The sequence below is a fragment of the Thomasclavelia spiroformis DSM 1552 genome, from assembly GCF_025149465.1.
In the GTDB taxonomy this organism is placed as follows: Bacteria; Bacillota_I; Bacilli_A; order Erysipelotrichales; family Coprobacillaceae; genus Thomasclavelia; species Thomasclavelia spiroformis.
The window spans coordinates 2,133,846-2,528,470 of sequence record NZ_CP102275.1 but is presented as its reverse complement, the minus strand read 5'-3'; the positions used below and the strand labels follow the sequence as shown (position 1 = coordinate 2,528,470).

Genomic DNA, 394,625 nt, shown 5'->3' with positions numbered 1-394,625 from the left:
TTTTTCACCTCCGCACCTTAATTATAAGCAAATAAGGCACAAATTTAAAGTAAAAAAACTAAGGTAGGTAATTGTTCACAAAGATATTCACAATATTTGTTATATTTTATAAGCTTTTCGACATATTTTCACAATATTCACAAGTTTATTTATGCATATAGGAAAATGTGAATGTGAAGTTTGTGATAAAAAAATAGATTTTTTATTTAGATTCACGATAAAGTCACAATAAATATCTAATAGCGACAAGTATTTTTATAATTTTTCACATTTATTCACAATTAAAAACACATATATATAATATTGTGGATAAACTATGCGTTTTATAGTGAAATTTAATGAAAAAGGATGTCTTTTAAAAGTCACAAAAATTGTGACTTTTATTAATGAGATTAAATAATATCGATTATTTAATGGACTTTTTCCTTTAATTTCATTGACTTAAAGAGCATTTTCATATAAAATGGGGGAGCATATGTTATTTGTATAAAAAATATAGTATTTTTGGAGGTGTAATAAATGAAAAGAACATATCAACCAAATAAAAGAAAAAGATCAAAAACTCATGGTTTTAGAGCTAGAATGGCTACTGTAGGAGGAAGAAAAGTGCTTGCACGTCGCCGTAAAAGAGGAAGAAAAGTCTTATCTGCTTAAGAAAATCCACTTTACGGTGGGTTTTTTTTCTAAAAATTATGAAAAAAGAATACCGAGTAAAAAAAAATGAAGATTTTAGTCGTATAATTAAAAGAAAACAAAGTATGGCTAATCGAACTTTTATTATTTATTATTTAAAAAATGATATTGGACATGCTCGTATTGGAATATCTGTGAGTAAAAAATTAGGTAAAGCTGTAATCAGGAATAAAATTAAACGACAAGTTCGGATGATTGTCAAAGAAACAATAAATTTAGATGATAATTATGATTATATAGTAATTGTTAGAAATAAATTTTTAGATTTAAATTTTACTTCTAACTTAAAAGAATTTAATTATTTATATGAAAAAATATTAAAAAGGATGGAAAATTAAATGGTATTAGATAACAAGACTAAAAAAATATTAAAAGTGTTTTGTTTAGTTTTCTTTATTGCTATCTTAACTGGATGTACTGCAAATCTTGATAAAAACGGTAATTTAATCGATTCAAGAGCAATAACAATGTCAACACCGTGGTCATTGAGTGCAGGATGGTTTGACTTTTTGTTTGTTATACCGATAGCTAAGGGAATTTTGTTTATTAATCAGTATGTAGGAAATGTTGCTATCGGGGTAATTGGGGTTACAATTGTTGTGAATTTAATTACCTTACCGATAATGGTTAAATCAACTGTATCAACACAAAAAATACAGTTATTACAACCAGAAATGGAAAAAATACAAAATAAGTATAGAGGACGTAAAGATCAAGCTTCACAAATGCGACAAAATGCTGAAATTCAAAATTTATACAAAAAACATAATGTAAGCATGTTTGGCTCATTTGCAACTTTCTTAACATTACCAATTATGATTGCAATGTGGCAGGCAGTTCAAAGAATTGATATTTTGTATAAAACATCATTATTTGGAATTAATTTAGGTGAAAAACCAATTAGTCATATAATGGAATTTAGTATTGAATATATTGTATTATTATTACTAGTAGCAGTGACTCAATATTTTGCAGTGCAGATATCACAAATAATGGCTAAACGTTCGCCAAGATATCGTCCGAGTCAACAAATGCAAACAATGAATACAATGAATAATGTAATGACATTGTTTATTGTTTATTTAGCAGCTACAATGCCAGCAGCAATGTCCTTATATTGGATAACTACTAATATTATCGGTATTGTAAGAACTGTATATATTCAATTCTTCCATATTGAAAAAGTAAAAAAAGAAGTTAATAAATAATGTATTAGCTTTTATAAGGGAAGCAAGGTGAAATAAATGTTTAGAAGATTTACAGCAAAAACTGTACAGGATGCTGTTAATTTGGCTTGTCAAGAATTAAATGTAACTGTTGATGAATTAAATTATGAAGTAATAAGTGAAACAAAAACTTTTTTCACTAAAAGAGCGGAAATAGAATGCTACACTATAGCTATGGTTCAAGAATATATTGAAGGATATGTTAGAAGATTTATCAGTGAAATGGGATTTGAAGTTGAAACTGTTTCTTATTTACAAGATGGACGTATATATTGCAATATAAATACAAGCAACAACTCTATATTGATTGGAAAAGCTGGTGTAATCTTAAGAGCAATTAATTTTATTGTAAAAAATGCAGTAAGTACTACATATAAAAAAAGAATTGAATTAAGTGTTGATATTAATGGTTATAAAGAAGAACGTTATAAAAAAGTAGCTAGCATGGCAAGAAAATTAGGAAAACAAGTTTTAAGAACTAAAGCTGATATCAAACTTGATCCAATGCCTGCTGATGAACGTAAAGTTATGCATCAAGAGTTAGCTAAATTAGATCATGTAAAAACACAGAGCTATGGTGAAGGAAAAAATAGACATATGGTTATTTCATATATAGAATAAACACATGTTTTCATGTGTTTTTCTTTATAAAAAGAGTGATGAGGGATAATATGAATAAATTAATAGTTTTTTTTATAATTAATGGTATGTTTAATTTAGCAGCTAATTTTGCTCATCCCATTACACCAACAGTAATAAAAAACTTAGCTTTAGGAGATTATATGTTTGGAGTTGCTTATGGGGCGATGATGGGATTAAATTTTTTATTTTCACCTTTTTGGGGAAAATTAAATGAGCAAATTAACAGCAAAACAACAATGTTGATTTGTGGTATTGGTTATGCTGTGGGACAAATACTATTTTGGCAATCAACATCACAAACTACATTGATTTTTGCTCGAATGTTTTCTGGTTTTTTTACCGGTGGAGCATATGTTAGTTTTTTAACGTATGTAGTTAATGTTACACCAGTTGAAAAAAGAGGTCAAAATTTAACAATTTTAGCAACAGTAGCAAGTGTCTGTGCAGCTTTTGGATATTTTATTGGTGGAATGTTAGGTGAGATATCAATTGATTTAACATTTGTAGTACAAGCAATTGTTTTGGCTAGTAGTGGAGTATTATTTTATATATTTTGTAATAATGATTGTAATACTATAAAAAAACAAAAATTAAGTGTATTAGTTAAACAAGCAAATCCGTTTATTTCTTTTAAACAAGCAAAGTCATTTATGAATAAAAAATATTTTATTTTATTTATTATTTGTTGTTTATCTTTTATTGGATTTACAGCATTTGAACAAAGTTTTAATTATTATATAAAAGATATTTTTAATCTAAGTTCTGGATATAATGGAATCATAAAAGCTGCTATTGGTTTTATTTCATTAATTGCAAATGGAACAATCTGTTTGTGGATTATTAAATATACTAATGTTTCTAAAGCATCGATATTTTTATTATTAATTAGTAGTATTACGATGTTTAATGTATTACTAACTAATAATATTATAATTTTTATATTATTAAATGTTGTTTATTTTGCATTAAATGCAATTATTGTACCGGTTATCCAGGATTTAATTGCAAGTAGATCAAATAATAAAAATACAAATATTGTTATGGGATTTTATAATGCAATTAAATCATTAGGAGGAATTTTAGGTGCATTAATAGCAGGTTTTCTTTATGTTTTTAATCCAAGATTACCATTTATTTCAGGTCTTATTACATTTATTTTAGCGACAATATTATCAGTGTATTACTATATTTTAATTAAAAAAGAAAGAGTATAAATTATTATGGCGCTCTAAATAATCAGACGCTTTAGTGAAAATCGCTCTAAAATATTAAGGGGAATATTGATTATAAATCAGTATTTCCTTTAAAATATCTGTTGCTTTTTGGAGGATAATTAGGATGATGTCTAGTCCTAGTTTTCCTCCTTTATTTATATGTTTTTACTATTTTTGTTTTCTTATAGGCTCCTCTGGGGGTACCTGTACGTTTAATTTTGTTTTTGTGTTCATTCATAGAATATGTTTCATATTTGTTTTGAGAGTATAAAATTCTGTTTCTTGCACTTTGAAAATTAGTCATACCATTTGCATTAGATAATATCTTTTTTATGTAATTGTTTTTACCTTCAACTGGTCCATTAGATATACGTCTATTGTTTATCCAGATAAACGAATTTAGTATTTCTTCCTTCCAGCTGCTTAGTATCTGTGCAACACTGATACTTTCTTCAACTTGTGTATGTTTAAATCTTTTTATCACGTTATTAAATTCTTTTCTTTTATCGCTATTATTAGCTTCTTCCTTTGTAACCTGATCAAATATGAGATATTCTTCTTTAGCGCTATATGCCTGTTTGAGCTCATCATCAAAGCTTAATAAACTTTCAAGTATCATATTCTCTGTTACATAATGTTTTAACAGCTTATCGTATTTAAATACTTCATGGTCTATATAGTTTCCAGATTTGAGTAATATTTTATATCGATGCTTTAATAATCTGTACTCCAGTGATTTTTTGTTTTGTGCATATTTACGCATGATTCTTTTTCGAGTATGATTTAGTCGATCATTTATTAAACGGATTACATGAAAATGATCAATCAGCAAGGTCGATTTAGGAAAATATGTCTTTAACAGAGGTTTAAATACAAAATGCATGTCAGTACATATATACTCGACCTTTTTTTCTCTAGACTGATTTTAAAGAAATAATCTGACATGATATCATGAGTTCTCGACTCAACAACGATATCAACTATTAAATTGTTTTAAAAGTTCATAAGAATTGAAGGATATTTATATTTAGTACTTCTAAAAAAATGGAATTTATCAATCAGTAAAACTCTAGGTAAAGTATGTTTTTTGATTCTTACGAATGTATCAAATATATCCATGATTCTAGTAGAAGATACACCATACATTCTAGCTATTGAAGCATAAGTAGTATTGTAAGGTTTTAGCTTATTCAGAATGGAAATAATAGCTGTTCGTGTAAATGACCAGGCATCATATGCTATTGGATTTATATCTGAGAATGAAAAATCGCAGTCTAAACATTTATATCTTTTGACATAAGTAATCATTTTAACAGGTTTATCATTTATGGGTGCAGACACCAGTGATCTTTTTTTATTACCTTTATTAATGAAATGTATGCTGCCACAGTTAGGACAATATTTTCTAGATGGTTTAAATATAATGTTGATTTCGTAATTCAATTCTTTATTGTCAACAGTAAAGAATTCAACATCATCATCTTTAATATCAAATAATTGTAATAATTCTTTATTCATTATACTTTAATCAGGCTAGAACTAGATTATAAAATTGTATCAAAAAAGGGTGTGATATCACACCCCACGATATTTTTAGAGGGTATACCTACTGATATTTTATAGCGTCCCTTTAAGCTTCGGATATTTTAGTATACCATTATTATTTAAATATAATAATCTATACTCTTTTTCATCATTAAATTATTTTTCACATCCAAAAACAATGTTGGCGCTTTTTCTAGCTTTTGTTAAAACATCCATAACAATTCTTGAATGTTTAAGCATTTTATCACACACTTCATAATTTTTGTTATCAATATATTCACTAAAACATTTAAATTCAGAGTACATACGATGTTTATCTAATGAATCAATAACATATTTTTCTTTATTTTTAATAAGACTAACATCTGCTAAAGTACTAGTTGGACCTTCAATTTTAATACATCCAAGATCTCCTTGAATAGTTGAAGTGATAGGAGCATCACAATCCTTAGCTCCAATACAAATTGCTTTTAAAGAGTCATACTCTAAAACAACAATACCAGAAGTATCAATTCCTCGTTCAATGTTAGCAAAATAATGCACATTTTTAGGTTTACCAAATAAACCTACTACAAAATGAATGTTGTAAATATTCAAATCCATTAAAGCTCCACCAGATTGATTAACATCAAAAACTGGTAATATTTCACCACGTTTAAATGCATCATAACGAGATGAATATTGTGAATAATTAGATGAGATAATACCTATTTTTCCAATTTCATTTAATTTATTTTTTATATCTTGATAAGTAGGAAGATATTGATTAGTAATTGCTTCAAAAAGAAGACAATTTTGTTGTTTTGCTATTTTAATTAATTCATCTAATTCAGTTATATTAGAAGTAAAAGGTTTTTCACAAATTACATGTTTATTATGTAATAATGCTTTTTTTGTATATTCATAATGAAGATGATTAGGTAAAGCAATATAAATTGTATCAATTTGTGAATCATTTAATAATTTGTCATAATCATAATAAGCTTTTTTTATATGATATTGATCGATAATTTTTTCAATTTTCGTCCTTGATTTTTCTCTACCTAAAATAGCAACTAACTCAATATTTTTAATACTTTCAACAAAAGATAATAAATCATTGACAATCATGCCACTACCAATAATTCCTAATTTCATTTTGACCTCCGTTCTTTACATAAATGAAAAATATTTTAATATGTAGAGAGAAACAGAAAATTAATTTGTAAATGTTATTTATTATAAAACTTTTCCTCTACTTATAAATATTATAACATTGATTGGGTATATTAATTAATAATAATTTGTGATAAAATACAAAAGATAAAGGATGGTGATATTTTGAACGAGTATATAATTGTTGCAGTTGCAACAAGTCGTTTAGAAGCTGCTATTTCAATTATAAGAATAAGTGGTCCAGAAAGTATAGCATTTGTTCAAAAATTTTTTACAGGAAAGATAATTGACAAAGAAAGTCATACAATAAATTATGGGTATATTATTGATGATGGAAAAAGAATTGATGAAGTATTAGTAAATATATATCGTGGAAAGAAAACTTTTACAGGTGAAGAAATGGTAGAAATAAATTGTCATGGTGGCGTGTATATTACTAAACGAGTTTTAGAAGTATGTATAAAAAATGGTGCAAGAATAGCTGAACGTGGTGAATTTAGTAAACGAGCATTTTTAAATGGAAGAATTGATTTATCTCAAGCAGAAGCTATTAGTGATATTATTAGTGCTAAAAATAGTTATGCAAGTGAATTAGCATTAAATGGAATTAGAGGAAATATTAGTAATTTTATTGAAGATTTAAAAGAAGATTTAATTAAAATAATAACACAAATAGAAGTTAATATTGATTATCCTGAATATGATGATGTTGAAGAATTAACAGCAACTTCTTTATTACCAGAAAGTAAGGTTCTTTTAGAAAAAATGAATAAAATATTAAACGATTCGAAGAATATTAAATTAGTAAAAGAAGGAATCAAAACGGTCATAATTGGAAAACCAAATGTTGGTAAAAGTAGTTTGTTAAATGCTTTATTACAAGAAGAAAAAGCAATTGTTACAAATATTGCTGGAACTACTAGAGATATTGTTGAAGGTAGTATTAGTATAGATGGTATTGTTTTAAATATGATTGATACTGCAGGAATTCGTGAAACTGATGATATCATTGAAAGTATGGGTGTTGAAAAATCTAAAGAATTGATCAATCAAGCTGATTTGGTTTTATTAGTTATTGATGGTTCTTTAAAATTGGATCAAGGAGATCAAGAATTATTAGAACTTACAAATGATTCTAATCGAATTATTGTTTTAAATAAAGCAGATCAAGGAATTAAAGTTAATTTAGATGGAGTAGTAATCAGTGCTAAAGATAGTGATATTGGAGCATTGACTAATAAAGTAAAAGAAATGTTTGAATTAGGAAAAATTATTGATAATAATGATCACATATTAACTAATGCTCGTCAGACAATGTTACTTCAAAAAGCTAGTCAAGCTTTAAATCAAGCAGTAGAAGCAATGAAGATGTTAGTACCAACTGATTTAATTGTTACAGATTTATATGAATGTTGGAATAATTTAAAAGAAATATTAGGAGAAAAAGCAAAAGAAGATTTATTGGACGAACTATTTAAACGCTTTTGTATAGGTAAATAAGATGAATAAAAATGAATTATTAGCTTCAAAATTTATGCTCTTTTCTAAATATTCAGGAATTATAACGATAATTTCCATTATTGTTTTTTTAATAATAAATACTTTCAATACGGGTAATAATACTTTATTTTGGATTAGCTATTTATCAATAATAGTAGCTATGATTGGTGCAATTCAATGTTTATGTTTACGTTTGTTATCAATGTATTATAAAACAAAAATTAAGTAGGTGATTTAATGGAAAATATCTATAAACAAATAGATGGTATATTTAAAAATGGCTTAATAAATAGTGGAATTAGTATTATTTTGTCAATTATTGCAATATTAATTATAAATAAGATTATAAATAAAGTTTTAAAAAAACAAATTAAAGATCCTTTAAAATTAACTTTACCAATGCGAATAAAAAGAATTGTTTTAATAGTTTTGATTTTAGCTGTTATTATGAGCGAAATCAAAGCAATGGAATCAATTATCAAAGCATTACTTGCAAGTGGGGGAATTATTGCAGTTGTTGTTGGGTTAGCTTCACAAGAGGCTGCAAGTAATTTGATTAATGGATTTATGATTATGACTTATAAACCTTATAAAATAGGTGATTTTGTTAATGTTCAAGAATATAATGTTCGTGGTACAGTTATTGATATTTCAATGAGACATAGTATTATTGAGACAATTGAACGTACACAAATAATTATTCCTAATGCAATTATGAATAAAGCAATAATTGAAAATATTTCAAATGTAAAAGCCCAAAAAGCTAATTATTTATATGTTGAAATATCTTATGAAAGTGATATACAGAAAGCAATTAAAATTATTCAAGAAGAGGGAACCAAACATCCCCTATGTTTAGATGGTCGAACTGATGAACAAATACAACAAAACGAACCAATGATAAATGTTCATTGTGTTGAATTTAATCCAAGTGGTATTCAATTAAGGGCAACATTATTAACAAAAGATAATTCATCAGGTTTTCAATTATTATCTGATTTACGCTTTAAAATTAAAGCTCGCTTTGATGAAGAAGGTATTGAGATTCCATATCCACACCATGTTGTAATAAACGAAACAAATAAATAAAAGAACCAATTTTAGTCTTCGCTAAAATCTGGTTCTTTTTCTTTTTCATTAATCGTTAATTTTATTTTTGTAACACGATTACCCTTGACACCGATAATCAAAAAAGTAAGATTTTCATATTTTACAGTTCGTTGTTGATTTTCTTCAGGAATTTCTCCTAATAGATGAAGTACAAATCCACCTATAGTATCATGATTATTATTAGATAATTTTAAATCTAATTCATCATCAAGATCATCAAGTAAATAGTTTCCATCAACAATATAATTATTATTATCGATTTTTTTTAATTTAGGTTCATCATCATGATCATATTCATCTTCGATATCACCCATGATTTCCTCAATCAAATCTTCAACAGTAATAATTCCAGAAAATCCACCATACTCATCAACTAGAATAGCAATATGTTGATGTTCTTTTTGTAATTCTCTAAACAAATCATCAATATTTTTAGTTTCTAAAACAAAATAGGGTTTTCTTAGAAGTTTTTTAATATCTACGTTATCAAAACCAACTTTACGGGCTTCAATAGCAAAATCCTTCATGTTTAAAATACCGATAATATTATCAATAGAGTCATCATAAACTGGAATACGAGTATATTGCATAGTCATCATTTGATCAATATTATCACTTAATGCATCATTAATATCAATACAATATACATCAGTTCGTGGAGTCATAACGTTTAAAGCTAAACTATCGTCAAACTCAAAAATATTAGTAATCATATCTGTTTCAATTTCATTAAAAACACCATTTTCTTGGCCACTTTCAACCATTGAACGAATTTCTTCACGTGATAAAGATTCCTCAACATTTTCATCAGCCATCCCAAATATTCTTAAAATAAATTTAGTTGACCACGATAATATTTTAATAAATGGGCTAGCTATTTTACTAATAACTAAAATAGGTTTGGCACAGAACATTGAATATGATTCAGCTTTTTGTAAAGCAATTCTTTTAGGAACTAATTCTCCAAAAATTAAAGTAATAAATGAAATTAAAATAGTGATCAATACAACAGCAATAGTATCTGCATATGGAACACTCCAATTCTTTAATACATTAGCAAAGCTTTTAGAAATACCAGTAGCTGCACTTGCTGAGTTAAAGAAACCAGCTAAAGTAATTGCTACTTGAATAGTTGATAAAAAATTAGTTGGTTGATCAAGTAATTTTTCAACTAATTTAGCTTTCTTATTTCCTTCCTCGCTTAATCGATGAATCTTACTTTTATTAACTGAAACAATAGCCATTTCACTAGCTGCAAAATAAGCATTAATTAAAGTAAGAACAATGATCAAAACAATTTGAATAGCGATTGAAGGCTCGGGGTCTACGTCCATAAATTTAAACACTCCTTTTCCATTAAATTAAATTTTATGTGAATAATTTTATCAAAATTATGAAAAAAAGTAAATATAAGTAATACTTCATATTTAAATATTCTTATAAAATAACTAATAAAAATTAAAAATCAGTCTAACTTTGCACATTTAAATCTAAAAATAAGGCCACCAATTAAAAACATACAAGCAATTACGATAACTCCATATCTAGAATTATTAGTAATTTGAGTTGTAATTCCCATTAATAATGTTCCCATAAATGAAGCCCCTTTACCAAAAATATCAAAGATACTAAAATATTCACTAGCTTGGTTATCAGGAATAATTTTAGCATAATATGATCTTGAAAGGGCCTGAATTGCACCTTGGAAAATAGCAACAAAAACAGCTAATAGCCAAAATTTCCATGCACTATCTAGCCAGAGAGCAAATACAGCAATAAAGAAATACCCCATGATACAAGAAGTAATCAAGGACTTTAAAGAATATTTTTTAGTTAATTTACCAAAAATTATTGAAAATGGAAATGCCACGATTTGTGTGAGTAATAATGCTAATAATAAATTACTATCACTAATTCCTACATCTTTTCCATACGAAGTTGCCATTTCAATGATTGTATATACTCCATCAATATAGAAAAAGAATGCTAATAAGAAAAATAAAACTTTCTTATTATTTTTTATATTACTAAAAAGACGTTTAAAATTTTTAATAATTGGTTCTTTAACATTGTTACAATTAATCTGTTTATAATTTTTTAGTAATGGGATAGTAATTAATAACCACCATAATGCATTCATAATAAAGGCAATAGCAGTGGCTAAAGTAGCCGATATACCAATAGTATCACATCCTAAAATAAGCAATAAACTAATAGTAAAAGGAATACAGCTACCAATATATCCCCATGCATAACCATGGGAAGAAACTTCATCAATTCGATCACTAGTTGTTATATCAACTAACATCGAATCATAAAAAATTAAACTAGTTGCAAATCCAACTTTAGCAATAATAAATATCGTTAAAAAGACAATCCAGCCAACGGGAATAGAAAGAGCAGCAAGACCCAAAACACCAATCATCATAAAAAAAGTAAAAATAGGTTTTCGAGAATTTTTACGATCACCAATACTTCCTAAAAATGGACTGGTTAGTGCAACAAATAAAGTAGAAATAGAAACAGCATAACTATAATAAGCTGTAGAATCACTTAATGATATTCCAGCACTAGAAGCAATATTTTTAAAATAAATTGGAATAATTGTTGAAACAAGCATAACAAATGCTGAATTACCAACATCGTATAAAATCCAATATTTCTCTAATTTAGTAAGTTTATTCATAATTACAATTAAATCGTTTAGATATTCCAGTATTATTTTTTAAACTGTAACAATATCCAACTATCTCCTTTACTGCAATATTTGTTGCTTGAATGAATTGATTTACTAATACATCAATATTTTTTTCAATTCTTTTTTCAGGTATTTCGCGAATTATCATCCCTTGGTATTTTTTAGCATTAACTATTTTCATTGCTGTTAAAACAAAATTTCTCTTAATTTTATTTTTACATGCAAATAATTGATTAAAACGTCTAAATGATTTTAAAGCTATGAAAATATCTTTTGCTTCTAATTTAAAAAAAGGAGCAATAACTTTAGCCACCTCTAAATTAATTGTGTAATGCTTAGGTACACAAAAATTAAATTCATCATGGTTAATGATCATAAACCGTTGTTCTAAATCTCGTTCAATTTCAAAATGACTAATATTTTTATCTTTCATTGTTTTGTTAATATAACCATGACAGGTACTATCTAGAATAAAATGATTAATAAATCCTAAAATATAAGCTAAAGCACGTTTATCATAATTACTTTTTAATATCGTTAAAGCATTTTCAAAAAACTCCCTTGCAATATCTTCATGTAATTTGCTTCCTAAAGCACTAATAGAATTTTTTTTTAAAGGACGATAAAAAAATAAAATATCTGGTCCTTGAAGACCAATATTATAATAATTTATATTTTTATCAATAGTATTTTTAATCTCTTTATCATTTAAATTTTCTAAAACTAGATTGCCAAAGCATTGATGTGTATAACTTGCTGGCATATATAACCTCCTTGTATATTATATCAATATATAATTGTCTATACATTCAAATTAATCTAAAAATTATGTAAAGAATATAATTATTTTAAAGAATCGTATTCATTAGCTTTAAAACCAACTAGTACTCGATCATCAGTTTCAATAATTGGTCTTTTTACTAACATTCCATCACTTGCAAGTATAGTTAATTGTTCATCTTCACTCATAGTTGATAATTTATCTTTTAAATTTAATTCACGATATTTTAAACCAGAAGTATTAAAAAAGCGTTTAAGTGGAAGACCACTTTTCTTATATAACGTCAATAATTCATCTTTATTTAATTTTTCATCAACAATATGTCGTTTTGTATATTCTAAGCCTAACTGATCAAGATATTTTCTAGCTTTTATACAAGTACTACATTTTGGATATTCAATAAATTTTAACATAAAATCACCTCACATATAGTTTAACTTATTTATCTATATTATAACAATATCTAAGTTTAAAATGATAAAAAAAAGTGTTAAAATGGTTAATAAAAAAGGAGGATATCAAAATGTGGGGTATTATTGCAACATGGTGTATGGCTTATGATGGAATAAATAAAGCTAGTGAAATGTTAAAAAATGACGATGATGCTGGAAATGCGATAGAAGAAGCAATTAAAATTGTTGAAGATTGTCCATACTATAAAGCAGTTGGCTATGGTGGCCTTCCAAATAAAGAAATGGAAGTAGAATTAGATGCAGCATTTATGGATGGAGATACTTTAGATATTGGAGCAGTAGGAGCTATTAAGGATTTTGCAAATCCAATAAGTATTGCTCGTAGTTTATCAAAAGAAAAAGTCAATAATTTATTAGTAGGTTTAGGAGCTGAAAAATATGCTAGTAAAAAAGGCTTTAAAAGAAAAAATATGCTTAGTGATCGTGCTAAAATTCATTATCATAATCGAATAAAAGAAATAAAAGAACAAGATATAAAACCTTATTCAGGTCATGATACGGTAGGAATGGTTTGTTTAGATTCTAATGGTAAAATGACTAGTGCAACTTCTACAAGTGGATTGTTTATGAAGCATGCTGGTCGTGTTGGTGATTCGCCAATTTCTGGTTCAGGTTTTTATGTTGATAGTAAAGTTGGCGGAGCTAGTGCTACAGGATTAGGTGAAGATGTGATGAAAGGTTGTATTGCCTATGAAATAGTTAGATTAATGAAAGAAGGATTTCATCCTCAAGAAGCATGTCAAAAAGCAGTTAATTCATTTGATCAAGAATTAAGAGAACGTAGAGGAAAAGCTGGAGATATGTCATTAATTGCAATGAATAATCAAGGACAATGGGGTGTAGCTACTAATATTGAAAACTTTTCTTTTGTTGTAGCGACAAAAAATGAAGCACCAACTGTTTATATTACAAAAAATATTAATGGAAATTGTATTTATGAAAAAGCTAGTCAAGAATGGTTAGATGAATATACAAAAAGTCGAATGAAACCATTAGTAAAAAAATAATTCAATTAAGGAGCAAATATGGAAGAAAAATTAGATGAAATAATTAAGTTATTAAAAGGAATTGATGAAAAACTTGAAGTATTAGTTAATCAAAAAGTACCAAAGCCAAATAATTCAAATAAAGCAATATTATTAAAACAATATGAAGAAACAGAAAAACTATTTAATAAATTAATGAATAAAAAATAATTGAGGTTATGATATGAAAATATTATCAAAATCAATCCAGATTTAATTTTATTAGACATTAAATTACCGTATTTAAATGGTCAACAATTATTAAAACAAATTAGAAAAAACTCTAATGTACCAATAATTATGGTTACAAGTAAAGATAGTGAAATTGATGAAATATTAGCGATGAGTTATGGTGCTGATGATTATATTACCAAACCATATAATCCAACTATTTTACTATTGCATATTGAAGCAATTTTTAAAAGATTAAATAAAATTGATAATAATTTAGTTTATCATGGAGTTAATATTAATTTATCTAAGAGTATTTTAAAAAAAGATAATATTGAATTGTTACTAAGTAAAAATGAAATGAGTATATTTTATTTTTTGTTCATGAATCAAGGAAAAATAGTTAGCAGAGATGAAATTATGAATTATTTATGGGGAACTGATAAATTTATTGATGACAATACCCTAACAGTAAATATGACTAGATTAAAAAAGAAATTAGTACAGATTGGATTAATTAACGTGATTGAAACAAGACGTGATCAAGGATATATATTGATATGAGTTTGAAAGAATATTTAAAAGATAATTTACGTTATTTTGTATTATGGTTATTGATGTTAGGAATAATAGATTTCTTTTTAATCATGTTTAAAATAACAAGTAGTTTAATTTGGATAATTACAATCGTAATTTTATCATCAATGATAATAATTTATGGTTATGATTACTATCGTAAAAGTGTTTTTTATCAAGATTTTATTAATAAACTAAACAAACTTGATAAAAAATGTTTAATTACCGAGTTAATAAAAAAACCTAATTTTTTAGATGGAAAAATATTATATGATTCATTGTATGAAATTGATAAATCAATGTATGAAGAAATTGAACAATATCTTCAAAATATCAATGATTTTAAAGAATATATAGAGTTATGGGTACATGAAGTTAAATTACCTATTGCTAGCAGTAAATTAATGATTTACAATCATGAAACCGATAAAAGAAAACTTCAAGAACAAATTAATCGAATCGAAAATTATGTTGAACAAGTATTATATTATATTCGTTTAGAAAACAGTGAGCATGATTATTTACTTAAAAAGTGTAATTTGGGAAAAATCATTCATAAAGTAATTAAACGTAATCAAGATAGTTTATTATTTCATAAAATAAGCATTGAAATAAAGAATATTAATGAAATTGTTATAAGTGATAGTAAGTGGTTAGAATTCATTATTAACCAAATTATTAGTAATAGTATAAAGTATCGAAGTAAAAAAGATTGTAAAATATTATTTAATGTAATAAATGATAATAATACTATTGCCTTGGAAATAATTGATAATGGAATTGGTATAGATAAAAAAGAACAAAAATATGTATTTAATAAATCATTTACTGGTCAAAATGGTCGTTTAGTATCCAGCTCTACAGGAATGGGATTATATATTACAAAATCGCTTTGTGATAAATTGGGACATAAAATTAAACTAGAATCAACACTTCATAAGTATACTAAAGTATCCATCTATTTTAATGATGACCAATATTACAATGTTGTAAGATAAATGTAAGGTATTTCGATGTTTATGAAAATACCTCTTTTTTATAATAAAGTTATAAAAGGAGGAGAAAAGATGAAAAATATTTTATTAATAGAAAACATTACTAAATATTATGGAAATAAAACAAATATTACCAAGGCATTAAATAATATTTCTCTAAAAATTGAGCGTGGTGAATTTGTTGCAATCATGGGAGCAAGTGGTTCTGGAAAAACTACTTTACTTAATGTTATTTCAACAATTGATAAAGTAACTGCAGGTCATATTTATATTGATGGTAAAGATATTACAAAATTAAAAGGAAGTATTTTAAATAAATTTAGAAGAGAAAAATTAGGATTTATTTTCCAGGATTTTAATTTATTAGATACTTTAACAGGATATGAAAATATTGCATTAGCTTTACAAATATTAAAAACAAATGTCAAAGATTTTGATAGTAAAATAAATAAAATAGCTGAAGAATTAGATATTAAAGATATTTTAACTAAATACCCTTGTGAAATGTCTGGAGGTCAAAAACAACGAATTGCTAGTGCTCGAGCGATAGTTACAAATCCTAAACTAATATTAGCCGATGAACCGACTGGAGCATTAGATTCTAAAAGTTCTAAAATGTTATTAGAAGGATTAAAAAGGTTAAATAATAACTATAATTCAACGATTTTAATGGTTACTCATGATGCTTTTAGTGCTAGTTATGCTTCTAGAGTTATTTTTATTAAAGATGGTAAATTATTTAATGAATTTGAACGAGGAAATAGTAGTAGAAAAGAATTTTTTGAAAAAATTATTGATGTTGTCTCAATTTTAGGAGGCGATATAAGTGATGTTATTTAAATTATCATTAAAAAATGTAAAAAAAAGCTTTAGTAACTATACAATATATTTTTTTACATTAATTCTAGGAATTTCTATTTTTTATATTTTTAATGCTTTAGAAACTCAAACAATAATGTTATCACTTAGTAAATCATTACATGAAATTATTAGTATGATGAATAACATAATTGTAGGTTTAAGTATTTTTGTTGCAATCATTTTAGGATTTTTAATTATTTATGCAAATCAGTTTTTAATTAAAAGACGTAAAAAAGAGTTTGCATTATATATGATATTAGGAATGTCAAAAAAACAAATATCAAAAATATTATTAGGTGAAACAATTACGATTGGATTTATATCACTCATGATTGGATTAATTATGGGGATTGGTTTATCACAAGTTATGTCAATCATTGTTGCAAATTTATTTGAAGCTAATATGAATGAGTATGTTTTTATTTTTTCTAAGAGTGCTTGTATTAAAACAATTATTTATTTTGGAATTATGTATATTTCAGTAATATTATTAAATACATTTAAAATAAATAAATGTAAGTTAATAGATTTGTTGTATGCAGATAAAAAAGCGTCAAAACAAAAATAAAAAATCCAATTCTTTGTGCATTGGTATTTATTTTTTCAATCTGCTTGTTAGCATATGCATATTATAATGTAACGATTGGAGCAGCTAATTTAAAAAATCAATTTTCTGTTTTATTACAGATGTTCTATGGAGCAACTGCTACGTATATGATATTTTGGTCATTATCTAATTTATTATTAAAAATAATGATGTTATTAAAGAATATTTATTTTAAATACTTAAATAGTTTTACATTAAAAGAAATAAGTAGTAAGTTAAATACTACAGTATTATCAACAACGATTATATGTTTAATGTTATTTGTAACAATTTGTATTTTATCAACATCTTTTGCAATTAATAATAGCATCAACACACAAATAGATTACTTTATACCAGTTGATCTTCAAATTGATATAAATGGTAATAAATCAGTTAGTAAATATTTATCTAAACAAAATATTGATATAAAAAATGATTTAAAAAATGTCTTAGAATTTAAAACATATACTACAGATCAATTAAAAATAAAAGATACTTTTGGAAGTGTATATAATGAAGCAAAAGAAAATTTTTTAAATTCAACTGAAATAATTATTAAACTTAGCGATTATAATAAATTAGCTAAATTATATAATTTACAAGAATATGATTTAAAAAATGAATATATAGTAGTATGTGATTTTGAAAGAATAAAAGAAAATAGAAACAAAAGTTTGAAAAATAAACCAGAAATAGTGATAGGCGATAAAAAATATAGTAGTAAATATGATCAATGTATGGATGGATTTTTGAGCATGGCAGGTGGTGAGGTGAATTTTGGTTTTTATATCTTACCTGATCAAGCAGTAAATGATTTTAATATAAGTAGTAGTTATTTAGTAGCTAATTATAATGTAATGAATGAAAATGATTATAATCAAATGATTTTAGAAAAACTTAATAATTTAAAAAATGAAGATGGTAATGTAAATACTCGTTTAGATATTTATAATGGAACAATAGGAATTACTACAATGATAATTTTTATTAGTTTATATTTAGGAATAGTATTTTTAATTGCTAGTGCAGCGATTATTGCATTAAAAGAATTATCACAAAATATTGATAATAAAGAAAAATATAGATTACTTAGAAAACTAGGAACTAGCGATAAAGATATTAATCATTCTTTATTTATTCAAATTTTAATTTATTTTGTTTCGCCATTAATCTTAGCTATTATTCATTCATTTTTTGGATTACAAGTTTGTAAAAATATGTTAGCTTCAACAACAAATCCTTTAACTGGAAATATAACTAATTCAATTTTATTGACAGCAGTGATACTTATTTTAATTTATGGAGGATATTTTTTATTTACTTATTATTGTAGTAAAAATTTTATTAAAGAAGAATAATTCAATAAAAATTTTATCTGATGTATTAATTTGGATTTAGAACATATATATTATTATCGAGTAAAAATTAAGAAAATTGGCAGATAAAAACAAGATATAAAGAATTATAATCAGTATTGTAATATATTATTTATTGTGATATATTATAGATAAATTAAATTAGAAATAAATAGAAGATAGAGGCGCGAATAGTTATGAAATTTTTATTGTAAGATGCAAACTAGATAAAAGTAGAGGAGCTTTCGCCGAAGAGATAAATGATTGCATGCATTTATACTCTGGTCTTATAGAGAATATCTATAAGACTGTCATTATCATTTGATAATGATGAGCTATCATTGTTCATATGTTGTTTATGTTGCAATGATATACTCATTGCAACTTTTTTTATAAAGGAGATAAAAAAATGGAAAAGATTGTTGAAGTAGTAAGTTATGAAGAAAATATTATTCAATTAAAACTAACTAATGTACCAAAACATCCAATGTTGATTGCAAAAATATTTACAATTTTAAGTGAGTGTAATGTAAATATTGATATGATTTCTCAAGTTATGATTGAAGATGCGATGCAAATTGAAATTACATTAGATGAAAAATATCAAAAGAATTTAAATGAAGCAATACTATGTTTAAAAAAAGAATTTGAACAATTAGAAATTGCAACTAATCGAAAATATTTTAAAATTGCTGTAGGTGGTAAACTAATTGAAACAACACCAGGAGCAGCAGCAAGGGTATTTACAGTTTTAGGTGAAAACAACATACATTTTTATCAAGTTACAACTTCAAAAAGAACAATTTCATTTATTATCGATAAAAATATTAAAGATTTGGCAATAACTAAAATTAATGAAGAGTTTGGTTTAAATAAATAGGAGGAGATTATGACTATTTTTAATGGAAGTGCAGTTGCACTAGTATTACCAATGCATGAAGATGGAAGTATTGATTTTGAAGGATTTAAAAAACAAGTACAAAGAATGATTGATGGTGGTGTACAGGCTTTATTAGTTAATGGAACAACTGGGGAAACAGCAACCATTACTATGGAAGATGAATTTGAATTATTAGATATTACTTTAAAAATGGCTAAAGAAAATGGTGTAAAAGTTATTGCAGGAGCAGGGTCTAATGATACTGCAACAGCATTAACAAAAGCTAAAAAAGCAAAAGAAAAAGGTGCTGATGCTATTTTAGTAGTTACTCCATACTACAATAAAACGAGTCAAAGAGGATTGATTACTCATTATACTACGATAGCTAATGAAGTTGATATTCCAATGATTCTTTACAATGTCCCAGGAAGAACAGGAGTAAAGATTGATGTAGATACAGTAGTTGAACTAGCAAAACACAAAAATATTGTAGCAATGAAAGATGCAACAGATAACATTGCATATGCAATAGAGGTAATGGCTAGAACACAAGGAATGGATTTTGATATGTATTCAGGATGTGATGATAATATCTTGCCATTTATTTGTGCAGGAGGTAAAGGAGTAATATCAGTATTATCTAATATTTATCCAAGTCAAACAGAATTATTAGCACAGTTAGCTTTAAAAGGAGATTTACCAAGAGCTCAAGAACTTGCTTATGCTCTAGAACCAGTAATTCGTTATCTATTTATAGATGTTAATCCAATTATGCCTAAAGCAGCTTTAGCAAGAATGGGTATTTGTAAACCAACACTAAGATTACCATTAATAGAACCAACTGAAGAAAACAAGAAATTATTATTTGATGCAATGGATAAATTTGAAAAATTAGGATTTTAGTTTAAAATAATATTAGTTTAAAAATCACAGTAAAAACAAATTCGTATCCGATTAGAATACGAATTTGTTTTATTAATATTTGATAAAAAAATAATCTTTTTGTTATAATTGTTTTTATAATTAAATTTTATAGATAGAAAGGAACATAGATAGAATGAAAGTAATAGTATATGGATATGGTTTAATGGGGAAAAAAGTTGCTAATCGAATTAGAAGTCAAAATGATATGGATCTAATAGCAGTTGTAAGTTATCAATTCGATGAAAAAATACCGGAAAAGTGTTTTAATTCTTTAAAAGAATGTGATGAAAAAGCAGATGTTATTATTGATTTTTCACATCCAAATAATTTAGATGATATCTTGACTTATGCAAAAGAAAATAAATGTAAACTAGTAATTGCTACAACAGGATATAGTGAAGAACAATTAGAAAAAATAAAAGAAGCATCTAAAGACATTTCTATCTTTCAATCATATAACACATCATATGGAATACAGATGGTAACAAAAATATTAAGACAAGTAGCAAAAGAATTTTACAATGCAGGATATGATATTGAAATTTTAGAAAAACATCATAATCAAAAAATAGATGCACCATCTGGTACAGCTAAATTATTATATGAAGTAATGGAAGAAGAAATTAAAGAAATAACACCAATTTATGATCGTAGTTCCATCCATGAAAAAAGAAAACATGAAGAAATTGGAATTCAAGCACTACGTGGAGGTACTATTTTTGGTGAACATACTGTAATGTTTGCAGGAATAGATGAAATTATTGAAATAAAACATACAGCATTATCAAAAGAAGTATTTGTACAAGGAGCAATCAGTGCAGCATATGCATTAATTGATAAAGAAAATGGTCTTTATACATTGAAATCATTATACTAATTAAGTCAAGGGGGATAATATGGTATTACAAACAGAGTTTGCACAAATAAAAAATAATAATTTATATATTGATGAAATCAAAGCAACTGATTTAGTAGAAAAATATGGAACACCATTATATGTTATGAGTGAAGGACATATTAGACAACAATTTAATACACTTAAAACAAAAATGCTTGAAAAATATGAAAATACATTACCATTATTTGCATCTAAATCATTTTCTTGTCTTGCGATATATAAAATAGCAAAAGAATATGGAATAGGAATTGATTGCGTTTCTGCAGGGGAAATTTCAATCGCTTTAAAAGCAGGTTTTGACCCTAAAAAAATATATTTTCATGGAAATAATAAATTACCATCAGAAATAGAATATGCATTAAGTCATGGAGTTGAAAATTTAGTTATAGACAATTTTTATGAAATTGAATTAGTTCAAGAAATTGCTAAAAAATTAAATATAGTTGTTAATGGCGTAATAAGAATAACACCAGGAGTATATGCAGGAGGACATGATTATATTCGTGTAGGTGCTAAAGATACTAAGTTTGGATTTAGTAGTCATGACAATACATATTTAAAAGCAATAAAAAAGGTTATAGATGCATCTAATATTAATTTTGATGGAATTCATTGTCATGTTGGTAGTCAAATTGAAGAAATTCAGGCCTATGTTTTAGCAATGAATAAATTTGTTGATATAGCTTATGAGATTTATGATATTTTTGGAATTACTATTAACAAATTAAATGCCGGTGGAGGTTTTGGAATTTGTTATACAAAAGCTGATAAACCATTAGAATTTGAATTAGTTGTTGATACAATTATGGATATTATAACAAAAGGATTTGAAGCACGTAATTTAAAACGCCCAATGGTATTAGTAGAACCAGGACGTTACTGTGTTGGAAATGCAGGTATAACCTTATATACAGTCGGATCTTATAAAAATATTAAAGATATTCGGGATTATATTAGTGTTGATGGCGGAATGACTGATAATATTCGTTCTAGTTTATATGCAGCAAAATATGATGCAATTATTGCTAATAAAGCAGAAATGCCTGCTGATCGATTAGTTACAGTAGCTGGAAAAAATTGTGAATCTGGAGATATTTTAATTAAAGATATTATGTTACAAGATCCTAAACCAGGAGATATTTTAGCAATGTTTTCAACTGGAGCATACCACTATACAATGTCATCTAATTATAATCAATTACCTAAACCAGCTGTAGTGTTTACTTATAAAGGTAAATCTAGAGAAGTAATTAGACGTCAAACATTTGATGATTTGATATATTATGATATTGATTCAAAATATTAAAAGCGGTTATAACCGCTTTTAATTTTGACAGAAAAAATAATAATGAATCTTATAATATTCTATGTTATTATTTGAATAAAGGAGGTTAAAAATGAAAATATTGATTATAGAGGATGATTTTATTTTTGGAGAAAAATTAAAGAAACTATTAGATGAAAAATTTGCCGGCAAGAAAAATGAAATTGTAATTCAAAAGAATATAACTAACTTGGATTTAAGTCAAAATTACGATTATTATTTTATTGATATCATGTTAGATGGAGAAAATGGTATTAATTGTGGTAAAGCAATTCTTGATAAGAATTATTTTGCTAAAATCATATATATGTCTTCAGAGGATAGTTTAGTATATGATACATTTGTAAGCAAAGTATATTTCTTTTTAAGGAAAGAAAATCTAATTCAGGATTTAGAAAGATTATGGTATAAAATAGAACAAGATAGTATAAAAAATAATGATTATATTGAGATAATATCCAAACGAAAAAGAGAATTGATTCTAAAGAAAGATATTATATATATCGAATCAAATAGAAATAAATGTCAAATATATTTACTTGATGGACAATATGATGTGTATAAAACATTAAAATCATTTTTAAGTGAATTAAATGCTGATAAGTTTTTTAGAGTTAATAATTATACGATTATCAATTTAGAATATATTAAAAATGTAAATAACAAAAAGATAACATTAATAAATGGTAAACAATTTACTTTAAAGAAAAATTATAATAGTTTTGTTGATGCATATCATAATAATTATATGAAGAGGTTCAAACAATGATAATAAATTTTTTAGAATCATTAATAGCATCATATTTCTTTACAAATTATTTTGATTTAAAAATAAATAAGTATCTATATTTTATGATTAATTTTATAATTATTAGTAGTGTAATAAACTTGTTTGGTTATATAAAAGATTATAGTATTATGTTACCATTAATTGTTGCAATGACAGCATCATTAATTGCATATATAGGAACTAAAAATAATTATTTAGAAATATTATTTATTACTTTTTTTGATGAATTGATAGTTGGATTATCAATAACTATTTCTTTATTAGTAGATGGATTAGTATATCCATTTATAAGAAGTCTTATTGCAAAGATGTTATATTTTATAATTGTTTTTATTGTTATAAAAATATGTAAAGAAAAAGAAATAAAATTAGAGTCAATATATTGGAAATTATTAGCAGTTGTAGTTATAGTATTTTATTTTGCTTACACTATTTTGTTACAATCTTATTTAGGAATGGAATTGAATAGGGTTTTGGTGTTTATAACATTATTGTCTCTTGGCTTATCAGTGATTGGTATTGCGATAATTGTTTATTATATATCAAAATTAGAAAAACAAAATCAAGAAACACAGTTTTCATTACAAAAATTGGAAATGGAACAAAGTAATTATGTACAACTTAATGAAGTAGCTAAAGAAATTAAAATAATTAGACACGATTTGAAACATGATTATTTATTAATAGGAAGTTATTTAGAAAATAAAAATTATTCTAAAATAAATGAAATCGTTAAATCGCGTATAAAAGATTTGCATGAGGGAGTGAATACTGTTAATAGTGCAAATGAATTGATAAATACAATTATTAATTATAAACTTATGATAGCAGATAGTAAAAGTATTGAAGTAAATTGCGATTTAAATGTAAGTAATAAAATATATATGAAAGACTATCATTTAAATGAATTATTATCTAATTTAATTGATAATGCAATTGAAAATTGTTCTAAAAATAATCCTAAAATAAATATAATTATTAATGAAGATGTATTTTTGTATATAGAAGTTATCAATAGTATTGATGTATCTGTTTTGAACACTAACCCTAATTTAATAACTAATAAAAAAGGAGATATTCATGGACATGGTATTAGAAGTATAAAAAGGATTGTTAATGAGTATAATGGAAATATAAATTTTTTTGAAAACGGTTTAAAATTTCATGTGTCAATAATTATTCCGTTAAATTATCCTCATTAAAATGCTATTTGTCCTAAGTATATTTAATTATTTTTAAAAATATTATAAGATAATACACGGAGGCGGTGAAAGGATTGATACAAGGTATATCGAATTGGCTACTAGATATATGTAATAATAATAATGTTATAGATTATGACGAAGAAATTTTTCTATATGGGGTCGAAGTAATCATAACATCTTTGATTAATATAGCTTTACTTTTAACAGTTGGATTGGTAAGTGGAACAACTGATCAGGCGTTGGTTTATTTTGTCTCTTATGCATTTTTAAGAAAGTTCATTGGTGGATATCATTGCAACACTAATTTGAAATGTATTACGTTTAATGTTTCTAAGTATATTCTCTATGTACTTATTTGCCCACACATAGAAATATCAATAATAATTATGCTGTTAATAATTCTATTTACCCTAGTTTTAATAGTATATAAAGCACCATTTGAGCATAGAAATAGACCAATTAGCCTTGAAGATAAAATTGTATATAAAAAATATGCATTTATAATAGCATTTATTTATGGAGGAGCAATTTTATTATTTAGTACATATAGCTATATCTTATCATATGTTTTAGTTATTATAAACTTATCTGCAATACCTTGTATTCTAGAGAGTTATGAAAAAAGTTCTTAAATTATTTAGTAAACTTGTTTTAACTGCTTCTGCTGGTGCAGTTAGTGGTGCATCTCGTTGGGCTGATTACCAACCAAAAGAATCAGAAGTATTAAAAAAATTAAAGAAATTTTAATGAGGGGAAACTTTCTTTAATCATTTACCTTTTCTTCTTCCACTATATAACTAAGTTATAGAAATTGTATATACAAAAATATGTGGTAACACAAAATATTATTAGCTTAAGTATGTTGACGAAAAAGAGAGTAAAGAAATCAGTTATATTTTAACTGATTTCTTTTACTTTATTAGTATTAAAAAGGATTAGGATTATTGAGTCTTAATCCTAATCTGATTAAATTATTTCTTTTTTTGCGGTTTGCTTAATTCTTCATGAATTCCTTGCATTTTATAATCCAAATTAGAGATAGTTTTAGCACAATCAATTAATTCATCAAGTACTCGTTTAGAGACGTCATTAATTGATTTATAACGTAAATGATGTTCTAAGCTCGCCCAGAAATCCATAGCTATAGTTCTGATTTGAATTTCAACTGGAATAGGTTGAACTTTTTCTGCTAAAAATATCGGTATTTCAACTACTAAATGTAGACTACGATAGCCATTTTCTTTGGGATGTTTTATATAATCTTTTTTCTTTAATAATTTAACATCACTTTGTTTTATCAGTAAGTCTGCTATTTTGTAAACATCACTAACATAGTTACAAACAACACGTACCCCAGCAATATCTGTCAAATTAATTGTGATTGATTCTAAAGAAACTTCTAAACCTCTTTTTTCTAATTTACCAAGGATACTTTTTACGGATTTTAAACGATATTCCATATGATGAATAGGATTATGATCATGTTTAACTTTAAATTCATCATCAAGAATTTCTAATTTTGTTCTTATTTCCTTAATACCGGCTTCGTAAACTTGTTGTAAAGATACAAATTCTTGAAGTGTATCGGATACCTCTTCATTGGTAACTATAGAAGAAAACGGATCGCTAATTATTTCTTTTTGCATTATTTTATCTGCCATAAGATAACCTCTTTTTTAATATTTTGTATATTTTCATCATAGTTGTTAATAATGAACTTGAGGTGAACTTATATGAAAAAAATAATAGTAATTGTATTAATTTTAATGAACGTAGTGAGTGTAAATGCATCTAGCAATATTCCAAAATATAAAATAGTAGCTAATAGTAATAGTGAAAAAGATATTAAAAAGATGTATGAAATTAAAAATGATTTAATTAATGATTATCGTACTTGGGCAAAAGGTGTTGACGATATTGATCAGGTTTTAGCAGATCATCAAAAAGATTATGATGCTAATTATTATAATGGTGAATATAAAATTATTTTGGGAGAAGGAAAGGGTAAAACTCTTAAAGGTGAATTAAAAGTTAGTTATTGTACAAGTAGTAAAGAAATAAAAAAGAAGTCTTTTTTTGCAGAATTATTCTCATAAGATTATCGTTTTGATAGTCTTTTTTTATACTTTGTTTTAGGTTTAAAATACAGTAATTCGTTAATAATTTAATATGTTAAACATATAATTAAATTAGAGGTGAAACATGTTAACTAAATTTGATGAACAAGCCCAAAAAGCAATTGTTGTTGGAGAGAGTATTGCTTTTGATTTAGGTCATAATAATGTAGGTAGTGAGCATTTATTATTGTCATTATTAAAAATAAGCAATTCTAAATTAAAAGAACTTGTTAAAAAATATAATGTAGATGATAAGAATATATATGAGGATATAAAAAGGTTGTTTGGAAAAAATGATGATCAACCTTTTTATATGGAGTATAGTGATGCAGTAAAAAGTATATTAGAAAGAGCAATAGAAATTACAAATGAACAAAATAAAAGTAAAGTTACTTTAAATATTTTAACAATTGCATTATTACAAAGTAAAGAAAGTGTTGCTTATGAATTATTAAAAAAATATCAAGTTGATTTTGATGATATAATTTATCAATTAAATGAGAGCAGTGAATTAGAAACAAAATTAGATCAAATTCAATCATTAGTCAATCTTAATAAAAAAGTAAAAAATGGTGAGAATTTAATAGTTGGAAGACAAAAAGAACTAGAAAAATTATGTATGATATTAAGCAAAAAAGAAAAAAATAATGCTTTGATTATTGGTGAGGCTGGTGTTGGAAAATCGGCGTTAGTCGAAAAATTAGCATATTTAATAAATCAAAAGAAAGTAAATGAAGGATTAAAAGGAAAAATAATTTATGAGTTAAGTTTATCTAGTATTGTTGCGGGAACTAAATATCGTGGTGAATTTGAAGAAAAATTAAGAAAAATTATTGATAAAGTTAAAGAGATGGATAATGTTATTATATTTATTGATGAAATTCATAATTTAATTGGAGCAGGAGGTGCTGAGGGAGCCATAGATGCAGCTAATATATTAAAACCATATCTAGCAAGAAAAGATTTAACGATTATTGGTGCTACTACAATTGAAGAGTATTATCAGCATTTTGAAAAAGATCAAGCTATGAATCGTCGTTTTAGTATAATAACATTAAAAGAAAATACTAAAGGAGAAACTTTTGATATTCTTAAAGAGACTAAATCTTTCTATGAAAAATTCCATAAAATAGAGATTGATGACGATGTATTAAGATATTTAGTTGAAAATGTAGATCGTTATATTAAAAATAGAACTTTTCCAGATAAAGCTATTGATATTTTTGATTTATCATGTGTTAAAACAAGATTTAAACAGCAACACATTATTACAAAACAAATTGTAAAAGATGTTATAGAAGAATATACGTCAATTAAAATAAATGACAATTATAATTTTGATGAAATAAAATCAAAATTAAATGTGGAAATAATTGGTCAAAGTGAAGCCATTGAAAAAATTATCAACCAATTAAAAATAACAAAAACTACTAATCAACCCTCGGCAATCATGTTATTTAGCGGTAGCAGCGGTGTTGGAAAAAGTGAGATGGCTAAACAACTTGCAAAATGTTTATCTAGAAAACTAATTAGATTAGATATGAGTGAATACAAAGATAGTAGTAGTGTACAAAAAATTATTGGGGCTGCTCCTGGATATGTAGGATATGATAAACCTAGTTTATTATTAAGTCAGTTACAGATTTATCCTAAGAGTATTATTTTATTAGATGAAATTGATAAAGCTTGTCAAGATGTTATTAATATATTTTTACATGTATTTGATGAAGGTTTTTTAGAAGACAGTCATAAAAGAAAAGTTGATTTTAGAAATACTATTATAATCATGACAACTAACCAAAGTTGTGTTAAAGGAAAACTAGGTTTTAAAAAGAATACAATTAGTAAATTGAATAATTATAAATTTAGTGAAGATTTATTAACGCGGATTGATGAAATTATTAATTTTAAAAATCTTACTAAAACAGATTTAAAGAAAATTATTCGTAAAAATATTAATCATGAAATAAAAGAAGAAGATATTCAAAATATATTAAAGGATTATGATATAAAGCAACAAGCACGAGGAATTATTAAGAAAGCAAATAAATATTTTCAATGTAAAGTTAAAACTTAGATCAATGATCTAAGTTTTCTTTGTTAGGAATGATTTTATAAACAATATTTATTAGTAGGTTATCAAATGGCAAGAATATAATTGTCGAAACAATGTTAAATATTACATGCATATAAGCTATTTGCATCATGTAATTAGAAGTAAGTGTAGAAACAAAATTAATAAAAGGAATAAAATACGATGTAACTAAAAAAATAATTGCACCAATTAAATTTATTAGAATATGAATAAGAGTAAGACGTTTAGAATTTAAATCACCATTTATTGAAGCAATTAATGCAGTAATACAAGTACCAATATTTTGTCCATAAATAACATTAGTAGCCATTGAAAAACTAATTAATCCTTTTTGATATATTGTTTGTAAAACAGCAACTGAAGCAGTTGAGCTTTGGATAATGGCAGTAAAGATTGTTCCTGCTAACATTGCTGTAATTGGATTATTTAATTTTGAAAATAAATTAATAAAATAAGGAGAGTATTGTAAAGGAGAAATTGATTTTGACATACCAGCCATTGCTAAAAAAATCAAACCTAAAGCTAATGTTGTTTTACCAAGATAAAATAATTTACTTTTAAAAAACATCAAAATAATTCCTATAATACATAAATATATTGTAAATTTACCAATATCAAATGCTATTAATAACCCGGTAAATGTAGTACCAATATTTGCTCCAAGAATGATCCATGTAGCTTGATTAAGAGTAATAAGATGACTATTTAATAAACTGATTAAAATTACTGATGTTGCAGATGAGCTATGAATTATTGCTGTAATTACTGTTCCTATTAAGACACCTAAATATTTATTAGAAGTTAAGTTATAAAGAATTTTTTTTAGTTTATCATTAGCTAAGGTATCAAGACTAGAAGACATTGAATGTATGGCATATAAGAAAATGGCTAAACTTAATATAAAACAAATTATATTTTTTATGATAAAATCACATCCTTTTTATTATATATATTAAGTAATTGATAAATAATGTTGGTTTTCAAGTTAAAGATTAAATGATAAAATAGAGAAAGATGGGATGTGAAAATATGAATTATAGTGCAATTGTATTATGTGCTGGTAAAGGAAGTAGAAGTGGATTAACTTATAATAAAATGTTATATCGTTTTAAAAATAAAACTGTTTATGAGATGACTATGGATATATTTTTAAATGATGAACGTTGTAAACAAATTGTTGTGGTGACTAAAGAAGAAGAACTTGATGATTTAAAAAAATTAATTTCGTCAAAAAAAATAGATTATGTTTTTGGCGGTAAAGAACGTCAAGATAGTGTTTATAATGGTTTGCAAGTAGTTAAAGAAGATTATGTTTTAATTCACGATGGAGCTAGACCATACTTAAAAAAAGAAAATATTGATGACATATTGGAATGTTTAAATAAAAATAATGCTTGTTTATTAGTAGTACCTGTCAAAGATACAATTAAAGTATGTATGGATGGTAATATTGTGAAAACTTTACCAAGAGAACAATTAGTTCAAGCTCAAACTCCACAAGCATTTAAAACAGAGTTGATAAAAAGATGCTATCAAAAAGGAAAAGATCAAAACTATATTGCTACTGATGATGCATCTTTAGTTGAATATTTCGAAAATATTGAAGTAAAAGCAGTTTTAGGTAGTTATAGTAATATTAAAATAACTACACCAGATGATCTATAAAAAATTATTAATAAAATAATGATAAAATCAAAGAAAATATTGCTTTGCAATAAATGATGTGTTATTATAAAAAAGCATGTAAAAATATTTTATTTACTGCCTGCTTATTAAAAAATAAGCCGATAGACCATAGGAGGTATAAAAAATGAACAAGTATGAGATTATGTTTATTGTAAAACCTGACGTTGAAGAAGAAGCAAGAAATACTTTAATTGAAAACTTCAAAAATATTTTAACAGCTAACGGTGGAACTGTTGACAACGTTGACGAATGGGGATTACGCGATTTAGCTTATGAAATTCAAGATTTCAAAAAAGGTTACTATGTAGTTGTAGATACAACTTGTACAGCTGCAGATGTTGCTGAATTTGAACGTTTATCAAACATCAATTCATCTATGTTACGTCATTTAACTCTTCGTAAATAGTAGGAGGCGTTTTAGATGATAAATAGAGTAGTCTTAGTTGGACGTATGACTAGAGATCCTGAGCTTAGAAGAACACCTCAAGGTGATGCAGTTACATCATTTACTTTAGCAGTAAATCGTAACTACACTAGTAGAGATGGTCAACAACAAGCTGATTTTATCAATTGTGTTGTTTGGCGTAAACCAGCTGAGAATGTTGAAAGATATTGTTCTAAAGGAAGTTTAGTTGGAGTTGAAGGTAGAATTCAAACTCGTAGCTATGATAATTCACAAGGACAAAAAGTTTATGTAGTTGAGGTAATTTGTGATAGTGTTCAGTTTTTAGAAACTAGAGCTGCTCGTGAAAGAGCTCAATCTCAACCACAAATGCAACAAAATAATGATAATTTCTATGATATGAAAACAGTGGAATTAGAAAAAGAATTTGATAATTCTTTTAATACATATGATATCATGGAAGATGATATTCAGTTTTAAAGAAAGGAGTTTTAAAAATGGCATTTAGAAAACAAAGAATGGGAAGAAAAAAAGTATGTTATTTTACAAAAAATAATATCACATATATTGATTATAAAGATGTTGAATTATTAAAAAGATTCGTTTCAGCAAATGGTAAAATTATTCCAAGACGTGTAACTGGAACTAGCGCAAAATATCAAAGAATGTTAGCTACAGCCATTAAACGTGCTCGTCAAATGGCTTTATTACCATACGTTGGAGATTAATTAAAAGAAGCCTTGATTTTATCAAGGTTTTTTTGCTTGGATTTATTTATCTAATACTGGTTTGCTAATATTATACGTTTAATTGTTCTTATAATGGACCATTTTATATATATTTGAGTACAAACGAAAAACTGTTTTTAATGTTTTATTTGTCATAATATTATTATCATTATCAGTATTCTATAATTATAGATATATGGGTTATGACTAAAACTGTGAATTGTAAATACTTGATATGTTCGTTTTTTTATGTATATTTGAACTTATTTAATAATGAGTAATAATTCATGAATATATTATGTTTTAATCAGCTTATGATTATGAAATAAATATAAATTGTTTATATATTTGAATGTTATTAAAATTACATAAAATTTTAGTTGGTCAAGAGAAATATAATTTAATTAATTCTTCAAACATAAAAGAAGAATTTTTTATTATAGAAAAAGGAATTGAAGACAAATTTAAAACTCATAAAAAATAAATATTTTTTGTATACAAAAATAACTATAAATTTAAATAAAACTTGTTTATAGTGTTAGTTATATATTCTTGATGAATTATTTATCAAATTTTAAGAGAAAATGATATTAACTAGTAAAAACAGGTATAAAAATGTTTTATAATTCATAGGAGTATTTTTAATTATAAAAATCAGTATAAATTTAAACATATTTTAATATTTATACCCTTTGTTTTAATACATTTTTTATTTTTATTAATATATACTAAATATCATAAAATAACAGGAGGATATAAATTGAAATGAAAAAAATATTAGTATTAATAGTAATTGCTTTGGTTTTAACAGGATGTAATTCTAATAGCGATTCGGCAACTAATAAGAAAGAACAATTTGTGGTAGGGATGGAATGTGGATATGCCCCGTTTAATTGGCAAACATCTTCTAAAAGTAAATATACAGTATCTTTAGGAAGTACTGGTTATGCAGATGGATATGATGTTCAAATTGCAAAAAAATTGCAAAAGCTCTTAATCGAGAACTTGTTATAAAAAAAATTTCTTGGGATGGGCTTATTTTAGCATTAGATTCAGGTGAAATCGATGCAGTAATTGCAGGAATGACTGCTAACGAAACAAGAGAAAGTGGAGCAGATTTTACAACACCTTATTATGATAGTAAAGGTATGATTATGATTGTGCGTAAAGACAGTGAAGAATCTAATTTTAATAGCATACAACAATTTGAAGGAAAGAGTATTGTTGGACAAAAGGGTACAAATTATGATGATGTAATTGACCAAATTAAAGGAGTTAATCATGTAATACCAAAATCAACTTATCCAGAAATGGTAATTGCATTACAACAAGGTGATGTCGATGGTATTACAGCAGAAATGGCAGTTGCTGAAGGTATTTTAGCAGCGCATGATGATTTAACAATTGTACAATTTAATGAGGGAAAAGGGTTTGAAACCGATACAACCGTATCTATTGCTTTAAAAGAAGGAACAAGAGATACTGAATTTTTTAAAGCTGTTCAAGAATCAATAGATGAAATTTCAGAAAAAGAAAGAAATCAAATGATGAGTGATGCAGTAGAAAGACAACCCGCAGGAGAATAAAGATGAGTATTGATTTTAATAAAGCATGGGAAATATTTGTTAGTAATTTTCCGCAATTTCTATATGGTATAGAGATTACTGTTTTATATGCTATTGTAGGAACTGCAATTGGTTTATTAATAGGCTTGTTAGTTGGTACTATACGGGCTATTGAAATTAATGAACAAGATCCAGTTATTATTAAGAGTTTGAAAAAAATATTAAAATTGATTACAGGCTTTTATCTTTGGGTATTTCGAGGGACACCAATGCTTGTACAAGCAATGTTCTTGTATTATTTATTAAAACCAATATTAGGATGGACAGGGATAACAGCTGGTTTAGTTATTATTTCAATTAATACTGGTGCATATATGGCTGAGATTATAAGATCTGGTATTCAATCTGTAGATATTGGGCAGACTGAAGCAGCTAAAAGTATTGGTATGTCAACAGTACAAACTTTTAGAAAAATTGTTTTACCACAAGCTATAAAGAATTCATTTCCTTCTATAGGAAATCAGTTAATTATTAATATTAAAGATAGTTCAATGTTAAATGTAATTAGTGTAACAGAAGTTTATTTTCAGTCTACATCTATTGCTGGATCAACTTATCAATATACAGAAACATTTTTTATCACAATGATTATTTATTTAATTTTAACAACAATAGCTTCATTGATTATGAATTATTTTGAAAGAAGAATGTGTAGGGTACATGTTAAGGGGGAATATTAATGGCTGAAAAAATAATTGAAATTCAACATTTAAAGAAAAATTTTGGTCAACAGGAAGTATTGAAAGATATTAAATTTGATATTTATAAAGGAGAAGTTATAAGTATTCTAGGATCAAGTGGATCAGGAAAAAGTACTTTATTAAGATGTATCAATTTATTAGAAAAACCTGATGATGGAAAAATATTTTATAAAAATGAAAATATTGAAACTCAAGTATATAATGTAAATAAATATCGTGCTAATGTTGGTATGGTTTTTCAAAGTTTTAATCTTTTTAACAATTTAACAGTTTTAGAAAACTGTATGATAGGACAAAGAATTGTACTTAAAAAGAGCAAAAATGAAGCTTATATAACAGCTTTAAAATATTTAAAAAAGGTAGGAATGGAAGAATTTAAAAATAAAATGAGTACTCAATTATCAGGAGGTCAAAAACAAAGAGTTGCTATAGCAAGATCATTGTGCATGCATCCAGATGTTATTTTATTTGATGAGCCAACAAGTGCATTGGATCCAGAAATGGTTGATGATGTATTGAATATTATTAGAGAACTTGCTAATGAAGGTTTGACTATGGTTGTTGTAACTCATGAGATATCATTTGCTAAAGATGTTTCTTCAAGGATTATATTTATGGACAAAGGAATTATTTTAGAAGATGGAACGGCAGAACAAATTTTTGAACATCCTAAGCATGAGCGTGTTAAGAATTTTTTGCATCGAAAATCTCTAAGTTCATGTATTGCTTAATTACAAATTTTATTAAGTATACTACCTAACAAAATATATATTTCAATATAAATATTTAAACTTTAACTAAAAATTATTTAAATAATTTTATAGAAAAGTTCTGTTTTATGCAATAAAATTTAATATGTAAATAACGGATTATAATTATAAGAGCAAATTAATTTAAATGAATATTTTGCTCTTATTTGTATTTAAAAGGGAATTTAGATGTTTTATATAAAATGAATACTGATAACAAAAATAAGCTAAAAATATTTAACTTTAATATAATAATAATTATCTTTCTATTAGCCTAATTGTTATTTACTGATTATATAGTATTATTATTTATAATTTGATATAATTAAATATACTTATTTTATATTCTAAATATTAAATTTATTAGGTAAAATATTATATGATTGAAAAGGAGATATAGATATGGCTTTATTTGATGATTTAACTAAAAAAGCAGCAAAATTTACAGAAAAAACAATTGAAAAATCTTCAGAATTGGCTGATACAGCAAAGATAAAAATAAGTATCAAAAGTACTCAAGCTGATTTGGATAAACAATTTATTGAATTAGGAAAAGTATATTATGAAATGTGTTGTAAGGATAATATTTTTGATAAAGAGACTGAAGAAATAATTAAAAAAATTATTAATTTAAAAGAAAAAATAGAAAAATTAGAAGAACAATTAAATAAATGTTAAATATTAAAAAGGAATATACTTATGCCTTTATTCTATGTACGCAAAAAATACAGTTTTGAAATTGCTTTTTCATAGGTATATAATAGTCATATGTTAATTAAACCTATAGTTGAAGCATACGACTTTCTTGGCGGAAACATGGCGTGTGTTTGTTCTTCTTAGTTGGATAGGAAGTATCTTTTTGACTATCAGGTTCTCAATGAGTGTTTTTTTCACTCATTTTTTTGTTTTAAAATCTTCTTATGATGTATGATATTTGACCTGATATGTATATTTTGTCCTCTTGTTCTTTATTTTTATATCCTGTACAATTCTTTGACAAAAATTATAAAGTAATAATCTTGCATATATTTCTTGTTTGATAAGTTTCCTTTTTTTAATGTAATGCATGTAAACTTATTACATATTTAATTTGTCCGATGATGTTTCTATTTCCCATCTTTTATTATAAAGCTCATTTATATTTTCTATAGAAAATTCATCTCTATCAAGATTTGTTATGACACATTTTTATATGTATCTTCAGTTATCTTTATTCTTACTATTCTATATCAAAAATTATAGAATAGTTTTTCTTTACTTAGATAATTAAAGTTGCACTTAGAAGCCAAAAATCTATATATTTGCGGATTTTCCTTGATTTCATTTGTTTAATTGTCAGTATTCTTGAAATATTCATATAAAATTTATCAGTATCAGAATATGGCTCAAAACTACTCATTATACTACTGTTGTAAGTTATATTCCTAATTTGTATAAGGTAGTTATTTATTGAATTGACAACATGCTCAAAATTATTATAGGATTTATGACCACTGTTAGCTATGAATATGGCTTTAGGACCTTTATATCTATCAACAAGGTCATTAAAAGTACGATTTTTATTTATTTTTCTAGTACTATCGACATAAGTATACTCCAAAAGATAGTAAGTAATATGCATTGATGTGAAAGGCTTAATATGACATATTTTTCCCTGGTATATTGTAATTGACTCATTTAATAGTCATCTACAGTATACCTTCTCCTTTCTATCAACCTTGTTTATCCGTGGTTGATGACGTTTAAGTTATTCTGTAAAATATTGAATATGTGAATGTAGATTTGTATTTTTTTCCTTGTGGCTTGACTACTTTAGAAAGGATCTTACCACACCTTATTCCTAAACAATGATGAGTTAGATGAGTCTTGAATTCCTATTTTGCACCAGGTTTTGTGGTCTAAGTGTTGTGGATACCATTTCACATAATCTATTAGGAAAGGATGTTTTATCATGAAGTTAGTTGGAATCGATATTGGAAAAAACAGACACTTCTTTTGCATCATGGATAAAGATACAGGTGAACTTATTATTTCGCCTACTTCTTTTGCCAACAATAAAGAAGGATTTGATTTTCTTGTTCAAAAACTTAAACCTTATTCTAAATCTTCTGTCTTGATTGGTATGGAAGATACCGGACATTATCATTTTGCTTTGTTAAAGTATCTCTTAGATCAAAGTTTTACTGTTGCCTTGATCAATCCCAAAACGACCGATTTCACGCGCAAGCTCCAAGGTGGTATCACGAAAAATGACAAACTTGATACGCTGACTATTTGCGACGTCTTAGATACCCCCAAACGTAAGAAACAGTATCGTATTACAAAGGTTGACAGTTTCGACCTTTATGAACAAAAACAGCTGACTAGACATCATCATAATTTAAAAAAGGAAATAAACGTCTATACAAATCGTTTACAAAAATGCATTGATGTTGTGTTTCCCGAGTTTAATAGTCTATTCAAGTGCAAGTATGGTACTGTCTACATGAATGTACTTAAAACATTTGGCAGTGCTGAAAATATCGCCAGTGCTGATATCAGAACCATTCGTAAATGTTTTGACATCAAAGGCAGAGGTGGTCGTATCTCTCTGACCGCTGAAAAACTTAAAGAGTGTGCCAAATCTTCTATAGGCATTTCTTCATCTGCAGAAGTGATTCAAATCAAGCATCTCATTAGTCAAATTGAACTTATTCATGATCAAATCGCTGAAATAGATAAAAAAATAGAAGAGTTCTCTGTTCAAAACAACTCTCCTATCCTAAGTATCCCAGGAATTTCTCATTTCTCTGGTACCTCTATTTTAGCCGAATTAGGAGAGATAAGCAACTACTCCAGCGCAAGAAAAATCATTAAATTTGCAGGAGTCGCTCCTTTGCATTATGAATCCAGTCAGTTTACTGCACAGCATACCGCTATTACAAAGAAAGGATCTAAATACTTGAGAAAGACCTTATATCAAATCATACTGCCTGTGATCAACAATAATCCAGTATTCAAACAGTATTATCAATTGAAGCTTTCTCAAGGCAAGGGACATCGTTGTGCTCAGGGACATTGTGTAAGAAAGTTGCTTAGAATCATTTATCATCTATTAACTACAGGTCAGCAGTTTGACCCTGAACTCCTGAGATAGTAAATAGCCATATGCAAATTTTAAAAATACCTTTTTCAAGGTAGTTTTCATCATGCCCAAAAACTACAAATACATATTCACTTTTTAAAGAACTTTACTAGTTGATTCATAAAATCAGGAAGCTTATTATTTTCAGACTTTTTCATCAAAAACTCTTGATTTTTATATAGTTAGCTTTTTAAAAGAGTTGTTTCCTTGTCATAAAAAGTATTATCGATAGGTTCTTCACTTCCATCAATAGCTAAAAGACAATAACCTTTATAAGTTTGTCTTTTTAATAAAATTATCAAAAAGAAATTTAAAAACATTAATCTTAATTTTATTTCTGGCCTGTATACAAGCTAAAGCAGTAAGAGTATCAATAGAATAATCATTCAGTTTTAATAATTTATCTTTCAAAGAATCAGTTTCCATACAAATGATATGATTGATAATAGTAGAGAAATTAAGTTTACAATTTAGGATAAACTCAGTATTGAGATTTTCAACGAAAAGAGAATGAGAATTATTTAATGTTATAATACAATGATTTAAACTTTTTTAAATGTTAGCAATTTTAAATAAAAAAGAGGACACTGATATTTTGTATCAGTGTCCATAATGTTATTTCCTTAACTTAATGATTACATTGACTTATGGATTTCTTCTTACTTTAGGATAGATGTTAAATAGAGACTTATTAAATGATTGACAAGTATAAATCTTTTATTTTTAGTTATCTATTATTGAGTAAAAACAATCTACTCTTTTTATTTTTAAATAATTATTTAATTTTTTTGTTTTTTTAAATTAATTTCATTCCAATATGTAGTTCCTTTTATATTTAATTTTTCTGGGTTAAAAACAGGATCTATATTAGATTTCTTTTGACAGCAATAATCATTTAAACATTTAATAGCAATCTTGCCAAGAAATAAAATTACGATAATATTTAAAATAGCCATAAAGCCCATTAATATATCGGCTAAATTCCAAATAGTATTAAAATTAGCTTGCGCTCCAAGGAAAATAACAATGATAGTAATAATTCTAAAAATAAATAAAATCTTTTTATTATTAATAATAAATTTTAGATTACTTTCAGCATAACAATAATTTCCAATTAAAGATGAAAAAGCAAATAAAAATATTGAAATTGTTATAAAGTGTATACCATACTCACCAATCTCTACAAAAATTGCTTGTTGAACATATGGCATACCTGTTAATCCTGAATCTGTTCCATAATTTAATAACATAAATGCTGTAGTAGAACAAATTAAAATAGTGTCAATGAAAACAGAAATGGTTTGAACTAGTCCTTGTTTAACAGGATGAGAAACATCAGCAGTAGCTCCAGCATTTGGAGCTGAACCCATTCCTGCTTCATTTGAAAATAAACCTCTTTTTATTCCATACATTACACAAGAACCACTAAACCCACCAATTATAGCATTAAAATCAAATGCTTGACTAAATATATCAGCAAAAATTGTAGGAAGTTTATCAATATTAGTAAGTGTAATATATAGCCCTATCAATATATATAAAACAGCCATAATTGGAACAACAGTGGAACTAATAATTCCAATTCGATGTACACCACCAAAGATAACTAATGCAGTTATAAGAGCTAAAATAATACCGATAATAACACTTACTACTTGATTATTTTCAAAATAATATTCAACCGCACTACTAACATTATAAGCTTGCAGTGGATTAAAACCAAAAATAAAACAAGCAATCAATAGACAAGAAAAAACAATTCCTAACCAACGTTTCTTTAAAGCTTTTTCAATATAATAAGCTGGCCCTCCTCTAAAAGCCTCGCCATCTTTTTCTTTATATACTTGAGCTAAAGTTGACTCAATAAAAGCACTAGCACCTCCAATAAAAGCAGTTAGCCACATCCAAAAAATAGAACCAGGGCCACCTGCAGCTAAAGCAGTAGCAACACCAGCAATATTACCTGTACCAACTCTTGAAGCAGTAGAAATCATCAAAGCTTGAAATGATGAAACACTGTTTTCATGTTTTGATTTTTCCTTTAATAAACGAATACCTTCAGGAAATAATCTAAATTGCACAAATTTGGTTTTTATTGAAAAATATAAACCTGTTACTACAAGTAACAAAATTAAAATATTGCTATATAAGAATTCATTTAATATGCTAAGAAAATTTTGCATATTTCAACATCCTTTCTTAAATTAATTTAATGTGCTTTTCAAGCACACTTTTTCTATATTATCATGATTAATTAAATGTGTAAATGTTATTATAAAAATGAATTATAAAATATAATATGTACTTTTGTAAAAAAAATATACAAATGCAAATATTTAATAATGTAAGTTTTTATCTTGTTAATTATAAAATATTGAAATTAAAAAAAATATTGATTATAATTAGTAGGGTTAGCATAAAACCCAGAACGGAGCGATCAAATGAACAAAAATTATGATGTTGTGGTTGTTGGAGCTGGTCCAGCAGGAATTATGGCTTGTTATGAATTATATCTAAAACAACCAGAATTGAAAGTATTGCTTATAGATAAAGGACAAGATGTAATGAATCGTCATTGTCCAATTAAAGAAAAGAAAATAAAATCATGTCCGATTATAAAAAACAATGAGCCTGGATGTTTACCAGCATGTTCAATTACTGCAGGATTTGGAGGAGCTGGTGCATATTCTGATGGCAAATTCAATATTACTAGTGAATTCGGTGGTTGGTTAACTGACTATTTATCTACAGATGAAGTAGAAGATATTATTCAATATGTCGATAATCTTTATTTAAAACATGGTGCAACTAAGGAAATTACAGATCCTACAACAGATAAGGTCAAAGAAATTGAACATCGTGGATATGCTGTTGGATTAAAATTGCTTAGAGCTAAAGTTCGTCATTTAGGAACTGAAGAAAATTTAAGAATAATGACAGAAATGTCTACTAAATTAAAAGAACATATTGATATGTTGTTTAAAACAGCTGTTAAAGAGGTTTTAGTAGAAGATAATCATGCTAAAGGTGTAATTTTAGAAAACGGTGAAGTAATTAATGCTAAAAAAGTTGTTTTAGCACCAGGACGTGATGGTTCAGCTTGGTTGACAAAAGTATTGAAAAAACATGGCTTAGAACTTTATAATAATCAAGTTGATATTGGGGTTCGAGTGGAAACAAGTAATATTGTTATGGAAGAAATTAATAATAGTTTATATGAGGGTAAATTTATATATAATACAAGTGTTGGAACTAAAGTAAGAACATTTTGTTCAAATCCATCAGGACATGTTGTAATTGAAAATCATAGTGGAACAATGTTAGCTAATGGACACGCTTATCATGATCCTAAATTAGGAAGTAAAAATACTAATTTTGCTTTATTAGTATCTCATACATTTAGTGAACCTTTTAATGAACCAAATGAATTTGCTCATGAGGTAAGTCGTTTAGCAAATAAATTATCAAATGGTTCTGTAATGGTTCAAAGATATGGTGATATCAAAAGAGGTAGAAGAACAACAGAAAAACGTTTAAAAGAAGGTTATACTGTTCCAACTCTTAAAGAAGCTGTTCCTGGTGATTTAGGTTTAGTTTTGCCCTATAACACGATGAAATCAATCATAGAAATGATTGAAGCATTAGATAAAGTAACACCTGGTATTGCCAATGAACATACTTTATTATACGGAGTTGAAGCAAAATTTTATTCAGCTCGTCCAAAAGTTCGAGAAGGTTTTGAATGTGAAATTGATGATTTATATGTTGCCGGTGATGGTGCTGGTTTAACAAGAGGATTAGCTCAAGCTGGTGCAAATGGTATTATTGTAGCACGACATATTATTGATCATATTAAATAGAAGTCTTACATAGATAAGGCTTTTTATTTATGGATTAAAATAATTAGTTTAGAAAGATTGATATTGACAATATATATAATATAAGTTAAGATTACAATGATGAATAAAGGCGATGAATAGAGGAGTAATTGTATTTTGATCATTCTAGAGAGTCTCGGCTGGTGGAAAGAGATAATGATAGGTATAATGAAAAAAGACTAGGAGCTGTATCTAGGATATTTAAATTGATTAGATAACGTGAGCCACGTTACAGGCAAGACTATTATTTGATAGTTAATGAGGTTAATAAGGTGACTTATTAATGAAATAGGGTGGTACCACGATACTTTCGTCCCTTTGGGATGGAAGTTTTTTATATTTAGGAGGAAAAAATGGAAGAAAGAAAGTTTAGTGAACAGGAATTAGTTCGTCGTGAAAAGTTACAAGAATTAATTGATAAAGGAATTGATCCATTTGGACAAAAATTTGATGTAACAGCATATTCTAAAGAAATTAAAGAAAAATATGGTGATAAAACACATGAAGAATTAGAAGAAATGGTAGTTGAAGTTAAACTTGCAGGAAGAATTATGACTAAACGTCGTAAAGGTAAAGTTTGCTTTATGCATATTCAAGATCGTGAGGGTCAAATTCAATTATATGTTCGTAAAGATGCAATTGGTGAAGATGTATATGAACTTGTAAAAAAAGGTGATATTGGAGATATTATTGGTGTAAAAGGAACAGTGTTTATGACAAATACTGGTGAATGTTCTGTTAAAGTTGAAGAATATACACATTTAACAAAAGCATTACGTCCTTTACCTGAAAAATATCATGGTTTAACTGATGTTGAAGAACGTTATCGTCGTCGTTATGTTGATTTAATCATGAATGAAGATGCTCGTAAAATTGCTTTTACAAGACCAAAAATTATTCGTTCAATTCAACATTATTTGGATAATAAAGGTTATGTAGAAGTAGAAACTCCAGTACTAAATCCAATTTTAGGAGGAGCTAGTGCAAGACCATTTGTTACTCATCATAATACGTTAGATGTAAATTTCTATTTACGTATTGCAACTGAATTATCATTAAAAAGATTAATTGTTGGTGGAATGGATGCTGTTTATGAAATTGGACGTTTATTTAGAAATGAAGGAATGGATCGAACTCATAACCCAGAATTTACAACAATTGAAGTTTATAAAGCATTTAGTGATCTTGAAGGAATGATGGATTTAACGGAAGGAATTATTTCAAATGCTGCAAATGAAGTATGTGGAACTTATGAAATTGAATATAAAGGTCATAAAATTTCATTAGCTCCTGGGTTTAAACGTATTTCAATGACAGATGCTATTAAAGAAAAAACAGGAATTGATTTTGCCGGAGATATGACATTTGAAGATGCTAAAAAATTAGCTGAAGAACATCATATCGAAATTGAACCACATTATGAATATGGTCATATCATTAATGAATTCTTTGAAAAATATGTAGAAGAAACAATTGTAGATCCAACATTTGTTTATGGGCATCCAGTAGAAATTTCACCATTAGCAAGAAAAAATCCGGAAGATCCACGTTTTACACAACGTTTTGAATTATTTATCTGTGGTAATGAATATGCAAATGCTTTTAATGAATTAAATGATCCTGATGATCAATATGAAAGATTTGCTAATCAATTAAAAGAAAAAGAACTTGGAAATGATGAAGCAAACGAAATGGATTTAGATTATGTAGAAGCATTGGAATACGGATTACCACCAACAGGTGGAATGGGTATGGGTATTGATAGACTTGTGATGTTATTAACTGGTCAAGAATCTATCCAAGAAGTTATCTTGTTCCCACAAATGAAACCAAGAGGAAAATAATTTGAATTAGAAAGTATAAAATAGCCAAAAATAAGCATACTTGAAATTAAGTAGATTATATGCTATAGTCTATTCATAAATTAGATGACATTATGTCAATGAAAAAAGGTTAGAGTGGTAGCTCTAACCTTTTTTAACTTTTAGAGTGGTTTATCACTAGGCTGGTTATTGTTATAAGTGTCTATCTAGCTATTTGCATATGTAATAAACGATTACATTAGCCATAACAGCTATTACTAATTCAGATAACTTTACATTCAGGTGTAGTATGTCAAATACAAAATATTTATACAATTATAAAATAAAAAGTATATTTGATTTTTATTTAAGGATTTGAGATATAATCATCAAGAATGGAATGATGATTAAATAAAATTGAACTATTTTTAGCTACATATTGTCTTAAATAGATAAAACTTAAAATAATATTTTTACATTTTTTTGCGTAATAATGTAAGCAATAACTTTTAAAAATAGGTAATTTTTTAATAAAAAAATAATAAAATAATAAAAAAGTAGTATTATTTATTGTTGATTTGTTTTTTTTTTGATATAGTAGACTTATAATATTTCTATTTTACCTGCCCATGGCTCAGAAGCTTTTGGAAGAGAAAAATGCAGATTTGTCCGGGAAATTTGTCATAGTTTGTTTTTTAAATGCTTTAATATAAAAATGTCGGGGAAGCAGATAAAACGAAATATTAAAGTGGTACAATGGGTTAAGAAATCTGTGCAATATATTTTATATATAGAAAACTAGATTTTAGGTGTGCCATTTTATTTTAGAAAGCTAACTATATAGGAATTAATATATTTTATTAAAGTTGGCTGATACTTATTAGAATTTGAAAAGTGAATGATATATATTGAAAACAATAGTTCCTGTAGCTTATATAAATGTTCATCTATATTATTTATTTTGTGTATATCATAGACGTGTTAACATTTATTAAAATTATGATTGAGTGTGGCTGAATCTGTATACATGTATTCAATGATATATAAATTCATGAAGAGAGTGAGAGTCTTGTTTTGACGATGCTGTTTGGGGAAATGTTGTATTGTCACAATTGATATGAACTTGAATTTATACGTGATGCTAGAATAAAAGTATTGTATATTATTAGTTTTATTTAATGTGGATGTAATCCTAGAGATAAAGAGAATAAAAAATTAAGATTTTTAATAAGTTTAATGGGCATATATTTTAAGGGTTATCACATTATTTATATTTAGTAATAGCAGTATTTCTAGAATCATCAAGATTTATAGTTAATCTTTTATTATTAAAAGAAGTAATATTTTTAAGATAAGCAACATTATCAAATTTTTCAATATAGTCATGTGAGATGTAGTGTATTTAGATTTTAACAAAAATTATATTTAAGGCAAAGAATGTCTCTATGATGATTGAATGTTTCAAAACGAACTAGCATTGGTATTTTTAAAAGAATTGATTTAAAAAAATGTTAAAGAAGTATTTTACATAAGAATTAGTGATCAATACTTGAATTTACTAACATTAATAGAAATAAGTTTTGTATAAAGCATATACTTTTGTATTTATGTAGATACAACGTTATAAGTAGCGTATCAAAAAAGTTTGAAAAATGTAAATTATTATCACTAAAATATACAAAGTCAACAAGAGTCTTTCTAAGTTAATCTTGCTATTAGAAGAAAAAATCAAAATATATATTCATTTTTATAATTCTAAGCAAAATTTAAACAGAAAGGAAAAGGTATGACATTTATAGATTATTTAACAGACATGAATGTTATGCCAGGGGAAGATGAATTTATGAAAAAAAATTCAGTTAAAAAGTTTTTGGTAAGTATTCTCGCTGTAACAACAATGTTTGGTACGTCGGTTTCGACAAGCGTAGCATTAAATGGTGAAAATACGGCGACTAGCGGTGGTGCTAATCTTTTGGATGAGCTTACTGCAGGAGAAACAATTTCTACTAAACAGTATGCACCGGATGAGATTGTAACAGTAGTTGTTGAATTAGATGGTAAAACTACTTTAGACGTAGATGAATATGTTACTAAGTTTAAAAATGATAGTATTGCTTATTCTACTGATGAATCTGTAACTGCTTATCGAGCAGATATGGTAAGTCAACAAGATAAAATAAAAAAAGAAATTTCAGAATTTGCTCCTGATACAGTATATAAATATCACTATACTAATTTACTTAATGGTTTTGCAGCACAAGTTGAGTATCAATACATAGAAAAAATCAAAAAGTTAGATGGAGTAAAATCTGTTTACATGACACAAACTTATAATTATGATGCCAATTGGCAAGAAGAAGAAAATGCAGAATACATATCTTTGGAAGATTATTATGAACTTACTGGATGTGATGCTATTGATGTAAGCAAGTCTGTTAAATCTGATGCTGGTTCTGCTAGCCAAATGGGGCTTGAAGCAGCTTGGGAAGCTGGTTATACTGGTGCGGGCAAAGTTGTTGGAGTTTTTGATAGCAGTATCCGTTACACACATAAATTATTTTCTTATATGGATCCTGAAGTAGAAAAAGCTGGTGAAGCTGGTTTACTTTCTAACTATAAAACAAAAGAAAATTTACTTGATGTTGTTAAAGCAAATCAAAGTACATTAAACTTATTTGTAGAAGGTTGGGGAAGTTGGTTCCATGGTTTTGATGAAACTGGTTTTTCAGAAGATGTACAACAAGATATTTTAAATGGAGATTTCTATTATAACTCTAAAGTTCCATTCTCTGTTGATTATGCTTGCGGTGATTTAGATGCATGGGATGGGGATTCTAGTAGTCATGGTACACATGTTAGTGGAATTGTTGCCGGTAATGGCGGTGAAGGTTATGATGAAATTTCCGGCGTTAAAGGTGCTGCTTATGATGCTCAAATCATGTTCTTTAAAGTATTTGATGAAAATGATGATTTTGGTCAAGAATCTGATGAAGCCGTATTTGCTGCTTTGGATGATGCAGTTACTTTGGGTGTAAATGCATTTAACTTATCTCTTGGTATTCCTAATGGGTTTACAACTATGAATACTTACGCTCAAGCTGGATATCAACAAGCTTATAATCGTGCACATGCTAGCGGTATTACTATCAATATTTCTGCAGGTAATGATGCTCGTGATAGTCATCCAGGAGCGCTAGTTAATGGATATACTACATTATTACCTAATAGTTCAGCAGGTGGATTCTCTGGTTCATTATACGCACCTATGACTGTTGCTTCAGCTCAAGGTATAGGATATTCTTATATTAACAAATACACAGAAACTACTGCTACTGCTGTAAATTCAAATAGTGAAACTGTTAATACTATTATGATTAGTGATCTTTATAGTCCGGCACTAGGTGAAGTATTAAATGGTACTTATGAATTAGTTGATTGTGGTGATGGTTCTTCCATTACACAAGACTTAACTGGTAAAGTAGCTTTAGTAAAACGTGTTTATGGTTATGTTCCTTATGATGAAGCAGGTATCATAGCTGCTCAAGAAAATGCTTATAAAGCTGGTGCTGTGGCCGTATATATGACTTTTGATTATTATAGTGATTATTTTGGTACTAATGGTTTATGGACTGGTGCAAGTGGTGAAAGCATTCCTGTTTTTGCTGGTACAGCTACTAGCAGTGATGTTTATAATGCTTTAGTATCTGCTATTGCTAATGGTACTGTAAATGTAACTTTCTCTTCAGAAGATAAATCTGAAACTATAACTCGTAATTATAATGATAACGGACCAGCTGGTTCTACTTCTTGGGGTGTAAGTGAATCTATGAATTTAAAACCAGATGTAATGGCTCCAGGAGGAAATATTTGGTCTGCAGGAGCATCATCAGATACTGCACTATCTTCAAAGAGTGGTACTTCTATGGCTTCACCAAATGCAGAAGGATTATTTATTCTTGCTCAACAGTATGTAGATGATAATCTTGATACTTTTGGAGTAAAAACTGGAACTCATGAATATGTTGAATTGATAAATCAGTTAGTAGCTTCTACTGCAATAGCTTATCAACCATTTGTAAGTTCAGAAGATTTGACACGTCAGAACTTGTATTTCTCTCCAAGACGTCAAGGTGCTGGTATGGCTAATATTGAAAATGTAATTAATAGCTTGGTTTTATTACGTAATGATACTGTATTTGATCCAATTACTGGAGATTCTCCTCGTACTAAAGTACAATTAGGTGATAAATTAGGTACAACTTTTGATATTACATTTAATATGGATAACTACGATTCTGTAGCAAAGACATTTGATGTACTTGCATGTCTTCAAACTGATAATACTACAGAATCAGATGGACGCACTATTATTGCTCCTGTTAATACTTATGGTTCAGATATTGATGCAATTGAAGATGGTGTAATGAAAGTTACTGCTGTTTCTAATGGTACTATTGTCAGTGAATCTAATAATATTAACCGTTATGGTAATGATGCATCTGCAACAAAAATTTCTGTTCCTGCTAATAGTTCAACTAAAATTACAGTTAGTGTAACTTTGAATGAAGAAACAATGAAAGCTTATGATGAAAAATATCCTAATGGTATGTTCTTAGAAGGATTTGTTTTCTTTGATAATGTAGATTCTGATTATGAAACTCTTAGCATTCCTTATTTAGGATTTAGAGGTGATTGGAATGCAGCTCCAATCTTTGATTTAGCAACTGCTTATGATGACATCAGTGAATTAGATACTACTGATGAAAAATATCCATTGTTCCATACAACAACTTTAAATTCTTTAGTTGATGGATATGATGTGGTTTTAGGTGCAAATCAATTTACAGGAACATCTTTACCAGATTACTTTGGAGGATCTTCTACAAGTTATTACAATACAATTCGTAGCTATTTAGATGATCTTCGTACAAATGGTGAATTAAATGGTTCTTATGTTACTATATCTCCAAATGAAGATGGTAAGGATGATATTGCTTATGCAGCGCTTTATTTATTACGTAATGCCAAAGCACTATGTGTAGTAATTAAAGATGAAAATGGGAATGTTGTTAATGTAATTGGTCCTGAATATGAATATTTTGAAGCAAAAGTTAATGACGGTAATAGAACTCAACAAGCTGCTTTAACTTATGGTACTAAATATAATCGTGAAATGTATTGGGATGGTACAGATTCTGATGGTAATCTTGTAAAAGAAGGTACTTATACTTTTGAAGTTCGTGCTATACAAGAATATGAATATCTAAACTCTGTAGACTATGGTGATAAAGATTCATGTTTAGATGTTTTAATGAATTCTGATAATGTTCAAACACAATCATTTGATGTAAATGTGGATGTAACTGCACCAGAAGTTGATTTAGCTTTAACTAATGACAAAATTCTTACTATTAATGCAAGTGATAGATCTGGTATCCAAGCTTTAGCTGTTTATTATAAAGATGCTCGTGTTAGTGATATTATTCGTGTAAATAACACTGAAGCAGATTTAACTATTAATTTAAATGATTTGATTGAAAATATATCTGATGATTTTGATGTAAATGATTTAGAAGTTCAAGTTGTAGATTATGGTATGAATATTGCTGAAGCTTCTGCTACAACTGCTGATAAGACTGCTTTACAAATTGCAATAGATTTAGCTAATGCAATCACTGATGAAGATTTAGAAAATGTTGTACCAGCAGTAGTTGATGAATTTAAAGCTGCTAGAGATGAAGCTAATGCAGTTTATAATGATTTAACAGCTTCACAAGAAGAAGTAAATAATGCATTTGATCGACTTGCAAATTCTATGCATATGTTAGACTTTGAAAAAGGTGATAAAACAGCATTAAAAGCATTTATCGATAAAGTTAGTGGATTAGAAGCTGATAAATATACAGAAGCTACATGGACAGCATTTGAAACAGAGTTAACTGAAGCAGTAGCTGTATATAATGATGAAAATGCAATGCAAGAAGAAGTAAATAATGCATACAGTGAATTAGTAACATCATTCTTGAATTTAAGATTAATTCCAGATAAGAGTTTATTAGAAGAATTAATCAACAAAGCAGAAGGATTAAATTTAGCTAGCTATAGTAAAGCAACAGTTCAAATTGTAAATGATGCTTTAGAAAATGCTAAAAACGTATTAACAAATAAAAATGCAACTCAAAAAGAAGTAGACAATGCTAAAGCTACATTAGAAAAAGCGATCAATAGCTTAGAAGCTAATGTAAATACACCAGCAGATAACACAGTAAGTACACCAGTAAATAATGGTGATACAACTACAAGTGTAAAAACTGGAGATGAAAGCTTAGTAGGAATGTTTACAAGTTTAGGATTATTGGCTTCATTAGGTGCAATTGCTTGTCTTAAAAAAAGAAAAAATAATTAATATACAATAAATATTTAAAACTACCGAGTTAATCACTTGGTAGTTTTTATATTGCTTTTTTATAATATTGTTTAGACTTAAAAATATGGTATTCAATTAAAGCATGGGCTCCGTTTGCTGAAGGAAGAAATAATATGTTTTCTAATCCAGAATTAAAAGCGATTGGTGAAAAATATGAAAAAACAGTTGCTCAAGTTATTTTAAGATGGTTAGTTCAAAGAAATATTATCCTATTATCAAAATCTGTTAAAAAATCAAGAATGAAAGAAAATATTAATATTTTTGATTTTGAATTGAGTAAAGAAGATATGGATAAAATCAGTGAAATGGATAAAAAAGAAAGTTCATTCTTCTCACATTATGATCCTTCAATTGTAGAAATGATTGCAGGGTTACATCAATAGGAGAATTATTTTGTAAATGTAATTTTAATTAATGGAAGCCCCAATGCAAAAGGATGTACGTATACAGCACTTGAAGAAGTTGCTAAAACATTAGAAGCAGAAGGGATAGAAACTGAAATTATCCATGTAGGTAATAAGGATATTAGAGGATGCATTGGCTGTCGTAAGTGTAAAACAGATGGAAAATGTGTGTTTAATGATATTGTAAATGAAGTTAGTGATAAATTTGCTAAATGTGATGGAATTGTAATTGGCTCACCTGTTTATTATGCAAGTGCAAATGGAACATTAATTTCATTTCTAGATCGTTTATTTTATAGTTTAGATTCTGCAAATATCCTTTTAACAAAAGAAGAAATTGCAAAAATAGATGCAATATTAGATAAAATACCAATGTCTAGTTTATATGGTAGAAAATAACAAAATATAATTATCAAAGACTTATAAATAAGGAGTGGTATGATGAATAGACCATACATTATATGTCATATGTTACAATCAATCGACGGAAGAATTTCAGGACAATTTTTTCACGATGAAAATACACAAAACTTATCAAGCATTTATAAAGAAATGAGCAATCAATTTAATGCTGATGGAATTATTTATGGAAGTGTAACAGCTAAAGAAATCTTTACCTATGGTAATCCTAAACAAATATATACTGATTCAAAACAAAATATAGAAAAAGAAGATTTTATTGTTGAAAATGAAAATAAAGAATGGATAGTAGTATTTGATCCTCAAGGCACATTAAATTGGAAAGAACAATCATTAAATAATTTTAGATTAATAGGTAAAAGTGTTGTTGTAATACTTTTAAATAATGTTTCAATGGGTTATCTAGATCATCTAAAAGAACTTGGGATATCATATATTTTAGGTGGTGAAACAAAAATTGATTTGCATCATGTAATGGATATCCTTTATATAAAATGTAAGATTAAAAAACTTTTATTACAAGGAGGCGGAATTTTAAACGGTTCTTTTGTAAATAAAAATCTAGTTGATGAAATCAGTTTAATTATTGCTCCAGATATTAGTGTTTCAAATAAAGCAACATTATGTTTTGAAACTAGTTCATATTCAAAACAAGAAGTTTTGTCACAATATATAATTACAGATACTAAAATACTCTCTTGTTCTGGAGTATGGCTACACTACAAAAAAGAATTTAAGCTATTTAGGTATTGTTTATTTAAACAATATCTTTTTATCTCTAATTAAATAAAAAAATTATTTAAAATACACATATATAATATTTACATAAATTGTTTATTTAATATAATATTAGTAGATAACAATACAAAGCAAAGGAGATTAAGTATGGAAATATTAAAATTGGATCCAGCGATAAAAGATTATCTTTGGGGAGGTAGAAAATTAGTAGAAAAATTTAATAAGGTTAGCGATCTAGACAAAGTTGCTGAAACATGGGAAATGTCAAATCATAAAGATGGTAGCAGTATCGTTATAAATGGTGAATATAAAGGCTTATCTTTTAGTGATTATTTAGAAAAAAAAGGAAAAGCTGTTTGGGGTAGAAACTGTGAAAAATATGATAATTTTCCTATCATGATTAAATTTATTGATGCAAAACAAGCATTAAGTATTCAAGTGCATCCTGATGATGAATATGCATTAAAAAATGAAGGTGAATTTGGAAAAAATGAATTTTGGTATGTTTTAGAAGCTGAACCAGATGCATTTTTATATTATGGTGTAAATCAAGAAATGACAAAAGAAGAATTTAGACAACACATCGAAGATGATACTGTTTGTGATTATTTAAAAAAAGTTCCAATAAAAAAAGGAGATTGTTTTTATATAAAAGCAGGAACAATCCATGCAATTGGAGCAGGATCAGTTATTGCTGAAATACAACAATGTTCTAATTCAACATATCGTGTATATGATTTTGGACGTTTAGGTGCAGATGGAAAACCAAGAGAATTACATATTGATAAAGCAGTTGATGTTTCTTGTCTTGTGCCTAGTGAAAAAAATGGGGATCCAGAAGGAACTATTGAAAAACTAGATGGTTATACTAAATTGTTACTTACTGATAATGATTATTTTACTTGTGAAAGATATGATGTAACTAAATCATATAATGGACAAGCTAGCTTTGATAGTTTTCAAGCTCTTACTATTTTGAATGGTGAAGGAACAATTGTCTATGATGATAAAACTTTAGATATAAAAAAAGGTGACAGTGTATTTATTCCAGCACAAGAAGGAGCTTATCAGGTAAACGGAGAAGTAAGTTTTATTAAAACATTTGTACGATAAAAAGATTAATTATACCTAATGAAAATCAAGCTGTATCATAATTTTTAGTTATGTATTACAGCTTTTATTATTTATAGATAATCGATTATATTGAACATATATATAAAGTGTACTAGAATATTATTAGTAAATAAGATTTAGTCTATATGAGGTGCTATTTATGGAAATAAAACATAATAAATTAGATACTATTGCTGAAGTATTTTGTATGATTTTATTAATTGTGACAACTTTATACACGATTTATATGTATATTCAGTTACCTGAAAAAATACCAATTCATTATGATGTAGCAGGAGTTATTGATCGATATGGAAATAAAACTGAAATATTTATTTTATTGATAATTACATGGTTTATGTATATTGGCTTATCAGTAGTAACTAGAATACCACAATTTTGGAATACAGGGGTGAGTGTAACTGCTGAAAATAAAGATAGAGTTTATTGTATATTAAAAAATATGTTAAAGATTATAAAGATGGAAATAATTGTAATATTTTGTTATCTAATTTATAATACGACGACATTGTATAACTTACCAAAATGGTTTGTTTCAGTATTTTTAGTATTGTTATTTTCAACAATGTTAATATCATTTATTGTTTTAATAAAAAAAGCAAAATAATATTAATGGATTTGATTATTGATATTTTTAAGCATATTCATATTAAGAGATTACAGATGTAATCTCTTTTAATAATGATAAACTTGACATAGAATAAATATCTTATAAAATAATATTGAAAAATTAATATTATAGGAGCAACTTTGGTGAGATTCCAGGACTGTCCCGCAACTGTAATCTATTTTATATAGTAGTCAGGTGTCCTTTTTGATAAAACTTTTCGATGTAAAGAGTTTTATTTTAAAGGAGCAGTATGCTCTTTTTTATTTATTATTTATTAGGGGGGGAACAATGTTTAAAAATAAGAAATTAGTTGGTTTATTAATATGTATTTGTTTATTATTTTGTTCAATTTTTGCAATTACATTAACATCTTCAAGTAATCTTGATAGCTCTAAAAATATAAAAGAGACAAAAGTTCAACAAGAATCAAAAAAAACTTTTGTTTTAAAACAAAATGAAGAAGAAAACTTAGAGCTACAATCTAATCAAGAAACAAAATCAAAGCAATCAAATACAAATAAATCAACAAAAGTAGAAACTAACCAAGATAATAATACGCCTACATCAGATGATAATGTAGCTAATGGCAAGCGTTATATAACTTTATCTATAGACTGTAAAACTATTTTAAATAATTTAAATGAATTACCAGAACAATATCATTCTTTTGTACCTAGTAATGGTGTGATTTTAGCGGAGAAAAAAGTAAGTATTAATGAAGGTGATACTGTGTTTGATGTTATTGTTAAAGTTACTAAAATGCAAAAAATACAATTATCTTCGATAGGTGGATATATTCAATCAATAAATAACTTACCTGAAAAATTATTTAATGGAAGTGGTGGATGGATGTATGAAGTTAATGGGATTTATGGTGATAAAGGAAGTAAGGAACATGTATTAAATAATAACGATAAGGTGAAATGGCGCTATAGCTGTTATAGTGGGGATTTATATTAGTGAAAAGTTTTAAAGAATATCATCCGTTAATTATTTTTATATATTTTTTATCAATAGTTTTAACAACAATGATTCAGTTACATCCGGTTTTTTTAATCCTGTCTTGTGCTTTATCATTTACATATCTTTTTGATATACGATTAGTAAATAAACAATATATCGTAGGTATAAGTATATTTTATTTTATTATTGCTTTAAGTAATCCTATTTTTGTCCATACTGGTGCAACTATTTTGTTTTATTTTGGATATATACCAATTACTTTAGAATCAATTATATATGGTTTTGTTTTTTCTACTGTAATTATTTCAATGATTAATTGGTTTAAAATATTAAATGAGTGTTTAGATAGTGAAAAAATAATTTATTTATTTAAAAATAAATTTCCAACGATTGGATTAATGATTAGCATGATTCTAACAATGATTCCACGTTTTATTAAACAGTTAAAAAGTATTATTGAGACTCAAAAAACATTAGGAAAAGACATTACTAAAGGAAATATAATAACAAGAATAAAAGTAGGATTTGATATTTTATTAATTTTATTTACATGGAGTTTTGAATCATCATTAACTACTTTAAAAAGTATGCAAGCACGAGGATATGGAAAAAAGGTAAGAACTAACTTTCATACATATATATTTGAATCGAGAGATCAAATAGTATTGATAGTTATTATTTTATTAGATTTTATTTTTATTTTTGGATATATAACAAGATATGCATCATTTTATTATTATCCAATCATTAAAACGATAGAATTTGGGTTATTGGATATTTTGTATTATATCGGCTATTTGTTGCTTTTGGCTTTACCACTTTTATTAGGAAGGATGATAGATAATTATGAATATATATAAGATTGAAAATCTTTCTTTTCGATATCAAAAAAATCAGAATTATATATTAAAAAATATTTCATTTAAAATTGAAGAAGGCGGATTTTATTTGATTTGTGGAAAAAGTGGTAGTGGGAAAACAACTTTATTGCAATTATTAAAAAAAGAAATAATGCCACAAGGTGATATAACCGGAAATATTTTTATTAATAATTCAACTAATCAACCAGAAGACATTGGATATATATTTCAAAATCCAGATTTTCAAATAGTAAGTCATAAAGTAATTCATGAATTAAGTTTTGGCTTAGAAAATATGAACATGTCTTTAAAAGAAATGAAACGTCGAGTAGGTGAAGTGGTTCATTTTTTTAATTTGCAAGATATTTTATATAAAGATGTTTCAAAGCTATCTGGAGGACAAAAACAGTTAGTTAATTTAGCAAGCATAGTAGCGATGAAACCAAAAGTTATGCTACTTGATGAACCAACAGCGCAATTGGATCCAATAGCTTCTCAAGAATTTTTAACAATGTTAAAAAGGGTTAATGAAGAATTAAATATAACGGTTGTACTTGTTGAGCATGATTTAGAACAAACAATGAAAGTATGTGATTATCTTATTTATTTAGAAAATGGAGAAATTAAGTATTATGGAACACCAAGACGAATACCAAAATTAAAAAACTATGAAAAAGCATTACCGGTTGCTACGCAGTTATTTCATAAAAGTAATATTGAAGATATAGTATATGATTTTAAATCAGTTAGAAAATGGATAAAAGATCATCAAGATAATTTTACGGTTCTAGATAAAAATGAGTTTAAATTACATAATATATTATTGCAATTAAAAAATATTCATTTTAACTATGAAGATATCCCAGTTTTAAAAGGATTGAATTTAGATGTGTATGAAAATGAAGTTTTAGCTATAGTTGGAAGTAATGGTTGTGGAAAATCAACTTTATTGAAAGTTATATGTGGATTATTAAATTATAAACGCGGTAAAATTCATGTTGAACAAGTAGAAATAAAAAAAGATAAAAATTTATTTAATAATTTTATTGCTTATTTACCACAAGATCCTACGACTTTGTTTTTAAAAGAAACAGTTAGAGAAGAACTTGGTAATCAAGAAAGTATTGATTTGTTATATGATTTAAAATTAGATTTTTTACTAGAACAACATCCATATGATTTAAGTGGTGGACAAATGCAAATTGTTGCTTTTATTAAAATATTAGCACGAAATCCTAAATTAATCTTACTTGATGAACCAACTAAAGGCTTAGATGCCTACTATAAAGAAAAAATTGGCGATTTATTAGAAAAACTTGCTAATAAGGTAACTGTTATTATTGTTTCACATGATTTAGAATTTTGTGCTCGCTATGCGAAGCGAATAGGAATGATGTTTGATGGAAGAATAGAATCAATAGATAAAACTGCTGTATTTTTTTCCTCTAACTTATTTTATACAACGATTATGAATAAATTAACTAGAGGGATTTTAGATAATGTAAATATAATTGAGGATATCAAATATGAATAAAAAGTTTCAATATCTAATTATTTTTACAAGTATTTTATCAATAATTATTCTTACACTAAATTCTATTATTAATCGAAGATATAACTTTATATCAATTATATTAGTATTTCTATCTTGTTTACCATTTTATTTCCGCTATGAAAATAGAAAACCGCATACAAGAGAAGTTGTTGTAATAAGTATTATGGTTACATTGACAATTATTTCTAGAATTTTATTTGCCCTAATTCCTGGATTTAAACCAATGATGGCAATGATAATTATTTGTGGGATGGTTTTTGGTCAAGAAATAGGTTTTTTATGTGGTTCATTGAGTGCTTTTGCATCAAATATATTCTTTGGTCAGGGTCCATGGACTCCATTTCAAATGATGGCTTTAGGTTTAATCGGGCTTGTAGCAGGAATATTGAATAAAAATAATTGGTTGGAAAATAAAGTTTTATTAGTATGTTATGGGATTATTTGTGGGATAGGATATTCATTATTTATGGATATATGGACTGTTTTATCATTAGATCAGGTCTTTAATATATATCGATATATTGCTGTAATTGTTACAGCAATACCAACAATGTTTGTTTATATTATTTCAAATGTTGTATTTTTGTTGATCTTAGTTCCTGTTTTGTTAAAGAGATTTCAAAGAATTAAATTAAAATATGGATTTATAGATTAAAATTATTTGTATGAAGGAGAAGGAAAATGAAGAAAATATTATTAAGCTTTTTAGTTATTGTCGTATTGATTATACCAAATAACTATGTTATTGCTTTAAAAAATGGAATTGAAACTAAAGTTACAGAAGAAAAAACACCAGTAAGTGTTGAACAAGTAACTAATGTACAGTCATTAAAATCAGGTTATGGAGCAGATCCAGTTTTATATGATGATTATTTATATACAATAAAAACTGCTGATTGGGGTAGTGGAAGTAATGGTGAATTACTTAAAATAAATAAGTCAACAATGGAAATCGAAAATCGAGTAGAGTTGATTGGAAAAACAGGATATACACCATTTATTACTGCAGGTGATGAACAAATATTTGTTCCTTTATCAGATGGAAGAGTTCAAGCATTTGATGCTAAAACATTAGTATCTACTTGGGTATCAAAAACTCCCGAAAAAGTTGGTGAAGTAGCTTCACATTTAACGTATCATGATGGATATTTATATTATGGAATTGGTGGTTATTCATCTAATCAAGGGGATTTATTTATTTGTGTAAGTACTAAAGATGAAGATATATTACAACAGTTTGAAACAAAGGAATTAAATTGGGTATATGATCAAGGCCAAGGTTATTATTGGAGTGAAGCTGTTGTTATTAATGACTGCATTGCTTTTTCAGGATATGATGGAAAAGTTGTTTTGCATGATTTAAAAGATGATAAAGTTTATGATACTTTGGATTTAGGAATAGGAAAAATAACTAATTCTCTATTTTATGATCAAGAAACAAATAAATTAGTTGCTGCTAATACAAATGGATATATTGTAACTGTTGAAGTTGAGAATCATGATTTAAGGGAAAATACCTTAGAGAAATCTATACAATTTAATGGGCAATTTTCTTCTTCACCAGTTTGTTATAATGGAAGAATTTATATTGGCGGTGGAGCTGGAATATCATTTACAGTTTTAGATTTAAATACATTAGAAGAAATATATTCAATTGATAATATTGCAGGATCATGTAAGCCAATTTTATCAACTGCATATGCTAGCGATGATAATCAGCAAGAAGTACAATTATACATGATCAATTATGCATACGATTCAAATCATCAAACACATTTATATCATATTACTGATAATCAATTAAATAAAACAGCTAATTATCAATCATTATATACATTAGATACATCAATTAGTTCTAATTATTGGAATGGGAATCTTATCATGGATGAAAATGCATTTTATGCATATAATGGAAATGGCACAATTGTTAAATTTGGATTTGATACAAATATCCAAACTGAAAAAGATGAACAACTTATCGTTAATAAATTAAATAAGCAAATTGCTTCATTACCAACAAAAGATAATGTATCAATTAAATTAGATAATCAGCTACAAGAAATTTTATCTGCATACTCTAAATTAAGTGATGAATATAAACAACAAGTAGTAGAAATAGATAAAGTTAAAGAGTTAGAAAAAATTGTAGACGAACAAGAAAAACTTATAAAAAAATTAAATGAAGATATCATTAATGAATTAAATATTTATTATATCTCAAAAAATGATGAATCTATTGTTAATGAATTAATAAGTAATTATGAAAAAATTCATCAAATTAATAAGGATTATGTAGAAAATTATCAAGATGTACTTGATGCAAAAAATATTATTGATCAATTGAAAAATAATATTATTCCGGCGATTGTTTTTGAAAATATTTTTGGTGAAGATATTGATTATGTAGTTGATGGTATGTTGGATGGTGATTTATCGTATCATATTAGTTTTAATGGTACAAATTTAAAAAATATTCAAGATTTTAATTATAGAATTAATCATGATTCAAAATATAGTCAAATAATAAAAAATGCAAGCTCAAATGCTTTTATATTGGATTTTGAATTTAAAGGAAATTTCCCGGGAAAAATTAATTTTGAAACAGAAACAACTTTAACAGATGGTCAATATGGATTATATTACTATGATAATGAAAATCAAAAGATTGAATATGTTAAGGAAGTTGAAGTGATTGAAGGAAAGACAACAATGACATTAATGGAAGGACATACATATTTCATATCTGAAAAGTTAGATTTAAATACTGTAAATACTTTGATAAAAACAGGCGATCAAGTTACTGTATTATTACCTATTGTTGGTTTATTGATGGGGATTATGGGTATTTATTTTATAAAGAAAAAAACTAATAAAACGATGTAGCATTTACGTTACATCGTTTTTAGTGTGCCACGCATGACATAAGACTAGGTGGTGAAAGTCCACTGTGGGGGTTTCGTACTACCAACCACTAGCCGAAGACAAGGTATCCATCGTAAGGTGTGAACGGGAGGAAGTTGGAGGCAAAGTCCTGACCCAAGGAATACGAACTATTTTAGGCAGAAGCTTATCGGATGAGATTGCTAAACAAATCGAAGTCCAATAGTACGACGGAATAAGCAGTGTAAAGATAGTGGGTACATAGGATGAAAGTGTTATGTCTTACCGTGGGAGGTCCTAGGAACATGATGAAAATGTAATCATGGTGGAAACGTTTGTCCTAGGAAGTCAGCCGAGGTCATAGTAGTGATGATGATAACTGTAATGGTTATCTAGCGAAGGACCGAACATAAGGAGGTGAACTGGAAATGAAAGATACTCAAGATAAAATAGGATACTGTCAACTATCATTAGGCTTACTCTATGAAGATAGTACGGAATACGACAATAGTGGAGAAGTGTATCCTACATCAAAACAAGAGATATCACATACGAAGAACACCAATAGATTTGTAGTACATGAGAAGTTACTTGAAACAATTATGGAGGATGCCAATATAGAAAAGGCAATCCAAAGGGTTATGAGTAATAAGGGAAGTGGTGGTGTAGATAAAATGCAAGTCGCAGAAGTTCGTACGCATTTCGCACAACACTGGTCTTATCTAAAGAAACTTATCATGGAGGGACATTATAGTCCACAAGCCGTTAAAAGAGTAGAAATACCAAAAGATAACGGAAAGAAAAGAGAGTTAGGAATTCCAACAGTGACGGATAGGGTCATACAACAGGCGATAGTACAGGTACTGACACCAATATTTGAACCCCAATTCAGTGACAATAGTTATGGGTTCCGACCAAGAAGAAATGCCCATCAAGCAGTAAGAAAAGTAGTCGAATACGCCAATGAAGGATATCGATATACAGTAGACCTAGATTTAGAGAAGTACTTTGATACAGTCAACCATTCAAGACTTATACAGATATTGTCACAAACTATTAAAGACGGAAGAGTTATATCACTCATACATAAATATCTCAATGCAGGAGTCATAGTAAAACATAAGTTTGAAGAAACTACAAAAGGAGTACCCCAAGGTGGGCCACTCAGCCCATTATTATCAAATATATATCTTAATGAATTTGATAAAGAAATGGAAAGAAGAGGAAATCGATTTGTAAGGTACGCAGATGACTGTGTCATACTATTCAAAAGTAAAAGAAGTGCAATGAGAGTCAAAGAAACAGTGACAAGATATTTAGAAGAGAAATTATTTGTAAAAGTGAACCAAGAGAAGACAAAGGTAGCCTATATTACTGATATAAAATTCTTGGGCTTTGGATTTTATATAGAGAAGAGTGGTAATGTACGAATCACTGTTCACAAGAAATCTAAAGAAAAGATGAAAAAGAGAATAAAGGAAATCACCAAAAGGAACCGACCAATATCAAGTAAGGAATTAGCTAAAGAGTTAAAAGAATACATTACAGGTTGGGTGAATTACTATAGGATAGCGAATATGAGTAAACATCTAAGGGAAATAGACTCATGGATGAGAAGAAGAATACGAATGATATATTGGAAAAGATGGAAGTTAGTAAGAACAAGGTATAGAAATTTACAAAAACTAGGTATTAATAAAAGTAAGGCATGGGAATGGGCAAACACAAGAAAAAGCTACTGGCACATCGCCAATAGCTTCATACTAAAAAGGACACTTACAAATGAAGTATTAAAAATATACGGATTTATAAGTGCACTAGATTATTACAACTCTATAAACTTATGAAACGCCGTGTAGGGAACCCTACGCACGGTGTTGTGAAAGGGGCGAAAGATTTTAATTCTTAGCCCCTATTCAATTTAGTTTAATATTATTTAAAATTAAATTTCTTAGCAAGATTATCAACTTGTTGTCTAGATATTCCAAAACTATTACATAAATTATCGATATATTGATTTATTTCATCAGGAGATTTATCTTTTAAACTATTTTCATCTAAACCTAAATTTTTCATGACATTTTTCATCTGATTAATAGTATTTGGATCTCCATTAAGATATTTATTCATCAAATCATCATAGTATTTTTTGCTTTCATTAACTTGTTGAGAATTTCGATATTTTTTATTATCAAAATCTTTTTTGAGTTCTATTAAAATATCAATTTCTTCACTATCTAATTCAAGTTCATCAAAGAAATTTAATGCATGTAAACATAATTGTTCTAATTCATCATTATATTGAGAATCATCTAGTTTTTCTATTAATTCTAAATCATGTAAAAAACTGTTTATTTTATTTTTTAACTGAGTTGTTAATTCGATATCTTCGTATTCATCGTTTAAAAGATCATTTAAAACGATTGATACATAATAAGCAACTTTTTCATGATCATTTAAAATAACATCAATATTAAGATCAGTTATTTTTGAAAATAATTTTAAAAGTGTTTCGGAATTAAAATGTTTATTATCAAAACAATATTTATTATCTTTAGTAGTAATATAGGCAGATATTTTAGGATCATTGTGATGCTTTTCTAATTCTAATTTAGTAATTTGATCATAACTAAAACTACCTAAATTACTATATAACTTATTATCTGTAAAAATGTAGCCAATACTACCATCTAAGTTATCACTATTATCAATAAAAACAATAATATTTGATATATCATTACTTCCAAAACTATATATAGCATTACTAATTTGAATAGGAATGTTATTACTAAAATAAATCTTTCCAGTATTAATAAAATCATTATTTATTAATTCAAGTATTGTTTCCTTAATCATCATAAACTCCTTAAAAATTAATCTCCAAATGAAATTCCTAATAACCTAGCACTACTTACGTCTTCACCACAAGGATCAACATATTTCAATTTACCGGCAGATTCTTCTAGTGGAATAAAAGTAACAGAATTGTTTTTTAAAACAACAAGTTTTCCATAGTTTTTTTCCATAATTAACTTGGCACCTTCAACTCCAAAACGTGTTGCTATTGTTCGATCATATGGACATGGATTCCCACCCCGTTGAACATGACCTGGGCAAGCAATTCTTATTTCACTATCAATATAATTTTGTAATTTATTAGCAATTTCATGAACTACTGATAGTCCTTCACGAGCAGCAACTTTTAACTTATAATGCTTTTTATTAAGTAAAGCATCATTTTTAGAAATTGCTCCTTCAGCACAAGCAATAATAGTATATTGTTTACCATTAGCTTGGCGTTGTTTAATCGTATCTGCAATTTTTTCAATATCATATGGAATTTCTGGGATTAAAATCATATCAGCTCCTGAAGCAATACCTGCAGATAAACAAATATGCCCAACCTTATGTCCCATAATTTCAATAATAAAGACACGACTGTGACTAGCAGCAGTTGTATGAATTTGATCAATATAATTAGTAGCAATATCGATTGCTGATTGATAACCAAATGTATAATCGGTACCCCATGTATCATTATCAATTGTTTTTGGTAATCCAATCACATTTAATCCTTCTTGTGCTAACATATTAGCAGATTTTAATGAACCATTTCCTCCTAAAACAACTAAACAATCTAAGTTTAATTTTTTGTATGTTTTCTTCATAGCTTCAACTTTATTAAAGCCATTTTCAATTATTCTCATTTTTTTAAATGGACATCTAGATGTTTTAAGAATTGTTCCACCAATATTAATAATATCAGAAAAATCCTCAGGTTTCATTATTTTATAATCCTCATACATTAAACCTTTATATCCATAAAGAAAACCAATTATTTCTACGTCTTTAATATTATTATATAAGGTCATAGCCAATCCGCGCATAGTAGCATTTAGTGATTGGCAATCACCACCGCTTGTTAATATTCCAACCTTCATTTAATCACTCCTTAAACTTAACGATTTATTTAAAAAAATATTCTTGACTGTTCAATTCTGGTAATTTGTTTTTAATTCGTTTATAACTACCATCTGATAATAGCTCACAAGCTTTAACATTGTCTTTTAACATTGTATTAAACATTGAGACAAGTCTTTTTTTAATTTTTTCATCTAAAATAGGTGCAGCAACCTCTACGCGTCGTGCTAAATTTCTTGTCATTAAATCAGCAGATGAAATATATACTTTTTGATTATCACCTTTTCCAAAAATATAAATTCTAGAATGTTCTAAATATCGTCCTACTATAGAAATCACTCTAATATTTTCAGTATAACCTTGTACCCCTGGAATGATACAACAAATTCCACGAACAATCATATCAATTTTAACTCCTGCTTGACTTGCTTCAATTAATTTATCAATCATTCTTTTACTAGTTACAGAATTACATTTAAAACCGACATATGCTTCTTTACCACTTTTAGCAAGTTCTATTTGTTCATCGATATATTCAAATATTTTAGTAATCATGCAATTAGGAGCTACCATTAAATATTGTGTATTACTTTCAGTTTCTCCTAAGCTTAAATGATTAAAGATTGTATTAATTTCTTCACCGATTTCATACTTAGATGTCATCAAAGATATATCTGTATATAATTTAGAAGTTACTTCATTATAATTACCAGTTCCAATTTGACATACATAGTGAATTCCTTGATTATTTTTACAAGTAATTAAGCATATTTTTGAATGAACTTTTAAACCATCTAATCCATATATAACACGACACCCAGATTCTTCTAAACGTTTAGACCAATCAATGTTATTTTCTTCGTCAAAACGTGCTCGTAATTCTACTAAAACAACAACCTCTTTTCCATTTTCAGCTGCTCTAATCAACGATTTAACAATTTTTGAATTTTTTGCAACACGATATAATGTCATTTTGATACTTGCTACACTTGGATCTCGGCTTGCTTCTTCAAGTAATCTTAAAAAAGGAGACATGGATTCAAATGGATAAGTAAGTAAAATATCTCGTTTTAAAATTTGTTTAATCATTGGAACTCTGTTTTCAACTAATGGACTGTTTTTTGCTTCAAGTTTTTTATAAAACATTTCTGGATGCATAAATTTTAAATTATCACGTAATTGACTAATAAATTTTAAATCTAGTGGTGCTGTGCTAATAAATATTTGATTTTTCTTTAAGTTTAAGAAATTCATAAGCATCAATATTTCTAATTCTTCTAATCCTTCAGACATTTCTAAACGAATCGGACTTAATTTACGTCGTTGTTTAATTAAATTTTCCATCATTTCACGATAATCATCATGTCCCTCTAGTGAATGATCATCTTCTTCAATATCAGCACTTCTAGTAACTCTAATAAACGCTTTATTTTTAATAGTATATTTCGCAAAGATTTTTGAAACAAAATGTAATATAACATCTTCAACTAAAATAAACTTACCTTGCATACTAGGAATTGCTAGCATTCGATCATCCATCGCATTTCCACAAGAAACAATTCCCATTTTACGTTTTCCTTTTTTTGATTCTAATTGAACAACAATATATAATTCACGATTATTTAAAAAAGGAAAAGGTTGTCTTTTTGAAATTACTTGTGGAGAAATAAGAGGTAATATCTCTCTTTCAAAATAGTTTTCAAAATATTTACGATCATTTTTATCTTTTAATTGAGAATATTTTAAAATTCCCCAACCATAAGTTTTTAATTCATCTAAAATGTTATGATAAATGCGATCTTTTTTCTTATTAAGATAAGTAATCTTTTTTAAGCAACTTTTTAATTGCTCTTCTCCTGTCATTTCAGTTTTGTTATCTCTGGATGCGGGATAGAAAAGCATTTGATCGTATAAAGAACCAATTCTAACCATAAAAAATTCATCAAGATTTGACGAAAATATAGAGACAAAATTAAGCTTTTCTCCTAGTGGTACTTTAGAATCTTTTGCCTGCATTAATACACGATCATTAAATTTTAACCAAGAAAGTTCTCTATTTTCTTTACAACCATACATATTAATTCCCTCCTACTCTAATATATAATTGGATATCATATTTATAAAATAATTACCTCGAGAAAACTATCTACTTTATAAAAATTTTACATAAAATTATTATTAAATTTATGTATATGATTTATTTTTATTAATATAAAAATTTTACAACGTTGTAATTATAATATCAATAATGAAAAATATAAAAATCAAATAAATATTATTAAAAAGATTGTTTGATTAACGCTTACATGATAGGATTTATACATAGAACAATTTTATATTGTCTATGGGAAAGAAAAGGAGAATAGAACAATGAAAACAAAATGGGACAAAAAAATGTCAGTAGTATTAACTGCTACAATGATGTTATCAGTTGCTCCAGTAAATGTTTTAGCAAAACCAGATGCTAAAATTGTTCAATCTGAACCTGAAGAGGTTTATGTTGACATTATTGGAGAAGGACAGCGTTCTACCTTATTCAATGAAAATTGGAAATTTCATCGAGGAGATGTAGAAAACGCGCAAGATGTAAATTACAATGATACAACGTGGGAAAATATTAATTTGCCACATGATTATAGTATCGATCAAGAATTTACAACTAGTGGAGAAGCTGAAAGTGGCTTTTTACCTGGAGGTGTAGGATGGTATCGAAAATCATTTGTTGTACCAGAAAAGTATCAAGATAAGCAACTTATGGTTGAATTTGACGGTGCTTATATGAATGCTGAGGTATATTTAAATGGTAAAAAATTAGGAGACCATCCATATGGTTATACTGCATTTGCATTTGATCTTACTGATGGATTAATTTGTGATGGTAAAACAGAAAATGTTTTAGTTGTAAAAACTAATAATCAGATTCCAAGTAGTAGATGGTATTCTGGTAGCGGGATTTATCGTGATGTAACTTTAACTGTAACTGATGATGTTCATGTAGGTTATAATGGAACTCAAATTATTGTTCAAGATTTAGAAGCTAATAAAAATGGAACAGTAGAAGTTGATATTACAACAACTGTAGAAAATGATAGTGATACAACTAAGACAGTAACAGTAAAAAATACTTTGCTTGATGAAAATGGTGAAGTTGCAAGTAATACAACAACTAGCCAAATAGAAATGGCTGCTGATAGCACTCAAGATATTGAACAAAGTGTGAATGTTGAAAAACCAGAATTATGGTCAGTAGATGACGCTAATATGTACAAAATGAAAACGGAAATTTTAGAAAATAATGAAGTTTTAGATACATATGAAACTGATTATGGATTCCGTTATTATAACTTTGATAAAGATACTGGTTTTTCATTGAATGGCGAAAAAATGAAATTAAAAGGTGTAAGTATGCACCATGACCAAGGATCACTTGGAGCGGTTGCAAATCGTGACGCAATTGAACGACAAGTTAAAATATTAAAAGAAATGGGATGTAATGCTATTCGTGTTACTCATAATCCAGCAGCTTCAGCTTTACTAGATATTTGTAATGAATATGGTATGCTTGTAATTAATGAAGCATTTGATGGATGGACAGAGTATAAAAATGGAAATGTAAATGATTATACGTCACATTTTGAAGAAACTATTACTGCGGATAATCAAATTATTAATGGTGAACCAGGAATGCAGTGGGGAGAATTTGATACTAAAGCAATGGTTGATGGAGCTAAAAATGATCCTAGTGTAATTATGTGGTCTGTTGGTAATGAAATAACAGAAGGAGTATATACGGATACATCTCATTATATTGATGTAGCAAGTAATATTATTGATTGGATTCAAGAAATTGATACTACTAGACCTTTAACTATTGGAGATAATCAAAAAAATACCAATCCTAATGCGATGATTAGTAAAATAGATCAGAAAATTTATGAATCTGGTGGTGTTGTAGGATTGAATTATGCTAGTAACGATCAAACTGTTGCAATGCATAATACTTATTCTAATTGGCCAATATATGGTTCTGAAACTGCAAGTGCTGTTCATAGTCGAGGAATTTATAATGTAACTGGTAGAGATAATGCAAATTTACAAATGTCTGAATATGATAATGATGAGGCCAAAGTAGGATGGGGACATTCAGCTAGCGATGCATGGAGTTTTGTCATTAAAAATGATTTTAATGCTGGTGAATTTGTTTGGACAGGATTTGACTATCTTGGAGAACCTACGCCTTGGAATGGAACTGGTGCTGGATCAGTAAGTGGTCAAGGAGCAAAACCTAAATCTTCATTCTTTGGAATTGTAGATACAGCAGGTTTCCCTAAAGATACATATTATTTATACAAAAGTCTTTGGGATGAAGATAGTACAACTTTACATTTGATGTCTACATGGAATAATAATGAAATTGTTAAAGATGCAAATGGAAAAATCAAAGTAGATGTATTTACTAATGCTGCTAAGGTTGAATTGTATTTAAATGGTAAAAAAATTGGTGAAGATAGTGCTACTAAACATACAACACCTTTAGGCTATACTTATCAAACATTCTCTAATGGAGAATTTTATCCGAGCTTTAAAGTTGATTGGGCAGCAGGAAAATTAAGCGCTAAAGCATATGATGAAGCTGGAAATTTAATTAGTGATACTGAAGGAAGAGATAGTGTATCAACAAATAGTGATGCAACACAATTAGATGCATACGCTGATAAAACAGAAATAATGGCAGATGGAAATAGCTTGTCTTATATTACTGTTGATGTTAAAGATGTTAATAATAATATAGTTGCTGGAGCTAATAACAAAATAAATTTTTCAATTGAAGGAGAAGGAAAAATTGTTGGGGTTGATAATGGAAATCCTAGTGACACAGATAGTTATAAAGGAAATTCAAGAAAAGCTTTTAGTGGAAAAGCTTTAGTAATTGTTCAATCTACAAAAAATGAAGGATCATTTACAGTAACTGCAAGTTCAGATGGTCTACAATCATCAAGTATAACTGTAAATACAAAACGACCTGAAGTTGAAGGAGATACCTATTTACAAAGTTATAAGATTTCTAAAAATATGTATGTTGGACTTGGACAAGAACCAGAATTACCACAAACAGTTGTAGGAACTTATAACAATGGAGAAGTAAAAGAATTAAATGTAGAATGGGATAGCTATGATAAATCAAAATTAAATACTGTTGGAGAATTTACAGTAACTGGAAAATTACAAGATAGTGATGCGATTGTATCAATTACAATTCATGTAATTGGTAATGTAGTTGCAATGGAAAATTATTCAACAGTGACTAATGTTGGGGTTGTACCAGAATTACCACAAACATTGCGCGGTTTCTATGAAGATGGAAAATATAGTGAAGCTTTCCCAGTAACTTGGGATATTTCTGAAAATGCTTTTGCAAATGAAGGTATTGTAACTATTAACGGAATTGCAAGTGTATTAGATGGAACTAAAAATGTTACAGCAATAATAAGGGTAGCACCTAAATTAGAAGAATCTACTAATATAGCTTCTAAAAATTATCATGATGCGCCTGTCTTTACAAACGGTAGAATGCAAAATGGTATGGCTAGTGATCCATCAAGTGTTGCAATCAGTGACTCACTATTAAAATTAAATGATGGAATTAGTAATGATAGTGTAGATACTAGTGCTAGATGGACAAACTGGGCTTTAAGAAATGAAAATCCGCCAGTAGATACTTATGTACAATTAGAATGGCAAAATGAATATACAATGCAAAATGTAAAACTTTGGCATTTTACAGATAATGCATATAGTGTTTTACCAGGTGATGATAATGTTCGTTTTGAATACTTTGATGGTGAAACTAATGAATGGAAAGAAATAGAATCTTCACATATAACACAAGTACCATATACTTCTGGTGATACACCATATGGATTTATAACACCAATTACTACAAGTAAATTAAGAATTTGGTTAAAAGCACCACAAGCTGGTAAATGTATCGGTTTAACAGAAGTTGAAGTATATAATTATGTTAAACAAACAGAAGCTAATACAACTACTAATCTTGATGAATTAAAATTAAATGGTACTAACATTGAAGACTTTGAAGGTTTTGATGGTTATAATGAAGAAACTAAAACATATACTGTAAACTTAAAAACAATTGATTATCCGACTGTTGAAGCTAGTGCTAAAAACAATGAATCAATCACAGTTTTACCAGTATATAACGATGAAGTTAAAATCATTGTAAAATCAGAAGATGGTAAATCTGTTGTAACTTATACAATTAAGTATAATAAAGAAACAACAGAAGTAGATAAAACTAAACTTCAAGAATATGTAGATAGTCAAGAAATTACTAGTGCTATTAATTCAATTGATAAATATACTGTTGAGTCATATCAAGTATTTAAAGAAGCATATGATAAAGCAAATGAAGTATTGGTAAATGCTGATGCAACACAAGAAGAAGTAAATCAAGCTTATCAATCATTAAAAATAGCATACGAAAACTTAGAAGAAAGAGTAATTGAAGGAGATGCAAATAAATTTGAGTTATCAATTGCAATAGATTTAGCTAAAACAATAACTGATGAAGATTTAAAAAATGTTATACCAGTAGTAGTAACTGAATTTAAAGATGCACTTGCTCAAGCTCAAATAGTTTTAGCTAACCCAGATGCAATACAAGAAGAAGTTGATACAGCCTTTAATCGTCTTGCAAATGCAATGTGGAAATTAGAATTCTACAAAGGTAACAAGGTACAATTACAAGCATTTGTTGAACAGTTAACTGGTTTAAATGAAGATGACTATAGTGAAAAAACTTGGCTTGTATTTGAAGAAGCATTAAATAATGCTAATGTTGTATTAGCTAATGAAAATGCAATGCAAGAAGAAGTAGATGAAACATATACTAAATTAGTTAAAGCATTCTTGGAATTAAGATTAATTCCAAATAAAGATTTATTAGCTGATTTAATTAATCAAGCAGAAAGCTTAAATGCTAATGATTATACAGTAGCATCTTATGCTAAATTAAATACAGCACTTGTAAATGCTAAAAACGTATTTGCAAATGTTGATGCAACAATAGAAGATGTAACTGCAGCTGAAAAAGCAATTGAAACTGCATTAACAGAATTAGTAAAAAATCCATCTCTATCAAATAATGATAGTAATGTAGTAAATAATGGTGATACTACAAGTGTAAAAACAGGAGATGCAACTAGTTTTATAAGTATAACAGGTTTAGGAGCTTCATTAAGTGTTCTTACATATCTATTTGTTTCTAGAAAGAAAAAAAGTAATAAATAAAATTATTTGATTTTTAAATCTATTATAAATATAGGTAAAATCACTTTAATAAAAAAGTGGTTTTACCTTTTTGATTATGTAAACAAAAAAGCTATCGAATATTATTATATCCAATAGCTTTATATGTATTAAAATGCCGATTAATAATATATTAAAAAAATAAAATTTACGTATTAGTCAAATTCAATTTTTCCATCACATAAAAAATTAATGATAAAATCATGGCTACAATACAAGCTAATACCATTCCTGTTAATTGAATTCCGCCAAAGTTTAAAGTAATACTACTTAAACCTGTTACAAAAACAACAGATGTTAAAATTAAATTTTTATTAATTGAATAATCAACATGTTGATCAACTAATATTCTTAATCCACTAGTTCCAATCATACCATATAGTAAAAAGCTTATCCCACCAATAACTGAACCAGGAATTGTTTGGATTAATGCAGATAGTGGTCCAACAAAAGAACAAATAATTGATAAAACTGCAGCTCCTGCAATAACTTGTACACTATAAACTCCAGTGATAGCCATTACACCAATGTTTTCACCATATGTTGTAGTCGGTACTGATCCAATCAAACCAGAAATCATCGTAGAGAAATTATCTCCTAATAAAGAACGATGTAATCCAGGATCTTTGATTAAATCACGTCCAATGATTTTACCAGTTACTACTTGGTGACCAATGTGTTCTGAAGTAATAACTAAAAGAACAGGCAAGATCATTAAAATAGCATTGATATCAAATTTTGGAGCAGTAAAATTAGGTAATGCAAATAATGATGCATTAATAACTGTTGAAAAATCAACTAAACCAAAACAGATTGCCCCAATGTAACCACATATAATAGCAATTAAGATAGGGATAACACTTAAAAATCTTTTAAAACAAATATTTCCTACAATTGCTACACCTAAAGTAATTAAAAATACCCAAACATTAGCAGCTTCAATATTATTTCCTAATAATCCAGCATTATTAGCAGCAGTAGCACTTAATTCTAAACCAATTAAAGCTACAACTGGTCCCATGGCAGCAGGTGGTAAAACAATATCAATCCATTTAGTACCACATTTTTTGATTATAAAAGCAAGCAAACAGCCACAAAATCCAACGGCAACGAAGCCCCCTAAAGCATAAGGATATCCATATTTAGAAATTACAATATTTGCAGGTGCAATAAATGCAAAACTTGAGCCTAAATAAGCAGGAGATTTTCCTTTTGTAATTAGTATAAATAATAATGTTCCAATTCCATTCATGAAAAGAACAATTGCAGGATTAATTCCAAACAAAAATGGAACTAACACACTAGCTCCAAACATTGCAAACATATGTTGCAATGATAAAGGTAAAAGTAGTTTTTTTGGAACTTTTTCTTCTACTTGAATAATTTTTTTCTTAGACATTTTATCCTCCTTTTAATCTAATGTATTATGTCATTTTTTCTTATTGATGTCTAGCTAAATTTGTCTAGTAACTATTTATAAATATTATTTTATGATATACTAAAAAAAATTTTATTTGGAGGAAATTATAATGATACGTAAAGCAACAATTCAAGATCTTGATCAAATTACAAAACTTGAACTAAAATGTTTTCCTGAAAGTGAAGCAGCTTCTAAGGAAAATTTAGAGGCTAGAATCATGACGTTTTCAAACAGTTTTTGGGTTTTAGAAGTAGATAATCAAATAGTTTCTTTTATTAATGGAATGATTACTAATGAAAAAACAATCAATGATGAAATGTTTGAAAATGTAACTCTTCATAATCCTAATGGAGATTGGCAAGCTATTTTTGGTGTTGATACATTACCTGAATATCAAGGGAAAGGTTATGCAAGTATACTAATGGATGCAGTAATTAAAGAAACTTTTGAAAAGGGATGCAAAGGATGTATTCTTACTTGTAAAGAAAAATTAATTGGTTTTTATGAAAAGTTTGGTTATGTTAATTTAGGGATTTCTGATTCTAAGCATGGTGGAGTAGTTTGGTATGATATGATTTTAGAGTTTAAAAAATAAAAATCGTTTTGTTTGTAAAGAATAATTTTTTATAATACAATAATAAAAAATTAGAGAGAGTGATAATATGGAGATATTTATAGGTTTGATGCTTCCTTTTATAGGAACAGTATTGGGAGCTGGCTGTGTTTTCTTTATGAAAAATAAGATGAACTCTTTAGTTCAAAAAATATTATTAGGATTTGCTTCAGGGGTGATGGTGGCAGCATCGGTTTGGTCACTTTTAATACCAGCGATGGATATGTCTGAAAACCTTGGAAGGTTATCTTTCGTTCCTGCAGCAGTGGGATTGATGCTAGGAATTTTATTTTTATTAGTTTTAGACCATACTATCCCACATATGCATTTAGATAATAAAAAAGAAGGATTGAAAAGTAATTTAAAAAATTCAACAATGCTAGTATTAGCGGTAACGTTGCATAATATTCCTGAAGGAATGGCAGTAGGAACAGTTTTTGCAGGAATGTTAAGTGGCAGTGCAAAATTAACTTTTGCTGGTGCAATTGCTTTATCGCTTGGAATTGCAATTCAAAATTTTCCAGAGGGTGCGATTATTTCTATGCCATTAAAAAGTAATGGAATGAAAAAACATAAAGCTTTTTTATATGGGGTTGCTTCAGGAATTGTAGAACCCATAGCTGCTTTTATTACTATTTTATTGGCATCATATGTAACACCATTTTTACCATATTTTTTATCTTTTGCAGCTGGAGCAATGTTATATGTAGTAGTTGAGGAATTAATTCCTGAGGCAAGTCAAGGAGATCATAGTAATATTGCAACAATCGGCTTTGCAATTGGTTTTGTAATAATGATGATCCTTGATGTAGCAATGGGGTAGTAACAAAATCTTAACTTAATCTTTAATTGTTTATAGTGGTTATGTTTTATAGATTTAGTAAAATATAATCAAGGAGTGATGATAGTGAAAGGTAAACTGATAGCATTAATAGTATTGATGGTAATAGGAAGTAATATATCTAGTATTTTTGCTTATGGTGGAGCTAAAAATACTAATTTATCGGGAGGTATGTTATTGTTTTTTGTGCCTTTGATGTTAGGAATTGTGTATCTTGCAAATAAAGATGAGACTAACTAATGAATTATTTACATTATTTTAACTAAATGAAGATATAAGTTAAAGGATTATTGTGTGATAATAGTTATAAGGTATAAGTAGTTAAAAAAATTATAACCTTTATGCACACTATATTAACTAATCTTGTACCAATTGTATATTGATTATAAAAAGGCAGTTTGCCTTTTTATAATTTAATATAACTTTAACAAAGAAAACCGGAAATTATGTGATGTAATATTATTAGGATAATTAGATACATTGTTATAGGAGGCGGTTTTTATGAATAGATTTGGTTTAATTGCAGTCATAGTATTTACATTAATTGAACTTATGATTGGTGAAATTATAATATGTGGAATACCTTTATGGATCGTTGGATTAATTGCGTTTAGTTTTGTTTGGATGGGAATTATTTGTGTAAAAGATAAAGTTGAAATTAAAGATTCGTATTAATAGTAAAAAATAGGGTAATGAAGTACACCCTATTTTTTATTATCATAATTATACATTTCAAAAGAAGCAGCAATGAATAGAAATAACAAACCAGTATGAACCCAAAAAATTGTATAATCTAATATACCATGAACTAAGATAACAGCTATACATGAAATAACTAAAGCAACGTAACGATAATTTATTTTTCTTTTATATATAAAATATAGTCTTTTACAATTATCAACAATATATGGTATTAAAACAGAAATACCTACTATACCAAAAGAAAGAATTGGATCAAGATAGACACTATGAGCATGTTGTGTATTGTGACCGGCATATTGTTTAAAAATTATCATATAAGTCATTGGTCCTTGACCAAATAATGGATGAGCTTGGATTCCTTTTATGGCTGCTTGCCATATTTTTGTTCTTACTGAAAAGTTATCTACAAGTTTTTCAATACGAGGAAATTGTTCAGGATTAATTATAAAATAAATCCCTAATATTACGCATCCTAAAGCAATTAAAGCACATATTCGATAATTACGGTTAATTATTAAAAATACTATCATTGCAAAGGCTGTAGCAATGAGTGCAGTTCGACAGCCTGTCATATACAATAAAAAGAAGTTAATGCCAGCAACAACAAAATAATAAATTTGTTTTTTAATGTTTTTAGTTCCAAATATTTTATAACCGATCATCATGATGATAAATTCAATCATCATGGCATAGTAGTTAGCATTAAAAAACACAGAATTCAATCGATTTTCGCGACGACTAAATACTTTTAAAGTAAAATGATCATAACCTAAACGTTCTAAAATTTGAGTTTGTTCGTATAATCCATAAATTGCCCATAAAACAGATAACGCAATTAATAAATCAACAATAAATTCAAAAATATCTTGATTAATATATTGCCGATAATACAGCATTAATGATATAAACATAAATATCAAAGCAACACAACCTACACCAATCCAATTTTGATAGATTAGGGAAATAATTAAACTAATCAGTACGAAAATTATCAAGTATTTGGATTTAGGAGTATTTTTAAAAGCATTTGTGATTTTTTTAGTGTAGAATAGGTATATAGTTTCTACTAATAAAATTGGTACACAAATATAAAATGGAGTTGATAGACAAAGAACTGTTGCAATGATAAATAATTGTTCTTTAGAAAATTTTTCTTTTAGATATTGCATATTGTACCTCCAAGTAATGATACTATAACATAATTATAAATTAGATACAAATAAGGAGAAATTGATGGAAAAGTTTTTATATGTTTTTAATTACCCTCCTGAAGATAAAGATTTATGCGCTTTAGAATTTAGGGCAATGTTTAAACAGGAGTATACTAGTAAATATTATTTAAGCAATAAAGATTATGATGTTAATAAGAGTGTTTTTATGAAGGCTAAAATTGATATTTGGGGAATGAATCAGAGTTTTTGTGAATTAATTAGACAAGTTGCTAGTTTAAATAAAAGTTATCAAGATTTTAAAGTCATTTATTTAAAAAATGAAATTACGCATGTTGAATATGGTGAAACATTACAAAAGTGCAAAGAAATATCATGGGCAATTGAAGGTAGTGTTAATATGTCAAAACCAATGCATACAATTGCAATTACTAAATTAGATAATATTTGGATTTGTGGATATTATCATCATGGGATACCTTCATGGAAAAAACATGATAATAAACCTCACACGTTTTCTAATTCATTGGATATTCGTTTGGCTAGAACATTAGTAAATATAGCTGCAAGTGATGATAAAAAGGTAAAACTTGTTGATCCTTGTTGTGGAATGGCAACAGTAGTTCTTGAAGGGTTGGCACTAGGATTGGATATTGAGGGCTATGATATTTCCCGAGAAATATCATGGTCAGCTAGAAAAAATCTAAAATATTTTGGTTACGATGAATACTTAATTAATCGAACTAGTATTCATGATTTAAATAAATATTATGATGTTGCAATATTGGACATTCCTTATAATTTGTATACACCAATTACATACGATGAGCAATGTAAAATAATAGCATCAGCTCGGAAGATATGTGATAAAATGGTAATAGTAACTTTTGAAGATATGACAAAAGAAATTAGACAAGCTGGTTTTTCTATTATTGACAGTTGTTTAAGAAAGAAAACAGAGTATGTGAAGTTCGGACGTTATATTTATGTATGTGTTTAGAAATATTATAGTGAAAGTGATTTTTGACGCTTTTATTTTTTAATGGGTATAATGAGTTTATAAATGGAGGGGATTAGATGAAATTAAGTAAGTATCTAAAAGTATATTGGTTACCAGCAACAGTTGGTTTTATTTTTAAAATTGCCGAAGCATTTTTAGAATTAATGGTACCCTTAGTAATGGCAGATATAATTGATATAGGAATAAAAAATAATGATAAAAATTATATCTTAATAAAAGGTTTAGTATTAGTTGCTTTAGCAATTATTGGATATTTATTTGCTTTGGTTTGTCAATATTATGCTTCATTAACTTCGCAAAGTGTTGGAACTGAACTTAGAAAAGATATGTATCACCAGATAAATAAATATGATCATCATAATTTAGATAAATTAGGAACACCAACTTTGGTAACTAGATTAATAAATGATGTTGTACAGATTCAATTAGCAATTGCAATGACGATTAGATTAACATCTAGAGCTCCTTTTATCATGATAGGCTCATTGGTATTGGCATTTTTTATTAGTGGCTCATTAGCTTCAATTTTTATTATTGGAGCAATAATATTAGCAATAATAATGTTTGTAATTACTTTAACATCAATTCCTTATTTTAATAATATACAACATAAATTAGATCAAATTAGTTTAATCGTCCGTGAAAATTTAACCGGAATTAGAGTTATTAGAGCATTTGCTTCACAAAAAAAAGAAGTAAGTAAATTTACTAGAGAAACTGATAATCAAAAAGAAATTCAAATAAAAGTTGGTAAAATTCAAGCCCTACTTAATCCGTTTACATATTTGATTGTAAATTTAGCAATTGTATTAATCATATATTTTGGTGGTATTAAAGTAAATGTTGGAGATTTATCTCAAGGAGAAATAATAGCTTTAGTTAATTATATGAATTCAATTTTACTAGCATTGATTGTTTTTGCAAATGTAATATCGATTTATAATAAAGCAGGAGCTAGCTATTCTAGAATTGTTGAAGTATTAGAAACCCAGCCAGAGATTAAAAATGAAGCGACTTTTGATAAATGGTTAGATACTAAAGAAATTATATGTTTTAAAAATGTAAGTTTTGCATATGATAAAAGAAACGTTTTAGATGATATAAGTTTTACGATTGAACAAGGGCAAAGTATTGGTGTTATTGGGGGAACTGGGGCTGGCAAAAGTACTTTGGTAAATTTAATCGGGCGTTTTTATGATGTGAGTAGTGGAGAAATTTTAATAAATGGAAAATCAATTAAGGATTATGATTTGCATACATTAAGAAGTTTTGTTGGATATGTTCCACAATCGATAAGTTTAATTTCTGGAACAATTCGCGAGAATTTACAGTTTTCAAATAAAGATGCTGATGATAATCTTTTAATTCAGGCTTTAAAGATGGCTCAGGCAGAAGAATTAATTGAAGGTAAAAAGGGGCTAGATACTTTCATTGAACAAGGTGGAAAGAATTTATCAGGGGGACAGAGACAAAGGTTGACGATTGCCCGAGCTTTAGTTAAACAACCTAAAATATTAATTTTAGATGATAGTTCAAGTGCATTAGATTATGCTACTGATTATAGATTACGTCAAGAATTAAAGAAATTGGATATGACAAAAATCATAGTTTCTCAGCGAATTGCCTCACTTGAAAATATGGATAAGATTATAGTTTTATATCATGGTAAGTTAGTTGGATTTGATAGACATGAAATATTGATGAAGAATTGTAAAATTTATCAAGAAATCTATGCTTCTCAACGTGGAGGTGATAAGTGTGAACAGTAAAGTAATTAAAAGATTAATTAAATATTGTAAACCGTATCGATATATATTATTGTTTATATTTATTTTATCTACAATTAGTGTTTTGTTTACTTTATTGACACCTGTTTTATTTGGACAGGCAATTGATTTATTAATTGGGATGAATAAAGTAAATATGAATGCATTATTTATAAAATTATTTGTTATTACAATAGTAATTGTTTTAACAGCACTTGTACAATGGCTTTTAGGTCAGTTAACTAATAAGATTACATATAATATTACTAATATTTTACGTAATAATGTTTTTGAAAAAATTCATTTGTTGCCATTGAAGTATTTAGATGGACACCCCCGTGGGGATATTATTAATCGAGCAATTAATGATATTGATTTAATTGGAACAGGGTTATTACAAAGTTTTACGAGTTTGTTTACAGGAATTGCAACAATTATTGGGACTATTTTAATTATGTGTTTGATTAATTTATCGATTGCCATAGTAGTAATTGTTTTAACACCACTATCATTAGTAGTAGCATCAATAATTGTAAAAAGAACACATATTTATTTTAAGGAACAATTAGATATTCGAAGTGAAATGAATGCATATATCGAAGAGATGATTGGTAATCAAAAGCTTATTAAAGCTTATAATTATGAAAATATTAATGAAGATAATTTTTTAAAAATAAATCAAAAAATGCATGTTAGTGGAGTTAAATCACAATTTTATGGAGCATTGATTAATCCGACAACAAGAGTAGTAAACAATTTAGTTTATGGAGCCGTTGGAGTTTTTGGCGCAATAAGTGTTATAAATGGACATTTTTCAGTAGGAATGTTGTCGAGTTTTTTAACATATGCAAATCAATATACAAAACCATTTAATGAAATTTCTTCGGTAATGTCAGAAATGCAAACAGCTTTAGCAGCTAGTCAAAGAGTTTTTGATCTTTTAGATGAAAAAGAAGAAACTTCTCAAAATGAAACAATAGAAATTAATAATGTTTTAGGAGAAGTTGTTTTAGATAATGTATATTTTAGCTATGATAAAAATGAGCCATTAATTGAAGATTTTAATTTAAAGGTTAAACCTGGTCAAACAGTTGCAATTGTAGGAAAAACAGGCTGTGGAAAAACGACATTAATTAATTTATTAATGCGATTTTATGATCAAAATAAAGGAAGTATTGAAATAGATGATATAAATACTTTATCAATTGATCGTAATTCACTTAGAAAAATGTATGGAATGGTATTACAAGAAACATGGATTTTTAAAGGAAGTATTAAAGAAAATATTGCTTATGGAAAAAGTGATGCTACTGATGATGAAGTTATTGAAGCAGCTAAAAAAGCCAGAGCACATAAATTTATTATAAATCTTCCTGATGGTTATGATACAATGGTTGAAGAAAATGGTGGAAATATATCTGAGGGTCAAAAGCAATTAATTTGTATTGCAAGAATCATATTGACTAAACCACCGATGTTGATTTTAGATGAAGCTACAAGTTTTATTGATACGCGAACTGAATTGCAGATACAAAAAGCATTAGATGCCATGATGGAAGGACGAACAACATTTATTGTAGCTCATCGTTTATCAACTATTGAAAATGCAGATACGATTTTAGTAATGGATAAAGGGAAAATTTTAGAACAAGGGAATCATCAAGATTTATTAGCTAAAAAAGGTTATTATTATATGTTGTATAACAGTCAATTTAATATTAATAATTAGCATAAATAAAACAGTAGCGCTTTGCTACTGTTTTATTTACGATAAAGTTAGAACATTGATTTCATATCATTAACGATATAATCAATCATTGGTAATGGTGTAAGTTGTAAATGAATTTTACAACATTCACATAAATTTTTGATAGCACACCAAATGCTAGGATTACGAATAAAGATCGTTTGCGGGATACCATCTTCTAAAATATAACTACATAAGAAAAATAAGACAACTTCAATTTCATCTTCTTCTGGAGATAACATGTGATTATAAATAATCATTTGCGAAGTTTCATCAAGAACGATAAATAATAAAGGGTTAACAGGGCGGTCGTAATTTTTATCATCTATTGGGGTGTTTAAATAAACAAAATCAATAATTAAGTTATTGTTATTATAATGTTGATTAATAATTTTTTGTTTTTCATTTTCATCTGATAATTCAACGCTTATAAATTTATCTAATTGAGGGATAATTATAGGTTCATAATACCACTGATTACCTTTTTGATAGGCATTTATCATTTCATCTTTATCGAATTTAACATCAATTTCTTTTTTATCATATAAATCAGTAATTTCTAGTAATTGTTGCATTACTTGAACTAAAATTCGGGCTTGACTATCATTGATATGATTAGGAATAAAGCGTTTTTTATAAGATAGAAAATATGGCCAATTACCATTACCGCGATATCTTAAACCTAATTCTTTAATTATTTCTTTTTGCTGTTTTGGTACTTCAATACGATTACCTAAATAAAAAACTAAGCAAGTTTGATCATGCATTATATAATTTGTAACACTAGAATCTACCTGTTCGATTAAAAGAGATTCTAAATCCCTTAATCCATCATCACCTTGGTAAATGGATAATCCAATACAATCACCCATTTTACCCATAATAGAACAATAGTAATTATCATCAGATAAATCTATTTTAATCCAATCATTACTCCAAATCTTTTGCCATGGTTTACTTATTTTCCATTGATTAACTACATCATATAATTTTTTCCAAATATTTAAATCATGTTTCATTTTATTCTCCTTTTTTTATATTTTGATTAAAGCAATTATTAGTGCAATTACTATAGCACTAATAACATCACTTAAATAATGTACACCGCATAGAACTCTTGTACTAGCAATTATAATTGCTAAAATGACCATGAAACCGCCTAATGTTACATTTACATTTAAACAGGCAAAGGCAATTGCAAAAGCACTAACAGTATGTCTACTAGGAAATGATTCTCCTTGTTTATGTTTACTAAGGGGGATAATATCTATTGTTTCGTAAGGACGTTTACGATTAATTATTTTTCTAATTAGAGTAACTAAAATAAAGGCACTTAGTGGACGGAGTATAGTTTCTAAAAGCAAGGGACTTTTTGCAAAAAATAAATAAATAATTAGACTAGGGTAGACAATAAAAGTAATTATCGGAGTATACTGAGATAGTATAATTATTATTTTTTTTAGTTTTGAGTGATTATGAATATATGTTAATATTGTTTGATAAAAAGTTTCCATAAGTTCTCCTAGGTTTTATAAGATATAAGAAATATATTTTTATTATATAGGAATAAATTTTATTTTAAAATATTATTTATAATATTTATTAGTGAGTAATTATGTAAAAAAGAGGAAACTAAGTAAACAAACTTGCATTTTTATAGTAGATTAATGTAGAATATAAGAGCATATGAATGGAGTGATATAAATGGCATTAACAGCAGGAATTGTAGGATTACCGAATGTTGGTAAGTCGACGTTATTTAATGCAATAACAAATGCACAAGTAGAAGCAGCAAACTATCCGTTTGCAACAATCGATCCTAATGTCGGGGTAGTAGAAGTACCTGATTATCGATTAGAAAAATTAACAGAATTAATTAAACCGAAAAAAACAGTTCCTACAACTTTTGGTTTTACTGATATTGCTGGTCTTGTAAAAGGAGCAAGTAGAGGGGAAGGTTTAGGAAATAAATTTTTAGGTAATATTCGAGAAACAGATGCAATTTGTGAAGTAGTAAGATGTTTTAGAGATAAAGATGTTACCCATGTAGATGGTGATGTTGATCCAATTAGAGATATTGAAACTATTAATTTAGAATTGATTTTTGCAGATTTAGAAACAGTGGAAAGAAGAATTGGGCGTTTAGGTAAAAAAGCACAATCTGGTGATAAAGATGCTAAAGTTGAACTTGCAATTTTAGAAAAGTTAAAAGCAACACTTGAAGCAAATAAACCAGCAAGAATAATTGATTTTTCAAAAGAAGAAATGGCTATTGTAAAGCAATATACTTTACTTACAATGAAACCAATTATATATGTTGCTAATCTTGGAGAAGAAGATTTAGAAGATCCAAATAGTAATCCTCATTATGTTAAAGTTGTTGAATTTGCAACTAATGAGGGCGCTGATGTGGTACCAATTTGTGCAAAAATTGAAAGTGAATTAGTAGGAATGGATAAAGCTGAAAAAGATATGTTTTTACAAGAACTTGGAATTGAAGAAAGTGGACTTGATAAATTAATTAAGGAAGCATATAAATTACTAGGATTAAGAACTTATTTTACAGCAGGAATCCAAGAAGTGAGAGCTTGGACATTTAAAGAAGGAATGACAGCTCCAGAGATGGCAGGAATTATTCATAGTGATTTTCAAAGAGGATTTATTAAAGCAGAAACATATAGTTTTGATGATTTAGTTGAATACGGCAGCGAACATGCATTAAAAGAAGCTGGTAAAATTCGACAGGAAGGAAAGCAATATGTTGGTCAAGATGGAGACATCATGTTGTTTAAGTTTAATGTATAATGGCTAAGTATAGAAAAAGTTTTGTTGAAAGAATTAAACCAACTGGTTTTAAAGATTTGTTAAGAAGAATTGTATTATTAATATGTGTTTGTGTTTTTTGTTATAGTGCATATAATTTAGGATCTATTTTTTTAGAATATAAACAGATGGATGATAGTAATAAAAAAATTGAAGAAACTTATGTAACTGAAGCAACTGAGGAAGAAGGGGCTTATAAAAAAATTGATTTTGACGCTCTTTTAAAAAGAAATCCAGATGTTAAAGGATGGATAGATATCCCAGATACAAGAGTTAGTTATCCAATTTTACAAGGTGAAACTAATGATACTTATATTCATAGTGATATTGATAAAAAAGAATTTAGAGCGGGATCTATTTTTATTGCAAGTGAAAATGAAAATCCATTTGTTGATTTAAATACGGTTATTTATGGTCATAATATGAATAATGGCTCAATGTTTAACAATATCAAATCATATACTAAACAAGAGTTTGCTAACGAACATCCTTATGTATACATTTATTTACCTGATGGAACAGTTAGCCGTTATAAAGTAGTTGCAGCCCATATTATTCCAGAAAAAAGTGTATTATATAATACAGCAATTACTGATATTCAAGCTTTTTATGAAGAAATGCTAAAAACTAGTAGTATCGAAGTTGATTTTGATAAAACATTGAATAACCCAGTTATTACTTTATCTACTTGTACTTCTCGTGGAAGTGATAGTGGTGAACGTAATGTTGTTCATGCAGTTTTAGATAAAGCTGGTATAGATCCAAAAGTTGATAAAATGGAGGAATAGTTTATGAAGCATAGACGTTTGTCTATGCTTTTAATTATGATTATAATTTGACGAATAGTGATATTTTAGGTATTATAGGGTAGACTATAATTGAATTGAGGTGGAAGTGTGAAAGATAATAAATTTTTTAAAATTATTACTTCTAAATATGTAATTTTAGGAATTCAATTAATAATTTCTATAGTTGCAGTATATTTTTGTTTTAAATTAAAATTAATTCCAATGAAATATATAATTGGTATAATTATTGCTTTATTAATATTATTAGTTAGTTTTTTTGGCATTATTTATAGTGGTGAAAAAAGGTCAGAAAATGGAGCAACAAGTAAACGAAGTATAATTACAAAAATTATTAGTTTATTGCTTAGTATTGCATTGGTACTTGGGTGTACAATGTTAATTCGTAGTGATAATTTTATTGATAAAGTAAGTGATGCAGTTGGTCAAAAATATGTAATTTCTGTCATTGCTTTAAAAGATAGTGATATAAATAAAAAAAGTTTAGACGGAAAAAAATTTGGGGTTTGTTATGAAAAAGATTCTAAAACTTTAACAACTGCTCTTGCAGATATGGAAGATGAAATTGGCCAACAAGAATATACTAAATATGATGCATATATTCAATTAGCTGATGCTTTATATAATAAAGAAGTTGATTGTATTGTTGTTGGGGAACAATTTAGAAGTCAACTTCAAGTAAATCATGAAAACTTTGATAATGAAACTAAAATTATTACATCTTATTCTTATGACGCTAAATTGGAAGTTACAACTAAAAAAACAGATGTTACTGAAAAACCTTTTTCAGTGTATGTTACAGGAATAGATGTTTATGGAAGTCTAAATACGGTTTCTCGTAGTGATGTAAATTTAATTGTTACTGTAAATCCTAAGACAAAACAAATTTTAATGACAAGTATCCCTCGTGATTGTGAGATCAATTTGCATAGTAATGGTGAATTAGATAAACTGACACATACAGGTAATTATGGTACGGCTGAAACAATTAATACGATTCAAGATTTATTAGATATGGAAATCAATTATTTCGTAAGAACTAATTTTAGTGGGATGACTAATATTGTTGATGCTTTAGGAGGGATAACAGTTGAATCTGATGAGGAATTTGATACTTTGCATGGGAATTATCATATAGTAAAAGGATTAAATGAGATGGATGGCGACATGGCTTTATGTTTTGTAAGAGAACGTAAGCGTTTAAAAGCAGGTGATTTTGCCCGTGGAAGAAATCAACAAAAAGTATTAAGTGCCTTGATTGATAAAGCATTATCACCTAAAATTATTACTAATTTTGATAGAATATTAACTGCTCTTGAAGGAACTTTTGAAACAGATATGACAAGTGATGAGATTCGTTCTTTATTGAATATGCAATTGGATGATATGGCTGACTGGAATATTATCAATGTTCAAATTGAAGGTGAATATTATGATTGTTATGAAACTTATTCAATGTATGGAACAAAATCTGATGTTATGAAGCCATTTAATAGCCATATTAAAAGAGTTCGTAAATTGATTAATAAAGTTGAAGAAGGTAAAAAGATTACAGATAGTGAATTGGAAGGATTGGCACATTAGGAGTTTAATTACAAACTCCTTTTTTTATTTTATTTTGTAATAATCATGGTATAATAAGACTATTAATTGGAGATAGAGAAAAATGCTTTTTAATCGAAAATATTATAAGTTATGTTTTATTGTATATATGTTTATTAATACACTGGCATTAGGTTATTTTGGTGTTGGTGTAAATTATATGTTTGTGCCGTTATTAATTTGGGCGATATTAATTATTGGATATGATTTATATAAAGGTGAATTTAAATTAAGAAGTAATTATAATATTTTGATGGTCATGCAAGGTATTATTTTACTAATAGCAACTTTTTTAAATAATTATAGTGATTTTAATTCTTATGTTATCGCTTTAATGCAAATGGTTATATATGTGCTGATTTTTGGGAATCGAGCCTCAATGAATAAGAATGACATTATTGATGAAGTTAAGTTAATTATTCCTTTGGTTAATGTTCTAGTTGGAGTGGCATCGTTTGTTTCTATTTGTATGTATGTAATTGATTTTTCAGATGTCGCTAATGGATGGAATTTAGGAATGGTTGGTAGTCGATTGTGTGGTGTGTATTTTAATAGTAATCCAGCAGCATTTTTAGCTTGTATTACGATTGTCTTAGCGTTAATTGCAATTAGGCAAAAGTTTAAGTATAAGTTTTGGTATTTAATAAACATTGGAATACAGATAGTATATATTCTTTTAACGAAATGCCGAACAGCATTAATTATTTTAATTGTAATGATTTTAATGATTATTTATTATTTTTTAATTAGACGGAAAGTATATGCAACTTATAAGAAGGTTTTATTTATAGTATCACTATCTTGTATAATTGTTTTTTTAAGTATTTTTGGTCAACAAATTACTGAAATTGTGCCAATGTTTCAAGGATTTACAACTGAAGAAACTAGCCGTTTTCAAATTGGTAAGCTTGAAGAAGCGATGCATTTATTAGTATCAGGGAATCAAGAAGACTTTAACAAAGGATTAACAATAATTGATGATGTATCAAATGGAAGAATATCACTAACAAAAACTGCTTTTGAAGTTTGGAAAACAAACCCATTAATAGGAGTTGGAGCTAATAATTTTAAAAAGATTGGTAGTCAGGAAACAAATATTTTAGAATATTGGGCAGTACAAGTTGTTCATAGTCATAATGTTTTTTTGGAAACATTAGTAGCTACAGGAATCATTGGGTTTGTGTTATTTGTGATTTTCTTTATCAAATGTGTTTTGATGTGTTTTAATGTTTTAAAAAGAAGTCATGGAAAAGCAATATATTTTATTATACAAATGTTTGTTGTAATTGTTTTAAGTGAATTTATTGGAAGTTTATCTGATTATGGGGTATTTTATATTTACTCTTTGTCAGCTACACTTGCATGGTGTTTTTTAGGGTATCTATTTGTTTATCAAAATTTAATAAATACTGGTAAAGAAGATGAAACTTTATAAGTTCATCTTTTTTTATTAAATGTTTCTGAGCTAAAAAGTTGACATCTTTCGACGATGGTATATAATGTTAGCGACCTAACAATTTTGGGAGTGAAATTATGAAAAAAAAGAAAATAGGGGCGGAAATTAGGGTACTTGCTAATTTAATAGGGCGAAATTTTAATGAAATTAATTCTGGTGATGAATGTTATGATTTAACAGGGCCACAAAGTTTAATTTTAGCTTATTTGTATAAACATCAAAATGATGATGTTTTTCAAAAAGATATTGAATTAGAGTTTAATATTCGGCGCTCTAGCGCAACCGGTGTCTTAAAATGTTTAGAAGCACATGATTTTATAAGACGTGAAAGTATTAATCGAGATGCTCGATTAAAAAAAATTATTTTAACTAAAAAAGCTCATGAACATCGTGAAGTTTTAGAAAGACACATTGATGAACTAGAAAAAATATTAGTTAGAGGTTTAAGTCAGCAAGAAATCGATGACTTAATCAAAATACTTGGTAAAGTTAAAAGGAATTTGGAGTAGGAGATAGTATGAAGAATTATTTTATGGGAATTGACGTCGGGTCAACTACGATAAAGATTTATATTACAGATCAAGATGATAATTGTATTTATTCGAAATATGAAAGACATTATTCAGATATCCAGGCAACAATTAAAACATTATTTAATGAAGTAAAAGAAAAATTCGGTAATATTAAAGTTGTTGCTGTGATGACAGGATCAGGAGGTTTATCACTATCTGAATATTTAGGAATTAAGTTTGTTCAAGAGGTAATTGCTTGTACAAAGACAATTGAAACATATATTCCTGAATGTGATGTAGCCATTGAATTAGGTGGCGAAGATGCTAAAATTACTTATTTTCAAGGTACATTAGAACAAAGAATGAATGGTACTTGTGCTGGTGGTACAGGAGCGTTTATTGATCAAATGGCTTCGTTATTACAAACAGATGCAGCAGGATTGAATGAATTGGCAAAAAATTATCAGATGATTTATCCTATTGCTTCACGTTGTGGAGTATTTGCAAAAACTGATGTTCAGCCTTTAATTAATGAAGGTGCTAATAAAGAAGATATAGCTATTTCTATTTTCCAAGCAGTTATTAATCAAACAATTAGTGGATTAGCTTGTGGTAAGCCAATTCGTGGAAAAGTTGCATTTTTAGGTGGTCCGTTATATTTCTTGGATCAGTTAAGAAAACGTTTTATTGAAACTTTGAATCTTAAAGATGATGAAGTTATTTTTCCGGATAATTCTCAATTGTTTGTTGCGATGGGGGCAACATTGTTAGCTAAAGAAGAAGATAAGGTTAGTGATATTGATGGTCTATTAGAGAGATTGGATAATCTTGATGATAGTATGATAAGCCATGAAAATACGTTGGAACCTTTATTTGAAGATGATGTAGATAGAAATAAATTTATAAATCGTCATTATATAGATAAAGTTAGAAAAAATGATATTAATGGTTATATTGGTAATGTATATTTAGGACTTGATGTTGGATCAACAACAACTAAAGCAGTATTAATTGATGAAAATGATTCTTTATTATATTCATTTTATAATTCTAATGAAGGAAGTCCATTAGATGTTGTTGTTAAGATTATCAAAGAGGTATATGATCTTTTACCACCTCATGTTAACTTGGCATATAGTGGAGTTACTGGTTATGGTGAGGCCTTGATTAAAGCAGCTTTTAAAGTTGATATGAGTGAAGTTGAAACAATGGCTCATTATAAAGCAGCAACTTATTTTAAAGAAGATGTAAGTTTTATCTTGGATATTGGCGGTCAAGATATGAAAGCAATCAAGATAAAAGATGGTGTAATCCAAGACATCTTATTAAATGAAGCTTGTTCTAGTGGGTGTGGGTCTTTTATTGAAACATTTGCAAAGTCTTTAGGTTATGAGGTAAGTGAGTTTGCTAATATGGCTTTAAATTCTAAAGCGCCAATTGATTTGGGTAGCCGTTGTACAGTTTTTATGAACTCAAAAGTTAAACAAGCTCAAAAAGAAGGAGCTAAAATTGAAGATATTAGTGCAGGTTTATCTTATTCAGTTATTAAAAATGCATTGTATAAAGTTATTAAATTAAGAAGTAAAGATGAACTTGGTGAAAATATTTTAGTTCAGGGTGGTACTTTTTATAATGAAGCAGTTTTAAGAGCTTTTGAAAAAGAAGCAGGTGTTAATGCGATTAGACCAGATATCGCAGGATTAATGGGAGCATTTGGAATTGCACGATTAGCAAGAGAAAGTTATCAAGGACAACCAACGACATTATTAAGCAAAGAAGAATTAGATAAATTTAGTTGTCATAGTGAAATTAGATATTGTCAAAAATGTACTAATCATTGTATGTTGACGGTTTCAATTTTTAATGATGGTAGTGAATTTATCAGCGGTAATCGTTGTGAACGTGGGGCTAATATTCCTGTACCAAGTAAGAAATTACCAAATTTATTTGATTATAAATATCGCCGTGTATTTAATTATCGTTCTTTATCTCAAGAACAGGCAAGTAGAGGAACTGTAGGAATTCCTAGAGTATTGAATATGTATGAAAATTATCCATTCTGGCATACTTTCTTTACTAAATTAGGATTTAGAGTTGTTTTGTCGCCACGTTCTAGTAAAAGTATTTATGAAAAAGGGATAGAATCAATTCCATCTGAAAGTGTATGTTATCCAGCTAAATTGTCACATGGACATATTGAAGCATTAATTGAAAAAGGGATTAAATATATCTTTTATCCTAGCTTAGCTTATGAACGTAAGGAATTTGATAATGCTAATAACCATTATAATTGTCCAGTTGTTACATCATATCCTGAAGTTATTCGTAATAACGTCGATAATTTAGATGATAATTCAATTATATATCGTAATCCGTTTATAGATTTAAGTAATCCTAAGACACTATTTAGTAATTTAAAAGATGAATTAGAAGCATTTAATATTAGTGATAATGATTTAAAGCAAGCAATTGATGCTGGGTATGATGAATTATCAAAATGCCGTAAAGATATTCAAGAACAAGGAGAACTTGTTTTAAAATATATTAAAGAAAATAATATGACGGGCATTGTTCTAGCTGGTCGTCCATATCATGTTGATCCAGAAATTAATCATGGTCTAGCAGATTTAATTACAGCTGAAGGTATGGCGGTATTAACTGAAGATAGTATTTGTCATTTAGATAAAGATTTGGATCAATTAAGGGTAGTTGATCAATGGACATATCATTCTAGGTTATATCGTGCAGCATCATATGTAGCTTCAAAATCAAATCTTGAGTTGATTCAATTAACTTCTTTTGGTTGTGGGTTAGACGCTGTAACAAGTGATCAAGTAGCTGAAATTTTAAATGCACGTGGTAAAATTTATACTTTGATTAAAATTGATGAAGGTAGTAATTTAGGTGCAATTCGTATACGAATTCGTTCACTAAAAGCAACAATTGAAAAACAAGCCAAAAATAAAAAACTAATTTATCCAAAATATCAACCATTAAAAGTACCATTTACTAAAAAAATGAAAGAAGAAGGGTATACAATTCTTTGTCCACAAATGTCTCCAATTCATTTCCAATTTGTAGAAACAGCAATGCAAGAATCAGGTTATAATTTAGTTGTATTACCATCTGTTGATAAAGGAGCAGTAGATGCGGGATTAAAATATGTAAATAATGATGCATGTTATCCAAGTATTTTAGTTACGGGTCAGATAATGGAAGCTTTATTAAGTGGTAAATATGATTTAGAAAAAACGGCAGTTATTATTTCACAAACTGGTGGAGGGTGTCGTGCAACTAACTATATTGCATTTATTAGAAAAGCATTACAAGATGCTGGCTTGTCACAAATTCCGGTAATATCAGCAAATTTACAAGGGCTTGAAAATAATCCAGGATTTAAATTAACTTTACCATTAGTGAAAAAAGTAATTATTGGAGCAATGTATGGTGATTTGTTTATGAGAGTTTTATATCGAGTTAGACCATATGAGGCGGTAAAAGGAAGTGCTAATGAATTATATGAATCATGGGTTAAACGTTGTCACGAAAATGTTAAAACTGGAAGTATTTCTACTTTTAGAAAGAATGTTTACCAAATCGTAAAAGAATTTGATGAATTATCATTATTGGATATAAAGAAACCACGTGTTGGATTAGTTGGGGAGATATTGGTTAAATTCCATCCAACAGCAAATAATGAAATTGTTGATATAATTGAACGAGAAGGTGGAGAGGCAGTAATGCCTGATTTGATTGATTTCTTTCAATATTGTTTCTATAGCACTGATTTTGAAAATAAACATTTTCATGCTTCAAAAAATGCAGTTAGACTTTGTAATTTAGCAGTTAAATTTGTTGATTTATTACGTTATGATATGTCTAAAGCATTAAAGAAATCTAAACGTTTTGACCCACCTGCTAAAATTGAACATTTAGCTAATAAAGCTAGTACAATTGTATCAATTGGAAATCAAACTGGTGAAGGTTGGTTTTTAACTGGTGAAATGATTGAATTGATTGAATCTGGAGCACCAAATATTGTTTGTATGCAGCCGTTTGGTTGCTTGCCAAATCATGTTACTGGAAAAGGGGCAATTAAAGCTCTACGTAAGGCTTATCCTGAAAGTAATATTGTTGCAATTGATTATGATCCTGGAGCTAGTGAAGTTAATCAGTTAAATCGTATTAAGTTGATGTTGTCTACAGCATTTAAAAATATGAATAAAAAATAAAAATCTCATTTTGAGATTTTTATTTTTAAATAGTAATGTTTATTTACATAAATGATTGATTTAAAGTATACTTTAAGGTGTATTCTAAATTAAATAGATAATTATTTATATTTCATATAGACAAGGAGGAAATGCCATGTACTTATATATGGGGTTAATTGCTATTATTCCAGGAATTATTTATTTTACATTTTTTATTACGCGTTTTTTACGTAATATATTAGGAATTCATACTAATCTTTTATATAGTATTGTCATTGGAATTATTGTTGCGATAATTTCTTTTCCTGCAATGAATACATTAGAGTTATATGGGGTTGTTTATTACCATCTTTTAGTCATTACAATTTTGTTTGAATTGTTAAATATTAGATTGAAAAGATTTTCTTGGTATAAATTTATTTTTACAAGTGGAATATTACCAATAGTAGTAACAGTTCTATTTTTAGGATATGGTTATTATAATATTAATCATGTTGTAGCAACAAATTATGAATTATCAAGTGATAAAATTGATGATTTGAAAATTATTGAAATTGCGGATTTACATATGTCAACTTCAATAAATATTGATGAATTAAAAAAGTACTGTGATGAAATGAGTGAATTAAATGCTGATATAGTTGTTTTAGCGGGGGATATTTTTGATGAAAATACGCCATTGGAAGATATGATTGAAGCAAGTAAAGTTTTATCGACAATTGATAATGATTTAGGTATTTATTATGTTTATGGTAATCACGATAATGGACGTTATGAAGGAATGACATTTGGACCAGAAGAAATTAAAGAAAATCTGGAAAATAATGGTGTAACAGTTTTGGATGATGAAGTTGTTTGTTTGGATGATGTTAATATTATTGGACGTAAAGATGCTAGTTTCTGGGGAAATAATCCACGTTTATCTTCTGAAGAATTATATCAAAAAATACCAGAAGATAAGAAATATAATTATACAATTTTGTTAGATCATCAACCATTAGATTTGAATGAGAATGCAGATGTTGGTGTTGATTTACAATTATCAGGACATACTCATGGTGGGCAATTATTTCCAATGGGAATTATTCAATCACTTGCAAGTGACACATTAGTTAGTGGCAGTAGAGAGATTGGAGATTTTACAGCAATTACATCATCAGGAATAGCTGGGTGGCGTTATCCTATTAAAACTGGAGCTCGTAGTGAGTATGTAGTTATTAATGTTAAATAAAAATAGTATCCTTTATGGATACTATTTTGATATAATTTCAACGCCAGTTTCAGTAATTAATATAGTATGTTCCCATTGTGCTGAAAGACTTCCATCTTCAGTATATACCGTCCATTCATCATCGGCATCAACAAAAACATGTCTACTACCAAGATTTAACATTGGTTCAATTGTAAATACCATTCCAGGAACAATAACTTCAGTTGGTTTATGAGGATTAAAGTGAAGAACATAGGGATCTTCATGTAATGCTAAGCCTACTCCATGGCCACAAAATTCTTTTACAACACTGTAACCGTGAGCTTTAGCGAAGTTTTCAATAGCGCTACCAATATCACCAATACAGCTTTGATAAGGAATGATCGAAGATATTCCAATTTCTAAAGCTTTTTTTGTATCTTCGACTAATTGTTTAGCTTCTTTAGAAACTTTGCCAATCATAAACATTCTTGAAGCATCAGCAAAGTAACCATCAACCATGGTAGTTGCATCAACATTAACAATATCTCCCTCTTGTAATATTTGATCGTCGCTGGGGATTCCATGGCATACAACGTCATTAACTGATACACATATATGCTTTGGGTAACCACAGTATTGATAGTCTGCACAAATGGCATTATGTTTTTTTGTATAATCTTTTGCCATAATATCAATTTGTTCAGTAGACATTCCTGCTTTGATGTTTTTTTCAATATAATCTAGTAAACCAGAGTTTACAATTGCTGCTTTTTTAATTCCTTCTATTTGTTGAGTGGTTTTAATCATTTTTTTAGTGGGTACTTTTTTACCTTGTTGTTTTAATAGTTCTAATTTTTTATCTAATTCAAGAAATTCATTTTTGTTTGTATTCATATTTATCCTTCTTTCTATAATTTAGTATATCATTTTAAATAGCGTTTTAAAACCAAGTAATTTTGTGAAATATTTTTATGGTTTAGATATTTTGGGGATGATTTATTTTTTGTTTTGGTTTATGATAGTTGCCAAGAGGTGTTTATTGTGGTTAATTTTAATAATCTGATAGATTTGCAAATTGAAATATTTGTTTTAATGTTCATTGGTTATATATTAGCAAAATTAAATATTATTATTAAGGAAAGTAGAAAAAGTTTAACTGATTTAGTTATTTTTGTGATATTACCAGCAAATATTATTTATTCGTTTATGATAGAAATGAATGATAAAATTATTAAAAGTGGATTTGAAATTTTAATTGTTTCGATTGTAATTCAACTATTATGTTCGTTTTTGGGAAAGTATTTTTTTATTAAAGAATCTCCTAGAAAACAAAGTGTTTTGAAATATGGAACAATTTGTTCCAATGCTGGATTTATGGGTTCACCATTGATTCAAGGGTTATATGGATTAAATGGTTTATTGTTTGCATCAATTTATTTAATTCCCCAAAGAATTGTAATGTGGTCAGGTGGAGTTGCTTGTTTTACAGAAGCTAAAGGAAAAGATGTAATAAAGAAGGTTATTACACATCCATGCATTATTGCTGTTTTTATTGGGTTAGTGATTATGATTAGTCAGGTTTCATTACCTAATTGTGTGGTTGTTTCAATTGAGACTTTAAGTAATTGTACAATGGCTTTATCAATGATTGTAATTGGTGGAATTTTAAGTGAAATAAGATTAAAAGATGTAATTAGTGGATTAAATATTTATTATACAATTATACGTTTGTTAGTTATACCAATATTAGTTTTATTTGGATGTACTTTATTTAATGTAGCTCCATTAGTGATGGCAGTATCAACTGTACTAGCTGGAATGCCAGCAGGTAGTACAACGGCTATATTAGCTGAAAAATATGATGGTGATTCAAGATTGGCAGTTGAAATTATTTTTATGTCGACAGCATTTTCGTTAATTACAATTCCATTTTTATGTATACTTATAAATATGGTTGTTGTAAGATAAATTTTAATAGACTTTTTATTAAGTCTATTTTTTGTTATATCATTGTGTTAAAATAGAGACATTAAAAGTAGGTGATAAATATGGAAAATAATAAGATATGTAAAAATTGTGGAGCAAAGTTATTAGAAGAAGAAACTGTGTGTCCAGTTTGTGGGGCGCCAGTTATTAAAGAAAGTGATCACAAAGATAATGGTTATTGGAAAAATAAAAAAATATGGATTATCTTTTTTATATTAGTTGTGTTAACTGGATTAATGGGAAATTATTTATCTAATCATCCTATTGAGGTTGCCAATAAAGAAGCTACTAAAAATGTTGAAGATGTAAATATTAAAATTAACGAGCAAACAAATAAATTTGCTCAAGCAACTAATATTAATAATTTAGCATATAGTTATGTTAATAAAAATGGTGTTTATTTAGCTGCAAATGGTAAATTATATGTTTTTGATGAGAATTTGAGTTCTAAGGAAGAAGTTTTAGATATTAATTTGACTGATTTTAGTGAAGATAATGATAATTATTATTTTGTAGATGAAAATAATAATTATGTTAGAATTAATAAAGATACTAAGGAACAAAATGTTCTATTGAAGAATGTATTTTATGTTCATAAGATAGAAAATATGATTTATTATCAAGATGATAGTGATGGTGAAACTATCCATTGTTTTAACTTAGATGATAATAGTAATATCAAAATTAATAATGAAATTTCATATAATTTAATTGTTGATAGCGAAAAAGAAAGAATATATTATACTAACCAAGATGATGTATTAGTTTCTCTAGCGTTAGATGGTAGTGATCGAAAAGAAATGGCGACTAATACAAATATGTATACATATGATGGTGAGTGTTTATATTGTATTACTAATGATGGATTAGTAAAGGTTGATGATAGTGGAAAAGCTGAATTGATTTATGAAAGTAATGGATTACAATTAATTAATATTGTAGATAAGACACTTGTTGTTCAAGATAGTAATACAATTTATACAATGTCTTTAAATGGCAAAAAGGTTAAGAAGTTATATACAATGGATATGACAGGAGAAATAATTTTTGAAGTTGTTGGGGATAAGGTTTTGATATTAGCTCGTGGAATGGGTGATAGTAGTATTACTTATGAGATGATTAGTTTAGATGGTAAAAGGCAGTTATTAGATACTAATGATATATCTGATGGAATAGGTTTTGAAATTTAGGGGGTTAGTATGAGGGTAAGTGAAATAGTTGAAGCTACAGGTGGTAAATTGATTTGTGGTAATAGTAATCAGGAAATTACAGGTTTTAGTCAAGATAGTCGAAAAGTTAGTCCAGGAATGATGTATATTCCAATAATTGGAGAGCGTTTTGATGGACATGATTTTATTAAAAATGCTTTTGAAAATGGTGCTAGTGCGGTGATTAGTGGCCGTGATATTGATGATAGTGAACATATTATTATCAAGGTTAAAGATACATTAAAAGCACTTCAGGATATGGCACATTATTTACGAAAACATCGTAAGGTAAAAGTTGTAGGAATTACTGGTAGTGTTGGTAAGACAAGTACACGAGATATGGTTTATAGTGTAATTAAACAACAGTATAAAACTTTAAAAACAGAAGGTAATTATAATAATGCAATTGGTCTACCTTTGACTATTTTAAGACTAAAAGATGAACAAGTAATGGTTTTAGAAATGGGAATGAATCATTTAAAAGAAATGGAAGAATTGTCAATGATTGCTTGTCCTGATATTAGTGCTATTACTAATGTTGGTACTGCTCATATTGGTGAACTTGGAAGTCGTGAAAATATCTTAAAAGCTAAAATGGAAATTATTAATGGTATGAGTGATAATAGTATGCTTGTTATTAATAATGACAATGATATGTTATCAACTGTAGAAGTTGGTCGATTGAATTTGATTAGAGTAGGGATTGACAATGGAGTTGATTTTAAGGCAAATAATGTGGTTTTAAGTGATGAGGGAAGCACCTTTAATTTTGAATATAAAGGAAAGGTTTATTTTGTTGATGTTCCTGTTCCGGGTAAGCATTTTGTAATGAATGCGTTGATTGCAATTGCAATTGGTTTACAACTAGATATTTCACCTGAGCAATGTATTAAAGGGGTTAAAGAATTTGAACTTACTAGAAATAGAATGGATATTGTGGAGTTAAAAAATAACATTACTTTAATCGATGGAACATATAATGCAAGTGAGGATTCGATGAAATCAAGTATTGATGTTCTAGCTACATATACGCGAAGAAAAATTGCAGTTTTAGCAGATATGCTGGAATTAGGAAAGTATAGTGAACAATTACATCGTAATATTGGAATGTATGTAGCTAAAAATAAAATTGATATTTTAGTTGCAGTTGGCAAGGAATCTAAATATATTATTGATGCTGCTAGTAAAGCAGGTGTTAAACAGATTTGTTATTGTAATAGTAATGAAGAAGTGATAAATTATTTAGGGAAAATTATACAAAGTAATGATGTTATTTTGTTTAAAGGATCAAATGGAATGAAATTAGGTAATGTTGTTGCTTTGATGAAGGAGAAATTAATGTGAAACAAAAGTTATTAGTTTTATGTGGGGGACAATCAAGTGAACATATTGTTTCTAGAATGTCTTGTACGTCAGTATTAAATAATTTAAATCATGATAAGTATGATATTACTTTAGTTGGGATTGATTTAGATGGTAAGTGGTATCGTTTGAATCATGATCAAGATGATTTATCGTTAGATAGTTGGCTTGATAATAGTGTTGAAGTTGAAAATGTTTTTGAATTATTAAAAGAGCATGATGTTGCTTTTCCAGTTTTACATGGTTTATATGGTGAAGATGGAACGATTCAAGGATTATTTGAATTAACTAAAATACCATATGTAGGAGCACGTGTATTATGTTCGAGTGTTTCAATGGATAAGATATATACAAAAAAAATTCTAGATACAGTTAAAATTCCACAAGTTAAATCAGCGTATGTAAAAAAACGTTATGATAATAGATTGGTAATTATAACAAAAGATTTTGAAGAAATTTATGATGTTGAAGAATATATTGTAAATGAAATAGGAATGCCTTGTTTTATTAAAGCTAGTCGTTCAGGTTCAAGTTTAGGATGTTATCGTTGTGATAATCGAGAAGATTTAATTGGTAAACTAGAAGCAGCTGCTAAATATGATCGTCATATTGTTGTAGAAGAGAATATTGATTGTATTGAGTTAGAAACAGCTGTTTTAGGTAATGATGATGTAATTGTTTCTCGAGTTGGTCAAATTATGCCTCATGGTGAGTTTTATACGTTTGAATCTAAATATGAGGATGCTGAAAGTAAGACATGTATACCGGCATTAGTTGACGAAAAAATTCAAGAGAAAATTAGAGAATATGCAATTAAAGCCTTTAAGGCAGTTGATGGTCATGGATTAAGTAGAGTTGATTTTTTCTTGGATAAGAAAACGAATAATATTTATTTAAATGAAATAAATACGATGCCAGGTTTTACAAAAATTTCAATGTATCCACAATTGATGAATGATTTTGGAATTAGTTATTCTGATTTATTGGATAAATTAATTGAATTGGCAATGGAAAAATAATTTAAAAAAAAGACGTTATTTTTCGTGATTAATTTGATATATTGAGAGTTTTTAGAAATTGAAAGATGCTTTTTTGGATTTAGAAAAATGATTAATATTAATAAAATTGTTTAAAAAGGTTGACTTAAATTGAATTAAGGACTATTATATGTTCAATAACATAACTTAAATACTTTGATAGGAACTAGTAAATAAATGTATTGATTATAGAGAAATCCTGGGTGGTGGAAAGGATTATTGATAGTTTATTGAACTCATCCTTGAGTGGAGCGCTGAATTTAGTAGGTGGCTACGGAATGCAACCGTTATCTAGCAAGAGTATGAACTATGAATAATAGCGTACTTACTGAGGTTAATATCGTGAGGTATTAGCGAATTGAGGTGGAACCACGGGGTTAGTATACTCTCGTCCTCAAAATGATTTTGTATGTCATTTTGAGTGCGAGAGTTTTTTTATAAGTATTTATTATGAAAGAATAGGAGGAAAGAAAGTAATGAAATATCAAAAGTATAAGAGATTTGAACCAATCAGTTTTAAAGAACGTACTTGGCCTGATAAACAGATTGAAAAAGCTCCAATATGGGTTTCTGTTGATTTACGTGATGGTAATCAAGCATTGATTACCCCTATGAAAATTGAAGAAAAAGTAGAGATGTTTCAACTCTTAGTTGATATGGGATTTAAAGAAATAGAAGTTGGTTTTCCTTCTTCTAGTCAAATAGAATATGATTTTCTAAGAATTTTAATTGAAGAAAACTTAATTCCTGATGATGTTACCGTTCAAGTGTTAACACAAGCTAGGGAGCATTTGATTAGAAAGACATTTGAATCATTAAAGGGGTTAAAGCGAGCAATCGTACATGTATATAACTCTACTTCTACTTTACAAAGAGATGTAGTTTTTCATAAAAATAAAGAAGAGATTAAACAAATTGCAGTTGATGGGGTAAAATTAGTTAAAGAATTAAGTAAAGAATTTGATGGAGAAGTAATTCTTGAATATTCACCAGAAAGTTTTACCGGAACAGAATTAGATTATGCTTTAGAAGTATGTGAAGCAGTAATGGATGAATGGGGAGCAGATGAAAATAAAAAAGTAATTATTAACTTACCATCAACAGTTGAAATGTCAACTCCAAATGTTTATGCTGATCAAATAGAATGGATGTCAACGCATTTTAAAAATCGTGATCGTGTTATTTTATCACTTCATACACATAATGATCGTGGATGTGGTGTTGCAGCTACTGAATTAGGTATTTTAGCAGGTGCTGATCGTGTTGAAGGAACTTTATTTGGTAATGGGGAAAGAACTGGAAATCTTGATATTGTAAATGTAGCATTAAATATGTTTACTCAAGGAGTTGATCCTAAACTTAATATAAGTAATATTAATCATTTAAAACATGTTTATGAAAAATGTACTAAAATGGAAATTCCACCACGACAACCATATGTAGGAAGTTTGGTTTTTACAGCTTTTTCTGGTAGTCATCAAGATGCAATCAATAAAGGAATGCATGCAATGCATGAAAGAAAAAGCGAAATTTGGGAAGTGCCTTATTTACCAATTGATCCAAGTGATTTAGGACGTCAATATGAACCAATTGTTCGAATTAACTCACAATCAGGTAAAGGTGGTGTTGCTTATGTTATGGAAAATATGTATGGTTTCCATTTACCAAAAGGATTACAAGTTGATTTTGCAAAAATAATTCAAGATATTAGTGAAGAAGAAGGAGAAGTTTCTCCTGAAAGAGTATATGATACATTTATTGAGGAGTATGTTGATAATGAAGAACCATATCGTTTCATTAAACAAAAATTAATTGATATAAGTGAAGATGACAGTGAATATGAAAGGAGAGCAGAAATTACAATTGAAGATCATGGTGAAGTTGTGACTTTAGTTGGGTATGGAAATGGACCGATTGATGCTGTGAAAAATGCTTTGAATTCTCTTTCTGATATGCATACTCATTTATTGGATTATAGTGAACATGCTTTAACTTCAGGCTCTAGTTCAAAGGCAGCGGCGTATGTTTATTTAAGAGCTAAAGGAAGCGCTTGCCAGGAATATGGGGTAGGAATACATCCAAATATTACTACTGCAACAATTATGGCAATTATATCTGGAATGAATCGTTTATCTCGAGCAATGAAATAAACAGAAAGGAAACTAGTATGAATCGTTTAGTATTGTCGTTATTAGTAGAAAATAATCCGGGTGTTTTAAGCAGAGTAGCAGGGTTGTTTAGTCGCCGAGGTTATGGAATTGATAGTTTAAGTGTAGGAAAGACAAATATTCCTAATGTTTCTAGAATGACAGTGGTTGCTGTCGGTGATGAATTGATTTTAAATCAAATTGAAAAGCAATTAGGTAAATTAGTTGAAGTAATTGAGATATTTCCATTAAAACCAGAGGAATCGGTATATCGAGAATTGGTTTTAATTAAAGTTGAAGCTGATGAGCTGCATCGTTCATCAATTGTTTCGATTGCTGATATATTTAGAGCACGAATTATTGATGTTGCACCATCATCATTAGTTATCGAAGCAACTGGAGATCAATCAAAAATTGATGGGTTGCTTGCGATGTTAGAAGGGTTCAATATCGTTGAGATCGTTAGAACTGGATTATCTGGAATTAAACGTGGTCTTGGCGAAATTGATATAAAAAGTCATATTAATAAGTAAATAGGGGGTTAAGAAAAATGGCTAAAATTTTTTATGAATCAGATTGTGACTTATCTTTATTAGACGGTAAAACTGTCGCTATTATTGGATATGGTTCTCAAGGACATGCTCACGCATTGAACTTAAAAGAATCAGGTGTTCATGTAATTGTTGGATTATATGAAGGTTCAAAATCTTGGAAAAGAGCTGAAGAACAAGGATTTGAAGTTTATACTTCAGCCGAAGCTGCTAAAAAAGCTGATATTATCATGATTTTAATTAATGATGAATTACAAGCTAAATTATATAAAGAATCAATTGAACCAAATCTTGAAGAAGGAAATATGTTAATGTTCGCGCATGGATTTAATATCCATTTTGGACAAATCGTACCACCTAAAAATGTTGATGTAACTATGATTGCACCAAAAGCACCAGGACATACAGTACGTAGTGAATACTTAGCAGGTAAAGGTACACCATGTTTAGTTGCAGTTGAACAAGATGCAACTGGTAGAGCTAAAGATATTGCTTTAGCATATGGTCTAGCAATTGGTGGAGCTAGAGCTGGAGTTTTGGAAACTACATTTAGAACAGAAACAGAAACTGATTTATTTGGAGAACAAGCAGTATTATGTGGTGGGGTATGTGCTTTAATGCAAGCTGGTTTTGAAACTTTAGTAGAAGCTGGATATGATCCAAGAAATGCATATTTTGAATGTATCCATGAAATGAAATTGATCGTTGATTTAATTTATCAATCAGGATTCTCTGGAATGAGATATTCAATTTCAAATACAGCTGAATACGGTGATTATATTACAGGACCAAAAATTATCACTGAAGATACTAAAAAAGCAATGAAACAAGTTTTAAAAGATATTCAAGATGGAACATTTGCAAAAGATTTCTTATTAGATATGTCTGAAGCTGGTGGACAAGCTCATTTTAAAGCAATGAGAAAATTAGCTAAAGAACATCAAGCTGAACAAGTTGGGGAAGAAATTAGAAAATTATATTCTTGGTCAGATGAAGATAAATTAATCAATAACTAAAAGATTAATACAACACACTTTTGTGTGTTGTAAATAAAGAGTAAATTTTACTCTTTATTTACAACCTACAAAGGTTAAGATAAGGGGGATATAAATAATGGCAATGACAATGACACAAAAGATATTAGCTGATCATGCTGGAATGGAATCAGTTACAGCAGGGCAGTTAATTGAAGCAAAATTGGATGTGGTTATGGCCAATGATATTACAGGGCCAATGGCACTGCCAATTTTTAGACAAATGGCAGATAAGGTTTTTGATAAAGATAAAGTAGTATTAGTACCTGATCATTTTACGCCAAATAAAGATATTAAATCTGCAGAGAATTCTAAAGCAATTTTAGATTTTTCTAATGAACAAGGTTTAACTTATCATATGGAACAGGGGAAGTGTGGTGTAGAACATGCGATTTTACCTGAAATGGGAATTGTAGTAGCTGGTGAATGTATTATTGGAGCAGATTCTCATACTTGTTCATATGGGGCTTTGGGGGCTTTTTCAACTGGAGTTGGAACAACTGATATTGCTACAGGAATGGCAACGGGAGAATTATGGTTTAAAGTACCTGAAGCAATTAAATTTATTTTAACTGGTAAACCATCAAAATATGTTAGTGGTAAAGATATTATTTTGCATATAATTAATAAAATTGGTGTTGATGGGGCTTTATATAAATCAATGGAATTTGTAGGCGATGGAATTCAATATTTAACTATGGATGATCGTTTTACTATTTGTAATATGGCAATTGAAGCTGGAGCTAAAAATGGTATTTTCCCAGTTGATGATCAAACAATTGCTTATATGGAAGAACATTCTAAAAAGGATTATAAAGTATATACAGCAGACGAAGATGCTGAATATGAAAGAGTAATTGAAATTGATTTAAGTAAGGTTCGACCAACTGTAGCATTTCCACATTTACCTGGAAATGGGCATACAATTGATGAAATTGAAGCAATGGAACCAATTTATATTGATCAAGTTGTAATTGGTTCTTGTACTAATGGAAGAATTAGTGATTTACGAAAAGCGGCAGCTATTTTAAAGGGTAAAAAAGTTGCTCGTAATGTAAGAGTTATGGTTGTTCCAGCAACACAAAAAATCTTTTTACAATGTATTGTTGAAGGGTTGGCGGAAATTTTTGTTGAAGCTGGATGTGCGTTTAATACACCAAGTTGTGGCCCTTGTATGGGTGGCCATATGGGAGTCATGGCTAAAGGTGAAAAATGTGTTTCAACTACAAATCGTAATTTTGTAGGAAGAATGGGTGATACTGAGGCATTAATTTACTTAGCCTCTCCAGAAGTTGCTGCAGCAAGTGCAATTGCTGGATATATTGCAAATCCTGAAAAAGTAGGTGAAGAATAATGAAGATATATAAATATGGAGATAATGTTGATACAGATGTAATCATTCCTGCTCGTTATTTGAATTCTTTTGATGCAAAGGAATTAGCAAGTCATGCAATGGTGGATATTGATCCTGATTTTGCAAAAACTGTTGAAAACGGAGATATTATTGTAGCTGGGAAGAATTTTGGATGTGGTTCTTCAAGAGAACATGCACCATTATGTTTAAAAACTGCTGGAACAAAATGTGTAATTGCGCGTAGTTTTGCACGTATTTTCTATCGCAATGCGATTAATATTGGTTTTCCAATTATGGAATGTCCAGAAGCGGTTGATGGAATTGATCAAGGTGATGAAGTAACTGTTGATTTTTCAACTGGAATAATCACTAATGTTACTAAAGGAACATCTTTTCAAAGTCAACCATTTCCAGAATTTTTACAAAAAATGATTGAAGTAGATGGTTTAGTTAACTATGTAAATTCAAAGAAAGGGTAGGAATTATGGAAAAAAATATTACAGTAATTAAAGGTGATGGAATTGGACCGGAAATTGTTAATGAAGCGATAAAAGTATTAGATGCAATCGCTGATAAATATAATCATAAATTTAATTATACGCAAATATTGATGGGCGGGGCTTCAATTGATGAATATGGTGTTCCTTTAACAGATGAAGCATTAGAGATTGCTAAAAAAGGGGATAGTGTTTTACTGGGGTCAATTGGTGGCGATACGACAACATCACCATGGTATAAACTAGAACCGAATCTTCGTCCTGAAGCAGGATTGTTAAAAATTAGAAAAGAGCTTGGGTTATTTGCAAATCTAAGACCTGCTGTTTTGTATGATGAACTAAAAGGGGCTTGTCCATTAAAAGAAGAGTTAATAACTGGTGGTTTTGATATGATGATCATGCGTGAGCTTACTGGTGGGTTATATTTTGGAAAACGTACGACTAAGAAAGAAAATGATCAATTAGTTGCTTATGATTCAATGAGTTATAGTGAAACTGAAATTAGAAGAATTGCTAAAAGAGCTTTTGATATAGCGATGAAACGAAATAAAAAAGTTACTAGTGTTGATAAAGCAAATGTTATTGATACATCTAGATTATGGCGTAAAGTTGTAAGTGAAGTAGCTAAGGATTATCCAGAAGTTACATTAGAACATATGTTAGTTGATAACTGTGCAATGCAGTTAGTTAAAGATCCAAAGCAATTTGATGTAATTTTGACTGAAAATATGTTTGGAGATATTTTAAGTGATGAAGCAAGTATGGTAACTGGTTCAATTGGGATGTTATCGAGTGCTTCACTTCGTGAAGATAAATTTGGAATGTATGAACCAAGTCATGGTAGTGCACCGGATATTGCTGGTAAAAATATTGCTAATCCAATTGCAACTATTTTATCGGCTGCAATGATGTTACGTTATTCTTTTGATTTGGATAGAGAAGCAAATGTTATTGAAGAGGCGATTGAAAAGGTATTGAAACAAGGATATCGTACTAGTGATATTATGTCAGATGGTAAAACTTTAGTTGGTACTAAAGAAATGGGCGACTTGATTGTTGCTAATATGTAAGGGGGTAAATTATGCGTAGTGATAATGTAAAAAGTGGAACTGAAAGAGCGCCACATCGTTCGTTGTTTAATGCTTTAGGTTATACTGATGAAGAGTTACAACGTCCTTTGATTGGGGTTGTAAATTCATATAATGAAATTGTACCAGGGCATATGAATCTTGATAAGATTGCAGATGCGGTAAAGAAAGGAATTTATTTGGCAGGTGGGGTGCCAGTTGAAGTTCCTGCTATTGCTGTATGTGATGGAATCGCAATGAATCATACAGGAATGAAATATTCTTTAGTAACTCGTGAATTGATTGCTGATAGTACTGAAGCTTTAGCAACAGCTCATCAGTTTGATGGTTTAGTAATGATTCCTAACTGTGATAAAAACGTACCGGGGTTATTGATGGCAGCTGCTCGTTTAAATATTCCTACTGTATTTGTTTCTGGTGGGCCAATGTTAGCTGGTCGTAAAGTAGATGGAAACAAAACATGTTTATCATCATTATTTGAAGCTGTAGGACAGTTTAATGCCGGAATAATTAGTGAAGATAAACTTCATGAAATTGAACAAAAAGCTTGTCCAACATGTGGTTCTTGTTCAGGAATGTATACTGCTAATTCAATGAATTGTTTAACTGAAGTTTTAGGAATGGGGCTTAAGGGTAATGGAACTATTCCTGCAGTTTTCTCTGAAAGAATTCGTTTAGCAAAACATGCGGGAATGCAAATTATGGAATGTATTAAAAAAGATATTAAACCTAGAGATGTTATGACTAAAGAAGCATTCTATAATGCGCTTACTATTGATATGGCACTTGGATGTTCAACAAATTCAATGCTTCATTTACCTGCTATTGCTCATGAAGCTGGGGTTGAGTTGAATTTGGAAATTGCTAATGAAATTAGTAAAAAAACCCCTAATTTATGTCATTTAGCACCGGCTGGAGATACATTTATGGAAGATTTAAATGATGCAGGTGGTGTATATGCGGTAATGAATGAAATTAATAAATTAGGGTTATTATATACAGATATTATGACTATTACTGGTAAAACAGTTGGTGAAAATATTGAAGGATGTGTTAATTTGAATCCTGAAATTATTCGTCCGATTGAAAATCCTTATGCACCATATGGAGGAATTGCAGTTTTAAAAGGAAATATTGCACCAAATGGTGCGGTTGTAAAACAATCGGCTGTAGCTAAAGAAATGATGGTTCATAAAGGACCTGCTCGTGTATTTGACAGTGAGGATGAAGCAATTGCAGCTATTAGAGCCGGAAAGATTGTTAAAGGTGATGTTGTTGTGATTCGTTATGAAGGACCTAAAGGTGGACCAGGAATGCGAGAAATGTTATCACCAACTAGTGAAATTGCCGGAATGGGCTTGGATAAAGATGTTGCTTTGATTACAGATGGTCGTTTTTCTGGGGCAACACGTGGAGCTTCGATTGGTCATGTATCACCTGAAGCAGCTGCGGGGGGACCTATTGCTTTAATTGAAGAAGGTGATATTATTGATATTAATATTTTAGAACATTCTATGAACGTTGAAGTAAGTGATGAAGAATTGGCTAGACGTAAAGCTAATTGGCAGCCAAGAAAACCAAGAATTACTACTGGTTATCTAGTAAGATATGCATCAATGGTAACTTCTGCTGATCGTGGGGCAATTCTTGAAGCTAAAGAAGAAAAATAAAATTAAGGGGGTTTGTTATGAAGTTAACAGGTTCAGAAATTGTTGCTGAGTGTTTGATTGAACAAGGTGTAGATACCGTATTTGGATACCCAGGGGGAACAATTTTAAATATTTATGATGCATTGTATAAGTATCAAGATAAGATTCACCATATTTTAACTTCTCATGAACAAGGAGCAGCACATGCAGCTGATGGCTATGCAAGATCGACTGGTAAAGTTGGTGTGTGTATGGCAACATCAGGACCTGGAGCTACAAATTTAGTTACTGGAATAGCAACTGCATATATGGATTCAACACCATTAGTTGCGATTACAGCTAACGTTGCAGTATCTTTGCTTGGAAGAGACAGTTTTCAAGAAATTGACATTACAGGGGTAACAATGCCAATTACAAAACATAATTTTATTGTTAAAGATATTAAGGAGTTAGCGTCGACAATTCGTAAAGCTTTTCAAATTGCTAAAGAAGGTCGTCCTGGTCCGGTTTTAGTTGATATCACTAAGGATGTAACAGCTGATACGTTTGATTTTGAACCAATGGTACCAGAAGTTATTATGCCAAGAAAATATACTTATGGTACGCAGGATATTAATGAAGCAATTGAATTAATTGAAGCTAGTGAAAAACCATTTATTTTTGTTGGTGGTGGTGCAATAGCAAGTAATGCATCAAATGAATTAAAGGAATTTGCTGAAAAAATCGATGCACCTATTGCTGATTCTTTAATGGGAAAAGGAGCTTATGATAATACTCGTCCTCGTTATACTGGGATGTTAGGAATGCATGGAACTAAGGCATCAAATTTAGGGGTAAGTAAGTGTGATTTGTTAATTGTTATTGGAGCGCGTTTTTCTGATCGTGTTACAGGTGATACTAAACGTTTTGCAAAAAATGCTAAAATTATTCATATTGATGTTGATGCTGCTGAAATTAATAAAAATGTGATTGTTGATTTGGGAATTGTTGGAGATGCTAAATGTATTTTAGCGGATTTAAATGCTAAACTTTCAAGACAAAATCATCCACAATGGTTAAAAGAAATTCGTGATTTAAAAGAAAGATATCCATTAGAATATGAAGATGAAGGATTAACTGGTCCTTATATTATGGAACAAATTGATTATTTAACAAATGGTGAAGCTATTATTTGTACAGATGTAGGACAACATCAAATGTGGGCTGCTCAATATTTCCGTTATAAACGACCACGTCAATTTATTTCATCAGGTGGTGCTGGGACAATGGGATTTGGTCTTGGTGCGGCTATGGGTACGAAATTAGGTAATCCTACAAAGACAGTTTTTAATATTGCGGGTGATGGTTGCTTTAGAATGAATATGAATGAGTTAGCAACTTTAAGTCGATATAATATCCCAGTGATTCAAGTTATTATTAATAATCAGGTTTTAGGGATGGTTCGTCAATGGCAAACATTATTTTATGGTAAACGTTATTCTAATACTATTTTATCTGATAATGTTGACTTTTGTAAGGTGGCAGAAGGACTAGGATGTAAAGCAATAAAGGTTACTACTAAAGAAGAAGTTTCTGCTGCTATTAAGGAAGCAATGGAATATGAAGGACCAGTTGTAATTGAATGTGTAATTGATAAGGATGATAAGGTATTTCCTATGGTTGCACCTGGCACAGCAATAGCTGAGGTATTTGATGCTGAGGATTTGAAAAATAAATAATTAACAGGAGCTATTGATATGATAGCTCTTTTTTATTATATTATTATTTGTGTTTATAGCAAATTAGCGATAAAATAAAAAAAAGGGGTGATTTTGATGAATAGTGTACTTACAAGTGCTGTACTTACAGGTGATAGTACAAATATGACACCATATATAGTTTTAATGGTGGTAGCAATAGTAGTTATTGTAGGTTTTGTTGTTTATAAAAAGAAGAAAAATAAATAATTGAAAAAAAGATTTTATTTATTAAATAAAGTCTTTTTTAAGCTATGAATTTTTACAATAAAGTAGTTATGGATTTTGTTATTTAGGAAGTTAACTGATTGAAAGATTTATAGGGGATTAAAGTATATTTTAAAAATGAAAAGAAAGTTCAATATTATATGGACATGATTAAATATTTATAGTATTAGATATAAGGTATAGATCTATTTTAAAGGATAATAATGAATTTATATTTTACTATACTATATATGGGAAAAAGAGGACTCATTAAATGGATTTGTTTAAAAAAAGAAACATAATTAGTTTTTTGGCGGTTTTATTATCATCTTTGATAATGGCTTTTGCAACTAAAAATCTAGTTAGACCAGCAGGTATTTTATCTGGTGGGTTTATGGGAATTGCTATTATGGCAGAAATGATTGCGGAATTATTTGCCGCTAGTTTACCGACATCAATTGGATTGTTATGTTTAAATATTCCAGTGGCTCTATTTTGTGCTAAGAAGATTTCGTCACGATTTGTGTTTTTTTCATTGATGCAAGTTGTTTTAACGTCTTTCTTTTTAACGTTGATGCCACGAATTCCTTTATTTGATGATACAATTTTGAATGTGATTTTTGGTGGATTTTTATATGGTGGAAGTATTGCGATTGCTTTAAAAGGAAATGCTTCTAGTGGTGGAACGGATTTTATTGCTTTATATATTTCTAATAAAAGTGGTCGTGAGATTTGGAATCAAGTTTTTGTATTTAATTCAATTATGTTGATGATATTTGGCTGTATTTTTGGCTTTGAAGCAGCTGGATATTCGATTTTATTCCAATTCATTTCTACTAAGACAGTTTCTAATTTTCATACTCGTTATAAACGCGTAATGTTACAAATATTTACGAAACGTAAAGATGAAATTATGGCAGTTTATTGTAAGAATTTTCATCATGGTATGACGGTTTTAGATGGTATTGGTGGATATTCTAAAGAGCCTGTATCAATGTTAACTGCAATTGTTTCTAGTTATGAAGTAGATGATGTAATAATGGCACTAAAAAAAGCTGATCCAAAAGTTATTATTAATGTAACAAAATCTGAAAAGTATGTTGGAAGGTTTTATAATGCACCATTATAAAATTATATAAAAAATATCCATGATGAAGTGGATATTTTTTGTGTAGTGAATTTGTTAATAAAATTGATTATTTATAGGGTGTTCAATTGCATAGAAACCGCCGGAAAAACTGTATGCTTGATAGCCTAGTGAGGAAAGTTTTTTAGCAAGTGATAATGATTTTGTTCCTGTATAGCAAATTAGATAAATTGGTTTGCTTTTTGAAAGTTTTGGTGGATTGTTGATGAATTGATCGTATGGGATATTGATGAATTTAGTAATATGAAGTTTGTTGAATTGGGATGTGTCTCTTAAGTCGATAAATGTATAATCGTGATGGATTAACTTAGATAAGTTACTAATAGGGATTAAATGATTATTTTCCATGTATTTCACCTCATTATATTGTATGAAACTAATTGAAAACAATGTATAACAGTGATATAATTCAGCCATGGAGGAATAATTAATATGGATAAAAAAACAATTAAAGATATCGAAGTCACTGGAAAAGTAGTTTTATGCCGTGTTGACTTCAATGTACCAAGAAACAAAGAAACTGGAGAAATTACTAATGATAATCGTGTTGTAGCAGCTTTACCTACAATCAATTATTTATTAGAACAATCACCAAAATGTGTAGTTTTATTCTCACATTTAGGAAAAGTTAAAACTGAAGAAGATAAAGCTAAAAATGATTTAGCAGTTGTTGCTCCTTGTTTAGAAAAACATTTAGGAAAACCTGTTACTTTTGTAAATGCTACAAGAGGACCAGTTTTAGAAGATGCAATTAAAAATGCAGCTGAAGGGGCAGTAATTTTAGTTCAAAATACTCGTTATGAAGCTGGAGAATCAAAAAATGATCCTGAACTTGGAAAATATTGGGCTTCATTAGGAGATGTATTTGTTGAAGATGCATTTGGTTCAGTACATAGAGCACATGCTTCAACTGCTGGAATTCCTGCACATTTACCAAGTGCTGCTGGATTTTTAGTTGAAAAAGAAATCGCATATATTGGAAAAGCTGTAAACGATCCTGAAAGACCAATGGTTGCAATTTTAGGTGGAGCAAAAGTTTCTGATAAAATTTTAGTTATCGAAAACTTATTAAAAATTGCTGATAAAGTTATCGTTGGTGGTGGAATGAGTTATACATTTGCAGCTGCTCAAGGACATAAAATTGGAAATTCTTTAGTAGAAGAAGATCGTATTCAAGTAGCTAAAGATATTCTTGCAAAAGCAGGAGATAAATTATTATTACCAGTAGATGCTGTAGCTAATACTGCATTTGCACCAGAAGGTGATATTAAAGTATTTGAAGGAGATATTCCTGATGGATACATGGGATTAGACATTGGGCCTAAATCAGTTGAAAATATTAAAGCTGCATTACAAGGTGCTAAAACAGTTATTTGGAATGGACCAATGGGTGTATTCGAAATGGAACCATTTGCTAAAGGAACAATTGAAGTTTGTGAAGCTTTAGCTAATTTAGATGGTGCTAATACAATTATCGGTGGTGGAGATAGTGCTGCTGCTGTAATGCAACTTGGATATGCTGATAAAGTTTCTCATATTTCAACAGGTGGAGGAGCTTCATTAGAATATATGGAAGGTAAAGTACTTCCTGGTATTGCTGCAATTGATGATAAATAATAAGGGGAAATAATAATGAGAAAACCAATTATCGTAGGAAACTGGAAAATGAATAAGACAATAGCTGATACTAAAGCATTTGTTGAAGCGGTTGATGGAAAAGTTACTGATAGTGCTGATTGGGGAATTGCTACTCCATATTTAGCTTTACAAACAGCAAAAGCAGAAGCTAAAAATTTATTAGTTGCTGCTGAAAATTGCCATTTTAAAGATAGTGGTGCTTACACTGGTGAAGTTAGTGTAGAAATGTTAAAAGAAATCGGAGTTGAATGGGTTATCTTAGGTCACTCTGAAAGAAGACAATATTTTGGTGAAACTGATGAAACAGTTAATGCTAAAATGCTTCAAGTATTAAAAAATGATATGACTCCAATCGTATGTGTTGGTGAAACTTTAGAAGAATATGAAGCAGGAACTACAAAAGATGTAGTTAAAAAACAAACTGTAGCTGCTTTTAAAGATGTTTGTCCAAAATGCGCAGCTCGTAGTGTTATTGCTTATGAACCAGTTTGGGCTATTGGAACTGGTAAAACTGCTACTAATGAAATTGCTCAAGATGTTTGTGCATATATTCGTAGTGTAGTTGCTGATTTATATGATCAAGAAGTTGCTGATTCAATTAGAATTCAATATGGTGGATCTGTAAAACCTGAGGGATTAAAAACATTACTAGAACAACCAGATATTGATGGTGCTTTAGTTGGTGGTGCATCACTTCAACCTGATTCATATATTGCAATGATTGAAAATTTAGGATAATCATGAAGAGAAGGTTTTAACCTTCTTTTTTGTTTAATTTATTTAAAGATGTTTATAATATAGTATAAAAATATAAAGCATATTAGTAACTATTATTATTTAGTTATGGTATGATAAAGATGCAAGGGATAAGTAAAAAATAAGGAGGTTTTCAAGATGAAATTATTAAAATGTCCAATTTGTGGGAATGTTGTTGAAGTCGTTGAAGATCATGGAGTGCCAGTAATGTGTTGTGGAAAACCAATGGTAGAAATTAAAGCTGGAGAAGTTGATGCGGCAGTGGAAAAACACGTACCAGTTGTTAAACTTGAAAGTGATTATCTTGTTGTAACAGTGGGAGAAGTTTTACACCCAATGACTGCAGAACATCTAATTAGCAATATTTGGGTTGAATTTAGTGATGGAAGTGCAATGAAAGTAACATTGACTGCAGAAGATGAACCAATTGCAAAATTTGATGTTGCTAATAAAAAAGGTAAAGCTACAGTTTATGAATATTGTAATCTTCATGGATTGTGGAAAACAGAAATTGATTTATAGACCTCCATATAAGCTGGAGGTTTTAATTTTGTTGAGATTTAAAAATAATAGAATGTTATGGGATTTTTTATCTTTGAAGACAGATAATGAAATAAAAAAATAAAAAAAGTATTGCATTTATCAAATAATTATGTATAATTCATAGTTGACGCGATATGTGTTACTATGCGTGGAAGGACAATGTCCATTTGACCACAGCACGGACAAATTTTATATAGGAGGTTATGTCACGTGAGTAAAAAAGTTGTAAGAGTTATGAAGATTCAATTCCCAGCTGGAGGAGCTAAACCAGGTCCTGCATTAGCTGGAGCGGGTATTCAAATGCCTAAATTCTGTACAGCATTTAATGATCAAACAAAAGATCGTATGGGTGAAACTGTACCTGTTGTCTTGACTGTATATGATGACAAAGATTTTAGCTTTGTATTAAAAACTGCACCAGCAGCTGAAATGATTAAAAAAGCTTGCGGAATCAAAAAAGGTTCTAGCAATGCTGGTACTACTACTGTTGCTAAATTATCAGCAGATAAATTAAAAGAAATCGCTGAATACAAAATGCCAGACTTAAACGCTAACGATTTAGAATCGGCAATGAAAATCATTGCTGGTACTGCTCGCAATATGGGCGTTGAAGTTGAAGCATAGTTAAAAATTAAAATATTATCGTCATTTGTGGAAGGATAATCCGTTTGACCACTAAGGAGGAAAAGTAATGGCAAAGAAAAGTAAAAGATATCAAGAAGCTGCTAAATTAATTGAAAAAGGAAAAGCTTATTCTATTGAAGAAGCAGTTGCGTTAGTAAAAGAAACTAGTAAAGTAAAATTTGATGCAGCAGTTGATGTTGCATTTAGATTAGGGGTAGATCCTCGTCAAGCAGATCAACAATTACGTGGGGCTTTAGTATTACCAAATGGAACAGGTAAAACAAAAAAAGTTTTAGTTGTTACTGAAGGACCAAAAGCACAAGAAGCTAAAGATGCTGGTGCTGATGTAGTTGGTGGTAAAGAAATTTTAGAAGACATCAAAAAAGGATGGTTAGATTTCGAAGTAATGATTGCTACTCCAGATATGATGGCTGAATTAGGTAAATTAGGACGTATTCTTGGACCAAAAGGATTAATGCCTAACCCTAAAACAGGAACTGTAACAATGGATGTTGCAAAAGCTGTTAAAGAAACAAAAGCTGGTAAAGTAACTTACCGTACAGATAAAGAAGGAAACGTTCAATTAACTATTGGTCGTGTATCTTTTGAAAATGATAAGTTAGTAGAAAACTTTAATGCTATTTATGATTTATTAGTAAAAATTAAACCTTCTACTTCTAAAGGGGTTTATATGAGAAATATTGCTATCTCATCAACAATGGGACCTAGTATTAAAGTATCAGCTGCTAAATAGTAGTTATATTAATTAGTCGCAATCAATATACCCAAGACAGTAACTGGGAAACCTTAATTTGTTACCGAGGTGTTAAAGAAATATATTGTATATATTGACTTTGACTCTCGTTTTACGAGAGTTTTAGTTTGAGTATATTGTTGCATATATAAAAATTACAGGAGGTGTGACAATGTCAGCAGAAGCAATTAAAGCAAAAAGCGCATTAGTCGAAGAAATCGCAACTAAGTTGAAAGATGCTCAATCTGCAGTGATCGTTGAATATCGCGGATTGTCTGTAGCTGAAGTTACAGAATTACGTAGAAATTTACGCGCTGAAGATGTTGAATTCAAAATTTATAAAAACACTTTAGTTCGTAGAGCAACTGAATCAACTGGTTATGAAGAACTTAATGCACAATTAACTGGACCAAATGCGATTGCGTTTGGACATAGTGATGCTGTAGCACCAGCTAGAGTACTAGCAAAATTTGCTAAAGATCATGAAGCTTTAGTGATTAAAGCAGGAATGGTTGAAGGTAAAGTTTTAGATGTTGAAGAAATTAAAGAAATTTCTAAATTACCTAACCGTGAAGGTATGTACTCTATGTTACTTGGTATGTTACAAGCACCAGTTAGTAAATTTGCACGTGTAGTAAAAGCTGTTGCAGAAGCTAAAGAAAATGGTAGTGAAGCAGTAGCTAAAGAAGATGCAGCACCTGTAGAAGAAGCTGCAAGCGAAGAAACAAAAGTAGAAACAGCTGAATAATCAGCTTAGATAAAATTGGAGGAGAATGAACATGGCAAAATTAACACATGAAGATATCTTAGCTTATTTAGAAGAAGCTACAATCTTAGAATTAAATGATTTAGTAAAAGCAATTGAAGAAAAATTTGATGTAACTGCTGCTGCACCTGTAGCTGTAGCTGCTGCTGGAGCTGAAGAAGCTGCTGGTGAACCAGCTAACGTTACTGTAACTTTAACTGCTCCTGGTGGAACTAAAGTTGCTGTAATCAAAGTTGTAAGAGAAATTACAGGATTAGGATTAGTTGATGCTAAAGGATTAGTTGACAAAGTACCATCTGTGATTAAAGAAAACATTCCTGCTGCTGAAGGAGCTGAAATTAAAGAAAAATTAGAAGCTGCTGGAGCAACTGTTGAAGTTAAATAATTATTTTAACTAATCAAGAGCCCGTTTGGGCTCTTTTATGTTGGAGGAAATATGAAGCATTATTATACAGAAAATGATGATTTAATAAGTGAACCAGAACAATTTATTTTTAATTATCGAGGTAAAACATTGACATTTGTTAGTGATAATGGTGTTTTTTCAAAAAAAATGATTGATTATGGATCAAGGGTTTTGTTGGAAACGATTAGTATAGATTCAAGTAAAAAAACTTTATTAGATGTAGGATGCGGATATGGGACTTTTGGAATTGCATTAAAAAGTGTATATCCTTTTTTAGAAATTGATATGATTGATATAAATGATCGAGCTTTAAATCTTGCTAGAGAAAATTTGAAATTAAATAATGTTAATGCAAATGTTTATCTAAGCAATACGTATGAAAAAGTTGAAAATAAATATGATTTAATTGTAACTAATCCACCTATTAGAGCGGGTAAAGAAATAGTTACTAAGATTTTAGTTGATTCAAAAAAATATTTAAATCTAAATGGTGAGATTTGGATTGTTATTCAAAAAAAACAAGGAGCACCATCTGCTAAGAAAAATTTAGAATCTGTATTTAAGAAAGTTGATATTGTAAAAAGGGATAAAGGTTATTATATATTGAGAGCGGTTAATCTATAATTTGGTTATATAAATTTGAATTATTGTGAAATAATCAGTGTTTTTGATGTCAATAGGTTTTTTAATATTTTTTTTAAAACTTATTGACTTTAAAAATACCTTGTGATAAAGTATTAAAATGCCTATTAATGTTTAAAATCAAGCGCATTGTACGATCTAAAACATGTTGATAGAGAAAAATAAAGGGGTGGAGTTAATACGTGGAGAACAAAATAACCAAAGCAAAGAGTAAAATTAATCGTCGTAATTATTCAAGAATAAGTGGATCTTTAGAACTTCCAAATTTAGTAGAAATTCAGACAAACTCATATAAATGGTTTAAAGAAGTAGGAATTAAAGAAGTTTTTGAAGATATCTACCCAATTACTAACTTTAATGAAACTTTATCGTTAGAATTTGTAGATTGTGTATTTGATGAAGCAAAACACTCAGTTGAAGAAAGTAAAGATCGTGATGCAAACTATGCAGCACCTATTAGAGCATCTTTACGTTTAGTGAATTCAACAACTGGTGAAATAAAGGAACAAGAAGTATTTATGGGAGATTTCCCATTAATGACAGATTCTGGGACTTTTATAATTAACGGTGCTGAGCGTGTTATTGTATCACAATTAGTTCGCTCACCTGGAGCATATTTTGCAGATGCACTAGATAAAAGTGGAAAAACTGTATTCAATGGTAGTATTATACCATCAAGAGGAACTTGGTTGGAATTTGAAAATGATGCCAAGGATGTTTTAAACGTGCGTATCGATCGTAATAGAAAGATGCCAGGTACAGTATTATTAAGAGCTTTAGGTTTATCAAGTAATGATGAGATCATTAAAGTTTTTGGTGAACATGAGTTTATTTTAAACACTTTAGCTAAAGATAATACAACAAACATGGAAGAAGCTTTAATTGAAATTTATAATAAATTAAGACCAGGAGAACCAGCAACTTTAGAGGGAGCAAATAACTTATTATTTGCGAAATTCTTTGATTGCAAACGTTATGATTTAGCAAAAGCTGGTAGATTTAAATTTAAGAAAAAATTAAGTCTTTTAGATCGTATCTCTGGACGTGTTTTAGCTGAAGACTTAATTGATATTGACGGAAATGTAATTTATCCTGAAGGAACATATATTACTCAAGAAGTTATTGATGTAATTAAGCCAGTGCTTGAAGCTGGGGCTCATACGCGTGAAATTAAAACTAACCCTAGATTAGAATCAAATGGTGTTATTCAAATTTTAGATGTGTATGTTGATGATACAAAAAGTAAAAAAATGCGTGTAATTGGTACTGATTTATCATTAGATAGTAAGTTTGTAACTATTTCTGATATGATTGCAGCATATTCTTATATGTTCAATCTTGTAGATATTTATAATTCTTTAGATTTAACAGCAGAAGATCGTGTTAATTTTATGTCACGTATTGGTTTGTTGGATGATATTGATCATTTAGGAAATAGACGTGTACGTTCTGTTGGTGAATTGATTCAAAATCAATTTAGAATTGGTTTATCAAGAATGGAAAGAGTTGTTAAGGAAAGAATGTCTTTATCGGAAGTGGATTCAATTACTCCACAATCATTAACTAACATTCGTCCATTAACAGCTGCAATTAAAGAGTTCTTTTCATCATCTCAATTGTCACAGTTTATGGATCAAATCAATCCTCTTGCGGAGTTAACTAATAAGCGTCGTTTATCTGCATTAGGACCTGGTGGTCTAAGTCGTGACCGTGCAGGTTATGAGGTACGTGATGTCCATGCATCTCACTATGGTAGAATTTGTCCGATTGAAACACCTGAAGGACCAAACATTGGCTTGATTACAACATTAGCTTCATATGCTAAAATTAATGAATATGGATTTATTGAAACACCATATCGTAAAGTGAATAATTGTATAATTGATGAAAATGATGTTCGTTATTTAACAGCTGATGAAGAAAAGAATTATATTATTGCTCAATCAAATGTAAAAACTGATGAAAATGGAACTATATTGGATGAACAAGTTATTGCTCGTCATTTGGGTGAAAATATCATGGCAAAACGTGAAGAAATTGATTTTATCGATATTTCGCCAAAACAAATTGTTTCTGTGGCTACTTCATGTATTCCGTTCCTTGAAAATGATGATGCTACTCGTGCGTTAATGGGAGCAAACATGCAACGTCAAGCAGTACCTTTATTAAATCCACACACTCCATTTGTAGGAACAGGAATGGAACATCAGGCTGCACGTGATTCTGGGGCTGCAGTTGTTGCAAGAGAAGATGGAATTGTAAAATATGTTGATGCTAAAAAGATTATTATTGAAGATAATGAGGGTGTTGAACATCGATATCGTTTAGCAAAATTTAAAATTTCAAATGCAGGTACATGTATTAATCAAAAACCAATTGTAAAAGATGGAGAAGCAGTATTAAAAGGACAAGTTATCGCTGATGGTCCAGCAATGGAACAAGGTGAGTTGGCATTAGGACAAAATGTTTTAGTTGGTTTCATGGAATGGAATGGATATAACTATGAAGATGCTGTAATTATGTCTGAAAGATTGGTTAAAGAAGATGTGTATACTTCAATTCATATTGATGAATATGCAATTGAATGCCGAGATACAAAACTTGGACCTGAAGAAATTACTCGTGATATCCCTAACGTTGGTGATGATGCTCGTAAAAATTTAAATAGTGATGGTATTATCATGATTGGTGCTGAGGTAAAAGAAGGAGATATTTTGGTTGGTAAGGTTACCCCAAAAGGTCAAGCAGAACTTTCAGCGGAAGAAAAATTGTTGTTGGCAATTTTTGGTGAAAAATCACGTGAAGTTAAGGATAATTCATTAAGAGTACCACATGGTGGGGCTGGAATTGTTCATGATATTAAAGTGTTTGAAAGAAAAAATGGTGATGAATTACAACCAGGTGTAAATAAAGTTGTAAAAGTATATATTGTGCAAAAAAGAAAAATCTCTGAAGGGGATAAAATGGCAGGTCGTCATGGTAATAAAGGGGTTATTTCTAAAATTTTACCAATTGAAGATATGCCACATTTGGAAGATGGAACACCTTTGGATATCATGTTGAATCCATTAGGGGTACCTTCTCGTATGAACATTGGACAAGTACTTGAATTGCATTTAGGATATGCAGCTCGTCAATTAGGTTTATACATTGCAACGCCAGCATTTGATGGTTTACATCCAAGTGATTTAGAAGATATTATGGCAGAGGCAGGAATGTCTAAAGATGGAAAACAACCAGTAATTTCTGGACGTACTGGAGAATATTTTGATAATAACATCTCTGTAGGAATTATGTATATGATCAAATTAGCGCACATGGTTGACGATAAGTTACATGCCCGTTCAGTTGGACCATATTCATTAGTAACTCAACAACCATTGGGTGGTAAAGCTCAAAATGGTGGACAAAGATTTGGAGAAATGGAAGTTTGGGCTCTTGAAGCATATGGGGCAGCATATACATTACGTGAAATTTTAACTGTTAAATCAGATGATGTAGTTGGACGTGTTAAGACATATGAAGCGATTGTTAAAGGACAGCCATTACCTGAACCAGGATTACCTGAATCATTTAGAGTATTAAAGAAAGAGTTACAAGCACTTGCATTGGATGTACGTTTGTTAGATGAAAATGATAATGAAGTTGATATGCGTAATATTGAAGAAGAGGAACATCGTTTCCCGCGTAGCATTGATAAAGATGAAGTAATTGAAACTCCAAAAACTGATGATGAAGTTTCCGAAGAAATTACTGAAGATGATTTAAATGTAGAAGAATGTGACGTATGTGAAGAAGATAACTTTGAGGACAATGACTTCGAAGACAATGATATTGAAGAAAGTGAATCATTATAGGAGGAATTACGATGGCAAATACAAATAAATTCTCAGCGATTCAAATTGGTTTAGCTTCGCTTCAGAAGATTCGCGAATGGTCTTATGGTGAAGTAAAAAAGCCAGAAACAATTAATTATCGTTCTCAAAAACCAGAAAAAGATGGATTATTCTGCGAAAGAATTTTTGGACCATCTAAAGATTGGGAATGTAGTTGTGGTAAATATAAGAAAGTACGTTATAAAGGTGTAGTTTGTGATCGATGTGGTGTTGAGGTAACTAAATCTGCTGTTAGACGTGAAAGAATGGGACATATAGAATTAGCAACACCAATTGCTCATATTTGGTATTTAAAAGGAATTCCTTCAAGAATGGGGCTTATTCTTGATATGTCACCAAAACAACTAGAAGAAATAATTTATTTTGTTTCATATGTTGTTATTGATAAAGGAAGTACACCATTAGAGTACAAACAAGTTTTATCTGAAAGAGACTATCGTAAATGTTTTGAACAATTTGGTCATACTTTTGAAGCAAAAATTGGTGCAGAAGCTGTTCAAACATTATTAAAACAAGTAGACTTAGATAGTGAATTTGAAAAAGTAAGTAAAGAATTAAAAGAAGCACAAGGACAAAGAAGATCAAAATTATTGAAACGATTAGAAGCAATCGAAGCATTCAGATCTTCAGAAAATCAACCAGAATGGATGATTTTAGAAGCGTTACCTGTAATTCCACCTGATTTACGTCCAATGTTACAATTGGATGGAGGTCGTTTTGCAACTTCAGATTTAAATGATTTATATCGTCGTGTTATTACACGTAATAATCGTTTGAAAAAATTATTAGAATTAGGAACACCATCTATTATTGTACAAAATGAAAAAAGAATGTTACAAGAAGCTGTAGATGCCTTGATTGATAATGGACGTCGTTCTAAACCAATTACTGGTGCAGGAGGAAGAGCGTTGAAATCATTAAGTCATACGTTAAAAGGTAAGCAAGGGCGTTTTCGTCAAAACTTACTTGGTAAACGTGTTGATTACTCAGGACGTTCAGTTATTGCTGTTGGACCGGATTTAAAAATGTATCAATGTGGAATCCCACGTGAAATGGCATTAAATTTATTTAAACCATTTGTTATTAATGGATTGGTTAGAGATCAATTGGCTACTAATATTAAAGCAGCTGAAAGATTAATTGATAAAATGGATGATCGTATCTGGCCAATTGTTGAAGAAGTAATTAAACAACATCCAGTTTTATTAAACCGTGCTCCTACATTACACAGACTTGGAATTCAAGCATTTGAGCCTAAATTAGTTGAAGGTCGTGCAATTCGTTTGCATCCATTAGTAACGCCTGCATTTAATGCTGACTTCGATGGTGACCAAATGGCTGTTCACGTTCCACTAGGCGAAGAAGCAATTCAAGAAGCACGTCAATTAATGCTTGGATCTAATAATATTTTAGGTCCAAAGGATGGAAAACCAATCGTTACACCATCTCAAGATATGGTTTTAGGTAATTATTATTTAACATTAGAAGATAAAGATGGTAAAGGTGAAGGAACAGTTTTTGCTGATAGAAATGAAGTAGATCATGCATATTTTGCTAAAACAGTTGGTTTGCATACTAGAGTAGCAATTAGAGCATCAGCATTAAAAAATAATACTTTTACTGAAACTCAAAATAATAGCTATTTAATTACTACAGTTGGTAAAATATTCTTTAACGATATTTTTGATGGACAATTCCCGTTCATTAATGATCCAAGTACAGAAAATTTAACAGCAACACCTGATAAATATTTTGTACCAATGGGAACAAATATTAAAGAACATATTAAAAATCAACCTATTATTAAGCCGTTAAATAAAAAGTCATTAGGAAAGATAATTGATGAAGTATTTAAACATCAAGCTATGTCAGATACAAGTTTGATGCTTGATAAACTAAAAGATCAAGGTTTCTATTATTCAACAATTGCGGGAACTACTGTATCAGTTTATGATATTCAAGTACCACAAGCTAAATATGAAATCTTTGATGAGGCCGATGAAAAACTTGAACAAATTAAAAAGTTCTATAATAAAGGTAAATTAACAGAATCTGAAAGATATCAAAATGTAATTAAATTATGGACAGATGTAAAAGATCAGGTACAAGAAGTAGTTAGAGAAGAATTTGAGGCTGATGATCGTAATCCAATTTTCATCATGTCAGATTCAGGAGCTCGTGGATCGTTATCTAACTTTACACAGCTAGTAGGTATGCGTGGATTGATGTCAAATCCAAAAGGTGAAACAATGGAATTACCTATCAAATCTTCATTTAGAGAAGGTTTAACTGCATCAGAATTCTTTATTTCTACTCATGGTGCGCGTAAAGGATCAACTGATACGGCTTTAAAAACTGCCGATTCTGGATATTTAACAAGACGTTTGGTTGATGTTGCTCAAGAGGTTATTATTTCGGAAGATGATTGTGGAACTGATCGTGGTTTTGTTGTAACTGAGTTATATAATAATGATGATAAATCAGTTATTGTACCTTTATATGACCGTTTAGTTGGACGTTTTTCACAAAAAGATATTTTTCATCCAGAAACAAAGAAATTAATTGTCTCTGGTGGTGAATTGATTACAGAAGTTTTGGCAGATGAAATTGTTAATGCAGGAATTAAAGAAGTTGAAATTCGCTCTGTATTAGGATGTATTGCTAAAGGTGGAATTTGTCGTAAATGCTATGGTCGAAACTTAGCTACTGGTAATGTTGTTGAATTAGGAGAAGCGGTAGGGATCATGGCAGCTCAATCAATTGGTGAACCTGGTACCCAACTTACAATGCGTACATTCCATGATGGAGGAGTAGCAGGTGGAGCCGACATCACACAAGGGTTACCACGTATTCAAGAGTTATTTGAAGCGCGTAATCCTAAAGCAAAATCAATAATTAGTGAAATCGAAGGGGATGTAACTAGTTTAATTGATAATGCAGGAAGAGTTGAAGTTGTAATTACTAATGAATTAGAAACTCGTAGTTATTTAGCTCCATATGGTGCTAAAATAAGAGTTGATGTGGGAGATCATATTAATATAGGTGATAAAATAACTAAAGGATCTATTGATCCAAAAGAGTTATTATCTGTTGCGGATGTCGAAACAGTAGAAAATTATATAATTAAAGAAGTTCAAAAAGTATACCGTATACAAGGTATTGAAATTTCTGATAAACATATTGAAATTATTGTTAAACAAATGCTTAGAAAAATGAAAGTTATTGAAGGTGGAGACACTGGCTGCTTACCTGGTACAAATGTTAATATTAGTGCATTTACTGAGTTAAACCGTGAAGTTTTAAAAGAAGGTAAACATCCAGCTGTTGCACGACCTGTATTATTAGGGATTACTAAGGCATCTCTTGAAACAGAGTCATTCTTATCAGCGGCTTCATTCCAAGAAACTACTAAAATTTTGACTGATGCTGCAATAAAAGGTAAAAAAGATTTATTAAAAGGATTAAAAGAAAATGTTCTAATTGGTAAATTGTTGCCGGCAGGAACAGGACTACGAGGGCCTTTAAAATCACCTGAAACATTAGCAAAAGAAGCAGAGGAAGCAATCGCTAAAGCAAGTCTAGAAGAATCAGATGCTGATGTTAAAAATATAAATGATGAGTTTGAAGAAAGTAGTATAGCTGAATAGATATTTGACTTGTTTAAATTATAAATTTATTTACAAAAGGATTAGCTGGTTATTAGTTAATCCTTTTTATTTGATGATTTAATTGAAGTAGATGCGCTATATATTTAGCAATTTATCTAATTAGCTAAAATTAATTAATTTTAAAATATATAAACAATGTTATTTTTAAAGAAAAAATATAAAATTATATTGACATGATTAAATAAATAGATTAATATAATCTACGGTGCCTGTTATGGGGCGCATTACTTATTATGAAATGTGAAACACCCGGAATTGTGTGTTTGGATATTGAAGAAAGGAGAAAAAGAATGCCTACTATTAATCAATTAGTAAGACAAGGTCGTACAGACAAGACAACAAAATCAAAATCACCAGCGTTAAACAGAGGGTATAATTCATTGGCAAAAAAACCAACAATTACTAACTCACCTCAAAAACGTGGTGTTTGTACACGTGTTGCTACTATGACACCAAAGAAACCTAACTCGGCTTTACGTAAATATGCCCGTGTTAGATTATCAAATGGTATGGAAGTAACTGCATATATTCCAGGAATTGGACACAATCTACAAGAGCATAGTGTTGTTTTAATTCGTGGGGGTCGTGTTAAAGATTTACCAGGGGTTCGTTATCATATCGTACGTGGTACAATGGACTGTGCAGGAGTTAACAATCGTAAACAAGGCCGTTCTAGATATGGTGCTAAGAAACCAAAAGCTTAATAAATCAAGTATAGGAGGAAATTTAAATGGCAAGAAAAGGTCAAGTTGCTAAAAGAGACGTTCTACCTGATCCAGTATACAACTCAAAAACTGTATCTAAATTAATCAACAACATTATGCTTGATGGTAAAAAAGGTGTAGCTCAAAACATCTTATATGATGCATTTAAAAAAGTAGAAGAAAAAACTGGAAATTCAGCTATGGAAGTTTTTGATCAAGCTATTAATAACATTATGCCAGTTCTTGAGCTTAAAGTTAGACGTATTGGTGGAGCAAACTACCAAGTACCAGTAGAAGTTTCAGGTGAAAGAAGAATGACATTAGGTTTAAGATGGCTAGTAAATTATTCACGTTTAAGAAATGAAAATACAATGGTTGAGCGTTTAGCAAATGAAATCATTGATGCTTCTAATGGAGCTGGAGCTTCAGTTAAGAAGAAAGAAGATACTCATAAAATGGCAGAAGCTAATAAAGCATTTGCACATTTCCGTTGGTAATATATAAAAACTAAGGAAGGAGAAAGATTATGGCTCGTGAATTCTCATTAGAGAAAACTCGTAATATTGGAATCATGGCTCATATTGATGCCGGAAAAACAACAACTACTGAACGTGTCCTTTATTACACAGGTAAAATCCATAAAATTGGAGAGACTCATGAAGGAGCTTCTCAAATGGACTGGATGGAACAAGAACAAGAACGTGGTATCACAATTACTTCTGCAGCAACAACTGCACAATGGAATGGATATCGTGTAAATATTATTGATACACCAGGCCATGTAGACTTTACTGTTGAAGTTGAACGTTCATTACGTGTATTAGATGGTGCGGTAACTGTATTAGATTCAAAAGCAGGTGTAGAACCTCAAACAGAAACAGTTTGGCGTCAAGCAACAACTTATGGAGTACCACGTATTGTATTCTGTAATAAAATGGATGCTACAGGTGCTGACTTCATTATGTCTTTAGAATCATTGGAAAAAAGATTAGGGGTTCATGGAGTGGCAATTCAATTGCCAATTGGTGCTGAAGACACTTTCGAAGGTGTTATTGATTTAATTAAAATGAAAGCAGTATATTTTGAAGGCGATAAAGGTGAAAACGTTGTTTATAAAGATATACCTGAAGAATATGTTGCACAAGCACAAGAATATCGTGCAAAAATGCTAGATTCTGCAGCATCATACGATGATGATCTTATGATGAAAGTTTTAGAAGAAGAAGAACCAACTGAAGAAGAAATTAAAGCTGCAATCCGTAAAGGGGTTTTAGCTGTTGAATTATTCCCAGTATTATGTGGTTCTGCTTATAAAGATAAGGGTGTACAACCAATGCTAGATGCAGTTATTGATTATTTACCTGCACCTACTGATATCCCATCAATCAAAGGTATTGATGAAAATGAAAACGAAATCGAAAGACATGCGTCTGACGAAGAACCTTTTGCAGCGTTAGCATTCAAAATTATGGCTGATCCATTTGTAGGAAAATTAACATTCTTCCGTGTTTATTCTGGAACAGCTGAAGCTGGAAGCTATGTATTAAACTCTACAAAAGGTAAAAAAGAACGTTTAGGTCGTATCCTACAAATGCATGCTAATAAACGTAATGAAATTAGTACTGTATATGCAGGGGATATTGCTGCTGCTGTAGGATTTAAAAATACAACTACTGGTGATACTATTTGTGATGAAAAGAATTTCGTTATTCTTGAAAAAATGGAATTCCCTGAACCAGTAATTGAATTAGCTATTGAACCAAAAACAAAACAAGATCAAGATAAACTTGGAACAGGTTTAGCAAAATTAGCAGAAGAAGATCCAACATTTAAAACTTATACAAATCCTGAAACTGGTGATACTGTAATCGCTGGTATGGGAGAATTGCATTTAGATGTAATTGTTGATCGTTTAAAAAGAGAATTTAAAGTTGAAGCAAATGTTGGGGCACCACAAGTTGCTTATCGTGAAACTATTACACAAGCAGCTGATTGTGAAGGGAAATATGTAAAACAATCAGGTGGTCGTGGACAATATGGTCATGTTTGGATTAAATTTGAACCTAATGAAGGTAAAGGATTTGAATTCGTTGATGCAATTGTTGGTGGAGCTGTACCTAGAGAATATATCAATTCTGTTAAAGTTGGATTGGAAGATGCACTTGAAACAGGAATGATTGCTGGTTATCCAGTATTAGATGTTAAAGCGACATTGTTTGATGGTTCATACCATGATGTCGATTCATCAGAAATGGCTTATAAAGTGGCTGCAAGTTTAGCACTTAAAGCTGCTGGTAAGAAATGTGCACCAGTCATTTTAGAGCCAATTATGGCTGTTGAAGTAGTTGCACCTGCTGAATATTTAGGTAGTGTAATGGGAGATGTTTCTTCACGTCGTGGAATGATTGAAGGACAAGAAGAAAGAGGAAATGCAGTTTCTGTTCAAGCTTCAGTACCTTTATCAGAAATGTTTGGTTATGCAACTGATTTACGTTCATTTACTCAAGGTCGTGGTAACTATACTATGAGATTTGATAGATATGAACCAGTACCTAAATCTATTAGAGAAGAAATTATTAAGAAAAATGGTGGAAACGAATAGTCTCTAATCAAAATCTTATTGATTTTTTCAATCAAATAAATTAGAATGTATATGTACAAAAATATAAATTAGGAGGAACCTTAAATGGCTAAGGAAAAATTTGATCGCTCTAAAGCGCATGTAAATATTGGAACTATTGGTCACGTTGACCATGGTAAAACAACTTTAACTGCAGCTATTACTACTGTATTAGCTAAAGAAGGGCAAGCACAAGCAATGGATTATGCTTCAATTGATGCTGCACCAGAAGAAAAAGAACGTGGTATTACAATCAATACTGCACACGTTGAATATCAAACAGCTACTCGTCACTATGCACACGTAGACTGTCCAGGTCATGCTGACTACATTAAAAACATGATCACTGGGGCTGCTCAAATGGACGGAGCTATCTTAGTAGTTGCTGCTACTGATGGTCCAATGCCTCAAACAAGAGAACACATCTTATTATCTCGTCAAGTAGGTGTACCATACATCATCGTATTCTTAAATAAATGTGATATGGTTGATGACGAAGAATTATTAGACTTAGTAGAAATGGAAGTTCGTGAATTATTAAATGAATATGACTTCCCAGGTGATGATACACCAGTTATCCGTGGATCTGCATTAAAAGCATTAGAAGGAGATCCAAAATGGGTACCAGCTATTCATGAATTAATGGAAGCTGTTGACACTTATATCCCAACTCCAGAAAGAGATACAGATAAACCATTCTTAATGCCAGTTGAAGACGTATTCACTATCACTGGACGTGGAACTGTTGCTACTGGACGTGTTGAACGTGGACAATTAAATTTAAATGACCCACTTGAAATTGTAGGTATTCATGAAACTCAAAACACAGTTGCTACAGGTATCGAAATGTTCCGTAAATTATTAGATTACGCTGAATCAGGAGATAACGTAGGGGTATTATTAAGAGGGATCAACCGTGATCAAATTCAACGTGGACAAGTATTAGCTAAACCTGGATCAGTTAATCCACATAAAAAATTCAAATCACAAGTTTATATCTTAAGCAAAGATGAAGGTGGACGTCATACTCCTTTCTTTGCTAACTATAGACCACAATTCTATTTTAGAACTACTGATGTAACTGGTGTTATTGAATTACCAGAAGGTGTAGAAATGGTTATGCCTGGAGATAACGTTGAATTAACTGTTGAATTAATTGCTCCAATCGCAATTGAAAAAGGAACTAAATTCTCTATCCGTGAAGGTGGTAGAACTGTAGGTTCTGGAAATATCTCTGATATTATTGAATAAAATTAATATATATAAATATAAAAGCTTGCTGATTTTCAGTAGGCTTTTTATTCATATTATTGATTTGAATTTTGAATTATATAATGTATTGTAATGCGTCTATTACTGTATATGTGTATTTTTTATATTTAATGCATCCAAATAAGTAAAAAAAGAAAAATATAATTATAAATCAGATATATGTAAATATATTTGTATTTTAAAATGTTAAGTGATTATAAAAATATGTTATTTATTTTACATAAGTGTGCTAAAATGTAATGAATTTCTTTTTACTTTTTATAGTCTTGAAAATAAAAAGTGTGTTGGTTATAATATAAAAGCAGATATAAGTCTGAAAATTGTTATAAGGAGAAAATAAAAATGGATGAACAAGAACAAGTAGTAATTAACTTAATTGTTAATAGTGGAAGTGCTCGTAGTTCTGCAATTGAAGCTATTCAATATGCAAAAGCTGGTGATATAAAAAAAGCAGAAGAATCATTGCAAACTGCTAAAGAAACTGTAAACGATGCTCATCATTCACAAACTGAATTAATTCAAGCTGAAATTCGTGGTGAAAAAAGCCCATTAAATTTATTGATGGCACATGCTCAAGATCATTTAATGACTGCACTAGTTGTAATTGATTTAGCACAAGAATTTATTGATGTATATAAAAAAATTGGGTAATTAATAAAAAACTTTCTTTTAATGAATAGTTAATAATTTACTAATAATAACATTTAAAGAAAGTTTTTTTATTTTTGTATTACTATAGTTCTACATATTAAATGGTTTTAATTAAATAATATAAATACGAATATAGGAAGCAAATTTAATTAGATTAGTGCATAAAAATTGTATAGGTCTATTTTGTTTAGCTAAAAAAACAAAAAAAGATAAAAAAAGGCAAAAAAAGCTTTACAAAGGCAAAGGAATATGGTAAATTAAGTGAGCACTCGAGAGAAGAGGAAAGAGGCTTTAGAAAAAGATGGAAAAAGATATTGACTAAAGTCAAAAAAGAGTGTAAGATAAGAAAGTCGGCAAAAGAGAGGCCGATAAGAGAGATCATTGAAAACTAAACAGAATTAAAGAACACACGTCAAAGAGAAAAAAGAAGAGCTAAACAGACAGGAAATTGTCTGAGAGAGATAAAAGGACAATGGAGAGTTTGATCCTGGCTCAGGATGAACGCTGGCGGCGTGCCTAATACATGCAAGTCGAACGCGAGCAGCAATGCTCGAGTGGCGAACGGGTGAGTAATACATAAGTAACCTGCCCTAGACAGGGGGATAACTGCTGGAAACGGCAGCTAAGACCGCATAGGTATGGACACTGCATGGTGACCATATTAAAAGTGCCAAGGCACTGGTAGAGGATGGACTTATGGCGCATTAGCTGGTTGGTGAGGTAACAGCTCACCAAGGCGACGATGCGTAGCCGACCTGAGAGGGTGACCGGCCACACTGGGACTGAGACACGGCCCAGACTCCTACGGGAGGCAGCAGTAGGGAATTTTCGGCAATGGGGGAACCCTGACCGAGCAACGCCGCGTGAAGGAAGAAGGAATTCGTTCTGTAAACTTCTGTTATAAAGGAAGAACGGCGGATATAGGGAATGATATCCGAGTGACGGTACTTTATGAGAAAGCCACGGCTAACTACGTGCCAGCAGCCGCGGTAATACGTAGGTGGCGAGCGTTATCCGGAATTATTGGGCGTAAAGAGGGAGCAGGCGGCGGCAGAGGTCTGTGGTGAAAGACTGAAGCTTAACTTCAGTAAGCCATAGAAACCGGGCTGCTAGAGTGCAGGAGAGGATCGTGGAATTCCATGTGTAGCGGTGAAATGCGTAGATATATGGAGGAACACCAGTGGCGAAGGCGACGGTCTGGCCTGTAACTGACGCTCATTCCCGAAAGCGTGGGGAGCAAATAGGATTAGATACCCTAGTAGTCCACGCCGTAAACGATGAGTACTAAGTGTTGGGAGTCAAATTTCAGTGCTGCAGTTAACGCAATAAGTACTCCGCCTGAGTAGTACGTTCGCAAGAATGAAACTCAAAGGAATTGACGGGGGCCCGCACAAGCGGTGGAGCATGTGGTTTAATTCGAAGCAACGCGAAGAACCTTACCAGGTCTTGACATCCGGATAAAGACCTCAGAGATGAGGGGATAGATATATCCGAGACAGGTGGTGCATGGTTGTCGTCAGCTCGTGTCGTGAGATGTTGGGTTAAGTCCCGCAACGAGCGCAACCCTTGTCGCTAGTTACCATCATTAAGTTGGGGACTCTAGCGAGACTGCCAGTGACAAGCTGGAGGAAGGCGGGGATGACGTCAAATCATCATGCCCCTTATGACCTGGGCTACACACGTGCTACAATGGATGGAGCAGAGGGAAGCGAAGCCGCGAGGTGAAGCAAAACCCATAAAACCATTCTCAGTTCGGATTGTAGTCTGCAACTCGACTACATGAAGTTGGAATCGCTAGTAATCGCGAATCAGCATGTCGCGGTGAATACGTTCTCGGGCCTTGTACACACCGCCCGTCACACCATGAGAGTTGATAACACCCGAAGCCGGTGGCCTAACCGCAAGGAGGGAGCTGTCTAAGGTGGGATTGATGATTGGGGTGAAGTCGTAACAAGGTATCCCTACGGGAACGTGGGGATGGATCACCTCCTTTCTAAGGAGAAGAGGAAGTGTGGAGAAGATTCTGTTTAGTTTTGAGTGAAACTCGAAGAAGAGAAGCTCAGAGATCATTGAAAACTGGATAATAGACAAATTGCGAAAGAAAGAGATCGAGATAAGAAAATTATTGAGGTCTTTCTAGAGAAAGTCGAAAGAAAACTAAGAGAATTCAACACTGAAACAGTCAGTAAGAAGGAAATAGTGATCAAGACACCGAATAGGTAAAGTAGGGAAGAGCGTATGGCGGATGCCTAGGCACAGAGAGGCGAAGAAGGACGCAGCAAACAGCGAAATGCGACGGGGAGCAGTAAGCATGCAACGATCCGTCGATGTCCGAATGGGGAACCCATCCGGGATAGAGACCGGATATCCTGCAGTGAACAGATAGCTGCAGAGAGGCGAGACTCAGGGAACTGAAACATCTAAGTACCTGAAGGAAGAGAAAATAAAAATGATTTCCTAAGTAGCGGCGAGCGAAAGGGGAGGAGCCCAAACCGATTTTAGGATCGGGGTTGTAGGACTGTCAGGAAAGAGCAAGAAGGCATTATAGGCGAACGGACTGGGAAGTCCGGCGAGACAGGGTGAAAGCCCCGTAGCCGAAATAGTGAAGAAGCTTGAGACAGCACCTGAGTACGGCGGGACACGAGGAATCCTGTCGGAATCTACCAGGACCATCTGGTAAGGCTAAATACTCCTCTGTGACCGATAGTGAACCAGTACCGTGAGGGAAAGGTGAAAAGAACCCCGGGAGGGGAGTGAAAAAGAACCTGAAACCATATGCTTACAAGAAGTTAGAGCCCGTTAAAGGGTGATAGCGTGCCTTTTGTAGAATGAACCGGCGAGTTACGATATGCAGCGAGGTTAAGCAGGATATGCGGAGCCGAAGCGAAAGCGAGTCTTAACAGGGCGCTAGTTGCATGTCGTAGACCCGAAACCGAGTGATCTAGCCATGACCAGGTTGAAGTTGGGGTAAAACCCGATGGAGGACCGAACCGACCCCCGTTGAAACGTTGGCGGATGAGTTGTGGCTAGGGGTGAAATTCCAATCGAACTCGGAGATAGCTGGTTCTCCCCGAAATAGCTTTAGGGCTAGCGTCGAGAGAGAGTCATGTGAAGGTAGAGCACTGAATATGTGATGGCCCCATCCCGGGGTACTGAATATAATCAAACTCCGAATGTCACAGAGACATGCTCGGCAGTCAGACAGCGGGTGATAAGGTCCACTGTCAAGAGGGAAACAGCCCAGACCATCAGCTAAGGTCCCAAAATATATACTAAGTGGAAAAGGATGTGGAGATGTCCAGACAACTAGGAGGTTGGCTCAGAAGCAGCCATCCTTTAAAGAGTGCGTAACAGCTCACTAGTCGAATGACTCTGCGCCGATAATTTACCGGGGCTAAGTATATTACCGAAGCTATGGATTTGCGATGAGCAAGTGGTAGGGGAGCGTTCTATGAGCGAAGAAGCAGTACCGGAAGGAGCTGTGGAGCATATAGAAGAGAGAATGCCGGTGTGAGTAGCGGAACGTGGGTGAGAATCCCACGCACCGAAAACCCAAGGTTTCCAGAGGAAGGTTCGTCCGCTCTGGGTAAGTCGGGACCTAAGGCGAGGCCGAGAGGCGTAGTCGATGGACAACAGGTAGAGATTCCTGTACTTACGGTATGAATGAAGGAGTGACGGAGAAGGCTAGGTGATCCTGCGGCTGGAAGAGCAGGTGCAAGCGAGGTAGCAGATATCCAGGCAAATCCGGATGTCGAGAAAGCGAAGGCGTGAAGCGGATGGAAAGCCAAGGCAAGTACAGAAGTCATTGAAGCCAGCTTCCAAGAAAAGCTTCTAGTGAAAATCATACAGTAACCCGTACCGAAAATGGACACACATGGGTGAGGAGAGAATCCTAAGGTGAGCGAGAGAACTATAGCTAAGGAACTCTGCAAAATGACTCCGTAACTTAGGGAGAAGGAGTGCTCATAGAGATATGAGCCGCAGTGAAACGGCCCAAGCGACTGTTTACCAAAAACACAGCTCTATGCTAAGTCGAAAGACGACGTATATGGGGTGACGCCTGCCCGGTGCTGGAAGGTTAAGAGGATGTGTCAGCGCAAGCGAAGCACTGAATTGAAGCCCCAGTAAACGGCGGCCGTAACTATAACGGTCCTAAGGTAGCGAAATTCCTTGTCAGGTAAGTTCTGACCCGCACGAAAGGCGTAACGATTTGGGCGCTGTCTCAGCTGTAGACTCGGTGAAGTCTTAGTACCTGTGAAGATGCAGGTTACCCGCGACTAGACGGAAAGACCCCATGGAGCTTTACTGTAGCTTGATATTGGACTTTGATGCAGGATGTACAGGATAGGTAGGAGACTGAGAGACATGCACGCCAGTGTGTGAGGAGTCGCTGTTGGGATACTACTCTTCCTGTATTGGAGTTCTAACCGGATGCCATAAGCTGGCAACGGGACAGTGTCAGGTGGGCAGTTTGACTGGGGCGGTCGCCTCCCAAAGAGTAACGGAGGCGCCCAAAGATACCCTCAGCTTGGATGGAAATCAAGCGCAGAGTGCAAAGGCAAAAGGGTGTTTGACTGCGAGACCAACAAGTCGAGCAGGGACGAAAGTCGGGCTTAGTGATCCGGCGGTGCTGAATGGAAAGGCCGTCGCTCAACGGATAAAAGCTACCCTGGGGATAACAGGCTGATCTCCCCCAAGAGTTCACATCGACGGGGAGGTTTGGCACCTCGATGTCGGCTCATCGCATCCTGGAGCTGAAGTCGGTTCCAAGGGTTGGGCTGTTCGCCCATTAAAGCGGTACGCGAGCTGGGTTCAGAACGTCGTGAGACAGTTCGGTCCCTATCTGTCGTGGGCGTAGGAAGTTTGAGAAGATCTGTCCTCAGTACGAGAGGACCGGGATGGACATATCAATGGTGCACCAGTTGTCACGCCAGTGGCACAGCTGGGTAGCTAAATATGGAAGGGATAAACGCTGAAGGCATCTAAGTGTGAAACCCACTTCAAGATGAGACTTCCCATTACGCAAGTAGGTAAGACCCCTTAAAGACGATAAGGTTGATAGGTCAGGAGTGTAAGCATGGTGACATGTTCAGCGGACTGATACTAATAGGTCGAGGACTTAACCTAAAGAGAGAAGAAGAAGCAATAGGAGCTATTATCCGGTTTTGAGTGATTCTCGAAAGGAATTGCTTAAAAGAGAAGATCTGGTAGCGATAGCATGATGGACACACCTGTACCCATACCGAACACAGAAGTTAAGCATCATAACGGCGACGATAGTACTGCGGTGCGACAATAGCAAGCTGCCGGTTCTTTTTTTATTTTGGGATCATATATTCTTCATCATATACCGGTACCTTCTCCGGTATCTTTTTTTGTTTAGCTAAAAAAACAAAAAAAGATAAAAAAAGGCAAAAAAAGCTTTACAAAGGCAAAGGAATATGGTAAATTAAGTGAGCACTCGAGAGAAGAGGAAAGAGGCTTTAGAAAAAGATGGAAAAAGATATTGACTAAAGTCAAAAAAGAGTGTAAGATAAGAAAGTCGGCAAAAGAGAGGCCGATAAGAGAGATCATTGAAAACTAAACAGAATTAAAGAACACACGTCAAAGAGAAAAAAGAAGAGCTAAACAGACAGGAAATTGTCTGAGAGAGATAAAAGGACAATGGAGAGTTTGATCCTGGCTCAGGATGAACGCTGGCGGCGTGCCTAATACATGCAAGTCGAACGCGAGCAGCAATGCTCGAGTGGCGAACGGGTGAGTAATACATAAGTAACCTGCCCTAGACAGGGGGATAACTGCTGGAAACGGCAGCTAAGACCGCATAGGTATGGACACTGCATGGTGACCATATTAAAAGTGCCAAGGCACTGGTAGAGGATGGACTTATGGCGCATTAGCTGGTTGGTGAGGTAACAGCTCACCAAGGCGACGATGCGTAGCCGACCTGAGAGGGTGACCGGCCACACTGGGACTGAGACACGGCCCAGACTCCTACGGGAGGCAGCAGTAGGGAATTTTCGGCAATGGGGGGAACCCTGACCGAGCAACGCCGCGTGAAGGAAGAAGGAATTCGTTCTGTAAACTTCTGTTATAAAGGAAGAACGGCGGATATAGGGAATGATATCCGAGTGACGGTACTTTATGAGAAAGCCACGGCTAACTACGTGCCAGCAGCCGCGGTAATACGTAGGTGGCGAGCGTTATCCGGAATTATTGGGCGTAAAGAGGGAGCAGGCGGCGGCAGAGGTCTGTGGTGAAAGACTGAAGCTTAACTTCAGTAAGCCATAGAAACCGGGCTGCTAGAGTGCAGGAGAGGATCGTGGAATTCCATGTGTAGCGGTGAAATGCGTAGATATATGGAGGAACACCAGTGGCGAAGGCGACGGTCTGGCCTGTAACTGACGCTCATTCCCGAAAGCGTGGGGAGCAAATAGGATTAGATACCCTAGTAGTCCACGCCGTAAACGATGAGTACTAAGTGTTGGGAGTCAAATTTCAGTGCTGCAGTTAACGCAATAAGTACTCCGCCTGAGTAGTACGTTCGCAAGAATGAAACTCAAAGGAATTGACGGGGCCCGCACAAGCGGTGGAGCATGTGGTTTAATTCGAAGCAACGCGAAGAACCTTACCAGGTCTTGACATCCGGATAAAGACCTCAGAGATGAGGGGATAGATATATCCGAGACAGGTGGTGCATGGTTGTCGTCAGCTCGTGTCGTGAGATGTTGGGTTAAGTCCCGCAACGAGCGCAACCCTTGTCGCTAGTTACCATCATTAAGTTGGGGACTCTAGCGAGACTGCCAGTGACAAGCTGGAGGAAGGCGGGGATGACGTCAAATCATCATGCCCCTTATGACCTGGGCTACACACGTGCTACAATGGATGGAGCAGAGGGAAGCGAAGCCGCGAGGTGAAGCAAAACCCATAAAACCATTCTCAGTTCGGATTGTAGTCTGCAACTCGACTACATGAAGTTGGAATCGCTAGTAATCGCGAATCAGCATGTCGCGGTGAATACGTTCTCGGGCCTTGTACACACCGCCCGTCACACCATGAGAGTTGATAACACCCGAAGCCGGTGGCCTAACCGCAAGGAGGGAGCTGTCTAAGGTGGGATTGATGATTGGGGTGAAGTCGTAACAAGGTATCCCTACGGGAACGTGGGGATGGATCACCTCCTTTCTAAGGAGAAGAGGAAGTGTGGAGAAGATTCTGTTTAGTTTTGAGTGAAACTCGAAGAAGAGAGAAGCTCAGAGATCATTGAAAACTGGATAATAGACAAATTGCGAAAGAAAGAGATCGAGATAAGAAAATTATTGAGGTCTTTCTAGAGAAAGTCGAAAGAAAACTAAGAGAATTCAACACTGAAACAGTCAGTAAGAAGGAAATAGTGATCAAGACACCGAATAGGTAAAGTAGGGAAGAGCGTATGGCGGATGCCTAGGCACAGAGAGGCGAAGAAGGACGCAGCAAACAGCGAAATGCGACGGGGAGCAGTAAGCATGCAACGATCCGTCGATGTCCGAATGGGGGAACCCATCCGGGATAGAGACCGGATATCCTGCAGTGAACAGATAGCTGCAGAGAGGCGAGACTCAGGGAACTGAAACATCTAAGTACCTGAAGGAAGAGAAAATAAAAATGATTTCCTAAGTAGCGGCGAGCGAAAGGGGAGGAGCCCAAACCGATTTTAGGATCGGGGTTGTAGGACTGTCAGGAAAGAGCAAGAAGGCATTATAGGCGAACGGACTGGGAAGTCCGGCGAGACAGGGTGAAAGCCCCGTAGCCGAAATAGTGAAGAAGCTTGAGACAGCACCTGAGTACGGCGGGACACGAGGAATCCTGTCGGAATCTACCAGGACCATCTGGTAAGGCTAAATACTCCTCTGTGACCGATAGTGAACCAGTACCGTGAGGGAAAGGTGAAAAGAACCCCGGGAGGGGAGTGAAAAAGAACCTGAAACCATATGCTTACAAGAAGTTAGAGCCCGTTAAAGGGTGATAGCGTGCCTTTTGTAGAATGAACCGGCGAGTTACGATATGCAGCGAGGTTAAGCAGGATATGCGGAGCCGAAGCGAAAGCGAGTCTTAACAGGGCGCTAGTTGCATGTCGTAGACCCGAAACCGAGTGATCTAGCCATGACCAGGTTGAAGTTGGGGTAAAACCCGATGGAGGACCGAACCGACCCCCGTTGAAACGTTGGCGGATGAGTTGTGGCTAGGGGTGAAATTCCAATCGAACTCGGAGATAGCTGGTTCTCCCCGAAATAGCTTTAGGGCTAGCGTCGAGAGAGAGTCATGTGAAGGTAGAGCACTGAATATGTGATGGCCCCATCCCGGGGTACTGAATATAATCAAACTCCGAATGTCACAGAGACATGCTCGGCAGTCAGACAGCGGGTGATAAGGTCCACTGTCAAGAGGGAAACAGCCCAGACCATCAGCTAAGGTCCCAAAATATATACTAAGTGGAAAAGGATGTGGAGATGTCCAGACAACTAGGAGGTTGGCTCAGAAGCAGCCATCCTTTAAAGAGTGCGTAACAGCTCACTAGTCGAATGACTCTGCGCCGATAATTTACCGGGGCTAAGTATATTACCGAAGCTATGGATTTGCGATGAGCAAGTGGTAGGGAGCGTTCTATGAGCGAAGAAGCAGTACCGGAAGGAGCTGTGGAGCATATAGAAGAGAGAATGCCGGTGTGAGTAGCGGAACGTGGGTGAGAATCCCACGCACCGAAAACCCAAGGTTTCCAGAGGAAGGTTCGTCCGCTCTGGGTAAGTCGGGACCTAAGGCGAGGCCGAGAGGCGTAGTCGATGGACAACAGGTAGAGATTCCTGTACTTACGGTATGAATGAAGGAGTGACGGAGAAGGCTAGGTGATCCTGCGGCTGGAAGAGCAGGTGCAAGCGAGGTAGCAGATATCCAGGCAAATCCGGATGTCGAGAAAGCGAAGGCGTGAAGCGGATGGAAAGCCAAGGCAAGTACAGAAGTCATTGAAGCCAGCTTCCAAGAAAAGCTTCTAGTGAAAATCATACAGTAACCCGTACCGAAAATGGACACACATGGGTGAGGAGAGAATCCTAAGGTGAGCGAGAGAACTATAGCTAAGGAACTCTGCAAAATGACTCCGTAACTTAGGGAGAAGGAGTGCTCATAGAGATATGAGCCGCAGTGAAACGGCCCAAGCGACTGTTTACCAAAAACACAGCTCTATGCTAAGTCGAAAGACGACGTATATGGGGTGACGCCTGCCCGGTGCTGGAAGGTTAAGAGGATGTGTCAGCGCAAGCGAAGCACTGAATTGAAGCCCCAGTAAACGGCGGCCGTAACTATAACGGTCCTAAGGTAGCGAAATTCCTTGTCAGGTAAGTTCTGACCCGCACGAAAGGCGTAACGATTTGGGCGCTGTCTCAGCTGTAGACTCGGTGAAGTCTTAGTACCTGTGAAGATGCAGGTTACCCGCGACTAGACGGAAAGACCCCATGGAGCTTTACTGTAGCTTGATATTGGACTTTGATGCAGGATGTACAGGATAGGTAGGAGACTGAGAGACATGCACGCCAGTGTGTGAGGAGTCGCTGTTGGGATACTACTCTTCCTGTATTGGAGTTCTAACCGGATGCCATAAGCTGGCAACGGGACAGTGTCAGGTGGGCAGTTTGACTGGGGCGGTCGCCTCCCAAAGAGTAACGGAGGCGCCCAAAGATACCCTCAGCTTGGATGGAAATCAAGCGCAGAGTGCAAAGGCAAAAGGGTGTTTGACTGCGAGACCAACAAGTCGAGCAGGGACGAAAGTCGGGCTTAGTGATCCGGCGGTGCTGAATGGAAAGGCCGTCGCTCAACGGATAAAAGCTACCCTGGGGATAACAGGCTGATCTCCCCCAGAGTTCACATCGACGGGGAGGTTTGGCACCTCGATGTCGGCTCATCGCATCCTGGAGCTGAAGTCGGTTCCAAGGGTTGGGCTGTTCGCCCATTAAAGCGGTACGCGAGCTGGGTTCAGAACGTCGTGAGACAGTTCGGTCCCTATCTGTCGTGGGCGTAGGAAGTTTGAGAAGATCTGTCCTCAGTACGAGAGGACCGGGATGGACATATCAATGGTGCACCAGTTGTCACGCCAGTGGCACAGCTGGGTAGCTAAATATGGAAGGGATAAACGCTGAAGGCATCTAAGTGTGAAACCCACTTCAAGATGAGACTTCCCATTACGCAAGTAGGTAAGACCCCTTAAAGACGATAAGGTTGATAGGTCAGGAGTGTAAGCATGGTGACATGTTCAGCGGACTGATACTAATAGGTCGAGGACTTAACCTAAAGAGAGAAGAAGAAGCAATAGGAGCTATTATCCGGTTTTGAGTGATTCTCGAAAGGAATTGCTTAAAAGAGAAGATCTGGTAGCGATAGCATGATGGACACACCTGTACCCATACCGAACACAGAAGTTAAGCATCATAACGGCGACGATAGTACTGCGGTGCGACAATAGCAAGCTGCCGGTTCTTTTTTTATTTTGGGATCATATATTCTTCATCATATACCGGTACCTTCTCCGGTATCTTTTTTTGTTTAGCTAAAAAAACAAAAAAAGATAAAAAAAGGCAAAAAAAAGCTTTACAAAGGCAAAGGAATATGGTAAATTAAGTGAGCACTCGAGAGAAGAGGAAAGAGGCTTTAGAAAAAGATGGAAAAAGATATTGACTAAAGTCAAAAAAGAGTGTAAGATAAGAAAGTCGGCAAAAGAGAGGCCGATAAGAGAGATCATTGAAAACTAAACAGAATTAAAGAACACACGTCAAAGAGAAAAAAGAAGAGCTAAACAGACAGGAAATTGTCTGAGAGAGATAAAAGGACAATGGAGAGTTTGATCCTGGCTCAGGATGAACGCTGGCGGCGTGCCTAATACATGCAAGTCGAACGCGAGCAGCAATGCTCGAGTGGCGAACGGGTGAGTAATACATAAGTAACCTGCCCTAGACAGGGGGATAACTGCTGGAAACGGCAGCTAAGACCGCATAGGTATGGACACTGCATGGTGACCATATTAAAAGTGCCAAGGCACTGGTAGAGGATGGACTTATGGCGCATTAGCTGGTTGGTGAGGTAACAGCTCACCAAGGCGACGATGCGTAGCCGACCTGAGAGGGTGACCGGCCACACTGGGACTGAGACACGGCCCAGACTCCTACGGGAGGCAGCAGTAGGGAATTTTCGGCAATGGGGGGAACCCTGACCGAGCAACGCCGCGTGAAGGAAGAAGGAATTCGTTCTGTAAACTTCTGTTATAAAGGAAGAACGGCGGATATAGGGAATGATATCCGAGTGACGGTACTTTATGAGAAAGCCACGGCTAACTACGTGCCAGCAGCCGCGGTAATACGTAGGTGGCGAGCGTTATCCGGAATTATTGGGCGTAAAGAGGGAGCAGGCGGCGGCAGAGGTCTGTGGTGAAAGACTGAAGCTTAACTTCAGTAAGCCATAGAAACCGGGCTGCTAGAGTGCAGGAGAGGATCGTGGAATTCCATGTGTAGCGGTGAAATGCGTAGATATATGGAGGAACACCAGTGGCGAAGGCGACGGTCTGGCCTGTAACTGACGCTCATTCCCGAAAGCGTGGGGAGCAAATAGGATTAGATACCCTAGTAGTCCACGCCGTAAACGATGAGTACTAAGTGTTGGGAGTCAAATTTCAGTGCTGCAGTTAACGCAATAAGTACTCCGCCTGAGTAGTACGTTCGCAAGAATGAAACTCAAAGGAATTGACGGGGGCCCGCACAAGCGGTGGAGCATGTGGTTTAATTCGAAGCAACGCGAAGAACCTTACCAGGTCTTGACATCCGGATAAAGACCTCAGAGATGAGGGGATAGATATATCCGAGACAGGTGGTGCATGGTTGTCGTCAGCTCGTGTCGTGAGATGTTGGGTTAAGTCCCGCAACGAGCGCAACCCTTGTCGCTAGTTACCATCATTAAGTTGGGGACTCTAGCGAGACTGCCAGTGACAAGCTGGAGGAAGGCGGGGATGACGTCAAATCATCATGCCCCTTATGACCTGGGCTACACACGTGCTACAATGGATGGAGCAGAGGGAAGCGAAGCCGCGAGGTGAAGCAAAACCCATAAAACCATTCTCAGTTCGGATTGTAGTCTGCAACTCGACTACATGAAGTTGGAATCGCTAGTAATCGCGAATCAGCATGTCGCGGTGAATACGTTCTCGGGCCTTGTACACACCGCCCGTCACACCATGAGAGTTGATAACACCCGAAGCCGGTGGCCTAACCGCAAGGAGGGAGCTGTCTAAGGTGGGATTGATGATTGGGGTGAAGTCGTAACAAGGTATCCCTACGGGAACGTGGGGATGGATCACCTCCTTTCTAAGGAGAAGAGGAAGTGTGGAGAAGATTCTGTTTAGTTTTGAGTGAAACTCGAAGAAGAGAGAAGCTCAGAGATCATTGAAAACTGGATAATAGACAAATTGCGAAAGAAAGAGATCGAGATAAGAAAATTATTGAGGTCTTTCTAGAGAAAGTCGAAAGAAAACTAAGAGAATTCAACACTGAAACAGTCAGTAAGAAGGAAATAGTGATCAAGACACCGAATAGGTAAAGTAGGGAAGAGCGTATGGCGGATGCCTAGGCACAGAGAGGCGAAGAAGGACGCAGCAAACAGCGAAATGCGACGGGGAGCAGTAAGCATGCAACGATCCGTCGATGTCCGAATGGGGGAACCCATCCGGGATAGAGACCGGATATCCTGCAGTGAACAGATAGCTGCAGAGAGGCGAGACTCAGGGAACTGAAACATCTAAGTACCTGAAGGAAGAGAAAATAAAAATGATTTCCTAAGTAGCGGCGAGCGAAAGGGGAGGAGCCCAAACCGATTTTAGGATCGGGGTTGTAGGACTGTCAGGAAAGAGCAAGAAGGCATTATAGGCGAACGGACTGGGAAGTCCGGCGAGACAGGGTGAAAGCCCCGTAGCCGAAATAGTGAAGAAGCTTGAGACAGCACCTGAGTACGGCGGGACACGAGGAATCCTGTCGGAATCTACCAGGACCATCTGGTAAGGCTAAATACTCCTCTGTGACCGATAGTGAACCAGTACCGTGAGGGAAAGGTGAAAAGAACCCCGGGAGGGGAGTGAAAAAGAACCTGAAACCATATGCTTACAAGAAGTTAGAGCCCGTTAAAGGGTGATAGCGTGCCTTTTGTAGAATGAACCGGCGAGTTACGATATGCAGCGAGGTTAAGCAGGATATGCGGAGCCGAAGCGAAAGCGAGTCTTAACAGGGCGCTAGTTGCATGTCGTAGACCCGAAACCGAGTGATCTAGCCATGACCAGGTTGAAGTTGGGGTAAAACCCGATGGAGGACCGAACCGACCCCCGTTGAAACGTTGGCGGATGAGTTGTGGCTAGGGGTGAAATTCCAATCGAACTCGGAGATAGCTGGTTCTCCCCGAAATAGCTTTAGGGCTAGCGTCGAGAGAGAGTCATGTGAAGGTAGAGCACTGAATATGTGATGGCCCCATCCCGGGGTACTGAATATAATCAAACTCCGAATGTCACAGAGACATGCTCGGCAGTCAGACAGCGGGTGATAAGGTCCACTGTCAAGAGGGAAACAGCCCAGACCATCAGCTAAGGTCCCAAAATATATACTAAGTGGAAAAGGATGTGGAGATGTCCAGACAACTAGGAGGTTGGCTCAGAAGCAGCCATCCTTTAAAGAGTGCGTAACAGCTCACTAGTCGAATGACTCTGCGCCGATAATTTACCGGGGCTAAGTATATTACCGAAGCTATGGATTTGCGATGAGCAAGTGGTAGGGGAGCGTTCTATGAGCGAAGAAGCAGTACCGGAAGGAGCTGTGGAGCATATAGAAGAGAGAATGCCGGTGTGAGTAGCGGAACGTGGGTGAGAATCCCACGCACCGAAAACCCAAGGTTTCCAGAGGAAGGTTCGTCCGCTCTGGGTAAGTCGGGACCTAAGGCGAGGCCGAGAGGCGTAGTCGATGGACAACAGGTAGAGATTCCTGTACTTACGGTATGAATGAAGGAGTGACGGAGAAGGCTAGGTGATCCTGCGGCTGGAAGAGCAGGTGCAAGCGAGGTAGCAGATATCCAGGCAAATCCGGATGTCGAGAAAGCGAAGGCGTGAAGCGGATGGAAAGCCAAGGCAAGTACAGAAGTCATTGAAGCCAGCTTCCAAGAAAAGCTTCTAGTGAAAATCATACAGTAACCCGTACCGAAAATGGACACACATGGGTGAGGAGAGAATCCTAAGGTGAGCGAGAGAACTATAGCTAAGGAACTCTGCAAAATGACTCCGTAACTTAGGGAGAAGGAGTGCTCATAGAGATATGAGCCGCAGTGAAACGGCCCAAGCGACTGTTTACCAAAAACACAGCTCTATGCTAAGTCGAAAGACGACGTATATGGGGTGACGCCTGCCCGGTGCTGGAAGGTTAAGAGGATGTGTCAGCGCAAGCGAAGCACTGAATTGAAGCCCCAGTAAACGGCGGCCGTAACTATAACGGTCCTAAGGTAGCGAAATTCCTTGTCAGGTAAGTTCTGACCCGCACGAAAGGCGTAACGATTTGGGCGCTGTCTCAGCTGTAGACTCGGTGAAGTCTTAGTACCTGTGAAGATGCAGGTTACCCGCGACTAGACGGAAAGACCCCATGGAGCTTTACTGTAGCTTGATATTGGACTTTGATGCAGGATGTACAGGATAGGTAGGAGACTGAGAGACATGCACGCCAGTGTGTGAGGAGTCGCTGTTGGGATACTACTCTTCCTGTATTGGAGTTCTAACCGGATGCCATAAGCTGGCAACGGGACAGTGTCAGGTGGGCAGTTTGACTGGGGCGGTCGCCTCCCAAAGAGTAACGGAGGCGCCCAAAGATACCCTCAGCTTGGATGGAAATCAAGCGCAGAGTGCAAAGGCAAAAGGGTGTTTGACTGCGAGACCAACAAGTCGAGCAGGGACGAAAGTCGGGCTTAGTGATCCGGCGGTGCTGAATGGAAAGGCCGTCGCTCAACGGATAAAAGCTACCCTGGGGATAACAGGCTGATCTCCCCCAAGAGTTCACATCGACGGGGAGGTTTGGCACCTCGATGTCGGCTCATCGCATCCTGGAGCTGAAGTCGGTTCCAAGGGTTGGGCTGTTCGCCCATTAAAGCGGTACGCGAGCTGGGTTCAGAACGTCGTGAGACAGTTCGGTCCCTATCTGTCGTGGGCGTAGGAAGTTTGAGAAGATCTGTCCTCAGTACGAGAGGACCGGGATGGACATATCAATGGTGCACCAGTTGTCACGCCAGTGGCACAGCTGGGTAGCTAAATATGGAAGGGATAAACGCTGAAGGCATCTAAGTGTGAAACCCACTTCAAGATGAGACTTCCCATTACGCAAGTAGGTAAGACCCCTTAAAGACGATAAGGTTGATAGGTCAGGAGTGTAAGCATGGTGACATGTTCAGCGGACTGATACTAATAGGTCGAGGACTTAACCTAAAGAGAGAAGAAGAAGCAATAGGAGCTATTATCCGGTTTTGAGTGATTCTCGAAAGGAATTGCTTAAAAGAGAAGATCTGGTAGCGATAGCATGATGGACACACCTGTACCCATACCGAACACAGAAGTTAAGCATCATAACGGCGACGATAGTACTGCGGTGCGACAATAGCAAGCTGCCGGTTCTTTTTTTATTTTGGGATCATATATTCTTCATCATATACCGGTACCTTCTCCGGTATCTTTTTTTGTTTCTTCTTCTTATACATGAATACATAATTTTGCATTTTTGTAGAGATTGTAACGTAATTAAATATTGTATTAAGGATAAAAATTAAAATAAAATGAGTAGATTTATTGTATGTAAGTATACATAGTTAAGATTAATGGATAAGTGTTTTTATATAATTTATGTCCAGTTATAAAAGTTAAAATAAGATTACCCAATTGTTGCAGATAAGTGGTTGCACTTTGCATCAATTAAGGCAATCTTTTTTGATAGAATTTTCTGTATTCAAATATGGGAGATTATTATGGAAAGAAATATTATAAGAGATTTATTAATTTTGAAACAAATGAACATTAAATTAAACTTTAGCGAACTTGCCAGAATCTACGATATGGACAACCATACAGTAGTTAAATACTGGCTTGGAGGAGGAATAAAAAAAGTGGAACGTAAACCTAAAAAAGTATTCTGGATAAATCTAGCGATGAAATCGCTAGATTGTTTAAAAAGCCTAGTGTCCATAAGCGTGCTACATATGAGTATCTTCTAGACAGATATGTTGAAGACAATATTGGAACCTACAATTGGAAATATGATATAAAGCCATAAAAAACTGTCAAGCCTAATGTCAGATATGAAACAAAACCTGGTCAACAATTGCAGGTAGACTGGAAAAAAATCTTAGAATGACGACCATTCATAGTGAAGTCATATGTGGATTTAATGAGTTCTGTAGTTATAATATATATTGGGTTATTAAGTATCAAAATGAAATGTAAATAAACATGAATTGCTATATTTTTGTCTAATTTTTTTAAATAAAAATCAGCATTAATATTTATAGATAAAAATTAAAAAAAAAGCTTGCATAGTAAGCTTTTTTTTGATAGTATTAGCATGTCGGCTACGAAGATGTGCAAGGTTGCTGAAACACCGAGAGGCGTTGTCATGAGACGGCATGTTTTAGGGAATTTGTATTGAGTAGTTCGCATCCTATGAATTTGAAAGGAGAAAAAAATCATGGCAAATAACAAAATTAGAATTAGATTAAAATCTTTTGATCACAAAATTCTAGATAATTCGGCAGAGAAAATTATTGGTGCTGCTAAGAAATCTGGTGCTCAAGTAGTAGGTCCTGTACCTCTACCAACTGAAAAAGAGATTTATACAATCTTAAGAGCAGTTCACAAATATAAAGATTCACGTGAACAATTTGAAATCAGAACACACAAACGTTTAATCGATATCGTAAATCCTACACAAGAAACTGTAGATGTTCTAACAAGATTAGAATTACCAAGTGGTGTAGATATCGAAATCAAATTATAAGAAAGGTAAATGGTGTAACTCATGAAAGGAATCTTAGGTCGTAAGATTGGAATGACTCAAGTCTTCACAACTGATGGTTTATTAATTCCAGTAACTGTAGTTGAAGCTACTGAAAATGTAGTATTACAAAAGAAAACTGTTGCTACTGATGGATATGATGCAATTCAAGTTGGATTTGAAGATAAGAGAGAAAAATTAGCAAATAAAGCTGAATTAGGTATTGTAAAAAAAGCTAATACAGCTCCTAAGCGCTTCATCAAGGAATTTCGTTTTGACGAAATGATGAGTTATGAAGTTGGAGATAAAATTACTGTTGATAGCTTCGTAGCTGGTGAAGTTGTGGATGTAACTGGAACTTCTAAAGGTAAAGGTTATCAAGGTGTTATTAAAAGACATGGACAACATATCGGTCCAAAAGGACATGGTTCAGGAGCTCATAGAATTGTAGGGTCAATGGGACCAATTGCTCCAAATAGAATTGCTCCAGGTAAAAAATTACCAGGACAAATGGGTCATGTTACAAGAACAGTTCAAAACTTAGAAATTGTAGCTGTTGATGTAGAAAATAATTTATTATTAATCAAAGGGTCAGTACCAGGTCCGAAAAAAGGATTAGTAATTGTAAAATCTGGAATTAAAGCAGCTGGGAGAGTAAATCCTGCTCATGAATTAGTAGATTTTACACCAACAGTAGAAGAAACTAAAGATGCAGATGTAGCAACTGATACACCAGTTGAAACAGCTGAATAATTTAGGGAAGGAGGATTCGATATGCTTAAAGTTAAAGTATATAACCAAGAAGGTGCTGAAGTAAAAGATTTAGAATTAAATGAAGCTGTATTTGGAATTGAACCAAACAAACAAGCATTATTTGATATGGTCTTATTACAAAGAGCATCATTAAGACAAGGTACACATAAAGTAAAAAACCGTACTGAAGTTAGTGGTGGTGGCAAAAAACCATGGCGTCAAAAAGGTACTGGTAGAGCTAGACAAGGATCAATCCGTGCACCACAATGGCGTGGAGGAGGAGTAGTATTTGGTCCAACACCTAGAAGTTATAAATTTAAATTAAATCGTAAAGTTAGAAGATTAGCTCTTAAATCAGCTTTATCTACTAAAATTATCGATAATGAATTCATGGCTTTAGAAGCTATTAAATTCGATGCTCCAAAAACAAAAGAAATGGTTAAAGTTTTAGCAAATTTAGACGCTCCAACAAAAACATTAATTGTTGTTGATGAAATTGATGAAAATGTGGCTAGAAGTGCTAACAACATTCCAGGAGTTAAATTATTAGATGCTAGACGTGTTAACGTTTATGATATTTTAAATAGCGATAAGTTAATTATGACTGAAGCTGCAATTAAGTCTGTTGAGGAGGTATTAGGATAATGGCACATATTACTGATGTATTAAAAAAACCTGTATTCACTGAAAAATCAATGACTCTTCAAGCAGAAGAAAATAAATATACATTTGATGTGGATGTTAATGCTAATAAAATTGAAATTAAACAAGCTGTTGAAGCAATGTTTGATGTAAAAGTTGAAAGCGTTAATGTTATGAACATTAAACCTAAAACTAAAAGAGTTGGTAGATACGAAGGTAAAACTAACCGTAGAAGAAAAGCTATTGTTAAATTAGCAGAAGGTAGTACAATCAATTATTTCGGTGAGGAATAATTAACAAAAATATTGGAAAATAATTCCAGATAATTAGGAGGAAACTAAAGATGGCAATTAAAACTTATAAGCCAGTGACAAACGGTCGTCGTAATATGACTTCATTAACTTATGAAGAAATTACAGCAACAAAACCTGAAAAATCTTTAGTTGCAAAAATAAATAAAAACGGTGGACGTAATAATCAAGGTGTTATTACAACACGTCATCACGGTGGAGGACATAAACGTAAATATCGTATTATTGATTTCAAACGTAATAAAGATGATATCATCGGAACTGTAGCAACTATCGAATATGATCCAAATAGATCTGCTAACATTGCATTAATTAATTATGCAGATGGTGAAAAAAGATATATTCTTGCTCCAAAAGGGTTAGAAGTAGGAAATAAAATTGTATCTGGTGAAAATGCAGATATTAAAGTAGGGAATGCTTTACCTATGGGAAATATGCCAGAAGGTACAGTAATTCATAATATTGAGATGCAACCTGGAAAAGGTGGACAAATCGCACGTTCTGCTGGTGTGTCTGCACAAATCTTAGGTAAAGAAGAAAAATATGTAATTGTAAGATTGGCATCTGGTGAAGTACGTAAGTTATTAGCTGTATGCAGAGCAACTGTTGGTGTGGTTGGAAATGAAGATCACGGATTAGTTAATTATGGTAAAGCTGGACGTATGAGATGGAAAGGTGTTAAACCAACTGTTCGTGGTTCTGTAATGAATCCTAACGATCACCCTCATGGTGGTGGTGAAGGTAGAACTTCAATTGGTCGTAAAGCACCAATGACACCTTGGGGTAAAAAAGCTATGGGTGTTAAAACTAGAAAAAATAAGAAAGCGTCTACTAAATTAATTGTACGTCGCAGAAATTCTAAATAATAAAAGGAGGAAGAAATAATGGCACGTAGTTTAAAAAAGGGACCATTTGTTGATGAACATTTAATGAAAAAAGTTGAAGCATTAAATACATCAGGAAAAAAAGAAGTAATTAAGACTTGGTCTAGACGTTCAACAATCTTCCCTCAATTTATTGAGCACACATTTGCAGTGTATAACGGAAGAGAACATATCCCAGTTTATGTGACTGAAGATATGGTCGGACATAAATTAGGAGAATTTGCTCCAACTAGAACTTATCATGGGCATTCAGCTGATGATAAAAAAGCTGGAAAATAAAGAGAGGAGAATTTAAAACATGGAAGCAAGAGCACAAGCTAAAATGATTCGTGTTTCACCTCAAAAAGCAAGATTAGTTGTTGATTTAGTGAGAGGTAAGAAAGTTAAAGAAGCACTTGGAATATTAGAATATGTAAATAAAAGTGCAACTCCTGCAATCATTAAAGTTGTAAAATCTGCTGCACAAAATGCTATTTATAACAGTGGTGCTGAAGCAGAAAAATTATATATTAAAGAAATCTATGTAGATGAAGGACCTACATTAAAGAGATTCGCTGCTAGAGCAAAAGGTAGTGGAACAAGAATTTTAAAAAGAACTAGCCACATTACTTGTGTGGTTGAAGAAAGATAGGAGGTCAGATTATGGGTCAAAAAGTAAGTCCAGTTGGATTACGAGTTGGTATTAACCGTAATTGGGATTCAAGATGGTATGCTAACGATCAGGATTTTGCAGGGTTATTACACGAAGATATTAAAATTCGTGAATACTTATTAAAAAAACTTAAAACTGCATCTGTTGCTCGTGTCGAAATAGAAAGATCAAAAAATCGCGTTACTATCTTTGTTCACACATCTAGACCAGGTGTTGTAATTGGTAAAGATGGTGAAGCTGTTGATGCATTAAGAAAAGAAGTTAGTAAAATGGTTAAAGATAAACAAGTGTTTATTAATATTGTTGAAATTAAAAATCCTGATGTTGTTGCACAATTAGTTGCAAATAACATCGCTGAACAATTAGAAAATCGTGCTTCTTTTAGAACAGTTCAAAAACGCGCTATTCAAAGAGCTATGAGAGCTGGAGCTAAAGGAATTAAAACAAGTGTTTCAGGACGTTTAGGTGGAGCTGATATGGCTCGTGCTGAAGGTTACTCTGAAGGGAATGTCCCTTTACATACTTTAAGAGCTGATATTGATTATGCTACTGCTGAAGCAGATACTACTTATGGTAAATTAGGAGTTAAAGTTTGGATTTGTAAGGGAGAAATCCTTCCTGAAAAGAAGAAAGGGGATAAATAATCATGTTGATGCCTAAAAGAACAAAATACAGAAGACCTCATCGTGTAAAATACGAAGGTAAAGCTAAAGGCGGAACTCAAGTATCGTTTGGGGAATTTGGATTACAAGCAACTGAAGGTGCTTGGATCACTTCTCGTCAAATTGAAGCTGCTCGTATCGCTATTAATCGTCGTATGAACCGTGGTGGTAAAGTATGGATTAGAATTTTCCCTCATTTAGCTAAAACTAAAAAACCATTAGAAGTACGTATGGGATCTGGGAAAGGTTCTCCAGAAGAATGGGTAGCAGTTGTTAAAACTGGTCGAGTTCTTTTTGAAGTAGCAGGTGTTGATGAAGAACTTGCTAGAGAAGCTCTTAGACTTGCATCTCATAAATTACCTATTAAATGTAAAATCATTGGAAAGGGTGAATAGTTGTGACAGTTCAAGAAATTAGAGAATTAGATAATGCTGCTTTACTTGCTAAAGTAGAAGAATACAAAAAAGAGCTATTTGGACTTCGTTTCCAACAAGCTACAGGAAGTTTAGAAAACACAGCACGTATCAGAACGGTTCGTAAATCTATCGCTAGAATTAAAACAATTATTAGAGAAAGAGAATTGAACCAATAGGAGGAGATCCAATGGAAAGAAACAATCGTAAAGTTTACACTGGAACAGTTGTATCTACTAAAATGGATAAGACTATTACAGTGCTAGTAGAAACACATGTAAAACATAAATTATATGGTAAGCGTATGAAATCTTCAACTAAGTTCCATGCTCATGATGAAGAAAATATCGCAAATGTTGGTGATACAGTAAAAATCATGTCAACAAGACCATTGTCTGCAACAAAACGTTTCAGATTAGTTGAAATTGTAAAAAAAGCAGAAACTGTTTAATATATATAAACTCTAAAAGGAGGTAACCAAAATGATCCAAAACGAAAGTAGACTTAAAGTCGCTGATAACACTGGAGCTAAAGAAGTTTTAGTAATCCGCAATTTGGGTGGATCTAATCGTAAATTTAGTAATATTGGTGATGTTGTTGTAGCAACAGTTAAACAAGCAGCTCCAGGTGGTTCTGTAAAAAAAGGTGAAGTAGTAAAAGCAGTTATCGTGAGAAGTAAATATGGTGTAGGTAGAGAAAATGGTTCTTATATCAAATTTGATGATAACGCTTGTGTAATTATAAAAGAAGACAAGTCTCCTAAAGGGACTCGTATCTTCGGACCAGTTGCAAGAGAGTTAAGAGATGCAGATTTCATGAAGATTGTATCATTAGCTCCAGAAGTATTATAGGAGGACTTAAACATGAAAATCCATGTAGGTGATACTGTAGTAGTTATCGCAGGTAAAGATAAAGGAAAACAAGGTGAAGTGTTACAAGTTCTTGCAAAACAAGACAAAGTAATAGTTGAGGGAGTTAATATGGCAACTAAGCATATTAAACCTTCACAAGCAGATCCTGAAGGAGGAATTGTAACAAGAGAAGCGCCTATTCATGTTTCTAATGTTGCATTCTATGATTCAAAATCTAAAGCTCCTGTTAAACTTGGATATAAATTTGTAGAAAAAGATGGTAAAAAAATCAAAGTTCGAGTTAACAGAAAAACTGGAGCAGAAGTTGATAAAAAGAAAAAGAAATAGGAGGATAAAGAATGAACCGTTTAATGGAACGTTATCAAAACGAAGTGGTTAAATCTTTAATGGAAAAATTCAATTATTCTTCAAAAATGCAAGCTCCTAAGATTGAAAAAATTGTTTTAAATATTGGTGTAGGTGATGCAGTGTCTAATTCTAAATTATTAGATGAAGCTGTAAATGAATTAACATTAATTAGTGGGCAAAAACCAGTTATCACTAGAGCTAAAAAATCAATCGCTGGATTCAAATTACGTGAAGGGGCTCCAATTGGATGTAAAGTAACTTTACGTGGTGAAAGAATGTATGAATTTTTAGATAAATTAGTTAATATCTCATTACCACGTGTAAGAGATTTTAGAGGTGTATCAAATAACTCATTTGATGGAAGAGGAAATTATACTTTAGGTATTAAAGAACAATTAATTTTCCCAGAAATCAATTTCGATAAAGTAAATAAATTAAGAGGAATGGATATTGTATTCGTAACTACTGCTAAAACTGATGAAGAAGGTCATGAGTTATTAGCACAATTAGGAATGCCATTCAAGAAATAAGGAGGACTCACGGAATATGGCAAAAACATCAATGAAGGTGAAACAACAACGTCCTCAAAAATACAAAGTGCGTGAATACACACGTTGTGAACGTTGTGGAAGACCACATTCAGTAATTAGAAAATTTAAACTTTGTAGAATTTGCTTCCGCGAATTAGCTTACAAAGGTGAAATTCCAGGTGTTAAAAAGGCAAGCTGGTAGTAATTTTATCCAGATGGAAGGAGGATTTAGCAAATGGTTATGACAGATCCAATTGCAGATATGTTAACAAGAATCCGTAATGCAAATAGACAACACCATGAAACAGTAATGGTGCCTGCATCAAAATTAAAAGTAGATATTGCTGAGATTTTGAAAAATGAAGGATTCATAAAAGGATATAAAGTTGAGGGCGAAGGTCCAATTAAAAACATTGTTATCACTCTAAAATATAGAGGAAATGAACGTGTAATTACAGATTTAAAAAGAATTTCTAAACCAGGATTACGTGTATATGCAAAAGTAAATGAAATCCCAAAAGTATTAAATGGATTAGGAATTGTAATTTTATCAACTTCTCAAGGATTAATGACTGATAAAGAAGCTCGTGCTAAACAAGTCGGTGGAGAAGTTCTAGCATATATTTGGTAATAAAAACAATAATTCAGGAGGTGCAAACTGATGTCACGTGTCGGTAATAAAATTATTAATGTACCTGAAGGAGTTACAGTAGACATCGCTGCTGATAATACAGTAACTGTTACAGGTCCAAAAGGGACTTTAGTAAGACAATTTTCACCGGTGATTACAATTAAACAAGAAGAAAATGTAATTACTGTTGCTAGAAGTACTGAACAAAAAACTCATAAACAATTACATGGTACAACAAGAGCATTACTTGCAAACATGATTGAAGGTGTACACGTTGGATTCAAGAAAGAATTAGAAATTGTTGGTATTGGATATCGTGGACAAATGAAAGGGAATACGTTAGTATTAAATATTGGATATTCTCATCCAGTTGAAATCGAAGGAGAAGAAGGAGTTACTATTGAAACTCCATCAAATACTAAAATTGTTGTTTCTGGAATCTCAAAAGAACGTGTTGGACAAGTTGCTGCTCAAATTAGAGAAGTAAGAAAACCTGAACCTTATAAAGGTAAAGGAATTAAATATGTTGATGAAAGAATCATCAGAAAAGAAGGAAAAACTGCTGGTAAGAAGTAGTTTTGAAAGGAGCAAAATAAGATGTCAAAATTACAATCTCGTAATGATGTTCGTTTAAAAAGACATGCTAGAGTTCGTGCTAAAATTAGTGGAACTCCTGAATGTCCAAGATTAAACGTGTTCCGTTCAAATGCTCATATTCATGCACAAGTCATAGATGATGTAAATGGCGTAACTTTAGCTAGTGCATCAAGTGTTAATATGAAATTAGAAAACGGTTCTAATATCGCAGCTGCAACTGCAGTAGGTAAAGCTGTTGCTGAAGCAGCACTTGCAAAAAATATTAAAAAAGTAGTATTTGATCGTGGTGGATATGTTTATCATGGTCGTGTAAAAGCCCTAGCTGAAGCTGCTAGAGAGGCTGGATTAGAATTCTAGAGGGAGGTCAATATGGAACAACGTAAACCAAGAAACAATGGACCAAGAAACAACGGACCTAAAAAAGGTCAAAGAAACAATGGAACTAGAAGAGAAGAAAAAGAATTTGAAGAACGTGTTGTTACTATTAACCGTGTAACTAAAGTAGTTAAAGGTGGACGTAAATTCCGTTTTGCTGCGTTAGTTGTAATCGGAGATAGAAAAGGTAGAGTTGGTTTTGGTACTGGTAAAGCAAATGAAGTACCTGATGCAATTAGAAAAGCTTCTGAAAATGCTAAAAGAAATATCATTAATGTTCCTTTAATTCATGGAACAATTCCTCATGATATAACTGGTATTTATGGATCAGGTAGAGTATTTATTAGACCTGCTTCTCAAGGTACTGGAATTATTGCTGGGGGACCAGTTCGTGCTGTTGTAGAATTAGCAGGATATACTGATATTTTATCTAAATCATTAGGTTCTAGAACACCAATTAATATGGTTAGAGCTACAATGGAAGGGTTAGCTTCATTAAAAACTGTAAACCAAGTTGCTGAATTAAGAGATAAAAAAGTTGAAGAAATTTTTGGATAGGAGGGCGTAAAGAATGGCAAAAACAGTTATGATTACGCTTGTTAAAAGTCCAATTGGTCGTTTACCAAAACAAAGGGCTACTCTTAAAGCGTTAGGTTTAACAAAATTAAATAAAACTGTAGAAAAAGAAAACAACGAATTTATTCAAGGTATGATTAAAGTTGTTGAACACCTAGTTAAAGTAGAAGAAAAATAGGGAGGTGTAACTGATGAAACTACACGAATTACAATACACTGAAGGTGCACGTAAAGCAAGAAAACGTGTTGGTAGAGGTACAAGTTCTGGTACTGGTAAAACTGCTGGTAGAGGTCAAAAAGGACAAGGTGCAAGATCTGGTGGTGGAAAGAAACCAGGATTTGAAGGTGGACAAACTCCATTATTTATGCGTTTACCAAAACGTGGATTTACAAACTTTAATAGAGTAGAATATGCAATTGTTAATTTAGAACAATTGAATTCATTTGAAGAAGGTACAGTGGTTTGTCCAAAGACATTAAAAGAAGCTGGAATTATTAAAAAAGAATTAAATGGTGTAAAAGTACTTGGTAATGGTAAATTAGAAAAAGCAATTACAGTTAAAGCACATAAATTTTCTAAATCGGCTGTTGCCTCAATTGAAGCTGCTGGTGGAAAAACTGAGGTGATTTAAGATGTTTACGTTTTTGAAAAATGTTTTCAAAAAGGGTGAACTTCGCCAAAAAGTAATTTTTACGCTAGGAATATTATTTGTATACCGTTTAGGTGCTGCAATTACTATTCCTAGTGTCAACACTGGTGCATTGAGCGCTAGTGATGCAACTAATGGAATTTTTGGGATTATGAATTTAATTGGTGGGGGAACTTTAGAAAGATTTTCTTTGTTCTCTCTTGGGGTATCACCTTATATCACTTCTTCGATTATTATTGAACTTTTATCTATGGATGTAATTCCTGTTTTGAGTCAATGGCGTAAAGAAGGAAATACAGGGAAAAAGAAAAAAGATCGTGTTACGCGATATGTAACTTTATTTTTAGCAGCATTACAAGGTGGCGTATTAACATACGCTTTTGATACTGGATATAATATTTTATCTGAACCAAGTATTTGGACATATATCTATGTTGTCATTATTATGATAGCCGGAAGTATGTTAGCTGTATGGTTAGGGGATCAAATAACAAATAAAGGTATAGGTAATGGAGTTTCATTATTAATCTTTACAGGTATTGTATCTAACTTACCTACAAGTTTTATTACAACATTTAATAATTTAGTTGATACTAGTGGTAAAGCTATTGATATGTGGTTAGGAATTGGTTGGTATGCATTATTTGTGATTGTATATCTATCAATTGTAATTTTCGTTGTATTTAATGAAGGTGCAGTAAGAAAGATACCAATAATTTATGCAACAAGTTCTAATACAACAATGAGAACAAAGGATCAAACACATATGCCTATTAAAATTAATAGTTCAGGTGTTATTCCTGTAATTTTTGCTTCTTCTGTATTAGCAGCACCTAGAACAATTGTTAGCTTTATGGAAACTAGTGATGTTACAAATTGGATTAATACAATTTTCAATTATCAAGAACCAGTGGGATTTGTATTATACATTTTAATGATTATTGGATTTACATTTTTCTATTCAAATTTACAAATTGATGCAGAAAAAATTAGTGATGATTTAAAGAAAAATGGTGGTTCTATACCAGGTGTTAGAACTGGTGAAGATACAAAAGCATATATTAAAAAAGTTTTAAATAGAATCACAGTTGTTGGTTCATTATCATTATGTATTATTGCAGCTATTCCAATTATTACACCTATTATCTGGTCACAAACTGCTAATGCATCATTATCACTTGGTGGTACCGGATTAATTATCGTAACAGGAGTAGCGTTAGAAACAGTAAGACAAATTAAAACACATATAACTAGAAAAGAATATCACGGTTATATTAGAAGATAGTATAAGAAAGAGGGCGCGTATACATGAATATTATCCTAATGGGTCCACCTGGAGCTGGTAAAGGTACTCAAGCTGCAAATTTAGTCAAAGAGTATGGACTTACTCATATTTCTACAGGTGATATTTTTAGAAAAGCACTTAAAGAACAAACAAAATATGGTGTTATTGCAAAATATTTTATGCAATTTGGACACCTTGTTCCTGATGATTATACTATTCAAATGGTAAGAGAGTACTTACAAGAAAATGAATTTCCAAATGGATTTGTTCTTGATGGGTTCCCTCGTACAATAATTCAAGCCAGAGAACTAGAAAGTATTGCAAAAGAATTTAAATTTAATATTGATGCAGTTATTAATCTAGATATCGAACTTGATCGTTTAGTTCCAAGACTTTCTGGCAGAAGAACTTGTAAAGAATGTGGAGCAAGCTTCCACATTGAATATAATCCACCAAAAGTTGAAGGAGTTTGTGATGCTTGTGGTGGTGAGTTGTATCAAAGACCTGATGAAAGTGAAGAAGCTGTAAAGGTTAGACTTGATACTTATGAAAAACAAACTAGACCATTAATTGATTATTATACAATGAAAGGTCAAATCACTAATATTAATGGTGATCAATCTATGGAAGACGTCTTTAAGGATATCAAAGCTAGCCTGGGGGTTAAATAATGATTGTTACTAAAGATCATAGAGAAATTGAATTGATGGCTGAAGCAGGAAGAATTGTTGCATTAGTACATGAAAAACTTAAAGAAGTTATTGTACCTGGAATCACAACTAAGCAAATAGATGAAATTTGTGAAAAAGTGATTCGTGACAATAATGCAACTCCTTCATTCCTTCATTTATATGGATTTCCAAATAGTGTTTGTACTTCGGTAAATGAAGTAGTTGTCCATGGAATACCGAGTAATCAAGTTTTAAAAGAAGGAGATATTATTTCAGTAGATGTAGGAGCTTGCTACAAAGGATATCATGGCGATAGCGCATGGACTTATGCAGTTGGAAAAATAAGTGATAAAGCAAAACATCTAATGGAAGTATGTGAAGGTTCTCTATATGCTGGATTAAAACAGGTAAAACCTGGAAATCGTTTATCAGATATTTCTCATGCAATATATGTTTATCTTGAAGAACATGGATGCACTACTCCTCTAGATTATACTGGACATGGAATTGGTAGTGAAGTTCATGAAGATCCACCTGTTCCAAATTATGGAAAGGCAGGACGTGGCCCACGATTAAAAGCAGGGATGACACTTGCAATTGAGCCAATGGCTCATTTAGGTGGATGTGAAACAGAAGTGTTACAAGATAATTGGACTGTTGTAACAAAAGACCGTTCTTTAGCGGCACATTATGAACATACAATCGTTATTACTGATAATGGGTATGAAATTTTGACAAAACTTTAATAAAAGGGAGTTGAGATCTATGGCAAAGAAAGATGACGTTCTTGAAGTAGAAGCAACGGTACTTGAAACATTACCAAATGCAATGTTTAAAGTAGCGTTAGAAAATGGAGTAGAAATCCTTGCTCACGTTTCTGGTAAAATCCGTATGCATTACATTCGCATTTTACCGGGGGACAGGGTTACGGTAGAAATTTCTCCATATGATTTAACACGTGGGCGAATTACATTTAGACATAAATAAAACTTAAATCTTCCAGGAGGAGGTAGACAAGATGAAAGTAAGACCATCTGTAAAACCAATCTGTGATAAATGCAGAGTAATCAAAAGAAAAGGGCGCGTAATGGTTATTTGCGAAAACCCTAAACACAAACAAAGACAAGGTTAATTAGTAGTTAATTAGGAGGAAATAAAATGGCTCGTATTGCTGGAGTTGATATCCCACGTGATAAACGTGTGGTTATCTCATTAACTTATATCTATGGTATTGGTAAACCAACAGCACAAGAAATTTTAGCTAAAGTTGGTATAAATGAAAATACTAGAGTTAAAGATTTAACTGAAGATGAAATTGGTAAAATTAGAAAAGAAGTAGAATCAATTAAAGTTGAAGGTGATCTTCGTCGTGAAGTAGCATTAAATATTAAACGTTTAATGGAAATCGGAAGTTATAGAGGAATTCGTCACCGTAAAGGCCTTCCTGTACGTGGTCAAAAAACTAAAACAAATGCTCGTACTCGTAAAGGAAAAGCAAAGCCAATAGCAGGAAAGAAAAAATAGGATAGGAGGTTGAACTAGAAATGGCAAAAGTAAAACAAGTACGCGGAAAAAAACGTGTAAAGAAAAATATTGCAAAAGGTGTAGCACATGTTCATTCAACTTTCAATAATACTATTGTAACTATTACTGATGAACATGGTAATGTATTAACATGGTCAAGTGCAGGAGCATTAGGATTCAAAGGTTCTAGAAAATCTACTCCATTTGCAGCTCAAATGGCTTCTGAAGCAGCTGCAAAAGCATCTATGGATCATGGAGTAAAATCTGTAGAAGTATGTGTAAAAGGTCCTGGGCCAGGACGTGAAGCAGCAGTGAGAGCTTTACAAGCTGCTGGATTAGAAGTAACTTCAATTAACGATGTTACACCAATTCCACATAATGGATGTCGTCCACCAAAACGTCCTCGTGGATAATTATTGTATGATCAAAAAAATAATAATTCCTAGTGAGGAGGGAAAAAATGCAAAAGTTTGAAAAGGCAAATTTTAATATAGCTAATTATGATGAAACAGATAATTATGGTAAATTTGTTATTGAGCCTCTAGAAAGAGGTTTTGGAACAACATTAGGGAATTCACTTCGTCGAGTTCTTTTATCTTCTTTACCTGGATCTGCTGTTTATGCAATTAAAGTTCAAGGAGCAATTCATGAATTTTCTGCAGTTGATGGTGTTGTCGAAGATGTTACATCAATTATCTTAAATCTTAAAAAGTTAGTTTTTGATGTAGATAGTGATGAATCGGCAACAATGATTATTGATGTTGAGGGACCTGCTACTGTAACAGGTGCTGATATTCAATGCCCTTCTGAAGTAACAATGATCTCAAATGATTTAGTAATAGCTCATGTTGCTCAAGGTGCTCACTTATACATGGAATTATATGCAAAAAAAGATCGCGGATATATAAGCGCTGATCAAAATAAGAAAGATATTAATACAATTGGTATTATTCCAACGGATTCAATTTTTTCACCAGTTGAACGTGTATCTTATGCTGTTGAACCAACAAGAGTTGGTGAAAGTGCAAAATACGATCAACTAACATTAGAAATAGAAACTAATGGTGCATTAAAACCTTATGAAGCTATTTCACTAGCTGCTAAGATTTTGGTGGAACATTTAAATATGTTTGTAGAGTTAACAGATATGGCAGTCAATATGGAGGTTATGTCTGAAGCTCAAAATGATACAAGTAATAAAGTATTAGATATGACAATTGAAGAATTAGATCTATCTGTACGTTCATACAATTGTTTAAAAAGAGCAGGTATTCAAACTGTTCAAGATCTTGCCGCTAAGTCTGAAGATGATATGATCAAAGTAAGAAATTTAGGTAAGAAATCATTAAAAGAAGTAAAAGAAAAATTAGTCGAATTAGGGTTAGGGTTTAAACCTATTGATTAATTCGCAAATACGAAGGAAGGAGCACTAATCTCATGGCTAAAAATAGAAAATTAGGACGTACTTCTGACATTAGAAAATCAATGTTACGTTCTCTAGCAACAGAAGTAATTATGTATGGTAAATTAGAAACAACAGAAACTAGAGCTAAAGAAGTTCGTTCTGTTGTTGAAGAATTAATTACTTTAGGTAAACGTGGCGACTTACATGCAAGACGTCAAGCTGCTGCTGTATTACATAATGTAATTGATGAATCAACAGGAAAAACTGCTGTACAAAAATTATTTGATGATGTAGCACCTAAATATAAAGATGTAAAAGGAGGATACACACGTATCTTAAAAACTTACAATCGTAAAGGTGACAATGCCCCAATGGCAATCATAACATTAATTTAATAACTTAAAGACCCTAGGGTCTTTTTCTTTTACTTGACTAAAATATTCATTGAATATAGAATTATAAAAAACAGGATAGGTGGTGAAGAGATGAAAAAGATCATTGAGATAAAAAATTTATCATTTGAATATAGAGAGGGTATAAGAACGATAAATAATATAAGTTTTGATATATTTGAAGGGGAATATGTTGCTATATTGGGTCATAACGGTAGTGGTAAAAGTACAATAGCAAAACTAATTATTGGATTATTGGAAAAATTAAAAGGAACAATTATTGTTAATGGAGTTGAATTAACTTTAGAAAACTTATATAAAGTTCGCGATAATATTGGAATTGTATTTCAAAACCCTGATAATCAATTTATAGGAGCCACTGTTCGAGACGATATAGCGTTTGGTTTAGAAAATAATTGTGTTCCGCAAAATCAAATGGACGAAATAATAAATAATTATGCCAGTAAAGTTGATATGCAAGATTTCTTAGATCATGAGCCAATAAAATTATCTGGAGGTCAAAAACAACGTGTTGCGATTGCTGGTATATTAGCAATGAATCCTAAAATAATTATTTTAGACGAAGCAACAAGTATGTTAGATCCTATAGGAAAGCGTGAGATAAATAATTTAGTAAGAAAATTAAATAAAGAAAAAACAATGACCATTATATCAATTACTCATGATATTGAAGAAGCTAAAAATGCAGATCGTATTATTGTTATGAATAACGGTAAAGTTATGGCAATTGGAAAACCTCAAGAAATATTAAGTGATGAAAAAATTTTGATCAAATATGAGTTAGATATTCCTTTTGCTTTAAAGGTAGCAAATAGTTTAAGAAAGTTAAATATTGAAACTAGTAGAACTTTAGATATGGAGGAATTAGTAAAAGAGTTATGTCAATTACATTCAAAGAAGTAGAGCATATATATAGTGAAAGTACACCATTTGCTTATCATGCTTTAAAAGGGGTAAATTTAGATATTAAAAACGGTAGCTTTACAGCAGTTATAGGACAAACTGGAAGTGGCAAAAGTACATTGATCCAACATATTAATGCACTACTTCTTCCAAGCAGTGGAAATATTGAAATTGATGATTATGTAATTACATCAGCAAATAAGCCTAGTGGACTTAAAATGTTAAGAAAAAAAGCGGGGTTAGTTTTTCAATTTCCTGAATATCAATTATTTGAAGAAACGATTGAAAAAGATATTATTTTTGGACCAATAAATTTTGGAATTAGCGAGGATGAAGCCAAGCAAATTTCAAAAAAAGTCATAAACATTGTAGGTTTAGATGAAACATATTTAGACAAATCACCATTTGATTTATCAGGTGGGCAAAAACGAAGAGTTGCAATTGCAGGAATTTTAGCAATGGATCCGGATATTTTAATTCTTGATGAGCCAACTGCAGGATTAGATCCACAGGGGGCGAATGAAATGATGAATTTGTTTAAGAAAATAAATAAATCTGGTAAAACAATTATTCTTGTAACTCATGATATGAATCATGTTTTGCAATATTGTGATGAAGTTGTTGTTATGAATCACGGAAAAGTAGAAAGACATGATTCTGTTGCAAATATCTTTAAAGATAGTGAGTATTTAAATGAATTAGGAATTGATTTACCAATTATTACAGATTTTATTTTAAAACTAAATAAAGGCGGTTTTAATATTAATTCATCAATTAAAGATATTGATGAACTTATAAATGTCATTGGAGGTGAGTTAAATGGATAATATTACATTTGGTAAATATATACCAATTAACTCAACAATACATCAATTAGACCCAAGATTAAAAATATTAGCATTATTAATATTTTTAATTGCAATATTTTTTGATGCAGGATCAATAGGCTATGCCATTATGGCTATATTTACAATAGGCACAACAATTATTTCAAATATTAACTTAAAGCACATATTAAAAGCAGTTAAACCTATGTTATTTATGATGTTATTTTTAATGATATTTAATATTTTCTTAATTAAAACAGGGGAACTGTTAGTTAGTCTTGGTTTTATAAAAATATATTCTGATGCATTATTACAATCAGCATATATTTTTATTAGATTAGTTTTAATTATTACTATGACTACAATTTTAACTTCTTCAACAAAGCCATTGGATCTTACACTTGCAATTGAAGCTCTCTTGAATCCATTAAAAAAAATTGGGTTTCCATCTCATGAACTTGCAATGATGATTTCGATTGCATTAAGATTTATTCCTGATTTATTAGATGAGGCTAAAAGAATAATGAAGGCACAAGCAAGTAGAGGTGTAGATTTTAGCGAGGGGAAATTAACGGATAAAATAAAAGCTATTATTTCACTGATTATACCATTGTTTATATCAGCATTTCAGCGTGCAGAAGATTTAGCAAATGCAATGGAAAGTCGTAACTATAACCCAGAAGCTAAAAGAACACGTTATAAAACATTAAAATGGAGGAGAACTGACACTTTAGCATTCATCATTACAGCTATAGTATCAGGATGTGTTATAACACTTAGTTTTATATTGTAATGGTTAGAGTAAAATGTATAGTTAGTTACGACGGTAGTAAATTTTATGGTTTTCAAATTCAAAATAAATTAAGAACTGTTCAGGGAGAAATTCAAAAAGCATTAAAAAAGATTTGTGAAGAAGAAGTAACAATTCATGCTTCAGGAAGAACTGATGCCAAAGTACATGGAAATAAACAAGTTTTTCATTTTGATACATTAAGACAGATGCCTGAAAAACAATGGAAAAGAGCAATAAATCATTTTTTACCAAATGATATATATATATTGGATTCGTTATTTGTAAGCGAGGATTTTCATAGTAGATATAGTGCAACAAAAAAAGAGTATCGTTATTTATTAAGTACAAAAGAGTATAGTCCTTTTGAAACAAATTATATATATCAATATGGTAGACCCTTAGATTTAGAATTGATGAAAGATGCTGCAAATATTTTTATAGGAGAGCATGACTTTGCATCTTTTTGTAGTTATGATCAATATGGTAATACAATTAGAGAATTATATAAAATACTAATCGAAGATAACAATGGAATTATAACATTTACCATAGTTGGAAACGGTTTTAGACGTTATATGGTAAGGCATATTGTCGGTGGTTTGATACAAGTCGGTGCTAAAAGAATAACAAAAAAAAGATTACAAGAATTTTTAGATAGTAAAGGTAAAGAAAAATGCTTATTTAAAGCAAAACCACAAGGATTATATTTATATGAGGTATTTTATGATTAGAATTTTTAAATACAAAAAATTTAATTATAATAAATGAAAAGGCATATTATCTAAAAATAATGTATATAATTTAATTATAACTCTCAATTAGTAACAAAAAACTAATATATAAAGTTGATATTTTTATTAGTTTTAATATTTTATTATAAGTGGTAAAATATTCCTATAAGGGGGGTGAAAATATGATGCATGTCTGTATTCACAAATATTTAGAAGAACATAAAAGTAATTATCAGGGAAAATATAGATGTCATAGTTGTGTTCAAACAAAACAATATGAACATAAATTTCATTACTATATTAGAGATATTCAATTTAGAGAGATTAATGTATTTTTAACATTAGATTATTCTGGTTCAGAAATAAAAAGTGTGTTTTCAGTGGATCTTCATGAACAGGAAGAAGAATATATTACTAAAGATGCTTTAAAACAAATATTATATATTAATGAATATCATACGATTTTAAAATGTGATGATTTCCAAGAATATATTGATAGTAAAAACACAGAAATAATGTTAGAACCTTTAGATTATCGAAATATCCTTGATTATTTAGAATATCATAGAGGTATTAATCAAGAAACAATAGATGAATTTTATGAAATATTTATGCCATATTTAGAAAAGCTAATGAAAATGAAAAATTATAGAAAATTTATTGATTCAGTTAATTTATTACTTGATAAAATTTTATATGAATATGAATGGGATGGAACGACGGCAAAATATTTAGATACTCAATATCAATTTCATTTATATTATTTTAGAAGAATTATTAGGATGGTTTTTGAAAAACTTGATGTTTTTTATGATCAAGTTAAAGAATATTTATTGGAAGCAATTTGGAAGTTATGTACATCTCAAAGATTTGCTTTTGCAATCATGACTGATTTTGGAAATTTAGTATTATCTCATTATAGAGTAACTAAGGCAATTTTTAAATATGTAGATAATTATCTTAAAGATAATAATAAAGATAAAAATATTGTAGTTGCATATTTAAAAGCTATTTTTGAAAGTGATCATGAAGCATTTAAAGAAGCATCAATGGATGTAATAAGATTTGTCATGAATGATATGTTAACATTTGCAAATCATGATTTACAATTAGCAATCGGTAATTCAATAGTAAGAAGCGAAGGATATGATTTATTAATTAATTTATTTTCGAAAGACTATAATACATTTGTTTTTGTTTGTTTTCCAATTTCAACATTTCCTAAAGAATATCATGAAAAAATACGAGAAGAATTGGAAAAAGCCATTAGATTTTATGCAGGTAGAATGGAGCATGATGAATATCGCTTAAGCTCATTTGAGCAAGTAAGCAATATAAATAGATTATTAATGGAAAATTATAAGGAGTATGGAAAAAATGAATAATAAAGGAAAAAAAGTAGTTACTTCTTTAGCAGTTTTAGCGGGATTAGCATCAGGAGCAGGAGCTTTAAATATGTTTGTTAATCGAACTGTTAAATCAATAATATATCGTCATCATAAAGATGATGATAAACCAAGTATTTTAGAAACAAAATATAGAAGTAAAAGTATATATATAAAGAATAAACAAGATATTCGATTAAGAGGAATTTTAGTTGAAGAAACAAGTGCTACAAAAACTTTAATAATTTTACATCCTTTTGCATTAGAAGCGAAAGATATGTCTTTATATGTTCCTTTTTTTAAAGAACGTTATCCTTCATGGAATATATTGCTAATAGACGCTTGTGCACATGGGCAAAGTGACGGTTATATACGGGGGTTAGGTATAAAAGATGTAAATGATTTGGTTTGTTGGAATGAATATCTATTAAAAGAATATGGTAAAGATCATCAAATTATTTTATATGGAAAAGAAGCAGGAGCAAATACAATATTAAAAGCAGCTAGTAAACATTTATTAAAAAATGTAAAAGCAATCATTAGTGATGGAGCATATACTAGTGTATATGATATATTAGCTTATCGAATTGTTAAAGATTATAAAGTAATAAAATTTCCAACTATCCAAATGATTCGACATAAAATTAAACAGGAAATAAAGATTAATATCAAAGAATCATACCCTTTAATGTTAAAACATAATGACATACCAACGTTATTCATTCATATGAAAAATGATGACTTTGTACCATTAGATATGGTATATCCTTTGTATAATGCTAATCGTGGAAACAAAGAACTATTTGTTCTAAAAGATGAACGCTATTTATACGAATTAAAAGAAACGGATGATTTTAAAAATACATTAAAAAATTTTATTTTTGAATATGTAAATGATTAAGTAACAAAATAATATTGTATGGAGGTGAGGTTTTGAACATTAAAAGAAATACTGAGGTAGATATTTTATATAATTTATTAACATATATAAATGCATCATACAGTCAAGGTATATATTATACAATATGTTATCAAGTATTAAATAATATTGAAAAAATACCAAATATAAGCATTAATGAACTAGCTGATTTATGTTATACATCACCAGCAACAATATCTCGTTTTTGTAAAGCCTTAAAATGTGATAATTTTGCGGAATTTAAAAAAGAAGTAGAATCAGGTTTAAGACAAGCAAATCACGAAATAAAATTAAGTTCACAAGATTTAGGTAAAATCCATAACGAACCTTCAAAATGTGTAGATATGGTATATGACTTATCTATTAATTCATTAAAAGAAAGTAAAAAATATGTCAATATTCACGAAATAGATCACTTGTGTGATATTATATATAATGCAAAAAAATTACATTTTTTTGGATTTCAATTCAATAAAATATTAGCTTCCGATATTCAATTTAAATTGGTGAAGTTAGGAAAGTTTTCGTATGCATTTGCTGATCGTGGAGATGATAGTCAAAGAATTGAGTTATTAGATAAAAATAGTGTTGCAATTGTATTATCTGTGCGAGCGCGAATGATGCCAGTAGGGGAATTAGTTAAATCAATTAAAAATAGAGGTGCCCAAGTAATTTTAATAACGATGAATGAGCAAAGTGAAGTAATTAAATTAGCTGATCGAACATTTCTTGTTCATGGACAAGAAAGTAATTTTACGGAATCATCTTTATCTGGAACAACAACAATGAAAACATATTTTGATTTATTATATGTTCGTTATGGAATTTTATATCCAAGAAGATAGGGGGATAATAATGTATAGTTTTACAAATGATTATAGTGAAGGAGCACATTATAGAATAATAGAGGCATTGTCAAAAATAAACAATGAACAAAATACTGGATATGGATTAGATCAATATTGTTATGAAACAACAAATATTTTAAAAAAGCAAATGGAAAATGATAATGTTGATATACATTATCTTGTAGGAGGAACACAAACTAATGCAACATTTATTGCTTCAGCATTAAAACCATATCAAGCTGTAATTGCTGTAGATAGTGGACATATAAATGTTCATGAAACAGGAGCAATTGAAGCTACAGGACATAAAGTGCTTACTAAAGTACATAAAGATGGAAAATTAACTACAGAAATAATAAAAAAAATAATTGAAGAACACCAAGATGAACATATGGTACAACCTAAGATGGTATACATTTCACAGACTACAGAATATGGAACTGTATATACACTAAATGAATTAAAAGAAATTTATTATTTCTGTAAAAAAAATCAGTTATATTTATATGTTGATGGAGCTAGACTTGGAAGTGCATTAGCAATAAAAGGAACACCTACATTAAAAGATTTATCTAATTATAGTGATGCTTTTTATATAGGTGGAACTAAAATGGGGGCATTATTTGGAGAATGTTTAGTAATTGTAAACGATGACTTAAAAAATGATTTTAGATATAATATTAAACAAAGAGGCGCTATGCTAGCAAAAGGCTGGTTATTAGGGGCACAATTCAAAGAATTATTTAGTAATAATCTTTATTTAGAAATTGGGATTCATGAAAATAAAATGGCTGATATTTTAAGAGAAGGACTTAAAGATTATGATATGTATGTTGAATCTCCAAGCAATCAAGTATTTCCGATTTTACCAAAAGATTTAATAACAAAATTACAACGTAATTACTCTTTTAATGTAATGAATAAAATTGATGAAAATCATTACTGTATACGTTTAGTCACATCATGGGCTACCCAAAAAAAAGATGTTGACAATTTTATAAAAACTGTCAAACAATATACAAAAGATTATAACTTGTAATCAATAATGATAAGTAATATAATGAATGTAGGACTATTTCCTATAATAAAAAGATTGGAGAAATTAAGATGAATAAAACTGAATTAGTAGAAGCAATTGCTTCAAACACAAATATGACAAAAACAGATGTAGATAAAGTTATCACTTCATTTATTGAAGTAGTAACAGATGCATTAGTAAAAGGTGAAAAAGTATCATTAAAAGGATTTGGAAATTTTGAAATTAGAGAAAGAGGAGAAAGAACAGGGCGTAATCCTAGAACTGGAGAAACAATGACTATCTCAGCAAGTAAAGCTCCAGCATTTAAAGCTAGTAGTGCTTTAAAAAATGCGGTAAATAAATAAAAAAATGGTCATTGACCATTTTTTGTTTCTAAAAATTTAACTTCAATAGTGTAATTTTCATTAATATTAGGAATAGCATTTAAATATTTTTTTATTGCATCTTGAGTTTTAGTAGCCGCTTCACTTAATAAACCATTTTCAATTGCTTCTTCAGCCACCATTTCTTTTTGCTTTTTAGCAAAAGTAGCATAATCATTTATCGAGATAGGATTAAAAACATTTTTAGATTCATCATAGACTTCAATACTATTTTCATCAATTTCATTACTTAATATTTCAATTTCAGGAATTGAGACAATGATTTTGTTTGAATTAATAGCTATTTCGATTTCATCCATTTTAATACCAGCTTTCAATTTACCATCATAAGTAATTAAAAAGCTCTTTTCAGTAAGTGGAATATCCCAACCATTAAACTTAAGATTGTCGGAAAATTCACCAACTTTAGTATAATTATATGACATAGTAGCAAGTTCTTCAATTTCTTGCAATTGTTGAGTTAAACTGGTTGAAGTAATTTCTGGATTACTATTTCTTTTAGCATATCTTGTACCAGCAAAAAAGATTAATATCGTAATCAATAGGATTAATATAATTCCTCCTATTGCTTTTTTTGTTTTACCGAGAGTATCAAGTAGTTTCATATCTATCACCTGAGAACATTATAACATAATTCGACAATATGTTAATAAAATAAAAAAGCCAAAAGGCTTTTTTATTTAACAATAGTTCCGTATACTTCTCTACCACACCCAGCAGCATTAGATTCATCTGTATCAATATGCATTGCAGTAGCATAATTTTCACTTACACGACAAACAACATCACCAAAGATTAATGAACGATTATCAGTATCAATTTTAACACTAACAATTTCTTTATCAACAACACCGAATTCTTTAGCATCAGCAGGTGTCATATGAATATGTCTTTTTGCAGCAATTACACCACAAGAAAGTTCTACTTCTCCTGCAGGACCTACTAATTTACATCCTTCAGTTCCTTCAATATCACCTGATTCTCTAATACTAGCTTTAAGTCCTAATGAACGAGCATCAGTTAAAGACAACTCAACTTGAGTAGCTTTACGAACGGGTCCCAAAACAGACATTTTTTGTTCTCCTTTAGTACCAACAACTGTAACTTTTTCTTCACATGCAAATTGCCCTGGTTGAGATAAGTTTTTTTTGTTTGTTAATTGATATCCTTCTCCAAATAATGTTTCTAAATCTTCTTTTGATAAGTGAATATGTCTTGCTGAGGTTTCAACGATAAATTTTTTATCCATAATATTCTCCTTTTTTCTATATATATATTACTCCTTTTAACATTATTTTCAAGAAAATTAAAAAAAAAATAAAAAAAAGCTATATAATGTCAAAAAAGAAATAATTTATCATATTAAAGAAAATTAAATATACACTAAATGATTTTTATTTTGAATATGATAATGTTATAATAAATCGTGAAAGTGGGTGGTATGATAATGACAACAATTACATTTAGTTTAAGTTCGATACTTAATGTCCTTAGGACAGTTATTGACTTAATATTAGTATGGTATGTAATCTATGTGTTAATTTCAATGATGAAGCAAAATATGCGAACTATGCAATTGTTTAAAGGGGTTCTATTAATACTGATTTTAAAAATGTTTACTAGTCTATTAGGATTAAGTGTAATGGATTATCTAGTAGATATTGTATTAACATGGGGCGTAGTTGCTATTATTGTTGTATTCCAGCCTGAAATTAGAGGGTTATTAGAAAAAATGGGACGAACTAAATTAGAGCCTAATCATGAAAATTTATCGGATGATGAAAAGGAAAGATTAATGGATGAATTAGTTAGCGCAATAACTAAATTATCTGAAGACCAAACAGGTGCATTAATTACATTTGAATGTGGACAATCTTTGATTGATTATATAAATACTGGAACTAGAATAAATGCTGATATAAAATCAGAGCTCTTTACAACAATATTTTGGGAAGGAACACCGTTACATGATGGCGCAACAATTATCAAAGATGATCGTGTAGTCTGTGCTGCAGCTTTTTATCCACCTACTAATCAAGAGCTTAGTCCATTATATGGAGCAAGGCATCGTGCAGCCCTTGGAATAAGTGAGATAACTGATTCTTTAACTGTTGTAGTATCAGAAGAAACGGGAACTATATCATTTGCTAAAGATGGTAAATTACGTAAAATACCCCGAAAAGAATTACGTGCATCTTTAGTTAATGAATTAAATTGGTTTAAAACAAAAGAAAAAGGTGGTGAAAATGATGTCAAAAAAAGATAATCAAAAACCATCAATAAAAAAAGATACGACTACAGATTTCTTTTTAAATTTTATAAATCGTCAAAAATCTGAAAATAAAAAATCTGAAAAACAGTCATCAATAAAACCTAATGAAGAATTATTAAATGTAAAAAATAAGTCATTTGAATTTATATATAAAGCAGTAAATTCTTTAAATCTTTTTTTAGATCGTATGTTACAATCCAATCTTTCAATGAAGATATTATCTTTTATAATAGCAATAGTACTATTATTCACTATTAATGGAAATATTAATAATATCTTCTCTACACCTAATGGGGGAGATTATATATATGATGTAAAAATTAGTGTAAGAGGATTACAAGATGATTATGATGTAGTAGGATTACCGGAAACAGTAAATGTGGCATTAGTTGGACCATCATTAGATATTTATACAGCAAAGATATCAAAGAATTATAAAATAATTGCTGATTTTTCAAGCCTTGGTGAGGGTGATCATACAATTGAATTAAAGAGTGAAGGATTTCCTACTAATTTACAAGTAATGATTGTGCCACAAACCGTAAATGTTAAAATTACACAGAAATATACTGAAACATTTGAATTAGGATATGATTTTATTAATGAAGATAAAATAGATAGTAAATATTCAGTATCAGTAGAATCAATGGAACATCAGCAAGTAGAAATCCGCGGGTCACAGGATATAATAGGAAAAATAAACACAGTTAAAGCTAATATTGATTTAAGTGGTATCAATAAATCATTTGAACAAGATGCTAAAATATATGCATATGATCGAAGTGGTAAAAAATTAGATGTAGAAATTATTCCTGATTCCGTGCACGTTCAATGTGATGTTTCTTCATACAGTAAAGAAGTTTCCATTGTACCTGAATATGTGGGACGGTTTGAAAATGGGTATGGTTTAAAAGAAATCACGTTGTCTAAAGATAAAGTTCGAATATATGGTAAAGAAGAATTACTTAATAGTATAAATAGCGTATATGTTATGATTGATATATCGGGATTAAGTGGTGATAAAACTTATGAAAAATTACCAATTGCAGGAATAGAAAAAATTAATAAGTTATCTTTTGATACAGTTGATGCTTCATTAAAAGTTTCACCTGCAATTAAAAAAACAATTACTGATATACCTATAAATGTGATTAATAACAATCATGATTATCAAGTTGTTTTTGCAAATGAATCTGATAAAGTTTCTATTGAAGTTGAGGGAGTAGAAGAATTATTGAATAATGTCTTGGCTAATGATTTTAATGCAACTATTGACGTAGAAAACTTGAAAAGTGGAATTAATACTGTTAAAGTAGATTTAAGTACAAGTAAAAGTTACTTAAACTATAGATTACTTTCACCAGAAAAAATAAGAATAACTTTAAAAAAATAGGAGGATAAAATAGTGGGTAAGTATTTTGGAACAGATGGATTTAGAGGAGAAGCAAATGTAGATTTGACAGTTGAACACGCATATAAGGTTGGAAGATATCTTGGATGGTATTATTCTCAAAATGGAAAAGCAAAAGTGGTAATTGGAAAAGATACACGTAGAAGTTCTTATATGTTTGAATATGCATTAGTATCAGGACTTACAGCAAGTGGCGCAGATGTTTATTTATTACATGTAACTACTACTCCTTCAGTATCATATGTAGTTACTAGTGAAGAGTTTGATTGTGGTATCATGATATCAGCTTCACATAATCCATATTATGATAATGGAATAAAAATTCTAGATGGTAATGGTCATAAGTTAGATGCTAGTATTGAAAATTTAATTGAACAATATATTGATGGTTTAATTGATGAATTGCCATATGCAACAAAAGATGAAATAGGATGTGTATTAGATTATTCAATTGGACGTAATCGTTATATTGGTTATTTAATGTCAATTCCAACAAGAGCATTTAGAAATTATCGAGTAGGGCTTGATTGTGCAAACGGAGCAAGTAGCGCTATTGCAAAAAGTGTTTTTGACGCATTAGGTGCTAAAACATTTGTAATTAATAGTGATCCTAATGGATTAAACATCAATACTAATTGTGGTTCTACACATATTGAAGTTTTACAACAATATGTTAAAGAAAATGCATTAGATATTGGTTTTGCTTATGATGGTGATGCTGATCGTTGTATTTGTGTCGATGAATTTGGTCGTGTAATTGATGGTGATTTAATTTTATATGTTTGTGGTAAATATTTAAAAGATCATGGTGAATTAGCAAATGATACTGTTGTTACCACAGTTATGTCAAATTTAGGATTATATAAAGCATTTGATAAAGAAGGTATAAAATATGAAAAAACTGCTGTTGGCGATAAATATGTAAATGAAAATATGGTAAAAAATGGTCATGTACTTGGTGGTGAACAATCTGGTCATATTATCTTTTCAAAACATGCAACAACTGGAGATGGAATTTTAACTTCATTAAAAGTTATGGAAGCTGTAATTGAGAGCAAAAAAACAATTGCACAATTAATTGAACCAGTTACAATTTATCCACAGTTAATGAAAAATGTTCCAGTAAGAGATAAAAAAGAAGCACAACAAGATGCAGACGTAAAAGCGGTAATTGCTGAAGTAGAAGCATCTTTAGGAGATAATGGTCGTGTGTTAGTGCGTGAAAGTGGAACAGAACCAGTAGTCAGAGTTATGGTTGAAGCAGATACAGATGAAAAATGTCTGAAATATGTTAATAAAATTGTCGATAAGATGATTGAAAAAGGATTTGTTATAAAAAGATAAAATAACATAATATCACACAATATTGCCATGTAATATGGCAATATTTTATATATATTAAGGATATAAAGTATAAAATATATCTTAAAGTGAGGCGAAATGTATGCAGTTTAAAATAAATATAATAGATGATGAGAAGAACTTAAATGATTTAGTAAGAACATATTTAGAAAAAGAGGGATATATCGTATATTCTTTTTATACATATGACGAAGCATTAATGCATAAAAATGATGATGTACATTTATGGTTAATTGATATTATGTTAGATCGTTCAAGTGGTTTTGAATTATTTAATGAGATAAAAAGTATTAGACCTAAAATGCCAATAATTTTTATGTCAGCCCGTGATCAAGAATTTGACCGTATTATTGGTTTAGAAAAAGGATCTGATGACTATATTACAAAACCATTTAATATTAAAGAAGTAATTTTAAGAATTAATAATTTAATAAAAAGATCGTATGATGATCCATCAAAAATTAAGTTAGATGGATATGATATAGATTTAGAAAAAAGAAGAGTATTTAATCATGAAAATGAAATTATTTTAACAACTAAAGAATATGATTTATTAGTTTATTTTATTACTAATAAAGGGTTAGCTATATCACGTGAACAAGTACTTAATAAGGTTTGGGATGAAAATTATTATGGTAGTGATCGCGTTGTTGATGATACACTAAGAAGACTGAGAAAGAAAATGCCAGAAATTAATGTTCGTACAATTTACGGATTTGGCTATCGTTTAGACTAATGTTAAAAAAATTCTCACTCCAACGGCAATTAATTTTAATATTTTCTATTATATCTTTAGCTGTTCTTATAATAGTTGTACCGCTTATAAATAAAAATCTTTCAAATGTTATTGATAAACAAATGTTTCAAACACTAGAAATAGCTCAACGTGGCTATATCGATTATGATTATAATCCCATAGAAAAATCTTCAGATAAACAAATATATCATCTTACATATGATGTAAAAAACAATTTAATAATTCCATCTGGTAATATTACATATACTGAGGCAAAAAATTTAAGTTATGTTTTCAGTAGTTATTTGACAGACATGATTGAAGATAATAAAGAAAAAATTCAAGGAAAGGAAGAGTATGCAGAAACAGCTATTTATTTTCAAATAACAAAAAAAGATACAAATACTTATGTAATTTCGTTAGCTTATAGTGACTATTCAGCTAATTTAATTTCAGCAATTAGACAACAAATAATAAATACGTTGTATATTACGTTTGTAATAGTAGGTGTAGTGATTTTTTTATGGGTAAGTAGTTTGATTAAACCATTAAAGCAAATTAGAAAATATATTGAAGATATTAGAAATGATGAAGAAAGTGAACTAAAAATTAACCGTAAAGATGAAATCGGAATAGTATCTGATGAACTTATTGCGATGAAAGAAGAAATAAATCGTCAAAGTAAAATAAAAGAAGAAATGATTCATAATATTTCCCATGATTTAAAGACACCAATAGCTCTAATAAAATCATATTCGCAAAGTGTTAAAGATGATATATATCCATATGGTGATAAAAATTCTTCAATGGATGTTATCATTGAAAATGCAGATCGATTGGATAATAAAGTTAGAAGTTTATTATATTTAAATAGATTGGACTTTTTAAGTAATGAAAGTACTAATAATAATGTAAACATGGAGGAATTAATTGAACACATTACAATTCAACTACGAGGAATGCATCCAGAAATAGAAATAGAAACAGATTTAAAAGACATCTCGTTTAAAGGAGATGAAGAATGTTGGCGCATTTGTGTTGAAAATATAATTGAAAATGCATATCGTTATGTAAATAAAAAAATAAAAATTGTTTTAAAAGAAGATTATTTAGAAATATACAATGATGGAGAACCAATTGATAGTGATAATATAGAAGCTTTGTTCCAACCATATGAAAAAGGTACTAAAGGGCAATTTGGATTAGGGTTATCAATTGTTCATAAAACATGTACAATGTATGGATATAATGTAAAAGCAGTTAACCAAGAAGTTGGTGTAAGTTTTATTATTGAAAAAAACATTGAATAATAATTTAATATAATAGAAAAAGAAAGTAATAGCTACTTTCTTTTATTTTAGTGTGCCACGCATGACATAAGACTAGGTGGTGAAAGTCCACTGTGGGGGTTTCGTACTACCAACCACTAGCCGAAGACAAGGTATCCATCGTAAGGTGTGAACGGGAGGAAGTTGGAGGCAAAGTCCTGACCCAAGGAATACGAACTATTTTAGGCAGAAGCTTATCGGATGAGATTGCTAAACAAATCGAAGTCCAATAGTACGACGGAATAAGCAGTGTAAAGATAGTGGGTACATAGGATGAAAGTGTTATGTCTTACCGTGGGAGGTCCTAGGAACATGATGAAAATGTAATCATGGTGGAAACGTTTGTCCTAGGAAGTCAGCCGAGGTCATAGTAGTGATGATGATAACTGTAATGGTTATCTAGCGAAGGACCGAACATAAGGAGGTGAACTGGAAATGAAAGATACTCAAGATAAAATAGGATACTGTCAACTATCATTAGGCTTACTCTATGAAGATAGTACGGGATACGACAATAGTGGAGAAGTGTATCCTACATCAAAACAAGAGATATCACATACGAAGAACACCAATAGATTTGTAGTACATGAGAAGTTACTTGAAACAATTATGGAGGATGCCAATATAGAAAAGGCAATCCAAAGGGTTATGAGTAATAAGGGAAGTGGTGGTGTAGATAAAATGCAAGTCGCAGAAGTTCGTACGCATTTCGCACAACACTGGTCTTATCTAAAGAAACTTATCATGGAGGGACATTATAGTCCACAAGCCGTTAAAAGAGTAGAAATACCAAAAGATAACGGAAAGAAAAGAGAGTTAGGAATTCCAACAGTGACGGATAGGGTCATACAACAGGCGATAGTACAGGTACTGACACCAATATTTGAACCCCAATTCAGTGACAATAGTTATGGGTTCCGACCAAGAAGAAATGCCCATCAAGCAGTAAGAAAAGTAGTCGAATACGCCAATGAAGGATATCGATATACAGTAGACCTAGATTTAGAGAAGTACTTTGATACAGTCAACCATTCAAGACTTATACAGATATTGTCACAAACTATTAAAGACGGAAGAGTTATATCACTCATACATAAATATCTCAATGCAGGAGTCATAGTAAAACATAAGTTTGAAGAAACTACAAAAGGAGTACCCCAAGGTGGGCCACTCAGCCCATTATTATCAAATATATGGTACTATGTCAAGATTTCGGACCACATAAATGTAAGAAATTTAATTAATTGATACTAATTAAATAATCATGCTCATATTCATTAGGTGATTTATAATCACAATGTGAATGTACTCTTATTGTATTATAAAATCCTTCTATGTATTCAAATACCAGCTTATATGCATGATTATAATTTATAATCTTAAATCTGTTCAGCCATTCCCTTTTTATCAATGCATGATATGATTCTATACACGCATTATCCCACGGTGTTCCTTTTTGTGAATAGCTTCTTTTCATCTGCTTAGTTAATCTTTTGTATTTCTTCGATGTATAGTGCACTCCGCGATCTGCATGGATTACTATTGGTTTTGCGCTTTTTCTTCTTTTTTTAGCTGTTTCCAGACATTTTAATACTTCATCTACTTCTAATGTTTTGCTTAATGTCCATGCTATTATTTTTCTTGAATAGAGATCCATTATACTGGTTAAATATACAAATCCTTCATCTGCTGTCCAGATATATGTTATATCAGTACACCATGCCTGATTTGGTGCTTTTGGATTAAAATCTCGGTTTAGAATATTTTTTAGTTTATTTGAAAAATCACAGTCTTTTGTTGTTATTGTATATGGTTTGATATAATGAGCTTTAATATTGTTTTCCCTCATTATGTTTCCTACATATTTTTCACTTATTTTTTTCTCCCTCTTTTTTTAGTATTTCAGTTATTTTAGGAGCTCCATATATTTCTTTTGAATCCTTATAGATTTTCTTGATTCTTTCTGTGATTCTAGCTTTTCTGATTTTTTGTTTACATGGTTTTCTTTTCAAATATTCATAATATCCTGATTTACTCAGTTGTAATTTTTTTAGCATACCGGTAACTGAAGTCTGTTTATCTTTTTTAGATTTTTCTTTTATCCTTTTATAAAGATCCTGCTTAGTTAATTGCCCAGTATGCCAATAGCCTTTTTTAGGACTTCTAAAGCATCCTGTGTATCTTTCAGTTCTTTTTTTAATCTGGCAATTTCTTTAGCTTCGTCACTTGAATAATTACCGCTTCCTCTTGAATTAATTACGCCGTCATTACTACTGGCATCTTTAAGCCATTTATGAACAGTGCTATCAGCAATACCAAACTGTTTAGCTATAGCTACTTTAGATTCATCAGGATGTTCTAAAACATATTGAACAACTCCCTGTTTAAATTCATCTGTAAATGTTGGTTTAGTCATCATCATATACCCCTTTTCTATTTTTGATTTAAGCTTATGACATTGTATCATATACTAGCTAGTTCTTCCATTTAACTGGTACAGTTTTTATTCTAGCATCAATATATCTTAATGAATTTGATAAAGAAATGGAAAGAAGAGGAAATCGATTTGTAAGGTACGCAGATGACTGTGTCATACTATTCAAAAGTAAAAGAAGTGCAATGAGAGTCAAAGAAACAGTGACAAGATATTTAGAAGAGAAATTATTTGTAAAAGTGAACCAAGAGAAGACAAAGGTAGCCTATATTACTGATATAAAATTCTTGGGCTTTGGATTTTATATAGAGAAGAGTGGTAATGTACGAATCACTGTTCACAAGAAATCTAAAGAAAAGATGAAAAAGAGAATAAAGGAAATCACCAAAAGGAACCGACCAATATCAAGTAAGGAATTAGCTAAAGAGTTAAAAGAATACATTACAGGTTGGGTGAATTACTATAGGATAGCGAATATGAGTAAACATCTAAGGGAAATAGACTCATGGATGAGAAGAAGAATACGAATGATATATTGGAAAAGATGGAAGTTAGTAAGAACAAGGTATAGAAATTTACAAAAACTAGGTATTAATAAAAGTAAGGCATGGGAATGGGCAAACACAAGAAAAAGCTACTGGCACATCGCCAATAGCTTCATACTAAAAAGGACACTTACAAATGAAGTATTAAAAATATACGGATTTATAAGTGCACTAGATTATTACAACTCTATAAACTTATGAAACGCCGTGTAGGGAACCCTACGCACGGTGTTGTGAAAGGGGCGAAAGATTTTAATTCTTAGCCCCTATTCAATTACAATAAGTTACATATTTTTAGTATAGAGCTTTATTATTGATCCTATATTTAACTTAATAAATGTGCTAAGATTATATAAGATATAAATAAAGTACGTGGTGATTAATAATGAAAATAAATAAAAATAACTTTGCGCAAGGAAGTATAGCTAAGCATATAACAAACTTAGCAGGACCGATGATTGTAGCCCAGCTTATCAATGTTTTATATAATGTAATTGATCGAGTATATATAGGAAGAATTCCAGAAATTTCAACGTTAGCAATGGGTGGTTTAGGATTATGTTTACCGTTAATATCAATTATTATTGCTTTTGCTAATTTATTTGGAATGGGAGGTTCTCCATTATGTTCAATTGCTAGAGGACAAGGAAAAAATGATGAAGCAGAAGAGATTATGGGTAATTCTTTTTCTTTATTAGTTATTTTTGGAATATTATTAACGGTAATTGTTTTCGTTTTAAAAGAGGATTTATTATGGTTATTTGGTGCTAGTAAAGATACGATTGTTTATGCAAATGATTATATGACAATTTATTTATTTGGAACAATTTTTGTTTTAATTAGTTTAGGAATGAATAGTTTTATAAATAGTCAAGGATTTGCAAAAATTGGTATGTGTACAGTTTTAATAGGGGCAATATTAAATATTGTTCTTGATCCAATATTTATTTTTACTTTTGAATTGGGGGTAAAAGGAGCTGCAATAGCAACTGTTATTTCACAATTTATCTCAGCGCTTTGGACAATATATTTTTTAACGGGAAATAAAACAATCTTAAAATTAAAAAAGAAAAATATGAGATTAAAAATAATTCATGTTAAAAGAATAGTTTCCTTAGGAATGGCAGGTTTTATGATGGCAATAACAAATTCAACTGTAACTATTGTTTGTAATGCTACATTACAAAAATACGGAGGAGATTTGTATATTGCAATTATGACAATAATAAATTCAATTCGTGAAGTAGCGTCATTACCAGGACAAGGAATTTCTAATGCGTGCCAACCAGTATTAGGTTATAACTATGGTGCTGGTAAAAGTGATCGTGTAATTCAGGGAATTAAATTTGTAACTTTTAGTGCTTTATTAATGATGTTGATTTTGTGGTTTGCAATTACATTTTTTCCAGAATTATTTATTAAAATTTTTAGTCATAATCCAGAAATAGTAAAAGATGGTGTTAATGCATTAAGATTATATTTCTTTGGCTTTTTTATGATGGCATTTCAAATGGTAGGACAAGCTGTCGCTGTTGGTTTAGGTAAGTCTAGACAAGCAATCTTTTTTTCAGTTTTTAGAAAAGTTATTATAGTAGTTCCACTAACATTGATATTACCTATTTATATAGGAATTAATGGTGTTTTTATTGCTGAAGCAATAAGTAATTTTATTGGCGGTGGAGCTTGTTACATTACAATGTGGTTAACAATTGTTAAAAAATTAAGATAACCATTTAAAGAAGTATTTAACCATTTAAGGAGATTTTTTAATAATTCTCCTTTTTTGATATATATAATTTAATATAAAATAAGTATCTTGGCTGTGTAAAAAAGGAAATTTTAAAATTAAAACATTAATCTTAAGTATCACTAAAAATAACTTATGATAATAGATATGTTATTAAATTAAGAAGAATAAGTAGTTTTAATAGGGATATTTTAGATAAAAATGTATGAAGGAAGTGAATGAAGATGAAAAAAATAATGTATATATTAGTAGTTTTACTAAGTATATTGACATTTTCGATTAGTTATACTAATCAAAATAGAGAAGATGTTAGTATTTTAGGGAGTTTTTCAAATAATCAAATTAGTAAAGTTACTAATAAGAAAAATTATCGAATTTTAATAATGGATGAACCTAAGAAAAATAATCAAAAGTTTCTTGATGAATTAATATCTTTGTGCCAAGATAATGACTATATTTTAGCTACTAGTCAAATGATAAATATTGATACTTCAACTCATAAAGAAATCACATATATTTATGATCAAAATAATCTGCTTCTAGATTATTTAAATAAAAATTACGGATATAAAATAAAACTTAAATCATTTGATGATGGATATATTACTACTGATTTAAGTGATACTAAAACAAACGGATATTTAAAAATCACAAGTCAAAGTTATTTGGGTGACAATATATACGAATATACTGGTTTTGATAATTTTATTAATAAATTAGAAAGTGTTAATAATGATATCATTTATAATATATATGGCAATGATTTAGAAAAACTTAGCAAAGAAATTAATAATATTGCGCAAGGATTAATAGAATATGAAGTTCTTGATGATGAAATGTATGAAGAATCAATGCCTGTTAATCTTGATATTTATATAATTATAGTCTTTACAGTAATTGCATTATTGATATGTATTATTAATGAATTTCTTCGAATGAAAAAAGAAATTACAGTAATGAAATTAATGGGATATTCTAAAAGAAATTTATTTTCAAATCTTTTCTCACAGTTTGTTATCAAAATAATTTTTATTTATCTTTTTGTTAATGTTATTTTATGGCTTATTATGGTACGTAATCTAAGTATAAGAGGGTTGAGTTTTTTAGGAATCGTTATTCTTAATTGTTTAATCTTTATAATAATTACAGTAATTATAACTATATGTGCTTATTTATTATTAGTAAGAAATATAAATATTAAAAAAAGTTTAAATTATAATGGATTACTAAAGATAAGTTTTGCTTTTAAAAATGTGATTATTATATTATTGTGTCTAGTTTTGTTTTATTCTCTTGCAGGAGCAAAAGAAATATTTAACGAAACACGATTATATTTAGCTAAAAAGAATATTAGCGATGATTATTATTTGATTGAAAACATGGTAAATAATAAAAATGCATACAAAGCAATAGAAATATTATTAAAACAAAAAGATACCCTAGCATGTTTCTTTTACAGTGAAGCTAATCAAGAAACTGAATTACCCTATATTATTGTAAATAAAAACTATTTGAATTTATATTCAGATAAATACAAAGATATACAGGCTCCTGCTTTACTTGTACCTGAAGCATATAAAGATGAAGCTATTGAACAATACAAATATGGTACTGACTGTAAAGTTTATTATGTAAAAGGACATCATACTTATTTGAATGTTGTAAATAATATGAGAGGTGAAATAAGATACCCTGTTATTCTTTTATCAAATAAAGACTATTATAGTTGGAGTCATTTATTATTGAGAAATGATAAAGAACCTGCATATTATCATAACTTAGTAGCTGATTATGTTAATGAAAATGAAATGCGATTAACGGATGCAAGTGAATCTCTTACAATTATGTTTAGATATTATACCTTACCTTTATTAGTTAAATTAGTTACGTATATTGGAATATATTTAATTGTTTATTTAACAACAATATATATGTATATGATGTTATATTTTTATCAAAATGCTAAAGAAATATCTATCAAAAAAACATTAGGTTATAGTTTTTTTGATAGATATAAAGATGTTTATTTAATAAACTTCGGTGGCTATTTATTACCTTTTTCAATAAATGTATTTTTGTTAAAAATAAATATATTTACAACTTTAGCAGTAATATTATTTTTAATCATTTGTGAAGTTTGTATCGAAAGTATCATGATGAAAAAATTTGATCATAAAACAACAGTAAATTTATTAAAAGGAAGTGAGTAGTTATGGCAATTGTAAAACTTGAAAATATATCTAAAAGTTATTATCATCATAATGTATTTCATGATTTTAATTTAGAAATAGATGAAGGTGAATTTGTTATTATTTCTGGAAAAAGTGGATCAGGAAAATCAACTTTATGTAATATCATTGGTTTATTAGATAAACCAGATCAAGGAAAAGTATTTATCAAAGATCAAGAGATAGATTATAAAGATAGTAAGATAGCTAAATTATTGAGCAAAAATATATCTTATTTATTTCAAAACTTTGCATTGATAGATAATAAAACAGTTGGATATAACTTAGAACTTGTATATCCTTCTAAAAAAGAAAGAAAAAATAATCGAAAACTAATTGAAGAAAAATTATCAGAAGTTGGTATGGAAGAAACATATGATAAATATATTTACGAATGTTCTGGAGGACAACAGCAAAGAGTAGCAATAGCAAGATTATTATTAAAACAAGGAGATATAATAATCTGTGATGAACCGACTGGAAGTTTAGATGAAGAAAATAAAATGATGGTTATGAATTTAATTTGTGATATGCATAAAAGAGGAAAAACTATTATTATGGTAACCCATGATAAAACTTTATATAGTTATGCCAAACGTGTAATAATGATTTAATCATCGTAAAATGACTTATATGACCATATAGGTCATTTTATTTTGTATAATCATTATTTTATTTATGACAAATTGAAAGTTCATGAATAGTTAATAATAAAAAAATATACTATTTTCTATAAAATTAAGGGTGGCGAAGATAAAATGAAAGAAAGACTTTTCCAATTTATGCAAGGAAGATATGGTGTAGATCAATTAAATAATGTATTAATAATTATTAGTATTATTTGCTTTATTATTAATATGTTTGTAGGAAATATAGTAATTGGAATATTGGCATATTTATTATGGTTTATTGTTATTTTTAGAATGTTATCAAAAAATATTTATGTAAGAAATCAAGAAAATGAAAAGTTTTTAAATTATATTAAACCAATAACAATATATATAAAATTAAAAAATATGAACAAGCAAGATTCAATGCATAAACATTTTTCATGTCCATGCTGTAAACAAATAGTAAGAGTACCAAAAGGACGTGGTAAAATCGTTATTACATGTCCTAGTTGTCAAAATAAATTTGAAAAGAGAAGTTAAGTATGTTTGGATATGTAGTAGTAAATAAACCTGAGATGAAGTTTAAAGAGTTTGATGTATATCATGCATATTATTGTGGGTTATGTAAAACGTTAAAAAATAATTATGGATTGAGAGCTCAAGCTGCTTTAAATTTTGATATGAATTTTTTAGCAATTTTATTATCTGGGTTATATGAACCAAAGTTAGAAATGAAAAATGCTCGTTGTGTCATGCATCCTTTAAAAAAACATCAAGAGTGTTATAATGAGTTTGTTGATTATGCAGCAAAAATGACAATTGTTTTAACATATTTTAAATGTGAAGATGATTGGTTAGATGAACAAAAATTTAGTAAGCAAATGTATAAAAAATTGATAAATAAAGCATATACTAAAGTTAAGGAAGAATATTATGATAAAGTAAGTAATATCGAAAAATGTTTGCATAAAATAAATGAATATGAAAAACAAGACTTTAATAATTTAGATGAAGTGTCTAAATGTTTTGGAGAAGTTATGGGACTTATTTGTGCATATAAAGAAGATGAATGGTATAGTGAACTATATCAATTAGGTTTTTATCTAGGAAGATTTATTTATTTTATCGATGCATACGAAGATATTGAAGATGATTTAGAAAAAGAAACTTATAATCCATTTAAGGAATTATATCAAACAAAACAATTTGAAGAAAAATGTAAAGATATTCTAGAATTAATGATATCTGAAGCAACTTTAGCTTTTGAAAGATTACCAATTATAGAAAACGCTACTATTATTCGCAATATTTTATATAGTGGTGTATGGACAAAGTATGAAATGATCAAGAAAAAACGAATGGAAGGTAGGAAATAATGAATCCATATCAAATATTAGGGATAGATCCAAATGCAACTGATGATGAGGTAAAAAAAGCATACCGAACACTTAGTAAAAAATATCATCCGGATGCTAATATAAATAATCCTAATCAAGCAGCATATACTGAAAAATTTAAAGAAGTACAAAATGCATATAAAACAATTATGGACGATCGTAAACGAGGGTTTACTAATCGTAATTATGGAAATAGTCAAAATACTAATCATAGTGGTCAATATAGTTATCAATACAATGGTAATGATCAAGCGGCTTTTAATGAAGTTATTGGTTTTATTAATGCCCATAGATATCAAGAGGCTCTTAATATTTTAGAGCAAATAAGAACTCGCAATGCGATGTGGTTTTATTATAGTGCAATAGCAGAAAATGGTGTGGGTAATAATATAACAGCTGTTGAATATGCTCAAACGGCATTACAAATGGAACCTAATAACTTGCAATATTTGTTATTATTACAACAATTAAAAGGTGGACAAAGACAATATCAAAGTGGGCAGCAATCTTATAGTTCTCCATTTGGTGACATGTCACTATGTTACAATATATTATTGTGTAGTTGTTTATTAAATTGTTGTTGTTAAAAGAGGAGAAAATGATATGAGTAAAATAATCGGAATAGATTTAGGTACAACTAATAGTTGTATGGCATATATGGAAAATGGAAAAGCAGTTATTATTCCAAATGCTGAAGGAAACAAAACAACCCCAAGTATTGTTGCTTTTACTAATGATGGAAAACGATTAGTAGGTGAAAATGCTAAAAGACAAGCAGTAACTAATCCTAATAATACGATTGCTTCTATAAAACGTGAAATGGGAACAAATTATCGTAAAAAAATTAATAATAAAGAATACACGCCACAAGAAATATCAGCAATGATTTTACAAAAATTGAAAATTGATGCTGAAGCATACTTACAAGAAAAAATAACTGAAGCTGTTATAACTGTACCTGCTTATTTTAATGATGCTCAACGTCAAGCAACTAAAGATGCTGGAAGAATTGCAGGACTTAATGTTAAAAGAATTATTAATGAACCAACTGCAGCTGCTTTAGCCTATGGATTAGAAAATAGTTATGGGCAAAAAGTTATGGTATTTGATTTAGGTGGAGGAACTTTCGATGTTTCAATAATAGAAATTGGAAATGGTGTAATTGAAGTTCTTTCTACTTCAGGTGATAATCATCTTGGAGGAGATGATTTTAATGATTGTATTGCTAAATATATTGTTGATGAATTCAAAAGAATTGAAGGAATTGATTTAAGTTATGATCAAGTGGCTATGCAAAGAATTAAAGAAGCTGGTGAAAAAGCCAAAATAGAATTATCTACAATGGTTACAACAGTTGTTAATTTACCATTTATTACTAATACTAATAGTGGCCCAAAAAATTTAGAAATAGAAATAACACGTGCTAAATTTAATGATTTAACTAGATATTTAGTTGATCGTTTAGTTTTACCAATGCAAAATGCATTAAATGATGCTAGATTAACGCCTGCTGAATTAAATAAAATTATTTTAGTAGGAGGTTCTTCGAGAATTCCAGCTGTGCAGGATAAGATCAAAGAAATAACAGGAAAAGAAGCAAGTAAATCTTTAAACCCAGATGAATGTGTAGCATTAGGAGCTAGTATACAAGGTGGAAAGTTGTCAGGAGATGTTAGTACTACAGGTAATTTTGATGTATTGTTGTTAGATGTAACACCATTGACTTTATCAATTGAAACAGTAGGTGGGGTAGCAACACCTTTGATTGAACGTAATACAACAATACCAACTAGTCATTCTCAAATCTTTACAACTTCAGCAAATTTTCAAACACAAGTAGAGATCAATGTATTACAAGGAGAAAGACCCCTTGCTAAAGATAATAAAAGTTTAGGTAAATTTAAATTAAAGAAAATAAAAAGAGCGATGCGAGGTGTTCCTCAAATAGAAGTAACGTTTGATATTGATGCTAATGGAATAGTTAATGTTTCAGCTAAAGATTTAGCCAGTGGAAACATGCAAAGTATTACAATTGAAAATACTTCAAATATGTCAGATGCAGATATTGAAAGAGCAATTCGTGAAGCAAAACAATATGAATCACAAGATGCAATTACTAAAGAAAGATTAGTATTTAAAAATGAAGCAGAAAATTTAGTGATTTCAATTGAAGCAGCTTTAGCTAAAAATGGAAAACAACTTGATAAAGCAACTAAATCTAATATTAAAAACGAGCTTGCAAGCTTCAAAAAATTAACTAAAAAAGTTGATTATGAAACATGTGATCAAGCTAAATTTGATGAAATAAAATCAGCGAAGATTAATTTAGAATCGCTAGCAGCTACATTATTATCAATGCAATAAAGTTCCTGTATGGAACTTTTTTCATTATTAGTTGGATAAAAAGTGATTATAATATTATAATGGGATAAAGGTTTAAAAGGAGGGAATTTGGAGGATGACAAAAGTGGAAATAGAATTTTTAGAAGAATACAAGCGGTTAGACAGACTTTGCCAAGATATGCTTTCTACTTTGCAAGGAGTTAGTGAATATATTAATCGGATGGAATTATTATTTGAACAAGGAGAAGAATTTGTTGATGAATGGACTATAAATTATAAAATGCTTAAACATTTACGGTGGTTAAGAAATAGGATTGTTCATAGTGTTGAAGAAACCGAATGTTCTTTAAAAGAAATAGAGATGATTACTAATTTTTATCATCAAATATTAATTCAACAAGATCCACTAGCACTTCTTTATAAAATAAATCAAAAAATATATAAAAATAAAACAACAAATCAAGAAAAAAATAAAAATATAGATAATAGTTCAAAAATAACAATGTTAATAACCATAGTATTAATAATAATATTTGTATTATTTATAGCAGGTATACTAAATTGTATATAATTTACTAGTTTAATAAAAAAATATACTAATATTTAACATCATGTTAAATATTTCACTTGACAATATTTATAATTTGTGGGATATTTTAACGTATATAAATTAAATAAATGGGGATAAGTAAATGAATGATATTATTGAGGAAATAAAAAAATTAAAAAAAGAAAAAAATGCAGTTATTTTAGCACATTATTATGTAGATAGCACAATTCAAGATATTGCTGATTATTTAGGAGATTCTTATTATTTATCAAAAATTGCTATTGATTGTCCACAAGATGTTATTGTATTTGCTGGCGTGGAATTTATGGGAGAGAGTGCTAAACTTTTAAATCCTGATAAAATAGTATTAATGCCAGATATTGAAGCTGATTGTCCAATGGCACATATGGTTAGTGAAGAATTTATTAAACAAAAACGTGAAGAATATGATGATTTATGTGTTGTATGTTATATAAATTCAACCGCCAAAATTAAAACACTTGCCGATGTTTGTGTAACATCATCAAATGCTAAAAAAATAGTTGAAGCTTTGCCTAATAAAAATATTTTATTTATACCAGATCAAAATTTAGGTAGACATATTGCAAAACTTGTACCAGAGAAAAATTTTATTTTTTGTGATGGACATTGTCCAATTCATTATCAAATTACACCTGAAGATATAAAAGAAGCTAGGGAATTATATCCCAGTGCGGCAATATTAATTCATCCTGAATGTAGAAAAGAATGCGTTGAATTAGCAGATTATGCAGGAAGTACTTCTGAAATTATTGATTTTGCAAGTAATGATAATAAGCATGATGAATTTATTGTTATCACAGAAATAGGTGTAATCCATGAAATGGAAAAGAAAAATCCAAATAAGAAATTTTATCCTGTAAACAATAAATTAGTATGTTTAGATATGAAAAAAAATACACTGGAAAAAATTAGAGATTGTTTAAAAGATAATAAAAATCAAGTTAATTTAGATCATGAATTTATTGAAAAAGCAAAAAAACCACTAATAAAAATGCATGAATTAGCAAAATAAGAAGGTGTGAAAAATGGATAATAATTTTGATGTAATTATAGTTGGAACTGGAGCTGCTGGGTTATTTGCAGGTTTATGTTTACCGGTTAATTTAAATGTATTAATGATTACTAAAGATAAGATGGAAAATAGTGATTCTTATTTAGCTCAAGGAGGTATCTGTACTTTAAAAAGTGCTGATGATTTTGATGCATTTTATCAAGATACTCTAAAAGCGGGTAGAAATGAAAACAATCCCGAATCAGTAAGGATAATGATACAACAATCACCTCAAATAATGAAAGATTTAATGGATTATGGCGTTAAATTTGATCGTGATAGTGAAGGGAATTTAGCTTATACTCGTGAAGGAGCACATTCAGAATTTAGAATTTTACATCATCAAGATGTAACAGGTAAAGAAATCACATCTAAATTGATTCGACAAGTAAAGTTACGTAATAATATTACTGTTATTGAAGATGCTACAATGTTGGATATTATTAGTGAAAATAATAAAGTAAGTGGAATTATTATGGAAAATAACAGTGATATTGTTCAAATTAATGCTAAAGTTGTAATTTTGGCTACTGGAGGAATCGGTGGATTATTTAAACATTCTACAAATTTTAGACATATTACAGGAGATAGCTTTGCTATTGCATTAAGAAATAATATTCAGTTAGAAAATATCAACTATATTCAAATTCATCCAACGACATTATATACTACAAAACCAGGAAGAAGTTTTTTGATAAGTGAATCTGTTCGTGGTGAAGGTGCTTATTTATTGAATTGTAAAATGGAACGTTTTGTCAATGAATTATTACCACGAGACATTGTTAGTAATGCAATAAAAAATGAGATGGATAAGTATAATATGCCGTATGTTTATTTATCAGTAATGCATATGGATCATCAACAAATTCAAACAAGATTTCCACATATTTATGATCGATGTTTAAAAGAAAGTTATGATATGTATAAAGAACCAATTCCGGTTGTTCCTGCTCAACATTATTTAATGGGTGGAATTAAAAGTGATACTTTTGGTAAAACGTCGATGAAAAACTTATATGCTGTTGGTGAAACAGCGTGTAATGGAGTTCATGGAGCTAATCGTTTAGCAAGTAATTCATTATTAGAAAGTCTAGTTTTTGCTAAAAGAGCCGCAAGAGTGATTAAAGATGAAATTGAAAATATTGATTTTGATCCAAAGTATGTAGATGTTAGTAAATATGATAGAGATCGTTTGATGAAAGAAAATCGAAATCTTATTATGAATGAAATTAAAAGAAAAGATGGTGAATTCTATGATAAATGGTGTAAATCTTAAGGTTAATATTGATGATTATATTTTAAATGCTTTAAAAGAAGATATAACTAGTGAAGATGTTACAACTAATGCGATTATGCCAGAAAAAAAATTAGGACGTGTTGACTTAATTTGTAAACAAGATGGGATAATTTGTGGTTTAGAAGTTTTTGAAAGAACATTTAAATTATTGGATAATGATTGCCAATTTTTTACTAAATATCGCGATGGTGATATAATAAAAAAAGGTGATCATATAGGAGAAGTAAGAGGAGATATTAGAGTTTTATTATCTGGTGAAAGAGTAGCTTTAAATTATCTTCAAAGAATGAGTGGAATTGCAACATATACTCATGAATCAGTAGAAATTTTAAAAGGAACAAAAACTAAATTATTAGATACTCGTAAAACAACACCAAATAACCGTATTTTTGAAAAATATGCAGTTAAAGTAGGTGGTGGAACAAATCATCGTTATAATTTATCTGATGGTATTTTAATTAAAGATAATCATATTGGTGCAGCTGGTAGCATTACTAAAGCAGTTGAAATGGCTCGTGATTATGCTCCATTTGTACGAAAAATTGAAGTAGAAGTAGAGTCATTAGATCAAGTAAAAGAAGCATTGCAAGCAAAAGCTGATATTATTATGTTAGATAATATGAATAATGATATGATGAAACAAGCAGTTGCTTTAATTGGAAATCAGGCTCAAAGTGAATGTTCTGGTAATGTTACTAAAGAAAGACTTTTAGAAATTGCTGGAATTGGAGTGGATTTCGTTTCTTCTGGGGCAATTACTTATAGTGCACCAATTCTTGATTTTTCAATGAAAAATTTAAGACCAGATTAGATACCTGTTTTGGTATCTTTTTTTGTTTTTTGGTCATAATTTATGTGGTGATAGGATGAATAATGAATCATATTGGCAAAAAACAACTACCTTACCACACTATCCTAAAATTAAACAAGATTGTACTTATGATATTGTAATTGTTGGTGGAGGGATGAGTGGAATTACATTAGCATATCGATTAAACAATAGTAATTTTAATGTTGCTTTACTTGAAAGTGATACATTAGCAAGTAAAACAACAGGTCATACAACGGGTAAAGTAACGTGTTTGCATGATGTAATTTGTGTTGATATTTGTAAAGCATATGGAAATGATAAGGCAAAAGAATATTTTGATTCTAATAACGAGTCATTAAATGAAATTAAAGAAATAATTGAAATGAATAAAATAGATTGTGATTTTCAAGAAAATATTGCTTATATTAGTGCAAGTGATAAAGTTAATTGTGAGAAAATTTTAAAACAAATTAAATTATTTAAATCATGGAAATTAGATGTTATTGTAAATAATAATGAAAATATATCAATGGGGTTAGATAAGCAAGCAATTTTTCATCCATTAAAATATCTTAAAGGATTACTTGAAAAATGTAATAATATTGATATTTATGAACATTCATTAGTAACTAAAAAAACAATAATAAATAATGAAATTTATCTAGATGTAAATGGTTGTCAAGTAAAAACTAGTATTGTGATATGGATGACTAGGTATCCTTTAAATCTGCAAAAGGGTTATTTTTTAAGATTGCTTCAAGAAAAAGAACATATAATTTATCAAGAAAAATCAACTTCAAATGATAGCCATCTAGATCTAACAACTAATTATTCTAAGCGACCATTAAATAATAATGCAATGTTAGAAATAAATAGAGGTGTTTTTAATACTGATCTATATTGGTATGGTCAAGATAGTATCCCATTACGTAAAATACCATATATTGGAAAAATTAATCAACATGAATATATTGCCTATGGATATAACAAGTGGGGAATGACGTTAAGTCATGTAGCAAGTAAATTAATCTATGATATGTTAATGAATAATGATAATAGATATACATCATTATATGATCCAAGTTATGCAAGTTATTTATATTCTAAAAATGATTTTATTAAGTTAGTAAAGAATAATTTTCATGGAATGATTAAAAATCGAATATTAGTAAGTAAAGAAGTTGATTTAAAAGAAAATCAAGGTAAAGTGATTAATCATAAAGGGCATCTTATTGCAATATATAGAGATAAACAAAATAGATATTTCTATTTTTCACCATATTGTCCACACTTAAAATGTGTAATTGAATTTAATGAAAAAGATAATACATGGAATTGTCCATGTCATGGCTCGATTTTTGATTGTTATGGAAATTTAGTAAGCATTCCAGCAACAAGAAATCTAAAAAAATATTAAAAAACATGAGTTAATCCTCATGTTTTTTACGTTCAAGCATATCTTGATATGAATATACACAACCACAATAATTTTGTCGATATAAGTGATATTTATCTGCAAAACGAACAGACTTTAAATAACCATTATTTTTTTTAAAATCACTAAATAAAAATTTAGTAGATTGTTGATCAAATGATGCGCCTATTTCATTGATCCATTGACTATTTTTATGTGGTGAAACACTTAATACAGTTGTCCAGTAATCAAAATTATTTTTTAATGCATAATTATAAGCTTGTCTCATTCTTTCTTGATAACAAAGATAACATCTTTTTCCTCCCTCTGGTTCATCTTTGTATACTGAAATTTTTTCAAGATAATTTTTAGGTGAATATGGATCTTCAATCACATTAATGCTTTGATTATAATCTTTATTGAAACTACTTAAAAAAGTTTTTAATTCTTCAAAACGACGATTGTATTCTTCACGAGGATAAATATTGGAGTTAGAGTAATAAATAGTTATTTTAAATTTATCTGCTATTTCTCTAATTACGTTACCACTACAAGGACCACAACAGACATGTAGTAATAGACTTGGTTTACTATCACCAATTTTTTCTAATTCTTCTTTTAATTTTATATCATAATTTATTTTCATATAATGATTATATCATAAAAATAAAAAAATGTAGATTTTAAATCTACATTATAAACATACTATCACCAAAACTAAAGAAACGATATTTATTTTCAATAGCTTCATGATAAGCTTTGAAAATAAATTCTTTTGTAGCAAAAGCACTAATTAACATTAATAAAGTTGATTTTGGTAAATGAAAATTTGTAATTAAGCAATCAATTGCTTGATATTGATAACCAGGATAAATAAAGATATCAGTGTTTTCATGAGTTGCTGTAAATTTACCATATTTTTGCATATTAGCTTCTAAAGTTCTAGTAGAAGTAGTACCTACAGCAATGATTCTTTGACCATTTGCTTTAGCTTGGTTTAATTTATCAGCTACTTCTGGTTCAATCATATAATATTCACTATGCATATGATGCTCTAGTACATTATCAACTTTTACCGGTCTAAATGTCCCTAAACCAACATGTAGAGTAATATCTAGTATTTCAATTCCCTTAGCTTTTATTTTTCTAATAATATCATCTGTAAAATGTAATCCAGCAGTTGGTGCAGCAGCACTACCTTCTATTTTGGCATAGACGGTTTGATAACGACTTTGATCATTTAATTTTTCTTTGATATAAGGAGGTAAAGGCATTGTTCCTAATTGATCTAAGATTTCATAAAAAATTCCATCATAAATCATTTTAAAAACTCTAATACCTTCATCTTTTATTTCAAGACATTTAGCTTTTAATAAACCGTCGCCAAAAGTAATGATTGTATCAAGTTTTACGATTCTTGCATTTCCAACCAAACATTCCCAAACATCATTGCCTTGATCTTTTAATAATAAAACTTCAACATGACCATTTGTTTCTTCTTTAACTCCAAATAAACGTGCTGGAATAACTTTAGTATTATTTCTAACTAAAACATCACCAGGTTTTAAATAATTAATAATATCATAAAAATGCTTATGCTCAATTGTTTGATTTTCTCGATTTAATACCATTAATCTCGATGTATCACGCTTATCTAATGGTGTTTGAGCAATTAATTCTTCAGGTAATTCAAAATCAAATTCACTTAACTTCATCTTAAAACGCCCTCTTATATACATCGTGACCATACTTATCTAAAAACTCTTCTTTAAAATCAAGTAAACGATCCTCCTTGATTGCTTGACGAATATCACTTGCTAATTTCAATAAAAAATTAACATTATGAATTGATAATAATGTTTTACCAAATATTTCATCACATTTATGCAAGTGACGAATATATGACTTAGTATAATTTTTACAAGTATAACAATCACAATTAGGATCAAGAGGAGTATAGTCATATTTATATTTTTCATTGTTAATATTAATTCTTCCTATGCTAGTCATAACAGCACCATGTCTAGCTACTCTAGTAGGTAAAACACAATCATACATATCAATTCCACGAATTGCACATTCAATTAAATCAATTGGATTACCTACTCCCATTAAATAACGAGGTTTATCCTCAGGTAACCATTTTACTGCATCATCTACCATTTTATACATTACATCTTTAGGTTCTCCAACACTTGTACCACCAATTGAATAACCAGGGAAATCCATTTTAACCAATTCTTTAGCACAACGTTCTCTTAAATCAGCATATTCACCACCTTGAACAATACCAAATAGAGCCTGTTTGTCTGTATTTTTATGAGCTTCTTTACCTCGTTTGGCCCATCTTAAAGTTCTTTCCATGCTATCTTTCATATATTCATATGTACAAGGATATGGAGCACATTCATCAAATGACATAATTATATCTGCTCCTAATTTGTTTTGAATTTCAATAGCTTTTTCAGGAGAAAGAAAAAGTGCACTACCATCAATAATACTTTTAAATTTAACTCCTTCTTCTTCGATTTTACGTGTTTTACCTAATGAAAAAACTTGAAATCCACCACTATCTGTAAGCATAGGCCCATCATAATTCATAAATTTATGTAACCCACCGGCTTTTTCAATAACATCTTCACCAGGACGAAGCCAAAGATGATATGTATTTGCGAGAATAACTTGAGAATGCATTTCTTTTAACATTTCAGGTGATATTCCTTTTACTGTTGCTAGAGTACCTACTGGCATAAACATAGGAGTTTCTACATCCCCATGAGGAGTATGTAAAATACCATAACGAGCACCAGATTGTTTACAAACATGTTTTAATTCATAACTTATTGCTGCCATATTTACCTCCTTTAAAGCAAGCATTATTATATCGTAATAGTTGCATAATTACAATTTATGTTTAAATTAAATTAAAATGTTTCATTGCATAATAAATACCATTATCATCAATATCTTTAGTAACAAAACTAGCAAGTTTATATAATTCTGGATCACTATTTTTCATTACAATTGCATTTTTTACAAATGAAAGCATTGCCTCGTCATTAAAACTATCACCAAAAGCATAAGTATTATTAATATCTATATCAAAATAATTTAATAAAAATTGAATACCTGTAGCTTTAGAGTAACCTTTTGGGACGATTTCTCCAAAATCCTTTGCTCTACTAATATAATCAAAATCATTTTCTATTGCTTTTTTAAAATAAGTTATGTCACTTAATTCATCAAACCAGATACAAAACTTATCAAAAGATAACATTGGATCATCAAAGTTTGACATTGTAAAATTATTAGTAATATAACGTTGTTTAAGGCTATCTAAAAATGGATTTCGAATATTATTATCAAAATAAATAGTGTTTTTACTTTCTAATGCTCCATCAACATTTGTTTTTCTAATTAAATCTTTTATTTCTAAACATCTTTTTAATGGGATTGAATAAGAAAATAAAACTTCATCATGATATCTAATATATGTTCCACATCCACAAACATATCCATCAGGTTTTAATGCTTTGATACACTCATCAATCAATGAAAAAGGTCTACCAGTATTTATAAAAATAAGATGGCCTTTCTCTTTAGCTTTTTTTATTGCTATGATAGCACTTTCAGGAATAGAATGGGTAGTATGTGATAATAAAGTACCATCAATATCAAAAAATAGAATGTTTTTATCAGACATAATTTACCTCCTAAATTAGATTTCTTTTGATATATTTTTGATAAGCTAGTAAGACATTTTTATATCTATTTTTACTTATTTTAAGAATAGTTTTGTTTTTTAAAACAATATTTTTATCATCTATCTTATAAACATAATTCCAATTAATTAAACAAGAACGATTAATCATATAAAAATCACAAGAATTAATAAACTGTTCCAGCATAGATAATTTATATTTAGTTGTTTGATAAGTATCACTATCTGTATAAATAAAACAAGTATGTCCTTGACTTTTACAAAAAATAATTTCATTACAAGCAATATTAATTATACCACTTTTGTTATTAATAGTAATAAAATGTTGTTGTTCGTTAATTTTACTAACAATATGTTTTATTGAATTAGTCAGTCCTAAGTATAGACTATCTTTTTTTACAAAATCAAAAAAATGGAGATTACCATAATTAAATAATGAATCATAATTATCATCGATAATAACTACTAAAGTATTATTATGAATAGATAGATATTTTTTGATAAATTGAATATTATTTAAATTAGATATATCAACATTAATAAATAAAAAATCAAAAATCATTTTAATATTCATAAAATCATTGAAGCATGTTATATCAGTTTCAATACCGTAGTTTTTAAAAGTATCATTGATAATACAATAAATTTCATCATTATGATTGATAACTGCAACTTTATACAAAGTACCCCTCCTAACTTAAAAAATATTATACAAAAATACGATAAAGTTTGTCTATAAAATACAATATTGTATACAAAATGTTTAATTATCGTTGTAATTTTTTGTTAAGCAAGATAAAATAAATAAGTATTATAAAAGGGGGATAAGTTATGTACAAAATTTTAAGAAAAGAAGTACTAAATGATGCAGTAGAACTAATGGAAATCTATGCACCATATGTTGCAAAAAAATGTGAACCCGGTCAATTCATTATTTTACGTGTTGGTGAAGATGGCGAAAGAATCCCACTAACAATTGCTGATTATGACCGTGAAAAAGAAACAATTACAATTATTTATCAAATTGTAGGATATTCTACTCGTGAGTTATCTAAGTTGAATGAAGGTGATGAATTAACTGATTTTGTAGGACCATTAGGTGTTCCAACAAAATTCCATGATGTAAAACATGTTATAGGTGTAGCAGGTGGTGTAGGAAGTGCTCCATTATATCCACAACTTCGTGAATTAGCAAATCGTGGTGTTGAAGTTGATGTTATTATTGGTGGGCGAGAAGCACAATATGTTTTATTAGCAGATGAATTCAAAAAATTCTGTAAAAATGTATATATTGCTACGGATGATGGTTCTTTAGGGACAAAAGGGTTCGTTACTACAGTATTAAGCGATTTAATTGAAAAAGGTGAAAGTATTGATGAAGTAATTGCAATTGGTCCAGTACCAATGATGAAAGCAGTTGTTAATGTTACTAAACCAAAAAAAATTAAAACATCAGTATCTTTAAACCCAATTATGATTGATGGTACAGGTATGTGTGGGTGCTGTCGTGTTAGTGTAGATGGTAAAATTAAATTTGCTTGTGTAGATGGTCCTGATTTTGATGGATTACAAGTTGATTTTGATGAATTGATGATGCGTCAAAGAATGTTTAAAGAAGAAGAACATACAGTTAGTGAAAATGCTAATCGTATTTGTAATTTAATGGGAGGTACAAGATAATGCCTAATATGTCATTAAAAAAGGTTGTTATGCCTGAACAAGAACCTGATGTAAGAAATAAAAATTTTGAAGAAGTTGCTTTAGGATATACAAAAGAAATGGCAATGGAAGAAGCAACTCGTTGTTTAAATTGTAAACATCAACCATGTAAAAGCGGTTGTCCAGTAGGAGTACCAATTCCTGAATTTATTCAAGAAGTAGCGGCTGGTAATTTTGAAGAAGCTTATAAAATTATTACAAGTGAAAATGCTTTACCGGCAATTTGTGGACGTGTTTGTCCTCAAGAAAATCAATGTGAAGGTAAATGTGTTCGTGGTATTAAAGGTGAGTCAGTAGGAATTGGACGTTTAGAAAGATTTGTTGCTGATTATCATATGGCTCATGGTAAAACTCCTGAATTAAAAATTGAACCAAATGGAAAAAAAGTTGCAATCATTGGTTCAGGACCAGCGGGAATTACTTGTGCTGGTGAATTAGCAAAAAAAGGATATGATGTTACTGTTTTTGAAGCGCTTCATAAAACAGGAGGAGTTTTATCATATGGAATCCCAGAATTCCGTTTACCTAAATCACTAGTTCAAAAAGAAGTTGATAGTGTTGCTTCATTAGGCGTTAAATTCGAAACTAATGTAGTTGTTGGACGTTCAGTCACAATTGATGAATTACAAGAACAAGGATATCAAGGGATTTTTATTGGAAGTGGAGCAGGATTACCAAGATTCCAAAATATTCCAGGTGAAAACTTAAATGGTGTTTATGCAGCAAATGAATTTTTAACAAGAGTAAATTTAATGAAGGGATACGAATTTCCAAATCATCCAACTCCTGTTAAAATTACTGAAACAGTTTGTGTAATTGGTGCTGGGAATGTAGCAATGGATGCTGCTAGAACGGCTAAACGTTTAGGGGCGAAAAATGTTTATATCGTATATCGCCGTGGTGAAGAAGAGGTACCAGCTAGAGCTGAGGAAGTACATCACGCTAAAGAAGAAGGAATTATTTTTAAATTATTAACTAACCCTGTAAAAATCAATGGTGAAGATGGATGGGTTAAATCTATGGAATGTGTTGAAATGGAACTTTGTGAACCCGATGAAAGTGGTAGAAGAAGGCCAATCGCAAAAGAAGGTTCAAACTTTATTATTGAAACAGGTACAGTAATTGTTTCAATTGGACAAAGTCCAAACCCATTAATTAGACAAACTACTCCTGGTTTAGATACTCAAAAATGGGGTGGAATTATTGTAGATGAAGAAACAATGAAAACAAGTAAAGAAGGAGTATATGCTGGTGGTGACGTTGTTACTGGAGCAGCAACAGTAATTCTTGCAATGGGAGCTGGTAAATCAGCAGCTAAAGCAATGGATGAATATCTTTCTACTAAATAATTATAGTAAAAAATAGGCACTCGTTTGAGTGCTTTTTCGATATAATAATATTTTATCTACTTTATAATCTAAATATCAGTATAAAAATAATTAGATATGTTTAAAAAATCTTAAAGAAAAATAGCTATTCTTTAAGACATTTTTAATTTATGTAAAAAGAGCTATAACGCTCTAAATAGTATAAGAACTATTTTTTGTTATAACTCTAATCATGATCTTCTTCATATTTAATAATCTCACCAGAAACAGCATCAATATCAATATTGTATTCAATTCTACCATTTTTAATTTCTATTTCATATACTTGTCTACCATCATCATTGTCTAATTCACATTTTACTAAATAACCATTATTTCCAACACGATCCATAGCAATTTTTTGAGCTTCTTCATTGCTGATAATTGTAGTTTGATTATTTGTTGTTTGGTTATTTGTTGTTTGGTTATTTGTTGTTTGGTTATTTGTATCAGTTGTAGATGGAACATAATCTTCATCTATTTCATTTTTAGTAATTTTACCTGATGATGCGTCAACTTCAAGTTCGTGTTTTTGGTCATTTGTGATGATATCAAATTCATAATAACTACGTCCATCATCTGTTTCTTCAACTGCTCTAGTAACTTTACCATCTACTTCAGCTAAAGCAATTTCTTGTGCTTCATCTAATGTGATTGTTTTAGTTGAAGCATTGCTGCATCCTACTAAAATAAATGTAACAAATAATAATGTGATTAATTTTTTCATAAGTCTTTCTCCTCTTCTTTTTTTAAATTTATTGTAAATTCACTATACTCATTAAGTTTACTAATAACACTAATTTTAAAACCATAATGATCGCATAGTCTTTTAGCAATAGCTAAACCTAAGCCAAAACTGTTACTGTTTTTAACCCGTGATTCATCTGTTTTATAAAAACGATTGAAAATGTAATTTATTTTACTTTCTTCAATACCTATACCATAATCTTTAACTTTTAATTCATAATTTATGAATTTCAATTCAATTTTTTTATTATCAGCTTTAGAATACTTTACAGCATTGTCTAATAGTATAATTAACAGTTGTCGTAAATGTTCTTCAGTAATCCAAATTTTCTTCTTAGAATCAATAGTTATCGTAAAAGTGAAATCTGGATGTAATTCTTCAAATTCTTTTATAATTTGATTAATAATTGGAATGATATTAATGGCTTCTTTACATTTGACCTTCATCTCTCTTGTTAAATGAAGTAATTCATTACACAACATAATTAATCGATCAGCCTCTTTACTAGAAATTTCTAATGAAGAATTAAGTATTTCAGGATCATCTTTTCCCCAGCGAAGTAACATGTCTAAGTTTCCTTTGATAATAGCTAAAGGAGTTTTTAATTCATGTGAAGCATCACTTACAAATTGGTTTTGTTGATTTAAAGATGTTTCTAATTGATCTAAAACATCATTGAATTCTTTACCTAATTGACCTAACTCATCATTACCTTCTATTTGTAAACGATGTTTTAAACCATCTTTTTTTATTTGTTTAACGTTGTTATTAAATTTATTAACGGTTTTTAAATATTTATCGCTAATTGTAATTCCACAAATAATACTGCTTATCAAAGCTGTAATTGCAAGAATAAATAATAATAATATAATAATACTAGCGATAGGTGTCATAACATTTTCATCCATAGTATATATTTTACTAATTATAAGTAGATAATATGTCATATATACAAGTAAGATTAAACTAAATATACCAATAAAACTCATAATAATTAGCGAAGTTGAAAATGTTAGTTGAAAACGAAAAGATTTATTTTTTTTCATACTAGTCGATATCCTATTCCACGAATAGTTTCTATATTAATACCTGCTAATTTATTTCTAAGATAGCGAATATAAACTTCTACAACATTAGTAGAAACATTTTTCTCATAACCCCAAACTTTATTTAAAATATCATTTTTTGTTACAATATTTCCACCATTTTGAACTAATAAACTTAATAAATCAAATTCTGTTGTAGTAAGAGTAATTGTTTCATCTTTAAATTTCACATGATGGTTTATAACATCGATTTCAATTTCACCATATTTATATTTTAATGATTTATTTTGGTTTGAAACTCTTCTTAACAACGCATTTATTCTGGCGAGCAGTTCTTCCATTGCAAATGGTTTAGCTAAATAATCATCAGCTCCCACTTGTAAGCCATTTACTTTATCCATGACTTCGTCTCTAGCTGTCAGCATAATAATAGGTGTTTGTTTTTTTAAACGAAGTTGCCGGCATACTTCAATTCCATTGATTCTAGGTAACATCAAATCAAGAAGAATCAATTCATAATCTTGATTAAGAGCCTTGTTTAGACCACTTTCACCATCAAAAGCTTGATCACATTCATAATTTGCATGTGTTAATTCTAGCTTTAATAAATTAGAGATATTTTTTTCATCTTCAATAATCAATATCATTATATCCCTCCTCGTATTCATAACTAACAATTTTACCATCTTTAGCATTAATAACAACATCTACTACTTCTTGATTAGAGTTTTGAATTTCTAAATCATAATAAATTTGAAAATCATCATAATCTATATTAGAAGAAATAATAGTTCCTGAAAAAGTTCTTAATGCGATTAAATGCGCTTGACTTTTCGAATAATTGATGTTTGTAAGAGTTGTATGAAGGATGTATATCCCAATAATAATAATTATAACCATTATTATTGAAATACTTATAATTAATTGTTTTTTATACTTTGAAAGTATTTGCATTACTATCCCTCCTCTCGACTATATAATAACCTATTTTAATGATTTATACCTTAAAGTTTGATAATAATTAAATAAGAATTTTCTCAGTTTACTTGATATAATATAAAAAAGGAGGAATTATGAAGGTATTAGTTATATATTGTCATCCAAGTAATAATAGTTTTACATATGAAGTTAAAAATGAATTTATTAGAGGATTACATGATGGAAATCATGAATATACTTTATTAGATTTATATGCTTTAGATTTTAAAGAAACATTTAGTGAAAGTGAATATTTAAGAGAAGCATTTCATAATGAAAAGATAGATATTTTAGATGATGTAAAAAAATTTCAGCAATTAATTAATCAAAATGATGCTTTAGTATTTATTTATCCGATATTTTGGGGTGAAGCTCCTAGTAAATTAGTTGGATGGTTTCAGCGAGTTTGGACTTATGGATTTGCTTATGGTAATAATGCAAGTATGAAGCAATTAGATAAGGTATTGATGTTAGTTACTATGGGTGGTGATTTAAATGAGCCAATTAGACAAGCAGAAGTAGAGGCGATGAAAGTAATAATGTTTGAAAATCGAATAGGAAATAGGAGTAAAGAGAAGGAAATGGTTGTGTTTGATCGAATGTCTAGAGATTATGTAAATCGAAGTAATAATTTTAATAATAATTTAAAACGAGCATATTGTTTGGGTAAAAACTTTTGAAATAAAAGAATTTATTATCGTGATAAAAAACGCTACTATTTTTTTTAATATTCGTGTATAATTGCAATGAAGGAGTGATAAGTAAAGATGTATAAATACTTAGAGCCATATGCAGCAATGGTAGAATTCTTAGGAAAAGCTCTAGGGGATAATGTAGAGATTGCTTTACATGATTTAACTTCTAAAGAGCAAGAAATTGTTGCAATTGCAAATAATCATAATTCTGGAAGGGAAATAGGAGCTAAGTTATCTAATTTATCAATGCATTATTTAGATGATAAACAATATCTAGATCATGATTATGTTTTAAATTATAAGACAACTGGACCTGATGGTAAGTTAATGAGAGCAGCTACTTACTTTATTAAAGAAGAAGGTAAAGAGTTGCCAGTAGGGATGTTATGTGTTAATGTAAATATCTCTGATTTTGAATATTTGACTTCTACAATCAAGAAAATTTTAGGGATTAAAGATGAAAAAGATATTGAGTTTAAAATGGACAATCCAGTTGAAATTTTATCTTCTCCTTTAGATGAAATGATTGATATGTATGTTAAAGAATGCCTTGAAAAAATGGGATTTCCTAGTTATTTCTTGGCAGAACGTTTAAATGTGGATGAGAAAATAAAAGTTGTAAAATATTTACAGGAAAAAGGAACTTTTAAGGTTAAAGGAGCGATTGTGTTAGTTGCAGAAAAACTAGCAGTTTCTGAACCGACAGTTTATCGTTATTTAAAAAAGATGGAAAAATAGGAGGTTAAAATGAAAGAATTAGTTTATGTAAGTGGACATAGAAATCCCGATACAGATTCTATTTGTTCAGCAATCGGTTATGCTTATTTATTGAAAGCACTTGATCGTTATAATGCGATTCCTGTTAGATTAGGAGAAATTAATCGTGAAACTGAATATATTTTAAAGAGATTTCATATTGAAATCCCAATGTTATTAAAAACAGTTAAACAAAAAGTTGAAGATTTAAATTATGATAAAGTAACTGTTTTTTCTAAAGAGTTGACATTAAAAACAGCTTGGTCTTTAATGAAGCAACAAAATTTAAAGTCTGCTCCAATTTTAGATGATCATGGACAATTGTTAGGATTATTATCAACTTCTAATATTGTTGAAGGATATATGGAAAAATGGGATAGCAGTTTACTAAAAGAAGCTCATACACCAATTGAAAATGTCATTGATACATTAGAAGCTTCAATTCTTTATTTAAATCAAGATCTAAAATTTATTGAAGGTGATTTACATATTGCGGCAATGCGTGGTGAAGAAGCTAAAAAGCGTATTAAATCTGGTGATATTGTTATTGTTGGAGGAGATCGTGAAGATGCAGTTAATTCAATGATTGAAGCAGATGTATCTTTAATTATTTTGACAGGTTCTTTAGATGTTGATGCTACTATGTTAGATAAATTAAAAGAAAAAGGAATTAGTGTTATTTCTACACCATATAATACATATTTAACATCACAACAAATTATTCAAGCAATTCCAGTTGAATATATTATGCAAAAAGGTGATTTAAAACTATTTACTACTGATGATACATTAGATCATGTAAAAGAAGTAATGAGTGAAACTAGATATCGTAGTTATCCTGTACTTGATTTAAATAATCGTTGTGTAGGTAGTATTTCTCGTTTTGCTTTATTGAAAGGTTTAAGAAAAAAGGTTGTTTTAGTTGATCATAATGAAAGAGGGCAATCAATTCCAGGTATTGATGAAGCTGATATTCTTGAAATTGTTGATCATCATCGAGTTGCTGATATTCAAACTGTGGGACCTTTATTATTTAGAGGTGAACCATTAGGTTCAACTGCAACTATTGTTACAAAGATCTTTGATGAAAATGATATTGAAATACCACAATCTATTGCAGGAGCGTTATTAGGGGCAGTTATTTCTGATACATTATTATTTAAATCACCAACATGTACACCTGTTGATACTAAAACAGCACGTAAGTTAGCTAAAATTGCGGGCGTTGATATTGAAGAATTTGCTATGGAAATGTTTAAAGCAGGAACTTCATTAGTTGGTAAGACAGTTGAGGAAATTTTTAATCAAGATTTTAAAAAGTTTTCATTTGAAACAGGAACTGTAGGAGTTGGACAAGTTAATTCAATGGATATTGAAGGCTTTTTACCATACAAAGAAGAAATGTTAGAATATATGAATAAATTCGCTGAAGATAATAATTTAGAATTTACATTACTATTATTAACAGATATTATCAATGCAAATAGTGAAATTTTTGTAGCTGGACCAAAACCACAATTGGTTGAACAGGCATTTGATATTAGCTTAAATGATTATCAAGCAACATTAAATGGTGTTATTTCTCGTAAAAAACAAGTTGTTCCAGCTATTACTACGGTGATGAGTAAATAAAATGAGATTAGATAAATTTTTAAAAGTTTCAAGAATTATCAAAAGAAGAACTTTGTCTAAAGAAATAAGCGAAAGTTCACGAGTTAAAGTTAATGGAAAAATAGCTAAACCTAGCACTAAACTTAAAGTTGGTGATGAAATTGAGATTGAATTTGGACGTAGCTTATTAACAGTTAAAGTTAAAGAACTAAAAGAGCATGTATTAAAAGAAGACAGTACAATGCTTTATGAGATAATTAATGAACAAAGAATTGAACGTAATATATAAAAGCAAAGGCATAACAACCTTTGCTTTTATAATGACATACTTTTTCTTTTAAAAACGACTGCACCAATAATACTACAAATAATAGCGATGATCGCTAATCCTCCTAGCATCAAATAGGCTTCATTATTTCCACTTATTAATTTATTAGAATCAAATAAAGTAAGAATCGTCATATATTTCAACCACTCCATACTACCTTCCATATTTGATAACATTTGAATTAAGATAAAAATAATTGGAAAACCAGCCCCAAATAATGTAGCTAAACGATATTCATTAAAAATACTTGAACACATAAAACAAATTCCTAAAAGAGCTAAGTGTAAAATATATACCCCAATATTGATTGAAATATATACAAAAATATCTAATTTATCGGGAAACATTATTTGTGAACATATAATTCCTAGTCCAGTGCAAAACAAAATCAATACAAACATATTAGATACAATTACTAACATTTCTGTAGTCCATACAGTTGTACGTTTTACACCGCTACTAAGTAAATAGCTCATTACCCCATTATCAACCTTTTTTACAAGTAATCTCAATGAAAGTATAATTCCAAATATTAAAGGAAAAACAATCATAATAAATCCATATAAATATTCAGTAATAAAATCAACTAAAGTATCAGGTGTACCGCTCATTCCTACCATTGCCATGATTTCGGGCATACTTTTTGAAAAAACTTCTAATGCAGAGCCTAATTCAGGATCATACATACTTATTATAATTGTTGTATACATAATTAGGATTAAACAAAAAATAATTAAAATTTTATAATTTGTTTTCCATTCTAATTTAAATAAAGCTTTATTAAACATTATCAATTTCACCTCCATAAAAGTGCATAAAGATCTCTTCTAAACTTTGATTAACAACATCTAGATTTATAATTTGATAATTATTCAAACAGGCAATAAGTTCATTGATTTCATTTTGAATAACGATTTCAACGACATTATTATTTATGTTTTTAATAGAAAAATTTTCTTTTTTAAAACTATCAATATCTTTAATGTTTTTAAAGGTGATAGCATATATTTTATGTTTAGATTTTCTTAAAGTATCGATATCTTCAATACTAACTATTTTTCCTTGCTTAATAATTCCTACGCGATTACAAGTTTTTTCAACTTCTTCGAATATATGTGAAGACATTAAAATAGTTTTACCACGTTTTTTTTCTTCAAGAATTAGGTTTACAAACTCATTTTGCATTAATGGATCTAATCCGCTTGTCGGTTCATCTAAAATTAAAATATCTGGATCATGCATAAAAGCAACAACTATGCCTACTTTTTGCTTCATTCCTTTAGACATTTTTTTAATCTTGCACTTAGGATCTAGTTCAAAACGCTTAATAAGTTCATTTGCTCTTCCTAAATTCTTCATACCTCGATAATCAGCCATGAATTTAATGAATTGAATACCGCTAATTTCTTCCATTAAATTAATTTCACCAGGTATATATCCAATCTTTTTTTGAATAAGATCAATATCTTTATTACAATCAAGACTATTAATTATGCATTTTTTTTCTTTTGGAATTATAAAACCTAATAAGTGTCTAATAGTTGTTGTTTTACCTGCGCCATTAGGTCCTAAAAAACCAAATATTTCCCCTTTTTTTATTGTGAAAGTAACATCAAAAATACCTTTTCCATTACCATAATCTTTAGTTAAATTATTGATCTTAATTATCTCCATAAAATATCCCCTCCTTTTATGTTATTTTATAATTAATGATATGAATTAACAAGTTATCTATTATATATTTATTTATATTGATTGAGAAATATTGGAAATTGGTATACTATAGTATAAAGAAATGAAAGGAGAATTATATGTACGCAAAAAATGCATGGGAAAAATATGATGATAAACAAATCCAAAAAATAATGGATTTTAATGAAGGATATAAAAAATTTATTACTAACGGAAAAACAGAAAGGTTATGTGTCAAAGAAGTAGTTACTAAAGCAATTGATGCAGGATATAAAAATCTAGATGATGTTGATATTTTAAAACCAGGGGATAAGGTTTATGTAACTAATATGAATAAAAATATTGCTTTATTTGTAATTGGTAAACAACCAATTGAAAAAGGGCTTAGAATATTAGGGGCGCATATCGATTCACCTAGACTAGATTTAAAACAAAATCCGCTATATGAAAGTGAGGGATTTGCTTTATTGGATACACACTATTATGGAGGTGTGAAAAAATATCAATGGGTTACAATTCCTTTATCTATGATTGGGGTAGTAGTAAAAAAAGATGGAACCGTAATTGATGTAAATATTGGTGAAGATGAAAATGATCCAGTAGTTGGAATTAGTGATTTATTAGTTCATTTATCAGCTGATCAATTGAAAAAAGAGGCTGCTAAGGTAATTGAAGGTGAAGATTTAGATGTTACTGTAGCAAGTATGCCATTAAAAGATAGTGAAAAAGATACAGTTAAAGCTAATGTGTTAAGAATTTTAAAAGAAAAATATGATTTTGAAGAAGAAGATTTTTTAAGTGCAGAAATTGAAATTGTACCAAGTGGTAAAGCACGTGATTATGGAATTGATCGTAGTATGGTAGCAGGATATGGACATGACGATCGAGTGTGTGCGTATACATCATTGATGGCTATTTTGGATATTGACTTACCAGAATATACTAGTTGCTGTATATTAGTAGATAAAGAAGAAATCGGAAGTGTTGGAGCAACCGGAGCACATTCTTTATTTTTTGAAAATATAGTTAGTGAATTGTTATCTAAACAAGATGTTGACAGTTTTATTAAAACACGAAAAGCGATGGCTAATTCAAAAATGTTATCGAGTGATGTTAGTGCAGGAGTAGATCCTTTATATTTAAGTGTTAATGATAAGAAAAATGCTGCTTATTTAGGCAAAGGAATTGTTTTTAACAAATATACTGGGTCTCGTGGTAAAAGTGGATCAAATGATGCGAACCCTGAATATGTTGCTCAAATTAGAAAGATCTTAGATGATGAAAATGTTTATTATCAAACTGCAGAGCTTGGTAAAGTTGACCAAGGAGGTGGCGGAACTATCGCTTATATTCTTGGAAATTATAATATGAATGTTATTGATGCTGGAGTTGCGGTTTTAAATATGCATGCACCAATGGAAATTGTAAGTAAAGTTGATGTTTATGAAGCGTATTTAGCATATCGAACATTTTTACAAAAAATTTAATTGATGAAGGTACCTGTATGCAGGTACCTTTTATTGTGAAACAAAAACCACGTGCTATGCGCGTGGTAACAATAAAGCTTTAGCGTCTGGGTAAAAAACCTCCTCGTGATATAATAATTGTAGCCTGGCAGCTGCAAATAAAATAACGAGGAGGTTAGTCTATGAAAGACACAAAAAGTTTATCACATGCATCATATAGATGTAAATATCATATTGTAATAGTACCAAAATTTAGAAGGATGGTAATATACAATAAATTAAGACATGATATAAGATTAATTATAAAGACCTTAATTGAAAGAAAACCGGGAGTAGAGCTGATAGAAGGAGAGTTATGTCCTGATCATATTCATCTTCTATTAGAAATACCACCAAAGTATTCTGTGGCGGAGTTTATGGGATACCTGAAAAGCAAGTCAACGCTTATGATATTTGATCGTCATGCAAGTATGAAATATAAATATGGAAATAGAAAATTTTGGGCAAGAGGCTATTTTGTAGATACAGTAGGAAAGAACGAGAAGACAGTGAGAGAATATATTCAAAATCAGTTAGCGGAAGATAAGTTGAGTGATCAAATGAGTATGGAAGAATTTATTGACCCGTTCACAGGAGAACCAGTGGATGGGTACAAGAAAAAGAAAAAAAGTAAAAGACCCTTTGAGGGTCAGTGAGTAAATGACGTTGCGGCTGTCAAGGCGTTCAGTGGTCGAATGACTAGCGCAACAGCATGCCCTTACAGGGCGGGTGCATACCACGTCTTTTAGGCGTGGTTATGATTATGAGATAAAAAAATTGTATTTTATATTACATTTTTTTTAAATATTTAAAATATTTTTTCAGTGTTATACTTATGTTAGTACATGCTATAGAGAGGGATGTTACTTTAGGTAGGCATGACCTTGAATAACATAGAAAAAGGAGGTGGAAATTTTATTTATAGTACAGTTATGGTAATTACGGGGATATTTAAAAATTAATTTTTAAAGAAAGGAAAAGGCAAATGAGTTTAATAAAAAAATTTAAAATGAAAAAAATGTTGGCACTAACATTAGCTGCATTTATGTCTTTTACTACTGTAACTGCTATGCCTATACAGCCGGTTAATGCTGTAGAGGAACCTGCTAGTCTGGAACGACAATTAATACCTCTTCCAGTAGATTATGAGGTAACTCAAGACAAATTTACAATCAGTGAAGACACAAATATCTATGTCAAAGGTTTGGATGATAAACAAACTGATGAATTATATGAAAATGTTGGGGAATATCTTGCCAGCAAGCTTAGACCTTCTACAGGATATGAACTTCCTGTTATCAAAGGGGACAATGAAGGAACTGGAAATATCGCTATCGTAATTTCAGATTCAGAAAGCGATTTAGGTGAAGAAGGCTATAAGATTAAAACTACAGAAGCTGGTGTGGAAATTACAGCAAATCAGCCAGCTGGAGCATTTATGGCTGTTCAAACTGTAAGACAGCTTTTACCAGCTGATATCGAAAAAACAGAATTAGTAGAAGGGGTATCTTGGGTTATTCCATGTTCATCTATTAATGATAAACCTGAATATGAATATCGTGGATCACATCTTGATGTGACAAGACACTTCTTTTCAGTAGAAGATGTAAAACGCTATATCGATAATATGGCTCAGTATAAAATGAACAAATTACATCTTCATTTAAGTGACGACCAGGGATGGCGTCTAGAGATCAAAGGTGAAATGTACGGTGAATCATTGTCAAAACTAAATACAATTGGAGCTCAAACTTCAACAAGTATCAATGGAATCAAAGCCGGACAATATACACAGGAAGACTATAAAGAAATCGTAGCATATGCTGCAGATCGATATGTAGAAATCATTCCAGAATTTGATATGCCAGGACATTCATGGGCAGCATTAGTATCATTGAATTTCTTGAACAGCAGTGAAGATGGAAAACCACATTCAGGAAACTATGACAATACTAAGCCATATGAAGGAATTGATGTAGGATTTTCAACATTTGAATGCCGTAATGAAAAAACATATGAATTCATCGATGAAGTATTTAGACAAGTAGCAGCTATCTCACCATCAAAATATATCCATATCGGAGGAGATGAAGCACATTCAACATCATCAGAAGATTATGCATATTTCATGAACAGAGTAACAGAAATAGCTAAGAAGTACGGAAAGACACCAATTGGATGGCAAAACTATGACGGTGTAGCAGAAGATAAAGAAGGAACAGTAACACAGTTCTGGTCAACAGGAAATGCGAAATTAAAAGATGGTATCAAATATGTAGTTTCACCAGCAGATTATGCATATATGGATATGAAATATGATGCAAGCTGTGAATTAGGATTACAATGGGCAGGATACAATTCAATCGAAGATACATACAGCTGGGATCCAACAAACTATGGAGATAAAGAAAATATCGTAGGAATCGAAGCATGCTTATGGTCAGAAACATTAGCAAACAATGATCATTTAGACTATATGGCATATCCAAAGATCTTAAGCCATGCAGAAATAGGATGGACACCAAAGGAATTAAGAAGCTGGGATACATATAAGCCAAGATTAATAGCTCATGGAGAAAGATTAGAAAACCAGGGAATCAAATTCAATAAGGATGAAGATATCTGGGAAGTACCATATGAACCAGTAAATGGAATGTGGAACTTAGATGAAGGTAAAGGTAATACAATTACTGATACAGAAGGTAAGTATATTGGAACTTTCCAAGGAGAAGTAGGCTGGACAGATGGTGTTAACGGAAAAGCTTTAGATTTCAATAGAAAAGGTTATGTAGATTTAGAATTAGGTAAGGTAAAAGGTGACTGGACAGTTGCTTGTTGGGTAAAAAATGGAACTAATCCACATACAAATGCCGTATTATTTGGTGGAAGTGAAGGAGATATTAAACTAGAACAATACAAAAATACTAAAAAGTTAGGAGTTAGTATTTATGGTGTTGTTGATTCAAGTTTTGATTATTCTCTTTCAGAGGGTGAATGGAAACATGTAGCGTTTGTAGGTGATTCTACTGGAACATCATTATATGTTGATGGTCAATATATTGATAAAGTATCTACAACTATTAATTGTCCGGTACAAAGAATTGGAGCAGCAGTAAATAATGATATTAATAGTCCTGGAAACATGAGTGGTTCTATGGATGAACTTAATATATATAATCGTGCTTTAGAAGCAGAAGAAATCAAAGCAATTTATGATGGCTCTGTAGTAATAATTGAAAAAGAAACATTAAAAGCTGAAATTGATGCTGCTGAAAGTTTAGAAAAAGACGAATATACAGAAAAATCATGGAAAGAATTGGAAGATGCATTAGCTGTTGCTAAAGAAGTATATGCTAATGATGAAGCAACTCAATCTCAAATTAATAGTGCTTATTATGCATTAGTAAAAGCAAGAGAAGGATTGAAGAAAGAATTAAAATCAAATGAAATTAATATTGCTTCATTTAACATTGCAGCCAATAGACATCCAAATATAGCTGCAATAAGTGATTTGATGGAAGAAAAACAAATTACTGTTGCAGGTGTGCAAGAAGTAGATGTATTTACAAGTCGTAATAATTACGATATGATGCAAGAATTTGTAAATCAAGGCTACTTTGGTTATTCACATTTCCAAAAAGCAATTGATTATGGTGGTGGAGAATATGGTGTTGGTATTGTTTCACAAAATGAATTAAGTGGACAATCTGGAGCATCATTACCTAGCCTACCAGGTATTGAAGGAAGAGCTTATGCTCGTGCAGAATTTGAAAAAGATGGAAAAACAATTGCTATTTATAGTACACATCTTTCTTATGAAGATTCAGATATAAGAAGACAACAAATCGAAACTATTATTAATGCAATGGATGCAGATCCAACACCATACAAGATTTTAACAGGTGATTTCAATACAGGTGATTCTAATTCAGAATTCTATCCATTCTTAAGAAATTACAATATTGCAAATGGTAAAGATGATGTATGGTTAGAAACTATTGGAGATACTGCAGAAGGTGCACGTCGTGAAATAGATAACATTATCACAACTAGAAATATCAAAATTAATACAGTAGAAACAGTAAATGAAGGTTTATCTGATCATTATATGTTATATGCTCAATGCGAACTTCTTGATGAAGAAGTGCCTAATAGACAATTATTAGGATATACATTAGAAAAAGCAGAAAGTTTACCAAGTGATTCTTATACAGAAGCTAGCTATGCAGTATTAGCTAAAGCAATTGAAGAAGCAAAAGGATTAGCTGCAGATGCAACACAAGATCAAATTAATGCAATGATTGATAAATTAGAAGTAGTTATGGATCAACTTGTTGAATCAAATAAAATTATTAATGATTCAGAAGTTGGAACAGGTGTAGATCAATTTAACTTTGTTGGTGAATGGGGCGTAAGTCAAGGATATCTAGATCGTTTCTATAATGGAGATGAACATTGGTTCAATTGGGCTCGTTATCAAGAAGGAGATATTGTACCATATTTCACAATTACATTTGAAGGAACAGGAATTGAACTTTATGGAAATAAAGATACAATGATGGGAATCTATGATATTACTGTAGATGATGGAGAAGTAATTCAAGTTGATGCTTATAATCCAAGTACTTTATATCAACAATTATTATTCTCTGTTACTGGATTAGAATATGGTCAACATACAATTAAAGTATCAGCAACTAGAAACAAAAATGAAAATTCAACTTCAAGCGATATTGAAATTGATTATGCAAAAATATTATATGATCAAGATATTCAAGAAGTTGATAAAACAGCATTAAAGATTGCAGTAGACTTAGCTAATGCAATTACTGATAAAGATTTAGAAAAAGTAATCCCAGTAGTTGCAAATGAATTCATTGCAGCAAGAGATGAAGCTAATGCTATTTACAATGATGCAAGTGCTACTCAAGATGAAGTAAATGCAGCATTTGATATACTTGCTAGTGCAATGCATATGTTAGACTTTGTAAAAGGTGATAAAACAGCATTAAAAGCATTTATCGATGATGTTACAGGATTAGATTCAAGTAAATATTCAACAGATACATGGGCAGCATTTGAAAAAGAATTAAATGAAGCTAATGTTGTATATAACGATGATAATGCAATGCAAGAAGAAGTAAACAATGCATACAAAGAATTAGTAACAGCATTCTTGAACTTAAGATTAATTCCAGATAAGAGTTTATTAGAAGACTTAATTAATCAAGCAGAAGGATTAAATAGTGTAAACTATACAAAAGCAACATTTAATGGATTAACAAAAGCATTAGATGAAGCAAAAGTAGTATTTGATGATCCAAATGTAACTCAAGAACAAGTAAATAATGCAAAAGACTTATTAGAAAAAGCAATTGCTGGATTACAAGCTAATCCAAGTACACCATCAAATGTAGATAACACAGTAAGTACACCACTAGATAATGGTGATACAACTGCAAGTGTTAAAACAGGAGATGGAAGCTTAGTAGGAATGTTTGCAACAATTGCATTATTAAGTGTAGCTGGATATACAGTGTTGAGAAGAAAAGAAAATTAGTGAAAAAGAGGTAGCTTAGGCTACTTCTTTTTTATTAAGTGCTTTTAGTTGCTTTGTACTAGGATATAATTTACAATATTGTTGTAAGCGTATACTTTTTCTGCGCTTTAAGAAAGGAGAAAAGGGAAAATGAAGAAGAGAAAACTATTGGCTTCGTCATTGGCGTTAGCAATGACAATTGGGGCAACAATGAATCTTAGTTTGGTCAACGCTCAAAGTCGTATTGATCAAATTATGGAAGGAATGACACTTGATCAAAAAATTACCCAAATGATTATGCCAGATTTTAGACAATGGCAACAAGAAGGGGAAACTGCTGTAAGTGATTTAACAGTATTGAATGATGAAGTAGCTAAAATCATTGATGATTATGATTTTGGTGGAGTTATTTTATTTGCAAATAATGTTAAAGAAACTGAGCAAACTTTGAAATTGACAAATGATTTACAAGAAGCAGCAATTTCAAATAAAGCAGGTAATGGGAATTTACCATTATTAATTACAATTGACCAAGAAGGGGGAATTGTTTATAGGTTAGGTAGCGGGACTGCTTTACCAGGAAACATGGCTTTAGGAGCTACTCGTAGTGTTGAAGCAGCTAATGATGTTGGAGAAGTTATTGGGCGTGAGTTAAATGAGCTTGGAATAAATGTTAACTTTGCGCCATCATTTGATACTAATAATAATCCAAATAACCCAGTAATTGGGTTGCGTTCAATTTCTAGTGATCCTAATTTAGTGGCTGAATTAGGGGTTCCGATGATGAAAGGGATGCAAAAACATAATGTAGCTACTGCTGCAAAACATTTTCCTGGACATGGGGATACAGCAACAGATTCTCATACAGGATTACCATTAGTTGATAAATCATATGAAGAATTATCAAAATTAGAATTAATACCATTTCAAGCAGCTGTTGATAATGGTGTAGATATGTTAATGACTGCTCATATTCAATATCCACAAATTGAAAAAGATACAGTTAAATCAATTGCAGATGGTAGTGAGGTTTATGTTCCGGCTACATTGTCAGATGATATTATTAAAGGTGTAGTAAGAGAAAAGATGAATTTTGATGGTGTAGTTGTTACAGATGCAATGAATATGGATGCAATTGCTAAAAACTTCGGAGAAGCACAAGCTGTTATTATGGCAATTCAAGCAGATGTTGATATTTGTTTAATGCCAACTATTTTACGTTCTAAAGCTGATGTAGCTAAATTAGATACTATTATTTCTGAAGTGAAGAATGCTATAAATGAAGGAACAATAACTGAAGATGATTTAAATGATTCGGTTAGAAGAATTTTAACTCTTAAAGAAAATCGCGGAATTTTAGATTATGCTGATGATACAAGAACATGGGAAGAAAAATTAGCAAATGCTAATGAACAAGTTGGCTCAAAAGAAAACCGTGATATTGAAAGAGAAGTTTCAGCACAAGCAGTAACTATTACTAAAAATGAAGATAATATTTTACCATTAAGACCAAAAGATGGGGAAAAAGTTTTATTATTAGGAGCATATGATAATGAATTACCAGGTATGGAATTAAGTATGCGTCGTTTGATTGGTGAAAATGTAATTAGTTCTAATGTATCGTATGAAAGTTTTAGATACAATAGTAATACAACAATTGCTGATTTAAAAGATAAGATAGACTCAGCTGATTATGTTATCGTTATTTCTGAAATAGGTAGTGCAGCACAAATGGAACAAACACATTGGTTAACAAGAGTTCCAACTGAAGTTGTTAATTATGCAAATGAAGTAAATAAAGATGCTGTAGTATTGAGTATTTCAAAACCATATGATGTTGCTAATTATCCAAATGCTAAAGCTGTTGCAGCAGTATATGGTAATAAAGGAATGGATCCAACAGAAGGATTAACTCCTGATAGTGCATTTGGACCAAATATTCCAGCAGGAATCGAAGTTATTTTTGGAGGACATGCAGCTACTGGTAAATTACCAGTAGATGTTAATAAATTTGAAAATGGATCATTTAGTGATGAAGTTGTTTATTCAATTGGTTACGGTTTAACTTATGATGCTGTTGATATTGCTGATAAAACAGCATTAAAGATTGCAATCGAGCTAGCAAATGCAATAACTGATAAAGATTTAGAAAAAGTAATTCCAGTAGTAGCTAATGAATTCAAAGCAGCTAGAGATGAAGCAAATGTAATTTATAATAATGCTAGTGCAACTCAAGATGAAGTAAATGCAGCATTTGATAGACTTGCAAGTGTAATGCAAAAATTAGAATTCTATGTAGGAGATAAAACAGCATTAAAAGCATTTATTGATAAAGTTAGTGATTTAGATTCAACTAAATATACTGAAACTACATGGACACAATTTGATGGTGCATTAACAGCAGCAAATGGTGTATATAATGATGTAAATGCAATGCAACCAGAAGTAAATGAAGCATATACTAATTTAGTAACAGCATTCTTGAACTTAAGATTAATTCCTGATAAGAGCTTATTAGAAGATTTAATTAATCAAGCAGAAGGATTAAATAGTGCAAATTATACAAAAGCATCATTTGATGGATTAACAAAAGCATTAAATGAAGCAAAAGCAGTATATGAAAATCCAAATGCAACACAAGAAGAAGTAGATAATGCAAAAGCTACATTAGAAAAAGCAATAGCCGGATTACAAGCAAATCCAAGTACACCATCAAATGTAGATAACACAGTAAACACACCAGTAAATAATGGCGATACAACTGTAAGTGTAAAAACAGGTGATGATGCATTAGTAGGAACATTAGCAGGATTAGCATTATTAAGTATTGCAGGAGCTAAAGTTCTTAGAAAAAAAGAAGATTAATGTATTTAAAGAAGTAGTTTAGGCTACTTCTTTTATTTTGTTATATCATTTGTTTTTATGTTTTAAAATAATTTTATATTATTAATCAAAGTGATGTGAGATTTTTCATTAATTTGAATGATACAAATATTTTAGCTATTAAGCTGAATAATAGTGAATCTGAAATATTAATTAAATATCAAAATAGAAAAAAGAAATTAAAATAAATTGGTACTTTTTTGAATATTTAATGCTGATGATTCATATTATTTATTGGAGGTAATTATATGGATAATAATAACAATATACGATTTGAACATACGCCTTATCATAATGTTTATTTAAAAGATCGAAAAAGTATTGAATTAACTGGGGTTAAGAATATTGAAAGTTTTGATTCTTTAGAATTTTTAATTGAAACTTCATTAGGTTTTTTGAATATAACTGGAACTGATCTTTCTTTGATTCGTTTAGATCAGGAAAAATGCGAAGTTAGTATAAAGGGGAATATTGATTCGATTTCATATGTTTCCAATAAAAAGAATCCTAAAGCAAAAGAAAGTGTTTTTAATAAATTGCTTAAATAATGAATTTGGTTGAACAGATACAAGTGATTGGATATTCACTTGTTTTTGGCTTTGTTTTTACTTTTGCATATAGTCTTATTAACCGAATGTTTTATAAATATCATCAACGTTTGATAAGAATTGTTATTCAAATAACTATAGGAATATTATTTGGATATATATATTATTTAGGTTTGTTTAAAATTAATAATGGTGTAATTAGAATGTATTTTTTTGTATGTATATTAATTGGGTATATCTTATATTTGAATTATTATAGTTATTATATGTATTATTTAATTGAATTGATAATTCGAATGATAAAATATATTTTAAGACCGATGTTATTTCTTTTTAGGAAAGTTGATGGTATAATAAAACACATAAAGAGGGTGATAAGATGAACGCTAGATTATTTTTTAAAACAATTAAAGGGTTCTTGTGCATGATTGGTGGTTGTGCTTTAATCTTTATACTAGTTAATAGTTTTATGAATGTTTATCAGCGAAAAAATGAGCTGGCAGATGTAAAAAAACAAAAAGAAACTATTGAAGAAGAACGAGAAATGTTGAAAAATGAAATTGAATTATTGAATGATGATGATTATGTAGCACGTTATGCCCGTGAAAATTATGTTTTTACTCGTGAAGGAGAACAAGTTTCAATTATACCTGAGGTCAAATGATAAGCACGTTGTGCTTATTTTTATTAAGTGATAGATCATAAAATTATGTTTGATGATTTATAAAATATTTATCAATTTTAAATTCTAAATCTGATTTTAATTGGAGGAAAAATATGTTCGTTGAAAAGAATTTTTATATGCGTTCTTTAAGAAGAACAAGAAAAATAACGATATATATACCAGATAATTATAAAACAAGCAATAAACGATATCCGGTTTTGTATATTAACGATGGCCAAAATGCTTTTTTTGATGAAGATTCATTTATGAAGATTAGTTGGGGATTTTATGATTTTGTAAAAAGTGTTAATTTAGATATAATTATGGTTGCTATCCCATGCAATTTTACTTTACATAAACGAGAAGATGAATATGGGCCATGGCCTATTAGTAAAGATATTTTATTAATGGAATATGGGAATGAGAATTTGAAAATTGGTGGTGAAGGAGACAAATATATTCGTTTTATTGTTAAGCAGTTAAAACCATATATTGATAATCATTTTCCAACCGATAAAGATGATTGTGCTATGGTGGGAAGTTCGATGGGAGGAATTATTACTACATATGCTGCAATCAAGTATGGATATATTTTTAAAAAGACGGCATCTCTTTCAAGTGCTTATTGGTTTTATATAAAAGAGTTTTGTGAATTGATTGAAAAAAGTGATTTAAGTTCAATTGAGTGTTTTTATATGGATTTAGGTGGAAATGAGGGAAATGGAGATGATTATATAAGTAAAATTTATTATGAAAGTAATGAAATTATTTATAATAAATTAATTGAAAAAAGTGATAGAATTAACGTGAGATTTTTTGAAGATGCTTGTCATAATGAAGAGCAATGGCGTCAAAGAGTCCCGATTTTTATGGATTTATTTTATCGCTAGTTAGGAGTGATTATGTATAAATTAATGTTATCAGATTTGGATGAAACTCTATTAGTAGATCATCATGTTCCTTATTTTAATTGTGAAGCGATTAAAAAGGCCCGAGATAAAGGAGTTAAATTTGTTGTAGCAACAGGAAGATCATATAATATGATTTTTGATATTTTAAAAGAAATTGGCACTTATGAAAAAGAAAATGAGTATTCTATTTGTTTTAATGGTGCATTAATAGTTGAAAATAAAAATCATCGTATTTTAAATTTTGAAAGCATTTTGTTTGAAGATGTAAAAGAATTGTTTAACAGGGCTAAAAATTATGATGTTTGTGTTTTAATTTTTACATTAGATATGTGTTATATATATAATGCTAATGAAGAAGAAGTAGCTCGTAAAATTAGACAAAAAGCTAAATTTAAGATAATTGATGAAAAAGAGTTTGAATTATTAAAAGATCAACCGATTGCTAAAATGATTTATCAAAATAAAAATATTAAATATTTAAAGATGATAGAAGATGAATTTAAAGAAGATATATGTAAAAGGGTGGCGATAAGTTATTCTTCTAATCGATATATGGAATTTAATGCTTTAAATGTAAATAAGGGTAATGCATTATCCTGGTTGGCTAAATATTTAGAAATAGAAATTGAAGATACGATTGCAATAGGAGATAATTATAATGATTTAGAAATGATTAAAAGAGCTAATTTAGGTGCATGTGTTAGTAGTGCTAATGATGATATTAAAGTGATAGCTAATTATGTTACGAAACTAGATTATTATCAAGGCGCAGTAAAGGAAGTAATTGAAAAATTTATTTTGGAGGAAAATTAATGGTATATAAGTTAATTGCTTGTGATTTAGATGAGACTTTATTGGATGATAATCACAGAATTGCTAAAAAGAATTGTGATGCAATAAAAAAAGCAAGAGAAAAATATGGGATTAAATTTGTTTTAGCGACAGGAAGAGGTTTTAAACAAGTACGATATGAATTAGAAGAATTAGGTTTAAATGAACTTGAAGATGAATATGTTATTTCTTTTAATGGGGCAGTACTTAGTGAAAATAAAGATAATAAAATTTTTCAATTTAATGGTTTGACATTTGAAAAAGTAAAAGAAATTTTTCAAGCAGGGCTTAGGTATAATGTTTGTCAGTTTATTAACACAATTGATACGGTATATATTTATAATGCTGATGATGATCAAAAACAAAAGTTAAAACGACAAAGAATAGATGCTGTTTATTTTGAAAAACCAGATATTGAATTTTTAAAAGACAAACCAATATGTAAAATGCTTTATCAAAGTAATGATTTAAACTTTTTGATGCGTTTAGAAAAAGAATTAAGTTTAATAGTAGAAGGGTGTGTAACTGTTAGTTATTCTTCTAATCAATATATGGAATTTAATGCCTTAGGTATTGATAAAGGAAAAGGGTTAATTGATTTAGCAAATAAATTAGGGATTGATATTAAAGATACAATTGCAATAGGTGATAATTACAACGATATTTCAATGTTAAAGGCATCAGGATTAGCTGTAGGAGCAAATAATGCAGCTGAAGATGTTAAAAATATTTGTGATTATGTTACTATGGCTGATAATAATGAGGGCGTTGTTGCCGAAGTGATAGAGAGGTATATATTCAATGAGATTTAAAGATATTGTAGCTGTTGAATTTGAACAAGATTATTATAAAAAATTACATAGTTATGTTGAAAACGAGTATTTGCATAAAACAATATTTCCACCACGTCAAAATATTTTTAGAGCTTTGAATCTTTGTGATTATGAAGATGTAAAAGTTGTTATTTTAGGTCAAGATCCATATCATGAACTTCATCAAGCTAATGGTTTAGCATTTAGTGTCTATCCAGGAGTTAAAATACCACCAAGTCTTGTTAATATTTACAAAGAATTAAAAGATGATGTTAATACATTTATTCCTAATCATGGAGATTTAACTAAATGGGCTAAACAAGGAGTCTTGTTGTTGAATAATGTTTTAACAGTGGAAGAAGGAAAAGCTAATAGTCATGCGGGTATTGGTTGGGAAATTTTTACATTAAATATTGTAAAAGCGTTAAATAGACGTGAAAAGCCAATGGTATTTATTTTATGGGGAAATAACGCTCGTAGTAAAAAACAATACATTGATACTAGTAGACACTTAGTTTTAGAGAGTGCCCATCCATCTCCTCTTTCAGCACATCGTGGTTTTTTTGGGTCTAAACCTTTTAGTAAAGCAAATGATTTTTTGATTAAGAATAATATGACACCAATTGATTGGCAGATTGAAAATGTTTAATGATATTAAAGAAGCCCTAGATTATATTGAATCGAAAAGAGTTAAAAGAACTTTTGAACAATTTCAAGAAATAGTTACTAAATATAGTTTTAATGTAAAACAAAAAAATATGATTCATATTGCTGGTACTAATGGAAAAGGCTCAACCGTTAATTTTATAAAAGAAATATTAATGAAACATGGTTATACAGTTGGTACCTTTACATCACCATATATGATTGTTCACAATGATAGAATTTGTGTTAATGGTAATATGATTAGTGATGATAAATTGCTTAAAATAATTAATGAATTAGAAGATATAATAAAAAAAGAAAATTTATCAATGTTTGAAATTGATGTATTGATTATGTTGCGTTATTTTGATGAATTGGATTTAGATTATCGAATTATTGAAACGGGAATTGGTGGTTTATGTGATAAAACAAATGTAATTGATAGTATTTGTAGTGTTATAACTAATATTGGATATGATCATCAATTTATGTTAGGAAATAGTTTGGATGAGATTGCAAGACATAAGGCTGGTATTATTAAATCAAGAAAACCATGTTTTACTACCGAAAGTAACAAAGAAATAGTCGATATTTTTAAAGAGGTATGTAAAACTAATGATAGTCAATTGTATGTTTGTGATGTTAAAGAGGTTAATTATCCATATGTTTTTAATTGCTTATCTAATGAATATGTGTTAAAAACAGGTGGAAGTTATCAAGTAAAAAATGTAGTTTTAGCAATAAATGTATGTAATTATCTAATTGATTTGGATAAAGAGCTTGTCCAACAAGCAATCGATTGTTTTAATTGGCCTGGAAGGTTTGAAAAATTTGGAAGTATTTATTTAGATGGAGCACATAATGTTGATGGTATTTTAGCACTGAAAAAAACAATAAAAGATCAAAAATTAGAGGACATTGTAATTGTTTTTAGTGCTTTAAGTGATAAAGATGTTTGTGAAATGAAGGCATTGTTGATAGAATATCCACTGATCCAAGTTAGTTTTGATGACGAACGCTTAAATTCAGATGATATTAATTATAAAGATATATTAAATAAATTAATTGGTAATTATAAAAATATTGTTGTAACAGGTTCTTTACATTTTATTAGTGAAGTACGTAAATATCTAAAAGAAAATCCAAAAATAAGATAGGAGAAATTAAATGATCATACGAAAGTATAAATCTACAGATTGTAAATATTTAGCTCAATTATTTTATGATACTGTTCATAGTATTAATAGCAAAGATTATTCAAAAAAACAATTGGATGCTTGGGCAACTGGGAATATTGATTTAAAGCAATGGGATGAATCATTTAAAAAAAATTATACTATTGTTGCTTTAGAAAATAATATAATAGTTGGATTTGGAGATATTGATAAAACCGGTTATTTAGATAGACTATATGTTCATAAAGATTATCAAGGAAAGAAAATAGCAACTTTGATTTTAGTTGAATTAGAAAAGAAAGTTAAACCTTGTAAGATTATTACGTATGCTTCTATTACGGCAAAGCCTTTTTTTGAAAGTAGAGGATATGAGGTGGTAAAGGAAAATGTTGTGATACGAAATAATGTTTATTTAAGTAATTATATAATGGAAAAGAATTGTAAATAGACTAATGGAAGTGAAGGAATTTAAAAATGTTTTTTATAATTTTAATTTTTGGAATAATTGCTATTGTTTTAGCTTTAATGTCATTAATTTTAAAAACAAAAAAGTTAAATTGTTACAGTGTTTAAATTTACCGTCAGGATTACTTGCTATGTATTGTACAATTTATGATTATAATTATTTAGTTAGTATTCAAGATTGGAGTGCGCTGTTGGATACATCAGCATTTATTTCTAAAATAGCATTTGTGATAATGTGTATAGTTATAGTGTTTAATTTTATTGTATATATGAAAAGTAAATAGGAATTTCATTATTATGTGAAATTCTTTTTAGTATATAAAAATGTCAAATATCCATATATAAATATTTGACATTTATAAATGAAAAATTAGCGATAAGAAAATTGAAAATCTAATTCTTCATCAAATTCTACCCATAGCAAATAAATAAAACTTAATAAAAAGCGTTTTTCACTATTAGGATCTTTAATTAAAATATAGTCTCTACCAACATCTTCTACAATTCCAATATAACTTTTATCACGCCATTTTTCACTGTCGCTATAAGTGAAATAAAATTTACCTAGTTTACCAACATTTAGCTTAAGTATATTGCCTAAATATGATTGTCCAACAGCACCAGGATTAATTGGTGGTAGTTCAGGTTCTGTTTGATTTTCTTGTTGTCGAACAAGATAAGGGTTTAAATCATCGAAATAATCCATTTTATCGCTCCTTTTAATAATATGCTAATAAATTTTAAAAATCACATCTTAACTCTTCGCCTGGATCATAAAAACAATGGCTTTTAAAACGTCCTGCAAGATAGCCGTAAAATTTTTCTGGGCAAACAACGTTTGTTCCAGGATTTTTAAACCATAATGCATATGTTGCTGGAGAACGTCGATAATATTCAATAGTTTTTTGAGCTAATTCTTTTTCCTTAGTATTAGCAGGACCTTGAAATAATGGACTTTCTACTCCTGCAAAAGCATTTTTTTGATAAATTGCTTCGGTAATTGAAGTGACGTCTCTAAAAACATCGCATTGGGCAGCTACTCTGTTTACTACAACATTTCCTACCAGTAGCATTCCCTCATCTCCCTCACCTACTGCTTCTGCTCTAATAAGGCGTGCTAGTAAATCTACTTCTCTTTGATTGTAGGCTATACGACTCATTTTTTCACCTCGATACATATATATGTATCAACATGATTTTTATACAATAAATATTTTATAATAATATTTTAAAAAAAAGCTTTTTGAATTATAATATGTGACAAGATATATAATTATTTTTTGCAATAATTAGCTCGAAATTATTTTTTAATTATGATAGAATTATATTATATAGAAGCGCTTACATCGAACAAGGAGGTATTTAAAATGGGAAGAGAGATTGTAGCCATGATTTTAGCTGGAGGGAGAGGGACTCGTCTGGAAGCTCTAACAGCTAAAGTAGCTAAACCGGCAGTTCATTTTGGAGGAAAATATCGAATCATTGATTTTCCTTTAAGTAATTGTGCTAATTCTGGAATTGATATTGTTGGGGTATTAACACAATATGAATCTGTATTATTAGGAACATATGTTGGTGCCGGTACTAAATGGGGACTTGATGGAAAACAATCGTTAGCTGCAATTTTACCAGCACGTGAAAGAGGTAAAGTTGGTGCTACTTGGTATGCAGGAACAGCAGATGCCATTTATCAAAATATTAGTTTTCTAGATCAATATGATCCAGAATATGTTTTGATTTTATCTGGTGACCATATTTACAAAATGGATTATGATAAAATGTTAACAGCACATAAACAGCGTAAGGCTGATGCAACTATTGCGGTGTTGAATGTATCAATGAAAGAAGCAAGTCGATTTGGGATTATGAATACTAATGAAGATGGAAGTATTTATGAATTTGAAGAAAAACCTGAACATCCTAAATCTACATTAGCTTCAATGGGAATTTATATTTTTACTTATAAAGAATTACGAAAATATTTGATTGCTGATGCAAAGAAAGAAGATAGTAAACATGATTTTGGTATGAATATTATTCCTGATATGTTGAAAGACAATAAAAAATTGTTTGCATATGAGTTTAATGGGTATTGGAAAGATGTTGGAACTGTTGAAAGTTTATGGCAAGCTAATATGGACTTGTTAGATGACAAAGAACTTGATCTTTACAATATTAAAAAGGATTGGAAAATTTATACTGAAGACACTTTAGGTAAACCTCAAATTATTGGAGATAAAGCAACAGTAAAAAATTCTTTGATTACACAAGGTTGTTTAGTAAATGGAACAGTTGAAGGTTCGGTACTATTTAATAATGTTAATGTTGGGGAAGGTGCCAAAGTAATTGATTCAGTGCTAATGCCAGGAGTATTAGTTGAAGAAGGTGCTGAGGTATATAAAGCCATTGTTGATGAAGGTGTTGTAATTAGAGCTAAGAGTAAGATTAATGAAGAAGCTAAAAATGTTGCATTAGTAAGTGATAATTAATAGGGGAGGAAATAGAGATGGTAAAAGCAATAGGATTAGTAAATTTACATTCAGATGTAGATTTTGTGGGGCTTACAGAAAAAAGACCAGTAGCGTCAGTAAGTTTTTTAGGACGTTATGCATTAATAGATTTTGTTTTATCTAATATGTCTAATTCAACTATTGATGCTGTAGGGGTTTTGATTCAAAAAAAACCGCGTTCATTATTTAAACATTTAGCTGGAGGAAATTCTTGGAATTTTAACTCTAAAGCTGGGGGTGTTTCTTTCTTATATAATGAAAAATATGCCAATAACCCTAATTATAATCACGATATTAACAATTTAATTGAAAATATTGCCTTTTTAGAAGCAAATAGAGCAGATTATGTAGTTATTGCTCCAGCTCATATTATTACAACTATGGATTATAGTGAAGTAATTGATGCTCATGAAAAAGCTGGGGCCGAAATTACAATGGTTTATAAAAAAGTGCATGATGCTAATGAAGCGTATATTGGATGTGACTGTCTAACAGTTAAAAATAAAATTGTTACTAAGATTGAACGTAATAAAGGAAGTCGTAAGGATCGTAGTATTTCACTTGAAACGTATGTTATTAATACTAAAACTTTATTGAAAATTATGAAGCAAGCTAAAAAAATTAGTTCGTTCTTTAATTTAAGAGATTTCTTAGCTTATTTATGCGATGAAAAACAAATTAATACTTATGAATATAAAGGATATGCTCGTTGCATAGATTCATTAGAACATTACTATCAATATTCATTAGAATTTTTAGATTTAGATATTTCGTCAGCTGTATTTAAGAGTAATTGGCCTATTTATACAATTACTAACGATACACCACCAGCAAAATATTTAACACAATCTGATGTAAAAAGATCATTTGTTGCAAATGGTGCAATTATAAATGGAACAGTAGAAAATAGTATCATTGGACGTGATGTTGTTATTGGTAGTGGTGCGATAGTGAGAAATTGTATTTTGTTTTCTGGAGCGGTTGTAGATCCAGGAGCTCATTTGGAAAACGTTATTATGGATAAAAGTTCTAAAGTACATCGTCAACTAGAATTACATGGAGAATATGATAGACCATTGTATATTAAAGAAGGAGATGTAGTTTAATGCGAGTATTATTTGCGACATCTGAAGCTACTCCGTTTATTAAATCGGGAGGGCTAGCTGATGTACTAGGTTCTTTGCCAAAAGAAATGGCAAAAAAAGGTGTTGAAAGTATTGTTGTTTTGCCTAAGTATCAAGATATGAAATTAGCTGATAAAATTGAATATGTGACTAATTTTGATATTTGGGTAGGGTGGCGTAAAGTATATTGTGGTGTCTTTACGTATGAATTGGATGGTGTTAGGTTTTATTTTATCGATAATGAACAATATTTTCGTAGACCGGGATTATATGGTTATGATGATGATTATGAGAGATTTGCATATTTTGATTTTGCAGTACTTGAATTAATTTCACATTTAAATATTCAACCAGATATTTTACATTTGCATGATTGGCAAACAGCAATGATTGCAATGTTATACAAAGAAAGATATTGTTATTATGAGCATTATGAAAATATTAAAATTGTTTTTACGATTCATAATATTGCTTTTCAGGGAAAAGCAGATCCTAGGTTGTTAAGTGAATTATTTGGGTTGGATAATTATTTATATTACAATGGTAATTGTCGTAATGATGGTTGTTTAAATATGATGAAAGCTGCTATTTTCTATAGTGATATTATTACTACTGTATCTCCAACTTATGCAAAAGAAATTTTAACTCCAGAATATGGAGAAGGATTACAAAATATTTTAGAAATGCGAAAATATGATTTATATGGTATTTTAAATGGGGTTGATTATGATGTGATTAATCCAAAAACAGATAAAGATATTGTAAAGAATTATGATGTTGATACAGTATTTGATAATAAGGTGGTAAACAAGCTGGCACTTCAAAAAGAGGTTGGGTTACCTGAAAATAAAGATGTTGCTTTAATTGGCATTGTTACTAGATTAACTAAACAAAAAGGCTTGGATTTGATTATTAACCAATTTAATGAAATGTGTAATAGAAATGTGCAAATTGTTATTTTAGGTGCAGGTGATCAAGTTTATGAAGATACTTTAAAGTCAATAGCGTCTCAGTATCCAGATAAGGTTTCTTTACAACTAAAATATGATTTTGGATTATCTTGTCGTATTTATGCAGGATGTGATATGTTTTTGATGCCTTCATTATTTGAACCTTGTGGTTTATCTCAAATGATGGCTTTAAGATATGGAACAATTCCAATTGTTCGCCAAACAGGTGGTTTAAAAGATAGTGTAGAACCATATAATGAATATGCAAATAAAGGAACAGGATTTGGATTCATGAATTATAATGCTCATGAAATGATGAGAATTATTGATTATGCATTAGATGTATATGATAATCATCATGATTCATGGCGACAAATGGTAATTAGAGCAATGAATGCTAAACTTGATTGGGATGAAAGTGCTAATCATTATTTAAAGGTTTTTAATTCATTGGTTGGATAAGACAGAGTAATCTGTCTTTTCTATTATAAGGAGGAAATGGAGGAATTTATGATAAAGGCGGTTTTTTTTGATGTTGATGGGACACTTATTTCTAGTGAGCAACCGTATGTTAGTAATAAGGTTATAGAAGCTTTAAAAAAGTTAAGGGCTCGAGGAATTAAGTTGTTTATTGCATCGGGAAGGCATTTTTTGGAGCTTGATCAGTTAGGAATTAATGATCAGTTAGTTTTTGATGGATATTTAACGTTAAATGGAGGATATTGTTTTAATAGTAAAGAAACGATATATAGTAATCCTATTGATAAACAGGATATAGCTAGTGTTGTTGAATATATAATACAAAATAATTTAGCATGTTGTTTTGTAGAAAAAGATGGATTATATGTAAATTTAGTAGATAATTTTGTAATAAAGTCACAAATATTTTTGAATACTCCTACGCCTCCTGTTAAAAATATTAGTAGAGCTTTAAAACATGATGTTTATCAGATTGATCCATTTGTTTCATCTGATGAGATGGGAAATATTATGTCTTTAACTAAAAATTGTAAGTATACACAGTGGTATGATTATGGCTATGATGTTATTCCTAAAAATAGTGGCAAACAAGAGGGAATTAAAGCGATATTGAAATATTATGGATTAAAGTCAGAAGAAGTAATGGCTTTTGGTGATGGGCATAATGATATAGAAATGTTATCTTTAGTAGGAATTGGAGTATGTATGGAAAACGGCCATGAAGATGTTAAATTGATTAGCGACTTTGTTACTAAAAGTGTATATGATGATGGGGTTGTTTATGCGCTAGAATATTTTAATATGATTTAATAAAAAATGTCTAATAATTATGGTTGTAATAATTGCTAGGGTTGTGTACAATTAGATAAGTAGAGGAGTTGTTATAATGAAAAAAATAATTGGAATAGTTATTACAACTTTATGTTTAAGTCTTGTTGTTGCTTGTGGAGCACGTAGTGAAAAGGTCAATCTTGAAAAAACCGGGAAGGAATATCGTACAGATCAAGGTGTTAGTTTTCATTATCCTAATGATTTTGTAATTAATGTTAAGGATGCAAGCACTGTGGAATTTTCTAAGGATAATGACACACTGTATTTTAAGGTTATTAAAGATGATAGTGATAATGTTGTAGAGGACAAAAATGAGTTATATACTGGTGAACTAGAGGAAAGTGGAGCAACATCAATAGAAGTATTGAAACCAGTTCTTGATAGTGGGTTAAGTGTTTACGAGTATGTGTTTACTTATAAAGATACAGGAATTAAAACAATGGAAATTGTCTACTTTAGTAATAATAATACTTATATTTATGGTTATCGTGCAGCAAAAGAAGATTTTGATGCTAATAAAAAAGATATGAAAGTATATTTAGAAAGTTTTTCAAAGTCGACAGGTAAATAAGTTGTATTTTAAATTATATTTTGTTAAGATATGTAATATATATAAATTATAGATAAGTTGAGTAAATTATTATAAGTTTATAGAGATAGCTTGATGGTGGAAATGGCTAAATGGAGATAGTTGAAATGCCCTTGTCTGAGTCTTTTGAAAAGAAAGAACGTAAACTAGCGTTAATAGTAATTTTAAAGCATCTATTATCGGGTGGAATAGCACATTGTGTCCTGATGATAATATGCTTTTTTATTTGTTGAGACGTATTTTGATAAAGGAGGAAATTATGAGATTATTTAATACTCTTACAAACAAAAAAGAAGAATTTAAACCGCTTCGTGATGGAGAAGTAAGTATTTATGTTTGTGGTCCAACTGTATATAATTATGTACACATAGGTAATACTCGACCAATGATAGTTTTTGATGTTTTAAGAAGAACATTTGAATATTTAGGATATAAAGTAATATTTGTTTCTAATTTTACAGATGTTGATGATAAGATTATTAAAGCGGCAAAACAAGAAGGAATTAGTGAAAAAGAACTTACTGACAAATATATTAAAGCTTATGAAGATGTTCGACGTGATTTAAATTTACTATTTCCAACTTATGCACCTAGAGTAACTAATACGATGGAGGCTATTATTAGCTTTATTGATGATTTGGTAAAAACTGGATATGCATATGAAGTAGATGGGGATGTTTATTTTAGGGTTTCGAAAATAGAAGAATACGGACAGCTTTCAGGAATTAAGATTGAAGATCTAGTTGCTGGAGCAAGTGAACGTGTTGATGAAAATAATAAAAAAGAGGAATCAACAGATTTTGCATTATGGAAAAAAACAGATGAAGGAATTCGTTTTGATAGCCCTTGGTCAAAAGGAAGACCGGGTTGGCACACAGAGTGTGTTGTAATGATTAATGATATATTTCAAGATGGTAAAATTGATATTCATGGAGGGGGACAAGATTTAAAATTTCCACATCATGAAAATGAAATTGCGCAATCTATGGCTTGTCATCATCATCCAATTGCACATACTTGGATGCATAATCAAATGATCAATATTGATAACCAAAAAATGTCTAAGTCATTAGGTAATGTTATTTGGGCTAAAGATATGATAAATGATTTAGGATGCAATGTTTATAAATGGTTTATGTTGTCTAGTCATTATCGTAATCCTTTGAATTTAACAGATGCGGTTTTAAATAATGTGAAAAAAGAAGTAGCTAAGGTTGATAATGTTGTTAAAACTGTGTCTTTGTATTTACAAGTTAATGGATTGGATGGAAATGAATATTGCAAAGAAACTGTCGATGTTATGGTTGATGCATTAGAAGATGATTTAAATACTTCACTAGCATTAACTCAAATTTTAAATCAGGTTAAAGTTTTGAATCAATTGATGCGTGTTAAAGAAAAGGATGATGAGTCAATTTTAATGAATTATAATACATTGATGAAAATGGTTACGGTAATTGGATTTGTTTATCAACCACATCAACTTAGTTTAGATGAATTAGAGTTATATAAAAAATGGCTTGAAGCAAAAGAGGTTAAAAACTTTGATGTTGCTGATAAATTACGTAGTGAATTAATTAGTAAGGGGATAATTTAATGCGACCAGAACTAATTAATGCTGGGGTACTAGCGTATTTAGGTGATAGTGTTCTTGAAGTGATGGTTAGAGATTATTTGGTTAAAGAAAGTGAATTAGTTAAGCCCAATGATTTTCAAAAAGAAGCAATTAAATACGTTTCAGCAAGTTTTCATGCAAGGTTTATGCACGATATGATATCAGAAGGTTTTTTTACAGAAACAGAAGTAGGGATTTATAAACGCGGTCGTAATACTAAGGGAGGAAAAAATGAAAGTCTTGAGCATATGCATTCTACTGGATTTGAAGCTATTATTGGAACTTTGTATTTGCAAAAGGATTATGAACGTTTAAAAATTATTTTTGATAGATATAAGAAATATGTAAGTGACAAATAAACATGAGATAAATTTGAGACGAAAATAGGTGGAAAATATGAAACAATATATATATGGTAAAAACACAATATTAGAAGCTTTAAAAGGAGAAAAGAGCATATATACTGTATATATCCAAGACAGTATAAAAGACAATAGGATAATAGAACTATGTAAAAAAAAGAAAATTCGTATTAAAATAATCGATAAGTCTGAATTTATCAAGAAGTTAGGGAATGTTAGGCATCAGGGAGTTATGGCAGAGGTTGAGGAGTATCGATATTATAGTGTTGATGAAATACTTGCTAGTATTCCAAGTGGAAAAATGCCATTATTATTAATGCTTGATGGTTTAGAAGATCCTCATAATTTAGGCGCTATACTAAGAACGTGTGATGCAATTGGAGTTGATGGTGTAATTATTGGTAAAAATCGTAGTGTGGGATTAAATGGAACTGTAGCAAAAGTTTCAACCGGAGCCATTGATCATGTTAAAGTTGCTCAAGTTACAAATCTTACAAGAACACTGGAGGATTTAAAGAAGCATTCTTTTTGGGTAGTTGGCTGCGATCTTGATAATGCGCAAGATTATCGTCAAATTGATTATAATATGCCCCTTGTAATTGTGATTGGTTCTGAAGGTTTTGGAATTTCAAGGCTTGTTAAAAAAACATGTGATTTTAATGTTGTTTTACCTATGATGGGTCATGTTACTTCATTAAATGCATCTGTTGCTACAGCCGTTATTTTATATCAAGTGTACAATTCTCGTAATCCTTTATAAAGCAGAAAGGAGGTAACCGTGGACGGTTACAATGTGGAGGAATTGTATTATTTGTATCGACAGAACAATCCAATTGCCAAAGCCTTATTAATTAAGTATTGTTATTGGAAAGCTGAATTGATGTTGCCGATGTATTATTTTTATAGCGGGATTTTTTATAATGAACGTGAAGATTGTATTCAAGAAATAGTGATTTTGGTTTTTAGAAATTTAGATGGATATCGTCCTGATAAGGGTGGCTTAGTGAAAAGCTATATGTCATTAATCATGCATCGAGCAATTAGTACGATTATTGTAAATGAAAAGAAAAAAGGTTTAAGGAAAATAAAAAATACATATTTTTCATTAGATGGTTATTGTGGAGATAATAATAATATTGCTAATATTGAAGTTGTGCGGGACAGTAAATGTCAGTATCAACCTGATGTATGTATTGAAAGTAAGGAACAAAAAGAATTATTAGAAGAATTTATGATAGAAAATTTTTCGGTTCTAGAACAATTTATAGCTAAAGAGCGAACCCTAGGTTATAAAAATATCGAAATTGCAAAAATGTTGAAAATTGATATTAAAAAAATATATAATGCTAATTATCGTATTCGAAAGAAGATGTCAAAACTAAAATTGTTTGACTAGTTGATGTATTTATGATAAATTATAATAGCATAGAAATGAGCTGATTATATGAAACAAAAAGTAATTTTAGTATGTAGTGAATGTTTATCTAGGAATTATACAATTACCAAAAATAAACGAGTGAATGTTGAAAGGCTTGAATTAAAAAAATATTGTAAAAAATGCGGAAAACATACTTTGCACAAAGAAACGAAGTAGGAGGTATTGATGTGAAATTTAGAGATTGGTTTAGTTTAAAAGGAATTAGAAGTGAAATTAAAAGAATTAGTTGGTTGAGTAAAAAACAATTAGCACAAAACTCTGCGATTGTATTATTGTTTTGTTTTGTTTTGGGATTATACTTTTTTGCAGGTGATGCAGTAATTGCTCTTATTTTTAAAGCGTTGGGGATAAATTAATATGACTGGAATGAATGATGAAGGAAGACAATGGTATGTAGTTAATACATATTCAGGTCATGAAAATAAAGTCAAAGAAAACTTGGAAAAGCGTATTGAATCAATGGGATTACAGGATGTTTTATTTCAAATTGTTATTCCTGAACATGTAGAGACTGAAATTAAAGATGGTAAAAAAATCACTAAAACTAAAAATATGTTTCCGGGTTATGTTTTAGTAGAGATGATTATGACTGATGAAGCGTGGTATGTAGTTCGTAATACATCTGGAGTTACTGGATTCATTGGATCTTCTGGTGGTGGAGCAAAACCGTTCCCTCTTCAAAAAAGTGAGTTAGATCCAATCTTAGAAAAGATGGGGTTAAGTAGTACTAAAGTTGAAGTGGACTTTCAAGAAGGCGATGAGGTCGATGTTATTGATGGACCTTTTGTTGGTAAAAGAGGTAAAGTAGAGAGTATTGATACTGAAAAAGAAATTGCAAAAGTATTAGTTGATTTTTTAGGGAATTTAACACAAGTTGATATTGAATTAACACAATTGAAAAAAGTTGATATCTAAAATAACAATGTCTCATATTTATGTGACATTGTTTTAATTTTAAAATATAGTTGATGTTATATAATTAAAGTGATAGAATATTGAATAGGAAGATAATAGGATTGTTACTTTAAATAGGCAAGACCGCAAGAATTATACTATGTTTAAGTATATTTTACTGTGGTCTTTTTTGTTTTAACAATCTAAAATATTTAAAGAAAGGAGAAGTGATGAGTATATTGAAAGTAAATATATGTTTTGATATATAAAGTTTTTCATATACAGTTATAGAAATAGGGAAATAGATAATAAAATACAACTATAAAAGATGTGAGGAATGGAGATAAAAATGAAAGTAAAAAGAAAAACAAGTAAAGTATTGAAAAGTGGTTTGGCTGCAACATTTGTTTTTTCATTAATTGCAACCAATCCAAGTCAAATTTTAGCACTTTCTAATGTAAGTAATGCTACTGAAAATGTGACAGCAGATATTTATCCAAAACCACAAAGCGTTTCTTACTTGTCAGATGTGGGGATGAGTTTAGAAGGTGAAGTTAATGTTGTAGTACATGGGGAACAAGAAACTGCAACCTTACCAGCATTAGAAAAAATCTTGAAAGATAATGGGATTTCTTATGTTATTGGACAAGAAATTGATGAAAACAAAGCTAATATTTTAGTTTCTTCATCTAAAGATCATTGTGATGAGTGTGCTAGTGAAGATAGTGCCTTAAGTCAAAAAGAAGGTTATATTTTAACTGCTAGTGATGATGAAAATAGTAAAGGTGAAATTACTATTGTTGGTGCAGATGTTGATGGGGCATATTATGGAGTTATCACTCTTGGACAAATTTTAGATCAAAGTATTGATAATAAATTTGCAGAAATTGTAGTAAGTGATTATCCTGAAATTGAATTCCGTGGATTTATTGAAGGTTTTTATGGTATTCCATGGACTCATGAAGAAAGAATGAGCTTAATGAGTGATACTGGTAAATATAAGATGAATACATATATTTATGCGCCAAAAGATGATCCTTATCATAGAGCTCAATGGAGAGAATTGTATCCAGAAAAAGAAGCTGCTCAAATTGCTGAATTAGCGGAAGCTGGAAAGAATAGTAACTTTAATTTCTGTTGGACAATTCACCCAGGAGATCATATTAATTTATATAGTGAAGAAGATTTCCAAGCGGCATTAAATAAATTAGAGCAACTATATGAACTGGGTGTTCGTCAATTTGGAGTATTATTTGATGATATTTCTAATAATCAAAATGGAACAGCTCAAGCTAATTTCATTAATCGTATCGATGATGAATTTGTAAAAGTAAAAGGTGATGTAAAACCGTTGATTACAGTAGGAACTAGATATTGTGCTGCTTGGGGTCCAAGTATGACAGGATATCTAAAACCATTTGTTGAAACGTTACATGATGATGTTGAAGTAATGTGGACTGGTTCTGGAACAATGTCAAATATTTCTAGAGATATTTATGAATGGCCAAAACAACAAATAGGTTCTGATAAAGACTTTGCGGTTTGGTGGAACTATCCAGTAAATGATTATTGTGATGGTAAATTATTAATGGGACCTATGAATAGTTTAAGTACTGATCTAAATAATGTTAATTCATTTTTCTCAAATCCAATGAATCAAGCTGAAGCTTCAAAAGTTTCTTTATTTAGTATTGCAGATTATACATGGAATACTGATGCATATGATTATATGGAAAGTTGGCATCGTTCAATAAAAGAATTAGTTCCTGAAATTGCGGAAGAATTTGAACGTTTTGCTTCAAATATTAGTTATTTAAATGATGGTATTCAAATGGATGAATCAGCATATCTTGATGAAAAAGTTAATGCTTTAAAAGTTGCGTTAAGTAGTGGAACTAATATTAAAGAAGCAGCACAAGTATTGCTTGAGGAATTTGAAGTTATTTTGGCTGATTGTGATAAATTAAAAGATGTAGGAAATGAAGCGTTACAGACAGAAATTAATCCATTTGTTGGGGCTTATAGAGAATTAGCAATAGCAGGAATTAATTCAATGCAAGCACTTATTGCAATTGAAGATGGAGATAGTGCTTTAGCTTTAGCTCGCGTTAGTGTTGCTCAAGAATCTTATGATGCAATGAGTAATTATACTGTAAATCGTTTAGAAGATGCAGGTGAACGTAATGTTGTTGTTGAAGTAGGTACACATAGTTTAAAACCGATTGTTAGAACTGTAATTGATACGGCTAATGAAAAAATAGGAGAATTATTATTCCCTCAAACTGTAGCTGAAATGATTACTAATGTTGATGGATTAGAAAGTAAAGAAGTAACAGTTACTGATGGTAATTTCATTCTTGAAGGTGTTAACGCAACATTAAATAATGGGGAATATTTAGGGGTAATTTTACCTCAAGCACGCAATGTATCACAAATTAGTGTTACAGGTGCAAATTTAGCTGATTTAGATTTAGAATATTCAATTAATGGATTAGATTGGCAAAAAGCGGAAGTTAGTAAAGATAATGGTATTTCTATGAGTACAAAAGTTTCTACAACTTATGTAAGATTAGTAAATAATACTAATGCGCCAATTGATGTTACTATTGATGCACTTCAAATTAATCCTATTTATGCTACTGAAGCTTCAGCAAGTACAAATATGGGAACTTATCAAACATATAATATTTCTAATATTATTGATAGTAATAGAGAAACTAAATTTTGGAATAATGCTAATCCAAGTGTAGGACAATACATTCAAATTGATTTTGGTGCAGCAATGCCTTTATATGATATAACTGCCTATTTTGCTAGTGGTGATTATATTAAAAATGGTAAAGTACAAATTTCTGTTGATGGTAATGAATGGAGAGATGTAGGAGCACTAGAATATGAAAATGTTGGTGCTAATAAAGTATCAAGTTTAAATGCTAATGGTAAAGAAGCAAGATATGTAAGATATGTTGTAACTGGATCACAAGATGTATGGGTGCAATTATTTGAAGTAGAATATAATCAAACTGTAGGTGATATGGGGAATCATGTAGTTAAACTTACTGATTCTAATACAGATGGTCTTCATGCTAAAGTTTGTGACCAAGATATAACAACTGCTTTTGCTCCAACAGGTATCGAAGATGGAGATTATTTAACTTATCAAATGTCACGTATTAACAACGTAGCTGATTTAATCGTTGTTCAAGATCCAAATAATATAAGTGAAGCTAAAGTTAGCGTGAAAGATATTAATGGTACATGGAGAGAAGTTGGTATATTAGATAATCAAGTTGTTACATTACCAGTAGATGGAAGAATTACTGAAGTTAAATTGGAGTTTGATAGTACTAAACCATTACCAATAATTTATGAAATTGTTGCAACTCAAAGAACTGCGGTAGAAACTGACAAAACAGCATTAAAGATTGCAGTAGACTTAGCAAATGCAATTACTGATGAAGATTTAGCTAAATTAATTCCAGCAGTAGCTGATGAGTTCAAAGTAGCAAGAGATGAAGCTAATGCAGTATACAATGATGCTAGTGCTTCACAAGTTGAAGTAAATAATGCATTTGACAGACTTGCAAGTGCAATGCATATGTTAGACTTTGTAAAAGGAGATAAAACAGCATTAAAAGCATTTATCGATAAAGTTACAGGATTAGAAGCTGCTAAATATACAGAAGCTACATGGACAGCATTTGAAACAGAATTAAATGAAGCTATAGCAGTATATGATGATGAAAATGCAATGCAAGAAGAAGTAAATACAGCATACAGTGAATTAGTAACAGCATTCTTGAACTTAAGATTAATTCCAGATAAGAGCTTATTAGAAGACTTAATCAATCAAGCAAATGGATTAAACGGAGTAAATTATACAAAAGCAACATTTGATGGATTAACAAAAGCATTAAATGAAGCAAAAGCAGTATATGAAAATCCAAATGCAACACAAGAAGAAGTAGACAATGCAAAAGTTACATTAGAAAAAGCAATTGCCGGATTACAAATAGTAACAACTGATAACACAGTAAGTACACCAGTAAATAATGGTGATACAACTGCAAGTGTAAAAACAGGTGATGATGTTAATATGTTAGGAACATCAGCAGGATTAGCACTATTAAGTATTGCAGGAGCTAAAGTTCTTAGAAAAAAAGAAGATTAATGTATTTAAGGAAGTAGTTTAGGCTACTTCTTTTTCTGAGTATTTTTATATTATAGGGTTATTTAAATATAAATTGGTAAAAATGTGTTTATAGGGTAAAAAACGTAGAAAATAGATTTTTAATGTTTTATATATTAAATTATTTTTTTGATAATTTAAATTTTATTGCTTAAATCAAGCGAATTTGCATTTATCTAAAAAAAGTGTTATAATCTAATAGTACGTTTTAGATAGGAAGTGAGTTAATGAAGATAAAAACGGATAATTTTATTAATGAAAATATTATCAAACGTAAAGCAATGTTTATCCCTATTGTTGGGGTTGCAGTATTTATGTTAGTAGGATATGCCGCAGTAGATAAAGAAGCACCGGAAATTGTTTCTAATCGAGTTGAGGTTTCATATGGAGAAAAATTTGATTTAAATGCTATTAATATTACAGATAATCAGGATGAAAGAGATGATTTGATAGTTGATATTAAAGCAGAGAATGTAAATACTAAACAGTTAGGAACTTATGAGGTACTTGTTAGTGCAAGTGATAGTTCATCAAATATTGCTACTAAGGAAATTTTAGTTGAAGTAGTTGATGATAAAGCACCTGAATTTAAAGTTGTAGGTGTAGATAAAGGATATGTAGTACAAGTTCCTATTAATGGAAGTAATGACGTTTCTAACTATGTTAGTGCCATTGATAATGTAGATGGAGATGTTTCACCTTTTATTGAAACTGATAAAGCACTAGATGCATCAAAACCTGGTATCCAAGATATAACTTTATCGGTAACTGATTCTTCTGGTAATGTTACTGAAAAGACGTTTGAATTTGCTGTATCGGATTTAACACCGCCAAGTGTTACGTTATTAGAAGGAGAAAATATCATTATTGATTATGCTAGTGAATTTAAATTAGAAAATTATTTAGTTGCTAGTGATGATATGGGATCTGTTACTAATACTATAATTGGTAGTGTTGACACAAGAAAAGAAGGAGAAACACAAACTATTAAAGTCAGTACAAAAGACGATGCTAAAAATGAAGTTGTTTCTACATTGAATTTCAATGTAAAGGATATAAGTGGTCCTAAAATAAATCTAAGTAGTAATGAAGTTGAAGTAGCAAAAGGAGATGCTTTCGATCCTCGAATGTATCTGGTTTCTGCAATTGATAATAAGGACGGAGATGTTACGGCTGACGTTTCGGTAGGAAACATTGATACTAATACTACTGGTAATAAATCCGTAGAGTTTAGTGTTTTGGATGCGGCTGGTAATAAATCTGTAGCATCATTGAGTGTAAAAGTATATACGCCAGGAACAAAAATTTTGGAAACTGCATATACTAAACTAGGTTCACCATATAAATGGGGAGCAACTGGTCCAAATTCATTTGATTGCTCTGGATTTACATCTTGGGTATATCGTCAACATGGGATTTCTCTATCAAGAACTGCTCAGGCTCAATCTCAAGGCGGAGTAGCGGTTGATAGAAGTAATTTACAACCTGGAGATTTAGTGTTTTTTGGCTCAGGAACAGGTAGAATTACTCATGTAGGTATTTATGTTGGTGATGGTAAGATGATTCATTCACCTCAAACAGGAGATGTAGTTAAAATATCTGCGCTTCATAAAAACTATGTTTGCGCAAGAAGATATCTATAAGGATTTAAAATATTGATTTATAAAATACTCCATTATTTAATAATGGAGTATTTTTATATGTATAGTTAACTGAGGTCCTTCATATATATTAAGTGGAGGAAGATATGGAAACGTATAAAATAATTGATATGTTATGTAAAGGGAATCCTGATGCTTATGCAGTTATTAAAGGATCAGGAATAAATGGTTTGTTATTGGTTTATGGATATGAAACTGGATGTGTGTTGGTTATAGAAGCTAACGGATTATCGAACACAGATTGTAATCAAGGAATACATGGTTTACACATTCATGAAGGTAAGAAATGTATGGGAACTAAAGATAATCCTTTTAGTGATGCAGGGGGACATTTTAATATGAATGAATGTTTACATCCGTATCATAATGGAGATTTACCACCGTTATTTTCAAAAGATGGAATGGCGTGGATGGCGGTATATATAAACAAATTTACTGTTAATGATATTATAGGAAGAACAATAATTATTCATGAAAAAAAAGATGATTTGACTAGTCAACCTTCTGGAAATGCTGGTAAGATGATAGCGTGTGGTGAAATAATTGATATATATCAGTAAATTATAGCAAGATATGTTACAATTATGGATGTATGCATTAGGAGGTATGTTATGAGTAAACTATTGTTTTTTGATATTGATGGAACATTAATTGATTGTAATCTAGGTATTTATTCGATTAGTGATAATGTAAAGGAAGCACTAGATAAATTAAAAGAAAATGGGCATGATGTTTTTTTGGCAACTGGACGTTGTAAATGTTTTATTGTTGATGAAGTAATGAACTATCCTTTTAGTGGGTATGTAACTTGTAATGGTGGTTACGTTGAATATTTGAATCAACCTATATATAAAGCAATTGTACCAAGTGAGGCGATTATAGCGACAATGAAACTCTGTGATAAGTATGGCTTTAATTATTACTTTGAAGGTAATGATAATATTTATGTTCGTGATAGTAATGATAAAAAACATCTTGAATTTTGTAAAAAATGGGGAATGAAGTTAGAAACAATTATTGACCAATTTAATCCTGATGAAATAGAAACCTATATAGGAATGATAGTTGTTAATGATGCTGTTGATATTCCTGTTATGGTAGATGCATTGGACCCTTATTTTGATATTCAAAGACATCAAAATGATTGTTCTTTCGATTTAACTTTGCGAGGTGTTTCGAAAGCGGTAGGAATTTGTGAGCTTGTAAAAAGATTGAATAAAGATATTAGTAATACTATTGCTTTTGGAGATGGTAGAAATGATATTGAAATGTTAGAAATGGTAGGTTTAGGAGTAGCTATGGGAAATGCTGTTATTGAAGCAAAAGCAGCTGCTGATTATGAAACTGATCGAATTGAAAATGATGGTATTGTAAAAGCGTTAAAAAAATTTGATTTATTATAGCAGCTTTTTGCTGCTTTTATACATTGTAAATTTTTTTGATAATTGGTGGTGTAATAAAAAATTCTTATTTTAATTATATGCTTTGATAAAATTCAAAGAAAGACAACTATATTAAAGTCAAGTAGTAGATTATGAAATAGTATGAAAATAAATTACTTGAAAATATAGTATTTGATCTTTGAAATTGTGAATGAAAAAATGTTAAAAAGAACTATCGTAAAAATAGCTTATTTTAATAGAATTTAGTTCGATAAATATTTTGATTATTTAAGAGAATTTATATCAAAAGTAATATGATTTATTTCAAGATGATAAATGATTCTTAAAAGTTTTCTTACACAATGACCTAAAGCGCAAAGATGTCCTTTACCTTGACTTCGTTTTAAATGATAGTAGTTATTAAATGCAGGGTTGTGGCGTATTACAGGTATGATGACTCGATAAAGTGTTGCCCTTAGATATTTAGAACCTTTCTTGGTTATGGCTGTTTTATCAGCTGAAAATTCGCCAGATTCACTGATATATGGATTCACACCTGCAAATTTAATTAATTTTCCTGCATTTGAGTATTTACTTATATCACCAAGTTCAGCTAAAATAGAAGTACCAGTAATAATTGATATTCCTGGTATTGATGTGATAGAAGAATCTTGTGTGATGGCGAGTTCTTCTATTTTTTTATCTAATTCTTCAATTTGAGAGTTTATTAAATCAATACTGGAAATAACCGATTGAATGATAAAAGAAATAGAAACATCATGAATACCCACAGAATTAGAAGCTAATTCTTTTAAGTCTTCTGCTGAGAAGATATTACAGTATTTAAAACATTTTCTTAAAGAACGAATATCTGTATGTGCAATGGTATAGGCATCACCATATTTTCTTAAAATATTTAAATATGTAATGGTGTATTCATTATTAAATAATGTATTAAATTCAGGAAAAACAATATCAATATGTCTTTGAAGAATATTCTTCTTACGATTCATTTCAATTGTCAATTGTGTACGATAGCGCGTTAATTCTTTGGCCTCCTTTAATTTCTCATCTTGAATAGAGATGATGCGATAGTAATCTTTATCTAGGAGAGCTTTGGTAATTAAAATAGCATCTTCTTTATCGCTTTTAACAGTTTTTAAAGAAGCTTTTCTAAGGTTCTTAGTGGTAATAGGATTGATTAAAGCAACTTTATAACCTTTAGCCAATAAGCAGCTTTCAATGGCAAAGTTATAGTGTCCGGTATCTTCCATACCGATTAAAAGTTCATCTTGTGTGTATTTATTAAGTTCGTCATAAAATTTTTGAAATCCATCTTTATTGTTTTTGAATAAAAAAGGATCACATAAAGATTCGCCAGTAGAAGCATCCATGATAAAAGCGGCATGTTTATATTTGGCAATGTCAATTCCAACAAGTTTCATAATTATCAATTCCTTTCTTAAGATGATTTGTGATTGTGAAATCAGATCCACTTCAAAGGTATCAAAAACCTGGTGTGTTCAGAATTCAAAAGACTCATACAACTAATAATAAATGCGATACAAAGAAGTGGTAAGATCCTTTCTGAAAAGTCAAAGCAATAAGGAAAAAAATACAAATCCACATTCACAATTACACATTTTAACACAACCTGAAGTGATACCAAATAATTCAGGTAGAAAGGAGAATTGGTATATTAGATTTATTACTCTTTGTATGAGTAACTTCAATATACCAGGAAAAAATATAATAAAGATATGTTGATACAAGTTATTTGTTTGATTGTAGGGTTTGTTTTATTAATTAAAGGGGCTGATGTATTTGTTGAGGGGCATCTAAATTATCATCAAAAATGAATATACCACCAATTGTAATTGGGCTTACTGTTGTGGCTTTTGGTACTAGTGCACCTGAAGCAGCAATATCAATTATTTCAGGAATGAATGGAGATGCCGATTTAGCGATTGGAAATATAATTGGTAGTAATGTTATAAATGTATTAGTAATACTTGGGATTTCTGGATGTGTAAAATGTTTAAAAGTGAATTGTAATACATATCGGTATGAAATTCCGTTTGTTATGTTGATTACTTTGCTTTTAATAATTTTAGGTAAATTAGGTGAGAAGCTTGATTTTTTAGATGGTATTATCTTATGGGTTTTATTTTTTGTGTTTTTGTGTTATTTGTATCAGTTGGCTAAAAGAGGAGAAAATGTAGCTGTCAGTGAAATTGAAAAAGTTAGAGTGCAAGATACTTTGTTTCGCTTGATTTTAGTAATTATTTTAGGGATAACAGCCATTATTTTTGGTAGTAATTTAACGATTGATGCTGCTGTATATATTGCTACAGAGATGAATGTTAGTCAAAGGTTAATTGGACTTACTGTTATTGCATTCGGGACATCATTACCTGAATTAGTTACTTCAGTAACAGCTTCTTTGAAAGGTAAATGTGATTTGGCTGTTGGCAACATTGTTGGAAGTAATATATTTAATATTTTATTTGTTTTGGGAACTACGGCATTAGTTTGTCCAGAAGCACTTGTTTTTAAAAATAGTTTTATTATTGATGGTATGGTTGCAATAGGTGCGTTATTTTTGTTGTATATATTTATAGGTAAAGATTTTTATTTAAAAAGAGTTGGTGCAGTTATTATGTTGATTAGTTATGTGATTTATTTTGTGAGTTTATTATATTATAGGAGAAGTTTATGATTAAATTGGCGCATAGAGGGTATAGTGAAAAGTATCCTGAAAACACAATGATAGCATTTGTCGAAGCTATTGAAGGTAATTTTGATGGAATAGAGACAGATGTACATCTAACTAAAGATAATCGTTTGGTATTGATACATGATGAGAAAATAAATAGAACATCTAATGGTAAGGGGTATGTTAAGGATTTAACATATGATGAGTTGTGTAAATACAATTTTAATTATCACTTTAAAGAGTATAAAGAGAAAATACCATTATTAGAAGAGTTGTTAGACTATTGTAAAAATAGAGAAACAATTTTGAATCTTGAAATTAAAACAAATAAAATCCGTTATTCTAATATTGAAAAGATGACATATAATTTAGTTAAATCAAAAGGGATGTTGAATCGTGTAATATTTTCTTCTTTTTGTTTAGAAAGTTTATTAACATTAAGAGAAATTGATAAAAATATATATTTAGGATATTTATTTGAAGATGATTATATAAAAAATAAAGAACTGGTTTTTAAATATAAATTTAATGCTGCTCATCCAAAATATGTTTTTTTAAATGAAAAAGAAATAAACGATTATCTTAAAAGAGGAATAGACGTTAATACTTGGACTGTTAATGATTTTGAAATTAAGGATTTTTTAGCTGATGAAGGGGTTAAGGTGATAATAACAAACCGAGATATCTAAAGCTATTTTGGCTTTGGATTTTTTAATTAACACCAAAAAACACTGATAGCGTTTTCATTAAAAATATAGTGTTTTCATTGTGAAAAAATGCACAATATTACTTGTCTTTTTTGTAAAATTGGGGTACACTATCAATGGAAACAAATTAAATATTTCATAATGAATCGGAGGAAAAAATAATGGCAGAAAAAAAAGCTGTTAACAAAGTGGTTGAACCAACTAACGAAGAAATTGATGCTTATGTTGATCAACTAGTTTCAAAAGCTCAAGTAGCTTTATCAAAATTTGAAGAATTTACTCAAGAACAAGTAGATTACATCGTAGCTAAATGTTCTGTAGCTGGATTAGATGCTCATGGTACTTTAGCAGAAGCGGCTATTAATGAAACAGGTCGTGGTGTATTTGAAGATAAAGCAGTTAAAAACTTATTTGCTTGTGAATATGTAACAAGTAATTTACGTCATTTAAAAACTGTAGGTATTATTAATGAAGATCCTCTTTTAGGGATTACTGAAATTGCTGAACCAGTAGGTGTTGTTTGTGGTATTGTTCCAACAACTAATCCAACTTCAACAGTAATTTTTAAATCATTAATTTGTTTAAAAACAAGAAATCCAATTATTTTCTCATTCCACCCAAGTGCACATGCATGTTCTGTAATGGCTGCTGTAGTTATTAGAGATGCTGCAGTTGCAGCAGGTGCACCAGAAGATTGTATCCAATGGTTAGATATGAAATCTATGTATGCAACTACTGCATTAATGAAACATCCAGGTGTTGCAACAATTTTAGCAACAGGTGGTAACGCAATGGTAAGTGCAGCATATTCTTGTGGAAAACCTGCATTAGGTGTTGGTGCTGGTAACGTTCCTGCGTATGTAGAAAAAACATGTGTATTACCAAGAGCGGTAAATGATATTGTATTATCTAAATCATTCGATAACGGTATGATTTGTGCTTCTGAACAAGCTGCAATTGTTGATCATGAAATTTATGATGATTTCATGAAAGAAATTAAGAGATTTAAAGTTTACTTTGTAAATAAAGATGAAAAAGCTAAATTAGAACAATTTATGTTTGGTGCTGCTGCATATTCTGATAATGTAAATGCTGCTAAATTAAATCCAAATGTAGTTGGTAAACCTGCAACATGGATTGCTGAACAAGCAGGAATTAAAGTACCTGAAGATACACAAATTATTTGTGCTGAATGTGCTGAAGTAGGACCAAATGAACCATTAACAAGAGAAAAATTATCTCCAGTATTAGCGATTTTAAAAGCTAGCAGTACAGAAGATGGTATCTTAAAATCTACTCAAATGGTTGAATTCAACGGTTTAGGGCACTCAGCTGCTATCCATACTGAAGATCATGAATTATCTAAGAGATTCGGACATGCATGTAAAGCTATTCGTATCATCGAAAATGCTCCATCTACATTCGGTGGTATCGGTTCAGTTTACAACGCATTTATTCCATCATTAACATTAGGTTGTGGTTCTTACGGACATAACTCTGTATCTAATAACGTAAGTGCTATAAACTTAATCAATATTAAGAGAATAGGGAGACGTAATAACAATATGCAATGGGTTAAACTTCCTCCAAAAATTTATTTTGAAAGAAATTCAATTAAATATCTAAGAGATATGAAAGAAATGGACAAAGCCATGATTGTTACAGATAGAGGAATGTATAATCTTGGTTATGTTGAAAAAATTGAAGATGTAATTAGAAGAAGAAGAAATAAAGTTGATTTAGAATTATTCTTCGATGTTGAACCAGATCCAAGTATTGACACTGTAGAAAAAGGTGTTGAATTAATGAGAAACTTTGAACCAGATGTAATTATTGCATTAGGTGGAGGTTCTTCAATGGATGCAGCTAAAGTAATGTGGTTAATGTATGAACATCCAGAAGTTAATTTTGATGATATTAAACAAAAATTCATGGATATTAGAAAACGTGCTTTCAAATTCCCGGAATTAGGTAAAAAAGCTAGATTAATCTGTATCCCAACAACTTCAGGAACAGGTTCAGAAGTTACTCCATTTGCGGTTATCACTGATAAAAGAGCAAATAAAAAATATCCATTAACTGACTATGCATTAACACCAACTGTAGCTATCGTAGATCCAGAACTTGCTATGACAATGCCTGCTTCTATTGCGGCAGATACAGGTATCGATGTGTTAACACATGCAGTTGAAGCTTATGTATCTATTTTAGCATCTGATTTTACTGATGGATGGGCTAAACAGGCAGTTAAATTAGTATTTGATTATTTAGAAGAATCAGTTACAAAAGGAACTCCAATTGCAAGAGAAAAAATGCATAATGCAGCAAGTATTGCAGGTATGGCATTTGCTAATGCGTTCTTAGGTATGAACCATTCATTAGCACATAAGATCGGAGGAGAATTCCACGTACCACATGGACGTACAAATGGTATCTTATTACCACACGTTATTAAATATAACGGAACTATTCCTACTAAATTAAACATCTGGCCAAAAATTGAAAACTATAAAGCAGATGTTAAATATATGGAATTAGCACAATTAATCGGATTAAAACCAAAAACTCCAGCAGAAGGTGTTCAAATGTTTGCTGATGCCTGTGAAGAGTTATGCCACAAAGTTGGTTTAGCATCTAACTTCGAATCTCAAGGAATCGATAAAAAAGAATGGGATGCAGCAATTCACAGAATGGCAATGAATGCATATGAAGATCAATGTACACCAGCTAACCCAAGAATGCCAATGGTACATGATATGGAAGCTATCTTAAGAACTACTTGGGATTACAAAAATAAATTTGATAAATAATTATAATTAAATATATAGAGAGACAATTCATAGCGAATTGTCTCTTATATTTTAGAGAAGGAGAGCAGAGGAAAGTGGAGAAAAACAAAAAAAGATAAAAAAAGGCAAAAAAAGCTTTACAAAGGCAAAGGAATATGGTAAATTAAGTGAGCACTCGAGAGAAGAGGAAAGAGGCTTTAGAAAAAGATGGAAAAAGATATTGACTAAAGTCAAAAAAGAGTGTAAGATAAGAAAGTCGGCAAAAGAGAGGCCGATAAGAGAGATCATTGAAAACTAAACAGAATTAAAGAACACACGTCAAAGAGAAAAAAAGAAGAGCTAAACAGACAGGAAATTGTCTGAGAGAGATAAAAGGACAATGGAGAGTTTGATCCTGGCTCAGGATGAACGCTGGCGGCGTGCCTAATACATGCAAGTCGAACGCGAGCAGCAATGCTCGAGTGGCGAACGGGTGAGTAATACATAAGTAACCTGCCCTAGACAGGGGGATAACTGCTGGAAACGGCAGCTAAGACCGCATAGGTATGGACACTGCATGGTGACCATATTAAAAGTGCCAAGGCACTGGTAGAGGATGGACTTATGGCGCATTAGCTGGTTGGTGAGGTAACAGCTCACCAAGGCGACGATGCGTAGCCGACCTGAGAGGGTGACCGGCCACACTGGGACTGAGACACGGCCCAGACTCCTACGGGAGGCAGCAGTAGGGAATTTTCGGCAATGGGGGGAACCCTGACCGAGCAACGCCGCGTGAAGGAAGAAGGAATTCGTTCTGTAAACTTCTGTTATAAAGGAAGAACGGCGGATATAGGGAATGATATCCGAGTGACGGTACTTTATGAGAAAGCCACGGCTAACTACGTGCCAGCAGCCGCGGTAATACGTAGGTGGCGAGCGTTATCCGGAATTATTGGGCGTAAAGAGGGAGCAGGCGGCGGCAGAGGTCTGTGGTGAAAGACTGAAGCTTAACTTCAGTAAGCCATAGAAACCGGGCTGCTAGAGTGCAGGAGAGGATCGTGGAATTCCATGTGTAGCGGTGAAATGCGTAGATATATGGAGGAACACCAGTGGCGAAGGCGACGGTCTGGCCTGTAACTGACGCTCATTCCCGAAAGCGTGGGGAGCAAATAGGATTAGATACCCTAGTAGTCCACGCCGTAAACGATGAGTACTAAGTGTTGGGAGTCAAATTTCAGTGCTGCAGTTAACGCAATAAGTACTCCGCCTGAGTAGTACGTTCGCAAGAATGAAACTCAAAGGAATTGACGGGGGCCCGCACAAGCGGTGGAGCATGTGGTTTAATTCGAAGCAACGCGAAGAACCTTACCAGGTCTTGACATCCGGATAAAGACCTCAGAGATGAGGGGATAGATATATCCGAGACAGGTGGTGCATGGTTGTCGTCAGCTCGTGTCGTGAGATGTTGGGTTAAGTCCCGCAACGAGCGCAACCCTTGTCGCTAGTTACCATCATTAAGTTGGGGACTCTAGCGAGACTGCCAGTGACAAGCTGGAGGAAGGCGGGGATGACGTCAAATCATCATGCCCCTTATGACCTGGGCTACACACGTGCTACAATGGATGGAGCAGAGGGAAGCGAAGCCGCGAGGTGAAGCAAAACCCATAAAACCATTCTCAGTTCGGATTGTAGTCTGCAACTCGACTACATGAAGTTGGAATCGCTAGTAATCGCGAATCAGCATGTCGCGGTGAATACGTTCTCGGGCCTTGTACACACCGCCCGTCACACCATGAGAGTTGATAACACCCGAAGCCGGTGGCCTAACCGCAAGGAGGGAGCTGTCTAAGGTGGGATTGATGATTGGGGTGAAGTCGTAACAAGGTATCCCTACGGGAACGTGGGGATGGATCACCTCCTTTCTAAGGAGAAGAGGAAGTGTGGAGAAGATTCTGTTTAGTTTTGAGTGAAACTCGAAGAAGAGAGAAGCTCAGAGATCATTGAAAACTGGATAATAGACAAATTGCGAAAGAAAGAGATCGAGATAAGAAAATTATTGAGGTCTTTCTAGAGAAAGTCGAAAGAAAACTAAGAGAATTCAACACTGAAACAGTCAGTAAGAAGGAAATAGTGATCAAGACACCGAATAGGTAAAGTAGGGAAGAGCGTATGGCGGATGCCTAGGCACAGAGAGGCGAAGAAGGACGCAGCAAACAGCGAAATGCGACGGGGAGCAGTAAGCATGCAACGATCCGTCGATGTCCGAATGGGGGAACCCATCCGGGATAGAGACCGGATATCCTGCAGTGAACAGATAGCTGCAGAGAGGCGAGACTCAGGGAACTGAAACATCTAAGTACCTGAAGGAAGAGAAAATAAAAATGATTTCCTAAGTAGCGGCGAGCGAAAGGGGAGGAGCCCAAACCGATTTTAGGATCGGGGTTGTAGGACTGTCAGGAAAGAGCAAGAAGGCATTATAGGCGAACGGACTGGGAAGTCCGGCGAGACAGGGTGAAAGCCCCGTAGCCGAAATAGTGAAGAAGCTTGAGACAGCACCTGAGTACGGCGGGACACGAGGAATCCTGTCGGAATCTACCAGGACCATCTGGTAAGGCTAAATACTCCTCTGTGACCGATAGTGAACCAGTACCGTGAGGGAAAGGTGAAAAGAACCCCGGGAGGGGAGTGAAAAAGAACCTGAAACCATATGCTTACAAGAAGTTAGAGCCCGTTAAAGGGTGATAGCGTGCCTTTTGTAGAATGAACCGGCGAGTTACGATATGCAGCGAGGTTAAGCAGGATATGCGGAGCCGAAGCGAAAGCGAGTCTTAACAGGGCGCTAGTTGCATGTCGTAGACCCGAAACCGAGTGATCTAGCCATGACCAGGTTGAAGTTGGGGTAAAACCCGATGGAGGACCGAACCGACCCCCGTTGAAACGTTGGCGGATGAGTTGTGGCTAGGGGTGAAATTCCAATCGAACTCGGAGATAGCTGGTTCTCCCCGAAATAGCTTTAGGGCTAGCGTCGAGAGAGAGTCATGTGAAGGTAGAGCACTGAATATGTGATGGCCCCATCCCGGGGTACTGAATATAATCAAACTCCGAATGTCACAGAGACATGCTCGGCAGTCAGACAGCGGGTGATAAGGTCCACTGTCAAGAGGGAAACAGCCCAGACCATCAGCTAAGGTCCCAAAATATATACTAAGTGGAAAAGGATGTGGAGATGTCCAGACAACTAGGAGGTTGGCTCAGAAGCAGCCATCCTTTAAAGAGTGCGTAACAGCTCACTAGTCGAATGACTCTGCGCCGATAATTTACCGGGGCTAAGTATATTACCGAAGCTATGGATTTGCGATGAGCAAGTGGTAGGGGAGCGTTCTATGAGCGAAGAAGCAGTACCGGAAGGAGCTGTGGAGCATATAGAAGAGAGAATGCCGGTGTGAGTAGCGGAACGTGGGTGAGAATCCCACGCACCGAAAACCCAAGGTTTCCAGAGGAAGGTTCGTCCGCTCTGGGTAAGTCGGGACCTAAGGCGAGGCCGAGAGGCGTAGTCGATGGACAACAGGTAGAGATTCCTGTACTTACGGTATGAATGAAGGAGTGACGGAGAAGGCTAGGTGATCCTGCGGCTGGAAGAGCAGGTGCAAGCGAGGTAGCAGATATCCAGGCAAATCCGGATGTCGAGAAAGCGAAGGCGTGAAGCGGATGGAAAGCCAAGGCAAGTACAGAAGTCATTGAAGCCAGCTTCCAAGAAAAGCTTCTAGTGAAAATCATACAGTAACCCGTACCGAAAATGGACACACATGGGTGAGGAGAGAATCCTAAGGTGAGCGAGAGAACTATAGCTAAGGAACTCTGCAAAATGACTCCGTAACTTAGGGAGAAGGAGTGCTCATAGAGATATGAGCCGCAGTGAAACGGCCCAAGCGACTGTTTACCAAAAACACAGCTCTATGCTAAGTCGAAAGACGACGTATATGGGGTGACGCCTGCCCGGTGCTGGAAGGTTAAGAGGATGTGTCAGCGCAAGCGAAGCACTGAATTGAAGCCCCAGTAAACGGCGGCCGTAACTATAACGGTCCTAAGGTAGCGAAATTCCTTGTCAGGTAAGTTCTGACCCGCACGAAAGGCGTAACGATTTGGGCGCTGTCTCAGCTGTAGACTCGGTGAAGTCTTAGTACCTGTGAAGATGCAGGTTACCCGCGACTAGACGGAAAGACCCCATGGAGCTTTACTGTAGCTTGATATTGGACTTTGATGCAGGATGTACAGGATAGGTAGGAGACTGAGAGACATGCACGCCAGTGTGTGAGGAGTCGCTGTTGGGATACTACTCTTCCTGTATTGGAGTTCTAACCGGATGCCATAAGCTGGCAACGGGACAGTGTCAGGTGGGCAGTTTGACTGGGGCGGTCGCCTCCCAAAGAGTAACGGAGGCGCCCAAAGATACCCTCAGCTTGGATGGAAATCAAGCGCAGAGTGCAAAGGCAAAAGGGTGTTTGACTGCGAGACCAACAAGTCGAGCAGGGACGAAAGTCGGGCTTAGTGATCCGGCGGTGCTGAATGGAAAGGCCGTCGCTCAACGGATAAAAGCTACCCTGGGGATAACAGGCTGATCTCCCCCAAGAGTTCACATCGACGGGGAGGTTTGGCACCTCGATGTCGGCTCATCGCATCCTGGAGCTGAAGTCGGTTCCAAGGGTTGGGCTGTTCGCCCATTAAAGCGGTACGCGAGCTGGGTTCAGAACGTCGTGAGACAGTTCGGTCCCTATCTGTCGTGGGCGTAGGAAGTTTGAGAAGATCTGTCCTCAGTACGAGAGGACCGGGATGGACATATCAATGGTGCACCAGTTGTCACGCCAGTGGCACAGCTGGGTAGCTAAATATGGAAGGGATAAACGCTGAAGGCATCTAAGTGTGAAACCCACTTCAAGATGAGACTTCCCATTACGCAAGTAGGTAAGACCCCTTAAAGACGATAAGGTTGATAGGTCAGGAGTGTAAGCATGGTGACATGTTCAGCGGACTGATACTAATAGGTCGAGGACTTAACCTAAAGAGAGAAGAAGAAGCAATAGGAGCTATTGTCCGGTTTTGAGTGATTCTCGAAAGGAATTGCTTAAAAGAGAAGATCTGGTAGCGATAGCATGATGGACACACCTGTACCCATACCGAACACAGAAGTTAAGCATCATAACGGCGACGATAGTACTGCGGTGCGACAATAGCAAGCTGCCGGTTCTTTTTTTATTTTGGGATCATATATTCTTCATCATATACCGGTACCTTCTCCGGTATCTTTTTTTGTTTCTTCTTCTTATACATGAATACATACTTTTGTATTTTCTTGTATATAGTATTTATTTTTATAGTAAATTTTTTTATTTAATAATATTTTTATCTTAGTTATATAAAGAATCTTGTTTTAATAATAAGTTTAAATAAAAATATTTATGCTATCAAAGTCATTAATTTTTTATGATAAATCTTACGGTATAAATATAGCATAATGTTATATTTATATTGATGAAAAGTTCATTTAAAAAGTTAAGAAATATTTAAATGAATAGTCATAATATTATTATCTTTACAGGTAGTAATTTATTTTAATTTTGATAGATATGTCATTTAACTAATTGATTAATGTTGTAATTAATGACAATGCATATGCTTTTGGTAATTGTATAGAAATACAAAATTAGTATCTTAATACGTTTTAATATAAGCAAAACTTTAATTAAGAGTATAAGTGATAGTAGAAAGTATTTAGTATAATTATTATGAATATAATCTATTATATTTTAGAATTTATTGATCTTTTTTATTATAATTTTTAGTTAATAATAAGATAATAATGCGGTGTAATATTGTTAATAGAACCATGAATATTCAGTAAATTATTATATTTAATCAGAAAATTATATAAAATATTTTGTAATTAATTGACAAATAAATTGAAATCAAGTACAATAATAACCGTATTATAGTTGTATAGTGGAAAAGACATAATACTAATGTGTATAGATGACCCCTCTCCCATATAATCATCTATACACACAAAAAAAGAAACAAGCAATTGTTTCTTTTTTTGTACATTTTTTTCTAAAAGTTCATAAAGTGTTCACATTTCTTGTATATTATAACACATGTCGTCAAGACAAGATAATATAATAGAGTATAGGTCACCCCCTTCTTCCCCAAGAATGACCTATACATTTAAGAAGGTGTTCCCCACGCCTTCTTTTATTTTTTTACAATAGTTGTTTGTTGTCTAAAGAGTAATTATATTATATAATGAAAATTTTTATATTTAATTACTGTGTATATAAATGATATATTTTATTAAAAATAGTATTGATATATCGTAGAATTAGTTTAAATATTTTTTGTGTTGTATTATAAATTAGATAAAAATGAGATATTTGATTGATAAAAAACACAATATTTATAATAATATAATATGTTAAATTTATTAATGAAAAATCAGATAAAGAGTTTAATAATTTATCTTACATATAATTGTGATAGTTACTTCTAAAATTATCTAGAATATAGATTATGATTGTGCTAAAATATGGCGTGAAGGGGTGATAGGATGTATCGAATTGGACAATCGATTGATATTCACCAGTTAGTCTCTGGAAGAAAGTTAATTTTAGGTGGTGTAGAAATAAATCATGAGTTAGGATTACTTGGCCATAGTGATGCTGATGTTTTATGTCATTCAATTATTGAAAGTATTATTGGAGCTTTAGGTTTGGGTGATATAGGCAAGCATTTTAGTGATACGGATGAACGATATCGAGGAATTAGTTCATTAGTATTGTTAGAAAAGACATATGAAATTATGGATGAACGAGGATATGAAATAAGTAATCTTGATGCAATTATTTTGATTGAAAAACCTAAAATGGCACCATATATCCAGAAAATGAAAGAAAATATTAGTGAAGTTTTAAAATGTGATATTGCTAATATTAATATTAAAGCAACACGTGGAGAAAAACTTGGTTTTATCGGTAATGAAGAGGGAGCCGTATCTCAATGTGTAGTTATGTTGAAAAAGAAAGGAATTTAAAATGAAAAAAGTAAGAGTAAGATATGCTCCTAGTCCTACTGGTCATTTACATATAGGTGGAGCTAGAACAGCATTATTTAATTATTTATTTGCAAAACATTATGATGGTGATTTTATTTTTAGATTAGAAGATACTGATATAGAAAGAAATATTGAAGGTGGTGAAGCTAACCAATTAGATAATTTAGCATGGCTTGGAATTGTTCCTGATGAGTCACCATTAAATCCTAAAGATGAATACGCACCATATCGACAAATGGAGCGATTAGATATTTATCGTAAATATACGCAAGAATTACTAGATCGTGGATTAGCATATAAATGTTTTTGTACACCTGAAGAATTAGAAGCTGAACATGATCGCCAAGTAAATGCTGGAATTGCACCGATGTATAACCGCAAATGTCGAGATTTATCACCAGAAGAAGTAGCTAAAAAAGAAGCTGCTGGTATTCCATATACTATTAGGATTAAAGTTCCTACTGGAAAGACTTATGAATTCGATGATATGATTCGTGGACATGTTTCATTTGAATCTGATGATATAGGTGATTGGGTTTTAGTTAAAGCAAATGGTATACCAACTTATAATTATGCAGTTGTTATAGATGATCATACAATGGATATTACACATGTATTTAGAGGTGAAGAACATTTAAGTAATACACCGAAACAATTAATGATTTATGATATGTTTGGATGGACTGCACCAACATATGGACATATGACATTGATCGTTAATGAACAAAGAAAAAAATTATCAAAACGTGATGAAAGTATTATGCAATTTGTTTCTCAATATAAAGAAGAGGGATATTTACCAGATGCAATGTTTAACTTTATGGCATTATTAGGGTGGTCTCCTGAAGGGGAACAAGAAATTTTTACTAAAGAAGAACTAATTAAGGAATTTAGTGAAAAGAGATTATCAAAGTCACCATCTATGTTTGATAAAGATAAATTAACATGGGTAAATAATCGATATATTAAAGAAAGATCATTAGAAGATATTGTAGCTTTATGTTTACCGTATTTAAAAGAAGCTTATGATTTATCTGATAAAAATGATGAATGGATTAATATGTTGGTTGCAACTTATCATGATCAATTATCTTATGGTAAAGAAATTGTTAAATTAGTTGATTTGTTTTTTAATGATGAGTTGAACTTAGATGATGAAGCTAAGGAATTTATGAAAGATGAAAGTATTCCTAATACATTAAAGGTGTTTAAGGAGCAGTTATTAGGGTTAAGTGATTTTAGTAAAGAAAATATACAAGCTTGTATAAAAGCAACACAAAAAGAGGCTAAAGTTAAAGGTAAAATGTTATATATGCCTTTACGAATTGCAACTACAGGTATTATGCATGGGCCTGATTTAGCAAGTTCAATCTGCTTATTAGGTAAAGAAAAAGTATTGTCAAGACTAGAACAGTTTTAAGCTGTTCTTTTTTGTAATAGTAAAATAAATAATAAAAATTAATGTTTTTATTTAAATGTGATTGATTTTTATAGTCAATAGGCATAATATAGTTCGTAAGCATTGATTAGCATAATAGAAGCATTTTGGTTATATAAATGTTATAATTGATCATAGGGAGGTGATGATATGAAAAATCGAATAATTGCAATTGTACTAGTGTTTTTTACTTTAATTAATACAGTTTTGATTGTTTGTTCATTTAATATCACACCTTTGACAATCAAACGGGATACTTTTATATACGAATATGGAAGTGAAATATCTACTGCACCACAAGATTATATAAATGCTAATGAAACAATTTTGTCGCAAGTTGTATTAAATTTTTCACAATTAAAAAATGAAGTAGGTAAATATAAGGTTTCTGCAGTATACTTAGGTGTAGAATATCCATTCTATATAAAAATTGTTGATACTACTAAACCTGTTGCTACATTAAAGGCGGTTACATTTAATGTGAAATTAAATACAAAAATTTATGCGATTGATCTAATTGAAGAAGTTGAAGATAACTCAGAATATAAAGCTTACTTTAAAGGTGAGGATGATGATAAAGAAGCATATAAAATATTTGATACAAAAGGATCATATGTAGAAAATATTATTGTTGAAGATAAATTTGGTAATCAGTCTGCGACACTAAGGGTAAAAATTGTTGCTGGCCAAAATGGAAATAATCCTACTTTGACCGGAATTGATAATATTGAAATTTTAAAAGGTAGTGATTTTGATGCTTTAGAAGGAGTTGAAGCAACTGATGGTAGTGGTAATAACATTACAAAGGATATTAAAATTTTAAAGAATAATGTTAATACTGATGAGGTTGGTGAATATGAAGTCATATATTCTATAACTAATGACAAAGGTCATACGTTACAAAGGACTAGAAGAGTAAAAGTTATTAAATCTAGAGGGTAAGGTGTTATATGGTAACAAATTTGATTATAATCATTTCAATAATTATATTTATAATTATAAATTTTGTAGATAAAAGTGATGATAAAATTTCTTTAGCTATTAAATATGGGGCTTTTTATATGCCAAGAATAGAGGTAAAAAAAGAATATTGGCGTTTTTTAACGGCTAATTTTGTACATGTTGATTTAATTCATATTTTTATGAATATTTATTGTATTTATTATTTAGGTGGAAAATTTTTTGAACCACTTTTAGGAACATGGCAATATATATATTTAGTTCTAATTAGCTGTCTTGCTTCTAGTGGAGCATGCTATTATCAAAGTAAAAAATTTATAAGTGCGTATAATACGATAACTTTAGGGGCAAGTGGTATTTTCTATGGATATTTAGGAGCAATGATAGCTTTAGGTTTTTTTGTTGGCGGTGGCTTTTATACAATATTACAGTCATATATGTATATTATAGTTATTAACCTGGCTTTTACTTTATTAAATAATCGTATTTCTAAATTTGGCCATTTGGGTGGTTTAATTGGTGGATTTTTAGCAATGACAATGCTGATTATATGTAAAAATTTATTCAATTAATTTATAAAAATGGTATATAATTTATTTTTATTTGAATGTTTTTTTAATTAATAGTTGGGTAGAATAAATATGTTAAATATATTTGACAAAATAACTATCTTTTAATAAACTTGTTGTTGATTGAGAGGTAGAAATATGACTTATAAATTAATTGCATTAGATTTAGATGGAACTTTAAAAAGTAGTAAAAAGCAAATTTTGCTTAAAACTAAAACTATACTTCAAGAATTGGCTAAGAAAGGAATTGTAATTGTTTTAGCATCTGGAAGGCCAACTGCAGGTATGTATAATGAGGCAAATGAATTAAAGTTAGATAAACTTGGAGGATATTTATTATCATTTAATGGCGCTAAAGTAATCAATTATCAAAATAAGAAAATTATTTATCAAAATGTATATGATGCAAGTATTGCTCATAATGTTTATGATCGTGCTAAAGAATTTAATTTAGCAGCAATGACTTATACTGATGAATTAATTCTTACAGAAGATGATTATGATGAATATGTACTTATTGAAAGTGATATAAACCATATGCCAATTAAGCACATAGATGATTTTAAAAAGACAGTTAATTTTTCTGTAAATAAAGTATTATTAACAGGAAAACCTGATTATGTTGAAAGTATATTGGATGATTTTAAAGTTCCGTTTGAAGATACTTTAAGTATTTATCGATCAACACCATTCTTTATTGAAGTAATGGGAAAAAATATTGATAAAGCTGCTTCTTTGCAAAGATTAATTGAACATCTTGGAATTAAACAAGATGAAGTAATTTGTTTTGGTGATGGTTATAATGATTTAACAATGATTAAATTTGCTGGTTTAGGAGTAGCAATGGCAAATTCGGTTGATGATGTAAAAAAATATGCTGATTATGTTACTTTATCTAATGATGAAGAAGGTATATATGAATGTTTAAAAATATTAAGTGAAAAGGGTGAGATATAGTGTTACCAAATGATATTAATATGTTAGTTAGTTTTTTAAACACTAAATTGCGCGATGATGATATGTCTTTAGAGCATTTGTTAGAGATAAATGATATAAATTTAAATGAGTTTATGACACGTTTAGATAGAAATGGATATTTTTTTGATGAAAATAATAATCAAATAAAAGCAAAATAGGACAGATCAATTAATTTGTCTTATTTTATTTTTTTATTATAAATGCTATAATGTTTTTTATTAAGGGGGTATTATAAAATGTTAAAATTAGAAGATTTTAAAGCTGCAAAAAAAAGAGTTGATGAGGTAATTGATGAAACAAGATTAATTCACAGTGAGGCATTTTCAAATGAATGTGGGAATGATGTTTATATAAAACCAGAAAACTTACAAAAAACAGGAGCTTTTAAAATTCGTGGGGCATATAATAAAATTATTAAATTAGATGATGATGCTAAAATGAAAGGTTTGATTGCTTCTTCAGCAGGAAATCATGCTCAGGGGGTAGCTTATGCGGCTAAAAAATTAGGAGTTAAAGCAACTATTTGTATGCCTGCACATACACCGCTAATAAAGGTAGAAGCAACAAAAGCTCATGGAGCTAAAGTTGTTTTACATGGAGAAGTTTATGATGAAGCATACGCAAAAGCTGTAGAACTTCAAAAAAAAGAGGGATATACATTTATTCATCCCTTTGATGATGAAGATATTATTGAAGGACAAGGAACTATTGCATTAGAAATTTTAGAAGAGTTACCTGATACTGATGTAATATTAGTACCAATTGGTGGCGGTGGTTTAATTGCAGGAATTGCTTGTGCAGCAAAACAAATTAATCCAAATGTAAAAATCTATGGTGTTGAACCAGAGGGAGCAGCTAGTGCACTTGCAGCAATTCATGAAGATCAGGTGGTTACTTTAGCAGAAGCTAATACGATTGCTGATGGAACGGCTGTTAAAACTATTGGTAGTAAAACTTTTGAATATATTAAAAAATATGTTGATGGAATTATTACAGTTAATGACTATGAATTAATGGATGCTTTTCTTTTATTAGTTGAAAAACATAAATTAGTAGCTGAAGGCTCAGGTATTTTATCTTTAGCTGGATTAAAGAAATTATATGAAAAAAATAAAAAGGTTGTTTCTCTAGTTAGTGGCGGAAATATTGATGTGTTAACGATTTCTTCTATGATTAATAAGGGGTTAATTTCTAGAGGAAGAATATTTACTTTTTCAGTACAATTACCAGATAAGCCTGGACAATTGGAATTAGTATCAAAAGTATTAAATCAGTGTAATGCTAATGTTATTGCTGTTGATCATAATCAATTTAAAAACTTTGCTCGTTTTTCAGAAGTAGAATTAAGAGTTACTGTGGAAACAAATGGAAATTCACATATTCAAACAATTATTGATGAATTTGCTAAATTAGGATATAATATTATAAAAATTAACTAATATAAAACCACTGCATCAAAACGATACAGTGGTTTTATACTAAATATACTACCAATATTTATTAGCAACAATATTTAAATCGACATTGCCAATAATTCCTTTAATACTACCGGTTTGACTATATTGTAAAATAGCATATTCTTCTTCTAATGTTGGTTTATCATTATAACGAGCTTTCCATTTTATGTATTTATCTAATTGTGGATCTGTAAGTTTAGTAGACCACCAATGATGATTTGCATAAATACCTTTTTTATTTTGATTAGGAATATTTTCTAAAAAAGTTGTAGCTACTGTAGTTAATTCATTATTTGTTAAATCACCCTGAAATTTCTCATCTTCTAAATCAAGAAATACACCTAGAGGGGGAATTTTATTATTTAATAGATTAGTTACAAAATTAGCTTCCTTTTTTGCTTGGTTTTCATCCCTAGCAAGTGAATAGTAATAAATTCCATAAGGAATAGATAATTCTTCACATTGTTTTAAATTTTGTTTAAAATATGGATCTTCTTTAGTTTTTTTACCGTCACTTAAAGAAGTATAACCACAGCGAATAATTACATAGTCTATTTCTTGGCTAGCTAATTGTAAATTTACTTCTTTGTTCCATTTGGATATATCAATTCCAATATATTTACCATCTGTAGATAATTTATCATTGTGACTGAAAATTGCAAAAGAAAAGAAAAATAAGCAAATTGATAATACTAACGAAATTATTTTGGTCAATTTTCGTTTATGTTTATTTAAAAAAATAAATAAATAAAAAAACATGATAACTAATAACATTACAATACTGTGATTCAAATAGTTAGGTAAATATTGTTTATAATAAAGCGAACAAGAAAATATTATGATGCTTAATGATAAAAAATAGAAAAATTTGTATTTCATATAAAATCTTCCTTTCTTTTTTATCATTTTAGCATAATTTTACAATTAATTATTTATTTTTTCTAATTCTTCTAATATTATATCTAATTTATTATGAAGGTCTTGAATAATAATTTCTGTTTTTAGATTTACTTTATAGTCATTTTCATTTCTTTGTCGATCAATTTGTTCTTGGCGATTTTGTGACATCATAATAATAGGCGCTTGAAGAGCAGATAAACAAGAAAGGATCAAATTTAATAGTATAAAAGGATAGGGGTCTAAACTATTTTTAGAAAATTGATTATAAATCATCCAACTAATTAATAAAATGACAAAGGTTATAATGAAATACCAACTGCCACCAAATTTAGCAATATTATCAGCAATTTTTTGTCCTCGAGTAATATTTTGGTGGTCATAATGTGAAATTTGTTTTTCAAGAACAAGATGAATGATTTCTTCATTTTGCATATCATCTTTAACGTTTTCAATAATTTCTTTGACTATGTTACTATTTGTTAAATTTTTCATTGGATCACCTTAATTTTAGTTTATCCAATGAGAATTTTTTTAATCTTTACATTTATTTTTTAATTACAAATAAAACTATTGAATTAAATAGTCTAATTATGTATAATACTATAGATAAATGAACGAAAGGAGAGATAATGATGTTAAAAAGTATTATTATTGAAAAAAATATCAATAATTTTTTTAATCGTTTTTATTTCTTTTATAGTTCTATTTTTTGTAACATATCATAATTGATATGTTTTTTTTAAGAAATATAAATGGAGGGATATTATGCCAAAAAGAGAAGATATTAATAAGGTATTAGTAATTGGTTCTGGACCAATTGTTATTGGTCAAGCTTGTGAGTTTGATTATTCAGGAACTCAAGCATGTAAAGCTTTAAAGAATTTAGGGTATGAAATTGTATTGGTTAATTCTAATCCAGCAACTATCATGACTGACCCTGAAACTGCTGATGTTACTTATATTGAACCATTAAATCTAAAAAGATTAACACAAATTATTGAAAAAGAAAGACCAGATGCACTTTTACCAAATTTAGGAGGTCAATCTGCATTAAATTTATGTTCTGAATTAAATCAAGCAGGAATTTTAGATAAATATAATGTAGAAGTATTAGGTGTGCATGTTGATGCGATTGAACGTGGTGAAGATCGTTTAGAGTTCAAGAAAGCAATGAATGAATTAGGGATTGAAATGGCTAGAAGTGAAGTTGCTGAAACTGTTGAAGAAGCTTTAGCAATTGCAGATAAATTAGGATATCCAGTAGTTGTACGCCCTGCTTATACTATGGGAGGTGCCGGAGGAGGACTTGTTTATAATGTTGAAGAATTAAAAACAATTGTTTCTCGTGGATTACAAGCTAGTTTAGTTAATCAATGTTTGATTGAAGAATCAATTTTAGGTTGGGAAGAGTTAGAAGTTGAAGTTGTTCGTGATGCTAATAACAATATGATTACAGTTTGCTTTATTGAAAATATCGATCCATTAGGTGTTCACACAGGTGATTCATTTTGTAGTGCGCCGATGTTGACAATTAGCCAAGAAGTACAAGATCGTTTAAAAGATCAAGCATTTAGAATTGTTGAGTCTATTGGTGTTATTGGTGGAACTAATGTTCAGTTTGCTCATGATCCAGTAAGTGATCGTATCGTTGTTATTGAAATTAATCCTAGAACTTCTCGTTCATCAGCATTAGCCTCAAAAGCAACAGGTTTTCCAATTGCGTTAGTATCGGCAATGTTGGCAGCAGGTTTAACAATGGAAGATATTCCTTGCGGTAAATATGGAACTCTAGATAAATATGTACCAGATGGTGATTATGTAGTAATTAAGTTTGCTCGTTGGGCTTTTGAAAAGTTTAAAGGAGCAGAAGATAAACTTGGTACTCAAATGAAAGCTGTTGGAGAAGTTATGAGTATCGGTAAAACATATAAAGAGGCTTTTCAAAAAGCTATTCGCTCATTAGAAATTGGGCGTTACGGATTAGGATATGCTAAAAACTTTAATGAATTATCAAAAGAAGAATTATTACATATGTTAGCAACTCCTACTAGCGAAAGACAATTTATTATGTACGAAGCATTGAGAAAAGGTGCTACTGTTGACGAAATTTATGAGTTAACACAAATTAAACATTATTTCATCGAACAAATGAAAGAATTAGTTGAAGAAGAAGAAAATATTAAATCATATAAAGGTAAAGAATTACCAGTAGATATATTAAAACAAGCTAAACAAAATGGATTTTCTGATAAATATTTAAGTCAAATTTTAGGTGTTGAAGAAAAGACAATTAGGGAAGAAAGATTGAATAATGGAATTAATCAAGCTTGGGAACCAGTTCATGTAAGTGGTACAGAAAATAATTCATATTATTATTCTACTTATAATGCACAAGATAATAGTGATATCCATCATGATAAAAAGAAAATTATGATTTTAGGCGGTGGACCAAATAGAATTGGTCAAGGGATTGAATTTGATTATTGCTGTGTACATGCAGCATTAGCATTAAAGAAATTAGGATTTGAAACAATTATTGTAAATTGTAATCCAGAAACTGTTTCTACTGATTATGATACTTCTGATAAATTATATTTTGAACCATTAACTTTAGAAGATGTTTTAAGTATTCATGAAAAAGAAAAACCAGTAGGTGTAATTGCTCAATTTGGTGGACAAACACCATTAAATTTAGCGGCTCAATTAAAAGAAAATGGAGTTAATATCTTAGGTACAACACCTGAGACAATTGATATGGCAGAAGATCGTGATTTATTCAATGAAATGATGGAAAAATTAGAAATTCCTATGCCTGAATCAGGAATGGCAGTTGATGTAGAAGAAGCATTAAATATTGCTAAAAGAATAGGGTATCCATTAATGGTAAGACCTTCATATGTATTAGGTGGACGTGGAATGGAAGTTGTTTATGATGATGAAAGTCTTAAACAATATATGAAAGCAGCAGTAGGGGTAACACCTGATCGTCCGATTTTAATTGACCGTTTCTTAAATAATGCTATGGAATGTGAAGCTGATGCTATTAGTGATGGTGAGAATGTATTTGTTCCTGCAGTTATGGAACATATCGAATTAGCGGGCATTCATTCTGGAGATTCAGCATGTATCTTACCATCTAAACATATTTCTATTCGTCATTTGGAAACAATTAAAGAATATACTAAAAAAATTGCAAAAGAAATGAATGTTCGTGGTTTAATGAACATGCAATATGCAATTGCAGATAATAAAGTATATGTATTAGAAGCTAATCCAAGAGCATCTAGAACAGTTCCTTTAGTATCTAAAGTATGTAATATTAATATGGTTAAGATTGCTACTGATATTATTACTAAAGAATTAACTGGACGTCCTTCACCAGTGCCAAATTTAAAAGAAAAGAAAATACCACATATTGGAGTTAAACAAGCTGTATTCCCATTTAATATGTTCCCAGAAGTAGATCCAATTTTAGGACCTGAAATGCGTTCAACAGGAGAAGTTTTAGGACTTGCTAGTTCATATGGTGCAGCTTTATATAAAGCTGAAGAAGGTGCGAAAACTATTTTGCCAACAGAAGGTAAAGTATTAATTAGCGTTAGCGATTTAGATAAACCTGAAGTTGTTGAATTAGCACAAGGATATTATGATGCTGGATTTACAATTGTTGCAACTGGTAAAACATATGAATTAATTAAAGAAAATGGTGTACCAGTTGAAAAAATTAAAAAAATTCATGAAGGAAGACCAAATATAACAGATGCTCTTACAAATGGAGAATTAGCATTAATTATTAATACTCCAAATGGTAAACAAAGTGTTCATGATGATAGTTATATTCGTAAATCAGCAATTAAAATGAAAATACCATATATGACTAATATTGCAGCTGCAAAAGCTTCATTAGAAGGTATTATGGAAATGAAAATTCATGGTAGTCATGAAGTTAAATCTTTACAAGAATATCATGCTGGAATTAAATAATATATAAGTAAGTAAAATAATGGAAGAATTAAAATTTTGAAATTATCAACAATTTTAATTCTTCCTTTTTATTTTTATCTATGATATAGAGTAGAGGTTAAGATATTTTTGAAATAAAAGCAGATAGAATTTCTATCTGCTTTTATTATTTCATAAATAAATTGATAAACCGTTCATTATGTTCTAATATATTAAATATTAAAGAACCAATTATTAATACAAATAACTCACCGGTAGCAACATACAATGCATTAATTAGATAAGGTATTTGGTAAGTATACCATAATTCTCCACCTATTATTATGCCTGTAATTATTGCGCCAATAAATGCTGCTAAATATTTATTATTTACTTTATACATAGCCAAACATACAAGTATTGTACTAATTGTTCCAAATATAATGTCTAACATTCCAAATGGTGAAAACATATTAGCAATAACACATCCGATAGTTAATCCAGGTATGTAATTTTTATTGTAGAAGGCTAAGAAAACAATAATTTCAGATAACCTAAATTGAATTTGTGAATATGCAATAGGTGAGATTGCTAATGTAAGTATGGCATATATTCCCGCGACCATAGCATTAATAACAATCATTCTTGCTGAAATATTTTTTTTCATCAATTATAGTTCCTTTCTTCATATTATTTTCACTTATATGTCACCTCATTGAAAACATGATTATTATATATGATTTCATTTTAGATGACTAGCCTAAAATTAATATAATCAGATTTTATTTAACGGAATATTATATTATCTAATTATAAATTTAATATGAACAGTAAAATATTTGTAAATAATTATTTTGTATAAATTAACAAAATTTGTACTTTTTAGCAAAAAATAGATATATTATTATATTTGGTCGATTAATACTATATAAAGTAATATTAATATTTAGAAAATATGGAATAAAAGAAATATAACATAATATAAATGTTATGTAATTACGATTTAGCCGGTGAACTAATTAGCATATCAGTAAATTAAAATTACTAATATGCTAAAAATAGTAGTTTTTTAAAAAAAATGCAAATTTTATTATACATTATTCAAAAAAAGATTATAATTAAATTGTTGGTGAGGTATGCTCAATAATTATTATTACTATGATTAGCAATATATAAACTAGTTTTTTACAAATAGAATTTATTAAAAATACGATTATTACATGATTTTAAGATTTTAAACAAATTTAATTGCTTAAAATGATAAAAACATGAATAAAAAGTATAAAGACTATAAGGTTATATATTGCTAAAATAAATGGTGTAAGATTAAAGGGCTTACAATTAGGTCAAGTGAAGGGAGGAATTTATATGCCTAATATAGTTCTAACAAGAATCGATGAACGTTTGATTCATGGTCAAGTAGCCACTCAATGGTCTGGGGTTGTTGGTGCAAATTTATTATTAGTTGCCAACGATAAAGTTGCAACTGACACTTTTAGACAAGGGTTAATGGACATGGCAGCACCAAGTTATGCTCAAACACGCTATTGGACAATTGAAAAAACAATCAATACGATTCATAAGGCAGCTGATCGCCAAATGATTTTTATCATTTGTGATAACCCTCATGACGTTTTAAAATTAGTTGAAGGTGGAGTACCAATCAAAAAAGTAAATATTGGTAATATGCACATGGCTGAAGGTAAACGTCAAGTAGCTACATCTGTTGCGGTAAATGATGAAGATGTAGCAGCCTTTAAAAAGTTGATGGATTTAGGAGTGGAATTGGAAATTAAACGTGTTCCAGACACACCTGCAGAAAGCATCGACAAATTATTTAAATAGGAAAGGGATCTGTTTAAACAGATAAGTGAAAGGAGAAAAAACATGGATGTAAACATTATCCAAGCGTTATTGGTTTTTATCGTTGCATTTATTATGGGTATTGACCAATTCAGTTTCTTGGAATCATTGTATCAACCAATTGTGACTTGTCCTATCATTGGAGCAATCCTAGGTGATTTCCAATTAGGTGTTGTAGTTGGTGGGGCATACCAATTAATTCAAATTGGTAGTATGCCAATCGGTGGTGCTCAACCACCAAATGCTATCTTAGGTGGAATTATGGCAACAGTTTTCGCAGTTTCTTTAAATATGGAAGCAACTGCTGACGGTGTAGGTGCAGCAATGGGGTTAGCTATTCCATTTGCAGTATTTGGACAATATGCTGTAACTTTAACATTTACAATTGCATCAGGATTTATGGCTAAAGCTGATGAATGTGCAGCTAATGCTGATGTAAAAGGTATTCGTAACATTAACTTACTTGAAATGGCTATTTTAGGTACATTATTCGGTATTTTAGCAGTTGCTGGTTTATATGGTGGAACTGCTTTAGGAGATGTTTTAAAAGAATTCTCTTATGATTATTCATGGGTAATGGCTGGATTAGATGCAGCTGGTGGAGCTATGAAATTCGTAGGATTCGCTATCTTGATGAAAGTTATGATGTCAGGAGAAATGTGGGGATTCTTACTTGCAGGTTTCGCTATGTCAGTAATTTGTAGTGCAAATCCATCAACTTCTGGTGCAACATTGTTATTATGTGCTTTTGTTGGTGCAGCAATCGCTATTTACGATTTCTTAATTCATACAAAAATTAAATCAAATGTAGGTACAAATACAGGAGGTGAGTCTGATGGCATATAATATCCCTGAAAAATATCAAGATTTAACACCAGCTCCTACGTTGGATAAAAAGACTCTAAACAAAATGGTTTGGATGTCATGTTTCTTACAAGCATCATTCAACTATGAAAGAATGCAAGCATGTGGTTGGTTATGGGGAATGTTACCTGGTCTTCAAAAAATTCATACAAATAAAGAAGATTTAAAGGCGTCAATGGCTCATAACTTAGACTTCTTAAATACTCACCCATTCTTAGTAACATTTGTTATGGGGATTGTACTATCACTTGAACAAAATAAAGCTGATACAAGCACAATTCGTTCAGTACGTATTTCTGCAGCTGGTCCATTAGGTGGTATCGGTGATGCATTATTCTGGTTAACTTTAGTACCAATCACTGCAGGGTTAACTGCTAATATTGCAATGGATGGTTCATTCATTGGAGCAATTTTATTCTTATTAATTTTCAACGTATTCCAATTTGTAATTCGTTGGTGGTTAATGCACTGGTCTTATGGATTAGGAACAAAAGCAGTTACTATGCTTACTTCTAATGCAAAAGAATTTACTCGTGCAGCAAGTATATTAGGTATTTTCGTTGTTGGTGGTTTAATTGCTAACTATGGTAATACAACTTTACGTTTATATGTAGGAGATCCTGCAATCAATATTCAAGGATTATTAGATGGTATTTTACCAAAATTATTACCATTATTAATTACATTAGGTCTTTATGCTTTAATTAAAAAAGGATGGACTCCAGTTAAATGTATCTTATTAATTCTTGTTGTTGGTATTGTTGGATGTGCATTCGGTATCTTTACTGGTGATTCTAAAGCTATGGATGCTGAAGGTAATACTATTCCTGGAGGATATACTCCACTTGTTGAATGGTATGAATATCCTACTGAAACAGCAGAATAAAAATCTGATGTTTTAAATAACAAATTAAGGGGTTATGGTTCTTATTGGATCGTAGCCCTTTGTTTTTATAAGGAGTGATTTAATAAGATGAATTCAATTACTATGGCAATTATTTTTATGTTATTTATTGGCTTTTTTATCTTTCAAATAATAAAGAAATTTTTGCTTAATAATTTAGATAAGTCAATTAATAAAAAAGATTATGCGCTTACTGTAACATTAAGTGATATGTCGCTTGCAAGAAGATTTTTAGGAGATTATACTTGTGATCTATATAAAGCAAAAGCATATTATTTAGATAAAAATGTTGATAAATTTGACGAAATGCTTGAACATATTATCAGTACTGAATATAAAAATCCTGAGGATAAGAAATCATTTTTATTATTATATTATCATACCTTTATTTTGAAAGAGAATAAAAAATACACAGATTTAATTTTAAATGAGTTAAAAAAATATTCTGATGAAAATTTCATAAAATATAATCAACAAGCTTATGAAGTTATGATTAATAAACGTAATGATTTAATAGAAGAAATGGATAACCAAATTGATTCTAAAAAGTTTTATGGTTTTTCTTTAGGTGTTATTTTATACATGATTGCAATTCAATATGAACGCATTGGTGATTTAAAACATGCGTTTACATATTTTAGAGATTGCATTGTATGTTTTAGTCCAAATGAAAAATATGTTGCCTTAGCAAAAAAGAAAATTGCTGAATTAGAAAGAAATATAATAATGGTGGAGGAATAAAATGAAATTTAAAGGAGTAATTTTTGATTTTAATGGAACCTTGTTTTATGATACGCCATTTCATAATACTGCATGGCAAAGAATGGTTAAAGAGTTAACAGGTAGTGATTTAGACGATGATTTGCGAGTTAAGATGCATGGAAAAAATAATCGAGATATTTTACACTGTATTAATAAAAACATTAGTGACGAAGATATTATTAGCTATTCTAAGCGTAAAGAAGCAATATATAGAGATATTTGTTTAGAAAATCCAGATAAACTACATTTAGTAAATGGTGCAATCGAGCTATTTAATTATTTAAAAGAGCATAATATTCCTTTTACAATTGCAAGTGCTTCAATAAAAGAAAATATTGATTTTTTTGTAAAGACCTTTAATTTAAATAGGTGGTTTGATCTTAATAAAATTGTTTATGATGATGGAAGTCATAATAATAAAATAAGTATGTTTAATAAAGCTGCAAAATTAATTGATGTTGATATCAATGAGTGTATTATTTTTGAAGATAGTAAATCTGGAATAGGTTTTGCTAAAGAAGTTAGTGCAGGAATGGTAGTTGGGATAGGAAATAATTTTAATGATTTAATTAGCTATGGAGCTGATTGTTGTATTAATGATTTTACTGAATTTGAATGTGAAAAGTATTTGTAAAGAGAAAGGGTATAACGCCTAAGAAATTTGGACGTTATACCCTCTTTTTAATAGTTTTTTGAGATTATTTAAGAATTCATGATAATATTAAAAATAAAGATAATAATTATAGTGAAATAAAATTTAAACTTAAATAAATTTTAGATATTTAATTTATGAGATTTTACGAGACTTTTTAATTATTTCTTTTCAATGTTTTGTATACTATATCTAGATGCTTTTACTATAACACCTTTACTAATTTCTACATCAATTGTCTCATCGTTATTTATTTTCATAACACGACCATATAAACCACCTGCAAAAAGTATTTTACTTCCAACTTTTAATGCAGTATGAACATCACTTACTTCTTGACGACGTTTTTTCATGTTGCGAGCTGAAATTATCATAATTATAATTCCAGTTGCAGCAAGTAAAACACCTACAGTGATACAAGTCCATAAAATGACTTCCCAATTCATTTTTTAAATTCCATCCTCATCTTCTGCTTCTTCTTTATGAGCAGTAAAAGTGAATTTAACAATGCTGTCTTTACCAGTAGAAAGTCCCATATTTGTTAATGTTTCCAATGAGTCAATAAAATCTTTTGCCATTGATAATTCAATAATCATTGGTAAATTTGCACCACCAATAACTTCCATTGGTTTATCATCTTTTACAGACAATTCTACAGAAGTCTTAAATGGTGAACCGCCAGTTAAGTCACATAAGAATAAAATTCCATCTGCATTTGATAAAGAATCGATAGCTGTAGATAATTTAGCTGTTAAATCTTCAACGCTATCTTTTTCTTCAAAATCAACAAAGCACATATTTTCTTTGTCCCCAGCAATCAATCTTAATGAAGATTGTAAGCCACTTGCAAAGTTTCCATGTCCAGTTACAATTAATCCTAACATATTTTCTATTCTCCTTTACTATATGGGTATAATGTTACACCTTTTACAACACGATTTACTTCTCCAGTTGGACAAGGGTTATCAGGTGTTTTACCCATTGCTAATGATTTTAATACAGCAACAGTTTGAGCTAAGATGATGTAATCAAAACCAAGTAATATATTATCAAATTTTCCGTCAATGTCAAATTCTACAACATAATCAACTAATTCTTTAATTTCATCACATTTTCCATTCATTACAGCAACGATTTTATTACCTTTTCTTTGACCGCTCATTTCTTTGATTAGATCAACTTCATATTGACGAGAATATGCATTATCGCTGATATAAATTACTGTTAATGTATCGTCATCAACAATTGATTTAGGTCCATGTCTAAATCCTAAAGGAGTATCATACATTGTTACAACTTCACCAGCTGTTAATTCTAACATTTTTAATGCTGATTCTTGAGAAATTCCTTTCAACGCATTGCTTCCTAAATATACAATACGTTTGAAATCATAGCTATCAACAATTTCTTTAGCAATACTATATTGATTGTCTAAGAAATTTTGTCCAGCAGCAATAATTTTTTCTACATCACTAATAGCTTCATCAAGGTTATCTAAGTTAAAGCATAAATATGTTGCCAAATACATATTAGAAAAACTTGAAGTCATTGCAAATGATTGGTCATGAGTTTCATCTGTTAAATTGATTGCAAAACAATGATCATTGTTGTTTGCTCTTTTTGATAAAGCACCATCTTTATTGCATGTTACAAATAAATGATATAAATTGTCACAAACTTCTTCAGCAACATCAATAGCACCGATAGATTCTGGAGAATTACCTGATCTACCAAAACTAATTAATAATGTTGGTTTAGTTCTTGATAAATAATTTTCAGGTGTTGCAACTAAATCAGTTGTTCCGTATGATTTTACTTTATAATTTAATTTTTTGTTTAAATAAGAAAATAATGTATTTCCTACAAATTCACTTGTTCCAGCTCCAGTTAAAATGATATCGTAATCATCTTGGGCAGTTACTTGATTAATAAATGCTTTTAATTCATCTTTTAATTCAGCAATTTGTTGACAAGTTTTTTTCCATGTAACAGGTTGTTGATAAATTTCAGTTAGAGTATATGTACTCTTTGTTTCACTCATTTGAGCTTCATTAATATCAAAAATAGTTTTTGTCATCTTTCTTCTCCTTTTTCTTCTTTTTATATTATTACAGTCACATTATAACAAGCAAATTTAAATAAACAATACCTTAACTAAAAGTGATAATTAGTTTGTTGAAAATTATAAATATTAAAATGTCTACCATTTATATTAAAAATTATACATAATGTTTGCAATAACATGATATAATGTGTATGGTAAGAAAAAGAAATTGAAGATATAACTTCAAAAATTAAACAGGAGGCAAATAGAATGATTATTCAAAGTAAAAAAATTTGGTTAGCAGATCAATTTGTTGCAGGACAAATTGAAATTGTTGATGGTAAAATTGTTGGAATTTATGATTATGATGAAAAAGAAGTAGATAAAGATTATGGTGATAATAGAGTATTACCAGGATTTATTGATATTCATTGTCACGGAGCTTATGGTTTTGATACAAATGATGCTAAAGAAGATGGTTTAAGATATTGGCTTAGAAATATTGTTAATGAAGGGGTTACTGCATTACTTCCTACAACAATTACTCAAAGTGAGGAAGTATTAACTAATGCAGTAGCAAATGTTGCTAAAGTTGTAGAAAAAGGATATGAAGGTGCAGAAGTACTAGGTATTCACTTTGAAGGTCCATATCTTGATATGGTATATAAAGGAGCGCAACCAGAACAACATATTGTTAAACCTACAATTGAACAATTCAAAAAATATCAAAAAGCAGCTAATGGTTTAATTAAATATATTACTATGGCTACTGAAACAGATGAAGATTTTGCACTTACTAGATATTGTGCGGAAAATGGAGTAGTTGTAAGTATTGGACATTCAGCTGCTACTTATGAACAAGCAGTTAGGGCATATGCTTATGGAGCACGTTCAATGACACATGTTTATAATGGAATGACTGCATTTAATCATCGTGCTAACGGATTAGTAGGTGGTGCATATAGAATCAGAAATATGTATGGTGAAATTATTTGTGATGGAAATCACTCTACATTAGCAGCGCTAAACAATTATTTCACTTCTAAAGGACCAAACTATAGTATTATGGTATCTGATGCATTAATGGCAAAGGGATCACCAGTTGGCTCTAAATTTATTTTTGGTGGAAATGAAATTGAAATTTATCCTGATGGAAGTGCACATTTAACTAGTACAGGTGGTTTAGCTGGTTCTACATTAAAATTAAATCAAGGTTTGAAAATTTTAATTGAAGAGGCTTTGGTTCCAGTAAATACAGCAATTAATTCATGTACAATTAATCCAGCAAGATGTTTAAAAGTTGATGATCATAAAGGTGCAATCGGTGTTGGATATGATGGAGATTTAGTTGTTTTAGATAGAGATTACGAAGTAATTCAAACATATTGTAAAGGAAAAGAAATGATTGATGGCACAAAATAAACAAAAGAAAGTAGATAAAAAGAGTAATAATATTTCAGGAAGAAATATTTATTTAGATCGCCAAGGACAAACTGTTTATTATGATCCAATTAGTAAGTGTGGATATATTATTGATAAAAAAGTTGAAGGAAAATTCTTTGTATATAAAAATCGTTTTGTATTAATTTTAATGATAATGATCTTATTTTCTGAGTATTTTCCAAGTTGGAAAGAAGTAGTAATTACTGGTATTGCTATTTATTTATTGGCAGAAATATTATTCAGATTTAAATTTTTACGTAGTTTAAGACAGACAACTAAGTTTAATCGTGAAAAACGACAAACGATGTTGAAATCAATTATCGAATCTAAAGATATTAAAAAAGCAATCCTAAGAATAATTTTATACTTAGCATTTGCTATTTTGGTTATTTTAAACGCTATAACTATGAAAGCAGATATTGCTATTTTATTAGTTAGTATACTTTTAAGTATTATGGCAATGTATTGTGTAATTGTAAATGTTATTGCATGTATAAAAATGAAATAATATTTAGTTAAAACAAATATAGAACTGATATATTTACATGTTGATATATCAGTTTTTTTATAATAAAAAGTTATAACAATTAGTTTGTTATAACTTTTTATTTCACTATTATAAATTAATACAATTCACTTTGATTTGTTGCATACAAATATTCATCAATAGTATTAATGATACGATCAATAATTAATGCTTCTGGATTATTATCAAGTTTACCTTCACGTACCTTTGTATATTGAATAGGCATAAATTGACTTAAAAGATTTAAAGGTATACCATATGTATTTAAATTATCAATTAATGTATTAATTGCATCATTTACTTCTGGTAATGGCATGTAATAACGGCATCTATCTGAGAAAGAATATTTACGTTTTAAACGAATTTCTAAATCAGTTCCTTGATAATGTTTTTTCCAATATTTATCATCATTTAACATTGCTTTATCTAATGTTTCAATTAGATTACTAGTTTTAACATCTCTACCATATAATAATTCTTCTTCGATATGAGCTAATGCAAATAAAGCTTCACGCATTGCGAAAGTTAAGCCTGGACCTACTTTTAAAATACCAACACCATCTTCTACTAATTCTTTTAATTTAATTTTTGTTTGATAATCAGTAGAGTGACCTTCAAAGATTAAATTAGGATATTCTTTAATAGAAGCCATTAATTCTTTAGCTTTTTCACGATCATATTCAGTACATCCAGAATCTTTTTCTTCTACACCAGGTTGTACTACAACAGCAATAACATTACCCCAAGCATCTTTTAAATCATTATCTAAAAATGCTTTTTCAAATGTTGCAACAGTTGCCTTAAAATCTTCAACTTTAGTTACTTCAACACCATTATCCTCACTACCAACAGCTCCTCCAGGAATTGGTACTTCACTACCAACAATATAAATTGGAGCAATTGCTTCTGGATCTTTTTTTAATAATTCAGCATAAGTATCTTGCGCAACTTTTGCTAAATAAGCACCACGTTTAGCGATAGTTTCATCGCTTAAACGAGTATCTGGATCATCATCGTTTACTTTCATACTTGTATCAATATGAATTTTTGTAAAACCAGCTCCTACATAATGTTTAATTAATTCTGTTGCATTTTCCATTGCTTCTTTTTCATTAAGATGAGTCCAAGTAAGAGGTCCTAAGTGATCTCCCCCTAAAAATAACTTATTTTTGTCAAAACCAACTTTATCAGCAATTTCTAATACAAAGTTTTTAAAATCTAATGGTGTCATACCTGTATAACCACCATTTTGATCACATTGATTTGCAGTACTTTCAATTAAAACACAAGAATTATCTTGTTTACCACGTTTTAATGTTGCCTCAATTACATATTTATTAGCACTACATGCTGAATAAATACCTACTGCTTTACCTTCTTTTTGAAGAGTTACGAGTTTTTTTAATGGATTATTATTCATGTTTCTAATCTCCTTTCGAGGATATCATAGCAATTATATATAAAATAGTATTTAGAATTGTTAAGAATTAATTTGCACTTTTTACATATATTTTAAATAATATAAATATTGAACAAAATAATATACAAATTAAAAAAATATGTTATAATCGTATCAAGAATTGATAAGAAAAGAGGAATTAATATGCCATTAGTTACAACAAAAGAGATTTTATTAGATGCACAAAAAAACAAATATGCAATTGGAGCATTCAATGTCGAAAACATGGAAATGGTTATGGCTGTAGTAGCTGCAGCTGAAGAATTGAAATCTCCAGTAATTATGCAAACTACACCTTCAACTGTAAAATATGCAAGTTTAGAGTATTTTTATGCAAATGCAAAAGTAGCTGCGCAGAATGCAAGTGTTCCTGTTGCAATTCATTTAGATCATGGAAATAGTTTTGAACTTGCAATGCAAGCATTAAGAGTAGGTTATACATCTATTATGATTGATGGATCACATGAATCATTTGAAGATAACATTAAATTAACAAAAGCGGTAGTTGATGCTTGTAATCCTTCAAAAGTTAGCGTTGAAGCCGAATTAGGAAAAGTTGGCGGAAAAGAAGATGATTTAGATGGTGGAGATGGAGGATATACAGATCCATTAGAAGCAAAAGAATTTGTAGAAAGAACAGGAGTTGGTTCTTTAGCTGTTGCTATTGGAACAGCTCATGGGGTTTACAAAGGAGAACCTAAGTTAGATTTAGATCGTCTTAGTGAAATCAAAGAAGTTGTTTCAGTTCCATTAGTATTACATGGTACTTCTGGTGTTCCGGATGAAACGGTAAGTGAGTGTGTAAAACGTGGTATTTGTAAAGTTAATTATGCAACTGATTTGAGAATTGCTTTTTCAAAAGGAGTAAAAGAATATTTAGATAAAAATCCTGATGCTATTGATCCAAAAAAATATTGCAGTGTTGGACGTGAAGAGGTTAAAAAATATGTAATGTCTAAAATGCATGTTGTTGGAAGTGTAAATAAAGCATAGTATATTTGATCAACTTAAGTTTAATTAAGTTGATCTTTTTTTATGCTTCTATTTAATTATTAATTAAAAAATGATAATATGTTAGATGAATATAACTTTGTTAAGCGATAGGAGGAAATATGGAAATAACAAAAGAAAAATTAGCATATCTATTATTTTTATATAAACAAAAAGAAACTAATTGTACAGTTACAAGATTGGCTGAAGAATTTGGAGTTTCTAAGTCAACATTTAGTCGAGTTTTAAATATTTTTTATCATGAAAATTTAATAATTCAAAAAGGGAAAGGAATATTATCTACCAAAGGGGAAAAACTGGCAAAAAATTATTTTAAAGATATTGCAGAAATTAAATTATGGTTAAAAAATATTTCAAATTTGAGTGATGAAGAAGCATACCAGGAAGCTTTAACGTTAGTTTTAGTACTATCAAATAAAACTCGTTATAATTTAATTAGTGATTTATATAAGAAAAAATTATTTGAAAAAATTGATAAAATAAAAAGTATTAGTGGAGATATGTTAACTGTTAATTTAGAAGATGGAAAATATCAATTTGCTTTTACTATCTATAAGCTAAATAAGCTTGAAATATCAATGGCTAATGATGGTTTTGTGCATCCGGGCATATTAGAAATTAATAATGGAAAAGGAAATTTAATCTTATTTCCAAAAGAAATTGAACATGAATCTTTGTTAGGGAATATAATTTTAAAAGGTCAAGTTGAATCATTAAAATATATGCTTGATCAAGAATTTATTAGTAGCCAAAATATAAAAAATAGCTATATTATTCCTATTGATAGATTAAAATTTCACTATTGTAAAGAAGAAAGAATCTTACAAACAAGTATTAAAATAAAAGTTAGGGCTAATGTTGGGATTATTCATATGCCTGAAAGTTGTGCTGTTTTGAATATTATTCTAAAATAATGTTTCACCAATGAAACATAAAAAAATATTCTTTTATTTATATAATCAACGTAATTTAATAGGTTATTTTCAGTCATGAAACAAAAATATTACTTGTTTTTTAATTTTAAATATGTAAAATAATTCATGTGGTTAGGGTTAGCTAACTATTATTTTTAGCTGTTTAGTTAGGCTAAACTAACATTAAAGGAGGAAGAAAATGAAAAAAATATTAAAAATAGTACTTGTACTAATGATGGCCTTTGGTATACAAATTAATCAATTAAAAAATATTAATGCCAAAGAAGTTTTACCAGATGGATCGTATTCAGTTCCTGTAAAATTAAAAAATGCAAGTAATATAGCTAATGATTCAATGGCTTCGGGCGCGTTAGTAGAAAATGGAATTTTATCTGTAGAAGAAGGTAAATGGTATTTGATTGCTGAATTTAAAACATTAAGTTTAATGGGTTTAAAGGGAAATGCTTCAAATATCAAATATTATGAATCAGATACAAGTTCTTCAAAATATGATGCAATTATTTTAACTTATCGTAATGATAGTAATGGAAACCAACAAGTAGAGAAAGTAAAAATACCTGTTGCTATTGATAGCAGTGGGGTATATATTGAAATGTATGTTGATGCAATGATGATGACAGTAGATGCATATATTGCATTTAGTACTACTGATATTGTTGTACCTACTCCAGATCCAGTACCAGAATATACTTTAGAAGATGGAATTTATCAAGTAGATAGTGATGTTTTAAAAGCTGATAAAGATGAACAATCTATGGCTGCCCAAGCGGTTAAAGGGGCAACTGTAGAGGCAACTAATAATAAATTATTAGTTACTTTACAAATGGGATTTGTAAGTATGATGGGACAAACAGCATATATTGATAACATGGAATATCAGTTGTCAGATGGCACTTATAAAGCTGTAGATATTACAGCTAGAGATAGTGATGGAAATGTAACTGAATTACAATTTACATTAGACAAAAATACTAAATTGACAAATGTTAAGTTTTATTACATGGGTAGTCAAAGAGGATCATCAGCAAGATTATCTTTAGGATTAGATAACCCAACGTTAATTGAACCAGAAACACCAAGTAAATTCACTCAAGATGGAACATATAGTGTAGAAGTAGATTTATGGAATGCTAGTAAAGATCAACCATCAATGGCAGCAGATGCAATAGATAAAACAGCAACAGTGGTAGTAAAAGATGGAATAGCAACAATGTATATAACAACAAAAGAAATGACATTAGGAACAATTAAAGCAAGTTTACAAGAATTATATATTGGTTCAATAAGCGGTGATTATAAATCAAATCCAGCTACAATAGTAAACAAAGAAAGTAATGGTAATCCAAATATGTGGTCATTTACATTACCAAATGAAGATGAACTAATAGATGTAGTAGTAAATCCACATGTAGCAATCATGGGAAATAGTGATATAGCAGCACGACTTAAAGTAGATTATTCAACGTTAAAATTTATATCAGAATCTACGGATAATCCAGAAGTACCACAAACAGATGATAGTTCAAAAACAGATATTAATACATCACCAGTTACATCTAATGATAATGTAACTGCCACAACAGATAAAAATGCTATTTCATCTGTAAAAACTGGTGATAATGTAAATGTGGGGTTAATGGGAGGATTATTAATTTCATCATTTATTGCAATTAGATATATTGTAAGAAAAAAATTATGCAAATAAAAAAAGTGATTTTAACTCTAGTTGCTATTTTATTAGTAGTAACTAGTTATAAACCTACTTTTGCCTTAGATGATGGAGCGTATCTAATAGGTCGCTCCACATCTTATGTTAATCCTCTAACTGGTCAAACTGAAGATGGTGGAACCAATATAACCCTAGGTGAAAGTATGGTTAATAATATTGTTGAAAGTAATCTTTTATTGGAACAAATAAATAGTAAATATTATATAACAATAGGGATTGGATTAGCTTCAAATATTTCAAATGTGAAATTTAAAATAATGAATAACAGTGGTGCTTTTAGTAATGTTAGTGCTACAAAAACGGGAAGTAGTTATGCAAATGGTGATACTGTTGACCATTATCGAATTCAAGTAAATTCATTGGATGTATATATTAGTCCAATGATGTATGTAAACCCAATGGGTAGAGATGTTCAATTTTTCATAAAATTGGATACAGGTTCTATAATCTCGGGGACAGGTGTTTATAATAGTCAAATGATACCAACGGTTACTAATTCGCAAACTAATTCTACAACTAGTTCAACTAATAATTATAATTCAAATACAACTAATATAAATGAAAACAAAACTAATGAAAATACAAACGAACAACAATCAAAAGAAAATACTAGTGAACAAGTTCCAGTAACAACTGTAGGAACAATAACAAAAGAAAGTTTGTTACAAGACATTAAAGGATTATCAAATTACATTATTGATAGTAATGGAAAAGTAAATACTGATAAAAAATTAACAGTTGAAAATTTAAAAAATATAGCTAGTAGTACTAAAAATAGTACTAATAATTTTGGATTAATTATTGGAGGAATCATGATATTAATTATCATAGCAGGAGGGATATTTTATGTTAAAAAGGTTAAAAAATAGTATTTTTATAATCGTAATAGCTGCTATGATGATAGGTTGTGTTGATCAAAGTGGAAAAACTAGTAGTAACCAAGAGTTAAAAATTGTTGCAACTTCAGTGGCAGTAACAGAAATTCTGAAGGAATTAGATGTACCGGCTAGTCAAGTTGTAGGAATTCCTACAACTGAAGCATACTCAGTTCCTAAACGTTATAAAAAAGCAACTGAATTAGGTACAGCAATGGCACCAGATGTTGAAATGTTATCAACATTGAAACCTGATGTGATTTTAAGTCCTAATTCGTTAGAGAGTGATTTATCTAGTAAATACGAAAAAATTGGAATCAGTTCATCATTTTTAAATTTAAAAAGTGTTTCTGGAATGTTTAAGGGTATTGAAGAATTAGGGGTACTTTTAAATAAAGAAAAACAGGCAGAAAAAATGGTGAATGATTTTGTTAATTATATGATTTCTTTTCGTGATAAATATCAAAATAATGCTAGTCCAAGAATATTGATTTTGATGGGGCTTCCAGGCGGTAGTTATGTTGTTGCTAGTGAATCTAGTTATGTTGGTGATTTAGTTAAATTAGCGGGTGGAACAAATATTTATGGTGATGGAAATGGGCAGGATTTTATTAATGTTAATGTAGAGGATATGTTACAGCAAAATCCAGATATTATTTTAAGAACTAGTCATGCAATGCCTGAGCAAGTAATAGAAAGTTTTAAAAAAGAATTTCAAGAAAATGAAATTTGGAGTAAGTTTAGTGCGGTTCAAAATAATAAAGTTTATGATTTGGATAATAATTATTTTGGTATGAGTGCTAATTTTAATTATCAAAAGGGATTAGAAGTATTAGAAGGAATTTTATATGGAACAAATTAAAAAACATCCTAAAATATTTATGATTATGTTAATGGTGATTTTATTTTTTGGTTTTTTTATTGCAATAAATTTAGGAAGTATTAAAGTATCAATGGTTCAATTATTTAAAGGATTATTTGTGGAATATGATGTAGATGTGGCAAGTGTTTATAATATTCGTTTTCCTCGAATTATAATTGCAATGTTAGTTGGTGGAGCTTTGGCTTTATCAGGTTTATTATTTCAAGTTGTTTTAAAAAATCCTTTAGCTGATCCTGGGATAATTGGTATTTCTAATGGTGCAAGTTTAGTAAGTGTAATAGTAGGAATATTTTTGCCACAATTTTATGCTATAACACCAATTTTATCATTTTTAGGTGGTATTATAACATTTACCTTGATTTATAGTTTATCATGGAAAGCTGGTTTTAAAACAACACGAATTATTTTAATAGGTGTAGCAATTAATTATACTATTAGCGCATTAATTACTTTGATTCAAAGTTCTAGTTCTTCTATTGCTAGTAGTGCAACTGGTACGATTTCTTTATATACATGGAATGATGTTAAGATTTTGGTACTTTATTTATTACCAATTATGCTTATTACATTATTGATGGCTAAAGCTTGTAATTTGTTTAGTTTAGAGGAACGAACATTAATTTCACTTGGAATCAATGTTAATTTGTATCGTTTTGGTTTATCTTTACTTGCAGTATTATTGTGCAGTATAAGTGTAGTTGTTGTAGGAGTCATTGGCTTTATTGGACTTTTAGTACCGCATATTTCGAGATTATTAATAGGAAACGACCATAAGTATTTAATTCCTATTTGTATATTACTAGGAGCAATTACATTATTAAGTGCCGATACTCTTGGTAGAGTTATCATGGCACCATATGAAATTTCATCAGCAATAATTATGGCGATAGTAGGAGGTCCATTATTTATTGTTTTATTGAAACGGAGCGTTGATGTAAATGGAAGTTAAAAATATAAAATTTGGATATCAAAATAAACCGCTAATAAATAATTTATCAATTAGTTTTAAGAAACATAAAATCACATCTATTATTGGACCCAATGGTAGTGGCAAATCTACTTTATTAATGTTATTAAGTCGTATTTATAAGGCTAGTGAAGGTAAAATTATATTAGATAACAAGAATATTTGGGATTATAGAAATAAAGATTTTGCTAAAAAAGTAGCTATGGTTCATCAAAAAAATAATATTCAAGGAGATTTGGATGTAAAAACAATTGTTGGATATGGACGTCTACCATATTTAAATTATCATCAAAGCCTTAGCAGTGATGATTATAAAATCATTGAACACGCATTAGAAATTACTAAGTTAAAAGAATATGCACACATTCCGTTAATTAATTTATCTGGTGGACAACAACAACGGGTTTGGTTTGCAATGGCATTAGCTCAAAAAACACCTATTTTATTGTTAGATGAACCAACGACTTATTTAGATGTAAAATACCAAATAGAAATACTTAATTTGATTAAAAAGATAAATATTGATTATCAAATGACAATTATCATGGTTCATCATGATATTAACCAAGCAATTAATTATAGTGATGAAATAATAGCGATGAAAGATGGCAGAATGTTATTTCAAGGAAAACCAAATGAAGTAATAACAAGTAAATCTCTAAAACAACTATATGATTATGATTTTAATATAATTGAGTATCAAAATAATAAAATTGTATTAAATTATCAATAACATAATTTAACGAAATAAATAGATAAAGTCCTAAAATTATCAATAATTATAGCGTTATTTATTTCCTATACTAATAATCGTAGTCAAGATATATTTTATTCCTTTCTCCTAAATGACTACATAAAAGATATTTTCCCAAATATTTATAATATTTAAAGACATCTCCCCATGTCCTTAGTAAAAAGACTGTATTAATACAGTCAAAAGCTGTTGAAATTAGTCAACAGCTTTTTTGTGTGCCACGCAAGGTATAAAACTAGGTGGTAAAAGTCCACTGTGGGGATTCGTACTACCAACCACTAGCTGAAGATATAAAATAAGATTACCCAAATTGTTGCATATAAGAGTTACACTTTAAATCAATCAAGGTAATCTTTTTTGATATAATTCTTTCCTGTAAGGGAGTGAATTATATTGAATACAGCAGTTATTAAAATAAATAATTTAGATCAGGCTTTTATGTTAAGCAGAGCCTATAAGGAAGGAGAAATTAAATTGAATGTTTCTAAACTTGCAAGAGAATTAAGCTGTTGCCGAAAAACACTAAGCAGAAGGTTAAATGGTATCACACCTAAAAAACAAGAAACAGAAAAAGATATTTAGATGATTATAAAGATCTTATATACAGATATTTGTGTGATGAACAGAGAAATTTTGATTGTATTGATCATATTTATTATTTTATGAAACGTGAACATACTATCACCTGTACACGTTCGACATTTTTCAGATACATTAAGAATAATGAAGAACTCAATAGTAAATTTAAAAATAACAGAACCAGTTCTTTTATCGAATGTTTTGAAACTGATTCTGGTTGAGATACAATTACAGACAGTTAATATTAAAGCCTACAACTGATAATTTATTAATATTTTTAGCTCAGGCATTCGAAGAAATCGGCGGTGTTCCTAAAGAACGGTGACGAATAAGGTAATTCAACAGACAATAGTAAATGCTAACATTAATATTTGAACTCTAATTCAGTGATAATGGTTATGGGTTTTAACCAAAAAGAAATGTTCAATATCAAGTAAGGAATTAGCCAAAGAATTAAAAGAATATATTACAGGATGGGTAAATTATTATAGGATAACCAACATGAGAAAATATTTAAAAGAAGTAAACTCGTGAATGAGAAGAAGGATACGAATGATATATTGGAAAAGATGGAAATTGGTTAGAACGTAATATAGAAATTTACAAAAGTTAGGTATCAACAAAAGAAAGGCATGGGAATTGGCAAACACAAGAAAAAGCTATTGGCACATAGCCAATAGCTTCATACTCTCTAGAACACTTACAAATGAAAGATTGAAAAGATATGGATTTATAAGTGCGCTAGATTATTACAATTTTATAAACTTATGAAATGCCGTGTAGGGAACTCTATGCACGGTGTTGTGAAAGGGGAGAAAGATTTTAATTCTTAGTGCTTATTTAATTTTAACTAATATTTTTATTACAAAAAATAATTAATGGAATTTATAAAGTAAGATGAATGTAATTATAAAAGAAAAAAGATAACTCCCTCTTTAAAAAGTGATTTTATTTATATAATTTTTTTGCATATTCACTAGGAGTAAGATTGAAATGTTGTTTAAATGTTCTAGAAAAATAATGAATTGAACTAAATCCTAGCATAAAAGCAATTTCACTAATTGTATATTTGTTTTCGCGAATAAGCTCTTTACTCTTTTTTAATTTTATTTGAACCATATAATTTTTTGGAGAAATTTCTAAGTTATTTCTAAATAATGTTTGTAAAGAAGAACGTGAAATTGAAAATTTATGACATATTTCTTCAATCGTTAAAGGTTCTGTAATCATTGAATTCATATAATCTAGAATTTCTTGCAATAGGCCATCTTGAAAATGTTGCATAGGACCTGTTGATATATGCTTTGTTTCGCCCGATGAATCATATTGTGTGAGTAAAATAATAATTTCTTGTAAATAACAAAGCATTAATGTTTTTGAATAAGGCAATGAATTTGAACTTGCTTTGACAAATTTATTAAAAATGTTATGCAGCTCATTATCACAATGAAATATGCGATTTAAAATAGCATCATCATCAATAATATCCATATTAAATATTACTGTTAAATATGAACAAGATTTATTTTTAGTAATTTGTTGAGTATGAAATTGATTTGGCCCATATAACATTAAATCATAACTATTTAAAGTATACGTTGTTCCTTCTACAGTTGTGTCCAGACTACCGTGATCAACATATGTTAATTCATAATGTTTATGAGCTTCTCCTTTAAAACGATAATTAGGACTTTTAATTACATAATAATAACCTAGAATTTCTTCGATTTGTAGTTTGGAAACAATTGGTTTATAAACATATGGTGGATTTAAAAATTCAGTTCTTAGATTATAATTTGCGGGAGTTATTAAATAACTTTCAATTTCTTGAGATAGTGGAATAATATTAAAATATTTATTTGCATCAATTTTTAAATAGTGATGAATTGCAAAAGTTTCTAATTTATCCGGTTCTAGACTATTACCAATTAAAATTGAAGCAATTCCTTCTGTTAATTCAATATATACCGGGCAAGAAAAACAATACATGTGACTAATAATTCTCCCAGATGTATTTAATTTTCTACATATTAAATTATTATCTTTAACTGACATATGTTCTTCATAGGTTGATCCATATTTTTTAAATTCAATACTTGATGTCTTATTAATCATAGAAAGCCTCCATGTATAATTATATATAACTAAAATACATATATATAGTATACTTTTTGAAATAATTTTTGCAAATATTTTATTAAAAAATACTAATAAATTAGTATCACCACTGGAAGTTTTCATTTCCATAACTGGTTCAATTCAATTTATTGCGGCACTATCACAAATAATAGATTTACCTTTATTTACATGATAAATAATAATAGGGAGAGTATCTCCCTTTATTTTATACCTCATTTTTCTTTTTTCTCTTTAACAGCAATGCATACTGGTGAAGGAATAACTAAAGTAATTGCAGTTCGTATTAATTCTTCTTTTTCCTCATTAAATTTAAATAATTCAATTTCATCATCATCTTGTGCTCCAACAATCAAATATTTAGAACTAATGAAATTAAAATCTCTAGGTGTTTTACCAGTATGAACCATGTATAACAAAGTGATTTTTCCAGTTTCTTGGTTTACACGATATAAAGCAATACTATCATGACCGCGATTAGAAACGAATAAATGTTTACCGGATTTGCTTAGACGAATTGCACTAGCGCTAGAAAAGCCATGAAAATGACGAGGTGTAATATGTAATACTTGAATTAAATTAAGATATTTATCAGTATATTTAAACACCATAATATTATTAGAAATTTCATTTAATAAATAAGCAAAGCGACCATCGTTAGAGAAAATCATTTGTCGTGGACCTGAACCTGGAACGACATTTAAATTATGATTACTATCTTCTTCTAATTTACCATCGTGATATTTGTACATAATTACTTTATCTGCTCCTAAATCAACAGCATAAACAAACTCTTTATCAGGACTAATTCCAACATAATGACAATGAGGCCCGGTCTGTCTTTTAAGTAAATCAGGTCCTAATCCAATATGATGAATTGCACCAATCTTTTCTTTAATATGCCCGTTTTCTAATAAATATGAAGCCGTAGAACCAACCTGATAGTTTGCGGCAAAAAGATAACGCGAGTTATCACTAATGCATAAATGTGTGTATGAGCGCCCGTTAGATGCAAAATTATTATTAATGATTAATTCATCTTTATATATCGCAAAACTTCCCAAACCACCGCCATCACTAGAACGATTAGCATTTTTGTAAGTAATATATAAGTTATTATCTTTGATAACCATATATGATGGATAATCTTTAGTAACTATATGTTGTATAATTGAAAGTTCATCACTAGTTTCGTCAAAGTGTACAATATATATTCCTTTATTGGTATTTTTACCAAAGCTAGATACATAAAAAGTATGCATTCATATTCCCCCTTTTAACTATTTTAACATAAATATAAATATGATGATAAATATTTATATAAAAAGAGTTTTTTATTTATTGAACTAATTATATCAGATGCATTTAAAATGATTGTCTATTTTTTAGATATCTTTATTAATATTTAAGAGTATTGTTTTACTATTTAATATAAAAATTTTGTGAATCTTTAACGTTGTTCAATATATAAATAAAGTTTCCTTTTTGATAATCATATTATATTTAAAAATGATTATATAAAAATGAAGTGCACATAGTATATTTTTAAGTAAAACTAATAATAAAGAGATTTAAACAGTTATTGCAAACTTTACCTTAATCATAAAATGTTATATAATGAATAAAATAAATTGGAGGATATAAGTATGGATGAAAATTTATTATTATCGTTGCTGCATAATAATGCACGAATGGAAGTAACTGATTTGGCGATGGCATTAAATGAAAGTGAAGATAATGTTGTTGAAACAATTAGTCAGTTAGAAAAAGATAAAATAATTTGTGGTTATCATACGATTATTAATTGGGATCGTACTAATAAACATAGCGTTATGGCGTTGATACAAATCAATGTTGCTCCAGAAAGAGAATATGGTTATGATCGTATTGCTAAAAAAATTTATGCTTTTCCAGAGGTAGATACGATGTATTTACTTAGTGGTAGTTTTGAGTTTGTAGCAATTGTTAAAGGACATACAATGCAAGAAACGGCACGTTTTGTAGCATCTAAATTAGCACCTTTAGATGGAGTAACTGGAACTGCGACAATGTTTGTATTGAAACAATATAAAAATAATGGTGTTATTTTTGACGATGACGATAAAGAACCTGCAGAAAGGTTATTGGTGACACCATAATGGATTTAAATAAAGTTATTAATGATACTGTTAAAGAAATTCCCCCTAGTGGAATTCGTAAATTTTTTGATTTAGCTACTGAAATGGAAGGTGTTATTTCCCTTGGAGTAGGTGAACCTGACTTTGATACACCATGGCAAATTAGAGAAGCAGCTATTTATTCAATTGAACAAGGAAAAACTTTTTATACTGCTAATCGAGGTTTATCTGAGTTAAGAAAAGAAATATGTCGTTATCAAAAAAGAAAATTTAATTTAGATTATGAATATGATAAAAATTGTATTGTTACAGTTGGTGGATCTGAAGCTATTGATTTAGCTTTTAGAGCAATTATTAATCCTGGCGATGAGGTTATTTTGTTACAACCTAGTTATGTGGCTTATACACCTGGAGTTGTATTGTCTGGTGGTAAAACAGTTGATATTATTTTAAAAGAAGAAAATGAATTTAAATTAACACCTGAGCTTTTAGAAAGTGCTATTACACCTAAAACAAAAGCAATTTTATTAAACTATCCAAGTAATCCTACTGGTGGATTTATGACAAAAGAGGATTATGAGAAAATTGTCCCAATTATTAAAAAACATGAATTGATTGTAATAACAGATGAAATATATGCTGAATTATCTTATGAGCAAAAATTTTGTTCAATTGCATCTTTTGATGAAATAAAAGATCAAGTTATTTTAGTAAGTGGATTTTCTAAGGCTTATGCAATGACTGGTTGGCGTCTTGGATATGTTTTAGCTAACGAAGTTATTATTAATGCTATGAATAAAATACATCAATATGTAATTATGTCAGCACCAACTGCAGCTCAATATGGAGCAATAGAAGCAATGCGATATTGTGATGATGAGATAGAAAAAATGCGAAAAGCATATATGTTAAGACGTAATTATATTGTTAAAGCATTTAATGATATGGGGTTGAATACATTTACTCCACAAGGAGCTTTTTATGTTTTTCCATGTATTAAATCAACTAAAATGACTTCACAACAATTTTGTGAAGAGCTTTTAAAAGATCAATTGGTAGCTTGTGTACCAGGAACTGCTTTTGGTCAAGCAGGAGAAGGTTTTATTAGAGTTTCTTATGCATATTCTATTGAACAAATTAAAGAAGCAACTACAAGAATAAAAAAATTCTTAGATAAATTAGATATATAATGATTTATTTGAGGTTATGATAAATAACCTCATTTTTGTTAATTTATGATGAAAAAATTAGGTGGTTATAATATATAAATAAAGATACTTTTATAAAAATTTTTAAAGTAAGATAAATATAAAATGTAAATAAAAAACATATATTAAAAAAAGATAATATTAAAACCATTTTTTAGGCTTTAGTGTTAATAAATTCAAATCATCAACTTTTTATATTTACTATAATATAGGTGAATATAAGGAGTGATTAATATGAAAGTACGAAGTTATCAAAGTGTAGTTGAAAAAAATATTGTAGATGTTAAACGTTATTTACTACAAATTAGTGAAGGATATTGGTTACAAGATATTCATGATATTGTTAATAGCAGTTTTGAAATAAAAAGTATTAAAAAAAAGATAAATAAAAAAAAGGATTTACAATTAATTGTTTTCAGTAAAATAAAAAAATTAGTTGATGATAGTACATGCTTTGATGAAATAGAGCATCATTTAGTATTTATGAATATTTTATTAGATAAATATTATCAACCATTATTAGTATATAAATATAAATTACTAAACTATATTATTGAAAATGCTGGTTTTTGTATTACAACATATTGTTTGATTAGACATCTAATTAAGTATGATGAAAAAATCTTGGAATCATTTATCGAAACATTATCAAGTCGATTGAATTTAAGTGTTGAGCGTTATCATTATTTAGCTACTTATATTTTGCTGTTAGAAGTATGTTATAAAAAAGCGTATTTACATTTAGAGTATGTAACAATGGATGAATATTTAAAAAGTTTTATTCCTGAATTACGTAATTATAGCTGGCGATTATATCGAAAATATTACAATAGAATAAATATGCCTTTGGATTTTCTAATGGTATAGGAGGGATATTAATGGGGAATAAAATGTATTTTGTATATAAAATTTTAAGCGAAAGTAAGCAACCGATTAGTGGGGAAGTAATTTTAAGATATTTAGAATGTTGTGGTTATAGTATGAATATTAAAACTGTTTATCGCTTGATTGATCGTTTAAATGAATTTTATTTTTTATATACGGGTAAGAATTTAATTAAAATGATTAGAGGGGTTGGTTACATTATTGAAAATGAATTTTTTAATGATGGTCAATTGCAATTATTAATGGACAGTGTTAACTCTAATACTAATTTAGATAAAAACTCTGCTAAAGAATTAACTGATAAATTATCATTATTAAGTAATGTAAGGCAACTTGAACGTTTAAATGTTGAAGAAAGTAATAATGAATCAAATTATAATTCATTATTAAGTCTTACAACAATTATTAAAGCAATCAATAATCATAAAAATATTGCCTTTAAGTATATAAGCTACGATGTTATTGATAATAAGTTATTGGAAGTTTATCATAAAAATGGAAATCAAAATAATGAAACGTACATAGTTTCACCATATAAATTAATTTTAAATGGAAATAATTATTATTTAATTGGTTATTTTAATAAACGTAAAGATAGTTTAAGTGTTTATCGTGTTGATCGCATGCGCTTTGTAATAAATCATAATAGTGAATATGAAGATATTAGAGATCAATTTGATATGGAAAAAGAATTTGATAAAAATGTAAATATGTATCTTAGTAATGAAAAAATTGATTTAAAAATTATTTTTGATAAAAAAGTTTTAAAAGAAGTCATTAATCAATTTGGAAAAGATATTTTTGTATGTAAAAGATTTGATGGTAGACTTGAAGGATTGATTAAAAATGTTGCCTTATCTGATGGATTAGTAGGTTGGCTGATGATGTTACAAACTAATATCGAGGTAGTATTACCGTTAAGTTTAAAAGAAATTGTTAAGAAAAGGTTAAGACTTATGTTAAGAATGTATGGACAGAAATTTGAGTAAATTTCTGTCTTTTCTTTACATAAATTTAACATAATTAATACAAAATATTGATATATAGATTAAATATTTTTGATTATTATATACATGTCTTAAGATTAACAAAAAGAAAGGGAATTAGAAAAATGAAAAAAGCATTAGGAGTTTTATTAACATTAGTATTATGTTTAGGTCTTACTGGTTGTGGTGGATCAGATGATTCTTCTACAGATACATCAAATGGAGATGTAAGTGGAAATGTAAGTCTTAATGGATCTACATCAATGGAACCGTTTGTAAATGGTTTATCAGAAGCAATTAGAGAAGTATATCCAAATTTAGTTTTAGAACCACAATTCACTGGTTCAGGTGCTGGAATTGAAGCAGTTACAAACGGTACAGCAGATATCGGTAACTCATCAAGAAGTTTAACAGATGAAGAAAAAGCTGGTGGTTTGGAAGAAAACATTGTTGCAATCGATGGTATTGCAGTTATCGTTCATCCAGATAATGATGTTGAAGACTTAACTACTGATCAATTAAAGAAAATTTATACAGGTGAAATTACAAATTGGTCTGAAGTTGGTGGCGCAGATGAAGCTATCGTTGTTGTAGGACGTGAAGCTGGTTCAGGAACTCGCGGGGCATTTGAAGAAATTTTAGGAGTTGAAGATGCATGTAAATATGCTCAAGAATTAAATGAAACAGGTGCCGTTGTTGCTAAAGTTGGAGAAACTGAAGGCGCTATTGGTTATGTATCATTAGATAACGTTAAAGATAGTGTAAAAGCTTTAAAACTTGATGGTGTAGAAGCAAGTGAAGAAACAATTAAAGATGGAAGTTATTCATTACAAAGACCATTTGTAATGGCTACTAAAGGAAAAATTAGTGAACAAAGTGAAGCTGTTCAAGCAATCTTCGAATTTATCGATAGTGAAGCTGGACAAAAAGTTATTGAACAAGTTGGTTTAGTAAGTGCTAAAAAATAGGAGTTAATTATGGAAAAAGATATGTTATCTATTATAAGTAATAGAAAAACAAAATCTTTGGTAGAAAAGACAGCCGCGATAATCTTTCGTGGCTGTGCTATTGTATCTATCATTGCAGTAGTTTCTATTACTGGTTATATGATTATTTCAGGAACACCTGCAATTTTCAAAGAAGGATTATTAGAGATTCTTTTTGGAACAGTTTGGGCACCAACTGCAGCTGATCCACAATATGGGATACTTTTAATTATTTTAACATCTATTGTTGGAGTTTTTCTAGCAATTTGTATCGGGGTACCAATTGGAGTATTTACGGCTATTAATTTAGCTGAGTTAGCTAATCCTAAAGTTAGAAAAATAGTTAAATCTGCAATTGAATTATTGGCAGGAATTCCTTCAGTTGTATATGGATTATTAGGTATTTTATTGGTTTGTCCACTAATGTATGATTTAGAAAGAATGATTTTTGCAGGATCAAAAACTCATCAATTTACTGGTGGAGCAAACTTAATTTCAGCTATCATAGTTTTAGCTATCATGATTTTACCAACTTTAATAAATATAACAGAAACAGCTTTAAATGCTGTACCTGATGATTATCGTAAAAGTTCATTAGCACTTGGGGCAAGTAAAATGCAAACTATTTTTAAAGTCGTTTTACCTAGTGCTAAATCTGGGATTGTTTCAGCAATTGTTCTTGGTGTGGGTAGAGCAATTGGTGAAGCTATGGCAATTTTGTTAGTGGCTGGAAATTCTGTAAATGTACCTTTGCCATTTAATTCTGTACGTTTTTTAACTACAGGAATTGTCTCAGAAATGGGATATGCTTCAGGTACTCATCGCGAAGTGCTCTTTACAATTGGTTTAGTATTATTCATTTTTATCATAATTATTAACTTAGTTTTAACATTTATTATCAAGAAAGGAGATCAGCATGAATAATCTTAGTATTTTCGATAAAAAAAATCGAGTTAGTGATAAAGTACTAAATTTCTTTATTCAAGCTTCTAGTGCTTTATCGGTGCTGATTTTAGTTGTATGTATTGGATATATATTATATCGTGGAATACCGCATTTTGATTTTTCTTATCTAGTCAATACAACAAGTATTTTAAAAGGTACAGTGGGCATTTTACCTAATATTATTAATACTTTATATATTATTGTTGTTACATTATTAGTTGCTTGTCCAATTGGAATTGGTGGAGCAATCTACTTAAACGAGTATGCTAAAAACAAAAAATTTGTTAGTGTTATTTCTTTTACTACTGAAGTTTTGGCTGGAATCCCTTCAATTATATATGGTTTATTTGGAATGTTATTTTTTGGAAATTTATTAAAATTAAAATTCTCAATTTTAACTGGTTCTTTTACTTTAGCGATTATGATTTTACCAATTATTTGTAGAAATACTCAAGTGGCTTTGGAGGGTGTACCAAAGAGTTATCGTGAAGCTGCTTTAGGAATTGGAGCTACTAAGTGGTATATGATTAGAACTGTTTTATTGCCAAGTGCAATGCCAGGAATTTTAACAGGTATAATTTTAGGGATGGGACGTATTGTTGCTGAATCAGCTGCTTTATTATTCACAGCTGGCTCAGTAAGTGTTTTACCAACAAATGTTTTCTCTCATTTATTCAGTTCAGGAGCAACTCTTACAATTCAACTATATTTAGAAATGGCTAAAGCTAATTATGAAACAGCCTTTGTAATTGCTCTTGTATTGATTGTTATAGTATTAGCATTAAATTTCTTAGCAAAATTAATCTCAAATAAATTCGATGTAAATAAGGTGAAGTAGAATGGAAAATAAAATTGAAGCAAAAAATCTAGATTTATATTATGGTGAAAAACATGCATTAAAAAATGTAAGTCTAAATATTAAAACAAATAAAATCACAGCATTTATCGGTCCTTCTGGATGTGGGAAATCGACTTTTTTAAAAACATTAAATCGTATGAATGACTATGTTAAAGGGATAAAAATCACAGGTGATGTAAAACTTGATGGTGAAGATATTTACGATAGTCGTGTTGATACTACAGTGTTAAGAAAAAAAGTAGGAATGGTATTTCAACAACCGAATCCTTTTCCAATGAGTATTTATGATAATGTTGCTTATGGACCTAGAATTCATGGAATTAAAAATAAAAAAGAATTAGATAAAATTGTTAAAGAATCACTAGAAGCAGCAGCTTTATACGAAGAAGTAAAAGATCGTTTGAATACAAGCGCTTTAGGTTTATCTGGAGGACAACAACAACGTTTATGTATTGCAAGAGCATTAGCTGTTCAACCTGAAGTTATTTTATTAGATGAACCGACTAGTGCATTAGATCCAATTTCAACTTTAAAAATTGAAGAATTATTATTACAATTAAAAAAGAAATATACTATTGCAATTGTTACACATAATATGCAACAAGCTAGTCGTATTGCAGATTATACAGCGTTTTTCTTAGTTGGTGAAATGGTTGAATACGGAGAAACTAAAGACGTATTCTCAATGCCTAAAGATAAACGTACAGAAGATTATATTACAGGTAGATTTGGATAGGAGAGTAAAATGTTAAGAAGTAATTTTGAAAAAGATTTAAATAAGTTACATGTTGATCTTGATAAAATGTGTCATTTAGTAATTTTATCAATTGAAAATTGTATAGCAGCTTTTAAAAGCGGAGATCGTGATTTATGTCGTGATATTTTAGCTGGGGATAAAGTTATTAATGATATGGAAAGGACGATTGAAGCTCGTTGTTTATCGTTGATTTTAAAACAACAACCAATTGCTAGTGATTTAAGAAATGTTTCAACTGCTTTAAAAGTAGTTACTGATTTGGAAAGAATTGGGGATCAAGGTGCAGATATTGCAGAGATTTTACTAGAAACAGATGTTAAAAGCCCATATAAAATGGTTGAACATATTCCAAATATGGCAGTTTTAGCTAGGGATATGGTTAAAGGAGCTATTGAAGCATTCCATGAACATGATTTGAAAAAAACTAAAGAAATCAAAAAAATGGAAGATAAAATGGATGGATTATTTGAAGAAGTTAAGGTAGAATTAGTTCAGATAGTAAAAGAGGCAGCTGATAATATTGATATTGTTATCAACTTCCTAATGATTGCTAAATATTTTGAAAGAATTGGGGATCATGCTGTTAATATTTGTGAATGGGTAGAGTTTAACCAAACAGGAACAGTTGATAATTATCGTTTGATTTAGGAGGAACTGGGAATGAATGAGCGTATATTTGTAATTGAAGATGATGAAAATATTCGTGAAATTATAAATTTAGCATTAGTTAGTAATGGTTATGAAGTAGTTCAGTTTGATAATGCTATTGATGCTTTAGAGTTAATGAAAAAAGAGACACCGTCCCTTGCAATCTTTGATCTAATGTTACCAAAGATGAGTGGAATAGATGCAATCAAAAAGATTAGAGAAACAAACAATGAATTACCAATTTTAATATTAAGTGCTAAAGATCGTGAAATAGATAAGGTAAATGGATTAGATAGTGGTTCAGATGATTATATGACAAAGCCGTTTGGAATTCTTGAATTACAAGCTCGTGTTCGTTCTTTACTTAGACGTCATGTTACAAGTGATGTCATTAAAACAAAACATCTTGTAGTTGACAAACAAACAAGAATGATAAAAATGGATGGTAAAAAATTAGAGCTAACAAACAAAGAATATCAATTGTTAGTCTATTTAATGGATAATAAACATCGAGTTGTAGAACGAGAAGAATTATTGAATGAAATATGGGGGTATGATTTCATAGGTGAATCTCGTGCGCTTGATGTCCATATTCGTGCTTTACGTAGCAAATTAAATGATGATGGACATAAGTATATTAAAACAATTCGTAGTGTAGGTTATCGTTTCTATGAGGAGGGTGATGACAGTGAATAAAACAATACTTCGTTATTTTTTAACGGTATTGGTGGTTACACTGGCATTATCTTCAAGTATATCGATGGTAATTTTATCTGATATAATGTTAGAAAACACTAAACATGATATGCTTTATTCTGTTAAATTAGTTGAGTATCAATTAGATCCTCAAAATAATTTAAAACAGCAAGTTGATGCATTAAATCCACTTGCATATAATTCACATACTAGATTAACAATTATTGATGATGATGGAACAGTATTAGCTGATAGTAGTAATGAAGGATTAGAAGAAAATCATAAAGGTCGTAAAGAAGTAAAGCAGGCTTTAGAAGAAGGAACTGGTTATGCAAGACGTTATTCTAATTCGGTAAAAAGAAATATGTTATATGTAGCACTTTATAATGGTGATTTTATTGTACGTTTAGCTTTGCCGTATAATGGCATTTTTGATAATTTAGCAACTTTGATTAAACCGATGGGAATTGGGATTTTGATTTCATTGGCAGTTGCAATCATTCTTTCAAAACGTTTTGCAAATACACTAACAGCGCCAATTAATGATATAACAAATCAAATTACAAAAATGAAAGAATATCGAGAATTAGAATTTGATTATTATAAATATGATGAATTTAATATCATTGCTTCTAAGCTTGAAGAACAGGCGTTAACTATTAAAGATACAATGAATAAATTGAATGATCAGCAAATCAAGATTAAGGGAATTCTTGATCAAATGAAAGAAGGATTTATTCTATTAGATGAAGATCTAAAAGTGTTGATGATTAATCGCAAAGCATCAAAATTATATAATAATACAATTGAATTAAATCGATCAATTAAAGATTTTGTTTTTGATTTTAAAATTATTAAAGCATTAGATAATTTAACTGATGAACAACAAGTTGTTTTATTTGAAAAAGATAAACAATATTATAATTGTTATGTTGCGAAAGTTGATTATGGAGTAACTTTATTGTTTGTAAATATTACTGATCATCATAATGCAATGAAGATGCGCCAAGAATTTTTCTCTAATGTATCACATGAGTTAAAAACACCAATGACTTCAATTAGAGGATATAGTGAGTTATTAGAAACAGGTGTTATTAATGATGAACAAGCAGCTAAAAAGGCCTTAGATAAAATCCATACTGAAGTAGATAATATGTCTAATTTAATTAATGATATTTTAATGATATCAAGATTAGAAAATAAAGATGTTGATGTAATTAAACACCCTGTGCATATTGAACCATTAGTAAATGAAATAATTGATACAATGCAAGTTGAAATTGATAAAAGGAATTTAACAGTTTATAAAGATATAAATGATATCATTTATTTATCAAATCATCAACATATGCATCAATTGTTAAGTAATTTAATTACTAATGCAATTAAATATAACAAAAAAGATGGAAGTATCACAATTAAAGCATATGAAGTAGAACATAATATTGTTATTGAAGTAAGTGATACAGGAAGAGGTATTTCTAAAATTGATCAAGGACGTGTTTTTGAGCGTTTCTTTAGATGTGATGAGGGTCGTGATAAAGAAACGGGAGGAACAGGTCTTGGATTGGCTATAGTAAAACATATTGTTCATTACTATCAAGGTAACATTGTGTTAACAAGTAAACTAGATGAGGGAACAACTTTTAAAATAATTTTACCAAAAGAAGAATAGAGATATAAAAGAGGCTGTAACGCATTAAAATAATGTGTTTGACCAAAAATAAAAAAATAGCACTTAAACTCAGATGAGTATAAGTGCTATTTTTGGTATAATTAGATTATGCAAAATATAAAAATAATAGAATCTAATTACCCGATTGACAATTCTTATTATAATACATTTCAATGTAAACTTCCACTAGATTTTTTTACAGTTGTTCCTGTAGATGATCCGGTGACATCTTTCGTAGAAATTATGAAAGGAATTAACACTTCAAAGTATTTTAACTGCCCCCATAGAGGCAACAGGGGCTACGACCCTAATATGATGTTACAGGTTACATTGTTTGCATTTATAAACGGTCAATATGAATTAAGAAAAATGGAAGAATTATGCAGATATGATATCCGATATATGTGGCTGGCTAATGATGAAACTCCTTCTTTCATGGCTTTTCAAAGATTTATATCAGAAAAATTATCGATGTCTATCGAAGATATTTTTTATGATGTTGTTAAAAGAATCATTGAATTAGATGATGTTGATATTTCTAAACTTTATATTGATGGAACTAAGATAGAAGCCAATGCAAGGAAAAACAGTTTTGTTTGGAAAAAAGCTATTCTAGGCTATCAGGAAAAAGCATTTCTTAAAGTGACAGATCTGATCATAAGATTAAATGATGATCTTAACTTTAAATATGATATAAAATCAAGATATTCTGCTGATGATACAGGACTGATTGCAGAACAGTTAATGGAACTGATGATAAGACAAAATATAGAAATAGTATACGGAAAAGGCAAAAGACGTTCCTTATTACAGAAATATTATGATGAATTTCTTGAAATCTATATAAAATTAATGAGATATGAAGAATCATTGAACATATGTGGCGACAGGAACAGTTATTCAAAGACTGATCATGATGCTACCATGATGAACATGAAGTATGACTATTATAATCATACAGGTATATTTAAACCGGGATATAACCTGCAAATAGGTGTAAGTGATGAATATATTATGCATATGGATATATTTTCAAATCCTGCTGATACAAAAACATATATACCGTTTATGAAAAAATATAAAGAAAGATACGGCTGTTATCCAAAATGGCCAATAGGCGATGCCGGATATGGAAGCTATGATAATTTGCTTTTTAATGTCATAAACGGGATGGAACTGGGATTAAAGTATAATTATTATGCAAAAAAGAATACAAAGGAATTTAAAAAGAAAATATATAATCAGATGAACTGGGAATATGATGAAAAGGGATTTAAAGTCTGCCCACAGGGACATTCATTTAATATTGAAAAAGAAGAAAGATGGAACACAGCAGGTGAATATCTACAAATCAGCAGAGTATTCGAATGTGGTAAATGTCATGACTGTAAAGTAAAAGAAAAATGCACAAAGGCAAAGGAGCAAAGAAAAATACAGATAAATTATGCCTTAAATGAAATGCAGGAAAAAGTAGATGAAAATCTTGGAACCGAAGAAGGAAAAGAGATGAAAAAGCAAAGAAGTATACAGTCAGAAGGGACATTTGGAATAATAAAGCAGAATATGGATTATGTCCGATTAAAAAGAAGAGGAAACATAAATGTAAAAACAGAACTGCTGTTAATAGGGATTGCCTATAATATACGCAAATACCACAATAAAAAGATGAAAAAGAAGGAAATATCAATTTCCTAAAAAGCTAAATAAAAACATGTAAAAAGCACATGATGTTTTTATAGTACCAAAAAAGTTATCTAAATATGGATAACTTTGTTTTTTATCTAAATATACTGTATCAAGCAAAAAAAGGCGTAACGCCTAAAGATTAAAAATCCTTATTCGTTACAGCCCCTTTTATTTATGTTAATTTAGAGTTAATATAATAATGTTATATTTAAAATAATACAGAGATGAGGGAAATAATATGTATAAAATTGTTACTGATGGATCATGTGATTTAAGTGTTAAACGTGTAAAAGAATTAGAAATTAAGGTTGTACCATTTTATGTATCTATTGATGGCGTTAATCATCAAAAAGAAATTGTAGATTTAAATATTAGAGATTTTTATCAATTTATGATTGATAATCCTAAAGTATTTCCTAAAACATCTATGCCTTCAATTCAAGACTATCTAGATGTATTTACGCCACTTTTGAAAGCTGGAAACGATATCATTTGTATTTGTATTACAACTAAATTTTCAGGTTCTTTTAATTCCGCAATTAATGCTAAAAATATATTATTAGATGATTATCCAAATGCTAAAATTGAAATAATTGATGCAACTGTTAATACAGTTTTACAAGGAATGTTAGTTGAAGAAGCTGTGGTAAAGAAAAATACGGGTGCTAGTTTTGAAGAAACAGTTAGTTATGTAAATGAAATAAAAAAAACTGGTAGAATTTTCTTTACTATTGGTAGTATGGATTATTTGGTTCATGGTGGGCGTGTTGGTAAGTTATCTGGAATTGCTGCTGGTGCTTTAGGAATTAAGCCATTGATTTTACTACAAGAGGGTGAAATATTTAATAATGGGATAACTAGAGGTAGAAAGAAATCAAAACAAAAAATAATTGAGCAGATTATTAATTATTTTAAAGATAATCAATTTGATGTAAATGATTATCGTTTCTGTGTAGGATTTGGTTATGATTATGATGAGGCAAAAGAATTCAAAGATAATTTTGTGACAGCTTTAAAAGAATTTAAGCCTGAATTTAATGATGAGGTTTATATTCGTCAAATAGGGGCGACAATTGGTGTCCATACAGGACCACATCCTATAGGTGTAGGATTAATTAAGAAATATAAATAATAAAATACAAGGGTCTTTAAATTTAGTGAAAATTTAGAGACCCTTAAATGTTTTTGGTAAAATAATATTAATATTATAATAGTTTATTAAAAATAACAATAGCCTTGAATAAATCACCATCAACTTTTATTTTAAATGTACCATTTTGTAATTCTGTAAAACTTTTAGCGATTGCTAATCCTAAACCGCTTCCTTTATTATTTCTAGATATATCACCTTGAACAAAACGTTCTACCAATCGCTCCTCATTGATCTTAATCTCGTTAGCTGAAATATTTTTAAAAGTTATTTCAACACGATCACTATAATCAATAATATCAATATATACACGAGTCTTATCTAATGTATATCTACTAATATTAATAAGTAGGTTTTCAAAAATACGGTATGTTTTTAAACTATCTAATGGAATAATTATTTTTTTATTTGGATAATTAGTTTTAAAAATTAAATATTTTTTTTCAAAATAATCATTTAATTCAAATTTAGCTTGTTGCACTAATGCAATAATATCAACATCAACAATATTTAACTTAACATTACCGCTATTAATTTTACTTATTTCAAATAAATCATCAATTAAATTCTTTAATCGTAACGAATTATGATCTAAAGTAGCTATATATTCTTTTCTTTTATTAGCATCAAGATTTTCATCTTTCAATAAATCAATATATGTTATTATCGAAGTTAGTGGAGTCTTCAAATCATGAGATACGTTAGTAATTAATTCTGTTTTCATTTTTTGGGATTTAACTTCTTTATTAACTGCTTTTTCAAAACTATCTTTAATATTTGAAAATTCATGTCCTAAGGAATTAAAGATACCAATATCATCATAAATGGCTACATTGAAATCACCATTAGATAATTTATGTAAGGCATTTAATAAAATTTGATAATCTTTTTTGAACTCATCTAATTTCTTTTTAAAGATAATAAACAATATTATTGAATAAATTAAAGTAAGAACGATTCCGTAAACAAAAAAGCAGCAAATAATAGAAATTATTAAACATTTATTAAAATAATTTTTATAAGTAATTTATTACTATCACTATTAAAATCAAATGAATTAATTTTATTAATATATTTTTTAATTGTTTTAAATAACCAAACACAAACAGTATCATTTTTTAGTACATTAGTTAATCCTTTGTTAAAAACAGTTTTTAAATAATAAACACTGAACATACATAAAAACAAAAAAGTCGCCCAAGAAGCAATATTCATAATTGCTAAAATTATTTCACTATAATCTTTTGAAACAAAACGTACCAATTTTTCTAAATAATAACCATTTAAAGTATCAATCATTAAACCATACAAAATAATAATAATACTGGAAAATCCAATAATGATCATTGATATTAAAATTTCAAATTTGATTTTAGTTAAATTATGAAAAATAGCAATTTCTTTTTCAATAGCATATGGACAAACTAATATATAAAGACAAACAATTCCAACAGCAATACTTGCAATTGGCAGTATATTTTTTAAATTTGTAGTTGTTGAATTTAGTCCACTATAATAAGTAATGGTATCCATAGAGTTTGTTGCTAACTTAGCGGGAATAGCAAAATAAACAGTAAAATTGGTTGGATTATGTAGTATATAATCATCATCATAGGTTTCAAGATATTGAAAATAAGTTTGTTTAAAGTTATTCCATACTAGAGAAAAATTTAAGTTTTGTGATTTTTTACATCCTAATGAATCATAACTAATATTACCATTTTCATCAAATGACAATTTTAAATACCATTGGTATTTATTTTGTAAAGTATGATTACTTTGAAGTGTTTTTAAATCATCGTTAGTATTACCTAAACTATTATTATTTCCTTCAGCATAATATTTTGTATTTTTCTTTTCTGGGGATATTTCACGACTATATAAAATAGCATCTTGATAAAATGCATCTGTTGCATCTTTATTTGCGGTAATATATTTTGATATTCCTTCTTTTTTGGACACATTATCTAATTGAAAGCTCAATGAATAAATGTTTTCTAAAATATCATATAAAATATTATTGTTACTAAAGTTTGGTTTCTTTTTTTCGCTTTGCATGATGTCGTAACTGCAATAGATTCCAATACTACTAATTAATAATAAAGAAACAGTTATAATATAAAAGGTAATTTTCTTTTTATTCATGGTTTGCTTGTTTTTCTATTTTATAACCAACGCCCCAAACTACTTTTAGGTATTGTGGATTACTTGGATTAATTTCAATTTTTTCACGTAAATTCCGAATATGAACCATAACTGTTTCTGTATTGATTGCAGCTTCATGCCAAACGTTTTCGTAAATTTGTTCACTTGAAAAAACACGCCCAGGCTTTTCCATAAGTAATTCGAGAATTTTTAATTCAATAGGAGTGACTTTTACAATTTTACCATCAATAATAACTTCTTTAGTATCGATATCTAATTCAAGACCACCAACTATGTATTTATGAGTATTTTCTTGTTTTTGATCAATTATATTTAAAAACTTATGATATCGACGTAATTGTGAAGAAACTCTAGCTAATAATTCCATTGGAACAAATGGTTTCGTTACATAGTCATCTCCACCGATATTTAAACCGGTGATTTTATCAATGTCTTCTGATTTTGCAGATAAAAAAATGATTGGAAAATCATATTGTTCACGAATTTTCATAGTCATCTCAATTCCATCCATAACCGGCATCATAATGTCGACAATGGCTAAATGAATTGGATGTTGTTCAATGATTTTAAGGCCTTCTAGACCATTATTTGCAATATAAACATTATAATTTTGGCTTTTTAAATATATTTCAATTGCTTTAGCAATTTCTATTTCATCTTCTACAACTAAAATATTATCTTGATTCATTTTTACATTCCTTCCTTTAATATCAACATTATAATGTTTATATATTAAGAATGAAAGAAATGATTCAAAAGATTTTCTAAAGATTTTTTTTATGTACATAAAACTTATATATCAATAAGCCCAAAATTGAGATAATACCAGTAATAATAAAAACCCAAATAGTTAATTGATAATTTTGGTTTGATAAAGCACTACCACTAATTGTACTTGTAATAATAGAAGGGATTCGTGCAATTGATGAAATTGTTAAAAAGGTTGTAAGTTTTAATCTAGTAAATGGTGCTAAATAAGTTATAAGATCTTTTGGGGTTCCGGGAATGAAAAAGATAAAGAAAATAATTATTTCTAAGTGTTTTTCTTTTTTTAGAAATTTTATTTGATTTATTTTGCTAGTATCATAAAATTTATTAATAAATTTTATACCATATTTGTTAAGAAGACTATAAATAATAACCGTTCCTATAATTGTTCCTAATAAACAAATGATTAAACCCTCAAGAGTTCCATAACTAAAACCAGCAGCTATTTCAATTACTTCCCCAGGTAAAAATACAAATACTACTTGAAAGGCCATAATAAATATTAGTATTATTTTCCCCCAATTTCCAAATTTGGCTAATTCTTTTTTTAGCATAACTGGATCTCCAGCAAAAGTTTTATAAGCTTTATAAATAATTAAACAAAATGCAGTAATTAGTATAATATTTATTAATATAATAAAAGTTTTTTTATGTTTATGCATATTGTTCACCTCGTTATTAGTATAGACAATTAATTAAAAACATAACGGGTGAAAAACTAAATAAATTTATAAAAAAGTATTAAAAAAAGCTGTTTTTACAGCTTTATAGTAATCCCATTTCAATCATTTTCAATCCAATATCAATTGAATTATATGCAGCGCCTTTCATTAATTGATCAGCAACAATCCATAAACTCAAAGCATTAGGATTATCCAAGTCTTTACGAACACGTCCTACATGGACTAATTCATCACCAACAAATAAGTTTGCCATTGGATATATTTGGTTTTCAATATCATCATATAATTCAACACCAGTTGAATTTTTCAACAATTCAAATACTTTATCGATATCAATAGGTTTTTTAGTTTCGATATAAACTGATTCTGAATGTCCACGTAAAACAGGAACTCGAACGCAAGTAGCATTAACTTTAATGTCTTTATTAAAGATTTTTTTAGTTTCATTAACCATTTTCATTTCTTCTTTAGTAAAATGATTGTCCAAATTAAATACATCTACTTGTGGTATACAGTTAAAGGCAATTGGGAAATGTTTTTTGTCACTGGCACAAGGTAATGTTTTAGCAACAGGTTCTTTACCATCTAAAACTTCTTGTGATTGACGATATAACTCTTCCATTCCGGCAACCCCAGCTCCAGAAACTGCTTGGTATGTTGAAACAATGATTCTTTCAATATCGAAATATTCATTTAAACGATTTAAAGCACTTACCATTTGAATAGTAGTACAATTAGGGTTAGCAATGATTCCTTTATGAGTTTTTAAAGCCTCAGCATTTACTTCTGGTACAACTAAAGGAACATCAGGATCCATTCTAAAGTGACTAGTATTATCAATATTGATACAACCAGCTTTAATAGCATAAGGCATATATTTTGCAGAAATACTTCCACCAGCTGACCAAAACGCTACATCGATACCTTCAAAACTATCTTCTGTTAATTCTTCTACAGTAAATTTATAATTTTCAAATTCAACAATTTTTCCTGCACTTCTACTAGAAGCTAATAGTTTAATACTTTCAAAAGGAAAGTTAAATTGGAAAATACATCTTAGCATTTCTCTTCCTACAGCTCCAGTTGCTCCAACAATTGCGACTTTATATTTTTTCATTTTTTTAATTTCCCCTTCCTAAAAAAGCTTTGTGTAATAAAATTTGTGCTTGTCGTACATCATCACGATCAATATAACAAGAAATATTTATTTCTGAACAAGATGTCATTTCCACATTGATTCCATTATTACTTAGTGTATTGTATGCTTTTTGAAACATACCACGATTATTTTTAATTCCAACCCCAATGACAGAGACTTTTCCGATATTACCACGAACAATTACGCGATGAGCATTTAATTGAGGTTTTAAATCATTGATGATATTAACTACAGTAGGTACATCAACATCACTAATAATCAGTGAGATATCCATTTTTCCACCGCCAACTAAGGCTTGGTTAAAGACATTTACATTTACACCAGCATCAGCAATTTTTTCAAATAAATTACCAGCACTGTTATTTGTTGCATCCACTTTAACTAAAGTGATTCTAGCCTCGTTTTGAGAACCAGTAATACCAGAAATAATTAATTGATTTAAATTTTCTTTCATAATCCGATCATCTCCTATAACGTATGTTCCTGGAATATCTTCAAAAGAAGAACGTGCATGAATAGCAATATTATGACTAGCTGCTAACTGAACACAGCGATGATTTAAAACTTTAGCCCCATTTTTTGATAATTCCAACATCTCAGCATAACTAATAAAATCAAGTTTAATTGCATTTGGAACTATTCTAGGATCAGCGGTATATATACCGTTAACATCGCTATAAATTTCAACTTCACTAGCATCTATCGCTACTCCAATAGCCACAGCTGATAGATCACTCCCACCTCGTCCTAGAGTAGTAATTTTACCATGGACAGAATGTCCCTGAAATCCAGGACAAAAAACAATATCAGCATATTTTAATTTTTCAAGAATATCTTTTCCTTCTACTTTATTAATCGTAGCATTATTAAAAGTTGAATCAGTAACAATTCCTAGTTCTGCATTTGTAATCGTTTCACAACGATAACCTAATGTTGCTAATTCGCTTTTACATACTAGGGTAGAAATAGTTTCACCAATACTAGTTAAACGATCAATTTCTTCATCAGTTAATTGTTTTGTATTAACAATTGATAATAATGTATCTGTTGCATAAGGGTCATCATAGCGTCCCATAGCTGATACAACAGCGACTACTTTATTGCCATTGTTAACTTCACGGATAATATTGTTATACATGTTTGAACGTGATTCTCTTGAACGAGTAGATGTGCCACCAAATTTTTGGACAATTATGTTCATTTTATCCCCTCACTTTAAAAATTATGTATTCTTCATTACCTATATCGGTAGTTAGATTTGCTAGTTCAATTTCGTGAGTTATATAGATATGATCATGTTTTTCAGTGAAATACATTTCATAATCAACATCTAATGGTTTATTTGCTCTAATATAATATTTAGATTTAGTAATTGGATAGATGTTAGGGCAGTCTTCATAGTTATGTTGCCATTTTTCTGTTTGTGCAGTTTTAATAATATCACTAACAACAGCAGAAGCAGTAACATAACGACCTGCGCCTTTTCCATAATAAATTACGTTTTCAACATAATCATTATCTATCTCTACTACATTATATGCATCCATGACATTAGCAACTAGTTCTTTTTTATTAACTAAAGTAGCAGCAACATCAATTCCAATACCATCATTCACTTCTTTTGCTTGAGCAATCATTTTAAAACGATAACCTAGTTTTTTAGCATAATCCATATCAAGTTTTGTAACATTACGAATACCTGTAGCATAAATTTTATCAAAATCGATAAATTTTTTAAATACATTTTGTGCTAAAATACAAATTTTATGAGCAGCATCAATACCGTCTAAATCTAAAGAAGGATCTGCTTCAACATATCCTAAACCATCTGCAATAGTTAATGCTTCATCAAAATCTAAATTTTCATTTTCCATTAATGTCAAAATAAAATTAGTAGTTCCATTTAAAATACCAATAATTTCTTTAGTGTTATTGGCAACTAAACTTTCCATTTGACTAACTAATACTGGAATCCCCCCTCCAACACTAGCTTCATAAAAAATGTGTACATCATTTTCTTTTGCAGCAGTAAATATTTCTTTACTATAATGGGCAAGTAATGCTTTATTTGCTGTTACAACATGTTTTTTATTTTTAATTGCTTCTAAAATAATTGTTTTAGCGATAGTTATGCCACCGATTAATTCAACAACAACATCAATTTCTTCATCGTTTATAACAGTGTGGAAATCGTCAGTATAAATAATCCCTTCAGGTAAATCGATTTTTTCTAGACCACATCCATATTTAACGCTTACTTTATCGTTGATAACTTTTGATAAACGTTCTTTTTCATTTGTAAGAATTTCTATAACTCCATAACCAACTGTCCCTAAACCAATAACACCGATTTTCATTCTATACCCCCTTATTTATGAAAAAATGGACCTTTATATCTAAAGGTCCCAATATTATTTAAATAGTAGAACCTTGTCGTTAACAAATGGGCATAATAATGGAATTGATAATAACCATTTTTGTTAAGATTACGCCCATTGATAACATATCTTGGTCCTCCATTTCCTTATTTTATGACATATTAACACGATTGTATACAATAGTCAATGATATTCAATAATATTTGGACTAATCAAATTAAATTTAACAAAATATGATATAATAACATTGTATTGACTTCTATAAATAAATTGTATACAATAATTTAAATCAAAGAAGGGGGCTCTGTAATGGAAAAGAGATATATAAGTACTCGTAATTTACAAAAAGAAATTAATTTTTATCAGGCCATCGTACAAGGAATTGGGGAAGATGGAGGATTATTAGTACCAAATTTTGATTTTAAAAAATTAGATTTAAATAAATTATCTAAGTTAGATTATGTTGATTTAGCTACAGAAATATTATGTACGTTTGTACCTGATGATGGAAAAGAACTAATTCATAAAGCATGTTTAAATGCTTATGGAAAAGGTTTATTTCCTAAAAATGTCGTACCAGTAAAAAAAGCCGGAGATGTTTATGTTGCAGAGTTATTTCATGGACAAACTGCTGCATTTAAAGATATGGCTTTATCATTGTTGCCATATTTAATGACATTGTCTTTAAAACAATTAAATGAACAACGTGAAGTAATGATTTTAGCAGCTACTAGCGGTGATACTGGTAAAGCTGCATTAGAAGGGTTTAAAGATGTAGAAGGAACATGTATAAAAGTTTTTTATCCATTAGATGGTGTTTCTGCAATTCAACAACAACAAATGGTTAGTCAAGCTGGGAAGAATGTTAAGGTTATTGGAATTCATGGTAATTTTGATGACGCCCAAACAGCAGTGAAAAAAGCTTTTGCTTCTAAAGAATTAAAGGAAGCAAGTGATAAGCATAATGTCTTTTTATCATCAGCTAATTCAATTAATATTGGACGTTTAATTCCGCAAATAGTTTATTATTTTTATAGTTATTTTGAATTGGTTAAAAATAATGAGATTAGTTTAGGAGATAAAATTAATTTCTGTGTGCCTAGTGGTAACTTTGGTAACTGTTTAGCAGGATATTTTGCTAAAATGATGGGATTACCAATTGATAAATTTATTTGTGCATCAAATAAAAATAATATTTTAACTGATTTCTTTATGACTGGTAAATATGATGCTAATCGTGAGTTTTATAAAACAAATGCACCAGCAATGGATATTTTAGTATCAAGTAATCTTGAAAGACTAGTATGGTTTATGTCTGGAAAAGATGGTAATAAAGTTCGTGAATATATGGATAAATTAAATGCTGAAGGTATTTATGAAGTTGATCAAGAAACTTATGAAAAAATTAAAGACCAATTTAAAGCGGGTTATTTAAATGAAGATGAAGTACTTGAGACAATTAAAGAATGTTTTAATGAAACAGGATATTTATTAGATACACACACTGCAATTGGATATGGTGTTTTAAAAAGATATCAAAAAAATAGTGGTGATAATACTAAAACAATACTTTTATCAACTGCATCTCCTTATAAGTTTCCAGAATCTGTATATAAAGCTATTTATGGAAAAGAACTCGATGTTTATAGTGCCATTGAGCAATTAAATAAAAAGACAGGTGTTGATATTCCTAAAGGTTTAGTAGGAATTAAAGATCGTGAAGTATTACATAAAATACAAATTGATAAATCTGAAATTATTGATTTTATTAAAGCAGAAATTGAAGCAATGTAGGTGAGTGTATGAAAGTAAAAGTAAAAGTACCGGCGACTAGTGCAAATTTAGGATCAGGTTTTGATGTAGCTGGATTGGCATTGACTTTATATAATACCTTTACATTTGAATTAAGTGAAGATGGATTGAATATTAAAGGATGCCCTGAGCAATTTTGTAATGAAAATAATTTAACTTATCAAGCATTTAAAAGAGCAGCTGAAGTTTGTGGTTTAGAGTATCAAGGTGTAAATATTGAATGTAGTGGTGAGGTTCCATATACTCGTGGTCTTGGGAGTAGTTCAACATGTATTGTTGCAGGAATTGTAGGAGCTTTTGCTTTTAAAGATAAAGTAGAAGACCGTCAAGAAATTTTAGAATTAGCTACTTCAATTGAAGGGCATCCAGATAATGTTGCACCTGCTATTTTTGGAGGGGTAACAGTATCGGTGATGGAAGAAGATAATGTTTTAACATTGAATATTCCAGTTAAACACGATTATCGTTTTGTAGCATTAATTCCACCATTTACCTTATCAACTGAACAATCACGTGCTGTATTACCGCAAATTTTACCACGAAAAGATGCGATAAAAAATGTTTCTCATTTAGCGTTAATGGTTGCTTCTTTGATTAATGGTTATGATGAAGGGCTTAAATTAGGTTTTAAAGATCGTTTACATCAACCTTATCGTGGTGATTTAATAGCTGGATTTGATGAAATTATGGCAGTGCTAGAAAAAGATGAGCAAGTTTTAGGAGCTTATTTATCAGGAGCTGGACCTACGATCATGGCAGTAATTCATGCTGATGATCGAATGGGAGTAGTAAGAATCAAAGAGGAACTTGGAGATTTGATTAAGGATTGGCGAGTTAATAAATTAGAATTAGATAATCGAGGTTATATTGCTGATTATGAATAAAAGCGTTTGAAAATTCAAACGCTTTTTATAAGTTTATTTATCTTTCTTTTTAGCATAATTTGTTTTATCATCAGTACGATTTAATAAGTAATCTACTGTTGTATCATGAAATGTGGCAATTTTTGATAAAATTTCTGGTGCAATTGTTCGTTCACCGCGTTCATATCGCGAATATGATTTCTGTGATACGTTTAGATAGTTAGCTAAATCTTTTTGTGTTAAATCTTTATCTTCGCGTAAATCACGTATTCTTTTATAAATAACCATATTATCACCACCTATATGGTTATTATAGACAGGACCTCATTGGTCTATTGAAAAATAGTCTAATTTGGACTAAAAAATTTATCTTTATAAAAAAATTAGATTAGTTTATAATAGCTATGAGGTGGAATATGGAACAGTTTTCGAGAATTGTAAGAATGTTGGATCAAGAATGGCTTGATAAACTCCAAACTAAAAAAGTTGCTGTTTTTGGATTGGGTGGAGTTGGTAGTTATGTAATAGAGTCATTGGTTAGAAATGGGATTGGTGAAATTGTTTTAGTTGATCATGATGTAATTGATATAACTAATCTTAATCGTCAATTATATGCTCTTCATTCAACTATTGGAATGAATAAAGTTGATGTAGCTAAGGCAAGATGTTTAGATATTAATCCTAATTTAAAGATTACCACGTATAAAAATTTTTATTTACCTGATCAAGGAATGGAACGTATTTTTTTAGATTGTGATTTTGTTGTTGATGCTATTGATACAGTAAAAGCGAAAATAGCATTGATTGAAAATTGTTATAAAGAAAATATTAGAATAATTTCTTCAATGGGAACTGGAAATAAGTTAAGCCCAGAAAAATTTGAAATAGCTGATATTTATAAAACAAGTGTTTGTCCTCTTGCAAGAGTAATGCGTCGAGAGTTAAAAACTCGTGGTATAAAAAAATGTACAGTTTTGTATTCAAAAGAAATACCACAAAAAGTAGATGGTGCTACTCCAGGAAGTGTTAGTTTTGTACCAAGTGTAGCGGGATTGATGATTGCAGGATATGTAATAAAAGAGTTAGTAAAGGAGGATAACTAATGGAAGGTATTACTGAAATTAATAAAGAAGATTATATTGATGATTGTGTAAAAATTGTAAAGGAATTAGTTGTTGATGAAGAATTTAGCGATGAAATTTGGTATGCTTTAACAGCTGAGATTATGGATACATGTCTTTTTATTGGTGGTGATTTTGGTGAGGAAAATATTCGAAATATAACAAACCAATATATTAAAAGTAATGGAATTGCGCGTTTTAAAAAAGCGCATGGGGTAAGATAATGCAACATTATTGTGAAATACCAACACCAAAAGGAATAATGAGAGGTTTTTTCCATAAACCAAATGTTGATAAGCATCCAGTTTGTTTAATTTTTCATGGTTTTACAGGCCAAAAAACAGGTACTAAATTTTGTTATGTTCAACTTGCAAGAATGTTGGAGGCAAGAGGCATAGCTACATTTAGATTTGATTTTTTAGGTAGTGGAGAAAGTGATCTTAATTTCAAAGATATGACTTTTAAAGATGAGTTAGCGTGTGCCAGAATTATTTTAGAAGAAACGTTAAAGATGGATAATTGTACAAAGGTATATGTATTAGGGCATTCTATGGGTGGTGCTGTTGCTAGTGAATTAGCAAAACTGTATCCAGAAGTTATTAGTAAATTAGTTTTATGGGCACCAGCTTTTAATTTACCAGCAGCTTTGGATTATTTGACTGGTAAAGTTGAAGCTAATAAAGATGGATTGTATGATCATGGGGGATTTGAAATTTCTCAGGCGTTTGTAGATGATATATTGTCACGTGATTTTTATCAAAATTTAGATATTTATAAAAATGAATTGTTAGTAATTCATGGTACTGAGGATAAGACGGTACCATTCGATATTTCTAATATATATTTACCTAAGTTTAATGATAATGTTCAATTTGTTGCTATTGAAGGAGCAAATCATAATTATGATACTGTTGAGCATATTAAAAAAGTGTTAAAGTTATCGCTTGATTTTTTAGTAAATAGGGCTTTTGATTAAGTATTTTTGATTTTTTAAAATTGTGTGATATAAAGGTGATTTATTTGTAGAAAAAGATTGACATTAGGATATGAAGTACTTATAATGAAAATGTTCTTATGAACTCTAAAGTCCCCGGTAAGGATAAAGGAGAATAAAACAGATGAGACAAACAACTATGGCTAATGCAGCCACAATTGAAAGAAAATGGTATGTAGTTGATGCAACAGATTTAACATTAGGTCGTTTAGCATCAGAAGTAGCATCAGTATTAAGAGGGAAAAATAAACCTACTTATACACCACATGTGGATACTGGTGATTATGTAATTATTATCAATGCTGATAAAGTAGTAATGACTGGTAAGAAATTAGATAATGTTAATTATTATCGTCATTCAGGTTGGTTAGGTGGTTTAAAAGTTAAAACTGCTCGCCAATTTAAAGAACAAAATCCAACTGGTTGGGTTGAAGCAGCTGTAAAAGGTATGTTACCACACAACACTTTAGGTAGAAAACAAGGGATGAAATTATTTGTTTATGCAGGTAATGAACATCCTCATGCAGCACAAAAACCAGTAGAATTGAAAATTAAAGGGTAAGGGGGAAGAACAGAGATATGGCAAATGTACAATATAGAGGAACTGGTCGTAGAAAAGCTTCTGTAGCTCGTGTTATTTTAACACCAGGTACAGGTAATTTCGTAATCAACGATAAACCAGCTAAAGAATATTTACCATCAGATGTATTATTAATGATTGTTAATCAACCATTAGAATTAACTAATACTACATCACAATTTGATGTTTCAGTAAATGTATATGGTGGTGGATATTCAGGACAAGCAGGAGCTATCCGTCATGGTATCTCAAGAGCATTATTGCAAGCTGGTGAAGATTATAGACCAACTTTAAAAGCTGCTGGATTCCTTACTCGTGATGCACGTGTTAAAGAACGTAAAAAATACGGTCTTAAAAAAGCTCGTCGTGCTCCACAGTTCTCAAAACGTTAGTAATAATTGTTGTGAGAAGGTTAAAGAAGTATTTAGGCTTAGTTATAAGTTTAGATACTTCTTTTTTTATTAATACATAATATTTACAACTTGTTTAAGTAGTATGTTATTACAAGTTTTTATATATCTATGATTTGTTTTAATGAAGTAAAAGAGAGTTTATTATGATTATTTTATTGTATATATAGCAGATGTTTTGTTTTCAAGTGTATTAAATTGAGTTTATAATAGAATTATACTTTATTTCATGATTATAAGATGAAAACCTTGAATTTACATTTTAGGGTATTGAAATATTCTTATTATAATTAAAAAATTAATTACTAGGAGGGTTAAGTGTGAAAATAAAATTTGTTATTAATCAAAAAAAATAAAGACATAATAGATATTGCTTACGAAAAAAAGCAAATTGAATAGTAATATCCTAAATTTATTTGGATTAATGATAAATTAAAATTTTTATCGCATGTTTGTGTTGGACGGAAATGGAGGAAAATATGGAGATTTTTAAAAATAAATTAATAGTTCATGGATTAATAATAATTGATGAAAAATATATTGTTATAAAAAGAAGTGCTATAAAAAGAGGTAAACCTAATGTATTTCCTAAATATTGGGATATTCCAGGAGGATCAGTAGAGGATTATGAAACACCTGTTGAAGCCTTGGTGAGAGAAATAAAAGAAGAGGTAGGTTTAGATGTAAATATCAAACAGATTATTCATGAAGATAGTAATTATGATAAAAGTAAGAATATAATGTTTACTAGACTAGTTTATAAATGTTCATTAAAAGAAACAGGTTGTTTACCGATTATTAAGCTTGATCCTGAAGAACATACAGAATATAGGTTAATATCTTCTTTAGAAGATTTGAATACTGAAAAAATAGTGCCTTTTTTGGCTGATATTCTATTAGATAAACAATAATGGATTTGGATATGTTTATAATTACTGTGAAGGTAGTTATAAAAAAATGGGAATTTATAGTAGAGATTTTCCTTTTGGCATTCAATGTGTCAGTTATTGCTTGCCTTTAGCTCAATCAATAGTAATTTTTAGAATTATTGTATTTATAAATGATATGAGTAAAATATTTTTTTATTGTTAATGGAATGGTTGTTTTAATATTTTATTTATTGTGATAAAAAATTATAAACACATAGAGAATAGAATAGCTGAATATATCTAAACATTATTTGATGATAAAAGTCACTATAGAGATTGATATGATCCTATCGCTATAGATATATGAAATAAACAAAACGTGTATTTATGGTGGTAGGTTTTTTTGAGGGAAGGAAACCAAAAAATATCAGTTGAACAAAAAGTATACGCCTACTGATATTTTATAGCGACCTTGTAAGTTGTGGATATTTTATTATAGAAAAGATATAATGTATGTATAGATTGTAAAGTAGAATTTAAAGGGGTGAAAATAATGCGACAACATGTCATTGTAACAAAATATAATCCAGCTTGGCCTCAAATGTTTGAAAATGAGGCAAAGATAATTAAAGAAATTCTTGGTGAAAATTGTATTGCGATTCATCATATAGGCAGTACATCTATTGTAGGTCTTGATGCAAAACCGATTATTGATATTATGCCTGTTGTTGAAAGTTTAGATGCGGTTGATGCAGTTGCATCTGAATTTGAAAAGATTGGATATGTATATATGGGAGAATACGGGATTACTGGTAGAAGATATTTATATAAGGGTGCAAATGAGCATACACATCATATTCATATTTTTTCAAAGAATGATACTGAAAATATAACACGTCATTTGGCTTTTCGCGATTATTTAAATAAACATGATGATGTAAAAGAAGCTTATGCTAATTTAAAAAAAGAACTTGCTAAAAAATATCCAAATGATATTGAAGGCTATTGTGATGGCAAAGATGCATTTGTAAAGAAATACCAAGCTGAAGCATTGAAGTATCAAAATCAATAAAATTTATTGATTAAAAATATTTTAGTTAAATGACTAAAAATTTATAATTATAAGTTAAATAGCTAATAACTACGTTATAAAATATCTTAATTATATTTAAGTGACTATTAGGAGGAACTATGAATTTTAGCGATGATTTATTGGAAAATATAAATAAATTACATACAACGGAATTAGGAATAATTAGAATAAGAAAAAACCTTAATTTAGATACTGATGATGTTGTTCAATGGTGTAAAAATAAAATTACTGATAGTAATGCTTTGATTATAAAAAAAGGGAAAAATTATTACGTATTTATTGATAATTATAAAATAACTGTAAATGGTAGTAGCTATACTATTATTACTGCACATAAAGAAAATAATTGCTAGTATTAAATTTATAGGGGAATACTTATGGAAAGATATAAAGGTAAAAATGATATTTGGTTGATATTAGTTTTTGTGTTTTATAATTTATTGCCTATAGGAATATATTTTTTTACAGATGATAAAGAGAATCTTTATAATAATTGGTGGCTATTAATATGGGTGTTTTATTATAGTTTTAATATTATTTGGATTCCTGTATTAATAAGAAATAGAGTTGAATTATATGATGATTACTTTATATTTTATTATGGCTTTGGTAAAGAAAAGATATTTATTAAAGATATTTTAAAAATCGAAAAAAGCAATAATTCAATAGCTTCATCAGCAAATTCACTTGATCGAATTCATCTTATTACTACTCAAAAAGATTTTTATATTTCATTAAAAAATAATGATAACTTTATTGATAAAATAAAACAAAGAAGGTAAGTATGAACGAAAGTAAACAAATAGTACATAAAACTGTAAAATCAGGTTTTACTTAGTTGGGTGTATGTAATTTATTTTGTTTTAAAATATTAGTTTATTTAGAATTTAATTTTAAATATGTGATGAATATATTAAATACTATAATTTTAATCTTCTTGATATTGTTATAAATTAGCATAAAAATATAATTTTAAATTACAAGTTAAATAGCTAATATTTAGAGATTGTTAGTTATTTGGCTTGTAATTATTGATTTTATCTATTTAAATACTATAATATTATTAAGGAGGTAATTAATATGATGTTTTTTAATTTCCTTAATGAGCCTTATATTGCAATCATTGGAGATATTAAGAATTCTAAAAAAATAGTAGATAGAGGAGCAATTCAAGAACATTTAAAAAAAATATTAGATAATATTAATCTAAAATATAGCGATTGTATTGCTTCTAAATTTACAATTACATTAGGAGATGAATTTCAAGGTCTATTAACTACAGGTAATAATATTATGGAAATAATCCAATATATCAAAAAAGAAATTTATCCCGTAAAAATAAGATTTGGGATAGGAATAGGTTCAATTTCCACAAAAATAAATTCTGAAATTTCTATTGGTGCTGATGGTCCAGGCTATTATAAAGCTAGAGAAAGTATAGAAACTTTAAAAAAATCTGAGAGAAAAAAAGAAAAGTCACAAGTTGATATTCAAGTAAAGATAGATGGGGATAATAAGTTACAAGAGCTATCTTTAAATACAATTTTTAAATTACTTTATAGTATTGAAACAAAGTGGACAGATAAACAAAGAGAAATAATAAATTATTTGATATTTGAAAAAGTAAATCAAACAAAGGCTTCTATCCAATTTAATGTAACACCTTCTAATATTCAACAAATTTTAGCAAAATCACATTACTATGCTTTTAAAGAAGCGTTTGATGCAGTGAATGTGATTTTTAGTGAGGTGAATCATAATGTTAGATTTTAGATCGATATTTTTTCTTTTGTTATTTGTACATATATTAGGTGATTTTTATTTTCAAAGTCAAACTACAGCAAGAAAGAAAGTAAAGAAGTTAAAGTGGGTTAGTTATCATTGTATTATATATGGAGTAATTAGTTTTGTTTTAGTTAAGCTATTAGTTCCTAATTTTTCATATTCGCTTTTATGGTTATTTATAATCGGACATGCAGTTATTGATATTACTAAATACTATATTGTAAAAAAATATTTAAAAAATAATTTTTATGATAAATATGTATTTATAATTGATCAAATAATTCATCTATTAATTTTGGTGTTTATTTCCTATTATGCACTAAAATCAGGTGAAGTTTATAAATATAATGCTTTTATTAACGATGTGTTAGTGACCATGGAAATTCCAATAGAATCACTTTTATCACTTGTATTAAAACTATTACTTATTCATAAACCTATAAATATTTTTATTGCTTTGATTATGAATGATTATAAACCCGAAGATAAAAAGAAAGATGATACAATTAAAGCAGGTAGAATGATTGGTACAGTAGAAAGAATTATTATGTTGTTCTTTTTATCAATTAAACAATATTCATCGGTAGGACTTGTTTTAACTGCTAAATCTATTGCTCGATATAATAAAATTGCTGAGGATCAAAAATTTGCAGAATACTACTTATTAGGTACATTGTTAAGTACGATTTGTGTATTAGTGGTTTCTTTAATATAAAAAGCTCAAAAGTTTGAGCTTTTTATATTAAAGTAATTCAAAATAATTTTTCTTATAACGAATTATTCCTTCTTTTTGCATTTTACTTAATTCAAATGAAAGTGCACTACGATCAACTGCTAAGTAATTTGCTAATTGTTGGCGATTAAACGGTATGTTAAAAGCATTGGAGTTATGAATTTTTGATAAATCTGATAGATAAGCCAAAATTTTTTCACGAGTAGTTCTTTTGGTTATGTGATTAATTTTTTGTGTGAGCATTATGTTTTTTTGTGAAGTGGCAATAAGTAAATTTTGAATAAACAGATGATGATAATGACAATTTTTGTTACATGAGAAAATAATTTTTGAGATGTTTAGATATAGAACTTCACATTTTTCTTTGGCAATAATTGAAATCATCGTATTTTGTTTTGGTAAAAAAGCATATGCTTCACCAAATAATTCACCAATATCAATTTCTTTAATAATTGTTTGATTACCCCAATAATCATTATTAATAACATGCGCTTTGCCACTTAATAAAATACCTATTTCATTAATGTTTTGCCCTTGATGAATAATAGTTTGATCTTTTTGATATGTTATTTTGTTAGCTTGTAAGCATTTTAAAAGAAGTGGAAGATCATTTTTATTAATGTTTTTAAATAATAAATTATTTTCTAAATTTTCCAAAATAATTCTCCTTTTGTTGTAAAAACAACCGAAAATATATCATAAATGTAATATATTTTTAATGTAGAAGTCAAGGAGGATGTATAATGGTAGAAAAAATGTTTTGTTTTCAATGCCAAGAGACAGCAATGAATAAAGGCTGTACAAAAGTTGGGATTTGTGGAAAACAACCAAAAACAGCAAATCTTCAAGATAAATTAATATATGTAACAAAATTATTTGCAAAAGTATTAAAAGATGTTCGAAATAATGGAATAGTTATTGAAGAAGAATATGAAAATCAAATTAATACTAATTTATTTATTACAATTACAAATGCAAATTTTGATAATCGTAAAATTAATGATGCAATTACTAAAACAGTCAATATGATAAATCATTTTGATCCATCGATAAATATTTCTTTAGAAAATAAGATAAGTATTTTAGATCAAAAAGACGAAGATATTAGAAGTCTTAAAGAACTTATTACTTATGGATTAAAAGGTATGGCTGCTTATAACAAACATGCAAATGCTTTAGGATATCGAAGTAAAGAAATTAATCAATTTATACAAGATACACTAGCTTTATTATTAGAAGATATTTCAGCTGAAAAGTTAATTGAATTATTAACTCTAGAAGGACAAATGGGTGTAGAAGTAATGGCACTATTAGATAAGGCGAATACAACTACTTATGGAAATCCTGAAATTACTAAAGTGAATTTAGGAGTAAGAGATAGACCAGGAATACTTGTATCTGGTCATGATTTAAAAGATTTAGAAATGTTATTGGAACAAAGTAAAGATGCAGGTGTTGATATTTATACACATTCAGAAATGTTACCAGCTCATTATTATCCGTTTTTTAAAAAATATGATCATTTTATAGGTAATTATGGAAATGCATGGTGGAAGCAAAAAGAAGAATTTGAAGCATTTAATGGACCAATTCTTTTAACAACAAATTGTTTAGTTCCACCAAAAGAGAGTTATAAAGACCGTGTATATACAACTGGTGCAGTTGGCTTTGAAGGATGCTACCATATTGATGAAAAAGATGATAAAACTAAGGATTTTTCAAAAATAATTGAACACGCTAAATTATGTAAAGCACCTCGACAATTAGAAACAGGGACATTGACAGGTGGATTTGGACACCATCAAGTATTAGCTTTAACAGATCAAATTATTGAAGCTGTTAAAACTGGTAAAATTAAAAAGTTTGTAGTGATGGCAGGATGTGATGGACGTCAACAATCACGAAGTTATTATCAAGAGTTTGCAAAAAAATTGCCACAAGATACAGTTATTTTAACTGCTGGGTGTGCAAAATATAAATACAACAAATTAGATTTAGGAACAATTGATGGAATTTATCGTGTATTAGATGCTGGACAATGTAATGATTCTTATTCACTTGCACTAATTGCTTTGAAATTAAAAGAAGCATTTGGTTTAGAAGATATAAATGATCTACCGATTATTTATAATATTGCCTGGTACGAACAAAAAGCAGTTATAGTTTTATTAGCGTTACTCTCTTTAGGTGTTAAAAATATTCATTTAGGACCAACTTTACCAGCATTTCTTTCAAAAAATGTTTTAAATTTTTTGGTTGAACATTTTAATATTTTACCAATTGGTAGTGTTGATGAAGATATGAAATTATTTTTTCAATAAAAAAACTCTTTAAAGAGTTTTTTATATTAGTGTGCCACGCATGACATAAGACTAGGTGGTGAAAGTCCACTGTGGGGGTTTCGTACTACCAACCACTAGCCGAAGACAAGGTATCCATCGTAAGGTGTGAACGGGAGGAAGTTGGAGGCAAAGTCCTGACCCAAGGAATACGAACTATTTTAGGCAGAAGCTTATCGGATGAGATTGCTAAACAAATCGAAGTCCAATAGTACGACGGAATAAGCAGTGTAAAGATAGTGGGTACATAGGATGAAAGTGTTATGTCTTACCGTGGGAGGTCCTAGGAACATGATGAAAATGTAATCATGGTGGAAACGTTTGTCCTAGGAAGTCAGCCGAGGTCATAGTAGTGATGATGATAACTGTAATGGTTATCTAGCGAAGGACCGAACATAAGGAGGTGAACTGGAAATGAAAGATACTCAAGATAAAATAGGATACTGTCAACTATCATTAGGCTTACTCTATGAAGATAGTACGGAATACGACAATAGTGGAGAAGTGTATCCTACATCAAAACAAGAGATATCACATACGAAGAACACCAATAGATTTGTAGTACATGAGAAGTTACTTGAAACAATTATGGAGGATGCCAATATAGAAAAGGCAATCCAAAGGGTTATGAGTAATAAGGGAAGTGGTGGTGTAGATAAAATGCAAGTCGCAGAAGTTCGTACGCATTTCGCACAACACTGGTCTTATCTAAAGAAACTTATCATGGAGGGACATTATAGTCCACAAGCCGTTAAAAGAGTAGAAATACCAAAAGATAACGGAAAGAAAAGAGAGTTAGGAATTCCAACAGTGACGGATAGGGTCATACAACAGGCGATAGTACAGGTACTGACACCAATATTTGAACCCCAATTCAGTGACAATAGTTATGGGTTCCGACCAAGAAGAAATGCCCATCAAGCAGTAAGAAAAGTAGTCGAATACGCCAATGAAGGATATCGATATACAGTAGACCTAGATTTAGAGAAGTACTTTGATACAGTCAACCATTCAAGACTTGGTACTATGTCAAGATTTTGGACTACATAAATGTAAGAAATTTAATTAATTGATACTAATTAAATAATCATGCTCATATTCATTAGGTGATTTATAATCACAATGTGAATGTACTCTTATTGTATTATAAAATCCTTCTATGTATTCAAATACCAGCTTATATGCATGATTATAATTTATAATCTTAAATCTGTTCAGCCATTCCCTTTTTATCAATGCATGATATGATTCTATACACGCATTATCCCACGGTGTTCCTTTTTGTGAATAGCTTCTTTTCATCTGCTTAGTTAATCTTTTGTATTTCTTCGATGTATAGTGCACTCCGCGATCTGCATGGATTACTATTGGTTTTGCGCTTTTTCTTCTTTTTTTAGCTGTTTCCAGACATTTTAATACTTCATCTACTTCTAATGTTTTGCTTAATGTCCATGCTATTATTTTTCTTGAATAGAGATCCATTATACTGGTTAAATATACAAATCCTTCATCTGCTGTCCAGATATATGTTATATCAGTACACCATGCCTGATTTGGTGCTTTTGGATTAAAATCTCGGTTTAGAATATTTTTTAGTTTATTTGAAAAATCACAGTCTTTTGTTGTTATTGTATATGGTTTGATATAATGAGCTTTAATATTGTTTTCCCTCATTATGTTTCCTACATATTTTTCACTTATTTTTTCTCCCTCTTTTTTAGTATTTCAGTTATTTTAGGAGCTCCATATATTTCTTTTGAATCCTTATAGATCTTCTTGATTCTTTCTGTGATTCTAGCTTTTCTGATTTTTTGTTTACATGGTTTTCTTTTCAAATATTCATAATATCCTGATTTACTCAGTTGTAATTTTTTTAGCATACCGGTAACTGAAGTCTGTTTATCTTTTTTAGATTTTTCTTTTATCCTTTTATAAAGATCCTGCTTAGTTAATTGCCCAGTATGCCAATAGCCTTTTTTAGGACTTCTAAAGCATCCTGTGTATCTTTCAGTTCTTTTTTTAATCTGGCTATTTCTTTAGCTTCGTCACTTGAATAATTACCGCTTCCTCTTGAATTAATTACGCCGTCATTACTACTGGCATCTTTAAGCCATTTATGAACAGTGCTATCAGCAATACCAAACTGTTTAGCTATAGCTACTTTAGATTCATCAGGATGTTCTAAAACATATTGAACAACTCCCTGTTTAAATTCATCTGTAAATGTTGGTTTAGTCATCATCATATACCCCTTTTCTATTTTTGATTTAAGCTTATGACATTGTATCATATACTAGCTAGTTCTTCCATTTAACTGGTACAGTTTTTATTCTAGCATCAACTTATACAGATATTGTCACAAACTATTAAAGACGGAAGAGTTATATCACTCATACATAAATATCTCAATGCAGGAGTCATAGTAAAACATAAGTTTGAAGAAACTACAAAAGGAGTACCCCAAGGTGGGCCACTCAGCCCATTATTATCAAATATATATCTTAATGAATTTGATAAAGAAATGGAAAGAAGAGGAAATCGATTTGTAAGGTACGCAGATGACTGTGTCATACTATTCAAAAGTAAAAGAAGTGCAATGAGAGTCAAAGAAACAGTGACAAGATATTTAGAAGAGAAATTATTTGTAAAAGTGAACCAAGAGAAGACAAAGGTAGCCTATATTACTGATATAAAATTCTTGGGCTTTGGATTTTATATAGAGAAGAGTGGTAATGTACGAATCACTGTTCACAAGAAATCTAAAGAAAAGATGAAAAAGAGAATAAAGGAAATCACCAAAAGGAACCGACCAATATCAAGTAAGGAATTAGCTAAAGAGTTAAAAGAATACATTACAGGTTGGGTGAATTACTATAGGATAGCGAATATGAGTAAACATCTAAGGGAAATAGACTCATGGATGAGAAGAAGAATACGAATGATATATTGGAAAAGATGGAAGTTAGTAAGAACAAGGTATAGAAATTTACAAAAACTAGGTATTAATAAAAGTAAGGCATGGGAATGGGCAAACACAAGAAAAAGCTACTGGCACATCGCCAATAGCTTCATACTAAAAAGGACACTTACAAATGAAGTATTAAAAATATACGGATTTATAAGTGCACTAGATTATTACAACTCTATAAACTTATGAAACGCCGTGTAGGGAACCCTACGCACGGTGTTGTGAAAGGGGCGAAAGATTTTAATTCTTAGCCCCTATTCAATTAAAAATATTAGCGAACTTAAAGAGATTCTTGTAGTAGGACCAAAATAATTAATTTCTCTATGTTTTGGCTAGATTAATATAATATATAGAATAATAGTAATTTAATATATTATTACTATTGTCTTGAAAGACATTTCGTTAAAAAATTAAAATTGATTTAGTTTGTACATTCTTTTATATCCTGAATCAAATAATCTTTTTCAATAATTGGTTTGAAATCATTTAAGACTGTTGCATTAGTTCTATTATATATTTCAATATAAATAATTGGATGATAATCAGGAATAATAACAGTACATGAATTATTTTTTATTAAATATAAAATGATTTGTAAATTTTGATCAGAAATGTTTACATTATGATTAGTACAAACTAGTTTTAAATAATCTAAAGACATTTCTTGGATTTTTTGATTAATAATACTTGTGGCATGAGTCATGGTCATATCTCCTTTCGCTATCGGAATAACGAAATGTCTTTATAATTTAATTATAGTCTTTTTATTTATAAATACAATTTATTTGATAATATGAATATTATTAAATAAATCTCTACATTGACTTATTTATATACCAGTGCTATTATAAAAAAGGAAAATCTGTTTCAGGGCGAGGTGTAATTCCTCACTGGCGGTGAAAAGTTTTAGCTGTAAGTCCGCGAGCTTGATATTTTCAAAGCAGAATGGGTTAGAATCCCATACCAACGGTATAGTCCGGATGAAAGAAACAAAATACTTTTTATGTATTTTTAGTCTTGGAATATTTGTATCCCAAGGCTTTTTATTTGCCTGTCAGATTCTTCATAATATTTTATTAGGAGGAGTTTGTATGTTACAAGAAAATATGGTTTCAAACAAAAAAAAGACACTAAAGTTAGTGAAAATGGGGATGTTAGTTGCAATATCAATTATTTTAGTTTATGTAATTCATCTTCCTATTTTTCCGGCAGTTCCATTTTTGGAATACGATCCAGCGGATATTCCGATTTTAATTGGAACATTTGCGTTTGGTCCATTTACAGGATTATTATTAACAATAGCTACTTCAATTATTCAAGGAATAACAGTAAGTGTAAATAGTGGACTTTATGGTATTTTGATGCATATTATTGCAACAAGTACATTAGTAATTATTGCAGGGCTTATTTATTGTAGAAATAAAACTAGAAAAGCGGCGATAATTGGTCTTTTATGTGGAATGTTAGCAATGGCAATGGTAATGGTTGTGGCAAATTTAATTATAACGCCATTATTTATGGGAGTAACTCAAGAGGTTGTATGGGGACTGATGCCTTTTATTGTTGGTTTTAATTTAATTAAAGCAGGAATTAATGGTTTGGTTACATTCTTTTTATATAAAAGAATTTCGGAATTTTTACATGAATAAATTATATTTGAGCGATTGATATATTTTATCAATCGTTTTTTTGATATAATATGAATAATAAAAAAATATTGAGGTAAATGATATGGAATATTTTATTGAAAAAGCAAGTGAAAAAGATCTTGATGAAATAGAAAATTTATACATAAGTGTGTGTCGACAATTACAAAGAGGAATTAATTATGCATGTTGGAGTGAAGGAGAATATCCAACTAGAAATATTGCGAATGATGGAATAGAAAAAGATTCATTATTTGTTTTACGAGTTGATCATAAGATAGTAGGGACAATGATTTTAAATAATGAATATGAATCTAGGTATATGCAAGGTAAGTGGTCCGTTAATGTTTTAGATAATGAGATATTAGTAATTCATACACTAGCAGTACACCCAGATTTTAAAAAACATGGGATTGCATCTAAAATGTTGGATTATGCAATCGTATATGGAAAAGAATTAGGCTATAAAACTATTCGAATTGATGTATGTGTTAAAAATACACCGGCTATTTCATTATATCAAAAGTATGGCTTTAAAAATGTTGGTAAAGTAGATTTTGATAGAGGAAAAGATGAGATACTTTGGTTTTATTTATATGAATATTTGATTTAAAGGAGATGTAAGTTATGTCATTTGATTTTAAAAAAGAATATAAAGAATTTTATTTACCAAAAAACAACCCAACAATTGTAAAGATTCCCAAGATGAATTATTTAGCTGTTAGAGGAAAAGGGAATCCTAATGATCCAGAAGGTGAATATATAAAGTCAATCCAGTTACTTTATGGAATTGCGTATACATTAAAAATGAGTTATAAATCAGATTATAAAATTGAAGGATTTTTTGAATATGTGGTACCACCGTTGGAAGGCTTTTGGTGGCAAGAAGAGATAAAGGGCATGGATTATTCAAGAAAGGATTTACTGAAATTTATTTCTTTAATTCGATTACCTGATTTTGTAACAAAAAAAGATTTTAAATGGGCAATTGAAACAGCGACAAAAAAGAAAAAACTTGATTTTTCAAGTGTTGAATTTTTTAGTTATGATGAAGGATTATGTGTTCAATGTTTGCATCTTGGGCCGTATGATAACGAGCCAGAAACGGTAAAGTGTATGCATGAATATATTGAAGAAAATGGTTATAAGTTAGATATAAATGATAAAAGATATCATCATGAAATATATTTATCAGATCCGCGGAGGTGCAAGGCTGAAAAGCTTAAAACAGTTATTAGACATCCAATCAAGGAAATTAAATGATTCTAATTTTAGTCATTATTTCCCAGGAAATGACAAAATATTTATAAAGAGGTTAATATGGAAAATATCGAACAAATTATTAAGCAACAGCGTGATTATTTTAAAACGTTAAAAACACACGAATACGCATTTAGAATGAAACAATTAACGTTACTTTATCAAAAAATAAAATATTATCAAAAAGAAGTTGAAGAAGCATTATACCTTGATTTAAGAAAAACAGCATTTGAAGCATATTCAACTGAAATAGGATATGTTTTAAGTAGCATAGAAAATACAAAGAAACATTTAAAAAAATGGATGAAATCAAAAACTAAATTAGCACCATATTATTTATTTGGTGCATATGATCAAATATTTTATCGACCACTAGGAGTTAGTTTGATTATTGGACCATTCAACTACCCCTTTCAATTAATATTTGAACCATTAGTAGGAGCAATAGCGGCTGGAAATTGTGCTATTATCAAACCATCAGAAAATTCAATTGCTACAAGTAAAATAATTGATAAAATTATTAAAGAAACTTTTGAAGCAGAATATATTTGTTGTATTTTAGGTGATGCATCAACAACTATTCAATTGACTCATAGCCAAGTTGATCATATATTTTTTACCGGTAGCATTGAAACTGGTAAAAAAATAATGGCTGCAGCAAGTGAACAATTAATTCCTGTTACATTAGAGTTAGGAGGAAAAAGTCCGGTTATTGTTGATCAAAGTGCAAAATTAAAAGATGCAGTTCAAAAAATTGCATGGGGAAAAATATTAAATGCTGGTCAAACTTGTGTTGCACCGGATTATTTAATTATTAAAGAGGGTTTAAAAGATAAATTTATTGAATTGTGGAAAGAAACGGTAAATATTTTTTTAAGTAATGATGATTATGGGAGAATTATCAATGAAAAACATTTTAAAAGATTAATTAAAATGTTTGAAGGTGAAGAAATTTATGCGGGTGGTAATTATAATGCTGATGATTTATGGATTGAGCCAACATTAGTTAATGGTAATAAAAGTAATTTTATGAATGAGGAGATATTTGGACCAATATTACCGATTATCACATATAAAGATCGAAACGAAATTGAAATATTAGTTGAAAAACACCCATTTCCTCTAGCTTTGTATATTTTTTCTAATGATAAACAGTTTATTAACTATTTAACAAAGCGTTTATCGTTTGGTGGCGCATGTATTAATGATTGTATAACACATTTAATTTCACCAAAAGTTCCTTTTGGAGGAATACGTTATTCAGGAATAGGACAATACCATGGTAAAGATAGTTTTATAACTTTTAGTCATAAACAGACTATTCATCATCGTTTTATCAAAAAAGATTTAGTTTCATTATATCCACCTTATTCTAAACGACTTTATAAATTAGTTACTAAAATATTAAAATAATAAATAAATTATTTAATCAAAGCATATAGTTAGATAGGTGATTTGGTGAAAAGAACGTATCTAATAATTATAGTAACCGTAATTTCATATATATGTACTAGATTATTTTTCTTTGATAATACTACACCGGTTAGTAAAGAATTAACGTTGAAAAATGTTTCTGTAGTTATCGATCCTGGTCATGGTGGTCTTGATAATGGTGCAAGTGTAGGAAATATTTATGAATCTGATTTAAATTTAAAAATATCTTTTGCTTTAAAAGAAGAATTAGAAAATCGTGGTGCTAAAGTATATATGACAAGAACTGATGATCAGGATATGACTAGACGAGATCATCATTATTCTAAACAAGACGATATGTATTTACGTGTTAAAAAAATTGATGAGTATGAATGTGATTATTTAATTAGCATTCATTTAAATTCCACGCCATCAACTAGCGCTTGGGGTTCACAAGTGTTTTATTATCAAAATAGTGAAAAAGGGAAGCGTTTAGCTAGTGAGATTCAATCCTCAATGAAAGAAGTAACAGGCAGTCCAAAAAGGATATCAGGTGCTAGTTTTCGAGTGTTGAGAGCTACAAAAACATTAGGGGTATTAATAGAGTGTGGTTTTATATCTAATCCAAATGAACGAGGACAGTTACAAAGTTCAAAATATCATCAAAAATTGGCAATAAAGATTTGTGATGGGTTAGAGAATTATCGAAAAAAATACCCAGAAGATACGATTGATTTAAATGAATTGAAAAAGGTATTAGAATAATTGAAATAATAATGAGTATGGATATAATCTATACTCATTATTATTTATAAAAATAAAAACAGTTATAGGGTAACTGCTTTTAAATATATATTTAGTGTATTTTATAATTATGGTTATAAAATTGGTAGAGAATATATAAGAAATATATTAATGCAAAAATATTTAAAAGATTATAATTTAAATGAATCAAAATTTTGTTTATAAATGGATCGATATAATTAACTAGAACTATTCCTAAAAAGCCCCACATAATGCTATAAAACATACAAATTCTTGCAGAATAGTTATGTGGTATTTTAGAATAATTCCATATTTCAATATTTGAGTCTTTTAATAAAAAATAGTGAGTCAAATATTCTAAACAAGTACAACTAATTAATGAATAAAAAAAGACATCTATATTATTATAACAATACCCTGAAATATTTAAAATTAATAATGCTCCAAAACCGTATATAGGGATGCAAGGTCCTTTTAATAAACCAGAAAAAAGTATTTTTTTATTTAATATAGAAATATAAACAGATTCCATAATAAAGCCTAAAAAAGTATATATTGCAAATTTTATCATAAGTTCCTCCTATATAATTAGTATGGGATAAAATAAAAAATATGCAAAATTCAATTTATAATAGAAAAAAGTTTTAACAAAATAATTTAAATTTATGTTATTATATCGATAAAAATTAAATTGTGTTAAAAGAAGTCAAAAAAAGTTTAATTTAAGTGTTGACGGCTGAAAATATATATGTTATTATATCTGAGCAGTCGGTTAATGGGCCTGTAGCTCAGCTGGTTAGAGCGCACCCCTGATAAGGGTGAGGTCGATGGTTCGAGTCCATTCAGGCCCACCATTAATCAATTGTATATTATATATGGGCCTGTAGCTCAGCTGGTTAGAGCGCACCCCTGATAAGGGTGAGGTCGATGGTTCGAGTCCATTCAGGCCCACCATATATAATTAAATAATTGGGGCCTTAGCTCAGCTGGGAGAGCACCTGCCTTGCACGCAGGGGGTCAGCGGTTCGATCCCGCTAGGCTCCACCATAGTAAAAATACAACCTGCATAGCAGGTTTTTTATTTTATATTTAAAAATAATGAGATAATGGAGAATAGGGATGAAAAAAGAGAATTATTTTATTAAAGCCTTAAATGGTATGGCATACGGGTTTTTTTGTAGTTTGATTATTGGAACTATTTTAAAGCAATTGGGAAATTTTATTAATATACCGCAATTAGTAACATGGGGTGAAACAGCCACATATTTAATGGGACCAGCAATTGGGGTAGCGATATCATATGCGATTGATGCTAAAGGCTTAAATTTAATTGCGGCAATAATTGCTGGTAGTATTGGGGCAGGAACATTTAATGGAAATGTGGCAAGTTCCGGAAATCCAATTGCGGCTTTTGTTGCGGTTATTGGCGCTGTAGAAGTTACACGTTTAATTCAAGGGAAAACTCCTGTTGATATATTACTGGTTCCTTTTGTTTCGATTCTAATAGGGGGGATAATTACTCTCGTGGTTGGTCCATATTTAACTGAATTTATCTTGTGGCTAGGTCAACTGATCAATACTGGTGTGAATATGCAACCGATACTAATGTCGATTGTAGTGGCAGTTTTAATGGGAATGGCATTAACTGCTCCTATATCAAGTGCTGCTATTGGAGTAATGTTAGGATTAAATGGTTTGGCAGCGGGTGCAGCGTTAGCTGGTTGTTGTGGGCAAATGATTGGATTTGCGGTTATGTCAATAGATGATAATGATATTGGTGATGTAATAGCGATTGCAATTGGAACAAGTATGTTGCAATTTAAAAATATTGTAAAAAAACCGGTGATTTGGTTACCTCCGATTATTGTAAGTGCTATTATCGCGCCGATTTCTACTTGTTTGTTGAATATTTCATGTTCTTCAGTAGGTTCTGGTATGGGAACAGCTGGTTTTGTAGGAATATTAGAAGCAGTTAATGTAATGGGAAGTAGTTATTGGCTTCCTGTTATTGTCATTGATTTGATTGCACCGGCTTTTTTAACTTATGTTATTTTTAAAATGTTTAAGAAGTTAACTTTTATAAAAAGTGGAGATTTAAAATTAGATTGTCTTTAAACAAAAAACTACCAAATTTGGTAGTTTTTTAATCGTTTGAAAATAAACTAATAATTTCACTTGTAGACATCTTAGTAATATTATTAGTATTATTTTCAATAAAAATATTTGATAAGTCTTGTTTTTGTTCTTGTAATTTTTGAATTTTTTCTTCAATACTATTTTTCATAATTAATTTATATACTTGAACATTATTTACTTGGCCAATTCGATACGCTCGATCGGTTGCTTGGTTTTGTGCTGACATATTCCACCATGGATCATAATGAATTACAATTGAAGCGGCAGTTAGATTTAAACCAGTACCACCAGCTTTTAAGGAAATTAAAAATACATTTGTATTATCGTTTTGGAAAGCATTGACTAATTGATGGCGCTTTATTTTGTTGGTTGCTCCAGTTAAAACATAGTATGAAATATCATCTTTACGTAATTCTTTTTCAATAAATTCTAAGGAAGAAGTAAAAGATGAAAATAATAAAACTTTTTGTTTGTTTTCTTTGGCTTTTTTTATAATATCTAAGCATGCTTTCATTTTAGAACTTGGTTCTTGGATATCATTGTATAAAATTCTAGGTTCACAACATAGCTGTCTAAGTCTTGTCATCATTGATAAAATTTGGAATTTGTCAATTTGCTCGATATCTAATGCGCTTTTTAATTTATCATTGATTTGACTTAAGTTTGCGATATATAGATTCTCTTCTTCTTTTGAAAAAGAGATCTTAATGTTGTTTTCTATTTTATCAGGTAATTCATCTAATACATCTTGTTTAGTTCTTCTAAGGATAAATGGTTCAACCATTTTTTTTAGTTGTAATTGGACTTCTTTATCGTTATCACGAACAATTGGGCGTTCAAAATGTTCTCTAAAATAGTTATATGTAAATAAGTAATTAGGCATAAGAAAATCAAATATCGACCATAATTCTGCTAATGAATTTTCAATAGGTGTTCCAGTTAAAGCAAAACGATGAGTACCGCTTAATTCTTTAACTGCTTTAGCGTTTTTAGTTGCTTGATTTTTGATATATTGAGCTTCGTCTAAAATGATATAATTAAATAAATAATCTTTATATAAATCATAATCTCTTCTTAAGTAATCATAAGAAGTAATGATTACGTCATAATTATCTATCTCATTAACCGATTTTTTACGTATAGATGTATTTCCAATAATACATAAAACTTTTAAATCAGAAGAAAACTTATTTATTTCATCCTTCCAATTCAAAATCAATGTTGCTGGTGTAATTACAATACTAGCTTTATTATTAGTTTTGCTGTTTTCTAAAACCGTTATCATCTGTAATGTTTTTCCAAGTCCCATATCATCAGCAAGAATTCCGCCAAATCCATAATCACTCATTGTTTTGATCCATCTGTAACCTTCGCATTGATAATCGCGTAAGATATTTTGATAGGCTTCTGGAATAGGATAGTTGTTATTGTGGTGAGTTAAATTATCGATAAGTTCTTGGAATTGTTGGTTCCGATTAAAAATAATAGAATCATTGTCCAATGATAATTGGTTTAGATATAAGGCTTTTGATTTGTCTAAAACGATTGTAGAGTCTTTAATGTTGTCATTACTTATATTTAAATCGTGAATTATGTTATATGCAGCATTTAAGTTTTTATCTTCTAAATTTATAAATTCACCATTTTTAAGACGATGATAAGATTTTTTACGTTCAATTGCATATAAAATATCTTTGATTTCATCTTTTGAAACATTCACACTATCTAAATCAATTTCTAATAAATCATTTTTTAAACGAATACCAATATTTAAACTAATGTTTTTAGGTTTATTTATATTCTTTATTTCTTCACTGACAAATACTTCACAATAATTATTTAATTCAGGTAAGATATTTTTAATAAAATAATAAATATCCTCAGCATTATTAGTGATTAAATACATGTTTGTTAGTTCATCATATTTAGCGTATTTTTCAATTAAGGCAAGGGCATTATCAACTTTTAAGGGTAATTTTGTTTCGTAGCTGTCAATATATTTTCCATCAAATAAAATATTACCTTCATCATCATGATATTCTAAATTAATAGCAAGATCACCAAATTTATTTAAATCAACGTATATAACTAGCGTTATAACGCAAGGCATATAATCATCAATGTTTGCACCGGTAATAGCAATGTATGGTAATATTTGATCGATGATATATTTTCCAAAATATCCAAAATCTTCTTTAGAAACAATTAAATTTTCTTTGTCTAATATTGCTAATAATTTCTTAGTTATTTGAGACATTTCTAAGCTATAGCGATTTAAGATATTATCCTTTAAATAATAGATATATTGGTTACCGATGATTAATTCACCATCGTTTGGAATAAGTGATACTTCAAAATAATCTTCTTTATCTTCAAAGTTTATTGTAAGATTTTTTAAATCGATAGTAGTAAAAAACATATTTATATTTAAGTTCGTTAGATATGTTTCAAAAAAGTTATCAATATTGTATTGATTAATATTAATAGAGCGATTGCGTTCTATTTCATCAATAAATTCACTATTGTCTTTAATGAAATCAATTTGTTTTAAAGCATCTTGGCTAAAAGATTTATAGTTGTGATCAGTAATCAATTTACTACCGTAATTATGGGTTCTTTGATAACGAAGATCAGTAATGAATTCTTTTAGATTTTTAATTAAATATGTTTTTATGTTACCAATACGATAGTTTATTAAGATGCGATTAAAAGAGTATGTAATATTAGGGATTAATTCAATAGGTAAATTGTTAGTTATATTGTTTTCTTTTTTTTCTAAATAATTTTGAATGAGCTGTTTTGATTCATTAAATTTTGCTTGAATCATTTTTTCTTCTTTTATACGCTCAAATTCTTCGAATTTAGCTTTATAATCAATTTTTTGATTAAATTGAAAGGGAATATCGGACATATCTAAACTGTAAAATTTTAATAATAAAACCCCAATATGACCACATGCTAATTCATTATCATGGCAATTAGGGCAACTACACTCAAAAGAAATTATTTTTCCGCTTGTATCAACAATAATATGGCTAGTAGTAGTACGACCATATATTTCAACGTTACCATCGATATGATATTCATTATTATATTTTATGACGGACATGTTTATAATGGTGTTATCTTTATAATAATTATGAGCGGTTTTCCAGTTTTTTTCATTAAATATTCTATTTATTTCATCATCTTTTATATACATGTTCTTTTTCCTCCAATGATTTATTATATCATTATTTCTATGATTACCAAAGAAAAAAAGTTTAATTATTTCAGAATTAAAAAAAACACCATTGGGTGTTAATTTAAATCATATTTTTCCTTTATGTGTTCCAATAAACTAAGACAACCTTCAAAAATATCATCATATGTTTCATCAAAATTATGTGTATACCATGGATCAGCGATATCATGAGGGTTATCTGTAAAATCAAGTAAACGAGAGATTTTATTTAATGGATCATTTTTCACGATTTTAAGAATATTTGTTATATTTTTAGTTTCCATTGCAATAATATAATCATATTTATCATAATCACTTTGTGTAAGAGGAATAGAAGTTTTATTTTCTGTTGAAATATTATATTGAGCAAGTTTGTTTTTTGTTCCAGGGTGAACAGGATTGCCATATTCTTCTTTGCTTGTTGCAGCAGATTGAATATAAAAATTGTTTTCTAGGCGATGTTTTTTTACTAAGTCTTTAAATATAAACTCTGCCATCGGTGAACGACAAATATTTCCTAAACATACAAATAATATTTTTATCATTGTTAACCTCCGTCTATTAAAAAAGATGAACTTTCGTTCATCTTGATTATCTAAATGGTGACCCGCAGGCGATTCGAACGCCTGACCCTCTGATTAAAAGTCAGATGCTCTACCGGCTGAGCTAGCGGGTCATATACATCATTGATGCCATATAAAAATAGCATATTTTTATTTAGATGTAAAGTATTATTTAAAAAAATAATAATAATTTTTGCTTATTATGTGAGATATTGTTATAATTTTGGTATAGGAAATGGTGTTGTGATGATTATTTAAGAGAAAGCTATAATATAAAAATATGATAATTAAGGAGGTAAATAAAATAATTAGGAAATAATCATTTTAAAATACACCATATATTGGAGGGAAGAATATGAAAAAAATTATGAAATTATTGACAGTGTTTGCAATTTCTTTAGCACTGACAGGGTGTATGAAAATTCATTATCAAATTAATATAATTGATAAAGATAATGTAGATGCCAGTATGAAAATCTTGTATTCTAAAGAAATGATGGATACATATGGAATGACTCAAGAAGATATTAAGTCACAAATGGAAACTGAAGATGGTTTAAAAGGTTGGGAATTAAAAGATGTTAGTGAAAAAATTGATGGGGAAGAATATGTTGGATTTAATGCTGTTGCTCCAGAAAGTATAACTAAAGATATTTTAGATTGTTTAACTGTCGAAAATAATACATACACTTTAAAAATAGAAGGTGATGACCTTGGTGAAAGTGTAGATACTGAAGATTTTGAAGATCAACTTGGTTATTCAATCGATAAGTTAGAAGAAATGGGACTAGAAATAGGTATTAAGATTACAATGCCTGGAAAAATTAAAAGTAGTACAGTAGGAACGATTGAAGGTAACATGGTTGATATTGGCTTAATGGACTTACAAAATGCTACTAATGAAATAACTGTTGTTTCCAAAGAATCCACAGCTACTGCTAGTAATACCGGTATAGTTATTGGCGGAATTGTTGTAGTAATATTAATTGCTGGTGGTTTATATTTTTATAAAAATAAAAAAAAGAAAAATGATAATATAGAAGATAATGAAATCAGTGAAGAGATATAAATATAAGAAGTAAGATATCAATGAAAACAAGTTTGAAAGGTGTATTTGGTAATACATTTTAACAAACTTGTTTTTATTTTAAGTAAGTATTTAATCAAATAATGGAGATAAAAATAATATAATGAAAAAAAATAAAAAAAATTTAAAAAAAGTATTGCATATATGTAACGATAATGATATTATATTAGGGCACCAAGTTGCTTGAATAGCTCAGTTGGTAGAGCAATCGGCTGTTAACCGATCGGTCGTAGGTTCGAGTCCTACTTCAAGCGCCATGGCCTGTTGGAGAAACGGTTAACTCACATGCCTTTCACGCATGCATTCACGGGTTCGAATCCCGTACAGGTCACCATTTGGAGGTTTAGCTCAGTTGGGAGAGCATCTGCCTTACAAGCAGAGGGTCAGCGGTTCGAGTCCGTTAACCTCCACCATTAAATAAATAAGCCGGCTTAGCTCAATTGGTAGAGCAACTGACTTGTAATCAGTAGGTTGAGGGTTCAAGTCCTTTAGCCGGCACCATTTTATATGCGGGTGTGGCGGAACTGGCAGACGCACTAGACTTAGGATCTAGCGCCTTCGGCGTGCAGGTTCGATTCCTGTCACCCGCACCATTTTTTTATTTGTATTTAAACGATGAGTATTTTATCTTATCGTTTTTTTTATTTTTTATAAAGTAATTTCATTGTTCAATTATTTTTTTAATTAATATTAACAAAAGAACTATTGCATAGTTATAAATAAAATATCCCATACTAAAGATTGAAATATAATTAATATTATCATGTATATAATAAAAAATTCTAATTTAGTTTTTACTTAATTATTAATTTTTATGAAAATTAAATTATGTAGATAGGAGGGTGAATCAATGGTTAATAAAAAGGCACAAAAAATTATTAAAGGAAGTATTAGTAGTTTAGCGACAGTATCAATATTAAACATTGGTTCAATTTATCCAAATAATATTTTAGAAAATGAAGAAAGTAATGATAAAAATACTGCAGTTATTGAAGATAAACTTACTACATCAAAAAAGGATGATAAAGATAAAATAAATATTAAAAGTGAAAATCAATTTAATTTAACGAATGGACAGGTTATTAATAAAAGTTATCAAGTTATTGCTGCTGGAAATAATTTAATAATTGATGGAAAAGACGTTAGTAATAATAGTGTTAAATCAATTAATGGAAATGCAAAGCTTGTTTTTGAAACAACTCAAACTGATGTTTTCTTTAAAAATACAGTTGCAATTGATAATGAAATAATTGGTATTTTTAATGAAGGAACATATAGTAAATGGCATACTTATACATATGATATTAATGCCAAATATTTTGATAGTGAAAAAAAGACATTAACAATAGCTTTTCATGCGGGAAATAAAGCTAATGCTTTAGAACATAATATTGAAAATAATGATGATTTTTTATTAAAGAATATTCATATGATTTTACCTGATGGAACAACTTTAAAAGTTGCAAAGTATCAAGGAATATATAGTAGTGAAATAGATAAGCAAAGCGAAGATAAGTGGTCAGTGAATACATTAAACGATATTACGTCAAAAAGTAAAATTGAAATGGGAGATGAAAAAAATAGAATTGAAATACTTTATGTAACATTTAAATTAGAAAATCATAATTTTAATGCTTTACGTTATGACTTAGATACAACATTATTAACTGATGGTAAACATCTTATTATTAGTGGTAATAATAGTGTTGAAATAATAAGTGATAATACTGCTCCAGTAATTGAAACTAATATGATCGATGGGCAAATATATCATAATGGTATAATTGAAGCTAGAGCTTATGATACAATTAGTAATGAATGTCAGTTAGTTGCTACACTGGATGGAAAAGCGATTGAATTACCATATAGTTTTCGTTCGTTACAAATGGAACCAGGTGAACATGTTTTATCATTATCAGCTGATGATGCTGTGGGTAATGTTCAAACCAAGATAATTAAATTTGTTACTTTTACAGAACAAGCATCAATTAATGAGGATATAAAACCAATAAATGGAACAACGATTAAAGGAGATCCTACTTTTTATTTAACGGCTACAGACCCAACTAATGATTTAATGAATGTTTTTTTTAAGCGTGGAGAACGTTATATAAAAGGTGATAGTAATATTGTTGAGGATAGTGGTATTAGTCAAATAGCGGGTTCAAATGATAAGTCTTTAAAAAATGATTCTAAAAATGGTTTTCCTTTTTGCCAATTTGATTTAAAAATAAATGATAACATCAATGATGATGCAATGGTTAAAATTGAATGGAAAGGTAATTCAAATAATCAAAAAACATATATGTATGTATATAACTATAAAAGTAATAACTGGGACAAATTAAATACATCAATGACATTTAAAGATGGGATGATGGAAATTGTTGGTGAGATAAGTTTAAAAGAGCATTTATTGGATAATGTGCTTAAAATAATGATTCAAAATGGAGAAGGGTATACACCTAATCAATATGATTATAATAATCAAACAAATACTTTAAATATTGATGATACGACACGCTCTAATTATGATTTTACTTTTGCTATTGAAAGTGATACGCAATATTATAATAAAAATATTAATGATAATTATAAGCACCAATTAAATATTCATAAGTGGTTGGTTGCTAATCGTGAACGTATGAATATTCAATATTTATTTCATGATGGAGATATTATTGATGATAAAGATCAAGAAATTCAATGGATAAATGCAAATAATGCTTATAAGATATTGGATGATGCTAATTTTCCATATGGCATTTTAGCTGGTAATCATGATGTAGGGCATTTAAGTAATGACTATACTAATTTTTATAAATATTTTGGAAAATCACGTTATGTTCAAAATCCATGGTATGGAGAAAGTTATAAGAATAATAAAGGACACTATGATTTAATAACTGTAGGTGGGATAGATTTCATTATGCTTTATATGGGGTGGGGTATTGATAATGATGAAATTGAATGGTTAAATGATGTATTAGCTAAATATCCAGAAAGAAAGGCTATTTTAAATCTTCATGAATATTTGTTAGCAAGTGGTGGATTAGGTGATAAGTCACAGCAAATTTATGATGAAGTAATTGTAAAAAACTCTAATGTTTGTATGGTTCTATCAGGACATTATCATAGCGCTAAAACTATTGTAAGTGAATTTGATGATAATAATGATGGAATCAATGATCGTAAAGTGTATCAAATGTTGTTTGATTATCAAAAATTGGCACAAGGAGGAATGGGATATATTCGATTAATGCATTTTGATAATAAAAATGGAAAGATTTTTGTTAGGACATACTCACCATCATTAGATGATTATAATGCTAAAGATGAAAAAGATATTGAAGATGAAGACAGTATTATTGGCGAAGAAGAATTTATAATAAATTATGCAGATTTGGGAATTAAACCGATTCAAAAACAAATCGAAACAATTGATTTAGATGTTAATGTATATAGTAATGATATTATTGGAAGTATAAGTGATGTAAAAAGCAATGATAAAATACAATATACATGGCAATATGCGCCACATGGAATTGTAGGATGGTATGCGGAAATTACTGATGAAAATGGAGGATTAACAAGATCTAAAGTTAATTATGTTAATATTGATAAGCAGAATATTAAACCAATGATTGTTATAGATGATAAAGAAAGTAATTTAGTATCATTGGGGAATAGTTTTGATCCGTTAAAAAATGTTAAGGCTTATGATAGTCAAGGTAAAGATTTAACTGAGCAAATATTGGTTTTAGGTTCAGTTGATGTAAATAATGTGGGTAGATATGAATTGATTTATAAAGTGTCTGATTCTTTTGGCAATGTTACTATTGTACCAAGGATTATAGAGGTAGTTGATAAGAATAATAAGGTAAATGTTGATTTAAATTATTTTTTTAATAAGTTGATTTATAAAGATGAGTGATTGAAGTGTGATTGTAATATCACACTTAGTTTTTATTGTGAAACAAAAACCACGTGCTATGCGCGTGGTAACAATAAAGCTTTAGCGTCTGGGTAAAAAACCTCCTCGTGATATAATAATTGTAGCCTGGCAGCTGCAAATAAAATAACGAGGAGGTTAGTCTATGAAAGACACAAAAAGTTTATCACATGCATCATATAGATGTAAATATCATATTGTAATAGTACCAAAATTTAGAAGGATGGTAATATACAATAAATTAAGACATGATATAAGATTAATTATAAAGACCTTAATTGAAAGAAAACCGGGAGTAGAGCTGATAGAAGGAGAGTTATGTCCTGATCATATTCATCTTCTATTAGAAATACCACCAAAGTATTCTGTGGCGGAGTTTATGGGATACCTGAAAAGCAAGTCAACGCTTATGATATTTGATCGTCATGCAAGTATGAAATATAAATATGGAAATCGAAAATTTTGGGCAAGAGGCTATTTTGTAGATACAGTAGGAAAGAACGAGAAGACAGAGAGAGAATATATTCAAAATCAGTTAGCGGAAAATAAGTTGAGTGATCAAATGAGTATGGAAGAATTTATTGACCCGTTCACAGGAGAACCAGTGGAAGGGTACAAGAAAAAGAAAAAAAGTAAAAGACCCTTTGAGGGTCAGTGAGTAAATGACGTTGCGGCTGTCAAGGCGTTCAGTGGTCGAATGACTAGCGCAACAGCATGCCCTTACAGGGCGGGTGCATACCACGTCTTTTAGGCGTGGTTATGATTTAAGTATTGTTTTTATCTCAATTATGTATCTTTATAGTTATTAAATATTCGATTATTGGTAAATAAATTTTTATTTGTTTATGAAAAAAATAAAATATGTTTATTTTGATAAATTTTAATAAAAATGGTTGATTTGACAAATGATTTTATTAATGATAATCTAGAGCTAGATAGGAGTAGTAATGTATAAAATGTACCGATTAAATGGTACTTTTTTTGTTTAGGGGTAGGTGGATAAAAATGAAGATTGATTTTAATAAAAAGAAAATATGGGGTTTAATAATATTTGTAGTTATATGTTTAACTGTTATAGTGATTTCAATTATAAATAAAAAAGATTTGCTGAAATTAAAAACAGAATCTATAAATGTGGAGTATGGACAAAGTGTTTCTACTGATTTAAATGATTATTTAGATTTTAGTGATTTGAGTAATAAAGAGAAAAAAGATGTTTTAAAAAATACAAAATATAAATCTAATGTAAAAAATGAACTTGAAACAATTACGAATCAAGATGGTACTATTTCTCAAAAAGATAGAGGATTTGCGAAAATAGGGGATTATAAAATTACTTTGACATATCAAAATGAAGTAGAAACAATAAAAGTTAAAGTTAGAGATACAGTTACTCCTCAATTAAGTGGACCTGATAATATTGAAATTATTCAAGGAACAGATTTAACAACATTTGATTTTAAGTCATTGATTACTGCGACTGATCTAGCACAATTAAATGATATAATAATTGACTATAGTGCAATTGATACAAATACACTTGGTGAATATAAAGTCAAGGTATCAGTAGAAGATGTAAATAAAAACAAAGCTAAAAAAGAATTTAACGTTACAGTTGTTGTAGCACCATTAGTTATAGAACAAGAATCTACAACAAACTTGCAAACAAATACGATTACTAATAAAAAAGGAAGTGCTAATAATTCAAATAGAAGTTCGAATAATACAAATTCATCAAGTAGTAGTTCAAGTAATAAAGGAAATTTTAATTCAGGAAGTACTGAAAATAATGGAAATACTGATGGAAGTAATTTAGGAAATAACGGAGAATCATCGGGTGGAGAAACTAAGCCCGAAGAACCTAATCCACCAAAAATTAAGATTTATTGGGCAAAATGTGGTTGTGGATACTATATAGAATCAACGATTTCTATAGATGATGTCAAAAATAAATTATATTTAGCGGGGCATGGAAATGGTAATAATGGCATTTCTGATAATGGAGATTGTTATCACTATAGTTTTGGTGTAATGGAAAGATAAAAATGATGAATGAGGTTAAAAGTTATGTATATATGTAAATGGATATTTAAACCATAGACAATCGAAAGATTGTCTATTTTCATTTTACGGTTAACTGTTTTGATTGGTTATAAAACTAATTTAGAGAAGTATAATTGATATTTTAAACTTGTATCAATATAATAACGATATTTTAAAGTCCTAAGCAATGACAATAAACTGCAAATAATTTGAAAGGATACTATATATGAAAAATAAATTTTCTAAATTAAGAAAAATTGTTATTACATTAATAATGGTTTTTTCTATGTCTCTTTCAGCGAATATTGATGTAAATGCGTGGGATAACAGTATTCCTCATGAGTTTACTCGCGTTAAAGAAATTAAATATCCTGAGTGGTGGGCACGTAAAGTGCCAGGAATAAGTGCATGGAGTACTTTTTCAACTAAATACAATGGTAAATGGGCTTATTGTTTAGAGTCTAGTAAAAACGTACCTCAAGATGGAAATTATGTAGCTGATGTTATTGAAAATAATGAGGCAGTAAGAAAACTGATGTATTATGGTTTTGGTGGTCCTGCACCTTATGGAGAATTTGCAGATGGTTTTGATTTAAAAAGTGCAATTTGTCCTGATGACAGTTATTTGTCAAATGATGATGTAAAGTATCTTTTAACACATATATTTTTAAGTGGTGCATACAGTGGTGATTGGAATGGATTTGATGAACAAAAATTCAACCAGATATTCGGTGGTACTTATGGTAGCGATATAATGAATATATATCGAAGAGTATTAGAATTACCTGAACCTGGTTATGTAAAATTTAATCCAGGGAATGCAGGTGGATTTAGAGCGGAATTTAATGCATTTTTTGATATAAATTCAAAGCAACAAATCACAAACACCATAACATTAGAAGGAAGTAATAATGCAACCATTAATATTCCTTTAGATGCAAATGTAACTATTCATATTTCAGGTGGAGGTGTACAAACAGGTGGTATGGCTACTGTTCATGGTGGCCAAAGTTTTTATTTTACTGCGCCTTGCGATGGGTCGCCAGCTGATATGCCTATTACAGAAGTTACAGGTGATAATTGTGGGATATTTACAGCTCTAGCTATTAGAACTGGTTCAGATTCGACTCAAATTGAAGGAAGTTGGGTTTGGGATCCTGATAGAAGTCATCTATATTTGCAAATAGATTGGATGGATTTTGGTAAAATAGAAATTACTAAGACAAACACAAATCATGATTTGATTGATGGTGCTATTTTTAATTTGAAGTCAACTTCTTTTGAAGGTTACAGTAAAGATATTACTGTTGCTGGTGGTAAGATTGTTGTCGATTATTTACCGATTGGTACTTATGAATTGAAAGAAATCCAAGCACCTGAGGGTTACTTATTAAATGAAACAGTTTATACTATTACAGTTAATAAAGATCAAACAACTACCCAAACTGTTGTAAATGAAGAACCTACTGGTTCAATAGATTTAACAAAAGAAATCAATAGTGATTTAACTGATGGCAATATTGGTGATGCTTATTTAAAAGGTAATAAGTATACATTAAAAGCTAAAGAAAAGATTACTAATAAGGCTGGTACAGTAACTTATTTTGAAAAAGATGCAGTTGTTGATACCCAGGTAACTGATGAACAAGGTAAGTTAAAGTTTGATGATTTACATATTGGTAAATATTATATTGAAGAATCTAAATCTAATGGAACATTAGTATTAAATCCTGATGATATTGATGTAAGTATTGATTATGAAGGGCAAACTGTTTCTAAAATTCTACGCTCTACAAGTACTGACAACCGAGTTAATATGCAAAAGGTACAGGTACATAAATTTGGTGAAAAAGAAAGTGAATCAGGAATTTTAAATGGTTTAGCTGGAGCTGAGTTTACGTTCAAACTAAAAAGTGAAGTTGATAAAGTTGGATGGGATAATGCTAAGACATATGATGTAATTACTACTGGTAAAGATGGACGTGCAACTACTAAATATTTACCTTATGGTACTTATTTGGTAAGAGAAACCAAAACACCTCAAGACTATATGACTGCACCTGATTTTACTATATCAGTTACAAAAGATTACAGTGAATATGAAGATATTGATCAAATCAAGATTATCGATATCAATAATCGTCCATATACAACGCAATTAAAACTTGTAAAAAAAGACTTAGATAGCGATAAGACAGTAACTTTAAATAGTGCAACATTTAAAGTTAAAGCAAGAGAAGATATTGTATCTAATGGAAAAGTGATATATAAAGCAGGAGATACAATTAAACAGAAAATCAGTGGAAAAACTTATGATAGTTTTACTACTAGTGCTAACAATGTAGTTGTACCTGATGGTTCTTTTGAAATTGATGGTGAAATGGGAACAGTAGTATTACCATTACAATTGGATGCAGGTAAATATTACATTGATGAAATTAAAACGCCAACGGGATATTTAACATTAGAAAGTAGAGTTGAATTTGATATTGAAAATATTAGAGATTATGATAAGGATGAAGATGGTGATCCAATTTTAGAAGTGATCATTAAAAATGACAAGCCTATGGGTGAATTGATCGTTAATAAATCAGTTGAAACAAATGATGATGTTGATTTATCATTAGTTAATATGGATGATTTAAGTAGTATTAAATTTAAACTTACAGCTAAAGAAGATATAGTTGATCCAGCTGATGGCAGTATTATTTATGCAAAAGATGCTACTGTAGGAGAATATAATTTATCAAAGGATGGTAAATTAACGGTAAGTGATTTACCGATGGGAATTTATGAATTACAGGAAATTACTACACTTGATGGATTAGTATTAGATGGAACTAAACATGAGGTTAAATTTGAACAAAGTGATTTAACTACTAAAGTATATACAGTAACACAAAATTTGATAAATAAACCTACGAAAGTAGAAATTAGTAAGCAAGATATTACAACAAATAAAGAGTTACCAGGGGCACATTTACGATTAGAAGATATTACTACTGGTAATACAATACTTATAGAAGAGTGGGTATCTGATTTAAAACCGCATATAATTAAAGGGTTGATTGTTGGTCACATATATCGTTTAACAGAAACAATGGCACCAGCAGGGTATAAAATAGCACAATCTATTGAATTTACAGTAGAAAATAAAGAAAGCATTCAAAAGGTAATAATGTATAATGAATTATTACCACAGCCTAAAACAGGGGATTCAATAAATATGGAATTATATATTGGGATAGTTATGTTTTTAGGAATTGGCTTGAGTGCTTATGCGTTTTTGAAAAGAAAAAGAGTAATTAAAATTTAATATTATTACTAAGGTTTGAAACTGTTTACAATGGCTTCAAACCTTTTTGTTTTCAATAAATTATTATAATAAAAGGGGTATGAAATCGAATGTATGATCTCATACCCCTTTTGTTTATTTGATAATTATATTATAAGGATTAATGCTACCTGGAAAGACTTTGATATAGTCATTTTTTAAATAATTATTAATTACATCACATAATTCATTGATGTCACAATTATTACCATGACATTGTAAAAATAAACTTTGACTGCCACAGGCATCGTGTAGTTTTAAAGTGTAATCATAATTTTTTTGTTTTAATAAATTATTAATATCTTGTACTTGAAAAATTGAAATAGTTTTCATATTTTTGACTCCTTTTATTAAAAATAATGGTATAATTTTTACTATAAAAAGTCAAGGAGGATAAATGATGGCAGTTTTGGAAATTGAAGAAGCAACCAACTTAGCACATAAAATGGTTGTATATATAGAAAGCGAGCAAAGGGATCTTAAGGTTGATGAAGATAAATTTGATGCTTTATGGCAAAGTATTTACGATGTTTGTTCACTAGTTCATTTTGGTATTCTGGATGAATTTTTAAGCGAGTCTGAGTATTTAGAAGGAGTGCGGTGGTTAAAAAAATATCAACATCTTACTAAAGATTATAAAACAAAAGAAATTGAATTTTAGAATATAGAAAGATTATTTGGCATTAAATAATACAAATTAGGATAATGAAAAGCTGAAATAGTTTTTCTTCTTAGATTTTAAATGGAGAATGATAATTGAATTTATCATAAAGAAACTAAGTGTATAGGTTTGAAGTGTATGCATAAAATGAAGTAGGTGATAAAATGAAAGTTGTTGATATGCATTGTGATACTGTCTTAAGAATATATGATGAAGGTGGTAGTTTATTAGAAAATAATTTCAATATTGATTTAAAAAAGATGTTAAAAGGGGATTATTTATTACAAAATTTTGCGATGTTTGTAAATCTTAATGATTCTGTTGATCCTCTTATAAAAGCCCAACAATTAATTGATTTGTATTATAATGAAATTAATAAACATCCCGATATAATTAGACCGATATTTAGTTATCAAGATATTATTGATAATCAAAATGCTGATTTGATGTCTGCTATGTTAACTCTTGAAGAGGGGGCAGTAGTTAATCATGATTTAGCTATTTTGCGTAATTATTATCGTTTAGGAGTTCGTATGATTACTTTGACTTGGAATTATCCAAATGGTATTGGTTATCCTAATATATCAAATGCAAAAAATTATCATGATTTATATGATATAAATACTAAGGATGGTTTGACAGATTTTGGAATTGAATATGTTAAAGAAATGGAGCGTTTAGGAATAATTATTGATGTTTCACATTTAAGTGATGCAGGTTTTTATGATGTTTTAAAATATACTACAAAACCATTTGTAGCTTCTCATAGTAACGCTCGAGGTATATGTGGTGTTGGAAGAAATTTATCAGATAATATGATTAAAGAATTAGCTAAAAGAAATGGTGTAATGGGAATTAATTTTTGTGGAGATTTTTTAAAGACGATACCTAATGGTAATGCTCGTTCTTGTATTGAAGATATGGTAAAGCACATTTTATATATTAAAAATTTAGTAGGAATTGATTATGTTGGATTGGGTAGTGATTTTGATGGGATTTCACAAGATCTTGAGATAAAAGATGCTTCAATGATGCCAATGTTAAAAGATGCATTATTTGATGCTGGGTTAACTAAAGAGGAAATCGAGAAAGTTTTTTATAAAAATGTTTTACGTGTATATCAAGAAATTTTAACGAAAAAATGACAAGTAATTAGATACTTGTCATTTTTCATTAGTTATCAGGGAAAGAATATTAATGTTTATGTGATATCAGGGAAAGATATCATATGTTTTTAGTAGTCGTTTATTTGAAAGGAAAATCAATTACTTTTTGACTACATTGTTAGTATATTATAAAATCGTAGTAATAATGTATCATAATTATATTAAAATATGTGAATGTTGATTAAAAAAATTAACACGTAAAAAGACGACAAGAAGGGATACTTGCCATCTTTTTAAATTATTAGTTATTAGGGAAAGAATACTAATATTTATGTGATATCAGGGAAGGATATCATATGTTTTTGTAGTCATGTATTTGAAGGGAAAATCAATTACTTTTTGACTACATTGTTAGTATATAACAAGACAATGGTAATAATGTATCATAATTGTATTAAAATATGTGATAGATATATTTTATTGGTAATATTGAGGCTATTTTAAATTGCTGAATTATAGTGTATAATACTGCTAAGATGGAGGAATCAAAATGGAGAGTTTGTTTGATCAGTTGGTTATTTATTTAGATACTGCAAATGAAATAGATACAAATTATAATATTGTATGGTATGTAGTTCGTAATTTTTCTAAAATAACCAAAATGACAATTAATGAACTTGCAGATAATTGTTATGTTTCTCTAGCTACAATTTCTCGGTTTTGTAAATCGTTAGTTTATGAAAATTATCTTCATTTTAAACAAGCATGTACTTTAGATAAAGTATTTGATAATTATAATATGGATTTAACGAATATGAGATACAAACCTAAAGAATGTACAAAAAATTATTTAAAAAATATATGTGATGAAATTTCTAAATTGTCAAGTGTATTAGAATGGGATATAATTGATGAGGTTTTGCAAGTTATTCATAATAGTAAAAAGATTGTTTTTTTCAAAACCATTTCTTACATTTTGTATCTTTATATTTTCAAATTGATTTACTAAGCTTAGGTAAGCTAGTATATGCACCATTGGAATATAAAAGACAGCTGGAATGTGCTAAGTCATTAAATGAAAATAGTGTGGCGATAGTAATTAATGATGGTGAATATATTTGTAATAATTTTAGAATAATTCAGTATCTAAAAAAATCAAAATGTAAAACAGTTTTATTGACTAATAAACAAGATACTAAAATAAGTATGGACTACATAATCAAATTAAAAAGTAGTATGTCTAGATATACTTTACTTGCAATAATAGAATTGATGATATATAGATATCGCTCATTATATTATCTTTATTAAGAAAGAGGAAAAGTTATGCGAGAAATAAAATGTGAAGATATAATTAAAACAGTAAAAAAATTATGTATAGAAGCAGCATGCATTTTACCTAGTGATGTTTTTAAGGCTCTTAATGATAAAAAAAATGAAGAAACTTATTCACTTGCAAAAAAGACAATTGATGTATTGATTGATAATGCTAATTTGGCTCATGATAAAATGATGCCAATATGTCAGGATACTGGAATGGTATTTGTTTATGTTACTCTTGGTCAAGAGGTACATATTGATGGTGATTTAAAATCAGCAATCAATGAAGGTGTTCGACAAGGATATCAAGAAGGGTATTTAAGAAAGTCAATAGTTCAAGATCCTTTATTTGATAGAATTAATACGAAAGATAATACCCCAGCAATTATCTATTTTGATGTTGTCACGGGTGATGAATTTAAAATTGTAGTTGCTCCAAAAGGATTTGGTTCTGAAAACATGTCACAAATAAAAATGTTGAAACCAAGTGATGGTGTACAAGGAGTTAAAGATTTTGTCTTAAAAGTTATAAATGATGCGGGACCTAATGCTTGTCCTCCAATGGTTATTGGTGTTGGAATAGGAGGATCATTTGATAAAGTTACGCAACTTTCAAAAAAGGCAATGATGCGAGAAATAGGTAGTCATCATCAAGATGAACGTTATGCAAATTTAGAAAAAGAATTATTAGCAATGATCAACGCTACTGGAATTGGACCAGCTGGATATGGTGGGAAAACAACTGCTTTATCATTAAATATTGAGACTCATCCAACGCATATTGCCGGAATGCCAGTTGCTGTTAGTATTTGTTGTCATGTATCACGTCATAAGGAGGTAAATTTATGATTTATTTAAAAACACCACTTACTGTTGAAAAGATAAAAAAATTACATGCGGGTGATGAAGTAATGCTAAGTGGTGTAATTTATACTGGTAGAGATGCTGCTCATAAACGTTTAATGACTTTAATTGAAGAGGAAAAAGAGTTACCATTCCCTTTAAAAGATCAAGTGATTTTTTATGTTGGGCCAACTCCAAGTAAACCAGGAGAGGTTTTTGGTAGTGGAGGACCGACAACTTCTGGAAGAATGGACGCTTTTGCTCCAACGTTAATTAAAATGGGGTTGCGTTCAATGATTGGAAAAGGTTATCGCCAGCCAAATGTTAAAGAAGCTATTATTGAAAATAATGGCGTATATTTTGGCGCTATAGGCGGTGCAGGAGCAATGATGTCAAATTGTATTAAAAAATGCGAGATAATTGCTTTTGATGACTTGGGTCCTGAGGCAATTAGAAGATTAGAAGTAGAAAATATGCCATTAGTAGTTATTATTGATAGTGATGGAAATGATCAATATATTTTAGGTAGAGAAGATTATTTAAGTACATGTAAGTAGTTAGGAGTAAGATTATAATGTTTAAAAAAAGAAGAGATTATTCATATTATAGTTCATATAGTTATGGACATAAAAGTCGACTAAGAGTCGGAAGAGTTGCAATTGTTGCTGTAATAGCAGTTGTTTTGGTTGTTGGTTTAGTAGTATCTTTAAATCTAAATCGCATTAAATTATTAGCTAAAGGTTATTCTTTTTCACAAACTAGTGAAATACTATCTTTACCAACAGAAGATGAAGATGAAATTTTATCTCATGATAAAATGGATCATATTACTAATTGGATCAAGCAGTCACCTGAAGTATCTTTATATGATGAATATGAAAGATATTTAACAATCAATAAAGATATGAAATATGCTAAAGTTGTTACAAATGTTGATAGTATATTTAAAAATGATGTACCAAAACTAAAAAGCTTAGATTATAGTGAAAAACTTATTTGGGGCTTACTTGAAGAAGGAGCAACTCAAGATGATTTTCAATATTTAATAGATCATAAATATACAGCTAGTGATATTGAACCATATCGTAAAGTAGAGGGTTATAAGTTACAAAATTTAGAAGGTTATATGAATGCATATAATACTTATAAAAATTACAATTATGCAGTTTGTATTACAAATTATCCATTTATTATTTCAAGTAATGGTGAACCTGAGACAAAGTATACAATTACTAATCCAAGTAATTTATTAACATTGGTAAAAAAAGGATTCTATTTACCAGAAGATTATGAACCAGAATTGGTAGATCCAGAAATCCCTGTTGCACCTGATTGCCAAAATCCAAAAATGACAAAAGAAACATCAGATGCTCTAACAAAAATGTATAGAGCTGCTAAACAAGAAGGATTAGAATTAGTAGTAAATAGTGCATATCGTTCATATCAAACACAAGTAGAAACAATGGCAGATTTTGTGGCACGCTATAATACACAATATGCCAATGAATATGTTGCTCAACCAGGAGCAAGTGAACATCAAACTGGTCTAGGTGTTGATTTAACTAGTCAAAGTGTTGTTGAAGGAAAAAGAATTACTTTTGGTGATACAGAAGAATATCGTTGGGTAATTAAAAACTGTGCAAAATTTGGATTTATTATTCGTTTTGAAGATGGAACTGATGGTATTACTGGTATCGCTCATGAACCATGGCATTTACGCTATGTAGGAGAAGATGTTGCAAAAGAAATTCAAAAAAATGGATGGACTTTTGAGGAATATTGTTTATACAATAATGTTATGCCAGAAGTTAAAGAACAATAATCTAGGGTTTTCTCTAGATTATTTGTTTTTATGTTAGTGAGGTGAGGAAATGAAAACTTTAATTACAACGTTAAATTCTAAATTTATTCATAAATCTTTATCTTTGCGTCTTTTATATGTTGCAACTAAAAATTATCATAATGTTGATTTTTGTGAATATACGATTAAAGAGGACCTTGATAAAATTACAAATGAGATTATTGCTATGAATAATCAGGTTGTGGCTTTTAGTGTGTATATTTGGAATGTTGAGTTAATTAAAATTTTATGTAGTAAATTAAAAAAAGAAAATAAAGAGTTAATTATTATTTTAGGGGGCCCTGAGGTTAGTTATGAAATAGATTATTTTTTAGATAATTTTGATATCGATTATGTAATTAGTGGTGAGGGAGAAATTGTCTTTAAACAACTTTTAGATTGTCTTGAAAATAAACAGCCTATTGATATTCAAGGGGTTAGTAGTAAAGATAATCGCGATTATCGTCAAAGTAAACCGGTTGATTTAAGCTATATTGAATCATTAGAATCACCATATTTATTACAAAGAGATTTAGCTGATATGTCTAAACGAGTTCTTTATTTTGAAACGAGCAGAGGATGTCCGTATCAATGTCAGTATTGTTTGTCTTCTTTAGAAAAAGGGTTACGTTTTTTTAGTTTAGATTATTTAAAAAAACAAATAGATCTATTAATGAAAACTGATGTTAAGATTATTAAATTATTAGATCGAAGTTTTAATGCTAAAACGGAACATGCATTAGCTATTTTAAAGTATATATTTGAAAATTATCGTGAGGGTGTACAATTCCAATTTGAAATTAATGGAGATGTTTTAGATCAAAGAATAATTGATTATATAAATGATTATGCACCAGAGGGTTTACTTAGATTTGAAATTGGGATTCAATCGACATATGAACCAACTAATGAAATAGTTAAAAGATATCAAGATTTTAAACGATTAAGTGAAGTAATTAGACAATTACAAACTAATCATAAGATTGATTTTCATTTAGATCTAATTGCTGGTTTACCGTTAGAAAATCTTGAAAGATTTGCAAAATCTTTTGATGATGTATTTAGTTTTTATCCTAAGGAATTACAATTAGGTTTTCTAAAATTACTTAGAGGGACTAGTTTGAGAAAAGAAGCTAGTAAATATGGATATGTATACGATAGTAAACCACCTTATGAATTAATACATAGTAATTATTTAACAAAGAATGATATTCATAAAATTCATTTAGTTGAAGATATGTTAGAGAAATATTGGAATAGTGGTAAAATGCCAATTACAATGAATAAAGTTATGAAACAGGTTATTTCACCATTTTATTTCTTTTTAAATTTAGGACAATATTATCAAGAACATAATTTTAAAAGAATTAACTTTCAAAATGATGAGTTGTTTAGATATTTAAATGAATATTTGGATAATAAATATTTAGATGAATTAATTGAAGATTATTTATTACTTGCGAAAATAAAACCTAAAAGATGGTGGAAAACAACTCTTGATAAAGAAAATAGTCGAAAAATTTTACACATATTAATAAAAAAATATGATTTAAACCAAGAAGACTTATTTAGATATAGTATAATAGAGGAACTGAAAGATTATTATATAATTGCAACTTATAAAAATTATCAAGTTACTGTAAATAAATATCCTAAAACATCTTAGCGAATACTAAGATGTTTTAATTTAAAAATATAATATTAAAATTTTTAGTGATGAGTTATATTAAATGATTTTTTATGATAAGTAAGATATACTAATTGTATGGAGGAAGGCGTATGATAGAAAACATAAGAAAACGAGATGGACGTTTAGTTCCTTTTGAATTAGATAAAATAGCTGGTGCTATATATAAAGCTTTTCAAGCGTGCAGCAGTAAATATGAATTAAAAACAGCATTAGATATTGCTAAAAAAGTTGAAAAAAATTTAGAAAAAAAACAAAGTGCTTTACCGACTGTAGAATTAGTTCAAGATACAGTAGAAGAAGTATTAATTGAACAAGGATTTGTCCGAGTTGCAAAGGCGTATATTTTATATCGAGCAAATCGAACTCGAGAAAGAGATATGCGCTCACGTTTAATGAAAACATTTGAAGAAATAACATTTTCTGAAAGTAAGAATAGTGATTTAAAAAGAGAAAATGCTAATGTCAATGCTGATGCTCCAATGGGAACAATGTTAAAATATGGAACAGAGGCAGCAAAACAATTTAATGAAATGTTTGTATTAAAACCTAAGCATGCTAGAGCGCATGCTAATGGAGATATTCATATTCATGATATGGATTTTTTAACCCTTACGACTACATGTTGTCAAATTGATATAAAAAGATTATTTGAAAATGGTTTTTCAACTGGACATGGTGTATTGAGAAGCCCTAATAGCATTAGTGTTTATGCAGCACTGGCTTGTATTGCAATTCAATCTAATCAAAATGATCAACATGGTGGTCAAGCAATCCCTAATTTTGATTATGGAATGGCACCAGGGGTAGCAAAGTCTTATATAAAACATTTTTATCATAATTTAGCTAAAGCCATCAGTTTACTTGAAAATATCGATGGTGAAAAGATAGCAGCTACAATTAAAAATAAGTTGGTATTAAAACCAACTTTAGATAATAATGAAGAATTTAATAATGCAATAAAAACAGAATTGTTGAATAAAAATATTAAAAATATTGATAAAATTATTGAATTTTCAAACAAAACTGCTTATCAAGAAACAGATGAAGAAACATATCAGGCAATGGAAGCATTTATTCATAATTTAAATACAATGCACTCAAGAGCAGGAGCTCAAGTACCATTTAGTTCAATTAATTATGGAATGGATACATCCAGTGAAGGTAGAATGGTAATGAAAAATGTTCTATTAGCTACAGAAGCAGGATTAGGACATGGTGAAACACCGATTTTCCCAATTCAAATTTTTAGAGTAAAAGAAGGAATAAATTATAATGAAGGAGAGCCAAATTATGATTTATTTAAACTAGCATGTAAAACTTCAGCTAAACGTTTGTTTCCAAATTTTTCATTTGTCGATGCACCATTTAATTTAAAATATTATAAGGGAACACCAGAAACAGAAATTGCATATATGGGTTGTCGTACTAGGGTTATGGCTAATGTTTATGATAAAAATAATGAAATAAGTTTTAGTCGAGGTAATTTAAGTTTTACAACTATCAATTTGCCAAGGTTAGCAATTCTTTCTAATGGAGATGTAAAAGAATTCTTTAATAAATTGGATGACATGTTAGAGTTGTGTATTGATCAATTGTTAGAACGTTTTGAAATCCAATGTCGTCGTAAAGTTAAAAATTATCCATTTTTAATGGGACAAGGAATTTGGTTAGGTAGTGATAAATTAAAACCAGATGATGAAGTACGTGAGGTTTTGAAACATGGAACACTTACTGTTGGATTTATTGGTTTGGCTGAAACATTGAAAGCATTAATCGGTTATCATCACGGAGAAAGTGAACAAGCGCAGGCGTTAGGCCTAAAGATTGTTGGACATATGGCAGAAGCAATGGATGAAGCAAGTAAGAAATATAATTTGAATTTTAGTTTGATTGCTACTCCAGCTGAAGGACTTTCTGGTAGATTTATTAAAATGGATAAAAAGTTATTTGGAAATTTAGAGGGGATTACTGATCGCGAATATTATACTAATAGTTTCCATATTCCAGTATATTATCCAATTAGTGCTTATAACAAAATTAAATTAGAAGGACCATATCATGCCTTAACTAATGGAGGTCATATCAGTTATATTGAAATGGATGGGGATCCTACTAAAAACTTAGCTGCATTTGAAAAAATAATTCGTGCAATGCATGATAATGGAATTGGTTATGGAGCAATAAATCATCCAGTCGATCGAGATCCAGTTTGTGGTTATAATGGTATCATTGATGATGTTTGCCCATGCTGTGGTAGAAAAGAAAATGAACATCATGGTCTTGAAAGAATTCCTCGTATAAATTTGGAAAGTGAATAAAAATGAAATTACGATTATTTGGCTGTGTTAATGACTCGATTGTAGATGGACCTGGTCTTAGATATGCTATTTTTGTTCAGGGGTGTTATCATAATTGCTTAGGATGTCATAATCCTAAAAGTCATGATGTTAATGGTGGATATTTAAAAGATATTGAAGAAATCTTGAAAGAAATCGATGAAAATCCTTTATTAGACGGAGTTACTTTATCTGGTGGAGAACCGATGTTACAAGTAGAGGCTTTAATTGAATTAAGTAAGGAAATAAAAAAAAGAAATTTAAATATTGTTTTATATAGTGGTTATACTTATGAACAAATTATTAGTGATGTAAATAAAAAAAGATTATTAGAATTGTGTGATATGTTAGTTGATGGAAAATTTGAATTAGAAAAAAGAAGTTTATCTTTGTTGTATCGTGGTTCATCGAATCAGCGATTAATTAATATTCAAAAATCTTTAAAACAAGACTGTATTATTGAATATGATGAAAGTGAAATATAAAAAGGAAGCACAGCTTCCTTTTTTGTTAGTGTGCCACGCATGACATAAGACTAGGTGGTGAAAGTCCACTGTGGGGGTTTCGTACTACCAACCACTAGCCGAAGACAAGGTATCCATCGTAAGGTGTGAACGGGAGGAAGTTGGAGGCAAAGTCCTGACCCAAGGAATACGAACTATTTTAGGCAGAAGCTTATCGGATGAGATTGCTAAACAAATCGAAGTCCAATAGTACGACGGAATAAGCAGTGTAAAGATAGTGGGTACATAGGATGAAAGTGTTATGTCTTACCGTGGGAGGTCCTAGGAACATGATGAAAATGTAATCATGGTGGAAACGTTTGTCCTAGGAAGTCAGCCGAGGTCATAGTAGTGATGATGATAACTGTAATGGTTATCTAGCGAAGGACCGAACATAAGGAGGTGAACTGGAAATGAAAGATACTCAAGATAAAATAGGATACTGTCAACTATCATTAGGCTTACTCTATGAAGATAGTACGGAATACGACAATAGTGGAGAAGTGTATCCTACATCAAAACAAGAGATATCACATACGAAGAACACCAATAGATTTGTAGTACATGAGAAGTTACTTGAAACAATTATGGAGGATGCCAATATAGAAAAGGCAATCCAAAGGGTTATGAGTAATAAGGGAAGTGGTGGTGTAGATAAAATGCAAGTCGCAGAAGTTCGTACGCATTTCGCACAACACTGGTCTTATCTAAAGAAACTTATCATGGAGGGACATTATAGTCCACAAGCCGTTAAAAGAGTAGAAATACCAAAAGATAACGGAAAGAAAAGAGAGTTAGGAATTCCAACAGTGACGGATAGGGTCATACAACAGGCGATAGTACAGGTACTGACACCAATATTTGAACCCCAATTCAGTGACAATAGTTATGGGTTCCGACCAAGAAGAAATGCCCATCAAGCAGTAAGAAAAGTAGTCGAATACGCCAATGAAGGATATCGATATACAGTAGACCTAGATTTAGAGAAGTACTTTGATACAGTCAACCATTCAAGACTTATACAGATATTGTCACAAACTATTAAAGACGGAAGAGTTATATCACTCATACATAAATATCTCAATGCAGGAGTCATAGTAAAACATAAGTTTGAAGAAACTACAAAAGGAGTACCCCAAGGTGGGCCACTCAGCCCATTATTATCAAATATATATCTTAATGAATTTGATAAAGAAATGGAAAGAAGAGGAAATCGATTTGTAAGGTACGCAGATGACTGTGTCATACTATTCAAAAGTAAAAGAAGTGCAATGAGAGTCAAAGAAACAGTGACAAGATATTTAGAAGAGAAATTATTTGTAAAAGTGAACCAAGAGAAGACAAAGGTAGCCTATATTACTGATATAAAATTCTTGGGCTTTGGATTTTATATAGAGAAGAGTGGTAATGTACGAATCACTGTTCACAAGAAATCTAAAGAAAAGATGAAAAAGAGAATAAAGGAAATCACCAAAAGGAACCGACCAATATCAAGTAAGGAATTAGCTAAAGAGTTAAAAGAATACATTACAGGTTGGGTGAATTACTATAGGATAGCGAATATGAGTAAACATCTAAGGGAAATAGACTCATGGATGAGAAGAAGAATACGAATGATATATTGGAAAAGATGGAAGTTAGTAAGAACAAGGTATAGAAATTTACAAAAACTAGGTATTAATAAAAGTAAGGCATGGGAATGGGCAAACACAAGAAAAAGCTACTGGCACATCGCCAATAGCTTCATACTAAAAAGGACACTTACAAATGAAGTATTAAAAATATACGGATTTATAAGTGCACTAGATTATTACAACTCTATAAACTTATGAAACGCCGTGTAGGGAACCCTACGCACGGTGTTGTGAAAGGGGCGAAAGATTTTAATTCTTAGCCCCTATTCAATTTTAATTAATAAGTTATCTTGTAGCCAAGTTTTTTCTTCATTAGTTAAATATGAAGAAATTTTATCATATACAAATTGTTGATATTCATTAATTTGTTTTATTTCATGATTAGATAATAATTTAAGATCTAAACCATCTAAATCAAAAGGTACATATGTAATTGGTTCAAATTTTAAGAATTGACCATATTCATTATTTGTTATTTCAACGCATAACATTTCATTTTCATGACGCACGCCATGACTACCTTCAATATAAATACCAGGTTCATTAGTAGTGATCATTCCTGGTTCAAAAGCACACATTGGTGCACTTCCAGGACGGTCTTTAGGTCTAAAGCCATTTGGACCTTCATGAACATTTAAGAAATGTCCTACACCATGGCCAGTACCACAACGATAATCTAAATTATATTCATAAACAATTCCGCGAGCTAAAATATCTAAGTTTGGACCAGTTGTTCCTGCAACAAAGTGTGCGGCCTGTAAACGTAATAGAGCTTTTAAAGCAATAGTAAAGTCACGTCTTTCAATATCGCTAATTTTACCTAGAACAAAAGTTCTTGTTGTATCAATAGTTCCATCGATATATTGTCCCCCAGAATCAATTAGTAACATTCCTTTATTAGTAACTTTAGCGCATTTTTCTGGTAGAGCTTTATAATGCATTAAAGCAGCATTTTCTTTATATCCGCAAATTGTGTCAAAACTTAAATCATAAAAATCAGCTTGTTCTTTTCTGAATTCTTCTAGTTTATCACTAATGATGACTTCGTCTAAATCAATTTTTCCAACATTAGTTTTTAACCAATACATAAATTTAGTCATTGCCACACCATCTTTTAAATGAGCGTTTTTAGTAGCGTTAATTTCAGTTTCATTTTTAATTGCTTTAAAGTATTGCGTTGGGTTAGTCATTTTTACAATTTTACAATTTAGATTACTGCAGATTTGATAATTGACAAGTAAATCATCTAGTAAAACTTTACCTTGTAGTGATTTTACATCTTCATAAATATCATTATATGCTTTAACAATAATTCCATCTTCTTTTAAGATATCTTGCATTTTTTTGTCAATTACACCATCAAGAACATATAAAGTAGCATCATTTTTACTGATTAATGAATAAGCTAATACTACTGGATTACATGCAACATCATTACCACGAATATTAAATAACCAGGCAATATCATCTAAGCTAGTAATGATATGATAATCACAATCATTCATTGCTTCACGAATTCTTTTTAATTTAGAAGCTCGTGATTCTCCACAATACTTTTCATCATATAAATAAGCAGGTTGATGAGATATACTTGGGCGATCGCTCCAAATTTCATCAACTAAATCTATATTAGTAATTAATTTATTTTTATACTGACAAACATCTTTATATGACATCACACGTCCATCAAAACCAACAGTTTTATCAGTGTTTTGATCAAGAAACTCTTTGATTGTAGGAACATTAGGCATTGCCATTTTCATTAAAATAATATCGCTGCCTTCTAATTGTTGTTGAGCTTGAATAAAATAGCGCCCATCAGTCCATAAATAAGCTTTATCAAGAGTTACTACTAAAGTTCCCGCTGAACCTGTAAATCCTGATAAAAATTTACGTCCTTTAAAATATTCACCAACGTATTCACTTTGGTGAAAATCACTTGTAGGAATGATATAAATATCGATTTCATTTTCTTTCATTAAACTTTGTAATTTTTTTATATTTTCTTTTATCATTTTTGTCACCTCATTGGTATTACTTTAGCATAATTGATTATTTGTCTCAATCATATTAAAGAAAAAATAATATATAGATTAAATTTTATAATACAATATCCATTTGATTTAAAATTTAAGTAAATAAATATTTTTTATCTTAATATTGATAATAAAAATATTATTATAATTCAACATAGAGTTATTAAAGGTAATTAATTGATAATTTAAAGAACTAACGAAAAAATTAGGTTATCGTAATAAAAAGTGAAAATATATTATTTTGAATTTATTAGAAATATTTTTAAGACGTAGTTTATAATTGATTAAATTAATAAAAAAATTCTTACATAACAAAAATATTTATGATAAATTATGACTCGTTAATAAATTGTGTAAAAAATGGTGGTGAAAATTGGAAACGGTACATGTATGTGAGCTCATGGTTATGAACAACACACATATTTTACATGAAAGTAGGAGGAAGTTTTATGGAAAAATCAAAATTACATCACTTTTTATTTACAGTTGCAATGGCATTTATTATGGTTTATGCCATGATTTGCTATAACATTTCTTTAAATATTGGAGGAATGACTAATGCAGTTTTTGTGATGGCATTTCATGAATTATGGATCATGTGGCCTATAGCAATTATTTTAGAGTTATGTTTTGTAGAAAGAATAGCAGTTAATTTAGCTTTTAAAAGATTAGATAAAAATACTGATTCACATCGTATTCAAATTACTATTTCTACAATGATTGTTTGTTTAATGTGTCCTATTATGAGTTTTATAGCGACGTTACTATTTAAAGATGCTGGTATGGAGTTTATAGCGGTGTGGTTAGAAACAACGGTATTAAATTTTCCAATGGCTTTAGCTTGGCAAATTTTTTATGGGGGTGCTGCTATTCGTCAGTTAGAAAAAATGTATATAAAACATTTTACAACTAATAAAAACTAAATAAATTACATTTATTTAAAATAGGATAGATACAATACATCTAAATAAAATTGTGTTTTATTAAAAGTTTAAAAATTGTTAATAAGAGTATTATGGCTGTATCTAATGACTGATTAGATTTTATGTTTTATAAATGTTAAAATACGAATTTTTATTGATATTTCAAACTAATTTAAACAAAGTATTTAAATATGGTAATAATATCTATATAAATAACTTTAAAATCTTGTAAACTTTATATGTTTCTAGGAATTACAAGAAAATCAAGATTTTAAAAAATGATGAAGTATTACCATTGCATTTTTAAAATATAGGAGTATACTTATCTCAGACGAAGGGGGCATAGTATGGATGATGTTATTCAAAGATTAGTAGAGATTGACCGTAAATGTGTCGAACGAGTTGAAAAGGCAAAAGCTAAAAAACTTGATGCTCAAACTAATATGAATGAAAAGAGAAAAGAAATATATGATGGTTTTGTTTTGGAACAAAATCAAAAAATTGAAGATTATAAAAGTGAATTGATAAATAAAAATCAAGAAAATGCAAAACAACAACACCAAGAATTTAAAAATGTTTTAAATAACTTGGAAAATCTTTATAATTCAAATAAAGATAAATGGATAAATGAAATTGTTGAAAGATGTTTAAAGTAAGAAGGTGAATGTATGGCTTTGTCGTCAAATGCACTATGTGCAAAGGCAAAAGCGATGTATGGATATCGTCTTAATGAAGAAAGCTATAGTGATTTGTGTAGAAAACAAACGCTTGGCGAGATGGTGACTTATCTAAAATCGCAAACAAAGTATAGTGATGTATTAAAAGACGTCAATGTTAGAAATGTTCGTCGTCGACAGTTAGAAGCTGCTTTAAATAAAGAATATTTTGAGCGCTGTGCTAGATTGATGAAATATGCACCAAAAAAGAATCAGGATTTTTATAACCAGGAGGTTATTGGAATTGAGGTTCAATTGATTGTTGATAAAGTTGTTAGTATTAAAGAAAAAGATCAGGCGAGCTTTTCTTTAGAAATTCCTGATTATTTAGCGAGTAAAATTAGTTTTAATATTTATGGATTGGTAAATGTTGGTAATTATAAGGATTTAGTTATGTATCTAAAAAATACTAGATATTATAAGATATTATCTAATTTTGATTTTACGGCACCAATAGATATTAATTTATTGGAACGTCAATTAAAGTCTTTATATTATGATATGTATGTTGATTCAATTAAAAGTAATTTTAAGGGTAGTAAACAAAAGGAGTTGATGGAGATTTTATCTACATCAATTGAACTAGCTAATATTACTAAAATTTATCGTTTTAAAAAGTATTTTAAAGAATCAAATGAAACAATTAGAAAATCTTTATATTTAGAACATTGTCGAATATCTAAAGCAATGTTAGATTCATTAATTGAAGCACGTAGTGGTGAGGAAGTATTAGAGTTATTATCTAATTCTAAATATAAGTTATATATTGGAGATAAAGACTATACTTATATTGAATATTATGTTGAAGAGATTAAATATAATATTGCTAAACGATATATGCGCTTTTCAAGTAATGCGCCATTAGTATATTTAACCTATTCAATTCTACAAAAAGTAGAAATCGATAATTTGAAACATATTATCGAAGGAATACGATATAAAAGAGATGCATCAAGTATTGAAGAGATGCTAATCTTTGCATAGGAGGGATTGTTGAGTGGCTATTATTAAAACACATTTCTTTAATATTTCCTTTGAACAAAAAGATTTAATAAAAATGTTGATCAAGATGACTGAATATCAAGAAGAAATGTTTCCACAAGATTCAAAAAAGATAGCTCATAATGTTAAAGGAGTATCAGTAATGGATGATGTAAATCCGTATAATGAACCGCTTGATAATATCTATCATATTTTTAATCGGTTAAGTTTAGATACTCGAGTTAAAGATAATGAGTTTGAGGAAATTAATTTATTTGAGGTAAATAAGTTAATAGATGAAATTAATGAAAAAATTGATAATATTATCAATGTTCGTGAAGATATTATTAAAGAAAAACATGAGAATGATGAAGCAATTGTTTTATTAAAGAATCTTAAAGATTCTAAAATTAGTGTCGATGATGTTCAAAATACTAAGTATATTACATGTCGTTTTGGTAAAATACCACTAGCAGAATTTAATAAGATTCAATATTATCGCGATTATGAATTTATTTTTGTAGAGTTAAATCGTTCTAAACAGTATGTATGGATTGTTTATGCAGGTCTTACAAATAATATTTCTGAAATTGATAATGCTTTTTCTTCAATGTCTTTCGAACAAATTAATATTCCAGAATTTGCTCATGGGAAAGTTTGTGAAGCAATTGATGAATTAAATGAAGAATCAGTAGCAATGGAACAGTATATTAAGAAGATGGACACAAAAATTGAAGATGTAAGAAATGAATATAGTGAAAAACTATTAGAAGTATTTACAAGATTATATAATTTAAAAAGATTATATGACAAATGTCGTTATGTTGTTGATTTTTCACAAAAAGCAGCGATATATGCATTTAGTAGTTTTGATATTAAAGAAATAGAATCTAAATTTAGTGACATAGATAGTGTTAGAGTAATTGAATTACCGGTTAATATTTATGAAAATAAAAATATTGTTGCACCGGTATTAATAAAAAATAATTCGTTATTTCAACCATTTGAAAATATATTGAGTACTACTATTGGTGATACTTTTGATCCAACGGTATTAGTTGCAATAATTTCAATGTTAATTGGAGCAGTATGTATAGGAGACATTGGGGTTGGAATATTAATAATTTTATTAGGGTTATTATTTACAATTAAAAAGCCTAATAATTTTGGGAATATTTTAAAACGTGTAGGAACAGCAATATTTATTGGTGGTTTATTTTACGGAACTGTATTTTACCGAATTGAATTATACGAGCCATTACTTACATTACCATTACATATTGTGCATACTTTTATGTTTGGTGTTTGTTTGTGGGTTATTTTAATTGTAGTGTTAATCATTGTAAAGAAGATATTACGTAAATCTGTTGATATATAAGGGGGGATAAAATGGCTATTTCAAGATTAAACTTAGTTAGTATTAATTTTGATAAATATCGTTATAATGAAGTTTTGTTAAAACTTTTTAGTCATGATGATTTTCATCCCGAATTGGCATCTAAGTTTATTGACAGTGTAACGGGACTTAGTGTCTATAATCAAGATAATCTTTATGAAGAAATTCTTGTTCGTTTAAATGATGCTTCAAATAAATATAACTTTAAGTTAGAAGAAGTTGAAGTAGAAAATAATCAAATTAATATATTAAAAGTAAAAGAATATTTAGATGATTTGTTATTAGATGTTGAACGAATACATGCTGTAATAAAGCAGTTAGATACTATGATTATTGAAAATCAAGAAGCGGTTATTCAATTGCGTCATGTTGCAGATATTGATGTTGATTTTGATGATTTATTTAGTTGTAAATATCTTCAAATAAGATTTGGTAAATTACCAGTAAATAATATTTCAAAGTTAGATTACTATGAATCACTACCATTTGTATTTAAAGCGTTTGAACATGATAATCATTATACATGGTGTATGTATATTACAACTCCTAGTGATGCACCAGAAGTTGACAATATTTTTTCATCACTTTATTTTGAAAGAATTCATATTCCGTATTTTGTTCATGGTTCACCAGAACTAGCAATTAATGAAATTGAAGAAGAAGCAAATGTGGCTAGGGAACATAGTAATAAATTAAATGCACGGATTGCTAAAATTTTTGAAAATGAACGTGATGAATTAAATAAAATTTATACTGTTGCTAAACATTTAAATGATGTGTATGTGATGCAAAAGTATGTAGTTGTAATTGGTGATAAACTTTCGGTTAATGGGTTTGTTCCAACTAAAAATGTAAAGAAATTTAAAGATGATTTTGAAGCACTTGATGGAGTGATGGTTGACATTAAGCCAGCTAATAGTGATGTACGTTTATCACCACCGACATTGCTTAAAAATAATTGGTTTTCAAAACCATTTAGAATGTTTGTGGAGATGTATGGAGTACCTAAATATAATGATGCTGATCCAACTTTATTAGTTTCATTATCGTATACTTTATTATTTGGGATTATGTTTGGTGATGTAGGCCAAGGGGTAATTTTATCCTTAGTTGGTTTAATTGCTTATAAAAAGTTTGGCTTACAATTAGGCGCGGTAGGTGTTCGTTTAGGAATATCTAGTACATTGTTTGGGATTGTTTTTGGTTCGGTATTTGGAAATGAAGAAATTTTGATTCCTATGTTTAATGCTATGTCCCCAGATAATACAATGACATTATTGATTGCAGCAATTTGTTTGGGAATTGTTTTAATCGTAATTTCTATGACGTTTAATGTTTTTTTGAATTTTAAGAAAAAACAGATAGGTGAAGCTATTTTGAGCCAAAATGGAATTTGTGGATTGCTTTTCTATATTTCTATTTTAGGTTTAGTGATTAATATGTTTTTAGGATTGGATTTTGTAAATATGGTATATGTTATTTGTTTGATTTTTTTACCATTATTTTTCATTTTCCTAAAAGAGCCATTGATTAGAAAATTTGAAGAAGATGAAAAAATGTTTCCAAATGGATTCGGTGCATTTTTTGTTGAAGGATTCTTTGAGTTATTTGAAGTAGTGTTATCATTCATTACGAATACTATGTCATTTTTAAGAGTAGGTGGATTTGTTTTATCACATGCTGGAATGATGCTTGTGGTTTATACTCTTGCAGAAATGGTTGGTGGAGTAGGTGAGATAATTGTTATTATCTTTGGTAACGTATTTGTAATGTGCTTGGAAGGATTGATTGTTGGAATCCAAGTATTACGTTTAGAATTCTACGAAATGTTTAGTAGATATTATGAAGGAAACGGAATACCGTTTAAAAGTATAAAAGAAGAATAAAAGTTTAGGAGGAAGTCGTTATGACAGTTTTAGAATTTATTTTACCAGCATTATTAGTTATTTTATTATCATTACCATTAGTTAAAGTATTTAAAGGAAATGTAAGTGTTAAGAGTGCAAAAATTAGATTAGCAACACATGTTGCTGGATTTGTTGGGGCAGTTGGTTTAGCACTATATTTAGCTGCAGCTACTAACGGTGTGCATGCCCAAGAAACAGCTGTAATTACAGGGACTATTGCTCAAGGGTTAGGATTTTTAGCTGCTGCATTAGCTACTGGTTTATCAGCTTTAGGAGCAGGGATTGCTGTTGCTGCTGCTGCACCAGCTGCAATTGGAGCATTTTCTGAAAATGAAAAGAACTTTGGTAAATCTTTGATTTTTGTTGCCTTAGGTGAAGGGGTAGCAATTTATGGGTTATTAATTTCAATCTTAATTATTAATAAAATTTAATTGAAAGTATGTGATCGTTATGCGATTTTATTGTATAAGTGATAATGTTGATACTCAAATCGGTCTTAGGTTAGTAGGAATTGAAGGAGAAGTAGTTCATAAAAGAAGAGAGTTTTTAGAGTTATTAGAAACTAAATTGAAAGATGATTCGATTGGAATTATTTTAATTACTACTAAACTAATTGAACTTGCGCCTGATATTATTTCAGAAATTAAGTTAAAACAACAAAAACCATTGCTTGTAGAGATACCAGATCGTCATGGTGAATCTAAAATTGGTGAAACTATTGATAAATATGTTTCTGAAGCAATAGGTGTTAAGTTGTAGAAAGGGAATGCTATGGAAAAGAAAGAACAAGTATTTCTTTATATGAAAGAAGAGATTGAAAGATTAGCTAGTTTAGAAGAAGAAAAAATTTTGGCTGAAGCAAAAGAACTTGAAGCAGAAGCTTATCAACAAATTAAAGCGGAAGCAAAAAAAGATGCTGATGCTTTGTTAGCTAAAGAGTTAGTAGAGATATCTTCTAATGCTAGTGTAGAAGCTTCTTTATCTCAAGAAGAGAAGACTAAGAAGTTAGTTGAGACAAGAGAAGCTTATGTTGCAAAGATATTTAAAGAAGCTAAAAACAGATTAAATGAATTTGTAAATAGCAATGACTATAAAACATATCTTATTAAACATATGGAAAAGATTAGTAGTCTATATCAAATGAGTGATTCAATTCTTAAACTTAGACAAAATGATATAAAATATGCTGATGATTTAGTTAAAGCTTATGGAATTGATTTAACAGTTGAAGTAAGTGATGAAATTAAAATAGGTGGTTTCATTATTGAAAATAAAGCAACTAATGTAGTAGTAGATGAATCATTAGATACTGCTTTAGAAAACCAAAAAGAATGGTTTTATAAAACATCAGGATTAATGATCAAATAAACAGGGGGTTAATATATGAGCAATAATGTGATTTATTCAATTAATGGACCTGTTGTAAAAGTAAAAGATACAGTATCTTTTTCTATGTTGGAAATGGTATATGTAGGTAATGCTTCATTAATGGGGGAAGTAATTTCTATTTCTAAAGAATTTACTACTATCCAAGTTTATGAAACTACTACAGGTCTTAAACCAGGTGAACCTGTTGTTTCAACCGGATCACCAATTTGTGCAACGTTAGGCCCAGGAATCTTAAGAAATATTTTTGATGGGATTGAACGTCCTTTAAAAGCACTTGAAAAAGAATCAGGAGCATTTATTCATGCTGGAAGTAATGTTGATTCTTTAGATATAAACAAAAAATGGAATGTAACTATGTGTGTTAAAGTAGGCGATGAAGTCAAGGGTGGTGACATTTATGCCACTACACCAGAAACTGACTTGATTGTTCATAAATGCATGGTTAGTCCTTTAATTAGTGGTAAAGTTGTAGATGTTGTTAGCGATGGTGAGTATACAATCAATGATGTTATTATGAAAATTGAAGATGAAAATGGAAAAATCATGGATTGTACTTTATGTCAAAAATGGCCAATTAAGCAAGCGCGACCAGTATTTAATCGTTTACCAATTTCAATTCCTTTAGTAACAGGGCAAAGGGTTATAGATACATTATTCCCAATTGCTAAAGGGGGAACTGCAGCTATTCCTGGTGGATTTGGTACTGGAAAAACAATGACTCAACATCAAATTGCAAAATGGTGTGACGCTGATATTATTGTTTATGTTGGTTGTGGTGAACGTGGAAATGAGATGACACAAGTTCTAGAAGAATTTAGTGAATTGATTGACCCTAAAAGTGGTAAACCATTAACTGATAGAACAGTATTGATTGCAAATACTTCAAATATGCCTGTTGCTGCTCGTGAAGCTAGTATTTATACAGGGATTACTTTAGCTGAATATTACCGCGATATGGGTTATCATGTTGCAATTATGGCAGATTCAACTTCAAGATGGGCTGAAGCATTACGTGAAATTTCAGGACGTTTAGAAGAAATGCCAGCTGAAGAAGGGTTCCCAGCATATTTACCATCACGTTTATCACAATTCTATGAACGTGCAGGATATATGAAAACATTAAATGGTAAGGAAGGTTCTGTATCAATTATTGGTGCGGTATCGCCTCAAGGAGCCGATTTTTCTGAACCAGTTACTCAAAATACTAAACGTTTTGTTCGTTGTTTCTGGGCATTAGACAAAGCGTTAGCTTATGCACGTCATTATTTTGCAATAAACTGGACACAAAGTTATAGTGATTATGTTTATGATCTTGAAAAATGGTATACCAAAAATGTAGGTCCTAAATTTGTAAGTGATCGTCAAGAAATAGCTTATATTTTAGCTGAGGAAGCTAAATTAAATGAAATTGTTCAATTGATGGGACCTGATGTATTACCAGAAGATCAAAAGTTGATTATTGAAATTGCAAAAGTTGTTCGAGTTGGTTATTTACAACAAAATGCTTTCCATAAAGATGATACATATGTCCCAATGGAAAAACAATTGAAGATGATGGAAGTTATTTTATATTTAAATAAGCGTTGTAAAGAAGCGGTTAATCAAGGTAAAGTTGTAAGAAGAATTGTGGATACGGGTATTTTTGATCAAGTTATTAAAATGAAATATGATATCCCTAATGATAATATTGATAAGTTGGATACATATTATCATGATATCGATGAAGCAATTAAATCTGTAGCGTAGGAGGTTATTGGTTATGTCTCTACAATATGTAGGATTAAATGAAATTAATGGACCATTAGTCGTTTTAGACCACGTTAAGGGTGCTTCATACGATGAAATGGTTGAAATACAAATAAATGATGGAACAACTCGTGCAGGACGAATTGTTCAAATTGAAGGTGAAAAAGTCGTAGTTCAAGTTTTTGAAGGGACCAACGGACTATCACTTGAAAATACAAAAACGAAATTGTTAGGTAAACCAATGGAATTACCTGTTTCTAGAGAAATATTAGGAAGAATATTCTCTGGCGCTGGTAGACCAATTGATGGATTAGGTGAAGTTTATGCTGAAGAAGAAATGGATATTAATGGATTACCTTTGAATCCAGTTTCTCGTGTATATCCACGTAACTATATTAATACAGGAATTTCTTCAATTGATTGTTTGACTACATTAATTCGTGGTCAAAAGTTGCCAATTTTTTCGGTATCAGGATTACCTCATGATCGTTTAGCAGTTCAAATTGTAAAACAAGCAAAAATCGCAGATGAATCAGGAAAAGGTTTTGCTGTTGTCTTTGCAGCTATGGGTGTTACAAACGATGTTGCAGAATATTTTAAACGTAGCTTTAAAGAAGCGGGAGTTATGGAACGTGTTGTTATGTTCTTGAATCTATCAAATGATCCAATTATTGAACGTATTTTAACACCACGTTGTGCATTAACTGCAGCAGAATATTTAGCATTTAAACAAAATATGCATGTATTGGTTATTTATAGTGATGTTACTTCTTATTGTGAAGCATTACGTGAGTTCTCATCAAGTAAAGGAGAAATTCCTGGTCGTAAAGGATATCCAGGGTATTTATATTCAGATTTAGCTTCATTATATGAAAGAGCAGGGATTATTAAAGATGCAGAAGGTTCTGTAACACAAATTCCAATTTTAACAATGCCTAATAATGATATTACACATCCGGTTCCTGATTTAACTGGTTATATTACAGAAGGACAAATTACATTAGATGTTGATTTAAATTCAGCAGGGATTTATCCACCAGTTGGGGTTTTACCTTCATTAAGTCGTTTAATGAAAGATGGAATTGGAGAAGGATATACGAGAAAAGATCATCAAGATATTGCTAATCAATTGTTTGCATGTTATGCCCATGTTCAAGATGTACGTTCATTAACTTCGGTTATTGGTGAAGATGAATTGTCTGATATGGATAAAAAATATGTAACATTTGGTAAATTGTTTGAAGAATATTTTATTAACCAGGGTTTTGATGCTAATCGTAGTATTGAGGAAACTTTAGATTTAGGATGGGATTTAGTTTCTGTCTTACCTCGTGAAGCATTGGATCGATTGGATAATGCATTATTGGATCAATATTATAATCATGAAAAAGCAATTGAACGTTTTAATATAAAAGAAAAAAAGATTATTAAAGAATTACAAGAAGGTGAATAATTATGGCTTTGAAGGTAGTTCCGACAAAGGGTAATTTAATTGCAATGAAAAAATCATTGCAATTAGCTAATCTTGGATATAATCTAATGGATCAAAAACGAAATGTTTTAATAAAAGAAATGATGACTTTATTAGATGATGTTAAGATTATTCGTGATCAAATTACATCTTCTTATCAAGAAGCATATGATGCTTTGCAAGAAGCAAATATTTCAATGGGATTAATTTCGTCGATTGTAAATAGTACACCTGAAGATTATGGAATATCGATTGCGTATCGTAGTGTTATGGGTGTTGAAATTCCAAAGATTTCTTATAATCAACAACCATTGAAAATGACTTATGATATTGAACGTTCTAATTCTAAAGTTGATTATGCTTATAATTGTTTTTATCGAGTAAAACAATTAACTGTGTTATTAGCTGAAGTTGAAAATAGTGTTTATCGTTTAGCTAATACAATTAGAAAAACACAAAAACGTGCAAATGCTCTAAAAAATATTTCGATTCCACGTTTTGAATCAACAATTAAAGTTATAAGTGAAGCTTTAGAAGAAAAAGAAAGAGAAGAATTTACTCGCCAAAAAGTTATTAAAGAAATGAAGAGATAATAAAGGGGCTGTAACGAATAAGGATTTTTAATCTTTAGGCGTTACGCCTTTTTTTGCTTGATACAGTATATTTAGATAAAAAACAAAGTTATCCATATTTAGATAACTTTTTTGGTACTATAAAAACATCATGTGCTTTTTACATGTTTTTATTTAGCTTTTTAGGAAATTGATATTTCCTTCTTTTTCATCTTTTTATTGTGGTATTTGCGTATATTATAGGCAATCCCTATTAACAGCAGTTCTGTTTTTACATTTATGTTTCCTCTTCTTTTTAATCGGACATAATCCATATTCTGCTTTATTATTCCAAATGTCCCTTCTGACTGTATACTTCTTTGCTTTTTCATCTCTTTTCCTTCTTCGGTTCCAAGATTTTCATCTACTTTTTCCTGCATTTCATTTAAGGCATAATTTATCTGTATTTTTCTTTGCTCCTTTGCCTTTGTGCATTTTTCTTTTACTTTACAGTCATGACATTTACCACATTCGAATACTCTGCTGATTTGTAGATATTCACCTGCTGTGTTCCATCTTTCTTCTTTTTCAATATTAAATGAATGTCCCTGTGGGCAGACTTTAAATCCCTTTTCATCATATTCCCAGTTCATCTGATTATATATTTTCTTTTTAAATTCCTTTGTATTCTTTTTTGCATAATAATTATACTTTAATCCCAGTTCCATCCCGTTTATGACATTAAAAAGCAAATTATCATAGCTTCCATATCCGGCATCGCCTATTGGCCATTTTGGATAACAGCCGTATCTTTCTTTATATTTTTTCATAAACGGTATATATGTTTTTGTATCAGCAGGATTTGAAAATATATCCATATGCATAATATATTCATCACTTACACCTATTTGCAGGTTATATCCCGGTTTAAATATACCTGTATGATTATAATAGTCATACTTCATGTTCATCATGGTAGCATCATGATCAGTCTTTGAATAACTGTTCCTGTCGCCACATATGTTCAATGATTCTTCATATCTCATTAATTTTATATAGATTTCAAGAAATTCATCATAATATTTCTGTAATAAGGAACGTCTTTTGCCTTTTCCGTATACTATTTCTATATTTTGTCTTATCATCAGTTCCATTAACTGTTCTGCAATCAGTCCTGTATCATCAGCAGAATATCTTGATTTTATATCATATTTAAAGTTAAGATCATCATTTAATCTTATGATCAGATCTGTCACTTTAAGAAATGCTTTTTCCTGATAGCCTAGAATAGCTTTTTTCCAAACAAAACTGTTTTTCCTTGCATTGGCTTCTATCTTAGTTCCATCAATATAAAGTTTAGAAATATCAACATCATCTAATTCAATGATTCTTTTAACAACATCATAAAAAATATCTTCGATAGACATCGATAATTTTTCTGATATAAATCTTTGAAAAGCCATGAAAGAAGGAGTTTCATCATTAGCCAGCCACATATATCGGATATCATATCTGCATAATTCTTCCATTTTTCTTAATTCATATTGACCGTTTATAAATGCAAACAATGTAACCTGTAACATCATATTAGGGTCGTAGCCCCTGTTGCCTCTATGGGGGCAGTTAAAATACTTTGAAGTGTTAATTCCTTTCATAATTTCTACGAAAGATGTCACCGGATCATCTACAGGAACAACTGTAAAAAAATCTAGTGGAAGTTTACATTGAAATGTATTATAATAAGAATTGTCAATCGGGTAATTAGATTCTATTATTTTTATATTTTGCATAATCTAATTATACCAAAAATAGCACTTATACTCATCTGAGTTTAAGTGCTATTTTTTTAGTGTGCCACGCATGACATAAGACTAGGTGGTGAAAGTCCACTGTGGGGGTTTCGTACTACCAACCACTAGCCGAAGACAAGGTATCCATCGTAAGGTGTGAACGGGAGGAAGTTGGAGGCAAAGTCCTGACCCAAGGAATACGAACTATTTTAGGCAGAAGCTTATCGGATGAGATTGCTAAACAAATCGAAGTCCAATAGTACGACGGAATAAGCAGTGTAAAGATAGTGGGTACATAGGATGAAAGTGTTATGTCTTACCGTGGGAGGTCCTAGGAACATGATGAAAATGTAATCATGGTGGAAACGTTTGTCCTAGGAAGTCAGCCGAGGTCATAGTAGTGATGATGATAACTGTAATGGTTATCTAGCGAAGGACCGAACATAAGGAGGTGAACTGGAAATGAAAGATACTCAAGATAAAATAGGATACTGTCAACTATCATTAGGCTTACTCTATGAAGATAGTACGGAATACGACAATAGTGGAGAAGTGTATCCTACATCAAAACAAGAGATATCACATACGAAGAACACCAATAGATTTGTAGTACATGAGAAGTTACTTGAAACAATTATGGAGGATGCCAATATAGAAAAGGCAATCCAAAGGGTTATGAGTAATAAGGGAAGTGGTGGTGTAGATAAAATGCAAGTCGCAGAAGTTCGTACGCATTTCGCACAACACTGGTCTTATCTAAAGAAACTTATCATGGAGGGACATTATAGTCCACAAGCCGTTAAAAGAGTAGAAATACCAAAAGATAACGGAAAGAAAAGAGAGTTAGGAATTCCAACAGTGACGGATAGGGTCATACAACAGGCGATAGTACAGGTACTGACACCAATATTTGAACCCCAATTCAGTGACAATAGTTATGGGTTCCGACCAAGAAGAAATGCCCATCAAGCAGTAAGAAAAGATGAAAAAGAGAATAAAGGAAATCACCAAAAGGAACCGACCAATATCAAGTAAGGAATTAGCTAAAGAGTTAAAAGAATACATTACAGGTTGGGTGAATTACTATAGGATAGCGAATATGAGTAAACATCTAAGGGAAATAGACTCATGGATGAGAAGAAGAATACGAATGATATATTGGAAAAGATGGAAGTTAGTAAGAACAAGGTATAGAAATTTACAAAAACTAGGTATTAATAAAAGTAAGGCATGGGAATGGGCAAACACAAGAAAAAGCTACTGGCACATCGCCAATAGCTTCATACTAAAAAGGACACTTACAAATGAAGTATTAAAAATATACGGATTTATAAGTGCACTAGATTATTACAACTCTATAAACTTATGAAACGCCGTGTAGGGAACCCTACGCACGGTGTTGTGAAAGGGGCGAAAGATTTTAATTCTTAGCCCCTATTCAATTTTTTGGTCAAACACATTATTTTAATGCGTTACAGCCTCTTTAATTTTGTTAATTTTTTTGAATAATAGTAAGTTGTTCATTATCTAGTGAATATGTTAAATCAGTAGGTAATTTAGAACGAATGTGAATAAGTTTATTATTATCAACTTTTCCATTCCATGTAGCGACAACAACTAATTTTTCTGCAAGATTTTTTAAAAATGATAACATATCAATATTTGAATCCTTAGTATAAAGGATCTTTTTATTATCTAGTAATAAAACATCTTTATTATAAGTTACTAAGAAATTATCCATTACTTCTGCAATATTATTATTAGTATCTTTAAAAATATTATCTAAATCTAAAATTGGAATACCACTATCTTTACTGTATTCATGGATTAATTTTGATTTACCGCTACCTGGTAATCCTACAATTAATATTAATTTGTTTTCATTTTCTTTTGCTTTTTCGATTGCATCTTTTAACTGATTCATTATTTTGACCTCCTTATCAAATAATTTAAAAATGAATATACTACTTATTAATATTTTATCATTACTAATTAATAATAGATAGTAATATAATAATTTATTTAAATAATTAACAAGAAACTGTACTATGTATTGTAATACAGTTATCTTGATGTTATAATATAACTGTATTAGTTATAGTGATACAGTCAGGAGTGATAGATATGAAAAAAATAATGATGATTGTGCTAATATTAGCAATGGTTATTCCAGTTTCGTTACAAGCGATGGATAATGATTCGAGTATAGAATCTTATAGTACTGGTACTAATATTAAAGGTGATTGTGTAGCGAAATATGTTGAACTTAGCGATGGTTTGAAGGGAAATTTAGTTGTTAAAGATAATGGATTGGGTTTTATTGATAATGACGATTTTTTAATTAGTGTTAATTATCCAATTAAATATTTTGAAATAATTGATGATTTAGATAATGATAAGATTAAAGATATAGTTTTGTATGTTGAAACAAATAGTGGTTATAGTAATTTTTTAATTGTAAGTTCTAAAGATTCTAAGGTTTTATATGAATTAGCCTTAACTCATCAAAATTATAATGAACAAAAGGGTTTATTTATTGAAAATTCAATTATTCGTCAAATAGTTTGTGATAAAGAATATGTTTATCTTATTTATGATCATCATTTATTAAAAATAAATGCTAAGAAAAAAAGTATTGTTTATGATCATGAAGAAGATGATAATATCTGGAAATTAATATTAATTGATAATCAAGTAATTTTTACGACGCAACTTGGACAATTAGTTAGTTTAGATGATGATGGAAATATAAATTATCGTAAAAGTATTAGTAAACCAATAAAAGTTAATTCAATGGAAAAGAATCATTTAGTGGGTATTAATTTATGGGATTTACTAGTTTTTAATGATAAGTTATATGTTAGTTGTGAAAATGATAAACTTTATGAAGTTGATTATCATAATGGTGAGGTTATTAATGACTTAAAATTAGATATTGTTGATCAAGATGATTTGATTAAAAGATTGAAAGAGCAGTATAGTTATGATTATGTTAATTCTAAAGAGATAATTGCCATTACTGGTGTATTTTCTAAGGCCTTTAATGGTTATAAATTAAAACAGATTAAAGATGATTTGATGTTAGTAGAAGCATATTTGGGTGATAAAAATTATCAACAGATAGAAATGTATGGTGCTAGTAATACAGGAATTGAGCCATCGTTATTATTAATTTCTGATGATTTTGAGGTGATTAGTAAAATTAAATTAGAAAAATATAATTTAGATTGCTCAAATGCAGTATTATCTATGTATCAAGGACAAGAAGCTATTATAATACCGAGCAGTTTTAATAAAGATGTATTAAGAATTTCGGTGTATTCATTAGATGGTAAATTATTATCACAAAATGATATAAGAAATTTGGGAATTAGTTTAGATAATATTAAAGTAAGTTTTAGTAAATATAATGATGATTATTTATTGCAGATAAATAATGGTAATAGTTATATTGTTCATAATGATTTAAAAACAGTAAGTTTTTTAGGAAGTTCTAAGATCGTTAATAAAATTGCTGATGTTGATGATGGAGTAATTGTATCAAGTAATCAAAATGGTAAGATTAATGAGATATGTAAATTAGGATTGAATGGTAAAGATGATATATTAACTAAAGTAGATGCTTCTAATAAGTATATGAATAATGGTTTTGAAGCTATTACTTATGATGATAATAGTGGACAATTGTTATCTTTAGTAAATGAGATAAATAATAAAGATGAAGTAATTGCTAGTCATATAGTGATTATTGATATAGATAGCGGAAAAATTACTCAAGATCGAAAAGTTTTATTAGAAAGTAATAAGTATTTAGTTGGTAGTGAAATTAAATATTTTAGTGATTTAAATAATGATGAAAAAAAAGAAATATTAGTAGATAACTGTATTATTGATGGCAATAGTTTTGATTTAAAATCGTATTTTGATCCAATGATTGAAGAAAATGGAATGATAATAGAAGTTGGCGATTTAAACAATGATAAAATTGTTGATTATGTTAATGTTGGAGAAAATGAAATGAGAGTTTATCATTCAACGCATAACAATTTTGACATTAGTTATTCAAAGACTAATATTACAAAAAAATATGATAAAAATTTATTAAATAATCAATATGTTAAAGTTATTGGTGACTTAGAACATGAAGGAGTTAATTTATTTATAATAAATGCACGAAATAGTGAGGGGTGTCAATATTATCAGGTAATCAATCCTAAAGATTTATCTGTACGTTTTAATTTATTAGAAGATGGAGTCTATAATTATGGAGAAACATTTGTTTTACCAAAGATTGATTTTAATCAAGATGGTTGTGATGATTTAATTTTTAATAACCCAAGTGGCTCAACTGTAGATTTGTTAAGTGGCAAGGATGGAAAAGTACTACAGACAGTCAAATTAAATCCTGATAGTGATGATGATAGCATGACAGCAGTTGTTTATGATGAAATTATTCCAATTCAATTTTCCGAAGATAAAATGATTTATCAATTAGAAGATATAAATGACGATAGCATTAAAGAATTAGGGTATTTTTATTATGATTACTATAAAGATATTAATAATTTTAAAATTTTAGATGGAAAAAATTATGAACAATTAAAAAACTGTAGTTTAGAAAATATCGAATATCCAAATAATTATGCGATACCAGTTTTACACCAAACTAAAATATTAATAAACGATGGTGAATATAATCAAATTTATGATTATAAAAAAGGACAATTAGTTGCTGGAATTAAATTAGAAGTGACAAAAGCAAGAGCAATGAATGATGAACGTATTTTAATGGAAAATAATGGACAGTTATATGCTTTTGATGATAGTTGCGATTTTAAATTAGTTGATTTTAATAAGAATAGTAATGGTAAAATGAAAATTAAATATCAAAGTGACAAAAATGGTCAAATGAGTGTATATGATCAAGGAAAATTAGTAACTGTAAGTAATGATGAAGATATCTCATTAAAATTATTGGAAGGGAAACATAAATTAACGTTTTCATACAATGATAATGAAGGTAAGATTACGCATATAAATAAAGTTGTTGAAGTTGAAAAATCATCTGTTTCTAGATATTTAATTATTTTATGTACGTTAATTATTTTTGGTGGTTGTTTATCATTAGTGGTTTATCCAAAATATCGTTTGAAAAAAGGTAGTGTTAAATATGGAAAAGTTAATTAGAGTTGAACATATAAATAAATATTTTGGTTCATTTAAAGCAATAGATGATATATCTTTTGAATTAGATGGTGGAAAAATATATGGTATTATTGGCCCTAATGGTGCAGGTAAATCTACGACAATGTCAATATTGATGGGGTTGGTTTTTCCAAGTAGTGGTAGTGGAATAATAAAAGGTTATCCGTTAGGTTCAAATGATGCTAAAAAATTAATGGGTTATTCTCCAGAGTTTCCAAATTTTTATAGTGATATGAGTTGTTTAGAATATTTAGTTTACATGGCTCAATTATCTGGTTTTAATTATGATGATGCAATAAAAAAATCATTAATTTTATTAGAAGAATTTGGATTAAGTAATCATAAATTTAAAAAAGTAGCTGATTTTTCTACTGGTATGAAGAAAAAAGTAGGTTTAATACAAGCTTTGATTCATGATCCAGAAGTACTTTTATTAGATGAACCGACTGCAAATCTAGATCCAAGTAGTCGTAGTGAAATTATTCATAGTTTAAAAAAATTAGTAAGTCAACGTAAAATGACTGTATTAATTAGCTCGCATGTATTAACTGAATTAGAGACAATTATTGATCATGTTATTTTGATTAATCAAGGTCATGTGGTTTTAAATCAACCTATTGATGTTTTACAACAAGAATTTAGTCAAGAAAAATTACTAGTTTCATGTAAAGAAAATAAACCTTTAAGTAGATTTTTAGATGACAAACAATATCAATATACTTTTGAAAATAATGTCTTTAGAGTAAAGACAAATGATAAAGTTAATTGTAAGCGAAATATTATTGAATTCATATATCAAAATAATCTTGAGTTAAATTTATTTAAAGAAGAAACAATTACTTTAGAGAAACTATATCAACAAGTTGTGGAGGATGGAAGAAATGAAAGTTTTAATGTCTAAAACATTTACAAAGATGTTTAAATTTTTACCATTTGTTATTATTAGTATATTAAGTGGTTTACTCGGTTTCTTGTTTTCAAATATTTATGAAAGTTTAACTCGAAATGTATTAACTTTTGATAGTTTTTCTAATAATATTTTGAATACGTATAGTTTGTTTGCTTTTATGATTATTGCTGGTATCATGATTTGGGTTATATGCTCTAACTGTGCAACAGGATTATTTGCAAGTGAGATTCATGAAGGCACAATGAGGTTGTTATTATCTAAGGAAATTAGTAGATTTGATTTAGTTTTATCAAAAATTTTAGGAATGTTATTGGGAAGTTTTGTTTATTTGATTAATAGTTTTTCTGCTTTTCTGCTTGTATTTTGTTTGTTTACAGCTGTTGAGAAAGATATTTTGTTATTGATTATTAAAGCGACGATATTATTTATTATCTATGGAATTGTAGTGATTTTTATAGTAGGAGGAATTGGAACATTTTTATCTTCAGTATTTAAAAAGAAAGTTCCTGCTATTTTAATTATGATATGCTTAGGTGGATTGATTTTTGGAATAGTACCAATATTACGAATCATTTTAATATCACAAGGATATTATAATCAGTTCCATTTATATTTTTTAGATATTAATTATCATTTTGGTTTGATATTTAATAATTTTTTAACAATGTTAGGTGATTTATCATTATCACAAAATATAAATCAATTATTTACTATTTTTACTAACTTATATACACAAGGAACAGGTGATATTGATATTATACTTAACGATAGTAGTTATTTTGTAATTAATAATTCATTAAATAGTTTAGTAATTATTATTAGTTATATTATTGGTGCAATTGCTTTATATGGACTATCATTTAGGGTAATGATGAAAAAAGATATTTAAATAAATTTTTAAAAAGATGCAATTTTGCATCTTTTTATCTTGTTTTTTGTTATTTGTGTTTTATAATAATTGAGGTGATATTTATGTATTTGGTATTTGATATTGGCGGAACTGCAATAAAGTATTGTTATTTTGATACTAATGGAAAAATGTTTGATAAAAATGAATTTTTATCAATGACATTAACAAGCTTGAATTTGTTTATCTCAAAATTAAGTGAAATATATTTTAAAAGCAATTATCAAATTGATGGTATAGCTTTATCTTGTCCAGGTATCATTAATAGTAAAAAAGGAGTTATTGAAGAGATTACAGCATATCCTTTTTTAAAGGGGGTAAATTTAAAAGATCTTTTATCAAAAGCATGTAATGGAATTAAAGTAACAATTGAAAATGATGCTAAATGTGCTGGAATAGCCGAAATATATGCTGGCAATATAAAAGGACATAAAGATGCTATAGTTGTTGTCTTAGGTACTGGAATAGGTGGTTGTGTTATAAAAAATCGTAAAATTCATCACGGAAATAATTTATTTGCTGGTGAATTTAGTACGATTATTGTTGGGTATGATAAAAAATCACATCGAATATTGACATGGTCTGATATTGCATCTACTTCAGCACTATGTAAAAGAGTTTCAAATATGCTTAAAATTAAAGAAATTGATGGGCGAGAAGTTTTTGAACTAGTAAAAAATAATAATCAACAAGTTATTGAAATCTTAGATTCTTTTTGTTTAGATATTGCGATTCAATTATATAATTTGCAATCTATGTATGATCCAGAGGTGATTTGTATTGGTGGAGGTATTTCTAAACAAAAGATCTTGATTGAAAAAATTAAAAAAGCTTTGAAAAAAGTTCAAGTACAAAGTCATCAATTATTGATGCCAAACGTAATAAACTGTAAATATTATAATGATGCAAATTTAATCGGAGCGCTATATCATCATAAAATATGAAAATAATTTTATTTTTTAACTTAAAAAAGTATCATATTGTTTGTAATAATGTTATAGTATAAAATGTATATTTTATAAATATTATTTGTATATAGCTAACCGTAGTTTTAGGGGGGATGATACATGAGTAAGATATGTAAAATAAAAGATATATTAATTGGTGATGGAATTCCAAAAGTTTGTGTATCAGTTGTAAGTGATAATCATCAAGCAATTATTACTGATATAATTAGATTGATGGATTATGATATTGATATAATTGAACTTAGAATTGATTATTTTAAAGAATTGTTAAATCAACAGAAATTAAAAGAATTATTTAAAATGATTGCAACTTTGGAAATGAAACAAGCACTTATTCTAACATATCGAAGTGTTAAAGAAGGTGGCTTGGGTGAATTAAGTCATGAAGAATATATTAATTTATATAAAATAGCATTAGACAGTGGAGCTTTTGATATTTATGATGTTGAATTATCAAGTGGGACTAATGCAATTATTACATTAAATAATATGATTCATGAAGCTAATCATAAAGTTATTATGTCTAGTCATGATTTTACTAGAACACCAAGTTTAGATACGATGTTAGAAAAAATTAAACAAATGGATTCATTAGAAGCAGATATTATTAAATTAGCAGTCATGCCAGAAGATTATAAAGATGTATTGTTGGTATTAGAAATGACATTGCGAGCTAATGAAATTTATGATAAACCAATTGTTACAATGTCTATGTCTAACTTAGGAATAGCAACAAGAATCTTAGGTGAACAATTTGGTTCAGCAATTACTTTTGGTAAAGATAATGTTGCTTCAGCATCAGGACAAATTGATATACGTTCTTTAAAAGAAGCTTTAAAAATTGTTCATGAAAATAGCTAAGGACTAACAAGTCCTTTTTTTCACCTTTTTTTTAATTAAACATATTATAAATTAGGTGATAGTATGATAATTGATCAAGAAGAACTCACAAAATTATGTAAGTATTTGTATTTAAAATTTTTTGATTATAAAGATATTGTTTTAAATGATATTGATATTAAGATATCTGATAGTATTTATATTAATGCTAATTTAAATTATTATGGCATTGATACAAAGGTACAAGCAAAAGTTGATTTAAGAGTTGAAAATGATTTAATCGTAGATATTGATGGTATAGCTAAATATGGGTTTATTAATCTTAGTGTAAATAAAATTTTAAAAGAAATGATTAAAGATTATCAAGATATTGAAATAACTGATCGGGGTGTTATTGTTTTAAATGATTTTTTAAAAAGCGTTGAATTAAAAAATGGTCATGTATGTATAGAACTAAAATAATCTAATGATTATTCTAGTTCTATGTGATATATTCTGCCCCATAAATATATTTGATAGAAATATGCAAGTAACTGAGGGCCCATCATTAATTGACCAAACCAAGGATATTTAAAGGACGTTCCTTTTGAATTGATTAAATCTAATAATTTATTATGATTAAATAATTTTAATAAAATATTATCTTTATCTTTTAAAGACTCTTTTAGTAACTCTACAATTAAGTCACAATAAAGTGGAGAATGAGTTTTTGGATAAGGATTTTTTTTACGATTATAAATATCATTTGGTAAAAAATCTTTAAAAGCATCCCTTAATAATCCTTTTTCCATATTATCATGATATAGATATTTCCAAGGAACATTATATATATATGAAATAATATCTTTATTAGCAAATGGAACACGTAATTCAATTGAACTTTGCATTGTTTGACTATCGGAGCGTGTTAATAATGTTTGCATAAACCATTCAATATTTAAATAAATCATTTTTCTTTTATGTTCATCTTCAAAATTTTGATCATAATAGTCTATTTCATCTAATGTTTGATAATATTTATCAAGAACATAATTTTCAATATTTAATGTTTTTACGTTATCATTAAATAATTCCATTCGTTTATCAAATTCTCGCATCCAGGGAAACCCTTTGACATTGATTAAATCTTGACGATAAAACCAAGGGTATCCACCAAATATTTCATCAGCACATTCTCCAGATAAAACAACTTTATGATGTTGTGATATTTCTTTTGAAAATAGTAAGAAGCTAGAATCAATATCTGCCATCCCTGGGGCATCACGAGCAATTAAGGAATCTTTTAGGGCCATTACTAGTTGTTTTTGTGATACTGTAACGGTTTTATGGTTTGTAGAATAACGATCTAACATTTCGTTGATGTAATGTTCATCTCTAGTTGTTTGATATTCATAAGGTTGGAAATATTTATCTTGATCTTGATAGTCAATGCTATATGTTGACAGTTTAGAAACATATTGGCTAGCTACAGCAGTAATAATACTAGAATCTAAACCGCCAGAAAGCATACAAGAAACAGGAACATCACTTAATAACTGTTGTTTTATACTATGATTAACTAATGAACGTATATCATATACTGTTTCTTCATAGTTACGAGTATGTTTTAATCGTTTTAAATGCCAATATCGTTTTATTTCTTTAAAATTACTATATACATTCATATAATGCCCAGGTCTTAAACTATAAATATCTTTATAGAGAGTTCTTCCTGGAGATATACTAGGTCCTAAACCTAATAGTTCTTTAACTCCTGTTTTATCAACAATACAACGTTGTAGATACATTAAGATACATTTGATTTCACTAGAAAAAATAAAGAGATCATTTTTATGATAATAATATAGAGGTTTAACTCCTAGATGATCTCTAGCTACAAATAATTTATTTTGATATGAAATAACAAAAGAAAAAATACCATCAAATAAATTCAAACATCTTGACCCATAAGCAATAAAACTGACAACGATTACTTCTGTATCGCTTTGAGTAGAAAAATGGAATCCTTCATTGATTAATTGCTCCTTGATTGTATTCATATTATATATTTCGCCGTTATATACAATCGAATATTTAATATTATTATAAACATATTCAAGTGGTTGTTTACCACCGTTTATATCAATAATTGATAATCGACAATGCCCTAATAATACATGATGATCATGAATTATTTTATAATCATCAGGTCCACGATGTTTTATTAACGATAGCATTTTATTAAATATTGTAATTTGATTAGATAAATCTTCATTTTGATTATACATACATAAAAGACCACACATATTAATCACCCCTTATAACATATGATGATCTTTTTTTTATATGCTAATATTATAAAAAAATAAACATGGATGAATCCATGTTTTAAGTTATTCTTTTTTGGGTTTATCATTGACAAATTCTTTAATTGAAGTAGCAAGTCCTGCCATTCCTTGAAGCTCACTTGGAATAATAATTTTTGTAGCTTCACCTTTAGATAATTCCTCTAATGCTTTAAATCCTTGTAGAGTAACATATGCATTATCAGGATTTGCTTTATTAATATATTCAATTCCTTTTGCTTGAGCTTCGTATACTAATCTTATTGCTTCAGCTTCACCTTCGGCTTTAGTGATTGCTGCTTCTTTTTGAGCAGTTGCTCTTAAAATCATTGATTCTTTATCACCTTCGGCATTTAAAATAGCAGCAGTTTTTTTACCTTCAGCTTGTAAAATTGCTTCACGTCTTTCACGTTCAGCACGCATTTGTTTTTCCATCGCTTCTTGGATATCGCGAGGAGGAATGATGTTTTTAACTTCAACACGGTGAACTTTGATTCCCCAAGGATCAGTAGCTTCATCAAGAATACTGCGCATTCTTGAGTTAATAATATCTCTAGAAGTTAATGTTTCATCTAATTCTAGATCCCCAATAATGTTTCTTAAAGTTGTAGCTGTTAGATTTTCGATAGCGCTAATTGGATAATCGACCCCATAAGTAAATAGGCGAGGATCAGTTATTTGATAATATATAACGGTATCAATTTGCATAGTAACATTATCTTTAGTAATAACTGGTTGTGGCGCAAAGTCAACAACTTGTTCTTTTAGTGTAACTTTGTTTGCAACTCGATCAAATATTGGTATCAAAATATGCAAACCTACATTACATGTACGATTATACGCACCGATTCTTTCAACTACATATGCTTTTGATTGTGGAACAATCTTTATCATTGAAGCAAGTATAAAAATTACAATCAAAGAAAGTAATATTAATAAAATAATAGTAACAATAGTATCCATTTTAATATCCCCTTTATTCTTCTATTTTTTTAACAATTAAATGAGCACCTTCAACAGCAAGTATCTCACAATATTCCCCTTGATGAATTGTTGTATTATCATTGCTTGTTGCCATCCATAAAGTCGACATTACTTTTACTTCACCTTTATTATCAGCGGTAATTGTTTTAGTTACTAAACCGTGTTTTCCAATTACACGATCAAAATTGGTTCTTTCAATATTACCACGTAAATATTTTTTAGAAATTGGTCTAATAATAATAGCACATATTGAAGTAACAATAACAAATAAAGCAATTTGAATTGTAGTACTTGCATTTAATAAATATGCAATTAATGCAACAATACTACCAGCTGCAAACCAAATACTGACTAAATCGATAGTAAGTATTTCAATAATAATGGCAATAACAGTAATTGCTAACCAAATAGTTAACATTTAAATTCCTCCCTTTATAAATCGACTAATAGAATTTGATGGATTACATCAAATCTAGCATCATATTTATAATATTTATTATCACTTAAATCTAGTCGATAAATTTGCGATAATTCTCTAATAAAAGTTTTGTTTGAAATTCTACCATAGCTTTTACCAATTGAAATACGATGTAGTTGATCTTCTGGATAGATTTGAGTATCAATTTCTTGTTTTTGTATCGGTTTAATTCCTAAAAGATTATTTTTTCGATCAAGCCCTAACAAAACATAATTTACATCTTCAAAATGCCTGCATGCTGCTTTATTTAATGTCAGGTTGGTACTATAAATAGTAACTGTTTTTTTAGCAATATCGTTTGTTGACCACTCAAAATTCATAGTTATCATCCTTTCATATTTAATTATATTATAAAAATTATTTTTATTCAACAATATTATATAATTTTCTGAAAATAAAAATTAAAGCGTTTCCATTAAAAAGTGCAAAGAATATAAAAATACAGAATGTTATAATTTTTCTTGTCTGTGGAGGGAATACGTATAAAAAGCTAGTTAAAATGAATGATTATTTAATCGAGTTACTAAAAACAAAATATAATAATGCGGATCGGGGATGATGTAAAAAAATGAAAATAAAAAAGCTGTTTAGCACGGTATTATCTTGTTCCCTAATCGTTGGTGGTTTAACTGTTGGTAGTAATACTAAAGTAAAGGCCTTTAGCGATGTTGTTACAAATGTGGATGATAATGTTGTATCAATTGGGAATGACTATATTTCAAGAGAGTTTTCAATTAAAAATAAAGCAATTTTAACTAGTTCAATTTTAAATAAACGTATTGATTTAAATTTACAGCCACAAAGTGGTTCAGAAGATTTTGTTATTAATACAATTGCTTCTAATGATAGTGGAAAAGACGATGAAGAAATAATAACAAATGACCCAGAATGGATTTATACAGACTCTTTACCTACAGATGGATGGAGTGCTACATTGAAAAATGATAGCCAAACTTTTCCACAGGCACAAACAGATACTTTATTTGATGATAACTTAGATACATATGTTGATTATTATCAAATAAGTGGATATCCTTTTACATTAGACATTAATTTTGGAACTGTTCAAACAATTGCTGGTATGTCAGTTAATAAACGTCCAGGATATCAAGATTCTAAATATGGAATTAATGGAACAATGGGAAGTTATGAAATTTGGATAAGTGAAGATGGTAATGACTATACAAAATTAACTGAAGGAGAATTTACAGAAGAAGATTATAACCTTCATCAAGATGGGGATTTATATAATGTTGGGGATATGGTTTTTGTAAATTTTGATGCTCCAGTTGAAACACAATATGTAAGGGTTGTTCAAACAGGAGTCGCACTAGGAAGTGTTCAAGAATTTTCAAGTGCTGAAATTGATTTTTATGATCAAGAAATCACAAAAACTCAAAAGGTTGTTGAACCTAAACAGGTATTAGATCGTGGTGATTGGTCTGTCACTATTAAAAATGCTAATGGAAATATCATGAGTGATAGCGAAACAGAAAAATTAATTGATGGTAGTTTGGATACTCATCCAAATGAATATACTGTAAATGGTAATCCGTTTACTGTTGATATTGATTTAGGCAGTGAACAAACAGTACGTTCATTATCTATTGATAAACGTCCAGGATATCCAGATGCTAACTATGGTATAAATGGAACATTAGGAGAATTTGAATTATACGTTAGTGATGATGGAGCTAAATGGAATTTAGCTGGTGCGGGAAACTTTACAAAAGAAGCTTATAATCTTCATGATGAAGGAGATTTACATAATGTAGGTGATCGTGTTTATGCTAATTTCTATAAACCATATGCTACAAGATATGTAAGATTAGTACAAAAAACATGTGCTATAGGTTCAGCTCAAGAGTTTACAAGTGCTGAATTAAATCTTTATACTGATCAATATTACGGGCCTAACTATAATACTGAAGTTAAACCAATTTCAAAAGATGCAATATTATCAAGCGCATTAGTATATGAAGGAACTGAAGTTGAAAATGTGGAAAATGGTAAGAAATTAACTATTTCTTATGAACCATATGAAATTAATGGGGTAACTTATGATATTGATCAAGTAGTTGTATTAAAATCAGGTGATCATTATATGCGTTCTTTCTTAGAAATAAGTGTAAGTGACAAAGATAAAGCACAAATTGATTATATTGATACAGATAGATTTGTATTACCAGAAGATACACAAGGTGTGTGGTGTCATCCTGATGATAGCCAAATTTCATCAATGTGGATTGGTCAACATGAATTAATGTTAGGACAACCAATTTACGTGAATGGTTTATTCATTGGATCAGAGTTCCCTGCAACTGACACAATTATTAAAGATAATGAAACACAAATTCGTTATTATTCAGGTAAAACATTTACTCGTATGCAAAAAGATAATCAGCTTACAACTGATGGTAAGTTTGTTACTTGGCAAAATGTAGTAGGTGCAGCTCAAGGTACTGATACTTCAGTAGTACAAACAGATTTCTTTGATTATATCGAAGATATTGCAACACCAACTGACTTTAGAAAACAATACAATTCATGGTATGATAATATGATGTCAATTACTGATGAAAGTATTGCAAGTTCTTTCAATGGTATAGAAAAAGAACTAGCTAAAAATGGTGTAGAGCCACTAGATTCATATGTAGTAGATGATGGATGGAATAATTATTATTCTGTAATTGGTGATACCACTTATGTAGGACCTGGACAAGATTCAGGAAGTGGAACACCAAATCAAACAGGATTCTGGGAATTTAACAATAAATTTCCTAATGAACTATATACATCTAGTTCATTAGCAAATAAATTTGGCTCAACATTTGGGGTTTGGGTTGGGCCACAAGGTGGATATAATTACTTTGGTGGTTTTGGTAGATATATTGAAGCTTCAGGTACAGGATATGCACAACCTAATTCAGCTCTTGGAACGGTAGTTTGTACAGGATCAAGAAAATATCTTAAAAATTTTGAAACAATGGCAATTGATTATCAAAATAGATTTAACGTAGAATACTGGAAATGGGATGGATTTGCATCTAGGCCATGTAACGATCCTGATCATGACCATATGGTTGGTGGTGACAACAACATGTATTTTACTTCAGATATGTGGGAGGCATGGACAGATTTATTTGATCATGTAAGAGAAAATAATCCAAATATTTTCATTAATGCAACATGTTATGTAAACTTAAGTCCATGGTTATTACAATGGGTAAATACTATTTGGGTACAAGATTCAGGTGATACAGGACAATTAGGTACCGGTGAAAGACATCAACAAAAAATCTATTATCGTGATCAAGTTTATTATCAATTATATAAACATAATCAAATTCAATTCCCATTAAAGAATATTTATAACCATGATCCAATTTATGGTGTATCTGACGGAAGTTATGCAACTACAGAAGTATTTAGAGAATTTTTATTCGCTAATGCAGTTCGTGGTACTGCTTTCTGGGAATTATATTATTCTCCATCTATTATGGATGAAGCAAAATGGCAAGTAACTGCTGATGCACTTGCATGGGCAGAAGAAAATCATAATGTATTGAAAAATGCAAAATTATTTGGTAACCAACCAAAAGACGGTGTTTATGGATATTCAAGCTGGAATGGAAATGAAGGAATTGTTTCATTTACAAACCCAACTGATCAAGAACAAACATATTCACTTGAAATTACGGATGTAGTTGGTGCTCAACCAACATTAAAAGATGTAATTGGAGTGCAGGTATATCCATATGCAGAAGGTAATATTGAAGGTATAATTTCTTATGGTGATACAATTACTGTTACTTTAGCTCCACATCAAACAATTATTCAACAATATGGACATCAAGATAATGTTGCTCCAAAAATTGTTTCAGCTAAATCAACTGGCAATAATGAAATCACATTGAAATTTAGCGAAAGAATTCAAGGTGGAACTTATACTGTTGATGGTAAAGAAGTAAGTGCACAATTAAAAGATGATTACAGAACAGTAGTATTAAGTGCTGATAGTATTACTGCTCATGCTAATGTTGCTGTAACAGGAGTAAAAGATTTCAATAATAATGAATTAACACAAGATATTAAAGTTGCATATTATAAAGATGGTGTTGTAGCAAGTGTATCTGGACAAGATGATTTAAAAGATGCTAAAGGTATTGAAGATACTTATAATGCTAATCAAGATACAATCTGGTTAGGTGGTATTAATAAAGCATACACAGTAGATACTGATAAACAGCTTAAAGGAATCGAAGATTTCAGTGTTAATTTAGGAGTAGAAACTGAAGCTACAAATGTAAATTTAGTAAAATTAGGAAATGACGTATCTGTTTCAATCGACGAAGATGGATATGTAGTATTTAAAGTAAAAGATCTTTCTGTAAGCTCTAAAGAAACTGTAACAACAGTAGAAGAAAAAGCTCACGGAACATTTGGAACTGATGAATACGTTCCTACATCTACAACTTCTAAAGTAGTTGGAAATGTTAATGATGGAAATCCTCATTCAATTAACGTAGTTCGTGAAGCAAATGGAATGCTTAAAGTATATGTTGATGGAAAATTATCAAATTCTGTATATGATAAAAATCATATAAATGAAAATATTCAAGGTGGTAATATTGTTGTAGGAGATGCTGATTTTACAGGTAAACTTGCTCAAATCACAGTAAAAAATAGCTCGGTTGGATATGATGAAGTAAAGGCGTTAAGTAATGAAATTGCTGACATTGTTACTCCATCACATGAAAATTGGACTGCAACTGCTTGTTCAGAAATGACAGGAACTACTGGTGATGCCAATGCTATGGCAGCTATTGATGGAAATAAAAATTCATGGTGGCATACTAATTATGTAGGTCAAGATACATGTAGTGAACCACATTGGATTGCAGTTGATTTTGGTGGAGAAGAAACTTTTGATAAGTTTTTATACACTGGACGTGGTTCTAGTTCAAACGGTTTAATTAAAGATTATCGTTTAGAAATTAAAGATGCTCAAGGTAATTATACTGTAATTAAAGAAGGAACTTTCTCAAGTGAAAGTAACGAAAATATTGTTGAGTTAGATAAAGACTATACCGGTTATGGTATTCGTTTAACAGCTTTATCAACTCATAATGGACAAAACTTCGCAGCAGCAGTAGAAATTGATGTCGCTAAAAACGATGTAATGGCAACTGAAAATGAAATTACACAAGTTAAAAATACTATTATTGAAGATGCAAAAACTATTAATTTAGATAATTATTCGACTGTAACTGCTAAACCAGTAGCAGATTTAGTAGCTAAAATTGAAATAATGAATACTGCATCTAAAAATGCTTTAGATTTATTAACTAAAGAATATAATGAATTGAAAGCAGCGTTAATAAATGTAGCAGAATTGAAAGCCGCAATTATTGAAGGGGAAAAACTTGATAGTGATAATTACACAGCTGAATCTTACCAAGTATTTGCTGATGCTCTTGTAGTAGCAAAAGCAACTGTAATTAATGCGATAACTGACGAAGAAGTTATACAAGCTAGTGAAGCATTAGCAACAGCTAAAGAAGCATTGGCAAAGGTAGAAATTGATACAGATAAAACAGCCTTAAAAATTGCTATCGACATGGCTAATGTAATTACTGATGAAGATTTGGCTAATGTTGTATCAGCAGTAGTTGATGAATTCATTGCAGCAAGAGATGAAGCTAATGCAGTATACAATGATGCTAGTGCTTCGCAAGTTGAAGTAAATAACGCATTTGACAGACTTGCAAGTGCAATGCAAAAATTAGAATTCTTCAAAGGAGATAAAACAGCATTAAAAGCATTCATCGATAAGGTAAGCGGATTAGAATCAATTAAGTATACAGAAACTACATGGACAGCATTTGAAACAGAGTTAACTGAAGCAGTAGCTGTATATAATGATGAAAATGCAATGCAAGAAGAAGTAAACAATGCATACAGTGAATTAGTAACAGCATTCTTGAACTTAAGATTAATTCCAGATAAGAGTTTATTAGAAGAATTAATCAATAAGGCAGAAGGATTAAACGGAGTAAATTATACAAAAGCAACATTTGATGGATTAACAAAAGCATTAAATGAAGCAAAAGCAGTATTTGATAATCCAAATGCTTCACAAGTTGAAGTAGATAATGCAAAATTTACATTAGAAAAAGCAATCGATAGCTTAGAAGCTAATGTAAATACACCAGTAAATAATGGTGATACAACTACAAGTGTAAAAACAGGTGATACAACTAATCTATGGTATCCACTTGTAACTTTAGCGTTTGCGTCAATTGTATTATATGGAACTAAAAAAAGAAAACATTAATTAAAATTAAAGGTTAGATAATTGATATATTCAATTTATCTAACCTTTTTTTGGTATTATAAAAGTATACTTTTGATTATTTTTAGTTTATAATGTCTTTGAGGTGTAATATGAAAAAGATAGTTAGAATATTGTTAGTAATGATTTTATGTATTGGTTTGATTGGGTGCCAAACTAAAGAAAAAAATAGTTATACAGGGACTTATACGTTAAAATATTTTTATGTAGAAGGATGTTCAAATTGTGAGTATTTTTCAAAGAATGGATTGCCATTAATTGAAGAAGAATTCGGAGATCATATGAAAATTGTCAAATATAATATGGATGATCGTGAGAGTGTTGATGAAGTTAGAAATGCGTATGATGAGGTTGTTAATAATATAATAGATTTTAATCAGGATGATTATGGATTTGGTCCGTTTTTAGTGCTTGATGGATATTTTGCTCAACTTGGAGTTGAAGATGTTGATTATTTTTTAGAAAATCTAATTTCTGCTATTAATGATGGTAAACTAGGTGAACCGATGGATAATGATACATATTATTATTTCAAAGATGGTAAAATAAAGGGGGAATAATATGTCTACACCACATAATGAGGCTTCTGTTGGTGAAATTGCAAAAACTGTTTTAATGCCAGGTGATCCGCTTAGAGCAAAGTTTTTAGCTGATACGTATTTAACAGAAGTTAAGCAGTTTAATAGTGTTAGAAATATGTTGGGTTATACAGGAAACTATAAAGGGAAAAAAGTTTCTATTATGGGTTCGGGTATGGGAATGCCATCAATGGGAATTTATAGTTATGAATTGTTTAGTCAGTATGGAGTAGAAACAATTATTAGAATTGGATCATGTGGTTCTTTTAGAAAAGATGTTTGTTTAAGGGATATTATTATTGTACAAGGATGTTGTACAGATTCTAATTTTGCTTATCAATATGAATTGCCTGGAATTTATAGTGCGATCAGTGATTTTGATTTGTTGGAAAAAGCAGTTATGAAAGCTCGTCAACTAAATGTGAGCTATCATGTGGGAAATGTTTTATCTTCAGATATCTTTTATCATGCTAATAGTAATACAACTGAAAAATGGGCGTCAATTGGTTGTTTAGGAGTTGAAATGGAATCATATGCCTTATTTGCAACAGCGGCTTATTTAAATAAAAAGGCATTAACGTTATTGACTGTTTCGGATTCTTTAATATCTGATGAACAAACAACAGCTAAAGAACGTGAAAAAACGTTTGTTACGATGATGGAAATTGCTTTGGAGATTGCTTAGTGAAGCAAAAGTTTGCTTTTTTTGATTTTGATGATACGCTGATTCATGGTGATTCGGGAAAAGCGTTATTAATTTATTATTTTAAAAGACATCCGTTATCGATTTTTAAATTATTGAAAGTTGTTGTTTTGTATCCGTTATATTTATTGAAAATTGTTGAATTTCAAAAGTTGAAATCATCATGGTTATTTCCGATGGATAATTTAAGTGATGATGAGTTGAGAGATTTTTATCAATCTTCTTTAGTGCCTAAATATTATTCAAATGTTGTTGATGAGTTGAAAAATAAAAAAGAACAAGGATATATGATTTATATTTGTTCTGCATCGATTGAAGGTTATTTACGTTTTTGTGATTTGCCGGTTGATGGAATTTTAGGAACGAAAACAAAGATTGTTGATGGTAAGTACACTAGTAGGATGATTGGAAAAAATTGTAAAAATGCTGAAAAAGTAGTTCGTTTAAATAGTATTCTTAAACAGTTGGGTTTAGAAATTGATTATGATAATTCATATGCATATTCTGATTCATTACATGATATTCCAATGTTGAAAATGGTAAAAAATAGAATAAGAATAAATAAAAAAAATGGAGAAATGACCCCATTTATAATTAAAGAGTAGGTAACTACTCTTTATTTTGTATCTAAATCTATAAATAGTAACATAATGTTAATAAGTCCTGCAATTCCTACTAATATATAGATAAGCATTGATAAAAAGCTATCGACTCCAAATAGTGAATCAACAAGATTAAAATTGAATAAACCTATTAATCCCCAATTTATAGCACCTATAATTGTTAGGATTAAAGAAATCTTTTGTAATATGTTCATTATTTCATCCTCCTTATTAAAGTGTATCCAATAAAATATAACTTTATACATAATATTGATAAATTAACATATTTTATTAATGGGGGTGCGATTTTGAAAAAGATATATATTGGTATTGCTGTGGCTGTAGCATTGGTGGTGGGATCATTAATATTTTTTAAATTCAAGGATACTTCATTGGATAAAACAATTGAAAAAGTTAAAGCTTATGATAAATATGTCCTTACATGTAATATGGAAATGGTTGAAAACGATGAATTAAAGAGTTATTTGGTAAATGTAAGTTATTTTAAGGAAAAAAAGGATGAGTATTATAAAGTTGAACTTTATGATAAATCATTAAACCAATCACAAATTATTGTAAAAAATACAGAAGGTGTTTTTGTACTAACCCCAACTTTAAATCAAGTATTTAAATTTCAAAGTGATTGGCCTAATAATTCCCCTAAACCATATATTTATCAATCTTTAATAAGTTTATTAGAAGAAGGTGAGGTAGAAAAAATAAAGACTGGATATCAAGTTAGAAGTAAAGTTACTTATCCAAATGATTCAAGGATTGTTAGCCAAGAAATGATTTTTGACAAGTCTTTATCACCTAAACAGGTTATAGTGTTAGATAAAGATGATTCTGAGATTATTACAGCTAATTTTACTGAATTTAAAACAGATACTAAATTAGATAAAAATGATTTTGATGAAAAAAGTATTTTAGAAAAGAGTACTAATGAATATGCAGATGTAGCAAGTGAACTACCTTTATATCCAGTTGCATTAATGGGAAGTACATTAGATAGTGAAAAAGTATCGACTATAGATGGAACTACTAATCATATTTTAAAGTTTACTGGTGATAAAAGTTTTACTGTTATTGAATCTCCAATGGTCCCAAGTAATGAAGTGAATGTTGAAGAAATAGATGGTGAAGTAATTGATCTTGTAGATGGAGTTGCTTTTTATGATAATGGTGAATTAATGATGATGAAATCTGGTATTTTATGTAAGATCTATTCTGAAGATTTGAGTAAAGATGAAATGGTTAGTGTAATTAGTAGTATGCAAACAGCTAGTATTAAATAGAGGCAATGCCTCTATTTACATAATTATTTGATTAGTTAATTGAAATATTACAATGTTTGGATTATACTATGGTTTATGGAGGTTTTTTATGAGTTTACATAGGGATACATATGCAATGATTAATTTAAAGTATTTAAAAGAGAATATAGAAACAATTTATAAGCGATTTAAACGTCCATTAATGGCGGTTATTAAGGCTGATGCTTATGGACATGGATATAAAGAAGTTGCTAGCTATATAAAGGATTTAGAATATATTGAAATGTTTGCTGTGGCAACATTACAGGAAGCAATTGAATTAAGGGAATTAGGAATAACGAAAGGAATTTTAATTTTAGGAGCTGTTCCAACAACTAAAGAGGAAATAGAATTAGCTATTAGTTATGATATATCTTTAACTATGATTTCTTTAGAATATATGTATCATTTGCAAACCTTAATATCTAATAAACCACTAAAAATTCATATAAAACTAGATACAGGAATGCAACGAATCGGATTAACAAATAAAAAAGAATTAGAAGAAATGTTACAAACAATTGATCGAAGAAAATTTATTTTAGAAGGTATATTTACACATTATGCAACTGCTGATGGTGAAGAAGCTGCCTTTGTAAAACAACAACAATTATTTTATAAATTAGTTGGTCAACATGAGTTTAAATATATTCATTGTTGTAACAGTGCTGCAATGGCATATCATCAAGATAATAAATCTAATTTAGGGAGAATTGGAATTGTTATGTATGGTATTGATCCGGCAGGAAATGAATCTGATTATTATAAACAAGTAATGTCATTATTTACTAGAGTATCTATGGTAAAGAAAATAAAAGCGGGTAGTCGTGTTGGTTATGGTTTAACTTATACAGCCAAACAAGATGAATATCTTGCTACCTTACCAATTGGTTATGCAGATGGAATAATTAGAAAAAATCAAGGACGTAGGGTTTATATTAATGGCAAATATTTTGAAATCGTGGGTAGGGTATGTATGGATCAAATGATGGTAAGAGTTGATGAAAGTGTAAAAGTAGGCGATAAGGTAGAAATTTTTGGAGATCATATTAGTTTAGCTAGCATGGCAAAAGATTTAGACACTATTCCTTATGAAATAATATGTTTGATTTCAAAAAGAGTGGAACGTATATATATAAAATAATAAAAAGCTATAACTTCTAAGATTTTTAGTAGTTATAGCTTTTATATTGTAAAAAAGAGGCTGTGTCCCCTCAATCAATTAGATTGCTCTTACAGTCTCTTTATTTAAATAATTGAGCAAGTCTATAATATGATAATGCTCCGGTTGTGTTCGTAGTTATTTTTCCATCTTCATAAACTATAGTTTGTGGTACTGTTGCATCAGTAATATCTAATTTTTCTTCTAACCAAGTATTATATGTACTGTCGTTAGAAATATCCACATAGTATAAAGGTTTTCTACGATTTCTTGTTAAGAATTCAGTCATAGTATCTTGATAAGCAAGCGTTGCACTATCATTGTTATTTCCAATTACTACTACAAAACTATCCTTATCTTTTACTTTTTCAACAAGTGCACTTTGAGTTATTGTTGTAAATTCAACATGAGTAATTCTACGATAAACAAATAATCCTAAAAATACTACAATTATAATCCCAAAAATGCTAAGTTCTTTCCAAAATTTTTTTATCTTTTCCATGATTAGCCTCCATAACAGTACCTATATATAATATCAAAAAATTAAGTTAAAAACAATATTAACTGTCTTTTCTAAAAAAAATATTAACAAAATAATCTAAAAAAAGACAAATATCATTAAAAATAAATAGATTTATTTAGGAAATTTATAATTTAGATATCATAAATAAAAATAACATCGCAATAATTGGCGATGTTATTTATGTTTTAGGGCATAATTCCATGTATCACGACACATATCTTCGATTCCTTTAGTTGCGACCCAACCCAATTCCTTATTTGCACGTTCTGGATTTGCATAGCAAGTTGCAATATCTCCAGGACGACGATCTTTAATTACATAATTGATTTTAACATTATTAACTCGTTCAAATGTTTTTACCAAATCAAGAACACTATATCCAGTTCCAGTGCCTAGGTTACAAATATGAACTCCAGGTTTTGCGTAATGTTCAATTGCTTTAACATGTCCTTTGGCTAAATCCACAACGTGGATATAATCACGAACCCCAGTACCATCATGGGTATTGTAATCATCTCCAAATACTCCAAGACATTCTAATTCACCGGTTGCTACTTTCATGATATATGGCATTAAGTTGTTAGGAATTCCTTTAGGATCTTCACCAATTAATCCAGATTCATGAGCACCGATTGGATTAAAATATCTTAGCAGTGTAACTGACATTTGTGGATAGGCATGTTGTACATCAGTTAAAATTCTTTCCATCATGGCTTTGCTTGTTCCATAAGGATTTGTTGTTTCACCTAGTTTACAGTCTTCTGTAATTGGGACTTTTTCAGGATCTCCGTATACAGTAGCACTAGATGAAAAAACAATTTGATTGACATTGTATTTTTTCATCATTTTACTAACTATTAATGTTGTAGTTAAATTGTTAGTATAATATTCAATTGGTTTTTCTACTGATTCACCAACAGCCTTAAAAGCAGCACAGTGAATAACGGCATCAATTTTATTTTCTTTAAATACAGCTTCTGTTTTTTCTTCGTTTAAAATATTAAACTCATAAAACTTAACTTCTTTTCCGGTGATTTCCTTGATATGTTCTAATACTTCTGGTTTAGAGTTAGAAAAATCATCGATTACTGTTACTTCGTATCCAGCATCTAATAATTCTACACAGATATGGCTACCAATATAGCCAGCTCCTCCGCAAACAAGTACATTCATTATTTTTTCCTCCTGATTTCATGCTTTTATGATAACATTTTTATACATCAAATAAAAGAAATAACTGGATATTTAATAAATATCCAGCTACTAATTTAATTATTGATTATTTTTTTAGCAATATTATCAGGAGCAAATTCATAATCTAAAAATT

The 394,625-nt window shown here is 29.9% G+C and carries 363 protein-coding genes, 9 tRNA genes, 12 rRNA genes, 2 pseudogenes, 3 riboswitches and 3 other annotated features (1 of these 392 only partly in view); of the genes and pseudogenes, 309 read left to right on the top strand and 77 right to left on the bottom strand.

Annotated features, from left to right (window positions below; all coding sequences use genetic code 11):
- Positions 1–519 precede the first annotated feature (519 nt).
- Genes rpmH through NQ543_RS12045 form a run of 5 tightly spaced genes read left to right on the top strand, consistent with a single transcriptional unit; the run spans position 520 to position 3,775 of the window.
- Entirely contained in the window at positions 520–654 is a 135-nt protein-coding gene (gene rpmH, locus NQ543_RS12065) for a 50S ribosomal protein L34 (protein WP_003535525.1), read from the top strand.
- 38 nt (positions 655–692) lie between these two features.
- Positions 693–1,031, top strand: a complete 339-nt coding sequence (gene rnpA, locus NQ543_RS12060) for a ribonuclease P protein component (protein WP_004610867.1) — start codon at positions 693–695, stop codon at positions 1,029–1,031.
- On the top strand, positions 1,032–1,901 hold the full coding sequence (locus tag NQ543_RS12055) for a YidC/Oxa1 family membrane protein insertase (protein WP_004610868.1): 870 nt from the start codon (positions 1,032–1,034) through the stop codon (positions 1,899–1,901).
- A 36-nt stretch (positions 1,902–1,937) separates the two neighbouring features.
- A complete protein-coding gene (gene jag / locus NQ543_RS12050) occupies positions 1,938–2,540 on the top strand; it encodes an RNA-binding cell elongation regulator Jag/EloR (RefSeq protein WP_004610869.1) in 603 nt (200 codons plus the stop codon).
- A 50-nt stretch (positions 2,541–2,590) separates the two neighbouring features.
- Complete coding sequence (locus NQ543_RS12045) at positions 2,591–3,775, top strand: MFS transporter (protein WP_039904805.1); 1,185 nt, start codon at positions 2,591–2,593, stop codon at positions 3,773–3,775.
- Between the two features lie 151 nt (positions 3,776–3,926).
- Here NQ543_RS12045 and NQ543_RS12040 read toward each other — a convergent pair whose 3' ends face one another.
- The 3 genes from NQ543_RS12040 to NQ543_RS12030 form a co-directional block, all read right to left on the bottom strand.
- Positions 3,927–4,658 carry a transposase gene (locus NQ543_RS12040; RefSeq protein WP_004610871.1) on the bottom strand — a complete coding sequence of 244 codons (732 nt, stop codon included), beginning with the start codon at positions 4,656–4,658 and terminating at the stop codon, positions 3,927–3,929.
- 110 nt (positions 4,659–4,768) lie between these two features.
- The gene (locus tag NQ543_RS12035; RefSeq protein WP_004610872.1) at positions 4,769–5,293 is read right to left on the bottom strand and encodes a transposase family protein; all 525 of its coding nucleotides are present in this window, start codon (positions 5,291–5,293) and stop codon (positions 4,769–4,771) included.
- 183 nt (positions 5,294–5,476) lie between these two features.
- Entirely contained in the window at positions 5,477–6,457 is a 981-nt protein-coding gene (locus NQ543_RS12030) for a Gfo/Idh/MocA family protein (protein WP_004610873.1), read from the bottom strand.
- 183 nt (positions 6,458–6,640) lie between these two features.
- Here NQ543_RS12030 and mnmE point away from each other — a divergent pair, with 183 nt between their 5' ends.
- The 3 genes from mnmE to NQ543_RS12015 are packed head-to-tail and all read left to right on the top strand — an operon-like array spanning position 6,641 to position 9,064.
- Positions 6,641–7,975: a tRNA uridine-5-carboxymethylaminomethyl(34) synthesis GTPase MnmE gene (gene mnmE / locus NQ543_RS12025; RefSeq protein ID WP_004610874.1), complete on the top strand. Its 1,335-nt coding sequence runs from the start codon at positions 6,641–6,643 to the stop codon at positions 7,973–7,975.
- 1 nt (position 7,976) lies between these two features.
- Positions 7,977–8,204: a hypothetical protein gene (locus NQ543_RS12020; protein WP_004610875.1), complete on the top strand. Its 228-nt coding sequence runs from the start codon at positions 7,977–7,979 to the stop codon at positions 8,202–8,204.
- An 8-nt stretch (positions 8,205–8,212) separates the two neighbouring features.
- Positions 8,213–9,064, top strand: a complete 852-nt coding sequence (locus NQ543_RS12015; RefSeq protein ID WP_004610876.1) for a mechanosensitive ion channel family protein — start codon at positions 8,213–8,215, stop codon at positions 9,062–9,064.
- Positions 9,065–9,075: 11 nt separating this feature from the next.
- Here NQ543_RS12015 and NQ543_RS12010 read toward each other — a convergent pair whose 3' ends face one another.
- The 4 genes from NQ543_RS12010 to NQ543_RS11995 all read right to left on the bottom strand — a co-directional run bounded on the left by NQ543_RS12010 (position 9,076) and on the right by NQ543_RS11995 (position 12,977).
- Positions 9,076–10,419: a hemolysin family protein gene (locus NQ543_RS12010; RefSeq protein WP_004610877.1), complete on the bottom strand. Its 1,344-nt coding sequence runs from the start codon at positions 10,417–10,419 to the stop codon at positions 9,076–9,078.
- Positions 10,420–10,550: 131 nt separating this feature from the next.
- Positions 10,551–11,771 (bottom strand): MFS transporter, encoded by a 1,221-nt coding sequence (locus tag NQ543_RS12005; RefSeq protein WP_004610878.1) that lies wholly within the window; start codon positions 11,769–11,771, stop codon positions 10,551–10,553.
- On the bottom strand, positions 11,764–12,546 hold the full coding sequence (locus NQ543_RS12000; RefSeq protein ID WP_004610879.1) for a zinc dependent phospholipase C family protein: 783 nt from the start codon (positions 12,544–12,546) through the stop codon (positions 11,764–11,766). The genes NQ543_RS12005 and NQ543_RS12000 overlap by 8 nt, the downstream gene beginning before the upstream one ends.
- Before the next feature lie 80 nt (positions 12,547–12,626).
- On the bottom strand, positions 12,627–12,977 hold the full coding sequence (locus NQ543_RS11995; protein WP_004610880.1) for an arsenate reductase family protein: 351 nt from the start codon (positions 12,975–12,977) through the stop codon (positions 12,627–12,629).
- A gap of 110 nt (positions 12,978–13,087) precedes the next feature.
- Between NQ543_RS11995 and NQ543_RS11990 the strand changes: the two genes are divergently transcribed.
- From NQ543_RS11990 to NQ543_RS11920, 15 genes are all read left to right on the top strand, one after another.
- Entirely contained in the window at positions 13,088–14,044 is a 957-nt protein-coding gene (locus tag NQ543_RS11990; protein ID WP_039904807.1) for a glycosylasparaginase, read from the top strand.
- Between the two features lie 18 nt (positions 14,045–14,062).
- Positions 14,063–14,233, top strand: a complete 171-nt coding sequence (locus NQ543_RS11985; RefSeq protein WP_004610882.1) for a hypothetical protein — start codon at positions 14,063–14,065, stop codon at positions 14,231–14,233.
- Positions 14,234–14,254: 21 nt separating this feature from the next.
- Positions 14,255–14,797 carry a winged helix-turn-helix domain-containing protein gene (locus NQ543_RS11980; RefSeq protein WP_083784308.1) on the top strand — a complete coding sequence of 181 codons (543 nt, stop codon included), beginning with the start codon at positions 14,255–14,257 and terminating at the stop codon, positions 14,795–14,797.
- The gene (locus NQ543_RS11975; RefSeq protein ID WP_004610884.1) at positions 14,794–15,807 is read left to right on the top strand and encodes a sensor histidine kinase; all 1,014 of its coding nucleotides are present in this window, start codon (positions 14,794–14,796) and stop codon (positions 15,805–15,807) included. Before NQ543_RS11980 ends, NQ543_RS11975 begins: the two co-directional genes overlap by 4 nt.
- 69 nt (positions 15,808–15,876) lie before the next feature.
- On the top strand, positions 15,877–16,644 hold the full coding sequence (locus NQ543_RS11970; protein ID WP_039904809.1) for an ABC transporter ATP-binding protein: 768 nt from the start codon (positions 15,877–15,879) through the stop codon (positions 16,642–16,644).
- Positions 16,634–17,233 carry an FtsX-like permease family protein gene (locus NQ543_RS11965; RefSeq protein WP_004610886.1) on the top strand — a complete coding sequence of 200 codons (600 nt, stop codon included), beginning with the start codon at positions 16,634–16,636 and terminating at the stop codon, positions 17,231–17,233. Before NQ543_RS11970 ends, NQ543_RS11965 begins: the two co-directional genes overlap by 11 nt.
- 20 nt (positions 17,234–17,253) lie before the next feature.
- On the top strand, positions 17,254–18,612 hold the full coding sequence (locus NQ543_RS11960) for an FtsX-like permease family protein (protein WP_244942721.1): 1,359 nt from the start codon (positions 17,254–17,256) through the stop codon (positions 18,610–18,612).
- 169 nt (positions 18,613–18,781) lie between these two features.
- A riboswitch (Lysine riboswitch) is annotated at positions 18,782–18,955 on the top strand.
- Positions 18,956–19,018: 63 nt separating this feature from the next.
- A complete protein-coding gene (locus NQ543_RS11955) occupies positions 19,019–19,489 on the top strand; it encodes an ACT domain-containing protein (protein WP_004610888.1) in 471 nt (156 codons plus the stop codon).
- Between the two features lie 9 nt (positions 19,490–19,498).
- Positions 19,499–20,392, top strand: a complete 894-nt coding sequence (gene dapA / locus NQ543_RS11950) for a 4-hydroxy-tetrahydrodipicolinate synthase (RefSeq protein WP_004610889.1) — start codon at positions 19,499–19,501, stop codon at positions 20,390–20,392.
- 154 nt (positions 20,393–20,546) lie between these two features.
- Positions 20,547–21,290, top strand: a complete 744-nt coding sequence (gene dapB / locus NQ543_RS11945) for a 4-hydroxy-tetrahydrodipicolinate reductase (protein ID WP_004610890.1) — start codon at positions 20,547–20,549, stop codon at positions 21,288–21,290.
- Positions 21,291–21,309: 19 nt separating this feature from the next.
- A complete protein-coding gene (gene lysA / locus NQ543_RS11940; protein ID WP_004610891.1) occupies positions 21,310–22,617 on the top strand; it encodes a diaminopimelate decarboxylase in 1,308 nt (435 codons plus the stop codon).
- Positions 22,618–22,708: 91 nt separating this feature from the next.
- On the top strand, positions 22,709–23,404 hold the full coding sequence (locus NQ543_RS11935) for a LytR/AlgR family response regulator transcription factor (RefSeq protein ID WP_004610892.1): 696 nt from the start codon (positions 22,709–22,711) through the stop codon (positions 23,402–23,404).
- Positions 23,401–24,627: a GHKL domain-containing protein gene (locus NQ543_RS11930; protein ID WP_004610893.1), complete on the top strand. Its 1,227-nt coding sequence runs from the start codon at positions 23,401–23,403 to the stop codon at positions 24,625–24,627. The genes NQ543_RS11935 and NQ543_RS11930 overlap by 4 nt, the downstream gene beginning before the upstream one ends.
- A 74-nt stretch (positions 24,628–24,701) precedes the next feature.
- Complete coding sequence (locus NQ543_RS11925; RefSeq protein WP_039904810.1) at positions 24,702–25,262, top strand: accessory gene regulator B family protein; 561 nt, start codon at positions 24,702–24,704, stop codon at positions 25,260–25,262.
- The gene (locus NQ543_RS11920; RefSeq protein ID WP_004610895.1) at positions 25,246–25,377 is read left to right on the top strand and encodes a cyclic lactone autoinducer peptide; all 132 of its coding nucleotides are present in this window, start codon (positions 25,246–25,248) and stop codon (positions 25,375–25,377) included. Before NQ543_RS11925 ends, NQ543_RS11920 begins: the two co-directional genes overlap by 17 nt.
- Positions 25,378–25,601: 224 nt before the next feature.
- On the opposite strand, the gene NQ543_RS11915 is transcribed toward NQ543_RS11920, so the two are convergent.
- The gene (locus NQ543_RS11915; RefSeq protein ID WP_004610896.1) at positions 25,602–26,291 is read right to left on the bottom strand and encodes a GTP pyrophosphokinase; all 690 of its coding nucleotides are present in this window, start codon (positions 26,289–26,291) and stop codon (positions 25,602–25,604) included.
- A 72-nt stretch (positions 26,292–26,363) separates the two neighbouring features.
- Here NQ543_RS11915 and NQ543_RS11910 point away from each other — a divergent pair, with 72 nt between their 5' ends.
- Together NQ543_RS11910 and NQ543_RS11905 are read left to right on the top strand one after the other, a co-directional pair.
- Positions 26,364–26,726, top strand: a complete 363-nt coding sequence (locus NQ543_RS11910) for a hypothetical protein (protein ID WP_004610897.1) — start codon at positions 26,364–26,366, stop codon at positions 26,724–26,726.
- Positions 26,727–26,832: 106 nt separating this feature from the next.
- Complete coding sequence (locus NQ543_RS11905; RefSeq protein WP_004610898.1) at positions 26,833–28,824, top strand: AAA family ATPase; 1,992 nt, start codon at positions 26,833–26,835, stop codon at positions 28,822–28,824.
- Position 28,825: 1 nt separating this feature from the next.
- Here NQ543_RS11905 and NQ543_RS11900 read toward each other — a convergent pair whose 3' ends face one another.
- Positions 28,826–29,743 (bottom strand): Na/Pi cotransporter family protein, encoded by a 918-nt coding sequence (locus NQ543_RS11900; RefSeq protein ID WP_083784309.1) that lies wholly within the window; start codon positions 29,741–29,743, stop codon positions 28,826–28,828.
- 128 nt (positions 29,744–29,871) lie between these two features.
- On the opposite strand from NQ543_RS11900, the gene ispD reads away from it, so the two are divergent.
- From ispD to NQ543_RS11855, 9 genes and pseudogenes are all read left to right on the top strand, one after another.
- On the top strand, positions 29,872–30,507 hold the full coding sequence (gene ispD, locus NQ543_RS11895) for a 2-C-methyl-D-erythritol 4-phosphate cytidylyltransferase (RefSeq protein WP_039904814.1): 636 nt from the start codon (positions 29,872–29,874) through the stop codon (positions 30,505–30,507).
- 145 nt (positions 30,508–30,652) lie between these two features.
- Positions 30,653–30,934, top strand: coding sequence for a 30S ribosomal protein S6 (gene rpsF, locus NQ543_RS11890; protein WP_004610901.1), 282 nt, complete (start codon positions 30,653–30,655; stop codon positions 30,932–30,934).
- A gap of 15 nt (positions 30,935–30,949) precedes the next feature.
- Complete coding sequence (gene ssb, locus NQ543_RS11885; protein WP_004610902.1) at positions 30,950–31,411, top strand: single-stranded DNA-binding protein; 462 nt, start codon at positions 30,950–30,952, stop codon at positions 31,409–31,411.
- 17 nt (positions 31,412–31,428) lie between these two features.
- Positions 31,429–31,659 (top strand): 30S ribosomal protein S18, encoded by a 231-nt coding sequence (gene rpsR / locus NQ543_RS11880; protein WP_004610903.1) that lies wholly within the window; start codon positions 31,429–31,431, stop codon positions 31,657–31,659.
- A gap of 765 nt (positions 31,660–32,424) precedes the next feature.
- Positions 32,425–33,245 (top strand): annotated as a pseudogene (locus NQ543_RS11875) (transporter substrate-binding domain-containing protein).
- Positions 33,246–33,247: 2 nt separating this feature from the next.
- Entirely contained in the window at positions 33,248–33,964 is a 717-nt protein-coding gene (locus tag NQ543_RS11870; RefSeq protein WP_004610907.1) for an amino acid ABC transporter permease, read from the top strand.
- Positions 33,964–34,716 carry an amino acid ABC transporter ATP-binding protein gene (locus tag NQ543_RS11865; RefSeq protein ID WP_004610908.1) on the top strand — a complete coding sequence of 251 codons (753 nt, stop codon included), beginning with the start codon at positions 33,964–33,966 and terminating at the stop codon, positions 34,714–34,716. Before NQ543_RS11870 ends, NQ543_RS11865 begins: the two co-directional genes overlap by 1 nt.
- 420 nt (positions 34,717–35,136) lie before the next feature.
- Positions 35,137–35,412, top strand: coding sequence for a hypothetical protein (locus NQ543_RS11860; RefSeq protein WP_004610909.1), 276 nt, complete (start codon positions 35,137–35,139; stop codon positions 35,410–35,412).
- 1,273 nt (positions 35,413–36,685) lie between these two features.
- On the top strand, positions 36,686–37,870 hold the full coding sequence (locus tag NQ543_RS11855; RefSeq protein ID WP_039903945.1) for an IS110 family RNA-guided transposase: 1,185 nt from the start codon (positions 36,686–36,688) through the stop codon (positions 37,868–37,870).
- Between the two features lie 258 nt (positions 37,871–38,128).
- On the opposite strand, the gene NQ543_RS11850 is transcribed toward NQ543_RS11855, so the two are convergent.
- Together NQ543_RS11850 and NQ543_RS11845 are read right to left on the bottom strand one after the other, a co-directional pair.
- The gene (locus NQ543_RS11850; protein WP_154645962.1) at positions 38,129–38,269 is read right to left on the bottom strand and encodes a hypothetical protein; all 141 of its coding nucleotides are present in this window, start codon (positions 38,267–38,269) and stop codon (positions 38,129–38,131) included.
- A 368-nt stretch (positions 38,270–38,637) separates the two neighbouring features.
- A complete protein-coding gene (locus NQ543_RS11845) occupies positions 38,638–40,041 on the bottom strand; it encodes an alanine/glycine:cation symporter family protein (protein ID WP_004610913.1) in 1,404 nt (467 codons plus the stop codon).
- A gap of 258 nt (positions 40,042–40,299) precedes the next feature.
- Between NQ543_RS11845 and NQ543_RS11840 the strand changes: the two genes are divergently transcribed.
- From NQ543_RS11840 to ltrA (NQ543_RS11775), 14 genes are all read left to right on the top strand, one after another.
- Positions 40,300–41,718, top strand: a complete 1,419-nt coding sequence (locus NQ543_RS11840) for an NAD(P)/FAD-dependent oxidoreductase (RefSeq protein WP_004610915.1) — start codon at positions 40,300–40,302, stop codon at positions 41,716–41,718.
- 103 nt (positions 41,719–41,821) lie between these two features.
- Positions 41,822–42,057, top strand: a binding site (T-box leader).
- Positions 42,058–42,089: 32 nt separating this feature from the next.
- Complete coding sequence (gene lysS / locus NQ543_RS11835) at positions 42,090–43,580, top strand: lysine--tRNA ligase (protein ID WP_004610916.1); 1,491 nt, start codon at positions 42,090–42,092, stop codon at positions 43,578–43,580.
- Positions 43,581–45,324: 1,744 nt separating this feature from the next.
- Positions 45,325–49,944, top strand: coding sequence for a S8 family serine peptidase (locus NQ543_RS11830; protein WP_004610917.1), 4,620 nt, complete (start codon positions 45,325–45,327; stop codon positions 49,942–49,944).
- Positions 49,945–50,078: 134 nt separating this feature from the next.
- On the top strand, positions 50,079–50,348 hold the full coding sequence (locus NQ543_RS11825; RefSeq protein ID WP_004610918.1) for an aldo/keto reductase: 270 nt from the start codon (positions 50,079–50,081) through the stop codon (positions 50,346–50,348).
- A 21-nt stretch (positions 50,349–50,369) separates the two neighbouring features.
- Positions 50,370–50,768 carry a flavodoxin family protein gene (locus tag NQ543_RS11820; RefSeq protein ID WP_336254213.1) on the top strand — a complete coding sequence of 133 codons (399 nt, stop codon included), beginning with the start codon at positions 50,370–50,372 and terminating at the stop codon, positions 50,766–50,768.
- Between the two features lie 42 nt (positions 50,769–50,810).
- Positions 50,811–51,575 (top strand): dihydrofolate reductase family protein, encoded by a 765-nt coding sequence (locus tag NQ543_RS11815; protein ID WP_039904815.1) that lies wholly within the window; start codon positions 50,811–50,813, stop codon positions 51,573–51,575.
- A 99-nt stretch (positions 51,576–51,674) separates the two neighbouring features.
- Positions 51,675–52,640, top strand: a complete 966-nt coding sequence (locus NQ543_RS11810; RefSeq protein WP_004610921.1) for a type I phosphomannose isomerase catalytic subunit — start codon at positions 51,675–51,677, stop codon at positions 52,638–52,640.
- Positions 52,641–52,800: 160 nt separating this feature from the next.
- Positions 52,801–53,268, top strand: coding sequence for a DUF1648 domain-containing protein (locus NQ543_RS11805; RefSeq protein WP_004610922.1), 468 nt, complete (start codon positions 52,801–52,803; stop codon positions 53,266–53,268).
- A gap of 121 nt (positions 53,269–53,389) precedes the next feature.
- A riboswitch (adenosylcobalamin (AdoCbl) riboswitch) is annotated at positions 53,390–53,512 on the top strand.
- 47 nt (positions 53,513–53,559) lie between these two features.
- The gene (locus tag NQ543_RS11800; protein ID WP_050752835.1) at positions 53,560–54,231 is read left to right on the top strand and encodes a DUF4430 domain-containing protein; all 672 of its coding nucleotides are present in this window, start codon (positions 53,560–53,562) and stop codon (positions 54,229–54,231) included.
- On the top strand, positions 54,231–55,094 hold the full coding sequence (locus tag NQ543_RS11795) for an energy-coupling factor transporter transmembrane component T (RefSeq protein WP_004610924.1): 864 nt from the start codon (positions 54,231–54,233) through the stop codon (positions 55,092–55,094). Before NQ543_RS11800 ends, NQ543_RS11795 begins: the two co-directional genes overlap by 1 nt.
- Positions 55,081–56,628 (top strand): ABC transporter ATP-binding protein, encoded by a 1,548-nt coding sequence (locus tag NQ543_RS11790; protein ID WP_004610925.1) that lies wholly within the window; start codon positions 55,081–55,083, stop codon positions 56,626–56,628. Before NQ543_RS11795 ends, NQ543_RS11790 begins: the two co-directional genes overlap by 14 nt.
- Complete coding sequence (locus tag NQ543_RS11785) at positions 56,621–57,304, top strand: ECF transporter S component (RefSeq protein WP_004610926.1); 684 nt, start codon at positions 56,621–56,623, stop codon at positions 57,302–57,304. The genes NQ543_RS11790 and NQ543_RS11785 overlap by 8 nt, the downstream gene beginning before the upstream one ends.
- A gap of 26 nt (positions 57,305–57,330) precedes the next feature.
- Positions 57,331–59,532, top strand: a complete 2,202-nt coding sequence (locus tag NQ543_RS11780; protein WP_004610927.1) for an LPXTG cell wall anchor domain-containing protein — start codon at positions 57,331–57,333, stop codon at positions 59,530–59,532.
- Between the two features lie 425 nt (positions 59,533–59,957).
- The gene (gene ltrA / locus NQ543_RS11775) at positions 59,958–61,376 is read left to right on the top strand and encodes a group II intron reverse transcriptase/maturase (RefSeq protein ID WP_004608658.1); all 1,419 of its coding nucleotides are present in this window, start codon (positions 59,958–59,960) and stop codon (positions 61,374–61,376) included.
- An 85-nt stretch (positions 61,377–61,461) separates the two neighbouring features.
- Here ltrA (NQ543_RS11775) and NQ543_RS11770 read toward each other — a convergent pair whose 3' ends face one another.
- The 3 genes from NQ543_RS11770 to ppk1 are packed head-to-tail and all read right to left on the bottom strand — an operon-like array spanning position 61,462 to position 65,526.
- A complete protein-coding gene (locus tag NQ543_RS11770; RefSeq protein ID WP_039904820.1) occupies positions 61,462–62,385 on the bottom strand; it encodes a hypothetical protein in 924 nt (307 codons plus the stop codon).
- Positions 62,386–62,402: 17 nt separating this feature from the next.
- The gene (locus NQ543_RS11765; RefSeq protein ID WP_004610929.1) at positions 62,403–63,470 is read right to left on the bottom strand and encodes a 6-phosphofructokinase; all 1,068 of its coding nucleotides are present in this window, start codon (positions 63,468–63,470) and stop codon (positions 62,403–62,405) included.
- Between the two features lie 25 nt (positions 63,471–63,495).
- Complete coding sequence (gene ppk1 / locus NQ543_RS11760) at positions 63,496–65,526, bottom strand: polyphosphate kinase 1 (protein WP_004610930.1); 2,031 nt, start codon at positions 65,524–65,526, stop codon at positions 63,496–63,498.
- A 294-nt stretch (positions 65,527–65,820) separates the two neighbouring features.
- On the opposite strand from ppk1, the gene NQ543_RS11755 reads away from it, so the two are divergent.
- The gene (locus NQ543_RS11755) at positions 65,821–70,761 is read left to right on the top strand and encodes a glycoside hydrolase family 2 TIM barrel-domain containing protein (RefSeq protein ID WP_004610931.1); all 4,941 of its coding nucleotides are present in this window, start codon (positions 65,821–65,823) and stop codon (positions 70,759–70,761) included.
- Positions 70,762–70,927: 166 nt separating this feature from the next.
- Here NQ543_RS11755 and uraA read toward each other — a convergent pair whose 3' ends face one another.
- Positions 70,928–72,178: a uracil permease gene (uraA, locus tag NQ543_RS11750; RefSeq protein ID WP_004610932.1), complete on the bottom strand. Its 1,251-nt coding sequence runs from the start codon at positions 72,176–72,178 to the stop codon at positions 70,928–70,930.
- A 130-nt stretch (positions 72,179–72,308) separates the two neighbouring features.
- On the opposite strand from uraA, the gene NQ543_RS11745 reads away from it, so the two are divergent.
- The 4 genes from NQ543_RS11745 to NQ543_RS11730 all read left to right on the top strand — a co-directional run bounded on the left by NQ543_RS11745 (position 72,309) and on the right by NQ543_RS11730 (position 74,328).
- Positions 72,309–72,794, top strand: a complete 486-nt coding sequence (locus tag NQ543_RS11745) for a GNAT family N-acetyltransferase (protein ID WP_004610933.1) — start codon at positions 72,309–72,311, stop codon at positions 72,792–72,794.
- Positions 72,795–72,861: 67 nt separating this feature from the next.
- Positions 72,862–73,635, top strand: a complete 774-nt coding sequence (locus tag NQ543_RS11740) for a ZIP family metal transporter (protein ID WP_004610934.1) — start codon at positions 72,862–72,864, stop codon at positions 73,633–73,635.
- Positions 73,636–73,719: 84 nt separating this feature from the next.
- Complete coding sequence (locus tag NQ543_RS11735) at positions 73,720–73,893, top strand: hypothetical protein (protein ID WP_181972576.1); 174 nt, start codon at positions 73,720–73,722, stop codon at positions 73,891–73,893.
- Between the two features lie 261 nt (positions 73,894–74,154).
- Positions 74,155–74,328 carry a hypothetical protein gene (locus tag NQ543_RS11730; RefSeq protein ID WP_004610936.1) on the top strand — a complete coding sequence of 58 codons (174 nt, stop codon included), beginning with the start codon at positions 74,155–74,157 and terminating at the stop codon, positions 74,326–74,328.
- A gap of 29 nt (positions 74,329–74,357) precedes the next feature.
- Here NQ543_RS11730 and NQ543_RS11725 read toward each other — a convergent pair whose 3' ends face one another.
- The gene (locus NQ543_RS11725) at positions 74,358–75,524 is read right to left on the bottom strand and encodes an O-antigen ligase family protein (protein WP_004610937.1); all 1,167 of its coding nucleotides are present in this window, start codon (positions 75,522–75,524) and stop codon (positions 74,358–74,360) included.
- A gap of 64 nt (positions 75,525–75,588) precedes the next feature.
- Between NQ543_RS11725 and NQ543_RS11720 the strand changes: the two genes are divergently transcribed.
- From NQ543_RS11720 to NQ543_RS11710, 3 genes are all read left to right on the top strand, one after another.
- The gene (locus NQ543_RS11720) at positions 75,589–76,524 is read left to right on the top strand and encodes a TRM11 family SAM-dependent methyltransferase (RefSeq protein WP_004610938.1); all 936 of its coding nucleotides are present in this window, start codon (positions 75,589–75,591) and stop codon (positions 76,522–76,524) included.
- A gap of 77 nt (positions 76,525–76,601) precedes the next feature.
- On the top strand, positions 76,602–78,314 hold the full coding sequence (locus NQ543_RS11715; RefSeq protein ID WP_004610939.1) for an ABC transporter ATP-binding protein: 1,713 nt from the start codon (positions 76,602–76,604) through the stop codon (positions 78,312–78,314).
- Complete coding sequence (locus NQ543_RS11710; protein ID WP_004610940.1) at positions 78,304–80,040, top strand: ABC transporter ATP-binding protein; 1,737 nt, start codon at positions 78,304–78,306, stop codon at positions 80,038–80,040. Before NQ543_RS11715 ends, NQ543_RS11710 begins: the two co-directional genes overlap by 11 nt.
- Before the next feature lie 47 nt (positions 80,041–80,087).
- On the opposite strand, the gene NQ543_RS11705 is transcribed toward NQ543_RS11710, so the two are convergent.
- Positions 80,088–81,077 carry a DUF7309 domain-containing protein gene (locus NQ543_RS11705; RefSeq protein ID WP_004610941.1) on the bottom strand — a complete coding sequence of 330 codons (990 nt, stop codon included), beginning with the start codon at positions 81,075–81,077 and terminating at the stop codon, positions 80,088–80,090.
- A 15-nt stretch (positions 81,078–81,092) separates the two neighbouring features.
- Entirely contained in the window at positions 81,093–81,572 is a 480-nt protein-coding gene (locus NQ543_RS11700) for a phosphatase PAP2 family protein (protein ID WP_004610942.1), read from the bottom strand.
- 190 nt (positions 81,573–81,762) lie between these two features.
- Between NQ543_RS11700 and ychF the strand changes: the two genes are divergently transcribed.
- The 7 genes from ychF (at position 81,763) to NQ543_RS11665 (ending at position 92,702) form a co-directional block, all read left to right on the top strand.
- Entirely contained in the window at positions 81,763–82,863 is a 1,101-nt protein-coding gene (ychF, locus tag NQ543_RS11695; protein ID WP_004610943.1) for a redox-regulated ATPase YchF, read from the top strand.
- The gene (srtB, locus tag NQ543_RS11690) at positions 82,863–83,669 is read left to right on the top strand and encodes a class B sortase (RefSeq protein ID WP_004610944.1); all 807 of its coding nucleotides are present in this window, start codon (positions 82,863–82,865) and stop codon (positions 83,667–83,669) included. Before ychF ends, srtB begins: the two co-directional genes overlap by 1 nt.
- Before the next feature lie 108 nt (positions 83,670–83,777).
- Entirely contained in the window at positions 83,778–85,271 is a 1,494-nt protein-coding gene (locus NQ543_RS11685) for an LCP family protein (RefSeq protein ID WP_004610945.1), read from the top strand.
- Positions 85,272–85,353: 82 nt separating this feature from the next.
- A complete protein-coding gene (locus NQ543_RS11680; RefSeq protein WP_039904821.1) occupies positions 85,354–86,724 on the top strand; it encodes an O-antigen ligase family protein in 1,371 nt (456 codons plus the stop codon).
- Between the two features lie 98 nt (positions 86,725–86,822).
- Positions 86,823–87,254 (top strand): MarR family winged helix-turn-helix transcriptional regulator, encoded by a 432-nt coding sequence (locus NQ543_RS11675; protein WP_004610947.1) that lies wholly within the window; start codon positions 86,823–86,825, stop codon positions 87,252–87,254.
- A gap of 8 nt (positions 87,255–87,262) precedes the next feature.
- Positions 87,263–91,489 (top strand): 2-hydroxyacyl-CoA dehydratase, encoded by a 4,227-nt coding sequence (locus NQ543_RS11670; RefSeq protein ID WP_004610948.1) that lies wholly within the window; start codon positions 87,263–87,265, stop codon positions 91,487–91,489.
- A 136-nt stretch (positions 91,490–91,625) separates the two neighbouring features.
- On the top strand, positions 91,626–92,702 hold the full coding sequence (locus tag NQ543_RS11665) for a metallophosphoesterase (protein WP_039904823.1): 1,077 nt from the start codon (positions 91,626–91,628) through the stop codon (positions 92,700–92,702).
- Positions 92,703–92,723: 21 nt separating this feature from the next.
- Here the strand turns inward: NQ543_RS11665 and map (NQ543_RS11660) are convergent, their stop codons facing one another.
- Positions 92,724–93,557 carry a type I methionyl aminopeptidase gene (map, locus tag NQ543_RS11660; protein ID WP_004610950.1) on the bottom strand — a complete coding sequence of 278 codons (834 nt, stop codon included), beginning with the start codon at positions 93,555–93,557 and terminating at the stop codon, positions 92,724–92,726.
- A gap of 147 nt (positions 93,558–93,704) precedes the next feature.
- On the opposite strand from map (NQ543_RS11660), the gene NQ543_RS11655 reads away from it, so the two are divergent.
- The 14 genes from NQ543_RS11655 to NQ543_RS11590 all read left to right on the top strand — a co-directional run bounded on the left by NQ543_RS11655 (position 93,705) and on the right by NQ543_RS11590 (position 109,648).
- The gene (locus NQ543_RS11655; RefSeq protein WP_004610951.1) at positions 93,705–94,631 is read left to right on the top strand and encodes an AEC family transporter; all 927 of its coding nucleotides are present in this window, start codon (positions 93,705–93,707) and stop codon (positions 94,629–94,631) included.
- 80 nt (positions 94,632–94,711) lie between these two features.
- Entirely contained in the window at positions 94,712–95,839 is a 1,128-nt protein-coding gene (locus NQ543_RS11650) for a zinc ribbon domain-containing protein (RefSeq protein WP_004610952.1), read from the top strand.
- Between the two features lie 9 nt (positions 95,840–95,848).
- On the top strand, positions 95,849–97,201 hold the full coding sequence (locus tag NQ543_RS11645) for a UDP-N-acetylmuramoyl-tripeptide--D-alanyl-D-alanine ligase (RefSeq protein WP_004610953.1): 1,353 nt from the start codon (positions 95,849–95,851) through the stop codon (positions 97,199–97,201).
- On the top strand, positions 97,198–98,238 hold the full coding sequence (locus NQ543_RS11640; protein ID WP_004610954.1) for a D-alanine--D-alanine ligase family protein: 1,041 nt from the start codon (positions 97,198–97,200) through the stop codon (positions 98,236–98,238). The genes NQ543_RS11645 and NQ543_RS11640 overlap by 4 nt, the downstream gene beginning before the upstream one ends.
- A gap of 165 nt (positions 98,239–98,403) precedes the next feature.
- Positions 98,404–98,655, top strand: a binding site (T-box leader).
- 77 nt (positions 98,656–98,732) lie between these two features.
- Entirely contained in the window at positions 98,733–100,406 is a 1,674-nt protein-coding gene (gene leuA, locus NQ543_RS11635) for a 2-isopropylmalate synthase (protein ID WP_004610955.1), read from the top strand.
- Positions 100,407–100,423: 17 nt separating this feature from the next.
- Positions 100,424–100,936 carry an acetolactate synthase small subunit gene (gene ilvN, locus NQ543_RS11630; protein WP_004610956.1) on the top strand — a complete coding sequence of 171 codons (513 nt, stop codon included), beginning with the start codon at positions 100,424–100,426 and terminating at the stop codon, positions 100,934–100,936.
- A 17-nt stretch (positions 100,937–100,953) separates the two neighbouring features.
- Entirely contained in the window at positions 100,954–101,970 is a 1,017-nt protein-coding gene (ilvC, locus tag NQ543_RS11625) for a ketol-acid reductoisomerase (protein WP_004610957.1), read from the top strand.
- Between the two features lie 97 nt (positions 101,971–102,067).
- Positions 102,068–103,342 (top strand): 3-isopropylmalate dehydratase large subunit, encoded by a 1,275-nt coding sequence (gene leuC, locus NQ543_RS11620; RefSeq protein ID WP_004610958.1) that lies wholly within the window; start codon positions 102,068–102,070, stop codon positions 103,340–103,342.
- A complete protein-coding gene (leuD, locus tag NQ543_RS11615; protein WP_004610959.1) occupies positions 103,342–103,821 on the top strand; it encodes a 3-isopropylmalate dehydratase small subunit in 480 nt (159 codons plus the stop codon). The genes leuC and leuD overlap by 1 nt, the downstream gene beginning before the upstream one ends.
- Before the next feature lie 5 nt (positions 103,822–103,826).
- Positions 103,827–104,909 carry a 3-isopropylmalate dehydrogenase gene (leuB, locus tag NQ543_RS11610; protein WP_004610960.1) on the top strand — a complete coding sequence of 361 codons (1,083 nt, stop codon included), beginning with the start codon at positions 103,827–103,829 and terminating at the stop codon, positions 104,907–104,909.
- 11 nt (positions 104,910–104,920) lie between these two features.
- Entirely contained in the window at positions 104,921–106,597 is a 1,677-nt protein-coding gene (gene ilvD / locus NQ543_RS11605; RefSeq protein ID WP_004610961.1) for a dihydroxy-acid dehydratase, read from the top strand.
- Between the two features lie 17 nt (positions 106,598–106,614).
- Positions 106,615–108,294, top strand: a complete 1,680-nt coding sequence (gene ilvB / locus NQ543_RS11600) for a biosynthetic-type acetolactate synthase large subunit (protein WP_004610962.1) — start codon at positions 106,615–106,617, stop codon at positions 108,292–108,294.
- Positions 108,295–108,390: 96 nt separating this feature from the next.
- Entirely contained in the window at positions 108,391–108,522 is a 132-nt protein-coding gene (locus NQ543_RS11595; protein WP_004610963.1) for an LPXTG cell wall anchor domain-containing protein, read from the top strand.
- 271 nt (positions 108,523–108,793) lie between these two features.
- Positions 108,794–109,648, top strand: a complete 855-nt coding sequence (locus NQ543_RS11590) for a YitT family protein (RefSeq protein ID WP_004610964.1) — start codon at positions 108,794–108,796, stop codon at positions 109,646–109,648.
- 54 nt (positions 109,649–109,702) lie between these two features.
- On the opposite strand, the gene NQ543_RS11585 is transcribed toward NQ543_RS11590, so the two are convergent.
- Positions 109,703–110,014, bottom strand: a complete 312-nt coding sequence (locus NQ543_RS11585) for a rhodanese-like domain-containing protein (protein WP_004610965.1) — start codon at positions 110,012–110,014, stop codon at positions 109,703–109,705.
- An 84-nt stretch (positions 110,015–110,098) separates the two neighbouring features.
- Between NQ543_RS11585 and NQ543_RS11580 the strand changes: the two genes are divergently transcribed.
- The 64 genes from NQ543_RS11580 to NQ543_RS11265 all read left to right on the top strand — a co-directional run bounded on the left by NQ543_RS11580 (position 110,099) and on the right by NQ543_RS11265 (position 167,661).
- A complete protein-coding gene (locus tag NQ543_RS11580; RefSeq protein ID WP_004610966.1) occupies positions 110,099–111,283 on the top strand; it encodes a phosphoglycerate kinase in 1,185 nt (394 codons plus the stop codon).
- Positions 111,284–111,298: 15 nt separating this feature from the next.
- Complete coding sequence (tpiA, locus tag NQ543_RS11575; protein ID WP_004610967.1) at positions 111,299–112,042, top strand: triose-phosphate isomerase; 744 nt, start codon at positions 111,299–111,301, stop codon at positions 112,040–112,042.
- 156 nt (positions 112,043–112,198) lie between these two features.
- Entirely contained in the window at positions 112,199–112,582 is a 384-nt protein-coding gene (locus tag NQ543_RS11570) for a desulfoferrodoxin family protein (protein WP_004610968.1), read from the top strand.
- A gap of 231 nt (positions 112,583–112,813) precedes the next feature.
- Entirely contained in the window at positions 112,814–113,227 is a 414-nt protein-coding gene (gene rplK, locus NQ543_RS11565; RefSeq protein ID WP_004610969.1) for a 50S ribosomal protein L11, read from the top strand.
- 67 nt (positions 113,228–113,294) lie between these two features.
- Positions 113,295–113,981 carry a 50S ribosomal protein L1 gene (gene rplA / locus NQ543_RS11560; RefSeq protein WP_004610970.1) on the top strand — a complete coding sequence of 229 codons (687 nt, stop codon included), beginning with the start codon at positions 113,295–113,297 and terminating at the stop codon, positions 113,979–113,981.
- 12 nt (positions 113,982–113,993) lie between these two features.
- Positions 113,994–114,118 (top strand) — a sequence feature (ribosomal protein L10 leader region).
- Positions 114,119–114,153: 35 nt separating this feature from the next.
- Positions 114,154–114,729 (top strand): 50S ribosomal protein L10, encoded by a 576-nt coding sequence (gene rplJ, locus NQ543_RS11555; protein WP_004610971.1) that lies wholly within the window; start codon positions 114,154–114,156, stop codon positions 114,727–114,729.
- Positions 114,730–114,760: 31 nt separating this feature from the next.
- Positions 114,761–115,132, top strand: coding sequence for a 50S ribosomal protein L7/L12 (gene rplL, locus NQ543_RS11550; protein WP_004610972.1), 372 nt, complete (start codon positions 114,761–114,763; stop codon positions 115,130–115,132).
- Between the two features lie 51 nt (positions 115,133–115,183).
- Positions 115,184–115,777 carry a class I SAM-dependent methyltransferase gene (locus NQ543_RS11545; RefSeq protein ID WP_004610973.1) on the top strand — a complete coding sequence of 198 codons (594 nt, stop codon included), beginning with the start codon at positions 115,184–115,186 and terminating at the stop codon, positions 115,775–115,777.
- A 200-nt stretch (positions 115,778–115,977) separates the two neighbouring features.
- Positions 115,978–119,652 (top strand): DNA-directed RNA polymerase subunit beta, encoded by a 3,675-nt coding sequence (gene rpoB / locus NQ543_RS11540; RefSeq protein WP_004610974.1) that lies wholly within the window; start codon positions 115,978–115,980, stop codon positions 119,650–119,652.
- An 11-nt stretch (positions 119,653–119,663) separates the two neighbouring features.
- Entirely contained in the window at positions 119,664–123,338 is a 3,675-nt protein-coding gene (gene rpoC / locus NQ543_RS11535; RefSeq protein WP_004610975.1) for a DNA-directed RNA polymerase subunit beta', read from the top strand.
- A 311-nt stretch (positions 123,339–123,649) separates the two neighbouring features.
- The gene (rpsL, locus tag NQ543_RS11530) at positions 123,650–124,063 is read left to right on the top strand and encodes a 30S ribosomal protein S12 (RefSeq protein ID WP_039904832.1); all 414 of its coding nucleotides are present in this window, start codon (positions 123,650–123,652) and stop codon (positions 124,061–124,063) included.
- Between the two features lie 26 nt (positions 124,064–124,089).
- The gene (rpsG, locus tag NQ543_RS11525; protein ID WP_004610977.1) at positions 124,090–124,560 is read left to right on the top strand and encodes a 30S ribosomal protein S7; all 471 of its coding nucleotides are present in this window, start codon (positions 124,090–124,092) and stop codon (positions 124,558–124,560) included.
- Between the two features lie 29 nt (positions 124,561–124,589).
- Positions 124,590–126,665: an elongation factor G gene (fusA, locus tag NQ543_RS11520; protein WP_004610978.1), complete on the top strand. Its 2,076-nt coding sequence runs from the start codon at positions 124,590–124,592 to the stop codon at positions 126,663–126,665.
- Between the two features lie 84 nt (positions 126,666–126,749).
- Complete coding sequence (gene tuf / locus NQ543_RS11515) at positions 126,750–127,934, top strand: elongation factor Tu (RefSeq protein WP_004610979.1); 1,185 nt, start codon at positions 126,750–126,752, stop codon at positions 127,932–127,934.
- 363 nt (positions 127,935–128,297) lie between these two features.
- The gene (locus tag NQ543_RS11510) at positions 128,298–128,606 is read left to right on the top strand and encodes a PTS sugar transporter subunit IIA (protein ID WP_004610980.1); all 309 of its coding nucleotides are present in this window, start codon (positions 128,298–128,300) and stop codon (positions 128,604–128,606) included.
- 469 nt (positions 128,607–129,075) lie between these two features.
- Positions 129,076–130,599: ribosomal RNA gene (locus NQ543_RS11505) — 16S ribosomal RNA — on the top strand.
- Between the two features lie 225 nt (positions 130,600–130,824).
- Positions 130,825–133,733, top strand: a 23S ribosomal RNA gene (locus tag NQ543_RS11500).
- Between the two features lie 76 nt (positions 133,734–133,809).
- Positions 133,810–133,918: ribosomal RNA gene (rrf, locus tag NQ543_RS11495) — 5S ribosomal RNA — on the top strand.
- Positions 133,919–134,267: 349 nt separating this feature from the next.
- Positions 134,268–135,791: ribosomal RNA gene (locus NQ543_RS11490) — 16S ribosomal RNA — on the top strand.
- 227 nt (positions 135,792–136,018) lie between these two features.
- Positions 136,019–138,926: ribosomal RNA gene (locus tag NQ543_RS11485) — 23S ribosomal RNA — on the top strand.
- A 76-nt stretch (positions 138,927–139,002) separates the two neighbouring features.
- Positions 139,003–139,111, top strand: a 5S ribosomal RNA gene (rrf, locus tag NQ543_RS11480).
- A 350-nt stretch (positions 139,112–139,461) separates the two neighbouring features.
- A 16S ribosomal RNA gene (locus NQ543_RS11475) occupies positions 139,462–140,986 on the top strand.
- Positions 140,987–141,213: 227 nt separating this feature from the next.
- Positions 141,214–144,123: ribosomal RNA gene (locus NQ543_RS11470) — 23S ribosomal RNA — on the top strand.
- A 76-nt stretch (positions 144,124–144,199) separates the two neighbouring features.
- Positions 144,200–144,308: ribosomal RNA gene (gene rrf, locus NQ543_RS11465) — 5S ribosomal RNA — on the top strand.
- Together the 16S, 23S and 5S rRNA genes form the textbook arrangement of a ribosomal RNA operon.
- 348 nt (positions 144,309–144,656) lie before the next feature.
- The gene (locus NQ543_RS11460) at positions 144,657–144,902 is read left to right on the top strand and encodes a hypothetical protein (RefSeq protein ID WP_004610070.1); all 246 of its coding nucleotides are present in this window, start codon (positions 144,657–144,659) and stop codon (positions 144,900–144,902) included.
- 470 nt (positions 144,903–145,372) lie between these two features.
- On the top strand, positions 145,373–145,681 hold the full coding sequence (gene rpsJ / locus NQ543_RS11455) for a 30S ribosomal protein S10 (protein WP_004610071.1): 309 nt from the start codon (positions 145,373–145,375) through the stop codon (positions 145,679–145,681).
- A 21-nt stretch (positions 145,682–145,702) separates the two neighbouring features.
- The gene (rplC, locus tag NQ543_RS11450; protein WP_004610072.1) at positions 145,703–146,431 is read left to right on the top strand and encodes a 50S ribosomal protein L3; all 729 of its coding nucleotides are present in this window, start codon (positions 145,703–145,705) and stop codon (positions 146,429–146,431) included.
- 21 nt (positions 146,432–146,452) lie between these two features.
- Complete coding sequence (gene rplD, locus NQ543_RS11445; RefSeq protein ID WP_004610073.1) at positions 146,453–147,076, top strand: 50S ribosomal protein L4; 624 nt, start codon at positions 146,453–146,455, stop codon at positions 147,074–147,076.
- Positions 147,076–147,366, top strand: a complete 291-nt coding sequence (gene rplW, locus NQ543_RS11440) for a 50S ribosomal protein L23 (RefSeq protein WP_004610074.1) — start codon at positions 147,076–147,078, stop codon at positions 147,364–147,366. Before rplD ends, rplW begins: the two co-directional genes overlap by 1 nt.
- A 50-nt stretch (positions 147,367–147,416) precedes the next feature.
- Entirely contained in the window at positions 147,417–148,250 is an 834-nt protein-coding gene (gene rplB, locus NQ543_RS11435) for a 50S ribosomal protein L2 (protein ID WP_004610075.1), read from the top strand.
- A gap of 18 nt (positions 148,251–148,268) precedes the next feature.
- Positions 148,269–148,547: a 30S ribosomal protein S19 gene (gene rpsS, locus NQ543_RS11430; RefSeq protein ID WP_004610076.1), complete on the top strand. Its 279-nt coding sequence runs from the start codon at positions 148,269–148,271 to the stop codon at positions 148,545–148,547.
- A 19-nt stretch (positions 148,548–148,566) separates the two neighbouring features.
- On the top strand, positions 148,567–148,899 hold the full coding sequence (gene rplV, locus NQ543_RS11425; RefSeq protein WP_004610077.1) for a 50S ribosomal protein L22: 333 nt from the start codon (positions 148,567–148,569) through the stop codon (positions 148,897–148,899).
- A gap of 11 nt (positions 148,900–148,910) precedes the next feature.
- Entirely contained in the window at positions 148,911–149,564 is a 654-nt protein-coding gene (gene rpsC, locus NQ543_RS11420) for a 30S ribosomal protein S3 (protein WP_004610078.1), read from the top strand.
- A 2-nt stretch (positions 149,565–149,566) separates the two neighbouring features.
- Positions 149,567–149,977 carry a 50S ribosomal protein L16 gene (rplP, locus tag NQ543_RS11415; RefSeq protein ID WP_039904374.1) on the top strand — a complete coding sequence of 137 codons (411 nt, stop codon included), beginning with the start codon at positions 149,567–149,569 and terminating at the stop codon, positions 149,975–149,977.
- A 2-nt stretch (positions 149,978–149,979) separates the two neighbouring features.
- A complete protein-coding gene (gene rpmC, locus NQ543_RS11410; RefSeq protein WP_004610080.1) occupies positions 149,980–150,174 on the top strand; it encodes a 50S ribosomal protein L29 in 195 nt (64 codons plus the stop codon).
- Between the two features lie 11 nt (positions 150,175–150,185).
- The gene (gene rpsQ / locus NQ543_RS11405) at positions 150,186–150,446 is read left to right on the top strand and encodes a 30S ribosomal protein S17 (RefSeq protein WP_004610081.1); all 261 of its coding nucleotides are present in this window, start codon (positions 150,186–150,188) and stop codon (positions 150,444–150,446) included.
- Between the two features lie 31 nt (positions 150,447–150,477).
- Positions 150,478–150,846 carry a 50S ribosomal protein L14 gene (rplN, locus tag NQ543_RS11400; protein ID WP_004610082.1) on the top strand — a complete coding sequence of 123 codons (369 nt, stop codon included), beginning with the start codon at positions 150,478–150,480 and terminating at the stop codon, positions 150,844–150,846.
- A gap of 12 nt (positions 150,847–150,858) precedes the next feature.
- Complete coding sequence (gene rplX, locus NQ543_RS11395) at positions 150,859–151,194, top strand: 50S ribosomal protein L24 (RefSeq protein WP_004610083.1); 336 nt, start codon at positions 150,859–150,861, stop codon at positions 151,192–151,194.
- A gap of 11 nt (positions 151,195–151,205) precedes the next feature.
- Positions 151,206–151,745, top strand: a complete 540-nt coding sequence (gene rplE / locus NQ543_RS11390) for a 50S ribosomal protein L5 (RefSeq protein ID WP_039904377.1) — start codon at positions 151,206–151,208, stop codon at positions 151,743–151,745.
- A 16-nt stretch (positions 151,746–151,761) separates the two neighbouring features.
- Positions 151,762–151,947: a type Z 30S ribosomal protein S14 gene (locus NQ543_RS11385; protein WP_003536834.1), complete on the top strand. Its 186-nt coding sequence runs from the start codon at positions 151,762–151,764 to the stop codon at positions 151,945–151,947.
- 33 nt (positions 151,948–151,980) lie between these two features.
- Entirely contained in the window at positions 151,981–152,376 is a 396-nt protein-coding gene (gene rpsH / locus NQ543_RS11380) for a 30S ribosomal protein S8 (RefSeq protein WP_004610085.1), read from the top strand.
- A 30-nt stretch (positions 152,377–152,406) separates the two neighbouring features.
- Positions 152,407–152,952 carry a 50S ribosomal protein L6 gene (gene rplF / locus NQ543_RS11375; RefSeq protein WP_004610086.1) on the top strand — a complete coding sequence of 182 codons (546 nt, stop codon included), beginning with the start codon at positions 152,407–152,409 and terminating at the stop codon, positions 152,950–152,952.
- Between the two features lie 21 nt (positions 152,953–152,973).
- On the top strand, positions 152,974–153,330 hold the full coding sequence (gene rplR / locus NQ543_RS11370; protein WP_004610087.1) for a 50S ribosomal protein L18: 357 nt from the start codon (positions 152,974–152,976) through the stop codon (positions 153,328–153,330).
- Positions 153,331–153,342: 12 nt separating this feature from the next.
- On the top strand, positions 153,343–153,906 hold the full coding sequence (gene rpsE / locus NQ543_RS11365; protein ID WP_004610088.1) for a 30S ribosomal protein S5: 564 nt from the start codon (positions 153,343–153,345) through the stop codon (positions 153,904–153,906).
- Positions 153,907–153,919: 13 nt separating this feature from the next.
- Positions 153,920–154,102 carry a 50S ribosomal protein L30 gene (rpmD, locus tag NQ543_RS11360; RefSeq protein WP_004610089.1) on the top strand — a complete coding sequence of 61 codons (183 nt, stop codon included), beginning with the start codon at positions 153,920–153,922 and terminating at the stop codon, positions 154,100–154,102.
- A gap of 13 nt (positions 154,103–154,115) precedes the next feature.
- A complete protein-coding gene (gene rplO / locus NQ543_RS11355) occupies positions 154,116–154,556 on the top strand; it encodes a 50S ribosomal protein L15 (protein ID WP_004610090.1) in 441 nt (146 codons plus the stop codon).
- 1 nt (position 154,557) lies between these two features.
- Positions 154,558–155,859 carry a preprotein translocase subunit SecY gene (gene secY, locus NQ543_RS11350; protein ID WP_004610091.1) on the top strand — a complete coding sequence of 434 codons (1,302 nt, stop codon included), beginning with the start codon at positions 154,558–154,560 and terminating at the stop codon, positions 155,857–155,859.
- A gap of 23 nt (positions 155,860–155,882) precedes the next feature.
- Positions 155,883–156,530 carry an adenylate kinase gene (locus NQ543_RS11345; RefSeq protein ID WP_004610092.1) on the top strand — a complete coding sequence of 216 codons (648 nt, stop codon included), beginning with the start codon at positions 155,883–155,885 and terminating at the stop codon, positions 156,528–156,530.
- Positions 156,530–157,276 (top strand): type I methionyl aminopeptidase, encoded by a 747-nt coding sequence (gene map / locus NQ543_RS11340; RefSeq protein WP_004610093.1) that lies wholly within the window; start codon positions 156,530–156,532, stop codon positions 157,274–157,276. The genes NQ543_RS11345 and map (NQ543_RS11340) overlap by 1 nt, the downstream gene beginning before the upstream one ends.
- 19 nt (positions 157,277–157,295) lie before the next feature.
- Complete coding sequence (gene infA / locus NQ543_RS11335; RefSeq protein ID WP_003536851.1) at positions 157,296–157,517, top strand: translation initiation factor IF-1; 222 nt, start codon at positions 157,296–157,298, stop codon at positions 157,515–157,517.
- 31 nt (positions 157,518–157,548) lie between these two features.
- A complete protein-coding gene (rpmJ, locus tag NQ543_RS11330; protein ID WP_006505646.1) occupies positions 157,549–157,662 on the top strand; it encodes a 50S ribosomal protein L36 in 114 nt (37 codons plus the stop codon).
- 26 nt (positions 157,663–157,688) lie between these two features.
- Positions 157,689–158,054, top strand: coding sequence for a 30S ribosomal protein S13 (gene rpsM, locus NQ543_RS11325; RefSeq protein WP_004610094.1), 366 nt, complete (start codon positions 157,689–157,691; stop codon positions 158,052–158,054).
- A 20-nt stretch (positions 158,055–158,074) separates the two neighbouring features.
- Positions 158,075–158,467 (top strand): 30S ribosomal protein S11, encoded by a 393-nt coding sequence (gene rpsK / locus NQ543_RS11320; protein ID WP_004610095.1) that lies wholly within the window; start codon positions 158,075–158,077, stop codon positions 158,465–158,467.
- Between the two features lie 47 nt (positions 158,468–158,514).
- A complete protein-coding gene (locus NQ543_RS11315) occupies positions 158,515–159,459 on the top strand; it encodes a DNA-directed RNA polymerase subunit alpha (protein ID WP_004610096.1) in 945 nt (314 codons plus the stop codon).
- A gap of 32 nt (positions 159,460–159,491) precedes the next feature.
- Positions 159,492–159,854, top strand: a complete 363-nt coding sequence (gene rplQ / locus NQ543_RS11310) for a 50S ribosomal protein L17 (RefSeq protein ID WP_004610097.1) — start codon at positions 159,492–159,494, stop codon at positions 159,852–159,854.
- Positions 159,855–159,944: 90 nt separating this feature from the next.
- Positions 159,945–160,775, top strand: a complete 831-nt coding sequence (locus NQ543_RS11305) for an energy-coupling factor transporter ATPase (protein ID WP_039904386.1) — start codon at positions 159,945–159,947, stop codon at positions 160,773–160,775.
- Positions 160,751–161,602, top strand: coding sequence for an energy-coupling factor transporter ATPase (locus tag NQ543_RS11300; protein WP_004610099.1), 852 nt, complete (start codon positions 160,751–160,753; stop codon positions 161,600–161,602). The genes NQ543_RS11305 and NQ543_RS11300 overlap by 25 nt, the downstream gene beginning before the upstream one ends.
- Positions 161,595–162,395, top strand: coding sequence for an energy-coupling factor transporter transmembrane component T family protein (locus NQ543_RS11295; RefSeq protein ID WP_004610100.1), 801 nt, complete (start codon positions 161,595–161,597; stop codon positions 162,393–162,395). Before NQ543_RS11300 ends, NQ543_RS11295 begins: the two co-directional genes overlap by 8 nt.
- Positions 162,395–163,126, top strand: coding sequence for a tRNA pseudouridine(38-40) synthase TruA (gene truA, locus NQ543_RS11290; protein WP_004610101.1), 732 nt, complete (start codon positions 162,395–162,397; stop codon positions 163,124–163,126). Before NQ543_RS11295 ends, truA begins: the two co-directional genes overlap by 1 nt.
- A 182-nt stretch (positions 163,127–163,308) precedes the next feature.
- Positions 163,309–164,511, top strand: a complete 1,203-nt coding sequence (locus tag NQ543_RS11285; RefSeq protein ID WP_039904389.1) for a hypothetical protein — start codon at positions 163,309–163,311, stop codon at positions 164,509–164,511.
- Positions 164,504–165,412, top strand: a complete 909-nt coding sequence (locus NQ543_RS11280; protein ID WP_039904391.1) for an alpha/beta hydrolase — start codon at positions 164,504–164,506, stop codon at positions 165,410–165,412. The genes NQ543_RS11285 and NQ543_RS11280 overlap by 8 nt, the downstream gene beginning before the upstream one ends.
- A 32-nt stretch (positions 165,413–165,444) precedes the next feature.
- Positions 165,445–166,275, top strand: a complete 831-nt coding sequence (locus NQ543_RS11275; RefSeq protein WP_039904393.1) for a MurR/RpiR family transcriptional regulator — start codon at positions 165,445–165,447, stop codon at positions 166,273–166,275.
- A 10-nt stretch (positions 166,276–166,285) separates the two neighbouring features.
- On the top strand, positions 166,286–167,317 hold the full coding sequence (locus tag NQ543_RS11270) for a threonine aldolase family protein (protein WP_039904394.1): 1,032 nt from the start codon (positions 166,286–166,288) through the stop codon (positions 167,315–167,317).
- Between the two features lie 68 nt (positions 167,318–167,385).
- Entirely contained in the window at positions 167,386–167,661 is a 276-nt protein-coding gene (locus NQ543_RS11265; RefSeq protein WP_004610106.1) for an HU family DNA-binding protein, read from the top strand.
- Between the two features lie 8 nt (positions 167,662–167,669).
- On the opposite strand, the gene NQ543_RS11260 is transcribed toward NQ543_RS11265, so the two are convergent.
- On the bottom strand, positions 167,670–168,305 hold the full coding sequence (locus tag NQ543_RS11260) for a DUF4230 domain-containing protein (RefSeq protein ID WP_004610107.1): 636 nt from the start codon (positions 168,303–168,305) through the stop codon (positions 167,670–167,672).
- Positions 168,306–168,376: 71 nt separating this feature from the next.
- Positions 168,377–168,949, bottom strand: a complete 573-nt coding sequence (pduL, locus tag NQ543_RS11255; protein ID WP_004610108.1) for a phosphate propanoyltransferase — start codon at positions 168,947–168,949, stop codon at positions 168,377–168,379.
- Positions 168,950–169,147: 198 nt separating this feature from the next.
- Here pduL and cdaA point away from each other — a divergent pair, with 198 nt between their 5' ends.
- From cdaA to NQ543_RS11225, 6 genes are all read left to right on the top strand, one after another.
- The gene (gene cdaA / locus NQ543_RS11250; protein WP_230197304.1) at positions 169,148–169,966 is read left to right on the top strand and encodes a diadenylate cyclase CdaA; all 819 of its coding nucleotides are present in this window, start codon (positions 169,148–169,150) and stop codon (positions 169,964–169,966) included.
- Positions 169,950–171,365 (top strand): CdaR family protein, encoded by a 1,416-nt coding sequence (locus NQ543_RS11245; RefSeq protein WP_039904397.1) that lies wholly within the window; start codon positions 169,950–169,952, stop codon positions 171,363–171,365. The genes cdaA and NQ543_RS11245 overlap by 17 nt, the downstream gene beginning before the upstream one ends.
- A gap of 12 nt (positions 171,366–171,377) precedes the next feature.
- Positions 171,378–172,727, top strand: coding sequence for a phosphoglucosamine mutase (gene glmM / locus NQ543_RS11240; RefSeq protein ID WP_004610111.1), 1,350 nt, complete (start codon positions 171,378–171,380; stop codon positions 172,725–172,727).
- Between the two features lie 100 nt (positions 172,728–172,827).
- A complete protein-coding gene (locus NQ543_RS11235) occupies positions 172,828–173,481 on the top strand; it encodes a response regulator transcription factor (RefSeq protein ID WP_004610112.1) in 654 nt (217 codons plus the stop codon).
- A 122-nt stretch (positions 173,482–173,603) separates the two neighbouring features.
- Positions 173,604–174,791, top strand: coding sequence for a sensor histidine kinase (locus NQ543_RS11230; RefSeq protein ID WP_230197305.1), 1,188 nt, complete (start codon positions 173,604–173,606; stop codon positions 174,789–174,791).
- A gap of 453 nt (positions 174,792–175,244) precedes the next feature.
- Positions 175,245–176,057, top strand: a complete 813-nt coding sequence (locus NQ543_RS11225; RefSeq protein WP_004610114.1) for a reverse transcriptase domain-containing protein — start codon at positions 175,245–175,247, stop codon at positions 176,055–176,057.
- Here NQ543_RS11225 and NQ543_RS11220 read toward each other — a convergent pair.
- The 3 genes from NQ543_RS11220 to NQ543_RS11210 form a co-directional block, all read right to left on the bottom strand.
- Positions 176,050–176,658: an IS3 family transposase gene (locus NQ543_RS11220; RefSeq protein WP_259935295.1), complete on the bottom strand. Its 609-nt coding sequence runs from the start codon at positions 176,656–176,658 to the stop codon at positions 176,050–176,052. The genes NQ543_RS11225 and NQ543_RS11220 overlap by 8 nt on opposite strands.
- Positions 176,659–176,677: 19 nt before the next feature.
- Positions 176,678–176,866 (bottom strand): IS3 family transposase, encoded by a 189-nt coding sequence (locus tag NQ543_RS11215; RefSeq protein WP_259935299.1) that lies wholly within the window; start codon positions 176,864–176,866, stop codon positions 176,678–176,680.
- Between the two features lie 68 nt (positions 176,867–176,934).
- Positions 176,935–177,276 carry a transposase gene (locus tag NQ543_RS11210; protein ID WP_004609083.1) on the bottom strand — a complete coding sequence of 114 codons (342 nt, stop codon included), beginning with the start codon at positions 177,274–177,276 and terminating at the stop codon, positions 176,935–176,937.
- 38 nt (positions 177,277–177,314) lie between these two features.
- Here NQ543_RS11210 and NQ543_RS11205 point away from each other — a divergent pair, with 38 nt between their 5' ends.
- The 13 genes from NQ543_RS11205 to NQ543_RS11145 all read left to right on the top strand — a co-directional run bounded on the left by NQ543_RS11205 (position 177,315) and on the right by NQ543_RS11145 (position 191,282).
- Complete coding sequence (locus NQ543_RS11205; protein ID WP_336254212.1) at positions 177,315–177,989, top strand: group II intron maturase-specific domain-containing protein; 675 nt, start codon at positions 177,315–177,317, stop codon at positions 177,987–177,989.
- A gap of 184 nt (positions 177,990–178,173) precedes the next feature.
- Positions 178,174–179,517 (top strand): MATE family efflux transporter, encoded by a 1,344-nt coding sequence (locus tag NQ543_RS11200; RefSeq protein ID WP_004610115.1) that lies wholly within the window; start codon positions 178,174–178,176, stop codon positions 179,515–179,517.
- A gap of 242 nt (positions 179,518–179,759) precedes the next feature.
- Positions 179,760–181,745 (top strand): DUF1430 domain-containing protein, encoded by a 1,986-nt coding sequence (locus NQ543_RS11195; protein ID WP_039904400.1) that lies wholly within the window; start codon positions 179,760–179,762, stop codon positions 181,743–181,745.
- 2 nt (positions 181,746–181,747) lie between these two features.
- Positions 181,748–182,377, top strand: coding sequence for an ABC transporter ATP-binding protein (locus tag NQ543_RS11190; RefSeq protein ID WP_004610117.1), 630 nt, complete (start codon positions 181,748–181,750; stop codon positions 182,375–182,377).
- A 144-nt stretch (positions 182,378–182,521) separates the two neighbouring features.
- The gene (locus tag NQ543_RS11185; RefSeq protein ID WP_004610118.1) at positions 182,522–182,914 is read left to right on the top strand and encodes a hypothetical protein; all 393 of its coding nucleotides are present in this window, start codon (positions 182,522–182,524) and stop codon (positions 182,912–182,914) included.
- Between the two features lie 2 nt (positions 182,915–182,916).
- Positions 182,917–183,750: a DUF5685 family protein gene (locus NQ543_RS11180; RefSeq protein ID WP_004610119.1), complete on the top strand. Its 834-nt coding sequence runs from the start codon at positions 182,917–182,919 to the stop codon at positions 183,748–183,750.
- A complete protein-coding gene (locus NQ543_RS11175; protein ID WP_004610120.1) occupies positions 183,750–184,358 on the top strand; it encodes a DnaJ domain-containing protein in 609 nt (202 codons plus the stop codon). Before NQ543_RS11180 ends, NQ543_RS11175 begins: the two co-directional genes overlap by 1 nt.
- 16 nt (positions 184,359–184,374) lie before the next feature.
- Positions 184,375–186,135, top strand: coding sequence for a molecular chaperone DnaK (gene dnaK, locus NQ543_RS11170; RefSeq protein ID WP_004610121.1), 1,761 nt, complete (start codon positions 184,375–184,377; stop codon positions 186,133–186,135).
- Positions 186,136–186,238: 103 nt separating this feature from the next.
- Complete coding sequence (locus NQ543_RS11165) at positions 186,239–186,685, top strand: DUF6548 family protein (RefSeq protein ID WP_143324666.1); 447 nt, start codon at positions 186,239–186,241, stop codon at positions 186,683–186,685.
- Between the two features lie 121 nt (positions 186,686–186,806).
- Positions 186,807–187,718 (top strand): quinolinate synthase NadA, encoded by a 912-nt coding sequence (nadA, locus tag NQ543_RS11160; RefSeq protein WP_004610123.1) that lies wholly within the window; start codon positions 186,807–186,809, stop codon positions 187,716–187,718.
- A 13-nt stretch (positions 187,719–187,731) separates the two neighbouring features.
- Complete coding sequence (locus NQ543_RS11155) at positions 187,732–189,033, top strand: L-aspartate oxidase (RefSeq protein ID WP_004610124.1); 1,302 nt, start codon at positions 187,732–187,734, stop codon at positions 189,031–189,033.
- A complete protein-coding gene (nadC, locus tag NQ543_RS11150; RefSeq protein ID WP_039904403.1) occupies positions 189,011–189,865 on the top strand; it encodes a carboxylating nicotinate-nucleotide diphosphorylase in 855 nt (284 codons plus the stop codon). Before NQ543_RS11155 ends, nadC begins: the two co-directional genes overlap by 23 nt.
- 55 nt (positions 189,866–189,920) lie before the next feature.
- Positions 189,921–191,282 carry an FAD-dependent oxidoreductase gene (locus NQ543_RS11145; protein ID WP_004610126.1) on the top strand — a complete coding sequence of 454 codons (1,362 nt, stop codon included), beginning with the start codon at positions 189,921–189,923 and terminating at the stop codon, positions 191,280–191,282.
- A gap of 10 nt (positions 191,283–191,292) precedes the next feature.
- On the opposite strand, the gene NQ543_RS11140 is transcribed toward NQ543_RS11145, so the two are convergent.
- From NQ543_RS11140 to NQ543_RS11120, 5 genes are all read right to left on the bottom strand, one after another.
- On the bottom strand, positions 191,293–191,925 hold the full coding sequence (locus tag NQ543_RS11140) for an epoxyqueuosine reductase QueH (protein ID WP_004610127.1): 633 nt from the start codon (positions 191,923–191,925) through the stop codon (positions 191,293–191,295).
- 43 nt (positions 191,926–191,968) lie between these two features.
- Positions 191,969–192,994 carry a tRNA preQ1(34) S-adenosylmethionine ribosyltransferase-isomerase QueA gene (queA, locus tag NQ543_RS11135; protein ID WP_039904406.1) on the bottom strand — a complete coding sequence of 342 codons (1,026 nt, stop codon included), beginning with the start codon at positions 192,992–192,994 and terminating at the stop codon, positions 191,969–191,971.
- Between the two features lies 1 nt (position 192,995).
- Positions 192,996–194,132: a tRNA guanosine(34) transglycosylase Tgt gene (gene tgt, locus NQ543_RS11130; RefSeq protein ID WP_039904409.1), complete on the bottom strand. Its 1,137-nt coding sequence runs from the start codon at positions 194,130–194,132 to the stop codon at positions 192,996–192,998.
- Between the two features lie 61 nt (positions 194,133–194,193).
- Positions 194,194–194,982, bottom strand: coding sequence for a Cof-type HAD-IIB family hydrolase (locus NQ543_RS11125; RefSeq protein ID WP_004610130.1), 789 nt, complete (start codon positions 194,980–194,982; stop codon positions 194,194–194,196).
- 10 nt (positions 194,983–194,992) lie between these two features.
- On the bottom strand, positions 194,993–195,682 hold the full coding sequence (locus NQ543_RS11120) for a LytR/AlgR family response regulator transcription factor (RefSeq protein WP_004610131.1): 690 nt from the start codon (positions 195,680–195,682) through the stop codon (positions 194,993–194,995).
- A gap of 149 nt (positions 195,683–195,831) precedes the next feature.
- Between NQ543_RS11120 and NQ543_RS11115 the strand changes: the two genes are divergently transcribed.
- Together NQ543_RS11115 and gltA are read left to right on the top strand one after the other, a co-directional pair.
- On the top strand, positions 195,832–196,680 hold the full coding sequence (locus NQ543_RS11115) for a sulfide/dihydroorotate dehydrogenase-like FAD/NAD-binding protein (protein WP_004610132.1): 849 nt from the start codon (positions 195,832–195,834) through the stop codon (positions 196,678–196,680).
- Positions 196,680–198,068 carry an NADPH-dependent glutamate synthase gene (gltA, locus tag NQ543_RS11110; protein ID WP_004610133.1) on the top strand — a complete coding sequence of 463 codons (1,389 nt, stop codon included), beginning with the start codon at positions 196,680–196,682 and terminating at the stop codon, positions 198,066–198,068. Before NQ543_RS11115 ends, gltA begins: the two co-directional genes overlap by 1 nt.
- Before the next feature lie 205 nt (positions 198,069–198,273).
- Here gltA and NQ543_RS11105 read toward each other — a convergent pair whose 3' ends face one another.
- Genes NQ543_RS11105 through NQ543_RS11090 form a run of 4 tightly spaced genes read right to left on the bottom strand, consistent with a single transcriptional unit; the run spans position 198,274 to position 200,834 of the window.
- On the bottom strand, positions 198,274–198,813 hold the full coding sequence (locus tag NQ543_RS11105; RefSeq protein WP_004610134.1) for a PepSY domain-containing protein: 540 nt from the start codon (positions 198,811–198,813) through the stop codon (positions 198,274–198,276).
- Positions 198,810–199,880 (bottom strand): sensor histidine kinase, encoded by a 1,071-nt coding sequence (locus tag NQ543_RS11100; protein ID WP_004610135.1) that lies wholly within the window; start codon positions 199,878–199,880, stop codon positions 198,810–198,812. The genes NQ543_RS11105 and NQ543_RS11100 overlap by 4 nt, the downstream gene beginning before the upstream one ends.
- Positions 199,877–200,527, bottom strand: coding sequence for a response regulator transcription factor (locus NQ543_RS11095; RefSeq protein WP_004610136.1), 651 nt, complete (start codon positions 200,525–200,527; stop codon positions 199,877–199,879). Before NQ543_RS11095 ends, NQ543_RS11100 begins: the two co-directional genes overlap by 4 nt.
- Entirely contained in the window at positions 200,511–200,834 is a 324-nt protein-coding gene (locus NQ543_RS11090; protein ID WP_004610137.1) for a PepSY domain-containing protein, read from the bottom strand. Before NQ543_RS11090 ends, NQ543_RS11095 begins: the two co-directional genes overlap by 17 nt.
- A 119-nt stretch (positions 200,835–200,953) precedes the next feature.
- Here NQ543_RS11090 and NQ543_RS11085 point away from each other — a divergent pair, with 119 nt between their 5' ends.
- The 4 genes from NQ543_RS11085 to NQ543_RS11070 all read left to right on the top strand — a co-directional run bounded on the left by NQ543_RS11085 (position 200,954) and on the right by NQ543_RS11070 (position 204,209).
- Complete coding sequence (locus tag NQ543_RS11085; RefSeq protein WP_004610138.1) at positions 200,954–201,538, top strand: NAD(P)H-dependent oxidoreductase; 585 nt, start codon at positions 200,954–200,956, stop codon at positions 201,536–201,538.
- An 87-nt stretch (positions 201,539–201,625) separates the two neighbouring features.
- Entirely contained in the window at positions 201,626–202,291 is a 666-nt protein-coding gene (locus NQ543_RS11080; RefSeq protein WP_004610139.1) for a helix-turn-helix transcriptional regulator, read from the top strand.
- A gap of 9 nt (positions 202,292–202,300) precedes the next feature.
- Positions 202,301–203,941 (top strand): putative manganese-dependent inorganic diphosphatase, encoded by a 1,641-nt coding sequence (locus NQ543_RS11075; protein WP_004610140.1) that lies wholly within the window; start codon positions 202,301–202,303, stop codon positions 203,939–203,941.
- 1 nt (position 203,942) lies between these two features.
- Positions 203,943–204,209: an RNA-binding S4 domain-containing protein gene (locus NQ543_RS11070; RefSeq protein ID WP_004610141.1), complete on the top strand. Its 267-nt coding sequence runs from the start codon at positions 203,943–203,945 to the stop codon at positions 204,207–204,209.
- A gap of 26 nt (positions 204,210–204,235) precedes the next feature.
- Here NQ543_RS11070 and NQ543_RS11065 read toward each other — a convergent pair whose 3' ends face one another.
- Together NQ543_RS11065 and NQ543_RS11060 are read right to left on the bottom strand one after the other, a co-directional pair.
- Complete coding sequence (locus tag NQ543_RS11065) at positions 204,236–205,036, bottom strand: ABC transporter permease subunit (RefSeq protein WP_039904413.1); 801 nt, start codon at positions 205,034–205,036, stop codon at positions 204,236–204,238.
- Positions 205,029–205,922: an ABC transporter ATP-binding protein gene (locus NQ543_RS11060; protein WP_004610143.1), complete on the bottom strand. Its 894-nt coding sequence runs from the start codon at positions 205,920–205,922 to the stop codon at positions 205,029–205,031. The genes NQ543_RS11065 and NQ543_RS11060 overlap by 8 nt, the downstream gene beginning before the upstream one ends.
- A 137-nt stretch (positions 205,923–206,059) precedes the next feature.
- On the opposite strand from NQ543_RS11060, the gene NQ543_RS11055 reads away from it, so the two are divergent.
- From NQ543_RS11055 to NQ543_RS10995, 13 genes are all read left to right on the top strand, one after another.
- Positions 206,060–207,427 (top strand): aminopeptidase, encoded by a 1,368-nt coding sequence (locus NQ543_RS11055; protein WP_004610144.1) that lies wholly within the window; start codon positions 206,060–206,062, stop codon positions 207,425–207,427.
- 161 nt (positions 207,428–207,588) lie between these two features.
- Positions 207,589–208,101 (top strand): IS200/IS605 family transposase, encoded by a 513-nt coding sequence (gene tnpA / locus NQ543_RS11050; protein WP_004610145.1) that lies wholly within the window; start codon positions 207,589–207,591, stop codon positions 208,099–208,101.
- Between the two features lie 329 nt (positions 208,102–208,430).
- Positions 208,431–213,005, top strand: a complete 4,575-nt coding sequence (locus tag NQ543_RS11045) for a family 20 glycosylhydrolase (RefSeq protein ID WP_004610146.1) — start codon at positions 208,431–208,433, stop codon at positions 213,003–213,005.
- 129 nt (positions 213,006–213,134) lie between these two features.
- Positions 213,135–215,849 (top strand): glycoside hydrolase family 3 N-terminal domain-containing protein, encoded by a 2,715-nt coding sequence (locus tag NQ543_RS11040; protein WP_004610147.1) that lies wholly within the window; start codon positions 213,135–213,137, stop codon positions 215,847–215,849.
- 266 nt (positions 215,850–216,115) lie between these two features.
- The gene (gene yabP / locus NQ543_RS11035; RefSeq protein WP_004610148.1) at positions 216,116–216,415 is read left to right on the top strand and encodes a sporulation protein YabP; all 300 of its coding nucleotides are present in this window, start codon (positions 216,116–216,118) and stop codon (positions 216,413–216,415) included.
- The gene (gene yabQ / locus NQ543_RS11030) at positions 216,415–216,798 is read left to right on the top strand and encodes a spore cortex biosynthesis protein YabQ (protein WP_004610149.1); all 384 of its coding nucleotides are present in this window, start codon (positions 216,415–216,417) and stop codon (positions 216,796–216,798) included. Before yabP ends, yabQ begins: the two co-directional genes overlap by 1 nt.
- Positions 216,795–217,079 carry an FtsB family cell division protein gene (locus tag NQ543_RS11025; protein ID WP_004610150.1) on the top strand — a complete coding sequence of 95 codons (285 nt, stop codon included), beginning with the start codon at positions 216,795–216,797 and terminating at the stop codon, positions 217,077–217,079. The genes yabQ and NQ543_RS11025 overlap by 4 nt, the downstream gene beginning before the upstream one ends.
- Positions 217,080–217,192: 113 nt before the next feature.
- Entirely contained in the window at positions 217,193–217,969 is a 777-nt protein-coding gene (locus NQ543_RS11020; protein ID WP_004610151.1) for an alpha/beta hydrolase, read from the top strand.
- 12 nt (positions 217,970–217,981) lie between these two features.
- Entirely contained in the window at positions 217,982–218,803 is an 822-nt protein-coding gene (locus NQ543_RS11015) for a Cof-type HAD-IIB family hydrolase (protein WP_004610152.1), read from the top strand.
- Positions 218,803–219,633 carry an HAD family hydrolase gene (locus NQ543_RS11010; RefSeq protein ID WP_004610153.1) on the top strand — a complete coding sequence of 277 codons (831 nt, stop codon included), beginning with the start codon at positions 218,803–218,805 and terminating at the stop codon, positions 219,631–219,633. The genes NQ543_RS11015 and NQ543_RS11010 overlap by 1 nt, the downstream gene beginning before the upstream one ends.
- Entirely contained in the window at positions 219,623–220,282 is a 660-nt protein-coding gene (locus tag NQ543_RS11005; protein ID WP_004610154.1) for a uracil-DNA glycosylase, read from the top strand. Before NQ543_RS11010 ends, NQ543_RS11005 begins: the two co-directional genes overlap by 11 nt.
- On the top strand, positions 220,275–221,435 hold the full coding sequence (locus tag NQ543_RS11000) for a bifunctional folylpolyglutamate synthase/dihydrofolate synthase (RefSeq protein WP_004610155.1): 1,161 nt from the start codon (positions 220,275–220,277) through the stop codon (positions 221,433–221,435). The genes NQ543_RS11005 and NQ543_RS11000 overlap by 8 nt, the downstream gene beginning before the upstream one ends.
- A gap of 10 nt (positions 221,436–221,445) precedes the next feature.
- A complete protein-coding gene (locus NQ543_RS10995) occupies positions 221,446–221,901 on the top strand; it encodes a GNAT family N-acetyltransferase (protein WP_004610156.1) in 456 nt (151 codons plus the stop codon).
- Between the two features lie 387 nt (positions 221,902–222,288).
- Here the strand turns inward: NQ543_RS10995 and NQ543_RS10990 are convergent, their stop codons facing one another.
- Together NQ543_RS10990 and NQ543_RS10985 are read right to left on the bottom strand one after the other, a co-directional pair.
- A complete protein-coding gene (locus tag NQ543_RS10990) occupies positions 222,289–222,624 on the bottom strand; it encodes a spore coat protein GerQ (RefSeq protein ID WP_004610158.1) in 336 nt (111 codons plus the stop codon).
- A gap of 34 nt (positions 222,625–222,658) precedes the next feature.
- A complete protein-coding gene (locus NQ543_RS10985; RefSeq protein WP_039904415.1) occupies positions 222,659–223,078 on the bottom strand; it encodes a cell wall hydrolase in 420 nt (139 codons plus the stop codon).
- Between the two features lie 207 nt (positions 223,079–223,285).
- On the opposite strand from NQ543_RS10985, the gene NQ543_RS10980 reads away from it, so the two are divergent.
- From NQ543_RS10980 to NQ543_RS10905, 16 genes are all read left to right on the top strand, one after another.
- On the top strand, positions 223,286–224,407 hold the full coding sequence (locus NQ543_RS10980) for a glucose-1-phosphate adenylyltransferase (protein WP_039904416.1): 1,122 nt from the start codon (positions 223,286–223,288) through the stop codon (positions 224,405–224,407).
- A gap of 17 nt (positions 224,408–224,424) precedes the next feature.
- Positions 224,425–225,534 (top strand): glucose-1-phosphate adenylyltransferase subunit GlgD, encoded by a 1,110-nt coding sequence (gene glgD, locus NQ543_RS10975; RefSeq protein WP_004610161.1) that lies wholly within the window; start codon positions 224,425–224,427, stop codon positions 225,532–225,534.
- Complete coding sequence (gene glgA, locus NQ543_RS10970; protein WP_004610162.1) at positions 225,534–226,964, top strand: glycogen synthase GlgA; 1,431 nt, start codon at positions 225,534–225,536, stop codon at positions 226,962–226,964. The genes glgD and glgA overlap by 1 nt, the downstream gene beginning before the upstream one ends.
- 48 nt (positions 226,965–227,012) lie before the next feature.
- A complete protein-coding gene (locus NQ543_RS10965; protein WP_039904418.1) occupies positions 227,013–227,792 on the top strand; it encodes a Cof-type HAD-IIB family hydrolase in 780 nt (259 codons plus the stop codon).
- Between the two features lie 76 nt (positions 227,793–227,868).
- Positions 227,869–228,384: a hypothetical protein gene (locus NQ543_RS10960; protein WP_004610164.1), complete on the top strand. Its 516-nt coding sequence runs from the start codon at positions 227,869–227,871 to the stop codon at positions 228,382–228,384.
- Positions 228,385–228,661: 277 nt separating this feature from the next.
- A complete protein-coding gene (gene cysS, locus NQ543_RS10955) occupies positions 228,662–229,999 on the top strand; it encodes a cysteine--tRNA ligase (protein ID WP_039904441.1) in 1,338 nt (445 codons plus the stop codon).
- The gene (locus NQ543_RS10950; RefSeq protein WP_004610167.1) at positions 229,999–230,376 is read left to right on the top strand and encodes a Mini-ribonuclease 3; all 378 of its coding nucleotides are present in this window, start codon (positions 229,999–230,001) and stop codon (positions 230,374–230,376) included. The genes cysS and NQ543_RS10950 overlap by 1 nt, the downstream gene beginning before the upstream one ends.
- Before the next feature lie 37 nt (positions 230,377–230,413).
- The gene (gene rlmB / locus NQ543_RS10945) at positions 230,414–231,139 is read left to right on the top strand and encodes a 23S rRNA (guanosine(2251)-2'-O)-methyltransferase RlmB (protein WP_039904419.1); all 726 of its coding nucleotides are present in this window, start codon (positions 230,414–230,416) and stop codon (positions 231,137–231,139) included.
- Between the two features lie 18 nt (positions 231,140–231,157).
- Positions 231,158–231,775, top strand: a complete 618-nt coding sequence (locus NQ543_RS10940) for a sigma-70 family RNA polymerase sigma factor (RefSeq protein ID WP_004610169.1) — start codon at positions 231,158–231,160, stop codon at positions 231,773–231,775.
- Between the two features lie 48 nt (positions 231,776–231,823).
- Positions 231,824–231,973, top strand: a complete 150-nt coding sequence (rpmG, locus tag NQ543_RS10935) for a 50S ribosomal protein L33 (RefSeq protein ID WP_004610170.1) — start codon at positions 231,824–231,826, stop codon at positions 231,971–231,973.
- 11 nt (positions 231,974–231,984) lie between these two features.
- A complete protein-coding gene (secE, locus tag NQ543_RS10930) occupies positions 231,985–232,173 on the top strand; it encodes a preprotein translocase subunit SecE (RefSeq protein ID WP_039904421.1) in 189 nt (62 codons plus the stop codon).
- Between the two features lies 1 nt (position 232,174).
- Entirely contained in the window at positions 232,175–232,732 is a 558-nt protein-coding gene (gene nusG / locus NQ543_RS10925; RefSeq protein ID WP_004610172.1) for a transcription termination/antitermination protein NusG, read from the top strand.
- A 328-nt stretch (positions 232,733–233,060) separates the two neighbouring features.
- Complete coding sequence (locus tag NQ543_RS10920; RefSeq protein ID WP_187362835.1) at positions 233,061–236,882, top strand: beta-N-acetylglucosaminidase domain-containing protein; 3,822 nt, start codon at positions 233,061–233,063, stop codon at positions 236,880–236,882.
- Positions 236,883–237,127: 245 nt separating this feature from the next.
- Complete coding sequence (locus NQ543_RS10915) at positions 237,128–238,543, top strand: C40 family peptidase (RefSeq protein ID WP_004610174.1); 1,416 nt, start codon at positions 237,128–237,130, stop codon at positions 238,541–238,543.
- Positions 238,544–238,647: 104 nt separating this feature from the next.
- Positions 238,648–239,121, top strand: coding sequence for a superoxide dismutase family protein (locus NQ543_RS10910; RefSeq protein ID WP_039904425.1), 474 nt, complete (start codon positions 238,648–238,650; stop codon positions 239,119–239,121).
- Between the two features lie 51 nt (positions 239,122–239,172).
- Positions 239,173–239,964, top strand: a complete 792-nt coding sequence (locus NQ543_RS10905) for a Cof-type HAD-IIB family hydrolase (RefSeq protein ID WP_039904427.1) — start codon at positions 239,173–239,175, stop codon at positions 239,962–239,964.
- A 263-nt stretch (positions 239,965–240,227) separates the two neighbouring features.
- On the opposite strand, the gene NQ543_RS10900 is transcribed toward NQ543_RS10905, so the two are convergent.
- The gene (locus NQ543_RS10900; protein ID WP_004609000.1) at positions 240,228–241,388 is read right to left on the bottom strand and encodes an IS110 family RNA-guided transposase; all 1,161 of its coding nucleotides are present in this window, start codon (positions 241,386–241,388) and stop codon (positions 240,228–240,230) included.
- 410 nt (positions 241,389–241,798) lie between these two features.
- Between NQ543_RS10900 and NQ543_RS10895 the strand changes: the two genes are divergently transcribed.
- From NQ543_RS10895 to ilvA, 13 genes are all read left to right on the top strand, one after another.
- Positions 241,799–242,662, top strand: a complete 864-nt coding sequence (locus NQ543_RS10895; protein ID WP_004610178.1) for a calcium/sodium antiporter — start codon at positions 241,799–241,801, stop codon at positions 242,660–242,662.
- Complete coding sequence (locus NQ543_RS10890; RefSeq protein ID WP_004610179.1) at positions 242,659–243,348, top strand: glycerophosphodiester phosphodiesterase; 690 nt, start codon at positions 242,659–242,661, stop codon at positions 243,346–243,348. The genes NQ543_RS10895 and NQ543_RS10890 overlap by 4 nt, the downstream gene beginning before the upstream one ends.
- A 179-nt stretch (positions 243,349–243,527) precedes the next feature.
- Positions 243,528–246,176, top strand: coding sequence for a bifunctional acetaldehyde-CoA/alcohol dehydrogenase (adhE, locus tag NQ543_RS10885; protein ID WP_004610180.1), 2,649 nt, complete (start codon positions 243,528–243,530; stop codon positions 246,174–246,176).
- 355 nt (positions 246,177–246,531) lie between these two features.
- Positions 246,532–248,056: ribosomal RNA gene (locus NQ543_RS10880) — 16S ribosomal RNA — on the top strand.
- A 227-nt stretch (positions 248,057–248,283) separates the two neighbouring features.
- Positions 248,284–251,193: ribosomal RNA gene (locus tag NQ543_RS10875) — 23S ribosomal RNA — on the top strand.
- A gap of 76 nt (positions 251,194–251,269) precedes the next feature.
- A 5S ribosomal RNA gene (gene rrf, locus NQ543_RS10870) occupies positions 251,270–251,378 on the top strand.
- A gap of 1,354 nt (positions 251,379–252,732) precedes the next feature.
- A complete protein-coding gene (gene ispF, locus NQ543_RS10865; protein ID WP_004609351.1) occupies positions 252,733–253,215 on the top strand; it encodes a 2-C-methyl-D-erythritol 2,4-cyclodiphosphate synthase in 483 nt (160 codons plus the stop codon).
- A 1-nt stretch (position 253,216) separates the two neighbouring features.
- Positions 253,217–254,656 (top strand): glutamate--tRNA ligase, encoded by a 1,440-nt coding sequence (gltX, locus tag NQ543_RS10860; RefSeq protein WP_004609352.1) that lies wholly within the window; start codon positions 253,217–253,219, stop codon positions 254,654–254,656.
- Positions 254,657–254,824: 168 nt separating this feature from the next.
- Positions 254,825–255,616: an immunoglobulin-like domain-containing protein gene (locus tag NQ543_RS10855; protein ID WP_004609353.1), complete on the top strand. Its 792-nt coding sequence runs from the start codon at positions 254,825–254,827 to the stop codon at positions 255,614–255,616.
- Between the two features lie 8 nt (positions 255,617–255,624).
- Positions 255,625–256,206 carry a rhomboid family intramembrane serine protease gene (locus NQ543_RS10850; protein WP_004609354.1) on the top strand — a complete coding sequence of 194 codons (582 nt, stop codon included), beginning with the start codon at positions 255,625–255,627 and terminating at the stop codon, positions 256,204–256,206.
- Between the two features lie 135 nt (positions 256,207–256,341).
- On the top strand, positions 256,342–257,160 hold the full coding sequence (locus NQ543_RS10845) for a Cof-type HAD-IIB family hydrolase (RefSeq protein WP_004609355.1): 819 nt from the start codon (positions 256,342–256,344) through the stop codon (positions 257,158–257,160).
- The gene (locus NQ543_RS10840) at positions 257,160–257,339 is read left to right on the top strand and encodes a DUF4250 domain-containing protein (RefSeq protein ID WP_004609356.1); all 180 of its coding nucleotides are present in this window, start codon (positions 257,160–257,162) and stop codon (positions 257,337–257,339) included. Before NQ543_RS10845 ends, NQ543_RS10840 begins: the two co-directional genes overlap by 1 nt.
- A 78-nt stretch (positions 257,340–257,417) precedes the next feature.
- On the top strand, positions 257,418–258,620 hold the full coding sequence (gene ilvA / locus NQ543_RS10835) for a threonine ammonia-lyase (protein WP_004609357.1): 1,203 nt from the start codon (positions 257,418–257,420) through the stop codon (positions 258,618–258,620).
- A 48-nt stretch (positions 258,621–258,668) separates the two neighbouring features.
- Here ilvA and NQ543_RS10830 read toward each other — a convergent pair whose 3' ends face one another.
- The gene (locus NQ543_RS10830) at positions 258,669–259,517 is read right to left on the bottom strand and encodes a glycoside hydrolase family 25 protein (RefSeq protein ID WP_244942724.1); all 849 of its coding nucleotides are present in this window, start codon (positions 259,515–259,517) and stop codon (positions 258,669–258,671) included.
- 45 nt (positions 259,518–259,562) lie between these two features.
- The gene (locus tag NQ543_RS10825) at positions 259,563–260,030 is read right to left on the bottom strand and encodes a DUF1003 domain-containing protein (protein WP_004609359.1); all 468 of its coding nucleotides are present in this window, start codon (positions 260,028–260,030) and stop codon (positions 259,563–259,565) included.
- 273 nt (positions 260,031–260,303) lie between these two features.
- Here NQ543_RS10825 and carB point away from each other — a divergent pair, with 273 nt between their 5' ends.
- A complete protein-coding gene (carB, locus tag NQ543_RS10820; protein WP_004609360.1) occupies positions 260,304–263,522 on the top strand; it encodes a carbamoyl-phosphate synthase large subunit in 3,219 nt (1,072 codons plus the stop codon).
- A gap of 145 nt (positions 263,523–263,667) precedes the next feature.
- Here the strand turns inward: carB and NQ543_RS10815 are convergent, their stop codons facing one another.
- A complete protein-coding gene (locus NQ543_RS10815; RefSeq protein WP_004609361.1) occupies positions 263,668–264,147 on the bottom strand; it encodes a QueT transporter family protein in 480 nt (159 codons plus the stop codon).
- Between the two features lie 701 nt (positions 264,148–264,848).
- On the opposite strand from NQ543_RS10815, the gene agaV reads away from it, so the two are divergent.
- The 5 genes from agaV (at position 264,849) to NQ543_RS10790 (ending at position 268,507) form a co-directional block, all read left to right on the top strand.
- Positions 264,849–265,325: a PTS N-acetylgalactosamine transporter subunit IIB gene (gene agaV, locus NQ543_RS10810; protein WP_004609362.1), complete on the top strand. Its 477-nt coding sequence runs from the start codon at positions 264,849–264,851 to the stop codon at positions 265,323–265,325.
- Positions 265,326–265,367: 42 nt separating this feature from the next.
- The gene (locus NQ543_RS10805; RefSeq protein ID WP_004609363.1) at positions 265,368–266,189 is read left to right on the top strand and encodes a PTS mannose/fructose/sorbose/N-acetylgalactosamine transporter subunit IIC; all 822 of its coding nucleotides are present in this window, start codon (positions 265,368–265,370) and stop codon (positions 266,187–266,189) included.
- Positions 266,179–267,093 (top strand): PTS system mannose/fructose/sorbose family transporter subunit IID, encoded by a 915-nt coding sequence (locus NQ543_RS10800; RefSeq protein ID WP_004609364.1) that lies wholly within the window; start codon positions 266,179–266,181, stop codon positions 267,091–267,093. The genes NQ543_RS10805 and NQ543_RS10800 overlap by 11 nt, the downstream gene beginning before the upstream one ends.
- Before the next feature lie 87 nt (positions 267,094–267,180).
- The gene (locus tag NQ543_RS10795; RefSeq protein ID WP_004609365.1) at positions 267,181–267,852 is read left to right on the top strand and encodes a hypothetical protein; all 672 of its coding nucleotides are present in this window, start codon (positions 267,181–267,183) and stop codon (positions 267,850–267,852) included.
- 1 nt (position 267,853) lies between these two features.
- Complete coding sequence (locus NQ543_RS10790) at positions 267,854–268,507, top strand: HAD family hydrolase (protein ID WP_004609366.1); 654 nt, start codon at positions 267,854–267,856, stop codon at positions 268,505–268,507.
- A gap of 179 nt (positions 268,508–268,686) precedes the next feature.
- Here NQ543_RS10790 and yajC read toward each other — a convergent pair whose 3' ends face one another.
- The 3 genes from yajC to NQ543_RS10775 are packed head-to-tail and all read right to left on the bottom strand — an operon-like array spanning position 268,687 to position 270,602.
- On the bottom strand, positions 268,687–268,971 hold the full coding sequence (yajC, locus tag NQ543_RS10785) for a preprotein translocase subunit YajC (RefSeq protein ID WP_004609367.1): 285 nt from the start codon (positions 268,969–268,971) through the stop codon (positions 268,687–268,689).
- Positions 268,972–268,974: 3 nt separating this feature from the next.
- Positions 268,975–269,409, bottom strand: coding sequence for a PTS galactosamine/N-acetylgalactosamine transporter subunit IIA (gene agaF / locus NQ543_RS10780; RefSeq protein WP_004609368.1), 435 nt, complete (start codon positions 269,407–269,409; stop codon positions 268,975–268,977).
- A gap of 5 nt (positions 269,410–269,414) precedes the next feature.
- Positions 269,415–270,602, bottom strand: coding sequence for an SIS domain-containing protein (locus tag NQ543_RS10775; protein WP_004609369.1), 1,188 nt, complete (start codon positions 270,600–270,602; stop codon positions 269,415–269,417).
- A gap of 237 nt (positions 270,603–270,839) precedes the next feature.
- Here NQ543_RS10775 and nagA point away from each other — a divergent pair, with 237 nt between their 5' ends.
- Positions 270,840–271,991 (top strand): N-acetylglucosamine-6-phosphate deacetylase, encoded by a 1,152-nt coding sequence (nagA, locus tag NQ543_RS10770; RefSeq protein WP_004609370.1) that lies wholly within the window; start codon positions 270,840–270,842, stop codon positions 271,989–271,991.
- A complete protein-coding gene (locus NQ543_RS10765; protein WP_004609371.1) occupies positions 271,978–272,520 on the top strand; it encodes a hypothetical protein in 543 nt (180 codons plus the stop codon). The genes nagA and NQ543_RS10765 overlap by 14 nt, the downstream gene beginning before the upstream one ends.
- 115 nt (positions 272,521–272,635) lie before the next feature.
- Here the strand turns inward: NQ543_RS10765 and NQ543_RS10760 are convergent, their stop codons facing one another.
- On the bottom strand, positions 272,636–273,958 hold the full coding sequence (locus NQ543_RS10760) for a class II D-tagatose-bisphosphate aldolase, non-catalytic subunit (RefSeq protein ID WP_004609372.1): 1,323 nt from the start codon (positions 273,956–273,958) through the stop codon (positions 272,636–272,638).
- 183 nt (positions 273,959–274,141) lie between these two features.
- Between NQ543_RS10760 and fba the strand changes: the two genes are divergently transcribed.
- From fba to NQ543_RS10715, 9 genes and pseudogenes are all read left to right on the top strand, one after another.
- The gene (fba, locus tag NQ543_RS10755) at positions 274,142–274,990 is read left to right on the top strand and encodes a class II fructose-1,6-bisphosphate aldolase (RefSeq protein ID WP_004609373.1); all 849 of its coding nucleotides are present in this window, start codon (positions 274,142–274,144) and stop codon (positions 274,988–274,990) included.
- A gap of 119 nt (positions 274,991–275,109) precedes the next feature.
- Positions 275,110–275,922 carry an NEAT domain-containing protein gene (locus NQ543_RS10750; RefSeq protein WP_004609374.1) on the top strand — a complete coding sequence of 271 codons (813 nt, stop codon included), beginning with the start codon at positions 275,110–275,112 and terminating at the stop codon, positions 275,920–275,922.
- A 199-nt stretch (positions 275,923–276,121) separates the two neighbouring features.
- Positions 276,122–277,648, top strand: a complete 1,527-nt coding sequence (locus NQ543_RS10745; protein ID WP_004609375.1) for an NEAT domain-containing protein — start codon at positions 276,122–276,124, stop codon at positions 277,646–277,648.
- Positions 277,639–278,541, top strand: a complete 903-nt coding sequence (locus NQ543_RS10740; protein ID WP_004609376.1) for a heme-binding Shp domain-containing protein — start codon at positions 277,639–277,641, stop codon at positions 278,539–278,541. The genes NQ543_RS10745 and NQ543_RS10740 overlap by 10 nt, the downstream gene beginning before the upstream one ends.
- Positions 278,519–279,409: a heme ABC transporter substrate-binding protein IsdE gene (isdE, locus tag NQ543_RS10735; protein ID WP_004609377.1), complete on the top strand. Its 891-nt coding sequence runs from the start codon at positions 278,519–278,521 to the stop codon at positions 279,407–279,409. Before NQ543_RS10740 ends, isdE begins: the two co-directional genes overlap by 23 nt.
- Positions 279,396–280,379 (top strand): FecCD family ABC transporter permease, encoded by a 984-nt coding sequence (locus NQ543_RS10730; protein ID WP_004609378.1) that lies wholly within the window; start codon positions 279,396–279,398, stop codon positions 280,377–280,379. Before isdE ends, NQ543_RS10730 begins: the two co-directional genes overlap by 14 nt.
- A complete protein-coding gene (locus NQ543_RS10725) occupies positions 280,369–281,130 on the top strand; it encodes an ABC transporter ATP-binding protein (RefSeq protein WP_004609379.1) in 762 nt (253 codons plus the stop codon). Before NQ543_RS10730 ends, NQ543_RS10725 begins: the two co-directional genes overlap by 11 nt.
- A 414-nt stretch (positions 281,131–281,544) precedes the next feature.
- Positions 281,545–281,733 (top strand): hypothetical protein, encoded by a 189-nt coding sequence (locus NQ543_RS10720; protein ID WP_004609380.1) that lies wholly within the window; start codon positions 281,545–281,547, stop codon positions 281,731–281,733.
- Between the two features lie 414 nt (positions 281,734–282,147).
- Positions 282,148–282,264: pseudogene (locus tag NQ543_RS10715) on the top strand (group II intron maturase-specific domain-containing protein); the annotation flags it as partial.
- Positions 282,265–282,678: 414 nt separating this feature from the next.
- On the opposite strand, the gene NQ543_RS10710 reads toward NQ543_RS10715, so the two are convergent.
- Both NQ543_RS10710 and NQ543_RS10705 read right to left on the bottom strand, forming a co-directional pair.
- Positions 282,679–283,845, bottom strand: a complete 1,167-nt coding sequence (locus tag NQ543_RS10710; protein ID WP_039903891.1) for an AraC family transcriptional regulator — start codon at positions 283,843–283,845, stop codon at positions 282,679–282,681.
- Between the two features lie 236 nt (positions 283,846–284,081).
- Positions 284,082–285,128, bottom strand: coding sequence for a lactonase family protein (locus NQ543_RS10705; protein WP_004609383.1), 1,047 nt, complete (start codon positions 285,126–285,128; stop codon positions 284,082–284,084).
- A gap of 384 nt (positions 285,129–285,512) precedes the next feature.
- On the opposite strand from NQ543_RS10705, the gene NQ543_RS10700 reads away from it, so the two are divergent.
- The 13 genes from NQ543_RS10700 (at position 285,513) to NQ543_RS10640 (ending at position 298,446) form a co-directional block, all read left to right on the top strand.
- Positions 285,513–286,004 carry an Lrp/AsnC family transcriptional regulator gene (locus tag NQ543_RS10700; RefSeq protein ID WP_004609384.1) on the top strand — a complete coding sequence of 164 codons (492 nt, stop codon included), beginning with the start codon at positions 285,513–285,515 and terminating at the stop codon, positions 286,002–286,004.
- Complete coding sequence (locus NQ543_RS10695) at positions 286,004–287,173, top strand: aminotransferase class I/II-fold pyridoxal phosphate-dependent enzyme (RefSeq protein ID WP_004609385.1); 1,170 nt, start codon at positions 286,004–286,006, stop codon at positions 287,171–287,173. Before NQ543_RS10700 ends, NQ543_RS10695 begins: the two co-directional genes overlap by 1 nt.
- A 252-nt stretch (positions 287,174–287,425) precedes the next feature.
- The gene (locus NQ543_RS10690; protein ID WP_004609386.1) at positions 287,426–288,058 is read left to right on the top strand and encodes a hypothetical protein; all 633 of its coding nucleotides are present in this window, start codon (positions 287,426–287,428) and stop codon (positions 288,056–288,058) included.
- An 11-nt stretch (positions 288,059–288,069) separates the two neighbouring features.
- A complete protein-coding gene (locus tag NQ543_RS10685; protein ID WP_004609387.1) occupies positions 288,070–289,065 on the top strand; it encodes a helix-turn-helix transcriptional regulator in 996 nt (331 codons plus the stop codon).
- Between the two features lie 122 nt (positions 289,066–289,187).
- Positions 289,188–290,030: a phosphate ABC transporter substrate-binding protein gene (locus NQ543_RS10680; protein WP_004609388.1), complete on the top strand. Its 843-nt coding sequence runs from the start codon at positions 289,188–289,190 to the stop codon at positions 290,028–290,030.
- Positions 290,031–290,039: 9 nt separating this feature from the next.
- The gene (gene pstC, locus NQ543_RS10675) at positions 290,040–290,972 is read left to right on the top strand and encodes a phosphate ABC transporter permease subunit PstC (protein ID WP_004609389.1); all 933 of its coding nucleotides are present in this window, start codon (positions 290,040–290,042) and stop codon (positions 290,970–290,972) included.
- Positions 290,965–291,831 (top strand): phosphate ABC transporter permease PstA, encoded by an 867-nt coding sequence (gene pstA / locus NQ543_RS10670; RefSeq protein WP_004609390.1) that lies wholly within the window; start codon positions 290,965–290,967, stop codon positions 291,829–291,831. Before pstC ends, pstA begins: the two co-directional genes overlap by 8 nt.
- Before the next feature lies 1 nt (position 291,832).
- Positions 291,833–292,588 (top strand): phosphate ABC transporter ATP-binding protein PstB, encoded by a 756-nt coding sequence (gene pstB, locus NQ543_RS10665; protein WP_004609391.1) that lies wholly within the window; start codon positions 291,833–291,835, stop codon positions 292,586–292,588.
- Positions 292,589–292,597: 9 nt separating this feature from the next.
- A complete protein-coding gene (gene phoU, locus NQ543_RS10660; protein WP_004609392.1) occupies positions 292,598–293,257 on the top strand; it encodes a phosphate signaling complex protein PhoU in 660 nt (219 codons plus the stop codon).
- Positions 293,258–293,269: 12 nt separating this feature from the next.
- On the top strand, positions 293,270–293,953 hold the full coding sequence (locus tag NQ543_RS10655; RefSeq protein ID WP_004609393.1) for a response regulator transcription factor: 684 nt from the start codon (positions 293,270–293,272) through the stop codon (positions 293,951–293,953).
- Positions 293,940–295,628 (top strand): sensor histidine kinase, encoded by a 1,689-nt coding sequence (locus NQ543_RS10650; RefSeq protein ID WP_004609394.1) that lies wholly within the window; start codon positions 293,940–293,942, stop codon positions 295,626–295,628. Before NQ543_RS10655 ends, NQ543_RS10650 begins: the two co-directional genes overlap by 14 nt.
- A 108-nt stretch (positions 295,629–295,736) precedes the next feature.
- Positions 295,737–297,323 (top strand): IS1182 family transposase, encoded by a 1,587-nt coding sequence (locus NQ543_RS10645; RefSeq protein WP_004609179.1) that lies wholly within the window; start codon positions 295,737–295,739, stop codon positions 297,321–297,323.
- A 229-nt stretch (positions 297,324–297,552) separates the two neighbouring features.
- Positions 297,553–298,446 carry a DegV family protein gene (locus tag NQ543_RS10640; RefSeq protein ID WP_004609395.1) on the top strand — a complete coding sequence of 298 codons (894 nt, stop codon included), beginning with the start codon at positions 297,553–297,555 and terminating at the stop codon, positions 298,444–298,446.
- Positions 298,447–298,519: 73 nt separating this feature from the next.
- Here the strand turns inward: NQ543_RS10640 and NQ543_RS10635 are convergent, their stop codons facing one another.
- From NQ543_RS10635 to NQ543_RS10605, 7 genes are all read right to left on the bottom strand, one after another.
- Positions 298,520–299,392, bottom strand: a complete 873-nt coding sequence (locus NQ543_RS10635) for a sensor histidine kinase (protein ID WP_004609396.1) — start codon at positions 299,390–299,392, stop codon at positions 298,520–298,522.
- 65 nt (positions 299,393–299,457) lie between these two features.
- A complete protein-coding gene (locus NQ543_RS10630; RefSeq protein WP_004609397.1) occupies positions 299,458–300,609 on the bottom strand; it encodes a hypothetical protein in 1,152 nt (383 codons plus the stop codon).
- Positions 300,602–301,318: a response regulator transcription factor gene (locus tag NQ543_RS10625; protein ID WP_039903898.1), complete on the bottom strand. Its 717-nt coding sequence runs from the start codon at positions 301,316–301,318 to the stop codon at positions 300,602–300,604. The genes NQ543_RS10630 and NQ543_RS10625 overlap by 8 nt, the downstream gene beginning before the upstream one ends.
- Before the next feature lie 76 nt (positions 301,319–301,394).
- Positions 301,395–302,060, bottom strand: coding sequence for a TVP38/TMEM64 family protein (locus NQ543_RS10620; RefSeq protein ID WP_004609399.1), 666 nt, complete (start codon positions 302,058–302,060; stop codon positions 301,395–301,397).
- A gap of 103 nt (positions 302,061–302,163) precedes the next feature.
- A complete protein-coding gene (locus NQ543_RS10615) occupies positions 302,164–303,198 on the bottom strand; it encodes an aspartate-semialdehyde dehydrogenase (RefSeq protein ID WP_004609400.1) in 1,035 nt (344 codons plus the stop codon).
- Positions 303,199–303,202: 4 nt separating this feature from the next.
- Entirely contained in the window at positions 303,203–304,441 is a 1,239-nt protein-coding gene (locus NQ543_RS10610; RefSeq protein ID WP_004609401.1) for an aspartate kinase, read from the bottom strand.
- 1 nt (position 304,442) lies between these two features.
- Entirely contained in the window at positions 304,443–305,597 is a 1,155-nt protein-coding gene (locus tag NQ543_RS10605) for a homoserine dehydrogenase (protein WP_004609402.1), read from the bottom strand.
- A 330-nt stretch (positions 305,598–305,927) separates the two neighbouring features.
- Between NQ543_RS10605 and thrC the strand changes: the two genes are divergently transcribed.
- Together thrC and thrB are read left to right on the top strand one after the other, a co-directional pair.
- On the top strand, positions 305,928–307,412 hold the full coding sequence (gene thrC, locus NQ543_RS10600; protein ID WP_004609403.1) for a threonine synthase: 1,485 nt from the start codon (positions 305,928–305,930) through the stop codon (positions 307,410–307,412).
- 8 nt (positions 307,413–307,420) lie between these two features.
- The gene (gene thrB, locus NQ543_RS10595; protein ID WP_004609404.1) at positions 307,421–308,314 is read left to right on the top strand and encodes a homoserine kinase; all 894 of its coding nucleotides are present in this window, start codon (positions 307,421–307,423) and stop codon (positions 308,312–308,314) included.
- 33 nt (positions 308,315–308,347) lie between these two features.
- Here the strand turns inward: thrB and NQ543_RS10590 are convergent, their stop codons facing one another.
- A complete protein-coding gene (locus tag NQ543_RS10590) occupies positions 308,348–308,581 on the bottom strand; it encodes a helix-turn-helix domain-containing protein (protein ID WP_004609405.1) in 234 nt (77 codons plus the stop codon).
- 128 nt (positions 308,582–308,709) lie between these two features.
- On the opposite strand from NQ543_RS10590, the gene NQ543_RS10585 reads away from it, so the two are divergent.
- The 11 genes from NQ543_RS10585 (at position 308,710) to NQ543_RS10535 (ending at position 315,860) form a co-directional block, all read left to right on the top strand.
- Entirely contained in the window at positions 308,710–309,396 is a 687-nt protein-coding gene (locus tag NQ543_RS10585; RefSeq protein WP_004609406.1) for a tRNA threonylcarbamoyladenosine dehydratase, read from the top strand.
- A complete protein-coding gene (locus NQ543_RS10580) occupies positions 309,396–309,638 on the top strand; it encodes a hypothetical protein (RefSeq protein WP_004609407.1) in 243 nt (80 codons plus the stop codon). The genes NQ543_RS10585 and NQ543_RS10580 overlap by 1 nt, the downstream gene beginning before the upstream one ends.
- Positions 309,638–310,390, top strand: a complete 753-nt coding sequence (locus tag NQ543_RS10575; protein WP_004609408.1) for an alpha/beta hydrolase — start codon at positions 309,638–309,640, stop codon at positions 310,388–310,390. The genes NQ543_RS10580 and NQ543_RS10575 overlap by 1 nt, the downstream gene beginning before the upstream one ends.
- A 142-nt stretch (positions 310,391–310,532) precedes the next feature.
- On the top strand, positions 310,533–310,970 hold the full coding sequence (rplM, locus tag NQ543_RS10570) for a 50S ribosomal protein L13 (RefSeq protein ID WP_004609409.1): 438 nt from the start codon (positions 310,533–310,535) through the stop codon (positions 310,968–310,970).
- A 17-nt stretch (positions 310,971–310,987) separates the two neighbouring features.
- Positions 310,988–311,380 (top strand): 30S ribosomal protein S9, encoded by a 393-nt coding sequence (rpsI, locus tag NQ543_RS10565; protein WP_004609410.1) that lies wholly within the window; start codon positions 310,988–310,990, stop codon positions 311,378–311,380.
- 497 nt (positions 311,381–311,877) lie between these two features.
- On the top strand, positions 311,878–312,309 hold the full coding sequence (locus tag NQ543_RS10560) for an NUDIX hydrolase (protein WP_222848068.1): 432 nt from the start codon (positions 311,878–311,880) through the stop codon (positions 312,307–312,309).
- 511 nt (positions 312,310–312,820) lie between these two features.
- Positions 312,821–313,339, top strand: coding sequence for a GrpB family protein (locus NQ543_RS10555; protein ID WP_004609412.1), 519 nt, complete (start codon positions 312,821–312,823; stop codon positions 313,337–313,339).
- A 119-nt stretch (positions 313,340–313,458) separates the two neighbouring features.
- Entirely contained in the window at positions 313,459–313,713 is a 255-nt protein-coding gene (locus NQ543_RS10550; protein ID WP_004609413.1) for a DUF3781 domain-containing protein, read from the top strand.
- Positions 313,714–313,737: 24 nt separating this feature from the next.
- The gene (locus NQ543_RS10545) at positions 313,738–314,142 is read left to right on the top strand and encodes a PH domain-containing protein (protein WP_004609414.1); all 405 of its coding nucleotides are present in this window, start codon (positions 313,738–313,740) and stop codon (positions 314,140–314,142) included.
- Between the two features lie 298 nt (positions 314,143–314,440).
- A complete protein-coding gene (locus tag NQ543_RS10540; protein ID WP_004609415.1) occupies positions 314,441–315,133 on the top strand; it encodes a SatD family protein in 693 nt (230 codons plus the stop codon).
- The gene (locus NQ543_RS10535) at positions 315,120–315,860 is read left to right on the top strand and encodes a DUF3307 domain-containing protein (RefSeq protein ID WP_004609416.1); all 741 of its coding nucleotides are present in this window, start codon (positions 315,120–315,122) and stop codon (positions 315,858–315,860) included. Before NQ543_RS10540 ends, NQ543_RS10535 begins: the two co-directional genes overlap by 14 nt.
- 27 nt (positions 315,861–315,887) lie before the next feature.
- Here the strand turns inward: NQ543_RS10535 and NQ543_RS10530 are convergent, their stop codons facing one another.
- Entirely contained in the window at positions 315,888–316,535 is a 648-nt protein-coding gene (locus tag NQ543_RS10530) for a Crp/Fnr family transcriptional regulator (protein ID WP_004609417.1), read from the bottom strand.
- A gap of 86 nt (positions 316,536–316,621) precedes the next feature.
- Here NQ543_RS10530 and hcp point away from each other — a divergent pair, with 86 nt between their 5' ends.
- Both hcp and NQ543_RS10520 read left to right on the top strand, forming a co-directional pair.
- The gene (gene hcp, locus NQ543_RS10525) at positions 316,622–318,199 is read left to right on the top strand and encodes a hydroxylamine reductase (RefSeq protein WP_004609418.1); all 1,578 of its coding nucleotides are present in this window, start codon (positions 316,622–316,624) and stop codon (positions 318,197–318,199) included.
- Positions 318,200–318,631: 432 nt separating this feature from the next.
- Entirely contained in the window at positions 318,632–319,267 is a 636-nt protein-coding gene (locus tag NQ543_RS10520; protein WP_004609419.1) for a reverse transcriptase domain-containing protein, read from the top strand.
- Between the two features lie 15 nt (positions 319,268–319,282).
- On the opposite strand, the gene NQ543_RS10515 is transcribed toward NQ543_RS10520, so the two are convergent.
- From NQ543_RS10515 to NQ543_RS10505, 3 genes are all read right to left on the bottom strand, one after another.
- Positions 319,283–319,891: an IS3 family transposase gene (locus tag NQ543_RS10515; protein ID WP_259935295.1), complete on the bottom strand. Its 609-nt coding sequence runs from the start codon at positions 319,889–319,891 to the stop codon at positions 319,283–319,285.
- A 23-nt stretch (positions 319,892–319,914) separates the two neighbouring features.
- A complete protein-coding gene (locus tag NQ543_RS10510; RefSeq protein ID WP_259935293.1) occupies positions 319,915–320,097 on the bottom strand; it encodes an IS3 family transposase in 183 nt (60 codons plus the stop codon).
- A 68-nt stretch (positions 320,098–320,165) separates the two neighbouring features.
- Positions 320,166–320,507, bottom strand: coding sequence for a transposase (locus tag NQ543_RS10505; RefSeq protein ID WP_004609083.1), 342 nt, complete (start codon positions 320,505–320,507; stop codon positions 320,166–320,168).
- Positions 320,508–320,570: 63 nt separating this feature from the next.
- Here NQ543_RS10505 and NQ543_RS10500 point away from each other — a divergent pair, with 63 nt between their 5' ends.
- On the top strand, positions 320,571–321,374 hold the full coding sequence (locus NQ543_RS10500; protein WP_004609420.1) for a reverse transcriptase domain-containing protein: 804 nt from the start codon (positions 320,571–320,573) through the stop codon (positions 321,372–321,374).
- Positions 321,375–321,606: 232 nt separating this feature from the next.
- Here the strand turns inward: NQ543_RS10500 and NQ543_RS10495 are convergent, their stop codons facing one another.
- A complete protein-coding gene (locus NQ543_RS10495) occupies positions 321,607–321,894 on the bottom strand; it encodes a hypothetical protein (RefSeq protein ID WP_004609421.1) in 288 nt (95 codons plus the stop codon).
- A gap of 150 nt (positions 321,895–322,044) precedes the next feature.
- Positions 322,045–322,181: riboswitch (FMN riboswitch) on the top strand.
- 95 nt (positions 322,182–322,276) lie between these two features.
- Between NQ543_RS10495 and NQ543_RS10490 the strand changes: the two genes are divergently transcribed.
- The 5 genes from NQ543_RS10490 to NQ543_RS10470 all read left to right on the top strand — a co-directional run bounded on the left by NQ543_RS10490 (position 322,277) and on the right by NQ543_RS10470 (position 326,269).
- Entirely contained in the window at positions 322,277–322,834 is a 558-nt protein-coding gene (locus tag NQ543_RS10490; protein WP_039903906.1) for an ECF transporter S component, read from the top strand.
- Positions 322,835–322,916: 82 nt separating this feature from the next.
- The gene (locus NQ543_RS10485; RefSeq protein ID WP_004609423.1) at positions 322,917–323,444 is read left to right on the top strand and encodes a GNAT family N-acetyltransferase; all 528 of its coding nucleotides are present in this window, start codon (positions 322,917–322,919) and stop codon (positions 323,442–323,444) included.
- 14 nt (positions 323,445–323,458) lie between these two features.
- Positions 323,459–324,094 (top strand): GyrI-like domain-containing protein, encoded by a 636-nt coding sequence (locus tag NQ543_RS10480; RefSeq protein ID WP_004609424.1) that lies wholly within the window; start codon positions 323,459–323,461, stop codon positions 324,092–324,094.
- A gap of 57 nt (positions 324,095–324,151) precedes the next feature.
- Positions 324,152–325,504, top strand: a complete 1,353-nt coding sequence (locus tag NQ543_RS10475; RefSeq protein WP_004609425.1) for an aldehyde dehydrogenase — start codon at positions 324,152–324,154, stop codon at positions 325,502–325,504.
- A gap of 45 nt (positions 325,505–325,549) precedes the next feature.
- Positions 325,550–326,269 (top strand): N-acetylmuramoyl-L-alanine amidase family protein, encoded by a 720-nt coding sequence (locus NQ543_RS10470; protein WP_004609426.1) that lies wholly within the window; start codon positions 325,550–325,552, stop codon positions 326,267–326,269.
- A gap of 91 nt (positions 326,270–326,360) precedes the next feature.
- Here NQ543_RS10470 and NQ543_RS10465 read toward each other — a convergent pair whose 3' ends face one another.
- On the bottom strand, positions 326,361–326,840 hold the full coding sequence (locus NQ543_RS10465) for a putative ABC transporter permease (protein WP_004609427.1): 480 nt from the start codon (positions 326,838–326,840) through the stop codon (positions 326,361–326,363).
- A 206-nt stretch (positions 326,841–327,046) separates the two neighbouring features.
- On the opposite strand from NQ543_RS10465, the gene NQ543_RS10460 reads away from it, so the two are divergent.
- The 4 genes from NQ543_RS10460 (at position 327,047) to NQ543_RS10445 (ending at position 328,384) form a co-directional block, all read left to right on the top strand.
- Positions 327,047–327,123: transfer RNA gene (locus NQ543_RS10460), tRNA-Ile, on the top strand.
- A gap of 23 nt (positions 327,124–327,146) precedes the next feature.
- Positions 327,147–327,223: transfer RNA gene (locus NQ543_RS10455), tRNA-Ile, on the top strand.
- Positions 327,224–327,240: 17 nt separating this feature from the next.
- A tRNA-Ala gene (locus tag NQ543_RS10450) sits at positions 327,241–327,316 on the top strand.
- 72 nt (positions 327,317–327,388) lie between these two features.
- Positions 327,389–328,384 carry a PTS sugar transporter subunit IIC gene (locus tag NQ543_RS10445; protein WP_004609428.1) on the top strand — a complete coding sequence of 332 codons (996 nt, stop codon included), beginning with the start codon at positions 327,389–327,391 and terminating at the stop codon, positions 328,382–328,384.
- A 28-nt stretch (positions 328,385–328,412) separates the two neighbouring features.
- On the opposite strand, the gene NQ543_RS10440 is transcribed toward NQ543_RS10445, so the two are convergent.
- From NQ543_RS10440 to NQ543_RS10430, 3 genes are all read right to left on the bottom strand, one after another.
- Positions 328,413–331,607 carry a DEAD/DEAH box helicase gene (locus tag NQ543_RS10440; RefSeq protein WP_004609429.1) on the bottom strand — a complete coding sequence of 1,065 codons (3,195 nt, stop codon included), beginning with the start codon at positions 331,605–331,607 and terminating at the stop codon, positions 328,413–328,415.
- Between the two features lie 98 nt (positions 331,608–331,705).
- Positions 331,706–332,173, bottom strand: a complete 468-nt coding sequence (locus NQ543_RS10435) for a low molecular weight protein-tyrosine-phosphatase (protein WP_039903909.1) — start codon at positions 332,171–332,173, stop codon at positions 331,706–331,708.
- A gap of 55 nt (positions 332,174–332,228) precedes the next feature.
- Positions 332,229–332,304, bottom strand: a tRNA-Lys gene (locus NQ543_RS10430).
- 242 nt (positions 332,305–332,546) lie between these two features.
- Here NQ543_RS10430 and NQ543_RS10425 point away from each other — a divergent pair.
- The 10 genes from NQ543_RS10425 to NQ543_RS10380 all read left to right on the top strand — a co-directional run bounded on the left by NQ543_RS10425 (position 332,547) and on the right by NQ543_RS10380 (position 342,589).
- Positions 332,547–333,260, top strand: coding sequence for an LPXTG cell wall anchor domain-containing protein (locus NQ543_RS10425; RefSeq protein ID WP_004609431.1), 714 nt, complete (start codon positions 332,547–332,549; stop codon positions 333,258–333,260).
- A 199-nt stretch (positions 333,261–333,459) separates the two neighbouring features.
- Positions 333,460–333,535, top strand: a tRNA-Asn gene (locus NQ543_RS10420).
- A gap of 1 nt (position 333,536) precedes the next feature.
- Positions 333,537–333,612, top strand: a tRNA-Glu gene (locus tag NQ543_RS10415).
- Between the two features lie 3 nt (positions 333,613–333,615).
- Positions 333,616–333,691: transfer RNA gene (locus NQ543_RS10410), tRNA-Val, on the top strand.
- Positions 333,692–333,703: 12 nt separating this feature from the next.
- Positions 333,704–333,779 (top strand) — tRNA-Thr (locus tag NQ543_RS10405).
- Between the two features lie 8 nt (positions 333,780–333,787).
- Positions 333,788–333,871, top strand: a tRNA-Leu gene (locus NQ543_RS10400).
- A 257-nt stretch (positions 333,872–334,128) separates the two neighbouring features.
- Positions 334,129–337,212, top strand: coding sequence for an immunoglobulin-like domain-containing protein (locus NQ543_RS10395; RefSeq protein WP_004609432.1), 3,084 nt, complete (start codon positions 334,129–334,131; stop codon positions 337,210–337,212).
- A gap of 163 nt (positions 337,213–337,375) precedes the next feature.
- Positions 337,376–337,888: an IS200/IS605 family transposase gene (gene tnpA / locus NQ543_RS10390; RefSeq protein ID WP_004609336.1), complete on the top strand. Its 513-nt coding sequence runs from the start codon at positions 337,376–337,378 to the stop codon at positions 337,886–337,888.
- 347 nt (positions 337,889–338,235) lie between these two features.
- Positions 338,236–339,273, top strand: a complete 1,038-nt coding sequence (locus NQ543_RS10385; RefSeq protein ID WP_050752806.1) for a hypothetical protein — start codon at positions 338,236–338,238, stop codon at positions 339,271–339,273.
- 226 nt (positions 339,274–339,499) lie between these two features.
- Entirely contained in the window at positions 339,500–342,589 is a 3,090-nt protein-coding gene (locus tag NQ543_RS10380) for a SpaA isopeptide-forming pilin-related protein (protein WP_004609434.1), read from the top strand.
- 114 nt (positions 342,590–342,703) lie between these two features.
- Here the strand turns inward: NQ543_RS10380 and NQ543_RS10375 are convergent, their stop codons facing one another.
- Entirely contained in the window at positions 342,704–342,940 is a 237-nt protein-coding gene (locus NQ543_RS10375; protein WP_004609435.1) for an RDAC family protein, read from the bottom strand.
- Positions 342,941–343,007: 67 nt separating this feature from the next.
- On the opposite strand from NQ543_RS10375, the gene NQ543_RS10370 reads away from it, so the two are divergent.
- The 11 genes from NQ543_RS10370 (at position 343,008) to ltrA (NQ543_RS10320) (ending at position 354,738) form a co-directional block, all read left to right on the top strand.
- Entirely contained in the window at positions 343,008–343,268 is a 261-nt protein-coding gene (locus NQ543_RS10370) for a hypothetical protein (RefSeq protein WP_039903910.1), read from the top strand.
- Between the two features lie 164 nt (positions 343,269–343,432).
- A complete protein-coding gene (locus NQ543_RS10365) occupies positions 343,433–344,413 on the top strand; it encodes a dipeptidase (RefSeq protein WP_004609437.1) in 981 nt (326 codons plus the stop codon).
- 511 nt (positions 344,414–344,924) lie between these two features.
- Positions 344,925–345,383, top strand: a complete 459-nt coding sequence (locus tag NQ543_RS10360) for a MurR/RpiR family transcriptional regulator (protein ID WP_004609438.1) — start codon at positions 344,925–344,927, stop codon at positions 345,381–345,383.
- A gap of 26 nt (positions 345,384–345,409) precedes the next feature.
- On the top strand, positions 345,410–345,685 hold the full coding sequence (locus tag NQ543_RS10355; protein ID WP_230197290.1) for a MurR/RpiR family transcriptional regulator: 276 nt from the start codon (positions 345,410–345,412) through the stop codon (positions 345,683–345,685).
- 15 nt (positions 345,686–345,700) lie between these two features.
- Positions 345,701–346,543 carry a fumarate hydratase gene (locus NQ543_RS10350; RefSeq protein WP_004609439.1) on the top strand — a complete coding sequence of 281 codons (843 nt, stop codon included), beginning with the start codon at positions 345,701–345,703 and terminating at the stop codon, positions 346,541–346,543.
- Positions 346,540–347,094: a Fe-S-containing hydro-lyase gene (locus tag NQ543_RS10345; RefSeq protein ID WP_004609440.1), complete on the top strand. Its 555-nt coding sequence runs from the start codon at positions 346,540–346,542 to the stop codon at positions 347,092–347,094. Before NQ543_RS10350 ends, NQ543_RS10345 begins: the two co-directional genes overlap by 4 nt.
- Positions 347,095–347,111: 17 nt before the next feature.
- Complete coding sequence (locus tag NQ543_RS10340) at positions 347,112–348,359, top strand: M15 family metallopeptidase (protein ID WP_004609441.1); 1,248 nt, start codon at positions 347,112–347,114, stop codon at positions 348,357–348,359.
- A 49-nt stretch (positions 348,360–348,408) separates the two neighbouring features.
- On the top strand, positions 348,409–350,043 hold the full coding sequence (locus tag NQ543_RS10335; RefSeq protein ID WP_004609442.1) for a B12-binding domain-containing radical SAM protein: 1,635 nt from the start codon (positions 348,409–348,411) through the stop codon (positions 350,041–350,043).
- 113 nt (positions 350,044–350,156) lie between these two features.
- A complete protein-coding gene (locus tag NQ543_RS10330) occupies positions 350,157–352,385 on the top strand; it encodes an anaerobic ribonucleoside triphosphate reductase (protein WP_004609443.1) in 2,229 nt (742 codons plus the stop codon).
- Between the two features lie 2 nt (positions 352,386–352,387).
- Positions 352,388–352,888, top strand: coding sequence for an anaerobic ribonucleoside-triphosphate reductase activating protein (nrdG, locus tag NQ543_RS10325; protein ID WP_004609444.1), 501 nt, complete (start codon positions 352,388–352,390; stop codon positions 352,886–352,888).
- A gap of 431 nt (positions 352,889–353,319) precedes the next feature.
- Positions 353,320–354,738, top strand: a complete 1,419-nt coding sequence (gene ltrA / locus NQ543_RS10320) for a group II intron reverse transcriptase/maturase (RefSeq protein WP_004608658.1) — start codon at positions 353,320–353,322, stop codon at positions 354,736–354,738.
- A 65-nt stretch (positions 354,739–354,803) separates the two neighbouring features.
- Here ltrA (NQ543_RS10320) and NQ543_RS10315 read toward each other — a convergent pair whose 3' ends face one another.
- Positions 354,804–356,555: a M24B family metallopeptidase gene (locus NQ543_RS10315; RefSeq protein WP_004609445.1), complete on the bottom strand. Its 1,752-nt coding sequence runs from the start codon at positions 356,553–356,555 to the stop codon at positions 354,804–354,806.
- 470 nt (positions 356,556–357,025) lie between these two features.
- Here NQ543_RS10315 and NQ543_RS10310 point away from each other — a divergent pair, with 470 nt between their 5' ends.
- The 11 genes from NQ543_RS10310 (at position 357,026) to NQ543_RS10260 (ending at position 367,698) form a co-directional block, all read left to right on the top strand.
- Positions 357,026–357,499 (top strand): DUF2798 domain-containing protein, encoded by a 474-nt coding sequence (locus NQ543_RS10310; protein ID WP_039903914.1) that lies wholly within the window; start codon positions 357,026–357,028, stop codon positions 357,497–357,499.
- 347 nt (positions 357,500–357,846) lie between these two features.
- Positions 357,847–358,155 carry a hypothetical protein gene (locus tag NQ543_RS10305; protein ID WP_004609447.1) on the top strand — a complete coding sequence of 103 codons (309 nt, stop codon included), beginning with the start codon at positions 357,847–357,849 and terminating at the stop codon, positions 358,153–358,155.
- A gap of 12 nt (positions 358,156–358,167) precedes the next feature.
- Entirely contained in the window at positions 358,168–359,199 is a 1,032-nt protein-coding gene (locus NQ543_RS10300; protein WP_004609448.1) for a V0D/AC39 family V-type ATPase subunit, read from the top strand.
- A gap of 13 nt (positions 359,200–359,212) precedes the next feature.
- Positions 359,213–360,574: a V-type ATP synthase subunit I gene (locus tag NQ543_RS10295; RefSeq protein WP_004609449.1), complete on the top strand. Its 1,362-nt coding sequence runs from the start codon at positions 359,213–359,215 to the stop codon at positions 360,572–360,574.
- Between the two features lie 11 nt (positions 360,575–360,585).
- Positions 360,586–362,478 carry a V-type ATP synthase subunit I gene (locus NQ543_RS10290; RefSeq protein WP_004609450.1) on the top strand — a complete coding sequence of 631 codons (1,893 nt, stop codon included), beginning with the start codon at positions 360,586–360,588 and terminating at the stop codon, positions 362,476–362,478.
- Between the two features lie 20 nt (positions 362,479–362,498).
- On the top strand, positions 362,499–362,930 hold the full coding sequence (locus tag NQ543_RS10285; protein WP_004609451.1) for an ATP synthase subunit C: 432 nt from the start codon (positions 362,499–362,501) through the stop codon (positions 362,928–362,930).
- 19 nt (positions 362,931–362,949) lie between these two features.
- Positions 362,950–363,258, top strand: coding sequence for a V-type ATP synthase subunit F (locus NQ543_RS10280; RefSeq protein WP_004609452.1), 309 nt, complete (start codon positions 362,950–362,952; stop codon positions 363,256–363,258).
- A 12-nt stretch (positions 363,259–363,270) separates the two neighbouring features.
- A complete protein-coding gene (locus NQ543_RS10275; protein WP_004609453.1) occupies positions 363,271–363,867 on the top strand; it encodes a V-type ATP synthase subunit E in 597 nt (198 codons plus the stop codon).
- Between the two features lie 15 nt (positions 363,868–363,882).
- Positions 363,883–365,634: a V-type ATP synthase subunit A gene (locus NQ543_RS10270; protein WP_004609454.1), complete on the top strand. Its 1,752-nt coding sequence runs from the start codon at positions 363,883–363,885 to the stop codon at positions 365,632–365,634.
- A gap of 13 nt (positions 365,635–365,647) precedes the next feature.
- Positions 365,648–367,087 (top strand): V-type ATP synthase subunit B, encoded by a 1,440-nt coding sequence (locus NQ543_RS10265; RefSeq protein WP_004609455.1) that lies wholly within the window; start codon positions 365,648–365,650, stop codon positions 367,085–367,087.
- A 2-nt stretch (positions 367,088–367,089) separates the two neighbouring features.
- Entirely contained in the window at positions 367,090–367,698 is a 609-nt protein-coding gene (locus NQ543_RS10260; RefSeq protein WP_004609456.1) for a V-type ATP synthase subunit D, read from the top strand.
- Between the two features lie 161 nt (positions 367,699–367,859).
- On the opposite strand, the gene NQ543_RS10255 is transcribed toward NQ543_RS10260, so the two are convergent.
- Complete coding sequence (locus NQ543_RS10255; protein ID WP_004609179.1) at positions 367,860–369,446, bottom strand: IS1182 family transposase; 1,587 nt, start codon at positions 369,444–369,446, stop codon at positions 367,860–367,862.
- A gap of 462 nt (positions 369,447–369,908) precedes the next feature.
- On the opposite strand from NQ543_RS10255, the gene NQ543_RS10250 reads away from it, so the two are divergent.
- Together NQ543_RS10250 and NQ543_RS10245 are read left to right on the top strand one after the other, a co-directional pair.
- Positions 369,909–370,481: a reverse transcriptase domain-containing protein gene (locus tag NQ543_RS10250; RefSeq protein WP_004609457.1), complete on the top strand. Its 573-nt coding sequence runs from the start codon at positions 369,909–369,911 to the stop codon at positions 370,479–370,481.
- Positions 370,429–370,815 carry a group II intron maturase-specific domain-containing protein gene (locus NQ543_RS10245; protein WP_004609458.1) on the top strand — a complete coding sequence of 129 codons (387 nt, stop codon included), beginning with the start codon at positions 370,429–370,431 and terminating at the stop codon, positions 370,813–370,815. Before NQ543_RS10250 ends, NQ543_RS10245 begins: the two co-directional genes overlap by 53 nt.
- A 123-nt stretch (positions 370,816–370,938) precedes the next feature.
- On the opposite strand, the gene brxF is transcribed toward NQ543_RS10245, so the two are convergent.
- The gene (brxF, locus tag NQ543_RS10240; RefSeq protein WP_004609459.1) at positions 370,939–371,370 is read right to left on the bottom strand and encodes a BREX-3 system P-loop-containing protein BrxF; all 432 of its coding nucleotides are present in this window, start codon (positions 371,368–371,370) and stop codon (positions 370,939–370,941) included.
- A 200-nt stretch (positions 371,371–371,570) separates the two neighbouring features.
- On the opposite strand from brxF, the gene NQ543_RS10235 reads away from it, so the two are divergent.
- The 6 genes from NQ543_RS10235 to NQ543_RS10210 all read left to right on the top strand — a co-directional run bounded on the left by NQ543_RS10235 (position 371,571) and on the right by NQ543_RS10210 (position 378,738).
- Positions 371,571–374,633: a hypothetical protein gene (locus NQ543_RS10235; protein ID WP_039903918.1), complete on the top strand. Its 3,063-nt coding sequence runs from the start codon at positions 371,571–371,573 to the stop codon at positions 374,631–374,633.
- A complete protein-coding gene (locus NQ543_RS10230; RefSeq protein WP_004609461.1) occupies positions 374,617–375,552 on the top strand; it encodes an ABC transporter ATP-binding protein in 936 nt (311 codons plus the stop codon). Before NQ543_RS10235 ends, NQ543_RS10230 begins: the two co-directional genes overlap by 17 nt.
- Complete coding sequence (locus tag NQ543_RS10225) at positions 375,533–376,450, top strand: ABC transporter permease (protein ID WP_039903920.1); 918 nt, start codon at positions 375,533–375,535, stop codon at positions 376,448–376,450. The genes NQ543_RS10230 and NQ543_RS10225 overlap by 20 nt, the downstream gene beginning before the upstream one ends.
- 83 nt (positions 376,451–376,533) lie before the next feature.
- Entirely contained in the window at positions 376,534–377,412 is an 879-nt protein-coding gene (locus NQ543_RS10220) for an ROK family protein (RefSeq protein WP_004609463.1), read from the top strand.
- 123 nt (positions 377,413–377,535) lie between these two features.
- The gene (gene aroD / locus NQ543_RS10215) at positions 377,536–378,297 is read left to right on the top strand and encodes a type I 3-dehydroquinate dehydratase (RefSeq protein ID WP_004609464.1); all 762 of its coding nucleotides are present in this window, start codon (positions 377,536–377,538) and stop codon (positions 378,295–378,297) included.
- A 63-nt stretch (positions 378,298–378,360) separates the two neighbouring features.
- A complete protein-coding gene (locus tag NQ543_RS10210) occupies positions 378,361–378,738 on the top strand; it encodes a hypothetical protein (RefSeq protein ID WP_004609465.1) in 378 nt (125 codons plus the stop codon).
- Between the two features lie 8 nt (positions 378,739–378,746).
- Here the strand turns inward: NQ543_RS10210 and asnB are convergent, their stop codons facing one another.
- The 4 genes from asnB to NQ543_RS10190 form a co-directional block, all read right to left on the bottom strand.
- Positions 378,747–380,561, bottom strand: coding sequence for an asparagine synthase (glutamine-hydrolyzing) (asnB, locus tag NQ543_RS10205; protein WP_039903923.1), 1,815 nt, complete (start codon positions 380,559–380,561; stop codon positions 378,747–378,749).
- 87 nt (positions 380,562–380,648) lie between these two features.
- On the bottom strand, positions 380,649–381,563 hold the full coding sequence (locus NQ543_RS10200; protein ID WP_004609467.1) for an SPFH domain-containing protein: 915 nt from the start codon (positions 381,561–381,563) through the stop codon (positions 380,649–380,651).
- 13 nt (positions 381,564–381,576) lie between these two features.
- Positions 381,577–382,002, bottom strand: a complete 426-nt coding sequence (locus tag NQ543_RS10195; protein WP_004609468.1) for an NfeD family protein — start codon at positions 382,000–382,002, stop codon at positions 381,577–381,579.
- Positions 382,003–382,016: 14 nt separating this feature from the next.
- Positions 382,017–382,382, bottom strand: coding sequence for a hypothetical protein (locus NQ543_RS10190; protein ID WP_039903927.1), 366 nt, complete (start codon positions 382,380–382,382; stop codon positions 382,017–382,019).
- Between the two features lie 248 nt (positions 382,383–382,630).
- On the opposite strand from NQ543_RS10190, the gene NQ543_RS10185 reads away from it, so the two are divergent.
- From NQ543_RS10185 to NQ543_RS10170, 4 genes are all read left to right on the top strand, one after another.
- Entirely contained in the window at positions 382,631–388,399 is a 5,769-nt protein-coding gene (locus NQ543_RS10185) for a discoidin domain-containing protein (protein WP_004609470.1), read from the top strand.
- 110 nt (positions 388,400–388,509) lie between these two features.
- Positions 388,510–388,977, top strand: coding sequence for a hypothetical protein (locus tag NQ543_RS10180; RefSeq protein ID WP_004609471.1), 468 nt, complete (start codon positions 388,510–388,512; stop codon positions 388,975–388,977).
- Between the two features lies 1 nt (position 388,978).
- Positions 388,979–389,680: a purine-nucleoside phosphorylase gene (gene deoD, locus NQ543_RS10175; RefSeq protein WP_004609472.1), complete on the top strand. Its 702-nt coding sequence runs from the start codon at positions 388,979–388,981 to the stop codon at positions 389,678–389,680.
- On the top strand, positions 389,680–390,303 hold the full coding sequence (locus tag NQ543_RS10170; RefSeq protein ID WP_004609473.1) for an HAD family hydrolase: 624 nt from the start codon (positions 389,680–389,682) through the stop codon (positions 390,301–390,303). The genes deoD and NQ543_RS10170 overlap by 1 nt, the downstream gene beginning before the upstream one ends.
- A gap of 11 nt (positions 390,304–390,314) precedes the next feature.
- Here NQ543_RS10170 and NQ543_RS10165 read toward each other — a convergent pair whose 3' ends face one another.
- Positions 390,315–390,515, bottom strand: coding sequence for a DUF378 domain-containing protein (locus NQ543_RS10165; protein ID WP_004609474.1), 201 nt, complete (start codon positions 390,513–390,515; stop codon positions 390,315–390,317).
- Positions 390,516–390,608: 93 nt separating this feature from the next.
- On the opposite strand from NQ543_RS10165, the gene NQ543_RS10160 reads away from it, so the two are divergent.
- Both NQ543_RS10160 and alr read left to right on the top strand, forming a co-directional pair.
- Positions 390,609–391,595 carry a LolA family protein gene (locus tag NQ543_RS10160; RefSeq protein WP_039903929.1) on the top strand — a complete coding sequence of 329 codons (987 nt, stop codon included), beginning with the start codon at positions 390,609–390,611 and terminating at the stop codon, positions 391,593–391,595.
- Positions 391,596–391,683: 88 nt separating this feature from the next.
- Positions 391,684–392,757, top strand: a complete 1,074-nt coding sequence (gene alr / locus NQ543_RS10155) for an alanine racemase (RefSeq protein ID WP_039903932.1) — start codon at positions 391,684–391,686, stop codon at positions 392,755–392,757.
- Positions 392,758–392,857: 100 nt separating this feature from the next.
- On the opposite strand, the gene NQ543_RS10150 is transcribed toward alr, so the two are convergent.
- The 3 genes from NQ543_RS10150 to NQ543_RS10140 all read right to left on the bottom strand — a co-directional run.
- The gene (locus NQ543_RS10150) at positions 392,858–393,277 is read right to left on the bottom strand and encodes a hypothetical protein (RefSeq protein ID WP_004609477.1); all 420 of its coding nucleotides are present in this window, start codon (positions 393,275–393,277) and stop codon (positions 392,858–392,860) included.
- 195 nt (positions 393,278–393,472) lie between these two features.
- Entirely contained in the window at positions 393,473–394,471 is a 999-nt protein-coding gene (gene galE / locus NQ543_RS10145) for a UDP-glucose 4-epimerase GalE (protein WP_004609478.1), read from the bottom strand.
- 95 nt (positions 394,472–394,566) lie between these two features.
- Positions 394,567–394,625 carry the 3' portion of an elongation factor G gene (locus NQ543_RS10140; protein WP_004609479.1) on the bottom strand. Its footprint extends 1,993 nt past the window's final position, so the window shows 59 of its 2,052 coding nt (coding positions 1,994–2,052); the start codon falls outside the window, past its right edge; it ends in the stop codon at positions 394,567–394,569.

Bases quoted from the DNA above. Each gene is read 5' to 3' on its own strand.
- rpmH (WP_003535525.1), top strand. From the start codon at position 520: ATGAAAAGAACATATCAACCAAATAAAAGAAAAAGATCAAAAACTCAT.
- rnpA (WP_004610867.1), top strand. From the start codon at position 693: ATGAAAAAAGAATACCGAGTAAAAAAAAATGAAGATTTTAGTCGTATA.
- NQ543_RS12055 (WP_004610868.1), top strand. From the start codon at position 1,032: ATGGTATTAGATAACAAGACTAAAAAAATATTAAAAGTGTTTTGTTTA.
- jag (WP_004610869.1), top strand. From the start codon at position 1,938: ATGTTTAGAAGATTTACAGCAAAAACTGTACAGGATGCTGTTAATTTG.
- NQ543_RS12045 (WP_039904805.1), top strand. From the start codon at position 2,591: ATGAATAAATTAATAGTTTTTTTTATAATTAATGGTATGTTTAATTTA.
- NQ543_RS12040 (WP_004610871.1), bottom strand. From the start codon at position 4,658: ATGCATTTTGTATTTAAACCTCTGTTAAAGACATATTTTCCTAAATCG.
- NQ543_RS12035 (WP_004610872.1), bottom strand. From the start codon at position 5,293: ATGAATAAAGAATTATTACAATTATTTGATATTAAAGATGATGATGTT.
- NQ543_RS12030 (WP_004610873.1), bottom strand. From the start codon at position 6,457: ATGAAATTAGGAATTATTGGTAGTGGCATGATTGTCAATGATTTATTA.
- NQ543_RS12020 (WP_004610875.1), top strand. From the start codon at position 7,977: ATGAATAAAAATGAATTATTAGCTTCAAAATTTATGCTCTTTTCTAAA.
- NQ543_RS12015 (WP_004610876.1), top strand. From the start codon at position 8,213: ATGGAAAATATCTATAAACAAATAGATGGTATATTTAAAAATGGCTTA.
- NQ543_RS12010 (WP_004610877.1), bottom strand. From the start codon at position 10,419: ATGGACGTAGACCCCGAGCCTTCAATCGCTATTCAAATTGTTTTGATC.
- NQ543_RS12005 (WP_004610878.1), bottom strand. From the start codon at position 11,771: ATGAATAAACTTACTAAATTAGAGAAATATTGGATTTTATACGATGTT.
- NQ543_RS12000 (WP_004610879.1), bottom strand. From the start codon at position 12,546: ATGCCAGCAAGTTATACACATCAATGCTTTGGCAATCTAGTTTTAGAA.
- NQ543_RS11995 (WP_004610880.1), bottom strand. From the start codon at position 12,977: ATGTTAAAATTTATTGAATATCCAAAATGTAGTACTTGTATAAAAGCT.
- NQ543_RS11990 (WP_039904807.1), top strand. From the start codon at position 13,088: ATGTGGGGTATTATTGCAACATGGTGTATGGCTTATGATGGAATAAAT.
- NQ543_RS11985 (WP_004610882.1), top strand. From the start codon at position 14,063: ATGGAAGAAAAATTAGATGAAATAATTAAGTTATTAAAAGGAATTGAT.
- NQ543_RS11975 (WP_004610884.1), top strand. From the start codon at position 14,794: ATGAGTTTGAAAGAATATTTAAAAGATAATTTACGTTATTTTGTATTA.
- NQ543_RS11970 (WP_039904809.1), top strand. From the start codon at position 15,877: ATGAAAAATATTTTATTAATAGAAAACATTACTAAATATTATGGAAAT.
- NQ543_RS11965 (WP_004610886.1), top strand. From the start codon at position 16,634: ATGTTATTTAAATTATCATTAAAAAATGTAAAAAAAAGCTTTAGTAAC.
- NQ543_RS11955 (WP_004610888.1), top strand. From the start codon at position 19,019: ATGGAAAAGATTGTTGAAGTAGTAAGTTATGAAGAAAATATTATTCAA.
- dapA (WP_004610889.1), top strand. From the start codon at position 19,499: ATGACTATTTTTAATGGAAGTGCAGTTGCACTAGTATTACCAATGCAT.
- dapB (WP_004610890.1), top strand. From the start codon at position 20,547: ATGAAAGTAATAGTATATGGATATGGTTTAATGGGGAAAAAAGTTGCT.
- lysA (WP_004610891.1), top strand. From the start codon at position 21,310: ATGGTATTACAAACAGAGTTTGCACAAATAAAAAATAATAATTTATAT.
- NQ543_RS11935 (WP_004610892.1), top strand. From the start codon at position 22,709: ATGAAAATATTGATTATAGAGGATGATTTTATTTTTGGAGAAAAATTA.
- NQ543_RS11930 (WP_004610893.1), top strand. From the start codon at position 23,401: ATGATAATAAATTTTTTAGAATCATTAATAGCATCATATTTCTTTACA.
- NQ543_RS11920 (WP_004610895.1), top strand. From the start codon at position 25,246: ATGAAAAAAGTTCTTAAATTATTTAGTAAACTTGTTTTAACTGCTTCT.
- NQ543_RS11915 (WP_004610896.1), bottom strand. From the start codon at position 26,291: ATGGCAGATAAAATAATGCAAAAAGAAATAATTAGCGATCCGTTTTCT.
- NQ543_RS11910 (WP_004610897.1), top strand. From the start codon at position 26,364: ATGAAAAAAATAATAGTAATTGTATTAATTTTAATGAACGTAGTGAGT.
- NQ543_RS11905 (WP_004610898.1), top strand. From the start codon at position 26,833: ATGTTAACTAAATTTGATGAACAAGCCCAAAAAGCAATTGTTGTTGGA.
- ispD (WP_039904814.1), top strand. From the start codon at position 29,872: ATGAATTATAGTGCAATTGTATTATGTGCTGGTAAAGGAAGTAGAAGT.
- rpsF (WP_004610901.1), top strand. From the start codon at position 30,653: ATGAACAAGTATGAGATTATGTTTATTGTAAAACCTGACGTTGAAGAA.
- ssb (WP_004610902.1), top strand. From the start codon at position 30,950: ATGATAAATAGAGTAGTCTTAGTTGGACGTATGACTAGAGATCCTGAG.
- rpsR (WP_004610903.1), top strand. From the start codon at position 31,429: ATGGCATTTAGAAAACAAAGAATGGGAAGAAAAAAAGTATGTTATTTT.
- NQ543_RS11870 (WP_004610907.1), top strand. From the start codon at position 33,248: ATGAGTATTGATTTTAATAAAGCATGGGAAATATTTGTTAGTAATTTT.
- NQ543_RS11865 (WP_004610908.1), top strand. From the start codon at position 33,964: ATGGCTGAAAAAATAATTGAAATTCAACATTTAAAGAAAAATTTTGGT.
- NQ543_RS11860 (WP_004610909.1), top strand. From the start codon at position 35,137: ATGGCTTTATTTGATGATTTAACTAAAAAAGCAGCAAAATTTACAGAA.
- NQ543_RS11855 (WP_039903945.1), top strand. From the start codon at position 36,686: ATGAAGTTAGTTGGAATCGATATTGGAAAAAACAGACACTTCTTTTGC.
- NQ543_RS11845 (WP_004610913.1), bottom strand. From the start codon at position 40,041: ATGCAAAATTTTCTTAGCATATTAAATGAATTCTTATATAGCAATATT.
- NQ543_RS11840 (WP_004610915.1), top strand. From the start codon at position 40,300: ATGAACAAAAATTATGATGTTGTGGTTGTTGGAGCTGGTCCAGCAGGA.
- lysS (WP_004610916.1), top strand. From the start codon at position 42,090: ATGGAAGAAAGAAAGTTTAGTGAACAGGAATTAGTTCGTCGTGAAAAG.
- NQ543_RS11830 (WP_004610917.1), top strand. From the start codon at position 45,325: ATGACATTTATAGATTATTTAACAGACATGAATGTTATGCCAGGGGAA.
- NQ543_RS11825 (WP_004610918.1), top strand. From the start codon at position 50,079: ATGTTTTCTAATCCAGAATTAAAAGCGATTGGTGAAAAATATGAAAAA.
- NQ543_RS11815 (WP_039904815.1), top strand. From the start codon at position 50,811: ATGAATAGACCATACATTATATGTCATATGTTACAATCAATCGACGGA.
- NQ543_RS11810 (WP_004610921.1), top strand. From the start codon at position 51,675: ATGGAAATATTAAAATTGGATCCAGCGATAAAAGATTATCTTTGGGGA.
- NQ543_RS11805 (WP_004610922.1), top strand. From the start codon at position 52,801: ATGGAAATAAAACATAATAAATTAGATACTATTGCTGAAGTATTTTGT.
- NQ543_RS11800 (WP_050752835.1), top strand. From the start codon at position 53,560: ATGTTTAAAAATAAGAAATTAGTTGGTTTATTAATATGTATTTGTTTA.
- NQ543_RS11790 (WP_004610925.1), top strand. From the start codon at position 55,081: ATGAATATATATAAGATTGAAAATCTTTCTTTTCGATATCAAAAAAAT.
- NQ543_RS11785 (WP_004610926.1), top strand. From the start codon at position 56,621: ATGAATAAAAAGTTTCAATATCTAATTATTTTTACAAGTATTTTATCA.
- NQ543_RS11780 (WP_004610927.1), top strand. From the start codon at position 57,331: ATGAAGAAAATATTATTAAGCTTTTTAGTTATTGTCGTATTGATTATA.
- ltrA (WP_004608658.1), top strand. From the start codon at position 59,958: ATGAAAGATACTCAAGATAAAATAGGATACTGTCAACTATCATTAGGC.
- NQ543_RS11770 (WP_039904820.1), bottom strand. From the start codon at position 62,385: ATGATTAAGGAAACAATACTTGAATTAATAAATAATGATTTTATTAAT.
- NQ543_RS11765 (WP_004610929.1), bottom strand. From the start codon at position 63,470: ATGAAGGTTGGAATATTAACAAGCGGTGGTGATTGCCAATCACTAAAT.
- ppk1 (WP_004610930.1), bottom strand. From the start codon at position 65,526: ATGTATGGTTGTAAAGAAAATAGAGAACTTTCTTGGTTAAAATTTAAT.
- NQ543_RS11755 (WP_004610931.1), top strand. From the start codon at position 65,821: ATGAAAACAAAATGGGACAAAAAAATGTCAGTAGTATTAACTGCTACA.
- uraA (WP_004610932.1), bottom strand. From the start codon at position 72,178: ATGTCTAAGAAAAAAATTATTCAAGTAGAAGAAAAAGTTCCAAAAAAA.
- NQ543_RS11745 (WP_004610933.1), top strand. From the start codon at position 72,309: ATGATACGTAAAGCAACAATTCAAGATCTTGATCAAATTACAAAACTT.
- NQ543_RS11740 (WP_004610934.1), top strand. From the start codon at position 72,862: ATGGAGATATTTATAGGTTTGATGCTTCCTTTTATAGGAACAGTATTG.
- NQ543_RS11730 (WP_004610936.1), top strand. From the start codon at position 74,155: ATGAATAGATTTGGTTTAATTGCAGTCATAGTATTTACATTAATTGAA.
- NQ543_RS11725 (WP_004610937.1), bottom strand. From the start codon at position 75,524: ATGCAATATCTAAAAGAAAAATTTTCTAAAGAACAATTATTTATCATT.
- NQ543_RS11720 (WP_004610938.1), top strand. From the start codon at position 75,589: ATGGAAAAGTTTTTATATGTTTTTAATTACCCTCCTGAAGATAAAGAT.
- NQ543_RS11715 (WP_004610939.1), top strand. From the start codon at position 76,602: ATGAAATTAAGTAAGTATCTAAAAGTATATTGGTTACCAGCAACAGTT.
- NQ543_RS11705 (WP_004610941.1), bottom strand. From the start codon at position 81,077: ATGAAACATGATTTAAATATTTGGAAAAAATTATATGATGTAGTTAAT.
- NQ543_RS11700 (WP_004610942.1), bottom strand. From the start codon at position 81,572: ATGGAAACTTTTTATCAAACAATATTAACATATATTCATAATCACTCA.
- ychF (WP_004610943.1), top strand. From the start codon at position 81,763: ATGGCATTAACAGCAGGAATTGTAGGATTACCGAATGTTGGTAAGTCG.
- srtB (WP_004610944.1), top strand. From the start codon at position 82,863: ATGGCTAAGTATAGAAAAAGTTTTGTTGAAAGAATTAAACCAACTGGT.
- NQ543_RS11680 (WP_039904821.1), top strand. From the start codon at position 85,354: ATGCTTTTTAATCGAAAATATTATAAGTTATGTTTTATTGTATATATG.
- NQ543_RS11675 (WP_004610947.1), top strand. From the start codon at position 86,823: ATGAAAAAAAAGAAAATAGGGGCGGAAATTAGGGTACTTGCTAATTTA.
- NQ543_RS11670 (WP_004610948.1), top strand. From the start codon at position 87,263: ATGAAGAATTATTTTATGGGAATTGACGTCGGGTCAACTACGATAAAG.
- NQ543_RS11665 (WP_039904823.1), top strand. From the start codon at position 91,626: ATGTACTTATATATGGGGTTAATTGCTATTATTCCAGGAATTATTTAT.
- map (WP_004610950.1), bottom strand. From the start codon at position 93,557: ATGAATACAAACAAAAATGAATTTCTTGAATTAGATAAAAAATTAGAA.
- NQ543_RS11650 (WP_004610952.1), top strand. From the start codon at position 94,712: ATGGAAAATAATAAGATATGTAAAAATTGTGGAGCAAAGTTATTAGAA.
- NQ543_RS11645 (WP_004610953.1), top strand. From the start codon at position 95,849: ATGAGGGTAAGTGAAATAGTTGAAGCTACAGGTGGTAAATTGATTTGT.
- leuA (WP_004610955.1), top strand. From the start codon at position 98,733: ATGAAATATCAAAAGTATAAGAGATTTGAACCAATCAGTTTTAAAGAA.
- ilvN (WP_004610956.1), top strand. From the start codon at position 100,424: ATGAATCGTTTAGTATTGTCGTTATTAGTAGAAAATAATCCGGGTGTT.
- ilvC (WP_004610957.1), top strand. From the start codon at position 100,954: ATGGCTAAAATTTTTTATGAATCAGATTGTGACTTATCTTTATTAGAC.
- leuC (WP_004610958.1), top strand. From the start codon at position 102,068: ATGGCAATGACAATGACACAAAAGATATTAGCTGATCATGCTGGAATG.
- leuD (WP_004610959.1), top strand. From the start codon at position 103,342: ATGAAGATATATAAATATGGAGATAATGTTGATACAGATGTAATCATT.
- leuB (WP_004610960.1), top strand. From the start codon at position 103,827: ATGGAAAAAAATATTACAGTAATTAAAGGTGATGGAATTGGACCGGAA.
- ilvD (WP_004610961.1), top strand. From the start codon at position 104,921: ATGCGTAGTGATAATGTAAAAAGTGGAACTGAAAGAGCGCCACATCGT.
- ilvB (WP_004610962.1), top strand. From the start codon at position 106,615: ATGAAGTTAACAGGTTCAGAAATTGTTGCTGAGTGTTTGATTGAACAA.
- NQ543_RS11595 (WP_004610963.1), top strand. From the start codon at position 108,391: ATGAATAGTGTACTTACAAGTGCTGTACTTACAGGTGATAGTACAAAT.
- NQ543_RS11590 (WP_004610964.1), top strand. From the start codon at position 108,794: ATGGATTTGTTTAAAAAAAGAAACATAATTAGTTTTTTGGCGGTTTTA.
- NQ543_RS11585 (WP_004610965.1), bottom strand. From the start codon at position 110,014: ATGGAAAATAATCATTTAATCCCTATTAGTAACTTATCTAAGTTAATC.
- NQ543_RS11580 (WP_004610966.1), top strand. From the start codon at position 110,099: ATGGATAAAAAAACAATTAAAGATATCGAAGTCACTGGAAAAGTAGTT.
- tpiA (WP_004610967.1), top strand. From the start codon at position 111,299: ATGAGAAAACCAATTATCGTAGGAAACTGGAAAATGAATAAGACAATA.
- NQ543_RS11570 (WP_004610968.1), top strand. From the start codon at position 112,199: ATGAAATTATTAAAATGTCCAATTTGTGGGAATGTTGTTGAAGTCGTT.
- rplA (WP_004610970.1), top strand. From the start codon at position 113,295: ATGGCAAAGAAAAGTAAAAGATATCAAGAAGCTGCTAAATTAATTGAA.
- rplJ (WP_004610971.1), top strand. From the start codon at position 114,154: ATGTCAGCAGAAGCAATTAAAGCAAAAAGCGCATTAGTCGAAGAAATC.
- rplL (WP_004610972.1), top strand. From the start codon at position 114,761: ATGGCAAAATTAACACATGAAGATATCTTAGCTTATTTAGAAGAAGCT.
- NQ543_RS11545 (WP_004610973.1), top strand. From the start codon at position 115,184: ATGAAGCATTATTATACAGAAAATGATGATTTAATAAGTGAACCAGAA.
- rpoC (WP_004610975.1), top strand. From the start codon at position 119,664: ATGGCAAATACAAATAAATTCTCAGCGATTCAAATTGGTTTAGCTTCG.
- rpsL (WP_039904832.1), top strand. From the start codon at position 123,650: ATGCCTACTATTAATCAATTAGTAAGACAAGGTCGTACAGACAAGACA.
- rpsG (WP_004610977.1), top strand. From the start codon at position 124,090: ATGGCAAGAAAAGGTCAAGTTGCTAAAAGAGACGTTCTACCTGATCCA.
- fusA (WP_004610978.1), top strand. From the start codon at position 124,590: ATGGCTCGTGAATTCTCATTAGAGAAAACTCGTAATATTGGAATCATG.
- tuf (WP_004610979.1), top strand. From the start codon at position 126,750: ATGGCTAAGGAAAAATTTGATCGCTCTAAAGCGCATGTAAATATTGGA.
- NQ543_RS11510 (WP_004610980.1), top strand. From the start codon at position 128,298: ATGGATGAACAAGAACAAGTAGTAATTAACTTAATTGTTAATAGTGGA.
- NQ543_RS11460 (WP_004610070.1), top strand. From the start codon at position 144,657: ATGGAAAGAAATATTATAAGAGATTTATTAATTTTGAAACAAATGAAC.
- rpsJ (WP_004610071.1), top strand. From the start codon at position 145,373: ATGGCAAATAACAAAATTAGAATTAGATTAAAATCTTTTGATCACAAA.
- rplC (WP_004610072.1), top strand. From the start codon at position 145,703: ATGAAAGGAATCTTAGGTCGTAAGATTGGAATGACTCAAGTCTTCACA.
- rplD (WP_004610073.1), top strand. From the start codon at position 146,453: ATGCTTAAAGTTAAAGTATATAACCAAGAAGGTGCTGAAGTAAAAGAT.
- rplW (WP_004610074.1), top strand. From the start codon at position 147,076: ATGGCACATATTACTGATGTATTAAAAAAACCTGTATTCACTGAAAAA.
- rplB (WP_004610075.1), top strand. From the start codon at position 147,417: ATGGCAATTAAAACTTATAAGCCAGTGACAAACGGTCGTCGTAATATG.
- rpsS (WP_004610076.1), top strand. From the start codon at position 148,269: ATGGCACGTAGTTTAAAAAAGGGACCATTTGTTGATGAACATTTAATG.
- rplV (WP_004610077.1), top strand. From the start codon at position 148,567: ATGGAAGCAAGAGCACAAGCTAAAATGATTCGTGTTTCACCTCAAAAA.
- rpsC (WP_004610078.1), top strand. From the start codon at position 148,911: ATGGGTCAAAAAGTAAGTCCAGTTGGATTACGAGTTGGTATTAACCGT.
- rplP (WP_039904374.1), top strand. From the start codon at position 149,567: ATGTTGATGCCTAAAAGAACAAAATACAGAAGACCTCATCGTGTAAAA.
- rpsQ (WP_004610081.1), top strand. From the start codon at position 150,186: ATGGAAAGAAACAATCGTAAAGTTTACACTGGAACAGTTGTATCTACT.
- rplN (WP_004610082.1), top strand. From the start codon at position 150,478: ATGATCCAAAACGAAAGTAGACTTAAAGTCGCTGATAACACTGGAGCT.
- rplX (WP_004610083.1), top strand. From the start codon at position 150,859: ATGAAAATCCATGTAGGTGATACTGTAGTAGTTATCGCAGGTAAAGAT.
- rplE (WP_039904377.1), top strand. From the start codon at position 151,206: ATGAACCGTTTAATGGAACGTTATCAAAACGAAGTGGTTAAATCTTTA.
- NQ543_RS11385 (WP_003536834.1), top strand. From the start codon at position 151,762: ATGGCAAAAACATCAATGAAGGTGAAACAACAACGTCCTCAAAAATAC.
- rpsH (WP_004610085.1), top strand. From the start codon at position 151,981: ATGGTTATGACAGATCCAATTGCAGATATGTTAACAAGAATCCGTAAT.
- rplF (WP_004610086.1), top strand. From the start codon at position 152,407: ATGTCACGTGTCGGTAATAAAATTATTAATGTACCTGAAGGAGTTACA.
- rplR (WP_004610087.1), top strand. From the start codon at position 152,974: ATGTCAAAATTACAATCTCGTAATGATGTTCGTTTAAAAAGACATGCT.
- rpsE (WP_004610088.1), top strand. From the start codon at position 153,343: ATGGAACAACGTAAACCAAGAAACAATGGACCAAGAAACAACGGACCT.
- rpmD (WP_004610089.1), top strand. From the start codon at position 153,920: ATGGCAAAAACAGTTATGATTACGCTTGTTAAAAGTCCAATTGGTCGT.
- rplO (WP_004610090.1), top strand. From the start codon at position 154,116: ATGAAACTACACGAATTACAATACACTGAAGGTGCACGTAAAGCAAGA.
- secY (WP_004610091.1), top strand. From the start codon at position 154,558: ATGTTTACGTTTTTGAAAAATGTTTTCAAAAAGGGTGAACTTCGCCAA.
- NQ543_RS11345 (WP_004610092.1), top strand. From the start codon at position 155,883: ATGAATATTATCCTAATGGGTCCACCTGGAGCTGGTAAAGGTACTCAA.
- map (WP_004610093.1), top strand. From the start codon at position 156,530: ATGATTGTTACTAAAGATCATAGAGAAATTGAATTGATGGCTGAAGCA.
- infA (WP_003536851.1), top strand. From the start codon at position 157,296: ATGGCAAAGAAAGATGACGTTCTTGAAGTAGAAGCAACGGTACTTGAA.
- rpmJ (WP_006505646.1), top strand. From the start codon at position 157,549: ATGAAAGTAAGACCATCTGTAAAACCAATCTGTGATAAATGCAGAGTA.
- rpsM (WP_004610094.1), top strand. From the start codon at position 157,689: ATGGCTCGTATTGCTGGAGTTGATATCCCACGTGATAAACGTGTGGTT.
- rpsK (WP_004610095.1), top strand. From the start codon at position 158,075: ATGGCAAAAGTAAAACAAGTACGCGGAAAAAAACGTGTAAAGAAAAAT.
- NQ543_RS11315 (WP_004610096.1), top strand. From the start codon at position 158,515: ATGCAAAAGTTTGAAAAGGCAAATTTTAATATAGCTAATTATGATGAA.
- rplQ (WP_004610097.1), top strand. From the start codon at position 159,492: ATGGCTAAAAATAGAAAATTAGGACGTACTTCTGACATTAGAAAATCA.
- NQ543_RS11305 (WP_039904386.1), top strand. From the start codon at position 159,945: ATGAAAAAGATCATTGAGATAAAAAATTTATCATTTGAATATAGAGAG.
- NQ543_RS11300 (WP_004610099.1), top strand. From the start codon at position 160,751: ATGTCAATTACATTCAAAGAAGTAGAGCATATATATAGTGAAAGTACA.
- NQ543_RS11295 (WP_004610100.1), top strand. From the start codon at position 161,595: ATGGATAATATTACATTTGGTAAATATATACCAATTAACTCAACAATA.
- truA (WP_004610101.1), top strand. From the start codon at position 162,395: ATGGTTAGAGTAAAATGTATAGTTAGTTACGACGGTAGTAAATTTTAT.
- NQ543_RS11285 (WP_039904389.1), top strand. From the start codon at position 163,309: ATGATGCATGTCTGTATTCACAAATATTTAGAAGAACATAAAAGTAAT.
- NQ543_RS11280 (WP_039904391.1), top strand. From the start codon at position 164,504: ATGAATAATAAAGGAAAAAAAGTAGTTACTTCTTTAGCAGTTTTAGCG.
- NQ543_RS11270 (WP_039904394.1), top strand. From the start codon at position 166,286: ATGTATAGTTTTACAAATGATTATAGTGAAGGAGCACATTATAGAATA.
- NQ543_RS11265 (WP_004610106.1), top strand. From the start codon at position 167,386: ATGAATAAAACTGAATTAGTAGAAGCAATTGCTTCAAACACAAATATG.
- NQ543_RS11260 (WP_004610107.1), bottom strand. From the start codon at position 168,305: ATGAAACTACTTGATACTCTCGGTAAAACAAAAAAAGCAATAGGAGGA.
- pduL (WP_004610108.1), bottom strand. From the start codon at position 168,949: ATGGATAAAAAATTTATCGTTGAAACCTCAGCAAGACATATTCACTTA.
- cdaA (WP_230197304.1), top strand. From the start codon at position 169,148: ATGACAACAATTACATTTAGTTTAAGTTCGATACTTAATGTCCTTAGG.
- NQ543_RS11245 (WP_039904397.1), top strand. From the start codon at position 169,950: ATGTCAAAAAAAGATAATCAAAAACCATCAATAAAAAAAGATACGACT.
- NQ543_RS11235 (WP_004610112.1), top strand. From the start codon at position 172,828: ATGCAGTTTAAAATAAATATAATAGATGATGAGAAGAACTTAAATGAT.
- NQ543_RS11230 (WP_230197305.1), top strand. From the start codon at position 173,604: ATGTTTCAAACACTAGAAATAGCTCAACGTGGCTATATCGATTATGAT.
- NQ543_RS11225 (WP_004610114.1), top strand. From the start codon at position 175,245: ATGAAAGATACTCAAGATAAAATAGGATACTGTCAACTATCATTAGGC.
- NQ543_RS11220 (WP_259935295.1), bottom strand. From the start codon at position 176,658: ATGAGGGAAAACAATATTAAAGCTCATTATATCAAACCATATACAATA.
- NQ543_RS11215 (WP_259935299.1), bottom strand. From the start codon at position 176,866: ATGCTAAAAAAATTACAACTGAGTAAATCAGGATATTATGAATATTTG.
- NQ543_RS11210 (WP_004609083.1), bottom strand. From the start codon at position 177,276: ATGATACAATGTCATAAGCTTAAATCAAAAATAGAAAAGGGGTATATG.
- NQ543_RS11200 (WP_004610115.1), top strand. From the start codon at position 178,174: ATGAAAATAAATAAAAATAACTTTGCGCAAGGAAGTATAGCTAAGCAT.
- NQ543_RS11195 (WP_039904400.1), top strand. From the start codon at position 179,760: ATGAAAAAAATAATGTATATATTAGTAGTTTTACTAAGTATATTGACA.
- NQ543_RS11190 (WP_004610117.1), top strand. From the start codon at position 181,748: ATGGCAATTGTAAAACTTGAAAATATATCTAAAAGTTATTATCATCAT.
- NQ543_RS11185 (WP_004610118.1), top strand. From the start codon at position 182,522: ATGAAAGAAAGACTTTTCCAATTTATGCAAGGAAGATATGGTGTAGAT.
- NQ543_RS11180 (WP_004610119.1), top strand. From the start codon at position 182,917: ATGTTTGGATATGTAGTAGTAAATAAACCTGAGATGAAGTTTAAAGAG.
- NQ543_RS11175 (WP_004610120.1), top strand. From the start codon at position 183,750: ATGAATCCATATCAAATATTAGGGATAGATCCAAATGCAACTGATGAT.
- dnaK (WP_004610121.1), top strand. From the start codon at position 184,375: ATGAGTAAAATAATCGGAATAGATTTAGGTACAACTAATAGTTGTATG.
- nadA (WP_004610123.1), top strand. From the start codon at position 186,807: ATGAATGATATTATTGAGGAAATAAAAAAATTAAAAAAAGAAAAAAAT.
- NQ543_RS11155 (WP_004610124.1), top strand. From the start codon at position 187,732: ATGGATAATAATTTTGATGTAATTATAGTTGGAACTGGAGCTGCTGGG.
- nadC (WP_039904403.1), top strand. From the start codon at position 189,011: ATGATAAATGGTGTAAATCTTAAGGTTAATATTGATGATTATATTTTA.
- NQ543_RS11145 (WP_004610126.1), top strand. From the start codon at position 189,921: ATGAATAATGAATCATATTGGCAAAAAACAACTACCTTACCACACTAT.
- NQ543_RS11140 (WP_004610127.1), bottom strand. From the start codon at position 191,925: ATGAAAATAAATTATGATATAAAATTAAAAGAAGAATTAGAAAAAATT.
- queA (WP_039904406.1), bottom strand. From the start codon at position 192,994: ATGAAGTTAAGTGAATTTGATTTTGAATTACCTGAAGAATTAATTGCT.
- tgt (WP_039904409.1), bottom strand. From the start codon at position 194,132: ATGGCAGCAATAAGTTATGAATTAAAACATGTTTGTAAACAATCTGGT.
- NQ543_RS11125 (WP_004610130.1), bottom strand. From the start codon at position 194,982: ATGTCTGATAAAAACATTCTATTTTTTGATATTGATGGTACTTTATTA.
- NQ543_RS11115 (WP_004610132.1), top strand. From the start codon at position 195,832: ATGTACAAAATTTTAAGAAAAGAAGTACTAAATGATGCAGTAGAACTA.
- gltA (WP_004610133.1), top strand. From the start codon at position 196,680: ATGCCTAATATGTCATTAAAAAAGGTTGTTATGCCTGAACAAGAACCT.
- NQ543_RS11105 (WP_004610134.1), bottom strand. From the start codon at position 198,813: ATGAAAAAATTAATCACATTATTATTTGTTACATTTATTTTAGTAGGA.
- NQ543_RS11100 (WP_004610135.1), bottom strand. From the start codon at position 199,880: ATGAAAAAAAATAAATCTTTTCGTTTTCAACTAACATTTTCAACTTCG.
- NQ543_RS11095 (WP_004610136.1), bottom strand. From the start codon at position 200,527: ATGATATTGATTATTGAAGATGAAAAAAATATCTCTAATTTATTAAAG.
- NQ543_RS11090 (WP_004610137.1), bottom strand. From the start codon at position 200,834: ATGCAAATACTTTCAAAGTATAAAAAACAATTAATTATAAGTATTTCA.
- NQ543_RS11085 (WP_004610138.1), top strand. From the start codon at position 200,954: ATGAAGGTATTAGTTATATATTGTCATCCAAGTAATAATAGTTTTACA.
- NQ543_RS11080 (WP_004610139.1), top strand. From the start codon at position 201,626: ATGTATAAATACTTAGAGCCATATGCAGCAATGGTAGAATTCTTAGGA.
- NQ543_RS11075 (WP_004610140.1), top strand. From the start codon at position 202,301: ATGAAAGAATTAGTTTATGTAAGTGGACATAGAAATCCCGATACAGAT.
- NQ543_RS11070 (WP_004610141.1), top strand. From the start codon at position 203,943: ATGAGATTAGATAAATTTTTAAAAGTTTCAAGAATTATCAAAAGAAGA.
- NQ543_RS11065 (WP_039904413.1), bottom strand. From the start codon at position 205,036: ATGTTTAATAAAGCTTTATTTAAATTAGAATGGAAAACAAATTATAAA.
- NQ543_RS11060 (WP_004610143.1), bottom strand. From the start codon at position 205,922: ATGGAGATAATTAAGATCAATAATTTAACTAAAGATTATGGTAATGGA.
- NQ543_RS11055 (WP_004610144.1), top strand. From the start codon at position 206,060: ATGTACGCAAAAAATGCATGGGAAAAATATGATGATAAACAAATCCAA.
- tnpA (WP_004610145.1), top strand. From the start codon at position 207,589: ATGAAAGACACAAAAAGTTTATCACATGCATCATATAGATGTAAATAT.
- NQ543_RS11045 (WP_004610146.1), top strand. From the start codon at position 208,431: ATGAGTTTAATAAAAAAATTTAAAATGAAAAAAATGTTGGCACTAACA.
- NQ543_RS11040 (WP_004610147.1), top strand. From the start codon at position 213,135: ATGAAGAAGAGAAAACTATTGGCTTCGTCATTGGCGTTAGCAATGACA.
- yabP (WP_004610148.1), top strand. From the start codon at position 216,116: ATGGATAATAATAACAATATACGATTTGAACATACGCCTTATCATAAT.
- yabQ (WP_004610149.1), top strand. From the start codon at position 216,415: ATGAATTTGGTTGAACAGATACAAGTGATTGGATATTCACTTGTTTTT.
- NQ543_RS11025 (WP_004610150.1), top strand. From the start codon at position 216,795: ATGAACGCTAGATTATTTTTTAAAACAATTAAAGGGTTCTTGTGCATG.
- NQ543_RS11020 (WP_004610151.1), top strand. From the start codon at position 217,193: ATGTTCGTTGAAAAGAATTTTTATATGCGTTCTTTAAGAAGAACAAGA.
- NQ543_RS11015 (WP_004610152.1), top strand. From the start codon at position 217,982: ATGTATAAATTAATGTTATCAGATTTGGATGAAACTCTATTAGTAGAT.
- NQ543_RS11010 (WP_004610153.1), top strand. From the start codon at position 218,803: ATGGTATATAAGTTAATTGCTTGTGATTTAGATGAGACTTTATTGGAT.
- NQ543_RS11005 (WP_004610154.1), top strand. From the start codon at position 219,623: ATGAGATTTAAAGATATTGTAGCTGTTGAATTTGAACAAGATTATTAT.
- NQ543_RS11000 (WP_004610155.1), top strand. From the start codon at position 220,275: ATGTTTAATGATATTAAAGAAGCCCTAGATTATATTGAATCGAAAAGA.
- NQ543_RS10995 (WP_004610156.1), top strand. From the start codon at position 221,446: ATGATCATACGAAAGTATAAATCTACAGATTGTAAATATTTAGCTCAA.
- NQ543_RS10990 (WP_004610158.1), bottom strand. From the start codon at position 222,624: ATGGATTATTTCGATGATTTAAACCCTTATCTTGTTCGACAACAAGAA.
- NQ543_RS10985 (WP_039904415.1), bottom strand. From the start codon at position 223,078: ATGAGTCGTATAGCCTACAATCAAAGAGAAGTAGATTTACTAGCACGC.
- NQ543_RS10980 (WP_039904416.1), top strand. From the start codon at position 223,286: ATGGGAAGAGAGATTGTAGCCATGATTTTAGCTGGAGGGAGAGGGACT.
- glgD (WP_004610161.1), top strand. From the start codon at position 224,425: ATGGTAAAAGCAATAGGATTAGTAAATTTACATTCAGATGTAGATTTT.
- glgA (WP_004610162.1), top strand. From the start codon at position 225,534: ATGCGAGTATTATTTGCGACATCTGAAGCTACTCCGTTTATTAAATCG.
- NQ543_RS10965 (WP_039904418.1), top strand. From the start codon at position 227,013: ATGATAAAGGCGGTTTTTTTTGATGTTGATGGGACACTTATTTCTAGT.
- NQ543_RS10960 (WP_004610164.1), top strand. From the start codon at position 227,869: ATGAAAAAAATAATTGGAATAGTTATTACAACTTTATGTTTAAGTCTT.
- cysS (WP_039904441.1), top strand. From the start codon at position 228,662: ATGAGATTATTTAATACTCTTACAAACAAAAAAGAAGAATTTAAACCG.
- NQ543_RS10950 (WP_004610167.1), top strand. From the start codon at position 229,999: ATGCGACCAGAACTAATTAATGCTGGGGTACTAGCGTATTTAGGTGAT.
- rlmB (WP_039904419.1), top strand. From the start codon at position 230,414: ATGAAACAATATATATATGGTAAAAACACAATATTAGAAGCTTTAAAA.
- rpmG (WP_004610170.1), top strand. From the start codon at position 231,824: ATGAAACAAAAAGTAATTTTAGTATGTAGTGAATGTTTATCTAGGAAT.
- nusG (WP_004610172.1), top strand. From the start codon at position 232,175: ATGACTGGAATGAATGATGAAGGAAGACAATGGTATGTAGTTAATACA.
- NQ543_RS10920 (WP_187362835.1), top strand. From the start codon at position 233,061: ATGAAAGTAAAAAGAAAAACAAGTAAAGTATTGAAAAGTGGTTTGGCT.
- NQ543_RS10915 (WP_004610174.1), top strand. From the start codon at position 237,128: ATGAAGATAAAAACGGATAATTTTATTAATGAAAATATTATCAAACGT.
- NQ543_RS10910 (WP_039904425.1), top strand. From the start codon at position 238,648: ATGGAAACGTATAAAATAATTGATATGTTATGTAAAGGGAATCCTGAT.
- NQ543_RS10905 (WP_039904427.1), top strand. From the start codon at position 239,173: ATGAGTAAACTATTGTTTTTTGATATTGATGGAACATTAATTGATTGT.
- NQ543_RS10900 (WP_004609000.1), bottom strand. From the start codon at position 241,388: ATGAAACTTGTTGGAATTGACATTGCCAAATATAAACATGCCGCTTTT.
- NQ543_RS10895 (WP_004610178.1), top strand. From the start codon at position 241,799: ATGAATATACCACCAATTGTAATTGGGCTTACTGTTGTGGCTTTTGGT.
- NQ543_RS10890 (WP_004610179.1), top strand. From the start codon at position 242,659: ATGATTAAATTGGCGCATAGAGGGTATAGTGAAAAGTATCCTGAAAAC.
- adhE (WP_004610180.1), top strand. From the start codon at position 243,528: ATGGCAGAAAAAAAAGCTGTTAACAAAGTGGTTGAACCAACTAACGAA.
- ispF (WP_004609351.1), top strand. From the start codon at position 252,733: ATGTATCGAATTGGACAATCGATTGATATTCACCAGTTAGTCTCTGGA.
- gltX (WP_004609352.1), top strand. From the start codon at position 253,217: ATGAAAAAAGTAAGAGTAAGATATGCTCCTAGTCCTACTGGTCATTTA.
- NQ543_RS10855 (WP_004609353.1), top strand. From the start codon at position 254,825: ATGAAAAATCGAATAATTGCAATTGTACTAGTGTTTTTTACTTTAATT.
- NQ543_RS10850 (WP_004609354.1), top strand. From the start codon at position 255,625: ATGGTAACAAATTTGATTATAATCATTTCAATAATTATATTTATAATT.
- NQ543_RS10845 (WP_004609355.1), top strand. From the start codon at position 256,342: ATGACTTATAAATTAATTGCATTAGATTTAGATGGAACTTTAAAAAGT.
- ilvA (WP_004609357.1), top strand. From the start codon at position 257,418: ATGTTAAAATTAGAAGATTTTAAAGCTGCAAAAAAAAGAGTTGATGAG.
- NQ543_RS10830 (WP_244942724.1), bottom strand. From the start codon at position 259,517: ATGAAATACAAATTTTTCTATTTTTTATCATTAAGCATCATAATATTT.
- NQ543_RS10825 (WP_004609359.1), bottom strand. From the start codon at position 260,030: ATGAAAAATTTAACAAATAGTAACATAGTCAAAGAAATTATTGAAAAC.
- carB (WP_004609360.1), top strand. From the start codon at position 260,304: ATGCCAAAAAGAGAAGATATTAATAAGGTATTAGTAATTGGTTCTGGA.
- NQ543_RS10815 (WP_004609361.1), bottom strand. From the start codon at position 264,147: ATGAAAAAAAATATTTCAGCAAGAATGATTGTTATTAATGCTATGGTC.
- agaV (WP_004609362.1), top strand. From the start codon at position 264,849: ATGCCTAATATAGTTCTAACAAGAATCGATGAACGTTTGATTCATGGT.
- NQ543_RS10805 (WP_004609363.1), top strand. From the start codon at position 265,368: ATGGATGTAAACATTATCCAAGCGTTATTGGTTTTTATCGTTGCATTT.
- NQ543_RS10800 (WP_004609364.1), top strand. From the start codon at position 266,179: ATGGCATATAATATCCCTGAAAAATATCAAGATTTAACACCAGCTCCT.
- NQ543_RS10795 (WP_004609365.1), top strand. From the start codon at position 267,181: ATGAATTCAATTACTATGGCAATTATTTTTATGTTATTTATTGGCTTT.
- NQ543_RS10790 (WP_004609366.1), top strand. From the start codon at position 267,854: ATGAAATTTAAAGGAGTAATTTTTGATTTTAATGGAACCTTGTTTTAT.
- yajC (WP_004609367.1), bottom strand. From the start codon at position 268,971: ATGAATTGGGAAGTCATTTTATGGACTTGTATCACTGTAGGTGTTTTA.
- agaF (WP_004609368.1), bottom strand. From the start codon at position 269,409: ATGTTAGGATTAATTGTAACTGGACATGGAAACTTTGCAAGTGGCTTA.
- NQ543_RS10775 (WP_004609369.1), bottom strand. From the start codon at position 270,602: ATGACAAAAACTATTTTTGATATTAATGAAGCTCAAATGAGTGAAACA.
- nagA (WP_004609370.1), top strand. From the start codon at position 270,840: ATGATTATTCAAAGTAAAAAAATTTGGTTAGCAGATCAATTTGTTGCA.
- NQ543_RS10765 (WP_004609371.1), top strand. From the start codon at position 271,978: ATGGCACAAAATAAACAAAAGAAAGTAGATAAAAAGAGTAATAATATT.
- NQ543_RS10760 (WP_004609372.1), bottom strand. From the start codon at position 273,958: ATGAATAATAATCCATTAAAAAAACTCGTAACTCTTCAAAAAGAAGGT.
- fba (WP_004609373.1), top strand. From the start codon at position 274,142: ATGCCATTAGTTACAACAAAAGAGATTTTATTAGATGCACAAAAAAAC.
- NQ543_RS10750 (WP_004609374.1), top strand. From the start codon at position 275,110: ATGGAAATAACAAAAGAAAAATTAGCATATCTATTATTTTTATATAAA.
- NQ543_RS10745 (WP_004609375.1), top strand. From the start codon at position 276,122: ATGAAAAAAATATTAAAAATAGTACTTGTACTAATGATGGCCTTTGGT.
- NQ543_RS10740 (WP_004609376.1), top strand. From the start codon at position 277,639: ATGCAAATAAAAAAAGTGATTTTAACTCTAGTTGCTATTTTATTAGTA.
- isdE (WP_004609377.1), top strand. From the start codon at position 278,519: ATGTTAAAAAGGTTAAAAAATAGTATTTTTATAATCGTAATAGCTGCT.
- NQ543_RS10730 (WP_004609378.1), top strand. From the start codon at position 279,396: ATGGAACAAATTAAAAAACATCCTAAAATATTTATGATTATGTTAATG.
- NQ543_RS10725 (WP_004609379.1), top strand. From the start codon at position 280,369: ATGGAAGTTAAAAATATAAAATTTGGATATCAAAATAAACCGCTAATA.
- NQ543_RS10710 (WP_039903891.1), bottom strand. From the start codon at position 283,845: ATGATTAATAAGACATCAAGTATTGAATTTAAAAAATATGGATCAACC.
- NQ543_RS10705 (WP_004609383.1), bottom strand. From the start codon at position 285,128: ATGCATACTTTTTATGTATCTAGCTTTGGTAAAAATACCAATAAAGGA.
- NQ543_RS10700 (WP_004609384.1), top strand. From the start codon at position 285,513: ATGGATGAAAATTTATTATTATCGTTGCTGCATAATAATGCACGAATG.
- NQ543_RS10695 (WP_004609385.1), top strand. From the start codon at position 286,004: ATGGATTTAAATAAAGTTATTAATGATACTGTTAAAGAAATTCCCCCT.
- NQ543_RS10690 (WP_004609386.1), top strand. From the start codon at position 287,426: ATGAAAGTACGAAGTTATCAAAGTGTAGTTGAAAAAAATATTGTAGAT.
- NQ543_RS10685 (WP_004609387.1), top strand. From the start codon at position 288,070: ATGGGGAATAAAATGTATTTTGTATATAAAATTTTAAGCGAAAGTAAG.
- NQ543_RS10680 (WP_004609388.1), top strand. From the start codon at position 289,188: ATGAAAAAAGCATTAGGAGTTTTATTAACATTAGTATTATGTTTAGGT.
- pstC (WP_004609389.1), top strand. From the start codon at position 290,040: ATGGAAAAAGATATGTTATCTATTATAAGTAATAGAAAAACAAAATCT.
- pstA (WP_004609390.1), top strand. From the start codon at position 290,965: ATGAATAATCTTAGTATTTTCGATAAAAAAAATCGAGTTAGTGATAAA.
- pstB (WP_004609391.1), top strand. From the start codon at position 291,833: ATGGAAAATAAAATTGAAGCAAAAAATCTAGATTTATATTATGGTGAA.
- phoU (WP_004609392.1), top strand. From the start codon at position 292,598: ATGTTAAGAAGTAATTTTGAAAAAGATTTAAATAAGTTACATGTTGAT.
- NQ543_RS10655 (WP_004609393.1), top strand. From the start codon at position 293,270: ATGAATGAGCGTATATTTGTAATTGAAGATGATGAAAATATTCGTGAA.
- NQ543_RS10650 (WP_004609394.1), top strand. From the start codon at position 293,940: ATGACAGTGAATAAAACAATACTTCGTTATTTTTTAACGGTATTGGTG.
- NQ543_RS10645 (WP_004609179.1), top strand. From the start codon at position 295,737: ATGCAAAATATAAAAATAATAGAATCTAATTACCCGATTGACAATTCT.
- NQ543_RS10640 (WP_004609395.1), top strand. From the start codon at position 297,553: ATGTATAAAATTGTTACTGATGGATCATGTGATTTAAGTGTTAAACGT.
- NQ543_RS10630 (WP_004609397.1), bottom strand. From the start codon at position 300,609: ATGAATAAAAAGAAAATTACCTTTTATATTATAACTGTTTCTTTATTA.
- NQ543_RS10625 (WP_039903898.1), bottom strand. From the start codon at position 301,318: ATGAATCAAGATAATATTTTAGTTGTAGAAGATGAAATAGAAATTGCT.
- NQ543_RS10620 (WP_004609399.1), bottom strand. From the start codon at position 302,060: ATGCATAAACATAAAAAAACTTTTATTATATTAATAAATATTATACTA.
- NQ543_RS10615 (WP_004609400.1), bottom strand. From the start codon at position 303,198: ATGAAAAAATATAAAGTCGCAATTGTTGGAGCAACTGGAGCTGTAGGA.
- NQ543_RS10610 (WP_004609401.1), bottom strand. From the start codon at position 304,441: ATGAACATAATTGTCCAAAAATTTGGTGGCACATCTACTCGTTCAAGA.
- NQ543_RS10605 (WP_004609402.1), bottom strand. From the start codon at position 305,597: ATGAAAATCGGTGTTATTGGTTTAGGGACAGTTGGTTATGGAGTTATA.
- thrC (WP_004609403.1), top strand. From the start codon at position 305,928: ATGGAAAAGAGATATATAAGTACTCGTAATTTACAAAAAGAAATTAAT.
- thrB (WP_004609404.1), top strand. From the start codon at position 307,421: ATGAAAGTAAAAGTAAAAGTACCGGCGACTAGTGCAAATTTAGGATCA.
- NQ543_RS10590 (WP_004609405.1), bottom strand. From the start codon at position 308,581: ATGGTTATTTATAAAAGAATACGTGATTTACGCGAAGATAAAGATTTA.
- NQ543_RS10585 (WP_004609406.1), top strand. From the start codon at position 308,710: ATGGAACAGTTTTCGAGAATTGTAAGAATGTTGGATCAAGAATGGCTT.
- NQ543_RS10580 (WP_004609407.1), top strand. From the start codon at position 309,396: ATGGAAGGTATTACTGAAATTAATAAAGAAGATTATATTGATGATTGT.
- NQ543_RS10575 (WP_004609408.1), top strand. From the start codon at position 309,638: ATGCAACATTATTGTGAAATACCAACACCAAAAGGAATAATGAGAGGT.
- rplM (WP_004609409.1), top strand. From the start codon at position 310,533: ATGAGACAAACAACTATGGCTAATGCAGCCACAATTGAAAGAAAATGG.
- rpsI (WP_004609410.1), top strand. From the start codon at position 310,988: ATGGCAAATGTACAATATAGAGGAACTGGTCGTAGAAAAGCTTCTGTA.
- NQ543_RS10560 (WP_222848068.1), top strand. From the start codon at position 311,878: ATGGAGATTTTTAAAAATAAATTAATAGTTCATGGATTAATAATAATT.
- NQ543_RS10555 (WP_004609412.1), top strand. From the start codon at position 312,821: ATGCGACAACATGTCATTGTAACAAAATATAATCCAGCTTGGCCTCAA.
- NQ543_RS10550 (WP_004609413.1), top strand. From the start codon at position 313,459: ATGAATTTTAGCGATGATTTATTGGAAAATATAAATAAATTACATACA.
- NQ543_RS10545 (WP_004609414.1), top strand. From the start codon at position 313,738: ATGGAAAGATATAAAGGTAAAAATGATATTTGGTTGATATTAGTTTTT.
- NQ543_RS10540 (WP_004609415.1), top strand. From the start codon at position 314,441: ATGATGTTTTTTAATTTCCTTAATGAGCCTTATATTGCAATCATTGGA.
- NQ543_RS10535 (WP_004609416.1), top strand. From the start codon at position 315,120: ATGTTAGATTTTAGATCGATATTTTTTCTTTTGTTATTTGTACATATA.
- hcp (WP_004609418.1), top strand. From the start codon at position 316,622: ATGGTAGAAAAAATGTTTTGTTTTCAATGCCAAGAGACAGCAATGAAT.
- NQ543_RS10520 (WP_004609419.1), top strand. From the start codon at position 318,632: ATGAAAGATACTCAAGATAAAATAGGATACTGTCAACTATCATTAGGC.
- NQ543_RS10515 (WP_259935295.1), bottom strand. From the start codon at position 319,891: ATGAGGGAAAACAATATTAAAGCTCATTATATCAAACCATATACAATA.
- NQ543_RS10510 (WP_259935293.1), bottom strand. From the start codon at position 320,097: ATGCTAAAAAAATTACAACTGAGTAAATCAGGATATTATGAATATTTG.
- NQ543_RS10505 (WP_004609083.1), bottom strand. From the start codon at position 320,507: ATGATACAATGTCATAAGCTTAAATCAAAAATAGAAAAGGGGTATATG.
- NQ543_RS10495 (WP_004609421.1), bottom strand. From the start codon at position 321,894: ATGACCATGACTCATGCCACAAGTATTATTAATCAAAAAATCCAAGAA.
- NQ543_RS10490 (WP_039903906.1), top strand. From the start codon at position 322,277: ATGTTACAAGAAAATATGGTTTCAAACAAAAAAAAGACACTAAAGTTA.
- NQ543_RS10485 (WP_004609423.1), top strand. From the start codon at position 322,917: ATGGAATATTTTATTGAAAAAGCAAGTGAAAAAGATCTTGATGAAATA.
- NQ543_RS10480 (WP_004609424.1), top strand. From the start codon at position 323,459: ATGTCATTTGATTTTAAAAAAGAATATAAAGAATTTTATTTACCAAAA.
- NQ543_RS10475 (WP_004609425.1), top strand. From the start codon at position 324,152: ATGGAAAATATCGAACAAATTATTAAGCAACAGCGTGATTATTTTAAA.
- NQ543_RS10465 (WP_004609427.1), bottom strand. From the start codon at position 326,840: ATGATAAAATTTGCAATATATACTTTTTTAGGCTTTATTATGGAATCT.
- NQ543_RS10445 (WP_004609428.1), top strand. From the start codon at position 327,389: ATGAAAAAAGAGAATTATTTTATTAAAGCCTTAAATGGTATGGCATAC.
- NQ543_RS10440 (WP_004609429.1), bottom strand. From the start codon at position 331,607: ATGTATATAAAAGATGATGAAATAAATAGAATATTTAATGAAAAAAAC.
- NQ543_RS10435 (WP_039903909.1), bottom strand. From the start codon at position 332,173: ATGATAAAAATATTATTTGTATGTTTAGGAAATATTTGTCGTTCACCG.
- NQ543_RS10425 (WP_004609431.1), top strand. From the start codon at position 332,547: ATGAAAAAAATTATGAAATTATTGACAGTGTTTGCAATTTCTTTAGCA.
- NQ543_RS10395 (WP_004609432.1), top strand. From the start codon at position 334,129: ATGGTTAATAAAAAGGCACAAAAAATTATTAAAGGAAGTATTAGTAGT.
- tnpA (WP_004609336.1), top strand. From the start codon at position 337,376: ATGAAAGACACAAAAAGTTTATCACATGCATCATATAGATGTAAATAT.
- NQ543_RS10385 (WP_050752806.1), top strand. From the start codon at position 338,236: ATGAAGATTGATTTTAATAAAAAGAAAATATGGGGTTTAATAATATTT.
- NQ543_RS10380 (WP_004609434.1), top strand. From the start codon at position 339,500: ATGAAAAATAAATTTTCTAAATTAAGAAAAATTGTTATTACATTAATA.
- NQ543_RS10375 (WP_004609435.1), bottom strand. From the start codon at position 342,940: ATGAAAACTATTTCAATTTTTCAAGTACAAGATATTAATAATTTATTA.
- NQ543_RS10370 (WP_039903910.1), top strand. From the start codon at position 343,008: ATGGCAGTTTTGGAAATTGAAGAAGCAACCAACTTAGCACATAAAATG.
- NQ543_RS10365 (WP_004609437.1), top strand. From the start codon at position 343,433: ATGAAAGTTGTTGATATGCATTGTGATACTGTCTTAAGAATATATGAT.
- NQ543_RS10360 (WP_004609438.1), top strand. From the start codon at position 344,925: ATGGAGAGTTTGTTTGATCAGTTGGTTATTTATTTAGATACTGCAAAT.
- NQ543_RS10350 (WP_004609439.1), top strand. From the start codon at position 345,701: ATGCGAGAAATAAAATGTGAAGATATAATTAAAACAGTAAAAAAATTA.
- NQ543_RS10345 (WP_004609440.1), top strand. From the start codon at position 346,540: ATGATTTATTTAAAAACACCACTTACTGTTGAAAAGATAAAAAAATTA.
- NQ543_RS10340 (WP_004609441.1), top strand. From the start codon at position 347,112: ATGTTTAAAAAAAGAAGAGATTATTCATATTATAGTTCATATAGTTAT.
- NQ543_RS10335 (WP_004609442.1), top strand. From the start codon at position 348,409: ATGAAAACTTTAATTACAACGTTAAATTCTAAATTTATTCATAAATCT.
- NQ543_RS10330 (WP_004609443.1), top strand. From the start codon at position 350,157: ATGATAGAAAACATAAGAAAACGAGATGGACGTTTAGTTCCTTTTGAA.
- nrdG (WP_004609444.1), top strand. From the start codon at position 352,388: ATGAAATTACGATTATTTGGCTGTGTTAATGACTCGATTGTAGATGGA.
- ltrA (WP_004608658.1), top strand. From the start codon at position 353,320: ATGAAAGATACTCAAGATAAAATAGGATACTGTCAACTATCATTAGGC.
- NQ543_RS10315 (WP_004609445.1), bottom strand. From the start codon at position 356,555: ATGATAAAAGAAAATATAAAAAAATTACAAAGTTTAATGAAAGAAAAT.
- NQ543_RS10310 (WP_039903914.1), top strand. From the start codon at position 357,026: ATGGAAAAATCAAAATTACATCACTTTTTATTTACAGTTGCAATGGCA.
- NQ543_RS10305 (WP_004609447.1), top strand. From the start codon at position 357,847: ATGGATGATGTTATTCAAAGATTAGTAGAGATTGACCGTAAATGTGTC.
- NQ543_RS10300 (WP_004609448.1), top strand. From the start codon at position 358,168: ATGGCTTTGTCGTCAAATGCACTATGTGCAAAGGCAAAAGCGATGTAT.
- NQ543_RS10290 (WP_004609450.1), top strand. From the start codon at position 360,586: ATGGCTATTTCAAGATTAAACTTAGTTAGTATTAATTTTGATAAATAT.
- NQ543_RS10285 (WP_004609451.1), top strand. From the start codon at position 362,499: ATGACAGTTTTAGAATTTATTTTACCAGCATTATTAGTTATTTTATTA.
- NQ543_RS10280 (WP_004609452.1), top strand. From the start codon at position 362,950: ATGCGATTTTATTGTATAAGTGATAATGTTGATACTCAAATCGGTCTT.
- NQ543_RS10275 (WP_004609453.1), top strand. From the start codon at position 363,271: ATGGAAAAGAAAGAACAAGTATTTCTTTATATGAAAGAAGAGATTGAA.
- NQ543_RS10270 (WP_004609454.1), top strand. From the start codon at position 363,883: ATGAGCAATAATGTGATTTATTCAATTAATGGACCTGTTGTAAAAGTA.
- NQ543_RS10265 (WP_004609455.1), top strand. From the start codon at position 365,648: ATGTCTCTACAATATGTAGGATTAAATGAAATTAATGGACCATTAGTC.
- NQ543_RS10260 (WP_004609456.1), top strand. From the start codon at position 367,090: ATGGCTTTGAAGGTAGTTCCGACAAAGGGTAATTTAATTGCAATGAAA.
- NQ543_RS10255 (WP_004609179.1), bottom strand. From the start codon at position 369,446: ATGCAAAATATAAAAATAATAGAATCTAATTACCCGATTGACAATTCT.
- NQ543_RS10250 (WP_004609457.1), top strand. From the start codon at position 369,909: ATGAAAGATACTCAAGATAAAATAGGATACTGTCAACTATCATTAGGC.
- NQ543_RS10245 (WP_004609458.1), top strand. From the start codon at position 370,429: ATGAAAAAGAGAATAAAGGAAATCACCAAAAGGAACCGACCAATATCA.
- brxF (WP_004609459.1), bottom strand. From the start codon at position 371,370: ATGAATCAGTTAAAAGATGCAATCGAAAAAGCAAAAGAAAATGAAAAC.
- NQ543_RS10235 (WP_039903918.1), top strand. From the start codon at position 371,571: ATGAAAAAAATAATGATGATTGTGCTAATATTAGCAATGGTTATTCCA.
- NQ543_RS10230 (WP_004609461.1), top strand. From the start codon at position 374,617: ATGGAAAAGTTAATTAGAGTTGAACATATAAATAAATATTTTGGTTCA.
- NQ543_RS10225 (WP_039903920.1), top strand. From the start codon at position 375,533: ATGAAAGTTTTAATGTCTAAAACATTTACAAAGATGTTTAAATTTTTA.
- NQ543_RS10220 (WP_004609463.1), top strand. From the start codon at position 376,534: ATGTATTTGGTATTTGATATTGGCGGAACTGCAATAAAGTATTGTTAT.
- aroD (WP_004609464.1), top strand. From the start codon at position 377,536: ATGAGTAAGATATGTAAAATAAAAGATATATTAATTGGTGATGGAATT.
- NQ543_RS10210 (WP_004609465.1), top strand. From the start codon at position 378,361: ATGATAATTGATCAAGAAGAACTCACAAAATTATGTAAGTATTTGTAT.
- asnB (WP_039903923.1), bottom strand. From the start codon at position 380,561: ATGTGTGGTCTTTTATGTATGTATAATCAAAATGAAGATTTATCTAAT.
- NQ543_RS10200 (WP_004609467.1), bottom strand. From the start codon at position 381,563: ATGGATACTATTGTTACTATTATTTTATTAATATTACTTTCTTTGATT.
- NQ543_RS10195 (WP_004609468.1), bottom strand. From the start codon at position 382,002: ATGTTAACTATTTGGTTAGCAATTACTGTTATTGCCATTATTATTGAA.
- NQ543_RS10190 (WP_039903927.1), bottom strand. From the start codon at position 382,382: ATGAATTTTGAGTGGTCAACAAACGATATTGCTAAAAAAACAGTTACT.
- NQ543_RS10185 (WP_004609470.1), top strand. From the start codon at position 382,631: ATGAAAATAAAAAAGCTGTTTAGCACGGTATTATCTTGTTCCCTAATC.
- NQ543_RS10180 (WP_004609471.1), top strand. From the start codon at position 388,510: ATGAAAAAGATAGTTAGAATATTGTTAGTAATGATTTTATGTATTGGT.
- deoD (WP_004609472.1), top strand. From the start codon at position 388,979: ATGTCTACACCACATAATGAGGCTTCTGTTGGTGAAATTGCAAAAACT.
- NQ543_RS10165 (WP_004609474.1), bottom strand. From the start codon at position 390,515: ATGAACATATTACAAAAGATTTCTTTAATCCTAACAATTATAGGTGCT.
- alr (WP_039903932.1), top strand. From the start codon at position 391,684: ATGAGTTTACATAGGGATACATATGCAATGATTAATTTAAAGTATTTA.
- NQ543_RS10150 (WP_004609477.1), bottom strand. From the start codon at position 393,277: ATGGAAAAGATAAAAAAATTTTGGAAAGAACTTAGCATTTTTGGGATT.
- galE (WP_004609478.1), bottom strand. From the start codon at position 394,471: ATGAATGTACTTGTTTGCGGAGGAGCTGGCTATATTGGTAGCCATATC.